Annotated in this window: 391 protein-coding genes, 1 tRNA gene and 12 pseudogenes (2 of these 404 cut by a window edge); 195 read left to right on the top strand and 209 right to left on the bottom strand. The window is 72.0% G+C overall.

What is annotated here, in order from left to right; all coding sequences use genetic code 11:
- The 4 genes from OG247_RS41415 to OG247_RS41400 all read right to left on the bottom strand — a co-directional run.
- Nucleotides 1-1,578, bottom strand: partial view of a trypsin-like serine protease gene (locus OG247_RS41415; protein WP_327257120.1) — the 5' portion only. It extends 216 nt beyond the left edge of the window; only the first 1,578 of its 1,794 coding nucleotides appear in the window; its start codon is at nt 1,576-1,578; the stop codon falls past the left edge of the window.
- A 181-nt stretch (nt 1,579-1,759) separates the two neighbouring features.
- On the bottom strand, nt 1,760-3,268 hold the full coding sequence (locus OG247_RS41410; RefSeq protein WP_327257119.1) for an FG-GAP-like repeat-containing protein: 1,509 nt from the start codon (nt 3,266-3,268) through the stop codon (nt 1,760-1,762).
- Nucleotides 3,269-3,560: 292 nt separating this feature from the next.
- Nucleotides 3,561-5,201, bottom strand: coding sequence for a S1 family peptidase (locus tag OG247_RS41405; RefSeq protein WP_327257118.1), 1,641 nt, complete (start codon nt 5,199-5,201; stop codon nt 3,561-3,563).
- A 270-nt stretch (nt 5,202-5,471) separates the two neighbouring features.
- Nucleotides 5,472-5,978: a hypothetical protein gene (locus OG247_RS41400; protein ID WP_327257117.1), complete on the bottom strand. Its 507-nt coding sequence runs from the start codon at nt 5,976-5,978 to the stop codon at nt 5,472-5,474.
- 377 nt (nt 5,979-6,355) lie between these two features.
- Between OG247_RS41400 and OG247_RS41395 the strand changes: the two genes are divergently transcribed.
- Nucleotides 6,356-10,213, top strand: coding sequence for a polymorphic toxin-type HINT domain-containing protein (locus OG247_RS41395; RefSeq protein ID WP_327257116.1), 3,858 nt, complete (start codon nt 6,356-6,358; stop codon nt 10,211-10,213).
- Complete coding sequence (locus OG247_RS41390) at nt 10,210-10,725, top strand: hypothetical protein (RefSeq protein WP_327257115.1); 516 nt, start codon at nt 10,210-10,212, stop codon at nt 10,723-10,725. Before OG247_RS41395 ends, OG247_RS41390 begins: the two co-directional genes overlap by 4 nt.
- 88 nt (nt 10,726-10,813) lie before the next feature.
- Here OG247_RS41390 and OG247_RS41385 read toward each other — a convergent pair whose 3' ends face one another.
- Entirely contained in the window at nt 10,814-11,572 is a 759-nt protein-coding gene (locus OG247_RS41385; protein WP_327257114.1) for a hypothetical protein, read from the bottom strand.
- A gap of 65 nt (nt 11,573-11,637) precedes the next feature.
- On the opposite strand from OG247_RS41385, the gene OG247_RS41380 reads away from it, so the two are divergent.
- Complete coding sequence (locus tag OG247_RS41380; RefSeq protein WP_327257813.1) at nt 11,638-12,918, top strand: IS701 family transposase; 1,281 nt, start codon at nt 11,638-11,640, stop codon at nt 12,916-12,918.
- A 104-nt stretch (nt 12,919-13,022) separates the two neighbouring features.
- Here OG247_RS41380 and OG247_RS41375 read toward each other — a convergent pair.
- Nucleotides 13,023-13,325: pseudogene (locus OG247_RS41375) on the bottom strand (protein kinase domain-containing protein); the annotation flags it as partial.
- A gap of 430 nt (nt 13,326-13,755) precedes the next feature.
- On the opposite strand from OG247_RS41375, the gene OG247_RS41370 reads away from it, so the two are divergent.
- From OG247_RS41370 to OG247_RS41350, 5 genes are read left to right on the top strand one after another with little or no spacing between them, the layout of a single operon-like run.
- Entirely contained in the window at nt 13,756-14,676 is a 921-nt protein-coding gene (locus OG247_RS41370; RefSeq protein WP_327257113.1) for a hypothetical protein, read from the top strand.
- The gene (locus OG247_RS41365) at nt 14,673-15,191 is read left to right on the top strand and encodes a hypothetical protein (protein WP_327257112.1); all 519 of its coding nucleotides are present in this window, start codon (nt 14,673-14,675) and stop codon (nt 15,189-15,191) included. The genes OG247_RS41370 and OG247_RS41365 overlap by 4 nt, the downstream gene beginning before the upstream one ends.
- A complete protein-coding gene (locus tag OG247_RS41360) occupies nt 15,188-15,751 on the top strand; it encodes a hypothetical protein (RefSeq protein WP_327257111.1) in 564 nt (187 codons plus the stop codon). The genes OG247_RS41365 and OG247_RS41360 overlap by 4 nt, the downstream gene beginning before the upstream one ends.
- Before the next feature lie 7 nt (nt 15,752-15,758).
- Nucleotides 15,759-16,211, top strand: coding sequence for a PASTA domain-containing protein (locus tag OG247_RS41355; protein ID WP_327257110.1), 453 nt, complete (start codon nt 15,759-15,761; stop codon nt 16,209-16,211).
- Nucleotides 16,212-16,241: 30 nt separating this feature from the next.
- Entirely contained in the window at nt 16,242-21,083 is a 4,842-nt protein-coding gene (locus OG247_RS41350; protein ID WP_327257109.1) for an FAD-dependent oxidoreductase, read from the top strand.
- A 258-nt stretch (nt 21,084-21,341) separates the two neighbouring features.
- Here OG247_RS41350 and OG247_RS41345 read toward each other — a convergent pair whose 3' ends face one another.
- Together OG247_RS41345 and OG247_RS41340 are read right to left on the bottom strand one after the other, a co-directional pair.
- A complete protein-coding gene (locus OG247_RS41345) occupies nt 21,342-24,638 on the bottom strand; it encodes a hypothetical protein (RefSeq protein ID WP_327257108.1) in 3,297 nt (1,098 codons plus the stop codon).
- Nucleotides 24,639-25,316: 678 nt separating this feature from the next.
- Nucleotides 25,317-25,835, bottom strand: coding sequence for a hypothetical protein (locus OG247_RS41340; RefSeq protein WP_327257107.1), 519 nt, complete (start codon nt 25,833-25,835; stop codon nt 25,317-25,319).
- A gap of 198 nt (nt 25,836-26,033) precedes the next feature.
- On the opposite strand from OG247_RS41340, the gene OG247_RS41335 reads away from it, so the two are divergent.
- Nucleotides 26,034-26,552, top strand: a complete 519-nt coding sequence (locus tag OG247_RS41335; RefSeq protein ID WP_327257106.1) for a hypothetical protein — start codon at nt 26,034-26,036, stop codon at nt 26,550-26,552.
- A 176-nt stretch (nt 26,553-26,728) separates the two neighbouring features.
- On the opposite strand, the gene OG247_RS41330 is transcribed toward OG247_RS41335, so the two are convergent.
- On the bottom strand, nt 26,729-26,896 hold the full coding sequence (locus OG247_RS41330; RefSeq protein ID WP_327257105.1) for a hypothetical protein: 168 nt from the start codon (nt 26,894-26,896) through the stop codon (nt 26,729-26,731).
- 908 nt (nt 26,897-27,804) lie between these two features.
- Complete coding sequence (locus tag OG247_RS41325; protein ID WP_327257104.1) at nt 27,805-29,187, bottom strand: helix-turn-helix domain-containing protein; 1,383 nt, start codon at nt 29,185-29,187, stop codon at nt 27,805-27,807.
- A gap of 220 nt (nt 29,188-29,407) precedes the next feature.
- Between OG247_RS41325 and OG247_RS41320 the strand changes: the two genes are divergently transcribed.
- A complete protein-coding gene (locus OG247_RS41320) occupies nt 29,408-29,581 on the top strand; it encodes a hypothetical protein (protein ID WP_327257103.1) in 174 nt (57 codons plus the stop codon).
- A gap of 15 nt (nt 29,582-29,596) precedes the next feature.
- Here the strand turns inward: OG247_RS41320 and OG247_RS41315 are convergent, their stop codons facing one another.
- Entirely contained in the window at nt 29,597-30,040 is a 444-nt protein-coding gene (locus OG247_RS41315; RefSeq protein WP_327257102.1) for a DUF4267 domain-containing protein, read from the bottom strand.
- 76 nt (nt 30,041-30,116) lie between these two features.
- Complete coding sequence (locus OG247_RS41310) at nt 30,117-30,563, bottom strand: DUF1772 domain-containing protein (RefSeq protein WP_327257101.1); 447 nt, start codon at nt 30,561-30,563, stop codon at nt 30,117-30,119.
- 89 nt (nt 30,564-30,652) lie between these two features.
- Between OG247_RS41310 and OG247_RS41305 the strand changes: the two genes are divergently transcribed.
- On the top strand, nt 30,653-31,237 hold the full coding sequence (locus tag OG247_RS41305; RefSeq protein WP_327257100.1) for a TetR/AcrR family transcriptional regulator: 585 nt from the start codon (nt 30,653-30,655) through the stop codon (nt 31,235-31,237).
- A gap of 1,336 nt (nt 31,238-32,573) precedes the next feature.
- On the opposite strand, the gene OG247_RS41300 is transcribed toward OG247_RS41305, so the two are convergent.
- From OG247_RS41300 to OG247_RS41290, 3 genes are all read right to left on the bottom strand, one after another.
- Nucleotides 32,574-33,005, bottom strand: a complete 432-nt coding sequence (locus tag OG247_RS41300) for an OsmC family protein (protein WP_327257099.1) — start codon at nt 33,003-33,005, stop codon at nt 32,574-32,576.
- 208 nt (nt 33,006-33,213) lie between these two features.
- On the bottom strand, nt 33,214-33,648 hold the full coding sequence (locus OG247_RS41295; protein WP_327257098.1) for a hypothetical protein: 435 nt from the start codon (nt 33,646-33,648) through the stop codon (nt 33,214-33,216).
- Between the two features lie 369 nt (nt 33,649-34,017).
- A complete protein-coding gene (locus OG247_RS41290) occupies nt 34,018-35,310 on the bottom strand; it encodes a hypothetical protein (RefSeq protein WP_327257097.1) in 1,293 nt (430 codons plus the stop codon).
- An 898-nt stretch (nt 35,311-36,208) separates the two neighbouring features.
- Between OG247_RS41290 and OG247_RS41285 the strand changes: the two genes are divergently transcribed.
- Nucleotides 36,209-36,415, top strand: a complete 207-nt coding sequence (locus OG247_RS41285; protein WP_327257096.1) for a hypothetical protein — start codon at nt 36,209-36,211, stop codon at nt 36,413-36,415.
- A gap of 234 nt (nt 36,416-36,649) precedes the next feature.
- Here OG247_RS41285 and OG247_RS41280 read toward each other — a convergent pair whose 3' ends face one another.
- Entirely contained in the window at nt 36,650-37,231 is a 582-nt protein-coding gene (locus OG247_RS41280) for a dihydrofolate reductase family protein (RefSeq protein ID WP_327257095.1), read from the bottom strand.
- Nucleotides 37,232-37,525: 294 nt separating this feature from the next.
- Between OG247_RS41280 and OG247_RS41275 the strand changes: the two genes are divergently transcribed.
- The 3 genes from OG247_RS41275 (at nt 37,526) to OG247_RS41265 (ending at nt 42,373) form a co-directional block, all read left to right on the top strand.
- The gene (locus OG247_RS41275; protein ID WP_327257094.1) at nt 37,526-38,188 is read left to right on the top strand and encodes a pyridoxamine 5'-phosphate oxidase family protein; all 663 of its coding nucleotides are present in this window, start codon (nt 37,526-37,528) and stop codon (nt 38,186-38,188) included.
- 581 nt (nt 38,189-38,769) lie between these two features.
- Complete coding sequence (locus tag OG247_RS41270) at nt 38,770-39,099, top strand: trypco2 family protein (protein WP_327257093.1); 330 nt, start codon at nt 38,770-38,772, stop codon at nt 39,097-39,099.
- A gap of 70 nt (nt 39,100-39,169) precedes the next feature.
- Nucleotides 39,170-42,373, top strand: coding sequence for a tetratricopeptide repeat protein (locus OG247_RS41265; protein ID WP_327257092.1), 3,204 nt, complete (start codon nt 39,170-39,172; stop codon nt 42,371-42,373).
- A gap of 58 nt (nt 42,374-42,431) precedes the next feature.
- On the opposite strand, the gene OG247_RS41260 is transcribed toward OG247_RS41265, so the two are convergent.
- The 5 genes and pseudogenes from OG247_RS41260 to OG247_RS41240 all read right to left on the bottom strand — a co-directional run bounded on the left by OG247_RS41260 (nt 42,432) and on the right by OG247_RS41240 (nt 47,649).
- Nucleotides 42,432-43,283 (bottom strand): aldo/keto reductase, encoded by an 852-nt coding sequence (locus OG247_RS41260; protein WP_327257091.1) that lies wholly within the window; start codon nt 43,281-43,283, stop codon nt 42,432-42,434.
- Between the two features lie 131 nt (nt 43,284-43,414).
- Nucleotides 43,415-43,774 (bottom strand): annotated as a pseudogene (locus OG247_RS41255) (aldo/keto reductase); the annotation flags it as partial.
- 188 nt (nt 43,775-43,962) lie between these two features.
- Nucleotides 43,963-45,573 (bottom strand): hypothetical protein, encoded by a 1,611-nt coding sequence (locus OG247_RS41250; RefSeq protein WP_327257090.1) that lies wholly within the window; start codon nt 45,571-45,573, stop codon nt 43,963-43,965.
- A 1,080-nt stretch (nt 45,574-46,653) separates the two neighbouring features.
- Nucleotides 46,654-47,175: a hypothetical protein gene (locus OG247_RS41245; protein ID WP_327257089.1), complete on the bottom strand. Its 522-nt coding sequence runs from the start codon at nt 47,173-47,175 to the stop codon at nt 46,654-46,656.
- Nucleotides 47,176-47,490: 315 nt separating this feature from the next.
- On the bottom strand, nt 47,491-47,649 hold the full coding sequence (locus OG247_RS41240; protein ID WP_327257088.1) for a hypothetical protein: 159 nt from the start codon (nt 47,647-47,649) through the stop codon (nt 47,491-47,493).
- Nucleotides 47,650-48,285: 636 nt separating this feature from the next.
- On the opposite strand from OG247_RS41240, the gene OG247_RS41235 reads away from it, so the two are divergent.
- Nucleotides 48,286-49,413, top strand: coding sequence for a hypothetical protein (locus tag OG247_RS41235; RefSeq protein WP_327257087.1), 1,128 nt, complete (start codon nt 48,286-48,288; stop codon nt 49,411-49,413).
- Between the two features lie 84 nt (nt 49,414-49,497).
- On the opposite strand, the pseudogene OG247_RS41230 reads toward OG247_RS41235, so the two are convergent.
- A pseudogene (locus tag OG247_RS41230) lies at nt 49,498-50,171 on the bottom strand (response regulator).
- Nucleotides 50,168-51,295, bottom strand: a complete 1,128-nt coding sequence (locus OG247_RS41225) for a sensor histidine kinase (RefSeq protein WP_327257086.1) — start codon at nt 51,293-51,295, stop codon at nt 50,168-50,170. Before OG247_RS41225 ends, OG247_RS41230 begins: the two are co-directional and overlap by 4 nt.
- Nucleotides 51,296-51,492: 197 nt before the next feature.
- On the opposite strand from OG247_RS41225, the gene OG247_RS41220 reads away from it, so the two are divergent.
- Complete coding sequence (locus OG247_RS41220; RefSeq protein WP_327257085.1) at nt 51,493-51,933, top strand: DUF6223 family protein; 441 nt, start codon at nt 51,493-51,495, stop codon at nt 51,931-51,933.
- 78 nt (nt 51,934-52,011) lie between these two features.
- Here the strand turns inward: OG247_RS41220 and OG247_RS41215 are convergent, their stop codons facing one another.
- Both OG247_RS41215 and OG247_RS41210 read right to left on the bottom strand, forming a co-directional pair.
- Nucleotides 52,012-52,965, bottom strand: coding sequence for a sigma-70 family RNA polymerase sigma factor (locus tag OG247_RS41215; protein WP_327257084.1), 954 nt, complete (start codon nt 52,963-52,965; stop codon nt 52,012-52,014).
- An 18-nt stretch (nt 52,966-52,983) separates the two neighbouring features.
- The gene (locus OG247_RS41210) at nt 52,984-54,213 is read right to left on the bottom strand and encodes an NAD(P)/FAD-dependent oxidoreductase (protein WP_327257083.1); all 1,230 of its coding nucleotides are present in this window, start codon (nt 54,211-54,213) and stop codon (nt 52,984-52,986) included.
- 317 nt (nt 54,214-54,530) lie between these two features.
- Here OG247_RS41210 and OG247_RS41205 point away from each other — a divergent pair, with 317 nt between their 5' ends.
- Nucleotides 54,531-55,322, top strand: a complete 792-nt coding sequence (locus OG247_RS41205) for a PIG-L deacetylase family protein (protein ID WP_327257082.1) — start codon at nt 54,531-54,533, stop codon at nt 55,320-55,322.
- 141 nt (nt 55,323-55,463) lie between these two features.
- Here the strand turns inward: OG247_RS41205 and OG247_RS41200 are convergent, their stop codons facing one another.
- From OG247_RS41200 to OG247_RS41190, 3 genes are all read right to left on the bottom strand, one after another.
- Entirely contained in the window at nt 55,464-56,126 is a 663-nt protein-coding gene (locus OG247_RS41200; protein WP_327257081.1) for a response regulator transcription factor, read from the bottom strand.
- Nucleotides 56,123-57,289 carry a sensor histidine kinase gene (locus OG247_RS41195; RefSeq protein ID WP_327257812.1) on the bottom strand — a complete coding sequence of 389 codons (1,167 nt, stop codon included), beginning with the start codon at nt 57,287-57,289 and terminating at the stop codon, nt 56,123-56,125. The genes OG247_RS41200 and OG247_RS41195 overlap by 4 nt, the downstream gene beginning before the upstream one ends.
- A 120-nt stretch (nt 57,290-57,409) precedes the next feature.
- Nucleotides 57,410-59,479, bottom strand: a complete 2,070-nt coding sequence (locus tag OG247_RS41190) for an MMPL family transporter (RefSeq protein ID WP_327257080.1) — start codon at nt 59,477-59,479, stop codon at nt 57,410-57,412.
- A gap of 631 nt (nt 59,480-60,110) precedes the next feature.
- On the opposite strand from OG247_RS41190, the gene OG247_RS41185 reads away from it, so the two are divergent.
- Nucleotides 60,111-61,349, top strand: coding sequence for a cytochrome P450 (locus OG247_RS41185; protein WP_327257079.1), 1,239 nt, complete (start codon nt 60,111-60,113; stop codon nt 61,347-61,349).
- A gap of 456 nt (nt 61,350-61,805) precedes the next feature.
- On the top strand, nt 61,806-62,231 hold the full coding sequence (locus tag OG247_RS41180; protein WP_327257078.1) for a hypothetical protein: 426 nt from the start codon (nt 61,806-61,808) through the stop codon (nt 62,229-62,231).
- Between the two features lie 469 nt (nt 62,232-62,700).
- Here OG247_RS41180 and OG247_RS41175 read toward each other — a convergent pair whose 3' ends face one another.
- Both OG247_RS41175 and OG247_RS41170 read right to left on the bottom strand, forming a co-directional pair.
- On the bottom strand, nt 62,701-63,150 hold the full coding sequence (locus OG247_RS41175; protein WP_327257077.1) for an ester cyclase: 450 nt from the start codon (nt 63,148-63,150) through the stop codon (nt 62,701-62,703).
- Between the two features lie 161 nt (nt 63,151-63,311).
- Nucleotides 63,312-63,851 (bottom strand): MarR family winged helix-turn-helix transcriptional regulator, encoded by a 540-nt coding sequence (locus OG247_RS41170; protein WP_327257076.1) that lies wholly within the window; start codon nt 63,849-63,851, stop codon nt 63,312-63,314.
- A gap of 145 nt (nt 63,852-63,996) precedes the next feature.
- Here OG247_RS41170 and OG247_RS41165 point away from each other — a divergent pair, with 145 nt between their 5' ends.
- From OG247_RS41165 to OG247_RS41155, 3 genes are all read left to right on the top strand, one after another.
- Nucleotides 63,997-64,413, top strand: a complete 417-nt coding sequence (locus OG247_RS41165) for a hypothetical protein (RefSeq protein ID WP_327257075.1) — start codon at nt 63,997-63,999, stop codon at nt 64,411-64,413.
- A gap of 494 nt (nt 64,414-64,907) precedes the next feature.
- Complete coding sequence (locus tag OG247_RS41160; RefSeq protein ID WP_327257074.1) at nt 64,908-65,282, top strand: hypothetical protein; 375 nt, start codon at nt 64,908-64,910, stop codon at nt 65,280-65,282.
- A gap of 60 nt (nt 65,283-65,342) precedes the next feature.
- Nucleotides 65,343-66,536: an FAD-dependent oxidoreductase gene (locus OG247_RS41155; protein WP_327257073.1), complete on the top strand. Its 1,194-nt coding sequence runs from the start codon at nt 65,343-65,345 to the stop codon at nt 66,534-66,536.
- A gap of 47 nt (nt 66,537-66,583) precedes the next feature.
- Here the strand turns inward: OG247_RS41155 and OG247_RS41150 are convergent, their stop codons facing one another.
- Nucleotides 66,584-67,192: a TetR/AcrR family transcriptional regulator gene (locus tag OG247_RS41150; RefSeq protein WP_327257072.1), complete on the bottom strand. Its 609-nt coding sequence runs from the start codon at nt 67,190-67,192 to the stop codon at nt 66,584-66,586.
- An 81-nt stretch (nt 67,193-67,273) separates the two neighbouring features.
- Between OG247_RS41150 and OG247_RS41145 the strand changes: the two genes are divergently transcribed.
- The gene (locus OG247_RS41145; RefSeq protein WP_327257071.1) at nt 67,274-67,789 is read left to right on the top strand and encodes a cupin domain-containing protein; all 516 of its coding nucleotides are present in this window, start codon (nt 67,274-67,276) and stop codon (nt 67,787-67,789) included.
- 19 nt (nt 67,790-67,808) lie between these two features.
- Here OG247_RS41145 and OG247_RS41140 read toward each other — a convergent pair whose 3' ends face one another.
- The 4 genes from OG247_RS41140 to OG247_RS41125 form a co-directional block, all read right to left on the bottom strand.
- On the bottom strand, nt 67,809-69,020 hold the full coding sequence (locus OG247_RS41140) for a helix-turn-helix domain-containing protein (protein ID WP_327257070.1): 1,212 nt from the start codon (nt 69,018-69,020) through the stop codon (nt 67,809-67,811).
- Nucleotides 69,021-69,233: 213 nt separating this feature from the next.
- Nucleotides 69,234-70,178: a hypothetical protein gene (locus OG247_RS41135; protein ID WP_327257069.1), complete on the bottom strand. Its 945-nt coding sequence runs from the start codon at nt 70,176-70,178 to the stop codon at nt 69,234-69,236.
- A 140-nt stretch (nt 70,179-70,318) separates the two neighbouring features.
- Nucleotides 70,319-71,935 (bottom strand): DUF6801 domain-containing protein, encoded by a 1,617-nt coding sequence (locus OG247_RS41130; RefSeq protein WP_327257068.1) that lies wholly within the window; start codon nt 71,933-71,935, stop codon nt 70,319-70,321.
- Nucleotides 71,936-72,162: 227 nt separating this feature from the next.
- Entirely contained in the window at nt 72,163-72,798 is a 636-nt protein-coding gene (locus OG247_RS41125) for a hypothetical protein (protein ID WP_327257067.1), read from the bottom strand.
- A 740-nt stretch (nt 72,799-73,538) separates the two neighbouring features.
- On the opposite strand from OG247_RS41125, the gene OG247_RS41120 reads away from it, so the two are divergent.
- The 13 genes from OG247_RS41120 to OG247_RS41060 all read left to right on the top strand — a co-directional run bounded on the left by OG247_RS41120 (nt 73,539) and on the right by OG247_RS41060 (nt 85,552).
- Entirely contained in the window at nt 73,539-74,549 is a 1,011-nt protein-coding gene (locus OG247_RS41120) for an ABC transporter ATP-binding protein (RefSeq protein WP_327257066.1), read from the top strand.
- On the top strand, nt 74,546-75,310 hold the full coding sequence (locus OG247_RS41115) for an MlaE family ABC transporter permease (RefSeq protein ID WP_327257065.1): 765 nt from the start codon (nt 74,546-74,548) through the stop codon (nt 75,308-75,310). Before OG247_RS41120 ends, OG247_RS41115 begins: the two co-directional genes overlap by 4 nt.
- Nucleotides 75,311-75,315: 5 nt before the next feature.
- Nucleotides 75,316-76,122, top strand: a complete 807-nt coding sequence (locus OG247_RS41110; RefSeq protein ID WP_327257064.1) for an MlaE family ABC transporter permease — start codon at nt 75,316-75,318, stop codon at nt 76,120-76,122.
- Nucleotide 76,123: 1 nt separating this feature from the next.
- Nucleotides 76,124-77,377, top strand: a complete 1,254-nt coding sequence (locus OG247_RS41105; RefSeq protein WP_327257063.1) for an MCE family protein — start codon at nt 76,124-76,126, stop codon at nt 77,375-77,377.
- On the top strand, nt 77,374-78,429 hold the full coding sequence (locus tag OG247_RS41100; protein WP_327257062.1) for an MlaD family protein: 1,056 nt from the start codon (nt 77,374-77,376) through the stop codon (nt 78,427-78,429). Before OG247_RS41105 ends, OG247_RS41100 begins: the two co-directional genes overlap by 4 nt.
- A complete protein-coding gene (locus tag OG247_RS41095; RefSeq protein ID WP_327257061.1) occupies nt 78,426-79,472 on the top strand; it encodes an MCE family protein in 1,047 nt (348 codons plus the stop codon). Before OG247_RS41100 ends, OG247_RS41095 begins: the two co-directional genes overlap by 4 nt.
- Nucleotides 79,469-80,497 carry an MCE family protein gene (locus OG247_RS41090; RefSeq protein WP_442813543.1) on the top strand — a complete coding sequence of 343 codons (1,029 nt, stop codon included), beginning with the start codon at nt 79,469-79,471 and terminating at the stop codon, nt 80,495-80,497. The genes OG247_RS41095 and OG247_RS41090 overlap by 4 nt, the downstream gene beginning before the upstream one ends.
- 89 nt (nt 80,498-80,586) lie before the next feature.
- Nucleotides 80,587-81,771, top strand: coding sequence for an MCE family protein (locus tag OG247_RS41085; RefSeq protein WP_327257810.1), 1,185 nt, complete (start codon nt 80,587-80,589; stop codon nt 81,769-81,771).
- Entirely contained in the window at nt 81,768-83,063 is a 1,296-nt protein-coding gene (locus OG247_RS41080) for an MCE family protein (protein WP_327257060.1), read from the top strand. Before OG247_RS41085 ends, OG247_RS41080 begins: the two co-directional genes overlap by 4 nt.
- Nucleotides 83,060-83,602, top strand: a complete 543-nt coding sequence (locus OG247_RS41075; protein ID WP_327257059.1) for a hypothetical protein — start codon at nt 83,060-83,062, stop codon at nt 83,600-83,602. Before OG247_RS41080 ends, OG247_RS41075 begins: the two co-directional genes overlap by 4 nt.
- Nucleotides 83,599-84,243, top strand: coding sequence for a hypothetical protein (locus tag OG247_RS41070; RefSeq protein WP_327257058.1), 645 nt, complete (start codon nt 83,599-83,601; stop codon nt 84,241-84,243). The genes OG247_RS41075 and OG247_RS41070 overlap by 4 nt, the downstream gene beginning before the upstream one ends.
- Nucleotides 84,244-84,270: 27 nt before the next feature.
- Nucleotides 84,271-84,813 carry a hypothetical protein gene (locus tag OG247_RS41065; protein WP_327257057.1) on the top strand — a complete coding sequence of 181 codons (543 nt, stop codon included), beginning with the start codon at nt 84,271-84,273 and terminating at the stop codon, nt 84,811-84,813.
- Between the two features lie 49 nt (nt 84,814-84,862).
- On the top strand, nt 84,863-85,552 hold the full coding sequence (locus tag OG247_RS41060) for a hypothetical protein (RefSeq protein WP_327257056.1): 690 nt from the start codon (nt 84,863-84,865) through the stop codon (nt 85,550-85,552).
- 93 nt (nt 85,553-85,645) lie between these two features.
- Here the strand turns inward: OG247_RS41060 and OG247_RS41055 are convergent, their stop codons facing one another.
- From OG247_RS41055 to OG247_RS41040, 4 genes are all read right to left on the bottom strand, one after another.
- On the bottom strand, nt 85,646-86,554 hold the full coding sequence (locus tag OG247_RS41055; RefSeq protein WP_327257055.1) for an MBL fold metallo-hydrolase: 909 nt from the start codon (nt 86,552-86,554) through the stop codon (nt 85,646-85,648).
- Nucleotides 86,547-87,830 (bottom strand): putative PEP-binding protein, encoded by a 1,284-nt coding sequence (locus OG247_RS41050; protein WP_327257054.1) that lies wholly within the window; start codon nt 87,828-87,830, stop codon nt 86,547-86,549. Before OG247_RS41050 ends, OG247_RS41055 begins: the two co-directional genes overlap by 8 nt.
- Before the next feature lie 79 nt (nt 87,831-87,909).
- Nucleotides 87,910-88,662, bottom strand: coding sequence for a hypothetical protein (locus tag OG247_RS41045; protein ID WP_327257053.1), 753 nt, complete (start codon nt 88,660-88,662; stop codon nt 87,910-87,912).
- 267 nt (nt 88,663-88,929) lie between these two features.
- Nucleotides 88,930-89,604: a dTMP kinase gene (locus tag OG247_RS41040; protein ID WP_327257052.1), complete on the bottom strand. Its 675-nt coding sequence runs from the start codon at nt 89,602-89,604 to the stop codon at nt 88,930-88,932.
- Nucleotides 89,605-90,024: 420 nt separating this feature from the next.
- Between OG247_RS41040 and OG247_RS41035 the strand changes: the two genes are divergently transcribed.
- Nucleotides 90,025-90,636, top strand: a complete 612-nt coding sequence (locus OG247_RS41035) for an NUDIX hydrolase (RefSeq protein ID WP_327257809.1) — start codon at nt 90,025-90,027, stop codon at nt 90,634-90,636.
- A 41-nt stretch (nt 90,637-90,677) separates the two neighbouring features.
- Here the strand turns inward: OG247_RS41035 and aroA are convergent, their stop codons facing one another.
- The gene (aroA, locus tag OG247_RS41030) at nt 90,678-91,943 is read right to left on the bottom strand and encodes a 3-phosphoshikimate 1-carboxyvinyltransferase (protein ID WP_327257051.1); all 1,266 of its coding nucleotides are present in this window, start codon (nt 91,941-91,943) and stop codon (nt 90,678-90,680) included.
- 175 nt (nt 91,944-92,118) lie between these two features.
- A complete protein-coding gene (locus OG247_RS41025; RefSeq protein ID WP_327257050.1) occupies nt 92,119-93,453 on the bottom strand; it encodes a condensation domain-containing protein in 1,335 nt (444 codons plus the stop codon).
- A 470-nt stretch (nt 93,454-93,923) separates the two neighbouring features.
- Here OG247_RS41025 and OG247_RS41020 point away from each other — a divergent pair, with 470 nt between their 5' ends.
- Genes OG247_RS41020 through OG247_RS41000 form a run of 5 tightly spaced genes read left to right on the top strand, consistent with a single transcriptional unit; the run spans nt 93,924 to nt 98,551 of the window.
- Nucleotides 93,924-94,238, top strand: coding sequence for an acyl carrier protein (locus tag OG247_RS41020; RefSeq protein WP_327257049.1), 315 nt, complete (start codon nt 93,924-93,926; stop codon nt 94,236-94,238).
- Nucleotides 94,235-95,137, top strand: coding sequence for a hypothetical protein (locus tag OG247_RS41015; RefSeq protein ID WP_327257048.1), 903 nt, complete (start codon nt 94,235-94,237; stop codon nt 95,135-95,137). The genes OG247_RS41020 and OG247_RS41015 overlap by 4 nt, the downstream gene beginning before the upstream one ends.
- Nucleotides 95,134-96,288, top strand: a complete 1,155-nt coding sequence (locus tag OG247_RS41010; protein ID WP_327257047.1) for a nucleotidyltransferase family protein — start codon at nt 95,134-95,136, stop codon at nt 96,286-96,288. Before OG247_RS41015 ends, OG247_RS41010 begins: the two co-directional genes overlap by 4 nt.
- A complete protein-coding gene (locus tag OG247_RS41005) occupies nt 96,285-97,535 on the top strand; it encodes an MFS transporter (protein ID WP_327257046.1) in 1,251 nt (416 codons plus the stop codon). The genes OG247_RS41010 and OG247_RS41005 overlap by 4 nt, the downstream gene beginning before the upstream one ends.
- On the top strand, nt 97,532-98,551 hold the full coding sequence (locus OG247_RS41000; RefSeq protein ID WP_327257045.1) for an LLM class flavin-dependent oxidoreductase: 1,020 nt from the start codon (nt 97,532-97,534) through the stop codon (nt 98,549-98,551). Before OG247_RS41005 ends, OG247_RS41000 begins: the two co-directional genes overlap by 4 nt.
- 122 nt (nt 98,552-98,673) lie before the next feature.
- Here OG247_RS41000 and OG247_RS40995 read toward each other — a convergent pair whose 3' ends face one another.
- A complete protein-coding gene (locus OG247_RS40995) occupies nt 98,674-99,222 on the bottom strand; it encodes a hypothetical protein (protein WP_327257044.1) in 549 nt (182 codons plus the stop codon).
- Between the two features lie 227 nt (nt 99,223-99,449).
- On the opposite strand from OG247_RS40995, the gene OG247_RS40990 reads away from it, so the two are divergent.
- The gene (locus OG247_RS40990) at nt 99,450-99,791 is read left to right on the top strand and encodes a HopJ type III effector protein (RefSeq protein ID WP_327257043.1); all 342 of its coding nucleotides are present in this window, start codon (nt 99,450-99,452) and stop codon (nt 99,789-99,791) included.
- 118 nt (nt 99,792-99,909) lie between these two features.
- Here the strand turns inward: OG247_RS40990 and OG247_RS40985 are convergent, their stop codons facing one another.
- On the bottom strand, nt 99,910-100,458 hold the full coding sequence (locus tag OG247_RS40985) for a carboxymuconolactone decarboxylase family protein (RefSeq protein ID WP_327257042.1): 549 nt from the start codon (nt 100,456-100,458) through the stop codon (nt 99,910-99,912).
- A 138-nt stretch (nt 100,459-100,596) separates the two neighbouring features.
- Here OG247_RS40985 and OG247_RS40980 point away from each other — a divergent pair, with 138 nt between their 5' ends.
- Nucleotides 100,597-101,277 (top strand): MarR family winged helix-turn-helix transcriptional regulator, encoded by a 681-nt coding sequence (locus tag OG247_RS40980; protein ID WP_327257041.1) that lies wholly within the window; start codon nt 100,597-100,599, stop codon nt 101,275-101,277.
- Between the two features lie 55 nt (nt 101,278-101,332).
- On the opposite strand, the gene OG247_RS40975 is transcribed toward OG247_RS40980, so the two are convergent.
- Nucleotides 101,333-101,710, bottom strand: coding sequence for a MerR family transcriptional regulator (locus OG247_RS40975; protein WP_327257040.1), 378 nt, complete (start codon nt 101,708-101,710; stop codon nt 101,333-101,335).
- A 142-nt stretch (nt 101,711-101,852) separates the two neighbouring features.
- Between OG247_RS40975 and OG247_RS40970 the strand changes: the two genes are divergently transcribed.
- Together OG247_RS40970 and OG247_RS40965 are read left to right on the top strand one after the other, a co-directional pair.
- Nucleotides 101,853-102,824, top strand: coding sequence for an aldo/keto reductase (locus OG247_RS40970; protein ID WP_327257039.1), 972 nt, complete (start codon nt 101,853-101,855; stop codon nt 102,822-102,824).
- A 43-nt stretch (nt 102,825-102,867) separates the two neighbouring features.
- On the top strand, nt 102,868-104,052 hold the full coding sequence (locus OG247_RS40965) for an alpha/beta hydrolase family protein (RefSeq protein ID WP_327257038.1): 1,185 nt from the start codon (nt 102,868-102,870) through the stop codon (nt 104,050-104,052).
- A 67-nt stretch (nt 104,053-104,119) separates the two neighbouring features.
- On the opposite strand, the gene OG247_RS40960 is transcribed toward OG247_RS40965, so the two are convergent.
- The 3 genes from OG247_RS40960 to OG247_RS40950 all read right to left on the bottom strand — a co-directional run bounded on the left by OG247_RS40960 (nt 104,120) and on the right by OG247_RS40950 (nt 106,292).
- Nucleotides 104,120-104,890 (bottom strand): 2OG-Fe dioxygenase family protein, encoded by a 771-nt coding sequence (locus tag OG247_RS40960; protein WP_327257037.1) that lies wholly within the window; start codon nt 104,888-104,890, stop codon nt 104,120-104,122.
- A 230-nt stretch (nt 104,891-105,120) separates the two neighbouring features.
- A complete protein-coding gene (locus OG247_RS40955) occupies nt 105,121-105,711 on the bottom strand; it encodes a DUF3592 domain-containing protein (protein ID WP_327257036.1) in 591 nt (196 codons plus the stop codon).
- A gap of 140 nt (nt 105,712-105,851) precedes the next feature.
- On the bottom strand, nt 105,852-106,292 hold the full coding sequence (locus OG247_RS40950) for a hypothetical protein (protein ID WP_327257035.1): 441 nt from the start codon (nt 106,290-106,292) through the stop codon (nt 105,852-105,854).
- Between the two features lie 626 nt (nt 106,293-106,918).
- Here OG247_RS40950 and OG247_RS40945 point away from each other — a divergent pair.
- Complete coding sequence (locus OG247_RS40945; protein ID WP_327257034.1) at nt 106,919-107,377, top strand: GNAT family N-acetyltransferase; 459 nt, start codon at nt 106,919-106,921, stop codon at nt 107,375-107,377.
- A 290-nt stretch (nt 107,378-107,667) separates the two neighbouring features.
- A pseudogene (locus OG247_RS40940) lies at nt 107,668-108,027 on the top strand (alpha/beta hydrolase); the annotation flags it as partial.
- A 115-nt stretch (nt 108,028-108,142) separates the two neighbouring features.
- On the opposite strand, the gene OG247_RS40935 reads toward OG247_RS40940, so the two are convergent.
- The gene (locus tag OG247_RS40935) at nt 108,143-108,376 is read right to left on the bottom strand and encodes a helix-turn-helix domain-containing protein (RefSeq protein ID WP_327257033.1); all 234 of its coding nucleotides are present in this window, start codon (nt 108,374-108,376) and stop codon (nt 108,143-108,145) included.
- Nucleotides 108,376-108,960 carry a DUF2975 domain-containing protein gene (locus OG247_RS40930; RefSeq protein WP_327257032.1) on the bottom strand — a complete coding sequence of 195 codons (585 nt, stop codon included), beginning with the start codon at nt 108,958-108,960 and terminating at the stop codon, nt 108,376-108,378. Before OG247_RS40930 ends, OG247_RS40935 begins: the two co-directional genes overlap by 1 nt.
- Nucleotides 108,961-109,432: 472 nt before the next feature.
- Between OG247_RS40930 and OG247_RS40925 the strand changes: the two genes are divergently transcribed.
- On the top strand, nt 109,433-110,674 hold the full coding sequence (locus OG247_RS40925) for an amidohydrolase family protein (protein ID WP_327257808.1): 1,242 nt from the start codon (nt 109,433-109,435) through the stop codon (nt 110,672-110,674).
- Between the two features lie 143 nt (nt 110,675-110,817).
- Here the strand turns inward: OG247_RS40925 and OG247_RS45000 are convergent, their stop codons facing one another.
- Complete coding sequence (locus tag OG247_RS45000) at nt 110,818-112,497, bottom strand: carbohydrate binding domain-containing protein (protein ID WP_442813541.1); 1,680 nt, start codon at nt 112,495-112,497, stop codon at nt 110,818-110,820.
- 375 nt (nt 112,498-112,872) lie between these two features.
- On the opposite strand from OG247_RS45000, the gene OG247_RS40910 reads away from it, so the two are divergent.
- Complete coding sequence (locus OG247_RS40910; protein WP_327257031.1) at nt 112,873-113,394, top strand: hypothetical protein; 522 nt, start codon at nt 112,873-112,875, stop codon at nt 113,392-113,394.
- Nucleotides 113,395-113,437: 43 nt separating this feature from the next.
- On the opposite strand, the gene OG247_RS40905 is transcribed toward OG247_RS40910, so the two are convergent.
- The 4 genes from OG247_RS40905 to OG247_RS40890 all read right to left on the bottom strand — a co-directional run bounded on the left by OG247_RS40905 (nt 113,438) and on the right by OG247_RS40890 (nt 117,307).
- Nucleotides 113,438-114,934 (bottom strand): UDP-N-acetylmuramoyl-L-alanyl-D-glutamate--2,6-diaminopimelate ligase, encoded by a 1,497-nt coding sequence (locus OG247_RS40905; RefSeq protein ID WP_327257807.1) that lies wholly within the window; start codon nt 114,932-114,934, stop codon nt 113,438-113,440.
- A 224-nt stretch (nt 114,935-115,158) separates the two neighbouring features.
- Nucleotides 115,159-115,314, bottom strand: a complete 156-nt coding sequence (locus tag OG247_RS40900; protein ID WP_327257030.1) for a hypothetical protein — start codon at nt 115,312-115,314, stop codon at nt 115,159-115,161.
- A 185-nt stretch (nt 115,315-115,499) separates the two neighbouring features.
- The gene (locus OG247_RS40895; protein ID WP_327257029.1) at nt 115,500-116,522 is read right to left on the bottom strand and encodes a questin oxidase family protein; all 1,023 of its coding nucleotides are present in this window, start codon (nt 116,520-116,522) and stop codon (nt 115,500-115,502) included.
- 122 nt (nt 116,523-116,644) lie between these two features.
- Nucleotides 116,645-117,307 (bottom strand): deoxynucleoside kinase, encoded by a 663-nt coding sequence (locus OG247_RS40890; RefSeq protein ID WP_327257028.1) that lies wholly within the window; start codon nt 117,305-117,307, stop codon nt 116,645-116,647.
- 549 nt (nt 117,308-117,856) lie between these two features.
- Here OG247_RS40890 and OG247_RS40885 point away from each other — a divergent pair.
- The 5 genes from OG247_RS40885 (at nt 117,857) to OG247_RS40865 (ending at nt 122,935) form a co-directional block, all read left to right on the top strand.
- Nucleotides 117,857-119,308, top strand: a complete 1,452-nt coding sequence (locus OG247_RS40885) for a purine-cytosine permease family protein (RefSeq protein ID WP_327257027.1) — start codon at nt 117,857-117,859, stop codon at nt 119,306-119,308.
- A gap of 54 nt (nt 119,309-119,362) precedes the next feature.
- Nucleotides 119,363-119,527 carry an agmatine deiminase family protein gene (locus OG247_RS40880; protein ID WP_327257026.1) on the top strand — a complete coding sequence of 55 codons (165 nt, stop codon included), beginning with the start codon at nt 119,363-119,365 and terminating at the stop codon, nt 119,525-119,527.
- A 203-nt stretch (nt 119,528-119,730) separates the two neighbouring features.
- Complete coding sequence (locus OG247_RS40875; RefSeq protein ID WP_327257025.1) at nt 119,731-120,759, top strand: agmatine deiminase family protein; 1,029 nt, start codon at nt 119,731-119,733, stop codon at nt 120,757-120,759.
- Between the two features lie 259 nt (nt 120,760-121,018).
- Nucleotides 121,019-121,216: a hypothetical protein gene (locus tag OG247_RS40870; RefSeq protein ID WP_327257024.1), complete on the top strand. Its 198-nt coding sequence runs from the start codon at nt 121,019-121,021 to the stop codon at nt 121,214-121,216.
- 303 nt (nt 121,217-121,519) lie between these two features.
- Nucleotides 121,520-122,935, top strand: a complete 1,416-nt coding sequence (locus tag OG247_RS40865; protein WP_327257023.1) for an amidase — start codon at nt 121,520-121,522, stop codon at nt 122,933-122,935.
- Nucleotides 122,936-122,969: 34 nt separating this feature from the next.
- On the opposite strand, the gene OG247_RS40860 is transcribed toward OG247_RS40865, so the two are convergent.
- From OG247_RS40860 to OG247_RS40850, 3 genes are all read right to left on the bottom strand, one after another.
- A complete protein-coding gene (locus OG247_RS40860) occupies nt 122,970-124,892 on the bottom strand; it encodes a DUF2264 domain-containing protein (RefSeq protein WP_327257022.1) in 1,923 nt (640 codons plus the stop codon).
- Between the two features lie 120 nt (nt 124,893-125,012).
- Nucleotides 125,013-125,744, bottom strand: a complete 732-nt coding sequence (locus OG247_RS40855) for a hypothetical protein (protein ID WP_327257021.1) — start codon at nt 125,742-125,744, stop codon at nt 125,013-125,015.
- Between the two features lie 240 nt (nt 125,745-125,984).
- Nucleotides 125,985-126,668, bottom strand: a complete 684-nt coding sequence (locus OG247_RS40850; protein ID WP_442813540.1) for a TetR/AcrR family transcriptional regulator — start codon at nt 126,666-126,668, stop codon at nt 125,985-125,987.
- Between the two features lie 105 nt (nt 126,669-126,773).
- Here OG247_RS40850 and OG247_RS40845 point away from each other — a divergent pair, with 105 nt between their 5' ends.
- Nucleotides 126,774-127,808, top strand: a complete 1,035-nt coding sequence (locus OG247_RS40845) for an aldo/keto reductase (RefSeq protein WP_327257019.1) — start codon at nt 126,774-126,776, stop codon at nt 127,806-127,808.
- Between the two features lie 21 nt (nt 127,809-127,829).
- On the opposite strand, the gene OG247_RS40840 is transcribed toward OG247_RS40845, so the two are convergent.
- The 5 genes from OG247_RS40840 to OG247_RS40820 all read right to left on the bottom strand — a co-directional run bounded on the left by OG247_RS40840 (nt 127,830) and on the right by OG247_RS40820 (nt 130,604).
- Nucleotides 127,830-128,090, bottom strand: coding sequence for a hypothetical protein (locus OG247_RS40840; RefSeq protein WP_327257018.1), 261 nt, complete (start codon nt 128,088-128,090; stop codon nt 127,830-127,832).
- Nucleotides 128,087-128,392, bottom strand: a complete 306-nt coding sequence (locus OG247_RS40835; protein ID WP_327257017.1) for a DUF6247 family protein — start codon at nt 128,390-128,392, stop codon at nt 128,087-128,089. The genes OG247_RS40840 and OG247_RS40835 overlap by 4 nt, the downstream gene beginning before the upstream one ends.
- A gap of 102 nt (nt 128,393-128,494) precedes the next feature.
- Nucleotides 128,495-129,118 carry a TetR/AcrR family transcriptional regulator gene (locus tag OG247_RS40830; RefSeq protein ID WP_327257016.1) on the bottom strand — a complete coding sequence of 208 codons (624 nt, stop codon included), beginning with the start codon at nt 129,116-129,118 and terminating at the stop codon, nt 128,495-128,497.
- Nucleotides 129,115-130,167, bottom strand: coding sequence for a TlpA disulfide reductase family protein (locus OG247_RS40825; protein WP_327257015.1), 1,053 nt, complete (start codon nt 130,165-130,167; stop codon nt 129,115-129,117). Before OG247_RS40825 ends, OG247_RS40830 begins: the two co-directional genes overlap by 4 nt.
- Before the next feature lie 191 nt (nt 130,168-130,358).
- Complete coding sequence (locus OG247_RS40820) at nt 130,359-130,604, bottom strand: hypothetical protein (protein ID WP_327257014.1); 246 nt, start codon at nt 130,602-130,604, stop codon at nt 130,359-130,361.
- Nucleotides 130,605-130,757: 153 nt separating this feature from the next.
- Here OG247_RS40820 and OG247_RS40815 point away from each other — a divergent pair, with 153 nt between their 5' ends.
- The 3 genes from OG247_RS40815 (at nt 130,758) to OG247_RS40805 (ending at nt 133,134) form a co-directional block, all read left to right on the top strand.
- Nucleotides 130,758-131,528: a hypothetical protein gene (locus OG247_RS40815; RefSeq protein ID WP_327257013.1), complete on the top strand. Its 771-nt coding sequence runs from the start codon at nt 130,758-130,760 to the stop codon at nt 131,526-131,528.
- A 69-nt stretch (nt 131,529-131,597) separates the two neighbouring features.
- Nucleotides 131,598-132,512, top strand: a complete 915-nt coding sequence (locus tag OG247_RS40810; protein ID WP_327257012.1) for an NAD-dependent protein deacetylase — start codon at nt 131,598-131,600, stop codon at nt 132,510-132,512.
- Nucleotides 132,513-132,594: 82 nt separating this feature from the next.
- Nucleotides 132,595-133,134, top strand: coding sequence for an EF-hand domain-containing protein (locus OG247_RS40805; protein WP_327257011.1), 540 nt, complete (start codon nt 132,595-132,597; stop codon nt 133,132-133,134).
- 38 nt (nt 133,135-133,172) lie between these two features.
- Here the strand turns inward: OG247_RS40805 and OG247_RS40800 are convergent, their stop codons facing one another.
- Complete coding sequence (locus OG247_RS40800) at nt 133,173-134,234, bottom strand: oxygenase MpaB family protein (RefSeq protein WP_327257010.1); 1,062 nt, start codon at nt 134,232-134,234, stop codon at nt 133,173-133,175.
- Between the two features lie 98 nt (nt 134,235-134,332).
- Here OG247_RS40800 and OG247_RS40795 point away from each other — a divergent pair, with 98 nt between their 5' ends.
- Complete coding sequence (locus tag OG247_RS40795; RefSeq protein ID WP_327257009.1) at nt 134,333-134,983, top strand: TetR/AcrR family transcriptional regulator; 651 nt, start codon at nt 134,333-134,335, stop codon at nt 134,981-134,983.
- A gap of 315 nt (nt 134,984-135,298) precedes the next feature.
- Entirely contained in the window at nt 135,299-136,684 is a 1,386-nt protein-coding gene (locus OG247_RS40790) for an MFS transporter (protein ID WP_327257008.1), read from the top strand.
- 30 nt (nt 136,685-136,714) lie between these two features.
- Here the strand turns inward: OG247_RS40790 and OG247_RS40785 are convergent, their stop codons facing one another.
- Together OG247_RS40785 and OG247_RS40780 are read right to left on the bottom strand one after the other, a co-directional pair.
- Nucleotides 136,715-138,358: a glycoside hydrolase family 13 protein gene (locus OG247_RS40785; protein WP_327257007.1), complete on the bottom strand. Its 1,644-nt coding sequence runs from the start codon at nt 138,356-138,358 to the stop codon at nt 136,715-136,717.
- Between the two features lie 131 nt (nt 138,359-138,489).
- Nucleotides 138,490-139,452, bottom strand: a complete 963-nt coding sequence (locus tag OG247_RS40780) for a helix-turn-helix domain-containing protein (RefSeq protein WP_327257006.1) — start codon at nt 139,450-139,452, stop codon at nt 138,490-138,492.
- A gap of 153 nt (nt 139,453-139,605) precedes the next feature.
- Here OG247_RS40780 and OG247_RS40775 point away from each other — a divergent pair, with 153 nt between their 5' ends.
- Nucleotides 139,606-140,634 (top strand): saccharopine dehydrogenase family protein, encoded by a 1,029-nt coding sequence (locus OG247_RS40775; protein ID WP_327257005.1) that lies wholly within the window; start codon nt 139,606-139,608, stop codon nt 140,632-140,634.
- Between the two features lie 6 nt (nt 140,635-140,640).
- On the opposite strand, the gene OG247_RS40770 is transcribed toward OG247_RS40775, so the two are convergent.
- Nucleotides 140,641-141,222, bottom strand: a complete 582-nt coding sequence (locus OG247_RS40770; protein WP_327257004.1) for a hydrolase — start codon at nt 141,220-141,222, stop codon at nt 140,641-140,643.
- A gap of 339 nt (nt 141,223-141,561) precedes the next feature.
- On the opposite strand from OG247_RS40770, the gene OG247_RS40765 reads away from it, so the two are divergent.
- Nucleotides 141,562-142,173, top strand: coding sequence for a GOLPH3/VPS74 family protein (locus OG247_RS40765; protein WP_327257003.1), 612 nt, complete (start codon nt 141,562-141,564; stop codon nt 142,171-142,173).
- Nucleotides 142,174-142,221: 48 nt separating this feature from the next.
- On the opposite strand, the gene OG247_RS40760 is transcribed toward OG247_RS40765, so the two are convergent.
- Nucleotides 142,222-143,346, bottom strand: coding sequence for a terpene synthase family protein (locus tag OG247_RS40760; protein WP_327257002.1), 1,125 nt, complete (start codon nt 143,344-143,346; stop codon nt 142,222-142,224).
- 390 nt (nt 143,347-143,736) lie between these two features.
- Between OG247_RS40760 and OG247_RS40755 the strand changes: the two genes are divergently transcribed.
- On the top strand, nt 143,737-144,771 hold the full coding sequence (locus tag OG247_RS40755) for a hypothetical protein (protein ID WP_327257001.1): 1,035 nt from the start codon (nt 143,737-143,739) through the stop codon (nt 144,769-144,771).
- A gap of 49 nt (nt 144,772-144,820) precedes the next feature.
- Entirely contained in the window at nt 144,821-146,200 is a 1,380-nt protein-coding gene (locus tag OG247_RS40750; protein WP_327257000.1) for an MFS transporter, read from the top strand.
- Between the two features lie 79 nt (nt 146,201-146,279).
- On the opposite strand, the gene OG247_RS40745 is transcribed toward OG247_RS40750, so the two are convergent.
- Nucleotides 146,280-146,522: a hypothetical protein gene (locus tag OG247_RS40745; protein ID WP_327256999.1), complete on the bottom strand. Its 243-nt coding sequence runs from the start codon at nt 146,520-146,522 to the stop codon at nt 146,280-146,282.
- A gap of 256 nt (nt 146,523-146,778) precedes the next feature.
- Between OG247_RS40745 and OG247_RS40740 the strand changes: the two genes are divergently transcribed.
- Both OG247_RS40740 and OG247_RS40735 read left to right on the top strand, forming a co-directional pair.
- Nucleotides 146,779-147,819: a vWA domain-containing protein gene (locus tag OG247_RS40740; RefSeq protein ID WP_243336773.1), complete on the top strand. Its 1,041-nt coding sequence runs from the start codon at nt 146,779-146,781 to the stop codon at nt 147,817-147,819.
- A 116-nt stretch (nt 147,820-147,935) separates the two neighbouring features.
- Nucleotides 147,936-148,913, top strand: a complete 978-nt coding sequence (locus tag OG247_RS40735) for an alpha/beta fold hydrolase (protein WP_327256998.1) — start codon at nt 147,936-147,938, stop codon at nt 148,911-148,913.
- A gap of 34 nt (nt 148,914-148,947) precedes the next feature.
- Here the strand turns inward: OG247_RS40735 and OG247_RS40730 are convergent, their stop codons facing one another.
- Both OG247_RS40730 and OG247_RS40725 read right to left on the bottom strand, forming a co-directional pair.
- Entirely contained in the window at nt 148,948-149,340 is a 393-nt protein-coding gene (locus tag OG247_RS40730; RefSeq protein ID WP_327256997.1) for a YciI family protein, read from the bottom strand.
- A gap of 150 nt (nt 149,341-149,490) precedes the next feature.
- On the bottom strand, nt 149,491-150,027 hold the full coding sequence (locus OG247_RS40725) for a hypothetical protein (protein WP_327256996.1): 537 nt from the start codon (nt 150,025-150,027) through the stop codon (nt 149,491-149,493).
- A 160-nt stretch (nt 150,028-150,187) separates the two neighbouring features.
- Here OG247_RS40725 and OG247_RS40720 point away from each other — a divergent pair, with 160 nt between their 5' ends.
- Nucleotides 150,188-150,325 carry a hypothetical protein gene (locus tag OG247_RS40720; RefSeq protein ID WP_327256995.1) on the top strand — a complete coding sequence of 46 codons (138 nt, stop codon included), beginning with the start codon at nt 150,188-150,190 and terminating at the stop codon, nt 150,323-150,325.
- Between the two features lie 459 nt (nt 150,326-150,784).
- On the opposite strand, the pseudogene OG247_RS40715 reads toward OG247_RS40720, so the two are convergent.
- A pseudogene (locus OG247_RS40715) lies at nt 150,785-151,252 on the bottom strand (transposase family protein); the annotation flags it as partial.
- Between the two features lie 106 nt (nt 151,253-151,358).
- Here OG247_RS40715 and OG247_RS40710 point away from each other — a divergent pair.
- Nucleotides 151,359-151,781: pseudogene (locus OG247_RS40710) on the top strand (transposase); the annotation flags it as partial.
- A gap of 327 nt (nt 151,782-152,108) precedes the next feature.
- On the opposite strand, the gene OG247_RS40705 reads toward OG247_RS40710, so the two are convergent.
- Nucleotides 152,109-152,822, bottom strand: a complete 714-nt coding sequence (locus OG247_RS40705; RefSeq protein WP_327256994.1) for an alpha/beta fold hydrolase — start codon at nt 152,820-152,822, stop codon at nt 152,109-152,111.
- Nucleotides 152,823-153,166: 344 nt separating this feature from the next.
- Between OG247_RS40705 and OG247_RS44995 the strand changes: the two are divergent.
- Nucleotides 153,167-153,422, top strand: a pseudogene (locus OG247_RS44995) (IS5/IS1182 family transposase); the annotation flags it as partial.
- A gap of 72 nt (nt 153,423-153,494) precedes the next feature.
- On the opposite strand, the gene OG247_RS40695 reads toward OG247_RS44995, so the two are convergent.
- Nucleotides 153,495-155,765 (bottom strand): MMPL family transporter, encoded by a 2,271-nt coding sequence (locus OG247_RS40695; protein WP_327256993.1) that lies wholly within the window; start codon nt 155,763-155,765, stop codon nt 153,495-153,497.
- A 175-nt stretch (nt 155,766-155,940) separates the two neighbouring features.
- Here OG247_RS40695 and OG247_RS40690 point away from each other — a divergent pair, with 175 nt between their 5' ends.
- A complete protein-coding gene (locus tag OG247_RS40690) occupies nt 155,941-157,113 on the top strand; it encodes a sensor histidine kinase (protein ID WP_327256992.1) in 1,173 nt (390 codons plus the stop codon).
- Nucleotides 157,088-157,750 (top strand): response regulator transcription factor, encoded by a 663-nt coding sequence (locus tag OG247_RS40685; protein ID WP_327256991.1) that lies wholly within the window; start codon nt 157,088-157,090, stop codon nt 157,748-157,750. The genes OG247_RS40690 and OG247_RS40685 overlap by 26 nt, the downstream gene beginning before the upstream one ends.
- Before the next feature lie 41 nt (nt 157,751-157,791).
- On the opposite strand, the gene OG247_RS40680 is transcribed toward OG247_RS40685, so the two are convergent.
- From OG247_RS40680 to OG247_RS40665, 4 genes and pseudogenes are all read right to left on the bottom strand, one after another.
- Nucleotides 157,792-159,366, bottom strand: coding sequence for a multicopper oxidase family protein (locus OG247_RS40680; RefSeq protein ID WP_327256990.1), 1,575 nt, complete (start codon nt 159,364-159,366; stop codon nt 157,792-157,794).
- Between the two features lie 81 nt (nt 159,367-159,447).
- Nucleotides 159,448-159,765: pseudogene (locus tag OG247_RS40675) on the bottom strand (2'-5' RNA ligase family protein); the annotation flags it as partial.
- A gap of 16 nt (nt 159,766-159,781) precedes the next feature.
- Nucleotides 159,782-161,173 carry a M1 family metallopeptidase gene (locus OG247_RS40670; protein WP_327256989.1) on the bottom strand — a complete coding sequence of 464 codons (1,392 nt, stop codon included), beginning with the start codon at nt 161,171-161,173 and terminating at the stop codon, nt 159,782-159,784.
- Nucleotides 161,174-161,364: 191 nt separating this feature from the next.
- On the bottom strand, nt 161,365-162,021 hold the full coding sequence (locus tag OG247_RS40665; RefSeq protein WP_327256988.1) for a lysophospholipid acyltransferase family protein: 657 nt from the start codon (nt 162,019-162,021) through the stop codon (nt 161,365-161,367).
- 198 nt (nt 162,022-162,219) lie between these two features.
- Here OG247_RS40665 and OG247_RS40660 point away from each other — a divergent pair, with 198 nt between their 5' ends.
- On the top strand, nt 162,220-162,627 hold the full coding sequence (locus tag OG247_RS40660; protein ID WP_327257806.1) for a ribosomal maturation YjgA family protein: 408 nt from the start codon (nt 162,220-162,222) through the stop codon (nt 162,625-162,627).
- On the opposite strand, the gene OG247_RS40655 is transcribed toward OG247_RS40660, so the two are convergent.
- Both OG247_RS40655 and OG247_RS40650 read right to left on the bottom strand, forming a co-directional pair.
- Nucleotides 162,624-164,249, bottom strand: a complete 1,626-nt coding sequence (locus OG247_RS40655) for a serine/threonine-protein kinase (RefSeq protein ID WP_327256987.1) — start codon at nt 164,247-164,249, stop codon at nt 162,624-162,626. The two genes, OG247_RS40660 and OG247_RS40655, sit on opposite strands and share 4 nt — an antisense overlap.
- Before the next feature lie 97 nt (nt 164,250-164,346).
- Entirely contained in the window at nt 164,347-165,069 is a 723-nt protein-coding gene (locus OG247_RS40650) for a DUF4232 domain-containing protein (RefSeq protein ID WP_327256986.1), read from the bottom strand.
- A 246-nt stretch (nt 165,070-165,315) separates the two neighbouring features.
- Here OG247_RS40650 and OG247_RS40645 point away from each other — a divergent pair, with 246 nt between their 5' ends.
- The 3 genes from OG247_RS40645 (at nt 165,316) to OG247_RS40635 (ending at nt 169,176) form a co-directional block, all read left to right on the top strand.
- On the top strand, nt 165,316-165,828 hold the full coding sequence (locus tag OG247_RS40645) for a hypothetical protein (protein ID WP_327256985.1): 513 nt from the start codon (nt 165,316-165,318) through the stop codon (nt 165,826-165,828).
- Nucleotides 165,829-165,956: 128 nt separating this feature from the next.
- Nucleotides 165,957-167,648, top strand: a complete 1,692-nt coding sequence (locus OG247_RS40640) for a peptide-N4-asparagine amidase (RefSeq protein ID WP_442813538.1) — start codon at nt 165,957-165,959, stop codon at nt 167,646-167,648.
- Nucleotides 167,649-168,141: 493 nt separating this feature from the next.
- Nucleotides 168,142-169,176 (top strand): helix-turn-helix domain-containing protein, encoded by a 1,035-nt coding sequence (locus tag OG247_RS40635; protein ID WP_327256984.1) that lies wholly within the window; start codon nt 168,142-168,144, stop codon nt 169,174-169,176.
- A gap of 6 nt (nt 169,177-169,182) precedes the next feature.
- Here OG247_RS40635 and cynR read toward each other — a convergent pair whose 3' ends face one another.
- Entirely contained in the window at nt 169,183-170,091 is a 909-nt protein-coding gene (gene cynR / locus OG247_RS40630; protein WP_327256983.1) for a transcriptional regulator CynR, read from the bottom strand.
- Nucleotides 170,092-170,214: 123 nt separating this feature from the next.
- Here cynR and OG247_RS40625 point away from each other — a divergent pair, with 123 nt between their 5' ends.
- Together OG247_RS40625 and cynS are read left to right on the top strand one after the other, a co-directional pair.
- Nucleotides 170,215-170,814 (top strand): carbonic anhydrase, encoded by a 600-nt coding sequence (locus OG247_RS40625; RefSeq protein ID WP_327256982.1) that lies wholly within the window; start codon nt 170,215-170,217, stop codon nt 170,812-170,814.
- 135 nt (nt 170,815-170,949) lie between these two features.
- Nucleotides 170,950-171,420 (top strand): cyanase, encoded by a 471-nt coding sequence (gene cynS / locus OG247_RS40620; RefSeq protein WP_327256981.1) that lies wholly within the window; start codon nt 170,950-170,952, stop codon nt 171,418-171,420.
- Nucleotides 171,421-171,430: 10 nt separating this feature from the next.
- On the opposite strand, the gene OG247_RS40615 is transcribed toward cynS, so the two are convergent.
- Genes OG247_RS40615 through OG247_RS40605 form a run of 3 tightly spaced genes read right to left on the bottom strand, consistent with a single transcriptional unit; the run spans nt 171,431 to nt 174,944 of the window.
- Entirely contained in the window at nt 171,431-171,784 is a 354-nt protein-coding gene (locus OG247_RS40615; protein ID WP_327256980.1) for a UBP-type zinc finger domain-containing protein, read from the bottom strand.
- A complete protein-coding gene (locus OG247_RS40610) occupies nt 171,781-173,271 on the bottom strand; it encodes an ATP-binding protein (protein ID WP_327256979.1) in 1,491 nt (496 codons plus the stop codon). Before OG247_RS40610 ends, OG247_RS40615 begins: the two co-directional genes overlap by 4 nt.
- Nucleotides 173,268-174,944 carry an FAD-dependent oxidoreductase gene (locus OG247_RS40605; protein ID WP_327256978.1) on the bottom strand — a complete coding sequence of 559 codons (1,677 nt, stop codon included), beginning with the start codon at nt 174,942-174,944 and terminating at the stop codon, nt 173,268-173,270. The genes OG247_RS40610 and OG247_RS40605 overlap by 4 nt, the downstream gene beginning before the upstream one ends.
- Nucleotides 174,945-175,216: 272 nt before the next feature.
- Between OG247_RS40605 and OG247_RS40600 the strand changes: the two genes are divergently transcribed.
- Entirely contained in the window at nt 175,217-175,870 is a 654-nt protein-coding gene (locus OG247_RS40600) for a TOPRIM nucleotidyl transferase/hydrolase domain-containing protein (protein ID WP_327256977.1), read from the top strand.
- A 22-nt stretch (nt 175,871-175,892) separates the two neighbouring features.
- On the opposite strand, the gene OG247_RS40595 is transcribed toward OG247_RS40600, so the two are convergent.
- Both OG247_RS40595 and OG247_RS40590 read right to left on the bottom strand, forming a co-directional pair.
- On the bottom strand, nt 175,893-176,762 hold the full coding sequence (locus OG247_RS40595) for an alpha/beta hydrolase family protein (protein WP_327256976.1): 870 nt from the start codon (nt 176,760-176,762) through the stop codon (nt 175,893-175,895).
- A gap of 31 nt (nt 176,763-176,793) precedes the next feature.
- Nucleotides 176,794-177,894, bottom strand: a complete 1,101-nt coding sequence (locus tag OG247_RS40590; protein ID WP_327256975.1) for a serine hydrolase domain-containing protein — start codon at nt 177,892-177,894, stop codon at nt 176,794-176,796.
- A gap of 413 nt (nt 177,895-178,307) precedes the next feature.
- Between OG247_RS40590 and OG247_RS40585 the strand changes: the two genes are divergently transcribed.
- Entirely contained in the window at nt 178,308-181,217 is a 2,910-nt protein-coding gene (locus tag OG247_RS40585; RefSeq protein ID WP_327256974.1) for a collagenase, read from the top strand.
- A gap of 70 nt (nt 181,218-181,287) precedes the next feature.
- Here the strand turns inward: OG247_RS40585 and OG247_RS40580 are convergent, their stop codons facing one another.
- Nucleotides 181,288-181,662 (bottom strand): discoidin domain-containing protein, encoded by a 375-nt coding sequence (locus OG247_RS40580; RefSeq protein WP_327257805.1) that lies wholly within the window; start codon nt 181,660-181,662, stop codon nt 181,288-181,290.
- A gap of 275 nt (nt 181,663-181,937) precedes the next feature.
- On the opposite strand from OG247_RS40580, the gene OG247_RS40570 reads away from it, so the two are divergent.
- From OG247_RS40570 to OG247_RS40560, 3 genes are all read left to right on the top strand, one after another.
- Complete coding sequence (locus OG247_RS40570; protein WP_442813692.1) at nt 181,938-183,077, top strand: ROK family protein; 1,140 nt, start codon at nt 181,938-181,940, stop codon at nt 183,075-183,077.
- A 631-nt stretch (nt 183,078-183,708) separates the two neighbouring features.
- The gene (locus OG247_RS40565; protein WP_327256971.1) at nt 183,709-185,505 is read left to right on the top strand and encodes a glycosyltransferase family 2 protein; all 1,797 of its coding nucleotides are present in this window, start codon (nt 183,709-183,711) and stop codon (nt 185,503-185,505) included.
- 14 nt (nt 185,506-185,519) lie between these two features.
- A complete protein-coding gene (locus OG247_RS40560; protein ID WP_327256970.1) occupies nt 185,520-188,573 on the top strand; it encodes an SGNH hydrolase domain-containing protein in 3,054 nt (1,017 codons plus the stop codon).
- A 32-nt stretch (nt 188,574-188,605) separates the two neighbouring features.
- On the opposite strand, the gene OG247_RS40555 is transcribed toward OG247_RS40560, so the two are convergent.
- On the bottom strand, nt 188,606-189,028 hold the full coding sequence (locus OG247_RS40555) for a DUF6924 domain-containing protein (RefSeq protein WP_327256969.1): 423 nt from the start codon (nt 189,026-189,028) through the stop codon (nt 188,606-188,608).
- A 164-nt stretch (nt 189,029-189,192) separates the two neighbouring features.
- Here OG247_RS40555 and OG247_RS40550 point away from each other — a divergent pair, with 164 nt between their 5' ends.
- A complete protein-coding gene (locus OG247_RS40550; RefSeq protein WP_327256968.1) occupies nt 189,193-189,921 on the top strand; it encodes an SOS response-associated peptidase in 729 nt (242 codons plus the stop codon).
- A 345-nt stretch (nt 189,922-190,266) separates the two neighbouring features.
- Nucleotides 190,267-192,081 (top strand): IPT/TIG domain-containing protein, encoded by a 1,815-nt coding sequence (locus tag OG247_RS40545; RefSeq protein ID WP_327256967.1) that lies wholly within the window; start codon nt 190,267-190,269, stop codon nt 192,079-192,081.
- Nucleotides 192,082-192,266: 185 nt separating this feature from the next.
- On the opposite strand, the gene OG247_RS40540 is transcribed toward OG247_RS40545, so the two are convergent.
- Nucleotides 192,267-192,890: a TetR/AcrR family transcriptional regulator gene (locus tag OG247_RS40540; RefSeq protein ID WP_327256966.1), complete on the bottom strand. Its 624-nt coding sequence runs from the start codon at nt 192,888-192,890 to the stop codon at nt 192,267-192,269.
- A gap of 145 nt (nt 192,891-193,035) precedes the next feature.
- Between OG247_RS40540 and OG247_RS40535 the strand changes: the two genes are divergently transcribed.
- Entirely contained in the window at nt 193,036-194,538 is a 1,503-nt protein-coding gene (locus tag OG247_RS40535) for an APC family permease (RefSeq protein ID WP_327256965.1), read from the top strand.
- A gap of 8 nt (nt 194,539-194,546) precedes the next feature.
- Nucleotides 194,547-195,500: a carbon-nitrogen hydrolase family protein gene (locus OG247_RS40530; protein ID WP_327256964.1), complete on the top strand. Its 954-nt coding sequence runs from the start codon at nt 194,547-194,549 to the stop codon at nt 195,498-195,500.
- A 16-nt stretch (nt 195,501-195,516) separates the two neighbouring features.
- On the opposite strand, the gene OG247_RS40525 is transcribed toward OG247_RS40530, so the two are convergent.
- From OG247_RS40525 to OG247_RS40515, 3 genes are read right to left on the bottom strand one after another with little or no spacing between them, the layout of a single operon-like run.
- Nucleotides 195,517-196,269, bottom strand: a complete 753-nt coding sequence (locus OG247_RS40525; protein WP_327257804.1) for an amino acid ABC transporter ATP-binding protein — start codon at nt 196,267-196,269, stop codon at nt 195,517-195,519.
- Nucleotides 196,270-196,328: 59 nt separating this feature from the next.
- On the bottom strand, nt 196,329-197,321 hold the full coding sequence (locus OG247_RS40520) for an ABC transporter substrate-binding protein (RefSeq protein WP_327256963.1): 993 nt from the start codon (nt 197,319-197,321) through the stop codon (nt 196,329-196,331).
- Nucleotides 197,318-198,487 (bottom strand): LLM class flavin-dependent oxidoreductase, encoded by a 1,170-nt coding sequence (locus OG247_RS40515; RefSeq protein ID WP_327256962.1) that lies wholly within the window; start codon nt 198,485-198,487, stop codon nt 197,318-197,320. The genes OG247_RS40520 and OG247_RS40515 overlap by 4 nt, the downstream gene beginning before the upstream one ends.
- A 722-nt stretch (nt 198,488-199,209) precedes the next feature.
- Here OG247_RS40515 and OG247_RS40510 point away from each other — a divergent pair.
- The 10 genes from OG247_RS40510 (at nt 199,210) to OG247_RS40465 (ending at nt 211,165) form a co-directional block, all read left to right on the top strand.
- Complete coding sequence (locus OG247_RS40510; RefSeq protein ID WP_327256961.1) at nt 199,210-200,187, top strand: amino acid ABC transporter permease; 978 nt, start codon at nt 199,210-199,212, stop codon at nt 200,185-200,187.
- 212 nt (nt 200,188-200,399) lie between these two features.
- Nucleotides 200,400-201,359 (top strand): amino acid ABC transporter permease, encoded by a 960-nt coding sequence (locus tag OG247_RS40505; RefSeq protein WP_327257803.1) that lies wholly within the window; start codon nt 200,400-200,402, stop codon nt 201,357-201,359.
- Complete coding sequence (locus OG247_RS40500; RefSeq protein WP_327256960.1) at nt 201,356-202,156, top strand: amino acid ABC transporter ATP-binding protein; 801 nt, start codon at nt 201,356-201,358, stop codon at nt 202,154-202,156. The genes OG247_RS40505 and OG247_RS40500 overlap by 4 nt, the downstream gene beginning before the upstream one ends.
- Before the next feature lie 147 nt (nt 202,157-202,303).
- A complete protein-coding gene (locus tag OG247_RS40495) occupies nt 202,304-203,326 on the top strand; it encodes a transporter substrate-binding domain-containing protein (protein ID WP_327256959.1) in 1,023 nt (340 codons plus the stop codon).
- 52 nt (nt 203,327-203,378) lie between these two features.
- On the top strand, nt 203,379-204,176 hold the full coding sequence (locus OG247_RS40490) for a GNAT family N-acetyltransferase (RefSeq protein WP_327256958.1): 798 nt from the start codon (nt 203,379-203,381) through the stop codon (nt 204,174-204,176).
- 79 nt (nt 204,177-204,255) lie between these two features.
- Nucleotides 204,256-205,296 carry an LLM class flavin-dependent oxidoreductase gene (locus OG247_RS40485; protein WP_327256957.1) on the top strand — a complete coding sequence of 347 codons (1,041 nt, stop codon included), beginning with the start codon at nt 204,256-204,258 and terminating at the stop codon, nt 205,294-205,296.
- Between the two features lie 78 nt (nt 205,297-205,374).
- The gene (locus OG247_RS40480) at nt 205,375-205,764 is read left to right on the top strand and encodes a GntR family transcriptional regulator (RefSeq protein ID WP_327256956.1); all 390 of its coding nucleotides are present in this window, start codon (nt 205,375-205,377) and stop codon (nt 205,762-205,764) included.
- On the top strand, nt 205,761-206,645 hold the full coding sequence (locus OG247_RS40475) for an ABC transporter ATP-binding protein (RefSeq protein WP_327256955.1): 885 nt from the start codon (nt 205,761-205,763) through the stop codon (nt 206,643-206,645). Before OG247_RS40480 ends, OG247_RS40475 begins: the two co-directional genes overlap by 4 nt.
- The gene (locus OG247_RS40470; protein ID WP_327256954.1) at nt 206,642-207,574 is read left to right on the top strand and encodes an ABC transporter permease; all 933 of its coding nucleotides are present in this window, start codon (nt 206,642-206,644) and stop codon (nt 207,572-207,574) included. Before OG247_RS40475 ends, OG247_RS40470 begins: the two co-directional genes overlap by 4 nt.
- 153 nt (nt 207,575-207,727) lie before the next feature.
- The gene (locus tag OG247_RS40465; RefSeq protein ID WP_327256953.1) at nt 207,728-211,165 is read left to right on the top strand and encodes a molybdopterin-dependent oxidoreductase; all 3,438 of its coding nucleotides are present in this window, start codon (nt 207,728-207,730) and stop codon (nt 211,163-211,165) included.
- Nucleotide 211,166: 1 nt separating this feature from the next.
- Here OG247_RS40465 and OG247_RS40460 read toward each other — a convergent pair whose 3' ends face one another.
- From OG247_RS40460 to OG247_RS40435, 6 genes and pseudogenes are all read right to left on the bottom strand, one after another.
- Nucleotides 211,167-212,507, bottom strand: coding sequence for a radical SAM protein (locus tag OG247_RS40460; RefSeq protein WP_327256952.1), 1,341 nt, complete (start codon nt 212,505-212,507; stop codon nt 211,167-211,169).
- Nucleotides 212,508-212,635: 128 nt separating this feature from the next.
- A pseudogene (locus OG247_RS40455) lies at nt 212,636-213,351 on the bottom strand (aldehyde dehydrogenase family protein); the annotation flags it as partial.
- A gap of 51 nt (nt 213,352-213,402) precedes the next feature.
- Nucleotides 213,403-213,891 (bottom strand): hypothetical protein, encoded by a 489-nt coding sequence (locus OG247_RS40450; protein WP_327256951.1) that lies wholly within the window; start codon nt 213,889-213,891, stop codon nt 213,403-213,405.
- A gap of 6 nt (nt 213,892-213,897) precedes the next feature.
- Nucleotides 213,898-214,914 carry an SCO0930 family lipoprotein gene (locus OG247_RS40445; RefSeq protein WP_327256950.1) on the bottom strand — a complete coding sequence of 339 codons (1,017 nt, stop codon included), beginning with the start codon at nt 214,912-214,914 and terminating at the stop codon, nt 213,898-213,900.
- 114 nt (nt 214,915-215,028) lie between these two features.
- Entirely contained in the window at nt 215,029-216,483 is a 1,455-nt protein-coding gene (locus OG247_RS40440; RefSeq protein WP_327256949.1) for an NADH-ubiquinone oxidoreductase-F iron-sulfur binding region domain-containing protein, read from the bottom strand.
- Entirely contained in the window at nt 216,480-217,505 is a 1,026-nt protein-coding gene (locus OG247_RS40435) for a hypothetical protein (protein WP_327256948.1), read from the bottom strand. Before OG247_RS40435 ends, OG247_RS40440 begins: the two co-directional genes overlap by 4 nt.
- Nucleotides 217,506-218,005: 500 nt before the next feature.
- On the opposite strand from OG247_RS40435, the gene OG247_RS40430 reads away from it, so the two are divergent.
- The gene (locus OG247_RS40430; RefSeq protein WP_327256947.1) at nt 218,006-219,283 is read left to right on the top strand and encodes a PucR family transcriptional regulator; all 1,278 of its coding nucleotides are present in this window, start codon (nt 218,006-218,008) and stop codon (nt 219,281-219,283) included.
- Nucleotides 219,284-219,375: 92 nt separating this feature from the next.
- On the opposite strand, the gene OG247_RS40425 is transcribed toward OG247_RS40430, so the two are convergent.
- Together OG247_RS40425 and OG247_RS40420 are read right to left on the bottom strand one after the other, a co-directional pair.
- Complete coding sequence (locus tag OG247_RS40425) at nt 219,376-220,767, bottom strand: DUF1996 domain-containing protein (protein WP_327256946.1); 1,392 nt, start codon at nt 220,765-220,767, stop codon at nt 219,376-219,378.
- 9 nt (nt 220,768-220,776) lie between these two features.
- Nucleotides 220,777-221,505: a DUF4142 domain-containing protein gene (locus OG247_RS40420; RefSeq protein ID WP_327256945.1), complete on the bottom strand. Its 729-nt coding sequence runs from the start codon at nt 221,503-221,505 to the stop codon at nt 220,777-220,779.
- 391 nt (nt 221,506-221,896) lie between these two features.
- Between OG247_RS40420 and OG247_RS40415 the strand changes: the two genes are divergently transcribed.
- Nucleotides 221,897-223,534 (top strand): alpha/beta hydrolase, encoded by a 1,638-nt coding sequence (locus tag OG247_RS40415; protein ID WP_327256944.1) that lies wholly within the window; start codon nt 221,897-221,899, stop codon nt 223,532-223,534.
- Between the two features lie 97 nt (nt 223,535-223,631).
- Here OG247_RS40415 and OG247_RS40410 read toward each other — a convergent pair whose 3' ends face one another.
- The gene (locus OG247_RS40410; RefSeq protein WP_327256942.1) at nt 223,632-224,087 is read right to left on the bottom strand and encodes an SRPBCC family protein; all 456 of its coding nucleotides are present in this window, start codon (nt 224,085-224,087) and stop codon (nt 223,632-223,634) included.
- Nucleotides 224,088-224,187: 100 nt separating this feature from the next.
- Nucleotides 224,188-226,335, bottom strand: a complete 2,148-nt coding sequence (locus OG247_RS40405) for an FUSC family protein (RefSeq protein ID WP_327256941.1) — start codon at nt 226,333-226,335, stop codon at nt 224,188-224,190.
- Between the two features lie 148 nt (nt 226,336-226,483).
- Between OG247_RS40405 and OG247_RS40400 the strand changes: the two genes are divergently transcribed.
- From OG247_RS40400 to OG247_RS40390, 3 genes are all read left to right on the top strand, one after another.
- Nucleotides 226,484-227,149: a TetR/AcrR family transcriptional regulator gene (locus tag OG247_RS40400; RefSeq protein WP_327256940.1), complete on the top strand. Its 666-nt coding sequence runs from the start codon at nt 226,484-226,486 to the stop codon at nt 227,147-227,149.
- Between the two features lie 127 nt (nt 227,150-227,276).
- Nucleotides 227,277-228,494 (top strand): cytochrome P450, encoded by a 1,218-nt coding sequence (locus OG247_RS40395; RefSeq protein WP_327256939.1) that lies wholly within the window; start codon nt 227,277-227,279, stop codon nt 228,492-228,494.
- A 302-nt stretch (nt 228,495-228,796) separates the two neighbouring features.
- Nucleotides 228,797-229,381, top strand: a complete 585-nt coding sequence (locus OG247_RS40390; protein WP_327256938.1) for a TMEM165/GDT1 family protein — start codon at nt 228,797-228,799, stop codon at nt 229,379-229,381.
- A 15-nt stretch (nt 229,382-229,396) separates the two neighbouring features.
- On the opposite strand, the gene OG247_RS40385 is transcribed toward OG247_RS40390, so the two are convergent.
- The 4 genes from OG247_RS40385 to OG247_RS40370 all read right to left on the bottom strand — a co-directional run bounded on the left by OG247_RS40385 (nt 229,397) and on the right by OG247_RS40370 (nt 233,056).
- Nucleotides 229,397-230,176, bottom strand: a complete 780-nt coding sequence (locus OG247_RS40385; RefSeq protein ID WP_327256937.1) for a VOC family protein — start codon at nt 230,174-230,176, stop codon at nt 229,397-229,399.
- A gap of 201 nt (nt 230,177-230,377) precedes the next feature.
- Nucleotides 230,378-231,289 (bottom strand): RNA polymerase sigma-70 factor, encoded by a 912-nt coding sequence (locus OG247_RS40380; RefSeq protein ID WP_327256936.1) that lies wholly within the window; start codon nt 231,287-231,289, stop codon nt 230,378-230,380.
- A 79-nt stretch (nt 231,290-231,368) separates the two neighbouring features.
- Nucleotides 231,369-232,574, bottom strand: coding sequence for an NAD(P)/FAD-dependent oxidoreductase (locus OG247_RS40375; RefSeq protein ID WP_327256935.1), 1,206 nt, complete (start codon nt 232,572-232,574; stop codon nt 231,369-231,371).
- A 116-nt stretch (nt 232,575-232,690) separates the two neighbouring features.
- A complete protein-coding gene (locus OG247_RS40370) occupies nt 232,691-233,056 on the bottom strand; it encodes an iron chaperone (RefSeq protein WP_327256934.1) in 366 nt (121 codons plus the stop codon).
- A gap of 133 nt (nt 233,057-233,189) precedes the next feature.
- Between OG247_RS40370 and OG247_RS40365 the strand changes: the two genes are divergently transcribed.
- Genes OG247_RS40365 through OG247_RS40355 form a run of 3 tightly spaced genes read left to right on the top strand, consistent with a single transcriptional unit; the run spans nt 233,190 to nt 234,846 of the window.
- Nucleotides 233,190-233,636 carry an SRPBCC domain-containing protein gene (locus OG247_RS40365; protein WP_327256933.1) on the top strand — a complete coding sequence of 149 codons (447 nt, stop codon included), beginning with the start codon at nt 233,190-233,192 and terminating at the stop codon, nt 233,634-233,636.
- Complete coding sequence (locus tag OG247_RS40360; protein ID WP_327256932.1) at nt 233,633-234,004, top strand: ArsR/SmtB family transcription factor; 372 nt, start codon at nt 233,633-233,635, stop codon at nt 234,002-234,004. The genes OG247_RS40365 and OG247_RS40360 overlap by 4 nt, the downstream gene beginning before the upstream one ends.
- A gap of 8 nt (nt 234,005-234,012) precedes the next feature.
- Nucleotides 234,013-234,846 carry a class I SAM-dependent methyltransferase gene (locus OG247_RS40355; RefSeq protein WP_327256931.1) on the top strand — a complete coding sequence of 278 codons (834 nt, stop codon included), beginning with the start codon at nt 234,013-234,015 and terminating at the stop codon, nt 234,844-234,846.
- A gap of 100 nt (nt 234,847-234,946) precedes the next feature.
- On the opposite strand, the gene OG247_RS40350 is transcribed toward OG247_RS40355, so the two are convergent.
- Nucleotides 234,947-235,459: a rhodanese-like domain-containing protein gene (locus tag OG247_RS40350; RefSeq protein ID WP_327256930.1), complete on the bottom strand. Its 513-nt coding sequence runs from the start codon at nt 235,457-235,459 to the stop codon at nt 234,947-234,949.
- Between the two features lie 123 nt (nt 235,460-235,582).
- A complete protein-coding gene (locus OG247_RS40345) occupies nt 235,583-236,623 on the bottom strand; it encodes a helix-turn-helix domain-containing protein (RefSeq protein ID WP_327256929.1) in 1,041 nt (346 codons plus the stop codon).
- A gap of 219 nt (nt 236,624-236,842) precedes the next feature.
- Here OG247_RS40345 and helR point away from each other — a divergent pair, with 219 nt between their 5' ends.
- Nucleotides 236,843-239,047 (top strand): RNA polymerase recycling motor ATPase HelR, encoded by a 2,205-nt coding sequence (helR, locus tag OG247_RS40340; RefSeq protein ID WP_327256928.1) that lies wholly within the window; start codon nt 236,843-236,845, stop codon nt 239,045-239,047.
- A 95-nt stretch (nt 239,048-239,142) separates the two neighbouring features.
- Entirely contained in the window at nt 239,143-240,408 is a 1,266-nt protein-coding gene (locus OG247_RS40335; protein WP_442813232.1) for an IS701 family transposase, read from the top strand.
- A gap of 111 nt (nt 240,409-240,519) precedes the next feature.
- On the opposite strand, the gene OG247_RS40330 is transcribed toward OG247_RS40335, so the two are convergent.
- Nucleotides 240,520-242,046, bottom strand: coding sequence for a cellulose binding domain-containing protein (locus OG247_RS40330; RefSeq protein WP_327256927.1), 1,527 nt, complete (start codon nt 242,044-242,046; stop codon nt 240,520-240,522).
- A 353-nt stretch (nt 242,047-242,399) separates the two neighbouring features.
- Here OG247_RS40330 and OG247_RS40325 point away from each other — a divergent pair, with 353 nt between their 5' ends.
- The 9 genes from OG247_RS40325 (at nt 242,400) to OG247_RS40285 (ending at nt 252,182) form a co-directional block, all read left to right on the top strand.
- The gene (locus OG247_RS40325; RefSeq protein ID WP_327256926.1) at nt 242,400-242,999 is read left to right on the top strand and encodes an acyltransferase; all 600 of its coding nucleotides are present in this window, start codon (nt 242,400-242,402) and stop codon (nt 242,997-242,999) included.
- Between the two features lie 432 nt (nt 243,000-243,431).
- Nucleotides 243,432-244,601 (top strand): hypothetical protein, encoded by a 1,170-nt coding sequence (locus tag OG247_RS40320; protein WP_327256925.1) that lies wholly within the window; start codon nt 243,432-243,434, stop codon nt 244,599-244,601.
- Nucleotides 244,598-245,377: a WecB/TagA/CpsF family glycosyltransferase gene (locus OG247_RS40315; RefSeq protein WP_327256924.1), complete on the top strand. Its 780-nt coding sequence runs from the start codon at nt 244,598-244,600 to the stop codon at nt 245,375-245,377. Before OG247_RS40320 ends, OG247_RS40315 begins: the two co-directional genes overlap by 4 nt.
- The gene (locus OG247_RS40310; RefSeq protein ID WP_327256923.1) at nt 245,377-246,633 is read left to right on the top strand and encodes a nucleotide sugar dehydrogenase; all 1,257 of its coding nucleotides are present in this window, start codon (nt 245,377-245,379) and stop codon (nt 246,631-246,633) included. Before OG247_RS40315 ends, OG247_RS40310 begins: the two co-directional genes overlap by 1 nt.
- Before the next feature lie 4 nt (nt 246,634-246,637).
- A complete protein-coding gene (gene wecB, locus OG247_RS40305) occupies nt 246,638-247,765 on the top strand; it encodes a non-hydrolyzing UDP-N-acetylglucosamine 2-epimerase (protein WP_327256922.1) in 1,128 nt (375 codons plus the stop codon).
- A 93-nt stretch (nt 247,766-247,858) separates the two neighbouring features.
- Nucleotides 247,859-248,674 (top strand): chain length determinant protein, encoded by an 816-nt coding sequence (locus tag OG247_RS40300; RefSeq protein ID WP_327256921.1) that lies wholly within the window; start codon nt 247,859-247,861, stop codon nt 248,672-248,674.
- Nucleotides 248,671-250,209: an oligosaccharide flippase family protein gene (locus OG247_RS40295; protein WP_327256920.1), complete on the top strand. Its 1,539-nt coding sequence runs from the start codon at nt 248,671-248,673 to the stop codon at nt 250,207-250,209. Before OG247_RS40300 ends, OG247_RS40295 begins: the two co-directional genes overlap by 4 nt.
- Nucleotides 250,210-250,214: 5 nt before the next feature.
- Nucleotides 250,215-251,342, top strand: coding sequence for a hypothetical protein (locus OG247_RS40290; protein WP_327256919.1), 1,128 nt, complete (start codon nt 250,215-250,217; stop codon nt 251,340-251,342).
- 18 nt (nt 251,343-251,360) lie between these two features.
- Nucleotides 251,361-252,182 carry a glycosyltransferase family 2 protein gene (locus OG247_RS40285; RefSeq protein ID WP_327256918.1) on the top strand — a complete coding sequence of 274 codons (822 nt, stop codon included), beginning with the start codon at nt 251,361-251,363 and terminating at the stop codon, nt 252,180-252,182.
- Between the two features lie 11 nt (nt 252,183-252,193).
- Here OG247_RS40285 and OG247_RS40280 read toward each other — a convergent pair whose 3' ends face one another.
- Nucleotides 252,194-253,207: a glycosyltransferase family 2 protein gene (locus tag OG247_RS40280; protein WP_327256917.1), complete on the bottom strand. Its 1,014-nt coding sequence runs from the start codon at nt 253,205-253,207 to the stop codon at nt 252,194-252,196.
- On the bottom strand, nt 253,117-255,177 hold the full coding sequence (locus OG247_RS40275; protein ID WP_327256916.1) for an O-antigen ligase family protein: 2,061 nt from the start codon (nt 255,175-255,177) through the stop codon (nt 253,117-253,119). The genes OG247_RS40280 and OG247_RS40275 overlap by 91 nt, the downstream gene beginning before the upstream one ends.
- A gap of 83 nt (nt 255,178-255,260) precedes the next feature.
- Between OG247_RS40275 and OG247_RS40270 the strand changes: the two genes are divergently transcribed.
- Nucleotides 255,261-255,956, top strand: coding sequence for a hypothetical protein (locus tag OG247_RS40270; protein WP_327256915.1), 696 nt, complete (start codon nt 255,261-255,263; stop codon nt 255,954-255,956).
- 56 nt (nt 255,957-256,012) lie between these two features.
- On the opposite strand, the gene OG247_RS40265 is transcribed toward OG247_RS40270, so the two are convergent.
- The 7 genes from OG247_RS40265 to OG247_RS40235 all read right to left on the bottom strand — a co-directional run bounded on the left by OG247_RS40265 (nt 256,013) and on the right by OG247_RS40235 (nt 265,698).
- Entirely contained in the window at nt 256,013-257,059 is a 1,047-nt protein-coding gene (locus OG247_RS40265) for a glycosyltransferase family 2 protein (protein ID WP_327256914.1), read from the bottom strand.
- Entirely contained in the window at nt 257,056-260,355 is a 3,300-nt protein-coding gene (locus OG247_RS40260) for a DUF4082 domain-containing protein (RefSeq protein WP_327256913.1), read from the bottom strand. The genes OG247_RS40265 and OG247_RS40260 overlap by 4 nt, the downstream gene beginning before the upstream one ends.
- Nucleotides 260,356-260,399: 44 nt before the next feature.
- Nucleotides 260,400-261,515: a DegT/DnrJ/EryC1/StrS family aminotransferase gene (locus OG247_RS40255; protein WP_327256912.1), complete on the bottom strand. Its 1,116-nt coding sequence runs from the start codon at nt 261,513-261,515 to the stop codon at nt 260,400-260,402.
- Entirely contained in the window at nt 261,512-262,300 is a 789-nt protein-coding gene (locus tag OG247_RS40250) for a NeuD/PglB/VioB family sugar acetyltransferase (protein WP_327256911.1), read from the bottom strand. Before OG247_RS40250 ends, OG247_RS40255 begins: the two co-directional genes overlap by 4 nt.
- Entirely contained in the window at nt 262,297-263,490 is a 1,194-nt protein-coding gene (locus OG247_RS40245; RefSeq protein WP_327256910.1) for a DegT/DnrJ/EryC1/StrS family aminotransferase, read from the bottom strand. Before OG247_RS40245 ends, OG247_RS40250 begins: the two co-directional genes overlap by 4 nt.
- Complete coding sequence (locus OG247_RS40240; protein ID WP_327256909.1) at nt 263,487-264,515, bottom strand: NAD-dependent epimerase/dehydratase family protein; 1,029 nt, start codon at nt 264,513-264,515, stop codon at nt 263,487-263,489. The genes OG247_RS40245 and OG247_RS40240 overlap by 4 nt, the downstream gene beginning before the upstream one ends.
- Nucleotides 264,516-264,597: 82 nt before the next feature.
- The gene (locus OG247_RS40235; RefSeq protein ID WP_327256908.1) at nt 264,598-265,698 is read right to left on the bottom strand and encodes a Gfo/Idh/MocA family protein; all 1,101 of its coding nucleotides are present in this window, start codon (nt 265,696-265,698) and stop codon (nt 264,598-264,600) included.
- A gap of 418 nt (nt 265,699-266,116) precedes the next feature.
- Here OG247_RS40235 and OG247_RS40230 point away from each other — a divergent pair, with 418 nt between their 5' ends.
- The 4 genes from OG247_RS40230 (at nt 266,117) to OG247_RS40215 (ending at nt 269,992) form a co-directional block, all read left to right on the top strand.
- Nucleotides 266,117-266,983: a glycosyltransferase gene (locus tag OG247_RS40230; protein ID WP_327256907.1), complete on the top strand. Its 867-nt coding sequence runs from the start codon at nt 266,117-266,119 to the stop codon at nt 266,981-266,983.
- Between the two features lie 198 nt (nt 266,984-267,181).
- Nucleotides 267,182-268,546, top strand: coding sequence for an MFS transporter (locus OG247_RS40225; RefSeq protein ID WP_327256906.1), 1,365 nt, complete (start codon nt 267,182-267,184; stop codon nt 268,544-268,546).
- Nucleotides 268,543-269,556 carry a TolB-like translocation protein gene (locus OG247_RS40220; RefSeq protein WP_327256905.1) on the top strand — a complete coding sequence of 338 codons (1,014 nt, stop codon included), beginning with the start codon at nt 268,543-268,545 and terminating at the stop codon, nt 269,554-269,556. Before OG247_RS40225 ends, OG247_RS40220 begins: the two co-directional genes overlap by 4 nt.
- Before the next feature lie 109 nt (nt 269,557-269,665).
- Complete coding sequence (locus OG247_RS40215; protein WP_327256904.1) at nt 269,666-269,992, top strand: hypothetical protein; 327 nt, start codon at nt 269,666-269,668, stop codon at nt 269,990-269,992.
- Nucleotides 269,993-270,110: 118 nt separating this feature from the next.
- On the opposite strand, the gene OG247_RS40210 is transcribed toward OG247_RS40215, so the two are convergent.
- The 3 genes from OG247_RS40210 to OG247_RS40200 all read right to left on the bottom strand — a co-directional run bounded on the left by OG247_RS40210 (nt 270,111) and on the right by OG247_RS40200 (nt 272,632).
- A complete protein-coding gene (locus tag OG247_RS40210) occupies nt 270,111-270,422 on the bottom strand; it encodes an SCO5918 family protein (RefSeq protein ID WP_327256903.1) in 312 nt (103 codons plus the stop codon).
- A 62-nt stretch (nt 270,423-270,484) separates the two neighbouring features.
- Nucleotides 270,485-272,080: a DEAD/DEAH box helicase gene (locus OG247_RS40205; protein ID WP_327256902.1), complete on the bottom strand. Its 1,596-nt coding sequence runs from the start codon at nt 272,078-272,080 to the stop codon at nt 270,485-270,487.
- Nucleotides 272,081-272,428: 348 nt separating this feature from the next.
- On the bottom strand, nt 272,429-272,632 hold the full coding sequence (locus OG247_RS40200; protein WP_053678014.1) for a cold-shock protein: 204 nt from the start codon (nt 272,630-272,632) through the stop codon (nt 272,429-272,431).
- Nucleotides 272,633-272,981: 349 nt separating this feature from the next.
- On the opposite strand from OG247_RS40200, the gene OG247_RS40195 reads away from it, so the two are divergent.
- A tRNA-Met gene (locus tag OG247_RS40195) sits at nt 272,982-273,058 on the top strand.
- A 60-nt stretch (nt 273,059-273,118) separates the two neighbouring features.
- Here the strand turns inward: OG247_RS40195 and OG247_RS40190 are convergent.
- The 9 genes from OG247_RS40190 to OG247_RS40150 all read right to left on the bottom strand — a co-directional run bounded on the left by OG247_RS40190 (nt 273,119) and on the right by OG247_RS40150 (nt 284,901).
- Complete coding sequence (locus OG247_RS40190) at nt 273,119-274,498, bottom strand: MFS transporter (RefSeq protein ID WP_327256901.1); 1,380 nt, start codon at nt 274,496-274,498, stop codon at nt 273,119-273,121.
- Between the two features lie 134 nt (nt 274,499-274,632).
- The gene (locus OG247_RS40185; RefSeq protein ID WP_327256900.1) at nt 274,633-275,217 is read right to left on the bottom strand and encodes a TetR/AcrR family transcriptional regulator; all 585 of its coding nucleotides are present in this window, start codon (nt 275,215-275,217) and stop codon (nt 274,633-274,635) included.
- A gap of 55 nt (nt 275,218-275,272) precedes the next feature.
- Nucleotides 275,273-275,572 carry a hypothetical protein gene (locus tag OG247_RS40180; protein ID WP_327256899.1) on the bottom strand — a complete coding sequence of 100 codons (300 nt, stop codon included), beginning with the start codon at nt 275,570-275,572 and terminating at the stop codon, nt 275,273-275,275.
- A gap of 260 nt (nt 275,573-275,832) precedes the next feature.
- Entirely contained in the window at nt 275,833-277,557 is a 1,725-nt protein-coding gene (locus OG247_RS40175; RefSeq protein WP_327256898.1) for a glycoside hydrolase family 13 protein, read from the bottom strand.
- Nucleotides 277,558-277,720: 163 nt separating this feature from the next.
- Entirely contained in the window at nt 277,721-280,246 is a 2,526-nt protein-coding gene (locus OG247_RS40170) for a right-handed parallel beta-helix repeat-containing protein (protein WP_327256897.1), read from the bottom strand.
- A gap of 172 nt (nt 280,247-280,418) precedes the next feature.
- Complete coding sequence (locus OG247_RS40165; protein WP_327256896.1) at nt 280,419-281,309, bottom strand: carbohydrate ABC transporter permease; 891 nt, start codon at nt 281,307-281,309, stop codon at nt 280,419-280,421.
- 12 nt (nt 281,310-281,321) lie between these two features.
- The gene (locus tag OG247_RS40160; protein WP_327256895.1) at nt 281,322-282,305 is read right to left on the bottom strand and encodes a carbohydrate ABC transporter permease; all 984 of its coding nucleotides are present in this window, start codon (nt 282,303-282,305) and stop codon (nt 281,322-281,324) included.
- A 1-nt stretch (nt 282,306) separates the two neighbouring features.
- Complete coding sequence (locus tag OG247_RS40155) at nt 282,307-283,665, bottom strand: ABC transporter substrate-binding protein (protein ID WP_327256894.1); 1,359 nt, start codon at nt 283,663-283,665, stop codon at nt 282,307-282,309.
- Between the two features lie 219 nt (nt 283,666-283,884).
- On the bottom strand, nt 283,885-284,901 hold the full coding sequence (locus OG247_RS40150; protein ID WP_327256893.1) for a LacI family DNA-binding transcriptional regulator: 1,017 nt from the start codon (nt 284,899-284,901) through the stop codon (nt 283,885-283,887).
- Between the two features lie 194 nt (nt 284,902-285,095).
- Here OG247_RS40150 and OG247_RS40145 point away from each other — a divergent pair, with 194 nt between their 5' ends.
- Complete coding sequence (locus OG247_RS40145; protein WP_327256892.1) at nt 285,096-286,661, top strand: oleate hydratase; 1,566 nt, start codon at nt 285,096-285,098, stop codon at nt 286,659-286,661.
- A 142-nt stretch (nt 286,662-286,803) separates the two neighbouring features.
- Nucleotides 286,804-287,289: a peroxiredoxin gene (locus OG247_RS40140; RefSeq protein ID WP_327256891.1), complete on the top strand. Its 486-nt coding sequence runs from the start codon at nt 286,804-286,806 to the stop codon at nt 287,287-287,289.
- 389 nt (nt 287,290-287,678) lie between these two features.
- On the opposite strand, the gene OG247_RS40135 is transcribed toward OG247_RS40140, so the two are convergent.
- Both OG247_RS40135 and OG247_RS40130 read right to left on the bottom strand, forming a co-directional pair.
- Nucleotides 287,679-288,596, bottom strand: coding sequence for a MurR/RpiR family transcriptional regulator (locus tag OG247_RS40135; protein WP_327256890.1), 918 nt, complete (start codon nt 288,594-288,596; stop codon nt 287,679-287,681).
- A gap of 155 nt (nt 288,597-288,751) precedes the next feature.
- A complete protein-coding gene (locus tag OG247_RS40130; RefSeq protein ID WP_327257802.1) occupies nt 288,752-290,041 on the bottom strand; it encodes a M14 family metallopeptidase in 1,290 nt (429 codons plus the stop codon).
- A gap of 307 nt (nt 290,042-290,348) precedes the next feature.
- Between OG247_RS40130 and OG247_RS40125 the strand changes: the two genes are divergently transcribed.
- The gene (locus OG247_RS40125; RefSeq protein ID WP_327256889.1) at nt 290,349-291,164 is read left to right on the top strand and encodes a bestrophin-like domain; all 816 of its coding nucleotides are present in this window, start codon (nt 290,349-290,351) and stop codon (nt 291,162-291,164) included.
- A gap of 39 nt (nt 291,165-291,203) precedes the next feature.
- On the opposite strand, the gene OG247_RS40120 is transcribed toward OG247_RS40125, so the two are convergent.
- From OG247_RS40120 to OG247_RS40095, 6 genes and pseudogenes are all read right to left on the bottom strand, one after another.
- Complete coding sequence (locus OG247_RS40120) at nt 291,204-293,480, bottom strand: HelD family protein (protein WP_327256888.1); 2,277 nt, start codon at nt 293,478-293,480, stop codon at nt 291,204-291,206.
- 191 nt (nt 293,481-293,671) lie between these two features.
- Entirely contained in the window at nt 293,672-294,439 is a 768-nt protein-coding gene (locus OG247_RS40115; protein WP_327256887.1) for a carbonic anhydrase, read from the bottom strand.
- A gap of 413 nt (nt 294,440-294,852) precedes the next feature.
- Nucleotides 294,853-295,680, bottom strand: a pseudogene (locus tag OG247_RS40110) (DNA polymerase Y family protein); the annotation flags it as partial.
- The gene (locus OG247_RS40105) at nt 295,677-299,093 is read right to left on the bottom strand and encodes a DNA polymerase III subunit alpha (protein ID WP_327256886.1); all 3,417 of its coding nucleotides are present in this window, start codon (nt 299,091-299,093) and stop codon (nt 295,677-295,679) included. The gene OG247_RS40105 and the pseudogene OG247_RS40110, both read right to left, overlap by 4 nt.
- 232 nt (nt 299,094-299,325) lie before the next feature.
- Complete coding sequence (locus OG247_RS40100; protein ID WP_327256885.1) at nt 299,326-300,435, bottom strand: zeta toxin family protein; 1,110 nt, start codon at nt 300,433-300,435, stop codon at nt 299,326-299,328.
- A gap of 49 nt (nt 300,436-300,484) precedes the next feature.
- Nucleotides 300,485-300,730: a hypothetical protein gene (locus OG247_RS40095; RefSeq protein ID WP_327256884.1), complete on the bottom strand. Its 246-nt coding sequence runs from the start codon at nt 300,728-300,730 to the stop codon at nt 300,485-300,487.
- 201 nt (nt 300,731-300,931) lie between these two features.
- Between OG247_RS40095 and OG247_RS40090 the strand changes: the two genes are divergently transcribed.
- The 3 genes from OG247_RS40090 (at nt 300,932) to OG247_RS40080 (ending at nt 302,832) form a co-directional block, all read left to right on the top strand.
- Nucleotides 300,932-301,426, top strand: coding sequence for a GNAT family N-acetyltransferase (locus tag OG247_RS40090; protein WP_327256883.1), 495 nt, complete (start codon nt 300,932-300,934; stop codon nt 301,424-301,426).
- 133 nt (nt 301,427-301,559) lie between these two features.
- Complete coding sequence (locus tag OG247_RS40085; RefSeq protein ID WP_327256882.1) at nt 301,560-301,916, top strand: hypothetical protein; 357 nt, start codon at nt 301,560-301,562, stop codon at nt 301,914-301,916.
- A gap of 25 nt (nt 301,917-301,941) precedes the next feature.
- Nucleotides 301,942-302,832 carry a hypothetical protein gene (locus tag OG247_RS40080; RefSeq protein WP_327256881.1) on the top strand — a complete coding sequence of 297 codons (891 nt, stop codon included), beginning with the start codon at nt 301,942-301,944 and terminating at the stop codon, nt 302,830-302,832.
- 24 nt (nt 302,833-302,856) lie between these two features.
- On the opposite strand, the gene rox is transcribed toward OG247_RS40080, so the two are convergent.
- Nucleotides 302,857-304,281: a rifampin monooxygenase gene (gene rox / locus OG247_RS40075; RefSeq protein ID WP_327257801.1), complete on the bottom strand. Its 1,425-nt coding sequence runs from the start codon at nt 304,279-304,281 to the stop codon at nt 302,857-302,859.
- A 325-nt stretch (nt 304,282-304,606) separates the two neighbouring features.
- Here rox and OG247_RS40070 point away from each other — a divergent pair, with 325 nt between their 5' ends.
- From OG247_RS40070 to OG247_RS40045, 6 genes are all read left to right on the top strand, one after another.
- Complete coding sequence (locus tag OG247_RS40070) at nt 304,607-305,176, top strand: DinB family protein (RefSeq protein ID WP_327256880.1); 570 nt, start codon at nt 304,607-304,609, stop codon at nt 305,174-305,176.
- 60 nt (nt 305,177-305,236) lie between these two features.
- Nucleotides 305,237-305,962 (top strand): hypothetical protein, encoded by a 726-nt coding sequence (locus tag OG247_RS40065; RefSeq protein WP_327256879.1) that lies wholly within the window; start codon nt 305,237-305,239, stop codon nt 305,960-305,962.
- Nucleotides 305,963-306,261: 299 nt separating this feature from the next.
- Nucleotides 306,262-307,608, top strand: coding sequence for a discoidin domain-containing protein (locus OG247_RS40060; protein WP_327256878.1), 1,347 nt, complete (start codon nt 306,262-306,264; stop codon nt 307,606-307,608).
- On the top strand, nt 307,608-309,011 hold the full coding sequence (locus tag OG247_RS40055; protein ID WP_327256877.1) for an MFS transporter: 1,404 nt from the start codon (nt 307,608-307,610) through the stop codon (nt 309,009-309,011). Before OG247_RS40060 ends, OG247_RS40055 begins: the two co-directional genes overlap by 1 nt.
- Entirely contained in the window at nt 309,008-310,054 is a 1,047-nt protein-coding gene (locus OG247_RS40050) for a hypothetical protein (RefSeq protein WP_327256876.1), read from the top strand. Before OG247_RS40055 ends, OG247_RS40050 begins: the two co-directional genes overlap by 4 nt.
- 172 nt (nt 310,055-310,226) lie before the next feature.
- Nucleotides 310,227-312,569 carry a family 20 glycosylhydrolase gene (locus OG247_RS40045; RefSeq protein ID WP_327256875.1) on the top strand — a complete coding sequence of 781 codons (2,343 nt, stop codon included), beginning with the start codon at nt 310,227-310,229 and terminating at the stop codon, nt 312,567-312,569.
- Here the strand turns inward: OG247_RS40045 and OG247_RS40040 are convergent.
- The 8 genes from OG247_RS40040 to OG247_RS40005 form a co-directional block, all read right to left on the bottom strand.
- Nucleotides 312,562-313,854, bottom strand: coding sequence for an alpha-L-fucosidase (locus OG247_RS40040; RefSeq protein WP_327256874.1), 1,293 nt, complete (start codon nt 313,852-313,854; stop codon nt 312,562-312,564). The two genes, OG247_RS40045 and OG247_RS40040, sit on opposite strands and share 8 nt — an antisense overlap.
- Before the next feature lie 30 nt (nt 313,855-313,884).
- Nucleotides 313,885-314,862, bottom strand: a complete 978-nt coding sequence (locus tag OG247_RS40035; protein WP_327257800.1) for a hydroxyacid dehydrogenase — start codon at nt 314,860-314,862, stop codon at nt 313,885-313,887.
- 68 nt (nt 314,863-314,930) lie between these two features.
- Nucleotides 314,931-315,890 carry a carbohydrate ABC transporter permease gene (locus tag OG247_RS40030; RefSeq protein ID WP_327256873.1) on the bottom strand — a complete coding sequence of 320 codons (960 nt, stop codon included), beginning with the start codon at nt 315,888-315,890 and terminating at the stop codon, nt 314,931-314,933.
- Nucleotides 315,887-316,816 (bottom strand): carbohydrate ABC transporter permease, encoded by a 930-nt coding sequence (locus OG247_RS40025; protein ID WP_327256872.1) that lies wholly within the window; start codon nt 316,814-316,816, stop codon nt 315,887-315,889. Before OG247_RS40025 ends, OG247_RS40030 begins: the two co-directional genes overlap by 4 nt.
- A gap of 115 nt (nt 316,817-316,931) precedes the next feature.
- Nucleotides 316,932-318,242, bottom strand: coding sequence for an ABC transporter substrate-binding protein (locus tag OG247_RS40020; RefSeq protein WP_327256871.1), 1,311 nt, complete (start codon nt 318,240-318,242; stop codon nt 316,932-316,934).
- Between the two features lie 145 nt (nt 318,243-318,387).
- Nucleotides 318,388-319,521, bottom strand: a complete 1,134-nt coding sequence (locus OG247_RS40015) for a substrate-binding domain-containing protein (protein WP_327256870.1) — start codon at nt 319,519-319,521, stop codon at nt 318,388-318,390.
- A 110-nt stretch (nt 319,522-319,631) separates the two neighbouring features.
- Nucleotides 319,632-320,357, bottom strand: a complete 726-nt coding sequence (locus OG247_RS40010; RefSeq protein ID WP_327256869.1) for a ribonuclease H family protein — start codon at nt 320,355-320,357, stop codon at nt 319,632-319,634.
- Nucleotides 320,358-320,364: 7 nt separating this feature from the next.
- On the bottom strand, nt 320,365-322,662 hold the full coding sequence (locus OG247_RS40005; protein ID WP_327256868.1) for an MMPL family transporter: 2,298 nt from the start codon (nt 322,660-322,662) through the stop codon (nt 320,365-320,367).
- A 114-nt stretch (nt 322,663-322,776) separates the two neighbouring features.
- Between OG247_RS40005 and OG247_RS40000 the strand changes: the two genes are divergently transcribed.
- From OG247_RS40000 to OG247_RS39960, 9 genes are all read left to right on the top strand, one after another.
- Nucleotides 322,777-323,541 carry a TetR/AcrR family transcriptional regulator gene (locus tag OG247_RS40000; RefSeq protein WP_327256867.1) on the top strand — a complete coding sequence of 255 codons (765 nt, stop codon included), beginning with the start codon at nt 322,777-322,779 and terminating at the stop codon, nt 323,539-323,541.
- Complete coding sequence (locus tag OG247_RS39995; RefSeq protein ID WP_327256866.1) at nt 323,538-324,284, top strand: LmeA family phospholipid-binding protein; 747 nt, start codon at nt 323,538-323,540, stop codon at nt 324,282-324,284. Before OG247_RS40000 ends, OG247_RS39995 begins: the two co-directional genes overlap by 4 nt.
- A gap of 118 nt (nt 324,285-324,402) precedes the next feature.
- Nucleotides 324,403-324,810: an MmpS family transport accessory protein gene (locus OG247_RS39990; RefSeq protein ID WP_327256865.1), complete on the top strand. Its 408-nt coding sequence runs from the start codon at nt 324,403-324,405 to the stop codon at nt 324,808-324,810.
- A gap of 72 nt (nt 324,811-324,882) precedes the next feature.
- On the top strand, nt 324,883-325,302 hold the full coding sequence (locus OG247_RS39985) for an SgcJ/EcaC family oxidoreductase (protein ID WP_327256864.1): 420 nt from the start codon (nt 324,883-324,885) through the stop codon (nt 325,300-325,302).
- Nucleotides 325,303-325,430: 128 nt separating this feature from the next.
- Nucleotides 325,431-326,363 (top strand): ADP-ribosylglycohydrolase family protein, encoded by a 933-nt coding sequence (locus tag OG247_RS39980; protein ID WP_327256863.1) that lies wholly within the window; start codon nt 325,431-325,433, stop codon nt 326,361-326,363.
- 39 nt (nt 326,364-326,402) lie between these two features.
- A complete protein-coding gene (locus OG247_RS39975; protein WP_327256862.1) occupies nt 326,403-327,146 on the top strand; it encodes a class I SAM-dependent DNA methyltransferase in 744 nt (247 codons plus the stop codon).
- Between the two features lie 95 nt (nt 327,147-327,241).
- The gene (locus tag OG247_RS39970; RefSeq protein ID WP_327256861.1) at nt 327,242-327,949 is read left to right on the top strand and encodes a VanZ family protein; all 708 of its coding nucleotides are present in this window, start codon (nt 327,242-327,244) and stop codon (nt 327,947-327,949) included.
- A gap of 63 nt (nt 327,950-328,012) precedes the next feature.
- Nucleotides 328,013-328,708, top strand: coding sequence for a response regulator transcription factor (locus OG247_RS39965; RefSeq protein WP_327256860.1), 696 nt, complete (start codon nt 328,013-328,015; stop codon nt 328,706-328,708).
- A complete protein-coding gene (locus OG247_RS39960; RefSeq protein ID WP_327256859.1) occupies nt 328,701-329,798 on the top strand; it encodes a sensor histidine kinase in 1,098 nt (365 codons plus the stop codon). The genes OG247_RS39965 and OG247_RS39960 overlap by 8 nt, the downstream gene beginning before the upstream one ends.
- 299 nt (nt 329,799-330,097) lie before the next feature.
- Here the strand turns inward: OG247_RS39960 and OG247_RS39955 are convergent, their stop codons facing one another.
- Nucleotides 330,098-331,363, bottom strand: a complete 1,266-nt coding sequence (locus tag OG247_RS39955; RefSeq protein WP_442813232.1) for an IS701 family transposase — start codon at nt 331,361-331,363, stop codon at nt 330,098-330,100.
- A 65-nt stretch (nt 331,364-331,428) separates the two neighbouring features.
- Nucleotides 331,429-332,736, bottom strand: a complete 1,308-nt coding sequence (locus OG247_RS39950) for a D-alanyl-D-alanine carboxypeptidase family protein (RefSeq protein ID WP_327256858.1) — start codon at nt 332,734-332,736, stop codon at nt 331,429-331,431.
- Nucleotides 332,737-334,250: 1,514 nt separating this feature from the next.
- Between OG247_RS39950 and OG247_RS39945 the strand changes: the two genes are divergently transcribed.
- The 3 genes from OG247_RS39945 (at nt 334,251) to OG247_RS39935 (ending at nt 336,287) form a co-directional block, all read left to right on the top strand.
- Nucleotides 334,251-334,949 (top strand): peptidoglycan recognition protein family protein, encoded by a 699-nt coding sequence (locus OG247_RS39945; RefSeq protein ID WP_327256857.1) that lies wholly within the window; start codon nt 334,251-334,253, stop codon nt 334,947-334,949.
- A 76-nt stretch (nt 334,950-335,025) separates the two neighbouring features.
- Nucleotides 335,026-335,637, top strand: a complete 612-nt coding sequence (locus tag OG247_RS39940) for an NIPSNAP family protein (protein ID WP_327256856.1) — start codon at nt 335,026-335,028, stop codon at nt 335,635-335,637.
- Between the two features lie 38 nt (nt 335,638-335,675).
- Nucleotides 335,676-336,287: a hypothetical protein gene (locus OG247_RS39935; RefSeq protein ID WP_327256855.1), complete on the top strand. Its 612-nt coding sequence runs from the start codon at nt 335,676-335,678 to the stop codon at nt 336,285-336,287.
- 72 nt (nt 336,288-336,359) lie between these two features.
- Here the strand turns inward: OG247_RS39935 and OG247_RS39930 are convergent, their stop codons facing one another.
- Complete coding sequence (locus tag OG247_RS39930; protein ID WP_327256854.1) at nt 336,360-338,084, bottom strand: chloride channel protein; 1,725 nt, start codon at nt 338,082-338,084, stop codon at nt 336,360-336,362.
- A gap of 321 nt (nt 338,085-338,405) precedes the next feature.
- Here OG247_RS39930 and OG247_RS39925 point away from each other — a divergent pair, with 321 nt between their 5' ends.
- Nucleotides 338,406-339,782 carry a cytochrome P450 gene (locus tag OG247_RS39925; RefSeq protein ID WP_327256853.1) on the top strand — a complete coding sequence of 459 codons (1,377 nt, stop codon included), beginning with the start codon at nt 338,406-338,408 and terminating at the stop codon, nt 339,780-339,782.
- A gap of 116 nt (nt 339,783-339,898) precedes the next feature.
- Nucleotides 339,899-340,519 (top strand): L-threonylcarbamoyladenylate synthase, encoded by a 621-nt coding sequence (locus OG247_RS39920; RefSeq protein WP_327256852.1) that lies wholly within the window; start codon nt 339,899-339,901, stop codon nt 340,517-340,519.
- A 101-nt stretch (nt 340,520-340,620) separates the two neighbouring features.
- On the opposite strand, the gene OG247_RS39915 is transcribed toward OG247_RS39920, so the two are convergent.
- The 4 genes from OG247_RS39915 to OG247_RS39900 form a co-directional block, all read right to left on the bottom strand.
- Nucleotides 340,621-340,872: a hypothetical protein gene (locus OG247_RS39915; RefSeq protein WP_327256851.1), complete on the bottom strand. Its 252-nt coding sequence runs from the start codon at nt 340,870-340,872 to the stop codon at nt 340,621-340,623.
- Nucleotides 340,873-340,923: 51 nt separating this feature from the next.
- The gene (locus OG247_RS39910) at nt 340,924-341,829 is read right to left on the bottom strand and encodes a hypothetical protein (RefSeq protein ID WP_327256850.1); all 906 of its coding nucleotides are present in this window, start codon (nt 341,827-341,829) and stop codon (nt 340,924-340,926) included.
- Nucleotides 341,830-341,907: 78 nt separating this feature from the next.
- Nucleotides 341,908-343,290: a uracil-xanthine permease family protein gene (locus tag OG247_RS39905; protein ID WP_327256849.1), complete on the bottom strand. Its 1,383-nt coding sequence runs from the start codon at nt 343,288-343,290 to the stop codon at nt 341,908-341,910.
- Nucleotides 343,287-344,417 carry an aryl-sulfate sulfotransferase gene (locus OG247_RS39900; protein WP_327256848.1) on the bottom strand — a complete coding sequence of 377 codons (1,131 nt, stop codon included), beginning with the start codon at nt 344,415-344,417 and terminating at the stop codon, nt 343,287-343,289. The genes OG247_RS39905 and OG247_RS39900 overlap by 4 nt, the downstream gene beginning before the upstream one ends.
- Before the next feature lie 161 nt (nt 344,418-344,578).
- Here OG247_RS39900 and OG247_RS39895 point away from each other — a divergent pair, with 161 nt between their 5' ends.
- Nucleotides 344,579-345,217, top strand: coding sequence for a helix-turn-helix domain-containing protein (locus OG247_RS39895; protein ID WP_327256847.1), 639 nt, complete (start codon nt 344,579-344,581; stop codon nt 345,215-345,217).
- Between the two features lie 35 nt (nt 345,218-345,252).
- On the opposite strand, the gene OG247_RS39890 is transcribed toward OG247_RS39895, so the two are convergent.
- Nucleotides 345,253-346,419: an AI-2E family transporter gene (locus OG247_RS39890; RefSeq protein WP_327256846.1), complete on the bottom strand. Its 1,167-nt coding sequence runs from the start codon at nt 346,417-346,419 to the stop codon at nt 345,253-345,255.
- Nucleotides 346,420-346,690: 271 nt separating this feature from the next.
- On the opposite strand from OG247_RS39890, the gene OG247_RS39885 reads away from it, so the two are divergent.
- The 7 genes from OG247_RS39885 (at nt 346,691) to OG247_RS39855 (ending at nt 355,739) form a co-directional block, all read left to right on the top strand.
- Nucleotides 346,691-347,062, top strand: coding sequence for a hypothetical protein (locus OG247_RS39885; RefSeq protein WP_327256845.1), 372 nt, complete (start codon nt 346,691-346,693; stop codon nt 347,060-347,062).
- 174 nt (nt 347,063-347,236) lie between these two features.
- Nucleotides 347,237-351,283 (top strand): nSTAND1 domain-containing NTPase, encoded by a 4,047-nt coding sequence (locus tag OG247_RS39880; protein ID WP_327256844.1) that lies wholly within the window; start codon nt 347,237-347,239, stop codon nt 351,281-351,283.
- Nucleotides 351,284-351,475: 192 nt separating this feature from the next.
- Complete coding sequence (locus tag OG247_RS39875) at nt 351,476-352,324, top strand: C40 family peptidase (protein WP_327256843.1); 849 nt, start codon at nt 351,476-351,478, stop codon at nt 352,322-352,324.
- A 67-nt stretch (nt 352,325-352,391) separates the two neighbouring features.
- On the top strand, nt 352,392-353,678 hold the full coding sequence (locus tag OG247_RS39870; RefSeq protein ID WP_442813535.1) for a serine hydrolase domain-containing protein: 1,287 nt from the start codon (nt 352,392-352,394) through the stop codon (nt 353,676-353,678).
- A gap of 116 nt (nt 353,679-353,794) precedes the next feature.
- Complete coding sequence (locus OG247_RS39865) at nt 353,795-354,595, top strand: NPP1 family protein (protein WP_442813534.1); 801 nt, start codon at nt 353,795-353,797, stop codon at nt 354,593-354,595.
- A gap of 287 nt (nt 354,596-354,882) precedes the next feature.
- Nucleotides 354,883-355,455 carry an HPP family protein gene (locus OG247_RS39860; RefSeq protein WP_327256842.1) on the top strand — a complete coding sequence of 191 codons (573 nt, stop codon included), beginning with the start codon at nt 354,883-354,885 and terminating at the stop codon, nt 355,453-355,455.
- 98 nt (nt 355,456-355,553) lie between these two features.
- Entirely contained in the window at nt 355,554-355,739 is a 186-nt protein-coding gene (locus OG247_RS39855; RefSeq protein WP_279345527.1) for a DUF6381 family protein, read from the top strand.
- A gap of 50 nt (nt 355,740-355,789) precedes the next feature.
- Here the strand turns inward: OG247_RS39855 and OG247_RS39850 are convergent, their stop codons facing one another.
- Nucleotides 355,790-356,140 (bottom strand): hypothetical protein, encoded by a 351-nt coding sequence (locus OG247_RS39850; RefSeq protein ID WP_243332017.1) that lies wholly within the window; start codon nt 356,138-356,140, stop codon nt 355,790-355,792.
- 118 nt (nt 356,141-356,258) lie between these two features.
- Between OG247_RS39850 and OG247_RS39845 the strand changes: the two genes are divergently transcribed.
- The gene (locus OG247_RS39845; RefSeq protein WP_327256841.1) at nt 356,259-356,852 is read left to right on the top strand and encodes a YdeI/OmpD-associated family protein; all 594 of its coding nucleotides are present in this window, start codon (nt 356,259-356,261) and stop codon (nt 356,850-356,852) included.
- A gap of 18 nt (nt 356,853-356,870) precedes the next feature.
- Here the strand turns inward: OG247_RS39845 and OG247_RS39840 are convergent, their stop codons facing one another.
- On the bottom strand, nt 356,871-358,064 hold the full coding sequence (locus OG247_RS39840; protein WP_327256840.1) for a cytochrome P450 family protein: 1,194 nt from the start codon (nt 358,062-358,064) through the stop codon (nt 356,871-356,873).
- 115 nt (nt 358,065-358,179) lie between these two features.
- On the opposite strand from OG247_RS39840, the gene OG247_RS39835 reads away from it, so the two are divergent.
- A complete protein-coding gene (locus tag OG247_RS39835; protein ID WP_327256839.1) occupies nt 358,180-358,944 on the top strand; it encodes a dienelactone hydrolase family protein in 765 nt (254 codons plus the stop codon).
- Between the two features lie 98 nt (nt 358,945-359,042).
- Here OG247_RS39835 and OG247_RS39830 read toward each other — a convergent pair whose 3' ends face one another.
- Both OG247_RS39830 and OG247_RS39825 read right to left on the bottom strand, forming a co-directional pair.
- Nucleotides 359,043-360,785 (bottom strand): Ig-like domain-containing protein, encoded by a 1,743-nt coding sequence (locus tag OG247_RS39830; protein ID WP_327256838.1) that lies wholly within the window; start codon nt 360,783-360,785, stop codon nt 359,043-359,045.
- Between the two features lie 47 nt (nt 360,786-360,832).
- Complete coding sequence (locus OG247_RS39825; protein WP_327256837.1) at nt 360,833-361,912, bottom strand: hypothetical protein; 1,080 nt, start codon at nt 361,910-361,912, stop codon at nt 360,833-360,835.
- 258 nt (nt 361,913-362,170) lie between these two features.
- On the opposite strand from OG247_RS39825, the gene alc reads away from it, so the two are divergent.
- Nucleotides 362,171-363,319 (top strand): allantoicase, encoded by a 1,149-nt coding sequence (alc, locus tag OG247_RS39820; protein WP_327256836.1) that lies wholly within the window; start codon nt 362,171-362,173, stop codon nt 363,317-363,319.
- Nucleotides 363,320-363,376: 57 nt separating this feature from the next.
- On the opposite strand, the gene OG247_RS39815 is transcribed toward alc, so the two are convergent.
- Nucleotides 363,377-363,787: an organic hydroperoxide resistance protein gene (locus tag OG247_RS39815; protein ID WP_327256835.1), complete on the bottom strand. Its 411-nt coding sequence runs from the start codon at nt 363,785-363,787 to the stop codon at nt 363,377-363,379.
- 126 nt (nt 363,788-363,913) lie between these two features.
- Here OG247_RS39815 and OG247_RS39810 point away from each other — a divergent pair, with 126 nt between their 5' ends.
- Nucleotides 363,914-364,387: a MarR family winged helix-turn-helix transcriptional regulator gene (locus OG247_RS39810; protein ID WP_327256834.1), complete on the top strand. Its 474-nt coding sequence runs from the start codon at nt 363,914-363,916 to the stop codon at nt 364,385-364,387.
- Here OG247_RS39810 and OG247_RS39805 read toward each other — a convergent pair.
- From OG247_RS39805 to OG247_RS39785, 5 genes are all read right to left on the bottom strand, one after another.
- Complete coding sequence (locus OG247_RS39805; RefSeq protein WP_327257797.1) at nt 364,350-365,012, bottom strand: cytochrome b/b6 domain-containing protein; 663 nt, start codon at nt 365,010-365,012, stop codon at nt 364,350-364,352. The two genes, OG247_RS39810 and OG247_RS39805, sit on opposite strands and share 38 nt — an antisense overlap.
- Before the next feature lie 103 nt (nt 365,013-365,115).
- A complete protein-coding gene (locus OG247_RS39800) occupies nt 365,116-365,781 on the bottom strand; it encodes a molybdopterin-dependent oxidoreductase (RefSeq protein ID WP_327257796.1) in 666 nt (221 codons plus the stop codon).
- A gap of 259 nt (nt 365,782-366,040) precedes the next feature.
- The gene (locus OG247_RS39795) at nt 366,041-367,402 is read right to left on the bottom strand and encodes an FAD-dependent oxidoreductase (RefSeq protein ID WP_327256833.1); all 1,362 of its coding nucleotides are present in this window, start codon (nt 367,400-367,402) and stop codon (nt 366,041-366,043) included.
- A gap of 104 nt (nt 367,403-367,506) precedes the next feature.
- Complete coding sequence (locus OG247_RS39790; protein WP_327256832.1) at nt 367,507-367,836, bottom strand: hypothetical protein; 330 nt, start codon at nt 367,834-367,836, stop codon at nt 367,507-367,509.
- 80 nt (nt 367,837-367,916) lie between these two features.
- The gene (locus OG247_RS39785) at nt 367,917-368,708 is read right to left on the bottom strand and encodes a hypothetical protein (protein WP_327256831.1); all 792 of its coding nucleotides are present in this window, start codon (nt 368,706-368,708) and stop codon (nt 367,917-367,919) included.
- Between the two features lie 102 nt (nt 368,709-368,810).
- Between OG247_RS39785 and OG247_RS39780 the strand changes: the two genes are divergently transcribed.
- Both OG247_RS39780 and OG247_RS39775 read left to right on the top strand, forming a co-directional pair.
- Nucleotides 368,811-369,344 (top strand): HAD domain-containing protein, encoded by a 534-nt coding sequence (locus OG247_RS39780; protein ID WP_327256830.1) that lies wholly within the window; start codon nt 368,811-368,813, stop codon nt 369,342-369,344.
- Nucleotides 369,345-369,550: 206 nt separating this feature from the next.
- Nucleotides 369,551-370,312: a GmrSD restriction endonuclease domain-containing protein gene (locus OG247_RS39775; protein WP_327256829.1), complete on the top strand. Its 762-nt coding sequence runs from the start codon at nt 369,551-369,553 to the stop codon at nt 370,310-370,312.
- Nucleotides 370,313-370,333: 21 nt separating this feature from the next.
- Here OG247_RS39775 and OG247_RS39770 read toward each other — a convergent pair whose 3' ends face one another.
- The 4 genes from OG247_RS39770 to OG247_RS39755 all read right to left on the bottom strand — a co-directional run bounded on the left by OG247_RS39770 (nt 370,334) and on the right by OG247_RS39755 (nt 374,388).
- Nucleotides 370,334-371,509, bottom strand: coding sequence for a YncE family protein (locus OG247_RS39770; RefSeq protein WP_327256828.1), 1,176 nt, complete (start codon nt 371,507-371,509; stop codon nt 370,334-370,336).
- Between the two features lie 169 nt (nt 371,510-371,678).
- The gene (locus OG247_RS39765; protein ID WP_327256827.1) at nt 371,679-372,212 is read right to left on the bottom strand and encodes a GNAT family N-acetyltransferase; all 534 of its coding nucleotides are present in this window, start codon (nt 372,210-372,212) and stop codon (nt 371,679-371,681) included.
- 104 nt (nt 372,213-372,316) lie between these two features.
- Nucleotides 372,317-373,288 carry an isopenicillin N synthase family dioxygenase gene (locus OG247_RS39760; protein ID WP_327256826.1) on the bottom strand — a complete coding sequence of 324 codons (972 nt, stop codon included), beginning with the start codon at nt 373,286-373,288 and terminating at the stop codon, nt 372,317-372,319.
- A 41-nt stretch (nt 373,289-373,329) separates the two neighbouring features.
- Nucleotides 373,330-374,388: a GNAT family N-acetyltransferase gene (locus OG247_RS39755; protein ID WP_327256825.1), complete on the bottom strand. Its 1,059-nt coding sequence runs from the start codon at nt 374,386-374,388 to the stop codon at nt 373,330-373,332.
- Between the two features lie 187 nt (nt 374,389-374,575).
- Here OG247_RS39755 and OG247_RS39750 point away from each other — a divergent pair, with 187 nt between their 5' ends.
- Complete coding sequence (locus OG247_RS39750) at nt 374,576-375,340, top strand: VOC family protein (protein ID WP_327257795.1); 765 nt, start codon at nt 374,576-374,578, stop codon at nt 375,338-375,340.
- A gap of 33 nt (nt 375,341-375,373) precedes the next feature.
- On the opposite strand, the gene OG247_RS39745 is transcribed toward OG247_RS39750, so the two are convergent.
- Nucleotides 375,374-376,417, bottom strand: coding sequence for a PHP domain-containing protein (locus OG247_RS39745; RefSeq protein ID WP_327256824.1), 1,044 nt, complete (start codon nt 376,415-376,417; stop codon nt 375,374-375,376).
- A 78-nt stretch (nt 376,418-376,495) separates the two neighbouring features.
- Entirely contained in the window at nt 376,496-377,560 is a 1,065-nt protein-coding gene (locus OG247_RS39740; RefSeq protein WP_327256823.1) for a hypothetical protein, read from the bottom strand.
- 184 nt (nt 377,561-377,744) lie between these two features.
- Here OG247_RS39740 and OG247_RS39735 point away from each other — a divergent pair, with 184 nt between their 5' ends.
- From OG247_RS39735 to OG247_RS39725, 3 genes are read left to right on the top strand one after another with little or no spacing between them, the layout of a single operon-like run.
- A complete protein-coding gene (locus tag OG247_RS39735) occupies nt 377,745-378,257 on the top strand; it encodes a mycothiol transferase (protein ID WP_327256822.1) in 513 nt (170 codons plus the stop codon).
- Entirely contained in the window at nt 378,257-379,942 is a 1,686-nt protein-coding gene (locus OG247_RS39730) for a carboxylesterase/lipase family protein (RefSeq protein WP_327256821.1), read from the top strand. Before OG247_RS39735 ends, OG247_RS39730 begins: the two co-directional genes overlap by 1 nt.
- Nucleotides 379,939-381,081 carry a serine hydrolase domain-containing protein gene (locus tag OG247_RS39725; protein ID WP_327256820.1) on the top strand — a complete coding sequence of 381 codons (1,143 nt, stop codon included), beginning with the start codon at nt 379,939-379,941 and terminating at the stop codon, nt 381,079-381,081. Before OG247_RS39730 ends, OG247_RS39725 begins: the two co-directional genes overlap by 4 nt.
- Nucleotides 381,082-381,125: 44 nt before the next feature.
- Here OG247_RS39725 and OG247_RS39720 read toward each other — a convergent pair whose 3' ends face one another.
- Complete coding sequence (locus tag OG247_RS39720) at nt 381,126-382,649, bottom strand: MFS transporter (protein WP_327256819.1); 1,524 nt, start codon at nt 382,647-382,649, stop codon at nt 381,126-381,128.
- 59 nt (nt 382,650-382,708) lie between these two features.
- Nucleotides 382,709-383,269, bottom strand: coding sequence for a TetR/AcrR family transcriptional regulator (locus tag OG247_RS39715; protein ID WP_327256818.1), 561 nt, complete (start codon nt 383,267-383,269; stop codon nt 382,709-382,711).
- Nucleotides 383,270-383,376: 107 nt separating this feature from the next.
- Between OG247_RS39715 and OG247_RS39710 the strand changes: the two genes are divergently transcribed.
- The gene (locus OG247_RS39710; protein ID WP_327257794.1) at nt 383,377-383,553 is read left to right on the top strand and encodes a DUF6126 family protein; all 177 of its coding nucleotides are present in this window, start codon (nt 383,377-383,379) and stop codon (nt 383,551-383,553) included.
- A gap of 8 nt (nt 383,554-383,561) precedes the next feature.
- Here OG247_RS39710 and OG247_RS39705 read toward each other — a convergent pair whose 3' ends face one another.
- From OG247_RS39705 to OG247_RS39695, 3 genes are all read right to left on the bottom strand, one after another.
- Nucleotides 383,562-384,788: a hypothetical protein gene (locus tag OG247_RS39705; protein WP_327256817.1), complete on the bottom strand. Its 1,227-nt coding sequence runs from the start codon at nt 384,786-384,788 to the stop codon at nt 383,562-383,564.
- Nucleotides 384,772-385,170, bottom strand: a complete 399-nt coding sequence (locus tag OG247_RS39700) for a hypothetical protein (RefSeq protein WP_327256816.1) — start codon at nt 385,168-385,170, stop codon at nt 384,772-384,774. Before OG247_RS39700 ends, OG247_RS39705 begins: the two co-directional genes overlap by 17 nt.
- Nucleotides 385,171-385,306: 136 nt before the next feature.
- Nucleotides 385,307-385,567, bottom strand: coding sequence for a DUF6158 family protein (locus tag OG247_RS39695; protein WP_327256815.1), 261 nt, complete (start codon nt 385,565-385,567; stop codon nt 385,307-385,309).
- A gap of 113 nt (nt 385,568-385,680) precedes the next feature.
- Here OG247_RS39695 and OG247_RS39690 point away from each other — a divergent pair, with 113 nt between their 5' ends.
- Both OG247_RS39690 and OG247_RS39685 read left to right on the top strand, forming a co-directional pair.
- Nucleotides 385,681-386,286: a TetR/AcrR family transcriptional regulator gene (locus tag OG247_RS39690; protein WP_327256814.1), complete on the top strand. Its 606-nt coding sequence runs from the start codon at nt 385,681-385,683 to the stop codon at nt 386,284-386,286.
- Between the two features lie 38 nt (nt 386,287-386,324).
- Nucleotides 386,325-387,545, top strand: a pseudogene (locus OG247_RS39685) (MFS transporter); the annotation flags it as partial.
- Between the two features lie 18 nt (nt 387,546-387,563).
- On the opposite strand, the gene OG247_RS39680 reads toward OG247_RS39685, so the two are convergent.
- From OG247_RS39680 to OG247_RS39665, 4 genes are all read right to left on the bottom strand, one after another.
- The gene (locus tag OG247_RS39680; RefSeq protein WP_327256813.1) at nt 387,564-388,493 is read right to left on the bottom strand and encodes a LysR family transcriptional regulator; all 930 of its coding nucleotides are present in this window, start codon (nt 388,491-388,493) and stop codon (nt 387,564-387,566) included.
- A gap of 143 nt (nt 388,494-388,636) precedes the next feature.
- Complete coding sequence (locus OG247_RS39675; protein ID WP_327256812.1) at nt 388,637-389,041, bottom strand: YunG family protein; 405 nt, start codon at nt 389,039-389,041, stop codon at nt 388,637-388,639.
- Between the two features lie 108 nt (nt 389,042-389,149).
- Nucleotides 389,150-390,061, bottom strand: coding sequence for an aminoglycoside phosphotransferase family protein (locus OG247_RS39670; RefSeq protein ID WP_327256811.1), 912 nt, complete (start codon nt 390,059-390,061; stop codon nt 389,150-389,152).
- Nucleotides 390,062-390,237: 176 nt separating this feature from the next.
- Nucleotides 390,238-393,438: a TIM-barrel domain-containing protein gene (locus OG247_RS39665; protein ID WP_327256810.1), complete on the bottom strand. Its 3,201-nt coding sequence runs from the start codon at nt 393,436-393,438 to the stop codon at nt 390,238-390,240.
- Between the two features lie 247 nt (nt 393,439-393,685).
- On the opposite strand from OG247_RS39665, the gene OG247_RS39660 reads away from it, so the two are divergent.
- Nucleotides 393,686-395,020, top strand: a complete 1,335-nt coding sequence (locus tag OG247_RS39660; RefSeq protein WP_327256809.1) for a chloride channel protein — start codon at nt 393,686-393,688, stop codon at nt 395,018-395,020.
- A 90-nt stretch (nt 395,021-395,110) separates the two neighbouring features.
- On the opposite strand, the gene OG247_RS39655 is transcribed toward OG247_RS39660, so the two are convergent.
- Nucleotides 395,111-395,467, bottom strand: a complete 357-nt coding sequence (locus OG247_RS39655) for a hypothetical protein (RefSeq protein WP_327256808.1) — start codon at nt 395,465-395,467, stop codon at nt 395,111-395,113.
- 223 nt (nt 395,468-395,690) lie between these two features.
- Here OG247_RS39655 and OG247_RS39650 point away from each other — a divergent pair, with 223 nt between their 5' ends.
- Complete coding sequence (locus OG247_RS39650; protein ID WP_327257793.1) at nt 395,691-395,999, top strand: MMPL family transporter; 309 nt, start codon at nt 395,691-395,693, stop codon at nt 395,997-395,999.
- 174 nt (nt 396,000-396,173) lie between these two features.
- Here the strand turns inward: OG247_RS39650 and OG247_RS39645 are convergent, their stop codons facing one another.
- From OG247_RS39645 to malX, 5 genes are all read right to left on the bottom strand, one after another.
- On the bottom strand, nt 396,174-397,979 hold the full coding sequence (locus tag OG247_RS39645) for an ABC transporter permease/substrate binding protein (protein WP_327256807.1): 1,806 nt from the start codon (nt 397,977-397,979) through the stop codon (nt 396,174-396,176).
- Nucleotides 397,979-399,052: a quaternary amine ABC transporter ATP-binding protein gene (locus OG247_RS39640; protein ID WP_327256806.1), complete on the bottom strand. Its 1,074-nt coding sequence runs from the start codon at nt 399,050-399,052 to the stop codon at nt 397,979-397,981. The genes OG247_RS39645 and OG247_RS39640 overlap by 1 nt, the downstream gene beginning before the upstream one ends.
- Before the next feature lie 181 nt (nt 399,053-399,233).
- Nucleotides 399,234-400,133 (bottom strand): SigB/SigF/SigG family RNA polymerase sigma factor, encoded by a 900-nt coding sequence (locus OG247_RS39635; RefSeq protein ID WP_327256805.1) that lies wholly within the window; start codon nt 400,131-400,133, stop codon nt 399,234-399,236.
- Between the two features lie 386 nt (nt 400,134-400,519).
- Nucleotides 400,520-401,743, bottom strand: a complete 1,224-nt coding sequence (locus tag OG247_RS39630) for a MalY/PatB family protein (protein WP_327256804.1) — start codon at nt 401,741-401,743, stop codon at nt 400,520-400,522.
- A gap of 4 nt (nt 401,744-401,747) precedes the next feature.
- Nucleotides 401,748-403,349 carry a maltose/glucose-specific PTS transporter subunit IIBC gene (malX, locus tag OG247_RS39625; protein ID WP_327256803.1) on the bottom strand — a complete coding sequence of 534 codons (1,602 nt, stop codon included), beginning with the start codon at nt 403,347-403,349 and terminating at the stop codon, nt 401,748-401,750.
- 234 nt (nt 403,350-403,583) lie between these two features.
- Between malX and OG247_RS39620 the strand changes: the two genes are divergently transcribed.
- Nucleotides 403,584-405,146 carry a S8 family peptidase gene (locus tag OG247_RS39620; RefSeq protein ID WP_327256802.1) on the top strand — a complete coding sequence of 521 codons (1,563 nt, stop codon included), beginning with the start codon at nt 403,584-403,586 and terminating at the stop codon, nt 405,144-405,146.
- Between the two features lie 85 nt (nt 405,147-405,231).
- Here OG247_RS39620 and OG247_RS39615 read toward each other — a convergent pair whose 3' ends face one another.
- Together OG247_RS39615 and OG247_RS39610 are read right to left on the bottom strand one after the other, a co-directional pair.
- Nucleotides 405,232-406,704, bottom strand: coding sequence for a cellulose binding domain-containing protein (locus OG247_RS39615; RefSeq protein ID WP_327256801.1), 1,473 nt, complete (start codon nt 406,702-406,704; stop codon nt 405,232-405,234).
- Nucleotides 406,701-408,317, bottom strand: a complete 1,617-nt coding sequence (locus OG247_RS39610; RefSeq protein ID WP_327256800.1) for a beta-N-acetylhexosaminidase — start codon at nt 408,315-408,317, stop codon at nt 406,701-406,703. The genes OG247_RS39615 and OG247_RS39610 overlap by 4 nt, the downstream gene beginning before the upstream one ends.
- A gap of 230 nt (nt 408,318-408,547) precedes the next feature.
- Here OG247_RS39610 and OG247_RS39605 point away from each other — a divergent pair, with 230 nt between their 5' ends.
- Entirely contained in the window at nt 408,548-409,393 is an 846-nt protein-coding gene (locus tag OG247_RS39605; RefSeq protein ID WP_327256799.1) for a GntR family transcriptional regulator, read from the top strand.
- Nucleotides 409,394-409,450: 57 nt separating this feature from the next.
- Here the strand turns inward: OG247_RS39605 and OG247_RS39600 are convergent, their stop codons facing one another.
- Entirely contained in the window at nt 409,451-410,260 is an 810-nt protein-coding gene (locus OG247_RS39600; protein ID WP_327256798.1) for a winged helix-turn-helix domain-containing protein, read from the bottom strand.
- Between the two features lie 125 nt (nt 410,261-410,385).
- Nucleotides 410,386-412,041 carry an IucA/IucC family protein gene (locus OG247_RS39595; protein ID WP_327256797.1) on the bottom strand — a complete coding sequence of 552 codons (1,656 nt, stop codon included), beginning with the start codon at nt 412,039-412,041 and terminating at the stop codon, nt 410,386-410,388.
- A 119-nt stretch (nt 412,042-412,160) separates the two neighbouring features.
- Here OG247_RS39595 and OG247_RS39590 point away from each other — a divergent pair, with 119 nt between their 5' ends.
- The 4 genes from OG247_RS39590 to OG247_RS39575 all read left to right on the top strand — a co-directional run bounded on the left by OG247_RS39590 (nt 412,161) and on the right by OG247_RS39575 (nt 417,168).
- Entirely contained in the window at nt 412,161-413,768 is a 1,608-nt protein-coding gene (locus OG247_RS39590) for an IucA/IucC family protein (protein WP_327256796.1), read from the top strand.
- A 32-nt stretch (nt 413,769-413,800) separates the two neighbouring features.
- Complete coding sequence (locus tag OG247_RS39585) at nt 413,801-414,457, top strand: class I SAM-dependent methyltransferase (RefSeq protein ID WP_327256795.1); 657 nt, start codon at nt 413,801-413,803, stop codon at nt 414,455-414,457.
- A 169-nt stretch (nt 414,458-414,626) separates the two neighbouring features.
- On the top strand, nt 414,627-416,195 hold the full coding sequence (locus OG247_RS39580) for an FAD-binding oxidoreductase (RefSeq protein ID WP_327256794.1): 1,569 nt from the start codon (nt 414,627-414,629) through the stop codon (nt 416,193-416,195).
- 34 nt (nt 416,196-416,229) lie between these two features.
- Nucleotides 416,230-417,168 carry a S1 family peptidase gene (locus OG247_RS39575; RefSeq protein ID WP_327256793.1) on the top strand — a complete coding sequence of 313 codons (939 nt, stop codon included), beginning with the start codon at nt 416,230-416,232 and terminating at the stop codon, nt 417,166-417,168.
- Here OG247_RS39575 and OG247_RS39570 read toward each other — a convergent pair.
- Both OG247_RS39570 and OG247_RS39565 read right to left on the bottom strand, forming a co-directional pair.
- Nucleotides 417,122-417,514: a hypothetical protein gene (locus OG247_RS39570; RefSeq protein WP_327256792.1), complete on the bottom strand. Its 393-nt coding sequence runs from the start codon at nt 417,512-417,514 to the stop codon at nt 417,122-417,124. The two genes, OG247_RS39575 and OG247_RS39570, sit on opposite strands and share 47 nt — an antisense overlap.
- A 47-nt stretch (nt 417,515-417,561) precedes the next feature.
- The gene (locus tag OG247_RS39565) at nt 417,562-418,557 is read right to left on the bottom strand and encodes an AEC family transporter (protein WP_327256791.1); all 996 of its coding nucleotides are present in this window, start codon (nt 418,555-418,557) and stop codon (nt 417,562-417,564) included.
- A 274-nt stretch (nt 418,558-418,831) separates the two neighbouring features.
- On the opposite strand from OG247_RS39565, the gene OG247_RS39560 reads away from it, so the two are divergent.
- From OG247_RS39560 to OG247_RS39545, 4 genes are all read left to right on the top strand, one after another.
- Nucleotides 418,832-420,070, top strand: coding sequence for a sensor histidine kinase (locus tag OG247_RS39560; protein ID WP_327256790.1), 1,239 nt, complete (start codon nt 418,832-418,834; stop codon nt 420,068-420,070).
- Nucleotides 420,067-420,750: a response regulator transcription factor gene (locus OG247_RS39555; RefSeq protein WP_327256789.1), complete on the top strand. Its 684-nt coding sequence runs from the start codon at nt 420,067-420,069 to the stop codon at nt 420,748-420,750. The genes OG247_RS39560 and OG247_RS39555 overlap by 4 nt, the downstream gene beginning before the upstream one ends.
- A 180-nt stretch (nt 420,751-420,930) precedes the next feature.
- Nucleotides 420,931-421,974: an alpha/beta hydrolase gene (locus OG247_RS39550; RefSeq protein ID WP_327256788.1), complete on the top strand. Its 1,044-nt coding sequence runs from the start codon at nt 420,931-420,933 to the stop codon at nt 421,972-421,974.
- Nucleotides 421,971-423,224, top strand: a complete 1,254-nt coding sequence (locus tag OG247_RS39545) for an acyltransferase family protein (protein WP_442813533.1) — start codon at nt 421,971-421,973, stop codon at nt 423,222-423,224. The genes OG247_RS39550 and OG247_RS39545 overlap by 4 nt, the downstream gene beginning before the upstream one ends.
- A 99-nt stretch (nt 423,225-423,323) precedes the next feature.
- Here the strand turns inward: OG247_RS39545 and OG247_RS39540 are convergent, their stop codons facing one another.
- Nucleotides 423,324-423,746, bottom strand: a complete 423-nt coding sequence (locus OG247_RS39540) for a DUF350 domain-containing protein (protein ID WP_274551086.1) — start codon at nt 423,744-423,746, stop codon at nt 423,324-423,326.
- Nucleotides 423,747-423,851: 105 nt separating this feature from the next.
- On the opposite strand from OG247_RS39540, the pseudogene OG247_RS39535 reads away from it, so the two are divergent.
- A pseudogene (locus tag OG247_RS39535) lies at nt 423,852-424,283 on the top strand (GNAT family N-acetyltransferase); the annotation flags it as partial.
- 1,511 nt (nt 424,284-425,794) lie between these two features.
- On the opposite strand, the gene OG247_RS39530 reads toward OG247_RS39535, so the two are convergent.
- Entirely contained in the window at nt 425,795-427,969 is a 2,175-nt protein-coding gene (locus tag OG247_RS39530; protein ID WP_327256787.1) for an AMP-binding protein, read from the bottom strand.
- Nucleotides 427,970-428,105: 136 nt separating this feature from the next.
- Here OG247_RS39530 and OG247_RS39525 point away from each other — a divergent pair, with 136 nt between their 5' ends.
- From OG247_RS39525 to OG247_RS39510, 4 genes are all read left to right on the top strand, one after another.
- The gene (locus OG247_RS39525) at nt 428,106-428,486 is read left to right on the top strand and encodes a VOC family protein (protein ID WP_327256786.1); all 381 of its coding nucleotides are present in this window, start codon (nt 428,106-428,108) and stop codon (nt 428,484-428,486) included.
- Nucleotides 428,487-428,588: 102 nt separating this feature from the next.
- Nucleotides 428,589-430,517: an ABC transporter ATP-binding protein gene (locus OG247_RS39520; protein ID WP_327256785.1), complete on the top strand. Its 1,929-nt coding sequence runs from the start codon at nt 428,589-428,591 to the stop codon at nt 430,515-430,517.
- 65 nt (nt 430,518-430,582) lie between these two features.
- Nucleotides 430,583-430,969: a VOC family protein gene (locus OG247_RS39515; protein ID WP_327256784.1), complete on the top strand. Its 387-nt coding sequence runs from the start codon at nt 430,583-430,585 to the stop codon at nt 430,967-430,969.
- Nucleotides 430,970-431,087: 118 nt separating this feature from the next.
- Nucleotides 431,088-431,948 carry an NAD(P)-dependent oxidoreductase gene (locus OG247_RS39510; RefSeq protein ID WP_327256783.1) on the top strand — a complete coding sequence of 287 codons (861 nt, stop codon included), beginning with the start codon at nt 431,088-431,090 and terminating at the stop codon, nt 431,946-431,948.
- Nucleotides 431,949-431,976: 28 nt separating this feature from the next.
- Here OG247_RS39510 and OG247_RS39505 read toward each other — a convergent pair whose 3' ends face one another.
- The 3 genes from OG247_RS39505 to OG247_RS39495 form a co-directional block, all read right to left on the bottom strand.
- Nucleotides 431,977-434,079 (bottom strand): ATP-binding protein, encoded by a 2,103-nt coding sequence (locus OG247_RS39505; RefSeq protein ID WP_327256782.1) that lies wholly within the window; start codon nt 434,077-434,079, stop codon nt 431,977-431,979.
- A 40-nt stretch (nt 434,080-434,119) separates the two neighbouring features.
- Nucleotides 434,120-435,226, bottom strand: a complete 1,107-nt coding sequence (locus OG247_RS39500) for a hypothetical protein (RefSeq protein ID WP_327256781.1) — start codon at nt 435,224-435,226, stop codon at nt 434,120-434,122.
- Between the two features lie 372 nt (nt 435,227-435,598).
- On the bottom strand, nt 435,599-436,375 hold the full coding sequence (locus OG247_RS39495) for an NAD(P)H-dependent oxidoreductase (RefSeq protein WP_327256780.1): 777 nt from the start codon (nt 436,373-436,375) through the stop codon (nt 435,599-435,601).
- Nucleotides 436,376-436,512: 137 nt separating this feature from the next.
- Between OG247_RS39495 and OG247_RS39490 the strand changes: the two genes are divergently transcribed.
- Nucleotides 436,513-437,361 (top strand): helix-turn-helix transcriptional regulator, encoded by an 849-nt coding sequence (locus OG247_RS39490; protein ID WP_327256779.1) that lies wholly within the window; start codon nt 436,513-436,515, stop codon nt 437,359-437,361.
- Nucleotides 437,362-437,433: 72 nt separating this feature from the next.
- Here the strand turns inward: OG247_RS39490 and OG247_RS39485 are convergent, their stop codons facing one another.
- Nucleotides 437,434-438,144, bottom strand: coding sequence for a FadR/GntR family transcriptional regulator (locus OG247_RS39485; RefSeq protein WP_327256778.1), 711 nt, complete (start codon nt 438,142-438,144; stop codon nt 437,434-437,436).
- Nucleotides 438,145-438,296: 152 nt separating this feature from the next.
- On the opposite strand from OG247_RS39485, the gene OG247_RS39480 reads away from it, so the two are divergent.
- The gene (locus OG247_RS39480; RefSeq protein WP_327256777.1) at nt 438,297-438,812 is read left to right on the top strand and encodes a gluconokinase; all 516 of its coding nucleotides are present in this window, start codon (nt 438,297-438,299) and stop codon (nt 438,810-438,812) included.
- A gap of 122 nt (nt 438,813-438,934) precedes the next feature.
- Complete coding sequence (locus OG247_RS39475) at nt 438,935-440,332, top strand: GntT/GntP/DsdX family permease (protein WP_327256776.1); 1,398 nt, start codon at nt 438,935-438,937, stop codon at nt 440,330-440,332.
- An 87-nt stretch (nt 440,333-440,419) separates the two neighbouring features.
- On the opposite strand, the gene OG247_RS39470 is transcribed toward OG247_RS39475, so the two are convergent.
- The 6 genes from OG247_RS39470 to OG247_RS39445 form a co-directional block, all read right to left on the bottom strand.
- The gene (locus tag OG247_RS39470) at nt 440,420-440,704 is read right to left on the bottom strand and encodes a hypothetical protein (RefSeq protein WP_327256775.1); all 285 of its coding nucleotides are present in this window, start codon (nt 440,702-440,704) and stop codon (nt 440,420-440,422) included.
- Nucleotides 440,701-441,858, bottom strand: a complete 1,158-nt coding sequence (locus OG247_RS39465; protein WP_327256774.1) for a hypothetical protein — start codon at nt 441,856-441,858, stop codon at nt 440,701-440,703. Before OG247_RS39465 ends, OG247_RS39470 begins: the two co-directional genes overlap by 4 nt.
- Nucleotides 441,859-442,005: 147 nt before the next feature.
- A complete protein-coding gene (locus tag OG247_RS39460) occupies nt 442,006-443,790 on the bottom strand; it encodes a cytochrome P450 (RefSeq protein WP_327256773.1) in 1,785 nt (594 codons plus the stop codon).
- A 118-nt stretch (nt 443,791-443,908) separates the two neighbouring features.
- Nucleotides 443,909-444,694, bottom strand: coding sequence for a hypothetical protein (locus tag OG247_RS39455; protein WP_327256772.1), 786 nt, complete (start codon nt 444,692-444,694; stop codon nt 443,909-443,911).
- A gap of 164 nt (nt 444,695-444,858) precedes the next feature.
- Nucleotides 444,859-445,758, bottom strand: coding sequence for a DUF4436 family protein (locus tag OG247_RS39450; RefSeq protein ID WP_327256771.1), 900 nt, complete (start codon nt 445,756-445,758; stop codon nt 444,859-444,861).
- Nucleotides 445,755-446,918: an agmatine deiminase family protein gene (locus tag OG247_RS39445; RefSeq protein WP_327256770.1), complete on the bottom strand. Its 1,164-nt coding sequence runs from the start codon at nt 446,916-446,918 to the stop codon at nt 445,755-445,757. The genes OG247_RS39450 and OG247_RS39445 overlap by 4 nt, the downstream gene beginning before the upstream one ends.
- Before the next feature lie 264 nt (nt 446,919-447,182).
- Between OG247_RS39445 and OG247_RS39440 the strand changes: the two genes are divergently transcribed.
- Nucleotides 447,183-448,388 carry a serine/threonine-protein kinase gene (locus OG247_RS39440; protein WP_327256769.1) on the top strand — a complete coding sequence of 402 codons (1,206 nt, stop codon included), beginning with the start codon at nt 447,183-447,185 and terminating at the stop codon, nt 448,386-448,388.
- Nucleotides 448,385-448,951, top strand: a complete 567-nt coding sequence (locus OG247_RS39435; protein ID WP_327256768.1) for a hypothetical protein — start codon at nt 448,385-448,387, stop codon at nt 448,949-448,951. Before OG247_RS39440 ends, OG247_RS39435 begins: the two co-directional genes overlap by 4 nt.
- A gap of 93 nt (nt 448,952-449,044) precedes the next feature.
- On the opposite strand, the gene OG247_RS39430 is transcribed toward OG247_RS39435, so the two are convergent.
- Nucleotides 449,045-452,626 carry a S8 family serine peptidase gene (locus OG247_RS39430; RefSeq protein WP_327256767.1) on the bottom strand — a complete coding sequence of 1,194 codons (3,582 nt, stop codon included), beginning with the start codon at nt 452,624-452,626 and terminating at the stop codon, nt 449,045-449,047.
- A gap of 161 nt (nt 452,627-452,787) precedes the next feature.
- Between OG247_RS39430 and OG247_RS39425 the strand changes: the two genes are divergently transcribed.
- Nucleotides 452,788-454,275 carry an MFS transporter gene (locus OG247_RS39425; RefSeq protein ID WP_327256766.1) on the top strand — a complete coding sequence of 496 codons (1,488 nt, stop codon included), beginning with the start codon at nt 452,788-452,790 and terminating at the stop codon, nt 454,273-454,275.
- A gap of 11 nt (nt 454,276-454,286) precedes the next feature.
- Here OG247_RS39425 and OG247_RS39420 read toward each other — a convergent pair whose 3' ends face one another.
- Nucleotides 454,287-456,353: a glycosyl hydrolase family 28-related protein gene (locus OG247_RS39420; RefSeq protein WP_327256765.1), complete on the bottom strand. Its 2,067-nt coding sequence runs from the start codon at nt 456,351-456,353 to the stop codon at nt 454,287-454,289.
- Between the two features lie 137 nt (nt 456,354-456,490).
- Here OG247_RS39420 and OG247_RS39415 point away from each other — a divergent pair, with 137 nt between their 5' ends.
- Together OG247_RS39415 and OG247_RS39410 are read left to right on the top strand one after the other, a co-directional pair.
- Nucleotides 456,491-457,147 (top strand): DUF6629 family protein, encoded by a 657-nt coding sequence (locus tag OG247_RS39415; RefSeq protein WP_327256764.1) that lies wholly within the window; start codon nt 456,491-456,493, stop codon nt 457,145-457,147.
- A 449-nt stretch (nt 457,148-457,596) separates the two neighbouring features.
- Nucleotides 457,597-459,252 (top strand): GMC oxidoreductase, encoded by a 1,656-nt coding sequence (locus OG247_RS39410; RefSeq protein ID WP_327256763.1) that lies wholly within the window; start codon nt 457,597-457,599, stop codon nt 459,250-459,252.
- 82 nt (nt 459,253-459,334) lie between these two features.
- On the opposite strand, the gene OG247_RS39405 is transcribed toward OG247_RS39410, so the two are convergent.
- The 4 genes from OG247_RS39405 to OG247_RS39390 all read right to left on the bottom strand — a co-directional run.
- Nucleotides 459,335-459,814, bottom strand: coding sequence for a carboxymuconolactone decarboxylase family protein (locus OG247_RS39405; protein WP_327256762.1), 480 nt, complete (start codon nt 459,812-459,814; stop codon nt 459,335-459,337).
- Nucleotides 459,811-460,893: an NAD(P)H-dependent amine dehydrogenase family protein gene (locus OG247_RS39400; RefSeq protein WP_327256761.1), complete on the bottom strand. Its 1,083-nt coding sequence runs from the start codon at nt 460,891-460,893 to the stop codon at nt 459,811-459,813. Before OG247_RS39400 ends, OG247_RS39405 begins: the two co-directional genes overlap by 4 nt.
- A gap of 64 nt (nt 460,894-460,957) precedes the next feature.
- Nucleotides 460,958-461,134: a DUF6126 family protein gene (locus OG247_RS39395; RefSeq protein ID WP_327256760.1), complete on the bottom strand. Its 177-nt coding sequence runs from the start codon at nt 461,132-461,134 to the stop codon at nt 460,958-460,960.
- A gap of 17 nt (nt 461,135-461,151) precedes the next feature.
- Nucleotides 461,152-461,373, bottom strand: partial view of a helix-turn-helix domain-containing protein gene (locus OG247_RS39390; RefSeq protein ID WP_327256759.1) — the 3' end only. It continues 441 nt past the right edge of the window; only the last 222 of its 663 coding nucleotides appear in the window; its start codon lies beyond the right edge, outside the window; it ends in the stop codon at nt 461,152-461,154.

The raw sequence follows: 461,373 nt of genomic DNA, 5'->3' as shown, positions 1-461,373 counted from the left end.
GACGCTGTAGCCGCCGGTGAATCCGCCGAACCCGCCGTCGGCCTTGGCCAGGGAGCTGCGGAAGGTGATCGAGGTGTCGGCGTTGTAGGTGGTGACGAGGGCGTCGGCGCGGCCGTCACCGTTCAGGTCACCGGACCGGATCTCGACGGTGTTCCAGTCCCAGGTGTTGGCGGGGACGGTGTGGCTGCTGGTGAAGGGCTGGATGAGTCCGGTGGTGTCGGCGAGGCCGGTGTACATCTTCATGGAGCCGTCGCCCATCTTGTACAGCATGGCCATGTCGCTGCGGGTGTCGCCGTTGAAGTCGCCGGTGATCAGCTTCATGGAGCTGCGGCTCCAACTGCCCGTGGGGACGGTGTAGCCGGGCTTGTATTCGTTGAACCCGCCGTCGGTCTTGGCGAGGGAGCTGTAGAAGGCGATCGAGGTGTTCGCGTGGTAGTAGACCATGACCGCGTCGGCGCGGCCGTCCCCGTTGACGTCACCGGAGTGCAGCTCGATGGCGTTCCAGTCCAGGCTGTTGGCCGGGATGGTGTAGCTGCTGGTGAAGGGCTGGATGAGTCCGGCGGTGTCGGCCAGGCCCGTGTACATGGTGATGCTGCTGTCGCCGTTGCGGTACATCATGCCCACGTCGGTACGGCCGTCACCGTTGTAGTCGCCGGTGATCAGCTTCATGGCCTTGGGGTCCCAGCTCTTGGCGGGGACGGTGTAGCCGGGCTTGTAGTCGTTGAACCCGCCGTCGGTCTTGGTGACGGAGCTGTAGAAAGTGATCGAGGTGTCGGCGTTGTAATACACCATGATCGAGTCGGAGCGGCCGTCACCGTTCACGTCACGCTGGACGGCGAAACGCCGGTCCGTCTCGGTGATCCAGTCCTTGAGGCCGTCCGCTCGTTCCGCGATGGCGCCGGTACGGGTCTCCGCCGCGGGGGTGCCCAGGCAGCCGCCCTGCCAGGACCGGCTGTTGACGCCGGCCAGCTCGCCCTTGCTGTTGACCAGCGGACCGCCGGCGTCGCCCTGACAGATGGCGTCGGTGCCCTTGCCCGTGAGAGCCAGCGTCGTGGCGTCCGCGGAAACGACATCGAACGCCGCGGTGTGGACCTTCGTCGGCACCCAGTCGGTCTTGGTCCGCCCGAACCCGGCCGCCGTCACATCAGCTCCCGCGGAAGGCTGCGCAGCGGCGAGCTTGATAGGCGTGATGCTGCTCGTGACCGGCTTGGACAGCTTGGCGAGCGCGACGCCACGGTCAGCGTGCGGCACGACGTTGATCACGTCGAACGTGGTCGTCCCCGCGCCGATCTTCGCCGTGGTCTTCAGCGCAGGCCTACCCGCCACGACCGCCGCGCCGGGGGTCTTCGCGAAACAGCTCGTCGCGGTCAGGACCCAGCTCGCGTCGACGAGAACACCGGAGCAGGCGCGGCTGTTGGTCTCGTCACCGATGTTGAGCTGCACGGTGTAGGTGTACTGCCCAGCCGCGGCGGGGGTTCCGACAGCGGCCAGGGCGGCACCGGCGGGCATGAGCGCGGCGGCGCCGGCGATGGTCAGGGTCGCGGCCATCCACCTGGTGCGCGGACGTATGTGGGACATGGTCTTCCTGAATTCTTCGGGAGGATGCGGGCGGCAGGAGCTGAGGCGTCATGCCGGGGGCACGAACACGGGAGCCCCCCTGGGGGTCGGTTGAGCGAGATCCGGAGGGGGGGCCAGTGGCGCTGCCGGGCCCGGGCACTGTCCCGGGCCCGGCAGCGGAATGCCTCTACTGCGATGTGGGTCAGGTGAGGTGGATCATGGTCTTCCAGGTGGTTCCGCCGAACATGGTGACGGCGTCCGTGATGCTGCCCTTGCCGTCGCCCTTGTAGAGGTGGAGGCTGCCGTCGGTCCACACGGCCATCAGGTCGGCGATGCCGTCGGCGTTGAAGTCGCCGGCGGTCATGTGCCTGACCGTGCCCCAGGTGGTGCCGCCGAGCGGGACCGGGACCTGGTCGCCGATCTGGCCGGTGCCGTCACCGGGGTAGTAGTGGAGGGTGCCGTCGTTCCAGACGGCCATGAGGTCGGCGATGCCGTCGCCGTTGAAGTCGCCGCCGGGCAGCAGCTTGACGGTGCCCCAGGTGCTGCCGCCGGTGTTCACCTTGGCCTCGGACTCGAGCTGGCCGTCGCCCTTGCCCTTGTACAGGTGCAGGGTGCCGTCGTTCCAGACGGCCATGACGTCGGCGATCCCGTCGCCCGTGAAGTCGCCCGACGTGAACTGCTTGACCGGAGCCCAGGTGTTGCCGCCCTCGGCGACGGTGACTCCGTCGGTGATCTTGCCCTTCCCGTCACCCTTGTACAGGTGCAGGGTGCCGTCGGTCCAGACGGACATGAGGTCGGCGATGCCGTCACCGTTGAAGTCGCCGGCCGTGAGCTGCTTGGAGCCCCAGGTGGTGCCACCGAGCTGCGCGATGCTGGTGCCGGCCAGACCCTTGGCCTTGTCGCCGGGGTAGATGTACAGACTGCCGTCGCCCCAGACCGCCGCAAGGTCACCGATGCCGTCATTGGTCATGTCGCCCGGCGCGTGGAAAGAGGTCTTGCTGATCCAGGCCTGGAGGCCGTCCGCGCGTGAGGCGATGGCGCCGGTACGGGTCTCCGTGGCGGGGGTGCCCAGGCAGCCGCCCTGCCATGACCGGGTGTTGATGCCGACCAGCTCGCCCTTGCTGTTCACCAGCGGGCCGCCGGAGTCGCCCTGGCAAAGGGCGTCGGTGCCCTTGGCCGTGAGAGCCAGCGTCGTGGCATCCGCGGAAGCGACACCGAACGCGGCGGTCTGGATCTTGGTATGCACCCAGGCGGTCTTTGTACGCCCGAATCCGGCCGCCGTCACCGCCGCGTTCACGGCTGGCTGCGCCGCAGCGAGCTTGATGGGAGTGATGCCGGTGACCGGCTTGGACACCCTGGCGAGCACTACATCACGGTCACTGCGCGGCTCGAGATTGACCACATCGAGCGTGGTCGTGCCGATCCTGGCCGTGGTCTTCAGCGCCGGCTTTCCCGCCACGACCGCCGCGCCGGGGGTCTTCGCGAAACAGCTCGTCGCGGTCAGGACCCAGTTCGCGTGGACGAGGACCGCGGAGCAGGCACGGCTGTTGGGCTCGTCGCCGATGTAGAGCTTGGCGGTGTAGGTGTACTGCCCTGCGGCGGCCGGGGTTCCGACGGCTGCCAGGGCCGCGCCGGCGGGCATGAGCGCGGCGGTGCCGGCGATGGTCAGAGCCGCGGCCGTCCACCTGGTGCGCGAACGTGTGTGGGACATGGTCTTCCTAACGTCTTTCTTCGAGAGGGTGCGGGCCGCAGGAGCTGAAAGAGCCATGCCCTGTGGTCGGAGTGCGAGCCGCGGTAGGAGGGGCGGAGATCTGGGCCAGCGGTGCCGTCACGGTGAGCGTCCTGGTCCGGTGTGCGCGACATCGGGGTTCGTGCGCGCCGACGGCGGGCCCGGCCGGGCCCGCAAGTCCTGCCGCGCGTGGAGCTCGGCGGGCCCGCGGAACCCTCACGCCGGGGGCCTCCCCGTCGGCAAAGCTGTTCGGGGAGGCCGTCGCGGCGTGATCTCAGAGGGTGCCGGTGATGGTGATGTTGCCGGGATTGCCCTTGATGCCGGTGTGGGTTACCGGCGTGGTGGGGGCCCAGGTGCGGTCGGCGTGGCGGATGGTGTGCAGGATCTGGTTGCCAGTGGTGACGACGGCAACCTGCAGCTCACCGTCGACGTGGGTCACGCTGACGGACCTCGTGGTGATCTGGCCGAGTACGCCGACCAGCTCGGTGAAGGGGTCCCAGGAGCCGGTGCTCTTCCGCATCGTGTGGTGCTGCTTGGCACCACTGTCGGTGGCGATCACGATGTGGGTGTCGTTGCCGACGCCCGCCATGCTGACGGAGCTGATGGGGCCGGTTGCTCCGGCGGCCTGTGCGACGTCTCCCCAGACGGTCCACTGCCCGGCGGCGTCACGGATGGTGTGCTTGGCCTTGCCGGAGCTCACGGCCATGACCTGAAGCTGGCCTGCAACGCTGGCCGTGGCGATGTCGGACACAGTGCCGATCGCGCCGGCGACCGCGGAGATGTCACCGAACTTCGTCCAGTTACCGGTGGCGTTGCGGATGGTGTGGAAGACCTTCCCGTCTGAGACGGCGAGGACGTGGAGGTCGTTGCCGATGGAGACGGTGGACACCTTGGTGACGTTGGCCAGCGTTCCGGCGACCTCGTTGATGTCACCGAACTTCGTCCAAGTGCCGTCGATGGAGCGGACGGTGTGCTGCAGGTGGCCGTCGCCACCGACCGCGATCACGTGCGTGTCGCTGCCGACTCCGGAAGCGGTCACGGCCCAGTTCTTGATCCCCCCGATGCTGCCGGCCGTGGTGGACTGGATGTCGGTGAAGGTGGTCCAAGACCCGTCGGACAGGCGGATGCCCTGGTAGACGCTGACACCGGTCTGGACGACGGCTCCGGTCTTCCAGCCAGGAGTCTGGGCCAGGATCTCCTGCTGCATCCAGTTCTGGAGGCCGTCCGTGCGTGCCGCGATGGCGCCGGTACGGGTTTCCGTGGCCGGGGTGCCCAGGCAGCCGCCCTGCCAGGAACGGTTGTTGATCCCGGTCAGTTCGCCCTTGCTGTTGACCAGGGGGCCGCCGGCGTCGCCCTGGCAGATGGAGTCGGTGCCCTTGCCGGTGAGAGCCAGGGTCGTGGCGTCAGAAGAGGTGACGCCGAACGCGGCGGTGTGGACCTTGCTCTGCACCCAGGCGGTCTTCGTACGGCCGAACCCCGCCGCCGTCACCGCCGCGTTCGCAGCCGGCTGCGCGGCAGCGAGCTTGACGGGGACGGTGCCGGTGACCGGCTTGGACAGCTTTGCGAGGACCACATCGCGGTCACCGCGCGGCACGATGCTGACCACATCGAGCGTGGTCGTGCCGATCCTGGCCGTGGTCTTCAGCGCCGGCTTTCCCGCCACGACCGTCGCGCCGGGGGTCTTCGCGAAACAGCTCGTCGCGGTCAGGACCCAGCTCGCGTCCACGAGGACGGCGGAGCAGGCACGGCCGTTGGCCTCGTCACCGATGTTGAGCTGCACGGTGGAGGTGTACTGCCCAGCCGCGGCCGGGGTTCCGACAGCAGCCAGGGCCGCGCCGGCGGGCACGAGCGCGGCGGCGCCGGCGATGCTCAGAGCCGCGGCCATCCACCTGGTGCGCGGACGTATGTGGGACATGGTCTTCCTAACATCTCTTTACGAGTGGATGCGAGCGGCCTATCCGGCTTTGGCCCTGACGCCGAAGCAACGGACCTTCAGCCCGGAGCGGGTGTTGACGGTGCCCGAGGAGGACGCCGTGGGCACCGCGCCGCGGCCCACGAAACGGTGTTGCGCACACGGGACGGATACCCATCGACCGGCGCGCGGCATAGCGTGGGCCCATTGGGCCCTGAGCCGTTCACGGAATGGGGCGTTGCGCCTGGCGTTCCGTCAGAACAGCTCAGTGCGTCAGCCAGTGACGCGGAGTTCGACCAGAACGGAACGCAGGCCCGTGTCGCCGGTTTCCCCGACGGGCGTGAGGTCATTGGCGGGTGCGTTGACCACGGTCTTCTTCCCTTCGGCGGTGAGCGTGGCCTTCACCGGCTGGGCCCCGGTCCAGAGGCTGAAGGTGTCAGGCAGCTCAAGGGTCAGGTAGCCGGTCTTGGCGTTGGTCGCGAAGCAGAAGTTGCCCTTCCTGGATTCGACGAAAATGTTCGCCGAGTTGGCCGAGCACTCACTCTGGTCAGTGATCTGGGTGAGGAAGACGTGCCCGTCGCCACGCTTCAGGGTGATCCCGCGGTCCTGCAGGATCTGGGCCGCGCCGGGGTAGTTCAAATCTTCGATCGCAACGGGCATCTCATCGGCAAGCGGAGCAGCCGGGGTGGCTTGGGCAGCCAGCGCGGTGGCGCCGAGGCCCGCCACGATCGCGGCCGTAAGGCCACCAATCAGCATCTTTCGGGCAGGGAGCATCGCCATGATTCCTCTCAGGGGGGTGTGTGAAGCGGCAGCCATAACGGAACTAGCCGCTCCGATTCGCTGAAGTAAATCACATGTAAGATCCATCCGGAACGTCATCCCTGGCCGCAGTCGACCCGGGCTCAGGCGACCTCAGGGGGCGTCAGGCTGGCGCACTGCTCTAGAAGTTCGCCACCCTCCACTTTCCCTCAAAACCCCAAAAAACGGACATGTGCGTCAATGTTCCCAGCGGTTGCTCTCTGGGAATTGGCCCTTGATTCAAGAAGGACCGTCAGGTGAAACAAACATCGCGCTTGATACGATTTGGGCGAATATCCGGAGCTCGACGAACCCGCCCGCCGGGCGGGCTCGGCCTGCGTGCCGCGTGTGCAACTGTGTTGTCCGCCACGCTCACGGCCGGCCTGCTGTCATCCTCGGCGGCGACCGCGGAAGAGGCCGTACCGACGGCGAATCGCGGCCTCGCCGTGGGGATGTGGCTGGATGGTGGCACGGGCGTCAAGGAGGCTGCGAAGCAGGCGCTTCTCGGTTCGGATGAGGACATCCGCAAGTTCCTCACCGACGTACCGTCCATCCAGCGCATCGATGACCGGGTGGATCTTGGTCGGGTGGTGAACGCGGGCGGTCTGGCGGTTCGGGAGGCGGCCAAGAAGGCGGCCGCCGGCACCCCCCAGGACGTAGAGGCGTTCCTGGAAACGGGCTGGAAAGCTCCGAGCGAGCAGGACATGCGCGTAGAGGCGACCCGGGTGGTCAACCTCGGCGGCCTCGGAGTGCAGGAGGCCGGCAAGGCCGCACTGAAGGGCACCCCGGCAGACGTCAAGAATTTCCTTGAGGTCGATCAGTACAAGAAGCGGGAGACCGACGACCGGGTCGAGACAACCAAGCTCTACAACTCCGGCGGCACCAATGTGAAGGCGGCAGCCAAGCTGGCGCTGAGGGGCACCGCGAACGACATCGTCGAGTTCCTCGAGGTCGGGCAGTTCGTCGCCCGCAACCGTGACCAGGAACACGCAACGATCGCGCAGCTCACCGAGCAGGCGGAGAAGGCCGGCAAGCAGGCTGAGGACGCCAGGAAGGCCGCAGAGGACGCCTCGGGAAAGGCCGTCTACGCCGCCTTCCTGGCGCAGGAGGCCGCCAAGCTGTCGGCTAGCGAGGCCAAGGCTGCCCAGGGCGACGCACGAAGGGCATCCGAGAAGGCAAAGCAGGCTGCTGACGCGGCCCGCGGCGCTGCTGAGGCTGCGCAGACCGCGATCGGCGCGGCCAATGCCGCCAACCGGTCCGCGCGCAGGGCCGCATTGGCGGCCGCACAGACCGCGAACGCGGCCGCGTCTGCGGCTGATGCCGCCACGCGTGCCTCAAACGCCGCGATCGCTGCGGGCAAGGACAAGGACAAGGCGCAGGAAGCCCGGGACCGTGCGGCCGAGGCGCGTAAGGCCGGCGAGCTGGCCAAGCGTTCGGCCAAGGCCGCGGAGGAAGCCGGCAAGGCATCCTTGGCTGCAGCCGATGCCGCCGCCGCCTCCCGCGCCGCGACCGGCAATGCCAATACCGCCGCCGATGCCGCGGACGAGGCGGCAGGGTACGCGGAAGCAGCCGGTGGATCGGCGTCCGAGGCCCGCGCCGCTGCGGCAGAGACCCGTCGGCACGCCAACGAGGCAAACCGCGCCGCCAACGCTGCCGAGGCCCTGGCCCGCAGGTCGGCCGCCGCGGCCAACGAGGCACGTGATGCAGCCAACTCGGCGGCCACGCACGCCGAGAACGCTGCCACGGCCGCCGAGGCGGCAGCCGAGCACGCCGGCGAAGCCGCCAACCAGGCAGCCGAGGCCACCAAGCAGGCCAAGGCCGCCGAAGTAGCGGCAGTGACGGCCACCAAGGCGGTGGCCACGGCCAAGAAGACGTTCGGCATCGCACGGGAGACCGAGGCCGAAGACCTCGCCACCCGGACCAATGCGGCCATCGAGCGCGCCAAGACGCAGAAGACCTTCGCCAACGAATTCACCGTTGACGCCGCCAAGTCCGTGGTGGAGGGCCAAGCGATAGAGGCCGACGCGAAGGCCCTGGCGGCTGAGCTCGCCAAGCCCGGCGCCGACCAGGCAGCCATTGCCAAGAAGGGCCGAGCGGTTGCCCTGCGGGCACTGGAGTACTTCGGCTCCTGGCGCCAGGACGCCGCAGCCCAGGCTCTGTCCGGCACTGACGCTGAGGTCCTGGAATATGTCCGCACCGGGTGGGGGAAGGCCGTCTCGGACGAGATCCGCCAGCAGGTCGTCAACCTTTCCACTGCCGGCCTCTATGCGGCAGTCCGTACTGCGGCAACCGAAGCACTCAAGGGCACCGATCAGCAGATCCGTGACTTCTACACCACCGGTCAGCACGAGGCAGCCAAGACCGACCTCCGAGTTGAAATAACCAAGCTCTCCAACGAGGGCAGTACCAGTGTGAAGGAAGCGGCCAAGACGGCGCTCGAGGACGGCAGCACCAAGGCCCTGATCGCCTTCCTCAAGAACGGCCAGTACGGCGCGCGCAATATCGACGAGCGTGCCACCTCTACCAAGCTGTTCAACGACGGAGGGCCTGAGGTCAAGGCTGCCGCCAAGATCGCACTGAACGCACCCGTCAACGACCTCCACTCCTTCGTTGATGCCGGCCAGTACATGGCCGCCCGTAAGGACCAGCTCGCGTACACCCACATCGCCCAGGTCGAACGCCTCATTGCCGAAGGCGAAGGCATCGCGGCCAAGGCGCAGGAGAATCGCTGGATCGCAGCCAAGGCGGCACACGAAGCCAACAACGCCTCAGATGCGGCCAACGCAGCAAAAATTGAGGCGGGCAAGAGCGCCGACCTGGCCAAGGGATATGCCGCCGACGCGGGCAAGGCGGCCGACCGCGCCGAGGTGAGCGCAACCCAAGCAGCCAAGTCCGCCGCCACAGCACGCAGTGCGGCCAACCGGGCCAACCAAGACGCTGCCAACGCCGAAGAGTCCGCCGCACAGGCGGAGTTCTCTGCCGAGTACGCGCGCGGCTCGGCGTACGAAGCAAAGGAAGCGGCCGACCGGGCAAAGGGCGATGCGCTGGCAGCCGGCAAGAGCGCTGCCGCCGCTGATGTAGACGCCAAGGCAGCCTGGAAGGACGTGCTCACGAAGCGCGAGGCCGAGCAGGCCGAGGAAGAGCGCAAGGCCGCGGAGAAGCGCAAGAAGCAGCGGGAAAGCAAGCCCAAATGCAATGTTCCGATGAACCGGGACAGCCTCCCCATCTGCGCCTACGGTGATGTAGAGCTCGTCTTCCCCAAGGCCGACCCGGTCATGGCGGAAATCATCGTGGAGTTCGCTGTCGGCGACATCAAGCGATGCGTCACAGAACCCACCCTCAGCGACTGCCTCTGGGCGGCAGCAGGGGTCATCCCTGTCGGCAAGGGAGTCAAGCTCCTCAAGCTGGGTGCCGAAGGAGTCGAGGCTGCACGAGATGCCTCGCGGACCGCGAAGCTAATCCAGGACTGCGTCCAGTGCTTCCCCGCCGGCACCAAGGTGCTCATGGCGGACAACTCGACCAAGAACATCGAGTCTGTCCAGATCGACGATCAGGTAATGGCAACTGACCCCGCCACCGGGAAGTCGGGTGCACGAGCGGTCACCAATCTGATCGTCACAGAGAACGACAAGCTATTCAACGAACTCACCCTCGTCACGGCGAAGGGTACGGAAGACCTGACGGCCACATACGAGCACCCCTTCTGGTCGCCCTCCCAGAAGCAATGGGTCGAAGCAGATGATCTTCGCTCTGGAATGACACTCAGAGCTGCGGACGAGACCACGGTGACGGTTCAGGCCAACCACCAGTTCACCACGCATGCACGTACGTACAACCTGACGGTCAACGATCTGCACACGTACTATGTAGTCGCCGACGCGACGCCCGTCCTCGTCCACAACAGCACGTGTCTCATCGGTTCCGTCACAGCCGCAGATGGGAAATCATTTTGGCTCCCGCAAGGCCGCAAGGCGGTTTCCACAACCAACAACAAGAAGGGCTGGGTGTACGAGATAAAGCCGGCAGAGACCGCGGCTAACGGACTAAACAAAAAGGTGAAGTATGTGCGCGTAGGGGATCCGGTGCTTTCCGGGCCGCATCAGTACCCCAAGGGGTATGTGAGTTACTGGAATGAGAGCGGTCAGGTCATCAACCCCATAGACGGAACAATGATTACGGACAAGGCCCACGACTACTGGCATATCGAGATCAAATGACTCTCATCGAAAATCTCTTCACGTCGCAGGATTACCAGCAGGCTCCAGAGCGCATTGACTGGGATCCACTGAAGGAGCCCGACGCCCTGCTGGATGCGCAGCTCCTCGATTGCAGGGTGTGCCCGACTGCGAATCGGGCTGCGCTACTGATCGACATGCGCACTGCACTGCACTATCGCACGGGGAATTCTGCCCTGCTCGTCATTCGCGGCCTGCAATCGTTTCAGTGGAGTGGTGCCGCGCAGGCGCTGAAATTGATGGCGTTCACGGTCATGTCCGGTCAGCCCACCGAGGTGGATCGCGGATGGCGGATGGATCTGGACTTCTTTCCGGCCAGCAGTCTTTCTGTAGGAGGAGAGCGGGCAGATTTCTACCTTCTAAATACCAACGGCACCCCTGCGGCGCAACCGAGCTACCCGGACCATGATCTCGATCAGGTTCGGCATGGGCTACCGTGGTGGGATTCAGAATGCACAATTCTGCAATCCTCCACATCAGTTAGTGGCGGATAGCTACCCCCCAACGTTGGCCTGTGTGACCTTGATCGGTCATGCAGGCCAACGTTGCGTTTGGGCCGGCCCCAGGCGAACCGGACACCGCTCACTGCGCGTGCGGTTCGGCACTGCGGCGGTTGGCCCGGACCTGACGCCGGGGGTTTTGGGCGCGAGATTGGGCGCGGTCGAGGTACTCGCGCTTTACCGTGGCCGAGCCCGGTTTCCAGCGGCCCTGGTGCGTCGGGTCGGCGCCGGCGTCCGCGATCCACAGGTCGACCCCGCCGTCCTCGACCTCGATGTCGGCGATGTTCAGGTCGGCCAGTTCGATGCGGCGGTTCAGGGCGCCCCGGCCGACCAGGAGCGTGCAGCGGTCCCGGAGGCCGGCCGGTAAGTGGAGGTCGCAGGTGTCGACCATGGCGTGCAGCATCGGCTCGGTGATGGCCGGAGCTTTACGGACGCGGTTGCGTTTGCCCCACTCCTTGCGGTAATCCGCGCAAATGCCGCGTTCCTCGGTCGTGCCGGGGCGGCGGTCCTCAGGCATCCATGTGCGGACCCCCAACATGTAGGTGCGGATGGTGTTCTGTGTCATCTCGCGGGCGATGAGGCCGGCGACCCGTTCCACGTACGTGGCCGTCGTGCGGGGCCGAGCGACCCGGCCCATCTCCTCGCACCACTCGGCGAACTTCCCGCGCTGACTGGCGTAGTTGCGGCTGGTGTTGGCGGGCGCAGACTTGTCACGCAGGTGTTGTGCCGTGCCCTCGGACACCTCGAGGTCCGTACGGGTGTACGTGGGCGCGTCCGCCTCCGTGGGGACGGCCTCCCCCGGGTGGAGGATCGTGTGCTGGTCGACCAGGGGGCGAGGCATCTGCCCTAGTAGGACTCCGTTAGGTCTTCCGGTTCGGGCTGCTCGTGGGCGGGCATGTCGGATGTGTGGATACACGCGAAGTGGACCGTGTACGGGCTGAGTTGGCGTCGTATGTGACTGACGTGTTCGCCTCTCTGAGGCGCAAGGACCAGCGGGCCAAGGGCGACTGTTACCTGCGTGGCCTGATGCTGGACGGCCGCCGGAAGTCGATCCAGGCCATGGCCGCTCGGCTGCCGGACGGCAACGAGCAGAACCTGCAGCAGTTCGTGAACCAGTCCACCTGGGATCCGGTGCCGGTGCAGCGCCGGATCTGTGAACGCATGCTGCCGCCCATCGCTCCGACGGCCTGGGTGATCGACGATGTGTCGCTGCCCAAAGACGGAAGAATGTCGGTCGGGGTGGCTCCGCAGTACTGCGGAGCTCTGGGCAAACGCGCCAACTGCCAGGTCGCTGTCAGCGTCCACGCCGCAACGGACACCGCCTCCTGCCCGCTGCAGTGGAGGCTGTTCATGCCTCGATCATGGGAAGCGGACGACGATCGCAGGACTTCCACCCGCGTCCCGTCCGAGGTCACGCACCGGGAGAAATGGCGGTTGGCCCTGGACATGCTCGACACGCTGGCCGAGTGGGACATGAGCCCTCCGGTCGTGGTGGCAGACGCCGCATACGGCACCAACGCATACTTCCGGGCCGCACTCACCGACCGCGGAATCCACTACGTCTTGGCCGTCCGGGCGGACGTAAGTGCCCATCCGCTCGACGCTGAGCCCGAAGCACCACCCCGCAACGGGCCGGTCGGCTGCTGGCCCCAGCCTCGCTACCGACACCCCGCACCGTCGATGGCAACCCTGTCCGCAGGTCTCGGGCCGAAGGCGTTCACCACCGTCACTTGGCGGCAGGGCACCCGAGGCCGGCTGAAGTCCCGCTTCGCCGCCGTGCGCGTCCGGCCCGCCGGCAAGGCCGTGGAGCGTCCGATCAAAGCCGCTGCTTCCTCCGGTCAAGGCTGGTGGGACGGGGTCCTGCCTGACTGCTGGCTACTGGTCGAGTGGCCGGACGGCGCTGAAGCCCCCACCGACTACTGGCTCTCCAGCCTCCCTGCCGACACCCCAATCACCGAGCTGGTGCTTTTAGGCAAGGTCCGCTGGCGCATCGACCACGACTACCGCGAACTCAAGCACGGCCTGGGCCTGGACCACTTCGAGGGACGGTCCTGGCCCGGCTGGCACCACCACGTCACCCTCGTCACCGCGGCCCAGGCATTCCTCACCGAACAGCGACTGACCCCAAAAGTCCCAGGACCGGCCTCACCTTCTACCAGACCCTCGACGCCCTCCAAAACATCCTGAGGTGCTGGACCGGCATCTGCACCACCTGCCACCAACCCCTCCCCAACAGACCACAGGCCACCCAAAGATCAAGAATGACCTAACGGAGCCCTACTAGCGCCGAGTACGTATTCCATGACGATCCAGGGGAGGCCCTCGTCTTCGACGATGTCATATACCGTCGCCACGTGAGGGTTGCCGCGCAGCCGGGCCGTGTGTCGTGCTTCGCCGCGGGCTCTGGCGATGCGGGCTTCCAAGTCCTGCTTGGGGGTGTTGGGTGGGACGGCGATCTCCTTGAGGGCTACGTCGCACGCCAGTTCCTCGTCGTAGGCAAGCCAGACCCGTCCCATGCCGCCGGCACCGAGCCTGCGCTGCAGCCGATAGCGCCCGGCGATTGCCCGGTCGGCGGCATCATCCGTGCCCGTCATGCGCGCCTTCCCTACAGTCCGGACTGGTGCGGACAGCACGACCGGGTGGAGGCCCCTGACCTGTAGGGCCACATCCTAGGATTATTCACGGAGAATCCTGACATGTAGAACAAATGGCGTCGCGTAGGTCACACCTCCGGCCTCGGGAATCTGTTCCTCTCTCCTTCCAGCGCACTCACACCTGGAAGGAGTCAACCGAGTCATGCCTGACACCGACCAGCGCGTCGCGGGCCAACCCGAGCGAGGCCCAGTTCGGCCCCCTACAGGCGGACACCCCGTCGCCTGCGACTTCTCCCCCAGACGGTCGATCCTTGTCCGGCACCCGCCTGAGATAAGTAACATATACGGCGTGTCGGACAATCCCCCCTCTCCTATCGTGATCCCCTCCACCCGCTGCCTGCCCTCTGGGCCGATGCGAACGGAGGACCGGATGACGGAATCATTTGCGGGTACGTACTACCCGCATCTACGCGAGGTGCTCGATCCCCGGTACGCGGGGCTCTCCGACGGCGAACTCGAGGAGGCGTTCTCGGAGGCATTCGGCGAGAGCGTCACCCTCGCGGAGTATGAGGAATTCTTCAAAGGCTTCGGCAGAACGCTGGCGAAGGCTGCCAAGAGTGTCGGCAAGATCGCCTCGGCCGTGGGCCCCGGGCTCCTCCAAGGAGCCGCCGCCGGCAGCGCCCTGGGCCCGTTCGGCGCTCTGGGCGGGGCACTGCTCGGCGCCACCGGGTCGGCGCTCAAGCGGTATGGCGGCCGGGGCGGCCGCGAAATCGGCGGTCTCCTCGGCGGCGCGCTCAACACGGCCGGCGCACTGACCGGGCGGGGCGCGCTGACCTCGGGCCTACTGAGCCTGGCCGGCGGCCGGGGCGGCCCCGCATCGAGCACCCTCACGGCTCTGCTGGGCCGACCGGAGATGGCCCAGGCCCTGGCCGCCCTGCGCGGCGGCCGGAATCCCTCGATCCCCGTCGGCCGTGGGCAGGTCCCGGTATCCGCCCACACCTTCGCAGGGCTGCTCGGCACCCTCGCGAAGGAGGCCGAGGCGGAGTGGGCGACCGACACGGAGTCCGACGAATCGACGGACGACCAACAGGCAGGTCGACTACTGGGCCTCCTGGTCGGCGCGGAGCAGGAAGAAGCCGAGGGCCACGGATCCGAGAAGCCCGGCGCCTGCGGATGCGCCCACGGAACCGCCGGGGAGTACGAAGAGGCGGTCGGATTCGCCGAGTTCGCCGAGTTCGAAGAGGGCGACGAAACCTACGGGTTCGGTGAGTTCGCCGAACCGGACTTCGACGACCTGGCCGACCACGAGGAATTCGCCGCCCGCTTCCACGATCTGGTGCATGCCCGGTGACCAGTCTGCAGATGCTCGAACTGCTCCGGCAGCAGCTTGCCGGTGATGCCGCGGCGGCGGACGAGCCGCCCGGCGGCCTGGCCGGCCTCACCGGCTCCGCCCCCCAGATCGCGCAGTTGCTCAGCCAGCGTGAGGCGCAGCTGCAGCGAGACCTGGCGGCGGCCGAGGAAGCCGAGCGGCTGGAGGCCCAGGCGGAGCTCCGGCTCGCCGAACGTCATGAGCGCGAGGAGAGCCTGCGCCGCCGGGTGGACGAACTGACCGACCAGCTGGACGCCGCGTACGGCCTGCTCGACGACCTGGCCGCCGCGCTCGGCGCGTGCCCCGCGTGTTTCGGCGGCGACGACGCCTGCCGGTGGTGCCGGGGCCGCGGCGCGCCGGGCTTCACCGCGCCCGAGCCCAGTCTCTTCAACCGGCTGGTCCGCCCGGCCGTTGTCCTGTTCGCCCGCCTGCACCGGCGGGTTGCCCCCACCGTCACCACCGGACCACCGTCCCAGCGCGAAAGGACACAGCAATGAGCGGGTACGACGAGCTCGATGGGCTGCTCGACAGCATCGAGTACGACGAATACGAAGAGGCCACACCGCCGCGCCAACTGGTGCGCACGCCCACTCGACGCAGCAGCTTCATCCCGAGGAACACCCCGACACCGGCCTCACAGGTCCAGTTGCAGACCTCGGTCCGCAACCTGGACGGCAAGATCGAGACTCTGGGCACCGCGGTCAAGTCCCTGGAGTCGCGGACGACCTCGCTCACCACCGGGCAGAACAGGCTGGCCGCGTCCGTCCGCAAGGAAGCCGAGGAGCGCAGGAAGAGCGCCGAAGCGATCCGGGCCGATCTCCAGCAGACAAAGATGCTCGGCCTGCTGATGCCGATGCTCAGCCAGGAGACGGTGGAGGCAGACCTCGACGGCAGGCCGGTCAAGGTGCTCGCCCCGTCACAGAGCCCGATGGCCGGAATCCTGCCGTTCATGCTGCTCATGCCGGGCATGAGCGGCGGCGAACCGGGCAAGGGCGGACTGGGCGGCGGCGACATGATCATGAACCTTGTCCTGCTGTCGATGCTGACCAAGAAGTGAGGCGCAGATGGGTACGCTGACATTCGGCTCCGGTGCGGTCACCGGCACCGCCATTCCCAGCAGCACCGCCACCTCCAATGGCTGCGCCCCGGCCGGGACGCGGGTGGGCATCCCCATCGATCTGGTGGGCCGGTCCCGGACGAAGGCCGAGAAGAGGCTCAGGTCCCTCGGGCTGGTCCCGCAGGTGTGCGAGGTCATCACCGACGGAACGCCCGACACCGTCTTCAGTCTCGCGCCCCCCGCCGGAACCATCCAGTCGGCGGGCTCGGTCGTGACCCTGTACGTGGTGACGACGTTGCCCAGTCCGGTCTACCTCGACAGGAAGCTGGACCACCTGATCAAAATGGTGGCCCTCCTGGAGACCGAGCGCAGTGCGAAGGCGCGGCACGTCGCCGTCCTCGGCAAACTCGACGAGATCCACCGCGCGGTGGGACATCGCGGCGACACAGACAAGCGATAAGGCACGGCGGAGTGATCGGAGCAGTCCAGGATGGATCCGGCGCTGTACGAGTTGGCCCGCCACGGTGATCCCGGCGACGAGGTCAGCGTCATCCTGCGGCTGCGGGACCCGCACCGGCCGCCGGCTTCGGTGCGGGTCGTCAACGCCTTCGGCGACATCGCCACCGTGCGGGTCCGGCGCCGGGACATCGCCGGCCTGTGGGCCGACCCCGCAACGCTGAGCGTCAAGGCCCCGCGGCTCTACACACCGGACGTCGAGCCGCCCCCGGCGGCCGACGGGTCCGGGCCCACGGCGCCGAACGACCGCATCCGCCCGGACCTCCGGGAGACCGGCCGGGGCGTCGTGATCGGGATCGTCGACTGGGGTTTCGACTTCGCGCACCCGGACTTCCGGCACCCGGACGGGCGGACCCGGCTGCTGGCTCTGTGGGACCAGCGTCCGGCGGGGCCGTCCGGGCCGGGCCGGCTGTTCACCGCCACCCACATCGACGCCGCCCTCGAGCAGCCCGACCCCTACGGTGCCCTCGGGTACCACCCGACCGACTTCGACGCGGGGCTGGGCGCGCACGGCACCCACACCCTGAGCATCGCCGCCGGGAACGGCCTGGGCGGCGGTCGGCCCGGCATGGCGCCCGCGGCCGACATCATCGCGGTCAGCCTGCCCCAACAGCCCGGTGGAGCAATGGTGCCGCTGGGCAGCTCGGGGGAGCTGCTGGACGCCTGCGCGATGATCTTCAAGGTGGCCGGGGACCGACCCTGTGTGATCAACCTCAGCCTGGGCCGGCACGCGGGCGAACACACCGGCCGGCAGCTCCTCGAACAGGCCCTCGACCACCTGGTCGGCGCGGCACCCGGCCGCGCCGTCGTACAGAGCTGCGGCAACTACTTCCAGCGGCGGACCCATGCCTCTTGGCGGCTGCGCCCGGGAGAGGCCCGTACCTTCCGCGTCGCGGTGGAACCGGACGACGTCACCCTCAACGAGGTCGACCTCTGGTACCCCGGCCGCGACCGGCTGACGGTCACGGTGGCCACGTCCGACGGCGCTCACCGGACCGTCGTACCGCTCGGCGAACAGGGCACCATCACGATCGACGGCCGGGACGTGGGCCGTGTTTACCACCGGGCCTGCGACCCCAACAACGGCGACAACCAGCTCTCCCTCTTCCTCGAAGCGGACCGCGCGGTGGAAGGCTGGGACGTCACACTGGACGCGGACGACGTGGTGGACGGACGGGTACACGCCTGGATCGAGCGGGATTCCCGGTGCCGGCGCTGCCAGGCACGCTTCGACGCGTCGGACGTCGACACCGCCACCACACTCGGCACGATCGCCAACGGGTTCCGCACCCTCGCGGTCGGAGCGTACGACGCGCACGACCCGGACCGTCCGCCGGGCCGGTTCTCCTCCTGCGGCCCGACCCGCGACGGCCGGCAGAAGCCCGACCTGGTGGCTCCCGGCGTGATGGTGCTCGGAGCACGCTCCCACCCCGGCGGGGACGAGGACGGCCCCGGGTACGTGCGGATGTCCGGTACGAGCATGGCTGCCCCGGCGGTGACCGGGACGGTGGCGCTGATGTTCGAGGCCGCCGGCCGGCCCCTTGCGATCGAGGAGACGCACAGAGCACTGCTGGCCAGCTGCGATCCGCCGATGCCGGGTACGGATCCGCGCCGGCTCGGCAGTGGCTATCTGAACGCCGAGTGCGCTGTCGCCACGGTCCGGTCCGGGGAACCGACGCCCGGTCACGTTCCCGAGCAGTGGTCCGAGCCGGTGACCGAGGACGTGCCCGCGCCGGCCGGCTGCGGCACCCCGGTTCGGGCGGCCGACCGGCCGGCGGTTCTCAAGGCCGGCTCGCGCCACCTGGCCGTGGGCGACGCGCAGCGCCGCCTCAACCTCGTACACGCCGAAGCCCTCGTCGGGGGCCGCCCCGGGCTGCCCAACGCACCGCTCTCCGTGGACTGTGTCTTCGGCACCAGGACCCGCGCCGCCGTCGTCGCGTTCCAGCAGCGTGCTTTCCCCGGCAAGCCGGACGAGCACGACGGCCGGATCGGCCCCAGGACGTGGGCGGCGCTCGAGGCCCGGGTCAGCCCTCCACCTCCACCTCCACCTCCACCACCGCCGCCCCCGCCGCCGCGGCCGGACAAGGACCCGTGCCTGCTGACGAATCTGCGGGTGGCGGTGATCGGCAGCGGCTTCGCCGGTCTGATGGCTGCCTGGCGGCTCAGCAGCGACGGAGCCCAGGTGACGGTGTTCGAGGCGGCCGACCGGCTCGGTGGCCGAGTGCGCACGGACCGGTCCCTCGTACCGGGGAAAGTGGTGGAGGCGGGGGCCGAGCTGATCGGGGAGAACCACCCGACGTGGATCGCTCTGGCCCGTAGGTTCAAGCTGAAGCTGACAGAGCTCACCCCGAAGGAGAAGTACCGCGCCAAGGGCCTCAAGGTCCGGCTGAGGTTCGGCAACACCGACGTGTCCGAACCCGAGCGGGTTCGCCTCGAGGCGAAGGTCAAGCAGGTGCAACGCAAGATCGGTGCGGAGGCGCGTGCGATCGATGCGCTACGGCCGTGGACCAGCAAGGACGCCGCCAAGCTGGACACCATCTCACTCGCCACCCGGCTCGACGACCGGGACATGTTCGGCCCGGCTTCCTCCCCCGCACGGCACCTGTTCGAGTTCATCACCGAGAACGACCAGTGCATCGGTCTGGACAAACAGAGCTATCTCGGCTTCCTGACCGCGGTGAAGGCGCACTCGGTGGGCGGCAACATGCTGGCCTACTGGGACCTCACCGAGACCCACCGCTGCGAAGGCGGCAACGACCAGCTCACCACGGCGCTCGCGGCCTCCTTGAAGGACGTCCGGCTCGGCACCGAGGTGACCGGAATCGACGTACGGGACGACGGCGTGAGGGTGACGGTCCGTTCGTCCGGGGGAAGCCGCACGGCGGACTTCGACTTCGCCGTCCTGGCCGCTCCGCCGACCGTATGGCCGTCGATCAACGGCAGCACACCCTTCAAGCCGGCCGACTACGCCATCCAGCACGGCCCGGCGGTCAAGTTCCTCAGCGCCTTCGACCGGGACTCCTGGAGCGCGGACAAGCTGGCGCCGAGCGCGCTCTGGGACCGGATCGGCAGCGTGTGGGAGGGCACCGACCGGCAGCCGAAGCCACCGGGATTCGCCCTGACCGTCTATTCGGGCGGGCAGTTCGTCCGGGACGCGAAGACTTACGCGGCGGAGCTGCCCAAGATCTACCCGAGCTACACGACCAACGTGAAGAAGTCGACCCTGGTCGACTGGCCGCACGAGCCCTTCATCTGCACCGGCTACGCGGTGCCGGGCGTGGGGCAGGTCACCACCGTCGCCAAGAACCTGAGCGCCCCCTACCAAAAGCGGTTGTTCTTCGCCGGCGAGCAGGCCTCGCCGGGATTCTTCGGCTACATGGAAGGGGCGCTGCAGTCCGGCGCACTGGCCTCCCACCGTGTGACCGCCGCCTGGCGCATGATGTGCGGCCGGCCGCACACCACGCACTTGGCAGTGGCCGAGCTGGCTCCGTGGATCGGTACGGAAGCGGCGGAGAGCGAGGCGGGCACGATGCGACTCGGAGGCTTGCGGGACCGGTGGGACGATGACGCCCCCGATGTGTACTACGAGGACTCCGGCCCCGGGTACGGCGAAGCGATCGGACCCTGCCCCGACGTCCCGGTACCGCCGTCCGCCCGCCCTGCCCTGCTCGCCCTCCACTCCCGTCACCCTGCGGTGCGTTCGGCGCAGCGCCGGCTGAACGTCATCCACGCCGACGAGCTGGCGGCCGGACGTCCGGGCATCACCGGAACACCGCTGGTCGACGACTGCGTCTTCGGCGCGAAGACCTTCGCCGTCGTGGTGGCCTTCCAGAAGCTGGCCTTCCCGGGCCGGCCGGCGGAACACGACGGCAGGATCGGCCCGAAGACGTGGGCCGCACTCGACGCGGGCCTCGCTCCACCGCCACCGCCGCCTCCACCACCACCGCCCCCGCCTCCTCCCCCGCCGTTCGTACCCCCCACCCCGCCGAGCCCCAAGCTGGCTGCGGCGAAACCGGTGCGCCGGCCGTGCTGCGCACTCACGCCCCTCTTCCTCATCGGCTCCGGCGGCGTCGGCAAGCACAGTGACGCCGCGCCGAACATCGTCTACACGGGCAGGGCCGGGTTCGTGGATTTCGGCCACCTCTGGGACACCTGCGATGTGACCGCGTTCGCCTACCAGGAGATCCACCGAGCGGGCGGCGCCAAGGGTGCGAAGATCAATACCGGGGAGGGCGAGGCCACGCTGACGAGCACGGTCCCGCCCAGGGAATGGATGGAGGTGGCCCGGTCGATCGCCTACGACGACGCGCTGGCGCACGAGATCGCGACGTACCCCGACGGCGCCGGCGCCTGCAACTTCCAGCTCTTCAACCAGCACATCTCGTCGTTCTCTCCCGAGGACCTGTGCTCCAACTACCTCGGCACGGTCGTGGCCGAACGGGCGATCCTCGCCGGCGGGCCGTTCGTCCCCGAGGCCGAGCGTCAGGCAGCCGCGCTTCTGGCCTCACTTGACGCGCAATCGGCAGCGGAGACCCAAGCGGCCTTCGCGATGATTCAGAAGAGGTGGGTGGACGTGTCACTGAGCATCAACAACACCTGCTTCCTCAAGCGCCGCAACTTCCTCTCCGTGCCCTGGCAGACCGGCCACAAGAGCGACAAACTCACGCCCTCGTTCGTCGTCGAGCAGTTCAGGTTCGGCGCCACCTACGACTACAAGCACGTTCTCGGCCCTACCCGGGCGACGTTCAACGCGGACATCGCGGCGATCAAGGCAGCGGCGCGGAAGCAGTACGGCCCCGACTTCGCGACCCCGTAGCGCGTTGTCAACGAACGTTCGCCGGGGTGTCGGGCATGTGCGTTGCGCCACCGCAGGCGGTCCTGCACCTTCCGGGCCGGCGCCGGGTGATTCGGGTGGATGGAACCGCTCATGACGAAGTTCCGTAGAGCCAAGCTGAGCCTGCCTCACTTGGCCGAGGTCCCGACTCGGTAGGCCCAGCGGGCCGGCGATGTCTCGACGAAAAGCCCCTGGGGCGGCCCGATGGCCGCCCCAGGGGCTTTTCGTCGAGCGGGCTGGTCAGCCGGTGACCGCCCCCGTCGCGCCGCTGGTCGCGGTGCCGGACATGTGACCGGTCCGGTTGGCCGTCACCTTTACGGTGATCCGCTTACCGCGCTGCGCACTGGTCGGGGTGAACGTGGACCGGGTCGCACCGGTGATCAGCTTCCCGTCCGCGTACCACTTGTAGGTGTACGAGGTCGGTGCCGGAGTCCACGTACCGCGGCTCGCGGTCAGCACCCTGCCGACCTTGGCCGTGCCCGTGATGGCCGGGGCCTTCGTCGCCTTGGGTGCGGCTCCCTTCACGAGTACGGCGGCGCTGGTGGCCTTGGCCTCCGGGTGTCCGGCCTTGCGGGCGGTCACCACCACGGTGAGCTGCTTGCCCTGGAGCGTCGACGGCAGAACGTACGACGCGGCCGTGGCACCCGAGATCGACTTCCCGTCGGCGTACCACCTGTAGGTGTGGGAGTCGGCGACCGGCGACCAGGAGCCGGTCGTCGCCTTCACCGTGCCACCGACGACCGCGGTGCCGGTGACGGTGGGGGCGGCGGTGGAGCGGATCGGAGCGACGGCGGTGACCGAGCCCTTGCCGTACTCCATGCCGTGCGCGAACACGCTCACGGACAGCGGGCCGAGCGGGGCCTTCGTGAGGTCCAGGGCGACCGTCATGCGGCGCCGGTCGGGAGCGACGGAGACGGTCGTCGAGCGGGCGCGGAAGCTGCCGTTGGTCAACTCGACCACGGTGTCCTCGCGCAGTGCGGTGCCCGTGACGGTCATGGTGACCTTGCCCCGGCCGACCGTGGACGGGCCCACCGTGCCGATGGTCCGCTCGTCGAGACCGCAGACCATCGTGGTGCACGTCGCGTCGACCCGTACCGCGGTGGAGGCCTGTGCGGGCTTCTCCGGCAGACCGATCACGAGCGTGCTCGGCCGGGAGGCCTTCGGCGGGGCGGCGGTCGGGAGGGAACAGGCGTACCCCCAGCAACCGTTCTTCAGATCCGACCGGTCGTACAGCCAGGGGGTCGGCGACTGGTCGAAGGTCCCGGCGGGCGTGAACTTCAGGTCGAACCTGTCGCCGGTCGCCGTCGGGAGCACGGCGCAGATCGCCGTCTTCTGCTCGCTGAGGGTGGCGGTCAGCGGCCCGAACCCGTAGCTGACGTTCGGGACCTTGACGCACTCGGGGGCGGGCCCGGCCGCCGTACCGATGCGCAGTGCGTCCAGACGGTAGGCGGGCGCCGCGGTCTTGCCCTCCGGAACCTGGATGAGGACCTGGTAGCGGGTGGAGCCGGTGGCGGCGCAGCCCGCGGCGAAGTAATCGCAGACGACTTCGCCGTTCGCCTTGTACGCCAGGAGCCGGGCGGAGGCCTGCGCGTCCCGGGCGTTCAGGTGCAGGGTGTCCGCGGCGTCGGCCGTGGTCACCTGGTGGCACAGGAACGTGCCGGGCTTGGCCGGTACGCCGCCGGTGGACGGGCCGCCCACCGCTGCGGCCGCGGTCGGGACGCAGCCGCGCGCGGTGGCGGTGACGTCGAGGCGGGTCAGGGCGAACTCGGCGGGCGCGTTCGGGCCCCGGACGAGGACGGTGTGCGCTGCGTTGGCCGTCAGGGAGCAGGTGGAGAAGGAGCCGTAGGACGTGCTGATGGAACAGACGACCTTGCCCTTCTCGTCGAGGACGCTGGCGACGGCGTTCAAGTCGCCGGAGACCCGCTGGATCTGGAAGATCTCGCGCGCGGAGTGCTCGTTCGCCCCGATGGACAGGCAGTCGGCGAAGACCTCCGTGCTGGTCTTCACGCTCATCCGGGCCGGCTTCCCCGTGAAGTCGCCGGGCAGGAAGGTGCGGCAGGCGCTCGGCGCGTCCGTGCGGTGGACGACGAGACGGTAGACGTGGCTCTCCCCCGCCGGGTCGAGCTTGGAGACGAGGGCGCGGTACGGAGCGGTGCCGCCCAGGACGCAGGTGCCGTCCGTCAGTCCGTTCTCACAGAAGGCGGCTCCCTTGGCGTCGACGACGCTGATGGACGCGGCACCGTCGGACAGGACGGCGACGTGGGCGCCTTGGGGTACCGGCAGGTTCAGGCAGTCGACCTCGCCGGGGACGGCGAACGTGCCCTTGTGGTCGCGCGCGAGCGTGACCACGTTCTCGCAGCCCGCCGTTGCGGTGCGGGACAGGATCCGCACGGCGATGTCCGTGCGCAGGGTGTACGCGACGCCGGCGGCGAGCGAGCAGTCCCGCCCGTCCGTGCAGACGGCGGAGCCGTCCACCGCGTACACCGCGATGCCGGAGACCCTGCCCTCCGCGTCGACTCCGTCGGCGTCGTAGCGGCCGGTCGCGGTCGGGGTGAACGTCCTGCACCCGGTCTGCGGGGCGGACTGCGCGGGCGCGGAGCCGTACGAGGTCATCGCCACGGGCACGCAGCCCTCGGGGTTCGACAGACGCCGGACCTTCAGGGTGTACGCGGCGGGGAAGCCTCCGCTCAGCCACCGGATCTCGGCGAGGACGCGGTAGCCGCCCACCCCTGCGGGCAGGACGCAGTTGGCACTCTCGCAGAGGCGCTTGCCGGTGCCGTCCGTGATCCAGTACGTAAAGTCTCCGTACTCGGCCAGCTGGAAGTCGGCGGTGATCCGCTCGCCGGGAGCGGCGGTGAACGCGTGGCAGACGATGCCGAGGCGGTCCGCGGAGAGCCCCGAGGTCGGGGCCGAGTCGTAGCGGGTGCCGGCGACGGCCGGACATCCGGGGGCGTCCATCAGCGGGACGAGGGCGACCCGGTTGGTGATGGGCTCCCAGTGGCTGTTGTAGACGGAAACCGTGTACGTACCGGCCGCGAGCTCGCACCAGGAGCCGTTCGGATCCCCGCACGCGACCTGGCTCCCACCGGAGGTCCCGGAGGTCAGCGAAGCGTAGGCGTACTGGTCGGAGACGAGGAGCCGGTGCATGCCCGGCTTCGTCACGACGACCTCGAAGCAGGCAGTGCCCTGGGGCTCGATGGTGGCGCTGCCGACCGCGCTGCCCGGATCGCCGAGGGGCGCGAGCGCGAGCGGCGCGCAGGGTTCGTCGGCCGAGCCTGCCGGGGTCGGCGCCGACTCCGCGGCCTTGTTCTCGCGGACCGGGCTCGCCGAGCTCGCCGGGCGGTGCACCGGTTCAGCCTTCGACGCGGGCGCCGGCGCGGGCGCGGGCGCCACGCTCGTGGACGCAGCGGCCGCCGGCGGCGCGGCGAACGCGTTCGCGGCCGGGATGGCGGGCATCAGCAGCGCCGCCAGCAGAGCGGGGACCAGCAGGGTCCTCGCGGATCTGAACCGTGCGCGCGGACGCGCGGAGTTGAGCATTTCGTTCCCCCCGGAGCGATTTCGGCCATGTGGATGTCACATGGCTGGCACACTCTACGGTCAGCCTCGAACCCGCCTGGCACGGCCACCCCCCTGTTGACCAGGCGGAACACCGAAGTCCGGGTCGCGCCGCGGCCGGATCACAGGAGAACCTCACGGCCCGGGTCTTCATCGCCGCGTGCCTCCGGCGCTCGAGCCGACGCCGGCCGGACCGGGCACCGGCCGGGCGGGGTCCGCCGGCGAGTGGGTGGCGGCGACGGTGCGCAGGATCCGGAGCACGGACTGGGGCTCCAGGGGGCGGCCGCTCAGGCGCATCGCGGCGATTTGGCCGGGCCGCAGGACGTCGGCCTCCGAGCTCCGCCCCCAGAGGTAGTGGTTGAGGCTCGAACTGGAGGGACTTGGCGGTGCCGGCCGGTACGAGGCCCGGTCCGCCCGCGCCGGCCGTGCCACAGCCGACGGTGAGCCAGTGCAGGACGGCCGGCCGGTGGTGCTCGACGGCCTGGTAGCCGAGGTGGCCGCTGGCCTCGGAGTTCGGGCCGCCGGCCATGCCTCGACCAGCCCTGCGGCGACGTCGTGATCCATCGGGCCACGTTGGCGGTTCGGCCCGAATGCCGGTGCGGCAGGTTTCGTAGGCCTTGATCAGCTGCCGTCGGTGACGCTTCGGGGGCGTCCGCGATGTCAGTCGTCGGCGGCGACGATCAGGGTCAGGGACGAGTCCCGGCGATCGATGACAACGAACTCGTGGAAGTCGATGTGCACCCCTCCCCAGTCGTGGAACGCCTCGGGGCCGAGATTCGAGAGCTCATAGCAGCTGGTGGCCGGCCGGACGGCGGGGTACACCTCACGTGCCAGAACGTCCTCCAGGGAGCTGGGCAGCGGACCATGTTGGCTTGCCCAGCTCTGGAGCGTGCCGGCCGCGCCGTTCCGGCTGATGGCCCGGTAGGCGTCGACGGTGACGTTCTGCGTCCAGTACGGGCCGTGCCGGGTGCCGTCCGGCTCGACGCCGCCTCCCGCGTAGTCGTCGCGGAACTGAGCATGGGCGATCAGGGCAGCGATCACGGCGGGATCGCCGGGCGCGTCCGCGGGGAGCCGGAACCTCTTGATATCGATCCAGCGGTAGCCGTGCCCTCCGGACTCATTGAAGACATGGTCGCGGAAGTTGATGAAAGCACTGTCCGAGTGAGTGAGTTCCTGCACGCCACCAGCCTATGGGCGGCGCCAGGCCTCCGGCAGCCACGGGCGACGCGGTCCGGCGGGTTTGCACGACCTGCTGCCGGCGTTTCACATAGTCGAAGACCTAGCATCCCGGGGCTTGAAGGTATCGCCAGGCTCCGCCAGGATGCCCATAGTCGATAGGGCAAGTGGCCCTGGGTATGCACCTATTGGGGGCGAACCATGATCCACATCACGCTCGGACGGATGCGCTACGTCAACCCGCAGGAGGACCAGCTGGGCCGGGAGCACGTCGGCTGGGACCCGAACATGGGCGACGAAGCTCTGTTCCGCGCCAACCGAGGCTGCTGGGTCCTGGGCGAGCGGGCGGAGAAGGAACAGTACGCCCTGCTGTCCTGCGAAGGTGAGGTGCGGATGGCCATCCGGATCGACAGCCTGGTTCCCGTGGCCGGAGGACGCAAGGCGATGGAGGGCAGGTTCCTCGCGCCGGGCGACGCGGTCTACGACGCCTACGTCGGCGGGAAGCCTCCCGTGGAGTCGACGCGCAACCCGATCACCTACTTCGACTCCCCCCATGACGGGCGCCTGTGCGGCTGCGGCTGCGGTGAACCGGTCGCCGGCGGCTGGTTCCTGGCCGGACACGACCAGAAGGCCCTGCACGCCCGAGTCGCCAAGATCGGCACCGTCCGCGAGTTCCTCGATTGGTTCGACAACACCTACGTCGAGCCGACTGCCGAGTAGCCGCTCAGCTCGTTCACCGCCGTACCACCGTTCCGCTGCTCCCCCTGCCCTGCGGTCCGCCATCCGACGGGACGCTGTGGGCCGACTCCGCCCTGCCGGACGTCATCCAGCGGGGCGGAGTGCTGCGCAAGGGCAGCTCGGCCAGGGCTTCGGAACTGTCGGACGCGCTGCTCGTCCTATGGGCGTCGGCGGCCGCGGATGGCCAGCACGATCTCGGCGGCGGACCTGAGGACGGCTGCCCGGTGGCGGGAGTCGGTACCGCGCATGGCCAGCCACACCACCACCACAGCCGCAGTCGCGCACGCCACCACCACACCCAGAACGATCAGTGAACCAACGACCATCGGGTCCATCGCAGCCACCCCTCTCGATTCCTACTGCCACGTCCCTCGGGTTCGTCCCATGGCAGGGAGGCGTCGGGCGCATGGACGGCGAGGGGCGCGGTACGAGAACGGGCAAGTAGCTCGGTGGTGGCCCGGCGGGGCCTGTACGCGGCCCGGGAGACCAGGCAAATGCGCCGGCTACAGACCTAGGCCACCCGCCACCAGGCGCCACGAGGCGCCCCCAGGAGACCGTTCCCGTCTCGAAGACGTCCGGCAGGTCGTCGGGCAAGTCGTTGGGCAGGTCGAGGTCATCCTTGTCGAGCTCGTCGATCAGCAGTACGCGGGGCAGCAGGTGGGCCCCCCGGCCAGGAGGGTGCGGCCGGGTGCCGGTAGGGGCGCGTTCCTCTGACGAATCTCTCGCGGTGCGGGATGAAGTGGCGGACCATCAGCCAGCAGGGCATGTCATGACAGGGGGCCGGTATGTCGCAGGACTGCGCGTGCTGGGCGCCGACCACACCGACACCCTCACGACCCGCCACGGCCTCGCCTGGTGGCGGGGGTGGGCGGGGGACGTACCAAGGGCCGTGGCCGAGTTCGCGGCCGACCGGGCGCGGGTTCTCGGAGAAGACCATCCCGAGACCGTACGGGCCAGAGAGAGCCTTGCCCGGTGGCGTACAGAGACCGAAGCCAGGGGCGGGGAGCAGGGAGCAGGGATCCAAGTCGGCCTGAAGTGTGGAATCCGCCCACCCCGGCAGTGGGCTTCGCTTCGCCGCGCCCCGGACAGTGTCGGTGGCGCGGCACGGGGTCTTTCCGGCAAGTACGGGCCGTGGCCTGCGGAGGCATGCCCGGCGAGTTGCCCACCGGCCGCGTGGTGAGTGACGGCCGGTTCAGGCGGCCTGAGCACCGGTCGACGACTCGGAGTCGATCGTTCAGTCGGGTAGTTCCCACACGGTCGTTTGAAGTTTGACCTGGCCGCCGTTTCCTGTGCCGGGTGTGAAGTATCCGACCCGGCCGGCTTCGGTGCCGAAGCAGGCGGGGCGGCCTGCGGGGACGTCGGCGGTGCGTTGCCCGAGGTTGGTGTTCAGGAGGTCGACGCATTTTTGGCGGTCGGGTGTCCCGGGACCCTTGAAGGCGACGATCGTTTTGCCGACGTAGCGTCCTGGATCGCAGCTGAGTTGGCAGGACAGTCCGAGATCCCCCAGCGGTGCCCGTTGGGGCGGGACGGGATCCAGGAACCAGCCCGTCGTCGGGATCCCGGTTTTGCTGCCGTCGTCCAGGGTCAGTGTGCCGCGCCAGCGCACGCGTACGGTCTCGGGCACGGTCGGGGCGGGGGGTTCGCTCGCCGGGGGCGGGGTGGAGCTCGGCGGCGGGACGGGCGCGGGGCCGGATGAGGGAGGGGTGGAGGCCGGGGTGGGCGGCGTGGGGGAAGACGTCGGCGTGGGCGTCGGTGAGGGCGTGGGGCTCGGTGAAGGGGTCGGGTTCGGTGTCGGTGTGGTGCTCTCGCGCCCGGGTCCGGCGTCGGCTATCGGGCTTTGTCCCGGGGCCGGATTGCCCCGCTGAAGCAGTACCGCTCCCCAGATGATCGCGGCCACCGCGATCAGAACGGCGGCCAGGCCGGCCAGCGGGAGGCGGTGTTTCCAGGGGGGAACAGCCTCGTGACCAGTGCCGGAAACGGGTTCGGGGAACGGCCCCATCCCCTGGTGGGGCACGAGTTCGGCGGAGCCCTCGCCGGGAAGCCGGGCCACGAGGCGGTCGATCTCGCCCAGGATCCGCTGCCGCTGTACGGCCAGGTGGCCACTGAGCCGCTCCAGCTGCGCCGCCCGCGCGCCCACCCCGTCCGAGGCTTCCGTGCCGGCCTGCGGGTCCTGCCCCTGGTCGGCCGGCTCGGCCAGCTCGGCCAGCAGCCGGGCGGTCTCGGCCTCCCGGTCCTGGACCTCCCGCAGTGCCCGCTCCTGCTCGTAGAGCGCGGCCCGCTCGCTGTTGCGCCCGCCCACCGGGCCCAGGGCTCGCTCGTACAGGGCCGTCACCAGCTCACGTACGGCGGTGGTGAGCGGGGCTCGCCCGCGCCGGTCCGCCTCCTCCAGCAGCGCCTCCACGTAGGCACTGCGCGGTAGGCGGTCCCCGTTCTCGTACCGCGACACCGAGGTGATGCTCCCCCCGTGCAGGGCGACCATCGCCCGCTGGGACAGGCCCGCGTTCTCCCGCAGCAGCCGCAGCTGCTCCCCCAGCGCCCGCGCCGCCGCCACGGAGCCGGGCTCCCCGGCCCCCTCCACGCCGGAACCTGCCCCACTGCGGCGATCGCCCTCAGACATGACTGCTCCTGCTCCCCCCGAGGCCCACGGAAATCTTCCCCACCGGGAAACCACCTGCTCCCAGGAGGGGACACCGAGCCTAGGCGCGAAGGTCGATCACAGAGAGCCGATACCGGCCAACTTCCCCAACCCACCGCACACCTGACCACAGCACATCTGACCACCGCACACCTGCCCACCGCGTGCCGGCCACGGCATGACCCGACGAAAGGAAGACCCCATGTCCTCGATCGCCCTGGCCGTACTCCTGCTCCTGACCCTGGTGACGCTGCTCCTGGCGGGCGCCGTCGGGTACGCCGTCCACCGCCACCCCGCACTGACCGCCCCGCTGACGGCGGCCGGGATGGCCGTGGCCCTCGTCGTGACCTGCGTGTGCGCCATCGCCGCCCGCTGACGTGGAGTCCGGGCGTCAGGCGGGCTGAGGCGCGGGCTGCGGGGCGGACATTGCCAGAGCGGCCGCGTCCGGGGCGTTGCGGGTCTCGCGCATGATCAGCAGGCCGTTGACCACCATCAGTGTCGCGGTCAGGCAGTGGACACCGAGCGCGGTGGCCACGGGGCCCCCGTGGGCCAGCACGGTGGTCATGTCACCGTACGCGGCGAGCGCTTCCACCAGCAGCGCCCAGCCGAGCGCCCGGCGGTGACCCGTCACCAGCAGGATGCCCAGGACCAGGGCCAGGACGACGTCGCGGATTCCCTTGACCACGAGGAAGCCGCCACCGTCGCCGGAGGGCGGGTTCGGCAGGCCGAAGCCCGCCGCCGTCGTCTCCGGGCTCAGGATGTACCCCGTCCCGAACCAGAGGATGAAGAGGATGAAGACGGCGGCCAGGACGGTGTTGATCTTCTTCAGCGACATGATTCTTCCCCTTGTGAGTCTTCGTCTTGTGAGTCTTCGTCAGTTGGGTGAGCGAGTGCGGGGCCGGCCCGCGGGCTCAGACGAGGGCGGAGACGAGCAGGGTGAAGGCGCCGATGATGACGGCGACGCGGACGTAGTGGAAACGTTCCCAGCGGTGCAGCTGCTCCTTCCAGTCAGCGGGCCGGTTCTCGGGGGTCCATGTCTTGTTCAGGTTGTTGATCGGGACGAGCAGCAGGATCGACATGACCACGCTGAGCATCAGCAGCGCGCCGGCGGTGACGACGAGGCCGGTGCCGTGCTGGTGCCATCCGGCGATGGCCCAGACCACGACGAGGACGAGCGAGCCGATGTACCAGACCGGCATCAGGGCACCGAGCATCCGGCCCCCGTGGGCATGGCCGAGTTGGCGGCTGTCGTCGGGGAGTGCGTTGAGGATCCGGCTCATGACGAAGGCGACGGCGAACTCCACCCCCACCATCACGCCGACAAGCACGGTGGTGACGACCGCGAGTGCGTTGAACATGACGACCTCCTGGGATCTAGCGTTGCTAGGTGATGGTGCAACGCTAGTACTACTGCCGCTCTCTTGTCTAGCGATGCTAGGATCGAATCATGTCGGTACAGGAACGCAAGCAGCGCGAACGGGCGGAGCGCGAGCGCCTCATCGTGGCGACGGCCCGTGAACTCGCCGAGCAGCAGGGCTGGGACGCGGTCACCACCCGCCGGCTCGCCGAGCGCATCGAATACAGCCAGCCCGTCCTCTACAGCCACTTCCGCGGCAAACGGGAGATCATCGGCGCCGTCGCCCTCGAGGGCGCCGCCGAGCTGGCCGCGGCGGTGCGGGCCGCGACCGCCGCCGCGGACGGCCCGCGCGAGCGGGTCGCCGCCCTCGCGCACGCCTACCTGGACTTCGCCGCACACAACCCGGCGGTCTACGACGCCATCTTCCAGCTCGACGGCGGTCTCGCGTTCGCACACGAGGACACCCCGGAGCCCTTGAAGGACGCCTTCGCCGCGCTCCTGGAGAGCCTGGGCGAGGTCGCCGGGGACGGCGTCCACCCCGGACTCTTCACCGAGACGTTCTGGGCCTCCCTGCACGGCCTGGCCACCCTCACCCGGGCGGGACGGCTGCCGCCCGAAGACGCCGCGCCGAGGGTTGAACTGCTCGTGAGCCGGCTCGCCGTGGCCGTGGCCTGACACACCGCCCCGGCGGGCATGCGGCCGGGGCCTTCGGGCCCCGCCGCTGCCGGCCTGCGCCAACGCGCCCCGTCACCCGCACCCACCCGGCGCAACCGCAGACCGCCCGCCCTCCTTGGATACCGCGGTGCGGGCTGCCGCCTGCGCTCGGCTCACAGACATTGACTGGCACCCAGGTTGCTCCATAGCTGGTCTACCTCTGGCCTGTTGACTGCACTAACGGCGCTCACACCCCGTCGCCGTGATTTGGGGTCGGGCGGCAGTCAGACCCCGGGAAGCGGATCGGCGCGTCGGAACGCCGAGAAGCGCTGGGAGGGGGGCTAACTACGCCTGACTATGCGACAGTTCATGATGCCGTGTCCCTGGTGCTGGGAGAAAGGCATGATGTGGCTGACGAGTTGGAGAGCGAGTGGCTGACGGCGCGCCAGGTGAGCGCGTTGTGGCCGGGCGTCGGTGCTGGCTCGGTGTATGTAAATGCGCTGGCCCATGGAGTGCGGGTCCATACGGAGAGCTGGATGACCACTAACGGGTCCGCCGGTAAGGAGTGGTATCACGCCGGCGACGTGCGCCGAGTGGCCCCGCAGGTAGCAGCCCAGCCACCCCTCAAGGACTCCCAGCTACCGTGCTGTCTGGTGCTGATCGTTCTGGCAGCGGCACCGCTCGTGTGGCTGGCGATACAAATAGAAAGCGCAGGCGGGTGGTGAAGGTCAAGTGTGTGGCTGCGCGGCCGGCCAGCCGCGGGATGCTGGGATGTCAACTGCATCATCTCTGGCTCGTTGGGCAGGGCGTTTCCGAGCCTCAAGGAGAGGCCGATCAGATGCCTACACGCTCGGGTACGGCGTCCGCACGTCCGTAGCCGAGCACCTGGGTGAGGACTTGTCGAAACGTGAAGGTCTTCGGCCGGCGCTTCGATGACGGCGCCGATCTCGCTGTCGGTGCAGAGAAGTCGACAACTTGTTGAGGGTCTCGGTGTTGCCGCCGTAAGGAAGACCCGTCGCAACTGCTCAGCAGGGAGCGCGTCAGCTGTCGCGATTGCGGCCCGGGCAGTGAGGGCTGCGAGTGTCGCAGCGTTCGACTTGTTGATCGCCTCGAGGACGTCGCTCCAGCTCTCGTCGCACACGTTGTCGGCTTCGTTCGCCCAGTCCGCCGAGGTGAAGGGCTTGGGGGGAGACGGTCGATCGATCAAAACGATCGCCGTACCCACGATGCCGGCGACGCCTGCCAGTACTCCAAGCCACGTTTTGGCATGGCGCGAGAGTTTGCTCTGGCGCTGGCGTTCGTGGCTTCGGATCCCTTGCCGTACCCGTCGTCGCGTACACGTGGGCGGCCCGGTCGGTCAGTCCGTGTCGATGACTTTTACGGTGACAGGAGTCCCGGCTTCCACGGTGCGGCTGACGGTGCAGAGTTTGTCGTGGGAGGTTTTTACGGCGCGCGGCAGGATGGCTCGGGCCCGGTCGCCGGCCTCGCCGCTGGGAAAGCGGACGGTGAAGGCCGCCTCGAGGTCGGCCATGTGGTTTCCGCCCGCATTCTCGGCCTTGTGTCCCTCGACGGCGACGGAGAAATGGGTGGGTTCGGCGTGCCGGGTGGTGGCGACGTCCACGTCGGCCGCCGAGCAGCCACCGATCGCGGCGAGGAAGAGCTCGACGGGAGTGAAGCCTCCACCTGATCCGGTGGCGAAGGTGATCGTGTCACCGCGGGAGTTGGTCGCGGTGAACATGCCCGGACCGGTTCGCTCCACGGTCACGGAGCGCAGGGAATCAGCAGTCATGACATCGACGGTAGCCCCGCCACCGCGCACAAGCCGTGCCACACGGCCGAGCGGGAGTCCGTACGGGCCCACGGGGCCGGGATCGCTCCGGGGTCGCAGGGCTTCAGCCGGATCAGGTATCCCGTGTGCAGCGACCGTTGCCGCCCTTGACATTGGCTACGGTGTTGCCGGGCAGTCTGGCGACGACCTGGTGGTAGCCAGACCTGCTTTAGGGGTGGACGGCGCGGACGTGGTCGGCTGAGAGGTGGAGTTCGTACGGCAGGCAGCAGTCGGAGCAGAGGGTCGCGACGAGGGTTCCGCAGGCGCACAGCTGGTTCATTCCACCGTCCGGGGTCGCTCCGCAGCAGGCGGAGGAGGCGTGCTGCAGCGTCAGGCCGCGCGCGTCGTCCGGGTTGATGACGATGTTGCCTCGCGGCCCTTGCGACACCAGCCATTGCCCGTGCACGTCAGCCTTCGCCCCGCGGCGCGGCATCGCCGGCCCGGGGACGTCGGTGGCGACCACGGGCGCGCCGTAGGGCTCCGTCTCGATGGCAAAGCGGCCTGACGGCACGGTGGCCGGCGACGGGCCCGGCTCGTCCGCGTCCCACCACGCGAAGAACGGAGGCTCGGGAACTGCGGGCAGCCGAGTAAGCGGTTCCGTCAAGGGGACCCCACACGTCGCGCACACGAAGAACACCGCATCGGACGCCACAGCCCCACCGGTGGTGTCAGCAGGCGCGGCGGCCTGCCCCGGCGCGGGTTTGCCATGGCCCGGATCCTGTTCTTGCTCATCGTGCATACGCCGAAGGTACGCGGCGTGTCGCCGGGCTCCACGGCCACCCCACCACCGGAACGCACGGCACCCGTCCGGGCCGGCCCCAACGCCCGAGCGTCGAGGCGGAACGTAGGACCGCTGACCGGCGAAAAGAGGCCGAGTCACCGAACCGGAATCAGGACCGGCCCCCTGTCGCCACTGACCGTTCCGATCCTCCCCGAATGCCGAGTTGGAATCGGAGCGGCTCCGTAGCCGTGTTCACCGGGTCGCGATGTAGGCGTCGGCATTGGCGAGGGCCGCTTCGATGGCTCCTGCCGTGAGGGCCTGGCGTATCAGGGTCCAGGGGGCCTCGGGTTCCTGGCCTGCGAGTTGCCGCAGGAGTTCCGCGGCGAGGGTGGTGGCCCGCTGGCGGATCATGGAGGGGATCTGGGAACGGAAGTACGCGAGGTCCTGGGCCATCATGTGGGTGGCGAGCAGGGTTCCGTGGGGCGAGTTGTCCACGGTGACTTGCTCCAGGAGGCGGATGGGAAAGTCCTCCCGCCTGGCCATGCGGGCGATCTCAGTGGCGGCCACCGAAGGGGCGAGGTCGAGTGTGCCCGCAAGGGCCCGGGCCGTCACCCGTGTGGCATCACCCTGGGCGGATGCGGTCTCCATCAGGTACAGCAGGTCGGCTGCGCTACCGGTGTTGAAGCGCAGGAATTGGAGGAGGACCCGGGCGGCGACGGCGCTGTCGGCGCGGGCAACGTGCAGGAACGACGCCGTGATCCGGTGTTCCGGGGTGTTGTGGTCGGTCAGGCTCCAGTCCACGGCCACGGCGTTGAGGACGCGGGCGGTTTGTTGGTGGTCGCCCGCCGCCATGCGGTGCAGGACCTCGGTACGGTGCGGCAGCCCCATCAGCAGGTCGGTCGGCTCTTTCGCACCCTGGCTGTCACGCGCGGCAGCGAGCAGGAACTCGGCGGCGACCGGCGCCGGCGCCCGCGCCAGCAGCGCCTCGGTGGCCCCGAATCCGATGGTCGTGAAGCTCACGGTGGTGGAGGCACGGACGACGGCGAGTGCCTGGGAACGGGGCACGGCCTGCAGGACGTCGGTGGCCAAGGCCGTGTCGTCGTCGGCGAGCCGCCGAAGGACGACGGCGGCGAGGTCCGGGTGGCCCCGCAGGGCGAGAGCCCCGAGGACGGCCGCCAGCGTGCGCAGGTCCTCCGCGTCGCTCTGACGCAGGGCCAGGACCCCGTCGGCGGCGTTGGAAAGGTGGACGCCCTCATGCCCGAGGCTCATCTTGCTGAAGATGTTGGTCCGTGCACCGTCACTGTCGGGATCGGGCGTGGCCCGGACGAGGATGTCCGTGGCGGCTTGGGCCACGTCACCGCGGCGGACCAGCAGCGCCAGGCGCTTGCCCTCGAAGGCAGTCGGGTCGAGGGCCTCGATGCTCACCGCGGGTACGGCCGGCTCGGGCGCGTCCACATCGTCCGGCACGTCGATCGGAGGGTCGGGCGGCAGATGGCGTCGTACCGCGGCGGCGACGTCCTCCGCACAGTCTTCCAGGGCATGCATCCAGGTATCGGGCCGTGTCCCGGCGCCCCTGTGCGGCTGCCGCCTGGATCACGGCGGCCACCGCGCTCGGACTGCGGCTCCCGAGCTCCTTCAGCACTTCACCCACACCTGATGCGTCGACCAGGCCGGAATCGGCCAGGTGCTCCGCCACCAGCTCGTACCGCCCTTCCAGGACGAGCCCCAGCAGCGGAACCAGGAGCCCGGGTCCGGCCAAGGGCCCCTCGGGGGCCGGCGGCGCCGTGGCCGTGCTCGTGCCGGGCGCGGTGGTCCGTGCTTTCTCCCAGAGCCCGTTGACCTCCTTGAGCCAGCCGTGCCGGTCCTGACCGCCCGTCTCCTCGATGCAGTACCTCACGACCAGCTCCACCACATGCCAGTCGGGTTGTGCTTTGTGCAGCAGACGGTCCAGGGACTGCCTCGGCATGCCCCGCCTCTGGGCCGCCTCGGCCAGGGCGCCCCCGGACTCGTTGACGATCTGGTGGATCCGCGCGATGAGCTCGTTGGCCTCCGGTGGCCCGTACGCCATCCGGGCCGGGTCCTCGACCAGCTTCCGCCCGGGCCGGCGCTTCGGAGTCAAAGTCATCGAATGTCCTCCTGCTCGCGCGCGCCTCTGTGGCTCCGGACAATCCTCGCGCGTGCTGACCGTTCGCGTGATGACATTCGGCAAAGTCACGAAAGTGCAGGTCAAAGCATTGACCGGCTTGGTGAATATTTTCCCTGCGCCGTAGAACTGGAGGCACCCACAAGGCCCGCCGGGCAGGCTTCCACACCTGTCCCCCGGCGGGCCCCGGTCCTCACAAGGGAGGGAAACCATGCTCGACCGTAAGCCGCCCGCCGGCAACGGGCAGGAGCCCCACACCAACGACCCGGCCCACCACAGCCGCCCTCAGGGAGGTGCCGCGTGAGCGCGCACGCCCTCCTGCTGCTGTTCCTCGCCCTCACGGTGCTCCTCGTGCTGTGCGCGGTCATCGGCGTCCTCGGCTACGGCACCGCCCGGTTGGGCGGCGCACCGGTGACCACCGCCATCAACCGGGGCGCGCTCGTCTTCTTCTGCGCGCTGACCGCCGGCCTCGCCTTGGCCGGCATCCTCCTGCCCGTCATCACGTAGGCGACGGAGGAAAGGGTGTCCTCTCGGTGGGTGCACACCCGAGAGGACACGTCCTTCACCATCGGTATCAGGGGTCGCAGCCTCGGTGGCCGCTCGCTCCGAGGGCCCTGGGCCCGAGTAGAACACCGTGCTGTCGGTTGCGGGCCCCTCATCCCTTCCGGGAGGTCGGCCAAGATACGATCTTGTGTCACCGTTCGCAGTGGGCGGACTGCTTCCCTCACCCACTCGGGTCGGTCAACGGCGCACCCGATAGCGCAGGTGAAGCACCCTGTTGCCCTGAATCACCACGTCAGGATCCTCCAACAGGTGCTGCGCGTGGACCGACCCGAAGAAGCGCTTGCCGGACCCGAACACGACGGGTACGACGTCCATGCGCACCTCGTCGATCAGGCCCGCGGCAAGCACCTGGCCACCGACGTCGCCGGCGGCGACCTCCACCACGCGGTCACCCGCAAGTTCCTGCGCCTTGGCCATGGCTGCCTCGACGCCGTCGACGAAGTGAAACGGCGCCCCGGGGTCCCAGCCCTCGGGCTCCGGCCGGTGCGTCACGACGACCATGTGGTCCATCCCGCCCGGAGGCTTCCCGTCCCAGCCGTCCGTCAGGTCGAAGACGTGGCGGCCGACGATCGTGACTCCGATCTGGTCCCAGTACGGCCGGGTGTAGTCGTAGGACGTCTGCGACACCTTCAGCTCGCCGCTCTCGCCCAACGGGACGTCACCGCTGGACAACCAGTCGAACAGTGGTCCGGGCTGGTCATTCTCGTCCGCGACGAAGCCGTCCACCGACACCGAGCTGTACATGACCACCCTGCCCACGGGGCTCTCCTCTGCTTTGGGATGCCCCAAATTAGCGTGCCGTGAGCTGTCGCTCTCGTAAGAAATCAATGGGCCGGCAGCGGCCAGTCGCCCAGCGCGTGGCCGGGATATTCGCGCAGGAACCGCCGCCGGGCTTCGACATTCCGGGTCGGCGTGAGCCCGGATGAGGCTTCGTTCGGGCACCACCCGCTCCGCGTGTGTCCTTGGCGTCGGCGCCGTTGGGTTGGGTCCTTTGAGGGAATTCAGCGGCGTCTCAGCCGGAACCATCACCGCCAAACACGTAGATTCGCTGAAATGTCGGCCACTGCGCGCACCACTGCGAATCGGTATCCCGAGCGGGTCACCTACGAACGGGACGCTGTCTACGCGATCCTCGACGAGGCCCTCGCCGTCCATGTCGGCTTCAACACCGATCTCGGCCCGGTGGTCATCCCCACCCTTCACATGCGGGTGGGTGACCAGCTGCTCCTGCACGGCTCCGCGTTCGGCCGCTTCATCACCACCGCCGCATCGGGCGCACCGCTGTGCGTGACCGCGACGCTGATCGACGGCGTGATTCTGGGCCGGGCTTCCTCCCACCACTCGGCCGCCTACCGCTCCGCCATGATCTTCGGCACCGCCACACCGATCGAGGACGAGCAGGAGCGCGCCGACGCCCTCGCCGACGTCGTGGAGAGCGTCATCCCCGGCCGGCTGTCCGGCCCGTATGCCGCCCGCCGCCCCAACGCCGAGGAAGCCCGGTACACCGCCTGCCTGACCATGCCGATCACGGAGTTCTCGATGAAGGTCCGCGAGGGTTTCGCCCGTGACGAACCCAAGGACGACCAGGTTGAATCCTGGGCGGGCTGGATTCCGCTGACCACCACCCCCGGCACCCCCGTCCCCGACGCGATCACCGGCGACCGCTTCCCCGCCCCCTCCTACGACCCGTCCATCCACCGCTTCCGCCAGAACTGACCACGCCAGAAGCGACGATGCCTCAACCAACCGCGCCCGCACGGAGCACCCCAGCTGCCCACGGTCGACGACCAGCTGATGCACGTCGGCAAGGTCGGCGCCGAGGTCACCCCCGAACAGGCCGCGCGTACGCCGCGCGCGACAGTGCGCCCTGGCCGCCCTGAAGTCCGTCGTCGGGGCCTCTCGGCCGTCAAGCAGGTCGTCAAGGTCGTCGACTACGTGAACGACGACCCGTCGTTCACCTCCCCGCCCGCGGTCGTCAACGGGGCCGGCGAACTGTTCGCCGCGGCGTTCGCCGGAGGGGGCGGTGTCCACGCGCCCAGCGTGCGCGAGGGCGCCGGTGTGGCGGCACGAGTGGGCCAACGTCGACCACCGTGGGTTCCACCCCGGCCCCCTCGTCCCGGTGGGCGGCGAGCCAGGCCGCCGGGCTCTGCGTGGGGCGTTCGCCGGTGGCCTGCCCGGCTTGCCGTCTTCTCCCAACGGGCTGTGCGTTGAGGGGCACTGGGGTTGTATGGACAGGATGGCGCGTCGCGGTGGATCCGGGCACGGGAAGTGCCCGGGCACCGAGGAGGGGGAGCACGATGTCCGATACGAACGGTGCGGATGGGCAGTGGATGGACTTGGCGGATGCGGTCACGCTGCTGAGGGAGCAGATCGCCGAGGCCCAGGGCCGGCTGGTGGACCCCGCGGAGGGCGGCGACAAGGGGGTGCTGTTCACGCTGGGAGAGATCACGGTGGAGCTCGGGCTGGAGCTGACCGGGACCAAGGGCGTCAACGGCGGGCTGAGGTGGAGCGTGATCAGCCTCGGCGGGAAGAAGGAGAGCGGCACGAAGGACACGCACAGGCTGACGGTGAAGCTGACTCCGCACCTGCCGGGCGGCGGGGACGTGGACATCAGCGACGAGGAGTAGCCCCTCCGGGTCCGTACGGAAGGCAGGGGCGAGGGGAGCGCGGGGGCTCGGCGAGCCGCGGGGAGGTTTGGTGGAGTTCGACCGTCGGGTGCAGATCCGGGTGGCCCGGCTGAAGGACGGGAAGAGGACGAGGGGGTTCGGGTCGGGGTACCTACTCGCCCCGCGTCTGGTTCTTACGGCCGCCCACGTCCTGGACGACCTGGACCCGGCCGCCGGGCAGCCGGTGACGGTGAGTCTGCCCGACGCCGGCGAGCAGGAGTTCCCGGCGGTCGTGTGCTGGCAGCGCAAGGGAGACACCGTCGACGCGGCGCTGATCGAAATCCGGGACGGACAGGGCTGGCAGGTGCCGCAGTCCCTGGGTGACCTGCTCACCCGGCCTCCCCAGCGGTACGGCCTCATCGTCGGCACACGCCCCCTCCCGGTCACCGCGATCGGATTTCCCCGCCTGCAGAAGGACGCCGAGAGCGGCCGGCGCCTGGACGAGCAGCTGACCGGCCGCATCGTCCCCGGCACCGGCGCCCTGGCCGGCCGCTACGAGATTTCCGGCACCGACCCCACCCCTGGCACCGGAGCCACTGGCGAGAGCCGGTGGTCGGGCATGTCGGGAGCCGGCGTCCTCGCAGACGACGGCTTCGGCGGCGACCTCCTGTGCGGCGTCGTACGCCGCGACCGCCTCGCCGGAGGCGGCACCCGCCTGACCGCCACGACGGCCGCCGCCCTACTCGCCGACGACGGCTTCCGCGCTCTCGTCACCCGGCACACCGGCTGGGAACCCGTCCTCGAGCCCATCGAGCCGGCGGCCCTGCTCACCCCCGCCACGATCGAGCGCAACTTCCGCTCCCCGGCCGCGCTGCTCCGCGCCGATACCGAGGCCGTCGCCTTCCACGGCCGAGACGCCGAACTCGCCAACCTTCAAGCGTGGTGCGAGGGCGGCCCGCCCTCCCTCTCGATACACGTCATGACCGGGCCCGGCGGACAGGGCAAGACCCGCCTCGCCCGCCGCCTGACCGACGCCTTCGGCCGGCAAGGCTGGGTCACCGGGCACCTACGCTCCGACCTGAACGACGATATGGACGGCGTGGTGCCCGACTTCACCACCCTGAACACCGCCCTGCCCCTGCTCTTGGTCGTCGACTACGCCGAGACCCGCCCCCGGCTCCTGCGCCGCCTGATCGCGTACCTGCACCGCTTCCGCCACCGGGTGAGGCTCCTGCTGCTCGCCCGCTCCGACGGAGACTGGCGCACCGGATCCCTCCAAGCGGTTCCCGCCGTACGGGAGCTGCTCGAAGAGGCCCTCGTCGTCCCCCTCACACCGCTCATCCCCGCCGGCCGGCCCGCCAAGGACCGGAAGGACGCCTTTCACCGCGCCGTCGGCGACCTCGCCCGCTTCCTGCCGCTGGTCCCCACTCTGCCCGCGCACGACTGGCTGTCTCTCGCCCCCGAACTCAGGCCCCCCGCCGACCTGCACGAGCACCGCTACGGCAATGCCCTCACCCTGCAGATGACCGCCCTGGTCAGCCTCCTGCAGCACGGACCGCGGCCCGTAACCGACACGGTCCCCGGCACCCCGCCGGAGCGCACCCTCCTCCAACACGAGGACCGTTTCTGGGAGGCCAGCGCGAAAGCGTCCGCCTACAAGCTCGACCTGGACGCCTCCACCCTGGGTGCGGCCGTCGCGGTCGCCGCGCTGTGCGGGGCCGCCACCCGGGACGAAGCAGTCCGGGTGATCACCGTCCTTCCCGGCCTTCCCGGCCACCGGGCGGCATCCGCCACGGACTGGCTGGCCGCGCTGTACCCCGCCGACGGCAATCGCTACTGGGGCTCCCTCCAGCCCGACCGCGTCGCCGAGTACCACGCCTCCCGCGCCCTCGAAACGGGTGCCCTCCCGCTGCCCGCCCTCCTCGAAGCGGCCTCCCCCACGCAGCAGGCCCAGACCCTCACCGTCCTGGCCCGCGCCGCCATCGCCCACTACAACACCGGCCGCACCACCGACAGCGAGCGCGTCCTCCACACCCTCGACACGGCCCTGGACACCACCCCTCTCGCCTACCGGGCCGTCCAGGACGCGGCCGTCGCGCTCCCGTACCCCTCCCGCGTCACGGCACCCCTTGCCCTGAAGCTCTCCACCGCACTCGCCCAGGCCGACCGGCAACTCGCCGACCACGACTCCGCCGTCTACGAACCCGACCTCGCCTACACACTGACCACCCTCGGCCTCTGGCTGTCGGAGGCGGGACGCCACGCGGAAGCCCTGACCACCAACGAGGAAGCGGTGGAGATCTTCCACAGGCTGGCCGCCGACAACTCGGCCGCCTACGAACCCGGCCTCGCCCGCTCGCTGGCCAACCTCGGAGGCCGACTGTCGCAGGCGGGACGCCACGCTGAAGCCCTGGCTGCCAGCGAGGAGGCGGTGAGGATCCTTCGCAGGCTGGCCGGCGACGACCCCGCCGCTCACGAACCCGACCTCGCCTCCTCGCTGGCCAACCTCGGCATCCGGCTGTCGGAGGCGAGACGCGACGTTGAAGCCCTGGCCACCGCCGAGGAGGCGGTGAAGATCCGGCGCAGGCTGGCCACCGACAACCCCATCACTTACGAACCCGACCTCGCTCACTCGCTGACCAACCTCGGCAGCCACCTGAGTCGGGTGGGACGCCACGCGGAAGCCCTGGACGCCGAGCAGCAGGCCGTGAAGATCGTTCGCAGGCTGGCCGGCGGCAACCCCGCCGCTTACGAACCCGACCTCGCCCACTCCCTGTCCAACCTCGGCAGCCGCCTGACGGGGGTGGGACGCTACGCGGAAGCCCAGGACGCCAACCAGCAGGCCCTCAAGATCCGGCGCAGGCTGGCCGCCGACAACCCCGCCTCCTACGAACCCGACCTCGCCGCCGCGCTGACCACCCTCGGCCTCGATCTGTCCGAGGCCGGACACCATGCGGAAGCACTGGACGCCGCCGAGGAGGCGGTGGAGATCCGGCGCAGGCTGGCCGCCGACACCCCCGCCTCCTACGAACCCGACCTCGCCCTCTCGCTGTCCACCCTGGGGCTGCTGCTCATCGAGATGGAGGGGGACCTTTCCAGAGTCCTACGACTGACAGGGGAGGCTGTGGAGCTGTACCGGCGTCATATCGCCACGACCCCCACCCTGCTTGCGCGACTTCATCCTTTGCTGCAGCTGCAAGCCTCCGTGCTCGTCGAGCTCGGCCGCCCGAAGGACGCGGAGGCAGTGCGCCGCTGGCTCGGGGAGAATCCGCTCCCGCTCAGCTCTCACGATTGACCATCTGTGAGCGTTCTGCGACAGCACTGAAGGCGATCGCGTCTCCAGGGCGGTGCCTTCAGCCGTCCAGGCGGCGTCCCGCGAGCCAGGTGACCATCTCGGGGTCGTGGTGGTCGAAGAACAGGGAGCTGCCGGTGTCGAGGGTGGCGATCCGGGCCATCTGCTCGTCGGTGAGCTCGAAGTCGAAGACGTCGAAGTTCTCCGCCATCCGCTCGGCGCGTACGGACTTGGGGATGGCGACGACGCCGCGCTGGGTGAGCCAGCGCAGCACGACCTGGGCGACGGACTTGCCGTACTCCTTGCCGATCTCGGCGAGCAGCGGGTGGGTGAACAGGTCGTTCTTGCCTTCGGCGAAGCCGCCCCAGGACTGGATCTGCACGCCGTGCTCGCGCATGAGGTCCTGGTAGTCGGCGCGCTGGAAGAAGGGGTGGGTCTCGATCTGGTTGACCTGCGGGGCTGTCTCGTTGTTGACAATCAGGTCGATGAGCCGGTCGGGGTAGAAGTTGGCGACGCCGATGGCCTTGGCCACGCCTTCGCGGTTGACCTCCTCCATGGCGCGCCACTGGCCGTAGACGTCGCCGAAGGGCTGGTGCATCAGGTACAGGTCGAGGTGGTCCAGGCCCAGCTTGTTCAGGGAGGTCTCGAACGCGCGGCGGGTGTTGTCCTGGGCGGGGGCGTCCTGCACCCACAGCTTGGTGGTGACGAACAGCTCCTCGCGCGGGATGCCGCTGGACTTGATGGCGCGGCCGACGGCTTCCTCGTTGCCGTAGGCCGCGGCGGTGTCCAGCAGGCGGTAGCCGGCGGCCAAGGCCTCGGAGACGGCGCGCTCGGTGTCCCCGGCGGGGATCTGGTAGACGCCGAAGCCGAGGAGCGGCATCTCGACGCCGTTGCTGAGGGTGACGGTCTGCATGAGGGAAATCCTTCCCTACATCACTGCTGCACGCATGAGGGGTGTTACTCCAAACAGGGCCGGGCCGGCTCTCGCGGGGGCGGTGTCAGCGTTCGAGCATCCGGGCCTGGGACTCGGTGTGGGTGGCGCCGGCGGCGGGCGGCGTTCTCGTCGAACTGGTCGGTGGAACGCACGGTGCCGGTCAGGACGCCGCGGCCCAACGGGGAGAACGGCACCAGGCCGATGTTCGGCTCCCGCAGGACGGGCAGGACGCGCTCCTCGATGCCGCGGGTGAACAGGGAGTACTCGGACTGGACCGCGGTGCCCAGCCGCTTCAGCGAGCCCTCGACCGCGGTGCGGATGTTCGCCGGGCCGGAGTCCAGGTTCCAGGCGCCGTCTGCGCCGTGCGAGACCAGGCCGAACTTGGTGGCCAGCACCACCTTGTCCCGGCGCCCCTTGAGCGCACGCCCGAGCAACTCCGCTCCCTCGCCCGCGCCCGTGGCCGCACCCGTAGCCGCGCCGCACCGGGAACTCCCGCACACATCGAGCTGACCGCTCTTCTCGACGTCGAACTGCACGCCTGGCTCCACACCTGATTGCACGCCTGTCCGAAGTGCGACGCCCGGCGCTCCTCACGAGCACGAGCACGAGCACCCGCACGGTAAGGCCCGGCTGCCGCGCAGCAGCCGGGCCAGCCCCGTCAGCCGGTGACGTCGACGTAGTCCTCGCGGCTCCGGCTCGCGAAGTGAGTGGTGCCGTTGTCGTAGAACTGGGCCTGCCAGGTGCCGTCCTTCGTGGCGGTGAACCTCCGGCTGAAGGTGCCGTCGGCGGCGGTCGTGGTCGATCCCATGTAGGCGTAGGAAGTGCCGGTCCCGGCGGGCTTGAAGTAGAAGCGCACGGTCTGGGCCGCGTACGGCCGCCAGGTCGTGGCGGACGCGGCCCGCTGCTTGAGCGTGCCGGTGAGCGTGAGGTACTGGCCCTGGCGGACCGGCTCGGGGTTCGCGTTGAACTCCGCGACGGTGGTCACGGTCTTGGTCAGCCGGAAGCGCGCCGAGTTCGACCCGGCGAGGTCGGGTGTGCCCGCGTACCGCAGTCGCCAGTAGCCGTCCGCCGGCGCGTTCTCCAGCGCGGGAATGGTGAAGTACCGGTCGATGACGGTGTCCACGGTCATACGGGTGGACCAGCCGGTGCGGCCGTCGGCCGAGTACTGGACTTCGACCTTGGCGGGGCCCGGCGCGGCCGAGGTGGCGCGCTGGACGAGGATTCCGCCCGCGTACACGTTGCGGTACTTGTCCATGCTCATGGCGACGTTCGTGAAGGCGGTTCCCGCCGTCACCTTGGCAGTGATGTCGGCGGTCGTGGAGGTGTTGAGCCACGGCTGCTGGTAGGCGGCGGCGACCTTCCAGGTCGAGGACTTCAGGACCCTCTGGGGCTTGGTGAACCGACCCGCGGGATCGCTCGTGAACCCGGACACCGTGGTGTTGGGGATCGTCAGCCTCATCGGCGTGGCGACCGGCTTCTGCGTCCCGTCCTTGGCGGTTCGCGTGATGGTTCCGCCGATGGTGACGTCATCGCCGTACGGGGCCGTCACCGAGCGGGAGCCTTCGTCCAGGGCTATCTTCACCTGCTGGCGCTCGACCGTGGGGGCGACGGTCGCCCGGCCCTCGCCGTTGTCGGCGGAGACGTGCTGGAGGCTGATCCCGGCCGAGCTCTCCGTACCCGTGAAGTCCACCGGCGCCGAGAGATGTCCGGCGGCGTCGGTGGAAACCGTCTTGGACCGGTCCCCGAAGGCAACGGTCACCTGCTTGCCCGCGAGCGGAATGCCCTTCCCGTCGCGGGGATCGCGAGCGACCAGGTCGGCGGAGACGGTGGTGCTCAGGCTGTCGAGGGAGACCGCCTTGGGCACGGCGGCGTTCTCGAACCTGGCGAGCGCGCGGTAGTCGAGTTCCGCCACGTCCTTGTGGAGGATCGGCTCGCCCTCGGTGCCCTTGTACTCGACGTCCACGGTGTAGTAGCCGAGGTCGGCAAGAACCAACGGACCGGACCGGTAGAAGTCCTCCGCGCAGGACGTGTCGCAGTTGCTGCTGTGTGTGAATTCCTCCACGGTCTTGACCCGGGTCTCGCTGCCCTTCTTGCGAAGGTGGGCGACGAAGTCGGGCATGGCGCCCAGGGACATGACCTCGATGCCTTCAGGACGCGCATGAACGTTCATGATGTCGACGGGATCCGCGGCCTGCGCGGTTCCCGGTGCGAGCAGGGTGCCGAGAACGGCGGTGGCGGCGACGAGTGTCGCTGACGTGAACCTCTTCAAGACCTCTCCCAGGCGATCAACGGCAATCATCTGGTGTGACACCTCAGCGGGCGCCCTGGTTGTACGCATGGCCGTACGAACTTACGGGCCGGGCATGACAATTGCCGGGCTGCCGTGCGGGCGGCTACCGACGAGGCACCTACCACCCGGGGCTGACATTCAGCAGGCATCAGGCACCGGTTTCCGCCGCGATCGGCACACCTCCCCGGGCCTGATGGCCGGCTCTCCACGCTCCCCCGACCCGGCCGCACCACGTGAGCGGCCGCCCCGCCGACGCCGGCCGACCCCGGCCGGCGCCTCGGACGTTGGCCGGATCGCACCCGGTCGGTGATCAGGAACCTCACCCGCTCCCCCAGGCTTGGCCTCGTACGGACGGCACCAAGGGGTGGCGGCGCGAGCAGGGGCGGCGACCCTCTCGTCGGCGACAGCTACGTGGCACCTGCGCCGCGGGCGCTGAAGTCCTGTATTTCTGACGCTTCTCCGAACACTGCAGCGCTGGTCTACTACAAGCTCCACGGGACCTTGGCCGCGCCCCTGCACGCCGGCGCCCCCGGCCGCCCGGTCGGGCATCGGCTCACGAACGTGCGCAGGCCCGGCGGGGCCGGGCAAGGACCCGGTCCGCTCCCGCCTGCGAGCCGATCCACTCGCCTTGGTCGATCCGGACCGGAACCCGGGCGAGAGCGGCTGGCCGGTGGACTGGAAACGGCACTACGCCTACTCGCCCAGCCCCGCGCCGACGGCGCCCGCCTGACCGTGATCGTCCCCCGGGGCGACCCGACACGGCGACGACATCGGACGCTGGCTCGACTCGCAACGCCGAGACTGGGGGTCAGGCTCGGCGACGAACAGCGCGAGCGGCTCGGCGAACTCGGCGTCAAGGCCGTACGGGCCCCGCCGCAGGCAGCGAAGACGCCCGCGACCAACCACACCTCCGGACGGGGGGCAGCCGCCTTCCAGGCGGGCGGGTAGGCCCTCGCGCAGTACCGGGACGACTGGCATCTCAGCGGCCTGTGTGGCTTCCTCAGCGTGCCGTTTGACCTGGGCAAGCGGGGGGCCGGGGCAAGCGGGGGGCCTGCTGGTCTACGAGTTGTCGGGGCAGCCAGCCGGGGTCCAGGTCGCGACGAGGTCATGGCAGACGACGGTGAGTGAGCCGTTCCAGAACGCGATCTCGTGACTGCAGCCGTTCCGGTGCGGCAGGATCTCGTCGAGGACTGCCGTCCCTGCGGTCGCCCAGTCGTTGTCCTCGATACTTCCGCCATCGAAGCTGGTGACACCGACGTAGCGGATGACCAGGTCTTCGTCGTGCTTCCAGCAGTTGTGCCGGAACTGGATCTCCATCCGCTGGTCATCGGCTCCGACGCCGCGGATGTGCTGGACCTCCAGGTCTTTCACACACCGCTTGCTGGAGAAGTCGTAGTGCTCTGGCGCGGTCGCGAATCTCCGGGCCCCGGCCGGCAGCTGGTCAGCCATCGACGGTAGGTACTCCAGGTATCGAGCCGGGGACAGGACGCCTGACAGGTTGCCGACCTGTGCATCCAGATTGATGTATTCCATCGTCCTTCGTTCCCGCTCGTCGCTCTGTTGGCCGATGAAGCGTCGCACGATTCCATGCTGTCGGCCCGGAGGTTCACGCTGCCGCACTCGGTTCTGAGCTGCGTCGGGTTTGGTGCCGACCTTGTGGTGTGCGCGTCGGGTGTAGGGCTCGCCGGTGGCCAGGGCTCGTCCGACGTCGTAGCGGGTGGCGGGCTTGTCGGTTCCTCGGCCGGAGCGGGCGGCCGGGGCCGGGCCCGGGGGGAGGCGCTGAGGGGCGGGAGCGCGGTCAAGCTCGAGGTGTTCCTGTCGTACTCGGGCTCGACTGGCCGATCAATCGCGGGCGGCGACACCGGGCGGTGGCAGCCGCCTGGGGCTACGAACAGCTCAGGCCGGCTGCTGCGAGGGGATCACCTGGGTGTTGATGTTGATGTAGCCGAGCTGCGCCGGAGAGTCGGCCTGGCCGGCGGACTCGCCCAGCTGAACGGCGATGCCGGCGGCGAGCGCGGTGAGTACAGCAGCGGCGAGCAGGCGTGAGACGCGCATACGTTCCCCCATGTGGTTGCGGCCCACCCGGTCGGCGGGACCGCAGTTGCGATAGTCGCAAGCGCAAGGCCCGTACGACAAGCCCGAAGTTGGCACGGTTCCCGGCCTCCTCGGGAACGAAGGCGAAGGTGACCGCGTCGCCGTCCACGATGCCCTCGGGAGCCAGTGACCGAGGTGTTCGATTCCCAAGCGTGAATCGCGACCGGCCGTACGTCGCAGCGCCGCTGGTCGAGGTCTCCCACGGTCGGGACGAGCAAGGATCAGAGAGCCTGGGCCGGGTGCCGCGCCATCGCTGTTCCCGGTTCGCAACGGGGGCGGCATTCTCATGGCTAGGCCGCCGTTCGGGTTGGCCTCTGCCTCAGCGTGGGTGCCGTGGGCTCGGGCAACGGAGGCGACGATCGACGCTCCCCGGAGCGGTGGCGAGGACGGCGACCGTTGCTGTCCGCCGTGGCCCGGCCGCGGCCGGGTAGAAGGCAAGAGCGGGGACGTCCTGGTCGTCATGCCGGCCCGGCGATGGTGGGAGTGGTGTCCTTTGCGGGGACATGCCGCTGGCCCAGAATGTGTCCGGGGCGGGTACCGCGTTGCGCCCCGTTCGCTTGTGTGGAGGGGGAGTTGATGTTACGTACCGTGGCAACGGTGGCTCTGACGGTGGCGGCCATGCTGCCGATGGGGCCCGCGCAGGGCGCGGGCGCAGCCGGCCGGGTGATGTACGAACTGCAGCCGCCGGAAGGTTACGCGTCGACGGCGGCCGAGTTGTTGAGCGACGCCGGCCACGTCGTCGGTTCGGCCCGCGACGCCCGGGGCGAGAAGTTCGTCCAGGTCCGGTGGGCGCCCGACGGAACCGTTACCCCCCTCAGCGGCCTCGGCGGTGACTGGCTGTCGCCGAGGGCCGTCAACGACGACGGGATCATCGGCGGTAGCGCCTATACGCCCGACGGCAAGCAGCATGCCGTGACATGGGACGCCTCCGGCACACCGAAGCGTCTCCAGGAACCCGAGGGCTACCTGCAGAGCATCGTCGAGGACATCAACAACCAGCACGTGGCGATCGGCACGGCGTCCCTCTACAGCACCACCTGGGCCGTCCGCTGGGACCGCGACGGCAAGCCCACCTTCCAGGAGCAGCCGCTCCACTCCGTCGGCAGCCTCGCGACCCGGGTCAACGACAACGGGGAGATCATCGGTTCCGCCCGCTTCGCCGGCACGAGCAACACGTCCGCGGTGCGCTGGGACGCGAACGGCAAGGTCATGTACTTGGGCGCCGGCCCGTTCCCCTCTCCGGCAACCGCGAGGGACATCAACAACCGCGGAACGGTCGCCGGCGACACCTACGACCCGGTCGCGGGCGGCTACCGGGCGGCCCGGGCGTTGCGCTGCTGCGTCTTCCGCGTCATGGCGGGAGCGTCCGACGGCAGCGGTGCCTACGAGGTGAACAACCGCGACGTGGTCCTCGGCTCCACCAAGATCGGCGACCGCATCGAGACCGTGCGGTGGGACAACAGCGGCGGCATGGTCGTGATGAAGCCCGTCCCCGGCACTTCCTGGCGCAGTGTGCACGCACTCAACGACCCGGGCCTGGCCGTCGGAAGCTCCGACCAGCGCGCCGCCGTCTGGGACACCACCGGGAACGCCACCCTCCTGCCCGACGAGACGCCGGGCCGGGTGTTGAAGAACTCCCTGGCGCTGACGATCAACAACGCCGGTCAGATCCTCGGCCGCGTCTCCTACTGGGACGTCCCCGAGCACGCGGTCATCTGGCGTTAGGACTCCGGGCCCCGTCCACGTTGACCAGCCTGCCCCCAAGGCCGACCCGGCGCGGGAGGTTCGCCTCCTGCCCGCGCCGCCGGCTCAATCACCAACACCGGAGTTGTGGGGCGTGACCAGGCCGGATTCGTAGGCGAGGACCACGAGCTGGGCGCGGTCGCGGGCGTGGAGTCTGGTCATGGCCCGGTTGACGTGGGTTTTCGCGGTCAGGGGGCTGATCGCCATGCGAGCCACGATCTCGTCGTTGGACAGGCCCTGGGCGACCAGGACAACGGCCTCGCGTTCGCGGCCGGTCAGGTCTTCCAAGGCCGTGACATTGTCGGTGGGGAGCGGCTGGGTGACGTACCGGTTGATCAGCTTGCGGGTGATCGAGGGTGCGAGGAGAGCGTCGCCGCGGGCGGCGACCCGTACGGCGTGGAGGAAGTCCTCCGGGTAGATGTCCTTGACGAGGAATCCGGCGGCTCCGGCACGCAGGGCGTTGAAAACGTGTTCGTCCAGGCCGTAGTTGGTCAGGATGACGACGTGGATTCCTTCGAGGGCAGGTCGGCTGCGATGCGCCGGGTCGCCTCGATGCCGTCCATGACCGGCATCTGGATGTCGATGAGCGCGATATCGGGCAGGTGCTCTCCGGCCAGCGCCAGGCCCTCCTGACCGTTGGCGGCTTCGGCCACCACCTCGATGTCGTCCTCGAGGTCGAGGAACGCGCGGAATCCGCTGCGAATGAGCGGCTGGTCGTCGACCAGCAGGACACGGATCATGATGCTCGTTCCACAGGGAGTTCGGCCTGGACGGTGAAGCCGCCTTCGCCTCGCGGTGCTGCCCGGAGATGTCCTCCGAGGGCGGTGACGCGTTCTCGCATCCCGAGCAGTCCCATGCCGGGCACGGGGGCGGTGTCCGGTGTGGCCTTGCCGTTGTCGTCGACCTGGAGGGCGACGGCGTCCGGGCGGTAGTCGATGCGGACCGCTGCCGTGGTCGCGTCCGCGTGACGGGCGATGTTGGTGAGGGACTCCTGGACGATCCGGTAGACGGTGCGGCCCACTGCGGCCGGGACGTCATGCCGCTCCCCCTCGATCGTCAGCTTCGTCTCCAGACCCGTCCCGCCGGCCCGCTCGACGAGTTCGGTGACGTGGTCGAGTCCGGGCGGCGGGGTGGTGTCGTCGTCGCGCAGTGCCTCCAGGGTGGCACGGAGTTCGCGGGACGCCTCCCGGCCGGCCTCCCGGATCGCCAGGAGGGCCTGCGGTACCTCCTCTCCACGTTTGCGGGCCACGTGGGCGGCGGCTTCGGACTGCACCTTGATCACCGATATCTGGTGGGTGAGCGAATCGTGCAGCTCCCGCGCGATGTGCAGCCGCTCCTCGCCGGCGCGGCGCCGCGCCGTCTCCTCCCGGGTGCGCTCGGCTTCGTCGGCCCGCTGCTCGGCCTGCCGGAGGGCTTCACCGGCGGCGCCGGCGGCGATGAGCCAAGCGATCTGGAGGGCGCCGCGGGCCTGCGCGAAGGCCTCGCCCGTGTCGTGCAGGCCCGAGGCCAGGGCCGCGACGGGGAGCGCTGACAGCACGGCCACGCTCACCGTCACTGTGACGAGGCGGTGTCCCGCCCGCATGGCCGCGTACACCGCGAAGAGGAATGCGACGGCGGCCACGTCGAAGCCCGCCGCCTGGTAGCCCACCGCACAGAGCCCGGTGACGGCGAGGACGGCGACCGGAGCCCGGCGGCCCGCGGCCAGGGCCAGGCCGCCGACCACGAGCAACACGTAGCCGAAGAGGTCCAGGCCGGTGCCGGAATGCCGGCCGGACAGACCGGTGACCAGCAGCGCCGCCGCCACGCCTACGGCGATCAGCCGGTCCCTGACCCCGGCCCGTACGCGGAACCGTCCTATGTTCATGCGCGCACCGTAGCCCGAGGCCGGCGCGGGCGAATCCCGCTCGAGGACGAGCGGGCCGCTACCACGCGCGCAGTAGCTCGGCAGCACCTGCCGCGTCCGTGGTGGCGCGAAGTGTCTGCGTCTGCTGGACGACCTGCCAGGGGCCCGGCCGACATGCTCGGACCACATCCAGTCGTGGGAAGAGAAGGAGCACTCTGATGTCCGCTCGTCGCCTGTTCGCCGTCTCCGCGACCGCCCTGCTCACCGGGCTCGGTCTTGCCGCGCCGGCGGCGGCGCACGCCTCGGTCCGGCACGTCGCGGTCGGAGTCACCGAGTTCAGCGTCGGCAGGCTCGGCGCCACCATCGGCGGGCTGCTGGGGCTGGTCGCCGTGGTCATCGCCGTGCTCGCGCTGACCCGGCCCGCCGGCCGCCTCGGCGTCGCCAGCGGGGCGGTCGGGGCGGTCGGGGCGGTCGGGGCCAAGGCGGCCGTGGTCGCGGCGCTGATCGCCACAACCCTCGGCGGGATGGTCGCGGCCACCGCCGACGGTGGACTCGGCACCGGAGACGGACTCGGCGGGGCCTACGTGGCCCTGCTTCTGGGACTGATCGGCACAGGGCTCGGCTGGCGGGCCCTTTCCCGCTCCCGCCGCACCGGCTGACCGGCTGACCGGCGCTGTCAGGCTCTGCGGACGTAGCAGCGGGGTAGGTACGACCGGAGACCTGGTCGGCCGAGTCGGTCACCATGCGGCGAGGGCCGGCGCGTCGGGTTCGTGCTGCTGCCACGCCTCGTTGAGGCGCCCAAGCCGGCCGGCTGCGGCGATGCCGCGCAGGGACGCGACCTTTCCGTCACGGACTTCGAACACCACGGCGCCCACGACCCGGTGGTCGATCACGGCGAGGACGGCCGGGGAGCCGTTGACCAGCGCGAAATGGAACGTGGGTGAGCCGCCTGCCAGCCGCCGTTTCGCCGGCGTCGGCTTGAAGCCGGCCCGCACGTGGGAGGCAACCTGCTCTGGCGTCCTGTACTGCAACAGCCGCTTGGCCAACCCTGCGCCGTCCGAGAGTGCCATCACGTCGTCGGTGAGCAACGCCACCAGCCGCTCGGTCCGCCCCGACGCGGCGGCGGCGAGGAACTCCTCGACGACCCGACGCGCGGAGGCCGGGTCGGCCTCACCGCCCCGGCGGCGCTCGGCGGCAATCCGGATCCGGGCCCGGTGGACATGCTGCTGGCTCGCCGACTCGGTGATGTCGAGGATCTGGGCCATCTCGGCGTGGCCGTACGAGAAGGCCTCGCGCAGGACGTAGACGGCCCGCTCGACCGGTGAGAGGCGCTCCATCAGGGTCAGCACGGCCAAGGACACCGATTCGCGCTGCTCGAAGGTGTCGGCCGGGCCGAGCATCGGATCGCCGTCGAGGAGCGGTTCGGGCAGCCAAGCGCCGACCGCTCGCTCGTGGCGCACCTGCGCCGAGCGGAGCCGGTCGAGGCACAGGTTGGTGACGACCTTGGTCAGCCACGCTTCCGGCGTCTCGATCCTTTCCCTGTCCGCTGCTTGCCAGCGCAGGAACGCGTCCTGAACGGCGTCTTCGGCGTCGGAGGCCGAGCCGAGCAGACGGTACGCGAGCGAGGCCAGTCGGTTTCGACTGGCCTCGAACCGACCGGTGTCGAAGCGATCACTGGCGGTGCTGTCCATGTGGATCACCCTAAGCGGCTACGCGACCGCCTTGTCGGCTGGGGCGTCCGGCGCGTACGGGAGCGCCCTCGCGGCGAACAGATCCGGCGCGCCGGCCAGGTGACGCTTGCGCTTGGGCATGCAGAAGGTCGGGTGCGAGTTGGCCCACAGCGACATCCTGAGGATGCCCGCCTTGATCCGTGCGGCCTTCCGGCCGCCCATGTACCTCGGCTTCGCCCCTCCTTCGTGGTCGACCATGTGCAGGATCCCGTCCTGCCGACCGAGGCTGATGTGGTTGCCCGGGTAGCCCAGCTTGACGTGTCCGATCTTGCTGGCGGTCAGGCGTCCCACGATGGCCTTGATGGCCTGCATTCCGGTGTAGCCGGCCGTGGCGCAGGACATCGGCAGCGGCCTGCCGTTGTCGCCGATGGCATGGACGCTGTCGCCGGCCGCGTAGACGTTCGGGTGGGAGAGCGAGCGCATGGTGCGGTCGACGACGATCCGGCCGTTCCCGGTGACCTCCAGACCGGCAGCGGCAGCTATCGGGTTGACCGCGAACCCTGCCGTCCACACCGTGGCGTCGGACGCTACGGCGGCGCCGTCGGCGCACAGGACCCGTGCCGCTTCGACGGCTTCGACGCTGGTGTGCTCCAGAACGGTGATGCCCAGCCGGTCGCAGGCCCGACGCAGGTGGCTTCGGGCTCCGGCGGAGAGCTGGGCGCCCAGCTCTCCGCGGGCGACCAGCACCACCGACAGGCCGGGCCGGGATTCGGCGATTTCGGTGGCGGTCTCGATGCCGGTCAGCCCGTCGCCGACTACGACCACCTTCCCGCTTCCCCGCAGGCCGTCCAAACGCTCGCGCAGGCGCAACGCCGAAGGCCGGGCGGCGACGTCGAAGGCATGCTCGGCCACCCCGGGGACGCTCCGGTCGTCACCGTGGCTGCCGAGCGCGTAGAGAAGCGTGTCGTAGCCGAGTTCCCCACCCCCGTCGGCGCCGGCCACAGTGATGACGACCTGGCGCTCGGGGTCGACAGCGGTGACACGCGCCAGGTGCAGCCGTACCCCCGTACCCGCGAAGATGTCGGCGAGGCTCTGGGTTTCCATCTGACCGCCGGCCGCGACCTGGTGCAGCCGTAGCCGCTCGACGAAGTCCGGCACGGCGTTGACCACGGTGATCTCGGTGTCCGCCGGAGACAGCCGGCGGGCCAGGTTCCCAGCCACGTAGGTTCCGGCATAGCCGGCGCCGAGGACGACGATGCGGTGCTTCATGTGGTGCTCCTGTCGGTTCGCTCCGCTGGGCTCTCGGTGACTTGAGCGGGACAGCGGCCCGATTCCTGACAGGAACTGGATGTGAGGTGGGTCACAGGTCGGTAAAGGTGTCGGTGCCGCCCATTGATGTGCAGAGCACCACCTCATATTCATCCGGAGTGACTGCTCCTGGCTGTGCGAGGGGGCTACTGGACTCCGGCGCCCCTTCTGCAGTAGGCGGCAGCCTCGTCGTGCGGACCGCCGACCCGTGGGCGCGGGAGGATCGGCACAGCGCGCGCCTCTGCGGATCGGGGGAGACGGGCCGCCACTATCGGTGCATGACGACGCGAGATGAAACGGGCGCGTTCGGCCCGCAGAGCCAGCTGCCGCCGCTTCCGGAGGACTGGGAGCGATGTCTGGCCGTGGCGGCGCATCCGGACGACATCGAGTACGGCGCGGCCTCGGCCGTCGCCCGCTGGACCGCTCAGGGCAAGCGGGTGACGTACCTGCTCGCCACCCGTGGGGAAGCGGGCATCGACCGTCTGCACCCCACCGAGGCCGGACCGCTGCGCGAGGCCGAGGAGCGGGCCGGAGCCCGCGAGGTCGGCGTGGACACGGTGGAGTTCCTCGACCATCGCGACGGCGTGGTGGAGTACGGCCCCGACCTGCGCCGCGACATCGTGCGCGCGATCCGCCGGCACCGGCCCGAGGTGGTGGTCACAGGCGCGTTCACCGTACGGATGATCGCCGGTGTCACCAACCAGGCCGATCACCGCGCGGTCGGACTCGCGACCCTGGACGCCGCGAGGGACGCGGGCAACCGCTGGATCTTCCCGGAACTGGCCGACGAAGGCCTCGAGCCCTGGGGCGGCGTCCGCCTGGTGTGCATGGCCGGCCCCGAACGCCCCACCCATGCCGTGGACGTCACCGGGGAACCCCTGGAACGCGGCATCGCCTCGCTGTCCGCCCACGCCGAATACACCAGCGGGCTGGGAGAGCAGAGCTTCGAACCCCGGCCGTTCCTGACCTGGGCGGCGCGGATGGGCGGCCCCGCGCTCGGTGTCGAGGCGGCGGTCCTCTTCGACGTACACCACCTGGCATTCGAGGGGAAGCCACCCTGGGAGCAGTAGGCCCGGTCCCAGCCTGCAGGCAGCCCGCGCCGGCCGCCCCACTCCCATCGCTCCTAGTGCAGTCGCCGCTCCTTTCAGGGCTCGAACAGGGACACCCACCTCACCTGGCTGACAGCCAACCGGTGTTACCCATGCACCCCTTCACGCCCCCGGGCTTACCAACCCCGACTCGTACGCCACGATGACCAGTTGCGCCCTGTCTCGTGCCCCCAGCTTGCCCATGATGCGGCTTACGTGGGTCTTGGCGGTCAGTGGGCTGAGACCGAGGGCCTCGCCGATCTCGGTGTTGTTGAGGCCGCAGGCGACAAGGGTGAGGACCTCGCGCTCGCGGTCGGTGAGGCATTCGGGGCCGGTCTCGGGCGGCGCTGCCGTGGGGCTGCGCAGGAAGCGGGCGATGAGCCGGGAGGTCGGTCCGGGCGAGAGGAGGGCCTCCCCGCCGGCCACCGTGCGGATCGCCTCCAGGAGTTCGGCCGGACGCGTGTCCTTGACCAGGAAGCCGGAGGCCCCGGCGCGCAAGGCCTCGACGATGTTCTCGTCCGTGTCATAGGTGGTGAGCACGAGCACCTTTACCCCGGCCAGATCCTCGTCCGCGGCGATCAGCCGGGTGGCCTCGATGCCGTCGAGGTCGGGCATGCGGATGTCCATCACCACCAGGTCGGCGCGTTCCTTGCGGGCGAGTTCGACGGCCTCCCGGCCGGTGCCGGCCTCTCCGACGACCGTCATGTCCTGAGACGACTCGAGGAGCATCGCGAACGCGGCCCGTACGAGCGCCTGGTCGTCGGCGAGCAGAACGCGGATGGTCACGGGTTGCCTCCCAGCGGCAGTACGGCACTGACTTCGAAACCCTTACCGGGAAGTGGCCGGGCGTCCAGCGTTCCGCCCACACTGCGCGCCCGCTCGCGCATGCCGATGAGCCCGAACCCGGGCGTGCCCCCGCCCGTGCCGGTCCCGTCGTCGGTGACGGTGACCCACAGGGAGCCTTCCCCGGCGCGCACGCCGACCCGGATGCTGAGGCCCTGCCTGCCGCTGTGGCGTACGGCGTTGGTGAGGGCCTCCTGCACGATCCGGTAGGCGGCCGCGCCGACGGCGGCGGGGGGCACTTCGTCGGTGACCGTCAGGTCCACCTCGGCCCCGGAGACCCGGGCGGCCGCCACGAGACCTGCCAGTCCGTGCAGGTCGGGCAGGGGGTCGCGAGCGTCGCGGGTGTCGTGCTCGCGCAACACCTCCAGGGTGGTGCGCAGTTCACCGCGGGCGGTGCGGCAGGTCTCGGCTATGTCGTCGAGGGACTTGGCGACTGCCTGGCGGTCCAGGCGCTCGGGGTCTGCGTTCAGGATGTGCGCGGCGACGGAGGTCTGCACGCCGATCAGGGTGATGCTGTGCGCGAGCAGGTCGTGCAGGTCTCGGGCTATGCGCAGCCGTTCCTCGGCGACCCGGCGGCGGACCTCCTGCTCACGTGTGCGTTCGGCGCGTTCGGCGCGCTCGACGACGGCGGCGACGTACTGCCGGTAGAGGCGCAGGGCGATGCCGATGAAGACCACGGCGATCACCCAGCCGGAGATCCGCAGCGCCTCGGTCGCCTGCTTCTTGTTGACGACCATCATGACGGTCAGCGCCACGGTCATGGCCGTGCTGGTGGCGAGCAGGGTGTACAGGGGCCGGCAGGTGACGGCGAGGCTGTACAACACGACGACCGAGACCGGTAGCGGGGCGGTGTGGTTGTTGTCGAGGGCGTGGTACGGCAGGAGCAGGACTGCCTCCGCGGCCAGCGCCGGCAGCGGGTGGCGCCGCCGCCACACGATCGGCAGCTGTGCCGCGAGCAACAGGACCCAGCCCAGCGCGTCCGGCCGCCGGGTCGGGTCGGTGACCAGGGCGAGGACCACGGCTTGTGCGGTGACGGCGAGGGCGAGCAGGACGTCCTCGCGGGTGGCGTGTTGGGTGGTCCGCGGGTCGCGGTTGATCACCGCCATGATCCGCTCGCCGAGATGGGGTTTGCGTTCTGCTTCGGGCACAGGCTCATCCTCCGTCACATGGGCGCCCCTCCCGCAAGGGAGGGACGCCCATGGGATTCGCACGGGGTCGGGAAGGTGTCAGACGCGCTCCGGCTCCCGGAGCAGGGTTTCGGGCGACGGCGCCTTCGACAGGGGGCCCGGCCACCACACCTTCCGGCCGAGGGCGATGCCGGCGCTGGTGACGAGGTAGGTGCGGACGAGGAAGGTGTCGAGGAGCACACCGACCGCGATGACGAACCCGAGTTGGACCAGCGAGACGAGGCCCATGTTCATCAGCACCGCGAAGGTGGCGGCGAGGATGATGCCCGCGGAGGCGATGACACCTCCGGTGGTGCGCAGGGCGGTGAGCGCGGCCGCGGCGGGTTCGGCGCCGCCCAGGGATTCCTCCCGCATGCGGTGCATCAGGAAGATGCCGTAGTCGACGCCGAGCGCTACCAGGAACACGAAGGACAGCAGGCCGAGGGCGGGGTCGGTGCCTTGGAAGCCGAACAGCGGCTCGAACACCAGGCCGCCGATGCCGAGGGAGGCGCCCCAGACCGCGACCACCGCGGCGACCAGTATCAGCGGGGCGACCAGGGAGCGCAGGAGGACGATCAGGATGAGCAGGACGGAGAGGAGGACGATCGGTACGACGACCTTCTGGTCACGGGCGTTGGTCTTCTCCAGGTCGATCTGCTGGGCGCTGGGTCCGCCGACGAGTGAGCCGTCCAGCTTGTCTCGCAGGCTCTTGATCGTGCGGGTCTCGGCGTCCGTCTGCGGAAGTGCGGAGGCGATCACGGACACCTCGGTCCAGCCGTCTCCCGTCCGGCCGATACGGGCGGACGTGACGCCCTCGGTGGAGGTGGCCGCCTCGAGGGTGGCTTGGCGGCGGTCGGTCGGAGTCATGACGGTGATGGGCTGGCTGGAGCTGTCCGGGTAGGCGTCGGCCAGGGTCAGCATGGCGGAGACGGATTCCGGCCGGTCGACGAAGGCGTCCTCCTGCTTGAGGTCGCCGGGCAGGTTCAGGGCGCCGAGGGCGAGCGCCCCCAGCGCGAGGGCGCCGGCGACCAGGACGGTCACCGGGCGGCGTCCGGCGGAGCTGCCCATCGCCGAGAGCAGCGAGCGACGCTCCTTGGGAGTGCTGCCGAAGGCCGGGATGAGCGGCCAGAACACGCGGCGGCCGGCCAGGACCAGGACGGCGGGCAGCAGGCTGAGCATGGCGATCAGCGCGCACAGCACGCCGACGGTGCCGAGGGGGCCCATGCCGCGGTTGGAGTTGAGGTCTGCGGCGAGCAGGCACAACAGGCCGACGGCGACGGTGCCGGAGGAGGCGATCACGGCGGGCCCGCAGCCGCGCAGGGCGGCCTCCATTGCCTCGTACGGGCGCTCGATGCGGCGCAGTTCCTCGCGGTAGCGGGAGACGATGAGCAGGGCGTAGTCGGTGCCGGCGCCGAAGACCAGGATGGTCATGATGGCGGTGCCCGCGCCCGAGATGGAGGTGCCGAAGGCCTGGTTGAGGCCGTACGCGACGCCCATGGACAGGTAGTCGGCGATGCCGGCGGCGATCAGCGGGATCAGCCACAGCACGGGGCTGCGGTAGATGAGGATCAGCAGGAGGGCGACGACGGCAACCGTGGTGTAGAGCAGCGGGCCGTCGAGGGAGTCGTACACCTTCTTGGAGTCGCGGGTGACCGCGCCGGGGCCGCCGACCTCGACGGTGAGGCCGTCGGCGGAGCGGGCGGTCTCCCTGATGTCGTCGACGAACGCGTTTCGCAGTTCGTCGTCGGCACCGGGTTCGTTGCTGCTGACCGGGTACATGAGCGTCGTGCCGTCCTGGGAGGGCACGCCCTGCGGGGTGTCGGTCAGCTGGTGCTCGTCGGCGATCTGTCCGATCTGCCGCTCGGCGGTCGCGCGGTCGGCGGCGGTGAGGGCACCGTCGCGCTGGTAGACGAGGACGAGCTGGGTGCTCTCGCCGCCGGGCAGCCGCTCCTGGAGCTTGGCGACTTGGGTGGAGTCGGCGTTCGCGGGCAGATAGTCGGTGACGCGGTCGCGTGTGACGTCGGCGAGTTTCCCGGCGAACGGCGCGGCGACCGCGAGCACGGCGACCCACAGCGCGAGCACCAGCCAGGGCAATGCTCGTCGCCGTCTCTGTGTAAGTCCGGCCCCCATGTTCGGGCCCCCCTCCGGTTCGGATGTCTTGATGTGCTTCCAAGACTCCCGGCAGGCGAAGGCCGGATCGTCGCGCCTGAGATCGAGTTCCCGGGTACTGCCAGGGGTGGCCCGGGAGAGCGGATTACTCCCGCGGGAGTATGGCCGGCCTCGCGACTGATCATGAAGTGGACCAGCCATCAGCTCTGCAACACCGGAAGCCAGGACTGTCGTTGCGGCATCGAAGCCACCCTCCGGGACCTTGAGCGGGGCGCGGGGAACGGGCCGCAGGGCTGGAGGGGTGGGAGATCGTATGGGACGCCGCCGATGCCTTCTCGGAAAGCCTGGCGGCCGCGCGGGCCTACGACGCCGAGCACGGCACACCGGCCGCGCCTCTGCAGCCACCGCACTGGACAGGCCGGTCGGGCAGGAGCTGAAGGTCCTGCGGGCTCGGCCGTGACCATCCGGCCGGCGACAGTCCGGCTCTGACCGGTCGTGCTCGGGCGGTGACATCGGGGTCTGGCGTCGGTGGACGGCGTGCGCTTTCCTGGAAGGCGTACGCACAGAGGTTGTGGCAGCACGACCGGTCCCGTACCGCCGGTGACCGTGGCACCTCAGGACAGCCGCCAGGCCGAGCCGATGGGGGAACTCCATGACCGCCGCGCACGAAGCCCCGGACATCCTTTCGCGGGAGTTCGCCGAGAACCCGTACCCGGCCTATCGGGCCATGCGGGAGAAGGCGCCGCTCTTCTGGCACGAAGGAACGCAGAGTTGGGTCATATCGCGCTACGAGGACGTCGAGAGGGCCTTCAAGGACAAGGAAGCGCTCTTCACCACGGACAACTACGCGTGGCAGGCCGAACCCGTGCACGGCAAGACCCTGCTCCAGATGAGCGGCCGCGAACACGCCACGCGACGCGCCCTGGTGGCCCCGGCCTTCCGCGGCAACGAGCTCCGGGACAAGGTCGTTCCGGTCATCGAGCGCAACGCCCGTGAACTGATCGACGCGTTCCGCGACTCCGGATCCGTCGACTTGGTGAGCGGATTCGCCTCGCACTTCCCCATCTCTGTCATCGCCGACATGTTCGGACTGGACCGGTCCGGCCAGGCCGCCCTCGGCAACTGGTACCGGGCCTTCGTGGCGTTCATCGCCAACCTGTCCGCAGACCCCGAGCAGGCGGCCGAGGGTGCGCGGGCCCAGGCCGAGTTCGCCGCGTACATGCTGCCGGTCATCAGGAACCGGCGGGAGCACCTCGGAGACGACCTGCTGTCGACGCTCTGCACCGCCGAGGTCGACGGCGTGAGCATGAGCGACGAGGACATCAAGGCGTTCTGTAGCCTCCTGCTCACGGCGGGCGCCGAGACCACGGACAAGGCGATCGCCGGCCTCTTCGCGAACCTCCTGGCCAACCCCGACCAGCTCGCCTCAGTACGGCGCGACCGCGGACTCCTCGACCGTGCCTTCGCGGAGACCCTGCGCTACACCCCGCCGGTCCAGATGATCATGCGGCAGACCTCCGTGGACGTGACCGTGAGCGGCGGCACCATCCCGGCCGGCGCCACCGTCACCTGCCTGATCGGCGCGGCCAACCGCGACCCCGGGCGCTATCGGGACCCGGACCGCTTCGACCTTTTCCGCGAGGACCTGGCGGCGACCACGGCCTTCTCCGCGGCAGCGGACCACCTGGCGTTCGCGCTCGGACGGCACTTCTGCGTGGGTGCGCTGCTGGCCAAGGCAGAGGTCGAGATCGCCGCCAACCAGCTCCTCGACGCGATGCCCGATGTCCGGCCGGCCCCGGGGTACGACCCGGCCGCCGAGGGCGTCTTCACCCGCGGGCCGAAGTCCCTGCGCGTGGAGTTCACACCGGCAGCGGCAGCGGCCATCGACTGAAACCCCACAGGGGTGGCGGCACTTCAGGAAGCACTCCGGGAGCGGGGACCTGTCTATGACCGCCAGGGGCAGGGCAGAGAGAGCCCGACAGTTCGCCGGGCCACAGGCCGCCCGAAAGCAGCCCCCTCCGGGTCTATTCGTGAGGTCGGGACACGTGCAGCTCGATGCTGCGCTGCCGGCTGCCGGCGACCCCAGTCGCGCCGCGGGGGGGGGGGGGGGGGGGGGGGGGGTACTGCCTGGCCCGGTCACGACCGGCGAGGTCGAACTGCCCCTGGGTCATCCGGGCCGGGAGCGTCTCCGCCGAGTCCATCCGCCCATCACTCCGGGTATACGCCCACCTCTCCCCGCGGCCGCCGAGTCCGGAGGGGGTGTACTGTGCCAACGACTCGAACGTGTTCAATTTCAAAATCGTCCGGCAACCGGGAGCGAACGGGGGAATGCGCAGTGGCGCGGAAGATGACGGGCAGGCGGGCCCTGTCCATCGCGGGGTACACGACAACAGTCCAGTATGCGGCCATCGGCATCGTCCTGATCGCGCTGTCCCTGCTGACCGAGGGGCTGCCCATCGAGCCCAGCGACTGGCTGTACTCGCTGGTGTGGCTCGGCTTCCTCAGCCTCGCCTTGGGGCTGGTTCAGGCCGTACTGTTCGCCACTCCCACCGCCTTGATCGGCGAGGCCTTGGCCCGGCGGCTGCCCGGCGGCCGAATTCTGTGGCACCTGGCACCCGTCCCCATCCTGCCGCTCGCCCCGGCTGCCATCGCCTACACCTTCGACGGCTCGGCCTGGCAGTGGTGGGCTTACCTGAGCCTGCTGGGCTGCGTCCCCGCCGTGGTCGCGGGGCGCGTTCGGGTCCAGGCCTCCCCGTTCATCCCCTCGACCTAATGGTTGGCGCGCACCGCGGCGCATCCGTTGTTCCGCATCGCACTCCGGCCGAGCCCGTCTTCACACACCACCGCACACGGGGCGGTTCCCCCCTCGGAACCGGCGAGTTTCGCGACCTTCCGCTCCGCCGTCTCCGACCGTAGCTTCGCCTTCGCCGCCGCCTGCGCGGCCTCCCGCAAGCCGGTGGCCGCGTCCGCGTTCGCTACCGGCCCGCGCCTCCTCCCGCCACTCCCCCGGCAGCCCTCATCTCCTCCTCGGCTGCGGCAACCGCAGCCGCCGTACTGTCCGCCGGCATCGGAACGGAAGGTCTCGGGCCTGGGCCGCTTTGATGCCGGTGGTGACGTGGCGGGCGGGTGGTGCGGCGCACGAGATGGCGTACGGGGTTCGGGTCACGCGGGTGATCCACGGCGCTCGGCGAGCGCGCCCGCAAGCGGCCCTCGGCGGATCCGTTGCCCAAGAGGGGGAGGTCTCAGTGGGCGGGGGCGGGGGCGGGGGCGGGGGCGGGGGCGATCTGGTGCATGAGGCTGAGCAGGTCCGGAGCGACCCACTCCTCGGCGATCCGGTCGCCCTCGAAGCGGTAGACCTCGACGCTGCGGTAGCCGACCCGGCGGCCGGTCGCCTCGAACTGCTGGAACGCACCCTGGTGCGTGGCCTGGAAGTCGACCAGCACCGTCACCTTGTCGCCGACGCCGAACATGTCCTGCACGTCGATCTTCAGGTCGGGGAACGCGTCCTTCATCATCCGCGTACCCATCCGCCAGGTCTCCCGGCCGTGCAGCGGGTCGGGGCATCCGGGGACGTTGGCGATGAAGTCTTCGCTCAGCAGCTGCTCGGCCGCGTCGATGTCCCCGCTCTCCACCAGCCGGTACGCGGTGCGGAGCAGGGTCATGTTCTTCTCGACAGCGGTGGTCGTGGTCATCTGGGAATCCTCTCGGGTGACCGTCCCGCGAGCTCGATTTCGCCTCGGGCCGGATGCCACTCAGTAGAGACCTTGACGTCGCGGCAAGGTCAAACCCGACATCGGACTCTCCCGAGCCCGACCGGCCCCCACCCGCCGGCCGGGGCACGCGTGGGCCCGGGTCACCGACTTCCGGTGGCTCCGGTGCGGCGGGGGCCGGGGGCCTGGCGGCCGCCGCTGCGGGCGGGGCCGGGGGCCGGCATCGCGCGCAGACGCTGGACGTGCTGCTGCTGGATTCCCTGGTTGAAGGTGAGGAAGTCCGCGACGAGTTCGAGCTGTTCGGCGGTGTAGCGCTCCATGACCTGCCGCGCGGAGTCCTCGATGAACGGGGCGATCAGTGCGTACGACCGCTGCGAGGCTTCGGGGGTGACGCGTACCAGGGTGCGGCGCCGGTCGGTGGGGTGGGGGCTGCGGGTGAGGTAGCCCGCCTTCTCCAGCCTGTCGAGCATCGTGGTGACGCTGCCGGTGGTCAGCCCGAGCTGCGCGCTGAGCGCACTGGGAGCGGTCTCCTCGGTGGACATGAGGATCTCCAGACACCGCAGATCCGTCTCGTTGACACCCAGGAGACGAGCTGTCTCACGGTCGTAGTCATCAACGGCCGACTGGTAGTCCTGGACGGCTTTACCCAGCCTTGCGCCGATCCCCTCTTCTTCGCTTGACATTCAAACTATCTCCGTTCATGGTGGATACCAGTTGCTCGACATCCAAGATACCTGAGATTCGAGCTAGCAAGGGAGCTGTACGACGTCCCGGGCGACTCCGTTCGGCCCGCTCCCACCACCTCATCCGACAGAGAAGAGCACCGCCATGCCTGAGATCACCTTCACCGCCGACGAGCAGCTCGTCCTGCAGACCGCCGCCCACGGCGTCGTCGGCCTGATGGCCGCCGCGGACCCCGGCGTCATCTCCTCCACCCGTTCCGGCATGGCCGGCGGCAAGGCCCTGTCCTCCGCGACCGGGGCCGTCGGCCGGGTCCTGGCGGAGAGCCCGAAGGGCATGGAGCTGGGCGGCAGGTCCACCGCCGACGTCGCCGACCAGGTTTTCGCCGCCCTGACCGCATCGATGGCGCTGCTCAAAGCCAAGGCCCCGCAGGAGGTCGACAACTTCCGCGACACGATCGCCGTCGTGATGGGCGCCGCCTCTCGCGCCCATCGGGGCGAGGCCGGTTCCGCCGAAGCGTCCATGATCCGCAAGATCACCGCGACCCTCGACTCGGCCGTCTGACACCCAGACCCCCTTGTGCGGGACCGAACCGAGCTCGCACTCGACGCAGGAACCGCCGGGCGCGGCCGACCATCGGGTCCGCCCTCCGCCCGGCCCGCGCCCGGCGTGACCACATCCCCGGACCCCGCCTCACGGCACACGCCGCACACGCCGCCCCGCCGCCCCGCCCGATGACGAGACCGGGTTCGTACCGGCCGCCACCGGCCGCCGCCGCTCGATAGCCCTGTTCGTCGTCCTGCTGGCGATGTTGTCCAAGGACCGCGGCAAAGCGATCGGCGTGTTCGGCGCACTCGGCGGCGTGGCAACCGTCGGCGGCCCCATCCTCGGTGCCGTGCTCACCAGCGGCGACATCGCGGGCCTGGGCCGGCGCTCCATCTTCCTGGTCAACGTGCCCGTCGGCACCCTCGCCCCCGTGCTCGCCGTCAAGCACCTGCCCGAGTCCAAGGCTCCGCGCGGAACCCGCCTCGACCGGCCTGGCCCTCGACATCATCGCGATGCTCACCCTGATGTGGACGCTCAGCACCGGAGACGTCAGCACCTTCGAGCTCATTCCGGCCCTGCTCATCGGCGGCATCGGCATGGGCCTGGTGGTCGCCCCGCTCCTCGACTTCACCCTCGCCGACGTACCCGTGGCAGACGCCGGCTCCGCCTCCCGTCTCCACAACACCGTCCAACAGGTCTGCAGCGCCATCGGCATAGCCGGACTCGGCGCCGTCTTCTTCAGCCGTACCGGCCACCGCACCCCAGGCCCCGCCACCTACGACCCCGCGTTCCAGCACACCCTGTGGCGGCCCATCGCCGCCTTCGCTGCCGCACTGGCCGCCACCTTCCTGATGTCCAGGCGCGCCACCCACCACGACGCCGCCTGAACGGCACCCCGCGGCCGTTCCCGCATCCCCGACACACATCCGACGAGAGGGAGACCCACCATGAAGGCACTGATCATCGGCAGCGGAATAGCCGGACCCACCACCGCCATGGCACTGCGGAAGGCCGGTATCGACTCGGTCGTCTACGAGGCCCACCCCGGCGGCGCCGACAACGTCGGCGTCTTCCTGACCCTGGGCTCGAACGGCATCGACGCCCTGCGCACCATCGGCGCCGACGCCCCTGCCATCGCCGCCGGCTTCGCCACCCCGGCCATCGACATGGTCTCCACCACCGGCAAGGCACTCGGTCAGGTCCGGACCAGCCGCCCGGACGGAGACATCACCAGCCGGACCCTCAAGCGCGCCGACCTCTACCGCGCGATCCACGACGAGGCACTGCGCCGCGGCATCCGCTTCGAGCACGGCAAGCGCCTGGTCGACGCGCAGGATTCCGGGGACGGCGTCCGAGCCCGCTTCGCCGACGGCACCGAGGAGTACGGCGACCTGCTCATCGGCTGCGACGGAATCCACTCCACGGTCCGGGGCATCATCGACCCCGCGGCCCCCGCACCTTCGTACTCCGGGCTCATCGGGCTCGGCGGCTACACCCGCGGAGTGCCCGTGGACTCGCGGACGGGCAGCTACCGGATGATGTTCGGCAAGCGCGCCTTCTTCGGCTACGTGCCCGCCCCCGACGGGGAGGTCTGGTGGTTCGCCAACCTGCCCCGCCCCGCCGAGCCCGCCCCCGGCGAGCTGGAGAACATCGGCTCCGAGCAGTGGCGCAGCGAGCTCGTCGACCTCTTCGCCGAGGACACGGGTCCCGCCGCCGCATTGATCCGCGCCAGCCAAGTGATCACCCCGGCCGGCCCGATGCACGCCATGCCGGCCCTCCCCGCCTGGCACCGCGGCCGGTTGATCGCCATCGGCGATGCCGCTCACGCCCCCTCACCGACATCGGGTCAGGGCGCCTCGCTGTCCGTCGAGGACGCCGTCGAGCTGGCCAAGGCGCTGCGCGATCAGCCCACGGTCGAGGGGGCCTTCGCCGCGTACGAGGCAGTGCGCCGCCCGCGCGTCGAACGGATCGTCAAGCAGGCCGCCCGGATCAACAACAACAAGGCCGCGGGCCCTGCCGGACGGATCATCCGCGACCTGCTGATGCCGCTGGTCCTGCCTCGGCTGGCCAACGGCGAGCAGAGCCGGCAGACCTACGGCCACCACATCGACTGGGACCAGGCCCACCGGCCATCGGCGTAGCCACGTCCACGGGTCGTGATCGGGTCTCCGTGGGGGCGGTCGCCCTCTCAGGACCCGGTGCCGGCCGCTTCGACCAGCGTGACCATGGCGTTGACCGCCTTGCGGTCCGTGAGTCCTTGCTCCCGGCACAGAGAACGCCACGAGGAGAACGCCACGGCATGGCCGATCAGCGCCCGCCGGACCGGGTCGTCGGCCTCCGGCCAGGCGCCGGCCAGCACCTCGACGTACTGCCGGGTCATCTCCTGCCGGGCCTCCCGGATCGGCTCGGGGACGGCCTGCTCGTCGCGGATGACCAGCGACAGCATCTGCTCGCCCGCACGGTAGAAGCGGTAGAGGTCGGCAAGCCCGGCCGTCACTCGCTCGACGGGGTTCTCGATCGCGGCCCATTCTTGGGGTCGGGGCAGCTTCTGCCGCGACAGCCAGTGTCCCGAGCACGCTTCGAACAACGCCATCTCATCCGGGAAATGCCGATAGACGGTCAGCCGAGTGACCCCGGAGCGCTCGGCGATCGCCGCGATGGTCGTCCACGCCGGGCCCGCGGTGCCGTGGAGATGCACGGCGGCCTCGATGATGCGCTGCCGCGTCCGGCCCACGTCTTCGGCGCGCTTGCGCATCTCGTAACCACGCGGTTTCGGTGAACGGTCCTGTTCACTCAACTCTTGACATCCCGGGGTCCACGGTGAAGCCTTTTAATGGAACACCAGCGTATCTCCAAATTCTGTCGAGGAGTGATCGCCATGACAGAGACGCCGGCCCCACCGCTCACCATCGTCCGCCCCGGCGAGGGGTCCGATGTCTTCCTCGGCTCGATCGGGGTCGCCTTCAAGTTGTGGGGTGCCGACACCGGCGGTGCAGTCTCCGTCGTCGAGCACCCCTTCCCGGTCGGGGCACTGGTCCCGCCGCACCTGCACACCAGGGAGGACGAGTACTCGATCGTGACCGGGGGTGAGATCGGTTTCCGCTCCGGCGACCGAGAGACCGTTCTGGGCCCCGGCGGCTACATCACCAAGCCGCGTGGGGAGCTTCACGCGATGTGGAACGCCGGCCCCGTACCGGCCCGCATGATCGAGATCATCAGTCCGGCCGGGTTCGAGCACTTCTTCCGCGAGCTGGCCGAGATGCTCGCCGACGGGCCGCCGTCGACGGAGGACGCAGTACCCGTGCTCGCCGCCAAGTACGGGCTCGAATTCGGACAGCCGGCCTGGCTGCCCGATGTCATCGCGCGGTTCGATCTGACACCGCCCGGCGTCTGACCGAGGAGGGGTGTTCGGCCTATTCCGCGTAGTCGTTGCCCTGGAGGTGGAGGGAGCGCAGGGCCGCCTCCAGGGTGAAGCGGTGTTCCGGGTCGGTGATGCGGTCGCCCAGGTGTGCGTCCAGGTTGCGCAGGCGGTAGCGGACCGTCTGCGCGTGGACTCCTAGTAACTCCGCGACCTGATCGGCGGGGCCCCGCGTGGAGATGTGGACGCGCAGCGTCTCGACCAGGCGTCCGCGCCTGGAGCCGGTGAGGCCGCTCAGCGGGGCCAGTTCGCGGGCAGCGATGTGGGTGACGAGCACGGGGTCGGACAGGAGCCACAGGGTGGTCAGGTGGTCTTCGCAGTGCACGACCGGCTGGTCGGGCACGATCCCGTCGTCGATGAGCTGCAGTATCCTCCTGGCCCACCGGATGGAGTCGGCGGCCTGCGGCGGTGGCACGGTCAGGCCTATGACGGCCGGGGCTCCCGACAGGGCGGACTCGAGCATCGCCAGTCGCTCGGGGGTGAGCGGTCCGGGGATCAGCAGGTGGGGCTGGGGCATGCCGAGGTCCGCGAGGACGTCCCGGTCGAGACATGTCCGCATGTGGTCGGGCGCCGGGGCACGTAAGGCCACCAGCGTGCACTGGGCGGGGAGTTCCCACGACGCCTGCTCGCACAGCTCGGCGATGGTCGCCTGTGGCAGGGGCGACCCGACGAGGATGAGATGGAGCAGTTGTCTCCGTAACGCCGACACCTCGGAGGCCGCACGGGCCTGGACCTCCGCGTACCCCTCGCGCGCGATGGCCTCCAGCTCGTCGACGTACGCGAAGAGCGCGTCCGCGAAGGCGAGGATCAGGGAAGGCGACAGGTTGTACCGGCGACCGAGGGTCTTGGCCCGGCGTAGCGCGATGCGGGCGCCGAGCCGGTAGGCACCCTGGAGGGTGTCGAGGTCACGGCCCTCGTACGCCTCCACCCGGCCGAACTTGCGCAGCAGCTCGTCGCGCAGGACCGAACTCGCGCCGGGGTCCGCGACACGGTCCACGAACGTGGCCAGCGCCTGCTCCACGCCCTGGCGGATGGCATCCGCATTGGGGCCGTTGAGGAGACGGGCATACACCGGATAGGCGCGCTCCACCTCGACGCGGATCTCCTTGATGAGGCCCGGAACCTCGGGCCTCATCAAGGCGGCGAACTCCCTGGGGAGCGGATCGAGCGGTTCACCGAGGTCCGGTGATGATGCGATTGAGGGCATGACCGATCCCTTGCTCTCCTGCGCGCCCGGCGGGGCGTGGCGTAGCAGTGCCCCGTCTGACTGGAGGGCTCGGGCGCGTCCGTAAGGTGCGTACCTTTGTGCGGTGCTGACGCTAAGTCAAATTGCCTGTGCTGTACATCACTTGAGCACGAGCTACGCAGGAGGGAGGGCCGGGGTGGATGAGATAGGCCGGGAATCGGCGGTCGGTGACTGTTACTTGACGGCGGAGTGCCAGTTCCGGGCGAGCTGCGCACCCGCGTCTGGGGCCACCGTCCCCGGGGCATAGAGCCCGCCCAGGAAGGTCTGGGTGTTGTTCAGGGTCAGGCTGTTCTTGCCCGCCGCCGACGGCAGACCGGTCTTGAGGTTGACCGCCGCGTCGATCAGCCCGAACAGACCCAGGCCGCAGCCGCTGGCGCCGGGGACGGCGAAGGTCGTGTCGTACTGGGTGGAGCCGAGGAGGTTGAGGCGGCTCATGTCGCCCTCCTCGTTCGCGCTGCCGTCACCGTTGAACCGTTCCACTCCGAACTCCGGGTAGGTGAGGTTCTTCGGCTTCAGGACGATCGGGTTGTCCTTGGTGCCGATGTAGCAGTTGCCGCCGAGGAACGGGTTCTCCAGGTGGATGCGGACGGGGATGTTCACGATCGTCTGGTCGGTGACGACGCCCGCTATCTGGTCGAAGTTCGAGGGGGCGCCCACCGACTCCAGGGTTGCGGTGATCTTGTTGAGCTTGCCGTCCGTGAGCTGCTTGCAGATGGCGGTGATGCCCGGGATGTTGCTCGGACACATCAGCCCGAGGAGACCGCCGGGCACTGTCGCGGAGTCGGCGATGATCGCCCCGGAGGCCGGCGCGACGACACTGCTGGTTCCGTCGGAGTTCTGGACGACGCCCATCTGGAGGTTGCTGTTGGCGGTGACGACCGTCGTGTTGCCGAGTTTGATGGATCCGCTGGTGGAGTAGGAGACGACGCACTGCGGCGTCTTCTCCAGACCGTCCGCCCCGAGCATCGCCGGCGAGTCGACGGGGCAGCGGGTGAAGGGACCCCACGCGCCGTTGAGGGCCGGCGTGGCGGCGGTCGCCGTGCCGAGGGAGGCGAACGCGCCGAAGGCGGTCAGCGCCGAAACGGTGACGAGCCGGGTGCGTGCGGAGACGAGTGGCATGTCGGTGCCTTTCGATGACGGGGACGCGCTCAGGTCTGTGGTGCGGGGGTGCGGGGTGCGGGGGGGCCTGTGTGGCTGGGTGCCGGGTGCCCGGGGTGCCCGCGGTGCGCAGAGCCTCCCGGCGGCGGTGGTGGTGGGGGTCAGCGCTCCGGCTTGGGGACCACGTACGGCTGGCGGTCCTCGGTGCACTGGCCCTCGGTCGGTACCTCGACTCCCACCGCACAGGTCTGGCCCTGGATCTGCTTGACGTAGTTGCCAGGACCCGAGATCGACGCGGTCAGCAGCCGGTCCAGGTCCTCGCCACCCGCGCCGCAGCCCGTGAAGGCGGGAATGGTCACCTCGCCGGTCAGCGGCCCGCCGGACGTCAGGACGTAGCCGGTGGCGTCCGTGCCGTTGATGAGCTGCCCCTTTCCGAGCATCACCAAGTGCGGGCCCGGGTACGTGGCCGGATCGGGTTCCGGGGAGCTGAGCGGGGTCTGCGTGCGGCACGACGGGCCGACGTCCAAGCGCGTGCCGTTGACCTCGACGTCCAGTACGCGCAGGACCAGCGGGGCCCGTACGTACGTCTCGGCGATGTTGTCCGGGAAGACGAGCAGGACGTCCGAGGCGACGGTCATGGGCCCCGCCTGCTCAAGGACCATGGTCGCCGTCGTCGGGGCGAAACCGAAGGTCAGGAAGGTGGACTTGAAGGGCGGGGTCTGTTTGCGGCCCTGGTAGTCGAGGTAGGCGTCCGACTTCTGGAGCAGGTGGATGCTCCCGTCCGGCGGGAAGGCGATCTCCGGGTCACCCTGCTCGATCTGCACGCACGAGACCGGGATCAGGGAGGCGCCACTCAGTTTGCGGACGTTGGCGTAGCCCGTGATGTACGCGTTGAGCGACTTGTCGGTCGGGTTCTTCTTGACGCAGGGCGGCGCCGGCGGCCTGTCGGCCGACGAGCCGGCGCGGGCGTCCCCGACCTTCGGCGCGTGGCCCGTTCGCCCCTTCGCCCGTTCCGTGGGAGTTGCGGGTGTCGTCGGGCCCTTCGGGGTACCGGGGGCCGTCGGGGACGCGGGGGCCGTCGGCCGTCCGGACCCCGGGGCCGCGGAGTCGGACGGGGAGGGCGACCCGCTCGGGGCCGGGGTCGCGGACGGACCGACCGGCACCGTGGCGAGCAGGCCGTGGCCGTCGGCGTCCTTCGCGAGGGTGCAGGTGAGGGAGAGGGACGCGGGAGTGGCGGGCGCGCCGTCGGCCGTACCGAGGGCGAGGTCGACGCCCAGGTCCGTGGCCGTGAGGGTGAGGTCGCCGTTGACGACCGCCGTCACGGCCGGGGCGTCACCGGTGGTACGGAGCGTCAGTGAGCCTTCGGCGGGAACGGCGACGGGCCGGGCCGGGCCGGTGCCGCGCCAGAGGGCCTGGGCCTTCGCCCCGCGCTGGGCGACATCGAGGGCCAGCCCGGTCTCGGGCACCACCGTGGTGGCCTTGAGAGCCGTCAGGTCGGAGACGGCCCCGGCCGGGAGCTCGACCGTCGTGGTGACCCCGGTGGGGCGGATCGCCTCGCCGGCCGCAACCCGGTCGGGGAAGGTGGCCGCGACCCGCACCGCGACGCGTTGCGGTCCCGGGGGCAGGGCGCAGTCGTAGGGCAGTTTTACGGTGATCTCCTGCGCCCCCACCGCGGCAGCCGCTGATGGGATCAAGGGGGCGAGCGCCACGAATGCGGCGATCGCCGCACCACGCGTGCGGACTCGGGGTGTCCGCAGGGCGGGACGGTGGCCTCTCATCGCTTGCTCCGCTCAGGGATCGTCCGGGACACCGACGACCGGCATGGCCGACGGCCTTGGCCGGTCTGCATGTCTGGTCTGCGTGCCTGGTCTGCGTGCCTGGTCTGCGTGCCTGGTCCGCGTGCCTGGTCCGCGCCGGGGGTCTGCGCCGGGGTCGGCGAACGCCCGGCCGGTCTCACCGGTCGGGCGCACGGACCCGGGGAGTGTCGGCGACACTCCCGCACGCCTTACGGGTTGGAGCCGACGATGGTCGGGATGACCGTGGTGCCGGTCTTCTTGACCAGGTAGGCGCCGGTGAAGATCGGCTTGGCGCCGACCGGTACGGCGCTGCCGCAGTTGGTCGACGAGACGACCTTGAGCTCCCCGCTGACGCTGGAGACCGCGAGCTTGCCCGTCGAGTTGGTGTAGGTGCCCGACGCCTTGCCCGTCACGCGGAAGACGCAGGCACCGACGGTGACCTTGGCGTCGACGTTGCCGATGTACCCCTTGGTGACGCCGGTCGCGGCGGTGTAGTCCTGGGCCACCACGGTCCACGGGGTCGTCGCGACGGTGGTCACGTTGCCCAGGACACTGGTGCAGGGGAAGCCGGTGGCACCGAAGTTGATGGCGCTGATCGAGCCGACGGTGGCGGGGTTGCCGGTGGCGCTGGCCATCGAGCCGGAGGCGCCCGACTTCGTACACGTCATGGCGATGCCGTTGACGCTGAGGACGATGTTCCCGCTGTTCGTCGCCGTGAAGGTCGAGGGGGACGGGTTGACGGTCCACACGGTGGACGGCACGGCCGATGCCGGGCCGGCCGCCAGGAGGAACGCTGCGGTGGCGGCACCGGTGACGACGGCGAAGTTTCTGATGGTCTTCTTCATGACTCTGGGACTCTCCTTGGGGATTGACCGGCAGAGGTGGGCCGCAGCTGTGCAATAGGGGGAGACACAGACGACCCGCGGCTCGGTGTTCCTCGGCCGCGACGCTGACGTTACTTGCGGGAAACTTGGCTGAACAATGGAGTAGTTCAAGATTCTTTGAAGAGCCCGTATTAACTGTTCAGCGGGTGAGCGGTCGTCGGCGCAGCATTAGCCCGCGGGTGCGCAATGTCGATAATTCCGGTCGATCACACACCCCGCTGCCACATCTTTCCGCCCGACGGAGGGTCCGCATCGCGATATGTGGAAGAAATACTCTCGCGCATGACAAGTAAGCGCGTGCATATGTGATCCGCGTGACAAGGGGTACGCGGGCGCGGGCGATCTCGAGAAAAACCCGGAACCTGCGTATTGCCGTCGGATGTTACCCGGCCGTAGCGTTCCGGGTGCGACGCTCACCCCCAGGTTGGCGGCCACCGAAGCAGGAGTCCTGACGGACGGGTCCGGCGCCGCCCCCCGGCGGGGCCGGCCCCTTCTCGGTGGGGCCCCGCGAGTCCGGCTTACGGACCCACGGGGCCCCGTTGTGTCTCTCCGGACACAAATGACGCACCCGGATTTGTCCACGCGGTGACAAATTCCGGGGCGCCGGGCCGAATCGGTGTCACACCTATTGTCCCGGTGATCGTGAACGACTTAACGTGCGGCCCGAGACGCACTCGCGGCACACTCCTGCTGGAGGTGGTATGGGAATCGAAATAGCTGTTGAGGGTCTGACCATGTCCTTCGGTAAGCAGAACATCTGGCAGGACGTGACCCTGACGTTGCCCGCGGGGGAAGTGAGCGTCATGCTCGGTCCTTCCGGCACCGGGAAGACAGTGTTCCTCAAGTCGCTCATCGGTCTGTTGAAGCCGGAGCGGGGACACGTCCTCGTGGCCGGAGTCGACATGGTGAACAGCCCCGAGCGCGACATTTACGAGGCCCGCAAACTCTTCGGTCTCATGTTCCAGGACGGCGCTCTCTTCGGGTCCATGTCCCTCTTCGACAACATCGCCTTCCCGCTGCGCGAGCACACGCGGAAGAAGGAGTCGGAGATCCGCCGGATCGTCATGGAGCGCATCGACGTCGTCGGACTCCTCGGGTCCGAGGGCAAGCTCCCCGGCGAGATCAGCGGCGGTATGCGCAAGCGGGCGGGACTGGCCCGCGCGCTCGTGCTCGACCCGCAGATCGTGCTGTGCGACGAGCCGGACTCCGGCCTCGACCCCGTCCGCACCGCCAACCTCTCGCAGTTGCTGATCGACCTGAACGCACAGATCGACGCGACGATGCTCATCGTCACCCACAACCTCGACATCGCCGCGACCGTCCCCGACAACATGGGCATGCTCTTCCGGCGCAAGCTCGTCACCTTCGGCCCGCGCGAAGTGCTGCTCACCAGCGACGAGCCCGTCGTGGCGCAGTTCCTCGCGGGACGGCGCGAAGGCCCCATCGGGATGTCCGAGGAGAAGGACGAGGCCACGCTCGCCGCCGAGGCCGCCGTGCCCGGCCTCGCACCCACCACGCCCCGGGTCATCGTCCCGCAATTGGAGCCCTCGCCCGGACTGCCGCGGCGCCAGGCGGTCCTCAGGCGCCGCGAGCGCGTACTCGCCCTGCTCGACACACTGCCGCCCGCCGCCCGCGCCGCCATCGAGGACACGTACGCGCCCGGGGCTCAGGCGCCGACCCTGCGCCTTCCGGGCACCGGGAGCGGCTCGTGATCACGGGCGCGCTGCGGCAGACCGGCCGGCTCTTCGCCCTCGCGGCAGAGGTGGGCCGGTCCATCTTCCGACGCCCCTTCCAGTTCCGGGAGTTCGTCGAGCAGTTCTGGTTCATCGCCAGCATCACGATCCTGCCCGCCGCACTCGTCTCCATCCCGTTCGGCGCGGTGATCGCCCTCCAGGTCGGTTCGCTCACCCAGCAGCTGGGCGCGCAGTCGTTCACCGGAGGCGCCAGCGTCCTCGCCGTCATCCAACAGGCGAGCCCGCTCATCGTGGCCCTGCTCATCGCCGGCGCCGGCGGCTCCGCCATCTGCGCCGACCTCGGCTCCCGCAAGATCCGCGAGGAGCTCGACGCGATGGAGGTCATGGGCGTCTCCCCCGTCCAGCGCCTGGTCGTGCCGCGGGTGCTGGCGACGATGGGCGTGGCCGTGCTCCTCAACGGCCTGGTGTCCGTCGTGGGCACGCTCGGCGGCTACTTCTTCAACGTCATCCTCCAGGGCGGCACCCCGGGCGCCTACCTGTCCAGCTTCTCCGCGCTCGCCCAGCTGCCCGACCTCTACATCAGCGAGTTCAAGGCCCTGATCTTCGGGTTCATCGCGGGCATCGTCGCCGCCTACCGCGGCCTCAACCCGCGCGGCGGCCCCAAGGGGGTCGGCGACGCCGTCAACCAGTCCGTCGTCATCACGTTCATGCTGCTGTTCTTCGTGAACATGGTGCTGACGGCCATCTACCTCCACATCGTCCCGCCGAAGGGAGGCTGAGGCCGATGGCCTCCCCGTTCGTCTGGCTCGACCGGTCCGGCGACCAGTTCCTGTTCTACGTCAAGGCGCTGGCCTGGATCCCGCGCACGCTGCGCCGCTACCTCAAGGAGGTCCAACGGCTGCTCGCCGAGGTTGCCTTCGGTTCCGGCGGCCTCGGTGTGATCGGCGGCACCATCGGTGTGATGATCGCGATGACCCTGTTCACCGGCACCGTCGTCGGCCTCCAGGGGTACGCGGCCCTCGACCAGATCGGCACCGCCGCGTTCACCGGGTTCGTCTCCGCGTACTTCAACACCCGCGAGATCGCGCCCCTGGTCGCCGGGCTCGCCCTCTCCGCGACCGTCGGCGCCGGCTTCACCGCCCAGCTCGGCGCGATGCGGATCAACGAGGAGGTCGACGCCCTCGAAGGCATGGGCATCCGCTCGATCCCGTACCTGGTCACCACCCGCATCATCGCGGGCGTCGTCGCGATCATCCCGCTCTACGCGATCGGCCTCCTCTCCTCCTACGTCGCCTCCCGCTACGTGACCGTCCTGTTCAACGGTCAGTCCGAGGGGACGTACGACCACTACTTCAACCTGTTCCTCTCCCCCACCGACGTCCTGCTGTCGGTCCTCAAGGTGCTGATCTTCAGCGTCATGGTGATCCTCGCGCACTGCTACTACGGCTTCCGTGCCTCCGGCGGCCCGGCCGGAGTCGGCGTCGCGGTGGGCCGGTCCGTGCGCAATGCCATCGTGATCATCAGCGTCACCGACTTCTTCCTGTCGCTGGCCCTGTGGGGCGCGACCACGACCGTGAAGGTGGCGGGGTGAGATGAGCAGCCCACGTGGTGAGACCCTGCGTCGCCGGCTCGCCGGAGTCGTCTTCCTGCTGGTACCCGCGCTCCTGATCTGGCTGGCGATCGCCGTCTACGACAAACAGTTCACCGCCAGCACCCCGATCACCGTCGAGACGGGCAGCGTCGGCAACGAGATGCACCCGGGCGCCGAGGTCAAACTGCGCGGTGTCGTCATCGGCGAGGTCCGCTCCATCGCCGCCACCGACTCGGGAGCGCGCCTCACCCTCGCGATGAATCCGGCCACCCTCGCCGACGTCCCCTCCGACGTGCGCGCCCAGATGCTGCCGACGACCCTGTTCGGCGAACGGTTCGTGGCGCTCGTCCCGCCGCAGACGCCCTCGCCGAAGCCCATCGGCGCCGGGGCCGTCATCCCCGAGGACCGGTCCAGCAACGCCGTGGAACTCCAGCAGGTCCTGGACAACGTCCTGCCGATGCTCACCGCCGTCCAGCCGCAGAAGCTCTCCGCCACCCTGTCCGCCGTCTCCCGGGCCCTCGAAGGACGCGGCGACAAGCTCGGCGCCACGCTCGCCCAGCTGGACTCCCACCTCCAGAAGTTCAACCCCGAACTGCCCACGCTCAACCGGGACCTCCGGGAACTCGTGAAGGTGAGCAACCTGTACGCGGACGTGGCCCCGGACATCGTCACCGCGCTCACCGACTTCACCACCACCAGCGGCACGCTCGCCGAGAAGGAGAACGACCTGGCCGGCACCCTCGGGGCCACCACCCGCACCGCCCAGGACGTGACGGCCTTCCTGCGCCAGAACAAGAACAACATCATCCGGCTCAGCGCCACCGGCAGGCCGACCCTGGAGCTGCTCGCCGAGTACTCCTCGTCCTTCCCCTGCACCTTGCGCACCCTCGCCGAGTTCGTGCCCGCCATGGACAAGGCGCTCGGCAAGGGGACCGACCGGCCCGGCCTGCACGTCAACGTCGTCACCGTGCCCTCACGCGGCGCGTACGTACCCGGCCGCGACACCCCCTCGTACACCTCGGGCGGCGGTCCGCACTGTTACCCCGTGCCCTACCTCGGTGTCCCGGTGGCACCCGCCGCGCGGGCCTCGGCGGCGGCCGAGCAGAACCTCGGGCCCGCCAACTCCCCGCAGGAGAACGAGTTCCTGAACGAGCTCCTCGCGCCCGCGGCCGAGAAGCAGCCCGGCGACCTGCCCGACTGGAGCAGCCTGCTGGCCGGACCCGCATACCGCGGCACGGAGGTGATCCTCAAATGACGAACGACCTCGCGCACACCCGACGGCGCCCCCTGACCGGCCCGCTGGTCAAGTCCTTGATCTTCGTCCTGGTCACCGCCCTCGCCACGACCGTGCTCGCGCTCAGCATCGCCAACACCGGCGTGGGCTCCGGCACGCGCTCGTACAAGGCGCTGTTCACCGACGTCACCGGGCTCATCGACGGGGACAGCGTGCGGATATCGGGCGTGAAGGTCGGGGAGGTGACCGACGTCCGGGTCGTCGACCGGCGCACCGCCCAGGTCAGCTTCAGCATCCGCGACGACCGCACGCTCCCCGGCTCGGTGACCGCCTCGGTGAAGTATCTCAACATGGTCGGGCAGCGCTACGTGGCCCTGGACCGGGGCAGTGGTGACGTGGACGGCATCCTGCGGCCCGGCTCCACCATCCCGCTGGACCGCACGAAACCCGCGCTCGACATGACGCTGCTCTTCAACGGGTTCAAACCGCTCTTCGAGGGCCTGTCGCCGAGCGACGTCAACGACCTCGCCGGATCGCTCGTCCAGGTCCTCCAAGGCGAGGGCGGCACGGTCGACAGCCTGATCCGGCACGTCGGTTCGCTCACGCAGACCGTCGCCGCCAAGGACCAGGTGATCGGTCAGGTCGTCACCAACCTGAACGTCGTCCTGGACACGCTCAACACCCGCGAGGCCGCCTTCGGCGACCTAGTCGTCACCCTCCAGAAACTCGTCACGGGCTTCAACGACGACCGCAAACCCCTGGGCAAGGCCGTCCAGGCGATGGGCGACCTGACCACCGTGACCGCGGGACTCCTCGAGGACGGGCGCGCCCCCCTGAAGCAGAGCATCGGCGAACTGGGCCGCCTCTCGAACACCCTCGGCGACCACGCTCCGCAGATCGAGGACTTCCTCAACAGGACTCCGGCCAAGATGACCGCCCTGGCACGGCTGTCCTCGTACGGATCGTGGTTCAACCTCTACCTCTGTGAGGCCCGCGTGAGCGGTGTGAGCACTTCCGACGGCTCCACGCCGCCGACCGGCATCGTCGTCACCGAATCGAGGTGCCGAGGATGAGCCGCCCGCCAAGGTGGACCCCCGTCAAGGCCCGCAACCCCGTCGCCGTGGCCGTCGTCGGACTCGTCGCGCTCGCCCTGATCGCCGTCCTCGCCTACAACGTGGACCGCCTGCCGTTCGCCGGCGGGGGCACCGCCTACAGCGCCGACTTCACCGAAGCCGCAGGCCTCGGCACCGGCGACGAGGTGCGCATCGCCGGGGTCAAGGTCGGCTCGGTCACGGGGGTCGCCCTCGACGGGCCCAAGGTGAAGGTGACGTTCGAGGTCGGTGACGCCTGGGTCGGCGACCGTTCCACCGCCGCCATCGCCATCAAGACCCTGCTCGGCGACAAGTACCTGGCTCTCGACCCGCTGGGCGCCGGCCGGCAGGACCCCGGCAGCCGCATCCCGCTGGCGCGCACCACGTCCCCGTACGACGTGACACAGGCGTTCCAGGACCTGAGCGGCACGGTCGACGCCATCGACACCAAGAAGCTCGCCGAAAGCTTCGAAACGATCTCCGACACCTTCAAGGACTCGCCGCCGAACGTGCGCAGCGCCGCCACCGGCCTGTCGGAACTGTCCAAGTCCGTCTCCAGCCGTGACGCCCAGCTGTCCCAGCTCCTCCAGGGGAGCCGGACGTTCACCAAGACGCTGGAGGGCAAGAAATCCAGTTTCGAGACCCTCATCGAGGACGGCGGCTCACTGCTCGGCGAGCTGAAGGACCGGCGCGACGCCATCCACGCGCTGCTCACGGGCAGCCGGGACCTCGGAACCCAGCTCAGCGGCATCGTCGACGACAACGACCGCCGGCTCGGCCCGACTCTCAAGGCCCTCAGCCGGGTCACCAAGGTCCTGGAGAAGAACAGCGGCCAGCTCGACAAGACCCTCGCCCTCGTCGGCCCGTACTACCGGCTCGTCGGCAACACCCTGGGCAGCGGTCACTGGTTCGACAGCTACCTGTGCGGAGTCGTACCCCGGAACTACCTGCCGGAGGCGTCACAGCCCAAGACCGGATGCCGGCCGCCGCAGCAGAAGGCGCCGGCGAAGGGGAGCGGTGCATGATGACCACACCCAGAAGGCCCCTCGTCATCGGGCTCGCCATCGTAGTGCTCACGGCCTGCGGCCTCGTCGCCGTACGCTTCCTCGAGTCCGACGGCACCCGTGTCACCGCCTACTTCGACCGCGCCGTCGGCGTCTACGCCGGATCCGACCTGAGGATCCTCGGGGTGCGCGTCGGCGAAGTCGAGTCCGTGCAGCCCGAAGGCACCCGGGTACGCGTCCGTCTCCACGTCGACGAGGGCGTACGCGTCGCGGCCGACGCACGGGCCGTCATCGTCGCCCCCAGCATCGTCGCGGACCGGTACGTCCAGCTCACCCCGGCGTACAGTTCGGGCCCCGCCCTCGCCAACGGTGCCCAACTCGCGGCGTCCCGCAACCGCACCCCCGTCGAGATCGACCAGCTGTACGCCTCGATCACCGAACTCGGCAAGGCCCTCGGCCCCGACGGGGCCAACAAGACCGGCGCCCTGTCCGGCCTGCTCGAAACCGGCGCCAAGAACCTCAAGGACAACGGCGACGCGATCGGGACGTCCATCCAGGAGTTCGGCAAGGCGGCCAAGACCCTCGACGGCAGCAGCGACGACCTGTTCACCACCCTCAGCCAGCTCCAGACGTTCACCACCATGCTCAAGGACAAGGACGGCGACGTCCGCACCGCCCAGGAGCGCCTCGACGACGTGGTGACCTTCTTCGCCGACAACAAGGACGACCTCGCGGGCGCCCTCACCGAACTCGGCAAGGCCCTCGCCCAGGTGAAGACCTTCATCCAGGACAACCGGGGCGAACTGAAGCAGAACGTCGACCGGCTCGTCCCCCTCACCCAGGCCCTCGTCGATCAGCGGGCCTCCCTCGCCGAGGCTCTCGACGCGGCCCCGCTCGCGGCGGGCAACGTGGTGGGTGCGTACAACGAGAACACCCGCACCCTCGACGGCCGGGCCAACCTCAACGAGATCAGCATGGGCGGACCGCTGCTCCCGCTGCCCGTGGCCGGCGGCTCGTCGGCCACCCGTGGGAAGGGGGACCGGTGAAGCGCCGCGTACCCTTCACCCGCAAGGCCGCCGGGGCCGGGATCGGCGGGGCCGTCGCCCTCGGGGTGGCCGTGGTCCTCTCCGTGACCATGCTCCCCAAGGACCTGCCCCGCTTCGACGGCATCGAGGACCTGCCGCTGCCCGGCGGCGCCGACCTCGGCTCCCACCCGTACACGATCACCGCCGAACTCGCGGACGTCCTCAGCCTCGTCCCGCAGTCCGCGGTCAAGGTCAACGACGTCGCCGTCGGCCGCGTCACCGAGATCCGCCTCGGAACCGGAGACTGGACGGCGCGCGTCACCATGAAGATCAACGGCGACATCAGGCTGCCTTCCGATGCGAGCGCCCGCCTGCAGCAGTCGAGCCTGCTCGGCGAGAAGTTCATCGAACTCACCGCACCCGCCAAGGACGCGGGCGGCGCGCGCCTCACCGACGGCAGCACGATCCCGCTCGCCCGCACCAGCCGCAACACCGAGGTCGAGGAGGTCTTCGGCGCCCTGTCCCTGCTGCTCAACGGCGGCGGGGTCAACCAGCTGAAGACCATCACCAAGGAGCTGAACTCCGCGCTCGGCGGACGCGAGCCCGAGGTCCGCTCCATGCTGGAGCGGGTCAACACCCTCGTGACCAACCTCGACGCGCACCGGGGCGACATCACGCAGGCGCTCGACGGGGTCAACCGGCTCTCCATCACGCTCGCCGAGCGGAAGAAGGACGTGGGCACCGTCATCACCAACCTCTCCCCCGGCCTCAAGACCCTGGAGAACCAACGGGGTTCGCTCCTGACCATGCTGCGAGCCCTCGACACCCTGTCCGGTGTCGCCGTCTCCACCATCAATGCCGGCAAGGACGACATGGTCGCCGACCTCAAGGCCCTCGCGCCGACCCTGAAGGCACTCGCCGACGCCGGCGCCGACCTGCCCGACTCGCTCCAGGCGCTGCTGACGTACCCCTTCACCGACGAGGTGATGCGGGGCATCAAGGGCGACTACCTCAACACCTACCTCTACATCGCCGCCGAACCCGGCACCCAGGTCATCCCGCCGCTCGTCCCCCAGACCACGCCCGGCCCGACGCCCACCCCCGCGACCGAGCCCGGCGCCACCGCCGGCGGGGGTGCGTCCGGCAGCGAGGGCGCGTCCGGCAGCAGGGCCACGAAACCTCCGTCCCCGCTGCCGCTGCCGCCCGTCCAGAGCGTCGGCCCGGCCGGACCGGCATCCTCCCCGAGCGCACCGGGCACCGCCGCCGGAGCGAAGGACGGAGGGAAGACCCGGTGATCACCCTCGCCGTACGGCTGAAGAACCTCGCGTTCCTCGTCATCGCCGCCCTCGTCCTCGGCTACCTCGGCATCCACTACGCCGACCTCGGCCGCTACGTCGGCGTCGCCGACTACTACACCGTCAACGTCCACCTCGCCCGCACCGGTGGCCTGTTCCCCCACTCGGACGTCACCTACCGGGGCGTCTCCGTCGGACGCGTCGGCGCCATCGACCTCACCGCCGACGGAGTCGTGGCCCGGCTGCGCATCAAGAAGTCGGCCGCCCGCGTCCCCGCCGACGCGAAGGCCGTCGTCGCCGGGCTCTCCGCCGTCGGCGAGCAGTACATCGATCTGCGGCCCGACGGCGACCAGGGCCCCTACCTCGCGGAGGGAGCCCGCATCGACCAGGCCGACACCGAGGTGCCCGCACCCGTCACCGACCTCCTGTCCAGCATGAACGACCTCACCCGGTCCGTTCCGCTCGACTCGCTGCGCACGGTCGTCGACGAACTGGGCAAGGCGTTCGAGGGGCACGGCGACGATCTCCAGGCCCTGATCGACGGCGGCAGCGCGTTCGTGCAGGCCGCCGACCGCAACTTGCCCGCGACCACCCGCCTCATATCCGACGGAGAGGTCGTCCTGCGCACCCAGGCCGAGGAGGGCCGGGCCATCCGCGACTTCGCCACCGGCGCGCGCGAACTCGCCATCACCCTCAAGGGATCCGACGGCGACGTACGCCGCCTGCTCGCCGTCACCCCGGGCGCGGCCACCCAGATCAGCGGCCTCCTGCGCGACCTCGACCCCAGCCTCGGCGTGGTCCTCGCCAACCTGCTCACCACCTCGGAAATCGCCGTCACCCGGCAGCGCGGCATGGAGGAGCTCCTCGTGAAGTTCCCCGCGGCCGTCTCCGCGGGCGCCACCACCGTCGACGGAGGACGGATGAACCTCGGCATGGCCGTCACCTTCTTCAAGCCCCTGCCCTGCACCTCCGGCTACGGCGGCACGCGCTACCGCAACGGCCTCGACCTCGGCACCGCACCCGCCCTCAACACCGGGGCCTCCTGCACCAGTCCGGCCTCGTCCGGGACGAACGTGCGCGGCTCCGCGAACGCCCCGAAGGGCGGCCCCGTCCCCACCCCGGCCCAACCCGGTTCGCTCCCCTCGGGCAGCGCCGGCTCCGCCACCGCGCCCGGCGCGCCGGCCCTGCCCGGCACGCTCGCACTGCCCGGCGCGCTGGCACTGCCGGGCCAGGACGGCGGGCCCACCGACATGGCCGGGCTGCTCGGCCTCGGTGCCGGGAGCGTCCGGTGAGGCGCGCACGCGTCCTCGCCGGCGCCGGACTGGCCGTGGCGCTCGCCTTCTGCGGGACGGGCGCCTGGACGTACGCGCAGGCCCGTACCGACGACGGTCTCGCCTTCAGCCGGGAGCGGGACGCCGTCCTCGCCCAGGGCCGCGATCGCATCGCGGTGCTCAACACTCTGGACGCGTCCACGCGTGAACACGCGGAGGCCGGGATCAAGGCGTGGCAGAACGCTTCCACCGGGCCGTTGCACACCGAACTGGGCGCCACCCGGCCGGCGGTGGGCGCCTCGGCTCGCGCCGCCGTCACCGAGGCCGCCGTCACCGCGCTGGACCCCCGGGCGGGTACGGCGAAGCTCATCGCGACCGTGCGCGTCGACGTCACGCCCCAGGGCACCTCGAAGACGACGAGTGACCGCAAGCGGCTCGAAGCCGTCCTGGAGCGTACGGGCGACGCCACGTGGAAGGTCAAAGCGCTGAGCGCCGTTCCGGTGGCGAGCGCGGACGCCGCCGGTACCGCTACCGATACCGGGGGGAGCGAGGCGAAGTGACACGACTGCTGCGGAAGACGACGGACAGACGCGCGCAGGCCCCGGGCGAGGACGGCGGTGGCTCCGACGACCGCATCGACGCAGATCTCCGCGGCTCCGGCCCCGGCTCCGACTCCGACTCCCCCTTGCGCTCCCGCTTCGGCGGCCGGTGGCAGACGGCGGCCTTCGCGGCGGCCGTCGCCGTCCTGCTCCTGGGCGGAAGTGCCTTCTTCTACGGCGCGCATCACCTGCGCTCCACCTCCTCCGCCCAGAACCGTGCCCTCACCGACACCGCGGCCACCGAGCGGGTGAGCGGCGAAGTCGGTGACGGCCTGGCCAGGATCTTCTCCTACACCCCCGCCGGCGCCGACGCCACCGAGCGGTCGGCTCGTTCGGTCCTCGCGGGGCGGGCGGCCAGGCAGTACGGCGACCTGTTCGCCCAGCTCCGCGCGAACCTGGAGACGCAGAAGATCACCCTCAGCACGCAGGCCGTCCGCACCGGGGTGATCGAGCTGGACGGGAACACCGCTCGGCTCCTGGTCCTCCTCGACCAGACCTCACGGCGGGACGAGGGGGCCACCACCTCGGCCGCGGCCCAGCTCACCGTCACCGCGCAGTTCCACGGCGACCGGTGGCAGATCGTCGACATCAAGGCCCGCTGAGAGATGAGCGGGAGAGAAGAGCGCCTCATGACACGCACGGTCCGAGCCCGCACGGGCACCCGGCCGATCCTGGCCGCCGCCCTCGGGCTCACCCTCCTCACGGGCGGCTTCGCCGCGTGGGCGGCCCAGGACTGGTACGGGGCAAGCCATGACGAGTCCGCCGCGTACGCCGCCCAGCGCGACCAGGTGCTCACGGCGGCGGAACAGGCCGTGCAGAACCTCAACACCCTGGACCACGCCAAGGTGGACCAGGGCCTCGACCTGTGGGAGTCGTCCACGACCGGCGACCTGCACGACCAGCTCGTGCAGGGACGAGCGGAGTTCACGCGTCAGGTCAAGGCGGCGAAGACCGTGACGACGGCCCGGGTGCTGTCGGGCGCCGTGACCGAGCTGGACGAGCGGGCAGGGCGGGCCCGGGTGCTGGTCGCCCTGCGCATCACGGTCAAGGCGGCCGACGACAAGAGCAGCGACAAGGACAGCCGCATGCTCGGTGAACTGACCCGCACCGGGGGCCACTGGAAGCTCAGCGCGCTGGGCCAGGCCCCCGTGGGCGGTACGGCGTCCGGCTGACCGGCCCGCCGTACCGCGCAAGCCGCCCGGACCCGAGAGGACACGCACGATGTCGACGACCCGCCACCTCATCAACCGCCAGCGCCGCCGCCAGGCCGTCGGCAACCAGCCGGTCCCCGCGGCGCGCGCGACCGACGACGCGCAGCGGCAGGAGGCTCCGGAGTCGGCCGGGGGGGCCGGGGTGGACGGCACGGACGGGGGCGGAAAGAAGTACCTCACCCCCCTCCTGATCCTCTGTACGCTCACCGTCCTGCTCGGTGCCTTCGCCGGATTCGCCCACAGCCGGGCCTCCGCACTGCGGAGCGATCCCGTGCGCGCAAACACCGCGCTCACCGACCTCGCCCGTACCAGCGAGATCAAGGGACAGACCGCCAAGGCCGTCGCCTCCTTCTTCTCCTACGACCACGCGAAGCCCGCCGCCTTCGAGAGCGCGACGAAGACCCTGCTCACGGGCAAGGCCGTCACCCAGCACCGGGCGCTCTTCGGCGACATCCTCGCCCAGGCCGAGAAGCAGAAGACGGTGATCACCACTGCCGTCACGGACAGCGCGGTCGAGCGGATCGACGGCGACCGGGCGCGGGTCCTCGTCTACGCCGACCAGAGCAGCGTGAGCACGGCCGGGACCGAGAAGCAGAGCCCCCAGAACCAAGGCGTGTACGCGGGCGCGATGCTCGCCCTCGACCTGGTGGACCGCGACGGACACTGGCTCGTGGAGGGGATCGACACCTTCGGCCGCTGAGCTCCGCACGGGTACCACCATGAAGACCGGCCTGCCCACCGCGTCCGTACGCGGATTCGGATCTGGAGCGCACCATCGGAGCCGGCACGTGGCCTACCGCCGTACGGAAGGGGCGGCCTCCAGCAGGATCCCGAGGTCTCTCGTCTCGCTGAGCAGCGTGGCTGTGACGTCTTCGTCCTCCTCCAGTTCGGCGGACGTCAACTCCGCTTCCGCGTAAAGGGGTTCGCGAGACAGTTCGTCGAGTACGAACCTACGCAGCGTGGGGAAGTGCAGGGGTTCGGCGGGGTCGTCCGTGAGGACGCGTACTCCCGTGGCGACCGCGCGCTCCACGGACTGCGCGTACCCGAGGCTCATGGTCAGCAACTCCCGGCATGTGTCGGTTCCGCGGTGGATGCATCCTTCGAGTCCGGGCCCGCGCAGGGGGTGTCCGGTGAGCAGGGTCTCGACCGGGATGCGCAGCAGTTCGCGCAGACTCGCACGGTAGTCGCGGCCCGAGTCGTAGTAGACCGGCAGCCGGCCGGCCGAACCCCTGCTCTGCACGGCGTCCCCGGCGATCAGCAGACGCAGCGAGCGTTCGTAGAAGCAGCTGCTGCCGGGGGTGTGGCCGGGTGTGGGCAGGACCTCGAAGCGGAGGCTGCCGAGGTCGATCACCTGGCCGGCCCGGGCCGGCAGGTCCGGTACGGCGCCCGCGAGTTCGGCGTCCAGAGGGGAGAAGCAGGCGGCGGCAGAGGTCAGTTCGCGCAGCGGGCCGCACCCTCCGACGTGGTCCGCGTGGCCGTGCGTCGCGCACAGGATCGCGATGTCCTGCGGGCGGGCGCCGAGGGCTCCGAGCGCCGGGAGCAGTGCGGCCAGGGCGTGTTCGCGCATGCCGGTGTCGATGACGGCGAGCCGGCCGCCGTCCGCCACCACCATGCTGACCATTCCCGTGTGGCTGTGCGGTTTCGGGCAGCGGACGGCGAGGACGCCGGGCGCGAGGGTAAGGAAGCCGGGCCCGTCACCCATGCCGGTCCCCCGTGCAGGTGTGTGCCGTCACGCGGCGCCACACGATGACCTCGGGCAGTCCGCCCACGCCGGGCAGGGCGTCGACGGAGACGGCCTGTTCGAGGATGGCGGCCGACTCGGCCCCGGCGTCCTCGAAGAGTGCGTACGGGGTGCAGGAGGCGAGCAGGCCGAGGGAGTCCCCGAAGTTCCGATAGCCGCTGTCCTCGGCGGCCGCACCCGACAGGACCGCGGTGATGCCACGGTCCTGGCAGTCGGCGGCCAGCCTGGCGAGCAGGGCGAGGACCGCCGGGTGGGCCTCGGGCCGGCCGGGCGCTGACGGCGTGGTCCGGCGCCCGCGGGCGAGCGTGAACTGGGTGAGGTCGTTGGTGCCGATGCCGCAGACCGCCGGGGTGAGACGGTGTTCGCGCAGGAGATGGTCCGCCCACAGTCCGGTGCACAGCGCGGCGGCCGGTGTCTCGACCTCCCAGCCGAAGCCCGGCTGACCGGTGGCCGCGGAGTCGCCCGATGCGGGTGACAGGCCGATGCGTGCCAGTCGGCTTAGCACTGAGGTCAGTTCGGCGTAGGACGAGACCATCGGCGGTGCGAGAACGAAGCGGACGGTGTGCCTGCTCTGCACCTCCCACAGGATCCGGGCGAGGAAATCGAGTGCTTCGGGGAGCTTTTCGAGCAGGAGCGCGGTGCCGCGCGGGCCGCCCTGCGAGGTGTAGGCATCACCGAAGTCGAAGAGCCGTACGAAGACGGGGGCACCGGCCGGGAACGCCGAGCCCGCGGCGTCGAGCGCCGCGGCGATGGGCCGGCCGAGCAGGGTGCACAGTTCGGGGGTGTGCAGCAGTCTGGTGAGCGTGGCGAAATCGCCTTCCGAGCTCAGGGATTCGAGGACCGTGCTGCCGTCGTCGAACTTCTCCTCGAACAGCGTGGCGACCGCCAGCGCGAAGAGGAACTCGCCGCGCACCAGCCCGACGCCCGCCGCCCCGGCCGCGGCGGCGCGACGAAACCCCGCCTCCGTGCAGGCGTTCACCAGCACGGGCCGCCCGTCAGCGGTCGCGATGCCCGGGGAGGCGGCCCCGTCGGCGCCCCAGGGCCCGATCTCCTCCCACAGGGTCCGGGCGTGGGCGGCGGCCACGGATCCCCGGAACTCCAGGGCGCTTGCGCCGTGCCGCCACAGGTGGGCGATCTCGTACAGCGGTGCGTCGACCTCGACCCGGACGGTCCGGCCATGGATGTCCTGCGGATGCGCGAAGTACGCGTCGGACCAGTCCTGGACCGGTTCCCGCATCTGAGTCCTCAACTCCTTTGGCTTCATGGAGAGTGTTCCGGTGGTGGCGGCTCGACGTGCGCCGCCACCACCGCTGCGGCTACTTCTTCGGCTGCCAGATTCCGACGACCCGCTCGAGGACCGTCTTCACGAGCACGTCCTGGCCGATGAGGTGGGACACGACGTCGATGGTGGTCTGGCGTTCCTTCAGCAACTGGTCGTGGTCGGCGGTGGCCAGGAAGCAGTTGGTGCGGTAGGCGACCTGGTCACCGCGATCGAAGACGTAGATGCTTCCGAACGGCACGCCGCTGTCAGCCAGTTGGCGGGTCAGCTCGGCCAGGTCCGGCAGGGGACCGCTGCGGTCGAGGTTGAATCCGTGGTGGTACTCGTAGGGCACGTGCGGGGTGATCTGCCGTGCGCCGGCGAGCTCGATCCGCGCCGCGGGCGCCTCCTCCTCGACCGCGCTGACCTCGCCCGCCCAGTTCACGTCGAAGACGACTTGCTCGAGTTCGACGACCGCCGTCGGGTGCGTCGCGTAGATCGACTCCAGGACCGAGCGCGCCTTGCCGAGGGTGGAGGTGTCGCCCAGATAGGCGGACGCGAAGGAGTCGGCGTCGGGGTCCTCGTCGTGGGCGGGGTGGTGCTCGGCGTAGGCGTCCGGGGAGTCGTCCCGCTGCGGGCCGCTCGTGAGGGCGACGACGGGTACCGCCTTGCAGGCGAGCCCGTGCTTGACGTCCATCATCTCGGCCAGCGCCGCCGCCGCGGCGAAGCCGCCCGCGTCGACGTGCATGTGGCAGGTGTCGGTCCGGCTGAACATCCCGTCCTCGATGGAAGCGCTGCGGAAGCTGGGCATGGTGGATTCTCCTTGGGCTGAGAGAAGGCGGCCGCTCCGGGACGGAGGCGTGCCGGAGGAGCACACGGGGAGTGTGCACGGGAAAGCGCACCCTGCTGCGCGTATGTCCGATTGCTCACCGGGAAATGCGCAGGGGAAATCTGCTCAAGAGGTACGGGAATGAGTGCACGGCGCGTGCGCGCCGGCCGGCCCGCACGGATATGCGGGCAGCTGGACACGGACCGTAAAGCGCGTGCAGAAAGGACAGAAGAAGCCGACGCCGCACGCTCAGGCGGTCGAAGCGGCGACGAAAATCTCAGGGAATGCGACGACAATGGCCTGCCTCATTGCAAGCTGCACTGCCTCGAAATCGCCATCACCTGGGACCGGGACGAATCCGGCGAACTCGGGAAGGTCGACATAAGCCGCCCTGAAGGCCTCGAGGAACTCCGGGCTCTCCTCATCGATTCCGCGCACGTCGATGCGGCGCACGGCCTCGGCCGGGGAGACGTCGAGGAAGATCGTGAGGTCCGGCTCGGGCGCTCCCTCGAAGAGCCGGCGCAGGAAGTCGACGCTGCCGGTGCCCTGCGCCTTGGCCAGGGCGTACTGGCAGTAGGTGTAGCGGTCGACGACCACGACGTCGGGGGACGTCATGAGGGTCTCCTCGAGCGCGGCGACCCGGGCCAATTTGGAACAGGCGGAGACGAGACGCATGGTGTCGCCGCCGATGAGCTCCAAGTGGTCCTTGAGTCCCTCCTGTTGAGCCATGGAGGTCAGGGCCTTGCGTACGGGCGCCATGGTGACGCTCTGATGAGCCTGGCCCGGAACGCCCACGGAGCGGAGCCATTCCCCGAGCATTCGCACCTGGGTCGACTTGCCGGCCCCGTCCAGACCCACCACGGCCACGAGCCGCCCGGTTCTGGATCTTTCGCCCGCAGGGTATTTCTGTGCGCGCACTTCCACCGCCCTAGTGAACTGTTCCGTCTCTGAAAAAGCTGACCGGTTCGCTGTGCGGCTCTCGTGAGGGAAGGCGAGAACCAAGGTTCAGATTCCTCAACGAGGAATCTGTGATTCTGAACTCGGACGCCCCGCCGGCGCCTCATCGGACTCTAGGTCCGTACCAGGTGGCTTGTAAATAGCCGCTTTCTTGCGTCTCGGAGAATGAGATGAATCGGAATCGTTGGATCCGCAATCGGATCGGCCCAGGTGCGGGACTATGGGGGGTCATGAGGGGGTCACCCCATGCGGGAGTTTTGGGCAAATTGGGAAAACCAATTCCCAGGACGCGGCGGGGTGCGGGGCGAATTCCATGGCACACTGTCCGGCGCCCCACTGGCCCCGGCCACCGGGGGAAGCCGGGCCGGGAAAACAATCGGAGCGGTGATGAAACTGAACTTCCGGCCACTGGACGACGGTTTGCGGCACGAGTACTGCCTGACCTGTCGTGCGGAAGCGGTCCACTGGGAAGAGCACGCGGGGCGCCGCAGCTGTGTCTGCCGCGCCTGCGGGCACCGGGCCGAACGCGCCCTGGTCGTCGACCCCGAGGCACACTGGTGGGTCGAGCCCGACGGGGAGTACTGGCACGAGACGTCCGGCGTCTTCGTACGGGTCCCCGGCCCCCGGTTCCTCCTCTTCGACCGGACCGCCTACCCCTTCGCGCTGACCGTGCCGGCCGGCCACGTCGCCCCCGGCGAGGACCCGCACCGGGCCGCGCTGCGCGAGCTCCGGGAGGAAACCGGTATCACCGGGGGGACCCTTCGCCACCTCGGCGACGACCCGATCCCCGGCGACTCCTGCCGCCGCGGCGCGGACGCCCATCGCTGGCACACCTACCTGCTGGACCTGCCGGCCGAGCCGGAGATCGCGCTCAACGACGAGGGCGTGGCCGCGGTCTGGCTGCCGCTGTCCGAGCTGCTCGGAGACCCGCCCCGGCGCATGGCGACGTATGCCGTACGGACCTTGATCCGGTGTTACGAAGGGGAGTTGACGTCCTGATCCTCAGCCGACGCGGTGATCCTCAGCCGGCGCGGTGATCCTCAGCCGACGTCGCCATCCGTCGCCTGCCACTGCGCGCGCAGGGCCGCGAACGCCTCGTGGAAGCCGGGGAACGTCTTCCGCACGCACCCGGGGTCGTCGAAGGTGATGCCCGGCACGCGCAGCGAGGCGACGGCGAAGGACATCGCGATGCGATGGTCGTGGTGGGTGGCGATCTCGACCGGCCTCACAGCGCCCGGGGTGATCTCGATCCAGTCGGGCCCGGTCGCGACCTCGACACCCATCGCCCGCAGGTTCTCGGCGCAGGCCTCCAGCCGGTCGCACTCCTTGACCCGGGTGTTGCCCACGTCCTCGATCCGGACCGGCCCTCCGGCGAAGGGGGCGAGCGCCGCCAGCGTGGGCATGGTGTCGGAGATGTCCCGCATGTTGACCGTGATCCCGCACAGCTTCCCGGTGCCTGCCACCGTCGTGCCGGCATCCCCGACGCGTACCTCCGCCCCCATCCGCCGGAGAACCTCGACGAACCGCAGATCGCCCTGGAGCGCGCCTCGGCCCAGGCCGGGGACCGTGACCTCCCGGCCCGTGAGCGCCGCGGCGGCGAAGAAGTAGCTCGCGGTGGAGGCATCGGGTTCGATCGCGTACTCGGTGGCCCGGTAGCCGCCGGGCCGCACGTCGAAGACCTCTCCGTCGGGCTCCGGCCTGCGTTCCACCGTCGCCCCGAAGGCAGCCATCATGGCCAGCGTGATCTCGATGTACGGAGCCGAGACCAGGCGGGTGACGGTGATGCGCAGCCCCTCGCGGGTGAGCGGTCCGAGCATCAGCAGTGCGGTCAGGTACTGCGACGACTCCCCCGCGTCCAGGGCGAGTTCACCGCCCTTGACGCCGTCGGCGACGATGCTCAGCGGATGGTGCCCGTCGGCCCGCGCATGCCGGACGTCGACGCCCAGCGCGCGCAGCGCACGGGTCAACGGGGCCACGGGACGGCGGCGCATCTGGGCGGAGGCGTCGAACCGGTAGCTGCCGTGCCCGGCCGCGACCAGTGTGGGCAGGAACCGGGCGGTGGTGGCGCCGTCGCGGCAGTAGACGTCGGCCTCCTCCCGCGGCGGGCCGGCCGGACATCCCTCGACGAGCCAGCGGCCCGGCGTGTGCTCGACGCGGTAGCCGAGGGCGGCAAGGCCTTCGGCGAAGCCCTCGGTGTCGTCCGAGCGCAGCGGTCGCAGCAGGGTCGAGGTGCCCTCGGCCGCCGCGGCCAGGAACAGGGCTCTGGCGGTGAGGGACTTGGACCCGGGGATTTCGACGATCGTCACGGCGGGCGCTCCGGTGCGGGTGTCGGGGGGAACGGTTCGCGCACCGGATGTTGCCATGTCGGGGCCGCCCGCCGCGTGAGGTCTCACCCGTTGGACGCGCGGCTCCCGTCACACCGCCGAGGGCGAGGGGAGCCGCGAAGCCCGCGGACGCCTCAGCCCCCTGCGATCTCCCCCTTCAGCTCCGCAAGGTCTGCGCCAGCGCACCGATGGTGCTCACCTCGGTGCCGGCCGCGGCCCGCAACAGTGTCAGTACGTCGTCGCTCACCGCCGTCGCCTCGTGGATGCCGTCTGCGGGCCCTGCGAAGAACGTCCGGTCGAAGGTCTCCTGCGGGCAGAAGCGGTAGCGCAGGGTCGTCACCCGCAGGTCCCGCGCCGGCCTGAACGGCCCGTGCACGATCTCCTCTCGCCAGTCGACGGGCCCCCGGTACCGGTTGGACGGCACCTGCGACATCCACACGTGCAGCTGTACGTAGTCGATGCCGGGCTCCAGCAACGAAGCGCCGTACGCGGGGACTTCGGCTGCGAGCCGCGGCACCGAGAGCGTCGAGTGCCGGCCTGCGTTCCAGGCGGCCGCCATCATGGCCCGGAAGGCGTCGGCGAGCGGCTGGTCCGGGTCGACCTCGCAGAGCACCGGCCGGTCGTTGACGAAATAGCCGACGGCCGCCTGTGCGCTCTCGTCCCGGCGCGTCGACATGGGCGTGTGCAGCAGGAACCTGCGCCGCCCGGTGCGGCGCCACAGGGCGCAGCCGACCAGGGTGGCGACAACAGCGAACGGTGACGCCTCGTACCGGCCGGTCAGCAGGTTCACCTCGTCGTACCGCGCGGGCCCGGCGGTGCCGCGGTCGACCTGGGTGCGCTGCAGATCACCCCGGGGCGTCGCGGCCAGGCCGCGCAGCGGTTCGACATTCCCCAACTTCCGGTTCCAGTGTGCTACTTCCCGTGCCTGCGCCTCGGTGCCCGGATGCCGGTCGCGGCACAGTGCCGCATAGCCCGCAGGCTCCGACGCGGGCGGCTTCTCGCCGTTCTGGCGGGCCTGCAGATACGCGTGCAGCCGGGAACGCACGAGACCGGAGGAAATGCCGTCGGAGACCAGATGGTCGGTCGCGATCAGCAGGGCCTTGTGCTGCCCCGCCGGGTCCTCGGCGTACTCGAAACGGGCCCGGGCGGGCACCTCGCGCGGATGCAGCTCCGCGTTGTGCAGCTCTCCGGCGCGGCGATCCGTGTACGCCGACGGTGCTTCGTCGTAGACGGTCCGCGATGTCAAGTGTGCTTCGGGCGGCCCGAGTTCCTGCACGAAGGGGGAGCCGGCGACCAGCCCGGTGCGCAGGGCCTCCTGGGACTCGAGGAGGTCCGTGACCGCAGCGCGCACGTCGTCGTACGACACCTTCGGGAAGGTCTCGGCGTCGAGCCGCAGCGTGTAGTTGTTGTTGTGGAAGATGCCGGGTCCGAAGAGCCGGTCGAGAAAGAGCAGGCTGGTCTGTTCCTCGGACAGCGGGAAGAACTGCGCCATGGCGGGCCCCCTGACGGGATCGGTGGGGAGACGTCTGCACGGCGCCGGCGGGGCGAGGCGAGGCGAGGTGGATCGAACGTTTCCAGGCGTGATCCCTGCATGTCAACAGGCCTTGATCCACGAGTATGTGGCCACGTCGGCCGTAATGAGTCACTGTGATCAAGGTGGTTGACACCGTGCTCACCGGTCTGCAACCGTAACGCCCCGTCAGTCCCCGACCCTGTCTCGTCGAGGCCCGGCCCGGTCCGCAACCCGTCGGCGGATCAGTGTGGACGTGCAACCACACGGGCCGATGTGCGAAGCCTCGTCACGGCAGTCGGTAGCGACCAGGGGGCAGGTCCGTCGGCCCAGTGCTGCGCCCGCGGACCGATTCACCTGCACCTTTCATCTCGTTCCTGTTCACGGCAGCGGTACGCCCGGTCGCGTATCCGCTCCCTTCGTCCTGCGCTCATCCCCGACGGGAGACAGCTTTGGAAGAGCAAGTCCCGGCAGAACAAATGCCGGCAGAACAAGCCCTGCCCGAGCAGGCCTTGGCCGAGCAAGTCAGAGGAATCCTGAAGATCGCCTCAGGTCTGGGCGACACGGTCCAGGAGCTGGCCACACACGACAATCTCTGGCACGCGGGCATGAACTCTCTTGCCAGCGTCAGGGTGTTGGTGGCTCTCGAAGAGACCTTCGCCGTCGAGTTCCCCGACGGCAAGCTGACCATGGAAGTCTTCGCGAGCATCGACAGCCTCACCCGGACCGTCCTGGACCTGCAACGCGAAAGCGGTGAGGTGCTGTGACCTCACCCGACCGCACCGTGACCCCACCCGACCTCCTCACCACCACCGCAGCCGACGGCGTCCTGCTCTACTCCGGCCACTTCGAGCGGATCGTCGACGGCCTTCGGGCCTCGCTCACCGCACTCGGCGGACTCGACGACGCCCGGTCACTGCGGACCCCGCCGGTCATCGCCCGCTCGGTCATCGAGCAGTCGGGATACGTGGAGACGTTCCCCAACCTGCTCGGTACCGTCCACCGCTTCGACGGAACCTCCGAGGAGTGGACCGACCGGGTCACCTCGTCCGGGCCCGGCAGCAGCTGGCACCGCCTGCTCGAGGTCTCCGACCTGGTCCTCCTGCCGGCCGGCTGCTACTGCCTCTACCCGCTCTACCAGGACTCCGCGGTGACCTCCGCCTGCGAGCACAGCGTGGAGGCCACCTGTTTCCGGCAGGAGGGCAGCAATGAACCAGGGCGCTTCCGCTCCTTCCGGATGCGCGAGTTCGTCCGAATCGGCGCCGCCGAGGACTGCGTGGTGTGGCGCGACGGATGGCTGGAGCGAGCCGGCGACTGGCTGACCGGCCTCGGCCTGACGCCCGAGCGGGAACTCGCGAACGACCCGTTCTTCGGTACCGTCCACCGGATGATGAGCGCCACCCAGCGCCAGCAGGAGCTGAAATGGGAGCTTTCCTTGGAGGTCGCTCCCGGACAGCGCCAGGCCGTGGCCTCGTTCAACTACCACAAGGACCATTTCGGCGACCTGTTCCGCATCACCGACGCAGCCGGCACACCGCGGCACACCGCCTGCGCGGCCTTCGGATACGAACGTCTCGCGCTGGCCCTGGTCCACCGCCACGGCCCCAAGCCGGGCCAGTGGCCCGCCTCTCTGCGCACCCGCCTCGGCATCGGAGCGGCCACATGACCTCGACAGCACCCACCGGGCTGGAAGCGCTGCGCCCGGAAGCCCGGCTCCTGCACACCCTGGCCACCCCGCGCTGGTCCGACGAGGCGGACGCCCTGGCACGCCACATCCTCACCGGGCAACGGGAATTGGACTGGTCCTACTTCCTCGACCAGGCCCTGCGTCACCACGTCGTCCCGCTGATCGGCCGCAACCTGCAGTATTCGCGGGTGTGGCAGCCGCAGGAGGACGGTGTACTGATCCCCTACCCCTGGATCTACGTCGCGGCGTACGAAGCCAACTCCCGTCGCAACCGCGCCCTGTTCGGCGAGTTCCGACGGATCTTCCACGACCTCGGCAGGGCGGGCATCCGTCACGCCGTGCGCAAGGGCCCCGTCCTGTGTCACACGGTGTACGACGACGCGGGCACGCGGCGCATGGCGGACCTGGACCTTCTGATCGAGGAGGAGTCCTTCCCCGAGGTGAGCGGGGTCCTGTCCGAACTCGGTTACGCGCAGGGGCTGCATTCGGCCAACGGCGCCGTCATCACCCCGTACGCCCGCTCCACCCGCGCGTTCTGGTCGATGCACCTGAACAACAAGCTGCCCTTCAAGAAGCCGACCTCCGACCCGGACGTCGACTTCTTCGAAGTCGACCTGTGCCTGAACCTGTTTCAGCGCAAGTCCCGGGGCGCTGCCGACACCCGTACGCTCCTCGACCGCTCCGTGCCCTTGCGCATGTGCGGCACCGACGCCCGCGCGCTCGCGCCGGCCGATCACCTCCTGGACGTGTGCCTGCATCTGTACAAGGAGGCGACCAGTCACCTGAGCATCGAGCGCGGCAAGGACATCACGCTGCAGCGGTTCCTCGACGTGGCGGAGTCGGTGCGGCTCATGGACAGCGGGGCGGCGAAGGAATTCACCGCGCTCGCCTCGCGGTCGGGCGCCGAACGCGAGGTGTACTTCGCGCTCGCGTTCGCACGTCGGCTGTACCCGGACGCGGTCCCCGAGTCCCTCGCCGAGTCCCTGCGTCCGGACGACCTGGGATACCTCGACGAGTACGGGGAACTCGACGGCAAGGCCGGACGCTGGACCACCGCGTTCCTGGACCGGTTGTTCGACCCCGACCGCCGTGGGCAGGTCGTGGGGTCCTCGACCATCCCGCATCAGTGAGCACGGAACCCGAGGAGGCCCTCGCCAAGGAGCCGACCAGGGTCGCCCAACAGCCTTTGTGGACGCGCGAGTTCATCAAGTATTTCGTCGCACGCGCCACCTCACGGCTCGGCGACGAGATGCTCCCGGTGGCGCTCGCCGTCGCGGTGCTCGGGCTCGGACACGGCGTGGCCGGCGTCGGCTATGTGATGGCGGCCTTCATCGCGCCCGAGGCCCTGTTCGTCATCTTCGGAGGGGTGCTCGCGGACCGCTTCACCGCACGCCGCATGATGATCGGCGCCGACGCGGTACGGCTCGCGGTCCATCTCCTGCTCGCCGCCCTGTTCGCCGCGGGCGACCCGGGGCTCGGGCCGATCCTGGTCCTGGCCGTGATCAGCGGTTCGGCGACGGCGATGTTCCAGCCGGGCGTGTCCAGCATCGTGCCGCTCGTCGCCAGGGACGTACAGCGCGGCAACGGCGCGCTGCGCATCGCGGAGGCCGTCGGCTCCCTGCTCGGTCCGGCGCTCGGGGCCGTTCTGGTCGCGGCGTTCGGTGCGGCCGTCGTCTTCGGTGTGAACGCGGCGACGTTCGCGGTCAGCATGGTCTTCCTTCAACTGCTGCGGATCGGTGCGCCGCCGGTGAGCACCAAGGCCGCCGGAATGTGGCAGAACCTGCAGGAGGGGTGGTACGAGTTCCGGTCCAGACGCTGGCTCTGGGCGGTCATCCTCGTGTGGGCCGTGAACGGACTCCTCGTGTGGGGACCGGCCCGACCGCTCACCGCCACGGTCCTGGTGGACGAGTACGGATCGTCAGGCTTCGGCACCGTCCAAGCCGTGCTCGGCGCGGGCACGGTGGTCGGCGGCCTGATCGCGATGCGGCTGCGTCCACTGCGCCCGCTCGCCGCAGGCTCCGTGGCGATGTTCGGCTTCGCGCTGCATCCGCTTGCTCTGGTGGCCGACTTGCCGGTGTGGGCGATCAGTTGCTGCTTCGGCGTGGCGGGCGCCTGCTGGACCTTCTGGGGGGTCCAGTGGACGACCACGGTCCAGACCCAGGTGCGCCCCGAGGCCCTGAACCGGGTGTACGCCTACGACGTCGCCGGCTCCATCATGACCAATCCCGTCGGGCGCGCCCTGGCAGGTCCGCTGGCCCTGATGATCGGCGCCCGCGAGACGCTCTTCATCGGCGTCCTCATCTGCACCGCGAGCTGCGTGACCCTGCTCTGCGTCCCCGCGATCCGCACACTCCAGCGCCGGGAGGCCGCTCCATGACGTACGACTTCAGCGTGTACGGAACGGCGTACCAGCCGCATCCGAGCGGCGGCCGCAGCACCCTCGCGGAGCTCGGGGCGCTGTCCCGGCATGCCGAGGCGAGCGGCTTCGACGGGCTGCTCACCTTCTACGACCACCGCAATTACGACCCGTGGGTCATGGCCGCGGTGATGCTGCAGCACACCGAGCGGCTCGCCCCGCTGGTCGCGCTGCAGCCTTATGCGGCGCCCCCGTTCAGCGCGGCCAAGGCGATCCACAGCCTCTCGGAGCTGTACGGGCGGCGGCTCGACGTCAACCTGATCATCGGCTCGTCCGGAGGCGAGCTGGCCCAGGTCTGCGACGCGACCCCGCATGACGCGCGCTACGAACGTGCGGCGGAGTACATGGACGTCGTCGCCCGGCTGCTGCGCACGGACGAACCCCTGGACCACGAGGGCGCCCACTACCGCTATCGGCAACTGCACCTGCACTCCCGGCTCGCCGAGGAGCGGTTGCCGCGGGTGTTCGTGGCCGGCTCCTCCGAGGCGGGGCGCGCGGTGGCGCTGCGGGTGGGCGACGTGTCCGTCACGCACCCGGAGCCGGTCACGAGCTTCGCCCCGGAGTTCCTGCAGTGGCGAGACAAGGGGCTGGAACTCGGCGTGCGCCTCGGCCTGTTGGCGCGCACCACCGACGACGAGGCCTGGCGGGCGGCGCGTGCCGCCTATCCCGTGGACCGGGCGGCGCACATCGAGACGGTCCTCAAGCGCGGGTCGGAGTCCGACTGGAGCCGACGCATGGCGCATCTGGCCACGGACGGCGATCTGTACGACGACGTCTACTGGACCGGCCTCTACCGCAGCGGAAAGGCCTCCGCCCCATTGTTGGTCGGCAGCTACGGCAGGGTCGCCGACTACCTCGGGCGGTATCTGTCCCTCGGCGTCAGAACCGTTCTCCTCTCCCAGGTCCACACCCGCGAGGACTTCCACCACGCCTCGCAGGTGCTCTCGCTGGTGCGCGATCCGTTCCGGGCTGCGTAGAGACTTCAGTTTGTGGCTGACCTGGGCTTCGTGGCTGCGCGGGTCCGGGCGGCGGGCACGCGTGAGGGGGTGCTGGCGCGCCGTGGCGCCACCACCCCCTCACGTCATCTCACATCACTGCTTCAGCGAAGGCCCGCCTGGTTACGCGAGGTGACCTTGCCGTTGTCGAAGAAGAAGCTCGCGACGCCGAAGGTGCTGGCCTGCTCGCAGTCGTAGATCGCCATGTTGTCGGTACGGGACTGGGACTGGACGACGCGCACGCAGGTGCCCTTGCCGGCGATCTCGTGCATCTGGCTGATCGTGCTGCCGACCTTGATCTTGCCGTACTTGGTCTTGGTCATCTTGCCGTTGGACTCCAGGCCGTCGAGGAGGACCTGGCCCTTGATCTCCAGCTTGCCGTTCACGAAGTCGAACGTAGCGCTGCTGTAGGGCTTGTTGCCCTTGCACTCGTAGTGCCGGTAGGCAATGCCGCCGGAGTCGTCACGGCTCTTGAGCTTGCAGGCGCCGCTGTCGGCGATGCTGTGCATCTTGGCCGTGGTGGTGCCGATCTTGATCAGGTCGTACTCGGCCTTGCTGATGGTGGCGGTGGTGGCAGCGCTCGCGCTCGGCGCGGCGACGAATGCCAGGCCGGCCGCCAGTACGGGCGCGGCGAGCAGGTGCATGCGGGACATCGGGATCCCCCCAGGATCGGCGTCCTGCGAATTCAGGACGTGATCATGGTGCCAAACCCGGACACACGGATGAAAGTCTTCCGGTTGTCCCAGTTTCCGTGAGGGCGACCGCTGGGACGCCGCTCGCTCGGACGCGTGGCGCGATTCTCACCGACTGGGCAGCCGGGGGTAATGTCGTCCGGTCACGGACGGCAATCGGATCGTCCGTTCAACCCAGGGGAACCACCATGACTGATCTGAACTCGCTGCGGGCAAGCCTTGCGTCAGGTGAGCACGAGTTCGCCGACACCTTGGCCTTCGTCGCCGCGCACTACGCCTATCAGCCGCAGGCGTTCCGCAACGGGGACCTGGAAAATGCCGCAGGTGAGAACGAGGGTTCCTGCAAGACGCTGGGACTCGCCCTGCTGGAAGAGCTGAGCGACCAAGAGGCGCTGCTGGCTTTCGGTGAGCACTACCGCAGCGTGCTGGCGACGCCGGACGACGCTGATCACGCCAACATTCGCAACCTCATGGCCCATGGCCTGGCAGGGGTGAGCTTCGTGGGGCAGCCGTTGACCCGCAAGAGCTGAACAGCGAGATCCGAGCGAAATCCGGGCGCGCGCCAAAGTCGCGTCCACAGCCCTCCCTGCAGACCCCGGCGCGCTTCCGGACCGGGCAGGCAGGGCCCGCCCGGTCCGGAAGCGCGACTCAGGCTGCGACCGGCAGGTCGACGGCCGGGAAGTCGACTTCGGTGCGGGCCACGGAGTTGAAGTAGTTCGTGAAGATGTTCAGAGCCACGGCGCCGATGATCTCCCCTATTTCCCCGTCGCCGTAGCCCGCGGCACGCACGGCCTCGATGTCGGCGTCGGCGACGAAGCCCCGGGTGCGCAGGACGGCTCGGGCGAAGAGCAGGGCGGCCGCGGCCTTGGGGTCCGACGCCTGGGCGTGGCCGCCCGCAGCGAGGTCCTCGGCGGAGACGCCCGCGCGGGCGCCGAGCACGTGGTGGGCCGCGTAGCAGTACTCGCACGAGTTCTCGGCCGCCGAGACGAGTGCGATCTGCTCCCTGAGCGAGCCGGGCAGCAGCCCCTTGGACAGCGAACCGCTGAAGGACAGGTATCCGTCCAGGACGGCCGGCGAGGTGGCCATCGCCCGCATCATGTTCGGCGTCGCGCCCAGAGCGCGCTCCACCTTGGCCAGCAGGTCTTTTGCCGCGGGCTCGGCGTTGGCGGGGTCGACGGTGCTCAGACGAGAAGGCATGGGTGTCTCCAGTTCCGGTTCGGATGAGATCGCAGATCGTTAGGAGTCCTACGAACTCCTGAAACATAGCCCTGCCCTCACGCGCCGCACAAGGGGTATCGTCAGGAGTCCGAAGGAACTGTCAGGAGGCTCCATCCCGTGCCGACCGCCGACCCCACCGACACCCACCCCCCGGCGTCGCCGCGACTGCCGCTCGACCTGGCAGCGCAGGAGCTGCCGGGGGACCCCGAAGACCCGTCCGGCCTGGACCGGCGCCTCGCCTCGGCACTCGAACGCGCGGGCCACGCCCTCCGTACGCTGATCTGGACCCAGGCCACCGCTCACGGGCTCAGCCCCATCCAGGTCCAACTCCTGCTACGTCTGGGGGTCGAGCCTCCCGAGCGGCGCCGGGTCGGCACGCTCGCGGCCGAGTTCGACCTGTCCGCCGCCACCATCAGCGAGGCGTTGGCGGCCCTGCGCCGCAAGGGCTTCGTCGAAAAGCAGCCCATCGCGGGCGACAAGCGCGGCCATGTGATGGCACCGACCGAGGCAGGCCTCGCCGCTGCCGACGCTCTCGCCCACTGGCCGGACCCCGTCACCACCCATCTGGCGACCCTGCCGACCGAGGACAAGGGCCGCGCACTGCGCCTGATCCTGGACCTGGTCGGCCACCTCGCCGACACCGGGGTCCTGTCCGTCGCCCGGACCTGCACGACCTGCCGCTTCTTCGGGCGCGACGAGCACGACGATGCGCGGCGCCCGCACCACTGCGCCCTGCTGGACGCACCGATCGGCGACCCGGAACTGCGCGTGGACTGCGCCGAACACCAGTCGGCCTGATCCCGTTCTTCTGCACCCTCGCCTTCGCCGCAGTACGCGACCTGACGAGGATGATTCAGTTCAATGCCCGGCGGTAGAAGGCGATCTTCTCGCGGACGTGAGCCTGCTGCCCCCGCAGGTGGACGATGCGGTCCTCCACCTGCGCGTCGTGCTGTTCCAGCAAGGCCAGGCGCTCGGCGAAGGTCCCGTCACCGTCGCGGACGAGAGCGGCGAACCGCCGCATCTCGGCGATCGGCATACCGGTGTCACGCAGGCTGCGCAGCACGGCCAGCCACTGAAGGTCGTGCTGGGTGAAGCGGCGGTGGCCGGTGTGCGAGCGGTGGACGGTGCCCAGCAGGCCGATGCGTTCGTAATACCGCAGGGTGTCCAGGCTGAAGCCTGACCGTTCCACCGTCTCGGCCGGGGTCAGGTACTCGGTCGTGGGTGCGCTCATGCGGGGATCATGCCATCGGCTGCAACGAGCCGCCGAGCGGTTTGACCTGGACCGCGCTCCAGGTGGCACCGTTCCTTCAGCGGCTCCCGGCATCCCACGCCGACGGCCCGGCACCCACCCCCCCTTCCGCAGAGGAACTCCCATGCGTTTTCGTACCCTTGGCCTGCGCACGGACGGCACCCCCGGCCCCACGGTGAGCGCGCTCTGCCTTGGCACCCTGCCGTTCGGCACCCGCGTCGACGAGCAGCGCGCCATCGACCTGCTGGACCGGTTCACCGAACGCGGCGGCACCTTCATCGACACCGCCAACTGCTACTCCTTCTGGCTCGACGGCGCGAACGGCGACGAGAGCGAGCTGGTGATCGGACGCTGGCTCGCCGCACGTGGCAACCGGGACGAGGTCGTACTGGCCAGCAAGGTCGGCGCCCGGCCGACCGGCCCCGGTGAGTGGCCGGGCACCGCGGAGGGCCTGTCGGCGGCAGCCGTCCAGGCCGGCGTCCAAGGCAGCCTCAAGCGGCTCGGCACCGACCGGCTCGACGTCCTGTACGCGCACATGGAGGACCGCCGGCCGGCGCTGGCCGAGACGGTCACGGCGTTCGGCGGACTCGTCGCCGACGGCACCGTCGATGTCCTGGGCGTCAGCAACCAGGTCACCTGGCGCATCGACCGGGCCCGTGCGCTGGCCCGCGAGCAGGGGGTGGCCGGATACGGCTGCGTACAGCAGCAGTACACCTACCTCCGGCCCCGGCCCGGCGCGACCTTCGGTTCCTGCGAGCACGCGACGCCGGAACTGCTCGACTACGTGCGCAGCGAACCCGGCGTCACGCTGCTCGCCTACACCTCGCTGCTGGCCGGCGCGTACACGGACCCCGCCAAGCCGCTCCCGAGCACCTTCGACCATCCGGGCGCAGCGGCCCAGTTGGCCGCGCTGCGGGACGTGGCGGCCGAGACCGGCGCGACCGCCAACCAGGTCGTCCTCGCCTGGCTGCTCGGTGGCGACCTCCCCGTCCTGCCCGTCGTCGGCGCCTCGACCGTCGCCCAGCTCGACGAGGCCATGGACGCCGTCGAGCTGGATCTGACCCCGGCCCAGCGCACCCACCTCGACCACGCGTAACCGGCGCCCCCACATCTAGGCAGATTGGTCCAGACCTTCTAGGGTGAGCACTCGTCACGTCCCGCTGCACGTAGTCGTCTTGGAGTGGTTGATGGTCTCGCGCCGGTCCCTCCTGGTTCTCGCCGGATTGAGCGCGGGGGCGGTCACCCTGCCCTCCGTGCCCGCGCGGGCCGCCGGGCAGGTCATCGATCTCCCCGCTCCCACCTCCCGGCGGCCGGTGGGCACCATCGACCTACACCTGGTCGACCACGATCGTGACGACCCCCTCGCGCCGGACCGCAGGGCGCGCGAACTCATGGTGCAGCTCTGGTACCCCGCGCTCACCACCGCCGGCTGCCGCCGGGCCCCGTACACCACGAGCCGGGTCGCCTCCGCCCTCGAGGCGGGTCTGCCCCTCAAGGCAGGCACCCTGGGGGCCGTACGTCCGCACGCCCGGACCGGCGCGCCGGCCGTGCCGGGCCCGCTGCCGCTGGTGCTGCTCGGGCACGGGCGCAAGGGCGGCCGCAGCAATTGCACCGCGCTGGCCGAAGAGCTCGCATCGTACGGGTACCTGGTCGCGGGCATCGACCACACCTACGACGCGGCGGTGGTGGAGTTTCCCGACGGTCGGGCCGTCCACAGCGTGCTGCCCGAGGAGTCGGACGACTGGGACCGCCAGGAACGCCTCGAGATAGAGACGCGCGTCGGTGACCTGCGGTTCGTCGCCACGACCTTGACCCGTCGGCGGCGGTCTCCCTGCGCGGACCCCGGCCGGATCGGCGTCGTCGGGCATTCCATGGGCGGAGCCGCCGCCGCCGAACTCCTCCGGGTGGACGACCGCTTCGCCGTCGGGGTGAATCTCGACGGCGCCCTGTTCGGCTCGCCGGTGGCCGACCTCGGGCTGGATCGACCGTACCTGCTGCTCACCGCGCTGGAGGACCACGAAACCTGGGGGCGCTGGCGCGAGCACCAGCGCGGATGGGGCCGCCAGCTGCGGGCGCGCGACACGGGGCACCTCACCTACACCGATCTGCCGCACTTCGCCGTTCCCGGCGGACTGGCGGAGTCCTGGCCGGCCGACCTCTACGCCGAACTGCTCGGGACCCTGGATCCTGCCCGCTCGACGGAGCTGATCCGGACCTACACCCGCCTGTGCCTCGACCAGTTCCTGAAGGGCCGGCCGGCCCCCCTGCTCAACAGCCCGTCCCCGCGCTACCCGGAGGTCGACTTCCGCTGGACCCGCGGCTGACGATGGCGAATGGGGTCTCCTACGGGGCGTTGGTGGCGCGGTTCTTCGGCAGCCCTCTGTCCCGGTGTCACAGCTGGGGGACGTACGGGGCGAGGCCGACGATGAGGATGGAGCGCTCCCCCGGCCCCGGCTCGGAGCCCGCGCGAACCGGGCCGACGTAGTGGCTGACCCTGTGGTCGTGGACGGCATAGCCGTCCAGGGGATCGGTGAGGGTGAAACTGCTGTGGACGTCCGCCCACGGGTCCTCGGGCCGCAGGCCCGCACTGCCCGGCGTGGCGATGACATTCTGCCCGCCTGTGACGTTGGTACGGCTGATCAGGTGGGCAAACGTGAACGTGCTGGCCGAACCTCCGTCCTGGTGCAGGCAGTCGGGGGTAGAGACGGCCTCCTGACCTGGGCTGTCGACGCCGAGCCTGATCAGGTGGACCCCAGCCCACAGCGGCCGTCTCCTCAGGTCCCGCAGGGACAGGACCTGCGCGATGTCCCAGCGCAGGAGCCGCAGCAGCAGGGCGTTGTCGCGCAGCGCCTCGGGGATGTCGGGGAGCACGCGGAGCTTTCGCGGGTGCTCAGGGTCGTCTTCGCCCTGGGAGAAATTGGTGACCGTACCGTGGACGGGGTCGGGGGTTCCGGGAATCCAGGACAGTTCGTCCTTCCACGGCAGGTACACGGCGTGGGAGTAGCGGCGGAACCGGTTCGTTCCCGGAGCGTACGGATCGGGCGGCAGAACAGCGAAGCCCTCCCGGAGCCGGGCCAAGTCCCTCGCCGCGGAGCCGTCCGGGACGATGCCGAGCTGCTCGGCACCGTAGCGGGCAAACCCCCGCTCACGCAGACCGTCCACTCCCGCTGCGCCAGGACCTCCGGCACCAGAGTGCGACCGCCGCTGGGGCTCGGCATTTCCCACGTGTTCCTCCAACAGGTCACCACCACGGCCATCGCGCCGGCGGCCGTGCCGACCTTACGCACACCTCCCCCTCTTCCCCGCCATCCGGCTCCCCTCGTGGGAGCCCCCGTGACCACGCCCTCCGAAGTCGCCACGGTCAGTGCAGGGCCTGTCCTGCCCGGCGGGGTTCAGGTACGCCGCTCCTCGCGGGCGGGACCGGACGTGGCCAGCAAGGTGGCGGCGGCGAGGAGGAACACGGCGAGCAGGACGGCGCTCCACAGCGAGCTCTCGCCCTCCAGCGCCGGGGAGACCCGGCGTTCGGGGTCGTAGGCGACCTTGACCTCACCGCCGACGGGGGCGGCGGCTCGGTCGTCCTTCAGTTCCGAGGGGTAGCCGCCGGGGCAGCGCAGTACGTGCTGGTAGACGGTCTTCGGCCCGGGACCGCCTTCCCCGAACGAATCCTGCACCTTGGTGCGCACTTCGGCCACGGTGCAGGTGGCCGTCTCGGCGCGCGCCGTCGCCTGATCAACGGCGGTCGAGGTCAGCAACAGCCCCAGAGCCAGGGCGATGGCTCCGAAGAAGGCGCCGTTGCCGTCGACGAGCAGGAAGTAGGCCCCCGCGAGGGCGGCGATGAGCAGCGCGCCGACCGACACCGTGACCGTCATGGACGGTCCATGGGGTGCCGTGAGCGCCCAATGCGCCCAGCCGTACACGAGAACCGCGGCGAACGCGGGCAAGGCCACCGCGACGCGCGGCACCCGCAGGCCTGTCTCCTCCATCCGCACCACCCCCGCACCAGGGGACGTCCGTCGACCCTCCCGCGGTTGCGGAGCACGGTCCCACCAGGGCTCTGGACTCCGCCGCCGGCCTCTTCGCCAAGCGACCACCTCGACGCCAGTGTGCGCCGGGTGGTCGCCGGTCAGCGGCGGCCGGTGGACAGGATGACGAGGAACTGGCCGCCACCGGCCTGGATGTCGGCGGTCACCGGGAGGCCCGGCACGAGCCGGGAGAAACGGTCCACCAGCCAGTCGGCCGTCTCCTGGGCGTCCTTCTTGGTCGGGCAGCGGCCCACCATCTCGCGGCCGCCCTTGCGCTCCAGCCGCTCCGCAACGGTGATCAGCGGCGCGGGCTCGACCACGTACAGGCGCTCCGGCCAGGCGATGACCACCTTGACCGCGCCCTTGCGGGTGTTGCACCCGCGGTGCGCGAGCCGCTCGGTGACCTTGGCCTTCCGGTCGGCGGTCCGGCTGTCGACACTGGGCCCCCGAGGGTCGTTCACCGACTCGTCGGGGTCGACCGGTTCGTCACAGACCCAGCACTGCCAGCCGTCACGCTCTGCCACATCATCAAGGAGACTCACCCGAGCAAACTACCTGCCCGGGCGACACTCCGCTCACACCAGGGCCCGAAACGCGGACACCGGCGGCGCGGGGCGTCGGGGCCGCGATCGTCAACGGCCGTGCTCAGGCTTGGTCTCAGCACGCCCAGTGGAAGCGCCAGAATCGCCGCGACGCGTACGCCGGTTACCTCGGCGCTCTCCACGACCGCGACCTCGCCATGGACGCCGTCCTCGACGCGCTGCGTTCCGACCAGCCCGACCTTTCCGACCTCGACGAGAAGACGGGCCGCTTCGTCACCCTGGCCCGCGAGGTCCACCGCGCCGGCGAAGTCGTCATCCTCGAAGGGCCGGCACCGCTCGCAGAGGTCGCGGCGCGTGTTGCCAATGCCTCCAGCGCACTCTCACAGGTCATGCGGCGGATGGCCCAGAACGCCCGCGCGGGAAACACCGCCCACAAGGCCACGGACTCTCGCCCCGGCCCTTCTCATGGAGGGCGCGCAAGCGGTGATGCGGCCGCTCAGTGTCCGCGCACGCCGGGTCCGGCGCGTCGGCGGTCTCCCGGCCGCCTTCCCGGCAAAGGTCGTGGGATATCGCCCCAGCCCGGCGGTGGGCTGGAGCTCCGCAGCCATGTCACGAGAGGGAACAGCGTGTTCGTCACCTTCGTCCCGGTCGAAGAGATCCTGGACCTTCGCCGGCGGGTCCTACGGCCGGGGCAGCCCCGCGCGAGCGCGCTCACCGAGGTCGACCTGCTCCCGGACACCTTCCATCTCGCGGCCCGTGCCGACAGCGGCGAGCTCGGAGCCTGCGCCACCTTCAGCAGCGAGCCCCTGCCCGACACCCCTGCCCTGGCCCCCTTCGCGACCGAGGGAGTGTGGAGGCTGCGCAAGCTCGCCAGCGACCCGTCCGTACGCGGGCAGGGCTTCGGCAAGGCCGTACTGCGCGCGGGCCTCGACGCGTGCGCCGCACACGGCGGCCGGCTCGTCTGGTGCAGCGGCCGGCTCGCCGCCGCCGGCTTCTACGAACACCACGGCTTCACACCCGTGGGCGACCAGTACACCGTCCCGGGCATCGGGCGGCACCATCACTTCCTCCACAAGCTGCCGTAGGGGCGTTCACAAGGAAGGGGCGCCGGCCGGGCTCGTCCGGCCTCGGGGAACCTGCCGCGATGCCGCTGCAAATAGGCGTTGGTGGGCCAGGTCGACCGCTGCCAGCCTCCCGGAGGCCGTGCGAGAGAACGAGGAGGTGGTACCCGTGAACGCAGTATCGACATGGGTGCTTCCCTCCGGGGTCACGGTCGGGCGATAGGTCGTCCGGGAGCGCCACTGTGAGCACTCCCGAAAGGCACGACCGTGCACTTCACTTCCGAACAGCGTCTCGACCATGGCGTTCTCGAGCGCGAACCACTCTGGACGCCCTCCTTGCGCTGCCCGAGATCGGCGGCCCGGTCGGGTACTCGGGGTGGACCGCCGTCGGTATCCGACTTGCGGTGGTCGAGCCGCGCATCGCGGCCGCCGGTTTCTTCGCCGGGGGTTTCGTGCCTCGCGCCCGGCGCGAGGAGGCCCGGCAGGTCACCGCTCCGCTGCTGTTGCTGCTGCAGTGGGACGACGAGGGGAATCCCCGCCAGCGGGCCCTGGACCTGTTCGACTCCTTCGGCAGCAAGGAGAAGACGCTGCACGCCAATCCGGGCGGGCACGTCGGCACCCCGTGGTTCGAGGTGGAGGACGGGGTCCGGTTCTTCGGCCGGCACCTGACGTGACCCCGAACCGTCGGGCCGGCGGCAGACGGTAGGCACTCTCCGCCATCAACGCCTCCGTCAGCCGGGTCCACGCCGGGCGTGGCTGCTTCCCGGGACCTCCCGGGAAGCAGCCAGGCTAGGCCTGCTCGTCGGGGTCGTGGGTGATCAGGTCTCCCGGCTGGCACTGGAGGACGTCGCAGATCCTGGACAGGGTGGAGAAGCGGATGGCCTTGGCGCGCCCGTTCTTGAGCACGGACAGGTTGACGACGGTGATGCCCACTAGCGCGGACAGTTCGGTGAGCGTCATGCCCCGCTCGGCGAGGACCCGGTCGAGGTGGATCCGGATCGCGTGGATTTCCTCTTCGGGCATCAGATGGTCCCTTCGAGGTCCTCTCGCATACGCACGCCCTCGCGCATGATCTTCCCCAAGATGACGGCGGCGATGCCGGGGAGGATGAGCACCTGCGGATCGGAGACCGACAGGCCGGAGCCCCCCATGGGCACCATGCTGTCGACGAGCCAGGACTCCGACCAGCCTACGACGAGGCCTGCCAGCGGTGTGCCCACCGTGACGAACCAGCCGAGAACGGTGAGCCGTCGCGCCACCTTGTCGGTGAACGGCCCTTGGGACACGACGGCATCCAGCAGTCGGGAGAAGAGCAGCAGAGCGATGGAGGCGAACAGCGTCCAGGGCAGTCGGCTCCCGAGGTCGGCGGCGCGCTGCGCCGCGGAGGGGCTGTTCTGACAGAGCCGCGCGGCGCTGCTGGAGGCGTCCACACCCTCGCCGACCGGCAGGCCGCCCTCCAGTGTGGCGTTGGCCCAGAAGCCGGTTTGTACGCAGACCGCCCCGTCGTCGGTCAGGTGCGAGACGGCCGTGCCGATGAAGGTGAGCCCCCAGAGCATCGCCAGCCCAAAGGTGAGTGTGGCCAGGATCTTCGTGAATCGCGTGTTCACCGCGTTCCCCCTATCGATTTTCGATATGCCGGACACTAGCGGACCATATCGATAATCGACAAGTCGCCGACGACCCTCACCCATGGGCGAGGGTGAGGGCGCGGATGCGACTTCTACAGAATGTTGACGCGCCTCTATCGGAAAGACGTCGGCCCGATGGACGATTCAGGTAGCCTGCCCCGCTCACCTGACCATCCGTCAGTACGGGCAAGGCCGATCCCGCCCTCGTTTCGTTGGGAGGCCACACGCCATGAACCCGATCAGCGAGTGTCCCGAACCCGCCTCAACCTCCTTACCGGAAGTACGTGCGCCTTCGCCGCAGGCAGCGGCGCCCAGCCGGCGCCGACTCCTCGGCGGCCTCGCCCTGGCCGCGACCGCTCCGCTCGCCCTGGGCGCAGGGAGGAGCCGGCCGCAAGGGGGAACACCCCCGGGCCGGGCCGTCGTGCTCAGGAACGCCGCACTCGTGCTCACCATGGACCCGGCTCTCGGCGAGGGGCCCCTGGGGACCGTCGAGGACGCGGACGTCCTCATGCGGGACGGTGTCATCGCGGCCGTGGGGAAGCGGTTGCCCACACCGCCCGGCACGCAGGTGATCGATACCGCCGGTCAGCTGGTGATGCCGGGGTTCGTCGACGTGCACACCCACCTGTGGCAGTCCTCGATGCGGGGCGGCTGCGCGGACCGCGACCTCTTCGGATGGCTGGCCGACTGCAACCGGGCGACGTTCTCCCGGATCACGCCCGCGGACATGTACCGCTTCGTCCGGCTCGGCGCCCTCGACTCCGTGCAGTCCGGTGTGACCACGCTCGTGGACTGGGTGGACGCGCTCCCGTACGACACGACGGTCCAGTACGTGCGGGCCCTGGCCGGCACGGGCGTGCGCTTCACCTACGCGATGTTCCAAGCCGAGCGGGACGCCTCGCTGATCACCCGGACGAAGAAGGAGCTCATCGACCCGCTCCCCCTCGCCTCGGCGCAGGTCGCCACCCACGCGGCACGGGCCATCAGGGGCCTCAACCGGCTGCACTGGGAGATCGCCGGCGATCTCGGGGTCATGCTCAACAGCCATGTCCTCGAACACTCCGAGCAGCGCGCGGACGACCCGATCGGCACCCTCACGGACATCGGCGCGCTGGGTCCGCGGCTGCTCATGAACCACGCGATCCACCTCACCGACGAAGAGATCGCCGCGGTCGCCGCGCACGACGTACGGGTCGCACACTGTCCGCTCAGCAACATGCGCCTCGCTTCGGGGATCATGCGGCTGCCGGACCTCGGCCGACGCGGCGTCAAGGCCGGGCTCGGCCAGGACGGCGGGACCAACGACTCCTCGGACTTCTTCGCCCTCATGAAGGCGGCCATCGGTCTCCAGCGCGCCCGCTCGCTGGAGACCTCGGTGTTCCCCCAGGTCCACGACGTCCTGCGCCTCGCCACGCTCGGCGGCGCCGAGGCGATCGGTTTGGCCGACACGGTGGGATCCCTGAACCCCGGCAAACGCGCCGACGTCATCGTGATCAACCCCGCCGCCCTCAACTTCGCGCCGCGCTTCGACTGGATCAACCAGATCGTCTTCAACGGCCGCCCGGAGAACGTCCGCGCGGTCTTCGTGGACGGCCGTCCCCTCAAACTCGACGGCCGCCTCGTCGACGTCGACACCGACCGCGTCGTACGGGAAGCGGAGTCCGCGGCCACCCGCCTGCGCTCCGCCTCCTGAACCCGGGCACCGCTCCCGCGTCCGTTCCGGCCGGCATGCCGCTCGGCCCTTGCCGAACAGCAGGGCCCCGGGGGGCGCCGAGCGCTCCCCCGGGGCCCTGCCCGGTCATTCCCGCATCCCCCTGTGAAGGTCAGGGCGTGTGATCAACGGCCTTGGAGGGACTTGACGTTGTCACCGAAGCTCCAGCCCTTCGAGCCGTCCCAGTTGACCGACCACGTCATGAGACCCTTCAGCGAACCGCCGAAGGCGTTCCACGACTGGCTGACCAGGCTCGGCGTCATGTAGCCGCCGCCCGCGCCGGGCTGGGCCGGCAGGCCGGGCACCTGCTTGTCGTACGGCACCTTGATGGTGGTGCCCTGGATGGTCAGGCCGTTGTTCAGGCAGGTGGTCTGGGCGGTGAAGCCCTGGACGGTGCCGGCCTGGTAGGAGTCCCCGGAGCAGCCGTACATGCTGCCGTTGTAGTACTGCATGTTCAGCCACCACAGCCGGCCGTTGTCCGCGTACTTCTTGATGATCGGCAGGTAGGAGCCCCAGATCGACCCGTAGGTGACGCTTCCTCCGGTGACGTACGCGGTTTCGGGGGCCATCGTCAGGCCGAAGCCCGCGGGCATCTGGGCCAGTACGCCGTCGATGATGCGCATCAGGTTGGCCTGGGAGGCGGACAGCGTGTTGATGTTGCCGCTACCGGTCAGGCCGGTCTCGATGTCGATGTCGATCCCGTCGAAGTTGTGCTTCTTCAGGATCGGGACGACGGTCGCCACGAACTTGTCGGCGACGGTGCTGGAGCTCAGGTCGATGCCCGCGGTGGCGCCGCCTATCGACATCAGGATCGTCGCTCCGGCCGCCTTGGCCTGGCACATCTCGGCGGGGGTCGCGACCTTGACGCCGGCGTCCATGCCGTCATGCCACAGGACGGTGCCGTCCGAGAGGATCACCGGGAAGGCGGCGTTGATGACGTTGTAGCCGTGCGCGGCGATCCGGCTGTCCGTGATGGGTACCCAGCCCATGCCGGGGTGGACGCCGTTCGCGGCGCCGTCCCAGTTCTCCCAGTAGCCCTGCAGGACCTTGCCCGACGGCTTGGGCTTGGTGGGGCAGGTCTCGCCGGGCGGGGCGGTCGTCGGGGGTGCGGTGGTCGGCGGGGGCGTGGTGGTCGGCGGGGGCGTGGTGGTCGGGGGCGCGGTCGTCGGCGGCGCGGTGGTCGGTGTGGGGCTGCTGCCACCGGGGCCGGTGAGCGACACATCGTCCGCGTAGTAGGCGGGCTGCCCGTACCAGCCGTGCAGGTAGACGGTGACCGAGGTGGTGCTCGGCCCCGTGGTGAAGCCGACGCTGAGTTGACCGTACGAGGGGCTGTTCGGCGTCCAGGTGGACGGGGTACCGGTGATCCCGGTGCCGGTGGCGCCCAGGTAGACGTAGCTGCCCTGGACGTAAGCACTGAGCGTGTACTGGGAGTTGGGCTGCACGCTGACGGTCTGGACGCACTGGGCGTTGTCCTGGCCGCTCGGCGTGGCCTTGAGTGCGGAGGCGCCGGCACGGACCGGACTGCCGACGGCCACACCGGAGCTTCCGGAACAGGTCCACGAGGAGAGCCCATTCTCGAAGCCGGGGTTGACCACCAGGTTGGTGACCGTCTCGGCCCCGGCCGCGACGGCTCCGGCGCTGACGGTGCCGGCCACGGCGAGGCCTGCACCGATGACGGCGGCGGCGCTCACCCCGGCGAGGGAGCGGTTCAGGACGGTCGGTCCGTGCTGGGCGCGGCCGGCCCGGTTCACAGTAGGGTCTGCGCCGGCCGTCAGGCGCGGAGTACGTGATCTCCGACGGAACATGGTGCGCTCCATTCCCGCCGAGCGCCATGGGCATGACCGACGCGTGGGGGCGTGACGCCCGGCTGGTGGGTGAGGTGGGGACAGGTGGGGCTGTGCCGGACCGGATCGTAGGAGGAACGGCCCGGCCGGTCAATAGGTCTGGACCAATAGGCGGGATGTGGTCTGGTCCGGCGAAGAGATCCGGCGAGGCTGCGATCCGCGGGTGTCGTCGCACCGCCGAACCTGCCTGCTCACGGCGGGAGTACGACCGTCCCGCGCCGACCGTCAGGCCGGTTCGCCGCCGTCCCGCGCGCCGAGGCCTCGCCCGGAAACCCCGGTCGGGGCTTCTCACGTCGGGGCTTCTCACGAGGATGACCGGGGCCCCATGATGGCGAGATGACGGCCGGCGAGGATCTGCTCTGGGACGCGTCGGACAAGAGCACACGGACTGTTCCACGGCTGCGGCGCATGGCCGTGTCGGCCGGCTGTCTCGGCTTGTCCGGCCTGGCGCTGTGGGGAGAACCCGCTGTCAGGTGGGTGGCCGGCGCGGCTGTGGTTTACCTGCTCGTGGAGTTCGCGTACTGGGCGTGGGACGGGCGACGCGTGGTCGAGGCGCGGATCGTCCCCGGCGGGGCCGACGGTCGTGCGAGGCTCCGCCTCCTGCACGCCGGAGGACGGATCACGGAACACGACCCCGACCAAGTGGCCCGGGTCCTCGTCATCTACGACAACGTCGACGGCTCGGCGAAACTGCGTCTGCGTCTACGTCTACGTCGGCGCTTGCGCTTGCGAAGGAAGCGGCTCTTCTTCGGGCGTCCTGGCCGCCCCCCGGTGCTCGCCACGTGGCGGAAGGCATGTCCGAGGGCCGGTGTCGAGGACAGGAGCGCCCGATGGGGCATGCCGGGGATCCCTGACTAGGAAGGGCAGGGGAAGGGCCCTGCCGGATCCTCCGGGAGCGGCTTCAGGGGAGCAGGCGGGAGGCGAGGTCGCGCACGGTCGCCATGTCGCTGAAGGGGAGCAGGGTCTCGCCCACGATCTGGTGCGGTTCGCTGCCCTTTCCCGCGATCAGGACGATGTCTTCGGGCCGGGCGGCGGACAGCGCGAAGGCGATGGCTTGGCGCCGGTCGGCGGAGCGCTCGTACGGTGTGCCGGTGCTCTCGATGCCGGGGGCGATCTGGTCCAGGATCGCTTCGGGGTCCTCGGTGCGGGGGTTGTCCGAGGTCAGGACGCACAGGTCGGAGTGGGTGCCGGCGATGCGGCCCATCTCGGCGCGCTTGGTGGTGTCGCGGTCACCGCCGCAGCCGAAGACCGTGATGACGCGGCCACGGGCGAAGCCCCTGATGGCGGTGAGGACCTTGTCGAGGGAGTCGGGCGAGTGCGCGTAGTCCACGATCACCGAGGTGCCGGCGGGGGTGACGAAGCGCTCGAACCGGCCCGGTACGGGCGGCATCTGGGCGAGCGCGGCGACCAGTCCGTCCAGGTCGTGCCCCAGTACCCGGCAGGCGGCCAGGGCCGCCAGCGCGTTGGACACGGAGAACCGGCCCGGGACCGGCATCGCGGCCTTGTACTCACTGCCGGCGTGGTGCAGCGTGAACCGCGTGCCCGAAGCGTCCGCGATCAGGTCCGTGGCCCGGAAGTCGGCCTCCGCGTCGAGGCCGTACGTCGTCACCGCGCCGGGCATCATCGCGCGGACCCTTGCTCCCACGGCATCGTCCACGTTGACCACCGCGTGCCGGCACAGTCCCTGGAACAGCCGCATCTTGGCGTCCGTGTAGTGGGCCATCGTGCCGTGGTCGTCCAGGTGGTCCTGGGTCAGGTTGGTGAAGACGCCGACGTCGACGAACGTCCGGTCCATCCGGTACGTCTGCAGGGCCATCGAGGTGGCCTCCAGCACCACGCTGCCGGTGCCCTGGTCCCGCATGCGGCCCAGGAGGTACTGCAGGTCGGGCGATTCCGGTGTGGTCAGCACCGAGGGAGGCATCGGGATCACCTCGTCGCCGATCCGGCTGCCCGCCGTCCCGATCACGCCCACGGAGGCGCCCTCGGAGATCTTGAGGAGCGACTCGACCATGTAGGAGATGGAGGTCTTCCCGTTGGTCCCGGTGACCGCGACCATGTCCATGTGCCGGCCCGGCTCACCGAAGTAGCGGGAGGAGACCACGGCGGCCGCTTTGCGGGTGTCGGTGACCCGTACGAGGCACACCGCCGGCAGCAGCTCTCGCCCGGGGGGCACGGCGGCCGCTCCCGCCTCGTCGACGAGCACGCCCACCGCCCCGCGGGCGAGCGCCGCACCGATGGATTCGGGGCCGCCGCCGCGGTGGCCGGGTACCGCGATGAAGAGTGAGCCCGGCACCACCCGGTCGACGTCGAAGGTGGTGCCCGCCGTGATCCCCGTCGACTCTGTGTCGCCCTGGATGACGTGGTGTTCGTGGCCGGTCAGCAACCCGCTCAACTTCACGGTGGTCCCTTCGGAGGCGACTACGGCCCGGCGCACGGCCCTAGCCTGGCGGCAGAGCCGACGGAGCGTCGGGACTGCGGTGATGGGGACGGGGAGGGCGATGCGTCGCCCTGGAGGCGACGGGGCCGGGCCCGACGCGTTGGTCGGGCCGGGCTGCCGGGGCAGGGCCCGTCGCTGAGGATGGTGCGGCGTGAGGGACAGGGCCCGGGCGCGGTGGGAAGGCGCTAGCCGTGGCCGTGCAGGACGCCGCGGCCGACCGTGGGGGCCTTGCCGTCGGCGGCGGTCCGGAGACTGATGCCCGTCCGGCCCGCGGAGGCCGCACGCACGCCGGGGGCGGCCTGCTGCAGGCACTCCCCCGTGACGCGTCGTGTGCGGCTCATAGGCCGAGTGTACGTGCGCTCACGCGGTCCGTACGCCGCGTCTGCCCGGCGCCCGGGGACATCCGCCCCGGTCGGGGCTCCGCCGTCGCTGCTCCCGCACGAGGATGACGCGCGTCGGATCATCTCGCACCAGCTCGGTTCCGCACGGTTCCGCTCGGTTCCGCTAGGGAGTGTGACGACAGGCTCTAGCGCAGCGGTTCGTTCAGCTCCACGGAGCGCAGCGCTGCCGCGAGGGCCGCCTCGTCGCCGACGTCGAGTGCCGTGTCGGTCAGTTTGATGACGTGTTCGTCTCCGTGCGCCCGGGCCCGTTCGAAGACCTCGTCCGCGGTGAAGGTACCCGGCGGGGTGAAGGCGATCGGGGTGTCGGGGGCGTACATCGCGGTGACGGCCGCGGAGGCCGTCCAGGCCGCTCGCAGGCTGGGTGCCCACAGCGTGGGCGGGAGGGCGGGGAGGGCGCGCAGGACGGCGTTGGGGGCCGTGGCGGCGTGGACCAGCAGGATTTCCTCGCCGTGGCCGTGGGTGGCGTAGCGGTGGGTCGCCGCCCGCACCAGCTCGACGAGGCGCAGGCGCGCCTCGTCGGGGTCCGCGATCCCGGTCGCGGCCGCCCACACCGGCAGGCTCGTAACGCGGGCGAGGCGGTCGGGGAAGGTGCCGTGCCGTTCGGTGAGGGGTGGTACCGCGTCGAGGGCGGCGTCCGCACCGCCGCCGCCGGCGCCGGGCAGTGGGGCGAGGTCTGCGATGGGGTGGTGGCGGGCGGCCCAGTAGCCGAGGCCGTGGGCGAGTTCGGCCAGGCGTGGTGCCGTGCCTTCGCCGGCCAGGAGCGTGCGCACGGCGTGGCCCACCCGGATCAGCGGGTGCGTCGAGCCGCCGTACATGCCGGGGAGAAGACGGGGCCACCACTGCGCCAGCACATCGCGCCAGGGCCGGTCGGTGATCTCGCGCTCGAAGTGGTCGATCCAGTCGGCGGCGCGGCGCGGGTCACCGAGTGCGGCACGCCAGTTGGTGGCCGTGACCGGCTCGACGCGCGACGGGAACTCCTCCAGTTTGCGGGAGTACAGATCGAGCCAGCGGTGCACCGTGCCTGCCTGCCCGCGAACGGAAAGGGCCTCGACGGCCATCGGCGCGTGGTTGGTCAGCCGCCCGAGCCGCTCGGGGCCCGAACCGTGCAATCGCTGAAGCGCTTCGTCGAGTATGCCCGTCGTATCCATGACGACGACCGTAAGCCCGCCGCGCGGAGCGCGCGAGCTCCGTGGCGGGCCTTCCGGGGGCGGAGAACCTGCGGCCCCCGCGCACCCGGAAGAGTGCGCACACCCGCGCCGGCGTCTCGCCGTCAGGCTCGGAGCCGGCCCGTCACCAAGGCTTCCTTGACCTCGCGCACCACGCGGGCCGCGTCCTCGGGGCTGTGCACCACGTCCGTGTGGTTCATGTCGATGACGAGGACCTCGCTGGCCGAGTAGTGCTTGTGCACCCAGTCGTCATAGCCGGACCACAGCGTCCGGTAGTAGTCGACGAGGCTCTCGTCCTGCTCGAAATCGCGACCGCGCAGGCCGATGCGGTGCAGGACCGTCTCGAAGTCCGCCTTGAGGTAGACCATGAGGTCGGGTGCCTTGCGGTACGGGAGGCCGTCGATCTCGCGCATCATCTCGCCGAGCAGTCCCTCGTACACGCGCATCTCGAGGGAGCTGATCCGGCCGAGGTCGTGATTGACCTTGGCGAAGTACCAGTCCTCGTAGATGGACCGGTCCAGGACGTTGTCGCCCTGCTTGTAGGCCTCCTTGATCGCGGCGAACCGCGTCTGGAGGAAGTAGAGCTGCAGGAGGAAGGGGTAGCGCTTCGCCTGGATCTCCTCGGGGCTCGCCGTGTAGAAGAGCGGGAGGATCGGATTGTCTTCCACGCTCTCGTAGAAGACTTCGCTGCCCAGCTCCTTGGCGAGCAGCTCGGCGACGCTCGTCTTGCCGATTCCGATCATGCCTCCGACGCAGATCACTGACATACCTCACTTCTCCCTGGGGGTCTTCTGTTCGCGGGCGCGTGGGCCGGGCGCCCCACCCCACTGAGACGCGGGTCGGCGGTCGCTCGATTCCCCATGATCGTCGTGATCTTCATGATCAGCGTCATGCGGTCCCTGTTCGGACCGAGGCCCCGGACACAGGAATCCCTCCCCGACGGCCGGACCGACCGCCCTCTGGGTGCCGCGGACAGCGACGAGCCACCACCCCGCGGCCGCCTTGAAGCATAAATGACGTCGCGCGGCACACCTGCCGGGGCGCCGACGCCCGCCCCGCCCCGCCCTCGGGCAGCGGCAGCGGGCCACGGCTGCCTTACCGCTGCGGGCCAGGACCTCTGCCGTCTGTCGCGCCACCGCAGTGCCCTCGACGTCCGGCATCAGCCCCACCGGCCCTCGTCGAAGTGGGCGCCAGATCAGCCTGCTCCAAGCATTGACTGAAATTTCCGTCAGTCTCTACTGTGAGCGCACCCGATCGCCCCCGGAACGTCAGGCCCGCCGACGGATTCATGCAAGCCCCCGCGTACAGGAGCCCACATGGCCCCAGTTGACTCACCCATGCACGCCTCCGCATCCCCTGCGGGCATCGAACAGCACTCGATCGACTGGGTGCCCCTATCCGAACGGCACGGCAAACCTTCGAGCGTCGGGGCCATCTGGTTCGTGGGCAGCCTCAACCTCACCGGTCTGGCGACCGGCGTCGTGACGCTCTCCATGGGGGCTTCGCTCGTCTGGACGGTGATCGCCACCGTCCTCGGCTCGCTCTTCGGCACGTTCTTCATGGCGTTCCACTCGGCCCAGGGGCCTCAGTTGGGTCTGCCCCAACTGGTGCAGTCCCGGCCCCAGTTCGGGTACCTGGGTGCCGCGTTCACCGTGTGGGTGTTCGCCTTGGTCAACTACGTGGCCTTCAACACGTCCGACGCCCTGCTGTCCGGCCAGGCCCTGAACATGCTCACCGGGATTCCCAACGGGCTCGGCTACGCGATGGCCGCCGTGGTGGCGGCCGTGATCGCCCTGTTCGGATACGAATGGATCCACCGTCTGAACAAATGGCTCACCTGGCCCTTCGTCGTGATCACCGCGGCGATCACCGGGGCGGCCCTGTTCGGCGGGGGGCTGCCGGACGGCGTCTGGGACGCCGGCCCGTTCGACCTCGCCCCGTTCATGCTCGTGTTCGTCTTCGTCGCGGGTTTCCAGCTCGGCTGGGCACCGTACGTCTCGGACTACTCGCGCTACCTCAGACCCGACGTCCCCGTGCGCAGCACCTTCTGGTGGACCTACCTGCCCAGTGCGATCTCCGGGATCTGGGTGTTCGTCCTCGGCGCCGTGGTCTCGGCCGGTGCCCCCGAGGGCGCCGACCCGGTGACCGCCCTGAAGCTGGCGGCGGACCGGTTGTTCAGCGGGTTCGGCACGGTCGCCGTGGTCGTCCTGCTGGTCGGGCTGCTCTCCATCATGGCGATCAACCAGTACGGCGGCAGCCTCACCATGATCTCGATCATGGACTCGTTCCGGCCGGTCAAGCCGACGCGGGCCATCCGGGTCGCGACGATCGGGATCATGATGGTGGCAGTCGGGACGGTCTCCGTCCTCGTCGGCATAGATCAGTTCAACTGGTTCTTCGCCAACGTGGTGGTGGTGCTGACGTACCTCTTCATCCCGTGGACGGCCATCAACCTGGTCGACTTCTTCTTCGTCCGCCGCGGCCAGTACGTCGTCAAGGAGATCTTCAACCCACGCGGCATATACGGCCGATGGGGCTGGCGAGGAAACCTCTCCTACGCCATCGGCCTGGCCTGCATGGCTCCGTTCATGGTCATCACCGGCCTGTACGTCGGGCCCGTGGCGGAGAACCTCGGTGGCGTCGACTACTCGATCTTCATCGGCCTGCCGGTGTCCGGCGCCCTCTACCGGCTCTTCGCCCGAAGCCTCGACCTGGACGCCGAACGCCGGATGGTCCGAGAGGAGGGGCTGCTGGCACCGCTCCACTGAACAACCCGCGCCGCGCTGGCGCTGGGGCCGGCTCTCGACGGCATCCAGCCCGCCATGGCCGCGTCCTGGCGCGTACCCGGGGAGGAGACCTCGCACAAGCGGACCTGGATTGCCTGGCCCTCGAGCTCCACGATCCGGGGCGGCACGCTGTCCAAGATCCAGGCCGACATCGCCAAGCTCGCCAAGGAAGTCGCCAAGTATGAGCAGCCCATCCATTGACTGAATTTTCAGTTAAGTCCAGGATGTGGGACGCATCACCTGTCACTTGTTCACCAGGGAGTCCCATGAACAACACCCCAGCCACGTCCCGACGCAGGCTGCTCTAGTTCGGCGCGGCGGCCCTGCCGCTCGCGGCCTTCGGTTCCGCCCTGCCGTCGGTCGCCCGGGCGGCCACGGCCGTCGGCGGCTCCACCGCACTGCGGATGCCCGCGGAGGAGGACCGGCACGTCCGTACCTTCATGGCCTGGCCGGCGCTTTCCTCCGTGTGGGGCAACAGCCTCGGCGCGGTGCGCAGGGACATCGCCAAGGTGGCGTACGCGATCTCGCGCTACGAGCCGGTTGTCATGCTCGCCCGCCCCAGTCAGGCCGCGGATGCCCGGTACCTGTGCGGGAGCGGTGCCTACTACGGCATCGACGTCATCGAGATAGCCAACGACGACCTGTGGATCAGGGACTTCGGCCCCACTTTCGTCGTGGGCCCCGGCGCGATCGCCGGGGTGGACACCAACTTCAACGGCTGGGGGAAGACCGCCGCACCGTACGCCCAGCCCTTCACCCATGACGCCGCGGCCGCCGAGACGCTCCTCGGTCAGTACGGTGTCAACCGGATCCAGGCGTCGTTCGTGGGCGAGGGCGGTTCGCTGGAGACCGACGGCCAGGGCACCCTGCTGGCCACGGTGAGCTCGCTGGTCAACGGCAACCGCAATCCGGGCCAGTCCCAGGACCAGGTCGAGCAGGCGATGAGGGCGGCGCTCGGCATCGACAAGGTGATCTGGGTCCCGGGACTGGCCGGCCAGGACATCACCGACTGCCACATCGACTGCCTCGCCCGCTTCACGGCGCCCGGCAAGGTCATCCTGGACAAGCCCGGCCGCGGCGCCGACGGCAAGTGGATCGCCGTCTACGAGGAGACCGCGCGGATCCTGCGCAGCGCCACCGACGCGCAGGGGCGGGCGCTGGCCATCACCGAACTCCCCGGTCCGGATCGCAGCGCCATCCGCGGGCAAGGCAATGACTTCCTGTCGAGCTACACCAACTACTACACGGTGAACGGCGCCGTCATCGCCCCGCAGTTCGGTGACGGCTATGCCGACGGCCTGGCCTACACCATCCTGCAGTCCGCCTATCCCAGCCGGAACATCGTCCAGCTCGACATCGACAACATCGCCTCCGGTGGCGGCGGAATCCACTGCGCCACCCAGTCGCAGCCCGTCGTGCCCCCGCTGGTCTAGCCCCGCGCGGGAGGGGAGCCCCGGCCCGGCACCGCCGGCCAGTGCCGGGCCGGGCACCCGACATCACAACCGTTGTCCGGCACAACCGTTGGCCGGCACAGCCGAGGAGAGGCGCAGGGATGAACAGCAGGCGGAGCAACCCCGGGGGCGGACTACGGACCGGGTCCCTGAGTACGTTCGACTCGGTGGTCATGGCGGTGGCGGGCTGCGGGCCCGCGTACACGCCGCCACACGGCTGACCCTGACCGTCGCCGCGAACGTGCTGCTCGGCCCGGACGCCGTCACCTCGACGGACGGCACCTTCCTCCTCCAGGCGACGCGCACCCTGTTCGCGATGGGCCGGGACCGGACGATCCCCTCCTTCTTCGGCCGGATCCACATCTGGGTCTTCGCCGCCTCGATCCCCACGCCGACCGGCACGGAACTGGCCATCCGGCTCGGTCTGCTGGCCCTCTAGCTGGTTCCGGTGACCGTCGCACGGATCCAATGCGGCCGCTCCTTCCTCCAGCCCCGGCCGCTCAGCCCGGGGTACGAGGAAACGGCCGACGAGCACCTTCCTGCCGCTCCGTCCGACGCCGGTCCGACGCCGGTCCGGCGGCGGCGGCCGGCGGGATGGTCTCCTGCCCGGCTTCTGAGCAAGCCGTCCAGAGCCCCTACCGAGGGAGGGGCGGCAACGAATGACCGCCGAAATCCTCGCGTGTTACCTACCGGTAGGCAATGATGGCGGGCGACCATCCACACGGCGGAGGCTGAGGCAGCGGTGACGACTTTCGACGAACGGACCCTCGTGCACGCGTTCCGGGACGACGCGTTGGGAGAGCACGACGCCGTCGGTCTCGCCGCGGCGATCCGGCGGGGCGAGGTCTCCCCCGCGGAGGCCGCCCGGGACGCCGTGGAGCGGGTGCGGGCGGTCGACGCACGGCTCGGCGCGGTCCAGGTGCACGTCGAGGGCCCGGCGCACGCCACCGGGGCGGGCGGCGCCTTCGCCGGGGTGCCGACCTTCGTCAAGGACAACACCGACTTCCAGGGACTGCCCACGGGCCACGGCAGCGCCTCCTTCCGGCCGCGAGCCGCCCGGCGGCACGCGCCGTTCACCCGGCAGTTCCTGAGCAGCGGCGTCACGGTGCTGGGCAAGACCCGGCTGCCCGAATTCGGGTTCAGCCCGACCACCGAGTACGACGGCGCGGAGCCGGTGCGCAACCCCTGGCACACGGGCTACTCGGCGGGCGGTTCGTCGGGCGGCAGCGCGGCGCTGGTCGCCGCCGGCGCCGTGCCGATCGCGCACGCCAATGACGGCGGTGGCTCGATCCGCATACCCGCGGCCTGCTGCGGACTCGTCGGCCTCAAGCCGTCCCGTGGCCGCGTCGTGCCCAGTGCCCTCGGCCGCCAACTGCCGCTCGACATCATCTCCGACGGAGTCGTGAGCCGGTCCGTGCGGGACGCCGCCGCGTTCCTCGCCGCTGCGGAAACCCACCGGCGGAGCCCCGGACTGCCGCCCATCGGCCTGGTCGAAGGCCCCTCCGCGCGCCGGCTGCGCATCGGGTTCGTGCTGGACTCGCCGAACGGTGTGCACTCCGACGCCTCCACCCGGGCGGCGGTCACGGAGACCGTGGAGAGGCTCGGACGGCTCGGACACACCGTGGAGCCGGTGGAGTTGGGTATGGATCCGAGTTTCACCGACGACTTCCTCACGTACTGGGGGATGCTGTCCTTCCTCCTCGGCGTGACGGGCCGGACCCTCGGAGCGGACTTCGACCGGCATCGCATGGACGGGCTCAGCCAGGGCCTGCGCGAGGAGTACCTGCGGAACTGGCGGCGCACTCCCGGCGTCCTGCGGCGGCTGAAGCGCACGCGGGAGGCCTACGCCGCGTCCTTCCGCGGGCTCGACCTCGTGATGTCGCCGGTGCTCGCCCACACCACGCCGCCGATCGGCCACCTCAGCCCGACGGTTCCCTACGCGAAGCTGATCGAGCGGATCCTCGCGTACGTGGCCTTCACGCCGGTCGACAACGTCGTCGGTACTCCGTCGATCTCGGTGCCCGCCGCGAGCCCGACCCCGGACGGGCTGCCCGTCGGCGTCATGTTCGCCGCCCGTCCCGGTGGTGAGCGCAAACTGCTGGAGATCGCGTTCGAGCTGGAGGCCGACCGGCCGTTCCGTCGCATTCAGGACCATTGACGCGGCCGGCAGGAAAGGTGCCGGTCGGCGGCGGCTACCCGGTGGCCGGTGGCAGGTGTTCCACACGGAGGGGCTCGAAGGCGATGCGGGTCAGGGATCCGTCGTCCGCCCAACGCACCTCGATGGATCCTTCGTCCGCCGTCACCCGGGTGAGCGCCCCGGCGATCGGCGGCGGATCCGGCTCGCCGGTGCCGGTGAGCTCGACCAGCGCCGCGTACAGGCCCGTGTGCTCGGCCCCGGCCGTCAGGCGGGGCACGCTCGCCCACCGGGTGAAGGCGGTACCGGCCGGCGCCCTCGCCTCCTCCCGCACCTCCCAGCCGTGCACCGGGTGGAGCTCCGAGCGCAGCGGCTCCTCGGGCCCGGTGGCCCAGCCGGTCTGTTCCACGCGGGCTCCGTACGGGGCTCCCTGCACCCGGTGCACGCGCAGTTCGTGCCGGCCGCGGACGAAGGTCACGCTCTCCACGCGCAGGCCGGGGACCGTGGGCGCGCCTCCCGGGAAGACCGGCCGGTGCCAGGACGCGGCCCAGCCCCAGCCGTTCCCCTGTCCGGTGCCCAGCGGGTGGATGCGCCGCCGGACACTGCGGGCGCCTGCCACGGCCACGGCGAGGTGGTTGTCCGGGGTGTTGGCGCCCGCGGTGGGGCCGCTGCGGGTGGAGTAGGCCTGGCGGGAGTAGAGCGGGTCCTCGTCGCGGGCCGCTTCCGGCTGGTCCGGCCCGACGTGATCGCTTCCGTGGTTGTGCAGCCGTACGATCCCGTCGGCGCGGGTGGTCTGGATCAGCAGTCCGGGCGCCGGCAGAGCGAGCACCTGGTCGGGTCCCTCGCTGGGCGCGGGCTCCTCCGTCGCCGTCCACAACGGGTGCGCCGCCGGGGCGAGCAGGCAGACGAAGGCCTTGGAGGCCCAGTACGGCGAGGCCGGCCCGGAATAGTTCTGCAGGGTCGCCCCGTGCGGGCCGTGCCATCCGAGGCCCAGCAGGCCGTCGGCGCCGACGGCGCCCCGGTCGAGGAAGTAGCGCAGTGATCCGCTGATCAGGCGGCGCGAGGTGCCGGGGGTGAGCGGGGTGTGGCCGGTGACGGCTCCGAGGCCGACGGCGGACGCGGCGGCGAAGCGGTAGGTGAGGGAACGCCCGAAGTGCATCGGCGCCCCGTCCGCGCCGAAGAGGAGGGAGAAGCCGTCCAGGTGGGCCCGCAGGCGGTCACCGTGCGGGGCCGGCCGGTCCGCGCGGCCTGACCGGTCCGGCGAGGCGTCCAGGTGGCCGTCGAGCACCGGATACAGGTGCAGCGCCCAGCCGTTGTAGTGGTCGAAGGCGCGGCCTTCCCCGTCGGCGTACCAGCCCTGGCCCGCGTACCAGCCCTCCAGGAGGTCGAGGGCGCGGCTGCGGGCCCTGGCCGTCTCGGCGTCGCCGCGGCCCACGGATTCCAGGAACCCGGCCACGGTGTACGGGAAGAGGTACCAGTTGTTGGGGGCGGGCACATGGCGCAGGGCGCCGCGCAACCAGTCCTCGGTCCGGTCCTGCACGGCACTGTCGAGGCGGTCCCACAGCCACGGCCGGGTCAGCCGGAGTCCGAGGGCCACCGAGGCCGACTCGACCATCGGCTGGCCCCCCGCGTGGAGGTCGCGGATGACCGGCCAGGACTCCGCGTCGTCACGGCCCGGCGTCCGGGTTCCCGCCGCCAGGCCGTCCGCGTACCGATCCAGCCAGCCGTACGGGTCCTCTCCCCCGGCCCCGGACACGCGGAACGCCGCGGCGAGGAAGGTGCGCGCGTACCCTTCGAGCCCGTCGGAGCGCACCCCCGAGGCGGACGGCGGTCCCGGCAGGTCGAGCAGGGCCCCCTGCGGTGTGGCCCACCGCCAGGCGGCGCGCAGCAGCCCGTCGGCCACCGCCTCCCAGTGCGCGCGCGTGTAGCCGGTGTACGGGCTCAACACGCGGTCTTCGCGGGGCAGTCCGGGAAGGGTCATGCGGGGATCTTGATCGAATGGCCCCAGCGGGTCAAGGGAGCAGGTCGAGAGAGCGGGTCAGGAGAGCAGGTCGAGGGAGCGGGTCGGAGCGGGGCGAAACGATCGAGCGGGGGCGGGCGTTCAGGCCGAGGCGTCCCAGGCAGTCGTCAGCCCGTCCAGCCACGCGGGCGGCAGCTCCGCCGCGTCCCACTCCTCCCGCAGTTCCTGCGGCTCGGCGAGGAGCCGCTCCAGTACGGCGATGCTCGTGGCGGAGTGGACGAGCGAGAAGCGGCCGTGCACCGTGATGGCGCTGCCCGCTCCGAACCTCGCGAACAGCCGCACCAGCCGGGCCCGGTGGGTCTCGGTGAACTCCGTCAGCCGCCCCGCGTACCGGGCCCGCTGTCGTGTGCTCATCGTGGCGAGGACGGCGGTGAGCACCTCCTCGGTCGCCTCCGGATCCAGCTCCGAGACCTCGGCGAACGACAGGTACAGGGGTGTGAGCGCCACTTGGGCCCGCTCGACCTCCATGCGCCTGGCCCGCGGGCGCTGTCCGGCCGCTTCCTGCTCCCCCTCCGGGCTCACCACCCGGAGCAGGCTCCGCTCGGTGACGGCGCCCAGCTCCGCCAGGAGGTCCCCGGCGCCGTCGAGCCATCCCGACTCGTACGGCTCGCCCTTGTCCCCCGGCGCGCTCCGGTCCCGGCCGCTCAGTTCCCCGTGCGCGAGCGCGAGCGTGCCCGCCTCCAGCAGACCGGTCAGTTCGAGCGCGTCACCGGCAGGGACCCCCGCTCGTGCGAGGAGCTGGAGGAGCGTCGTCCTCGCGTTGTCGACACTGACCTCGTCCGGCCACTGCCGTCCCTCGTCGGCCCCGCTCATCAGACCCTCTCCGTTCTCGGCCACCGCACCGCCCAGCACTTCATTGTGACCGGGCGCCCTTCGAGGAGGCCGGACCCGGCGGCCCCGGTTCATCCCCACAGCTGCGGAACCGGCTTCCTGAGCTGCGACTCTATGCGGCGGTGCGCCGATGTCGAGAACTTTCCCGGCATCCGGCAATCTACCCATAACCCGCCCCGGGCCGTGGCGCCCGCCTTCGCCAGCACCCTCGCCCCTGAGCCACTACTGCTCCCGTACGTACGCCCCCGCGCGGGCGGCCGCCGCCGCCGCGGTCGCGCAGCGGTCGGCCGCGGCGTCGTCGAGCGGGAGGGCCGTGGTCAGGAGGCGGTAGTAGAGGGGGGCGGACACCGCGCGGATCACCTCGTGCGGGTCGGTGCCCTCGGGAACGTCGCCGCGCTCCACGGCCTCCCGGACGCACGGCGCCCACTCCTCGACGCGCACCGCGTAGAAGCCGTGCAGCGCTTGCGCCGCCTCGGGGTCGCTGGTGGCAGCCGCGATCACCGCCTTGAACAGGGCCCCCTGGCGGGGGTCGGCCAGGGTGCGGCACACCAGCCGGGCGTTGGCCGTCAGGTCTCCGAGGAGCGAGCCCGTCCGCGCCCGGGGAAGGGACTGCTGCGCCATGTCCAGCAGCAGGTCGGCCATGAGGCCGGCGCCGGTGCCCCACCGGCGGTAGACGGTCGTCTTCCCGACGTCCGCGCGCCGCGCGACGTCGGCGAGGTCCAGGTGGGCGAAACCCCGCTCGGCCAGGACGTCCTCGGCTGCCCGGAGCACTGCCTCGCGCACCCTCGCCGTACGCCCTCCGGGCCGCGCGCTCCCCGGCCCCGGCCCCGACGCCGGCCCGGGCCCTGACCCCGACCCTGACCCTGGTTCGGTCACGCTGTCCGGCCCGGCTTCGGCGAACTCCATAACGGGACTCCAGTTCCATTAACTCTCGGGACTTGTTACGCTCGGGCCATCTTAACGGAACCACGGCCCCATTAGATGGAGCCGGGGTTGAGGAGAGGATGCGTCATGGAGTACAGGCGGCTGGGTGCGTCCGGGCTTCTGGTCCCGGAACTGAGCTTCGGAGCGGGCACCTTCGGCGGGCAGGGACCGCTCTTCGGCGCCTGGGGCGACACCGGCGTGCAGCAGGCGCGCCGCCTGGTGGACATCTGCATCGACGCCGGGGTCACGATGTTCGACACCGCCGACGTCTACTCCGCGGGTGCCTCCGAGGAAGTCCTGGGAGCCGCTCTCAAGGGGCGCCGGGACCAAGTCCTCATCTCCACCAAGGCCGGTCTGCCCATGGGCGACGGCCCGGGCGGGGCGGGGACCTCCCGGTCCCGCCTGATCACCTCCGTGGACGACGCGCTGCGCCGCCTGGACACCGACCACATCGACCTCTTCCAGCTGCACGCCTTCGACGCGGGCACTCCCGTCGAGGAGGTGCTGTCCGCGCTGGACGCCCTGGTCCGGGCGGGGAAGATCCGCTACACCGGGATCTCCAACTTCTCCGGATGGCAGGCGATGAAGTCCCTCGCCGCGGCCGACCTGCACGGCCGCCCGTGCTACGTCGCCCATCAGGTCCACTACTCCCTCGTCGGCCGCGACTACGAATGGGAGCTCCTGCCCCTCGGACTCGACCAGGGGCTGGGCGCGATCGTCTGGAGTCCGCTCGGCTGGGGCCGGCTGACCGGCAAGATCCGCCGGGGTCAGCCGCTGCCCGCCGGCAGCCGGCTGCACGACACCGCCGACTACGGCCCGCCGGTCGAGGACGAGTACCTCTACCGCGTGATCGACGCCCTGGACGAGATCGCCGGGGAGACCGGCAGGGCCGTCCCCCAGATCGCCCTTCGGTGGCTGCTCCAGCGGCCGACCGTGTCCTCCGTCATCATCGGCGCCCGCAACGAGGAGCAACTGCGCCAGAACCTCGGCGCGGTGGGCTGGACGCTCGCCCCGGAGCAGATGGCGAAGCTCGACGCGGCCAGCAGCCGCACGGCCCCCTACCCCTACTTCCCGTACCACCGGCAGGAGGGCTTCGCCCGCCTCAACCCTCCTGCGGTCTGAGGAGCACCTGCGCGCCGGCCGTCAGCCGAGCCAGAGGACGTTCAGGACGGACAGGCGGTGCAGGGGCCTGTTGATCCAGTAGGTGAGCGACAGCAGGCCGACGCATGCCAGCCGTACGTCCTGGCCGTCGGGGTCGCCGGGGTTCCACTGGTGGAACCCCCAGGGATCGGCCGCCGCGGCGTCCAGGATGTCCCAGACCATGTCTTCGGCGTGCTCGGGCAGGGAGGCGAGAGCCTTGGCGGCGGGCGTGGAGAAGCGGATCGCGTACGGCTCTCCGGTCACCGGCGGCTGCTCCGCAGCTCGGCCATGTCCACGAAGGCACTGTCGTCGCAGCCGGAGGCGACGAACGCGTCGACCGCCGGCGCGGCGGCGAGACGGGCCTGCCAGGCCTGGACGGTCTCGTACAGCGCGGCGAGCGAGAACGTGCGGCGGGACTCCTCCAGCGCGGCGCTCCACTCCTCCTCGAAGGCCGGCACCCACTGCGGGGCACGGTGGTCGGCGCGGAGCCGATCGAGGAGTTCGGCCGGGGCTCCCGGAGCGGGGACGTACGGTGTGGCGCTGACGTGGTCGGGCTGCGCGCTCATCGGCTCTTCCTCCCTGTGGGTCGTACCGCCACGGTACGCGTGCGGGGGAGCCCGGGACGCGGGCACGGGCGGATCCCCGGCGAAGCCGCGCATGACGCTCGCTCAGGGCCGCCCGGGCGCCTTCAGGAATGCGGCTACGGCGGCTCTGGTGAGGGTTTGGTAGCGGCGCTCTGCCGTCTGGGCCGTGAAGTGGCCCGCGAGTTCGAGGGTGATCGAGCCGTGCGCGGCCGCCCAGATGACGTCCGTGACCTCGTCGACGTCCACGGCCGGGCGCAGGACACCGGCCGCCGCGCAGGCCCGTACGGCTTCGCGGAGGACTTCCAGGCTTGCGGCGGCGACCGCGCGGGCCTCGGGGGTGGGGGTGAAACCGGGGATGAGGCCGGCGAACATGACCTGGTAGAGGTTGCGTTCGGTCAGCGCGTTCGCGCGGTAGGCGCGGCCCAGGTCGGCCAGGTGGGTGGGTGGGTCGGCGGCCGGGGGGACGGCCTCCAGGCTGCGGCGCAGGCGGGCGAAGCCTTCCCGGTACAGGGCCTCGGCGATCCCGTCCTTCGCGCCGAAGTGACGGTAGAGGACGGTGGTGGAGCAGCCGGCCGCGGTGGCGATGCGGCGCATGGTCAGGGCGGACGGGCCCTCCGCGGCGAGGAGCCGGGCGGCCAGGTCGAGGAGGGCGGCGCGGAGCGCTTCCCGGCCTTGGGCCTGGGTGCGGGTGTAGAGGTCGCCGCTCATGCCTGCTGCCGGTCGCCGAGGGGGCGGTAGATCGGGATGCCGGCTTCGGTGAGTGCGGAGCGCTTGGCGAAGTACGTGTCGCCCATCGGGTCCACGCCGCGCAAGGGCATGGTTCCGCGCCAGATGGTGAGGTCCTCCGGTGCGAGCTGTTCGGCCCGCGCGAAGTGCCGTTCGGCTTCTGCCGCGCGGCCGGCCCGGTGGAGCCACAGGGCCAGGGCCGCTTCGGTACGGGCCGACTGCTGGGTGGCCGTGGCGCGGCGGGTGTGCCGGGTGACGTCCTCGCCGGACAGTCCGCTCTCTCCGGTGAGGACCCAGCGGTCCAGTGCGGCCAGCGCCGCGCCGGAGTCCAGACCCGACAGTTCGCGGAACAGGTCGGTCGCGAACCGGGTGTCGTGGGGGCGGGCCACCTTCCCCTCTTCGTCGATCCACAGGACGGTCGGGACGTTCAGGACGTCGTAGAGGTCGGACACGGCTCCGTCCGTGTCGATGAGTGCGGGGTGGGTGACCGCGGCCTCGGCGATCCACGGCGCGGCGTCGGCGGCGCGGCGGTCCACCGCGACGCTGAGGACGCTGAAGCCGTGCTCGGCGAGAGCGGTGTGACGGCGCTCCCATTCGGGGAGGTCGTAGCGGCAGCCGCACCAGGAGCCCCAGAAGACCAGGGCGACCTTGCGGCCGCGCAGGTCGCTCAGCGAGTGCGGCACGCCGTCGACGTCGGGGAGGGTGAAGTCCGGGGCGGTGGCCCCGGCGAGGGCGTGCGAGCGTTCCTCCGTGGAGACTCCGAGGGCGATGACCCCGGTGTCGGTCGCGACCGGGCGGTCGAGGAGCCCGGCGAACGCCACCGGGTCGAGCAGGCCCTCGTGTTCGGCCCGGGCGGCGGCGGACGAGGGGACGCGCAGGTCGCCCCGGCACCAGCCGTGCGGCTTGCGGACCCAGCCGAGGGCCCGCTCTGCGGCCTCCGGGTTCAGGAGGATCCGGCCTGCCGGGCCCCTTTGCGCGGCTACGACCGTTTCCTTGCCGTCGTCCAGGATCGTGATCTGCATGGCGTCCATGGCAACCCCCCGCTGCGCTCGTGTGGAAACTGCGTGTTGAGGAAACAACAATGTTATCGCCCTCACGGCAAGGCCCCCGAGTGGGTGACTTCGAGTCAAGTGACCTCTGAGAAGGCAGATTTCCGCGTCAGAGGGGTGCGAGCCGGCCCGGCCCCAGTGGCACGCGATCCCCCCGTTCGCGCGGCCCTGGCTCAGGTGCCCGCGGTGCGGCTCCGGCCCGGGGTGAGCAGGTAGGCGATGGCCATGTCGCCGAGTTCGTCGGCGTATTGGCGCTGCGCGGCTTCGCCGGTGGCGGAGTCGGGGCGTACGGAGTTGTGGAAGCAGGCACCCAGGACGGCGCGGGCGGCGACATCCAGGGCCGCCTCCGGGTCGGCCCGGCGGATCTGATGGACGTAGGGAGCCGCCGCTTCGAGGAGGAGGCGGTGGATCGCGACCATGGTCCGCGCCCCGCGGTCCAGGGCTCCGGCTCCGGCTCCGCGGGCGCGCAGGAGCTCGGGGAACGATCGTCGGGCGCGCGCTGACGCAGTTCGGCGACACCGCCGACGGATTCACCGCACACCTGACGGTCTACGTGCCCACGGCGTGCCCGAATGTCGTTCTGGAACACCACCCGCGGCACTACGCCGTCGAGTTCAGGAACTGGATCACCGCCGCCGCGGCAGCCCGGGCCTGAAGCCGCCGGCGGTCCCTCCGCCACCGGCGCGATCACCGCACTGGGCGACAGGATCGCCGTACAGCACCTGACAGAAGCGGCCGTCCACGATCCGGTGCCGTTCACCGAGGACGACCCCCGGGGTTCCGGGCTGACCGCCGCGCTCCTGCCCATGATCTTCGGCGGAATCTTCCCCACCCTTGTTCTCGGCGGCCTCTTCCCCGGTCACCGCGGTCTGCGGACCCGCCTGGCGGGTGCCCTGCTGTTCTCCGTCGTGACGGGGGCCGCGGTCACCGCGGTCCTCCAGTTCGCCACGCACTCGATCGACGGCACCTACGGGATCACCGCACTCGGAGTGGCTCTCAGCATGGCCGCCGTGTCGACCACCCTCCTCGACCTCCAGGCCCTCCTCGGCATGGCCGGCTTCGCCCTCGGCACCGCGCTGATGATGCTCCTGGGCAACCCCCTCTCCGGTCTCGCCACCGGCCCCCATTGGCTCCCCGCCGGCTGGAGCACCCTCGGCCAGCTCCTCCCCCCGGGCGCGTCCGGCAGCCTCCTGCGCGCCCCTGCCTTCTTCCACGGCGCGGGCACCGGCGTCCCCGCCCTCGTCCTCACCGCCTGGGTCGCCACCGGGACCACCCTCCTTCTCCTGGCCGACCGGCGCGGAAGGCGCTCCGCCGCCGCCCACCACGGAGCCCCCGCCGTCTGAGACCGGGTCCGCCGGCGGAGCCGGGACGGGGCCCGTGCCGATGTCCCGGAGCTTCCGTACGCTGGCGGCATGCGTACGCGTCCCACTCTGAGCTGGACCCCGACCCCGGACCTGCCGCCCGGCACCACGGACCCGGGGCCGGTCGCCGACGCGCTGCGGGCCGGCGGGGTGCTGGTGCTCAGCGGCGCCGGGATGTCCACGGAGTCGGGCATCCCCGACTACCGGGGTGAGCGCGGCAGCCTGCGCCGGCACACGCCCATGACGTACCAGGAGTTCACCTCCAGCGCTCGGGCCCGGCGCCGGTACTGGGCACGCGGCCACCTGGGCTGGCGCACGTTCGGGCAGGCCGCGCCCAACGCCGGACACCGTGCCGTCGCGGCGTTCGGGCGGTACGGGATGCTCTCGGGTGTGATCACCCAGAACGTCGACGGACTGCACCAGGCCGCCGGCAGCGAGGGGGTGGTGGAACTCCACGGAAGCCTGGGCCGGGTGGTCTGCCTCTCCTGCGGAGCCCTCAGCACCCGCCGGGAACTCGCCCGGCGGCTGGAGGAGGCGAACGCGGGCTTCGCACCGACGCCCGCCGCGCTGAACCCGGACGGTGACGCCGACCTCACCGACGACCAGGTCGCGGACTTCCGCCCGGTGCCTTGCGCGATCTGCGGCGGCGTCCTCAAACCGGATGTGGTGTTCTTCGGCGAGAACGTCCCGCCGGAGCGCGTCGGGCACTGCCGCGACCTGGTCGACGCGGCGACCTCATTGCTGGTCCTCGGGTCCTCGCTGACGGTGATGTCCGGGCTCCGGTTCGTCCGCCAGGCGGCCCGGGCCGGGAAGCCCGTACTGATCGTCAACCGGGACCCGACCCGCGGCGACCGCGACGCCGCCACCCGGATCGCCCTCCCCCTGGGAACGACCCTGACCGCCCTGGCCGACGGGCTGGGCGTCCCCCTCCCCTCGACGAGCAGGCCGGGCGCCACCGAGGGGTGACCCCTCGCCCACATGTGCCCGTGGAGGCGGGGACGCGCCCCCACCTAGAGTGGCGCGCTGTCCGCCACGAGGGAGGCCCGTCATGGCCAGCGCGTTTCAGGAGCAAAAGCTCAGGGGGATGTTCGCCGCGTTCGACGCGGACGGTGACGGCTATCTGCGCGAGGCGGACTTCGCGGCCCTCGTCGACCGCTGGAGCCGGCTCCCGGGAGTGGGTCCCGGGACGGAGCTGCGCGTACGCGTGGAGGCGCTGCTGATGGGCTGGTGGGCGGCGCTGCTCGAAGCGGGGGACGCGAACGGGGACGGCGCGGTCGACATGGGTGAGCTGCTCTCCCTCGTCGACAGGCTGCCCGCGATGGTCGCGGAGGTCACCGCGACCGCCGACACCGTGTTCGCGGCCGTGGACTCCAACGGCGACGGCCGCATCTCGCCGGAGGAGCACCACCGGCTCGTCGAGACCTGGAACGGGCGGCCCGTCGACATGACGGGCATCTTCGAACTCCTCGACCTGAACGGCGACGGGCACCTCAGCCGCGAGGAATTCGCCCAGCTGTGGCGGCAGTTCTGGATGAGCGACGACCCGGCGGAACCGGGCAACTGGCTCTGCGGCCGGTTCCCGCACTAGACCGTCCCTTTCGGATCTTGTCGGCCGGGCCCGCCGTGTCAGGCCAGCGGGCCCAGCACCTCCTGGGATTCGATGAGTCCCTGGTCGCTCGGAGGCTTCCCGTCGCCGAAGACGCGTACCGCCTGGCGCGCCCGGAACTCGGCGTGTGCCTCGGCCGGCTTCACGTAGCCGTGGCGGGTGCGGGCCTGTTCGGGGGTGAGGACCTCCTTGGTGCGGGGAGGCACGCCGAGCTTGACGGGCGCCACCACCTTGACCGTGGAGGGGGAGAGCATCCCCAGCAGGAACAGTTCGACACGGGGGCTGAGGTGGGCGAGCGCGAAGGACGTCCGCATGACCGGTACGACGAGGACGTCCAGGAGGCGTGACTGCCGGATCTGCGCCATCTCCCGCATCCAGCGCGGCATGGTGGCGATGGTGGCGATCCGGTGCGTCCTGGCCACGACCATCCGCGCGGGCCTCATCCACCACGGGGTCGGCGGGAGGACGAGGTCGGTGTTCAGGAGGTGGTTCATGGCCTGCCGGGCGATCGGGCTGGCCTCCAGCCGCGGGCGCATGTGCTCGAAGTAGGCCCGGATCCCCGCGCGGTCGCGCGGGACGTCGTCGGGCGAGCAGGTCTGGAACTCCGCGGCGAGGGCGCAGGACTCCCAGTACTCCTTCTCCTCCTCGGCGGTGAGTTTGCCGGGCCCGTACTTCTCGTAGGCGTAGAGGATCGAGTGCCAGCCGGTGAGCTGTATCCACAGCTGCGAGGCGGGGTCGTTGGCGTCGTAGGTGCCCTCGCCGTAAGGGAGTCGGCCGATGGCCTTCGAGTGGACCTTGACCAGGACGTCCGCCGCCTTGCACACCTGATCCGTGCCGGCGAAGGCCACCATCGCGAAGTAGCGCAGCGTGCGGTCGTAGCGGGTGCGCGTGCGGTCGTAGATGCCCTGGGTGCCGTGGACCGCGGCCACCAGCGGCGGGTCTAGCTCCTCCACGACCACGGAGCGCTGGAATCCCACCGTGGGCGCCGTCGGGTAGCTCCACACCTTCCAGACGACCGATCCGGGACCGAAGAACCCGTAGTCCTCGTGCGGTTCGACCTCTTTGCCGTGCAGTCGGGCCATCAGGCCGCTCCCTCGTGTTCCCGGCAGCGGGTGCGTACCGCTCCCCCAATAAGACAGGACTGTCTTAAATTAAGACACGACTGTCGTAAGATGCCAAGGTGTCGACACCGACGTCTCCAAGCGACAGGCCGCGCAGGCGGCGCCCCTACGCTCCGCGCGTCCCGATCGCCGAACGCCGCGAGCAACTCCTCGACGCGGCCCTCGCCGTGATCGTGAGCGACGGCTACGCCCGGGTCTCCATCGACGCGATCGCCAAGCGGGCGCAGGTCGCGCGCTCGGTGGTCTACGGGGCCTTCGACGATCTCGACGACCTGCTGCTCACCCTCCTCGACCGGCAGCAGGAGCTCGCCTTCACCCGCCTGCTCGCGAGCGTCCCCGACACTCGCCGCACCCGTGACCCGGTCGACTTCGCCTGCGAGGCGGTGCACCGGATGGCCGCCATGCTGCGGGAGGACCCGGACACCTGGCGTCTGATCCTGCTGACTCCGGCGAGCACTCCCCCGGCCGTCCACGCCCGCATCGAAACGGACCGGGCGCGGTTCCGGCGCCGGGTCGCCTCGTGGATCGAGTCCGCGCCGGCCGCCGAAGGAGCCGCACCGGACCCCGAGGTCCTCGCCCACGCGCTGGTCGCCTGCGCGGAGCACTTCGCGCGCCTCGCGCTCACCTCCGGCGACGCGATCGACGCCACCCGGCTCGCCGGCCAACTGCGGCTCCTGCTCGGTGTCATCTGGCCCGCGCCCTCGGCGTAGGCGTCCCCCGCGAGGGGCGAAGCGCGCCGCGGAGCAGCGCCGCCGGCTGCGGCCTCACCTCGGTCTGCCGCCACGCCGGACCCCCGGTCCACGCCGGATCGGCCGTCACCGCCCCATACTGGGCGGGCGCGGGGACCTGGCCGCGCGATCCGCCCCGCCGCCCCGGGACCAGGCCCGCCCCCGTCCCACCCCAGGTTCCGGGGGTGCCCGACCCGCCGGGAGCAGGAGTCGACTCCGCAACCGCGTCCTTCGCCTGAAGGCCCGCCTCCACCGCGCAAGCGCTACGTCGTCGCGGCCGTCGGGTGCGCCGCGGGGATGGTCGGCCTGGACCAGACCGTCGTCGCGGTGGCCCTCGATCCCATGGCGCGCGGCCTCGGGCTGACCACCTTCATGATGCACGGCGTGGTCCTCGTCTACGTCCTCGCGCTGGCCGCGTTCGTACCGGTCGGAGGCATGCTGGCCCGCAGGTTCGGCCGGCTGACCACCTTCCGGGCCGGCACCGCGGTCTTCGCCATCGCGTCGGGACTCTGCGCGCTGGCCCCGACGGGTGACGCCGCTGAGCCGTACCTCGTCACGGTGCGGGCCGTGCAGGGCATCGGTGGCGCGCTGATGATGCCGGTGGCCACGTCCGTGATCACTGACGTGTACGAGGAACACGCCCGGGGCAGGGCGCTGGCCGTCTACGCCGGTCTGGCACAGCTCTTCCTCGTCCTCGGCCCGATCGTGGGCGCGGTCCTCACCCAACTCCTCGGCTGGCGCTCCGTCTTCCTCGTCAATCTGCCCGTCGGCGCCGCGTGTCTGTGGATGATCGCCAGGGCTCGACTGAGCAACCGGGCGGAGGGCGGCCCCTTGTCCGTGCTTCAGCCCCTCCTGGTGATCTTCTCCCTGGTCACGCTCATCCTCGGGCTCTACCAGTGCGGCGTCTGGGGCTTCGCCAACGGCAAGACCCTCACCGTGCTGGCCGCGGGCCTCGTGGCGATGGGTATGGCGGTGCGCCTCATCCTGAGGTCCCCGCGCCCCCTCCTCGACCTGCGGCTGCTGGGCATCCGCCCCTACGCCGTGGCCGTGGCGCTCACCTTCCTCGTGCAGGCACCCCAGCTGATCGTGCTGGTCCACGGCACGGTGTACCTGCGCCAGGCGATGGGCCTCTCGCTCCTGGCCACCGGGATCTCCCTGCTTCCCCTGGTCGCGGCCTCGGCGGCGGGCACCTTCCTCTCCGGGTACCTGCTGGACCGCTCCCGCTCGGTCCGGGTGCCCGTCCTGCTCGGTCTGACGGCGGCCACCGTCGGTGCGGCGGCCTGGACGGCGGCCCTGCCGTCTCGCGAGTACCTCTGGCAGGTCCCCGGGATGCTCCTCGCGGGAGCCGGGATGGGCCTGCCGGTCCCCGCCCTGAGCGCCGAGCTCATGCGCGCGGTTCCCCCGGCCAAGCGGGCCGACGCCTCCGTCCTGCGCCAGAGCATCCGGCAACTGGGCGGGGCGGTCGGGCTGGCGGTGGCCGGGGCCGTCGTACTGGCAGCCAACGAGAACACGGCCGACGCGGCGGGTGTCATCGGCGTCGACGCCACCTTCGCGGCCTTCGCCGTCGCGAGCTGCGTCCTGGCCGTCACCCTGCCGCTGGCGGCCATCGCCCTGCCGCCGCGCAGGGCCCGTACGGGCGGACACCGGAGCGCGGGCCGGGGAACCGGCCCCCCGTCACCGTAGGGGCGCACGCCCCGGCGTGCACCGGCTCCTTCAGCGCAGCCAGACCGCGGTGTCCCGGGGCAGGGCTCCGTTGTCCAGGTGCCCGCTGGAGAGCAGGACTTCGGCGTGCTCCGGCAGCGGAACCGGGCCGTCCGAAAGGTTCACCAGGCAGCGTACTGAGGGCGCCGGCCCGGCCGCGGTGCGGGCGAAGGCGAGTACGCCCGGCTGAGCGGGAAGCCAGGTGAACCGCCCTTCGAGCAGGGCCGGTCGGGCGGCTCGCAGCGCCAGGGCCCGGCGGTAGAAACCGAGCATCGAGTCGGGGTCGGCGCTCTGCTCGCGCACGCTCCGTGCGGCCCATCCGGCCGGCCGGGGCAGCCAGGACTTCGCCTCCGGCGCCTCGTCTCCCCACGGGAGGGGTACCCGGCAGCCGTCCCGTCCGAGGTCCTCGCCTCCGGTCTGGAAGAACGTCGGGTCCTGGCGGAGAGCCGGCTCGATGTCCTCGACCTCCTCGAGGCCCAGCTCGTCGCCCTGGTAGACGTAGACACAACCGGGGAGGGCCATCGTCAGCAGGGCCGCGGCCCTGCCCCGGCGCCGCCCGAGGCCGAGGTCGACGGGGACACCGTGCACGCGGCGGCCGTCGAGCGCGTAGGAGGTGTCCGCGCGTCCGTAGCGGGTGACGTGGCGGGTGGTGTCGTGGTTGGAGAGGACCCAGGTGGCGGCGGCGCCGACCGGGGCGTGCTCGGCGAGGGTGGAATCGATGACCGTGCGCAGGGCCGTCGCGTCCCACGGGCTCTGGAGGAAGGGGAAGTTGAACGCCGTGTGCAGTTCGTCGGGGCGCAGGTAGCGGGCGAAGCGCTCCGGGTCGGAGGTCCACACCTCGCCCACGAAGACCGGTTCGTGAGCGTAGGCGTCGAGGACCTTGTGCCAGGCCCGGTAGATGTCGTGGACGCCGTCCTGGTCGGCCCAGGGACTGGGCCCGCTCTCGTGGTCGGGCAGCGCCGGGTCCTTGACGAGGTTGTCGGCGACGTCGATGCGGAAGCCGTCCACGCCCCGGTCGAGCCAGAACCGCAGGATCGACTCGAACTCCGCGTGAACCTCGGGGTTCTCCCAGTTGAAGTCGGGCTGCTCGGGGGCGAACCGGTGCAGGTACCACTCGCCGGGCGTGCCGTCGGCCTCTGTCACCTGCCGCCAGCCGGGGCCTCCGAAGGCCGACTGCCAGTTGTTGGGCGGAAGTTCGCCGTGCTCGCCGCGGCCCGGACGGAACCAGAAGCGCGCCCGCTCGGGCGAGCCGGGTCCGGCCGCGAGGGCCGCGCGGAACCAAGGGTGCTCGTCCGAGCAGTGGTTGGGGACGATGTCGACGATCACCCGGATGCCCAGGTCATGCGCTTCGGACAGCAGCGCTTCGGCCTCTGCCAGGGTGCCGAACACCGGATCGATGTCCCGGTAGTCGGCGATGTCGTACCCGCCGTCGGCCATCGGGGACGGATACCAGGGGCTGATCCACACCGCGTCCACGCCCAGCCGGCGCAGGTACGGAAGCCGTGCTCGGATCCCGGCCAGGTCACCGATCCCGTCGCCGTTGCCGTCCGCGAAACTGCGCGGATAGATCTGGTAGATCGAGGCACTGCGCCACCAGGCGGACGGTGCCGCGGATCGGGGGTCGTCGGCCGCGGTGAAGTCCTCGGGGGTCGCCATGCGGCGAATCTAGGCAGGCGCTTCGACGGCGTCAACGGACAACCGGAATCTCATGATCGCAATCGATCGGTGTGGGGGGAAAGGTACGGAGATCCGCAGGGGCCGGTGCCGCGCGAGGGGACGGAAGGGGCTTACGCCGTCGTGCCGGCCGGGGCGGTCCGGGAGCGGAAGGTGCGGCGGTAGGTGTCCGGCGGGACGCCCACCGTGCGCGCGAAGTGACGGCGCAGGGTGGTGGCGGTACCCATGCCGGTGGCCGTCGCGATGGTGTCGACCGTGTCGTCGGTGGTTTCGAGCAACTCCTGGGCGTGGCGGATGCGCTGGGTGAGCAGCCACTGCAACGGGGTGGTGCCGGTCACCGACTTGAAGTGGCGGCCCAGGTGACGTGAGCTCATCCGGGCCCGGCGGGCCAGGTCCTCCACGGTGAGCGGCTCGTCGAGGCGTTGCAGCGCCCAGGGGAAGAGGTCGGCGAGCGGGTGGTTGCCGGGGGCGGGCACGGGGGTCGTGACGAACTGGGCCTGGCCGCCGTCGCGGTGGGGCGGGACCACCAGGCGGCGGGCGATCTTGTTGGCCGCAGAGGAGCCGTGGTCGAGGCGCACCAGGTGCAGGCACAGGTCCATGGCGGCGGCCTTGCCGGCGGAGGTCAGCACGCTGCCGTTGTCCACGTAGAGGACGTCGGGGTCCACGGTGACGAGCGGGTGGCGTCTGGCCAGTTCCTCGGTGTGTGCCCAGTGCGTGGTCGCGCGCTTGCCGTCCAGCAGGCCGGCGGCGGCCAGTACGAAGGCTCCCGTACACAGGGAGGCCACGCGCGCGCCGGCCTGGTGGGCCGCGCGTACCGCGTCGATGAGCTCGGCCGGCGGGTCCCGGTCGACGTCGGCCCAGCCGGGGACGATCACGGTGTCCGCTCGCGCGAGGTGGTCGAGTCCGTGGTCGGGCTCCAGGCTGAAGCGGTCGATCCGTACGGCGCCCGGCCCGCAGAGCGAGAACTCGTACCAGGGGTTCACGAGGTGGGTCAGGTCGGAGCCGAAGACCTCGCAGGCCAGGGACAACTCGAAGTGCAGCATGCCGTCGGTGACGGCCAGCGCGACAGTGGTCATGTCCGGAAGTGTATGGGTCATGTCGTTCCGGACAGTGGTGGGTTCGTGGTGTTCCGCGACACGATGTTCAAGACAGAGCGGGGCGGGCCTTGGAAGCAGGGCCTGCGGCGGTCATGCGGGTACGGCGATGAGCGATGACAGGGGAGCGGGACCATGGGATCAGGTCAGATGGTGGCGGTGTTCGGCGCTTACGGGCACACCGGGCGGTTCGTGGTCGCGGAGCTGGTGGAGCGCGGGTTCGTGCCGGTGCTGTCGGGCCGCGACGGCGAGAAGCTGAAGGCGCTGGCCTACGAGACCGGCCTGGAGGCCCGGCCGGCGACTGTGGGCGACCCCGAAGCGCTGGACCGCGCGCTCGCGGGCACGGCCGCCGTGATCAACTGCGCGGGGCCCTTCGCCTCGACGACCGGCCCCGTGATCGAGGCGGCCCTGCGGGCCCGGATCCCCTACCTGGACGTGGCCGCCGAGCTCGAGGCCAACATCGACACCTTCGCGCACTTCGCCGACCGGGCGCGGGACGCCGGTGCGGTGATCGTCCCCGCGATGGCCTTCTTCGGCGGTCTGGGCGACCTGCTGGCCACCGCGGCGATGGGTGACTGGACCGAGGCCGAGGAGGCACACATCGCGTACGCCCTGAGCAGCTGGCACCCCACCGCCGGGACGCGGCTCTCGGGCGCGGTCTCGCGGGAGCGGCGCGGTGAGCGGCGCATGCGCTACGCGGGCGGGCAGTGGGAGTACCGCACCGACGCCTCGCCGACCCTCGAGTGGCGGTTCCCCGAGCCGATGGGGCCCCGGCAGGTCATCGGTGAGTTCACGATGGCCGACGTGGTGACCGTGCCCAGCCACCTGTCGATCCCGGACGTGACCACGTACATGACGGTCGAGGCGGTACGGGACATCGCGGCCCCCGGCACGCCTGCGCCGGCGGCGGCCGACGACAGCGGACGGTCCGACCAGACCTTCCTCGTCGATGCGGTCGTGCGGTCGGGCGGCGCCGAACGCCGCGCCGTGGCTCACGGGCAGGACATCTACGCCGTCACGGCCCCCCTCGTCGTGGAGGCCCTCGACCGGGTCCTGAGCGGCCGCACCCGTACGGTCGGTGTCGCCTCCGCGGGCGAGATCTTCGACGCCCCCGACTTCCTGCGCGCGCTGGCCCCGCACATCACCCTGGAGCTGCTCCCGTAGGGACGGTCAGTCGTCGAGGTTCTTGAGGGCGGTCAGGATCTCGTCGGTGGAGCGGACCCGACCGATCCTGGGGAAGATCTTCCCGAAGGTGTGGGCGTGCGCGTCCGCGTCCGTGTCGGTGGTGGCGTCCTCGGCGAAAACCAGGTCGTAGCTGTGCTCCCAGGCGGAGCGGGCGGTGGACTCGACGCCGATGCTGGTGGAGATGCCGGCGAGGACGATCCGCTTGATGCCGCGGCGGCGCAGCTGGAGGTCGAGCTCGGTGCCGGTGAAGGCGCCCCAGTGCCGCTTGGTGACGACGATGTCGTTCGCCCCGGTGGTCAGCTCGGCCGGGAGCACGGAGAACTCGGCCGGGGGCGCGGTGGTCGGACCGGGCCGGTCGGTGTGGGTGGTGGGCAGGTCGCCCCCGTCCGGGGACCAGGCGACCCTCACGAGGACCACGGGCAGGCCGGCCGCGCGGAAGGCGTCGGCGAGCCGGATGCCCTTGGCGAGGATCTGCTCGGCGGGGGTGACCACGGGCAGGGACAGGATCCCCTTCTGGAGGTCGATGAGGACCAGGGCGGTGTTCCTGTCGAGCGTGATCTCGGACATGCGGGTGCCTTCCTTCACTGGTCGTACGGGTACGGGTGCGAGTCCAGGTACGGGCTGTGGGTGCGTGCGTGCGTGCGGCGGATGGGCGTGCAGGCCCGAGCCGGCGGCACCCGTCGGTGGGGTGGGTGCAGTGGCTTCTGCTCTTCTCCCACAACGCGACGATAACGCGGGCTCCCGTTCCCGGAAGCAGGGCCGGCCGGACACCTGCTGCTCTTCCCGGCGGGATGCCCGGCGGTGAATGTGACGTCTTGCGAACGGCCTGAGCGGGGGCCCCCACAGGTGGCCGAGCTGATCGATAATTGACCGGCGCCCTGCCTGCACGGTTGAGAGGAGCCCTTGATGACCACACCGCGGGACTTGTTGATCATCGCCATGGACGTGGAGTCCGGTCGGACTGCCGAACAGGGCGAACTGTCGCTCGCGCTCGCGGGGGCCGAGGTGGTCGACCTCCTTGCCGCCCGGGCCATCGCGCTGGACGGTGATCACATCGTGCCGGGCGAGGAGGCGGAACTGGGCGATCCCCTGTTGGACGCGGCAGCGGCGTCGCTCGTTCGGGAGGCGCCCTACGAGTCCGTCGTCGACTGGCTGTGGCGCAGAGGGCTCGGCCTGTCCGCGAGCTACCAGGCCGTGCTCGAAGAGGAAGGGCAGCTCGTACGGCAACGCCGCCGCGGGTTCTCCCTCCGACCGGGTGAGCTGGTACCGGCCGATTCGCCCGCCCGCCGTCGGGCCCGGGAGCGGTGGAAGTCGGAAGATCCTGTCCTCGTTCTCCTGGCGCAGGCACTGGAAGGCGGAGACAACCTCGCCGGAGACGCTCCGGACGTGGCCGACGACAGCGTGGCGACGGTATTGGCCGCGGTCAACGACGCAGTGGTGGAACTGGCGTCCGTACGGCAGCGCCGGGCCATCGAGAATGCGGCCTTCGACAACATCTGGCGCGGCAGCGGCGGCTGACGACGGGGTCCGGCCCGCCTCGGGCCCGGATCCGGATCCGGATCCGGATCATGCAGAGGACGGCGGGGCGCCGTCGACGGCCCACCACCATGCGATCGATGCGATCGGCGGGGGTGCGAGGGATGTGCCGTCCGGTGGGCGCACGCCGGTTCCGGCTCCGCGGGACTGGTTGCGGGTGTCGTCCGGTTGCTCGGGGTGGTAGCGGGAGGTCGCCCCGCACCAGTCCCGCACCCCGTGGACGTACTGGGTGAGTGCGTCCAGGAAGTGGGCGATTCGCGGGTCCGCCGGGGCCATCGCGGTCTGCCGACCCAGGTGGAGGAATCGGCTCATCATCGAGTCCCGGAGCGCGGAGGCGGCTTGCAGGCCCTGGCCAGGTCTGGATCCGGGTCCGGACCCGGACCCGGACCCGGACCCGGGCCCCTGCGGGCCTTCCAGGAGTGCTATCAGGTTGCCGCTACGGCTGCCGCGTTCGCTCTCCTTCGCGAAGGAATGGATGTCGCTGTCCACGACGACGATCCCCGCCGCCATCTCGGTCAGCGCTCGGATCCTCCGGTCCTCCCACGACGGTGCGGGCAGGGCGGCACCGACCGCGTCGAGCAGCACGGGTACGGCCAGGGCGGCTCCGGAGTGCAGGCGGGTCAGCAGGTAGTCGCTCACGTCCTCCGGGCCTCGCGGCGCGGTCGTGTCGGCGCCGATGCGGGCCTCGGCGAGGAAGTAGCCGCGCATGGCGTCGACCCACCTCCTGACCTGTACGGGGGTGGCGATCGCGTCCACACGGAGTCGGATGTCGCGCAGGGCCAGGCCGAAGGGGTCTCCGTCGAGGGGAACCTCGGGGGCCTCGATCGTCCGCTGGAGCCGGGCGACCATCGTGAGCATCCCGGTGGGGGTGAGATGCGGAAGGTCCTCGTCGCAGAGGTCGTCGAAGGCGAACACCCACACGGCGAGGTCGCTGAGCAACTGGGCCGCGAACGGGTCGGCGTACGGTGCGATCCTCACCGCGATCCCGTTCAGCCCCGCGGTCAGCCGCGTGCTGCGAGCCGTCCCTCCGCCCAGGCCGAAGCGGCTCATGAACTCCGCTGAGCGCGCGTCGTAGTCGTCCGCTCCCTGGACCAGGTCGCTGCCCGGGCCGCGGCCGTCGACGTGGCCGGCTTCGTGCGTCCGTGTTCCTGTCATCAGTGATCACCTCGTGTTCGGGGAGACGGCAGGGCGATGCCGAAGCGGCAGATGAGCGGAGTACGGAACGCCGGCGGCGGGGAGGCGTATGCGGGCCGCCTTCACGGGGTCGCGGCATGCGCTCGGTCGACCCCTCTCATTGAACCCAGGACGTTCCCCGGGCCACAACGGGCTACCGGGAGCACTCGCGGGGCGCCAGGAGCGCGACACACGCCGCCGGAGCCCCCTGGCGACCGCACCGGAGCACCGCACCCGGGATTGCCGCGGGCGGCAGGGCAGCGGGGCCGGAACGTGCCTACGCTGGAAGGGATCGCGGGAAAGCAGCCACGCCGGGCCGCGAACGCCGCGAGCAGCGGGCACAGGCTCGGATCCTCCGCATGAGGTGAAGCCATGACGACGAAACACGGAGCCGCACTCCACCGAAGGCGTCGGACCCCCGTGGTCGCCGTTGTCTCCGCCGTCGCCGCCACGTTTCTGGTGTCCGGGTACACGGGTTCCGGCCAGGGAGTTTCCCCCTCGGCGGCCGCCCGGGTCGCCGTCGGCCCGCAGGACGGTTCCTGCCGGACCGCTCTGCCGGACAGCTTCTGGCACGCTCCCGTGGACACGCTTCCCGTGCACCCGAGCTCCGGCCGGTACGTCTCTTCGATCGGTGCCACGGAGCCCCTGCACCCCGACTTCGGGGCGGGGCTCATCGACGGTGAGCCCTTCGGCATTCCCATCACCGTCTCGGACACGACGGTGCCGGAATCGAAGGTCTCGCTGGACATCGCCGAGGAAAGCGACGCGTCCGGGTACCGCATCCCGCAGAACGCCGGAATCGAGAACGGTCCGGCGAGCTCCGGGGACCGCCACGTCGTCGTCTGGGACCGCGCCCTGTGCAAGTCCTACGAGCTCTGGAACGCGACGCAGCAGGGCGACAACGCCTGGCAGGCCGGCTCGGGCGCGGTCTTCGACCTGCGGAGCCACGAGCTGAGGCCCGCCGGCTGGACATCGGCGGATGCCGCCGGCCTCGCCATCCTGCCCGGGCTGGTGCGCTACGACGAGGCGGCGGGCGGGCTGGTCGACCACGCGATCCGGATGACCGTGCCCCGTACGGATCAGAGCTACATCTGGCCGGCACGGCATCAGGCGGGCTCCGCGGCGGACGCATCGCTGCCTCCCATGGGACTGCGGCTGCGGCTCAAGAGCTCGGTGGACACCTCGGCTCTGGGCCCTCAGGCCCTGGCCGTCGCCGAGGCGCTGAAGAAGTACGGGGCCATCGTCGCCGACAACGGGTCGGCCTGGTACCTCACCGGTGAGGAGAACCCTGGTTGGGACAATGAGCAGCTCAACGCGCTCAAGGGCTTCAAGGGTTCGGACTTCGAGGCCGTCGACGCCTCCGGGCTCCAGCAGTCGCCGGACTCCGGAGCCGTAGCGCCCCGCTGACCGCTGACCGCTGACCGCTGACCGCTGACCGCTGAGAGGAACGCCCCTCATGCGCGCAGAGACTTCCACCGCGGCGCGGAAGGGGGCCTTCCTCGCGGTCGCCGTCGCCCTGTTCTGCATCCAGCTCGACTTCTTCGCGCTCAACCTCGCCATCCCGGGGATCGCCGCGGAGCTCGGCGTCACGGTGTCCGCCGCACAGTGGACCTTGTCCGCGTACATGCTCGCCATCGGCTGCTTCTTCATCGTCGGCGGCCGCGTGGGGGACGTCTTCGGCAGGCGGGGCACGCTGCTGGCCGGAACCGCCCTGTTCACCGCCGGAACCGTGGGGTGCACGCTGGCACCCGGCCTCGGTCCCCTGGTCGCGGCCCGGATCGCCCAGGGCGTGGGCGCGGCCTTCGTCTTCCCGGTGGCCGTGTCCGTGATCACCAACACCTTTCCCGAGGAGTCCCGCGCCAAGGCCCTGGGCGCCGTGTTCGGCGTCGCCAACATCGGGACCGCGATCGGGCCCTTCGTGGGCGGAGGGTTCACCGAGGGGCCGGGCTGGCGCTGGATCTTCTGGCTGATGGCACCCCTGAGCCTGTTCTCGCTGCTCGCCGCTCTCGCGTACGTCCCCGACTCGCGTGACACGTCGGCGCCGCGCGAGCTCGATCTGCTCGGATGCGCCCTGATCGTCGGGGCGCTGGCCGCCCTCACCCTGACCGTGGAGCGCGCGGACGCCTGGGGGTGGACCAGTGCGCGCGTCATGCTCGGCTTCGCGGTGACGGTGGTGAGCGGTGGGCTGTTCCTGGTGCGGGAGCGGCTGGCCCGGCACCCGCTGATCGATCTGGGGCTGTTCCGCGACGTCCCGTACGTCCTGGTCACCGGGATGGGCACGCTCACGAACATGGGTTACGGGGTCACCGTCTTCCTCGCCACCCTCTACCTGCAGGGCGTACGGGGGCTGTCACCGCTCCTGGCCGGCACGGTCTTCCTGGCCCCGGCGCTGCTGGTGGCGCTCAGCGGGCCGCTGGGAGCGCGCCTGGGCCGGCATCTGCGGCCGACCACGGTGATGGCGCTGGCCGGAATCGGCGCGGGCACGGGGATGTACGCGCTGACCCAGGTCAGCGTCTGGTGGCTGTACGTACCGGTGTTCGCGTGGTGCGGCCTGGGCCTCGGGCTGGGCTGGACCTACGCGAGCGTGGCGACCCAGCAGCTCGTCCCTCCGGCCAGGGCCGGGGAGGCGTCGGGGGTACTGCTGACGTTCCTGGTCACCGCGGGTGCGATCGCGCTGGCCGCGACGGTCGCGGGGATCTCCGCGATGACGCCGCAGCGGTCGCCCGAGGAGGCCTACGACGCGATCCTGCGGCTGGGCGGTGTGGCCGTCCTCGCCACGGCCGTGCTCGTTCTGGCCGTACGGCGTGGACTCGCGGCGCGGGGCCGGGCCCGCTGAACACTGAGACACCGCGCGGGGGCGGCGGACGTCGCCGTCCGACCGCCCCCCGCGCGCCGGCCGAGGCCGGGCGTTCCTGCTAGGCGCCGAGGTGGGCACCCTTGACCCACTCCGCCTCGCCTTCCTTCGCGCAGGAGGAGGTGTAGGCGGGGCCGAAGGACGCCGGGACGGCGGCCGCGGACGAGCAGTTGGACGAGAAGGCCTTGTGACCGCCCGAGAAGTAGTCGATGTCGACACCGTCGTTGGCCAGGGCCGCGCCGGCGCCGCCCAGCAGGATGCCGGCGGCGAGGACGGAAGCGGTGACGGCAGAGCGAATACGCATTGGTTCCCCTAAGGACTCAAGGATCTGGGGACGCTCCCTTGGGTGGGTGCGTCAGCCGATTCAACGCCCGGCGGAGCCGACAGGAACGATCGTTCACTCGAACGCCGCAGGCGTAACGTTTCGACACCTCACAAGACCCTCGCGGAGCCGCGTTCGCGCATGGACGGGGACCCCGGGTCCGGCACCGGAGCCAAGATCGATTGTCAGTGGTGGGTGAGACGGTAGGAGCATCCAGTCGGAACGAGGGGGAGCTTCCATGTCCGGAAACCAGAACTACATCAACCACGTTGCTCTTGTGTTGGATGCCAGCTCGTCCATGTCGCACCTGAGCCGCAAGGTCGTCGAAGTCGCCGACCAGCAGATCGCGTACTTGGCCCGCCGGTCCGGTGAACTGGACCAGGAGACCCGTGTCACGGTCTACGTCTTCGCGGACAAGGTGGAGTGCGTCGTCTACGACAAGGACGTGCTGCGGATGCCGTCGCTGAAGCAGCTCTACCGGACCGGTGGAATGACGGCGCTGCTGGCGGCCTCGCTGAAGTCGCAGCGCGAGCTGGCTCAGACGGCCCAACTGTACGGCGACCACAGCTTCCTGACGTTCGTGCTGACCGACGGCCAGGAGAACGCGAGCCACCGCTCCCCGGACGCCCCTGCCCGGGATCCGCGTGAACTGGTGAAGGCCGTGGCCGAGATGATCGAGACGCAGGAGGACAACTGGACTCTGGCCGTCCTCGTGCCGGACCAGATGGGCAAGCGCGAGGCCATGCAGTGCGGCTTCCCGAAGGAGAACATCGCCATCTGGGACGCCACGAGCACACAGGGTCTGGAGGAGGCCGGGCAGGTCATCAAGGAGGCCACCGAGAAGTTCATGGTGGGCCGTGCCAAGGGCATCCGGGGATCGCGGGCGGTGTTCTCCACCGGTGGGGACGCGGTCAACAAGGACACCATCAAGGCGGCCGGTCTCGCTCCGGTGGATCCCTCCGCGTACCAGCTGCTGCCGGTGGCCCGTGACGCGGCGATCCGGGAGTGGGTCGTCGAGTCCGGGCACACGTACCGCACCGGTGGCGCGTTCTATCAGCTGAGCAAGCCGGAGAAGATCCAGGCGAAGAAGCAGATCGCGGTGCTGGAGAAGAAGACGGACCGGGTGTACACGGGGCCCGAGGCCCGGGCCCTGCTCGGCCTGCCGGCGGTGGAGGCGCGGGTCAAGCCCGACCACAACGACGATTTCACGATCTTCGTGCAGAGCACCAGCGTCAACCGGAAGCTCGTACCGAACACCCGGCTGCTGCTCATGGTGTGACAGGTGACCTCGTCCCCCGGCGCCCGGCCCGCATGCCGGGACGCCGGGGCCGGATGGCGGGGTGCAAGGGGGCGAGGGAGGCTTGGGATATGCGATGGCGTGTGCCTGGTGCGGCGGTGGCTGCGATTGCCTCCGTGCTGCTGGTGGCCGCCGCGCCGACGCCGAGCAGCGGTGACACCGAGCAGCGCGTGGACATCGGCGGCGGGCGGAGCCTGTACCTGCGCTGCGCGGGCTCGGGGAGTCCGACCGTGGTGCTGCTCGCCGGGCTGCACGAGGCCTCCGACCCGTGGTCCCTGACCGACACCAGCCCGCCCGTGCCCAAGGCCCCGGCGGTGCTTCCGGGTGTCGCCGCGTTCACCCGGGTGTGCACCTACGACCGGCCCGGGACCATCCGCTACACGGAGCCACCCGAGCTCACCGACCGCAGCACGCCCGTACGGGGCACCCGGGCCCTGCCCGCCATGGTCCAGGACCTGGACCGGGTGCTGACGGCCGCGCACGTGCCCGGTCCGTACCTGCTGGTGGGGCACTCCTTCGGCGGGATGCTGGCACTGCGCTACGCGCAGGAGCACCCGGAGCGGACGCGCGGGCTGGTCCTGGTCGACGCGCTGGGGCCGGCCCTGAAGCCGGCGATGGGGGCCGACTGGGCGGCGTACGTGGAGGCGCTGCGGCATCCCGGTACGCCGTTCGACGCCGATCCGGACTTCGAGCAGGTGGACATCGAGGGCGGGGTCACGGCCATCGACCGCGGCGGCCCGCTGCCCCCGGTTCCCGTCGCGGTACTCAGCAAGACCGAGCCCTTCGCCGTGCCACCCACGATGGCCAGGAATCTGGTGGCGAAGCTGGAGAAGGCCTGGCCCAAGGCACAGCAGGCTCTGGTGGGTCTGCGGCCGCAAACCCCGCACCTGATGGCGACCGGTAGCGATCACTACGTCCAGCTCCACGACCCGGACCTCACGATCGCGGCCGTCCGCCTCGTGGCGGACCGCGCCGCGACCCCGGCCCGGACCCCGGCGCCGGGGTCCGGGCCGACCGCCTCGTCCTCGTCTTCGTCTTCGTCTTCGTCTTCGTCCTCATCCTCGTTCTCGCCGTAGCGACGAGCGCCCCGGAACGACTCGCGCGGCCCTCTCAGCCCTGGGTCGGGTCCCCGGGGATCGGGTGCACCTCGACCGGGTCGTTGCCGGGCTTCCCTCCGGGTCCGGGGCAGGCCGACGCGCGTGCGGCGATCTCCAGGGCCCGGTCCTCGCTCTTGACGTCGACCAGCCAGTACCCGGCCAGGACGGTCCCTTCGTAGGCCGGCCCGTCGGTCACCTGCGGCCGCCCGTCGCTTCCGGCCCGTACCGTCTTGGCCAGCGAGGGACCACCGAGGCCCTGCCCGTCCACCCATTCGCCGGCGGCGGTGATGTCCTCGTTGAGGGCTCCCATGTGGGCGAACATGGCCTTCATGTCCTCCTCGGAGTAGGAGGACATGATGGCGTCCCACTCGGCGGCGGGCACGTTCATCTGGATCATGTACTTCATGTTCCTCACCCTTTCGGGGCGGCTGCGGGGGTTTCGGTCCTTCACAGAGGTAGACAGCCAGTCGCCGTAAAACTCATCGGCGCTCCCAGCACCACATCACGAAATCCCGGTGATCGCCCCCAGAGCGGCTCTCGCGGGGCAGGGGTTGCATCAGTCCTCGTCCGCGTCGGCCAGGGCATCGGTGATCAGGCGGGTGGCGAAGTCGGGGTCGCCGGTCATCCGGTTGATGTACTCCGCGAGCAGGAAGGCGGTGGCTTCCAGCGGGTTCATCTCCGCCTCGGTCCAGTCTCCGTACTGTTTGCGCCACAAGTTGGGGCTCAGCCCGGTACCCGCGGCGATGACGAGGCCCGCCATGGTCGGGATGGCCTCGGGCCGGACGCTCCTGGGCATCATGCGCATCGTGGCGACGAGGTTCGGCACGACGTACTCGATGACGTCCTTGCCGTGGTCCTCGTGTGCCCTGCGCAGCCACATCATGAACATGTAGATGAGGGTGCACGCCCCGTCCAGAAGGTCGTCGGCTTCCCTGGGACCGAGCGACGAGGCGTACTGATCGACCAGCGCCTGCTGCTCGGGATCCATCCTGGTCTTGCCGTCGTGAATGCCTTTGAGCCGGGAATCGATCATCAACAGTGCTGCGCCCACGTCACCCGCGGGAGCGTGCTCGGGGTCGTACTGCGATGCCACGGGATTCCTCCTCAGGTCGCCACGATGGGCGGCTCGGCCTTGGTCCGCACAGTAGACGGCTCGACTGAGGTGGGCGGCCCCCTTGACCATCCGTCACACCCGGGGGCAGCACCTCCTACCCGCCTCCGCCGGAGCGGGCGGGGGGTCGGACAATGTGCCCATGCCTGAAGGACTCGGCGCGATACTGCCCCGCGACGACCACAGGCCGGGCCAACGCACCCTGAGCCTCTCCTCCCTCCTCACCCTGAACCCGGTGCACACCGACTTCACCGGCTTGCGGGCCGCAGTACTGCGCTGACGGGTGAGAATGAGGCCGACATGGCTTTGTGGTGCGTGAGTTGAGGAGCGGGACATGCGGATACGGACTCGGGTACGAACGGCCTGCCTGATCGCCGGCTCCGCGCTTCTCCTGACGGCCTGCACGGAAGACGAGGGCGCCGTTTCGTCGGCCGGCCCGACCGTGACGAGTACGGCCGCGCCGTCGACCGCCATCGCGCTGGCCGAGCGGTATCAGCGAGCGGGCGGGGAGAAGACCGTGTACGCCATCCAGCAGGAGGCGGATCCCGAGGGGGCTCCCCTGCTGATCCTCCGGTCCACGCGGAGCGAGTCGGGGAACTCGCTCTTCGAGAAGCAGCGGGATTCCGTCGTCTCGTACCTCAGGGAATTCGAGCAGCTCTCCACGGCCAAGGGCTACCGCATGGACGTATTCGGCCCGGACGGATCCCTGCTCCACCGGTGGGACGCCGCCCCTAAAGGGTGTCATGGCGAGGTTGTGCAGGGTGGCGACGGCGTGGTGGAGGCCATCGTCTTTCTGGCGGCAGTCGCGGAGGATCTTCCAGTTCCTCATGCGGGCGACGGTGTGCTCGACGCGGGCGCGAACGCGTCGGTGTTCGGCGTTGCCCTCCTCCTGCCCGCGAAGGAGGGGGCGTCCAACTCGTCTGCGGTGCGGGACGATAAGCCCGGTACCAAAGGAGGCGCCGTCCGCGATGACTGTCGTCCCGGCGGCGTGGGCTGGCAGATCCGACTCGCGCCGGACGTGGGCGTCGGCCTTGTTGCCGGGAGCGGGGCGTGCGCTCGCGATGACCAGGCGGCTGTCCGCGTCGATGATGACCTCCACGTTCGCCGAGAACCGGTAGTTCCGGGACGAGGCGGCGACCGTGTGGTCCGGCTCCAGTGCCAGCAGCGGCCGGAGCCGCTTGATGACCCCGCAGACGGTGGCTGATGAACAGTGGGCGGTGTTGGAGCCGTTGTTGCCGATGGGGACGAAGGCGGGGCGGCCGCCTGTCTGGCCCGGCGGCAGTTGATCGACGGCATCCGGTTTCCGGGTCCGAACGGGCGTTCCGTGGCGGGACGTGCCCGTCGAGTACGGCCCGTGCGGCAGGATCTACGACTTGTTCCGCCGATGGCAGCGAAACGGCACCTGGCACCGGGTCTTCAGCCGGCTCCAGTCCCTGGCCGATGCGAAGGGCGCGATCGTGTGGGATCTGAGCGTCGATGCCACGATGTGCCGCGCCCATCGGCACGCGGCTGGAGCCCGGAAGCAGGGTGACCTTCAGAAGGAACCGCCGGGTGGTGTCTTCAACGAGCCCCGTGCACCTGACCGCCGAGCAGGGCCAGAAGCCCATGTCGATCGTGGTAACGGCCAGGCAGCGCGACAACTCGCCGCAGTTCGAACCCGTGCCGAGGAAGGTCCGCGTGCCCCGCATCGGGCCGGACCGCCCGCGCGTCCGCCCCGATCGGGTGCGTGCCGATAGCGCGGACGCCTCCCGCAAGAACCGCGCTTACCTGCGTCGCCGAGGGATCCGCTGCACCATCCCGGACAAGGTCGACCAGGCGCGCCACCGCAAACAGCGCGGCTCTCGCGGCGGCCGGCCGCCGAAGTTCGACCCGGTCGACTACCGTGAGCGGCACGCGGTCGAGTGTGGGAAAACCACCCCAAGAGGTTCCGCGCCGTCGCCACGCGATACGACAAGCCAGCGGTCCACTACGAGGCGACCGTCCTCATAGCGGCCATCGGCGAATGGCTGTGACCAGCACACATCAAGCGCGTCCAAAACCAGCCCGCAGGCATGGAGGTGCTCTCACTCCACGGCAGCATTGAGGAGAATCTGCGCCAGCTCGCGCGGCTGGGAGAACATCGGCCAATGGCCGGTGTCCATCTTCACCAGCCGCCAGCGCTTACTGTTCAGCAGCTCAGCCACATCTTCGTCGGGCTCTGCGTCGTCAGACTCGGCCCCTGGCATCACGCACAGGATGTATGTCGCCGGAAGTTCACCGAGCGGCCCCGACAGCACAGCGGGCTCGGTCAGCGTGGCACCCGGGTGAGACGTCGAGCCACGCACGAGGCGTGCGATCTGCTCATCGGTGAGACCCTCGCCGTCGTAATGAGCGGCTGGCGCGAGCGGCCAAAACCCTCCGCTCTCGGCGATCGATGCCTCCACTGCCGCCCCGCCGTCCGGCCAGGCGGAGACAAACGACTCGCCATCAGTTGGAACACTTGAGTCGACGAATACTACGCGGGCCAGTCGGTCACCGATCCGCTCCGCGGCCTGACCTACCGGGATGCCCGAGTAGCTGTGACCCACCAGGACTACGTCACGCAGACCCTGGCGCTCCACCTCGGCAACGATGTCCTGGACGTGAGTCGCTTGCCCCGCCGGTACACCCTGCTTGTCAGCAAGACCGGACAGCGTCAACGGATAGACGCCGTGGCCAGCCGCGCGCAGATACGGCACCACCTCGCCCCACGCCCACGCCCCGAGCCGTGCACCTGCAACCAGCACGAAATTCACCATGCCCGCACCGTAGCCGGGCAGCCTGACGATCCCCTAGAAACTACTTTCGATACACGCCCTAAGGCCGGCGGGGCCGACTCTCACCCGTTTGCCCGTACGGAAATCCGATCGCCCCACCGTGGTGCGACCGGAAACTCGCCCCATGACCACAGATTTCACCGTGCGCCCTGCCCGACCCGCCGATGCCGGGCGCCTGGCCGAACTCCGATGGACGTTCAAGCAAGAGGAGCACGAAGGACGACCACCGACCCCGGCGCGGCCCCTGGAAGAGGCGGAGCGCTGGATGCCTCGGTTTCCAGCCCCCGGTGGAACTGCTGGAACTTCCACTCGACGCCTGACGAGATTCGCTGGTCAGTATCGACTCCGCCACCGCCCGAGCCCACCACGACGCGGCCGGGGCAAGAGACCGAAAGTGATCCCCCGCTGGAAGAACGACGACGCTTCCGGCGTCGGCGGAAACTCCGGCTGAAGGCCGCCCTCCTCGGACGTTCCAGAGGCGGGCGGACCAGCAGGGTCCACCTCGCCGCCGACCGCAAGTGCCGCCCGCCGGCGTTCATCCTGACCACAGGCCAGGCAGCGGACAGCCCGCAGTTCATCCCCGATGATCACGACTCGATATGCCCCTGGGTGACGCGCTGAGGTGCCGGACGCCCAGGGCGGGCAGGAGTTGAGTCAACGGTCACCCAGCCGTGGACGCGGGGCCTCATCCGTGGATTCCGCGTCGGTGTCGTACGTGCCGACCGGGCCGCGGGGAAGCATCCGGTCCAGCCACTTCGGCAGCCACCAGTTGGTCCGGCCGAGGAGTGTCATGGTCGCCGGTACCAGCACCATGCGTACGACCGTGGCGTCGATGAAGATCGCGGTGGCCAGGCCCAGCCCGAACATTTTGGTGGAGGGGTCCTCGGCGACGGCGAAGGACAGGAAGACCGCCACCATGATGAGGGCGGCCGAGGTGATGATCCGGGCGGTGCGCGAGATGCCCTCAACGATCGCCGTGCCGTTGTCGCCGGTGCGCAGGTACTCCTCGCGTACGCGGGAGAGGAGGAACACCTCGTAGTCCATCGACAGGCCGAACAGGATGGCGAAGAGGAACATCGGGATGAACGACACGATCGGAACCGTCGCTTCCAGCCCGATGAGTGCGCCTCCCCAGCCCCACTGGAAGACCGCGACCATGATGCCGTAGGCCGCGCCGATGCTCAGCAGATTCAGCAGTACCGCCTTGAGCGGTACGAGTATCGAGCGGAAGACCAGCATCAGCAGCAGGAACGACATCGCCAGCACGACGGCGACGACCACCGGCAGGCGTTGGCTGGTGCGTTGGCCCACATCGGACAGGCTCGCGGCGGCGCCGCCGACGTGGGCCCTGGCCGGGCCGTGCCCGATCGCCGTGGGCAACACGTCGGTGCGCAGCCGGGCGATGGTGTCGGCCGTGGCCTTGTCCTGAGGGCTGGTGGTCGGGAACACCACGAGGGTCGCGATGCCGGTGGCCCGATCGATGTGCGTCGGCGCGACGGATGCGATGCCCGGATCCGCCGCGACCGCCTCGACGAGTCGGTCCAGCACTCCCGGATCACCGGTGGGGTCCGCGGCGATGACGAGGGGACCGTTGACGCCCGGGCCGAACCCCTCGGCGACGAGGTCGTAGGCCCGGCGCTCGGGACGGCTGTGGGGCAGTGAGCCGTCGTCGGGCAGGCCGACGCGCAGGCCGAGTACGGGCAGCGTCGCGGTCAGCAACAGCCCCGCCGCGCCGACCGCGTACGGCAACGGGTGCCGGCTGACGTGCCCGATCCAGCGACGCCAACCGGTGGCGTGGGCGGCGCCTGCCGCCGGGTCCCGCCGCCGTGCGAGTCGGCCCGGCTTCCTGGTCTGCAGAGCCCGGCCGATCCGGCCGGCCCGGGCCAGGCGCGGGCCCGCCGCGCCGAGGAAGGCCGGCAGCAGCGTCACCGACGCGAGCACCATCGTCAGGACGACGATCGAGACGGCAAATCCGCCCACCGTCATGAACGGCACGTTCGCGACCGCCAGGCCGAGGATCGACACGACGACGGTGCCGCCGGCGAAGACCACCGGCCGCCCCGCCGTTGCCACCGCTCGTCCGGCCGCCGCCTGTGGATCGAGCCCGCACGCGAGGTACTCCCGGTGCCTGGCGAGCACGAACAGCGCGTAGTCGATGCCCACTCCGAGCCCGACCATGCTGCCCAGGACCGGTGCGAAGGTGGGGACCTCCGTCACCCCCGCCAGTACCGTCATCGTGGCGACCCCGACGGTCAGCCCGAAGACCGCCATGCCGATCGGCAGCGCGGCGGCGACGAGCGAACCGAACGCCAGGAACAGGATCGCGGCAGCGGCGAGGAGGCCGATCAGCTCGCTCGCGCCGCCGTCGGGGTCGGAGAAGGCGTAGAAGAGGTTCCCGCCCATCTCGATGCGCAGCGGCAGCTCGGCGCGCAGCCGGTCGCCGAGATCGACGAGGGCGTCGAGGTCTTCGGCCGACAGCCGGCTCTGGTCGGGGTACTGCACCCGGACGACCGCGATCCGCCCGTCGGCCGAAACGAGGCCGCCGCGCACGGCGGTGTCCCCGCTCGTGTCGAGCGCCCCCGCCGGGTCGCTCGTGCCGAGCACGTGCGGCAGCCGCTTCACCTCGGTCTGCAGCCGCGTGAGAGCGGTGCGCGCGCTGTCGTGGTCGAAGAACGTCGCACCGTCGTCGAGGGGGGTGACGACCACTTGGGCGGTCATCCCCTCCTGGCCGGTACCTGCCCGCTCGATCAGTTCCGCGGCCCGTTGGGAGTCCAGTCCCGGAGCGGTCATCGAGTCCGCGGTCCGCCCGCCGAAGGCGACGGCGGCGAGGACGGCGAGCGTGGCGGCGATCAGCCATGCCGCGATCACCCGCCAGGGATGGCGGGCGGCGCTTGCGCCCAGGCGCAACAGGGATTTCGAGAGCATCGGGTCCTCCAACCACCTCGTCGGCCGTCCTTGTACGGCCGACAATGCCGAGGCTCGTCGCCACGGCGCTCCGCGGCATCGGCCCGCGGGCCGCGGATCCGTCGTCCCCGGGGTGGAGTGACGACCCGTCCTTTCGGCCGATGCGCGGCACGCCGCGGTCCCTAGGCTGAGAATCGTGCTCCGAGACGACCTGCGAACCCTGTGGACCGAACCCCGGCCGCCCGACGCGCCCGCCCGGGTGTGGCGGGACTGGGCGCTGCTCGCCGCGGGCCTTGCCGGTGTGGCGTTGGAGGCCATCCTGCGCGAGAACGTCGTGTGGCGGCCGGTGGCGGTGGTGCTCACCGTATGGCTGTGCCTGCTGCCCCTGTGGCGCCGGACCCGCCCGCTGGCGATGGTGACGCTGGCGTTCGGCTCGGTGAGCCTGCTTCCGGTGGCCTCGCTCGTCGCCGCACCGCGCGAGCCCGTCGGCCTGTACACCGGCGCGGTCGTGCTCGTGCTCGTGTACGCGCTGCCCCGGTGGGGATCGGGACGCGAGATCGTGCTGGGCGACGCGGTGATCCTCGCGGTCGGCGCGCTGTGTGTCGTCACGGACGGGACCTCGGTCGTCGAAAAGGTCGCGGCCTTCGTCGTCCTCCTGCTGCCCGGCGTGGTCGGGGCCGCCGTGCGGTTCCGGGTGACCGCTCGCGAGCGGCAGTTGGAGCAGGTGCGCTCCCGCGAACGCGAGCAGCTCGCCCGGGAACTGCACGACACGGTGGCCCACCACGTGTCGGCCATGGTGATCATCGCCCAGGCGGGCCGGGTGCTCGCGGGCACCGACCCGTCCGCCGCCGTCGAAGCCCTGGAGGGGGTCGAGGAGGAAGGGGCGCGCACGCTGGAGGAAATGCGCGCCATGGTCGCCGCGCTGCGCGACCGCGGGGTCGGCGCCGAGCTGGCGCCCCCTGCCGGAGTCGCGGATCTGGAGCGCCTGATGCGCACCCCGGGTGGTCGCCTCAGGGTCGACCTGGGGCTCGACGGCGAACTGGACGCGCTGCCCCCGGCCGTGGACGCGGCCGTCTACCGGATCGTGCAGGAGTCGGTGACCAACGTGCTGCGCCATGCGGTCGACGCGACCGAGCTCGTCGTTCGGGTCGCCGCGGAACGGCACACGGTGCGGGTGAGCGTGCGCGACAACGGCCGGCGCACCGGCCGGGGTCGCGACGGATACGGACTTACCGGACTACGCGAGCGCGCGACCCTGCTTGGCGGCACACTACGAGCCGGGCCGGGTACCGACCGGGGCTGGCATGTCGAAGCCGAACTGCCGAGAGCGAGGAGCGAGAGCGGTGTCCATTCGCGTCCTCGTCGCTGACGACCAGACGATCATCCGCACCGGGTTGCGGATCATGCTGAACGCCCAGCCCGGCATCGAGGTGGTCGGCGAGGCCGCCGACGGGCGGGAAGCGGTACGCCTGGCCCGCGAACTACGCCCCGACGTCTGCCTGTTCGACATCCGCATGCCCGTACTCGACGGGCTCGAGGCCACCCGGCTGATCGCCGGCCCGGGCGTCGCCGACCCGCTGGTCGTGGTCGTCATCACCACGTTCGACCTCGACGAGTACGTCTACGGCTCACTGCGTGCCGGCGCCCGCGGATTCCTCCTCAAGGACACGGGACCGGAGCTTCTGGCGCAGGCCGTACGGTCGGCGTCCGGCGGTGAGGCGCTCATCGCGCCCAGCGTCACCGTCCGTCTGCTCCAGGCATTCGCGGACCTGCCCGCCGGCCGGCCCGTGGCCCAGCCGGTCTCCCCCGTCACCGCCCGCGAGGAGCAGGTGCTCCTCGCCGTCGCTCGCGGGCTGACCAACACCGAGATCGCCGATGCACTGCACATCAGCCTCAGCACGGTGAAGACGCATCTGGCCAGCCTGATGGCCAAACTCGGCGCCCGCAACCGGGTCGAGATCGCGATGTGGGCCTACGAAACGCGCCGCATCCTCCCCGGAACCTGAGCCGGGTGTCGGGCCATGTCCCATGAGTCCCCGCCGGGACATCAGTACGCGCCCTGGTGCTGATGTGCGCCGGGCGCGGGCGGGAGCTTCGGGGTGGGTGCCGGTCCGCCCGGGTCCACCACCGTGAACTGGCCCATCATGCCCTCGTCCTCGTGATAGAGGAGGTGGCAGTGGTACATGTACGGGGTGTCCGGGTCAGCGGGGCCCTCGAAGCGCATGGCTATGCGGACCGTCGCACCGGACGGGACGAAGACGGTGTCCTTCGGCCCGCGCAACGGCGGTGGCGGGGCGGCGCCGTTGATGTCGAGTACGCGGAACTGGACGTCGTGGACGTGGAAGTTGTGCGGCATCCCGTCGTTGTTGCGGAGGGTCCAGGTCTCGGCCGTGCCGCGGGTGACCGTCTCGTCCACCCGGGACATGTCCATCTTCCGGCCGTTGATGCCGGACATCTTGAGGTCGAAGGAGCGGCTGCGCACCGAGTCCTCGCCGGTGGGGAGCGTTGAGGCCGCCAGCGCCCGCGGAAGCTCGGCCGACGGTCGAAGGGTGGGCGCCCCGCGCAGCTGCATCACGTCGAAGGAGTCGTCGCCGCCCCCGAAGCGCTGGTTCCAGAAGTCCAGGCCGGCGTCCAGGGGATACGAGCGCAGTACCGTCCGCTCGCCGGGCCGTATGCGTACGACGACCTCCGCGCGCTCACCCGGCGACAGGCGCAGGCGGTCGGTGGTGTGCGGTGCTTCGAGGAGACCGCCGTCCGAGGCGATCTGCCGGAACGCACGGCCGTCGTCGAAACCGAAGGTGTAGACGCGGGCGGTGGAGGCGTTCAGCAGGCGCAGCCGGACCAGTTCGTCCTGGACGGTGACGTATGGGTCCAGGGTGCCGTTGACCATCGTCCGGTCGCCGAGGAAGCCGACGTTGCGCATGAGCTTGTGACCGTGGTCGAACTTCGCGCCGTCGAAGGAGACGTCCTGCACGATGACCGGGATGTCGTCGACCCCGTACGTCTTGGGCAGGGGCAGGGCCGTCGACTGCGCGTCGTCCAGGAGGAACAGGCCCGCGAGGCCACGCTGAACGTGCGACTCGGTCGCGCCGTGGGGGTGCGGGTGGTACCAGAGCGTCGAGGCCGGCTGCGACACCGTCCACTGCGGGGCCCAACTGCCGCCCGCCGGGACCATCTGGTGCGGGCCGCCTTCCATCGCGGCGGGCAGGTGCATGCCGTGCCAGTGGACGGTGGAGGCCTCCGGCAGGGCGTTGGCCACCTTCACCCGGACCTTCTCCCCCTTCGCGGCGCGGAGGGTGGGGCCGAGGTGGCTCCCGTTGAACCCCCAGGTGGGGGTCTTGGTCCCGGGGGTGAACTCGGTCTCCCCCGTCTGCATCCGCAGGTCGAAGACGCGCGTTCCGTCCGCGTCCACGGTGGAGGCGGCGAGGGGCGGTACCGCGAGGGCGTTGCGGAAGTCCACCGCGCCGACGGTGGACACCTTGGCCCCGGTGTAGAGCCAGGTGAAGAGCACGCCCATGACCAGGGCGAAGCTCGCGGCCAGCGACCCGACGATCAGCAGCGCCCGCTTCCAAGGCGACATCCGGCGCTTGCCGCCGGTCCCGTTCTTCCCGTTCCTCCACATGCGAACGACGCTACGGACAGCGCTCGCGCCGGACATCGGGGACCGACCCGGGACCGACCCCGACACCGCCCCCGAGAGGGTTCAGGGGCGGTGTCGGGGTCGGTCTCCGAGCGCGTACGACGCCCGCGGCTGCCACCGCGTGCCGTCGTGGACCATGAGCTCGACCGACGAGACGCGGGAGGTGAAGGGGAGCCTGCCGCCGAGGTCGGCCTCGATCTCCTCCAGGACGGCGTCTTCCTGGCCTTGGGCAATGGTCAGGTGCGGCACGATCTCGGCGAACCGGCCGCCGTAGGGCGGAGTCTCGGGCCACCGATCGGCAACCGCCTCCGTGAGCCGGATCAGTGGCGATGCGGGTTCCGGAACGAGATACAGGACCTCGGGAAGCCGTCCGCATTTCTCGAACCGCCGGACGCGGTCAGTGGATCCGGTGTTCCGTCCAGAACGGGGTGAGGTCCTGGGGCGTCGCCGCCTGGGCCGCTCGCTTGAAGTCCGTGGTGGTGGAGACGCCCAGCCAGTGGTCGCGGACGTAGCCGCGCAGCATGGCCGTCATCGCCGGGGTGCCCAGGGAGCGTTCCAGGTCGTGCAAGGCGCAGGAGCCGCGGTGGTAGACGACTCGGACGTACTCCGATCGGTGGCCGTCCGCGTAGTAGGCCATGGAGTGGGTGAGGGCGGCCGTCTCGCTGGGCCAGGCGCCCTGGTCCTCCCAGCAGGTGGTGGTGTCCCCGCCGTAGTACGACTGGTTCGCGTACTGGGCGAAGGATTCGTCCAGCCAGGGTGACGCGAACTGGTCGTTGCCGACGATGCCGTAGAACCACTGGTGGGCGATCTCGTGGACGACGGCCGACCCCTCCGGCTCGGTCCAGAGCAGGACGAGGCCCGGGAACTCCATGCTGCCGAACTCGTCGAGGTTGTCGCTCATGACGAGGTCGAGCTCGCCGTAGGGGTAGCGCCCGAAGCGCTTCCCGAACTCGTCGACCGAGCCGACGGCGTCCTTCAGGTCGGTGGCGACGCCCTCGGGGGAAGTCGCGGCGGTCCAGTACGCGTTCAGCCGTACTCCGCCCGGCGTGGTCACCGTCTTCGACAGGAAGGGGCCCGCCGCCCATGCGAAGTCCCGTACCCCGTGCGCGACGCTGGTGCTGACCGTGCGGCCGGGTGCGCCCGCGCAGCGGGTGGTGGTGCCCGTCGCGGGGACGACGAGCGCGCTGGGGTGGTCGAGGACCACGCGGAAGTCACCGGTCAGGGTGTGGAAGCTCTCGCCGAAGCCGACGTCCGGATCGAGGTGCCGGCCCTGGGCGTCGCGTACGGACAGCAAGGGCAGCGCGTTGCCGAGGTAGCGGTGCGCGCCGTCCTTGCCGAAGCGGTGGACGCGGCCCGGGACAGTGATGTCCACGTCGAAGGAGATGCTCGTCCGCGCCCCGTACGGGAGCGGCGCGGGCAGGTCGATCCGCAGGGCGGTGCAGTCGACGGTGAGGGGCCGCGGGATGCCTCCGGTGACCCGGCCCACCCGGACCGGGGACGGCGCCTCCCGGGTTCCGCAGCCGTCGGCGCCGTTGCCCCACAGCCTGACGTCGACCGAACGCAGGGCAGTGCGGGCGGAATTGCGGAAGGACACCGTCTGGCGGCCGGTCCAGTGCGAGCCGTCGGTGTCGCCGCGCAACGACACCTCGTAGGAGGGACGGTCGGGCGTCGCCGCCGGCGCGGGGCCCGCAGGATCGGGAGAGGCCTCGGCCGTGGCCGTCTGGGAGACGCAGAGCAGGACGGAAGCGAGGGCGAGCAACAGGGCCCGCCGGAACCTGAGCGAGATCATGGCAGGCACGCTAGAACGTCCGTACGCCCGGACGGGCGAGTTCCAGCGCACTCGCCACGGACTCCCCTGCCGAGGGGCGTACGCATGGGCCGAGGAAGGCCGAGTGAGCTCCAACGCATGTGCGGTGTAAGTCGGTTGACCCGTCGGGCGAAGGAGCTTCCACGGTCAGAGGTCAACTCGGCGGCCTCTGACTACGGCGCGCCGACTCCGGCGAGCCCGGACAGTGCGGTCCGCCAGGCCGAGGTGACCGCCCCGTGGGCCGCGGCCGTTGCCTCGGCAAGGCCGTCCGGCAGGAACAGGGGCGCGCCCACGTGGACATGGAGGCGTGGCCGGCGGACCGGGGCCGTGAGGACTCCGGCGAGCTGCTTGGCCGTCGTCCCGGAGCTGACACGGCGGGCGCCTGCCTGACCGACGGGGCGGACGGGTGCTCCCGTGGCCAGGGCGAGGCGGGCCAGGCCGGTGCGGAAGGGCAGGGGCGCGGCTTCCCCGGAGTCGCGGCGGGCGGGGATCCCGCCTTCCCCGTACATCAGCACGCAGCGCCCCGCCGCCAGTGCCTCGGCGGCATCGGCGAGGGAACGCGCCGCGCGGGCCGTACCCCGGTGGACCGGGATGTGTCCTTCGCGGGCGAGTGCGCCGCCGAGCACCGGGACCCGCCACAGCCCGGCCGTGGCCATGATCACCGGGTCTACGCCGAGCCGGCGCAGGGCGGCGACCACGATGACGGGGTCGGCCAGGCTGGTGTGGTTGGCGGCCAGGATGGTCCCGCCGACGAGGGGGCCCGATGTGTCCTCGGAGACGGTCATCCGCCCGAACACCGGGGCCAGGGCGGCGGCGACGTGGCTGATCATGGAATCGAACCTCCGGGGGTGTGCGGTCTTCGTACCCCCAGCGTGTCGGCCGCCGCCCGGTCCGGCATGAGTCGCCCTACTCAACCCGCCTGGGTACGAGGCCCACCCGGCCCCCTCCGCTCCGCCGAGGTCGCGGGAGCTGAGACCTGGGATGACGGGTGGCGGCCGTCTGGCAGGGTGGTCCCCGTGACCATCCCCATGCCTGCGAGCGGTGACCGTGCCGGACCTCTCCGGGCCCGGACCCGTCTCGCGGCAGCCGCCGCGGTGGTGGTGACCGTCGGCGCGGGGTTGGGCCTACGGGCCGTGGCGACGGGGGACCCGGCGAAGTACGGCGGAGACGCGCTGTACACCGTACTGATCTTCGCCCTCATCGTGCTGGCCCTGCCGCGGGTGACGGCACTGCGGGCTGCCACGGGCGCTCTCGCGGTGAGCTGGACGGTGGAGTTCCTCCAGCTCACCGGAGTGCCCGCGGGGCTCTCCCGGCACAGCGCGGTCGCCCGGCTCGTCCTCGGGTCCACCTTCAATGCGCCCGACCTTTTCTGGTACGCGGTCGGGGCGGCCGTCGGCTGGCTCGCCCACACCGCGGCGGGCCGCCTGTCGCGTTAGCCGCTGCGGGTCAGCGCCTCGGGGGCGCCCGCCGACTGGGCACCCTCGACCTCCAGCTTCAGCCGGTCGGGCTCCGCCAGGGTCAGTACGTAGAGGTTGCCGCTGGGGCAGTCGAAGGTGGCCGCGGGGTCGGTCGGGTGGCTGGTCACTGCCCCGAAGACCGCCCTGTCCCCGCTCGTCTGCCGCAGTTCCAAGGCCTCCGTGCACCCCAGGTTCCGGCCGGTGCCGGTCTCCTTCACCTCGCTGACCTGCCGGCCCACGAGGTCTCCGACGGACCCCGCGTTCAGTGTGACCGTGACGGAGAACTCGCCCGTCCTGGCCCTCGAGACTCCGTCCGCGTCGGGTGTCCCGGGGCCTGTGCCGGTCCACGTTCCGACCCACGACGGCGAGAGCGCCGACGCCGACGGCGATGCGGACGGGGTCGCCGATCCGTCCCGGCCCCCGCCGCCGCCCCCGCTCCAAGGCATCTTGATCACGAGGGTGGCCGCGACGACGAGGGCGGCCGCACCAACGGCCGCCCCCGGCACCCAGGGCACGCGTCGCGGCCGGGCGGGAAGGACGGAGGACAGTGGCGGTGTCGCCGCGAACGCGGCGGGAGGTGCCGGAGGAGGCATGGGAACGGACACGGGCACGGGCACGGCCACGGGTACGGGCACGGCCACGGGCATCGGCATCGGCATCGGCATCGGCATCGGCATCGGCATGGCGAGCGGCTCGGACGCGGCGAGGATGCGGCCCAGCTCGGCCTCCCGGCGGCTCGCCTCCGCAATCAGCGCAGGCGGTAGCACTCCGCTCCATTCCCCTCCTGCCGCGCCGCCGACCCCGGCCAGCACCTCGTCGGCGGTCGGGCGCTCCTGCGGCTCCTTGGCCAGGCACTCCCCCAGCAAGGAACGGAGCCCCTCGGGAACTCCGCCGAGGGCGGGCTCGTCGTGCACGATCCGGTAGAGGAGAGCGGGGAGCGCCGGCTCCTCGCCGTCGGCGAGGAAGGGGCTGCGGCCGGTGGCCGCGTGGACGAGGACCGCCGCGAGCGAGAACACGTCCGCCGGGGCCTCGGCCACGGCTCCGGTCGCCTGTTCCGGCGCGAGGAAGCCGGGCGTGCCGATGACCGCTCCCGTCCGGGTGTGGCGCGGGTCGTGCACGGCGCGCGCGATGCCGAAGTCGATGAGGAAGGGCCGCTCCCGGCCGAGGAGCACGTTCCCCGGCTTGATGTCGCGGTGGACGACGCCCGCCGCCCGTACGGCCATGAGCGCGGCGAGGAGTTCCCGGGCCAGGCTCCGCAGGGCCGGCTCGGTCAGCGGTCCGTGCCGGTGCACCCACTCGCCCAGGGAGGGTGCGGCGACGTACTCCGTGGCGAGCCATTGCGGGGACGACCCGGGAGCGCTGAAGTCCACGACCGAGACCGTCCACGGGGAACGTACGCGGTCGTTGGCGCGTATCTCCCGCGCGAAGCGGTCGGCGAAGTCGGGATCCCGGCTCAGTTCCCGGTGGACGGTCTTCAGTGCCAGCGGCCGGCCGGACGCCGTGCGGGCCAGGAAGACCTCGCCCATGCCGCCCTCGCCGAGCCGTGCCAGCAGGCGGTACCCACCGATCTCCGGCGGGTCGCCGGGCCGCAGTGACTCCACCGACTCCCCCTGTCCACAAGGCCGTTGTCCGCACGCTCCGGGGCGCACGGACCGACCGGTGGAGTCACTTTAGAGGACGGCCCGGGGTGCCGGATCGTCAGGACGACATGATGAAGCGCAGGGCGAGACCCGAGGCGGTCATCCAGTGGGTGACCTTCGCGAAGTCGTTGTAGTACACCGTGTCGACACCGGGGAAGGCGACCTTGACCGGCTCGCCCAGCTTGCTCCCGAGCTTGCGGTCCTGGAGCTGGACGGTCATGGTCTTCGCCGGCGCCTCGTCCATGGGACCGTTGAGCAGCAGCGCGGCGTACGTCTCCTTGCCCGGGGCGATGGTGGAGAAGGGCTCTCCGGGGGTGGGGGCGCTCTCCTTGATCTCGGGAACCAGCCGCTGGGCGTTCCCGAGCTGGATGAGGGGATAGCGGTAGACCTTGCACGTCTTCTTGCCGGTGTTGGTGAGGGTGAGGAGGATGTGCCGGACGCCCTGGCCCTTCTCGTCCTCGGTGCTGGAAGTGATCGAGACCTCGCCCGGGGCACAGAGGGCGATGGCGCCGTCGCCACCGCCGCCGCCGCCGGTGCCGGTCGCTCCCGGGGTCGGCTCCGCCGAGGGCGTGTCGCCGGGCTTCGGCGTGCCGGTCGCGCCGGGCGTGGCCGAGGTGCTCGGCGTACCCGGGCTGCTCGGCCGGGCCGTGGGCTTGCGGTCGTCCGGCCCGTCGCCCCCTTCCGGCGAGCATGCCGCGGACGCGAGCAGCGCGGTGACCGTCGCGGCCCCGATGACGTAGGACTTCCAGCCTCTGCGGCTCGTACGGACGGCAGTGTTCATGGTGTTCCCCCGTTGTCGGCCCTGCGCGGCAGCCGGCCTTCGTGGCCTCCGCCTTGCTCCGTACCGGCACCCAGGCCGGCCTGCATGAACGGATTTCCCTCATCCACAGCGTCTCAGACGTCTGTTACGGAGCAGGGACAAGATCGGCACGCTTCGGTCCAGAAGACCGGACGTGGGCGATGGAGCAGGCGGCGGGCGGATCGTTCGATCTTGTGTCGAACGGCCGGATGTCCCTACGGTGGTCCGATGGGTCTCTTCGACAAACTCACCGGCACCCAGCACCCCGACAGCGGTGTCGCGCCGCGTTCCGCCGAGGAGGTACGGGCGGTCCTGCTCGGGCTCTTCGGGGCGGACGCGCCGTACGTCGTGCGCGGGGGAGCCCCCGAGGGCGCCGACCTGGTGGCGGAGTGGCGCGTCCGGGAGCCCGCGTGGCACATCTTCTTCGCCCGTACCCGGATGAGCCGCGTGCTCCAGATCCACCTGCGCCTGGACCCGGTCGCCCACGAGGTCCGCAGCATCGACCGGCAGTTCGAGGTCACCTGGCTGGGGGGCACGCCCCGGCTGGCCCCGTCGGCCGGGGCCGCTCGCGGGCAGGTGACCACGGTGTCCTGGCGCCGGAAGGTCGAGCGGGGGGCCGACGGCGCGCTCGAGGCCGCCGAGGTGTTCCGCTTCGACGGCTCGGACCTGAAGGACCCGCTCCGCGAAGCGGTCCTCGGCGCGGGATGGTCCTGGCGCGGTGTGGTCTTCGGGAAGCTCTGACGCGGGCGGCGCGGCGCGACGCCGGAGCGGCGGGATCCGCTGCCCGCCACCTCTCGGCGACGGGATCCGGCCAGGGCCGGGGCACGGCTCTGGCGCCCCCGCGCCGGGCCGGGTTTCACTGCGGGCCCATGAGACGACACAGGTTCACGGGCGCGCTGGGCGCGCTCGCCCTCGCGGCCGCCACCCTCACGGCCGCGGGCCCGGCAGCGGCGGCCGGACCCGGCGGCGCGCCCACCCCGGCCTCGGCCCCCGCACCTTCGCCGACGGGCGCGCAGCCGCCACCGCCCTCCGAGTTCGGAACGGACTGGCACGATCCGCTCACCGCCGCCCCGCCCGTGGCCCGGCCCGCGACGCGGTCCTGCGAAGTGGCCCTCGCCGAGGCACAGTTCCGCGACTTCACCCCGTACCGGGGCGGTTACGCGCCTCCCACCGCCTGCGGTCCGGCGGACTGGGCGAAGGTGGTGCTCCGTCTCGACGGCAAGGTCAAGGGGCGCCAGTACGACCGCCTCGGCCACCTCTCCCTCGGCGGCGTGGAGCTCTTGCGCACCTCCACGCCCCAGCCCTCGCCGGACGGCATCGCCTGGTCCGTCGAAAAGGACGTCACCCGGTACCGCGACACGCTGAGCCGGCCGCAGCCCGTCGAGATGCTCATCGGCAATGTCGTGAACGACACCTACACCGGTGTCATCGATGTCAAGGTCACCCTGACCTTCTACGCGGCCGAGGACGCCGCGGAAGCCGGCCGCACGCCGGACCGGGTCGTCCCACCGGACCGGGTCGTCCCGCTCACCACCCCGGCCGTCACGCTCCCGCGCAATACGGAGCGCCTCCTCGCCGAGGTCTACGCCACGGGCTCCGGCGGCGGCTGTGAGGAGTACTGGTACCTGAGCGCCCCGGACCCCGCCCCGTACTCCTGCGAGGCCGCCGGCGGCCCCCACCGCGAGGTCCGCATATCCGTCGACGGCAGGCTCGCCGGCATCGCCGCACCCTTCCCGACCGTCTGGACCGGCGGTTGGTCCAACCCGTTCCTCTGGTACGTCACCCCGGGCCCGCGCGCCTTCGACGTGCAGCCGCTGCGCTACGACCTCACCCCGTACGCCGCCCTCCTCAACGACGGCCGTCCGCACCGCATCGAGGTCTCCGTCGCCGGAGTTCCGGCCGGGCAGAGCGGCTGGAGCACTCCCACCAATCTGCTGCTCTGGCAGGACGCGGGCCGCGAGGTGGTCGGCGGGGCCCTGACCCGCGAGGAACAGAGCGATCCGGCCAACTCCTCGCGCTGGACGCCCGCGGCGCCGGGCGCCGAGCACCGGGTGGACACCGAGGCCGGGCACCGGCTGACCGTGGCCGGGTACCTGGACACCTCCCACGGCCGGGTCACGACCACCGTCAGCCGCGCGGTGCACCTCGGCTCCGTCCACCGCTGGACCGAGGGAGAGGACCGCGACGCGCTCACCGCGACCTGGACCGACGAGGAGAGCGTGACGCGCGGGGCCGTCACCACGCGGACCAGCCGGACGTACACCATGGACGGTGAGACCACGCTCGGTGCGGGCGACCGGCTCCGCACCGTCATCTCGCTCGGCGACCGCGCGGACACCGTGGTCCTGCGCGGCGGACGGGAGACCGGCCGGTCCCGGCTCGACGACCGGTACACGGGCGACGCGACCTACACCGCGAACGTCCCGCGCGACCAACGGCACGCGGTCGCCACCACCTCCGCCCGCTACCGGCTGTACGGAACCGGGGTGCCGGGCGGCTGCTACGACCGCACGGTGGCCACGGCCCAGGGCACCGTCACCCAGGACCGCCGCCGCTGCTGAACACGGCCTCCCCGGCCGTCACGCGTCCAGGGTCAGGCCGCGGAAGGAGGCGGGCCGGACATGGTGTCGGCCATCAGCCGGCCGTCGTAGGGCAGGGTCGTCGGCGGGCAGGGTCGTCGGCGGGCAGCGGCGGGCGGGACCCGTCGGCCTCGCGCCGCACCGCGTAGGCGGGGTGGTCGCCGCTGTCGCCGCGGCCCCGCCGGTCGTCTGTCCGGCGCCCTGGGCGCGGAGTCCGGGGTCCGGGGTCACGCTCCCGGGCGGCCGGATCGCGAGCCCCCCACCCCCGTGGGAGGGCTTCGCTCCGTCCGTGCCGTCCGTACCGTGCGGGAACGATCGCCACACTAGGGCCCGGCAGTTCACCTCCTCCATGGCCGCACGCGCCGGCAAGGGGACCGACCGCGCCACGGGGGGACCCTGTGCGCCATGTTGGGGACAGTAGACCCCTCACCCCCACGATGACCTGGTAATTCACGCTGGACTATGCTCTGCCGCTGTGGTCTCGCACGCACATCAGGGGACAACCTCCTCCGCCCTCGCCCGTCTGAGCGCCAACGTCGCGCAGCTGGTCGGCATACACCCGCGCGGATACGCCCACTTGCCGGGCATGGCGCCCCAGCACCTCAACGACGACCTGTGCCGCACTCCCTCGGCGACGGCCATCCGGATCGCGGAGCTCACGACGGTCCACGCTCCCTGGACCGAGATGTCCGTGCTGCTGGCGCGGGAGTCGGGCATCGGCACTCTCGGGGTCTGGGACTACCTGATCACGTCCGCGCCCACCCCGCTCGAAGGAATCCGGGACGCCGCGGCCTACTTCGCCACCGTCGCCGACCCCCTCACCGACGGCATGCGGATCACCGAGGACGGCGAACGCGTCACCATCAGCCACGTCAATCGGGCCGACATCACCCACGAGGCGGCCTGCGGCATCCGCGGCTACGCCCTCGGCCTGTACCGGCGCCGGCTCGGCGAGGCCGCGGGGCGGTGCCTCGTTCCCCTGCGCGTCTCCCTCGCCGCCCGGGCGCCGCTGCGGCACGACGTCCTGATCGAGCTCTACGGAACCCGGAACATCGAGTTCGAGGCCCCGGACAGTTCGATCACCTTCCTCGCCGCCGACCTGAGCGCCCCGACGCCGCACGCCCAGCCCGGGCTGTCGGCCGTGCTCCGCCGGCACGCCGAGCAGACTCTCGCCGGCGCGATCCCGCTGCACGACTGGCTGGATCTGTTCCGTACCGCCCTGGCTTCCGCCTACGACGAGGGTGCGCCGACGCTGTCCTCGGTGGCGCAGCGCATGACCGTCAGCGCGCGGACCCTCCAGCGGCGCCTCGAGGAACACGGCACGACGTGGAGCGAGGAGGTCGAGACCGTGCGCCGGGACCACATCGCCCGGCTGCTCCACGACAGTGACCTCAGCGTCGACTCGATCGCCGCCCGGAGCGGCTACGCAGACGCCCGCGCCCTGCGCCGGGCCGTCAAGCGCTGGTACGGCACCACACCCGGCGCCCTGCGCCGCGCCGGGCGCGTTTGAGGATGCTCAGGCCGGGGTGTAGCCGCGGGCCCGGACGTGGTGGTGGGCGAGCCGGATGAAGGCGCCCGCGGCGAAGCTCCGGTAGGCGTGCTCGCGTCCGAGGAGGGCGACCGTGCGGGTGGGCAGGGCCGGTTCGAGGGGGACGGGGGCGAGATGGGGGTGGTCCTCCGTGACCGCGTCGGGCAGGACGGTCGCGAGGTCGGTGCGCCGAACGATCTCGGTGAGGGTCTGGACCGAATTGGCCTCCACCGCGATGCGCGGCCGTACCCGGTGGCCGGCCAGGTAGGTGTCGATATGGCCTCGGGTGGCGAAATCTCCGCTGAGCAGCGCTAGTTGACGGTCCCCCACATCCGCTACGGGCAGGGGTGGTTGCGGGTCGGAACCGGCCGGGCGGGCCGCGGTGACGAGGCTGAGGGTCTCGGCGTACAGCGGGGTCGCGGTGATGCCGGGCAGGTGCGGCCCGTCGAAGGCGATCCCCAGGTCGAGTTCGTCGGCGAGCAGGCCGGCCTCGATGCGGTCCTGGGCCATGTCCCTGACGTCCAGGGTGATGCCGGGGTGGCGGGCGTGGAGTTCCGCGGCCAGCGGCCCGACGAGGTAGGCCGTGAAGGTCGGCGTCACGGCCAGCCGGAGGTGGCCGCGCGCGAGGTCGGCGACGTCGTGGACGGCACGTTCGGCGGCGGCGAGGTCGCGCAGGGCCCGGCGGGCGTGCTGGACGTAGGTTTCGCCGGCGTCGGTGAGGCGGACGCCGCCGCGGCCCGTACGGTCCAGGAGCTGGACGCCGACCATGCCTTCGAGCTGCTTGATCTGCTGGGACAGGGTCGGCTGGGAGATCCGCAGTTCTTCGGCGGCTCGGGTGAAGCCGGCGTGTTCGGCGACGGCGAGCAGGTAGCGCAGGTGACGGAGTTCCAGGGCCATGGAACCGAGTATAGATGGCATCTATAGCAGACATGGTCAATGCGTCTTGGACGCTATAGGTGCAGGTCGTGCATGGTGGATCTCGTCGGCCCCGCGGGTCGGCAGTCATCGAAGGGAGTGACCATGCACGACCTCATCGAGGGCGTCGCCCAGTTCCGGCGGGATGTCTACCCGGCCAAGGCGGAGCTCTTCGCCCTGCTGGCGACGACCCACCGGCCGCGCACCCTGTTCATCAGCTGCTCCGATGCCCGGGTGGTGCCGGAGCTGATCACCCAGAGCGAGCCGGGCGAGCTGTTCGTCATCCGTACCGCCGGCAACCTCGTGCCCGCCCATGCCCCCGGTACGGACGGGGTGGCGGCCAGCATCGAGTACGCGGTCACGGTCCTGGGCGTGAGCGACATCGTGGTGTGTGGGCATTCCGCCTGCGGTGCGATGACGGCCCTGGCCGAGCGGCACGACCTCAGCGCCGCCCCGGCGGTCGCCGGCTGGCTGCGCCACGCGGACGCCTCGCTCGCCCGTACCGCCGCCGAGGAAGGCGGGCGCAGGGTCGATGCCCTGGTACGGGAGAACGTGCGCGCGCAGCTGGCGAACCTGGCCACCCACCCGTCGGTGGCCCGCGCCCTGGCCGCGGGGTCGGTGACCCTGCGCGGCTGGGTCTACGACATCCGGGCGGGGGGCGTCGAGGAGCTCGGCGCCCCGCACCCGCTCTCCCCCGCTGCCTGAGCGCCGCCGCTCCCCCGATCCCTGGTCCGCGTTCCCCCGGCTCGCGTTCCCCCGTCCCATCCGCCATCCATCCGTCATCCCATCCGCCGCTCGCCCCCACGTCCGGTGAGCGGCTCACCGAAAGGAAGCCCTCTCATGGTGCACGCGCAGTTCGACAACACCGCCCGTCAGGCTCTGGCCGTCAAGGCCGTGGACGCCAAGATCCGCGAGGACCTGACCTGGCAGCGGATCGCGGACGCCGCGGGCCTGTCGGTCGCTTTCGTCACCGCGGCCGTCCTCGGCCAGCACCCGCTGCCCCGGGCCTCGGCCGAGGCCGTGGCGGCTCTCCTCGGCCTGGACGCCGACGACGCGCGGCTGCTGCAGACCATCCCGACCCGCGGCTCGGTCCCCGGCGGTGTCCCCACCGACCCGACGATCTACCGCTTCTACGAGATGCTCCAGGTCTACGGCACCACGCTGAAGGCCCTGGTCCACGAGCAGCTCGGCGACGGGATCGTCTCCGCGATCAACTTCAAGCTCGATGTGAAGAAGGTCGCCGACCCCGATGGCGGCGAGCGCGCGGTCATCACCCTGGACGGCAAGTACCTGCCGACGAGGCCGTTCTGACCCGCCCGGGTCAGCGGTGGAGCCGGCGGGTCCAGTCCTCGGGGACCCGGCCGGACGGGCCCGGGGCCGGTTGGTCGGACGGGTGGCCGGACGGCGGGGTCAGCTCGGGGCCGGTCTCGTAGAGCTCGTCGGCCGCGTAGTCCCAGAACCAGTCCTCGCCCGGTTCGTAGCTCTGCACCACCGGGTGCCCGGTGGACTTCCAGTGCCCGGTGGCGTGCTGGGCGGGCGAGGAGTCGCAGCAGCCGATGTGGCCGCACTGGGCGCAGCGCCGCAGGTGGAACCACCAGCCCCCCACCGCGTCGCAATCGGCGCAGCCGCTGCCGGAGGGCGGGACGCTCGGGTCGACTCCGTCGGTGGCGGTCATACGGGCTCCTCGGTCTCGGTCTCGGACTCGTTCTCGGGAACGGCATCGGCATCGGGTTCCGGGGCGGTCAGCGGGAGCAGCACCTGGAAGCGGGTGTCGCCCGGGGCCGATTCGACCTGGAGGCTGCCGTGGTGCTTGTTGACGACGATCCGCCAGGAGATGTCCAGACCGAGACCGGTGCCCTCACCGACGGGTTTGGTGGTGAAGAAGGGGTCGAAGATGCGGCTGCGGATCTCGGGCGGGATGCCGGGCCCGGTGTCGCGGAACTCCACGAGCAGCCGGTCGCCCACCCGTGCCGTGCGGACCGTCAGCGTGCCCTCGCGGTCCGTGCTCCCGATGGCGAAGACGGCATTGTCGATGAGGTTGGTCCACACCTGGTTGAGTTCCGCGGGGTAGGCCGGGACGTCCGGCGCGGAGCGGTCGTACTCCTTGACCACCCGGATCCGGGGGCCGATCTTGCCGGAGAGCATCAGCAGGGTGCTGTCGAGGAGTTCGTGGACGTCGACGACCCGGTGCGGGGCGCGGTCGAGCTGCGAGTACTGCTTCGCGGCGTCCACGAGGTGGGAGATGCGGGTGGTGGAGTCGTCGATCTCGTCCATCAACAGCTCGGTCTCGACCGTGTAGTTGAGCCAGCCGATGGCCGCCGGCAGGAGGTCCTCGGCCACGCTCGCCGCGACCTGCTCGAGCCAGTCGGTGTCCAGGCCGGCCTGGACGAAGACCGGTGCGATCCGCCAGCCCTCGGGGACCCCGTGGTCCTCCAGCCAGTCGGCGAGTTCGTCCTCCCGGTCGGAGGCCTCGAGCGGGCTCAGCGCCGGTGCTTTCGCCACGCGTTCGACAGTGCGTTCCTGGATCTCGATGAGCTCGGCGATCGCCTCGCGGGGGTAGTTCCCCTGGGAGATGTGGGCCAGCTTGTGCCGCATCTTGCCCACGCGTTCGCGCAGGGTGGCCGTGGCCCGGACGGCCGCCGCGGCCGGGTTGTTGAGCTCGTGGGTGAGTCCTGCGGACAAGGAGCCCAGGGCCAGGAGCCGTTCGCGCTGGCCGATGACCTGCTGGGTGCTCCTGGCGCCGAAGAAGAGCCCCTCCAGCAGGTGCGCGGCCATCGGGAACCATTCCCGCATGACGTCCGAGAAGGACTGCGCGGGCAGGACGAAGAACCGCGTCGGCTCGGTCACCCGCATCGAGTTGTTGTACGTCTGCTGGACGCGGTCGCCCAGGTAGGCCTGCATGGCGCCCGCGTACACCCCGCGCTGGGAGGTCCGGCCGACCTCCACCTCGTCGCCGCCGACCCGGCGGGACAGCACGACGGTGCCCTCGATCATCACGTAGAAGCAGGTGGCGGGGTCGCCCTCGGTGTACACGGGGCCGGTGTCGAAGCGTTCGACGCGGCCCTCGGCGCACAGCCGCCCGAGCTGCTCCGGGGTGAGCTTCTCGAACAGGAAGAGCGAGCCGATCTCCCGCGGGGAGCACGGCATCGCCTGCCCGCTCACGATTCCTCCAGGTACCGGTGGACGAGCATCACGGCCATGGCTCCCTCTCCGACGGCTGACGCGACCCGTTTCGCCGACCGGGCGCGCGCGTCGCCCGCCACGAACACGCCGGGCACGCTGGTCTCCAGGTGGTAGGGCGGCCGGTCCAGTTCCCACGCGGCCGGCGGCCGGCCGTCCGGGGTGAGGTCCGGCCCGGCCAGGATGAAGCCGTGGTCGTCGCGCAGCACCGTACCGTCCAGCCAGTCGGTGAGCGGGGCCGCGCCGATGAAGACGAACATCCACTGGGTGTCGACGAGTTCGGTCGCGCCGGTGTCCACGTCGCGCAGGGTGAGCTGCTCGAGGTGGCCGTCGCCGTGCGCCGATTCGACGGCGGTGCGGGTGCGCACCGAGATGTTGGGCATCGCCTCGATCTGCTGGATCAGGTAGGAGGACATGGACGCGGCCAGGGATTTCCCGCGCACCAGGAGCGTCACCGATTTCGCGCCGCGGGCCAGGTACATGGCCGCCTGTCCGGCGGAGTTGGCGCCGCCGACGACGTACACGTCCTGTTCGAGGCAGGAGGAGGCCTCGGTGAGCGAGGAGCCGTAGTACACCCCGCGGCCGGTGAGGTCGTCGCAGCCCGGCGCCCCCAGCTGGCGGTAGGAGACCCCGGTCGCCAGGATGATGCTCTGCGCGCCGATCGCCGAGCCGTCGGAGAAGCGGACGAGGCGGGCCGCGCCGTTGACCTCCAGTCCGGTGACCTCGCGTGCGGTGAGGATCTCGGCGCCGAAGCGGCCGGCCTGGCGGCGGGCCCGTTCGGTGAGCTGGGCCCCGGACACTCCGTCCGGGAAGCCGAGGTAGTTCTCGATGCGGGAGCTCTGCCCGGCCTGTCCGCCGGTCGCGGACCGCTCGACCAGTACGGTACGCAGCCCCTCGGAGGCCCCGTACAGCGCGGAGCCGAGCCCGGCCGGGCCTCCGCCGATCACGACGAGGTCGTAGAAGTCGGCGGTCGGCGTGGTCGCGAGCCCCACGTGGGCGGCCAGGTCGGGCGCGGCCGGTTCGATCAGCACGGTGCCCCCGGGGGTGATCACCACGGGCAGCCGCTGTCCGTCGGCGCCGGCCGCCCGCAGCAGTCGTTGCCCCTCCGGCTCCTCGCAGGAGTACCAGCGGTACGGCACCTGGTTGCGGGCCAGGAACTCCCGCACGCTCGACGAGGGGGCCGACCAGCGGTGTCCGACCACCTTGGTGGCGGGCACGGGCCGGTGGTCGCCGGTCCGCCAGGCGGTGAGGAGGTCGTCCAGGACCGGGTAGAGCTTCTCCTCGGGCGGGTCCCACGGCTTGAGGAGGTAGTGGTCGAGGTCGACGACGTTGATCGCGTCGATCGCCGCGTTGGTGTCGGCGTAGGCGGTCAGCAGGACGCGGCGCGCGCCCGGGTACACGGTGAGGGCTTCTTCGAGGAACTCGATGCCGTTCATCTGCGGCATGCGGTAGTCGGCGAGGATCACCGCCACCAGGTCGCCGCGGAGCTTCAGCTCGCGCAGGGCGTCCAGCGCGGATTCGCCGGATTCGGCGCGCACGATCCGGTAGCCGGAGCCGTAGCGTCGCCGCAGGTCGCGCGCGATGGCCCGGGACACTCCCGGATCGTCGTCCACGGTCAGGATCACGGTCCGTGCCGTGTCGGCGACCTCTGTCATGGCTCTCCCGCCCCGGGCGGCCTGGACTGGCGGCGTCGCGGCGAGCCGCCCGCACCCGGTTCCCGTCCATCGTAGGTTCGATCGTCCGGGTCCGCGCGGACGGGCGGAGCGGGCCGGACGGCCGGGATGGGCGCGATCCGGAGCGGGCGGTCCCGGCAGGCGCCGCCGACGGGGGTCCGGCAAGCGGCCCCGGCAGGCGCTCCCGGCGGGCGGGCGCCCTCACCGGCGGAAATTCCGTACCGCGGCGGCCGGAAGGGGATCAGACTCGTCCCATGGCTGACATGGTGGCGTTCGGGGATGCGGTGACCGCGTGGGCGGCCGGTGACGCCGGTGGGCTCGGTGACGTGGGGGACGCCGGGAAGGCGGCGGACGCCGCGCGCGAGCTCGCCGCGCGGCTGCCGGTACGGACCGTCGTGCTGCTCGAAGGGGCGAGCGACGCCGAAGCGGTCGACGCCCTGGCCACGAGACGGGGCCGGAACCTGGCCTCCGAAGGGGTCTGCGTCCTGCCGATGGGCGGTGCGATGAGCGTCGCGCGCTTCGCCCGGTTCCTCGGACCGCGGGGTCTGGGCCTGCGCCTCACGGGCCTGTGCGACGAGAGGGAGCGCGACTTCTACGCGCGCGGCTGGGAGCGGGCCGGCGCCGAGCCGCAGGGGTTCTTCGTCTGCGCGGCGGACCTGGAGGACGAGCTCATCCGCGCGCTGGGCGTGCCCAGGGTGGAGGAACTCGTCCGGGAGGAGGGGGACCACCGAGCCCTGCGGACCTTCCTGCGCCAGCCCGCGCAGCAGGGCCGCCCGGCGCAGCAGCAGGTGCGGCGCTTCCTCGGCACGAAGAAGGGGCGCAAGATCCGCTACGGCCGCGTCCTGGTCGAGGCCCTCGACGGGGACCGCGTACCGGCGCCCCTCGAAGACCTGCTCGCGAGCCTTTGACCCGGCACCGGCCTCGTGCGGGTCAGCCCAGCTGCTCCAGGAAGAAGGCCGCGGCGTCCTCGCCGGCCCGTACCCGGGCGGTCGGGTCGGCGGGCTCCGGCGCGAAGAAGTCCTCGTGCCGGACGGCCGGGCCGACCGAGCGGCCGCTCGCGGTGGGGATGTACTCCAGGTAGGGCCGCGTGTCGGCTTCGTACGGGGTGATCGTGTCCGCTCCGGCCCAGCGGATGGCCACCGGTACCCGTACGGCCTCGAGGCTCTCCCGGGTGACCAGCCCGCCGACTCCCGGGGCCACCTGGAAGACCGCGCGTACCCGCGGATCGGACAGGTTTCCCCCGGCACCCTCCAGCGTGCGCCGTGCGGCCTCGTCCTGCGGGTACTTCGCGCGCAGGGCCTCCAGCACTCCGGGGTACTCGGGGATCTCCGGCAGCGGTGCCTCGCCCGTGAGCACGGCCCACAGGATCCCCGGATCGACGCGGGCCCCGGCCAGCGCCGCGGCCGTGTAGCCGCCGATGGAGAAGCCGGCCACGCCGACCGGGCCGAGGGGCTGTTCCCGGGCGAGCGCGTCGAGGGCGAAGGAGATGTCCCGGGGTCGTTCCCAGACGTGGAGGAAGCCCTCCGGCTCGTAGCCGTCGACGAAGTTGTTGCCGTGGTGGTCGAGGGCCACCACCCGGAAGCCCGCCGCGTGGAGCGGGCGGACCAGCCACTCCATCTCGCTGCCCGAGCCTCCGGTGCCGTGCGAGACGACGACGAGCGGGGCGGGTGCGTCCGACTCCGTGCGGATCGGCTCCCACACGTACATGCGGATCGGCCGCGGACGGGCCGGCTCCCGCAGGTCCGGGCGGGACTCGTCGTAGAGGACGCGTATCAGCGGCTCTGGCGTGGAGGTGATCATGGCGGGTTCGTACTGAGGAAGTCTCCTCAGGTCAGCGCATCTTGAGCACGTGGCCGGGGGCGAGGGCGGCGGAGATGCGCTCGGCTATGGTCTGGGCCGAATTGCCCGCTGGGCTCTTGGGTCCCTGGGTCACGGTGACGGAGATGGCGAGCTTCTCCGCCGGCAAGTAGGCCTGGATGGCGGCGTAGCCGGAGAAGGACGGGTTCGTCAGGATCCAGCCGTTGACGACGATCACGCCCAGGCCGAAGTGGTGGGCTTGCGTATTGGTCAGGAGGCAGACGGTGTCCGGGCAGGAGGCCGTCGGGTGGCCGAGGCCGATGGTGCCCGGGTCGAGCTGGGTCTTGAAGGACTTCGCCGACAGCAGTTCCCCGGTCCCGACGGCGCGCGCGGACCGGTCCAGGTCGCAGATGTTCTGGACGAGGACCGCACCGGGAGTGGTGGTCCACGAGGGGTTCCAGAAGGTGGACTCCTCGTAGGTGCCGCGCTCCGAGGTGAAGGCGTGCAGGACCGGTTCCGGGATCTGCGGGGTGTACTGGTTGCTGGTCCCGCTCAGCTCGAGCGGTTCGTACACCCGCTCTTTCAGCAGCCGGTCCAGCGGGAGGCCGCTGATCTTCTCCAACGCCTCGCCGAGCAGATTGAAGTTGGCGTGCGAGTAACTCCAGTTGGTGCCCGGCTCGTAGAGGAGCGGCTTCTCTGTCGCGATGCCGATGACCTCGGCCGCCGACCACTGGCGGAACGGCTTGGCCTCCAACTGGGCGAGGAAGGCGGGGTCGGTGACGTAGTCGTGCAGGCCGGACGTGGAACTGCCCAGCATGCGCAGGGTGATCTCCGAGCCGTGCGGCACGTCCGGGAGCCACCGGGACACGGGGTCGTCGAGTGAGGCCTTGCCCTCGTCGACGAGTTGGAGCAGTACGGCGCCCATGTAGACGATGGCCACCGACCCGGTACGGAATTTCATGGACGGCTCGGCCGGGACTCCCGTCATCGATTCCCCGAGGGCCTTGGTGAGCACCTCACGGCCATCGGAGGACACCCGCAGGACCACCGAGTTCAGACCGAACTCCCGTTGGGCCTGCTGCGCGATGGTGAGCACCTTGAGGGCGTCGCCCTGGGCGGGGTCGGGTGAGTTCACGCATGTCCCCGGAGCCGGAGCCGCGGCCGGCTCCACGCCAGCGGCCGTCCCCGCCGGAAGGGCCGCGCCCATCAGACCGGCGATGCACAGCAAGACCGTACGAGTACGCCTCACGGACTCAGTATGGGCGCGCCCCGCGCGCGGCGCATGCGGTGACGGGGGAACCGGGACGACCTCAGGTGAACCGGACAGATCGCCCCCCGAAACCACACCTGACGACCACTCAGATGTCGAGAACTGCCCCGCGGGGACTTCCAGAGCCATGTGATGTGTGCCATGTTACATCGCACACTGCATAGCCGTGTACACGACAGAGTTGAAATCCCCACCAACTCCCGTCGACGTCACGGTCCGCTTTCCACATTCGCCGCGTTGCCAGCGCGGCCGCAGACCGGCTCGGAGGCCCACCCCTCATGCGCAGTTCCCCCACCACGAAGGGCCGTGCCCGGCCCCTGATAGCCGCCCTGGCCTGCTGTCTGGGCCTGACGATGCTCGCCCCCGCCGGCCAGGCCTTCGCGCGCGAGATCAAGCCCGCCGCGCCCGCTCCGGCCATGAAGTCCGGCGCCGCCCCGCAGCCCTCGACCCCGGCCGCCGCGGCGGCCGCGCTCAGGGCCGAGCACGCCGCACGTCCCGACGCGAACCTGTCCGAGCGCGCCCCGCTCCGGGCCACCAAGGAGGCCGCGCGCACCGAACAGCAGTCCTCCAAGGCGCAGCTGGCGCCCGGCGCCGCTGCCGCCGCCGAGGCCCTGGCCGCGGCCTGCAACGTCGCGGACTTCACCTCGAAGACCGGGGCCGCGCTGGTCCAGCAGATCAAGGCCTCCGAGATGGACTGCGTGAACTCGCTGTTCCTGCTCAAGGGCAACGACGCGAAGGCCGCCTTCCGCGAGGCGCAGATGGTCTCGGTGGCCGACGCCCTGCGCACCTCCGCCGCCACCTACCCGGGCGACAACAGCACCAAGACCGGGCAGCTCGTACTCTTCCTGCGCGCCGGGTACTACGTGCAGTGGTACAACGAGTCCACCGTCGGCGCCTACGGCCCGGCCCTGAAGAGCTCGATCCGGGGCGCCCTGGACACCTTCTTCGCCTCCCCGCGCGCGGCCGACGTGACCGACGCCAACGGCCCGACCCTGGGCGAGTCGGTCATCCTGATCGACAGCGCCCAGGAGAACGCGCGCTACCTCGGCGTCGCCAAGCGGCTGCTGACCGGCTACAACTCCTCGTACAACAGCTCCTCTTCGATGGTCGCAGCGGTCAACAACGCCTACACGGTCCTGTTCCGCGGCCACCAGACCGCCGAGTTCCTGCCCGCCGTCCAGGCCGACCCGAGCATCCTCACGGTGCTGCGCGACTTCGCCGTCACCCATGACGCGCTCCTGGGCACGGACAAGAGCTACCTGACGGCCAACGCCGGCCGGGAACTGGGCCGCTTCCTCCAGCACTCGGCGCTCCAGGCGACCGTACGGCCGCTCGTCAAGCAGTTGCTGGACCGCACCTCGATCACCGGCCGGACCGCCTCGCTGTGGGTGCCGCTCGCCGAGATGACCACCTCGTACGACGCGGCAAACTGCTCCTACTACGGGACCTGCGACCTGCCGGCGCGGGTGCGTGCCGCCGTCCTGACGGTCAACCACACCTGCAGCCCGAGCCTGCGGATCGTCGCGCAGCAGATGACCGCCTCCGAACTCGGCGCGAGCTGCACCAGCCTGGCCAACCAGAACGCCTTCTTCCACAACGTGGTCAAGGACAGCGGCCCCGTCGCCAACGACAAGAACACCGCGCTCGAGGTGGTGGCCTTCGACTCCAGCGCCGACTACCAGGCCTACGCCGGCGTCATCTTCGGGATCAGCACCAACAACGGCGGCATGTACCTGGAGGGCGACCCCTCGGTCACCGGGAACCAGCCGCGCTTCATCGCCTACGAGGCGGAGTGGGTCCGGCCGGAGTTCCAGATCTGGAACCTCAACCACGAGTACACGCACTACCTCGACGGCCGTTACAACATGTACGGCGACTTCGACGCCGGGATGACCACCCCGACCGTGATGTGGGTCGAGGGTCTGGCCGAGTACATCTCCTACTCCTACCGGGGCGTCGCCTACGACCAGGCCGCCGTCGAGGCGGGCAAGAACACCTACAAGCTCAGCACGCTGTTCGACACCACCTACGACAACTCCGACTCCACCCGCGTCTACCGCTGGGGCTACCTGGCCGTCCGCTACCTGATCCAGTCGCACCCGCAGGACGTGGCCGCGCTGCTCGGCCACTACCGCGCCGGCAACTGGGCGGCCGCCCGCACCCTGCTCACCTCCACCATCGGCACCCGCTACGACGCCGACTTCGCGGCCTGGCTGGTCAAGTGCGCGGCCGGCGACTGCGGCGGCGGCACCAACCCGCCGGCCAACCAGGCCCCGGTGGCCGGGTTCACCACCGCCGTGAACGCCCTGGCGGTCACCTTCACCGACACCTCCACGGACGCGGACGGCACCATCGCCTCCCGCGCCTGGAACTTCGGTGACGGCACCACCTCCACCTCCGCCAACCCGGCCAAGACCTATGCGGCGGCGGGTACTTACACCGTCAAGCTCACGGTCACCGACAACAAGGGTGCCACCGCCACCACCAGCAAGGCGGTCACGGTCGCAACCGGCGGGACCGGCGAGTGCACCAGCCCCGACGTCCGGGTGCTGGGCGACAACTGCCGCCGCTCCAACGTCTCCGCCACGACCGGCAACTACGGGTACTTCTACCTGGACGTCCCGGCCGGCACCGGTTCCCTCAAGATCGCCGTCTCGGGCGGCACCGGCAACGCCGACCTCTACTACAGCCCCAGCGGCTGGGCCACCACGAGCAACTACACCGCCCGCTCGGCCCAGAGCGGCAACACCGAGTCGCTGACCATCAACAACCCCGCGGCCGGCCGCGTCTACATCAGCCTGCACGCCGTCCAGGGCTTCGCCGGCGTCACCGTCTCGACCCAGTTCGGGACGGCCCAGGTGGAGTGCGCGGACGCCGACATCCGGGTGCTGGGCGCCGACTGCGGCCGCTCCAACGTCGCGGCCACCGCCGGGAACTACCGCTACTTCTACGTGAACGTCCCCGCCGGCACCGCCTCCCTCAAGATCACCGTCTCGGGCGGCACCGGCAACGCCGACCTCTACTACAGCCCCACCACCTGGGCCACCACGAGCAACTACACCGCCCGCTCGGCCCAGACCGGCAACACCGAAACCCTCACCGTCAACAACCCGCCGGCCGGCTACCTCTACGTCAGCCTGCACGCCGCCCAGGACTTCGCCGGAGCCACCGTCTCCAGCCGCTTCTGAGCCCGCCGTCCGGCACACCGGCCCCCACCCCTCTCCGGAGGGGTGGGGGCCGGTTCCGCGTGCCCGCCCGTCAGGAGTAGGCCTCGACCTCCCAGAGCGAGTAGCCGTAGCCGGTGGCCCGCTGGGTGCCGGTCACCCGGAGGTGGCGTCCGCTGCCGTTCAACCCGGTCAGCTCGTCCCTCCCCCCGTCGCTCGCGGTGGTGGAGTACACGTCCCGCCAGCTGACGCCGTCGTCCGACAACTGGACTTTGTAGGCGCGGCCGTAGGCGACCTCCCAGTCGAGGACCACCCGGTTCACGTTCTTCACGGATCCGAGGTCGATCTGGATCCACTGCGGGTCGGCGGCGAAGGCGGAGGACCAGCGGCTGGTGGCACTGCCGTCGGTGGCGGCCGTCGCCGGGTGGTCCGCGGACTGGACCGAGGAGGCCGTGGTCGGCTTGTTCAGGGCCAGGTTGGGCGAGGCCGTGGCCCCGAGGTCGTCGACGGTGAGGTCGTCGAGGGGCCTGCGTGTACGGGGCGTTGAGCTGAGCGAGGTGCGTGCGCGGGTCGGCCGTACTGCCGCCCGCCGAGCCGACGACGACGGGGTACCAGCCGGAGTCGACGTTCTCGAAGTCCTCCGCGAAGGCCTACCTGGCCGTCGTCGCCCTCACCCTGGGCGGGGACACCACCTTCGAGAGGCGGGTCGCCATGGGCGTCCGCGGCGCCTGACCCGAGGCCGTCCTGGACTGCGCCGCCGGGCTGGTCGGCGAGGCCCTTTCCACCCTCGACGCCGCCGCGATCGCCACGGCCGGGGTCACCGTCGTCTACGCCGCGAACATCGGCTGGCACGACGTGGAAGCGGTCAGCGGGATCCGTGCCCGCCTGGGGCGCGGGGCGCCTGCGCTGCGTCGCCTTGAGAACGACGCCAAACTCGGCTCGGTGGCCGAGTACTTGGAGGCTTCCGCGGCCGGTATCCACGACCTGATCTACGTCACCGGCGAGACGGGCGTGGGCGGCGGCATCATCAGCGGCGGCCGGCTCCACCGCGGAGCTTCCGGGTTCGCCGGGGAGATCGGCCACATGCCGCTCGACCCGGGCGGCGCGCTCTGTGCCTGCGGGCGCCGCGGCTGCTGGGAGACCATGGTCGGGCTCACCGCCCTGCTGCGGCACGCCGCCGGCCCCGGGGATCCCGTACACGACCCCTCCCTCGACCTGGAGGCACGGCTCACGGACCTCCAGGCGCGGGCGGCCGCAGGGGACGCCCGCACGCTGGAGGCCCTGGACCGGGTCGCGGACGGGCTCGGCCTCGGGCTTGCCCTGCTGGCGGACGTCCTGAACCCGCGCGCGGTGGTGCTCGGCGGGTACTTCACCTACTTCGGCGACCGGCTGGCCCCGCGGGTGGAGCGACTGATGGCCGAGCGCGTGATGGCCCCGGACACGGGCGGCTGCCGCCTCCTGCTGTCCACCCTCGGCTTCACCGCTCCGGCCCGCGGCGGCGCACTGCTGGCCCTCGACCCGGTGTACGAGGACCCTGCGCAGACGGTGGCGACGGCGACGGGGCCTGAGAGCCCGACACCGGGTCCAGCGGGTCCTGCCCCCGGCGATCCGCGGCCGCCGCCGCGGCGGGGCCGCGATCCGCAACCCCGGCCCGGCCGTCACCGGTGGGTCCTCACGCCCCTCCGGTCCAGAACGGCCGGGCCCGAAGGGCCGCGGCGCGCACCGCGGCCCCGTCCAGGATCAAGGTGGCGTCCCGCAGTCCGCGTTCCGGCCACGCGCACGACAGCGCGAGCGGGCCCGGCAGCGGCAGCGGCCACGTCCACAGCGTCAGCCGTAGGTCATGGCCGCCGTCCGGCCCGCCCCAGGACTCCGTGTACCCACTGACTACCATCACCGGTCCGCGCCCGTCCCGCAGTCCGGCGTCCTCGTCCTGCACCACGATGGTGCCGTCGCCGAGCCGGAGGCGGAAGGCCGGCTGCGGGGGCCCGGTGGAGCCGATGGGGTCGGATCCCGGCCCGCCGGGCGGTGGGGACGCGCCGCGCGCGTGGGCTTCCACCTCGATCTCGAGCCCGGCCGGGTAGGCCAGGACCTGCCGGACGAGCACCACGAGCCCGTCCGTCCGGCCGATCACCGCCGGTCCCGCGACGTGTCCGCCGATCATGCGCGGCGGCGCCTGCCACTCGGGCGGATCGCCGGCGCTTCCCCTGTCCGGATCCTCAAGCACGGCCAGAGCGTAGCCGGTTGGGACCGTCCCGGCACGGCCGAAGCGGAAGGACCCCGCAGGTCCCGCCCGGCCACGCAAGTCTTCGGTGTCTGTTCACCCGCCCGTGACCTGCATCTTCCCGGCGGGGCCGGTGCGGCCGGTCGAATGAATGGAGCAAAGGTCTGGACCACTTGAGATGCGCCAATCCCGTGGCCGATTGCATGTGTTGGCCGTGCGGAAACAAATGGTCTATACCTCTGGCGCTATGGTGGCCACCTGAAACGGGCGCATAAATAAGCCGTGGGGGGCTTTATGAGCTTTCATCATCTTCCGCAACCTCCGTCCGACGAAGAGCTCTACTGGTACTTCGGCCCGCAACGACGCTGGGTCCTCATCAGCACGAGCCTCGCCTTCGTCTTCACCGCCGCGACCATGTTCACCTTCGCACTGCGCACTCCGGCCCTCTGGGCCTTCCTCGCCGTCCTGGGGCTCAACCTGGTCGCCCTCGCCCTCTCCTCCGTGAACAGCCTGCGCCAGCGCAGGCTGACCCGACCCTCGCACGAGGTGCTCGTACGCGCCTGGCAGCCCGCCCGACTGCCGGGTGTGGACCTGTACTTGCCGACCTGCGGCGAGCCGCTCCCCGTTCTGGACAACGCCTACCGCGCGGTCTCGGCCGTCGACTGGGCCGGCGCGCTGACCACATGGGTCCTCGACGACGCCGACCGGCCCGAAGTCGCCGCGCTGGCGGCCTCGTACGGGTACGAGTACGTCGTACGGCCCGACCGGGGGCACCTGAAGAAGGCCGGGAACCTCAATCACGCACTGACCCTGAGCAGCGCCGAGTTCATCGCCATCCTCGACGCCGACTTCGCTCCCCGGCCGGACTTCCTGCGCCATCTCGTGCCCTATCTGGCCGACCCGGCCGTCGGGATCGTGCAGAGCCCGCAGTGCTTCGACACCGACGGCACCATGGGCTGGATCCAGCGGGCCGCGGGCTCCGCCCAGGAATGGTTCTTCCGCTGGATCCAGCCGTCCCGGGACGCGAGCGACGCCGCCATCTGCTGCGGCAGCAACGCCGTCTACCGGCGCGCCGCCATCGACCTGGCCGGCGGCTTCGCCCGCCTCGACCACAGCGAGGACCTCTACACCGGCCTCGCCCTGCACGCGCGGGGGTTCCGCACCCTGTACGTGCCGGTCCTGGTCGCCAAGGGCACCTCCCCCGACGAGGTGACCTCCTTCGTCAACCAGCAGTACCGGTGGGCGATGGGCAACCTCCACCTGCTCACCTCGCCCGTCCTGCGGGGAATGGGCGCGCCCTGGCGGATGCGGCTGTGCTTCTACGAGGGCGTCGTAGGCTACCTGGCCGCCGCCGTGAACACCTTCGCGGCGCCGCTGCCGCCCCTGGTGATGATGTTCTGGTACCCCGACGACATCCGGCCCTGGCACGTCCTGCCGCTGCTCGCCCCGCTGTGGCTCTGGCACGTGCTGCTGCCGCGGATCAGCAGGACCCGCTGGCGGGTGGAGGTGATCCGGGCGAACGTCCTGACGAGCGTCGCCGCCGCCACCGCCTTCCTGCACACCCTGCGCGGCCGCAGCGCCGACTGGGTGCCCACCGGCACCCGGGGCCCCGCCCGTTCCGGCGGCATGGCCCGCCGGGTGGTGGGCGTCTCGCTGCTCTGGCTGGTCCTCTCCAACGGCGCGGCCGCGGCGGGTCTGGCGCTGGCCGTGGCCCGCAACGGCTGGGAGCCCAACTGGGGTCTGCTCCTCTACTTCCTGGTGCAGTGCCAGATCAACGGCCCGCTGGTCCGCGACCTGATCACCGAGCTGCGTCCGGAGGCACCCGCCGCGCGCGGGGCGACCTCCGGGGAGCCCTTCGCTTCCACCTTCGCTTCCGCCTCCGGCTCCGCTTCCGCTTCCGCTTCCGCCGGGGTCGCCACGGCTCCGGCCGGCGGCCGAGCGCGCAGTCTCGTACGGGCCCTCGCCCACCGCTCCCCCACCGGCGTGCTGCCGCGCCGCTGGCCCGAAACCCTCGCCGCCTCGGCGGTGCTCCTGCTCACCGGCCTGGTGGCATCCGGGTTGGTCAACCCCATGCTTCCCTGGCTGAGTTGAAAGGCTCCACCACCATGCACTCCCCCGTACGCTCCCCCGCGCCGTCCTCACAGACGCCCGACCCGCGGCGCGACCGTCCGCACGACACCGCCCCACCGCCCGGTCCCCCGGGTGCCCCGGGGCGTTCCGGCGGCGAGTCCGGACCCAGTCCGCACCGCTCGGCGTTCCGGCCCGACATCGAGGGGCTGCGCGCCGTCGCCGTCCTCGCGGTCCTCGCCTTCCACGCCGGGGTGCCGGGGCTCGCGGGCGGTTTCGTCGGAGTGGACGTCTTCTTCGTCGTCTCCGGCTACCTCATCACCGGCCTGCTCGTCCGCGAGGCGATCACCACCGGCCGGATCCGGCTTCTGGACTTCTTCTCCCGGCGGGCCCGCCGGCTCCTGCCGTCCGCCGCCGTCGTCCTCGGCGCGGTGGCCCTGGCCGGAGCCTGGCTGACCGTACCGCTGCGCCGCGCCGACCTGGAGTACGACGTGGTGGTGGCGGCGCTCTCCGCCGCCAACTGGCGGTTCGTCGCCCAGCGCACCGACTACCTCGCCGCCGGGCACGAGCAGAGCCCGCTGCTGCACTTCTGGTCCCTCGCCGTCGAGGAGCAGTTCTACCTCGTCTGGGCTCCGCTGCTCGCCCTGATCGTGCTCGGCGCGGCCCGGGCCGTGCGCCGCGGCCGCGCCGTGCGCTCCGCCGTGGCCCTGGCCGCCGTACCGATCGTGCTCGCGTCGTTCGCGCTGTCGCTGCGCTGGACGGACCACTCCCCCTCCCTCGCCTACCTGGCCACGCCCTCGCGGGTCTGGCAGTTCGGCGTCGGCGCACTGGTGGCCCTGCTGCCCTGGCACCTCATGCGCGGCCCGCGCCCGCTGCGGCTGCTGTGCGGCTGGGCCGGGGGCGCGGCCATCGTCTGGAGCGTCCTCGCGTACGACGCGGCCACGCCCTACCCCGGCCACGCGGCCCTGGTGCCGACCCTGGGCGCGGCTGCCGTGATCCTCGCCGCGATACCGGGCCGGGGCGAGCGCAGCACACCGGGGATCTACGGGATCGGCCGGCTGCTCGCGGGGCGGGGTCCCCGGGCGGTGGGCCGGCTCTCCTACAACCTGTACCTGTGGCACTGGCCGGTGCTCGTCCTCGCCGAGGCCCGCTTCGGCGCCCAGGACTGGCCGGTGAAGGCCGCGCTCACCCTGGCCGCCGCCCTCCCCGCCTACGCGACCATGCGCTGGGTCGAGCAGCCGCTGCGCCGCAGCCGCACCGTATCCGAACTCCCGCGCCGCGGGCTGTCGGTGGGCATCACGGCCGTGGTCCTGCCGGTGGTTCTCGCGCTCGTGGTGGGCACCACCACGCTGAACCTGCTGGGTCCCGCGACGCCCGTCCACCTGGGCGGGCTGCCTCCGGGCGCCACGTCCGGCCCGCACCTGCTCTCCCGTACGGGCTCCGCGCCGCTGGAGGCCGGCCCGGTCGTGCCGGCCCCGGCGCAGGCGCGCAAGGACTTCCCGCCGGACGGGGACTGCGAGGTGGCGCCGGCCGTGACGCGCAGCCCGGACTGCCTGTTCGGCGCGGTGGACAGTCCGGACCGGATCGTGCTGCTCGGCGATTCGCACGCCGGCCAGTGGTTCTCGGCGATGCTGGCCATGGCCTCTCAACGGGGCTGGGCACTCCAGGAGTTCGTGAAGCAGGGCTGCCCGCTGCCACAGCTGGCGGTGGACAGTCCCCAGCTCGGCCGCGCCTACCGGGAGTGCGACACCTGGCGCGGCGACACCCTGGAGCGGCTGCGGCAGCAGCCGAAGCCGCGGCTCATCGTGATCTCCTCCCTGAACCGCTACACCGCCGATGCCGGACTCCTCGCCGAGGGCTGGAAGAAGACCCTCGCGTCCCTGCGGGCGATCGGTGCGCCGATCGTCTACATCGAGGACACCCCCGTACCGGGCGCGGACGTCCCCGCGTGCGTCTCCGGCAGCCCCGAGGAGCCCGCCGCCTGCGCGTTCAGCCGTGCGGATGCCCGGCAGCCCGATCCCCTGGCCCGGCTGATCGCCTCCGGCGCCCTGCCCGGCGTACGCGCCCTGAGCGTGAATCCGGTGCTGTGCCCGGGCGACGGGCCGACGTGCCCGGCCGTGGTGGACCGCATCCTGCTCTATCGGGACGACGCCCACCTGACCAACGTGGCGGTCGTCGTCCTGACCCCGCGGCTCGAACGGCTGCTCACGGATTCCGGGGCGCTTCCCGCCGTGGGCGCGACCGGGAAACCATCCGCGGAGACGCGGTCTGCGGGGTGGACCGAGGTGTTCCGCGACGGCTTCGACGGTCCCGCGGGAAGCCCGCCGTCCTCCGCCGACTGGCTGCACGACATCGGCACGTGCTACCCGGGCTGTCCCGCGGCCCAGTGGGGCACGGGTGAGATCGAGACGATGACCGACTCCACCGACAACGTCCGCCTCGACGGGAAGGGCGCGCTGGAGATCGTCCCCACCCGCACGGACGGCACGTGGAGCTCGGGCCGCATCGAGACCCGGCGCTCCGACTTCGCGGCCCCGCCCGGCGGAACCCTGCGGATCGAGGCCTCGATCGCCCTGCCCGAGGTGACCGGCGCCAAGGCGGCGGGCTACTGGCCGGCGTTCTGGACCCTCGGCGCGCCGCTGCGCGACGGGTACACGGGCTGGCCGGGCATCGGGGAGCTCGACATCATGGAATCGGTGAACGGCCGGGACAGCGTCTTCGCGACCATGCACTGCGGGACCCTCGAAGGCGGCCCGTGCCGGGAACCGGCGGGGCTGGGCTCGGGCCCGCTGCCGTGCGGGGACTGCCGTACGGGCTTCCACGCGTACGCCGTCGAGGTCGACCTCTCCCCGGGCGCCGAGGAGGTGCGCTGGTACCTGGACGGCCGGGTGCACCACCGAGTGGCCGCCTCCCGGATGGACCCGGACACGTGGAAGCGGGCGGTGGACCACGGCCTGTTCCTGATCCTCAACGTGGCCATCGGCGGCGGCCTGCCCCTGGCCGACGGCGCGGCCCCGGGTCCGGACACCGAGCCGGGCCACCCGATGCGCGTCGACCACGTGACCGTCTCCACCCGGGACCGCACCGCGTGAGCGTGCCCTTCCCCTCGACCGACGGCGAGGTGTCAGTCCCCGCCGAAGCCGCGGAAAGTCCCTGACGCATCAGCCGCGTCGGCGCACTCCGCGAAATCCATGTTCCAGAGGCTGAGGTTGGCCGACACGCCGGGAAACCACCGGGCCGGAACCCTGAAGGTCCGCCCGGGCTCGACCTCGAGGTCCACGGCCAGAAGGAGGCGGCCCGGATCCCCCATCGTGGTGGCGTCCGCCAGGAACAGGTGGTAGATCCGGCCCTCCTCCGCCGCGGCGGCCTCTTCCTCCACCAGTTCCCGGACGTCCACGTCCGCGAAGCGGGGCTCGCTGACGTACGTGGCATGGGAGTACTCGTCTGCACCGTCGAGCGCGGCCCGCAGCGCGTCCCAGTCCTTCTCGTCGCCGAAGTGGGTACGCAGCACCAGCAAAGTCAGGTCATCGGGCTGAGGCAGAGGCATGGGTGCGATCCTCCCACCCGGTTCTGACATCGGCCGCCGGCCAGGGCCTGTCGTCCAACTCCCGTCGTCGCCCGGACCAGAGTGGGACGACAGACCCTAGTGCTGTGACCGGGCGTCCGGCGGACTCTGCCCCTCCCGCCCGGGAAGAGTGGGACAGTGGAGGCATGTGTGGTCGATACGCCTCCTCCCGGGCCCCGGAAGACCTCTCGGGCCTCTTCGACGCCCGGCTCGATCCGGACCGGGCACTGGGGCCCTCGTGGAACGTCGCGCCCACCGACGAGGTGTGGGCGGTGCTGGAGCGCGCCGACCGGGACACCGGGGAGATCGGGCGGCAGCTGCGTCCGGTGCGGTGGGGCCTGGTGCCGTCCTGGGCCAAGGACCCGGCCGTGGGATCCCGGATGATCAACGCGCGGGTGGAGACCGTCCACGAGAAGCCGGCCTACCGGCGCGCCCTGGCCAAACGCCGGTGCCTGCTGCCCGCGGACGGCTTCTTCGAGTGGGTCGCCGTACCGGCCACCGATACGGCCAAGGCCTACAAGCAGCCCTATTTCATCCGGCCCGAGACCGGCTCCGTCATGGCCATGGCCGGGCTGTACGAGTTCTGGCGCGACCCGGCCGTCGCCGACCGGGACGACCCGGGCGCCTGGCTCACCACGGCCACGATCATCACCACCGAGGCCACCGACGCGGCCGGCCGCATCCATCCCCGGATGCCGCTGGCCCTCGACCCCGGAGACTACGAGGCCTGGCTCGATCCCTCCCACGAGGACACGACGGATCTCCGCGCCCTGCTCCACACCCCCGCCGGCGGCCGGCTCGCGGTGACCGCGGTCTCGACCGCCGTCAACAGCGTCCGCAACAACGGCCCCCACCTCCTCGACCCCGCCGGCTGACGACACGGCACCACATCAACACAGCCGCACCGCAGCACCGCAACCTCTCATCTTCTCGGAAATTCGTACGAGTGGGGGCGTCGATTTCGGGGTTTCCAACGGTTTGGCGGGACGATCCGGCATTTGGTGCCCGCCGCGCCCCGGCCGCTGCGATGCTTCCGCCGGTATCACCGGGCCGACGTCCTTCCAGCGACCCGGAATACCGGCGAACGAGCGGCGCCGCCGGAGGAAGCTGCACTCCGGTTCGCCGTACGGGAGCGTCCGGCCGCGGCTTCCCGGGAGTATTCGCCTCCGGCCGCTGCCGGGCGGAGGCGAGAGGGGGAGACTTCGATGTCTTCGACTGCTGTGTTAAACGGACCGCGCGCCCCGTGGCGGCGCCGGCTGCTGGCGGTGGCCGCGTCCTCGGCGCTGGCCGCGGGCGGCCTGACGGTGCTGGCGCCCCCGGCGTCGGCGGAGGGGGTGTGCGCCGCCCCGGTCCTGGTGGGTGCCACGACCACGATCACCTGCTCGGCGGGGGGTTCCGGAAGCGTCACGGTGCCGGAGGGCGTCTCCGGCGGTGTGGTGACCCTGGACGGCGCCGGGGGCGGGAACGCAGCCGACGGCACCGCCGGCGGCAAGGGCGCGCACCTCGTCGCGACCGTCCCCGCCACTCCCGGGCAGACCTTCAACGTGACCATCGGCCGGCGCGGCGCCAACGGGGCGGCCGGTACCCAGTTCGGCGTGCCGGGATTCGGCGGCGCCCTCGTCGCGGTGACCACCGCCGCCAACGCGCCCCTGCTGACGGCCGGTTCGGGCGGCGGGGCGGGTGGAGCGGGCATCGGCTCTCCCGCCTATCCGGGAGCGGCCGGCGGTGACAGCGGAAGACCGGGGGCCGACGGCAACGGCCTGGTCCCCGACGCGCAGGGCGGTACGGGCGGCCGCGCGGGCACCGACACGGCCGGCGGGGCCGCGGGGACCGGAGGGCCCGGCGCGGACAACGAGGGCCCGAACGGCTCCCCGGGCGCCTTCCCGAACGGCTCCGGCGGCGCCGCCGGCCAGGGCGTGTTCAGCCCGACGGGCGCCGGCGGCCGCGGCGGAGCGGGGTACGGCGGCGGAGGCCGGGGCGGGGGCGGCGGCAGATACGGCGCCACCGGTGGGGGCGGAGGAGGCGGTGGCGGCGGGTCCAGTCTGGTCTCCGGAACGGTTCCCGGCTCCCACGTCACCCTGACCGAGGGTGCCAACGCCGGTGACGGCCGGATCGTGTTCGCCTTCACCCTCCCGCCGACGGTCACGGCCGTCGGCCCGGCCGCCGGACCCGCGGGTGGCGGTACGGCCGTGACGGTCACCGGCACCAACCTGACGGGCGCCGTCCTGACCTTCGGCGCGGGCAACCCCGGCACCGATGTCACGTGCACGCCCACCTCCTGCACCGCCACCGCTCCGGCCGGGACCGGCACCGTGGACCTACAGGCCACCACCGCCGGCGGCACCAGCAGCCCGTCCCCCGCCGGCCGGTACACCTACGTTCCCGTCCCCGTGGTGACCTCGCTCAGCCCCGCCGTCGGCACGACGGCCGGCGGTACGGTCGTCACCGTCAACGGGACCGGCCTGGACCGCGCCACCGCGATCGACTTCGGCTCCGGCAACCCGGCCACCGGCCTCTCCTGCACCCCCACGGCCTGCACCGCCACCGCGCCCGCCCACGCCGCGGGCCCCGTGGACGTCCGGGTCACCACGGCCGGCGGCACCAGCGCCGTGACCGGCTCGGGCCGGTACACCTATCAGCTCCCGCCCGCCGACATCGACGTGGACCTGACCGCACAGCCCGGCTTCAGCCTGCTGGTCCCCTACCTCACCTACACCCTGACCGCCCGCAACACCGGTCCCGGTACGGTCACTTCGGCGACACTCACCGCGACCCTGCCGCCGGGCGCCTCCGCGAACACCCTGTCCCCCGGTTGCACGGCCGCCGGGTCCACCGTGACCTGCGCCTACGGGACCATCGCCAACGGGGCCGCCGCCACCAAGACGTTCCGGGTACCGCTGGGGCTGCTCTCGCTGGGGCGCGTCACGGTCTCCGCCACCCGTACGGCGTCCGCGCCGACCGACCCGGGCCCGCTCAACGACGGCGCGACCGCCAGCTGCACGGTCGTCTCCGTCCTCCTGGCCACCTGCCCCTGACCCGTCGCAGCCGTCCGTAGTCAGCCCTCAACGGGGCGACGTACGCACTCGATTGCCGCCGGCCCGCCTCGTGACGAGGCGGGCCGGCGGCGCGTCCGGGCGGGCTCAGGAAGGGCCGGGCTCAGGAGGGTTCGGGCCCAGGAGGGTTCGGGCCCAGGAGGGTTCGGGCTCAGGAGGGTTCGGGCTCAGGAGGGTTCGGCCGGCTCCCGGCCGGTCAGCTCGTGGCCCGTGACGGCGCGGGCGTAGGAGCGCAGCGCGGCGATGACCTCGGTGCGCGTGCGCCGGCCGGCGAGGACCTCCATCTGGTAGCCGTCCTCCATGGCGACGAAGTTCGCGGCGAGCAGGCGGGGCGGATCCTGGAGCAGGAAGTGCCCCTGAGCCTGCCCGAGCACCAAAATGCCGGAATACACCGCGATCTGACGCTCCGTCAACGCACTGTCGAGCGCCGCCGCCCGGGCGTCTCGCAGGCAGCGCGGCCAGTACTCGAAGAGCAGCCGGGTCAGCGCGTCGTCGGGGCCGCCGGCGACTCCGTGGTCGATGCAGGCCCGCAGTTTGTCGCGGGCGTCGTCGAAGCGGTCCGCGGCCTCCTCGCGGTCCTGGCTGTAGCGCTCGATGGCCTGCTGGTACGTGGCGTGGACGAGGGCGTCCAGATCGCCGTAGTAGAGCACGGCGGCGGGGGTGACCCCGGCCTGGTCGGCGACATCGCGCAGCCGCAGGCCCTCCAGTCCGCGAACCAGTACGGCGCGCTCCACCGCCTTGCCCAGCTCGGCCCGGCGGTTCTCCTTGCCGTTCCCCTTCCTGGCTGCCACGTCTCCTCCACAAGTTGATCATCTAAATCTTGGTTTAACGATATCGCTCGATCTATTGACGGTCCAGGACCCCCAGGTCTTAAATCTCCGTTTAACGCGGCGTCTCACGCTCTGCGCACCACACCTGCGGCCTCCAGGAGGCATCATGACCAACCCGACCGACACCGGGGCCAGAACCGGGCCGGCGCCCACCCCCGTCGGCAAGGGGCTGCGTGGCGGCTCCGTGGGCCTGCTCGCCTCCGTCACGCTCGGGCTGTCGTCCGTGGCACCGGCCTACAGCATCGCCGTCACCCTCGGCTTCGTGACGCTCGCCGTGGGAGACCTGGCTCCGGCCGCCCTGCTCCTGGGGTTCGTACCGATCCTGCTCACCGCCTTCGCGTTCCGCGAGCTGAACCGCGAGATGCCGGACTGCGGCACCAATTTCGTGTGGACCACCCGCGCCTTCGGGCCGGTGGCCGGCTGGTTCACCGGCGGCTGGGTCGTGATCGTCGCCACCCTCATCGCGATGACCGCCCTGTCCCAGGTCGGTGCCGTGTACCTGTTGAGCCTGCTCGGTCTGCGCTCCCTCGCCGAGAACGATGCCGTCGTCACGGTGACCGCCCTGCTCCTGCTGGCCGCGTGCACGTCGGTCTCCGTCCGGGGACTACACCTGGCCGCCTCCGTCCAGTACGTGCTCCTCGGCCTGCAAATGGCGGCCCTGCTCGGTTTCGGCGCGGCCGCCTTCGCCCGCGACGGGGCCGTCACCCCCTCACTGGAGTGGCTCGACCCCAGCGCCTTCGACGGATTCGGGCCCTTCGCCGAAGCCGTCCTGCTCTGTCTGTTCATCTACTGGGGGTGGGACTCGCTGCTCGCCGCGAACGAGGAGACCCGGGACGGCGAGCGCGTGGCCGGGCAGGCCGCCGTCATCTCGACGCTCCTGCTCCTGGGCACCTACCTGTTCACCGCGTTCGCGGCGATCAGCTTCGCCGGCACCGGAACCACCGGCCTGGGCCTCGGCAACGCCGAGAACGCCGCCGACGTCCTCACGACCCTCGCGCCCCCCGTACTCGGCGGGGCACTCGCCAAGGTGATGCAGCTCGCCGTCTGCGTCTCGGCGGTCTCGGCCCTGCTCACCTGCCTCGTCGGCAATTCCCGAGGCACCTTGTCCATGGCCGCCCACGGCGCCCTGCCACGCGCCTTCACCCGGATCCACCCCCGGCACCGCACGCCCGCCTTCGGGACCCTGGCCTGCGGAACGGCAGCGGCCGGCACGCTGATCCTGCTCCGGCTCGTCTCCGCGGACTTCCTCGGCGACGCCGTCCTGTGTGTCGGGCTGCTCATCGCCTGCTACTACGGCACCACCGCCCTGAGCTGCGTCTGGTACTTCCGGCGGAGCCTGCGCGATTCCCCGCGCAACCTCCTGCTGCGCGGCGTCCTGCCCCTGCTGGGCGGCGTGCTGATGCTGGCGGCCTTCGCCCGCAGCGCCCACGACATGTACGACCCCGCATACGGGAGCACTTCCTTCCACGGCGTCGGCGGGGTCTTCCTCCTCGGCGCCGGCTCCATCGCCCTGGGCGCCCTGGCCCTGCTCATCGCCCGCACCCGGTTCCGCCGCTTCTTCCGCGAAGGCCGCACGTCGGTCGCCGCGCTCACCGTCACCGAGGACTGACCACACCCATGCGCACTCTCGCCATCGCCGCCCTGCAGACCACCCCCGTGGCCCACGACCTCGAAGCGAGCCGGCAGCGCTTCAGCGACCAGGTCCGCGCCACGCACGAGCTCTTCCCGCACGTGCAGCTCGTCATCGCCCCCGAGCTCCTGCTCGCCGCCGAGGGCCCGCTGCTGCGGCCCGCGCCCGACGACTGGATGGAGCAGGCGGCCGTCACGATACCCGGACCGCTCACCGACCGGATCTGCTCCCTCGCCAGGGAGACCGAGATGTGGCTGGTCCCGGGGAGCCTCTACGAGCGCGCCGAGGACGGCCACATCTACAACACGGCGATCGCGGTCTCGCCCGAGGGCGAGATCGTCGCCCGCTACCGCAAGATCTTCCCCTGGCAGCCGTACGAAAAGGCCCGCCCCGGCCACGAGTTCACGGTCTTCGAGCTCCCCGGCATCGGGCGGGCGGGCCTGGCCATCTGCTACGACGGCTCCTTCCCGGAGACGGTCCGCCAACTCGCCTGGCTGGGAGCGGAGATCGTCATCCAGCCCACGCTGACACCCACCCGGGACCGGGAGATGGAGCTGGTCTGCGCCCGCGCCAACGCCTGGACCAACCAGGTGTACGTGGTCAACGTCAACGCCGCCGACCCGGCCGGGGTCGGCGCCAGCGCGATCGTCGACCCCGAGGGCGCGGTCCGCCAGCAGGCCGGCCCCGGCGAGGAGGTGCTCGTCGACGTCCTGGACCTCGACGCCGTCACCCGGGTGCGCCGCTACGGTTCCACCGGGATCAACCGGCCCTGGGACCAGCTGGCCCGGTACGGGGAGTCCATAGCCCTCCCGATGTACGGCGGCGCGGCCTTCCGTACACCGCACTGGCTGAAGGACGGGGAAGGACGGGACCGCGTAACCCTCGAGGACCGGAAACCCGCGGGAAGCGGCGTTGGACGCCCCCGGCTGGGACCGGCCTGATCCCTCACCCGGCACCTCACCACATCTTGGCGAGGAAGGCGCGCGTGCGGGGGTGCTGCGGGTCGTCCAGGAGCGCCCCGGGCGCTCCCTGCTCCACGACGGCCCCGCCGTCCATGAAGACGACGGTGTCGGCGACCTCCCGGGCGAAGCCGAGCTCGTGGGTGACGACGAGCATGGTGGTTCCGGTCCGCGCCAGGTCCTTGATGACGTCCAGGACCTCGCCGACCAGTTCCGGGTCGAGCGCCGAGGTCGGCTCGTCGAAGAGCAGCACCTTGGGCTCGAGCGCGAGCGCGCGGGCGATGGCGACCCGCTGCTGCTGCCCGCCGGACAGCTGCCGTGGGTAGGCGTCCGCCTTCTCGCTCAGACCCACGCGTTCCAGCAGCCGGCGGGCCGTCGCCCCGGCCTCCTCCCGGGACCGGCGCAGCGCGGAGACGGGAGCCTCGACGAGGTTCTCCAGCACGGTGAGGTGCGTGAAGAGGTTGAAGTCCTGGAAGACGAACCCGATGTGGGTCCGCTGCTTCAGCACCTCCTTCTCCTTGAGTTCGTGCAGCTTGCCGCGGTGGCCGCGGTAGCCGATGAGCTCGCCGTCGACGCTGACCCAGCCGCGGTCGACCTTCTCCAGGTGGTTGATGGTGCGCAGGAGGGTGGACTTCCCCGAACCGGAAGGACCGAGGATCACGGTGACCTCCCCCGCCCGGACCTTCAGGTCGACCCCGCGCAGCACCTCCAGGGGGCCGAAGCTCTTGTGGACGCCCCGGACCTCCACCATGACGCGTTCGTGGTCACGGTCGCGTTCGTGGTCACGGTCGTGGTCGCGTTCTTGGTTCCTCACGTGTGCTCGGCCGGATTGATCTGCGAGGTGTCGATCGCGGAGGGGGTGGTGCCCCATTTCTTCAGGATCCGCGCGTAGGTGCCGTCCTTGATCAGCTCGTTGACGGCGGCCTGGAACGCGGGGGTCAGCGCGGAGCCCTTCTTGAAGGCGAAGCCGACGTCGAGGCGGTGGTACTCGCCGAGGAAGGTGGTGTGCGCGGCGGGCTGCGCGGCCTGGTGGCGCAGCCCGTTGATCGTCGACATGACGACGTCGATCCGGCCCTGCTGGAGGGCCGTCGTCACGGCCCCGGTCTCGGAGAAGACCTTGACCTCGTACGGCTTCTTCCCGGCGGCCGCGCAGACCTCCTTCTGCGCGGTCAGGGTCTTCTCGAACGTCGTACCGGCGCCGGTGCCGATGGTCAGCCCGCACAGCCGGGTGAGGTCGGAGACCTGGCCGGTCAGCGCGGTGTTTCCCGTCCGGACCGCGAAGCCCTGGCCGTCGTTGATGTACGTGACGAAGTCCACGGACTTCAGGCGTTCGGTGGTCACCCCGAAGTTGCCCGTACCGACGTCGTACTTGCCGCTGCCCAGGGCGGGGAGGATCGTCTCGAAGGAGGCGTCCTGCCGCTCCAGCTTCACGCCGAGGACCTTGGCCACCGCGGCTGCGATGTCGATGTCCTGGCCCGCGGGCGGCTTGTCCTGTCCGTTCGGGTAGTACGCCGACGGAGGGGATCCGACGGAGCCGCCGAGCCGCAGGCTGCCCGCCTTGCGTACCTCTGCGGGGAGCAGGGCGGCGATCGGCTCGACCGCGCGGACGGCGGCGACCGGATCGTCGGCCGGCGCGGGAGAGACGAGGGCGGCGGCCGACGGCGCGGATCCGTCACCGGAGCCGCAGGCCGTCAGGGAGGCCAGCAGGGGGAGGGGCAGGAGTACGAGCCCGGTGCGCAGGCGTCCGCGGCGCCCGGCACCCTTCCCGGTCCCGGACCGGGGCCCGTTCGCGAGGAGTCTCATCCGCGCACCGCCGTCAGGGTCTGGTGGGGGAAGCCGGCCTCGGGGCGGGCGCCGTGTTCGGCGTCCCGAGCGGCGTCACGCTTGGCCACTTCCTCGCGGACGAGCGGGATCACGTACCGGCCGAAGTCGACTGCGTCGCCCAGCAGGTCGTAGCCCCTGGCCGACAGGATGTCCACGCCGAGGTCGTGGTAGTCCAGCAGCGCCTGGGCCACCGTCTCCGGGGTGCCGACCAGGGCGTTGGAATTGCCCGCGCCCCCGGTGGCGGCCGCGGTCGGGGTCCACAGCGCCCGGTCGTAGCGCTCCCCCGCCTCGGCGATGGCGATCAGGCGCTGCGATCCGGTGTTCTGCGGGGCCGCGGCCTCGGAGACTCCGTTGCGGTGGCGCTGCACGGTCCCCGCCCGCCTGCGCTCGCGGATGGCGCCCACCGTGCGGTGGGCCTTCTCCCAGGCCAGCTCCTCGGTCGGGGCGATGATCGGGCGGAACGCGACCTGGATGCGGGGCGCTTCGGTACGGCCCGCGGCCCGCGCCGCTGCCCGTACGGCCTCGATCTGCTGGGCCGTCTGCTCCAGGGGTTCACCCCACAGGCAGTAGAAGTCCGCCTCCGCTCCGCCGGCCGCGTAGGCGGCGGGTGAGGAACCGCCGAAGGAGACCTTCGGTCGGGGCTGCTGGACGGGGAAGACGTCGCTGACGAAGTCGTGGAAGCGGTAGTGATCGCCTTCGTGGTCGAAGGGCTCGTGGGTGGTCCAGATCTTCTTGACGATGCGGATGTACTCGCGGGTGCGGGCGTAGCGCTCGTCCTTTCCGAGGACATCGCCTTCGCGTCCCTGCTCGTGGTCGTTGCCCCCGGTGATGAAGTGGACGGCCAGGCGACCGCCGCTGATCTGGTCGAGGGTCGCGAAGGTCTTGGCGGCGAAGGTGGGGTACGAGACGTTGGGCCGGTGGGCCAGCAGGATCTGCAGCCGTTCCAGCTTGCTCGCGATGTACGCGGCGGCCGGCGCCGGGTCCGGGGAGCCGGAACCGTAGGCGAACAGCACCCGGTCCCAGCCGTGGTCCTCGTGCGCCCTGGCCAGCCTGAGCGTGTACTCCTTGTCGAAGGCGGCGCCGGATCGTGCGGTGGTTTCGGAGCCGTCGTTGGTGGCGGCTATGCCGAGGAACTCCACGGGCATGGGTGTGGCCTTTCGGAAGGTGCGGCGGATCGCGGCCGGGCAGGGTGAACCACCCGCGGGACAGGGATGCGTGATGAGCCGTCAGCCCTGCAGACTCCGGACGGAACGGAGTGGCGGTGCGGACGACGCGGGGCGGGGGCGGCCGGGCAGCGGGGCGGGCAGCGGTGCGCGACGGGGCGGGCGTGACGACGCATGGCAGGGGAGGTGGGTGCGGCGGCAGCGCGCGTCCGGGTTCGCGACAGCCCGTACCCGGCGGCCGTGACGGCCCGCAGGACGGTTGCGCGAAGGGAGTTCTCGGCCCGCGACGGGGTCACCGAGGGAGGGAAGGGCCGGTCAGACAGCCCGCTGCCGCGTCAGGCGCAACAGGCCGCGGACCACACCCGACCGAAGTCGATGTAGTCGCGCGAGACCAGGCGCTGATGGGCGTTCATGCGACTACTTGAACAGTACGAAGCGCTCTTCGTCAAGCGACGGACCGGATGCCGGACGGGCCCGACCGTCCGCTGAACCGCGCACTGTTGACACGTTCGTGCGGTGCACGCATACGATCGGCGGCGTTCCGGCTCCGCCTCGCGCGCAGGCCGGTCCGGCCGTGTTGAGGGACACGGCGAGCGTGACGACGACCGTACCCGTGCCCGCACCCGTGCCCGAAACCCGCACCCGTGCCCGTGTCCGGCAGCCCCTGCCGCGCCCGCCATCCCTCCACCCTCCGGAGCACTTCCATGACCACCGTTTCCGACGCGCCTCGCGGGCCCCACGCGTCCCCCGTATCCGCCCCCGATACCGAGCCGCCGCCGATCGTGCCCCGCAGACGCGTCGGCCGTCGATTGTCCGCCGCCGCCGCGCTGCTGGTCTTCGCGATGGTGCTGGCCTCCGTCGTCCGCAACGACGCCTTCCAATGGAGCCTGGTGGGCCGGTACTTCACCACCTCCGCCGTGCTCGACGGGCTGCTGCTGACCCTCTGGCTGACCGGCGTGGTGATGGTGCTCGGGTTTCTGTTCGGCACCGTGCTCGCCGTGATGCGGCTGTCGGCCAACCCCGTCCTGCGCACTCTGAGCTGGGGCTACGTATGGATCTTCCGGTCCACGCCGCTCCTCGTACAGTTGCTGTTCTGGTTCAACATCGGCGCCCTGTACCCGACGCTCGGCCTGGGCATCCCCTACGGCCCCCAGCTCTTCAGCGTCACCACGGTGAACCTGCTCGGCCCGACCCTCACCGCCGTCATCGGCCTGACCCTGCACGAGACCGCGTACGCAGCCGAGGTGGTGCGCGGCGGCATCCTCTCCGTGGACCCCGGCCAGACCGAGGCCGCGCAGGCGCTCGGGCTGAGCAGGCGCCGCACGCTCTACCGGATCGTGGTTCCCCAGGCGATGCGCTCGATCGTGCCGACCGCCGGGAACATGCTGATCGGCACCCTCAAGGGCACCAGCATCGTCAGCGTGCTGGCCGTGCACGACCTGCTGTATTCGGTGCAGTTGGTCTACAACCAGAACTACCAGGTCATCCCGCTGCTGATGGTGGCCACCCTCTGGTACGTCGCCGTCACCACCGTGCTCAGCGCGGGCCAGTACTACGTGGAGCGGCACTACGCGCGCGGCAGCTCGCGCGGCCTTCCGCCCACGCCGCTGCGGCTGCTGCGCGTCCGGGTGGCCGGCCTGCGGGGCCGCCTGAACTCGGTGACCGCACCGGGCGAACACTGAGTTTCATTTCACCAAGAGGCGTTGTATGTACGGCGGATGAAATCGGAACACGACTTCAAGCATCCTGATATCCGGGCCGTTGACACCCCTTCTCCGGGCTGCCTAGCTTACGCCGCAGACAAAGAGATATCGGCGGCCTCTCCTGTTCGGCTTGACGGCTGCTTTTCGATTCTGCGCCTATTCGAAGCCGTGGAGTGTCCTTGACCGAATCACTGCTCCTCTCCGCGCCCGCCGGCCCCTCCGGGCCGCCCGGGCCGCCCGGTCCGGCCGAGCGGGTCCTCCCGCTGCGCCGGCCCGGCCGGTGGGTCGCCGGCATCGTCGTCCTCGTGCTGGTGTCGCAGGCCGCCCACGGGCTGATCACCAATCCCTTCTACCAATGGGACCGCTTCGCGTACTGGTTCGCCCGCCCGGTGATCCTGGACGGGCTGCTCATCACCCTCCAGGTGGCCGCGTACAGCGCGGTCCTCGGTCTGGCCGGCGGCGTCCTGCTGGCCCTCGGACGGCTCTCGGGCAGCCCGGTGCTGCGGTCCGTGAGCTGGACCTACATCTGGCTGCTGCGCTCCGTGCCGCTGATCGTCGTCCTGCTCTTCCTCTACAACCTCAGCGCCCTGTACCCGACCCTCAGCATCGGTGTGCCCTTCGGGCCCGCCTTCCTGACCTTCGACGAGTCGCGGCCCGCCACCGACATGGTGGTCGCGGTGGTCGGACTGAGCCTGAGCGAGGCCGCGTACGCCGCCGAGATCGTCCGGGCCGGCGTGCTCTCCGTCGACCAGGGGCAGCACGAGGCGGCCGCGGCCCTCGGACTGCCCAAGCGGTACCAGTTCGCCAGGATCGTCTTCCCGCAGGCGCTCCGCTCGATCGTGCCCTCGTACGTCAACCAGCTGATCGGCCTACTGAAGGCCACCTCACTGGTCTTCTACGTCTCGCTGCTCGACCTGTTCGGCTCGGTACAGAGCCTGGGCAGTACCTATCCCGGCGACGTGGTGCCGCTGCTGCTGGTGGCGACCGTCTGGTACGTGATCCTCACCAGCCTGGTCTCCGTCGTGCAGTACTACGTCGAACGGCACTACGCCCGCGGAGCCCTGCGCACCCCCGCGCCGACTCCGCTCCAGCGGGCCCGGGCCGGCCTGCGCGACCTGCGGATCCGCTACCGGAAGGAGACGGCCCGATGACCGGGACCGCGAGTACCGCCGCCGCCACGACCTCGCGGCCGGCCGCCATCGAGGTGCACGACGTGCACAAGTGGTTCGGCGGCCGGCGGGTCCTCGACGGGGTGAGCCTGACCGTCGCGCCCGGCACCGTCACCGTGATCCTGGGACGCTCCGGATCCGGCAAGTCGACCCTGCTGCGGGTCCTGAACCATCTGGAGAAGCCCGAGGCCGGCCACGTCAGCGTCGGCGGCGAGCTGATAGGCGTCCAGCGGCACGGGGGCCGGCTCAAGGAGCTGCGGGAACGGGCGATCCTCGCCCAGCGCGGCCGGATCGGCTTCGTCTTCCAGAACTTCAACCTCTTCCCGCACCTGACCGTACGGGACAACGTGGCCGCGGCCCCGGTGGCCACCGGCCGGCTGTCCCGGCCGCAGGCACAGGCCCTGGCGCAGGAGTTGCTGCGCCGCGTGGGGCTCGGGGACCGTGGCGGCGCCTACCCGCGACAGCTCTCCGGCGGGCAGCAGCAGCGGGTGGCCATCGCGCGGGCCCTGGCCCTGCGGCCGGGGGTCATCCTCTTCGACGAACCCACTTCGGCGCTCGACCCCGAGCTGGTCGGCGAGGTGCTCTCCGTGATCAAGGACCTGGCCACCGGGGGCACCACCCTCGTGATCGTGACCCACGAGATCGGCTTCGCCCGCGAGGTCGCCGACGAGATCGTCTTCCTCCACGAGGGCCGCATCGTGGAGCAGGGCCCGCCCGCGCAGGTGCTGGACCACCCCGCGCACCCGCGGACCCGGGAGTTCCTCAGCAAGGTGCTCTGACCTCCCCACCTCGCCCCTGCCTCGGCCCCTCCTCGGCTTCCCTTCCCACGACTTTCCCTGCCACGGCTTTCCCTGCCATGGCTTTCCGTGCCTCACCCTCCCCGCATCGGCCTTCCCCGCATCGCCGAACACCCGAAAGGCAACGCCATGCAACACCCGCCCCTCCTGCGCAACAGACTCGTCCGCGGCCTCGGCGCCACGACCGCCGCCCTCGCCCTCGCCGCCGGACTCACCGCGTGCGGCGGCGACGCGAAGGCCACCGGCACCACACCGGGCTCCGACAAGGTGACCATCGGCGCCGTCTCCAACGGGGCCGCGCAGCAGGCCGAGCTGTCCGTCCCCGTCGTCGAGTCCCTGCGCGCACAGCTCCCGAAGGCCGTGCGCGACAGCGGTGAACTGGTCATCGGGGTCGGTGCCCTGCCGGCCGGCTTCCCGCCCCTCGCCTACGTCGGCACCGACCAGAAGACCATCACCGGAGCGGAGCCCGACCTCGGCCGCCTCGTCGCCGCGACCCTGGGTCTGAAGCCCGTGGTGAAGAACTCCACTTGGGAGAACCTCTTCGTCGGCATCGACAGCGGCAGGGTCGACGTGGCCTTCTCCAACGTCACGGTCACCGAGGAGCGCAAGAAGAAGTACGACTTCGCGTCCTACCGGCAGGACAACCTGGCCTTCGAGGCCCTGAAGGAGAACACCTGGGAGTTCGGCGGCGACTACCGCAACCTGGCGGGCAGGACGGTGTCGGTCAGCAAGGGCACCAACCAGGAGAAGATCCTCCTGGAGTGGCAGAAGAAGCTCCAGTCCGAGGGCAAGGACATCACGGTCAAGTACTTCCCTGACGCGAACAGCGTCTACCTGGCCCTGAGCGGCAAGAAGATCGACCTCAACTTCGGCCCGAACCCGTCGATCGCCTACCACATCACCCAGACCGCGAGCGGCAACGCCCCGACCCGCAAGGCCGGTTCGTTCTCCGGCGCCGGCGAGACCCTCCAGGGGCTGATCGCCGCGACCGTGAAGAAGAACAGCGGACTGGCCGAGCCCGTGGCGCAGGCCGTCAACCACCTCGCCGGGAGCGGCCGGTACGCGCAGCTCCTCACCGCCTGGCACCTCTCCGACGAGGCCGTGACCACCTCCCGGGTCAACCCGCCCGGGCTGCCCACCACCAATTCCTGATCCCGCGGCCGTCCCCGGCCCGGGCATTCCACGGAAGGAGGGTTCCGCCCCCATGCCCACCACCACGCCCACCCCCACCAGTCCGGTGACCCCGGGGACCGCGGCGGCCCCGGCCGCCCCGGGCACCCCGGGCACCCCGGGCACCCCGCACGTCCTCGACAACCCGGCCTGGGCCTCGCTGTCCGGCCCGCACGCGGCGTTCGCCGTGCGGGCCGGCGGCCTCGCCGCCCGCTACGCCGCGGACGTCGCCGTGTTCTCCGCGATCGCCGATCCGGCCGACCCCCGGTCCTGGGACGCGCTGCGCTCCCTGGCCGGACCCGACGGGGTCGTCGCGCTCTCCGGGGTACTGGCCCCGCCCACCGGTTGGGAGACCGTCTGGTCGACCCCGGGGGTCCAGCTGGTCGACACCGCGCTGCGCGCCGAACCCGCTCCCGAGGCGGTGCGGCTCGGGCCCGCGGACGTACCCGAGGTGCTGGAGCTGATCGGGCTGACGAAGCCGGGGCCCTTCCTGCCCCGCACCATCGAGCTGGGCACGTACCTGGGCATCCGCCACCGGGGCCGGCTGGTGGCCATGGCCGGGGAGCGGCTGCGCCCGCCCGGCTGGACGGAGATCAGCGCGGTCTGCACCCATCCCGGCTTCCGCGGCCGGGGCCTGGCGTCGCGCCTGGTGCGCGCCGTCGCGGCAGGCATCCGCGCCCGGGGAGACGTACCGTTCCTGCACACGGCCGCCGAGAACACCGGTGCGATCCGTCTCTACGAGTCGATCGGTTTCACCGTGCGCCACAGGCCTTTCTTCCTGGCCTTCCGGGCGCCGGGCGGCACGGATCACATGGCCGCCACACGCATGTGACAGTGCCCGGTTCCTTTTCATACTCCCGCCATTTCCGCGGCCCTTATTTTCGGGCACGCCCTTTTCGAGGAGCGCCGACGTGAAATTCCTGGCCATCACCCTGATCACGGACGGCACGGATCCGGCGACGGGCGCCCCGACCCCCACCCGCGAGCGGTTCCGGCAGGTCGTCGACGCCGCGCTGCTGGCGGAGGAGCTCGGGTTCGACGGGTTCGGGGTGGGCGAGCGCCACGAGCGGCCGTTCCTGTCGTCCTCGCCGCCCGTGGTGCTCTCCCACGTCGCCGCCCTGACCCGGCGGATCCGGCTGTACACCGCCGTGACCACGCTGAGCCTGCTGGACCCGGTGCGGGCGTACGAGGACTACGCGACACTCGACCACCTCAGCGACGGCCGGCTCGAGCTGATGATCGGCAAGGGGAACGGCACCGCGCAGCGCGAGCTGTTCGACGTGAGCTCCGAGGACCAGTGGGATCGCAACTCCGAGGGCTACGAGCTGTTCCGGCAGATCTGGCGGGAGGACAAAGTGACGGCGCGGCCGCGCTTCCGGCCCGCGCTGACCGGCGCCGAGGTGCTGCCCAGGCCGTACCAGAAGACGCTGCGGGTCTGGCACGGAAGCGCCACGAGCCGGGAGTCCGTGGATCTCGCGGCGCGCTACGGAGACCCGCTCTTCTCCGCGAACGTCACCCATCCCATCGGCCCCTACGCCGCGTTGATCCGCCACTACCGCGAGCGCTGGGAGCACTACGGACACGATCCGGCGCATGCGGTCGTGGGTGCGGGCACGGCCGGCTTCCACACGGCGGCCACCTCGCAGGGCGCGGTGGCCGCGTACCGGCCGGCGTTCGCCCGGTACCTGGCTGCCCACGCCGCGCAAGGGCTGGATCCGGTGTTCCCGACCCTGGAGGACTTCGTCGAGCGGAGTTCGGCCCTGATCGGGAGCCCTGAGCAGGTCATCGAGAAGGTACACCGCTACCACGAGGAATTCGGCCACACCGTCCTGCACCTCCAGGCCGAGCCCGGTGGGCTGACCGAGGCCCAACACCGGGACTCCCTCGCGCTGTTCCAGTCCCGGATCGCGCCAGAGTTGCGCCGCTCGATTCCGGACCCCGTCTTCGACTGAGACGGCGAAGGGCAGTTGACAGAAGCAGTCTCCTGCACCACCCTTTCACTACTTGCCTAGTGAAAGGGTGGTGTTGTCGTGCTCGAGTACCGCATCGACCGTCGCAGCGGCATCGCCACATACCTGCAGATCGTCCAGCAGACCAAACAGGCCCTGCGCCTGGGTCTGTTGGAACCGGGCGACAAGCTGCCGACCGCGCGCGAGGTCGTCGAGGCCACCGCCATCAACCCGAACACCGTCCTCAAGGCCTACCGCGAGTTGGAACGCGAGGGGCTCGTCGAGGCGAAGCGGGGCGTGGGCACCTTCATCCGCAAGTCCCTGGGCGGCGCCCCGGCGGAATCTCCGCTACGCGCCGAACTCGCCGACTGGGCACGGCGGGCCCGGGAGGCCGGGATGGAGCGGGACGACGCGGCCGCGCTCTTCTCGGCCGTACTGGAAGAGCACTTCAAGGGGGACGAACACGCATGACGCACACCGTGATCGAGGCGGACGGCCTCGGCCTGCGCTACGGACGCCGGGGAAGGTGGGCGCTGCGCGACTGCTCCTTCCGGCTGCCCGAGGGCCGGGTCTGTGCACTGGTGGGACCCAACGGAGCGGGAAAATCGACCCTGTTGACCATCGCCGCCGGGCTCGTTTCCCCGACGGAGGGTCACCTCCACTCGGTGCCTCGAGAAGAACTGGCCTACGTGGCCCAGGACAAGCCGCTCTACCCGCAGCTCACCGTCGGAGACACGCTCCGCATGGGCAGCGAGCTCAACCCCGGCCGCTGGGACGCGAGCAGGGCGGAGCAGATCGTGGAGGCGGGGGACCTCGACCCGCACGCGAAGATCCGTACCCTCTCCGGCGGCCAGCGCACCCGCGTCGCCCTTGCCCTGGCCCTCGGCAAACGCCCGAGCCTGCTCCTGCTCGACGAGCCCATGGCCGACCTCGACCCGCTGGCCCGACACCGGCTCATGGGCACGCTGATGGCCGACGCCGCCGAGAACGGCACCTCCGTGGTGATGTCCTCGCACATCCTCACCGAGCTGGAAGGCGCCTGCGACCACCTGCTGCTCGTCGACGGCGGCCGGATCCGCCTCTCCGGCCCCATCGACGAGGTCGGCGCGGCGCACCTGCTGCTCACCGGCCCGGCCGCCGCCCGCGACGAACTCTCCGCGCACACCGTCGTCGAGGCCCGCGAGACGGGCCGCCAGCTCACGGCGCTCGTACGGCCGCGGGGCCCCGTCGACAGCCGCACCTGGCAGACGACCCACCCGTCCCTGGAGGAACTCTTGCTCGCCCACCTGCGCGCGCCCGAAGCCCCGGCGTTCGCCGTCGAGGTCGATGTCACCGAGGGGGTGTCGGCATGAGCGCGCGGACGCTGAAGGGGCCGTACTGGGTCGCGGTCCGCCAGCACCGGCGCGTGCTGTGGACGGTGCCTGCCCTCATCGCCGTGGGCCTCGTCGTGATGGTCGCGCTGCGCGTGTGGAGCGCGTACCCGACCTATGACGAGCTGCACCGGCCGGTCCTGACCCCCGGATACGACCTGCTCCGGGGGTACATGCAGTCCGCTAGCAGGAGCCTGGTGTTCCTGCCGCTGCTGGTGGGAGCCTTCGTCGCCGGCCCGATGGTCTCCCGCGAGCTGGAGAGCGGCACATGGCGGCTCGCCCTCACCCAGTCGACGACGGCGAGGGCCTGGCTCGGCTCGAAGGTCCTGGTGGCGGCCGCGGTCTCCGTGCTCGGCTCCCTCGCCCTGATCGGGATCTACCGCCTCGGATGGGCCCGGGTCTCCGACACCTACGAGCTCCACTGGTACGACCGCGGCCCCTACGAGAGCGCCGGCCCCGTGCTCGTCGGCTACGTCCTGCTCGGCGTGGCCCTCGGCACCCTGGTCGGCCAGCTGGTCCGGCGGATCCTGCCCGCCATGGCCGTCACCGGTCTCCTCACGGGTTCGGTACTGCTGGGCCTCCGCGCGCTGCGGTGGTCGTTCCTGCCCGTGGTGACCGAGACCGCGCACCACGGCGTGAACCCGGACTCCCTGGTGCCGCCGTCCGGCTTCGTCATGAGCACGGGGCTCTTCACCACCACCGGGGAGCGCAAGCCCTGGTACTCGTGTTACGAGGAGACCCAGATCCCCGGTGTCTGCCGCGACGACATGGACGTCGCCTCCGTGTACGCCCACTTCCACCCCGCCTCCCACTACTGGCCGACCCAGCTCATCGAAACCTCCATCCTGCTCGCCCTGGCCGTAGCGGTCCTCTACGCCGCCTTCCGCCTGGTGCGCAAGCGACACCCCTGAACCTCCCGTAAGCAGCGTGAACCACCCGTTCGGCCCGGGGCGAAGGTCCCGGCCGGGCGGGCCCTCCGGTGCTCCGTTCGCGACCATCGCCGCTGGTCAGTGCCGTACGCCGGACTGTCCACTGGAGAGAGGTCTGCGAGCCAGGAGGATGTCGTGTCCGAGGAGAAGCGAGGGTTCTGCACCCTCTGCAAGTCGCGCTGCGGCGCGATCTTCACCATCGAGGACGGCCGGCTGACCGGCGTGCGACCGGACCCCGACCATCCGACCGGCACGGCCATGTGCCCCAAGGGCCGCTCCGCCCCCGAGATCGCGCACAGCACCCGGCGGCTGACCACCCCGCTGCGCCGGACCAACCCCAAGTCCGACCCGGACCCGGGCTGGGTACCCGTATCCTGGGACGAAGCCATGGCGGAGATAGCCGAGAAGATCGGGACGATCGCCTCGGAGACCGGCCCCGAATCCGTGGCCTTCGCCGTGGCCACGCCGTCGGGGACCATGGTCTCGGACGCCACCGAGTGGATCGAGCGCTTCGTACGCCGCTTCGGCAGCCCGAACACGGTGTACAGCGCGGAGATCTGCAACTGGCACAAGGACGTCGCGCACGCCTTCACCTTCGGCTCTCCGATCCCGCCGCCCGACTACGCGAACGCGGACCTCGCCCTGCTGTGGGGGTTCAACCCGGCCAAGACCTGGCTCGCCCAGTCCGCCGCCCTCTCCGCCGCCCAGGCGACCGGCACCAAGCTCGCCGTCGTCGACCCGCGCCGCTCCACCAGCGCGCTGCGGGCCGACCACTGGCTGCGGGTCCGGCCCGGCACCGACGCCGCGCTCGCCCTGGGACTCGCCCACCTGCTGATCGCCGACGAGGGCTACGACGCGGCCTTCGTCCGCGCCTGGACCAACGCTCCCCTCCTGGTCCGCGCCGACACCGGACGGTTCCTGCGCGCGGACGAGCTCCCCGGCAGTTCGCAGGAGTGCACGGGCTTCACCGTTTTCGACGCGGAGGCCGGCCGGGCCGAGGCCTACGACACCGCTCGCGCCGCCCACCGCCCGGAGCGCTTCGCGCTGCGCGGCACCCGGCCGATCACCCTCCGCGACGGCTCGGTCGTCGACTGCGCACCCGCCTTCGAGCGGTACGCCACCGCCTGCGCGGCCTGGCCGCCGGCCCGGGTCGCGGCCACCACCTGGATCCCCGAGCGGGAGATCCGTGCCCTCGCCGCGGAGATCGCCGCCGCACCCTCGGTCACCTACTACGGGTGGACCGGAGTGGGGCAGAGCGCCAACGCCGCGCAGACCGAGCGGGCTCTGGCCACCCTCTACGCGCTGACCGGCTCCTACGACGCCCCCGGCGGCAACCACGTCGCCCCCGCCCCGCCCTACAACCCGGCCACGTCAGTCGCCCAGTTCGCTCCGGAGCAGCGTGCCAAGGCCCTCGGCCTCGACAAGCACCCGCTGGGCCCGCCCGCCTCCGGTTACGTCAACTCCGGCGACCTGTGCACGGCCATCGAGACCGGCCGCCCCTACCCGGTCCGCGCGCTCATCGGCTTCGGATCCAACCTCGTCGTCGCGCAGCCCGACTCCGACCGCACCGCGCGGGCGCTGCGCGCACTCGACTTCCAGGTCCACCTCGATCTCTTCCACAACCCGACCAGCGGCAGCGCCGACATCGTCCTTCCGGTCAACAGCTCCTACGAGCACGAGGCCCTGCGCTTCGGCTTCGAGGTCAGCCACCGGGCCCAGGAGCAGGTCCAGTTCCGGCCCCGGATGGTGGAGCCGCAGGGCGAGTCCCGCAGCGACACCGAGTTCGTCTTCGATCTCGCCTGCCGCCTGGGCATGGGATCGGAGTTCTTCGGCGGGGACATCGAGGCCGCCTGGAACTGGCAGCTCGAACCCCTGGGCCTGACCGTCGAGGAGCTGCGCCGGAGCCCGGGCGGCGTCCGGGTGCCCCGCGAGGAGTCCTACCGCAAGTACGCCGCCCCCGTAGCGGGCGACGGTGACGCAGACGGGGACGGAGACGGGGACGGGGACACCGTGACCGGCTTCGCCACGCCCACCCGGCGCGTCGAGCTGTACTCCGAGCGGCTGCTGGAGCACGGCTACCCGGCGGTGCCCGAGCACCACGACCCCGCTCCCACGGACGCCGCGTACCCCCTCGTGCTGACCTGTGCCAAGCACGGGTACTTCGTCCACAGCCAGCAGCGTTCCCTGACCTCGCTGCGCCGCCGGGCCGCCGACCCCTCGGTGGACCTGCACCCCCGGACGGCCGCCGCGTACGGCATCGGCGAGGGCCAGTGGGTGGAGCTCGCCACGCGCCGCGGCTCCATCCGGCTGCGCGCCCGCTTCGACGACTCCCTCCACCCCTCCGTCGTCGTCGGCGAGTACGGCTGGTGGCAGGACGCCACCGACCTCGCCCTCCCGGGCGCCGACCCGACCGCCCCGTCGGGCAGCAATTTCAACCGGCTCGTCGACCATGCCGACACCGATCCCCTCAGCGGCTCCGCGCCACTGCGGTCCGCCGCCTGCCGGATCGGCCCGGTGCCCGGCGACGGCTCCTGGCTCGGTACCCGCCCCTTCACCGTGACGGCCCTCGACGAGGTGAGCCCCGGCATCCGCGGCCTGCGACTCGCCCCCGTGGACGGCGGGGCCCTCCCCGACTACCGGCCCGGCCAGCACCTGACCGTGCGCGGCGAGAACCCGGACGGCACCGTCCAGGACCCGTCCGACGGACGCAGCTACTCCCTCACCGGACCCGCCCTCGCGGGAGGCCGCACCGACTACGGGCTCGCCGTACGCCACATCCCCGGCGGAGCCTTCTCCACCCGGATCCACGAGGAGCTCCGGGTCGGGGACCGGCTCCACCTGGCGAGCCCGGGAGGCGTGTTCGCCATCCCGACGCACACCGACAACCCGGTCGTGCTCCTGGCCGGCGGCATCGGCATCACACCGTTCCTCAGCTACCTCGAAACCCTCGCGACCACCGGCGGCACGGTCGCCGAGGTCGTCCTGCACCACGGCAACAACAACGCGGCCGACCATCCCTTCCGGGACCGGCTGCGCGAGCTGGCCGCCCGCATACCGGCGCTGACGGTCGTGAACCACTACGCCGCTCCCGCTTCGCAGGACGTCCTCGGCCGCGACTACGACCGCACGGGGTTCATCACGGTCGAGGACATCGACCCCGGTCTCATCGTCCGCCGCGCCCGCTTCTACCTGTGCGGGCCGCAGCCCATGCTCGACGCCCTCACCGGGGCGCTGATCGCGCGCGGTGTCCCCCGCTTCGAGGTGTTCAGCGAGAAGTTCCGCCCGGCCCGGCGGGAGGTGACCGTGCCCGACGACGCCGAGTACACCGTCACCTTCGCCCGGTCCGGGCGCAGCGCCACCTGGCGCAAGGACGACGGCCCGCTCCTCGCCCTCGGCGAGGCGGCCGGGGTCGCCATGCCGAGCGGCTGCCGGGTCGGGCAGTGCGAGAGCTGTGCCTGCACCGTGCTCAAGGGCACGGCGGCCCACCTGGTGACGCCCTCGGAGGACCTGCCCGACACCGACGTCCTGACCTGCCAGTCCCTGCCGACCTCGGACCTGGTCCTCGACCTCTGAGCTACTCGGTCTCCTCCTTCTCCTCCAGCCCCTCCAGGCTGTCCATGAAGGAGGAGACGGAGAACACCGCGCGCCCGGGGCCGGCCGGACCGTAGCCGGGCGGGGAGCTCAGGCCGAACTCCTCCAGCGTCGCCCGGTAGGTCTCCAGCAGGCGGACGTGGTACTCGAGGGGCGCGCCCAGCGGATTGGCCTTGCCCAGCGGGGTCGTCGGCTCCGGGCACCAGGTGGTAAAGCGCGGGACGACTCCGTGCGACATGAAGAACCGCAGGCCCTCCTGGGTGGACGCGATCGCCTCGCTCACCTTGGTGAACCCGAAGGGCTCGGCCATCTCGATGCCCGCCACGAAGTTCGGGATCACATTGCGCGGGCCGAACACCTCCGTGGAGTCCAGGATCCTGCGGTGCCATTCGTCGCGGCCGACGTAGCGCTCCTTGCCGGGGCAGTGGAGCTTGAACAGGTACTCGTCCCACACCTCGAAGTTGGGGTGGTAGATCTTGACGCCGTGATCGTGGAAGCGCTGCACGGCGTCCCGGGGCAGCGCCTGCGCGACGACCTTGCCGGTCCAGCGGCCGGGGAAGCGCTCCTCGATGGCCTTGGCGTACTGGCCGTAGAAGTCCGCCTCGTCGCGGCCGCCGACCTTGGAGGTGATCGAGCCGCCCGTGAGGGTGTAGGCCCGGGAGATGCCCGCCGTGTCGTACCGGTCGATGATCTCCAGGGCCTCCAGCACCTCCTCGACCGGCTTCACCCCGGTGTAGGGGCGGCCGGCCGCCTTGTGCTGGCGCCAGTTGTGGTTGATGTCGCAGAACTGGCACTCCTCCTTGGCGCCGAAGTACTGGCACACCCGGAAGACCGTCAGGTAGATGAGGTAGCCCCACTGGATGGTCGGCGCGACCTCCATCACCGACTTGCCGTTCGACAGCTTGTGCCGGTAGTACTCCGGCATCGGCGGCAGGCCGACGTCCGCGATCCGTACGCCGTCCAGGTACAGGCCGAGCGCGCCGTCCTCCCCGCCACGCACCACGTACGGGGAGTCCGGGTTGACCCGTACGGAGACCACGGTGCGGCGCAGTTCGTACGGGCCGCCCGTGAGCACGATCTCCTCGGGCGGCCGGTTCAGGGCGGCGGCGCCGAGCTCCGGGAGGGTGCGGTGGTCGAAGGAGAAGATGAAGTACGACTTCGGCTTGACGTCGCCCGAAGCCCCGTCGGCGCCTCCGCTGAGCGCGGACTCGTCGAAGGCCATGCCGCCCCGCAGGAGGTCTTCCTTGATCACGGCTTCCCGGGGCACGTGCGGGAAGCGCCCCATCAGGTCCTCGATCAGCGCGGTACGGCTGGGACTCTCCATCTACGGCTCCATTCCAGGCTCTTGCCGGGCCGCGGCGGTCCGCCCCCTTGGCGTTCCGCGCGGCACGGCGGTGATCTCACTGTAATCAGCGCACCCGGGCCCCGGCGCAGCGCCTCCTCGGCTCCTCCTCAGGGCATGAGCTGGTACTCCGGGAAGTTGCCCGGGAGCCGTTCACCGGCGGGTCCGTGGGTGACGGCCCGGACCAGGAGCTCGCCGCCGACGAAGGCGCCCCGCCAGGATGCGCCGAACCCGCCGAAGAGCTCCTCCCGGTCCCCGCGCGAGCGGGGCGTGCGTGGCCGATCTTGAAGGCGCGGATCTGGGGTGCGAGGCGGCCGAAGGTGGCCGGGTCGTCGGTGGAGAGGGTGGCGACCAGGGCCCCGTTGGACCAGGACGGACATGAGGTAGTTCCAGCTGGCGATGTTGGACACCGGGCCGTCGAGGGGGGCCGGTCCGCCGGCATCCTGTCGATGTGGTCCACGTACCAGCGCACGCCCTCGACGGCCCGGTCCACGTCCGCGCACGCCAGCCGCCAGGGCTTGCCGATCTCCCACACCAGGAGCAGGGCGAGCAGGTCGCGGTGTTCGGTGAGGGCGTCGAGGGCGGCGCTCACGCGGGCCCGGCGCTCCGCCGGTGGAACCTGCCGCCAGGCGCGGTGCTGGTCGAGGGCGGCCCGTACCGCCTTGGTCGCGCTGTCCGCGTCGAGCCGGGGCGGGCCCGCGATCGGGCTGCCGGCCACGGGGCTGGTGGCGGGCAGGGCGTGCCCGTCGCTCTGCCAGGCGCCGGCCCAGAGGTTCAGGACGCGGTCCTCGCGGAAGGCCTCCGGGGCCGCGCCGAGGGCGCGCCGCCGGGGACGGCTGCTCCGACCGTACGTACCCTCGGTGCGGCATCCGTGCTCTCAGGCGTCGGCGAGTCGCGCCCCCGTGCGCGTCAGGATCGCCGAGGGGTGGGCGCCGTGGGTGTGTCCGGGCGCCGAGTCCAGGGTTCCGCCGAGGCGGTTCCGGGCCTGGGTGAGGGCGTCCGCCGAGGGCGCCGTGATGATCCAGCGTTCTCCGACGAGGTACGTGCCACCGTACTGCCGGGACTCCGACAGCCACGCGGCTCGGCCCTGGGCCGTGCCGAAGGTGGCCACCCGGAAGGCCTGCCCCTCCACCGAGCAGGCGCCCTCGCGCACCTCCTGCGCGTCGACCGTCACCTCGGGGACGCACCCCAGGGCGGCCGCGATCCGGTCCAGCGGCTCGGGGGCGGGGGGCGGGGACGCCGCCCCCCGTCCTCCGCCGGTGCTGCCCGCGCCCGCTGTGCAGGCCGCGCAGGCCGCGCAGAGGAGGGCGGCTAGCAGGGCGATGGCGCGGGGCGCGCGGGGCGCCCCGTCTTTCCGGCCGCGCACGGCCGGTCAGCCCGCCGCCGCGATCTTCTTGCCCGCGTCGTCCACCGCGAACCAGAGGCCCTGCACGCCGTGTCCGTTGGTCTGGCCCGGTGCGGTGTCTCCGGTGAAGAGGTAGACCGGCCAGCAGTCGATCGTCAATTGACGGGTTCCGTCGGGACGTTCCACGGATCCGACCAGGCCGGCGGGAATTCCGACGGCCTTTTCCGCTTCCACGGGTGCGGCGGGTTTCCACGTGTCCAAGCAGGCGTCGAGGCAGCCGAATTTCATCGGCCAGGCGCTGTCCTTTCCGAACCGGTAGAGGGTGCGCCCCTCGGCGTCCACCATGAGCTTTCCGAGTTTCGCGTCGTCCACGGCGGAGAGCGGGACGGATTCCTCTCCGGCATCCGCCGCCTTACCGGCATCCGCCGCCTTACCGGCGTCCGCCGCCTCACCGCCGTTCGCCGCCTTGGCACCGTCCGCCGCCTTGCCACCGTCCGCCGCCAGCGCGTGCCAGGTGCCGCCGACGCCCTCGCCCTTCGCGTCGCCCGGCCGGGTGTCCTGCGCGTACCGGTACACGGGCCACCCCGCGAGCGTGAGCTGGCGGGTACCGTCGGACCGCTCGACCGAACCGAGCAGCCCGGCGTCGATGCCGGCCGGAGCCTGGGCTCCGTCCGCCGGGACCGCGGGCCAGAGGTCGGCGCAGGCGTCCTCGCAGTTCGACCGGGGCGGCCGGGCGGTGTCCTTGTCGAACCGGTAGAGCGTGGCTCCGGCCGCGTCCGTGACCACGCTGCCGACCTCGGGGATCTCCCGGACCTCCATCCTGCCGGCCGAGTCCGAGCCCTCCTCGGCATCCGCCTCGGCATCCGAACCCGCTTCCGCGTCCTCGCCGTCCCCCGCGCCGTGGCCCACCGCCCGTTCCGCTCCCGCCGCCTGGACGGTCACCGTACGGGCGGCTCCCTCGTCGCTGCCGCATCCCGACGCGAGCAGAAGTACCGTCAGCACCGATCCGGCGGCCGCCGTGGTCGCCCGGTTCCTGTTGCCCATGGTTTTCTCCTTCGATTTCCATCCGGCGCGCTTCCGTCGGGATATTCATAAGCTCTACGGAGACCGCTGCATTCGATGGCGCGGGAATTTGTCAGATCACGCCAAAGCGTGAACTCATTCCTGGATGCGGAGCGCGAGTGCCGGGCAACGGCGCACCGCGCGCAGTGCTTTCGGCCGCAGCGCACCGGGGACCGGCATGACGCCGCGTGCCGGATAACCGTCCTCGTCGAGCCGCACCACATCGGGGAGCAGGTCCACGCAGAGGCCGTGGCCCTTGCACAACGTCCAGTCCACGACGAGCCGTTCGGGGCTCTCGTCCTCGGGCAGCGGCAGGGCGCCCAGCACGCGGCGTCCGCAGCCGCTGCCGAGTGCGTGGTCGCGGAACTCGTCGGGGAAGACGGCCAGCGCGGAGGCCACGAACGAGGACGTGCCGTCCGGGTGGGAGCAGGCTCCCCGGCCGCGCACCCCCCGCATCCGGGCCTGTACCGCGTCGAGGGCCGCCCCGCCCCCGCCTGCCACGAGCCGTTCCACGGCGTCGGCGAGCGAGGGCAGGCCCCGTACGCACGGACCGCACTGGCCCGCCGACTCGCGTGCCAGCCAGCGCGCGACCCGGGCCACCTCGCCCGCCGGGCACGTGTCCTCGGGCAGTGGCAGCACCGCACCGGCGCCCAGTACCGCGTCGTAGGCCGCCAGGGACTTCCGGGAGATCAGCGCCTCGCGCGCCGCCCCCGGATCCAGCCAGCGACCGTGGAAGCCGCCGATCAGCACCCCCTGTCCGGGCACGGTGCCGCACAGATCCAGTACGTAGGCCAGGGACGTGCCCAGGGGTACCTCGACGACGGTCGTCCCGGCGACGGTCAGCAGGGTCGTGCCGGGTTCGTCGGGCAGCCCGGCCGTGCCGTACGCGGGCGCACCGAGGCGGGCGGCCATGGCGAGCTGTGCGTACGTCTCCGCGTTGGACAGCAGGGTGGGCAGGCCGCCGAGTCCCCGTTCGCTGGTCCGCGTCCGGTGCCCGGAGGGTACGGCGGGCCCGCCGTCCAGGCCGTTCACGAGGGCGCTTCCCTCGCCGGTGACGAAGCGTTCGGGGAGCCGGACGACGCGCACGCGCCGCCCGGCCGGGCCCCGTTCGGCGACGGCTTCGGTGAGCGAGCGCTCCACGTCGGGCCGGGTGACGCCGACGACCACGTCCTCGGCGCCGAGCGCGGCGGCGGCCACCAGCGCGCCGTCGAGCACGAGGTGCGGCACGTACAGGAGCAGGGCGGCGTCCTTCAGGCAACTCGGTTCGCCTTCGGTCCCGTTGACGACCACGGTGCTGCGGCCCTCCTGCCCTCTGGCGGACCGGATGACGGCCCGGAGCTTGCGGGCGAAGGGGAAGCCCGCTCCCCCGCGCCCGCCCAGGGCGATGCCCTCGGCGAGTGCGACGAGCTCTTCGGAGGGGTAGCGCGGCAGCGCGCCGTGCACGTCCAGATGGCCGGCCCGGTCCAGCCGCTCGGCGGCGTCGAGTCCGGCCAGCAGCCGGGGCCCTCCCACGCAGCCGAGGGCGGGACGCGTTCCGGAGCCGCCGTTCACCGCCCGCTCCGCACGCCGTCATGCGGCTCGGGGGAAGACGAGCCGGACGGCGAGAGGTGCGGCCCCGCGGACGGATCCGCGGCCCGTTCCGGGCGGGCGGGGAACACCGTGGCGCCCGGCTGACGGGTCAGGCGTGCGGTCAGCAGCTCGGCCGCCCACTCCGCCGGCCTGCGTACGAAGGGCGCCGGCCGGTGCGGCGGCGCCTGGCCGGGCACCCGGGGCGGCACGGACGGCGCGTGCGGCGGGGACTGCGCCGGTGGCGCCGCCGGCGCGGCCGGGGCGCCGGACGGCCTCGCGGCGGCGAGCGTACGGAGCTTCGCGCGCAGCCGCAACGTCAGCAGTCCGGCGACGGCGATCAGGCACAGGGCGTACCCGACGGTGACCCAACCGCTGGCGGCGCGACCGGACTTGAGCCCGTGGACCAGCGAGGCACCCCAGGCGGGGTACGCACCCATGTGCAGGGCGCGCCACCACAGCGAGCGCCCCCGGGTGGCGAAGGCGCCGCGGACGGCGCCGGAGACGGCCACGGCGACGAACCCGTAGCCGGCCAGGCTGCCGAGCCCGATGAGCAGCGGGCGCTGGCCGTCCGCGAAGGGCAGGACCACGGCGGCGGCGTCGGTCCGGGACCGTCCGACCTTGATCCACACGTGCAGGAGGAGGAAGCCGAGGCCGGCGACGGCCAGGCCCCGGTGCGCGGCTTGGGCGACGAGCCGGTGCCCGGAGGCGAGTAGCCTGCGGTCGGTGGCCGCCAGCCCCCACAGGACGGCGCCGGTGAGGGAGACCAGCGAGAGCACGCCGGCCCCGTAGTCGAGGAAGTCCCACAGGCGGGTCAGGGCGCCGGCGCGGGCCGCGACGAGCAGGGCCGCCAGGGCCGCGAGGCCCGCCGCACCCAGGGCCGCGGGGTGTGGCCCTCCGGAGGCGGACAGCAGCGGCGGGCGCCGCACCGCCCGCCGGCCGGAGGCGCCCGGCACCGCCGGCGTCGACGCCGCCGGGGAGACGGCTGCGGATTCCGGGCCTGACATCGGGCCGGTCACCGGGCCCGAGACCGGCCCGGACGGCGTTCCGGCGTGGCGCCGGGTACGGCCTCTCGTGCGGCGGGCCCGGTGCGAACGACCGGGCGGGCGGGGCTGGAGCAAGGGCATGTGGTCTCCCATACGTCCGGACCCGAGCACTTCCACCTCGCGCTCGGCGCCCGGGGGTCGACGTCGCAACCGCTCCTCGGCGGGCGGGAGATGGGCACCTGGCCCACCGGGCCGGCCGGGAGCGGGGGCCGGAGTGCAGAAGCATCGTGGAGGTATGCAAGCCCTCCACAGGATTTATCGAAACGTGATAATTTCTGGCCCTCGCACAGCCATCGCATCGAACATCCCCGGAAGATTCCCTTCCAGTGGTGCGGTTGCGACGGGGTTGACGCCTGATCCGCCGCCGCACCTCCCCGACGGCGATCGAGCCGATGCCGCGGGACTGCGGGCTTGCCACCGTCCCACGGGGCAGGCCATACCCCGGCTTGAACGAGGTAACAATGTGCGAACTTCTGAACCGCATCTGGTCCCGCCCGCGCGGCGAGTGGACCCGGGTCCTGCGCAAGGAACTGCCCACGGTGGCGGCGGGGATGGTGGAGGAACTGCGGGAAACCGTCCCCGGATTCTCGGCGCTCGTCGAGGACATCGGCGACGAGGTGGTCAGACGGAGGATGGAGGGGGCACTGCTCACCGCCCTCGGCTACCGCGAAGGCGCCGGGGGCGCCGGATGCACGGACACCGGCGCGGTCGACGGAGCCGAATCGGCCCCCGCGCAGGAGCCGCCGGACCCCCACGCGCAGACCCGGTCCGGCTCCGGACCCATCACCACGGCGGCCGCGGCCTTCGAAGCCGAGCACGCCCGGCCCCACCCACAGGCGCACTCACAGGCGCACCCGCACGCGGCCTTCCGCGGCGGGGAGTTGCCACCGCTCCAAGCCGTCCCTTTACAACGGTTCGGCTCGGTGCGCGAGCACGCCCGGCGCGAGCTCTTCACCCTGCTCACGGGTGACACCCCGCACCGCGAATCGGCCCGTACCGAACTGGCCGAACTGGCCGGACCGGCCGGCTGGCCGCTCCCCGTCGCCGTACGGGCGGTCGCCCTGGCCTCGCCCGGCGAGACCCAGCAGCTCGCGGCCCTCCTCGACGACTGCCTCGGCGGGATGGTCGCGGGCCAGCCGTGCCTGCTCGTCCCCACCGCCGACCCGGAGGCCCGTACCGCCCTGGAGGGCGCGCTGCGCGGCCGGCTCGCCGTGGTCGGCCACCCGGTGGCCCCCGGAGACACCGCCTCCTCCCTGCGCTGGGCGGTACGCCTGCTCGCGCTGGTCCCGGCGCAGGCCCGGTCCGGCCCGGACGCCCGGACCGTCTTCGTGGACGACCACCTCTCGACGCTGCTCCTGCTCCAGGACGAGCCGCTGGCCCACGCACTGGCCGCACGCTGGCTGCGGCCGCTGGCCGACCTCACCCCGCGCCAGAGCGAGCGGCTCGAAGTGACCCTGCTCGCCTGGCTGGAGGGCGGAGGAGCTCCCGAGGCGGCCAAGGCGCTGAGCGTGCACCCGCAGACGGTCCGCTACCGGATGCGCCAGCTGGAGAAGCTCTTCGGGCCCGGCCTGCGGGACCCGCGCACCCGATTCGAACTGGAACTGGCCCTGCGCAGCCGCCGGTTGATGGCCCAGGTCCGGCTGCGGCCGGTCCGGGGCAGCCGCCGGGCGCGCGTGGTGGCCGCCGACTTCCGCCCGTCTCCGGGCGACGGTCGCATCGCCCGCGTCAACGGCCTTTAGAGAACAGAAGCCTGAGCGGGTCGGGCTGACGGACAAACGAGGCGGTGCCGGCCCCGGAGCGTGCTCCGGGGCCGGCACCGCCTCTCGCCGGGTCAGCGGCAGGCACGTCCGCCGTTGACGCAGCGCACCGCCCGGGCCATCAGCTCGTCCGGCATGACGTTGATGAAGTCGCCGTGGTCGGTGACCGGCTTGTGCAGTTGCTCGGGGAAGCTGTCCACCGCGAAGCGCGCGCCGGGGGGCGTCGCGTAGACGATCCGCTGCACCAGTTGCGGGACGGCCTTGAAGCCCGCCGGGCAGGACCCGTCCCGCCCGGCGAAGGCCACGTGGGTGCGGTGGTTGGCACTGTCGGTGTTCTTTCCGTCCCAGCAGCTCTGGAAGGCGAACGTCCGCACCACGTCGGTGCCCTTGGGGCAGATCGGGTACTTGTCCTTCAGCTGCCGGTTCTCGAAGCCGGTGCAGCTCCACGAGGCGTTGGCGTTGGCCGGGCCGTTGGTGAAGGCCTTGGCATCGCCCGTGATGATCCTCAGGAAGCGGGGCATGGCGGCGACCCGGGAGACGGGGCTTCCCTTGAACTGGATGGTCACCTGCTTCGGGCGCAGGATCGTGCCCACGTTGGCGTCCTGGCCGCCGCCGGGGGCTCCCGCGTCCTGCTCGGCCTTGCCGTCGCGCAGCCTCAGCACCGGCCAGTAGTAGGTGGACAGGTCGCCGTTCGTACAGGTGGTCCCGGAGGCGGCGAGGCTGTTGTTGGTGGAGAAGGCGTCCGTGGTCCTGTTGCCGACGTAGTCGTGCATGTGGTGGGCGCCGTTGCTCACCCCGGGGGCGACGATCACGTTGTCGGGGTTGAGGTGGCGCTCGTCGTTGCGCCCGCATTCCACGGAGAAGGAGCCCTTGGAGGCACCGGACTTGGGGGCCGGACGCCGCACGTTCGGCTTCACCGAGCCGATGGGGACGAAGTCGGCGCGGGCCGGCCCTCCTTTCAGGACTGCTTCCGTGCCGCCCCGCGCGGTCTCCTCTTCGGCGGCCGGCGCCTCCCGCATCGCGCAGGCGCTCAGCTCCGCGAGTCCGTCGGGGCGGGCGGCGGTCCGGCCGATCGCCTCGGAGACCCGGCCGATCGACGCGTCGCGCCGTCCCTTCAGCTCCCCCAGCAGTGCGTCCGCCGGCGCCCGGCCGGTGGCGAGCCGCTGGTAGGCCTCGGCGATCTGGGTGTCCAGAGCGGCGAGTTCCCGGTCCACTTCGCCGCGCACTTGATCGGGGACCTCGCGCAGCCGCTCGCCCACGTCGGGGCAGTCGATGGTGGCCGTCACCGGTGCCCGGCGCGCCGGGTCCTGGCCCGCGGAGGCCACCTGGCCCGCGATCACCACCCCGCCGCCGCCCAGGACCAGTGCGGACGCCGCGGCGAGCACCTTGTAGAGGGGACGGGTCCTGCGTTTGTGTCCTGTCCTGTCCCGGCGCGCCGGGCCTTGCGTGGAGTCCTTGTCGCGCATGTGATCACTTCACTTCCTCGGTCGGGTGTCGGTGGGAGGGGCCGTGGGAGGGGTGGCCGCGGGAGGACTGTCCGCGAGGCCTTCGAAATCGACCAGTCCGCTGGCTTCGAGGACCGCGATGTGGTCCAGGACCGTGGCGTTGGCGTCCGTGGCGAGCTCACGGACCACGGAGTTGCGGGTCTGCGCCCGCACTTGGGCGACGAGCGCGAACACCTTTCCGTGCGCCCGCCGCAGGAGCTGCACGAACAGCCGCTCGTACGTGGCCCCTTGGGCCCGGTCCAACTGGTCGAGCCAGGCCTGCTGCTGGCCGGACGGCCGGTCCGGCAGTTCGACGCCGAGCGCCTGGCCCACCTCCAGGACCCTGCGGTCCAGTTCGGCGTGCCCTTCCACGAGGTGCTCGCCGGCCGTCCGCACCGATCGGCGGGTCCCCCGCTCCTGGGCCTGCCGGCCCGCGGGCAGTTCCCACAGTCCGGCGAGGCGGACCTTGCGCACGAACTCGCGGTCCTGTGGGGTCAGCGGCCCGAAGGCCGTGTTCATCACCCCGGCGCCGTCGTCATCGGCGGAGGCGGGGACGGGGGTGGGGGCGGGCGAGGCGGTGGCGGCGTTCGCCCCGGCCGGGGCGGCCGTGGCGGTTCTGCCGCCGAAGCTCTGCACCGGTATCAGCAGCGCGATCAGCGTGAGGGCGAGGGCGCCGAGAACGATGCCCGTGCCCATCACATGGCGCGAAGCGACCGACATGCCACCGACGTTCGTCCGACGGATTGACAGCACTGTGCCTCCTTGGCTCCCGGGACGGCCCGGGAGGCGCGCGGAGCACGCCGCTCCCCCGGTCCCCGGGTGCCAAGGGACGCTAGTGCCGGCCGGGGCTCCCCCACCGAAGGCCCATCCGGACTGGACAAACATCCGGGCGACCCTCCGAAAGACTGCTACGGTGCCGCGCCGGACCGCCGTACGACCCGTGCTCCTGATGCCTGACGTGAGGACAAGAACCCCGGCGCGTCGGCCAGTTGTCCGGATTTCCGGTCATTCGCGAGGAGTAGGGGGCCCCGGCCCTCAGGTGGATTCGCCGGGACCGTGCGGTGACCCAGGGTGGGGGCGGACCACCGCCCACCCGAAAGGAACGTCCCTCGTGCGCAAGAAACGACTGGCATCCCTCCTGGCCGCCGCCGGGCTCCTCGCGAGCTCCGTGCCGCTGCTCGCGGCCGCCCAGGCTTCCGCCCTGCCCGCCGACACCGTCCTGTCCGCCGACACCGACCGGTCCACGGACACCCTCCAGGCCGACGCCGCGTACCTGCGGCAGAGGCCGGCCTGGCACCGGTGCAGCGCCGATCAGCCGGCCTCGTACGAGTGCGCCTCGATCAAGGTGCCGCTCGACTACCGGCGGCCCCGGGGACGCACCCTCGACCTGGCGATATCCCGGGTGAAGAGCACGAACCCCGCGAAGCGCCACGGGGTCCTCCTGATGAATCCGGGCGGGCCGGGCGGGAGCGGGCTCGACCTGCCGCTGGCACTGGGCGAGGTGGTGCCCCCGGAGGTGAGCGAGCGGTACGACCTCATCGGCTTCGATCCGCGCGGGGTCGGTGCCAGCAGCCCCATCAGCTGCGGGCTGGAAGACGCCGAGCAGGGCATCGACCGGCCGTACCGGCCGGGGTCCTTCCCCTCCGACGTGGCCTGGGCGCGCACCATCGCCGAGAAGTGCCGGGAGAAGGCCGGCTCCGTGCTCCCGTACATCACGACCCGCAACACCGCCCGCGACATGGACACGATCCGTGCCGTGCTGGGCGAGCGGAAGCTCTCGTACCTGGGCTACTCCTACGGGACGTACCTCGGCGCGGTGTACACGCAGATGTTCCCCGGCCGCACGGACCGCTTCGTGCTCGACAGCGGCGTGGACCCGGACCGGATCTGGCGGGGCATGTTCCAGACCTGGGCGACGGAGGCCGAGCCGGCCTTCGCCCGGTGGACGCGGTGGGCGGCGCAGCGCGCGGGCGAGTACCACCTCGGCGAGAGCCCTGCGGCCGTGTCGAAGACGTTCTGGGACCTGGTGGCGCGCGCCGACCGGGATCCGATCGTCTTCGAGGGGCAGAAGATCGACGGTGACGACATCCGGGGGGCGCGCGGCCTGTTCTTCTACCCGGCGCAGGTCACCCCGCTGGTGGTGGCCCTGAAGGAGGCGGCCGAGGGGAAGCCGGCCCGCACTCCCGGCGCCTCGGGGCCGGACTTCGACATGAAGCGGGCCCTCGCCGGCCGGTCCGGAGCCCCGGCGGAACCCGCCTCCGACAACGGCGTCGCCGTCCTCTGGAGCGTGGTGTGCGGGGACACGGACTCCTGGCCGCGCGATCCCGAGCGGTACCGGCGTGACGCCATCCGGGACAAGGCCGCGTACCCGCTCTACGGGGACTTCGCCTCGAACATCAAGCCGTGCGCCTTCTGGCCGCGGCCGCTCGAGGCGCAGACCCCGATGAAGACGCGGGCCGGGGTGCTGACCGTGCAGAACGAGTGGGACTCGCAGACCCCGCTGGTCAGCGGTCAGGGCCTGCACCGTGCGCTGAAGGGTTCGCGGATGGTGCTGGCACTGGGCGCCGAGGGCCACGGGGTGTACCTGGCCGACCCCTCCTCCTGCGCCAGCGCGCCGGTCACCGACTATCTGGTCACCGGGCGGCTGCCGGCGGCGGACATCACCTGCCGTGCGCCGTCACCGGGCGCGGACCGGCAGGGGGCACCCACGAAGCCGCTGCCGATTCCGTCCGAGCCCGGGCGGTTCTGACCCGGAGACCCGGAGACGCGGCGAACCGGCGAACCGGCGAATCGGCGAACCGCGCACACCCGGTGAATCCGCGCATTCCCGGTGACCCGGCCCGGTCTCACCGATGCCGTGGGGACGCCTCCGCCGCCGCCTTGATCCGGCGGCCGAAGTCGGGGGCGTCCTTGCGCGCGGCGCCCAGGGCGAAGCCGACGAGGAGGCGGCCGAACCCGTGTCCGGTCAGGGTGTTGAAGACCCGCAACCGAGTCCGGCCGCCGGGGAGTTCCGTCAGGTCGTAGCCGCCCTCGGCGGTCACCAGGTTCTCGCTCAGCTCCGACCAGCGGATCCGCCCCGGTGCCTCGAGTTCGGTGATCTGGAACTCCCGGGCGGTCTTCATCCCCGCGTCCTTCACCGTGCTGCGGAAGACCGTCCCGACGGCGGTCGGGCCGTCCGGGGTCCGGGTGATCCGCTGGACGCGCGGGCTGAACTCGGGGTCGTTGCGCCCGTCCGCGAGGTACGCGAACACCTCGGCGACGGGCCGGTCGATCTCGACGCTCGCCTCGAACAGTCCGGACATCACCGCTCCTCACCACAGCCCCGCCGCCTCCTGCCGGAGTCCCGCCTTCCACGATCGCAGAGCCCCGCTCCGTGCGCACCGCCGGCGCACCGCCGCGCGCTCAGGCCCGGCCGGGGGCCGCGGCACCGGGCCCGGACGCCCCGGCCCCGCGGTCGAGCAGGGTCAGGTCCGCGGTCAGCGTATCCAGCCAGGCCATCGCGCTGTAGAACACCGGCGGGGCGTCCTTGGGACCGGGCCGGCGGGGGGCCGGGCCGGCGGGACCGGGGTCCACGGGCCCGGTGGCGTGTACGGGGTCCGCGGCGGCTGCCGCGCGGCGCAGTCCGGCCGCCACCCAGGCCCCGTACTCCCGCACCACCGCTTCCTCGGGCGGGCCGGGCGGGGCGCCCGGGGGCCTGCGACCGCCCCACAGGACGTGGTGGCCGGTCATCATCGCCGCCTGCCAGTCCTCGCCCGCGGCGGCGGCCGGATACCGGCGCTCCGTCTGGTACTGGGCGTACGCGCTCTCCGCCATGGCCAGCGCGTGCCGCACCCGCTGGTCGGGCTCCACCGCGCGGGCCCGCCCGAAGGCGGCCGTGGCGGCCTGGACGTCGTCGGCCGCGGCGTGCAGCAGCTCGGCCACGGCGCGCCCCAGTTCGTCGTGGGCTCCGCGCGGCCAGGCCAGCAGCCCGCACACCATCCCGATCACGCTGCCGACCAGGACGTCCAGGAACCTGACCTCGGCCAGCTGCCAGGTGACCGGGGCGAGCTGCGCGAAGGCCATGGCCACCACCAGCGTGAACATGGCCTGCGCCCAGCCCACGCCGCGCACGGGCCCGACGCAGAACGCGAACAGCATCAGCGGCGGCAGCACGATCGCGTACACCGTGCTCGCCTCCCCGGCCAGCGCGAGGACCCCGCCCGCGGCGATGGCGCCCACCAAGGTGCCGATCAGGGCCAGCCGGACGGTGGCCCGGGTCTGCACGGCATTGGTGCCGGTCAGGCTGAGGACGGCGAGCATCGCCCAGAAGCCGTGCGGCAGGGAGTCCAGTCCGGCGACGGCGCGGGCGACGGCGAGGGCCACGCCGATCCGGACGGCGTTCTGGAAGTGCACGGAACGGGGCCCGCTGTTCCCGGCCAGCCGGTGCCACCAGAGCCGCACCGGCCCCTCCCCGGCGTACCAGAACCGGTCGGCCGGCCCGGACACCGGCCCCGGCCCCGCCGCCTCCGCGGCCCCCGCACGCCCCCCTACGGCTATCCCGGCGGCGCCCCGCAGCACGAGCGCGGCGTCCGCCAGCTCCACCAGTGCGGCGTTGCGGAACCCGGGCCCGGGTTCCGTCACCGGGGTCCGGGCGAGGGAGACCTGTAGCTTGCGCAGCCGGGTGGAGTCGGCCGCGGGCGGGCTCCCCGCCCCGAGCAGCCCGGCCGTCCCGGAGGCCGACTCGCGCACGGCCCGTACGAGCTCCAGCCCGTCCGGCCCCGGCCCGCCGGCCCCGTCCGGCCGGCCGGGCTCCGGCGGGGGCAGGGACTGGAGCCGGGCCAGCAGGGTGCGGGCCGCCAGCCCGGTGTGGGCCAGCGCGCGTTCCCGTACGCCGGGCCCCGCGGGCCGCTGCGCCTCCGCGACCCGGGAGGGCCGCAGGGCCTGCGCCCGCTCCGCGGCACGGGCGGACTCCGCCGCGGGGAGGGTGTGGGGCGGCCGCTCCAGCGCGGCGGCGCACCGGGCCGCCTCGGCGGCGGCTCCGGCGGCCAGGTCCCGGTAGCCGGGGACCACCGGGTCGGGCAGGACGGTGGCCTCGGCGAGGATCAGCAGCAGGACCCCGGCGACGGTGCCGGTCAGCCGCTGGCCGAGGGTGTCGGGGGCGTACGGCGGGAAGCTGGGCAGGATGTACAGCAGCTGAAGCCCGGGCGCGGCGCCCGCCGGGCGGGGTCCGGCCGCCGAGGAGAAGGCCACGCAGAAGCCGATGACCAGCATGCCCGCCACGGCGGCCCAGGTCCGCACCGACAGCCAGGTGCCCAGGACCACCAGCGCACAGGCGGCCGGGAGCACCCGGGCGACGACCCGGGCCCGCAGGTGTCCGCTGCCCGGTATGCGGGAGAGCCCGGCCAGCGCGACGGCCGCGAAGAGCGCGTAGGTGGCCTCGACGGGCCGGTCCAGCCCGTACAGGAACCCGTAGAAGCCGATGCCTGCGGCGAGGGTGACCCGGACGGCCCGCCGCGCGGCCGCCGGCAGGGGGCCGGTGCCCGTACGGAGCTCCATCAAGGCGGCGCGCACCCTTTCAGCGTGCCACCGGGGACCTGTGCGGTCCTGCGGTACCGCTTGACACTTCGTCAGGGAGGGCGCAACTTACATCGGCAGCCCGATATAACTCGGCACCCGCTGTAGCTCGGCATCCCCATACGACCAGCACCCCGGAGGCCCGGTGGAGCCGTCCCGCACGCGAGAACAGACCCGGCGCCGCACCCCGCAGGGGCATCGCACCCCGCAGGCGCAGCGCAAGTCCGAGAGCCGCGCCCGCCTCATCGACGCGGCGGCCGACCTCTTCGCCCGCAAGGGGTTCCACGCCGTCTCCGCCGAAGCCGTCGCCGAGGCGGCCGGGCGCACCACGGGCGCGCTGTACAGCCATTTCGGCGGCAAGGAGGGCCTGCTGCTGGCGCTCCTGGAGGTCTGGAAGGAGCGTACGAGCGAGGAGCTGGCGGCCGAGATCGCGGCCGGCGACCCGGCCGACCCGGCCGTGCACTTCTCCGCGATGTGGGGCAGCCTGACCCGCCCGCACCCCGAGCGCGGCGACTCCTGGCTGCTGCTGGAGACGGAGCTGTGGCTGCACGCGGCACGCGGCCGCCCCCTCGTCGGAGACCGGCTCGCCCAGCGGTACACCGAGGTCCGCGCCCGGCTCGGCGAGGGCCTGGCCGACTGGGCCGAGGCCACCGGCACGCCGTTGACCCGTACGCCGGAGGAGACCGGAGCCCTCGTGCTCGGCATCCTCCTGGGACTCGCCATGCAGCACCGTCTGGAGCCGGGAGCGGTCCCCGACGGGCTCGTCGTCGAGGCCCTCGGCGCCGTCCTGGGGCTCGGCAGGGCCTGCTGACCCGCACGACTCCGATCCGGCCACCCCGATCCGTGCCACCCCGATCCGTACGACCAGATCCGTACGACCGCGATCCGTGCCACCGAGATCCGTGCCTCCCGATCCGTCCGACGAAGGGAACCGCCCCGTGCTGCCCACCGGCGAGATAGACCTCCTTGAGGACACCTGGGCCCGTGAGGTCCCGCACGCCCAGTTCACCCGGCTGCGCCGGGAGGACCCGGTCCACTGGCACGAGGTGCCGGGCCGGCACGCCGGCTTCTACGCCGTCACCCGCCACGCCGACGTCAAGGCCGTCAGCCGCGACCCCGAGCTCTGGTCCACCGAACTCGGCTCGTTCATGATCCGCGACCAGAACCCCGAGTCCCTGGAGACCCTGCGCCTGGTCCTGCTGGGCATGGACGCCCCGCGCCACTCCCGGTACCGCTCGCTGGTCAGCGCGGGCTTCACGCCCCGCGTCGTACGCAGGCTCGCGGCCCGGATCCAGGAGCGGGCGGTCACCCTGGTGGAGCGCGCGGTCACCCCGGGCCGGGACATGGACTTCGTCGCGGAGGTCGCCGCGTGGCTGCCGATCCAGACGATCTGCGAGATGGTCGGCGTGCCCGAGGGGGACGAGCGGCTGATCTTCGAGTGGAGCAACCGGATGGCGGGCTCCCAGGACCCCGAGCTCTCGGCCGGTAAGCACGACAGTGATCTCGCGGCCGCCGAGATCTACGCCTACTGCGACGCGCTGGCCGACGAGCGGCGGGCCCGCCCCCGGGAGGACATCCTCTCGACGCTGGTGCACGCCGAGGTCGACGGGGACCGGCTGTCCTTGGACGAGATCAACATGTTCTTCGTCCTGCTCTGCGTCGCGGGCAACGAGACCACCCGCAACCTGCTCTCCGGGGCCCTGATCGCCCTGATCGACCACCCCGCGGCGCGTGCCGAACTGGCCGCGGCCCCCGGGGACGAGGCCCTGTGGACCACCGCGACGGAGGAGTTCCTGCGCTGGGGCGGCTCGATCCACAACTTCCGGCGCACCGCCACCCGTGACACCGTCCTGCACGGGCGGCCCGTCGCCGAGGGGCAGAAGGTGGTCACGTACTACACCTCCGCCAACCGCGATGAGGAGGTCTTCGCCGACCCCTTCGCCTTCGACATCCGCCGCACCCCGAACGAGCACCTCACCTTCGGGGGCGGCGGCCCCCATTTCTGCCTGGGAGCCGGCCTCGCCCGCACCCAGATCAAGGCCCTGGTCCGGGAGCTCCTGCGCCGCCATCCGGAGGTGTCCCTCACGGGGGAGGTACGCCGCCTGCGCTCGGACTTCATCAACGGGGTCAAGTACCTCCCCGTCCGTTTCGGCTAGCCGCCCCCGGGACCTCCGGCCCTCACGGGGCACCCGCCGCCGCTGTTACAGTTGTCCGCAGCGAAGGGGAGTAGTCCCGAAAACCGCTGGTCGACATACTGGACGCCTCGACGGGTCCCGGCCACCGGGCCACCGCGCTTCACGTGCGGGGCGGACGAGACCTTCGGCCAAGGCATGACCCGTCCCACATCACCGTGTGGGCCGCTTCGTCGTGCCGGGCCGAGTGGTTCTTCCCGTCGCCCCCCTGCTGGGTGCCGATCCGAGCCATCAGAGCCCGGCTCCAGCAGAAAGCAGCATCCGGAATGACTCTCGACCCCGTGGCGATCTTCACCGCCTTCGGTCTGATCTTCCTCGCCGAGCTCCCCGACAAGACCATGTTCGCCTCACTGGCCATGGGCACCCGGATGCGGCCCCTGTACGTGTGGTTCGGCACCTCCACCGCGTTCCTCGTGCACGTGACCATCGCGGTCGGCGCCGGAAGCCTGATCGGCATGCTGCCGAACATGGCCGTCAAGCTCACCTCCGCCGCCCTGTTCGCCTTCGGCGCCGTCGTCATGATGCGCTCCGGCGCGGACGACGACGAGGCGGACTCGGCGGCCAAGGCCGTCACCGGTTTCTGGCCCGTCTTCACCACGGCGTTCATGGCCGTCTTCATCGGCGAATGGGGTGACCTGACGCAGATCACCACCGCCAACCTCGCCGCCACCAACGGCTGGCTGCCCACCGCCATCGGTTCCGCCGCGGCCCTCATGTCGGTCTCCGCCCTCGCCCTGATCGTGGGCCGGTTCATCGCCAAGCGGGTCCCCCTCAAGACCGTCCAGCGCTTCGGCGCCCTGTGCATGGCCGTGCTGGCCGTATGGACGCTCGTCGAAGCCTTCACCGGCTGACCGTCCGGTTCGCGGTCACTCCGCCCGCGGCGCGGCCTTGAGCAGGGCGAAGACCGCCCCGCTCGGGTCCGCCAGCCAGGCGATCCGCCCGACGTCGGGCACGTCCGCGCCCGGCATCAGCACCGTGCCGCCGGCGGTCCGTGCGGTGCTCACCACGGCGTCCACGTCCGCGACCGCGAAGTACGGCACCCAGCGGGCGTCCGTCTCCCCCTCCATCAGCGGTGCCACCCCGCCGAAGGAGCCGTCCTCCTGGTCCCCGGCGGCGGTGCTGAGCACCTGGTAGGTCATCCCGGGCGCCTCCATCTCCCGGGAGCGCGTCCCGAAGAGGGCTCCGTAGAAGGCCAGCGCCGCCATCGGGTCCGGCACGTGCAGTTCGACCCAGCACAGCGCGTTGTCGACGGAGGTCAGCTCCAGTCCCGGTGTCCGGCCCGGCTTCCAGATGGCGAATTCGGCGCCCTGCTGGTCGGTGAACTGCGCGAGCCACCCCTCCCCCATGACGTCCATCGGCTCGACGCGGACGGTGCCGCCGCCGCCGCGCACGCCGCGGGTGGTGGCCTCCGCGTCGTCGGTCCGGAAGTACACGGTCCACGCGGAGGTCGCACCCGGGTCGAGCTGCCCGACCGCGGCGACGGTCTTCCCGTCCGCCTGGAAGAACCCGTACCCGCCGGTCTCGGGCCCGAGCAGGTGGAACTCCCAGCCGAAGACGGCCCGGTAGAAGGCCGCGGCCCGGGGGATGTCCGGGCTCCCGAGGTCGATCCAGTTGGGCGAGCCGGTGCGGTAGTCGGTACCGAGCATGGTTCCTCCTGCGACGGGGTTTCGGATGCGAGGTACCCGCATACCGACCCCTCACCCCGGCATCCCCTCCCACAGCCACACGTTCGGGTCCCCCCGGTGCACCGCATTCGGCGGGTGCGGGCTCGGAACCCGCGGAGGGAGGGGAGGGCATGGGCGACCTGCTGCCAGTCCCTCCCCCGCCGGGCGGGTAACGGCCGGCGTTCACCGCAGGGTGGGCGTGGTCTCGGTCACGACGTGGGACAGCTTCTCCGGGTTGCGGACGAAGTAGAGGCCGGTGATGCGGGTGTCCTGGACGTGGAAGGCGATGACTCCGTCGAACTCCCCGTCGATGTGGACGGCCAGGGCCGGGGTGCCGTTGACCATGGTGGGGGCGAAGGAGAACGAGATGCCGCCCTTGGCGGCCTTGCCCGACATGCCGGCGAAGACGCGGGCCACGCTGACGGCGCCGACGATCGGCCGCAGTGCGGCGTGCTTGATGCCGCCGCCGTCGCCCATGTAGACGACCTCGGGGGCGAGCACGTCGAGGAGACCCTGCAGGTCCCCGGTTTCGAACGCCCGCCGGAACGATTCCACGGCCGCCCGGGTCTCTCTCGCGGAAACCGTCCGGCGGGGGCGGCGCGCGTCGACGTGCTTGCGGGACCGGTGCGCGATCTGCCGGACGGCCGCCGGCGTCTTGTCGACGGCGGCCGCGATCTCCTCGTAGTCGAGGCCGAACACCTCGCGGAGCACGAAGACGGCCCGCTCGGTCGGCCCGAGCGTCTCCAGGACCAGCATCATCGCCATGGACATGCTCTCGGCCAGTTCCACGTCCTCGGCCACGTCCGGCGCGGTGAGCAGCGGCTCCGGCAGCCACTGGCCGACGTAGGCCTCCTTGCGGCGGCTCATGGTGCGCAGCCGGTTCAGCGCCTGGCGGGTGGTGATGCGCACCAGGTAGGCGCGCTGATCGGTGACCGTGCCGAGATCGACGCCCGCCCAGCGCAGCCAGGTCTCCTGCAGCACGTCCTCGGCGTCGGCCGCCGAGCCGAGCATCTCGTAGGCGACGGTGAAGAGCAGGTTGCGGTGCGCGACGAAGGTCTCGGTCGCCTGATCAGGCCCCTGCACTGGGGTGTCCATGGTGGGTTCTCTTCCGTCGGTTTCCGTTGGCCTTCGGGCGGTTCGAATCAGCTCATGATCATCTGATCGGCCGGCCGGCTCAAGCGGTCTGATCGGCGGCGGCCCTGGCCCCGCCCTGCTCGGCCTCCAGGCGCCGGCCGCGGGCGTCGCCGCCGGACACGCGGTGCAAGCCGTACGAACCCGGCTTGCCGGCCTCCGCGGCCAGGTGCTTGACGGTGCCCTTGCACACGACTTCCTTGAGCTTCGCGCCGGTCCGGCCGCCGATGTGGAACCACAGCGCGGTGTCGTTCTTGTGGGCGAACTGGAAGATGCCGGCGTCTCGGCCCAGGCTGATGCACTGGCCGGCGAACACCGAGTTGAGGGTCTCCGGCTGTTCGCCCTCGATCCGGCTCAGCACCGTGTCGGCGACCCGCGCGCCCATCGGCGTCGCGGCCTGGCAGCTCATCCGCGGAGCCAGGCCCGAAGGCGCCGCCGAGTCCCCGGCCGCGAAGACGCGCCCGTCGTCCACGCTGGTCAACGTCTCGTCCGTGAGCAGGCGGCCCAGGGCGTCGGTGCGCAGCCCGCTGCGCGCGGCCAGGTCCGGGACGCCGAAACCGGCGGTCCAGATGGTCACCGCGCCCGCCGGTTCGCGGCCGTCCGCGAGCCGGACGGCGTCGCGCGTCACGGCCGTCACCTTGGTGTCCGGGCCCTCGAGCACGCGCACCCCGAGCGCCGTCAGCCGCCGGGCCACGGAGCGCCGCCCGCGGGCGTGGAGGTACGGGCCGAGGACCCCGCCGCAGACCAGGGTCACGGCCCGGCCCTGCTCGGCCAGTTCGGCGGCGGTCTCGATGCCGGTCGGACCGGCGCCGACCACCGTCACCGCGGCCGTCCGGGGCGCGGCGTCGAGGACCGGCCGCAGCCGCTGCGCGTCCTCCAGGGTGGCGATCGGGTGGGCGAACTCGGCCGCGCCCGGCACGGTCGGGTCCGCGCTGCCGCTGCCGACCGCGTAGACGAGGTAGTCGTAGGCGAGCCGGCCACCCGAGGCCAGCGTCACGCCGCGCTCGGCGGTGTCGATGCGTTCGACGGAGTCGACGAGCAGGGCCACCCCCTCGGCCAGGACCTTGTCGTACGCGACCACGGCCTCGTGGGTTCCGCCCGCCAGCTGGTGCAGGCGGATCCGCTCCACGAAGACCGCACGCGGATTGACCAGGGTCACCGTGACGTCCTCGCGCTGCTTCAGGCGGTTGGCGGCCATCACTCCGGCGTATCCGCCGCCGATCACGATCACGCGGGTGTTCTCAGCCATGGTGTCCGTCTCCTTCGTTTCGAGGGTTCGGACACAAGACACCGGCCGGTCGGCGGTTGTGACAGCCTGCGCTCAACATTCTTTTCGGTTGTCCCGACGGCCTCTCGCCGCGAGGGTCAGGAGACCTTCCCGGGACCGGCCGCCGTGGCCCGCAGCAGGTCCTTCAGGAGGGGGAAGTCGATCTTCTCCGGCCTGCGGAAGCGCAGGCAGACCTTGCCCATGTCATGGCCCGCGAGCCGCTCCTCGAAGGCCTCGCGGACGTCGTCGCGCATCAGGTAGAAGGAGACGTACTGCTTCTGGCTCGCGAAGGCGATCTCCCCGACGCCCTCCCGCTCGTACGCGGGCATCCCGTACGCCATCACCTCGGTGAATCCGCGCAGCTCGGTCCGGCACAGTTCGCGCAGCCGGGTCAGTGCCTCCCTGCGCTCCTCGGGGACCTCGGCGAGGTATGCGTCCACGTCTTCCGCCCGGCTCTGCACCATGGACCTGAGCGTAGGCGAACCCGCGCCGCTCGCCACTCGCCCTCGTGCAACCTTGTGGTTGCGCGAGGGCGAACGACGTGCAACTCTGGAGTTGCACTGAATCACTCAATGGCTTGCGACGAAGGAGTCCCTGATGAACGCGGACCGGATCGAACGCGACACCCTGATCGAGGCGCCCCTGGAGCGGGTCTGGTCCCTGGTGGCCGAGCCGGGCTTCTGGGTGGCCGACGAGGGGAGCCTGGCCGGCATGGTGGCCAGGGAAGGGGAGTCGGTCGTGGCGAAGAACAGCGAGTACGGCGAGTTCCCGGTACGGGTGGAGAAGGTCGAGCCGCCCACCTACCTGGCGTACCGGTGGGCCAGCGCCTTCCCCGGGCAGGAGCTGCGCGAGGACAACAGCACCCTGGTGGAGTTCACGCTGAGCCGCGAGGGGGGCAAGACGCGGCTGCGCGTCGTGGAGAGCGGGTTCGCGGCACTGGCCGGCTCCGAGGAACTGCGCGACAAGGCGCTGAAGGACAACACCGGCGGCTGGCCGCAGGTGCTCGACGCCTTCAGGAAGCGCGCCGAACAACCGGTCGCGTGAGCGGGGACCTCCCCGGCGCCGAAGAGGCGGTCGACCACGTCCTCGTCGCGCTGGCCGACCCGACCCGGCGCAAGCTGCTCGGCCTGCTCGCCGCTCACGGCGAGGTCAGCGCGACCACCCTGGCCGAGGGGCTGCCCGTCTCCCGGCAGGCGGTGGTCAAGCACCTCGCCGTCCTGGACGCCGCCGGGCTGGTCTCCGGCAGCCGGGCCGGACGCGAGGTCCGCTACACCGTGCGGCCCGCGGCCCTGGACGCGACGGCCAGGTGGATGGCCACCCTCGCGGCCGACTGGGACCGACGGCTGGCGGCCGTCAAACGGATCGCCGAGGCGGCGGAACGGGATGCGGGCCAGGCCCCCACGGCCCGATAGTGGGAACCGTGAGCGACTGGCCAGAGGGAACCGGACGAGCCGCGCGAGCCGGAACGGGCGGCACGGACCACGGCGGCGGGCAGGATCCCGTCGCCTGGTCCGGGCCGGAGGGCGCGCAGGCCTTCGCCGCCGTGGAGGCGGCCACGGACTGGCTGCTCGGCTACCCCTTCGTGTTCCGGGCCCTGGCCCGGTGGGTCGGCAGCGGATCCGTCCTGGTGGACTACGGATGCGGGCCGGGCAAGGTCGCCGACCACGCGGCCCGGCTGCTCGGAGCGAAGGTGCTGGCCGTGGACACCTCCCCCGAGATGCTCGCGCTGGCCCGCGGCGCCGGGACGGCGGTCGCCGAATTCCACCTGGTCACGGACGGGCGCGCGGCCTGCCTGGCGGACGGCGGCGCCGACGCCGTGATGTGCAACCACGTCCTGGCTTCGCTGCCCACCGAGGAAGCGGTGCTCGCGGTGTTCCGGGAGATCCGCCGGATCATGCGGCCCGGCGGCCCGTTCGTCCTGCTGGCCACCGATCCCGCGTGCAGCGGGACGGAGTACGCCTCGCTGAGCATCGGTGACCCGGGTGGGCAGTACGCCCCGGGCGACGAGCTGCCCGTACGGCTCCGGCGCACGGACGGCAGCTGGCAGGTGATGCCCAACCACGCGTGGCCCGTGGACTTCTACCCGGCCCTGCTGGAGCGGGCCGGATTCACCCTCCTCGTCCAGCACCGCCCGACGGTGGAGGAGGCCCTGGGCCTCCCCGGCCTCGTCGACGCGGACCTCGCCGCCGGCCGCACCTGGTCGGCGGAGCGGGCCAGGCCTCCCCTGGTGATCACGACGGCGCTGGCGGTCTGAGGGGGCCGGCGGCCTTCGGGTCCCGGCGGTCCGAGCGCCCTGGCGGTCCGAGCGCCCTGGCGTTCTGAGTGCAGGAGACCCTCGCGCGACCCTACGGCGTTCAGCAGGCGCAGGAGATGCCCGAGCGCGGGGCGGTCAGATCGTCGATCGCGCGCTGGTCGGTGCCCTGGGCCGTCTCGAAGGCGAAGCCCTCGCGGACCCAGTACTCGAACCCGCCGAGCATTTCCTTCACCTGGTAGCCGAGCCGGGCGAAGGCGAGGGCCGCACGCGTGGCGCCGTTGCAGCCGGGGCCCCAGCAGTAGGTGACCACCGTCAGCGCCGGGTCGATCAGCGAGGGCGCCAGCTCCGCGATCCGCGCCGTGGGAAGGTGCAGCGCCCCCGGAATGTGGCCCTGGTCCCAGGCTGCCTCGCTGCGGGAGTCGACCACCACCAGACCCGGGACACCGGAGAGCAGGTCGGCCCGTACGTCCGAGACGTCCGCCTCGAAGGCGAGCCTGGCGGCGTAGTGGGCCGCCGCGACGGCCGGAGCGGCGGCCGGGACGGAGAGGACCGCGCTGGTGAGCTCAGCGGTGGCGAGGGTGGCGGAAACGGTGGACGAGAGGGTCGCGGACATCGGGGAACTCCTTGTACGGGGCAGAGTGCGGGGGCTCGCCGGCCGGGTGGACTCCCTTGCGGCGATGACTCCATCCTCTGTTCCCGCCACCCCCGCGACGAGTGGCGTAAACGCCTCCACTCATCAAGATCCCGCCAGGGGTGCGGCGACTGCGGTGACCCTGACGAAGGCCTTCCGGTAGGCCGTCGGCGTCGTCCGCATCTGCCGGGTGAAGTGGTGGCGGTAGGTCGCGGTGGAGTCGAAGCCGACCGCCGCGGCCACCTCGTCCACCGTCCCCTCGCCCGACTCCAGCAGCGGCAGGCTCGCCGCGATCCGCTGGGAGACCACCCAGCGGATCGGGCTCACACCGTTGCGACGGGTGAAGTGGCGGAGGAAGGAACGCTCCGACATGTTCGCCGCGCGGGCCAGGGCCGGGACCGAGAGCGGGCCGTACAGCCGCTGAAGGGCCCAGGCCATGCTCCGGGAGATCCCGTCGTCGGCGCCGTCGGGGCCTATCTCCCCGATGGCCGCCTCGATGAACTGGGCCTGCCCGCCCTCGCGGTGGGGTGGGACGACGAAGCGCCGGGCCACGGTGTTGGCGACGGCGGCGCCGTGGTCGGCGCGGACCAGGTAGAGGCAGAGGTCGATGCCGGCGGCGCTGCCCGCGCTGGTCAGTACGTCGCCGTTGTCGACGTAGAGGACGTCGGCGTCGACCTCGACCGCGGGATGACGCTCGGCGAGGGTGCGGGCGTAGCGCCAGTGGGTGGTGGCCCGGCAGCCGTCGAGGAGACCGGTCGCGGCGAGCGCGAAGGCGCCCGAGCAGATGGACACCAGGCGCGCCCCCCGCGCATGGGCCTTGAGGAGGGCCTCGACGAGCGCCGGCGCGATGGTGCCACCCGCCGGGGAGACTCCGGGGATGATCACGGTGTCCGCGGCGGAGAGCACGTCGAGCCCGTGTTCGGCGCGGAGCGTGAACCCGCCCACCACGCGCAGGTCCCGGCCGGGTTCCGCCGAGCAGACCCGCAGCTCGTACCAGGGCAGGTCCCCCAGCTCGGGGCGGGCGAGGCCGAACACCTCGACCACCACGCCCAGTTCGAAGGGCGCCATTCCGTCGAAGGCGAGTACGGCCACCACGTGGGCCGGTGCCGGCTTCGTGAGGTGAAGGGGTACGGCCTCGAAAGTCATGGCCGTACTGTAGCCAGCCGTCCCCACCAGGCCTCAGCGGGCCGGTGGAGGAGGGGCGAAGAGAAGACGAGCGGGAGGCGAGGAGGAGTACGCACTCCTTGCCACTTACAACATATAGCGCACTGGGGGGCTTGCGGCAAGGCCCCCCGGCTGGGGCAAAATCGCGGACCTAGGCCAGAACTTGCCGAAAAATGGGAGATTCACTCAGTGCGTGCTGATATGTCAGCTCTTGGATCACACGGTTCCGTCGAGTCGGCGGCGACGACCGCCACCAGTGCGTTCGAACTTCCCGACCACCTCTCCCCCAAGGCCGACCCGGCGCTGATCGACGGCGACGAACGGCACTTCGCGGCCGTCTCGCACTGCCTGGAGCAGACGATCGCCGAACTGTCCGACCGGCTGGAGGCCACGCGCAAGGCGCCCGGCGGCGTCGGCCGCGAGGCGATGGACCGCGACACGGAGATCCACCGCCTGACCAGCCGGCTGCGCACGTTGCGCCGCTTCGGGCTGGACCTGTGCCTGGGGCACATCGTCCCCGCCGACGGCTCCGCGCCCGTGTACATCGGACGCCTCGGCCTCACCGACAGCGCGGGCAACCGGCTGCTGCTGGACTGGCGCTCCCCCGCGGCCGAGCCCTTCTTCGCGGCGACGCACGCCGTCCCGATGGGCCTGGCGAGCCGTCGCAGGTACCGCTGGACCCGCGGGCGGATCAGCGACTACTGGGACGAGGTGTTCTCCGCGGACGGGCTCGAAGGGCGCGCCGCGCTCGACGACCAGTCCGCGTTCATCGCCAGCCTGGGCGGCAACCGGTCGGAGCGGATGCGCGACGTGCTCGCCACCATCCAGACCGACCAGGACGCCATCATCCGGGCCGGATCCCGGGGCGCCCTCGTCGTGGACGGCGGTCCGGGTACGGGCAAGACCGTCGTCGCCCTGCACCGCACCGCCCACCTGCTGTACTCCGACCCCCGGCTGGGACACCGTCGCGGCGGCGTGCTGTTCGTCGGTCCGAGCCGGCCCTACCTGGCCTACGTCTCGGACGTGCTGCCCAGCCTCGGCGAGGAGGGCGTGCAGACCTGCACCCTGCGCGACCTCGTCGACGAAGGTGCCGGCGCGGCGGTGGAGGCCGACCCGCGCGTGGCCCTCCTCAAATCGTCCGCCGACCTGGTGAAGGCGGTCGAGGCGGCGGTGCGCATCTACGAGGAGCCGCCGACCAAGGGGATGACGGTCTCCAGCCACTGGTCCGACCTCTGGCTCGGCGCCGACGACTGGGCGGCCGCGTTCGAGGCGGTGGAGCCGGGCACCCCGCACAACGAGGCGCGCGATCAGATCCTGGAAGAACTGCTCACGATCCTGATGGACCAGGACGACAGCGACGTCCCGCCCCACCTGCTCCGCCGTTCGCTGCTCCAGGACCGGGACCTGATCACCACCCTCAACCGTGCCTGGCCGATGCTCGACGCGGGCGAGCTCGTCGGAGACCTCTGGTCGGTGCCCGCCTACCTGCGCAAGTGCGCTCCGTGGCTCGGGCCCGATGACGTGGCCCTCCTCCAGCGCGCCGACGCCCAGGCCTGGACGGCGGCGGACCTGCCGTTCCTGGACGCGGCCCGGCAGCGGCTCGGCGACCCCGAGGCCTCCGTACGCAAGCGCCGGCACGAAGCCGCCGTCGCCGCCGAGCGTGCGCGCAGGTCCGAGGTCATCGACCGGTTGCTCCAGGACACCGAGATCGACGAGAGTCAGGGCGCGGTGGGGATGCTGCGGGGGCGGGACCTGCAGGACGCCCTGATCGACGGCGACGCGCTGCCCGGCGCCGAACCCGACCTGCTCGCAGGCCCGTTCGCCCACATCATCGTGGACGAGGCACAGGAACTGACCGACGCCGAATGGCAGATGCTGCTGGCCCGCTGCCCGTCGCGGAGCTTCACGATCGTCGGGGACCGCGCGCAGGCCCGGCACGGGTTCACCGAGTCGTGGCGGGAGCGGCTCGAACGGGCAGGGCTCGACCGGATCACCATGGCCTCCCTGAGCGTCAACTACCGCACCCCGGAAGAGGTCATGGCCGAGGCCGAGCCGGCCATCCGCGCCGCGCTCCCCGACGCGAACGTGCCGACCTCCGTCCGCAGCAGTGGCATCCCCGTCACGCACGGCGGCGCCGCCGACCTCGCCACGATCCTCGGCGACTGGCTCCACTCCCAGGACGACGGGGTCGCCTGCGTCATCTCCGGCTCTGCCGTCGACGACGGCGCGTTCCCCGCGAGCTCCCGGATCCGCGTACTGACGCCGGCCCTGTCGAAGGGCCTCGAATTCGACCTGGTCGTCCTCCTCGACCCGGACACCTTCGGCGAGGGCATCGAAGGCGCCGTCGACCGCTACGTCGCCATGACCCGCGCGACCCAGCGCCTGGTCATCCTCACAACCCCCTGACCCGGTGAACCTTTCCGGTCACAGCACTAGTAGGGCTTGGTCAGGTTCAGTCGTTGGTGGCGTGTCCGGATGATCGGTTGTTCCGTTGATCGGGTGTGATGCCCGAGGAGTTGGCTGCGGTCCGGTGTGATCTGGAGGATTTCGCGGCGGAGGTGTTCGAACCGTTCGCGAGGGCGGATCAGCGTCGGTGGGGGTCGGTCTACCTGCGCGGGCTGCTGACAGATGGCGGACGCAAGTCCGTCGAGCCCATGGCCGCCCGGCTCGGGGAGGACGGGAACCGGCAGGCCCTGGCACACTTCATCACCTCCAGCCCATGGAACCCGGCCCACGTGCGGGCCCGACTCGCGTGGATGATGCAGACGGCGATCAAACCGACCGCACTGATCATCGACGACACCGGGTTCCTCAAAGACGGCGATGCCTCGGCTTGTGTGACGCGGCAATACACCGGCACCGCGGGCAAGGTCACCAACTGCCAGGCAGGGGTCTCGCTCCACCTGGCCGGCGACCATGCCTCGGCGGCGGTCGACTGGCGGCTGTTCCTCCCGGAGACCTGGGACCCCGCCTCGCCGAAGGCCGATCCCGTCAAGGCGGCCCGCCGGGCGAAGTGCGGCATCCCCGAAGGCCTGGGCCACGTCGAGAAGTGGCAGCTGGCCCTGGACATGGTCGACGAGACACGGTCGTGGGGCCTGGACGTCCCCCTCGCGATCGCCGACGGCGGATACGGGGACACCGCCGCTTTCCGTCTCGGCCTGGAGGAACGCGGGCTGCACTACGTGGTGGGCATCTCCACCACCGTGACCGCCCAGCCCGGCGACGCGCTGCCCTGCACTCCGCCCTACCGCGGCACCGGACGCAAGCCGGTGGCAAGGTATCCCGAACCGGCCCGGAGCGTGAAGAACCTCGTCATCGAGGCCGGGAAACAGGCGGCCAGACCAGTGCAATGGCGCGAGGGATCTCGTCCCGGCACGGGCCGCAGCGGCTTCAAGCGGATGTACTCGCGATTCGTTGCCCTTCGGGTCCGGCCCGCCGGCCGCGAGGTCCGCAAAGCCATCGACGGGCCGGAACTGCCCGCGTGCTGGCTGCTGGCCGAATGGCCTGCCGATCAGGCAGAGCCGGTCCAGTTCTGGTTCTCGAACCTGCCCGCGGAGACACCGCTAACCACACTCGTGCGGCTGGCGAAGCTCCGCTGGCGCATCGAGCACGACTACCGCGAGATGAAACAGGCCCTGGGACTTGCCCACTTCGAGGGCCGCACCTGGAACGGCTGGCACCACCACGTCACCCTCGTCTCCGCAGCCCACGCCTTCTGCACCCTCCAGCGACTGGCCAGAGCCCCAAAAGAAACGGCGCCGGCCTGAGCCTCTACCGAATCGTCCGCGAACTGCAGACCCTCCTCGCCACCTGGGCCGGCGCCTGCCCCACCTGTCACCGCGACATACCCACCCTCACACCAACCTGACCAAGCACTACTAGCGCAGGGTCGCGAAGGCCTTCGTGAAGGCCAGGGGCTGCTGGAGGATCGAGCTGCACGTCGCGTCCGCGTAGTTCACGACTCCGGCCGGGCACTGCCGGTCGCGGGTCGCGGACCACATCGCCAGCCTGCCGATTCCCTTCTCGCTCGCGAAGTCCACGAGCTGAGTGGCGTCGGCGAGGGTGAAGATCTCGCTCGTGACATCGTTGACGCCGATCATCGGGGTGACGGCGACGGTCTTCCAGGCCGCCGCGTCGGAGAGGCCCAGCACTCCCTTGATCTGCGCCTGCGTGGCCGTGGCGGCCTGGATCGCGTACCGGCCCATGTCACCGCTGTAGGCGGGGCCGTAGTCCATGGCCATGATGTTGACGCCGTGGATCCGCACGCCGGCCTTCTTCGCGTCCGCCAACAGGGCCACGCCCGGCTGTGTGAGCCCTTCCGGCATCACGGGCAGGGTGAAGGCCACGTCCAGCCCCGGGTGGGCGGCCTGGAGCAGGGCGATGGCCTGGGCGCGGCGGGTGTTGGCGGCGGTGTCGGGCAGGGCCGCGCCCTCGATGTCGAAGTCGACCTTGGTGAGCCGGTACTGGTCGACGACCTTGCCGTAGGCGGCGGCCAGTTCCTTCGGGGAGCCGCAGTTCAGGGCCAGTTCGTGCCCGGCGGCGCCGCCGAAGGAGACGCGTACGTCCCCGCCCTTGGCCCGCAGGGCGCCGATCTGCGCGGCGACCTTGTCGTGTCCGAGCTCGGTGACCCCGCCCCAGAGCGGGGCGCAGGCGCCGCCGGAGGTGATGAAGGCGAGGTGGAACTCCTTGACCCCGGTCCTGGCCGCCGTGTCGACCAGGTCGTAGGCGGGGTGGAGGGAGGTGTCGACGTACGGCGCGAAGCGCGCGCCGCCGGCCGGGTTTCCGGTCGGGGGCGGGGTCGTGGCGGTGGCCGTCGCGGTGGGCGGGGTGGGCTTGGTCGGCTGCCCCGTGGGGGTGGGCGTCGCGGGAGCGCTCGTACCGGCCGTCGGCGCCGGCGTCGGCACGGCGGAAGGGGCAGCGGTGGGGGCGGTGGTGGGGCGGCCGCCCGGCGGGGGTGTCGGGCCCTGGTCGGCCGAGCACTTCGCACCGTTGATCCGGCAGGCCGTCGGGTTGCCCGGGGTGCCGCTCGCGCTCGTGACGAAGCCGATCGTGACGGAGGCTCCCGCGGCCAGCTCCTTGTTCCACGCCGCCGGCTTCACGGTGACGCGGCGGCCGCTGACCGTGTGCGAGCCGTTCCACAGGGAGTCGACCGTCGTGCCCGCGGGCAGGTCGAACTCCAGGGTCCAACCGGTCTGTGCGCGGCTCTTGTTGTTGGTGATCACGTACGTGCCGGTGTAACCGCCGCTCCACGAACTCGACTTGGTGTACACCGCGCCGACCGAGGCGGCCTGGGCCGTACCCGTGAAGGCGAAGGCGGCGGCCGCGATCAGCGCTGCCACCGCCGTCCCGCCCACAGCCTTCGCCTTCGTGCTCGTCCTGCGCCGGTGACCGGTCGTGCTGCCCATCGCGTGCCTGCCTCTGATATTGCCGGGGGAGTTCGGGGGTTTCGGGGGTGCGGCAGCACGCTAGCCGCCCCGAAACGGACATTTGATCGATTCTGGATGGCGATCGCGAACCTTAGGTTCCGCTTAAGGAAGCGATCGGGCGACCTTAAGGCGGCCGGGCCTCTCCCGCGGCCCGGTGCCGCCAAGTCCACTGAGTGAACAGTCGGTTGATCTCCGGCACGAGCGGGTCCGATGCCGCATATGCTCCCTCCGTACCTCAATGCGACGTACCTCAATACGACGTACATCCATGCGGGACGTACATCCATGCGACGTACGTCCGAACTCCTCGCGAGCCGTAAGGGGACCGCCCCGTGAGTGTCCGAATTCAACCCTCATCCCAGGTCGACGAGACGGCCGAACTCGGGGAGGGGACCACGATCTGGGATCTGGCTCAGGTGCGGGAGGAGGCCAGGCTCGGACGCGACTGCATCGTGGGACGCGGAGCGTACGTCGGCCCCGGTGTACGAATCGGGGACAACGTCAAACTGCAGAACTACGCGCTGGTCTACGAGCCCGCCGAACTCGGCGACGGAGTCTTCATCGGCCCGGCCGCCGTGCTCACCAACGACTTCTACCCGCGGGCCGTCGAACCCGACGGCCGGCAGAAGCGCGGCGGCGACTGGGAGGCGGCCGGGGTCATCGTGGCCGAGGGGGCTTCCCTGGGGGCCCGGTCGGTGTGCGTCGCGGGGGTCCGGATCGGGCGCTGGGCGCTCGTCGCGGCCGGCGCGGTCGTCTCGCGGGACGTACCGGACTTCGCGCTCGTGGCCGGGGTGCCCGCCCGGCGCATCGGCTGGGTGGGCCGGGCCGGGGTCCGCCTGGTGGAACGCGACGGCGAGCCCGGCGTCTGGGAGTGCCCGCGCACCGGCGCCCTGCACGAAGAGACCGACGGAACGCTGACCGAGCTCGCCTGACGCAACGTCGGCAATTTGGGTCAATGGCATTTCCTCAAAACCACAATCAATGAACATCCTTGGGCATACCTTGTCCCTGTACACGGGATCTGAGCAGGCAACAGGCTGTGTTCAGTGGGGGGTTGTACACGACGAGGGCAATCGCAGACAAGGTGACGGCCGGGGCAGGACCATGCGCCCGTCCGCCGCCGTCTGCGCGCGCCCCGATCCGGGACTTCGCTGGAGGGGGATCCAGCGACCCCGGACGCTCGTGCCATCGGAAGAACACGCCGTAGGCACGCGCACCGTCATGCGCAGTCCCCTCCGCCGAACGACGACCGCCGGGTCTGTCCTAGGAACGATTTCAGAGGGGGTAGGTGTGTTGGAGCCGTACGGCTACAGCTCGGACATACAGGGCGAACAGGACACGCGGGAGACCGGGGTGGGGACCCGGTGACCGCCAGACGATTAGAAGCACTGGCCCACGAGGACCCGTCGCTTCACGCCCTCGCCGAGCGGCTGCTCGCACTGGCCGAGGCGGGGCTGCCCGAGATGTACCTGCCGGGCGCGGAGACCTTCGTCTTCACCCGGGCGGGGACCGTCTCCCCCGAAGGCCTGAGGCGCGTGGAACGGCGCGGAACCAGCACCCGGTACGCGGCCATCACCGCGCTGGGCGCACGGTTCCTCCCCGAGGAGCGCCAGCGCGCCCTCTTCGACGGCCGCAGCGCCGGGGAGTTCACGGCGCTCCTGGTGGAACGGCTGCCCGCCGTGACCAACCTCGGCGACGCCGCGCTCATCGCCTGGGCCGCCGCCGAGACCGGCCATCCCAAGCTCGCGGACGCAGTGGCGAGGGTGGCCGAACTGGACGTCCCCGGACGCCCGCAGTACACGGTGGAAGCCGCCTGGGTGCTCTCCGCCCTCACCGCGGCCCGTACCTCGGTGGACGTCGAGTACCGGCTGGCGGCCGCCCGCGACCGCCTGCTGGCGGCACGGGTCGACAGCGGCCCGCTGTTCCCGCACGCCACCGGGCCGGGGCTGGTCCCCGGGTACCGCTCCCACGTGGCCTGCTTCGCCGACCAGACCTATCCGCTCCAGGCCCTGGCCCGGCTGCACGCGAGCGGCCCGGACCCGGAGGCCCTCGCGGCCGCCGACGCCTGCGCCGCCCGGATCTGCGCCCTGCAGGGGGACGGCGGACAGTGGTGGTGGCACTACGACGCCCGCACGGGCGGCGTGGTGGAGGGCTATCCCGTCTACAGCGTGCACCAGCACGCCATGGCCCCGACGGCCCTCTTCGACCTGGCCGAGGCGGGCGGAACGGACTTCGGCGCGGAGATCCGCCGGGGTCTGCGCTGGATGACGGAGGTGCCCGAGATCGCAGGGCCCGACGGCGCCCCGCGCGAATCCATGATCCTCGAGGAGTTCGGGGTCACCTGGCGCAAGGTCTACCGCGGCGATCCCGCCAAGGCCGTCCGCGCCGCCCGCGGACTCACCACCCGGGTCGCCCCGCGGGCCCGGCTGGCCCCGCTCGACCGGATTTTCCGCCCGCTGGCGGTGGACCGCGAGTGCAGGCCCTACGAGTTCGGCTGGCTGCTCCACGCCTGGCTCGGGGGGCTCGGGAGATGAACCACAGACAGTCGCTCTTCGGAGTGGCGCTCGACCCCCTGACCATGGACGAGACGGTCCAGCGGTGCCTCGACGCCGTGCGCCGCGGTGAACAGATCGAGATCGGCATGGTCAACGCGGCCAAGCTGGTCAACATGCGCCGTGACCCCCGCCTCGCCGCGGCGGTCGCCGGCTGCGACCTCGTCCTGGCCGACGGCCAGGCCGTGGTGTGGGCCGGCCGCGTCCTCGGGGTCCGGCTGCCCGAACGGGTGGCGGGAATCGACCTGTTCATGCGGCTGCTCGCGGCGGCGGAAACCGCGGAGATCCCCGTCCACCTGCTCGGCGCACGGCAGGACGTACTGGACCTCATGCTCGCCCGGATCGCCGAGCGGTTCCCCAACCTGCACGTGGCCGGCAGCCGCAACGGCTACTTCGAGGACTCCGAGCAGGGCGAGATCGCCGACGCGGTGGCCGCGAGCGGGGCCCGGATGCTGTTCCTCGGCATGACCTCGCCCAAGAAGGAGATCTTCACCGCCGGCTACGGCAAGCGCACCGGCGCCCACGTGGTGCACGGCGTCGGCGGCTCCTTCGACATCCTGGCCGGCATCACCAAGCGCGCCCCCCTGGTCTGGCAGCGGATGGGGCTCGAATGGTTCTACCGGACCCTTCAGGAACCGCGCCGCCTGGGCAGGCGCTACCTCACCACCAACGCCGCCTTCCTCCTCATGACGGTCCGGGAACTCATCCGCCGCACACCGTCCACACCGTCTGCCGGTTCCGCGAACAGGAGTCACTGATGCGCGTCGTCGTCGTGGGACAGGGATACGTCGGCCTTCCGCTGGCCATCAGGGCCGCCGAGGTCGGACACCAGGTGGTCGGCTACGACGTGGACGCGCGGCGGGTCAAGAGCCTCGCCGCCGGCGAGTCGTACGTGGAGGACGTCTCCTCCGCGCGGCTGAGCAAGGCCCTGGAACTGGGCACGTACCAGGCCAGTGACCAGGCCCGGGACTGCGGCGGCTTCGACGTCGCGGTCGTCACCGTCCCGACCCCCTTGCAGGACGGCGCCCCCGACCTGCGCTACATCGAGGAGTCCGCGCACACCCTGGCCCGCTTCCTGCGGCCGGGAGCCACCGTCGTGCTGGAGTCGACCACCTACCCCGGCACCACCGAGGAGCTGTTCGGCCCGATCCTGGAGGACGGTTCGGGCCTCACCGCCGGCGTGGACTTCCACCTCGGCTACAGCCCCGAGCGGATCGACCCCGGCAACAAGGTCTGGGGCTTCCAGCAGACGCCGAAGGTGGTCTCCGGCGTCAACGCGCTCTCACTCAAGGCCGTGGATACCTTCTACGCGGGCCTCGTCGACACCACGGTGCCGGTGCGCTCCCCCAAGGAGGCCGAGCTGGCGAAGCTGCTGGAGAACACCTTCCGGCACGTGAACATCGCCCTGGTCAACGAGATAGCCATGTTCGCCCGCCACCTCGACATCGACGTGTGGCAGACCATCGAGGCCGCCTCCAGCAAGCCGTTCGGCTTCATGAAGTTCACCCCGGGCCCCGGCGTCGGCGGGCACTGCCTGCCCATCGACCCCTCGTACCTGTCGTGGCGCGTGCAGCGCGAGCTCGGCCAGAACTTCCGTTTCGTGGAACTGGCCAACGACATCAACAGCCACATGCCCGAGTACGTGGCACGCCGCGTCATGGACGCGCTCAACGCCAAGCGCCGCTCGGTCAACGGCTCCCGGATCCTGCTCCTGGGGCTGGCGTACAAGAAGAACACCGGCGACGCCCGTGAGTCTCCGGCGGTACGCGTCTCCCAGCTGCTCCTGGACATGGGAGCGAAGGTGCGCGCGGCAGACCCCCACGTGGTGGAGAGCATCAAGGTCGACGCCCGCCTCTCGCGGGTCGAGCCGACCCGCAAGGAGCTGGCCGCCGCCGACGTGGTCGTGCTGCTCACGGACCACGACTCCTTCGACTACCCGTCGATCACCGAGCACGCCTCGCTGATCCTCGACTGCCGCAACCGGCTGTCGGGACCCACGGTGGAGGTGCTCTGACTCCATGCCCAGAATCATCTGTGTGGCCGGGGCCCGGCCCAACTACATGAAGATCAAGCCGGTGATGGACGCCCTGGAGCGCCGCGGCGCCGAGGTCGTCCTCGTCCACACCGGCCAGCACTACGACGAGTCCATGAACGACGTCTTCTTCCGCGACCTAGGCATCCGCGCCCCCGACCGCTATCTGGGAGCCGGGTCCGGCAGCCACGCCGTGCAGACCGGCCGGGTGATGGAGGCCTTCGAGCCGCTGCTCGACGAACTGGTCCCGGACGCCGTCGTGGTGGTCGGGGACATCAACTCCACGCTGGCCTGCGCCCTGGTCACCGCGAAGGCCGGGCCGCTGCTCGCCCACGTGGAGGCGGGTCTGCGCAGCCGGGACTGGAGCATGCCCGAGGAGGTCAACCGGGTCGCCACCGACCGGCTCAGCGACTACCTGCTGGCCCCCTCCCCCGACGCCGCCGCGAACCTGCGGGCGGAGGGGTACCGGGAGGACCAGATCCACGTCGTCGGCAACGTCATGATCGACACGCTGCTCGCCAATCTGGACCGGGCCCGGCGCTCCGACGTCCTCGACCGCTACGGGCTCACCCGCGGCGGGTACGGCCTGGTCACCCTGCACCGGCCGGCCAACGTGGACGATCCGGACGCCCTGCGCGGCCTGTTGAAGGCGCTGGGCGAGATCGCGGGCCGCTGCCCGCTGCTGCTGCCGGTGCACCCCCGGGCGGCCGAGCGGCTGGCAGAGATCGGCGTACCGGGCGGCATCCGGCTGGTGCCGGCCGCCGGATACCTCGATTTCATCGCCCTGCAGGACTCGGCGCGCGTGGTGCTCACCGACTCCGGGGGCATCCAGGAGGAGACCACCGCGCTCGGCGTGCCCTGCGTGACGCTCCGGGAGAACACCGAGCGCCCGATCACCGTCGAGCAGGGCACCAACGTCCTGGCGGGCACCGATCCGGACCGCATCACGGCCACGGTGCACCGGGTGCTCGACGATCCGCCCGCGCCCCGCTGTCCCGAGCTGTGGGACGGCCGCGCGAGCGAGCGCATCGCGCAGGTGCTCCTCGAGGGCGGGAGCGCGGCGACCCGGCCGCGGCCCACCGACCTCGTCCCGGGCACCGCGCCCGTCGTCTAGTGCTGTGGCCGGAAGGGATCGCCGGGTCGCGGCGGACCCCTGCGGCCACAGCACCGTTTCCACCCCTGTTCCACCTGTACCGAAAGAAGGCTGATGGACCTCGCGGAGATCTGGCGGGTCATGCGCAGGCGCTGGTACGTGCTGCTGCCCGGGCTGCTGCTCACGGCCGCGCTCATCACCGGCGTGTACCTGCTGGTCCCGGTGGAGTACCGGTCGCAGAGCACCGTGACGCTCCTGAACTCGAAGAAGGCCACGGTGGCCTTCGACGGCAACCCCTTCCTGAGCACCCAGGCCTCGCTCACCGGCATGGCCGACGGACTCGCCCGGAACCTGAACTCCGACGATTCCAAGGCCGACCTCAAGGCCCAGGGACTCACCGGCTTGTACGAGGCGAAGATCGCCGACAACGCGCAGGGGCCCTTCATGTGGCTGAGCGTCACCGGCACCGACCCGGCCGCCGTCCTGAAGTCGGACCAGCTCTTCACCGCGTACGCCGAGAAGCGGCTCCTGGAGTTCCAGGCCCAGCAGTCGGTGACCCCCGAGGCGATGATCCGCATGGCGACGATCGTGCCCCCGCAGAAGCCGGAGGCGCAGACGAAGACCCGGCTCCAGTACCTGGTCATGGCGGCGGCCCTGGGCTTCGTCCTCAGCCTGGTGGCCACCTTCTTCGTCGAGGCCCGGCGCCGCAAGGCCGACAAGCCCGGCCGACGCAAGGCGGCGGCAGCCGACCAGGGTCCGCCCGAGAACTCCGGCCCCGGTCCCGGCCCCGATTCCGATTCCGGCCCCGGCCCCGGCCCCGGCCCCGGTTCCGGTTCCGACGAGCAGCACATCGGCGCCCTCGACCCCACGGCGACCATGGCGCTCAAGGTCCTGCCCTCGTCGGCCTTCCGTTCCAAGGCATCGCCGTGACCGCGCCCACCACCGACACCGGCACCCAGGACCCGCCCGAGGTGCCGCCGGAGGTCCCGCCCGGGGCTGCGTCCCTGTCGCGCAAGGTGGGATCCGCCGCCCGGTGGAGCCTGGTCAACACCATGGTGATGCGCCTGGGCAATTTCGTCACCGGCATCATCCTCGCCCGCTTCTTCCTCGGTCCCGAGGCCTGGGGCGTCTACGGGATCGCCCAGACGGTCCTGCTGGTCCTGCTCTCCGCCAACGAGCTCGGCGTCTCCCTCGCCATCGTGCGCTGGGAGGGCGACCCGCGCCGCTTCGCCCCGACGGTCCTCACCCTGAGCGCCGCTTCCAGCCTGCTGCTGTACGCGGGCCTGTTCGCGGCGGCCCCCTTGGTGGCCCGGGTGCTCGGCTCCCCCGAGGCCTCCGGGGTGCTGCGGGTGATGTGCGTGTGCGTGGTCCTCGACGGGCTGTCCCAGGTGCCCGCCGGTTTCCTCACCCGGGAGTTCCAGCAGGGCCGGCGGATGGCCATCGACGCCGTCAACTTCGTCCTCAGTACCGCGGTGACCCTGCTGCTGGCCGTCCAGGGCTGGGGTGCGATGAGCTTCGCCTGGGGCTCCGTCGCGGGCAACGTGGCCGCGCTCGCCGGCTGCTGCCTGGCCGCGCCCGGCACCCTGAAGTTCGGCTGGGACCGGGAGCAGGCCCGGGCCCTGCTGCGCTTCGGACTCCCCCTCGCCGGGGCCAGCATGCTCGCGCTCGGGGTCGTCAACGTGGACACCATGGTGGTGGGTTCCTCCCTCGACCAACTGGCCCTCGGCTTCTACGTGCTGGCCTTCAACATCTCCGGCTGGCCCGTACGGATCATCTCCGAGGCGGCCCGCCGGGTCTCCTTCGCCGGCTTCTCCCGACTGGCCGACAGCGGCGCCGGAGGGGGGCCGGGGGCACTGGCCGCAGGCTTCGGCCGGGCCCTCGGCGTGGTGATGACGGGCACGGTCCCGCTCTGCGTGCTGCTGGCCGCCCTCGCCGGGCCGATCGTCGAGCTGGTCTACGGGGAGCGCTGGCTGCCCGCCGCCGCCGCGCTGCCGTGGCTGATGGGGCTCGGACTGGTCCGGATCGGCTGCGAACTGGCCTACGACTGCCTGGTGGCCATCGGACACCGCCGCTCCCTCATCGGGGTCCAGGGGCTGTGGCTCGCCGTCCTGGTCCCGGTGCTGGTGGCCGGCGCCGGCGCGGGCGGGATCGAGGGGGTGGCCCAGGGCCACGTTCTGGTCGCGGGGGCCGTCGTGGTGCCGGTGTTCCTCTTCGCCCTGCACCGGGGCGGTGTCGGGCTGGGCACCGTGGCACGCGCCTGCGCCTGGCCCTTCCTGGCCGGGGCCGTGATGACGGGCGTGGCCCTCGGTCTGGAACGGCTCCTCGGCGACGGCGTCCTCGCCCTGCTCGCGACCGCGACCGCGGCCTGTCTGAGCTACGCCGTGTGCGTCCTGCCGAGCTTCGGCTTCCTCCGCGGCACCGCACCGGCCGCCGCAGCCGCTCCGAAAACGACAACGAAGGACTGACATCCATGGCACGCCTTCGCAGACGCATGTGGGCCTGGCTGCTGGCCGGGTTCTTAACGGTCGCCGCCCTGACCCTCTACCAGGCCGAGCGGACGGGCCGCAGCGAGCCGACGGCCGGTTCCTGCCCGGAGAGCGCCCTCGAATGCCCCGGCGAGGAGAAGCCCCTCCCCCTGCCCGTGCCCAGCGCCGTACCCTCCGACTCGCCGTCTGCGACGGCCGGCCCCAGTCCCTCCGCGACCCCGGCCTCCCCGTCGCCCACTCCCCCGCCGGACAGCGGCGCACCGCCCTCGTCCGCACCGGGCCCCGCCTGCAACGGCACCTCGCCCGGCGCCTGCGGCTTCCCCGACGCCCGCTCGACCGGCCCCCGGATCGCGCTGAAGCGGCACGACACGGGGAACATGTCGATCAAGACCGACGGCACGGTCATCAAGGGCTGGGACATCTACGGTTCGCTGGACGTGTACGCCGACAACGTCACGATCATCGACAGCCGGATCACCTCCACCAACTGGTGGGGCGTCAACCTGCGTCCGGGCTTCAAGGGCCTGCGGGTGCTGCACACCACGATCACCGCCGTGCCGGGCAAGGGCCCCGACAACGGGGGCGTCAACTACGCGGTGTCCAACATGGGCGAGAGCTCCGTCGAGGTCGGCTGGTGCGACGTCTCGGTATTCGGCAACGCCCTGTCCATGGGCCAGGGCGACCTGCACGACAACTACGTGCACGACATCGTGGCCTTCCGGAACCTCGGCGGGGAGTGGCAGCACACCGACGCCGTGATCAGCGGCGGCGGCAACAAGGGCCGGCTGACGGTCCGCCACAACACCCTGCTGAACTCCGTGCCCATCGACAAGGGTGCCAGCGCCGCGCTCGGGCTCTTCGCCGACACCGGCGTGGTCTCCAACGTGATCGTCGACCGCAACTGGCTGGCCGGCGGGGCGTACGCGCTCTACGGGGGCGGCCCGGGAGCCACCGGGATCCAGGTCACGGACAACGTGTTCTCCACCCAGTACCACCCCAAGAGCGGCCTCTACGGGGCGGTCGCCGCATGGAACGCGGGCGGCGCGGGGAACGTGTGGCGCGGCAACCGCATGTCGGACGGGCGGCCCGTCGTACCCGAACCCGCCCCCTGACCACCGAGAGGACATGACATGCGCCGCATCGCCCGGGCCCCCTGGGAGCTGCTCAAGCGGGCCTTCGGCTGGCTGGTGCTCTTCGAGGCCAGGAACAAGCTCGTGCTGGCCCCCTCCGCCCTGCGGCTGCGCCGTTTCGAGAACGCGGAGACCGGCAGGCTCGGCTCGCTCCTGGGCCGGCCGCCGTCGGCCCTGGTCGCCACCGTGATCGCCACCCACCGGCGCCCCGAGGCCCTGCGCGCCGCGGTGGCCTCGGCGCTGGCGCAGACCGTGGCCGACCAGGTGGTCCTCGTCGTGGACGACGGCGCGGGTCTGCCCGAACTCCCTGCGGATCCCCGGCTCTTCGCCGTGTCGCTGGCCCGGAACACGGCCACGGCCGGGGTGGTGCGCAATGTCGGGATCCGGCTGAGCCGCTCTCGGTACGTGGCCTTCCTGGACGACGACAACCTGTGGGAGCCGGACCACCTGGAGCAGGCCCTGACGGTCCTGGAGTCGCCGGGCGGGCCGGACGCGGTGTACACGGCGCTGCGCAGGATGCTCCCCGACGGAACCCAGCGGGACGTGCTGTCCGTGCCCTTCGACCGCCGCCGCTCCGCGCACGAGGCCTTCCTCGACACCAACGCCTTCGTGGCGCGCCGCACCCCGGCCCTGTACTTCAGCCGGCTGCGGCGGACCCCCGAGGTCCTGCCCCGCGAGGACTGGGAGCTCGTACGCCGCTACAGCCGGCGCCACGAGGTCCGCCACCTGCCCCGGCCGACCGTCCGCTACCTGGTCAACCCGGAGAGCTTCTACACCGCCTGGGAGGGGCCGGCGCCCACCGGTCCGGCCCCCGCCGCCTGAATCCGGCCCGGTCAGGGCCCCGGGGTGGCGCGCAGGGCGGTCCGGCTGGCCAGGGCGCGGGCCGCGGCCCGGCTCGCCGGGCGGCCGAGCGCCGCCCGGGAGGTCTCCCGTAGCAGCACGGCCGCGCGGAAGGCCGCGGTGGCGGGCGCCGAGTTCCGGCGGCCGTAGAGGCGTACGCGGTTGAGGGTCAGCAGGGTCCACAGGCGCGGGGAGACCTGTGATTCCCCGCCGAGGTGGACGGCCGAGGCCGCCGGTTCGAGCCGGGTGACGAAGCCGTGGTCCCCGGCCCGCAGGCAGTACTCGGTCTCCTCCGAGTACAGGAAGAACGATTCGTCCCAGGCCCCGCAGGCGTCGAGGCACTCCCGGGACAGCGCCATCATGGCGCCGGACGCCCAGTCGGCGACCGTCTTGCGCCGGTACGCCGACGGATCGGTGACCAGCTCGCTCCACCGCGGGAAGCGTCCCGCGCGCCGGTTGCCGATCACGGCCTCGCCGAGGGCCCGGGTCACCCGGGACTCCCGGCGCAGCGAGTGGTGGAGCGTCCCGTCCTCCTCGTACAGCAGGGGGACGCTGATCCCCACCCGGCGCCCGCCGGTCCCGCCGTCGACGGGGGCGCCGAGCGCGGCGACGAGGTGTCGCGCGCAGCCCTCCCGCATCCGCAGGTCCGGGTTGCAGACCAGGCCGACGCTGAAGCCGCCGTCCCATCCGGCGGCGGCTTCCAGGGCCGCGTTCACCCCGGCGGCATAGCCGGCGTTGCGGCCGGTCTGGACGATCGTGGCCTCCGGCGCCAGCGACCGGATCACCTCGACGGTGTCGTCGGCGGAGTCGTTGTCTGCGACGACCAGCCGCCAGTCGACCCCGGCCATGCCCTGCGGCAGGGAGGCGAGGAACCCGGGTATCACCTTGGCGCTGTTCCAGGTGACGACGAGGACGGCTACGGGGCCGGCTGCATCCGGCCGGTCCGGGCCCCGGTCGGCTGCGGAGCCGGAAGCTGTGGAGCCGGAAGCTGTGGTGTCGGAGGGCACGGGTTCTCCAAGGTTCGGGGCTGGGGCGGGGAGCGCCGGATGAAGCCGAGGTAGCTGCCTCCCGCGGCGATCGTCAGGAAGAACATCCCGGCGAACATCGGGAAGCTGAGGGCGTCGAAGGTGGCCGCGCTGACCAGGGCGACGAGGGCCGAGGCGAAGAAGGCCTGGCCGAGCTCCCGGTCGGACTCGTCGGCGGCGAGACGGCGGATGGCGCCGCCCTGGTGGATTCCGGTGAGGAACAGCGCCAGGAGCGCGAGGAGGCCCAGCAGGCCCATTTCCGCCAGGGTCAGCATGTACTGGTTGTCGGTGAAGAAGTAGAGGTCCGGGGTGAAGGTGCCCAGGCCCCGGCCGAACAGCGGGCGCTGCTCCAGGTAGGGCACGATCGCGCTGTACTTCACGGTGCGGGCCTGGGTGCTGCTGTCGGAGTTCGACACGAAGGACGCGAAGAGCGTGGTGATCGTGCCGATCAGTCCGGGGACCAGGACCTTGAAGACGGCCACCGAGCCGAGCAGCAGACCGAAGGCGGTCCAGCGGCGCTGCGGCTTCCACCGCGGCACCATCACCAGCACCACGATGAGGGCCCCGATGATGGAGGTCCGCGACACCGTCAGCGGCAGGGCGCCGCCCATCAGCGCCACCGGCGCCCAGCGGCGCCAGCGGCTCAGGTGCGCCCGGACCGGATCGAAGGCCTGCTGGATCGCGAAGGGCAGCAGCAGGGCGAGCATGCCGCCGAACTCCAGCGGCTGCGCGGTGGTGGAGCGCGGCCTGGTGAACGCCCCGCGGTCCAGGGTGGTGATCTGCGCGACGCTCGACTGGAGACCCGGGATGCTGATCTTCTCGGCGATGTTCGTCGCGGTGAAGAAGTCGTAGTAGCCGATGGCGGCGACCACGGCCCCCATCACGACGGCCCGTCGCAGCAATACGTCCAGGCGTGCCCGGTCCTGGATCCCGGCGGAGATCAGCACCACCAGCGATACCCAGACCAGCAGTCCGATCAGCCCCCGGTCGGCGCCCAGCACCTCCTTGTGCGAGCTTCCCCGGGAGGCGTTCGCCAGGTACGAGGCCAGGACCGAGACCGCCAGCAGCCACATGACGACCCGGGGCAGCCGGGTGCCGGGGGCCGCTCTGATCCGGCCCGTCAGCCAGGTCGCGAGGTACCAGAAGAGGGCGAGGAGCGCGAAGACGTTGGCCGGGGTGCCCACGCCGCCGAGGCCGGGCAGGGTCAGGTTCGAGGGGATGAAGAAGGCCAGCCCCAGATAGCCGCTGAGCAGGGCGGTGGCGTCCAGCTCTCGGTGGCGGGTCCGGCGGCGCCCGCGCGGTACGGCCGTACCGGCCGCGGCCTCGGCGGCCTCGCGCCGCCGCCGGCGGCCCGCCAGCAGGCTCTCCATGACGAAGGAGGCGATGAAACCGGCGACCAGGCCGGCGATGACCACGGCCAGTACCTGCTGGTAGCGGGCCTTGAGCTGTGGTTTCGGGGTCTGCGGCAGCACCACGGGGGCGGTCTGCACGAAGTACGCGGGCTGCACCTTGGCCGCCGCCTGGAGCGCGTTGAGCTGCTCCCCGGCGAAGTCGGTGAGCGTACTGGTCTCCTTGAGCACCTTCGCCCGGTTGGTGCCCGTGACGGTCAGCGTGAGCATCGGGCCCGAGGCGTTCGCGGCGAAGCCGACCGTGTAGGGGTCGGTCACCCCGAGCCCGTGCAGGTCCCGCGCCGCGTCGGCGCCCGACAGGGTCCTGATGAGCACGTCGGCGGTCACCACGAGCGAACCGCCCGCGTTCGCGATGGGGTTGCCGAAGGCGGGGGCCAACTGGGCCACCGCCGTGGAGTCGAGGAGGGCCACCGAGCTCTGGGACTGGTAGGACACCGGGACCGACTGGTACAGCTGCGCGCCCGCGAGGACCCCGCACAGCGTCAGGGGCGCCATGACGTACCAGCGGCGCCGCAGTACCGCTCCTATCTCACCGATGTTCATGAACGAACCTTCCCAACCACCATGGAACCGTTGGCGTGTTGCCCGGCGTCCTGGGAAGATCGAAACACGACGGAAGGAATCCTGTGTCGCCTGGTGAGCTGTTCCGCACGCTGCGCCGCCGCTGGTACGTGCTGGTCCTGGCGGCCGTGCTCGCGGCGGCGGGGGCGCTCCAGGTGCTCCGGCCCACCACGACCTATGTGAGCACCGCGATCGTCGTCCTGAAGCCGCCGGTGACGAGCAACCAGCCGAACCAGCTCGCCAACCTGCAGCCGCCGCTGGCCGCCGTCTCCCTGGCCGCCGTACAGCAGTTGGACTCCTCCGACGGGGAGGCCGAACTGCGCGCCGCCGGGGTGGTGGGCACCTACCGGATGATCCCGCGCAACAGCGGCACGAGCGTCACCCCGCGCTATCTGATTCCCTCCCTCCAGATCCAGGCGGAGCACACGGACCCGGCCACGGCCGACCGTTCCGTGTTGAAGGTCGTCGAGGTCTACGGCAAGCACCTTTCGGACATGCAGGCCGAGCAGCGGATCCCGGCGGCGGGCCGGATGAGCGTCACCCTGCTCGTACCGCCGTCCGCGGTGGCTCAGCTCGGGACCAAGAGCCGCGGACTGGCCGGGACGGCGATCCTGGCCTTGGTCGCCGGGGTGGCCTGCGCGCTGTGGACCGATCAGTTGCCGGCGGGCCGCGCCCGGCGTCGGCGCGAACGCGCCGACGCCGGGGGCAGCGGGCCGGAGCGGGGCGAGAGCCCCGTGCCGGCGGCCGCGGCGGCCCGCTGAGACAGCGGGCCGCCGGGCCGCCCACGCCCCTGGTTCGGGGCGGTGGTGCGGTGTCATCAGATCCCTCGGCGCTTCCAGGACTGCCACCAGAGCCATTCGCGCCCGCGGTCGGCGACGGCGGACAGCACCAGCGGCTGGAGGTACGGCATCACGCGGGCCCCGATCCGCCGCCGCCGGCGCAGTGCCCCGTACTCGGCGAGCGAGGTGTATTGCGGCAGGCATTCCGCGGCGAAGGCCTCCAGCTCCTCGACCGGGACCACCCCGGTGCGCCCGCGGTCGTAGGCCCGGTAGGCACGCCGCAGCGCGTACCGGGCGAGCCGGGTGCGGGCCGCCGTGGACAGCCGGCCCGCCTCCGGGAGCAGGCCGCCGCACTTCTCCAGCACCGAGTCGAAGGCGACGAGGCGCTGGCGCAGGTCGTCGAGCTGCCCTCCGAAGTCGGTGGTGGACATGTTGTTGCCGTGGACCCGGTAGAAGGCCTGGTCGGCTCCCCGGACGTAGCCCACGTCGGCGTGGGCCGCGAGCCGCATCCACATTTCGATGTCCCCGGCGTGCGGAAGCTCCGGGTCGTAGCCCCCGACCTTGCGCTGGAGGCTGGTGCGCACGACCACCTCGGGTGAGGTGATGCATCCGGTGCCCTCCCGGAAGCGCCGCTCCAGCCACCACCGACCCGGATAGACCACCGAGCCGGTGCTCCGGGTACGGGCCTCGGGCAGCGGCCCGCCGTGCTGGAACCGCAGCGGCCTGCCGTAGGCGAAACCGGCCTGCGGGTGGGCGTCGAGCAGGGCCGCGGCGCGCACCAGGGCGCCGGGGACCAGCCGGTCGTCGGCTGAGAGCAGGGCGACGTAGTCCCCGTCCGCCCACTCCAGCAGCCCCTCGTTGTAGGTGGCGATGTGCCCCTGGTTCTTCTCGTGGACCCGGACCTCGATCCGGGGGTCGGCCGCCGCGAGGGCGCGGGCGACCTCCGCGGAGTCGTCGGGGGAGGCGTCGTCGATGATCAGTACCCGTACGTCGACGCCTTCCTGCTCGTCCAGGACGCTCTTGACGCAGTCGGCCAGGAAATGGCCGTACTTGTAGCAGGGGATCACCACGCTGACGGTGCTCACTGGCCGGACACCTCCGTGGGCCCCTCGCCGAGTGCGGCGGGGGGCGTGGTGGTGAAGACCGGGCCGACCCAGTAGTTCACCGATCCGAAGGTGTTGTTCGGGAAGACCGTGGCCGCCCCGTACTTGTAGAGCCCGTTTCCGGTGTTCGCGCCGCCGCCGTCGGCCGGGGCCACCAGCGGGTAGGAGCGGTGCGCGGCGGTGAAGTAGCCGCCGTCCACGGAGTACTTGCCGTTCGGCGCGTGGTACGAGGCCACGTACTCGGTGTTCGCGGTGATGGCCACCGGGGTGGTGAAGTGCAGCTGCTGCCAGCCGGACAGGGTCTCGCTGCCGAAGGTTCCGGTGGCCAGGAGCGTGCCGGAGGCGGACCAGAGGCTGCCGGTGTGCGTGCCGGTGTTCCCGGGACCCTTGTAGAAGGTGACACCGGTGACGTAGCCGGCGACCGTGGACTGGAAACGGGTGCCCAGTTCCACGGAGTTGGTGTCGTCGTTGACGTTGGCCGTGGTCGGGGTGGCGCCCGGACCCCACAGGGTGCAGGGGCAGTTCACCGCGGGCGGGCTCGTGCTGGTGGTGAAGGTCCAGGTGACCGGCGCGGCCATGGCGTTGCCCCACAGGTCGGCGACCTGGACCGACGCCGTGTAGGTGGTGCCCAGCGCCAGTTCGGTGGACGGGGTGAAGGTGGCGCTGTTGGACACGTCGAGGACCTTGCTGCCCGGGACGGTGGCGCCGCCCGGATCCTTGACGGTGAACACCAGGGTGTCGGCGTCCACGGCCGAGTTGAAGGTGGCCTTGACGGTCGCGGTGATCGCGGTGCCGGTCGCCGCCGACTGCGGGCTGGTCGAGGTGACGGTCGGCGGCGTCGTGCTCGCGGTGGCGGTGTCGAGGACCGCGTCCACCCAGTAGTTGCTGCCGGAGGAGGCGGTGGACGGGAACCCGCCGGTGCCGCTGTAGCGGTAGAGGCCGTTGCCGCCGTCGGTACCGCTCTTCAGCGCGGTGAACGGGGCCAGTCCGGCGTCGGAGGAGGCGAAGGTGGTGTCGAAGGAGTAGCCGCCGTTGGGGGCGAAGTAGGAGGCTATGTAGGTGGTGTTGGCCTTGACGGGGATCGGCGAGGAGAAGTTGAGCTGCTGCCAGCCCGAGGCCGTCTCGTTGGTGAAGGTGCCCGTGGCCAGGCGCTGGCCGGAGCTGCTCCACAGGCTGCCCGTGTGGGTGCCGGTGTTGGCCGGGGACTTGTAGAAGCGGACGCCCGTGATCGAACCGGGCACCGAGGAGCGGATCTTCACGCCGAGTTCCACGGCGCTGCCGTCACCGGCGTTGACGGTGCCCGGCACGGCCGCGGCGGGCCAGACGGTGCAGGGGCACTGCTGGGGGCCCACGGTCAGCGGCACGGTGGTGGTGGCGCCGATGTTGACGCTGTCGTCGACCGCACGGACCTTGATCTGTGCGGAACCGGGGGTGGTCGGGGTCCACTTGTAGCTCCAGGACCCGACGCCCGTGGTGGCCTTCCAGGTGGTTCCGCCGTCGGTGGAGACCTCCACCCGGGCGACGACTCCGCCGCCGCTGTCGGAGGCGGTGCCCGTGATGGTCACGGGCCGCAGGGCGGGCACCGTGGAGTTCGCCGCGGGGCTGCTCACGGTGATGACCGGTCCGGTGGTGTCCGTAGAGGCGGTTGCCACGAGCAGGTTGCTCTGCAGGGACTTGGGCTGGACCCCCATGTCGGCGAAGATGTTCACCGTCGCCTGCTGCATCCGCTTGTCCTCGGTGACCACGGCGTCGTCCGGGTTTCCGGTCGGCATGTTGGTCAGGCCCCAGGACCACTGCACGGTGCCGGAGCCGAAGACCAGGGCGTTGGAGACCTGGTCCCGGAAGGCGACCAGGCTGTGCGTCGCGGTCCCGTTGCCGTAGGTGTTCCCGTAGTCCAGGCGGTACTTGCCGTCGTTGATGTCCACCGTGGTGGAGGACATCGCGATCTGCCCGGGCGGGCGCGCCGCGTCCTCCACGTCACTGTCCCACTCGTAGCCGAGCGTGCCGACGGGGAAGGTGGCGGTCTGGGAGGGGGTCAGGTTCGCGACGGTGGTACCCCGCCACAGGCGCATCTTGGCGTACGCGCCGGGGACGGTGATCGCGTCGCTGCGGTAGCCGTTCACGCTGAACAGCGAGCCGGTGACCTGGTTCTGCGGCTGGTAGGGCCGGCCGTTCGTGGCGCTGGCCGGGTCCATGAAGGTGCCCGTCCAGATCCCGCTCGGGTCGGGGATGCCGTTGGGCTGCGGGAAGGAGAGCTTGGTCTCCTTGTAGCAGACCAGGGTCCGGTTGGCCGTGTTGGCACCGTCGATGCTGGGGGCCAGGCGGGTCTTCCAGAAGACCTCGTTGCCGGCGAAGTAGGTCTGGTTGACGCCCGCGTGACGGGCGTTCAGAGCGTTGGTGAACTGGTCCTGGGTCCAGTACTCGTCGTGCCCCGAGGACATGAACACCTTGTGGTTCTGCAGCTGGGTCGCGCCCTTGGTCGACATGTCGATGCCCGACATGTAGCTGACGTCGTACCCGTTGCGCTCCAGCCAGGCGACCATCTGGTACTCGGATCCGTAGATCCCGTTCTCCCCGCCGATGTCCATCGGCCGGTTGTAACTCACCTCGTAGGCACGGCCGTCGGGCGCGGGCCCGCCACCGTCGTACAGGTCCTGGCCGCCGTAGTTGTTGTACGCCTGCCAGGTCTGGTCGCTGGTCTGCACGACGATGTCGGAGTGGCTGGAGTCGTTGCGGACCACGAACGGGTAAGGCATGACCCCGTTGCCGTCCGCCTGGTCGAAGTTGGCCACGTAGAGGCCGGAGACGGCGTCGGAGGGCACCGTCCAGGTCGAGGTGACCGGCCAGTTGCCGCAGTCGACCAGGCCGGTGGAGGGCTTGGTGGTGCAGCTCTTCGGGTTGCCGCCCTGGGGGAAGTTGGCGGGGTAGGTCTGGGCGGCCTGGGCCGGGGTCGACATCAGGCGGGCCCCGTCACCCCCGTAGTGGCCGAGCCGGTACACCGACACCTTGTAGGCCGTCGGCGACTGGATCTTGAACTGCAGGGTCTCGCCCGCCTGCACGCTGGTCTGGGCCGGGAAGCCCTTGATGTCGCCGTAGGCACTGGGTGCGAACCAGTCGGACATCGGTGTGCCCGCCTTGGAGTTCTCGCACACGATCGCGTTGGAGCCGGGGCCGCACGGGTCCGCCGCGACCGCCACCGATGGCGGCAGCGCCGCCGCCATCAGCGCTGCCACCACGGTGAAGAGCCCGTACCGCAGCAGCCTTGTCCGTCTGTTCATCCGAACCTCATTTGGGAGGGGCTTGGTGATTCGACGCCGGAGCGTCAGCGCAGCGCTGCTGAGAGCGCGTCCACGACCCGCTGCTGTTGGGCGGCGGTGATCTGCGGGAAGAGCGGGAGGGACAGCATCCGGTCGGCGGCCAGCTCGGCGTGCGGGAAGGCCCCGCGTCCATGGCCGAGGTGGGCGAAGGCCGGGGTGAGGTGGACGGGGGCCGGGTAGTGCACGCCGGCTCCGATGCCCTCCGCGTTGAGCTTGCCGACGACCGCGTCGCGGTCGGCGCCGCTGACCCGGATGACGTACAGGTGCCAGACATGGACGTTGCCCGGCGCCGTGACCGGCAGGGTGAGGCGTCCGCTGGCCGCCAGGTCTCCCAGCAGCCCGTCGTAGCGGGCGGCGGCTGCCCGGCGGGCCTCGTTGCCCTCGGCGAGCCGGGCCAGCTTGGCCCGCAGCACCACGGCCTGCAGACCGTCGAGCCTGCTGTTGAAACCGGCCACGTCGTGGCGGTACTTGGCCACGCCGCCGTGGTTGGCCAGCGCCCGGACCAGGTCGGCGGCCTCCTCGTCGTCGGTCACCACCGCGCCCGCATCGCCGTAGGCGCCCAGGTTCTTGCCCGGGTAGAAGCTGGTCGCGGCGATCCCGCCGCTGCCGGGGGTGCGGCCCTCGCGGGAGGCACCCTGGCTCTGCGCGGCGTCCTCGACGAGCTTGGCGTACGAGGGCAGGCCCGCGGCCAGGGAGGCCGTGTCGGCGCACTGTCCGTACAGATGGACCGGGACCACCGCGCGGGTGGCCCGGGTGACCGCGTCGAGGGCGGCCCGGGGGTCCAGCAGCAGGGTGTCGGGGAGGCAGTCGGCCAGCACCGGCCGGGCGCCGATCCGGGCGACCGCGCCGGCGGTGGCGATGAACGTGTTCGCGGGCAGCACGACCTCGTCGCCGACGCCCACCCCACTGGCCCGCAGGGCCAGTTCCAGGGCATCGGTGCCGTTGGCCACGCCGACGCAGTGCCCGACCCCGGCGAAGGCCGCGTACTCGCGCTCGAAGGCCCGGACCTCCTCGCCGCCGATGAAGGCGGTGTCTGCCAGCACGCGGTCGAATCCCGCACGTAATGCGTCCGCGACCTCGGCGTGCGCGGCCTTCAGGTCGACGAGCGGTATCTGGTTCATGCGGCGGTGCTCCCCATCCGTGTCTCCGGCCTCCGGCCGGTCTCCGACTCATCGGCCCGCAGCTCGTCGAGCGCCGGGCCCCCCGCCTCGCGCAGCCGGCGGGCCGGGCTTCCTGCCCACACCTCGCCGGCCGGCACGTCGGCCAGGACCGTGCTTCCCATCCCGGTCAGCGACCAGGCGCCGACCTTCGTGTTCTCCCGGACCAGTGCGCCGGCGCCCACGTAGGCCCCGCGCCCCAGCCGGACCCCACCGCCGAGGCGGACCCCGGAGGCCAGGGTCGCGAAGTCCCCGACCTCGTCGTCGTGGGTGAGGACCACGTGCGGCATGACCGCCACGTGGGCCCCCACCCGGACCGCGGCCGTCAGCACGCAGTGCGCGAGCAGCACCGTGCCCGGCCCGAGGACCGAGGAACCGGAGAGCGCCGCCGTGGGGTGGACCACGGTGGCGTACCGGCTCCCGGGCAGCGCCAGGCGCCGCACCAGGCGGGCGCGTACCCCGTAGTCGCGGGGACTGCCGACGCAGACCACCACGCGGGCGTCCGGGCGTTCGTGCACCAGGGCGCTGCCGCCCAGCACGGGCACGCCGTCGACGTCCCGCCCGTGCAGGGCCGGATCGTCGTCGAGGTGCCCGGCGAGCCGCCAGCGCGGGACCCGGTCCGCCGCCAGGTCCGCGGCGGCCGCGTCCCGTATGGCCTGGGCCGTCTCCCGGGCGAACCCGCCCGCGCCGACGATCAGCAGGCTTGTCGTCGTCGCGGTCCCGGTCAGGGGACCGTGCGGCCCGCTCATCCGCCGTCGGCCTGTTCGCGCAGCACCGCCACCACCCGGTCCTGCTGCTCCTCGGTCATCGTGTGGAACAGCGGCAGGATCAGCGAGTCGCGGGTGATCCGCTCGGTCACGGGCAGCGCCGCCGCACCGTGGTCGGCGTACGCCGGCTCCAGGTGGGAGGCCATGATCCCGCGCCGGGCCGAGATCCCGGCCCCGGCCAGCACGGCGAGCAGCTCGTCGCGGCCGACGGGGAAGTCCTCGGCCAGGAGCACCCAGTACGACTGGAAGTTGCCCTCGCCGTGACCGGGGTCCCGCACGGGGGTCAGGCCCGGGACGCCGGCGAGGAGCTGCGCGTACCGGGCGGCGAGGAAGCGTCTGCGGGCCACGATCTCGTCCAGTTTGCCCAGTTGGACCAGGCCTACCGCGGCCTGGATGTCGGTCATCCGGTAGTTGTAGCCGACCTCCAGGTAGCTCTCGGCGATCGGCTTGCTGCTCGCGTGCCGCTGCGCCGCGGACACGTTCATGCCGTGTTCGCGCAGACGGCGCAGCCGCTCCGCCCACGCGGCGTCGTCCGTGGTGACCATGCCGCCCTCGCCGGTGGTGATCACCTTGCGGGGGTGGAAGGACCAGGCGGCCAGCAGTGCTCCCTGGCCGACCGATTTGCCGCCGACGGTGGCGCCGATGCCGCAGGCGGCGTCCTCCACCAGGGCCAGGCCCCAGTCGGCGCAGACGGCGCGCAGGGCGTGCACGTCGGCCGGGACCCCGCCCTGGTGGACGGCGATCACCGCTTTGGTGCGCGGGGTGCGGACGGCGTCCACGGTGGCCGGGGTCAGGTTCCCGGTGGCCTCCTCGACGTCCGCGAACACCGGGTGCGCGCCCACGTAGCGCACCGCGTTGGCCGTGGCGATGAAGGACAGCGAGGGGACGACGACCTCGTCGCCCGGACCGAGGTCCAGGGCGATGAGCGAGAGGTGCAGGGCGGTGGTGCACGAGCTCACCGCGATGCCGTGCTCCGCGCCCACCCGCTCGGCGAAGGCCCGCTCGAACTCCGCGACCCTTGGACCCTGGGCCACCCACCCGGAGAGCACCGCGTCGGCGGCGGCCCGCGCCTCGTCCTCCCCGAGCCACGGGATCATGACGGGGATCCGCGCGGGAGCCGGAGCCTGAGCAGGAGCCGGATCGGCGGCGGCGCCGGCGTCCCGGGCGCTCATCGGCCGGCCTCCGCGGCGGCCGCGCCCGCGGTCTCCGCGGTCCCTGCGGCCTTCGCGGCCTCCGCGCGCTCGGCCCGCCACCAGTCGACCAGGTCCCGCAGCCCGCTGCGCAGGTCGATCTCGGCCGTGAAGCCGAGGCGGTCCGCGGCCTGCGAGATGTCCGCGAGCCGGCGGGTCACCCCGTTCACGGCGCGGGCCGGGCCGTGCTCCGGCGCCAGCCCCTCGGCGTCCATGGCCTCCAGGAGGCCGTTCGCCAGGTCGAGGAGACTGGTCTCGGAGCCGCTCGCGATGTTGAACACCTCGTCGGTCAGGTCCGATTCGGCGGCCAGCAGGTTGGCCCTGGCGATGTCCCGTACGTCGACGAAGTCCATGGTCTGGGTGCCGTCGCCGAGGATCAGCGGCGGTTCGCCCGCGGCGATCCGCTCCATCCAGCGGATCAGCACCTCGGTGTACAGCCCGTGGATGTCCATCCGGGGGCCGTACACGTTGAAGTAGCGCAGTGCGACGTAGTCCAGCCCGTACATGGCGTGGAAACTGCGCAGCACGCCCTCGTTGAAGGCCTTCGCGGCCCCGTAGAAGGTGTCGTTGTTGTAGGCGTGGTGGCGCTCGGTGGTCGGGAAGGACTCCGCCATCCCGTAGACCGAGGCCGAGGACGAGGCGATGACCTTGCCCACGCCGGCGGCCGCGGCGGCCTCGAGTACGTTGAACGTCCCGTCGACCATCACCTCGTTGGCCAGCCGCGGCTCTTCGGCGCACTGGGTGATCCGGATCGCCGCCAGGTGGAAGACCAGGTCGGCACCTTCGGTCGCCTTGCGCACGGCCGATATGTCGCGGATATCGCCCTCGACCAGGTCCACCACTCCGCTGGGCAGGGCGCGGGCCAGGTTGGCGCGGCGTCCCCGTACGAAGTTGTCGAGCACGACGATCTCGCGTGCCCCGTTGTCCACCAGCAGGTCCACCAGGTGCGAGCCGATCGTGCCCGCTCCGCCGGTGACCAGAATCCTCTTGCCTCGTACGCTGCTCAACGCCCTGCCCCTACTGAGTCGGTCATGGTGTTCCCTGCTGTGCCCGGCGCGCCGCACGCGTCCCGGGCGGCGTTCTCAACGCTCAACGGCCGGTGCGCAGTCCGACGACGGCGCCCTTGAACTCCAGGCTGCGGGAGGCCGCTTCGAGGATGTCGAGGACCTGGAGTCCGGCCCGGCCGTCGGTGAGCGCCGGCCGCCGCGTCCTGATCGCCGCGGCGAACTCCTCGACCATGCTGCGCAGGGCCTCCTTCTCGCCGATCGCGGGTGCCACCATGTCGCCGGTCCGGTAGGAGACGAGCATGTCGCGGCGCTCGTCCGCGCCGATCTCCTGCGGTGCCGTGAGGTCGACCCCCCGGTCGAACACCGCGACCCGCTGCGTGGGGTTGAGGTCGTCCCACACCAGGGTGCGCTTGGAGCCGCCGACCATCGTGGTGCGGACCTTCACCGGGGACAGCCAGTTGACGTGCACGTGCGCGATGGCGCCGGTGTTGAGCTGGAGCGTCAGGTAGGCCACGCAGGACTGGCCGGCCCCGATCGGGTCGGCCCCGTGGGCGGCGACGGCGACCGGGTGGACGTTGTCCGGGAGGATGAAGTCGAGGACCGAGAGGTCGTGGGGGGCCAGGTCCCACAGGACGTCGATGTCCTTCTGGACCAGCCCGAGGTTGATCCTCACCGAGTCCACGAACTGGATGTCGCCGAGTTCGCCGGAGCGGACCATGTCGCGGATGCGGCCCACCGCCGGGGTGTAGCAGTAGGTGTGGTCGCACATCAGCGTGAGACCGCGTTCCTCGGCCTCGTTGACCAGCCGCAGTCCGTCCTCGTAGGTGGCGGCGAGCGGCTTCTCCACGAGGACGTGCTTGCCTGCGCGCAGGGCGGCCAGGGCGACGTCGAGGTGGGTGCCGGCCGGGGTGGCCACGGCGACGGCGTCGACGGCGGGGTCGGCCAGGACCGCCGCGTAATCCTCGGTCGCCTGGACCGTGGAGTACCCGCCGAGCACCTGCCGTGCCCGGTCCACGTTCAGATCACAGAGCCAGCGGAGCCGGAACTCCGGACTCGACTGGAAATTGCGGACGAGATTGGGGCCCCAGTAGCCCGCTCCGACGACGGCGACCCCTAACGGCTCGGTCCGTCCCGCACCTGCGCCCGTGGCGTCCCGCCCGGCGTCCTTCGCGGTGTCCTTCACAGCGTTCCCTTTCCTTCCGCGCACGCCCGCGGGCGTGTCGACGACCCATGGCCGGAACGCGTGCGAAGGAAGGGGGTGCCGTCGAGGGCATGCCGGGCGCCTGCGCGACCCGTGCGTGACCCGCCCGACGGTGATGGCCCCCACGACCGATGCCGTACGTGTTGCACGTACTTCCGCCCCCCGGCCGTCCGGCACCCCTCGCGCCGGCCGGCCACGGACAGGCGGCCTGTTCCCCCAAGCCGCCGAGCCCGCAACCTGCCCCAACTACCCTGCGCCGACTGGATCGCAGCGTGGACCCCGGCATCGCCGAAGCACGCCCAATCCGGTCGGCTGCGTTCAATCTAGACCACGGGGCGTACCCCCGGGGAGAGTTGGAGGAAACGGTCGGTACGGGCGTTCGACCATGCATACTTCCGGGGTGACCAGCATCGTGATCCCGGCCCACAACGAGGGCCGGGTCATCGGCCGGCTCCTCGACGCACTCCTGGACGGGGCCCCGGAGACGGGCCCCGACATCGTCGTGGTGTGCAACGGCTGTACGGACGACACCGCCGCGGAGGCCGCCGCGCGAGGCCCCCGCGTACAGGTGGTCGAGATCCCGACTCCCTCCAAACACCGGGCACTTCGGGTGGGCGACGAGCACGCGCGCGGCTTCCCCCGTCTCTACGTGGACGCGGACGTGGTGGTCGGCGCGGCCGACGTACGGGCCCTCGCCGAAACCCTCGCCACCGACCCGGCCCTGCTCGCCGCGGCCCCCGGCCGCGACATTCCGTTTACCGGCTGCGCCTGGCCGGTCCGGGCCTACTACCGGGTCTGGCAGCTGCTGCCGGCCGTCCGCGAGGGACTGTTCGGGCGCGGGGTCATCGCGGTGACCGAGCCGGGGCACGCCCGGCTCGCCGCCCTGCCGCCGCTGATGGCCGACGACCTGGCCGCGTCCCTGGCTTTCGCACCGGCAGAGCGGCGGGTCGTGGAGTCGGCCAGGGTCGTGGTGCTCCCGCCGCGCACCTGGGGCGACCTGATCAAACGCCGTGTGCGGGCGGCGACTTCCTCCGCCGAGCTCGAGCGGTTCCAGGCGGCGCGGGCCTCCGACCCTGCGGCGCCCCCACCGTCCGCGCGCACCGGCTCCGGAGACCTGCGGGCGCTGCTCCGGGCCCAGCCCCGGCTGCTGCCCGGGGTGGTGGTGTTCGTCGTGGCGGCCCTCGCGGCCCGCCGGCGAGCCCGCAAGGCCATCCGGACCGGGGACTTCTCCACCTGGCTGCGCGACGAGAGCAGCCGACAGGACTGAGTGACGGGCAGAGCCGAGCGGCCGGCAGGACTGAGTGACCGGCAGGGCCCAGCGACCGACAGGACGGAGTCGGCCACAGACCGGAGCGACCGAATCCCGCTGTAAGCAGCCCAGTTGGCCCGTACAACCATTAAGGTGCCATTCGCACGTACGACTGGCTCACCGCACAGACGCAAGCCGGACCGGGAGTTCGAAAGCATGTACCTCGCGGACCGCTCCGCGCCCGAGGACGCGAAGTCCACCGCCGACGGATCGCCCGTCCGCGGACCCGCGGTCGCCTCGGCCGTCCTCGCACTGGGCTCGGTCAGCCTGATCACCGACGTCTCCTCGGAGATGGTCACCGCCGTCCTGCCGCTCTACCTCGTCGCCGGACTGGGCCTGAGCCCGCTCGGCTTCGGCGCGCTCGACGGCCTGTACAACGGGGTCAGCGCGCTGGTGCAGCTGACCGGCGGCCACCTCGCCGATCGGATCCGCAACCACAAGCTGATCGCCGGCATCGGCTACGGACTGTCCGCGGCGTGCAAACCGCTGCTGCTGCTCGCCCACAGCCTCGGCCCGGTAGCACTGATCCTCGCCCTGGAACGCACCGGCAAGGGCTTGCGCACCGCCCCGCGCGACGCTCTCATCTCCCTTTCCACGCCGCCCGAATTACAAGGTCGGGCCTTCGGTGTGCACCGCGCCATGGACACCACCGGGGCCCTGCTCGGGCCCCTCGCCGCCTTCTTCATCCTGAGCGTGACGGTCGACGGGTACGACGCCGTCTTCGGGGTCAGCGCCTGCGTGGCCGCACTGGGCGTCGTGGTGCTCCTGCTGTTCGTCCCGTCCGGCGCGGAGCCGGCACCCGCCCGCCCGAAGCCCGCCGCTCCCCCGGTACCGGCCCAGCGGCAGCCCGCTCCTCCGGGGACCGCCTCCCCGAGGCCGGACGCGGTCAACCTGCGCGACGCACTGGGACTGCTGCGCCTGCCCCGGCTGCGCGCCCTGGCGGGCTGCGCCGCCCTGCTCGGGCTCACCACCGTCAGCGACGCCTTCCTCTACCTGCTGCTCCAGGACCGCACCGGCATCGGCGAGCGGTGGTTCCCGCTGCTCCCCCTGGGCACCGCGGCCGTGTTCCTGCTGCTGGCCGTGCCGGCCGGCGCCCTGGCGGACCGCATCGGCCGCCGCAGCGTGTTCCTCACCGGGCACGCCCTCCTGCTGGCCGGTTACGGGCTGCTCCTGTGGGCCCCGGACCTGCCCGCGCTCCCCTACCTGGTCCTCGCCCTGCACGGCATGTTCTACGCCGCCACCGACGGGGTGCTGCCCGCCGCCGTCGCCGCGACCGTCCCGGCCAAGCTGCGGGCCACCGGCATCGCGCTCGTCGGCACCGGCCAGGCCCTGTCCCGCTTCGGCTGCTCGCTGGCCTTCGGCGCCGCGTGGACGGTCCTGGGCTCGGGCCCGGCGCTCGCCGCGGCGGCGGCCGGCCTGTGCTGCTGCGCGGCCGTCGCCGGTTTCGTACTCCGCCCCACGGCCCCGGACGGCGCCGCCGCCGGGGCCCCGCAATCCCGACGCCCCCGAGGACATCGATGACGCGCTCACGCCGGCTGCTCGTACTCGCCCTGGCCGTGCTGCTCCTCGGAGGCGTGGCCGGCGTGCTGGTGGTGCGCGCCGCCGCCCGGTCCGAGCAGACCCGCGCGGGCGACCCGACGGCCGCCCCGGGCAAGGTCACGCTCGACCGGCGCGACGGCCTGGCCTTCCTCAACGGCGCGAAGGGCCCGCACCGCGGAGCCCTGGTCTCCGTACCGGACCGCGCCCGCCAGGACGAGCGGACCGCATCGGGCCTCACCTGCCTGCGCTTCCACGCCTCGGCCGGCACCGGCGTGTGCCTGAATTCCTCCCCGGGCGCGCTCGCCCAGGACAACCGGGCGCTGATCGTCGACTCCGAGCTGCGCACGGTGCGCGCATTCCCGCTCGCGGGCACCCCGTCCCGGGCCCGGGTCTCGCCGAGCGGCCGCTTCGCCGCCTGGACGGTCTTCGTCGCCGGGGAGTCCTACGGTTCCGCGTTCTTCTCCACCCGGACCTCGATCGCGGACACCCGTACGGGGGCGCTCGAACCGGACCTGGAGAAGTTCGCCATCGAGCTGGACGGCCGCCCCTACAGCGCGAGCGACGCCAATTTCTGGGGCGTCACCTTCTCCAAGGACGACGACACCTTCTACGCCACCCTGGGCACGAACAACCAGACGTACCTGGTGAAGGGGTCGATCGCGAGGCGCAGTGTCACCACCCTCGCCTCGAACGTCGAATGCCCCTCCCTGTCCCCCGACGAGACCCGGATCGCGTACAAGAAGCGGGTCCAGCGCGGCGCATCCCTGTGGCGCGAACACGTGCTGGACCTCGGCACGTTGCGGGAGCACCCGCTGGCGGAGAAGCGCAGCGTGGACGACCAGGCGCTCTGGCTCGACGACCGGACCCTGACCTACGCCCTGCCCGCCGAAGGCTCCGTGGACACCACGGACCTCTGGACGGTCCCGGCGGACGGCACCGGATCCCCCCGCATCCTGGCTCCGGCGGCCTCTTCACCCACCCGTCTGGGCTGACCGGCCGGGTCCGTCGGCCGGGCTCGTCCGCTCCCCCGCCCGGGCCGCGCGCTTCATCCCGCCGGTCCGGGGGGCGTGCCCGGGGGCCCGCAGAATCGTTGGGGCGGGCATGGGCACTCCACACGCCGTCTCCCCGTCCCCGGCCCGGCACCGGGCACCCGAGCGCGCCCCCGCCGCGATGGCACGGGGCATCCCGCGGCAGCAGTCGGGCAGCGCCGCCCCCTCGGGCGGGGCGATCGTCTTCGAGCAGCTCGCCCGCGAGTGGGAGGCGCGCGGGGCCACCGTTCCGGGCCGTCCCGACCCGCTGTGGGAGAGGCTGATCACCTACGCGCACTTCCAGCGCGAGACGGACGCGACGCTGCGCAGCCTGCGCCTGGACGGAGCCGAACCCCTGCCGGCCCCCACCGCGGCGGGCCCGCGCTGGACCAGGGCATGAGCCGGGCATGAGCCGGGCATGAGCCGGGGCGTACGAAACGGCCCAGGGCCCCGGTCGGTGGTGGCCGACCGGGGCCCTGGGCTCCGTACGCGTTGTCCCGCTGTTCCCGCCGTTCCCGCTACACGTTCGAGGGGGCGCCCAGCATGGCGGACGCCTTCTGGAGCGGGGTCAGGCCGACGGCGGGCGCCGGGACCGTTTCCTGCGGGCGGCAGGTGAAGCCCAGGGCGGTCAGGGCCCTGACGACCTCGGCGGCGGTGAAGTCGCGGCGGTCCTGGCGGGTGATGACGGCGCCCACCTGCTTCACGGGGTAGGACCGGCGCCCTATGACCACCGAGTCACCGGTGATCGGTTCGGGCTTGACGCCCTTCATCGATTCCAGGACCCCGGCCTTGGTCAGGTCGAACGGAAAGCGGGCGATGACGAAGCGCATGCTGCCTCACAGGTAGAAGAGAACCGTCCGTGCCCGGTCCGGCAGGATCCGGGCGGGGCTACCTAAGCCGCCGTGGTGGCCGGGGACTGGCGCTGCGGCCCCCGGGCGGTGGCGGCGGTCCTGCTGCGCCGGTCCTGCGCGGGCCGGCTGCGGCGGCCACGGGAGGCGCCGCCGGTGCCACCCCTGGGCCGCTCGGTGACGGGGGCCGTGATGACGACCGGGACCCCGGACGGCGCCTGGGCGCCGGTGATCCGGCTCAGCTCGGCCTCGCCGGAGCGGACCTGAGCGGTCTGCGGGGTGATGCCCGCGGCCTGCATGAGACGGACCATGTCCCGGCGCTGGTTGGGCAGGACCAGGGTGACGACGCTGCCGGACTCGCCGGCGCGGGCCGTACGGCCGCCGCGGTGCAGGTAGTCCTTGGGGTCGGTCGGCGGGTCCACGTTGACGACGAGGTCGAGGTTGTCGACGTGGATGCCGCGGGCCGCGACGTTCGTGGCCACGAGCACGCTGACGTGTCCGGACTTGAACTGCGTGAGGGTACGGGTGCGCTGGGGCTGCGACTTTCCGCCGTGCAGCGCCGCGGCGCGCACCCCGCTGCTCAGCAGGTGCTCGGTCAGCCTGTCCACGCCGTGCTTGGTGTCCAGGAACATGATCACGCGGCCCTCGCGGGCGGCGATCTCGGTCGTGGCGGCCTGCTTGTCGAAGTTCTGCACGTGCAGGACGTGGTGTTCCATCGTGGTGACGGCGCCGGCCGAGGGGTCGACGGAGTGCACGACGGGGTCGGTCAGGTAGCGGCGCACCAGCAGGTCGACGTTGCGGTCCAGGGTGGCGGAGAACAGCATCCGCTGGCCCTCGGGGCGCACCTGGTCGAGGAGTGCGGTGACCTGGGGCATGAAGCCCATGTCCGCCATCTGGTCGGCCTCGTCGAGGACGGTGATCCCGACCTGGTTCAGCCGGCAGTCACCCCGCTGGATGAGGTCCTTCAGCCGGCCCGGGGTGGCGACGACCACTTCGGCTCCGGCGCGCAGCGCGCCGGCCTGCCGGTGGATCGGCATGCCGCCGACGACGGTGGCGATCCTCAGCTTCACCGCGCGGGCGTAGGGCGTGAGGGCCGCGGTGACCTGCTGGGCGAGCTCACGCGTGGGTACGAGGACCAGCGCGAGCGGCTGGCCCGGCTCGGCCTGCTGTCCGGCGGTGCGGGCCAGCAGCGCGAGGCCGAAGGCCAGGGTCTTGCCGGAGCCGGTACGGCCGCGTCCCAGGACGTCGCGGCCCGCGAGGCCGTTGGGCAGCGTGGCCGCCTGGATCGGGAAGGGGGTGGTCATGCCTTCACGGGTGAGCGTGGTGAGCAGCTGGGCCGGCATGGCCAGATCGGCGAACGCCTCGACGGCGGGCAGCGCGGGGACCACGGTGACCGGCAGGGCGAACTCGCCCTGCGGTGCGACGGGACGGCGCCCGTAGCCGCCGCCACCCGAGCGCTTGGGGCCGCCGCCACCGGAGCGGCTGGGGGCTGAGGAGCCGAAGCGGCTGCCGGAACGGCTGGAGGAGCCGGAGGAGCCCCCGTACGAGCCACCGTAGGAGCTGTTGGAGCCGTAGGAGCTGTTGGAGCCCCCCGAACGGGAGGACGAAGAGCGGTCATTCATGCGGGTCGTGCGGTTCATGCAGAACCTTCCTCGATACGGCGCACATCGAGGAGTTCTCGGCAGCGGAAAACTGGCCGCACGAGGATTCACAAGAATGAGCCGGAGCATAAAAAGATATGACGCAGTCGAATCGAACTTCGATCGACTGGTCAGATAATGATTATCACCCTATGTGTCGGCGAAATGTGCGCCGCATGCGGGTGGGGAGCCGAGGAGTGCATCCATCGGCCGAACGGTGGGGCGCTGGGACAGGTTTCCCCGTCGCGCCGCTCACGCGGGCCCAGACGGCCCGCAGATCCAGAAACGCAACGAGCTGGGGCCCGCACCCCAAGGTGCGGGCCCCAGCTACGCGGTTACGCGTGAACGTCAGGCGGTGACGATGTTCTCGGCGGTCGGGCCCTTCTGGCCCTGCGCGATGTCAAAGCTGACCTTCTGGCCTTCCTGAAGCTCACGGAAGCCCTGCGAGGCGATGTTCGAGTAGTGGGCGAACACGTCAGGACCGCCACCCTCCTGCTCGATGAAGCCGAAGCCCTTTTCCGCGTTGAACCACTTCACGGTGCCATTAGCCATGTTTTTATCTCCTTCGGGGCACAGCCCAGAGATCCGCACTGTGCGAACCTCAAGTCGCCGATGATTGCCCAGCCCGGAAAACGCCGGAAAAACAAGAACACTCGCCCTGCTCCTACGAAGAGGAGTGGGCAGAGGTGCTCGAAATTTTGGGAACCACAACTGCAACTCAAACCACAGTAGCACGCCGGGGTCGGATCGGCGGGAAAATAAAACGCACTCCATCCCCCGGTCCGGAAATTCTCACCTCGCCCGCGCATATTTTCCGTCTCGGTGAGCAGGGATTTTCGGCGCCGGTTCGATGGTGGTCGGGAGCGGCCCCCTGGATCCCGTACAGTGATGCTCACAACGACGCGGGGTGGAGCAGCTCGGTAGCTCGCTGGGCTCATAACCCAGAGGTCGCAGGTTCAAATCCTGTCCCCGCTACCAAAGGTTCGGCCCCCTTGACGCCCAGGCGTCAAGGGGGCCGAACTCGTTTCCGGCCCGGATCTACTTGATGCGGGTGTTGAGGAAGCCGGCCGCGGCGAAGGCGACCGCCGTGGCGGCGAGTGAGACCGTGTCGGAGCCCAGGGAGAGCACGGCGGCGAAGACCACGGTCGGGCCGAGCTCCATCGCGGTGTTCATGACCCCGCCGGCGAGTCCCGCCTGGTGGGCCTCCACCCCGTCCGTGGCGAGCACCGCGGCCCCCGCGAAGGCGGCCGCCGTACCGGCGGGCAGCAAGAGCAGGCCGGGGAGCAGGCCGTAGGCGTACGGGATCTCCGCGGCCAGGCCGGTGAGCGCGAGGAGAGCGAGCCCCGCCGCGGCGACCACGAGGCCGGCGGTGGTGACGCGGGGCGCTCCGTACCGGGCCACGAGGGAACCCGCCACCCGGCCGGCCACGAGCAGCGCCACCGCGAAGGGGAGGAACGCGGCGGAGGTCCGCAGCGCCGACCAGCCGAGTTCCTGCTGCAGGTGGAGGGAGAGGAGGACGAAGGTCACGGCCGTGCCGGCGGCGGTGAGGCCGATGGCCGCGAGGGCGAGGACCCGGCGCCGGTCTCGGAGGAATCCGAGCGGGAGCAGGGGGTCACGGACCCGGCGTTCCACCAGCGGGAAGGCCAGCAGGAGCGCTGCCGCGGTGAGCAGGGTGACCAGGACGCCCGTCGATCCCCAGGACTGGACGTCGGTGAGGACGAAGCCGTAGCTGGCGAGGCTGATTCCGGCGGTGGCCAGCAGGGCGCCCGGCAGGTCCAGCGAGCGGCCCTCGCCCGCCGGGGTGGCGGGCAGCAGCCGGGGAGCCAGGAGCAGTGCGGCGACGGCGACGGCGACCGGGACCGCGAAGGACAGTCGCCAGGTGGTCAGGGCCGAGATGACACCGGAGAGGAGGTTCCCGGCGGTCGCGCCGAGCACCGAAAGCCCGCCCCAGGTGGCCATCGCCCGTCCGAACGCGGCGGGTTCGGGGAAGACCGCCCGCAGGACCGCCATGGCGGCGGGTGCGGTGAGTGCGGCGCCCACCCCCTGGGCGAAGCGGGCGGTGAGCAGGATCCCGGGGCCCTGGGCGAACGGTGCGGCGAGGGAGGCCACGGCGAAGAGGAGCAGTCCGGCGGTGAGTACCCGGCGCCCGCCGAACCGGTCGGCGAGGCGGCCCCCGAAGAGCAGGAGGCCGGCGAAGCTCAGCCCGTAGGCGGCGCTCAGGAGCATCAAGTCATCGCGGCCCAGGGTGAATTCGCGACCGATCGCGGGCAGCGGCACGATGAGCGAGGTGAGCGCGAAGATCAGCGTCATCTGCACGGTGCCGAGCAGTGCGAAGGCCGGGCCGGACGCCGGACGGGCCGCCCCGGATCCGGACGCGGTGAGCGTCTTCGTGGTGTGTGCGGTCTGCGTGACGGTCATTACTCCCCCTTGAACTGGATCGTACATTCCAGAATGAAGTCTTGAAAGAACCTCCCCGAAGGGAGGCGCCGTACAGCCGTGCGGTCATGCGGTCATGCGGTCATGCGGTCGTACGGCCGGCCGGTCAGCGACCGTCAGTCGAGCAGGGTCAGGGCCTGCTCCGCCGCGTCCCGCGCCCGGCCCGGGTCCTGCGAGGCCTTGCCCACGACGCGCATGCCCTGCATCAGGACCAGCAGCATCCTGGCGAGCATCCGCGGATCGCGGTCCGCGGGCAGCTCCCCCTGGGCCTGGGCCCTGGTCAGTGCCGAGTGCAGCAGGGTCTCGATGTGGTTCCAGCTCGCTTCGACCCTGCGGGCCGCCGCCGGGTCGTGCGCACCGAGCTCCGTGGCCGTATTGGTCACGAAGCAGCCGTTCAGCCGCAGTTCGTCGATGCTCGACTCCGCGGCGAAGCGGCGTACCACCGTCCGTACGGCCGGCAGCGCGGGGCCCGGCTGGGACAGCTCGCGCAGCAGGCCGGGGTCGCGCTGCTCGTTGTAGCGGTCCAGCGCCTTCAGGTAGAGCTCGCGCTTGTTCCCGAAGGTGGCGTACATGCTGGCCCGGCCGATGCCGAGCCGCTCGACGAGGTCCGCCATCGACGTCGCCTCGTAGCCGCGCCGCCAGAACAGCTCCAGAGCCGACTGCAGCGCGGCGTCCGGATCGAATTCCTTGCTCCTGGCCACATCCCGTACTGTACGAGATACTGGAACGGTCAGTCAAGTAATCCGTGCGGCTCGTTCAGATGGCCCGGGTCTCCCCCGCCGGGTGGGCGCTCAGCTCGACCACCTCGACGCAGCGTCGGAGCTTGGCCTGAGCGCGGGGCGAGTCGGCGACCGGAACCACGATCTCGCACACCGCGAGGCCGCCGCCGTCGGCAGCCCGGAAGGAAAGCGTCCGCACGGCGAGGTTGTTGAGGACCGCGGAGATGCGGGTGAGGGCGTGGCCGCCGTCCCGGACGGTGATGGTCAGCGTGTGGCAGGCGGTGTCGCCGGTGCGCACGGCGTCGTCGACGGCGGGGAGAACATCGCTGCGGGTCATGAGGGGTGGGCTCCTGTCCTGGGGCGGAGTGCGTGGTCCCGGAAAACAAGAAGACCCCTCGCGGATGCGAGAGGTCTGCGTGCGGGCGGTGGGCTGCTGGGGTGGTCTCAGTTCAGCTCCGGGCCGGCACGCCGGCGCTAATCTTCTGCTGGCGCATGCGGAAGAGTCTGGCACGCCGCCGCCGCCATGTGACACCACATCTCACGATGCGGATGGCCCGCGTCGCGGGGCCGCCCTTGCGCCACCCACCCGTGCCCGTGCTACCCGGCCATGCGCAGCCACACCGTGGTGTCCCGGGGCAGTACGGGCCGGCCGTCCGTACCGGTGCCGAGCGGGCCGCTGGCCAGCAGGACGCGGGCGCCGCCGGGGAGCGGGAGCGGGCTCGCGAAGGCGGTGAGGCAGCGGAAGCCGCCGGTTCGGTCGAAGCAGAGGGTGTCCGGCCCCGCGTCGGCCCATTCCAGCGTCTCGGGCAGCCCCGCCAGTTCGGCGCCGCGCAGTGCGAGCGCCTGCCGGTAGAGGGTGAGGACGGAGTACGGGTCCTCGTGCTGGGCCTCGGCGCCGAGCTCGGCCCACCCCTCCGGCTGGGGCAGCCAGGGCGCGGCCGGGGCCGTACCGGCGACGGGGACATGGCCTGTGGCCGGGACGTGACCGGCGGTCTGGACATGACCGGCGGCCGGGGCGGAGAAGCCGAGGGAGGGGCCGCCGGTCTCCCACGGCAGCGGGACGCGGCAGCCGTCGCGGCCGCGGTCCGCGCCACCGGAGCGGACGAAGGTCGGGTCCTGAAGGACCTCGTCGGGCAGGTCCTGGACCTCGGGCAGGCCGAGTTCGTCGCCCTGGTAGACGTAGACGCCGCCGGGCAGGGCGAGGGAGACGAGGGCGGCGGCGCGGCCCCGGTGGCGGCCGAGTGCGGTGTCGCTGGGGTCGAGGAGCCGCTTGTCGCCCATGTCGAAGGAGGTGTCGGCGCGTCCGTAGCGGGTGACGTGGCGGATGGTGTCGTGGTTGGAGAGCACCCAGGTGGGCGGGGCGCCGACCGGTTCGTGCGAGGCGAGCGTCGCGTCGACGACCTTGCGCAGGGCGCCGGAGTCCCAAGGGCAGCACAGGTAGTCGAAATTGAAGGCGGAGTGCAGTTCGTCGTGGCGCAGGTAGCGGGCGAACTGCTCGGCCTCCGGGAGCCAGACCTCGCCGATGAACACGCGTTCTCCGGGGTAGGTGTCGAGGATCTTGCGCCAGTCGCGGTAGACCGTGTGGACGGCGTCGACGTCCTGGTAGGGCAGGTCGGTGGGGTCGGGGTTCTCGCCGACGTCGGGGAGGCCGGGCTTCTTGGCGAGTCCGTGCGCGACGTCGATGCGGAAGCCGTCCACCCCCCGGTCGAGCCAGAACCGCAGGACGTCCTCGAACTCGGTCCCGACGTCGGGGTGTTCCCAGTTCAGGTCCGGCTGCTCGGGGGCGAACATGTGCAGGTACCAGGGGCCCTGGGTGCCGTCGGCCTCGGTGATCCGGGTCCAGGCGGGGCCGCCGAAGTACGAGTTCCAGTCGTTGGGCGGCAGTTCGCCGTATGCGCCGCGCCCGGGGAGGAACCAGAAGCGCTCGCGCTCGGGGGATCCGGGGCCGGCGGCGAGGGCCTGGACGAACCAGGGATGTCGGTCGGAGCAGTGGTTGGGGACGAGGTCGACGATGACCCGGAGGTCGTGACCGTGGGCCTCGGCGATGAGCTCCTCGGCTTCGGCGAGCGTGCCGAAGAGGGGGTCGATGTCGCGGTAGTCGGCCACGTCGTAGCCGGCGTCGGCCATCGGAGAGACGTACCAGGGGTTGAACCAGAGCGCGTCGACGCCCAGTTGCCTCAGGTACGGCAGCCGCCCGCGCACTCCGGCGATGTCACCGATGCCGTCGCCGTTCCCGTCGGCGAAGCTGCGTATGTAGATCTGGTAGATCGCCGCGTGCCGCCACCAGGGGGTGGCGGCGGGGCGGGGGCTGCTCTGGGACACGGGGTCTCCTGGTGCGGTAGGTACGGCGGGGTGGTGCGCGCGGGGCCGGACGGCCGGTGGCGGCAGGGGTGGCGGGCGATGCCGGGATGCGGGGCCCGGTCGGGCGGGGTGTCTCAGGTGACCGGGCCCCGGGTTCCGGGGGGGGGAAGGCCGGACGGTGGTGCTACCAGCCCGAGTTGCCGGGCCCGCGGCTGACGGCGAATCCGCCGGCGAGGCTCAGTCCGCCGGTGGCGGCGTCGGTGACCGTGACCCCGCTGAAGGTGCCCGATCCGGCCGCGTTGATCTCGATGCCGTAGCCGCCGGCCTTGGCGATCCGGGTGTTCTTCACGGTCAGGTTCCCGACGTTCTTCTGCCAGGAGACGAGCAGGCCGCTGTAGGTGCTGTCCAGGATGTCGTTGTCCTGGAGGATCACCGGGGTGGTGATCTCGGAGGTGTCGGCGTAGACCCACAGGGCGCCGAGCTTGCTGGCCCAGTTGGGCTCGTAGCCCCCGGCCCGGTCGATGGTGTTGCGCTGGACGGTCGTCGGTCCGCTGAAGGGGATGCCGAAGCGGGTGCTGACGGCGATTCCCGCGGCGCCGGTCACGGTGTCGGCGACCAGGTTGTCCTCGATCCGGTTGCCGCTGCCGCCGTAGATCGCGGCTCCGTTGGCGAGCAGCGGGAGCTGGACCGTGTTGAAGCGGAGCACGCAGTCGGTGACGGCCTGGGCCTGCGACCACATCGCGAGGGCGTCGTCACCGGTGTTGCGGATGCTGCTTTGGGAGACCTCGCTGCCCGTGGTGCCCTTGTGCAGGTTGACCCCGTCCGCGTACGTATCTCGGATGCGCAGGCCGGTGGCGAGCAGGCCCCGGGTCGGTGCGTCGATCCACAGGCCGACCTTGCTGTGCTGGATCCAGAGGTTCTGCAGGGTGGATCCGGAGCCGAAGTCCCCCTCCACGGCGGCGTCGCTGTTGCCGTCGTCGCGGTGGTCGGCCTCTCCGGTGATCGCCAGGTCCTGCACGGTGCTGGTGCCGCCGCGCCCGAAGAGGCCGCCCTTGCCGTTCTTGCCGCGCAGGGTGGTGTGCCATTCGCCCGAGCCGCGCAGGACGGCTCCGGCGAGGTTGACGGATCCGGAGATGTCGTAGGTGCCGGCCGGTAGCCACAGGCCCTTGCCCTGGCCGGTGGCCGTGGACAGGGCGGCGTTGAGGGCGGCGGTGTCGTCGCCGCTGTCGTTCGCGGTGACGCCGAGGGTGGCCGCGGAGACGAAGCCGGTGGCGGGCATGGTGGCTGCCGCCGGGGCGGTCTCGGTTTCGACGAGGTCGATGGCGTAGGAGGCGGCGGTGTCCCCCGCGTCCTTCTGGAACCTCAGCACGGTGCCGGCGGGGAACTCACCGGTGAGGGTGCGTGCCTCGTCGAAGAAGCGGTGGGCCTCGCCCTGCGCGGGGTCGTTGCCGTAGGGGTAGGCGCCGTAGACCCAGCTGTACTTGGAGGTGAGGGCGAGGTCCTTGGAGTGGACGCCGTTGGCGTAGAGGCTGAGGCTGGCGCTGTTCCCCGTGCCGGCGGCGTTGTCCGGGATCGAGTAGCGCACGGTCACGGCGTTGGCGGCCTTGGCCAGGGTGAACTGGACGTACTCCCCCGTCTGGTCGAGTACGACGGCCCGGCGGCCCGACGCCTCGGAGGCGAGGGTCTTGTAGGTACGGTCCGGCCCGGTGACGGAGGCGTTGGTCGCGCCGGCCTCGGCCTCGTGGACGGTGTACGGGAGGGTCGCGCCGCGGGCGGCGTTCGGTGCGGAGCCGGTGACCTCGATGCCGTCGAGCTGGAGGTCGCCGTTGTCCCCGCTCTCCGTGCGCAGGGTGAGGGTGTTGAGCTGGGCGCGCAGGGGCGCGTCGGTGGTGAAGCCGGCCCAGGCTCCTGAAGTGGCGGGCAGGGTGAGGCGGCGTACGGGGACACCGTTCGCGGTCAGGGTGATGGTCGCGGCGTTCGCCCCGGGGGTGCGGTAGCGGACGGCCACCTGCCGGGTGGCGGCGGTGGGCGCGGAGACGGAGAAGACGGCTCGGGCACCGGTGGCGGTGAAGCCCGTCAGGTAGCCGGCGCCGCTGAAGCCGGGGACGGCGGAGGCGGAGGCGGGGCCGCCCGAGGCGAAGGCGGTCTCCGCCTGGTGGCTGAGAGAGGCGGGCGGTGGGTCGGTGGGTGTGCCCGGCGGGCTGGTGGGGGTGAGGCTGTCGAGGTTGACGTTGCCGGAGTCGGCGGTGGTGAAGGTCAGCGCCACCGCATTGGCTCCGTTCACCAGCGGGACCGGTTCCTGGCGGGTGGCCCAGGTGTCCCAGTTCGCGGTGGCCGGGAGCGACACCTGGCGGACCTTGACCCCGTTGACGTAGAGGCTCAGGGTCTGGGCCGCGCCCGTGCCGTTGGCGTACCGGATCGCGACCGAGCCCGTACCGGCCGCGGTGGACTGCACCGCGAAGGAGGCGGAGGCGGCCCCCTTGTTGCCGTCCGTGAAGCCGCCGACGTAGCCGGCGCCGGTGAAACCGGAATGTGCCGACTCGGCTCGGGCACCGCCCGAGAGGGTGGCCGACTCCGCTTCCAGGGTGGCGGCGACGGCGTACGAGGGTGCGGCGAGGGTTCCGGTGAGGCCGGTGGTGGCCAGGGCGGTGAGGAGGAACGGGGAGATGAGGCGTGCGGCTCTGGTGCGGGTTCCTCGGGAAGAAGACACGGCGGCGTGTCCTTTCTGAAGGCGCGCCCTGTGCGCGGGGCCGGAGGGCGCGGTGGGGGCCGCCGCGGCGGTCCGTCGCTGCGGCGGTGTCGAGGAGGGGAGGAGGGGAGGAGAGCCCCGGGCGGGGATGTGTCCCGGGGTGGGAGGCAGGGCCGGGGAGGCCGGGGAGAGATCAGCCCTTGAGGCTTCCGGCGGTGAGGCCGGAGATGATGTGCCGCTGGAAGACGAGGAAGAGGACCAGCAGCGGGATGCTCGCCATGACCATGCCGGCGAGGAGCTGGTTGGCCGGCATGAATTCCGCGAGGCGGTTCAGGGCGACGGTGACCGGCTGCTTGCTCTCGTCCGGCAGGACGAGCATCGGCCAGAGGAAGTCCTTCCAGACTCCGACCACGGCGAAGATCGACACGACGGCCAGCACCGGACGGGACAGCGGGAGGATCACCGAGATCAGGATCCGCACGGTGCCCGCGCCGTCGATCCGGGCCGCGTCGAGCAGTTCCGCGGGGATCTGGTCGAAGAACCGTTTGAGGATGAAGACGTTGAAGGCGTTCGCCGCGGCGGGCAGCCAGATCGCGAACGGCGTGTTGATCAGGTTCACATGGACGAGGGGGACGTCCACGACGGTGAGGTACGCGGGTACGAGCAGGGCGGACACCGGCAGCATCAGGGTGGCCAGCATCATCGCGAGGACGGCGTTGCCCAGGACCGGGCGGAGCTTGGAGAGCGCGTACGCGGCGGAGACGTCGATGACGAGCTGGAAGAGCAGGGCTCCGAAGGCGAGCAGGAGGGTGTTGGAGAAGTATCCGGCGAGGCCGGTGTTCGTCCAGGCCTCCGTGTAGCTCTCGGGGTGCCAGCTGCTCGGGAGCAACGTGGGGTGGGGTTGGGCCAGCTCCGCGGAGGACTTGAGGGCGCCGGTGGTCATCCAGTAGAGCGGGAAGACGAAGGCCAGGGTGAATCCGGTCAGGGTCGCGCCCAGGACGAAGCGGTGCAGGAACCGGCCGACGGGCCTGGTCAGTTCGGCGGGGGCGATGAGTGTGCGGGAGCGGGGTTCGGTGGCGGCCATGGGGCCCTCCTTTCAGTCCTTGGTCCGGGTCAGGCGCAGGTAGAGCACGGCGAAGAGGCCCAGGACGACGAAGAGCAGGGTGCTCATGGCGCTGGCCAGGCCGAAGTCGTTGTAGACGAAGGCGTAGCGGTAGAGCAGCAGCAGAATGGTGACGGTGGCTTCGTTGGGGCCTCCGCCGGTGAGTACGAAGGGTTCGACGAACACCTGCATGGTGCCGATGACCTGGAGCAGCAGGATGATCAGGAGGATGAACCTGATCTGCGGGATCGTGACGTGCCACAGGCGCCGGCGGATGGAGGCCCCGTCGAGTTCGGCCGCTTCGTAGAGCTCACCGGGGATGCCGCCGAGGGCCGCCAGGTAGATGAGTGTCGTGGTGCCCATGTTGGCCCAGGTGGAGACGAGGACCAGAGAGATCATCGCGAGGTGTTCCGACTCCAGCCACTGCTGGGCGGGCAGGTGCAGGACGCCGAGCACGTTGTTGAAGAGGCCCGGGCCCGGATCGTAGAACCAGCGCCACAGCAGCATGGTGACGATGGGCGGGAGCATCACCGGGAGGTAGACGGTGAGCCGCAGGTACGACCGGCCGCGCCGGAGCTCGTTCAGGACGACGGCCGTGACGAACGGGGCGGCGAAGCCGAAGACGAGCGCCAGCAGCGTGAAGTAGCCGGTGTTGCGCCAGGCGGTGGCGAAGAGCGGATCGGCGAAGAGGCGGCGGAAGTTGTCCAGGCCGACCCACTCGGCCGGCTGGGCGAAGGTCACCTGCTGGAAGCCGAGGAGGACGCCGCGGACGATCGGGTACCAGGCGAACAGCGCGAAGCAGATCAGCCCGGCGGAGAGGAAGAGGTAGGCGACGAGGTTCTCCCGCAGCCGGCGGCCGCGGCCCGTGGCCCGGGCCCGGCCCCTGGCCCGGTTTCCGCCCGCGGCCCCGGTCCGCCGGAGGTCCCGGAGGCGGCGGGTGCGCCGGGCGGGGGCCGCGGGATTGGGGAGTACGGACATGTCACTTCACCGTGGCGAGGATGGAGTCGGCGCGGGCGGCGGCGTCCTTCAGCAGGGTGTCGATGTCCGCGTCCTCCTTGGTCAGGACGGACTGCATGACACCGTCCAGGACGGTGTAGAGCTGCTGCGCGTTCGGCGGCTCGACCTTGACCTCGACCTGGGGGCTGCGGTCGACGAACGGCTTGTAGTTCTCCTGCGGCACGTTGGCGTGCTCGGCGTGGATGGCCTGGATCTTCTGCTGGGCGGCGCCCGCGAACAGGTTCGGCTGGGGAAGGCCGATCGGGACACCGAGGCCGGAGAACTTGGTGACGTTCTCCTCCTCCCGGTCTGGGTTGAGGTACTTCCACTGGACCCACTGCAGACCGGCCTTGATCTTCTCGGGCGTGGCCTTGGGATTGAACATGAAGCCGTCGCCGCCGCCGAGGGTGGCCGTGCCGGGAAGGGCCGCCAGGCCGAACTCCTCGTACTTGCGCTCGAACTGCTTGACGATGGTGGGGATGTTGTCGGGTCCGGCCATGTACATACCGAGCTTGCCGGAGCCCATCATCTTCTGGACGTCACCGATCTCCAGGAGTTGGCGGGTGCCCATGCTCCGGTCGGTCCAGCGCAGGTCGTGGAGGGTCTGGAGCGCCTTGCGGCCGGCGTCGCTGTCGAAGGCGGCCTTCCACCTGCCGTTCTCCTCGGTGGCGACCTCGCCGCCCATGGAGTACAGCCAGGACGTCAGGTGCCAGCCGCCCTGGTTGTTCTTGCTGTAGTCGGCGTAGCCCACGGTGTCCTCGCCGAGCGCGCTGATCTTCTTCGCGGCGGCGCGGACCTCTTCCCAGGTGGTGGGCGGCTTGTCCGGGTCGAGGCCTGCCTTGCGGAAGAGCTCGCGGTTGTAGACGAGACCCATGGAGTAGTTCCCGGTGGGCAGGCCGTACGTCTTGCCCTGCTTGTCCTGGAAGACTTGTCGGAGCTCGGGGCGTATGTCGGAGAGGTACGGGACGCCGGCCAGGTAGGGGGTGATGTCGGCGCCCTGCTTGCGCTGTATGAGGCCTGCCGGGTCGGTGAAGTAGACGTAGTAGACGTCTTCGAGCTGGCCGCCGGCGAGCTTCGCCGCGAAGGTCTTGGGATCCATCTGGCCTTCACGGGCATCGATATTGATCTTCGGGTGCGCCGCTTCGAACTGCTTGACGAGCTCCTCGAAGTCCTTGCGGTCGGCGGCCTGCGTGGTGGCCGGCATGCCGTTGACCGTGATCGTCACCACCCCGCCGGCCTTGTCGCCGGCCGGGGCCGGCGTGCCGCCGCAGGCGGCGGCTCCCAGGCTTGCCACGAGGGCGGTGGAGAGGAACAGGGCGCGACGTCTGGTGATGCCATCCATGCGAACAGGCCTTCCGAGCGGGTCGGGCTTCGATGGCGCGACAGTAGAAGCCGTGAACGCAAGAAGTCAATAATGTTACGCAAGACATTAAGCATCGAGATTCGGGGATGTGACAGAACGTGACGTCCCGGCCGTCAGCTCGATGGGCTCCCCCCGATACGCGGAGAGGGCCCGGCCGGCGCCGGGCCCTCCCCTTCCCACTCCGCACCCGCTCCCCCGTCAGCGCCCCGGTGACGGGCGCGCGGTGGACGACCGGACGATGAGTTCGGTGTCGAAGAGGATCTCCGCGGACAGGCCCACTCCCGTACGGATCCGCTCGGTCAGGAACTGCACCGCGGCCGAGGCCATGGCCGCGACGGGCTGGCGGGACGTCGTCAGCGGCGGGTCGGTGGCGACCATGAAGAGCGAGTCGTCGAAGCCCACGACGGACAGCTCGGCCGGCACGCTCAAGCCCCGGCGGCGCGCGCCCCGGATGGCGCCGAGTGCGAGGGCGTCGCTCGCGCAGACCACCGCCGTCACCCCGCGCGGGAGCAGCTGGGCGATCGCCGTGGCACCGCCCTCCATCGAGAAGAGCGCGTGGGCGACGAGCGGTCGCCACTCCCCCGCCGGGACCCCGCGCCGGGCGTTGAAAGCCGCGTAACCAGTGAGTTTGCGGACCGACGGGACGTGCCCGGAGGGCCCCACGATCATCCCGATCCGCTCGTGTCCGAGCGCCGACAGGTGCGCCAGCGCCTGCTCGGCCGCCCCGGCGTCGTCCACCGAGACCTGCGCGACGCCCGGGTTCTCGTCGGCCGGATTCACCAGGACGACGGGGATCGCACGGCGGTGCAGCTCACGGCCCTGAGTCTCCCCTATGTCCGTGTAGCTGGCGCCGACGAACACGATGCCGCCGACGTTCTGGCCCAGCAGCATGTCGACGTAGTGGGACTCCGAGACCCCGTCGGCCGTGCGCGTACACAGCACGGGGACCAGGCCCTGGCCGTTGAGCAGTCCGGCGAGGGCTTCCGCCGCCGCGGAGAAGACGGGGTTCTGGAGGTCGGGCACCACCAGCCCGATCAGCTGGGCCCGTTCCTTGCGGAACTCCACCGGGCGCTCGAACCCGCACACGTCGACGGCCGTCAGGACCGCCTCGCGGGTGGCGGGTGCCACGTCCCTGTTGCCGTTGAGTACGCGACTCACCGTAGTCGCGCTGACGCCGGCCATCTCGGCCACTTGGGCTAGCCTCTGGGTGCTCACGCGGTCAAGCTACCAGCAGGGTGCGCAAAAACCAGTCCCACGTACGCAAATATCTTGCAAGCGGGTGCGCGGGTTCTCGCCCGGCACCCGCCCAACGGCGCACCCGAGTCGCGGCAGGGCACAGGGGGTGGTCGCCTGGGTGGGTGACCGTACGGCCGACCGGGGTGCGTGCGGCCAGGGCGAGGAGACACATCGTGGCCAAGGCCTATCTGGTGGGTGCCGGCATCGCTTCCCTGTCGGCGGCGGCGCTGCTGATCAGGGAAAGCGGTTTCGCGGGCTCGGACATCACGATCCTGGAGGCCCAGGGCCGCACCGGCGGAAGCCTGGACGCCGCGGGAGACCCCGAGAACGGCTACACCATGCGCGGCGGCCGGATGTTCGAGCTGCACTTCGAGTGCACGTACGACCTGCTGCGCTCCATCCCCTCACTGGACGCCCCGGACACCTCGGTCACCGAGGACACCTTCGCCTTCCACGAGGACTTCGCCTGGAACGACAAGGCCCGCCTGGTCGACTCCTCCGGCCTGCGGGTCGACACCCGCTCGATGGGGTTCTCCGAGCGCGACCGCCTGGACCTGGTCGCCTGCGTGGCCTCCCCCGAGTCCCGGCTCGACGGCAAGCGGATCTCCGACTGCTTCACCCCCGCGTTCTTCACCACCAACTTCTGGTACATGTGGTGCACGACCTTCGCCTTCGAGCCCTGGCACTCGGCGATCGAGTTCCGGCGCTACCTCAACCGGTTCGTGCACCTCTTCAAGACCTTCGACACCATGTCGGGCATCTACCGCACCCGCTTCAACCAGTACGACTCGATCGTGCGCCCGCTCCAGAGCTGGCTGCGGAGCAACGGCGTCACGTTCTCGATGAACACCACCGTGACCGACGTGGAGCTGGCCGACGGCGAGGGCACCACCGTCACGGCCCTCGCCTGTACGCGGGAGGGCGCGGACCTGCGGATCGCCGTCGCCGCCGAGGACCTGGTGTTCGTCACCAACGGATCGATGACCGCGAATTCGACCCTGGGTTCCACGGACACCCCCGCCGTACTGGACACCTCCGCGCCGGACGCTTCGTGGCGCCTGTGGCAGACCCTGGCGGCCAAGCGCCCCCACCTGGGCGACCCCTCCGTGTTCGACTCCTCCGTCTCGGACTCCACCTGGGGCTCCTTCACCGTCACCACCCAGGACCCGACCTTCTTCAAGGCCATGGAGGAGTTCTCCGGCAGCGAGGCCGGCAAGGGCGGTCTGATCACCTTCAAGGACTCCGGCTGGCTGCTGACCATCGTCCTCAACCACCAGCCGCACTTCCACGAGCAGCCCGAGGGCACCTACGTCTGGTGGGGGTACGCCCTGTTCCCGGACAAGCCCGGTGACCACGTGGGCAAGACGATGGCCGAGTGCACGGGCCGCGAGATCCTCACCGAGGTGCTCGGACACCTGCGCCTCGAGCAGAGCGAGCAGATCCTGGAGTCCTCGGTCGTCGTTCCGGCGCTGATGCCGTACATCACCAGCCAGTTCCTGGTGCGCAAGGCCGGCGACCGACCCGAGGTCGTCCCGGAGGGCTCCACCAACCTGGCCTTCATCGGGCAGTACGCCGAGGTCCCCGACGACGTGGTGTTCACCGTCGAGTACTCGGTGCGCACCGCGTGGACCGCGGTGGCCCGGCTGCTGCACCTGGACCGGCAGCCGCCGCCGGTCCACAAGGGCGGCCACGATCCCAAGGTGCTCCTCGAGGCCCTGCACACGATGCACCGCCGCTGAGCCCTGGTCGCGCCGGCCGCGCCCGCCGTCTCATCGCCCCGCCGTCTCACCGCCCCGCCGCCCGGCCCCGGCCTCCGGGCTGCGACACGGCGGGCGCGACCGGGTACCGTACGCCCCTCGACGACAGAGAGGTGCGGCCATCGTGACCCGAATCCCGGACGTGGGCGATGTGGTGGGCGATTTCTCGCTCCCCGGCGGTCTGCTCAGCGAGGACGTGTTCACCCGCGGGCAGTACGCGCTCGGTGAGCAGCGCGGGAACCCGGTCGTTCTCGCCTTCTACCCCGGCGACAACACCCCCGTCTGCACGACGCAGTTGTGCTCCTACTCCGACGGGCTGGAGGCACTCTCCGCGTGCGGCGCCCAGGTGTGGGGCATCAGTCCGCAGGGCGTCGACAGCCACGAGGCCTTCGCCCGGGCCCGCGGCCTGCGGATTCCGCTGCTCGCCGACACCGATCGCACGGTGGCCCGCGCCTTCGGCATCGCCGCTCCCGTGATCGGTCTGCGGCGGGCCGTCTTCGTCATCGCGCCGGACGGCACCCTGCACTGGAAGCACGTCGGAACCCTGGGCATGAGGTTCCCTTCCGCGGACACCATCGCGGAGCAGCTCGTCGGCGTGACCACCGGCTGAAGCGCCGGATCCCCGGCCGTCCGGCCGGGGCCGGACGAACGGGGACCGCGGAGCGGACGGAACGCATGGATGGGCCCGAGAGCAAGCCGATCGGACGAATGCGCCGATCGCCGGTGGAGAAGGTGCTGGGCGGCCTCGGCCCAGGGGTTGGCCGAGGCCGCAGAGGCGCTGCGGGATCCGAAAGCCGGACGGGACACCTGGCGTGACGTGAGGAGGAGAAACGTCACGCCCCGGTGTCTGGTTCTAGGACGGTGTGGGGACACCTTCCTTGGCATCTTGACGGATGACCGCGCCGCCATCAGTAAACATATATACCGCCGAGTAGGCAAGGGTATGAAAATATTCATGTTTAGAGAGGGTGTGAATATGACAGCTCACACCCGTTCGCCCTAGAGGAAGAAGCCGTGCTGGTCCGCGGCCTGCTCATAGCTTTCGAGCCGGGCCTGCGTCCGCTCGGGGTCCGCGTCCGCCATCGCCTGGAGCAGCGCCGCCGACAGGACGCCCGGCGCCGAGTACGAGTCGAAGACCAGCCGCGAACCGGTGCCGGCCGTCAGCGCCACATCGGCTTCGTCCACCAGCGGCCCCAGCGTGCGGTCGGTGATCAGCGCGATCCGCAGCCCCGCGCCGCGGGCCACCCGCAGTGCCGCCAGGGTCTCCTTGGCGTGCCGGGGCATCGCGAAGGCCAGGACCCAGCTCCCGCCCGCCGCCCGGGCCTGCAGCAGCGCGTCGGAGGCCACGCTGCCGCCGCCGGTCACCAGGCGCACGTCGGGGTGGATCCGGCGGGCCGCGTACGCGAAGTACTCCGCCAGCGAGACGGAGATCCGCAGCCCGAGGACGGTCAGCGGCACCGACCGGGCCAGCTCGCGCCCGATGTCGAGCACCTGGTCGGTGTCGGCGAGCAGCTGCCGGACGGTGCGCAGGTTCTCGATCTCGGCGTCGACGGCCGCCTGCAGTTCGTTGCGCCGGGTCTGTTCGGGGCTGTCCGGGGTGCCGGCCACCGCGCTGAGCGCGATCGGTTGGAGCACGTCGCGGAGGGCCGGATAGCCGCTGAAGCCGAGGGCCGCGGCGAAGCGGGTCACGGAGGGCTGGCTCACGCCGGCCCGTTCCGCGAGCTCGGTGATCGAGAGGAACGCCGCCTCGGTGAGGTGGTCGACGAGGTACTGGGCGATCCGGCGCTGGCCCGGCGAGAGCGGGTGCCCGTCGAACAGCGCCCGGACCCGGTCGGCCGGGGCCCGCTCGTGGTCGACCGCCTGCCCGCTCGGTGTGATCGCTGCCGCCTGTGCGCGCGCCTGCTGCCCCGATGACACCGGCGGACCTCCCTTTCGTGCCACTCCGTGATCCCAACATAGCTCACGGCATCCGGCTGACCAGCGCGCTTCCCCCTGCGGCCGGCAACGGGGGGACGTCCTGGGCGCCCGCGGTGCCCACCGGAACCACCACCTCCGCCCGAAGTGACGAAACGTCAGCAGATCGGCGCGGGCTGCCCCGTTGCGATCCGGTGCGGGGCCCGGCCGTCGAGGAGGAGCACCACGAGGGCGCGTAGGGGCTGGCTCAGCGGAACGAACGCGCCGCCGCCCGCGGCGGGTACGGCCCGCACGCCGTGGAGGGCGAGGCGGCTGCCGGCCGAGGCGTACTGGTCCGGGTTGAGCCGGTAGCCGCAGGGTGGGTCGGTGAGGATCTCGCCCCCGGCGGCGGGGGCGTTGTCCGCGCCGCCCAGCGGGACCGGGCCCACCACGTTCCCCGCCGCCCGGCGGGCTCCGTCCGAGGCCGCCGCCAGGGGGCCCGTACGCGTGGAGACGTAGGCGAACAGGCCGCGCAGGGCTGTCAGTTGGGAGTCGACCCGGCGGCGGCGGTTGAGGGAGGGATCGGCCCGCTCCGCGTCCCCGACCGGCCCCGCGAGTGCTTCGATGCGGCTTTCGATCAGCAGCGCGACCGCGTGCTTGACGCCCGCCGTGTTGCGCAGGATCCGCTCCTGGCCGTCGCCCGCGGACTGCCCGACGGGGGTGCCGGTGACGGGGTCGGTGCGGATGCCGTAGGTCCCGGTGGAGTGGCCGGCGGCGTGGGCCGCACCGCGTACGTACGCGGCGGACAGGGCGCGGGACTGCGCGTACACCGCCGGGTCGGTGTTGAGGTTGCGCGGCCAGAGGTCGAAGAGGTCCTTGTCGTACGTCCCCGGTGTCGCCCGGTACTCGTGCAGGTCGTACACGAGGTGCGGCCGGTGATCGCGCAGCACGGCGGCCATCGCCCGCGCCTCGGGCGAGGTCAAGGCCATGTGATCGCGGTTGATGTCGGTGCCCCCGGCGTTGGGGCGGGTACCGGCCGCCCGCCCGTCCGGGTTGGCGGTCGGGACCACGAGCAGGGTGACGGTCTCCAGGAAGCGCCGGGCCTCCGCGTCCCGGGCGTGGGCGAGGTCCCGGACGGTACTCAGGCAGGCCTCGCGCCCCGCCGGCTCGTCTCCGTGCTGGCTGCACACCAGCAGCACGGTGACGGGACCCCGGCCCAGGCTCACCAGCCGCAGCGGGCGACCGCGCACGGTCGTACCGATGGTCCGGACGGTGGCGCGCTCGCCGTGCCGGCCGACGGCACGGAGCAGCTCACGTTCCTGGGACTCACTGGTCCAGTGCGCTCCGTACGTGGCCTCGAAGCCGGTACGGGGCGCCCCTTCGGCCGCACGCACCGGGTCGGGGGCCAGGGCCACCGCGAGCACGGCCGTCAGGGTCGCGGCGAGTGCGGACAGGCCGCGCGCCGTCATCTTCTCGATCACGCCCCGGTTGTAGCGGGATCCGGACCGCGGCGGCAGGGATCCGCTCCTGAACTCACCCGGGTGGCCGGGTGAGTTCCTCCGGTACGGGACTCCGCGCCTCTGCCGAACGGCACTACCGCCGCACTCGTGCGGGTGGCGTGCGGGTGGCGTTCAGGCGCTGCGGGCGCGGCCCGTGCGGGACGGACAGGAGGATCACGGAAGGGCGATCCGACCGGGGGCACCGGCAGTCGACGAAGGAGATCTTGGTGGGATACGTGACGGGGCCGCCCGGTACCGCGGCCGGGGAGGCCGGCCGGTGACGGTCACCCTTCTCGTCGCCTTCCTCGCGCTGGCCGCCGGGCTTGCCGCGAACCGGTTCCTGCGCCCCCGGCTGATGGGCGGTGACGACACCGAGGGCATGGGCGTGCGCGACCTCATCGGGCCCCTGATGACCCTGACGATCCTGATCCTCGCGTTCATGCTCGTCACCGCCTCCAGCTCCAACGGGCGGGCCGACGACGCCGCGCGGGCGGAGGCGCACGCACTGGACCACCTCGCGGAGGTGGCGGACTACGCTCCCCCGGCCTTGCGCCAACGGCTGCGCGGTGACGCCGTCTGCTACGCGCGTGCCGTCGAGTACAAGGAATGGCCGGCCATGGCCGGGGGAAAGGGTTCCCCGGCCCCCAGCGTGTGGAGCAGGGACTTCCGCGCGACCTTCAAGGAACTGGGCACGGGCAGCCCCACCTTCGGCATGCTGGTCACCGCGGATGATCAGCGGTCCCTGGGCCGGCAGGCCAGGATGGCCGAATCCACTCCGACCATCCCGAACCTGATCTACTGGTTCATGCTGGTCAACCTCGCCGTGACCGTCGTCGGCCTCGGCCTGTGCCTGCCGCGCAAGGCCAACAAGGGTCCGCTCAGCGCCTTGGTCGTCGTCACCGTGCTGCTGACCGCGACCCTGCTCATCATCCGGGACGTGGACCGCCCCTTCGGCGGTGTGATCGTGGTGGAACCCACGCAGATGTCGGAGGTCGAGAAGGAGTCGGTCCGGGACTTCCTGGCCGACTACCCGGCGGACCGGCTCCCGTGCGACGAGCAGGGCCAGGCCAGGCCGCCGAGGGGCGGCCCGTAGATCCCGGCCTGCGGACACCGGCCGTCGATGCCGGCCCGTCTACGGCTGTTCGTCCAGGCCCTGCGGCAGCCGGCCGGTGTGGAGCACGCCCAGGGTCTGGGTCGCTCGCGTCAGGGCCACGTAGAGGTCGCTGGGTTCGTGGTCGGCCGGTTCCACGACGATCACCGTGTCGAACTCCAGGCCCTTGGCCTGCCGCGGCGCGAGCAGGACCACCGGTCGGGTGAGGTCGGGCTCCTCCCCCGCCCGCACGCCGGGCAGCACGGCCGCCAGTTCCTCGTGCAGCGGGCGCGGGGCGATCACCGCGAGGCGGCCCTCGGCCGGCGCGCCCTCCCGTACCGCGTCGGCCACCGCCGCGGCCAGGTCGTCGGTCCGCGCCACCCAGGGCCGGCGCCCCGTGGCACGGACCGAGCTCGGCGGCTCGAAGCCCGGGTGCCGGGCCCGGAGCACGGCTGCCGCCAGCTCCATGATCTCGGCGGGCGTACGGTAGTTGACGCCTAGGCGCACCAGGTCCCAGCGGTCTTCCACATAGGGCGCGAGGATCTGCTGCCAGGAACCGCAGCCGGCTTCGTCACCGGTCTGAGCCGGGTCGCCCACCAGCGTCATGGAACGGGTCGGGCAGCGCCGCATGAGCAGGCGCCAGGCCATGGCGGACAGTTCCTGCGCCTCGTCCACGATGACGTGCCCGAAGGCCCAGGTGCGGTCGGCGGCGGCCCGTTCGGCCGCGCTGCGGTGGTCGGCCTCCTCCTGGCGCTCCGCCATCCGCTCGGCGTCGATGATGTCGTGGGCCGCGAGGAACTCGTTCTCCATGTCCTCGAACTCGTAGGAGTCCGATCCGGCCGACAGGTCCAGCACGCCCTGCGCGTACGCGACGCGTTCGAGGCGCTCGCGCTCCTCGGCGGCGCGCCGCGCGGTGTCGTCGACCCCGAGCAGCTCGGCGGCCTCGTCGAGCAGCGGGACGTCGGCCGGGGTCCAGTCCGCCCCGCCCGTCGTCGTACGCCGGATCAGCTCGGCCTCCCGCTCGGGGAGGTGGGTGGGCTCGGCGAGGTAGTCGGAGATCAGCTGCCGGGGGGTGAGCGGGGGCCACAGCGTGTCGATGGCGGCGTGCACCTCGGCGCTGGTCGCGATCTCCTTGCCCAGCTGGGCGATGTCGTCGGGGCCGAGCAGGTTGGGGCCGCCGTAGGGGTCGGCGCCGAGCCGGTCGGCGAGCTGTTCGGTGAGCGCGTCGATGATCCGGAAGGCGAAGTACGGGCGCGCCAGGTTGTGCGGCAGTCCGGTGGCGCGGGCCCGGTCCCGGGCCTCGTGGGCCATGGTCCGGTCGAGCAGCAGCGTCCCGTAGTCGTCGTGGTCGATCTCCAGGGCCGGTTCGGGGACCACGTCGGCGTCCTCGCCGCTGCCCGCGGGCACGGTCTCCGGCAGCGTCTGCCGGTCGCTCACGACGCGGGCGAGGATGCCGGCCATCTCCGCGCGCCCCTTGACGGCGGCGGCGCCGGGGCGGTCGGCGGCGCTCGCGCGCACTCCCGGGAACAGCTCGCCCGGGGTCGCGAGCAGGACCCCGGTCTCGCCGAGGGCCGGGAGGACCTGGCCGATGTAGCCGAGGAAGGCCGGGTTCGGCCCGACGATCAGCACGCCTCGCTTGGCGAGCAGCTCGCGGTGCGCGTAGAGCAGGTAAGCGGCACGGTGCAGGGCCACGGCGGTCTTGCCGGTGCCCGGGCCGCCCTCCACCACCAGGACGCCGCGGTGGGTGGAGCGGATGATGCGGTCCTGCTCGGCCTGGATGGTCTGGACGATGTCGTGCATCCGGCCGGTCCGGGCGGCGTCGAGCGCGGAGAGCAGCACGGCGTCCGCGTCGGCCCCCTCGTGGCCGGTGCGCTCGGTGTCGGCGAGGTCGAGGATCTCGTCGTGCAGGGCCGTGACCTCGCGGCCCCGGGTGGTGATGTGGCGGCGCCGGCGCAGCCCCATGGGGGAATATCCGGTCGCCAGATAGAACGGCCGTGCGACATCGGCCCGCCAATCGAGTACGAGAGGGGTGCGCTCCCCGTCGTCCTGCCTGATTCCAATGCGGCCGATGTGGTGGTCCGAGCCGTCGGAGAACTCCAGCCGGCCGAAACACAGGCCGCTTTCGCCCGAGTTCAGAGCGGAAAGCAGACCGGACTGCTCAGCGACCACGACATCCCGCTCCAGGCGCGCCTGGAACCCGCCGCCGGCCTCGCCGAGCGCACCCTGGACGGCGCGTTCGGCCTGCTCCCGCAGGTCGTCGAGGCGCGCGTAGAGAGCCGTGATGAATTGCTGCTCATTCCGGAATTCTTCGGTTGACAATTCCACTCCTGACGCGGTAAGGTGTCCTCATAAGCTTTTTCACGTCTCAGCTCTGCTTCGATGTGAAACATCAAATATACGCAGACAAACACCCCGGCCGTCAATCGGTCCGGGGTGTTTTTGCGTGGCGGCGTCTTTGAGTGTTTGCGGGGCGGTGCCTTTGCGTGGCGGCGATGATATGCGAACGGTAATTACTCGGTGCGCAGCATGCGGACCCTCTGGTCGACCAGGTCGTAGCGTGCGACCGCCACGGCGAGCCGGCCGGTGGCTATCCTCCGGGCCAGGTCCGGCTCCGCCGCCAGCAGGCCGCGGGTCCGGCGCGCGTGCGCGTCGATGGTGGCGGCGACCCGGGCCTCACCGTACTGGCCGTGGTCGATGGAGGGCCGGATCTGCTCGGCCAGGTACTGGATGTGGGCGGGCAGCTCGGTACCCGTCTCGTCGGCGTGCACCGCGGCGCCGACGGCCCCGCACGACTGGTGGGCGAGGACCAGGACCAGGGGGACCTCGAGCTCCAGGACCCCGTACGCGATGCTGCCGAGCACCGCTTCGTCCAGCACCTCGCCCGCCGCTCGTACGGTCAGCAGATCACCGAGCCCCTGGTCGAAGACGAGCTCCGGCGGCACCCGGGAGTCGACGCAGCCCAGCACGATCGCGAAGGGGTGCTGCTCCCGCGCCACCTGGAGGCGTACGGAACGCGACTCGTGCGGGTGCTGCTGGCGGTACGCCGCCCAGCGCCTGTTGCCGGCCGCCAGGCGCCGCAGCGCCTCCTCCGGGGTCTGCGGCCGGGCCCCGTCCAAGGCCCCGCCCAAGGCTCCGGCGGAGGCCTCTGAAGCGGAGACGGGGAAGACCGAGCCGAGCCCGAGGACGGACCCGGCGGCCGCCGTGCCGGCCAGGGCGGTACGCAGGAGGCCGCGACGGCTGGGTGAACTGGCGGAAGGCGCCTGTGTGTTCGAGGACATTCGGGGACGTTAACCCCGCTCCGGCCCACCGAGGCCGCCCCCGGACGGAAATGGCGGGTTCCTCCCGGAGCCCGGCTCGATCGGGACGGCGCAGTTGTGGGTAACGCCTGCCGGCCACGGGGCCGACCGGCACATTGCTCCAAACCCGCCGGTACCCGGATCCCCTCGGGGTGGGGGCGTCCGCGCGCAGGGCGAGCGCTCTGCGCAGGGCGCTCGCCCGATAAGGACCGCCGAGGTGCCGGCCTCGGGGTGAGGAGCGAGGCCGGGTGTACGGCGCCGGCGCCGAAGCGGCGGCCGACCCGGTCGATGACCGGCTCCAGCGCGCGGGCGTTCTCGGTGTGCCGGTCGAAGGTCAGTTGCTCGGCGGCGCCGGCCGAGTCGGTCAGCTCGCCGACCCGGGCGCTCACCGCCCGCACGCGCGCCCGTTGCAGCCCGAGTGCGGAGAACAGTCCGTACAACGTCTGCTGGAGGCAGGGCGTGTGCGCGGTGGGCTCGCGCAGCGTGCGCGAACGCGTGGTGGCCGACCGGTCGGCGTAGGTGACCTGCAACTCGACCGTCCGGGCGACCTGGCCGGCGATCCGGAGCCGGGATCCGAGATCCGTGGCCGCGCCGAGCAGGGCGCGGCGGACCTCGGCCGGGTCGAGGACGTCCCGGTCGAAGCGCCGGGCGCTGGCGATGGTGGCGGGAGGTCCGGCCGGGATGACGGTGCGGAGGTCTACCCCTTGAGCCCGTTCGTGCAGGAGGCGACCGGTCGAAGCACCGGCGATCCGCTGCACCGTGGACAGCGGGAGCGCGGCCAGGTCGCCGATCGTCTCGATCCCGTACCGGAGCAGCGAGCGTTCCAGGACGGCCCCGACCCCGGGCAGTGCCCGCACCCGGCAGCCGTGCAGGAACCGCTCCTGTTCGGCCGGATCGTCGGGCAGCACCCGGACGGTGCCGGGCGGGGCGGTGTCGGCGGCCAGGGTGGCCAGGATCCGGTTCGGGCCGATCCCGCCCGTGCTGACCAGCCCGTACCGGGCCGCGAGCCGCGTCTGGAGCCGGTCCGCGAGCTCCACCGGGGACTGCCCGAAGTAGCGCGTGGCACCGGCCAGATCCAGCAGCGCGCCGTCCGGAGGGAGCGCCTGGACGACGGGGGTGACGTCACCGAGCACCGTGAACAGTTCGCGGTAGATATCGAAGCCGACGCGGTGAAAGCGCAGGTGAACGATCGCCACCCTGGTACTGGTACTGGTACTGGTCATCCGGCGCTCCCCTGACTCGCGTGCCACAGCCGCCCGGCGCCGCCACCGCCCTGCCCGCCGTGAGCCGGCCCGGCTGCCGAAACGGCGTCGCCGTCGGAGTGCGGGGGCTCGCCGGCGAGCAGCGTGCGGACGGCGGCGGGGCCGCCGTCCCGGTGGGCGTCGGCGATGTCCTGGAGGTTCCAGGCGTGGGTGCCGATGACGGAGACGGACTTGCCACGGCGGGAGACGGTGCCGCGCGCCAGGAGCAGGAAGTGGTGGAACAGCGGGTAGGCGGCCTGCTCGTGGGTGTCGTCGAAGAAGGTGAGGTCGATCTGACCGGCCGGGCTGCCGTCGTCCAGGGAGACGAAGATGGTGCGCCGTCCGGAGCGCATGGGCGGGGTCTGGATGGCGACCTTCGCGCCGGCCACCAGCACGGTCCCGCCGGACGGCTGGTCCTTCAGCCGGTGGGAGGGGGTGACACCGAGCTCGGCCAGCAGCGGGTGCAGCGGTTCCATCAGGTGCCGGGAGGCGTCCATGCCGATGACCTCCAGCTCGGCGTCCAGTTCTTCGCTCGGCGTCATCGCCGGCAGACCGCTCGGCCCGGGGTACGGGCCCGCACCGGCCGGGGTCAGGGTGAGCTGACCGGCTCCGGTGGAGGTCCGCTGGTGGCGGTGGAGCTCCTCGATCTGCAGGAGCAGGTCACGGCGGCCGGCTCCGGGGGCGAGGGTGGCGAAGGCGCCGATCCGCGCGAGGCGGTCGGCCACCGGGCGGGAGGGCCGGGCACGGGCCCAGAAGTCGGCGAGGTCCGTGTACGGACGGTCTCCTTCGATCCGGGCGGCCTGCTCCTCGGTGATGCCCTGGACGTCGGCCAGCGAGACCCGGAGTCCCAGCCTGCCGTCCGGGAGCCGCTCGGTGCGGTAACCGGTGGCGGAGTACTGGACGTCGAGCGGCAGGATCGGCACGCCGCGGCGGCGGGCGTCGGACAGCACCAGCCGCTTCGGGTACATGCCGGGGTCGTGCTCCAGCAGCCCGGCGTAGAACGGCGCCGCGTAGTGCGCCTTCAGCCAGGCCGACTGCAGGGTGGGCAGCGCGAAGGCGGTCGCGTGCGCCTTCGCGAAGCCGTAGGCCCCCATGTTCTCCAGCATCCGCCACACCCTGTCGATCACCTCCGGCCGGTAGCCGGCCGCGGTGGCGCTCTCCCGGTACCAGGTCCGGAGCTTCGCCAGGCGCTCCGGCTGGGCCAGGGCACGGCGCGCCTCCTCGCCCATGGCCAGGTCGCTCCGGGTCATGGTGGCGAACAGGCCCGCCACCTGCTCGTTGTAGATGACCACCCCGTAGGTGGAGCGCAGCCAACGCTCCAGGTCGGGGTGGGGATAGGTGACGGGCTTCTTGCCGTGCCGGCCGAGGAGGAAGGGGCGGATCATGTCCGCCTGGACCGGGCCCGGGCGGAACAACGAGATCTCGGCCACCAGATCGGCGAAGGTCTCCGGCTGGAGCCGGCCGAGGAGGTCCTTCTGGCCGGGGGACTCCAGCTGGAAGACGCCCAGCGACTCGCCCTCGCGCAGCAGCTCGTAGGCGGCCGGGTCGCTCAGCGGCACCTGAGTGCGGTCGTCCAGGTCGATGCGCTCGCCGGTGGTGCGTTCGATCTCGCGGACCGCGTACGCCATCGAGCTCTGCATCCGTACGCCCAGGACGTCGAGCTTCAGCAGGCCCAGGCCGTCCTTTTCGACGTCTTCCTTGTCGAAGACGGTGGCGGGGAAGCCTTCGGTGGCGGTCGGGACGACGGGAGTGCGCTTGAGGAGGGTGGCGTCGGAGAGGATGACGCCGCAGGGGTGCATCGCGGTGCCGCGCGGGAGTGCGTCGAGGCCTTCGACGAGGTCCCACAGGCGCCCGTAGCGCTCCGCGTGGGCGGCGACCTGCCGCAGTTCCGGGAGTTCGCGCAGCGCGGTGCGGGCGGAGCGGGCGGCGATGTGCGGGAACGCCTTGGCCAGGCGTCCGACCTCGTCCGGGGGCAGGCCGAGGGCCAGGCCGGCGTCGCGGATCGCCCACCGCACCCGGTAGGTCTCCGGCATGCTGAGGGTGCAGACCCGCTCCGTGCCGAACCGGTCCATGATCCGACGGTAGACGTCCAGGCGGCGGGCGGACTCCACGTCGATGTCGATGTCCGGCAGCGTGCGGCGGCGCAGGTTGACGAACCGTTCCATCAGCAGTCCGTGCTCCAGCGGGTTGGCGAAGGAGATGCCGAGCAGGTGCACCACCAGGGAGCCGGCGCCGGACCCCCGGGCTTGTACCCGGATGCCCATCTCCCGGATGTCGTCGACCACTTGGGCCACGGTCAGGGCGTACGAGGGCCAGCCGAGCGTGTTCAGCACCCGGAGCTCCTCCTCCAGGCGGGTCCGCATGGTGGCGGAGCGGTCGTAGCCGTGGCGGATCATCGCCGCCTCGCACCGCCGGCGCAGGGTCCGGGCGGACGTGCCGGGGGTCAGGCCGATGACGTGTTCCTCGGGGAAGTGGACCCGGCCGATCCCGAGGTCGGCGTACGGGTCGAGGCGGCACTCGGAGGCGGTACGGGTGGTGGTGGCCAGCAGGTGTGCGGCCCCGCCGTTCTCCTGTCCGGCTGCCCGGGCGACTTCCTCGGCGAGCTCGCCCATCTCGGTGGCGCTCTTCAGCGACCGCTCGCCGTTGCAGGTGCGGTCGGGCCGGATGGGGGTGAGCAGGCGGGCCGAGTCCAGTACGTCGGCGGTCGGCGCTTGGTCCGGGGTCGCGTAGCGGACGGCGTTGGTCAGGACGGCGAGCAGGTCGAGGTCGGCCGCCAGTCCGAGCGTGCGGGCGGCCAGCCGGAGCGAGCCGGGCCCCGTGCCGGTGCGGCGGTGGTGCACGGCCTCCAGCCGGAGGTGCTGCCCGAACGCCTCCCGCCACGGTGCAAGGAGGTCGGCCGCCCGGTCCGGACGACCGTCGGCGAGCGCCCGTACCGGCTCGGAGGCCGGGCCCAGCAGTACGGTCAATCCTTCGGCGTGCTGCTGGACCGCGGGCCAGGTGACGATCGGCTGCCCGCCGCCGGCCTGCTGCCGGGCGGCCCAGGCGGCGGTGATCAGCGCGCACAGGTTGGCCCAGCCGGTGGCGTCGCGGGCCAGCAGGGTGACCCGCGGTGCGGAGTCCGCGACGAAGGCGCCGCCCCGGGCCGGGGTGCGGCCCTTCGACGGCGCCGGGCCGGCCGGGCCGAGGAGCGGGACCGCGAGGTCCGCACCGAACAGTGGCCGGATCCCGGCCTTCGCGCAGGCCTGGGCGAACCGCACCGCCCCGGACACCGTGTCCCGGTCGGTCAGCGCCAGCTCCCGCAGGCCCTGCTCCGCCGCCCGCTCGGCCAGTCGTCCGGGCAGCGCCGCGCCGTAGCGCACCGAATAGCCGGAGGCGACATGCAGGTGCGCGAACATCGCGTCACCACCTCCAGCTCCTGATCAGCCCCCGATCGTCGACACCCGGCTCCCCATCCGGTCTCTCCAGCGTAGACCGTATTCGATAGTCTGTTCGACACGCACGTCAAGGCATTACCCCAGGTGGAGCAGGCATCACAGACGGTTCCCGCGTGTTCCGCTTCCTGCCGCCTCAGGGCGCGCGTGACACCCGAGCCGGGAATCTCGCCTCCGGCACGGGCAGCAGGTGCCTTCAGAGACCGGCGCCCGGACCGCGCGCGGGCCCCGGCCCCGACGGCGGGGGAACGGCCGGGGCCGACGTACCCCTCGGGGGCGGTACGTGGGTACGGGGGATCTCCACACCGGGCAGGAACCCGGCGCCCCTGGTCACCCGCACCGCGGCGTCACCCTGCCGGAAAGTACGCGCGGGAGTGCGGTCACCCGTACGGGCCGGGGCCGCGGCGGTGGACGTCGGTGCGGGCCGCGCACCGAAGTCGCCCCTGTCGGTGGTGATCAGCCCGGTGGCCAGACCCTCCTCGGCCAGCTTCTCGGCGTTCTCCCGGCCGACGGAGTACCCGCGGCCCGTGGCGCTGTCCGCGTAGAGGCCCTTGATGAAGCCCTCCGGCGCCATGCGGCCGCCGTACCAGTCGCGGCCGGCATCGAACTCCCGCCTGCCCGACAGCCACCGGGCGGCGTTCTGCTCCAGGCATTGCTGCTCGGGGACCTCCACGGACAGCACGACGCGCTGGTCGTAGCCCTCGCGCCGCAGGTCCGCCAAGAGGTTCGAAGTCCACCCGAGGGCCCGCAGGGACTGGTCGTAGAGCAGGTTGTAGCCCTCGGCGCGGGCCCACCGCTCGATCACGTCCTGGACGTGGCCCGACTCCCGGTGGACCAGGGAAGCCTTCTCCGACGGGGACAGCGGCCGGCCGTCGGACAGCCGGTCCAGGTGCGCGGGAAGCTCCGGTGCGCCGCCCTGCTCGAAGAGCGACACCTTGAACTCGTCCGGATCGAGAAGGACGTAGTCCTCGAGGTCCACACCGTGCACGCGGCGCAGCTCGTCACCGAGTTCGGTGTCCTGCGCCTGCCACTGCGACAGACCGCGCTGCGCCCTGCCCTTGCCGGAGCCGGGCGCTCCGCCCGTCATGAGCACGGCGTGACCGTCCTGCGGTTTCCCCTTGCACCGGTCCTTGAAGCGCTCGATGACCGCGTCGTGCAGGAGCGCCCGTTCGGGGGTCCACAGACCCCCCGGCGCGTGGCGGTTCCTGGTGTCGAACTCCCCTGCCACCGACAGGTCTCCGCCCGGGCCCATCCGCTGCTGGAGCTCCCGGTAGACCGGCTGCTCGTGTTCCCCCGCCAACAGCACGCTCGTTCCCTCCCTGCTCGACGCCGACGTTCCGCGGTCAGACCCGCGATCAGAGCCCGCGGTGCGCCAGGCGCGCCCTGATCCGCTCGATGTCCTCTGCCGTCAGTTTTCCGAGTCCCCGCGCCTGGTTGACCACGGCCAGGGTGTTGTCCTGGTGTGTCGGCGCCGTGTGGGCCGGGTCGAACCACTCTTCGTCGAAGTCCCAGGCCGCGATGGCCTCCAGTGCCTCGTCGCGGGGGATCTCGCCCGCCGCGTAGCGGTCGATGTAGTCACGCAGTGACGGCTTGTCGGTCACGGCTGGCACCCTCTCGTCCCGGTCGGCGGATCAGGCGATCATGCCAGAACGCGTCCGGGGCCGGGAGGTGCCCGCGGATCGCCATGACCGAGCACCCCGCCTCCCGGGAAGGACAGTTGGGAGCAGCTGCTGTGTCGGCGCAGGCCCGGGCAGCGGAAATCCGGATGCGGTACGCGGAGCGCGGCTGCTATCCCCTGGGGGATGGACCCTCTGCAGACCCGACGCCTCACCCTCCTCCCGCTGGACGCGGACCGGGCCCGGCGGCTCGCTGCCGGAACACCGGGCCCGGAGGACCGCTGGGCCGAGGGGTACCCGGACGCCGGCGACCTGGCCGGGGCCGAACGGTATCTGCGGGTGCTGGCCGACACGGGCGACCCCGCACCGTACGGGGCGTTCGAGATCCAGCGCCGCTCCGACGGGCTGCTGATCGGCGGCGCGGGGTTCCACGGCCCCGCCGACGAGGAGGGCCGGGTGATCGCCGGCTACGGGCTGGTGCCCGCCGTGCGGGGCCGGGGCTACGCCGCCGAGGCCCTGCGGGCCCTGCTGGAGCACGCCCGCGCTCACGGGGCGGCCTCGGTGTCGGGCGACACCGACCGGGAGAACACGGCCTCGCAGCACGTCATGACGGCCGCCGGCATGCTCCCCGCCGGCGAGGACGCGCGACTGCTGTACTACGCCGTGAGCTGGACGACCTGAAGGCAACGGACCCCGGACAGGGAGCGCGGGCCGATGTTTTGAGCCAGGAAGCGATCAACTACCTTGCCTTGCAGGGCATTTGCACGCTGCCAGAAGCTCCCCGCACCGCCGCATCGTGTGGGAAAGTCGGCATGTGACACGCCTGGCGGACCCCCTCCGCTTCCTCAGCATGCTGGCCGCCTGGGTTGCCACTCCCTGGGCGCTCGCACCGTACTCCGTGCTGCTCGCCGTGGTGTCGGTCGTCCTGCTGCTGGCCGTACTGGCCCTCTTCGCCACCCCGGGCGACAACGGGATGGTGAGGGAGAAGATCCTCGTGCCCGTCCCCGGCGCGGTGACCGTCGGCTTGGTCCTGCTCCAACTGGGCGTGGCCGTCGTCTCGTCCTGGGCAGCTTGGCCGACGTGGGCCGCCGTCGCCGTGACGGTGCTGGTCGCGGCCAGCCTGATCGCCGAGCAGCCACGCTGGCGGCAGCTGCTCGCCGTACGGAGTTAGCGCGGCTCGTGCATAGAATCCGGCCATGTCGATCACACCTTCCGCACCCGTTCTCCACGGCAGGAACGGGACGGATCTCCGCGTCGGCGACCAGGAGTTGGTCCTGCGCCAGGCACCCCAGGAGCACCGCATACCCTTCGCGGCGATCGCGCACGTCCACGCGGAAGGGCGGTCCGTCGAGGTCAGGCTCACGGCGCCCGCCGCGACCGCGCCGACCGTCTACCGGGTCGAGGACGTCAGCGAGGCCGCGGCCACCGCCTTCGCCCGGGCGGTGAACGCCGCGCTTCCGCCGGCCGGCGCCGCCGACTCCGGCTCCGGCTCCGTCGTGGTCGACGGCTCCGTCGTGGTCGACGGCTCCGCCCTCGTCATCACCCGTACCACCGAGCGTGAGCAGGAGACCAGGACCCCGAGGGAAGCGGTGTACCGGAAGCTCAAGTGGCTCGTGGCGGGGTCCTTCCTCGCCATCATCGCCATGAGCGTGATCGTCGTGATCTTCGCGGACCCCGTCAACGTCGTTTTCACCGTCCTCTCCGGTGGCGTCGGCTTCACGTTCACGATCGCCGCCTGGCTGTTGGCCCCGGAGGGCCTCAGGCCCTGGCGCCTGCCCCGGCACGGCATCACGGTGACGGCCGACCACGCCCACGACTCCGCTCAGCCGTGGCTCTACCTGTACTCGGACCTGGACGGGAACGCGTGGAGGTTCCTCGACTCGAGCGGCCGCCACAGCCTCGAGGTCAGCTACGACCCGCGTGACCCCGGCAAGGCCGTTCGCGCCGACGGTGCGGGGCGGTGGATACCGGGGATCCTCCCCCTGTCCTCCGGCATCGTCGGCGTGCTCCTGCTCATCGCGTTCCTCGCCACTCCTTTCATGGACTTCGGCCCATCAGGCGAGGAGTACAGGAACCAGTACCGGTAGGAGCCGGGCGGCGGCCGCGCGTGCTCAGGCCATGGCGGCGCCGAACCACTTCGGCAGGTGGGCGTCGAGGTCGTGCTGGTCTTCGCCGACCCATGCCACGTGGCCGTCCGGGCGCAGCAGTACGGCGGGCGCGTCCAGTTCCTCACTGACGTCGACGACGTGATCGATCCGGTCGGCCCACCCGGAGACCGAGAGCCGGCCGGTCTGGTCGAGCAGGAGTCCGCGGCCGGTGTGCATCAGCTCGTACAGGCGCCCGCGCTTCAGCTCCACGTCCCGCAGCCTGCGGCCGAGCAGTTCGTGGCCCTCGCCGAAGTCGTAGCGGACCTCGACCGCGGTGATCATCCCCGTCACGTACCGGTTCACCTCCTCGAAGTCCATCAGCTTCGCGAACAGCTTCCGCAGCGCGGTGGGTCCCGCGTCGCTTCCCATCAGCGTGATCTGTGCTCGGGTGTTGTCCAGTACGGCGGCGCCCACCGGGTGGCGTTCGGCGTGGTAGCTGTCGAGGAGGTCTTGCGGGGCCCAGCCGTTGACGGCGGCGGCGAGCTTCCAGCCGAGGTTGAAGGCGTCCTGCACGCCGAGGTTGAGTCCCTGGCCGCCGGTCGGCGGGTGGATGTGCGCCGCGTCGCCGGCCAGCAGGACCCGGCCGACCCGGTACTGCTCGGCCTGCCGGGTGGCGTCGCCGAAGCGGGACAGCCAGCGCGGCGAGTGCACACCGAAGTCGGTGCCCCCGAAGGCCCGTAGCTGCTGCTTGAACTCCTCCAGGGTCGGCGCGCTGCGGTCCTCGGACACGCCGTCGGCGGGGACGATGATGCGGCACGAGCCGTCCTCGCCCGCGTGGACGCCGAAGCGGAGCTGGGTCTTGTTGACCTCCGCGACGACCGCGGCGATCGTCTCCGGATCCGCGGCCACCTCCATGTGCCCCAACAGGGTCTCGACCGTGGCGGGTTCGCCCGGGAAGCCGACGCCGAGGAGTTTGCGCACCGCGCTGCGGCCGCCGTCGCATCCGACGAGGTAGCGCGAGCGCAGGCGCGTGCCGTCCGCCAGCTCGACGGTCACCCCGTCCTCGTCCTGGCTCAGGCCGACCGCTTCGCAGCCGTGCCGGATCTCGGTGCCGACTTCGCGCGCGTGCTCGCCGAGCAGCCGCTCGGTGACCGGCTGCGGGATGGCGAGGCCGTACGGGTGCGCCGTGTCCAGCTGGTCCGGCCACGGCTTCATGATGCCGCCGAACAGGCCGCCGACCTGGAACTTCTCGCTGACGGCGAGGAATCGGTCCAGCAGCCCGCGCTGGTCCATCAGCTCGACGCTGCGCGTGTGCAGGCCCTGGCCGCGGGACTCTCCGGTCGGCTCGGTCAGCTTCTCCACCACGACCACGCGGACGCCGTGCAGCCGCAACTCTGCCGCCAGCATCAAACCGGTCGGTCCACCACCGACCACGGTCACGTCCGTCACGTCGCTCACGCCCGTCACGTCGCTGACGCCCGTCACGTTGCTGACGCCCGTCGGGTTGCTTGCGTCGGTCACGTCGGTCATTCCCCTCACCTCGGTCGCGTCGGCCGTATCGGTCGCGTTGGTCGCGTCGGGCACTTCGGTCGTCACGCAATCACCATTTCCACGGGTTCCGCCTTCGGTCAGTGATTTTGCGGCATCACCGGGGCCTTGCCGCAAGCCCCCCCGTGCGCTATAAGTTGAGAGTGGCAAGGAGTGGAAACACCTCCTTGCCTTTCTGCGTTCCCGGGGGAAATCCGCTGGCGGGCTCGCTCCCTCACGGACGACCATGGGGCGCATGAGTGATCAAGGCGAGCGATGGACCCGGGCGACCGTCTACCCCGACATGTGGGCGGACCCGGACGAGGACCCCCGCAACAGCGGAGAGAGCGGTTCGGAAGGCGAGCTCGCCACCTTGCAGGACTTCCTCACGGACTACCGCCTGACCCTGCGGATGAAGTGCGAGGGCCTGGATCCGGAGCAGCTGTCCCGGCGCTCGGTCCCGCCGTCGACGATGTCGCTGCTCGGTCTGGTGCGCCACCTCGCCGAGGTGGAACGGGACTGGCAGAACTGGATCACCGAAGGCGATCCGCTGCCGAAGCTGTACGGCAAGCGCGACGGTGACTTCGACGGAGCCGTCGCCGAGCAGGCCGCGGTCGACGGTGCGTACGCCGATCTGGAGCGCGAGCAGGCCGCGACCGACGCCGCGCTGGCCGCGCACCCGGATCTGGGCGAGCGGCTGGGGAAGGACCGGATCGCGGTGCGGGAGTTGATGGTGCACCGGATCGAGGAGTACGCGCGTCACTGCGGGCACGCCGACCTGTTGCGCGAATGCGTCGACGGGAGGGTGGGCCAGTGACGCGGGCGCAGCCCGTGTGACCATGGCTTCCTTCGTACATCAGCACCTCATGGGGGGACCATGCGCACCCGAACCACCACCGCCTCGGCCGGCCTCGCCGCCGTGATCGCGGCGGCCCTCGTCCTGTCCGGCTGCTCGGCGTCCGGTGGGGGCACGGCCGGGAAGGGGGCAGCCGGCGCTTCCCCGTCGGCAGCGGCCTCCCCCGGGCCGGTGCCGGGTGGCGCCGGGTACGAGGGGCCGCGGCCGCAGGACCAGAACCTGCTGGCCTGGACCGGGGATCCGAACGACGCGGGGCACGTCACCGCCCAGTCCGCCGCCGGGGTCGGCGGACGGGTCACCCTGGTCCGGATGGTGCTGCGCGAGCAGCTCACCTGGTCCAACATCTGGCTGGGGCTGGCCGGCATCGACCCGAACGCCCAGCTGTCCAACTGCTACCTCGGCGTGTACGACGCCAAGGGCACCCTGGTCGCGTCCACCGCGGACATCTCCCCGCAGCTGATGACCGACGCGATCGCCAAGCCGTTCCCCCTCGCCAAACCGTTCGCCGCCGCCCCCGGCACGTACTTCGTCGCCCTCCTCCTCAACGGCAACTGGGCCACGAACGCCCTCACCCTCAAGGCCACGGGCGCCGGGATCTCGGTGAACGCGGGTCTGAACCCGCCGAGCCTGCGCTACAGCACCGTCCTGACCGGTCAGACCTCGCTCCCGGCCGGCGTGAACCTCTCCGAGCAGTCCACCAGCACGATCAACACCGGCTGGGCCAGCCAGTGGTACGCGATCTCCTGAACGCTCCCGACCTTCCCGGCCTCTCCTGACCGCTCCCGACCGCCCCTGAAGCCCCTGAAGCTCCTGAAGCCAGAAGCTCCGGAAGCTCCTGCCGCGAATGACTGGTAGGAAAGTTTCCTGTTTGCTAGCATCCCGCTTCGGCGGCTCGGCGCGGTGCCCGCATCCGTGGGCATGACGCGCTCAGCGAGAGCTCTGACCCGGCCGCTGTGACCACGCCCGCCCCTGCCCGCACCCGGTCGGGGGCGCGTGGTCTCGTACCGGTGCCAGCTCTCGCCACCCACCAGGCCAGGGAGTCAGGAATGCGCCTGAACACCCCAAGCACACCTCATGTTTACACATCGCGCCGCACGATCGGCGTGGTCATCACCGCCGTACTGCTCCTCGTGGGCGGCCTGTTGCTCGCCTATCCCGAACGGGCCGGCGCCGCCGCAGACCCCCTCATCTCGCGCGGCAAGACCGCCACGGCGTCCTCCGTGGAGAGTTCGGGCTTCGGTCCGCAGAACGCCTTCGACGGCAGCACCACCACCCGGTGGGCCAGCGTCGAGGGCAAGGACCCGCAGTGGATCCGCGTCGACCTCGGCGCGAACGCCAACGTCACGCGGGTGGCGCTGCGTTGGGAGGCCGCGTACGCCAAGACGTACCGGGTCGAGATCTCGGCCGACGGCACCACCTGGACCCGGCTCGCCAACGAGACGGCCGGGAACGGCGGCACCGACGACTGGACCGCCCTCTCCGGCAGCGGCCGCTACCTGCGCGTGTACGGAACAGCCCGCGGCACCTCCTACGGGTACTCCCTGTACGAGGTCGAGGTGTACGGCACCCTCGACGGGACTCCCCCGCCGACCGGCGCCTTCACCGTGGTCGCCGCCGGTGACATCGCCGCCCAGTGCACCGCCTCGGACAGCTCCTGCGCCCACCCCAAGACCGCCGCGCAGGCCCAGAAGATCAACCCGAAGTTCTATCTGACGATGGGCGACAACCAGTACGACGACGCCCGGATCTCCGACTACCGGAACTACTACGACACCTCCTGGGGCGCGTTCAAGGACAAGACCCGCCCGGTGCCCGGCAACCACGAGACCTACGACCCGGCAGGCCCGCTCGCCGGCTACAAGGCCTACTTCGGAGCCGTCGCCTACCCCCAGGGCAAGAGCTACTACAGCTTCAACGAGGGCAACTGGCACTTCATCGCCCTCGACTCCAACTCCTTCGACCAGAAGGCCCAGATCGACTGGCTCAAGGCCGACCTCGCCGCGAACTCCAAGGGCTGCATCGCCGCCTACTGGCACCACCCGCTGTACTCCTCCGGCGGGCACGGCAACGACCCGGTGAGCAAGCCGGTCTGGAACATCCTGTACGGCGCCAAGGCCGACCTCGTGCTGGGCGGGCACGACCACCACTACGAGCGGTTCGCCCCGCAGGACCCGAACGGGAAGGCCACCGCCGACGGGATCACCGAGATCGTCGGCGGCATGGGCGGCGCCGACCCCTACGACATCGAGGACGTCCAGCCCAACAGCCAGAAGCGGATCAGCGGTACGTACGGGGTCCTGAAGCTGGACTTCACCGACTCCGGCTACAGCTGGAGCTACGTCGCCACCGACGGGACCACGAAGGACACCAGCCCGAAGTACACCTGCCACTGATGTACCTGGCCACCACAGGCCGCCGGGCCGCTCCGGCCCCGCCCCCCACCACGGGGGCGGGCCGGCGCGTCCCCGCCGCCGTCCTGGCGCTCGGCACGGTCAGCCTCGTCACCGACGTCTCCTCCGAGATGGTCAGCGCGGTGCTGCCCCTCTACCTCGTCCTCGGGCTCGGCCTCTCACCCCTCCAATTCGGCTTCCTCGACGGGCTGATGGGAGGAGCCGGCGCGGTCGTACGGCTGCTCGGCGGGCACCTCGCCGACCGCGGCCACCGGTACAAGCACGTCGCGGGGATCGGCTACGCCGTCTCGGCCTGCTCCCGGCTCGGCCTGCTGCTCGCGGGCGGCGCCACCGGCGGGATCGCGGCGGCCCTGGCCGCCGACCGGGTCGGCAAGGGCATCCGTACGGCGCCCCGCGACGCCCTGATCACCCTCAACAGCCCTCCCGAGGAACTCGGCCGGTCCTTCGGCGTGCACCGGGCCATGGACACCACCGGCGCCCTGCTCGGTCCGCTCGCCGCCTTCGCCCTGCTCTGGGCGACCGCGGGCGCGTACGACGCGGTGTTCGTCGCCAGCTTCTGCTGCGGCCTGCTCGGCGTGCTGATCCTGGTCCTCCACGTTCCCGGGTACCACCGCCCGGCCACGACGCCCGGCCCGGCTCCGCCCCGGAGCAAGGCGTTCGGCGCGCTGCGCGACCCCGCCTTCCGGCGGATCCTCTGGGCCGCCGCCCTGCTCGGCGGCGCCACCATCGGCGACGCCTTCGTCTACCTCCTGCTCCAGCGCCGACTGGGCCTGGACCCCGGCTGGTTCCCGCTGCTGCCGCTCGGTGCGGCCGCGGGCTATCTGCTCCTGGCCGTCCCGGTGGGCCGGATCGCCGACCGGGTGGGGCGCCGGCTGCCGTTCCTCTACGGACACCTCGCCCTGCTCGGCGCCTACCTCGTCCTGCTCGCCCCGGCCGGCGGGCCGGCCCCGCTCCTCCTCGCGGCCGTCCTCGCCCTGCTCGGGGTGTTCTACGCGGCCACCGACGGGGTGCTGATGGCCCTCGCCGGGCCGGTCCTGCCCGCCGGGGGCCGAGCGGGCGGGCTGGCCGTGCTCCAGACCGGCCAGGCCCTGGCCCGGATGCTCGCCGCGGCGGGCTTCGGCGCCGCGTGGACGGTGTGGGGGCCGCGGCCCGCGCTCTGGGGGGCGACGGCGGTGCTGCTCGCCGCGCTGGCGGGCGGCTGGGCGCTGCTGCCGCGCGATCCGGGCGTGCCGGGCGTGCCGGGCGGTCCGGATGAGGCCCGCGGTCCGGGTGATCCGCGCAATCCGGATTCTCCGCGCCATCCGGCAGCCCCGGACGCCCCGGACGCCCCCGCCACCGCCGTGGTGCCGACGCGATCCCCCACCAGTGAGAGGAGCACCTCATGACCACGCCGCTCACCACCCCGGCGCCCGCGCGGCGGCTCGGCGCCCGGGCCCGTACCGCCGTCACCGTCGCCGCGGTCGTCCTCCTCACGGGCTCCGCCGCCGGGTACGCCCTGCACGCGGGGCACCGGCCGGACGGCCGACAGGTCGGCGCCGAGGCGTCCTTCGACCTCGGCGGTCCCGCCCTGTACTTCCGGGACACCGCCACGGGACGGGTGGCGCACCAGCCCCTGACCGCGACGGCGGGCGGCGCCGACCGCACCGCGGGCGGGCCCGTCTGCGACCGCTTCCACGCCGCCGGGGGCACCGCCCTCTGCCTGCGCGCCGAGCCCGGGGTGCTGCCGAAGACGTACGCCGTCGTCCTCGACCGGCGGCTGCGCGAAGTGAGCCGGACGACCGTGCCGGGGGTTCCGACCCGGGCCCGGGTGTCCGCGTCCGGGCAGATGCTCGCCTGGACCGTGTTCGCCACCGGGGACTCGTACTCCACGACCGGATTCTCCACCCGGACGGCCGTCCTGGACCTGCGCACGGGATACCTGGTGAAGTCCCTGGAGGAGATACCGCTCACCATCGACGGTGTCCGCCACCACTCCCCCGACGTCAACTACTGGGGCGTGAGCTTCGCCCGAGACGACAGCCGCTTCTACGCGACCGTCTCGACGAAGGGGCGTACGTACCTCGTCGAGGGGAACATGGGCGACTGGTCGGCGAGGACGCTGCGGGAGAACGTCGAATGCCCCTCCCTGTCGCCCGACAACACGCGGGTCGCCTTCAAGAAGAAGGTGTCCGACGACCCGGCCGCACCCTGGCGGCTGTACGTCCTCGACCTGCGGACGATGGCCGAGACCCCGCTCGCCGAGACGCGCGGCGTGGACGACCAGGCGGCCTGGACGGACGACGGGACGGTCGCCTACGCCCTGCCGGGCGCGGACGGACGCGCGAGCGACGTCTGGAGCGTCCCCGCGGACGGGACCGGAGCACCCCGGATGTCCGTCGCGGGCGGATCGTCCCCGGTCGCGGTGGCGGGTGCGGCCGAGACGCCGTAGCGGGTGAGGCCGGCGTCCGGTCGGCGCGCAGGGCCGATGCGCGGCGATCCGGGTCCCGGTGCTCGATGATGCTCATTCGGCCGCCACTTCGAGCATGTCTTGACATAGACCTGTCATTGCGTTGCACTGTGGCCACTCCCTCCGGCGGTCACGGCCGGAGGGAGATGCCGCCGTGAACACCTGGGGACTCGCCATGCGTCTGCTCAGATTCCTGACCGCCTCCGCCCTGGCCCTGGCCGCGTTGTCCCTGCCGTCCGCCGCCCGCGCCGAGCCCCTGCGGGCGGGGGCGGCCGTCGCCGCCGCGCCGCCGCAGACGGTGCCGGCCCTGCGGCAGTGGACGGCAGGCAGCGGGGCGTACGGCTTCACGAGCACCAGCCGGATCGTCGTCGATCCCGCCCACACCGCGCAGCTCTTGGACGAAGCGGCCACGTTCGCCGAGGACTTGGGCGCGCTGGCCGGGCGTCCGGTGGCCGTCGTCACGGGCAGCCCCTCCCCCGGCGACATCGGCCTGAGCCTGGGCGAAGGCTCGCTGCCCGCCGAGGGGTACCGGATGACCGTCGGCCAGTCCCTCGCCATCCAGGCCGGGACCGACGCCGGAGCCTTCAACGGCACCCGTTCCGTGCTGCAGTTGCTGCACCAGTCTGCCTCCGTGCCGGGTGGAACGGCGGTGGACTGGCCCACCAAGGCCGAGCGCGGGCTCATGATCGACCAAGGGCGGAAGTTCTTCACCGTCGACTGGGTCAAGCAGCACATCAAGGAGCTGGCCTACCTCAAGCTCAACTACTTCCACTTCCACCTGTCGGACACCTTCGGCTTCCGACTGGAGAGTTCCACGCACCCGGAGATCGTCTCCGCCGACCACTACTCCAAGCAGGACATCGCGGACCTGATCGCACTGGGGCAGAAGTACCACGTCACGATCGTCCCCGAGATCGACACCCCGGGGCACATGAACCAGATCCTGGCCGCCCACCCGGAGCTCAAGCTCAAGGACAGTTCGGGCACGGCCAGTTCCGAGTTCATCGACCTGTCCCTGCCCGGCTCTTACACCCTGATCAAGGACCTGATCGAGGAATACCTGCCGCTGTTCCCGGCCGCGTACTGGCACATCGGCGCCGACGAATACGTCACCGACTACGCCAGGTACCCGCAGCTGCTCAGCTACGCCCGCGCCCACTACGGCGCGAACGCCACCGCCAAGGACACCTACTACGGGTTCGTGAACTGGGCGGACTCCCTGGTCCGCTCGGCCGGCAAGACCACCCGCATGTGGAACGACGGCATCAAGGCCGGCGACGGGACCGTCACGCCCGACGCCCGCATCCTCGTCGAGTACTGGTACAGCTACGGACTCACCCCCCAGCAGCTGGTCAACGCCGGACACACGATCGCCAACGAGTCCTGGACGCCGACCTATTACGTGCTCGGCGGTGCGAAACCGGACACGAAGTGGATGTACGAGACGTGGACCCCGGACCGGTTCGAGGGCGGCAACACCATCACCGACCCCTCGAAGAACCGCGGTTCGCTGGTCCACGTGTGGTGCGACAGCCCGAACGCCGAGACCGAGACGCAGATCGCCGCCGGGATCATGTACCCGCTGCGCGGCCTCGCCCAGCAGACCTGGGGTTCACCGAAGCCGGTCGCCACCTACGCGGCGTTCACGCCGATCGTGGCCGCGATCGGACACAACCCCGCATGGCCCGGACTCGCCCAACCGGGCAACCTCGCCCGCAACCGCCCCACCACCGCGTCCAGCACCGAGACCGTCAACTTCCCGGCCGCGCTGGCGACCGACGGCGATCCGGGCACCCGGTGGTCCAGTGCGTACGCCGATCCGCAGTGGCTGCAGGTGGACCTCGGGTCCTCCCAGGCCGTGAACCGGGTGGTCCTGCGCTGGGAGGCCGCGTACGGGAAGGGCTTCCAGATCCAGCTCTCCGACGACCAGAGCACCTGGCGCACCGCGTACTCCACGACCACGGGCGCCGGCGGGGTCCAGGATCTGACCGGCCTGTCCGGCTCCGGCCGCTACATCCGGGTGTACGGAGTCCAGCGCGGCACCACCTACGGCTATTCACTGTACGAATTCGAGGTGTACGGCGGCCAGTTGAGCGGCACCCGAACCCTCACCTCGGCCGGGAAGGCGCTCGACGACCCGGCGAGCTCCACCGCCTCCGGTACCCGGCTGATCACCTGGACCCCGCACGGCGGCCCCAACCAGCAGTGGCGCCTCGCCCTCACCGGCGACGGCAGCTACACCATGACCAACGGCTCGTCCGGCCTCTGCGCGGACGTGGCGGGCGGTTCCACCGCTGCGGGCGCGGCCGTGGTCCAGACCGCCTGCGGCAGCGGCGACAGCCAGCGCTGGCTGCTCACCCCGCTCGGCTCCGGGGACTACACGGTGGCCAACAAGAAGAGCGGGCTGCTCCTGACCACGGCGTCCGGCGCCGACGGGGCCCTGGCGAGCCAGCAGGCCGCCGGCGGTTCGGTCTACCAGCGCTGGCAGATCAGCTGAGCTCGGGCCGAGGTCCGGCTGCCGTCACCGCGGTGAGCCGGGCCCCGGTTCCGGTCAGCCGGATCCGCAGTTCCCGCACGGTGAGGGGCTCCACACGGTGGACGCGCCGGACCCCCACCGTGTGGCCGGAGGCGATCAGCCGGCCGTCCGCCCAGATCTCGTGGCCGTCCACGCGCTGGCCCCCGGTGAGGTCCTCGCGCAGTTCCACGTGGTCGACGCGGACGGACCGGCCGAAGTCCGCGAGGAGCTCCTCCCCCTCGGAAGGGAGCACGTCGGCCGGGAGCAAGCCGGCCGAGAGGACGGCGGAGTGCGGATCGCCGAGGCGCCGCTCCAGCTCGCCGGTGAACTCGAGGAGCCGCGCCCGGTCGGCGTCGTCGATCAGTCCGCGCCGGTCGGGCGGCACACCCAGCAGCAGGCCGGCGCCGAGGCCCACCGAGGAGTACCAGATCTCCAGCAGGTCCTCGCGGCTCTTGAGGGTGTGGTGGTTCCCGGGCTGCCAGAACCAGTCGGCGCGGAGCGGGACATCGCATTCGGGCGGCAGGTAGGCGGCCGAGTCGAGCTCGGCCTGCCGCTCGTCGTACAGGCTGATGCCCGTGGAGTGCGTGACGTAGCGGCAGGGGTCGGCGGCGAGCCCCTCCTCGTTGCCGACCCAGCGGATCGTGGGGCGGCCCATGTTGAAGACCATGGCGCCGGGCTGGTGCCGGTCGATCACGGCCATGACCGCGTCCCAGTCGTACGTGCGCCCCTCGGAGCCCGCGCCGTCGAACCACAGCTCGCACAACGGGCCGTAGCGGGTGCAGAGTTCGGTGAGCTGACGGAGGTAGAAGGAGTCGTAGGCGGCGGGCTCCTCGTAGCAGTCGGCGTTGCGGTCCCAGGGAGAGAGGTACAGCCCGAGGCCGAGGCCTGCCTCCCCGCAGGCCTCGGCCAGTTCGGCGACCACGTCGCCCGCTCCGTCCTTCCAGGGCGAGGAGGCCACGGAGTAGGCGGTGGTTTCGGTCGGCCAGAGGCAGAAGCCGTCGTGGTGCTTGGCGGTCAGCACGACGTACTTCGCTCCGGCCTCGGCGGCGGTACGTACCCACTGGCGCGCGTCGAGGTGCGCGGGCCGGAAGGTGTCCGGGTCCAGGGTCCCGTCGCTCCACTCGACGCCGTTGAAGGTGTTGATGCCGAAGTGCAGGAAGATCCCGAATCCGGCTTCCTGCCAGGCGAGTTGTCCGGGCGTGGGCAGGAGGGGAGTCTCGGCGGGGCCTGCGGGACCGACGAGGGGGGCTGAGGGACCGGGCGTCATGGGGAGCTTTCGGGGTTCGTCGGCGGGCGTTCAGGCCGAGTGGGCCAGGCTCGCGGGGTGGACGGCGTGGGCGAAGGGGAGTCCCCGGGCGTACCGCTCCAACTCCGCGGCCGCGCAGGCCGCGAGACGTCCGAGTTCGTTGCCGAGCGAGCCGGCGATGTGCGGGGTGAGCAGCACGTTCGGCAGGTCGTAGAGCGGCGATCCGGCCGGCAGTACGTCGGGGTGGGTGACGTCGAGGACGGCGTGCAGCCGGCCCGAGACCAGTTCCGCGGTGAGCGCCTCGGTGTCGACCAGCGTTCCGCGGGCGGTGTTGACGAGGGTCGCGCCGTCGCGCATGAGGGCGAGCCTGCGGGCGTCGATCAGGTGGCGGGTCTCGGAGGTCTGCGGTGCGTGCACGGTCACCACGTCACTGCGGCCCATGAGTTCGTCCAGGTGGACGGGCTCCACCCCCAGGGCTCTCGCTTCGTCCCCGGCCAGGTACGGGTCGTGGACCAGCACGTGCGCGTCGTAGGAGCGCAGCAGCTCGATGACCCGGCGGCCGATGCGCGAGGCGCCGACGATGCCGACGGTTCGGCCGTAGTTCCCGATTCCGGGGTACAGCGTGAGCGGGTTGAGCTGGGTGCGGGCCTCCCGGTAGGCCCGGGCGGTGGTGAGGACGCGCTTGTTGGCGAAGACGATCGCGGCGACCGTGAACTCGGCGACGGGCTGGGCGTTGGCCTCGGCCGCGCTCGTGACGGACAGTCCGCGCCGCCAGGCCGCTTCCGTCATCAGCCCCTTCACGGATCCGGCGGTGTGCACCACCGCGCGCAGGGACGGGAGGAGGTCGAGGGCCTGCTCGGTGAGGGGCGGGCAGCCCCAGCCGGTGAGCAGGACCTCCGCTTCGCTCAGCCGCAAGGGGTCGGCCGCGGCGAAGTCGGTGACCAGGAGGTCGGGGTCCAGGAGCGCCGTGGCGCCGAGCCTGGCGAGGGCCTGCTCGTCGAGCAGGGCCGCCTTCGTCTCCGGGCTCATGACGAGGAGGGTGCGGGGCTTTCGGGGCCCGCCGGGCTCGCGGGTCGGGTCGGGGAGGCCGGGGTTCGTCACTTGACCGCTCCCGCCGAGAGGCCGGAGCGCCAGAACCGCTGCAGGCCGATGAAGGCGAGGGCGAGCGGGATGACGGCCACCAGTGATCCGGTGATCGCGAGGGAGTAGAACTCCGGGTATTGGAGCACGATTTGGTTCCAGCTGTAGATGCCGAGCACCGCCGGGTACAGGTGCTGGTCGTTGAGCATGACCAGCGGGCCGAAGAAGTTGTTCCAGCTCGCGGTGAAGGAGAAGAGGAAGAGGGTCATGAAGCCGGGCAGGAGCATCGGCAGCGAGATCGACCGGAAGACGCGCAGCTCGCTCGCTCCGTCGATGCGGGCGGCCTCGAGGACCTCACCGGGTACGTAGCCCTCCGAGAAGACCCGGGCGAGGTACACGCCGAAGGGGTTCACGAGTGCCGGGATGAGGACCGACCAGTAGGTGTTGACGATCCCGACCTCGGAGGCGAGGAGGTACTGCGGGAGCGTGATGACTACGGTGGGGACGAGGGTGCCGGTCAGGACGAGCCCGAAGAGCGCGCCCTTGCCGCGGAACTCGTACTTGTCGAAGCAGTATCCGGCGGCGACGCTGATCAGCGAGGACGCCAGTGATCCGACGACGGAGTAGAGGAGGCTGTTGAGCAGCCAGCGGCCGAAGATGCCGCCGTCGTGGCTGAAGACGGCCCGGAGGTTGTCGAAGAGGTGGAACTCGCCGAAGCCGAAGCCGGCCGTCCCGAAGAGGTCGGCGTGGTTCTTGGTGGCGGCGATCAGGAGCCAGGTCAGCGGCATCAGGGTGTAGAGGACCGCCACCAGGAGCACGGCGTTGACCACGGCCTTGGAGGCCATGGCACCGCTCCGGCGCGGCCTCCCGGCCGTCTTCCGGTCCGCCCGCCGGGCGGACGTGGCTCCGGGTGCGGGCGCCGGCTCACTGCCGGGAGCGGCCTCGGGCGGGGCCGAGGGGGCCGTCTGGGTGCTCATGCCGAGTCACCTCGCTTTCCGATCCGGGTGACGACGTAGGAGAGGGTGCCGGCGACGAGGGCCACGATGAGCGAGGCGGAGGAGGCGAGGCCGTAGTCGTGCCGCTCGAAGGCCGCCTTGTAGATGAACATCATCGGAGACCAGTCCGAGCCCATCGAGCCGGCCCGCTTCGAGAGGAGCATGGGCTCGCCGAAGATCTGGACCACGCCGACACAGGTGAACAGGAGGGTGAGGAACACGGCGGAGCGGATCATCGGCAGCTTGATCTGCAGGGCGATGCGCAGTTCACCGGCGCCGTCCATGACACCCGCTTCGATGACCTCGCGGGGCACGGCCTGCAGCGCGGCGAAGAAGATGATCATGTTGTATCCGACCCACTGCCAGGCCGCGACGTTCACCAGCGAGGGCAGGACGCTGCCCGGGGCGAAGAAGTCCCAGTGGCCGCCGGCCGCTTCGATCCAGTCCAGGACCGGACTCAGGCCGGGGGTGTAGAGGTAGGTCCAGATGATCGCCGCGATCAGTCCGGGGACCGCGTGCGGCATGAAGACGGCGAACTGGACGAGGCGCTTGGCCTTGGCCGCGACCGAATCGACGAGCAGGGCCAGGGCGAGGGCCGCGCCGATCATCACCGGGATGTAGACGGCGCAGTACGCGGCCACGTGCAGGAAGGAGGAGGTGAAGCCGTGGTCGCCGAGCGCCTTGGTGTAGTTCCCGAGCCCGCTGAAGACCCGTTCGGTGCCGCCGAATCCGAGGCCGGAGGACCGCTCGGTGAAGAAGCTCATCCAGAGCGCGTACGCGACGGGCAGGATCAGGACCGCGGTGAAGAGCAGGAAGAACGGGCCGAGGAAGACGAGCACCGCCCTGCCCTGGCCCGGCCGGCCCACGGGCGCGGCGCCGCGCGCTGAACGAGTGAGTGGTGCTGCCACCGGATCTCCTTGGTGGTGCGCTGCGGAGGAACGGACGGGAAGGCCTTCGAGAAGAGAAGGGGCTAGGCGGAGGCGGGGCCCGGGTGCCGGGTGGGCTTCGGGCCCCGCGCGGCGCCTACTTCGCGAGGTTGAGCCCTCGGCCCTTGATGGCCGCCTCGGCGGCGGTCTGTCCGGCCGCGAGTCCGTCGGTCAGGGTGCCCTTGAGCGCGGCGTCCTGGATGGCGGTGTTGGTGGCCGTCTGCACCGGGCCCCAGACCCAGCCCGGGACGATGGTGTCGACCTGCGCGCCGGCGATCTCGTAGACCTTGTCGCCGCCGAAGAAGCCCTTGTCGTCGAAGGCCGCGGCGGCGATCGGACGCAGTTCGGGGCTGGCGGGCAGGCTGCTGCTCGGTGCCTTCAGGCTGCTGAGGCGGGCCTTGACGCCTTCGGGGCTGGTGGCCGCCCAGGCGGCGAACTCGGCCGCTTCCTTGACGTGCTTGCTGCCCTTGGTGACGGCGTAGCTGGTGCCGCCGAACATGCCGGTGGCCGGGGTGCCCCAGTGCGGCAGCGGGGCGACGCCCCACTTGCCCGAGTCCTTGGCCAGGGCCGTCATCGTGCCGCCCGCGCTCCACGAGGCGCCGATGAAGCTGGCCATGACTCCGTCGGCCTTGGCCTTCGCGAACTCCGGGCCGTTGATCTTCAGGTTCATCACCAGGTCGTCCTTGACCAGGCCCTGCCAGTAGGAGGCCACCTTCTGCGAGGAGGCGTCGTTGATGCTGACCTTCCAGCCGTCACCCTCGGTGCCGTACCACTTGGCACCGGCCTGCCAGGAGAGCGCCGCCAGCAGCGGGGCGTCGTCGTTGCCCCAGCCGCCTATGCGCACGTTCTTGTCGGCGGCCTTGATCTTCTCGGCGGCCGTCTTGTACTCGTCCCAGGTCTTGGGGACCTCGACGCCCGCGTTCTTGAAGAGGTCCTTGCGGTAGTAGAGGAGGTTGGGCGTGGCGTCGTACGGCACGGCCCAGGTCTTGCCGCCGAGGGTCACCCGGTCCTGGACGCCCTGGGGGAACTTCGCCTTCACGGTGGCGCCGGCCGCTGCGGTGATGTCCGCCAGGTATCCCTGACTGACGAACTCCGGCAGGGTCGGGTACTCGATGCCCGCGACGTCGGGAGCGTTCCCGGCCTTGATCGCGTTGCTGATCTTGGCGTACCCGTCCGGTCCGCCGGTGATGGCCGAGTAGGTGACCTTGATGTTCGGGTGGGACGCGTTGAAGGCGTCCACCACCTGCTGGGCACCGCCGGTCCAGCCCCAATAGGTCAGGTTGACCGGTTCTTTGGGAGCGTCGGCCTTCGGCTCGGCGCCCCCCTCGCTCCCACCGCAGGCGGTGGCGAAGAAGGCCAGCGAGAACGTGGCGAGGGCGGCGCGGGAGGTACGGGAAGTGAGCTTCACTGCTCTGCTCCTCAGATGCGAGCCGTTGATGCGGCGAGGTGATGCACATCATTCGGCCAGAGGAGAAGAGAGTCAATAGAAAAGGAAAGTTTGAGAAAGAAAAGCCAAGTCAGCGTTAGGGCAGACGGGAGTTTGACGACACGCCCTAGGCCTCGCTGGAGGCTCGCACCCGCAACTCGGGGAGGATGGCGATCCGCCGCCTGGGCCGGCCCGGCTCGCGCAGCCGCCGTACGAGCAACTCCACGCCCGTGACCCCGACTTCGTGCTTCGAGGGCGCCACCGCACTCAGCGGCAGGTCCGCCAGGGAGGCCACTTCGTCGTCGTACGAGACCAGCGCGACATCGCCCGGCACCGCCAGCGAAGCACCGCGCAGCCGCTGCATCAGCACCATGGCCTCATGGTCGGGATGGACCAGGGCGGCGTCCACGCGGCCCTCCCGCACGGCTTCCACGAAGGTGGCCAGCACCGCTTCGTAGGCGGCGTCACCCGCCCCGAGCTCCGCGAGGTCGAGGAAGAGCGCGTGCTCGGCGACCTCGGGGCCGGCCTCTTCCATCGCCGCGTAGTAGCCCTTCTTGATCCAGGGTGCGGTGGGGGTCCCGCCGCGCATCACCAGGGCGATCCTGCGGCGTCCCGTGTCCAGGAGGTGGCCCACCGCCAGCCTGGCTCCGTACCCGTGGTCCGTGCCGACGTGCTCGGCGGCGGAGGCCTGCTGTTCGGGGCGGCGCTCGATGAGCACGACGGGCACGCCGAGCTCCTCGTACCACTGGCCGCCCGGCTTCCCGTCATCGGCGGAGGGCGCGATCAGCAGCCCGTCGACGCCGTCCGCGACCATCCGCGCGGCCTGCGTCTTCTCCGTGTCCACGTCGTACGTGGACACGGCGAGGGTCAGCCGTACCCCGAGGGCGTCCGCCGCCTCCCGGGCCCCCTTGATCACCTCGGGGTAGTAGTAGGCGGAGGAGGGCACGATCAGCCCGAGGACCAGAGGCCGGCCGGAACCGGGGCCCGCTCCGGGTCCGGCGGCGACTGCGCTGCCCGGGGCGGTCGAGGCCGCGCCGGCCACCGGCGGGGCGGCGGTCACGGGCGCGGTCTCCGCCCAGTCCTCCGGCAGCATCGCGCCGCCGTGCACCCGGGCCAGCAGGCCGCGCTCGGCGAGGACTTCGACGTCCTTGCGGACCGTCACCACGGACACGCCGAGCTCCGCCGCGAAGTCCGTGACACGCATGGATCCCGCTTCGCGGACCCGGCGCAGGATCGCCTGCTGTCGTTCCTCTGCGTGCACGGTGGAGCTCCCCTCGACTGCGTCCCTGGCCGAGGTCAGCGTAGCGCGGGAAAGCCGAAACTTCCGTTTTCTTTCGAACGAAAGCTTTGCATGGGGAACGTGGCTGAAAGCTACCCCGCGTCGGCGCCGCCGCAGTCGGGGTGACCCCAGCGCGAGCCGAGCTTGCTGATCTTCTCCCCCGCCGCGTACTGCTTCCCGCAGGGGCAGGTGCCGGGGAACTTGGCCTTGATGGTCACCCCGGCCCGGCCGGTGGTCGCGCTCTTGGCGGCGGTCCCGCTCTTGGCCGACGCGGCTCCGGCGGGACGGCGGGCGGAGGTGCTGCGGGCCGGGGTGCTGCGGGCCGGCGCCGGGACCGGCAGGGAGGCGTGGCCCAGCGCGGTGCCGGCCGGCTCCTGGCTGACGGCGGCGTCGCTGGCCGCCTGGTCGGCGATCGCGTTCAGGTGGTCGCCGTCCTCGCGGTGCGCGGGGACGTAGCGGAACTCCACGTCCCGGTCGGTCAGCAGGGCGTCGATGCTCTCGACGAGCTCGCGGTTGGCCACCGGCTTGCCCGCGGCCGTCTTCCAGCCGTTGCGCTTCCAGGCGGGGAGCCACTGGGTCACGGCCTTCATGGCGTACTGGGAGTCCATCCGCACCTGCACGGCCGTACCGGGGGCCACGGCCTCCAGCAGCCGCTGCAGAGCGGTGAGTTCACCGACGTTGTTGGTGGCCCGGCCGAGCGGCCCGGCCTCCCAGCGCTCGGGGTGCCCGTGGGCGTCGGCGATGACCCAGGCCCATGCGGCCGGCCCGGGATTTCCCTTGGCCGCCCCGTCGCAGGCGGCGATGATGCGATCAGACATCCCCCGATCATGCCTCACCCCGACCGCTGCCCGTGCCCGCGGCCGTGCCCATGGCCGTGCCCGCCGCTGTCCCCGCGGCTGTCCCCGCGGCTGTCCCCGCGGCCGTGGCCCTGGCCGTGCCCGGCTCCGGCGACGACCCCGCCGACCACCCCGGCCGCTCCTCCGTGTGCGGCCGCGGCAGGATCCGGTCCAGGAAGGGCGGCAGCCACCAGTTGGCCCGGCCCATCAGGAACATCGCCGCCGGGACCAGCACCAGCCGCACCACCGTCGCGTCCAGGACCACGCTCACCGCCAGGCCCACCGCCAGCATCTTGACCACGACCGTGGGCGAAGCCGCGAAGGACAGGAAGACGGCGGTCATGATGAGCGCCGCACTGGAGATGACCCGGCCGGTGGCCGCCAGGCCCGTACCGACGGCGAGGGTGTTGTCGCCGGTGCGGTGCCAGGAGCCGGCGATGGCGGAGAGCAGGAAGATCTCGTAGTCCATCGACAGGCCGAAGACGATCGCGAACATCATCATCGGTACGAACGACTCGATGGGAACGGGCTCCGACACCCCGATCAGCCCGCTCCCCCAGCCCCACTGGAACACCGCGACGAGGACCCCGTAGGACGCGGCGGTGGTGAACAGGTTCAGCGCGACCGCCTTGAGCGGGACGACCACGCTGCGGAACACGAAGGTCAGCAGCACGAGCGCGGCGGCCAGCACGATGGCGATGATGAGCGGCAGCCGGTCCTTGACGGTGTCGCGGAAGTCCAGCTGCCCTGCGGTGGATCCGGTGAGGTAACCCTCGGCGCCGGTGCCGTTCAGCGCGTCGGGCAGGGTGGCGGCGGTCAGTGTCGTGAACAGGCTGCCCGTGGCGGCGCTCTGCGGTCCGGTGGCCGGGGTGACGGTGGAGACGAGCAGCCGGCCGTCGGGGCTCGGCGCGAGCGGGGTGAACCCGGCCGTCCCGGCGGTGTCCCGCAGCGCCTCGGTGAGTTCGGCGCCGATCCGGTCGGCCGGGACGGTGGCTTCGTGGAGGTCGACCACCAGGACGAAGGGGCCGTTGGCCCCGGGGCCGAATCCGGGTCCCTCGCCCTCGGAGATCCAGTCGTAGGCCGTGCGCGTGGTGCTACCCGCCCGGTCGGCGCCGTCGTCGACGTGGCCGAGGCGCAGCGAGAACAGGGGTACGGCGCACAGCGCGAGGAGCAGGGTTCCCGCGGTCAGGAACTTCCACGGATGCCGTGCGACCAGGGCGGCGTAGCGGTGCCAGCCGTCGTGGTCGCCGGAGGTCTCGGCGACCGGGCGGCGCAGCGCGAGCCGGTCGATCCGGCGCCCCACCAGGCCCAGGGCGGCCGGCACGAGGGTGAGGGCGGCCGCCCCGGTGACGACCACGACGATGGTGGCGGCCAGCCCCATGCGACCGATGAAGTTCAGCCCGCAGGTGTAGAGGCTCAGCATGGCCACCGCGACGGTGACGGCGGCCACGACGACGGCGCGCCCGCTGGTGGCGGCGGTACGGCCGGCCGCGTCGACCGTGTCGTGCCCGTCGAGGAGGTCCTGGCGGAAGCGGGTGGTGAGGAAGAGCGCGTAGTCGATGCCCACGCCGAGGCCGATCATGGTGGCCAGGGTGGGGGCGGCGGTCGCGAAGCTGACGACGCCCGCGACGATGCCGACGACGCCGAGGCCCACGCCGACGCTGACCACCGCGGTGAGCAGGGGCAGCAGGGCGGCGGCGACGCTGCCGAAGGCGAGCAGGAGGATCAGCAGGGCCACGAGGACGCCCGCCGCCTCGCGGGCCCTGTCGTCGGCCGGCGGCCGGACGACCTGGTTCAGGTCTCCGCCGTACGCGACCTCCACGCCGGAGGCGCGGGCCGCGGCGGTGGCCGTGTCGAGCGTGCCGGTGTACTCGTGCCCGAGGGTCTTGACCTGCCGGTCGAAGGACACCGTGGTGTAGGCGGTACGGCCGTCCGCGCTGGTCACGACCGGGGAGGCGGCGGTGACGTGGGGCATCCGCGCGAGGCGGGCCGCGCTCTCGTCGAGGGCCTGGCGGTGCCCGGCCAGGGAGCCGGAGTCCACGTGGAAGACCACGCGTCCGTTGGGGTCCCCGATCCCGGGGGCGGACGCGGCCAGCAGATCGGCGCCGGTACGGGACTGCGTGCTGGGGAGGGTGATCTGGTCGCTGTAGACCGGGGCGGCGAGCCGGCTGCCGAACATCGCGCCGGCCAGCAGCAGGAGCCAGGCCGCGATCACCCAGACGGGGTGGCGGGCGCAGAAGCCGCCGAGGCGGCCGAGGCGGCTCGTTCGGCCGAGGGGGGAATGCACGACGCCTCCAGGAAGTGTCAGGGCTGACACGAAGCACCTTGGCAGAAAATGTCAGGGCTGACAATTGTCACTCATGACAATTGACAGGGGTGACGGCATTGCTAGGCTTCGACGGTGACCCAAGATCCGGCCGCGCCCGCCTCGGCCTCCGCGCCCATGCCCATGCCCGAATCCGAACCGGCGTCGGGGCCGGGGTCGGGGTCGGGGTCGCGGTCGGGGTCGCGGTCGGCGTCGGCGAAGGCCGCGGAGCCGGATGCGGATGCGGAGTCCGGCCTGCGCGAGCGGAAGAAGGAGCGGACCCGCAAGCTGCTGCGCGAGGGCGCCGCCGCCCTGTTCGCCGAGCACGGCTTCGCGGGCACCACGGTCGCGGACATCGCCGCCTGCGCGAACGTCTCCGAGCGGACCTTCTTCCGCTACTTCGACAGCAAGGAAGCGCTGCTCCTGCCCGACAGCGTCGACCTGTTCGCGTACGTCGAGGCCGAACTGGCCCGGCGCCCGCCGCACGAGGACCCGCTCGACGCGGTCTGCAACGCGCTGATCTCCGCGGTCGCCCCGTTCGCGGCGTCCAGCCTCACCGCCCTGACCCACTCCGTGGCGATCGCGGGCGACGAGCGCGTGGTGGCCGCCCAACTCGTCCAGCTCTTCGCCGAATTCGAGAACCGGCTCACACTCATCGTGCTGGACCGGCTCCCCGCCGACACCCCCGAGGCCGACCTGCGTGCCGGGGTGATCGCGGGCGCCGCCCTGTCCGCCGTCCGCGCCGTCCTGCGCACCCAGCGCCGGCGCCGCGCGAACGGCACCTTCACCGACACCCCGCCCCCCGTCCTCCTGTTGGAGGCCTTCGGAATGCTGAAGCAGATCGGATCCGCCGCACCATGAAGCTCCGACGCACCCCCGTCCTCATCGCCGCCGGGACGGCCATCGCGCTGGTCGGCGTCTTCGCGGCCGACGTCGCGGTCGAACACTCCGCCCAGGACCGCATCGCGCGGGCGGCCGGCTGCCGCCTCCAGGCCCGCGGGCCCGTCACCGCGGAACTCTCCGGCGCCTTCGCCGGACTCCGCGCGCTGACCGGCCAGGTGGATTCCGTACACCTGGCGGCCGAGGGCGTACGCCGCGCCGACACGGACATGGACATGGACATCAAGGCCGACCTGTACGACGTCACGCGCGACGGCGGCATCAGCGGCGGGCAGGCAACGGCCACCATCCCCTACGAAGCCCTGCAGAAGCGCCTGGCCGACTCGGAGGAAGCCGCCGCGGGCGCCGACGGCCTGACGGTCGGCGGCGACGCGAAGGGGCTCACCCTCACCGGGACCGTGGGCGGCCTCGGTCTCCCCGTCACCGTGCACGCGAGCACCAGCGCCACGGCGGCCGGCCTCACGATCACCCCGACGACGGTCACCGTGCTGGGCCGCGAACTGCCGATAGCCACCGTCAGCGGACTGCCGGGCGCGGCCGGCCTGGCCGAGCGGCTCGCGCCCCGGACCGTGGATGTCGGCGACCTGCCCGAAGGCGTCAGCCTCACCGGAGCCCGGACCACCGGCGCGGGCCTCAGCCTGGACGCCTCCCTCGCGAAGTCCGCCGCATCGGACACCGACGGGAAGGACTGCGAGGCAGCGTAGCTCCACCCTCCCCGCTTTCCTGTCCGCAAACGCTCGACCACTCCCCAAATCCCCCATCCTCTTTGGTCACACTTACCCAAAGTTGACTTTACGGAATCTTTAAATTTACTCTCCCGTCATGCGCAAATCATCATCCACCACCCGCTCCGTCCTCGCCTTGGCCGCCTTGGCGCTGGCCACCGCCGGCTGCGGGACGGTCGACGAGGCCGTCGACAAGGCCGTGAACGAGACCTACGAGGTCACCTACGAGGTCACCGGCAAGACCGTCGACTCGATCTCCTTCCACGACGGAGGGGGCACGGCCGCCGCGCCGAACCTCGCCACCGCCGAGCAGCCGGCCGCCACGTGGACGAAGACCGTCACCCTGCGCGGGATCATGCCCGCGGCCGTCGCCCCCAGCTCGGCCGACAACACCGCCGACCTCACCTGCAAGGTCATCTACAAGGGCAAGGTCATCAAGGAGGCCACGGGCGAAGCGGCCACGGCCGGCGGCTGCGTCGCGGTCTCTCCGGTCACCGTCCCGTAGGCGGTCCGGCCGTCCGGCCCCGGCAGCTCGTACCGCAACGGGCTTGACCTCAAGCGCACTTGAGGTGTGACCATGATCCTCATGACCACACCATCCCCGTCCCGCGCGGCGGACATCGAAGCGATCGGCCGGCTCGTCGCCACCGTCGAGCACTCCCAGCGGACCAAGGACCCCGAGGAGTTCCTCGGCCTCTTCCACCCGGACGCGATCTGGACGACGGCCCACGGCAAGGTCCTCGTCGGTCTCGACGCGATCTCGGAGTTCACCCGCAAGGTCCTGCCCGCGGCGAGCTGGGACGGCCAGGTCACCTACGAGGTGGTCCACGTGCTCTTCATCCGCCCCGACGTGGCGGCCGTCAAGGTCCGCCAGCGCTACCTGTCCCCTGGCGAGGAGAGCGAGGGCGCTCCGCTGTACGTGATCGCGAAGCAGCCCGACGGCCGCTGGCTGCTGACCGCCTGCCAGAACACGGGGGTCGTCGCGGACGCGCCCTGAGCGGACGGACACCGAGTCGACGGGCACCGAGTCGACGGGCCCCCAACGGACGGGCCCAAATTGTCTCGCGCGCGGCATCCGCGTACGGAGAGGATGGCTCGACCAGTCCGCCGTCCGAAGGACCCCCGATGAGCAGCCCGCCTCACGCCCGATCCGCCTGCGCCTCCCTGGACGGGCTGGTGATGGGCGATGCCTTCGGCGACAGCTGGTTCACGCTCTCCGGCGAGAACGTCGAGGAGCAGTGGGCGGCGCGCAGGCTCAGGCCCACTCCGTGGCGGTGGACGGACGACTCCGCCATGGCGTTCGTGCTCTTCGCCCACCTGGCGGCCCACGGAGAGGTCCTGCCGGGCGTTCTGGCCCGTGAGTTCGCCGCCGAGTACGCGCGGGACTCGGGGCGCAAGTACGGGGCGTCCATGCACGAGGTGCTGGGGCGGATCGGCTCGGGCCAGCACTGGCGGGCTGTCACCGCCGAGCAGTTCGGCGGGCAGGGTTCCTACGGCAACGGCGCCGCGATGCGGGTCGCGCCGCTCGGCGCCTGGTTCCGGGGCGATCCGAAGGAGGCCGCCGCGCAGGCCCGGCTGTCCGCGCGGGCCACGCACGCCCACCCCGAGGCGGCCGCAGGCGCCGTCGCCGTGGCGGTGGCCGCCGCGCTGGCGGCGGCGGGCGCGGGCCGGGACGCCCCGCTCCGCGCCGAGTTCCTCTGGGAGGTCGCCGGGTACGTCCCGGGGAGCGATGTCGGGTCCGGACTCCGCGTGGCCGCGAGCCTCCCCGCGGGTACGCCGGTGCACCGTGCCGCGTCCGTACTGGGCTCGGGGTGGCGGATCTCGGCGCCGGACACCGTGCCGTTCGCCCTGTGGTCCGCCGCGGGGCATCCGGACGACCTGCCTGAGGCCTTGTGGCAGACCGTCGGCGGCTGGGGCGACCGCGACACCACGTGCGCGATCGCTGGCGGGGTCGTCGCGGCCCGCACCGGCACCGGCGCCGTTCCCGCCGACTGGCTCGCGGCCCGCGAGGCCATTGCGGCGTGGAGCGGGTGGATGCCCGAGCCGACGGCTCCCTGAGCACTGCCTGAATGATCATGTGACTACTAGGCTGCGGCGATGGAACGTAACCGGGATCGGGATCGGGATCGGGCGAATCATTACGACAGCTTCGCCGAGGGGTACGCGGCGGAGAACGAGGGCAGCCTCGTGAACGCCTTCTACGAGCGGCCCGCGATGCTGGCCCTCGCCGGAGACGTGGCCGGCCGACGGATCCTGGACGCGGGGTGCGGCTCCGGCCCCCTGACCGCTGCCCTGCGGGATCGCGGTGCGGTCGTCACCGGAGTCGACTCCAGCGCCGCGATGCTGGCGCTGGCAAGACGGCGGCTCGGTGACGACGCGGCCCTCCACTTGGTCGACTTGCGTGACCGCCTGCCGTTCTCCGACGGTGCGTTCGACGGCGTGGTCGCGTCGTTGGTGCTGCACTACCTGGAGGACTGGGGGCCGACGCTGGCCGAGTTGCGGCGCGTCCTCGGGCCCGGCGGCCGGCTGATCGCGTCCGTGGACCACCCCTTCGTGGCCTACACGATCCAGGACCCCCGGCCCGATTACTTCACGACCAGCAGCTACGCCTTCGACTGGACGTTCGACGGAGCGTCCGTTCCGATGCGGTTCTGGCGCAAGCCCCTGCACGCGATGACCGAGGCCTTCACCACCGCCGGATTCCGGCTTACCGCCATCAGCGAACCGCAGCCGGACCCGACTGCCCGTGAGCTGTTCCCCGAGGGCTTCCACGACCTTTCGAGCACGCCCTGTTTCCTGTTCTTCGTCGTCGAGGTACCGCAGTCGGCCGTGGTGCGCTGATGCCGGGATCGCGCGCATCGCCTGTATCGCACGTATCGCGGACGTATCGAAAATCGCATACGCCGTCGCAACCGCCCACCGGCTCCCCTGGGACCATGAACCACAACGCATCCCCGTCGCCACCGCCCCACCGCCGCACGCGCAGGCTCGTACTCCTCGGCGTGGCGGCCCTCGGCGTGGCGAGCGTCATGTACCTCGTGCGGGGACCGCTCCTGATGGCCGCTCCGCGGTGCATGGCCGGGCAATGGCACGGGTGCTTCGACACGTTCAACGGCGTGGTGCTCATGACCCTCGTCGCCGTGCCGCCGGCCCTGCTGCTGGTGTGGGCCCTGGCGCGCCGTCGGCGCGCCGCCGGCGTCGCATCGGCGTGGCGGATCTCGCTGGCCGAGGTCGGCATGGTGCTCGGGACGCTGCCGTTCGTGTGGATGACGATGATGCCGGGCTCCGGGGCCGGGATCGTCCCCGGCCGGTTCAGCCTCGTACCCCTGCGGGACCTGGTCACGATGGGGCCGCTCGGGATCGGCGGCAACCTGCTGGTCTTCGCCTCGCTGGGGTTCTTCGCCCCGATGCGGTGGGCCGCGCTGGCCTCCGCCCCGCGGATCCTGGCCCTCGGGGCCGGCTGCTCGGTCCTGGTCGAGACCGCGCAGTACGTCCTGCGGCTGGACCGGGTCTCCTCCGTGGACGACGTCCTGGTCAACGCCACCGGAGCCGTCCTGGCCGCGCTGGCGTCGCGCCGATGGTGGCGCACCACGACGCCGGCGCCGTCGGAGCGGCCTCAGCCGGTCCTGACTCCGGCCGGCTGACGCGCGTACCCGATGCGCACCGTGCATACGACGGCGATATGTCCTGGTGTTTAGGCTTCGGGCATGCGCGTACTGATCGTCGAGGACGAGCCCTACCTGGCCGAGGCCGTCCGCGACGGCCTGCGGCTGGAGGCGATCGCCGCCGACATCGCCGGCGACGGCGACTCCGCCCTGGAACTGCTCGCCGTGAACTCCTACGACCTCGCGATCCTCGACCGCGACATCCCCGGCCCTTCCGGCGACGAGGTCGCCCGCCGCATCGTCGCCTCCGGCAGCGGCATCCCGATCCTCATGCTCACCGCCGCCGACCGGATCGACGACAAGGCTTCCGGCTTCGGACTCGGCGCCGACGACTACCTCACCAAGCCGTTCGAGCTGCGCGAGCTCGTCCTGCGGCTGCGCGCGCTCGACCGCAGGCGCGCGTACGCCCGGCCCCCGGTCCGCGAGATCGCGGGCCTGCGGCTCGACCCCTTCCGCCGGGAGGTCTTCCGCGACGCCCGCTACGTCGCGCTCACCCGCAAGCAGTTCGCGGTACTGGACGTCCTCGTCGCCGCCGAGGGCGGCGTCGTCAGCGCCGAGGAGCTGCTGGAGCGGGCCTGGGACGAGAACGCGGACCCCCTCACCAACGCCGTGCGCATCACCGTCTCCGCCCTGCGCAAACGGCTCGGCGAACCGTGGATCATCGCCACGGTGCCCGGCGTCGGCTACCGCATCGACACCCAGCCGGAGACCGTGCACGAGGGAGCGGACCGTGGATAGGGCGCCCGGGTTGAGCGTTCGCTCCAAACTCACCCTCAGCTACGCCGGATTCCTCATGGTCGCCGGCGTCCTGCTGCTCGCGGCGGTGTGGCTGTTCCTCCTGCGGTACGTCCCCGATCGGGCGCTCATCGTCTCCGCGGACGCGCCCACCCATGGCGTCTTTCCCATCCGGTCCAACCTCCTGCGCGTGTTCGCTCCGAGGGCGGCCGCGGTACTGGTGTTCCTGCTGGTGCTCGGCCTCGTGGGAGGGTGGATCCTCGCCGGCCGGATGCTCGCACCGCTCACCCGCATCACGGACGCGGCGCGGACGGCCGGGAACCGGTCACTGTCCCACCGGATCCACATGCGGGGCCGCCAGGACGAATTCCGTGAACTCTCCGACGCGTTCGACTCGATGCTCGAGCAGCTGGAGTCGCACGTGGCCGAGCAGCAGAGGTTCGCCGCGAACGCCTCCCACGAGTTGCGCACCCCCCTGGCCATCTCGCGGGCGCTCCTCGACGTCGCCCGCAAGGACCCGACGCGGGACCGGGACGAGCTCATCGAACGCCTGTACGCCGTCAATGCGCGGGCGATCGACCTCACCGAAGCCCTCCTGCTGCTCAGCCACGGCGACCGCGCGGACTTCACGCGCGAGAGCGTCGACCTCTCGCTCCTCGCCGAGGAGGCCGCCGAAACCCTGCTCCCCCTCGCCGAGCAGCGCCGGATCACCCTCGACGTCACCGGCGGACCGGCCCGGGCCGACGGCTCCGCGGAACTCCTGATGCGGATGGTGACGAACCTCGTCCAGAACGCCGTCGTGCACAACCTCCCCACCGGCGGGACCGTGACGGTCCACACCGGGGAGCAGGGCGGCGCGAGCGTGCTGCGGGTCGAGAACACCGGCCCCCCGCTCCCACCGGAGCTGGTCCCGACGCTCGTCGAACCCTTCCGGCGCGGGGCGGACCGCGTACGCACCGACGAGCACGCCGGCGTCGGGCTCGGCCTGGCGATCGTGCACAGCATCGTCCGCGCCCACGCCGGGACCCTCGACCTCGTCCCCCGCCCCGCCGGCGGTCTCCTCGTGACGGTCCGGCTGCCCGGCACGCGGTAGGCAACGCCCGTACGCGAGGCCGTCTAGTGCTGTGGCCGGAAGGGTTTGCCGGGTCGCGGCGTTCGGTGCGGTGCATCGCAAGGCGGAGGACCGCGCCTCGTACTGGACGTACCGGCGTGGTCCGACAACGCGGCGAGGTGCCGTACCGGGCGTCGCGACCCGGTGAACCTTTCCGGTCACAGCACTAGTAGTGCTTGGTCAGGTTGGTGTGAGGGTGGGTATGTCGCGGTGACAGGTGGGGCAGGCGCCGGCCCAGGTGGCGAGGAGGGTCTGCAGTTCGCGGACGATTCGGTAGAGGCTCAGGCCGGCGCCGTTTCTTTTGGGGCTCTGGCCAGTCGCTGGAGGGTGCAGAAGGCGTGGGCTGCGGAGACGAGGGTGACGTGGTGGTGCCAGCCGTTCCAGGTGCGGCCCTCGAAGTGGGCAAGTCCCAGGGCCTGTTTCATCTCGCGGTAGTCGTGCTCGATGCGCCAGCGGAGCTTCGCCAGCCGCACGAGTGTGGTTAGCGGTGTCTCCGCGGGCAGGTTCGAGAACCAGAACTGGACCGGCTCTGCCTGATCGGCAGGCCATTCGGCCAGCAGCCAGCACGCGGGCAGTTCCGGCCCGTCGATGGCTTTGCGGACCTCGCGGCCGGCGGGCCGGACCCGAAGGGCAACGAATCGCGAGTACATCCGCTTGAAGCCGCTGCGGCCCGTGCCGGGACGAGATCCCTCGCGCCATTGCACTGGTCTGGCCGCCTGTTTCCCGGCCTCGATGACGAGGTTCTTCACGCTCCGGGCCGGTTCGGGATACCTTGCCACCGGCTTGCGTCCGGTGCCGCGGTAGGGCGGAGTGCAGGGCAGCGCGTCGCCGGGCTGGGCGGTCACGGTGGTGGAGATGCCCACCACGTAGTGCAGCCCGCGTTCCTCCAGGCCGAGACGGAAAGCGGCGGTGTCCCCGTATCCGCCGTCGGCGATCGCGAGGGGGACGTCCAGGCCCCACGACCGTGTCTCGTCGACCATGTCCAGGGCCAGCTGCCACTTCTCGACGTGGCCCAGGCCTTCGGGGATGCCGCACTTCGCCCGGCGGGCCGCCTTGACGGGATCGGCCTTCGGCGAGGCGGGGTCCCAGGTCTCCGGGAGGAACAGCCGCCAGTCGACCGCCGCCGAGGCATGGTCGCCGGCCAGGTGGAGCGAGACCCCTGCCTGGCAGTTGGTGACCTTGCCCGCGGTGCCGGTGTATTGCCGCGTCACACAAGCCGAGGCATCGCCGTCTTTGAGGAACCCGGTGTCGTCGATGATCAGTGCGGTCGGTTTGATCGCCGTCTGCATCATCCACGCGAGTCGGGCCCGCACGTGGGCCGGGTTCCATGGGCTGGAGGTGATGAAGTGTGCCAGGGCCTGCCGGTTCCCGTCCTCCCCGAGCCGGGCGGCCATGGGCTCGACGGACTTGCGTCCGCCATCTGTCAGCAGCCCGCGCAGGTAGACCGACCCCCACCGACGCTGATCCGCCCTCGCGAACGGTTCGAACACCTCCGCCGCGAAATCCTCCAGATCACACCGGACCGCAGCCAACTCCTCGGGCATCACACCCGATCAACGGAACAACCGATCATCCGGACACGCCACCAACGACTGAACCTGACCAAGCCCTACTAGCGAAGGCGCAGGAGTTTGGCGCCGAAGGACGGTTCGGACAGGTCGGTCCCGAGTGCCACGGGGACCGTCGGGGCGCCCGGCCCGGTGCCGACGGTCAGGACCCCGATCTCGGTGCCGGCCGGAGCCTGCGCGGGAAGCCCCTTCTCCCCGACGGCCAGACCCAGTTCGAGCCGCTGGCCCGGCACTGCGACGACGGCCGTGTCGCGGGTGGCCACCACCGGGGTCCGGGTCCCGAGCCCGTCGTCCACGTAGCCGACGACCTGGCCCTTCTTGACCACGCCGGCCGAGGTCAGGGCCTCGCGGACGGCCTCGATGACCTTCTTGCTGTTCTGCTTGACCAGTTTCAGGCTGTTGGCGCCGTCGGGGTCGGCGCCGGTGACGTGCTGGTCGAGCATCGTGCCGAGGATCAGCGGGGTCTTGTCGCCCACCGTCTTGTACGCCGCCCACATCAGCGCGCCACCGGCCGCCGAACTGGAGCCGGTCTTGATGCCCTTGATGCTGAGTCCGGCGATGAGCAGGTCGTCGTTGTTGTTGATGAGCTTCTCCCGCAGCCCCGGGATGTCGGCGTTGGGGAGTTGGACGATCGCCCGGAACGCGTCGAACTTCATGACCTCCTCGGCCAGTTTCAGCTGATCGGCGGCGGTGCTCACGGTCTTGGCGTCGAGCCCGCTCGGGTCGGTGTACGTGGTGGAGGTCATGCCGAGCGCCTTGGCCTCGGCGTTCATCTTCTCTGCGAAGGCGGCCTCGGAATCGCTTCCGGTGTCCCAACGGGCCAGCAGGCGGGCGATGTTGTTGCCCGAGGGGATCATCAGCATCTTCAGCATGTTCTGCTGGGAGAAGCGGGTGCCGGCCGTCAGACCCCTGATGCGCGATTCGCTCGCAGAGGCGCCGTCCGCGACGGCCTTGGCGTCGACCTCGATCTGCGGGCCGTCCTCGCCCTTCTTCAGCGGGTGGTTCTTGAGGATCACATAGGCCGTCATGACCTTGGCGACGCTGGCCGTCGGTACGGGCTTCTGCTCCCCGAAGGTGCCGACGTCGCCCGCGCCGCCGATCCGTACGGCGGCCTGGCCCTTCTCCGGCCAGGGCACGTCGAAACGCCCGTCGAGGGTGACGGAGTTCGCGGCGCCCCCACGGGTGAGCACGGCGTCGGGCAACGGCCGCAGCGCCTGTACGACGGCCAGTACGGCGACCAGCAGGAGCAGCGGCGGCACCCAGATCCGGACCCGCCGGGCCACGGTGCGACCGGGGGTCGCGGGCGGCGGCGGGGTATTGGTGAGCTGAGCGAGCAGATCGAGCGCGGGCAACGGCTGCTCGGTGGTCCCCTCGGGGGTGGGGGCGGCCCCTGGAGCGGTAGCCGCCGTCCCCGGAGCCGACGCGGTTGCCGGAGCGGGAGCAACTCCCGGAGCCGGGGCGGATACCGGAGCAGCCTGGACGGCTCCCGAGGCCTGGCCGGTCGCAGGTCCCGGAGCCTGCGCGGTTCCCGAAGTCGGGACATCGGCAGCGGGGGTCGCCGCCGCCGGGGCGGGTCGCACGGGTACGGGCGCGGACCCTCGCGCTGCCGTGGATGCCCATGCGGGCACTGCCCGCGTGGGGGCCCCGTCCAGCGGCTTGAGCGCGATGAACGTGCTCGTCTTCTCGGAGTCCGACTCAGGACGGGTACCGGCACCGGTACTCGTACCGGTACCCGTGCCGACTGCCGTCACCGTGTCCGGCTCCGGGTCAGCACCCGGACCCGACTCGGTGTCCGGCCGCGGCGGCGGGCCAGGGGCGGGCGAGACCCGGAAGGCCCCCTCGGGGACGGCTCGCGGATCCGATCCGGACCGCCGCCGCGGCCACGACACGGGCCCCGAGGCGGGCAGACCCGCGGACTCGGACGCACTCCGAGGACCGGCCCCGGCCGAATGCGCGGGCATGGCCTCGGCCCCGGGCACCGGATCGGGAGCGGACGCAGCCCCGGACCCGGCACCCGGCGCCGGCTCGGAACCGGACACCGGAGCCGACGCGGTCTCAGGCTCTTCCCCCGACACGGACTCGTGCGCGGGCACGGCCCCGCCCGCAGGCCCGGACTCTGACCCGGATGTGGGCGCGGTCCCAGGCTCCTGAACGGACGCGGCCTCAGCCTCCCCGCCGGACGCGGGCACGGAAGCGGACGACGCCGTGGGCACTGCCGTGGTCGGCGAAACGGCCTCGGCCCCGGGTACGGACGCAGCCTCAGCTTCGGCCCCAGCCCCGGCAGCGGGCTCCGCCACGGCACCAGGCATGGCTTCGGCTTCGGCTTCGGCTTCGGCTTCGGCTTCGGCTTCGGCTTCGGCTTCGGCAGCAGGCTCGGGCACGGCCGCAGACGTAGGCTGCGGCCCAGGCCCGGGCTCTGCCTCCGAAGCCGTCGCGGGTGCGGCATCGGCCGCAGCCGCCGCCCCGGGAACCGCCCTCGGAGCGGGCACGGTGTGCGGCTCCTGACCCGGTCGGGGTGCGGGTGTGGGCCGTTGGGCGGGGGGCGGTGTCTGCGCGTCGCGCGCCCCGGGCGTCCTCGCCGGGTGCTCGTCCTTCGTCGCGTCGGGCGTTTCGCCCTCCACCGGTACCGCCGTCATGCCGTACACCGCCTTGTCGTGCCGTTCTGGATCAGCAGCCAGTCTCCGTGCCTCATATGCGCAGGTGATGCGCGCTGGATGACCAGTTGGTCACAATCCGTCCGGCCGGGCCGGGGCCGGCATCCGTCGTCGAACGATCATCAAACGATCACGTCTCCATCATGAGCGCCCCGAAGAATCGCCCTCTCCCCCACGCATGGCACCGCACCACCAGGAACCGGACACCGCTCATGAGCTCCAGTACCCCTGACCCCACGGCTCCGTCGAGGCGACGTCTGCTCGCCGGCGGCGGCGCCCTGTTCCTCACCACGACCGCCGGCTCTCTGGCGGTCGCCCGGTCCGGCGGCTCCGGGCACGGCGACGACGACCGCGGCCGGGACGGAGGGGCGGGAACGCCCGAGGCCTCGCCCACCGCCTCCGCCGCGTCCGGATGGATGCCCGGGGTGGCGAGGATCCCACTGGATCGCAACTTCGTCGCCGGCGACCGCGCCGCGCAGCGCGGGCTCGTGCTCCATGTCCAGGAGGGCGAGGGCTCTTTGTACGAGCGGTTCAACACCCCCGGAATCAAGACCTCCTCGCACTTCTGGGTTTCCCGGGACGGTGAGACGGAGCAGTACGTGTCCGTCCTGGACCGGGCCTGGGCGCAGGTGGAGGGCAACGCGTCGTGGGCCTCGGTCGAGACCTCCGGTTTCGCGACCCGGTCGCTCACGGAGGCTCAGGTCGATGCCGTCGCCCGCATCTACTCCTGGGGCGCCGGCTCGCACGGCTGGCCGCCGGCCGTCAGCGAGCACCCGGACCAGCCGGGTCTGGGCGTCCACGCCATGGGCGGCGCCGCGTGGGGCGGGCACGCGTGCCCCGGCGCCCTCCGGTCCGGCCAGCGCGGCGAGATCATCCGCCGGGTGCGCGAGCGCCTGCCCCGCGGAGAGTGAGCCGGTCGGAAGGACGCGAGGGTTGTCGCGGTCCACTGACAGGAGGTGTCAGTGGACCGGCTCTAGGGTCCGGGCCATGAACGCCATCGTCGAACTCCGGCAGTACACCCTCCACCCGGGCGCCCGGGACACCCTGGTCGACCTCTTCGAGCGGGAGTTCGTCACTGGGCAGGAGGCGGCCGGCATCGCCGTGGGCGGCCGGTTCCGGGACCTCGACGACCCGGACCGCTTCGTCTGGCTGCGCAGCTTCCCGGACATGGCGGCGCGGGCGCGGGCGCTGCGGGCCTTCTACGGCGGCCCCGTCTGGCAGGCCCATCGCGACAGGGCCAACGCCACCATGATCGACTCGGACGATGTGCTCCTGCTGCGCGGACCGGGCTTCGCCGCCCCGGCCACCACGGGGCCCGTCGTCGCAACCATCTGCCACCCCCAGGACCTCACGGCCTTCACCGACCACTTCGAGCAGCACCTGCGCCCCACCCTGACCGCCGCCGGAACCCCCGCGCAGGCGGTACACCTCACCGAGCACGCGGAGAACACCTTCCCCGCACTGCCGGTCCGGACCGGTGAGAACGTCCTGCTCTGGTTCACGGCGGGGCAGGCACCGCGCCTGCCGGACCTCTCGCTCCAACTGACGTCGGCTCCGCGGCAGCTCCGACTGGAGCCCGTCCGGGGGCTGCGACCGTAGGGGGAGCAAGTCCGGAAGAGGCGGCCTAGGGTGGGCCCATGAGCACGGCAGACGACGACCGCATCGCCCTCGACCTCCCCTGGAACGCGGCGGCCCTGCGCCTGCTGGAGGACCCGTACGTCTTCCTCGCCACCGGTCCGCGCCGGCACGGGGACTGGGCCGAGGACGTGCTCGCCCTGATGCACCGCGAGGTCCCGGACCCGCGCGACTGGCTGCGGATCGACGGCGACCGCACCAACGATGCCCGCGACGCCGTGCCGGCGTACCCCTTCGCGCCGCCGCCCGCCGCGGGGTTCCGCGACCGCCTGCACGAGCTGGAGCCGGCGGGGGCCGTCACCGCGCTCGCCGTCATGGCGGAGGAGTGGGGCCACGGCCTGCCCGTCCGGGACCGACCGGATCGCGAACACCTGCTGGCCGACGCTCGGTTCCTGCTGGACCGCTACGGCCCGGACGCGCGGTTCTGGACGAACGCCCGGGACGCGGCCTCGGACCCCGCCCGGGACTTCGTCCGGGCCGGCCTCGAAGGGACGGAGGTCCACGGGTTCCTCACGAGCGAGTACATCAAGGGCCTCGACCTGTTCGAAGAACTGGGCCTCATCGCCGTGTCCGACGACGAGGTCGGGGTCTTCTGGTCCATCGGCGCGTACTGACGCCGGCTCCCCGGCACACGGACCTGTCCGGCGCCCTCGCGCAGTGGCCCGTGCCCCGGGCCTGTCACCGCATCAGGCCTGCGGGTGCAGGGCCAGCAGGGCCGAACGGTGGGAGACCCATCCCAGGAGGCGGAGCCTCTCCTCGTCGAGGACCGGGAGTCCGTCGCCCTCGCTCGCGGCGAGGAGCGGCAGTGCTTCCTGCAGGGACTGGCCTGCGAGCAGGACCGGCGGGTGGTCCCGTAGCGCCTCGACGGGCGTGTCCTCGGAGAGTCCTCCGTGCAGGGCCCGGGAGAGGGCGTGCGCACCGACCGAGCCCGCGTAGTGGCCGTGCCGGTCGACGAGCGGGAGGCGGTCGGCGCCCGCCTCGATCATCGCCGTGATCGCCTCGCGCAGGCCGGTGCCGGGTGCGAGCGCGGGCGGCGGTGGTCCCATGGCGGTCCGGACCTCGATCGCGGCCGCGCCGGTCAGGTCCAAGTCGACCCCGCGGCGCAGGAGTTTGGCCGTGTAGACGGTGTCCCGGCTGAGCGCGTGGCTGACCCCGGTGGCGACGGCGACGGCGACCATCAGCGGCAGGATGATCCCGTACTCGCCGGTCAGTTCGTAGATGATGACGACGGCGGTGATCGGTGCGCGGGCCGAACCGGCGAAGACCGCACCCATCCCGATGACGGCGTAGGTCGTGGCCGAGCCGGTCACTCCGGGGGCGAGGTGGTCCATCGTCTGTCCGAAGGCACTGCCGAGCATGGCGCCGACGAAGAGGCCGGGGGCGAAGACCCCTCCCGAGCCGCCGATCCCGATGGTGACGCTGCACGCGACGATCTTCCCGACGAGCAGGACGAGCAGGAATCCGATCGCGTACCCGCCCACCGCGGCCTTGCCGAGGACCGGGTAGCCGACCCCGTACATCTCCGGCAGTGCGAGCAGGATCGCGCCCAGCACGATGCCGCCGGCCGCCGGGCGGAGCCATTCCGGGCCGTGCCAGACGGAGTCGCAGAGGTCCTCCACCCCGTACAGCACCTTGGTGAAGAGCACCCCGACGACCCCGGCCAGCGCACCGAGCAGTACGTACAGGGCGTACGCGGCCAGGTGGCCGGCGTTCACCGGCGCCAGGTCCAGGAACCGTTCGTCGCCGAGGACTTCGCGGCCGATCACGCTGGCGGTGACCGCGGAGACGGCCACCAGGCCGAAGGCGCGGGCCGTGAAATCGCGCAGGATCAACTCCATCGAGAAGAAGACGCCGGCCAGGGGTGCGTTGAAGGTGGCGGCGATGCCGCCGGCCGCGCCGCAGGCGACCAGCAGCCGCATCCGTTCCTCGGACACGCGCAGGAGGGCTCCGGCGGTGGAGCCGAGGGCGGCCCCGATCTGCACGATGGGCCCTTCGCGGCCCACGGAACCGCCGCCGCCGATGCACAGCGCGGAGGCCAGGGACTTCACCACCGCGACCCGGGGCGGGATCCGGCCACCCTTGCGGGCGACCGCGTACATCACCTCGGGGACTCCGTGGCCGCGCGCCTCCTTGGCGTAGCGGTAGACGAGAGGTCCGTAGAGCGCGCCCGCGACCACGGGGGCGAGCAGCACGAAGTACGGTCCGAGCCAGGGCACGTAGGGGTTGTCGGCGTGGCCGGCGGAGGAGTAGTCGTCGTGGCCGGACAGCGCCCGGGTGAAGATCTCGATCAGCCAGCGGAAGCCCACCGCGCCGAGTCCCGACCCGGCGCCCACGAGGACCGCGGGCAGCAGCATCGCGGCCTGGGTGCGGTCGAGCGCGTCCCGTGCCCCGTCCGCCGAGAACGGACCCATCTGCACTCCTCAGGAACCGATCCACCGCCGATCGCGCGCCCCGGCCCCTGACCACGATCCCCCGGACCCCCATCCAACGGGCCGCCTCCCGTCGCGGCCCGGAGGCGGGCCGGAGGTACACCCGCCCGGCGTAGAGCCTGTGGTGGGTCCGTCGCGGGTTCGTCACCGGTCCGTCGCGCGTCCGTCCGGGACGGTGTGCCGCCTGGCCGAAGGCCGACCCCCGCCCGTTCCCGGTCCCGTACAGTCCGTGCTGCCTCCGCCCCGGCACGGGCGGAACACCGGCGGAACGCAGCCGGCGAACGGACGAACAGGGGAGCACCGATGGCCATCGAAGCCGGTCCCGTGGGCCACCGCCCCAGTCCCCCGGTCCCCGAGCTGGACCCCTCCGTCGTGGAGCGCTGGAGCGCGGGGGGAGGCCAGCTGGTCGAGCTGCTGGCCGAGGTGTGCGGACGGCTCGGCGGGGTCGGCGCGTTCCGGCTCGGCGACGGCCCCGGCGACAACCCCGGCAGCGGGCCGGGCAGCGGGCCGACGGGCCGGCCGACCGTGCTGGTCACCGATCCGGGGGCGATCCAGCACGTCCTGGCCCTGCATCCGCAGCGTTACGTCAAACGCTCGCACCGCGCCCGGCTGCTGGTCGGTGACGGCGTGCTCTCCGCGACCGGCGAGGCGTGGAAGCGGCAACGGCGGCTCCTGCAGTCCCAGTTCACGGGGACCGGGATGCGCCGCTACGAGCAGCGGATCGCCGAGGCCGCACGGGTCACGGCCGGACGCTGGGCCGCGTACGCCCGCACCGGGGAGGTCTTCGACGTCGGGGAGGAGATGCGGCGCTTCGCCCTCGACACCATCTGGCGATCCCTCACCGGCCACCCGCTGGACGTGGGCACCGAGCGCGAACTGGGCTCCGTCGCGGCCGTGGTGGCGGCGCTGCCGACGTTGCCCGCGGATTCCGCCGGCGCCGGGGAGGCGGTCGCCGCCGAGCTGGCCAGGATCGACGCCGTGGCCCACCATGCCATCGGCGCCGCCCGCGGGGGCTCCGCGGGTCCCGACGGGCCGGGGCTGCTCCACCTGCTGGTGGAGGCGTCCGCGGCGCGGCCCGAGTACACCGACCGGCTGATCCGCGACGAGCTGGTCACGCTGCTGGTCGCCGGGCACGAGACCACGGCCACCACGCTGACCTGGCTGTACCTGCTCCTCGACCGCCATCCCGAGGCTCGCGAGTGGGCCCTCGCGGCGGGCGGCGAGGGCTCCGCTGAGCGCCGGGAGGCGATCCAGGCCCTGGTCAGCGAGACGTTGCGGCTGTACCCGTCCGCCTGGATCCTGCCCCGGCACGCCGTCGAGGACGACGTCCTGGCGGGCTACGCCGTCGAGGCGGGCACCGACGTGGTCGTCTGCCCCTACCTCGCGCACCGCGCCCCGGCGCTGTGGCCCGATCCCGGGCGCTTCGACCCGCTGCGCTTCACCGCACCGGGCGGCCGCCCGACCGTCCCGGGCGGGTACGTGCCCTTCGGCATCGGCCCCCGCGCCTGCCTCGGGCTGCAGTTCGCGCTGCGCGAGTCGACGGTGCTGCTGGAACACCTGCTGCCGGCGCACGTGCCGGTCTTCGGGTCCGTCCCGGACAAGGCGGCCTACAGCATCACGGTGCGTCCGGACGGCCCGACGCCGGCCACGCTCGCGGCCCGCGCGGCCCGCGGGCGGTGAGGGAACCCGCACCCTGGCCGCCCGGGCCTCGAGTCCCGTGGGCGGCACGCCACCCCGTACCGGCCGGGACGCCCGCGCGGACCGGCACGAACCACCGGATCCCGTAGGCTCTGCGGATGGCAAAGTACTTCGACGTACACCCCGAAAACCCCCAGCCCCGCGCCATCAGCAGCATCGCCGACGGCATCCGCGCCGGAGGGCTCGTCGCCTATCCGACGGACTCCTGCTACGCGCTGGGCGCCCAGCTGGGCAACCGTGACGGTGTGGACCGGATCCGGTCCATCCGGCAGCTCGACGACCGCCACCACTTCACCCTGGTGTGCGAGAACTTCGCGCAGCTCGGCCAGTTCGTCATCATCGACAACGACGTCTTCCGCGCGATCAAGGCGTCCACCCCCGGCAGCTACACCTTCATCCTCCCGGCCACGAAGGAGGTGCCGCGCCAGCTCCAGCACCCGAAGAAGAAGACGGTGGGCGTGCGCATCCCCGACCACGTCGTGGTGCAGGCACTGCTGGCCGAGCTCGGCGAGCCGCTGCTGTCGAGCACGCTGCTCCTGCCCGACGAGGCGGAGCCGATGACGCAGGGCTGGGAGATCAAGGACCGGCTCGACCACGTCGTGGACATGGTGGTCGACTCGGGCGACTGCGGGACGCTGCCGACGACGGTCATCGACTTCTCCAGCGGCGAGGCCGAGATCGTCCGGCGGGGCGCGGGGGACACCGCCCGCTTCGAGTAGCGGCGGCCGGCGTGCGGGCGGCGAGCCAGGGCGGGCCTGCTCGCCGCCCGCCGGGCGTGCGGCTGCCGACCGGACGGTACGGCCGCCTGGCGTACGGCGTGTCAGGCGGGCCGGTACAGGACGGGCTTGAGGCCGTAGTCGAGCTCGGAGCCGTCCACGAGGAGTGCTTCCACCGTTCGGGTGCGGGGATCGATGTCGGCCACCATCCCGTCACCCGAGTAGCGGGGGTAGCCGGAGGCGCCGTTCTGGCCGGTCGGTGTGACGACGGCCGAGCGGACGGCGTCGTCGGGCGATCCCTCCACCACGTGCTCGGGCACCAGCAGGATCTCGAAGGTCTGCGGTTCGGTACTCATGCCCCGACGCTAACCGGATCCCGCGGATCACGCCGTCCGGCACGACAGGCCCTAGGAGCGCCGCGTGCCCTCCTCCGGCCCGACGGCCTCGCCCCCGGGCGCCGAGGGGTGGCGCAGCAGACCGCGGGCCCACCGTTCGTTCAGGCCCGCGAGGAAGCCGATGGCTCCCCAGAAGAACCAGGTCTTGACCAGGGCCCCGTGCCCGTCGGCGGAGAGCGGGCCGGGCCCGCACAGGTCTGCGGGGGCGGCCGGCGGGGTGAGAACCGTGAGGATCCCGCCGGCGACGAGCAGGTAGAGCGCGGTGGCCAGGAACCACCCCACCACCACCCGGTACCAGCCCTCTTGGCGCAGCGCCCGGCACAACTGGACCGGATCCGCGTCCGGGTCGGCCCCGCCCGGACCGTCACCGACGACCGGACGGTCGCGGATGAGCTGCCGGGGATCCCGCAGCCGGACGATCACGCTGAAGACGGCGCCCATCGCGCCGCCCGAGAAGCACACCAGGGCCCCCGCCAGGGCCAGTCGCTCCTGGCAGCCGAGCTCCACTCCGAACATCCCGGGCACCCACGCCCCCAGCGCGAGGACCACGACCAGGATCACCGGGCTGACTACGATTCCGCAGGTCAGGCCGGTGTTCAGGCCGCGCGCGCCCGCGGTGGCCGCATCGGCCCGCAGCCGCGTTCCGGCAAGCGCGACCGCCGTCTCCAGCCGGGCCACGTCCGCCCCCTGGGCCACGGCGCGCAGGGCGCGGATCAGCTCCTCGGTGACCGCCGCCCTCGTACGCCGTTCGAAGGCCCGCTGCGCGGCCGTGTGCAGACGGTCGAGGCGGAGCATCAGCTCCGGCTCGGCACACCACAGTTCCCGCAGCCGTTCCGGATCGATGCCGGGCACCTCTTCGAGTGCCCGTATCTCTCCGTCGGCCGCGCCGTCGAACCACTCGCGCACATCGCGCAGCATCGGCTTCCCCTCTTCGCACAGCAGTTGTACCCGCCTTCGCCGCGCGAGGATAGCCGCAGGCCCGGCGGAGCGGCGCCGTCAGTCCGCGGGGTGGGCCTTCGGTGCGGACGCCGTGCCCGGCGGCTCGCCGCTCCCGAAGGCGCGGAAGAGGGCGTGGAGCAGGACGGCGGCGAGCGTGCCCGCCACCACACCGCTGCCGAGGACCGTCCGGGCCCAGGTGGGGAACCCCTGGTAGAGGTCGGGGGCCACCACCGGAAGCAGTCCGGCGGTGAGGGCCAGCGCGATGACGGTGGAACCGCCGCCCGCGCCGGGCGCGGTCCGCCCGAGCATGTCGACGCCCATCACCGCGATGATCCCGTAGATCACCAGGGCGGATCCGCCGACGACGGGCGCCGGGATCGCGGCGAGCAGCCGGGAGACGGGTGCCAGCAGGCCGACGGCGATGAGCAGCACTCCCGCCCCGGCGGTCACGAAGCGGCTGCGGACGCCGGTGAGCCGTCCGATGCCGATGTTCTCGGCGCTCGTGACCATCAGCGAGGTGCCGAACAGCCCGCCGAACACCGAGATCAGGGCGTCGGCCCTGGCCACCCGGGGCACATCGCGCCCTGGGTCGCTCTCGCGCCCCACGGTCTCGCTGTTCAGCACGGTCTGCCCGGTGATCTCGGCGAGGGTGGTGAGGCTGAAGACGAGGAGGGGCAGTGCGGCGAGCACGTCGAAGTGCGGTGCGCCGTACGGGAGGAGGTGCGGGAGGGTCAGGCCCCCTCCGGCTCCGCCCGCCGGAGTGAAGTGGCCGAGGCCGGTCGTGAGCGCGATGAGGGTGCCCGCGCCCATGCCGAGGAGCACGGCGGTCTGCCTCCAGATCCCGCGCAGGACCAGGAGGAACAGCACGGTGGCCGCGATGGTCGCGCCGGCCAGCACCACGGCCGAGGGCGAGGCGTACCCGGGGGTCCCGGGGCGGCCGGTGACCAGCTGGGCGGCGACCCGGATCATGGCGATCCCGATGAGCAGCACGGTGATGCCCATGACCACGGGCGGGAAGAGCCGTACGACCTTCGCGTAGAAGGGCAGGACGGCGAAGAGCAGCGCCGCGGCGAGGAGTACCGAGCCGGTCGCGGTCGCGGGGCCGTGGTCCTTCGCTATCTGGAGGAAGAGCGCGGTGGCCGCCCCGCCGGGGAGCATGACGAACGGCAGCCGGGCCCCGAACCGCCAGATCCCGAGGGACTGGAGCAGGGTGCCGGCGCCGCAGAGCACGAGGGTGGCGCTGAGCAGGGAGGCGGCGGCGGCAGCGGTGAGGCCGAGGGCCTGGCCGGTCAGGAACGTGGTGGAGACGGGCGCGGCCACCATGGCCAGTACGTGCTGTGCGGACAGCGGGGCCAGCCGGCGCAGCGGCAGCCGCTCGTCCACGGGACCGACCGGACCGGCCGGGCTCACCGGTGCGGGCAACGCGCGGGCGGCGCTCACCGGGCGGCCTCTCTGTCCAGCCAGGGGAGCTCTTCGGCGGTGTACCGGTAGGAGCGGAAGACGGCGTTGGGTTCGGACGGGAACAGGCCGCGGACCTCGGACTCCTGGTAGGCGCCGAAGTGGGGGACGACGTACTCCCAGCAGAGGTAGCCCTCCGGGGTCACCTCGAAGAGGCGGCCCGACGGGGAGTCGGTGACGAGGGTGTTGCCGCCGGTGAGGCGCTGGGCGCTGCCCATGAACGGGGCGAAGAAGGCTTCGCGGGCCGGGTCGTGGTACTCCCAGACGACCTTTCCGGAGGAGCGCTCGATCTCGATGACGCGGGAGTAGGGGACGTCCGAGCCGGGGCGGAAGACGCCGTTGTCGAAGACCAGCACCCTGCCGTCGGCGAGTTCGGTGGGGGCGTGCTGCTGCGAGACGACGCCGGGCTCGGTGCGCCAGAGGATCTCGCCGGTCTCCCGGCTGATGACGACCACGGCGGAGACGCTGCGCAGGCTGGCGAGGACGTTCCCGTCGGCGAGCGGTACGACGCTGTTGACCAGCGGCCAGTGCTCGCGCGCGTAGTCGGGGTGCAGGGCGTATGCGGCCCGGTCGAGGTGTTCGGCCGCGCTCCAGGACCAGCGTACGGAGCCGTCGGCGTCGACCTCGGTGATGGTGTCGGCCCATACCGTGCCGTCGGCCGCCTCCGAGCCGGGCACTCCGCCGAGCACGCCCGCCGCGTCGGCGCCCCGCAGTGGTTCGAGCGCGGTGTAGAGCACGCGGCCGCCGCCGAGGTGGTGGGCGTCGTGGTGCTGGAGCGGATCGCGGTGTTCGTGCAGGACGGTGCCGTCGGGGGCGGCTTCGAGCATCACGCCGCCGCGGTACTTGTGCCACATCGGGAAGAGGGTCTCCTCGCCGGGGAGCACGCCGCTGTAGGCCAGGTTCCCGTTGTCGAGGATCCGGGCGTGCCGGCCGGGGCGGTAGGGCAGCCGCCACTCGTGGACCACCTCGCCGTGGATGTCGATCAGGTAGACCTCGCCGGTGCCGGTGAGCGGGGCGAAGAGGGTGTACCCGCCTTCCGAGGCGGTGGGGTCGAGGGCGATGAGACCGGTGCCGCGGCGGCGGCGGGAGTTCTGGTCGACCGGGGGCATGCTGTCCTCCTGCGGAGCGTGAAACTTTCTTTGATGCGAGCAATCTCCTTTGAAGTTAGCGGTGCATTGTTGCGGCACTGTGAAGGGCGTGCGAAGCCCACGGCCGGGTGCGGGAAGATGATCGTCAGAGGCGGGGAAAGAGAAGCGGGGTGTGCGGCCGGGTGGTAGACGAGACGTCCGAGCGGAGGATCGGTGCGGGCATCCGCAGGCGGCGCAGGGCTCTGGACCTCACCCTCGCCGAGGTGGCGGCGCGCAGCGGGCTGTCCTCGCCCTTCCTCAGCCAGATCGAGAACGACCGGGCCCGCCCCAGCATGCGTTCGCTCCAGCGGGTGGCCGACGCCCTGGACACCACGGCGGTGCAGCTACTGGCCGCCGGGGAGACCCCGCGCCGGGTGGACATCGTGCGGGCCGATGCGGATTCCGGGCTCGAATCCGGGACCGGCTCCGGGCTCGGCTCCGGGCTCGGCTCCGGGATGAATGCCGGGCCCGGTTCCGGGCCGGATCCGACGGCCCGGGTCCGTCCGCTCGTACGCGGCCAGCACCAGATGCACGCGCTGGAGTTCACCGGGGACCACGAGGCCGACCGCGCGTTCCGGCACCGCAACGACGAGTTGATGTACGTGGCCGACGGGGCCGCCGAGGTGGAGGTGGACGGGCGGACCCACCGCCTGGGCCGCGGAGACACGCTGTACCTCACGGGCGGGGTGGAGCACCGCTGGCGGGCGCTGGAGGCGGGCACGCGGGTGCTGCTCGTCGCCGTCGCCGACCACGTCGAGGCCGTCGTGGACCCCCGGGGCTGACCGGAGGCCGCCGCAGGCACGGGTCCCGCGGACGGTCAGTTCGTGCGGGTGCCGCGCAGGGACTGGTGGACGGCCCAGGCCACCGAGACCAGCGGAACCGCCACCACGGCGCCCACGATCCCGGCGGCGATGGCTCCCGCGACCACCGACAGAGCCACCACCATCGGGTGCAGGCGCACCGCCCAGCTCATCACCAGCGGATGCAGCAGGTGTCCTTCGATCTGGCCGATGACCACGATGAGCGCGACCACCAGGGCCGCCACGAGCGGCCCCTTGGTGGCAAGGGCGACGACGGCGGCCACGCCGAGCGCCACCGGGGAGCCGATGAGCGGGACGAAGGCGGCGGCGAACTCCAGCAGGGCGAGCGGGACGGCCAGCGGGACGCCCAGGAGGTAGAGCGCGATGCCCACGAGGACGGCGTTGGTCGCGGCCACGAGCACGATGCCGTGGGTGTAGCCCGTGAAGGTCCGCCACGCGGCGCGTCCGGCCACGGCCACCCGGTCCCGTACGCCCACCGGCAGTTGTCCGCAGAACCAGCTCCAGTGCCGGTCGCCCGAGTGGATGAAGAAGACCGAGCAGAACAGCGCCAGGGCGAGCACGGTGAAGACCGCCACGACCCGTCCCGCACCACTGAGCGCCGTGCTCAGCAGGGTGGAGCGGTGGCTGGAGAGGTAGTCGCCGATCTTCGACTGGGCATCGCTCAGGGCGTGCGCGTCGAGCCGCAGCGGCGGGCCCTGGAGCCAGTTCTGGATGCGCTCCAGCCCTACCCGGAACTCGCTCACCAGCGCCGGCCATTCCCCCGCGACGGCCTCGCCGACCAGGGCGAGGGCGCCGAGCACCAGGATCAGACTGCCGATCAGCGAGCAGGCCACGGCGAGCCCGCGGGGCATCACCCGGGCCAGCAGCCCGGCGGGCGGGCGCAGCATGGCCGCCGCGACCAGGCCGAGGAAGAGGGCCAGGGCGATCTCGTGGAACCGTCCCAGGACGGCGAAGACCGCGTACGCCGCCGCGCCGACGACCAGCAGCCGCCAGGCGTACCCGGCCGCTGTCCGCAGGGCCGGGGCGACCGGGGTCGCCGTCCGTGCGGCGGCCGGGGACCCCGCACGCGCCGGGGGACGGTCCTGCCCGGTCCGGCCCTCGCCGCGGGGGCGGCCGCCGGGCGGGAGCCGCCGGGCGGGCCGCGTCACGAGTCGCCTGGTCATGTGCGGCCGCACCTCCGGGGTGTGTTGGTCCCCTCGGGCTATCACCCCGGCGTCGGCCGCCCCGTGCGCCGCGCAGCGCGTTCGCCCGAAGGCCTCATCCGCGCTGGGCCGAAGGAGCAGGCACGGGCGTTGCCCCTCCTTCGGGGAGTTCGCTGGTCACAGGGGGTTTCCCGGTCCGGTCCGCCGACGGGCGACGGGAAACCCGTCGACCCCGGTGCCCACCGGGGACAGGCTCTAGGTGTCAGCACGGAGCAAGACCCGAGGGGACACCATGCGCAAGATGATCCGCGGCGCCGCCGCGTTCGCCACCGCCGCGGCCGCCGTCGTCGCACTGAGCGGAGCCGCCGGAGCCTCCGGCGCCCAGCCGGCCGACACGTGGGCCGGATGCCCGGACGGGGCGGTCTGCATCTACCCGCAGAACCAGAACCCCGCCGTCAGCCCGAGCCACGTGTTCTACAGCTACGGGGCGCACAACCTGACCAACCAGTACGGCAACCACTGGGTCCTCAACAACCAGTACGGCGGGGCGACCGCACGCCTGTGCAAGGGCTCCAACGGGGCCAACTGCGGCAACCCCATCGCCCAGGGCACCGGGGTCTACGCCGACCTCGGGCCGATCAACTCGATCACCCTCAACCGCTAGCGCGCCACGGGCCGGTACGCCCGTACGCCACTCGCAAGAACGTTCCGGAGTCCGGCCCGCGGCCGGGCTCCGGAACGTCGCCGTTTCGCGCCGCACCGCACGAATGGCCGGTCGGTGCTCCGACCCCCGCGCTAGCCTGGGCACCTGCCTCTCACAGCCTGGGCGCACATTGCCATGGGGGACGTCTTGGGGGATCCGGACCGCGAGAGCGGGACCGCGGCGGCCTTTCCCGCCCAATTGCGAAGGCTGCGCGTACAGCGCGGCCTGTCGCTGGGCGACCTGGCCCGCCAGACGCACTACAGCAAGGGCTATCTCAGCAAGATCGAGACCGGTGCGAAGCCGGTCACCCTCGACGTCGCCCGCAGCTGCGACCGGGCCCTCGGGGCCGAGGGCGAACTGCTGCGACTGGTACCGGAGAGCGAGGATTCCGGACCCCAGGCCGGAACCCAGGCCGGACCGCAGACCGGACCGCAGGCCGGCTCCCGGGCCCGGCCCCCGGCCGGATCCCGGACCGATCCCTCCGGTCTCCTCGGAACCCCTGGTGCTCCCGGTCCGCCCCGGCCGCGTGCTCCGCAGTCGGACGGCGCGTGCCCCTACCGCGGCCTGTCGGCGTTCACCCCGCAGGACGCCCAGTGGTTCTTCGGCCGCGAGCGCGCCACGGCCGCCCTGGTCGAGCGGGTCCACGACCGGCTCGGGCACGGCCCGCTGCTCCTCGTCGCCCGATCGGGCGCGGGCAAGTCCTCCCTGCTCAGCGCGGGTCTGGTACCGGCCCTGCGGCGCGGCGGCTTCCCGGTGGCGGGGGCCGACGGCTGGCCGGTCGTCAGGTTCACCCCCACCGCGCACCCGCTGCGGGAACTGCTCGACTCCACCGTCAAGGCGGTGGGGGGCGATCTCGGCGTCAACCCGGAGCAGTTGGGTGCCCACCCGGAACTCCTGCTCGAATCCGTGCACCGGCTGACGCACGGCGCCGGCCCCTTCCCCGAGCCGGACCGGCGCGGGCTCCCCACCGTGCGGCCGGTGTTGCTGGTCGACCAGTTCGAGGAGCTGTTCACCCTCTGCTCCGGCGAAGAGGAGCGCCACGCCTTCGTACGGGTGCTCCTCGCCCTGGCCGCCACGCAGCCCGGCCGCGGATACGACCCCGCCGTCGTCGTGCTCGGTGTGCGGGCCGACTTCTCCGGGGAGTGCCTGGACCTGCCGGAGCTGGCAGCCGTGTTCAGCGACGGGCTGTTCGTCCTGCCCCCGATGTCGGTGGCGGAGCTGCGGGAGTCGATCACGCGCCCGGCGGAGCTCGCCGGGCTCGTACTGGAGCCGGGGCTGGTCCCGCTGCTGTTGCGGGACGCGGGCGTACGGGATCCCGGCGCAGGGGGCCCCGGTGCGGGGGACCCCGATGCAGGGGACCCCGCTGCGGGGGGCGTCCTGGCGCGCAACGGCGGCGGTCCGGACACCTTGTCCGGCGAGGCCCCCTCCAGCGCCCTGCCCCTGATGTCCCACGCGCTGATGGCGACCTGGCAGCGGCGCGAGGGGGCCACGCTCACCGTCGCGGGGTACGAGTACGCCGGCGGCATCCAGGGCGCCGTCGCACGCAGCGCCGAGCAGGTGTTCGCCCGCCTGTACCCGGCCGAGCAGCGGATGGTCCGGCGGCTCCTCGTCCGGCTGGTGCACATCGCCGACGGTACGGGGCCGACCCGGCGCCGGATGAGCCGGACCGCCCTGCTGGAGGGGCAGGCCGACACCGTGCGGGCCGCCGCCGCCCTCGACGCCTTCGTCCGGGCCCGGCTGATCAGCGCGGACAGCGAAACCGTGGAGATCACCCACGAGGCCCTGCTGCACGCCTGGCCCCGGCTGCGCGGATGGATCCACGCCGACCGGGCCGGGCTGCTCGTCCACCAGCAACTCGCCCAGGCCGCCGACGAATGGGTGCGCGAGGCCCGTGACCCGTCGGTGCTGTACCGCGGCAGCCGCCTCGCCACCGCCCGCGCCTGGGCCGACGAGCTGGACGGCCGCAGCCGGCCGGGCCCCCGGGAGGCGGCCTTCCTCGACGCGAGCCGGACCGCGGAGGAGGCCCGCCGCCGTCAGGACCGGCTCCGGGTCCGCCTGCACCAGCGGATGCTGGCCACGCTCGTCGTCCTGCTCCTGCTGGCGCTGACCGCCGGCGGGGTGGCCTACCAGCAGCGCGCGGGGGCGCTCCGCCAGGAGCGGACCGCCCGGTCCCAGGCGCTGGCCGCCCGGTCGCTGTCCCTGTCCGCCGGACAGCCCGAGGCCTCCATGCTGCTCGCCGAGGAGGCCTACCGGGCCGAAGCGACGCCCGAGGCGCGCGGCGCCCTGCTCAGCACCCAGTCGCAGCCCTTCCTGGCGCGGCTCGGCGGGCACGGCGGGCCGGTCAACGCGGTGGCCTTCGCACCGGACGGCCGGCTGCTGGCGACGGCCGGCTCCGACGGGAAGGTGCTGCTGCGGCGGGTGGCCGACCGGAGCACGGTCGCCGCCTTCACCGCACCCGGCCGGGTGCGCACGGTCGCCTTCAGCCCCGACGGGCGGACCCTGGCGGCCGGTTCCACCGACGGCCCGGTCCGGCTCTGGTCCGTCGGCGCGGGCGGCGGCTCCGTGTCGGTGCTGCCCCCGAGTACGGCGGGCGCCCGGGCGGTGGCCTTCGCCCCCGACGGGGACACCCTCGCCATCGCGGCCGCCGACGGGACCATCCAGTTGCGGGACCCGTCCGGGGAACACCGCGAGCACGCCGTCCTGACCGGGCACACCGCACGGGTCAACACCCTGGCCTACGCCCCGGACGGCCGGAGCCTCGTATCGGCCGGCGCCGACGGGACCGTACGCCTGTGGGACACGCGGCGGGCCGAGCCGGCCGGCGTTCTGGAGGGGCACACCGGGGAAGTGCTGGGCGCGGCCTTCGCCCCGGACGGCCGTACGGTCGCCACCGGCGGGGTCGACCGTACGGTGCGGCTGTGGGACGTCGGCGGGCGGCGCGCGGCGGCGACGCTGGCCGGGCACAGCGACGACGTCAACTCCGTGGCCTACACCCCGGACGGCACCACCGTCATCAGCGGGGGCGGCGACGGCACCACCCGACTGTGGGACGTCCGGAGCGGCCGCCTCACGGCGACGCTCGCCGGCCACACCGACTACGTGCTCGCCGTCTCCGTGGACCCGGCGGGATCGGTGCTCGCCACCGCCGCGTTCGACCAGTCCGTCGTGCTCTGGGACCTGCGGGGGCCGGTGCTGACGGCGCGCCCGTTCACCGAGGTGTGGCACGCCGCGTACAGCCCCGACGGAAAGCTCCTCGCCACGGCCGACGCCGATCACACGGTGCTGGTGTGGGACGTGGCCGGACGGCGAGTTCAGGCCACTTTCACGGGGCACGCCGAGACGGTGTTCTCGGTGGCCTTCGCCCCCGACGGCCGCACCCTCGCCTCGGCCGGAGCCGACGGCACCGTACGCCTCTGGGACACCACCGCGCGCGCTTTCCTCGCCACCCTCACCGGGCACACCGGGACGGTGTTCTCGGTGGCCTTCGCCCCCGACGGCCGCACCCTCGCCTCGGCCGGAGCCGACGGCACCGTACGCCTCTGGGACACCACCGCGCGCGCTCCCCTCGCCACCCTCACCGGGCACACCGACTTCGCCAACGACGTCGTCTTCAGCCCCGACGGGCGGACCCTGGCCAGCGCCGGGGACGATCTGACCGTCCGGCTGTGGGACGTGGCCGGGCGCCGCCCGCTCGCCGCGCTCAGCGGCCACGCGGGAGCGGTACGGGCCGTCGCCTTCGGCCCGGACGGGCGGACCCTGGCGAGCAGCGGCAACGACGGCACCGTACGGCTGTGGGACGCGGAGCAGCGGCGCGTCACCGCGGTGCTGACCGGGCACACCGGCTCGGCGCGGGGCATCGCCTTCTCCCCCGACGGGCGGACCCTGGCGAGCAGCGGCAACGACCGTACGGTGCGGCTGTGGGACCTGCCCGGACCCCGGCTCCGGGCCGTGCTGACCGGGCACACCAACGCGGTGTGGGGCGTCGCCTTCTCCCCCGACGGGTCGACCCTGGCGAGCAGCAGCAACGACGGCACGGTACGGCTGTGGAACCCGGATCCAGGCGCCCGGCTGGCGGACATCTGCCGGACGGTGGGACGGCTGGGACCGCGGGAGCGGCAGGCCCTGTTGCCCGGTCTGCCGGTGCGCACGGCGCGCGGCTGCCGGCCCTCCGGGGAGCGATAGGCGGTGGTGACGGGACGGCGCGGGTTTCCCCCGGGGGTTTCCCGTTGCCCGTTCGGGTGGTGACACGTTCGGCCCTCGACGGGACAGGGCGGCGGCCGACAGGCTGGTCACGTGTGCGGCGCCGGCGGCCAAGTGCCGGACGGACGGCCGTGCTTCACCACCACCGTGCCGTGTGAAACGAGGTCTCCCATCGTGCTGCGCCGAACAGGTCTCATCGGAACGCTCCTCGCGCTCCTGGCCGTACTCCTCTGCACCCCCGCCGCCCCGGCGGCCGCCGACAGCGGTTGCCGGGTCCTGGCCCCCGGGGCATCGGCGGCGGCCGAGCGCGCCGTCGCCGCCGCCTGCGAACAGGTGGACAAGGGGGTCTGGTACACGTGGGGCGGTGGTCACGGCCCGGGGCCCGGTGCCACCTACGGGCAGGTGGACCCCACCGATCCGGCGAGCGAGCACGATCCCGAACGGCTCGGCTTCGACTGTTCGGGATTCGTCCGCCACGCCTACGCACAGGCCACTGGCTCGGACCCGCTCGACGGAGTGGCCAGTGCGCAGTACTACACGCACCGCGCGGCCGCGCGCTTCACCGCCTCCCAGGGGCTCGCGCCGCTGCTCCCCGGCGACCTGCTCGTGTGGGGAACCTCGCGGGACCTGCACCACATCGCCCTCTACCTCGGGGCGGGCAAGATGGCGGAGGCCCGGCAGTCGGGTACCAAGCTGATGGTCAGTGAGGTCACCGACGCCCGGCTGTCGAACGGCTATTACGGGGCCGTCCGCGTGAACACCGGCCCGGTCACCGGACACGTGTTCCAGACCTGGGGCGCCGGAGTCTGGACCAAGGAGCTGCCTTCCGCGGCGGCCGCGCGCGTCTACGCCTTCCCCGGGCCGACGACCATCCGCGTCGAATGCCAGAAGCACGCCGAGTCGGTGACCTCCGACGGCTACACCAATGACGTCTGGTCGTACCTTCCGGATTACCGGGCCTGGATGACGAACATTTACGTCCGCGGGGCGGCGTGGCTGGAAAACGTGCCTACCTGCCGTTGATCATCCGTAAGGTCGGAAACGATCCATACCCCCCGAGCCGGCCCACCCGGCCCATCCGAGGAGCAACGTGCGCACGTCCACGTCCCCGTCCAGCCTGCCGTCCCTCCCCCGCTCACGGCGCCTGGCCGTCGGCGCCGCCCTGCTCGCCGTCGTGGCCGGCGGTACGCTGCCCGCCGGCGCGGCCCACGCGGCGACCGCGCCCGGCTCGGCCGCCCAGTCTCCCGTCCAGCCGGCCGCCGTACCCGATCTGGAGGCGCTGACCCAGGCGTTGCGCAATACGACGGCGGCCGGGGCCCCCGGGGCGATGGCCCGCTTCACCGGTCCGGACGGCGTCCGGTCCCGGGTGGAGGGCGTACGGGACCGGAGCACGGGCGCGGCGATGGACACGCGGGCCCGCTTCCGCATCGGCAGCGTCACCAAGACGTTCTCCTCGGTCGTCCTGCTCCAACTGGTCGACGAGGGACGGATCGAGCTGGACCGGCCGGTCAACACCTACCTGCCGGGCCTGCTGCCCGACGACCGGATCACGGTGCGCCACCTGCTCACCCACCGGAGCGGCCTGGCGGACTACACGAACGCGATGTTCGAGCACACGGTGCCCGGCTTCGAGGCCGTCCGGAACAAGGTGTTCACCTACCAGGAGCTCGTCGGCCTCTCGCTCGCCGAGCCGAGGACCACCGAGCCCGGGGTGGCGTACAAGTACTCGAACACCAACTTCGTCGTGGTGGGGATGCTCATCGAGAAGGCCACCGGAAAGCCGGTGGCCAAGGAGTACGAGCGGCGCATCATCAAGCCCCTCAAGCTGAAGAACACCTCCTACGTCCACCCCGGCACCACCATCAAGGGTCTGCACGCCAACGGCTACCTGCACCCGGACGACGCCGGCGCCCCGCTGGTCGACTCCACCGAACAGACCGTCTCCTGGGCGCAGTCCGCGGGCGCGATGATCTCCAGCGCGGCCGACCTCAGCACCTTCATGTCCTCCCTGCTCGGCGGGAAGCTGCTGCGCCCGGGCACCCTGGACGCCATGCTCACCGTGACCCCGACCGACGCCACGAACACCCGGTTCTACGGGCTGGGTCTGCGCCGCTACGACCTCTCGTGCGGTGCGCAGGTCTACGGGCACACGGGCACGGTGCAGGGCTTCTACACCTACGCGTTCACCACCCGCGACGGCAAGCGCTCCCTCTCCGCCATGGCGAACACCTCCAACCGGGGGCAGGCCAACACCGCCCTCGGCGGCACGCTGGAGGCCGCTTTCTGCGGTAAGGCTCCGGCCGCGGGCCCGGCCACCGCGCGCGGTTTCGCCTTCGCCCCGGCCGCCGCGGAGGCGGACCTCCCGGAGAACCGCTGACGGCGATTCCCGGACACCGGGAGGCTCCCGCCCCTATGCCTGGGGGCGGGAGCCGGGAAAGCTGAACTCCGCATTCCCGCACGGGCGTTGCCCGTGTGACCGATGAGGAGGACACGATGCCCGACGCACCGTCCGTGAAGCGTTCCCGCAGGGGGCCGGGCCCCAGGGCCCGCCGGATGCTCGCCGCCACGGCGGGGGCCGCGGCGCTGGTCCTCGCCGTGCCGGGGGTCGCGTACGCGGCTCCGCCCCCGGCCCTGCCCGCCAACGCGGACGGGCTGGAACAGACCTTCCAGCCCGCCTACGACTACGACCGCGACGGCTGCTACTCCAGCCCCGCCATCGGTCCGGACGGCACCCTCAACGGGGGCCTGAAGATGGGCGGCGACGTCAACGGCAGCTGCCGCGACCTCTCCGACCTGAACAACACCAACGGCTACTCCCGCGCGAAGTGCAACAACGGCTGGTGCGCCGTCATGTACGCGCTCTACTTCGAGAAGGACCAGGTCTCGCTCGGCCCCGGCAGCGCCGGGCACCGGCACGACTGGGAGCACGTCGTGGTGTGGATCCAGAACAACCAGGTCGCCTACGTCTCCACCTCGGAGCACGGGAACTTCAAGGTGCACGCCGCCTCGCAGATCCGGTTCGACGGCACCCACCCGAAGATCGTGTACCACAAGGACGGCTGGAGCACGCACTGCTTCCGCGCCGCGAACTCCAACGACGAGCCGCCGGAGAACCACAAGGGGACCTGGCAGTACCCGACGCTGGTCGGCTGGAACGGCTACCCCGCCGGGCTGCGCGACAAGCTGAGCCAGGCCGACTTCGGCAGTGCCCTGCTCGGGATCAAGGACGGCCAGTTCAACGGCCACCTGGCCAAGGCCAAACCGGCCGGGATCCCCTTCGACCCCAACGCCTGACGGCCGCCGGACCCGGGCGAGCGCCGCCGGGCGGACCCGGGGGCGGGTTCCGGAGGGGCTCCGGATAGGGTCATGTCGGGAATGCGCCGCCCCGTCACCCGGGGAGGCGCGAGGTCGGTCGGCCGTCGATCACGGCATGCCCGCCCCGCGTGACCCGGCAGCGCCGCGTGGCCCGGCCACCCCGCGTGGGCGTGCCGCGCACACCGTGCCGCCGTGGGCGCCGCCCCGCCCGCCCCCGTACCGCCCCTGCCCGGCCGACGGCCGCCCTGCCCGGAATATCTGCCGCCATGAGTACCGCGCTCCACCCCGCTCCGCCCCCCGACGCCGCAGGCTCCCCCGGAGCCGAAGCCCCCGGGGCGCCCCGCCGCCGGATGATCGGCGGCCGGGCCCCGGCCCGGCCCACGGCCGCCGCCGCGATCCACAGCATCAGTGCCGCCACGGCGGTCCTGCTGTGGCTCGTGGCGATCGGAGCCATGATCCACGAGCCGATCCTCATACCGCCGCTGGCCGCCAGCGCCGCCCTCGTGCACAGCGCGCCCACGCTGCCCCTGGCGCAGCCCCGCGGGGTGGTGATCGGCCACATGGTGGGGGCGGCCGTCGGGTACGGCGTGCTGGCCGTGGCCGCAAGCAGCGCCTGGGCCGCCGCGGTGGCCGCCGGTGTCACGCTGGCGCTGGTCATGGCCGCGCGCACTCCGCATTCACCCGCCTGCGCCACCGCCGTGGTGGTCGTGCTCCAGACCCCGGCGGCGGACCGGTTCGTCCCGCTGCTGTTCGGATCGACCGTGCTGATCGTCCTGACCGGCTACGCCGCCTCCCGCGTGCGCCGCAAGGCACCGAGGTACCCCGCCTACTGGTGGTGACCGCGCGTCACCGTGATCGTGGCTCGAGATGCGCTCCGGGTGTACTGCTGGTTCGCTGAAGTCCGCCCGGCGTCCCCCCACAGCGCCCAGGAGTGATCATGAGTGCAGGCGAATCCCACGGCCGGTCCCGGCAGCTGCGCGACAAGGCGCAGGAACTCGACGAGGCCGCCACCCGCTCGACCGACCCCGACGAGAGCCTGCGGCTGCGGGACAAGGCGCGCCGCCTGCGCGAACAGAGCGAGCAGGAGCGCGTCATCGACGACCCGGGGATGGACCTGCGGTAGACCCGGCCGGCAGCGTCCGGCCGGGCTGCGGGGCCGCGGGGCTCCCGGGCCTACGGGGCCACGGCCGCCGCGGGGGCCTCGTCGAGCTCCCACGCGTGGCGCTTGAACTCGCGGACGAAGTCGGCGTGGTCCTCCCACTGGCGGGCGATGCCGCGCAGCACGTCCCAGTGGTGCTCCACCGCCTGGTCGATGACCCGGCGGACCGCCGGCTCGGCCGTCTCCCGCTGCTCGATGAGCCCCTTGGCCACCGAGGCCTCCAGTGCGGCGTTGCGCAGGGCGCGCAGGGCGCGGGAGGTGTCGTCCATCCCGAAGCCGTTCTCGCTGCCCGTCTCCTCGGCGAAGAGCGGGGTGAGCCGCGCCTCGATGAAGGCGGTGATCCGCTCGAAGTGGCGTACGTCCATCGGGGGCTCCATCTCGTGTCGCTGCGCTGTCCGGCGCGAACCGGGCCCGCACCGACGATCATTATCCCGCAGCCGGACGCCCGCTCCGCTCCGGGGGGCGGGCACTAATCTGGCCCGTATGGACGAGCGGGACGAGCTGGACGAGCTGGACGGCGCGGAGGTCATCGCGTTCGCCGACGCCGGGACCTTCGAGGACTGGCTGGCCGGGCACCACACCCGGCACGAGGGCGTGTGGGTCAAGCTGGCGAAGAAGGCGTCCGGGATCGCTTCGGTCTCCGCGGACCAGCTGGTCGACATCGGGCTGTGCTACGGCTGGATCTCCGGGCAGCGCCGGTCCCTGGACGAGCGGTACTACCTGCAGAAGTACGTGCCCCGCAGGCCCCGGAGCCTGTGGTCGCAGGTCAATGTCGACAAGGTGACCGAGCTGACGGCCCTCGGCCGCATGCGCGAGCCGGGCCTCGCCGAAGTGCGCAAGGCCCAGGAGGACGGCCGCTGGGCGGGGGCCTACGCCTCCCAGCGGACGGCGGAGGTGCCGCCCGACGTGACGGCGGCCCTGGCGGCGGACCCGGTGGCCCGGGCGGCCTTCGAAGCCCTGGACCGGACCGGGCGCTACCTCGTCGTCCTGCCCCTCCTCCAGGCCCTCACCCCGGAGACCCGACGGGCCCGCCTGGAACAGGCCGTACGCCTCCTGGCGCGGGGCGCCGGCGGCTGACCTCCCGGCCCGCCGGGGCTACCAGCGGACCGCGAGGCGGCTCACGCCGTGCATGAGGCTGCCCGTCAGCCAGGCCGGCGGGCCTGCCTCCGGGTCCTCGGCCAGGCCGGGGAAGCGTTCGAGCAGGGAGCGGATCGCGATGCGGCCCTCCATGCGCGCCAGCGGGGCGCCGATGCAGAAGTGGAGCCCGTGGCCGAAGGCCAGGTGGCCCTGCGGGGCGCGGCCGATGTCGAACACCCCGGGATCCGCGAAGCGGGCGGGGTCGCGGTCGGCGCCGGCCAGGGAGACGAACACGGTGGCCCCGGCCGGGATGGTGGCGACGCCCAGGTCCAGGGACTCGCGGGCGTAGCGGTACGTGCTGTGCTGCACGGGGCCGTCGTAGCGGAGCATCTCCTCGACCGCCCCGTCGAGCAGTCCATCGAAGTCCGCGCGCAGCGAGGCCAGTTGGGCGGGATGGGCGAGCAGGGCCCGTACACCGTTGGAGATGAGGTTGACGGTGGTCTCGTGGCCCGCGACCAGCAGCAGGAAGGCCATCCCGATGACCTCGTCGCGGGACAGGGAGTCGCCGCCCTCGTCACTGGTCCGGATCAGCGCGCTGAGCAGGTCCTCGCCGGGCTCCTTGGCCTTGGCCTCGATGAGCGCGGCGAGGTAGATCCCCAGCTCCCGGTACGCGTCGGCGTTCGAGGCTGCCGAGGTGGGGGTGACGATCTCGTTGGACCAGTACCGGAACCGTGCCCGGTCCAGGTCGGGGACGCCGAGCAGCTCGCAGATCACGGTCATCGGGAGCGGGAACGCCAGCGCGTCGATCAGGTCGCCGCCGCGCTCCGGCCGGGCGGCCATCGCGTCGAGCAGCTCGTCGGTGATCTGCTGGACGCGCGTCCGCATGCCCTCCATCCGCCGTGCGGTGAACTCCCGTGCGACCAGGCGCCGCAGCCGGGTGTGGTGCGGAGGGTCGGATTCCAGCATGTTGGAGCTCATCGCGCCGGCCTGGGCGTCCGGGAACCGGCCCGACGTGCGCCAGTCCTTGGACAGGGCCGGGTGGTTGAGGGCGCGGCGCGCCTCCTCGTGCCCGACGATCATCCAGCTCGGCTCGATGTCGTCCGGGGTGAGGATGATCCGGTGGACGGGCCCCGCCGCACGCATCCTCTCGTAGAACGCATACGGGTCGGCATCGAACTCATCCGCGCTGGCACTGATGTCCACTACTGGCATCGGACCACGGTACGCCCCCGGTTGGGGACCGTTGAGGGCGGTTTCCGGACACTCCGGGGCAAGAGCCCGATCACGGTAGTCTGCGGCCTTCGCCATACGAAAGAGGGGGACGGCCATGACGACCGCATGCGAGGTAGTCCGGACGACAGTTGACGTGGTCACTCGGGACGGCACCGCCGATGCCTATCTGGCCCGGCCCGACGGCGCGGGCACGTACCCCGGCGTGCTGCTGTACGTGAACGCCCTCGGGATCCGCCCGCACATCAAGTCGGTGGCGGACCGGATCGCGGCGGCCGGCTATGTCGTCCTGATGCCCAACCTCTTCTACCGCCACGGACGCGCACCGGTGTTCGAGCTTCCGGAGTTCGTGGACTTCGGCCGGCAGCCGGAGCTCTTCGACCGGATCGGCCCGGTCCTCGAATCGCTGACCGCCGGGCTGGCGATGCGCGACGCCGAGGCCTATCTGGAGCGGCTCGCGGGCCTCCCGGAAGTCGCCGCCGGGCCGGTGGCGATCTCGGGGTACTGCCTGGGCGCCCGGCTGGCCCTGCTCACGGCGGGGACGTATCCGCAGCGGGTGGCGGCCGCGGCCGGTTTCCACGGCGGGTTCCTGGCCACGGACGCGGCGGACAGTCCGCACCTGGTGGCGCAACGGGTCACCGCCGAGCTGTACTTCGGCCACGCGGACCAGGACCCGACGCTGCCGGCCGAGGAGATCGACCGGCTGGGGAAGGCCCTGTCGGCGGCGGGCGTCCGCCACCGGGCGGAGGTGTACGAGGGAGCGGCGCACGGCTACACCCTGGCCGACACCAGCTCCTACGACGCGGCCTCGGACGAGCGGCACTGGTCCGCGCTGTTCGCGCTGCTGGACCGGACGTTCTGAGCAGCGCGGGCCCGGCGTTCTGCCGGGCCCGCGCTGCTACGTGGCTGTGGCGCCACGTGGCTGTGGCGCTACGGAACTGCGGGGCTATGGAGCTGCGGTCACCGGCACTGGCCGGACCGGGGTCCGACGACGGTGGTTCCGGTGACGCGCGGCGCCGGTTCGTTGGCCTCGCACCGCAGCGGTCCGGTGACCCGGCCGCCCGAGAGCTCGACGCCTCCGAGGTTGGCTTCCAGGGTGACCGGGCCGGTGAACGCGTTGCCGGCGCAGACCGGGTCCGCCCCCGCGTGCACGGCGGAGCCGATCACCACGGAACCGCTGGTGTTCCGTACGCCGACCGGGCCGGTCAGCGTGGATCCGCAGAGGGACAGGGCGAGCGCCCCGTCGGCCGAGAGCGGACCGGTGACGCGGCCGTCCGATACGGACAGTGCGCCGCCGGGCCGGACGGTGAGCGGGCCGCTCTGCCTTCCGCCGGAGTCGATGCAGAGCGATTCCCCGGCCGCCACGGTCAGCGGCCCGCGGTGGTCGGTCGTGATGCAGGGCCGGCTGAATCCGACGGTGATGTCGGTCGGTTCACCGGTGGAGCTCGCCGTGTGGTCGGTGTCCGGGGCGTACGTGGCGCTGATCCGGTGGGTGCCGGGGCGCAGGGCGCTCGTGGTGAAGCGGGCCTGTCCCCCGTCGAGTGCGACGGTGGCGAGCGGGGTGGTCCCCTCGGAGAAGGTGACGCTGCCGCCCGGGGCGGCGGCCGGGTGTTCGGCGCCCGTCACGGTCGCGGTCAGGGCGACGGCGTGCCCGAACAGCGGTGTGGCGGTGTTCGTGGTGAGGGTGGTCGAGGTGCCGTAGCGGAAGGAGACGACGGCCTTGCCGTCGCCGTGCTGGACCCCCGACTCCAGGAAGGCCTCGGAGACACCGGCCTCGGCCGGGGCCGCGTAACCGCTGCCGCCACCGCCGCCCGCTCCGTAGAGGTTGCCGGGGTTGCCGCCGCCGGAGCCGCCGCCACCGCCGCGCCAGCCGCCGCCACCGCCTCCGCCGCCGTTGCCGCCGCGGCCGCCGTTGCCCCCGGTGCCACCGGAGCCGGGGTTGAGTCGGCCGGTGTGCTGGTCGATGTCGCTCGCGTTGCCTCCCCCTGCGCCGATCGGGTTGGTTCGGGTGCCGGTGCCGTGCTGGGTCAGGGTTCCGCCGGTGCCCCCGGCGCCGGACCCTTCGGGACCGCCGCCCTCGCCGCCGTTCTCCCCGGCGGGCCCGCCTCCGTTGCCGCCGCGCAGCAGGGGGCCGCCGTTGCCGGCGCCTCCGCCGGCGCCGGCCACCAGGATCCGGTCGGTCGGTCCGAAGGCGCCGGTGCGCAGGTCGGTGGCGCCGCCGCCGGAGCCGCCGCCGCCGTGCGCGCCGCCGCCGCCGGTGCCGTGGCCGAAGCCGCCGGGCCGGGCGTACTCGCCGTGCCGGGGGGTGCCGGAGCTGCCGACGCCTCCCCGGGTGATCTGGACGGCCTGGCCGGGGGTCACGGCCAGGACCGCGTGGGTCCGGCCGCCGAGGCCGCCGGGTGCGCCCTCGTTCGGGGGGTTCGGGGTGACGTAGCCGGCCGCGCTGCCGCCTTCGGCTCCGTAGAGGTCGACGGTGAGGACGCTCACCCCGGCGGGCACGGTGAAGACGTCCGTGCCCGCGGTGGCGTACGTACAGGTGGGCGGCGAGCTGGTGAAGACGCCCGCCGGGCCGCAGGGGCCGGTCACGTCCGCCGGGTCGGCGGCCGCGGTGAGGGGTGCCACCAGGGCGGCGAGGAGTCCGGCCGCGCCGAGGACGAGCGCCGTCCGGGAGGCGGGGAGGGAGTGGGGTCTGATTCGGGTCATGGTCCTGATCGGTGTGGTGGTGATGGGGCGGGGGTCCCTCATGCCGCTCAGACGCCGTCGTCGGCGCACAGCGCCCAGGCGTCGGTGTAGGTGTTGGGGGAGCTGCCGCCGCCGGTGTGGGTGTAGGCCGTCCAGTAGGCGGCCGTGGTGGTCCCGTCGCCGACCGGGGTGCCGCCGGAGTTGCTGGGGTAACTTCCGTTGAGGTGGTCGCCCGGGGAGCCGGGTCCGGTGAAGGCCGTGGTCGTCACGCTGCCACCGCTGATGGCCGCGCCACCGCTGATGAGCTTTCCGTCGTTGCCGCCGCAGCCGACCGTCGCGGTCTGGCCCGTCGTGGCCGCGGTCGGGCCGCTGACCTCGCCGTGGCGCACCTTGACCGTGGCGCCGCTGATGTTGATGTTGTTGCCGCTGCAGATCGCGTAGGCGTAGGTCGTGTTGCCGGTGCCGCCGCCACCGCCGTTCCAGCCGACCGCGGTCCAGGAGTCGGGGTTCGTCTCGCCGTCGGCCGCCGCCTTCTGGCCGTAGGCGTGTCCGGCGTCGTTGAAGGTGGGGAAGGAGGCGATCGGCTTGAGGCTGCCGACGTCGGCCGGGGTGATCCGGGCGCCGCCGCCGAGCAGACGGGTGTTGGCCGGGCAGGTGGCGGTGACGAGGCCCACCGTGGAGGACGTCGCGGGTCCGGCGACCTTGTTCATCACCACCTGGGTGTGGTTGATCAGGTTGCTGGTGAAGCACATGGCGTACGGGGTGCTGGAGAACGAGGCGTTGACCGCGCCGCCGCTGCCGCCGATGCCGAGCCAGTGCGTCACGTCGGCGGCGACGACGCCGGTCGAGCCCGTGTACTCGGTGGCGCCGTCGGGGCTGGGCGAAGTGCCGTTGACCTTGTTGCCGTTGGACGATGTCCCGGTGCCGATGGCCTGGTTGATCCCGCCACCGGATATGAGCCCCGCGGCGCAGTCCGCGTGGGTGGAGATCTCGGCGAAGGTCGCTGCGGGTCCGGAGGTGGCCCCCGGAGTCTTCACCGTCGCACCGACGGTGTTGGCGTAGGCCGATCCCGGCACCAGAAGGGCCAGGAGGGTGCCGATGACCAGTGACTTTCCTGCGACGGCGCGCCGCAGAACTGTCTTTGGCATGAAATTTTCTCCCTCATCCAGAGTCGCGCATGCGGACTGTAACAGTCTCTTTCACGCGCATCTACAGTGAGAACCACCTATCTCACCTAGCAGATAAGGGGTTTACCGATACCGGCTCGCCCGCCTGCACCGTTCAGCCCTCCTGAAAGGAATGATCGAAAACAATCGATAGACCTGAGCAATCCCGGTGGGCGAGAGTCGAGGCATCCCCCCGAGCCCCAACTCCCTTTCTCCACAACGGAAAGCAGGCCTCCACTCATGCAGCTCCCCACCACCGACTTCGCCGCCGCGCCCTACGTGTCGGGCGACCCGTACGCCGACTACCGGGGCGCCACCTTCGAGTTCTCCCACCTGACTGACCTCGCCGACCGCCGGCTCGGCGCGGGGGTCATCGCGGCCAACGACGAGTTCTTCGCCGAGCGGGAGAACCTCCTGCTGCGCACTCCGGCCGTCTTCGACGTGCACGACTACGGCAACAAGGGGAAGGTGATGGACGGCTGGGAGACCCGGCGGCGTCGCGGGGCGGGCGCGGACGAGCCGTTCCCGACGGACCGCGATCACGACTGGGCGCTGATCCGCCTCGGCTCCCCCGGCATCATCCGCGGGATCGTCGTCGACACCGCACACTTCCGCGGCAACCACCCGCAGCAGGTCAGCGTGTGGGCGGCCGCCTTCGAGGGGACGCCCTCGACCGCCGAACTCCTCGAACGGGCGGACGCCTGGGAGGAGATCGTGCCCCGCACCCCGGTGCGCGGCCACGCCGCGAACGGGTTCGCGGTCGGGTCCGGGCGCCGCTGGACACACCTGCGGATCAACCAGCACCCCGACGGCGGCATCGCGCGCCTGCGGGTGCACGGGGAGGTGCTGCCCGACCCGCAGTGGCTGGCCCTGCTCGGCACGGTGGACGTGGCCTGCGTGGTCAACGGCGGGGTCGTGGAGGAGGCCTCGGACGGCTTCTACTCCTCCCCCGGGAACACGATCATGCCGGGTCTGTCGCAGAAGCAGGACGACGGCTGGGAAACGCGCCGGCGCCGCGACAAGGGGAACGACTGGATCGCGTACCGGCTGGCCGGGCAGTGCGAGATCCGTGCGGTGGAGGTGGACACCGCGAACCTGAAGGGGAACGCAGCCGGCTGGGTGTCACTGTCCGTCAAGGACGGCGCGGACGGCGCGTGGACGCGGGTCCTGCCGCGCACCCGGCTGGAGCCCGACAGCCCGCACCGGCTGCCGCTCGACGCGCCGGTCCTGGCCACACACGCCCGGATCGACGTGTACCCCGACGGCGGATTCGCCCGCCTGCGCCTGCACGGCCGGCTCACGGACGCCGGAGCGGCCGCCCTCACCGCCCGCGCGGCGGGGGCGGCGGGGACGGCGGGGACGGCGCATGCGGCCGGCACGGCTCACTGACACGACAGGGCAGCGGCTCGGGCATCCCGCCCCGAACCGCCGCCCTGGATCGCCGGACTACTCGACGACGAGCTCGACGGGGATGTTGCCGCGCGTGGCCCGGGAGTAGGGGCAGACCTCGTGCGCCTGCTTGACCAGCAGGGTGCCGGTCTCGCCCATCAGGTTCTCGGGGAGTTCCACGCGCAGGACGACGGCCAGCCCGAAGCCCGCACCGTCCTTGCCGATGGAGACCTCCGAGGTCACCGAGATCTCACTGGTGTCGACCTTGGCCTGGCGGCCGACCAGCCCGAGGGCACTGGCGAAGCAGGCGGCGTACCCGGCGGCGAAGAGCTGCTCGGGGTTGGTGCCCAGGCCGCTGCCACCGAGGGCCGGCGGCATGGCCAGCGCCAGGTCGATCTGGCCGTCGGAGCTGACGGCGCGGCCTTCACGGCCGTTGGCGGTGGCGACAGCGGTGTAGATCGCGTCCATCTCGGGGGTTCCTCTCACGGGGCGGAGGCGGGCCGTCGACCGACGGCCTCGCTCCATCAATATGGCACACAATTAAGTTGTGCACAATTCAGTTGCCGACACGGGACCCCGGGTACACTTGCCCCCATGACCGAGCAACCGACCGACGTCCTCCCCGACCAGGACTTCCTGCGCCTCGACGGCCAGATCTGTTTCGCGCTCGGCGCGGCGAACCGCGCCTTCGGCGGGCTCTACCGCGTCGTCCTGAAGGACCTCGGGCTGACCTATCCCCAGTACCTGGTGATGCTGGTGCTGTGGGAGCACGGCGAGATGCCGGTCAAACAGCTCGGGCAGCACCTGCGGCTCGACTCGGGCACGCTCTCCCCCCTCCTCAAGCGGCTGGAAGCGGCCGGCCTGCTCGTGCGCGAGCGCAGCGCCGCCGACGAACGCTCCGTGCACGTCCGGCCGACCGAGACCGGTACTGCCCTGCGCGCCCGGGCCGTCGAGGTGCCCCGGCGCATCGCGGCCGCGACCGGCTTCGAGCTCGGCGAGATCAGGGAGCTTCAGGACCGCCTGCGGCGGCTCACCGCCGCCCTGGACGCCGCGGTTCCGCCGGAGTAGCCGGAACAGGGGGGCGCTGCGACCGCGCGGCGGAGGATCCGTACGGGCGCCACAGGGGGTGCTCGCGCCGCGCCCAGTCGGCGTCCACCGAGCCCGTCCGCATACCGCGCCGGGCCTCCGGATCGCCGAGGGCCATCATGACGTGACCCACGACGGCCACGGTCAGCGCGATGGCCAGCCAGTCGTGGACGAAGGTGGCCCCGGTCCGCCAGGACAGCGGGGCCAGCCCGGTGAACCACATCAGCAGACCGGTGCCGAGCATCACGAGGGCGGCCCCGGCGCTCCAGCCGGCGTAGAGCTTCTGCCCGGCGTTGAACTTGCCCGCCGGGCGGGCGCCCGGCCGGTGGTCGCGGCGCAGGGCGGAGCGCAGCCAGGTGCGGTCGTGCGGGCCGAAGCGGTTGAGCCGGCGCAGGTCCCCGCGGAAGGCCCGGGAGCCGAGCCCCAGCAGGGTGGGGGCCGGGATCAGCAGTCCGGACCACTCGTGGACGGTGACCACGAGGTGGCGGCGGCCCACGAGTTCGGCGAGGGGCGGCAGGTAGAGGCAGGCGGCACTCGCCAGACACACCCCGGTCAGGGCGGCGGTGGCCAGGTGGACCAGTCGTTCGGCGGGGCTGAACCGGCCCAGGCGGGCGGGGCGTTCGGCCACGCCGTCCGCACAGTTCACGCCGTCCGTGCCGTACGCGCCGTCCACCCGGTCCGCGTCGGAGGCCGGGGAACCGGCCGGGATGTCAGACGGTCGGGGCATCGTCGCGTCCGTTCGACTTGCCGACCCAGGCGTCGACGTCGTAGCCGAGTTCCTCCCAGTAGCCGGGCTGCACGTCCCGGGTGAGGGTGATGCCCGACAACCATTTCGCCGACTTGTAGAAGTACATGGGAGCCGCGTAGAGGCGGACCGGACCGCCGTGGGCGTGGCTGAGGGGCTTGTCCTGCATGTTCAGGGCGACCATGACGTCCTCGCGGCGGGCCTGCGGCAGCGTGAGGCTCTCGGTGTAGGTGCCGTCGAAACAGGTGAAGCGGATCGCGCGGGCCTCGGGATGGACCCCGGCGGCGTCCAGGAGCCGGAAGAGCGGGACGCCCTCGAAGGGGGTCTCGGGAACCCGCCAGCCCGTGACGCACTGGACGTCGCGGACGATCCGGGTCTGCGGCAGGGCCCGCAGCGCGTCGAGCGTGTACGTGGCCGGGCGCTCGACCAGGCCGCCGACGGTCAGCCGGTAGTCGGCCGGGCCGCGTTCGGGGACCGAGGAGGCGACCGAGTAGTACCGGAACCCGCCGCCGCCCGGTAGCAGTCCGGTGAGCCCGGTGGGGTCCTTTTCGGCGGCCGCGCCCAGGACGGCGTCGAACCCCGACTGGAGCCGCGGCGCGAGGACCAGGCCGAGGGCGCCGACCCCCACCATGCCGAGGACCAGCCGCCGGCCCACGGGGGCACCGCGGCCGTCGGGGTCGGACGCGGGGTCGGGGTCGGGGCCGAGGCCGGGACCGGCTTGCTGATCTGCTCTGCTCACGTGCCGATTCGACCACCTGCACCGCCCCGGCGGCCAGGGTTCGCGGCCGCCCGTCAGACTTCCGTAAGACGCGCCCGCACGCCCGCACGCCCGCACAGCGGTCCGGCCGGGCCCGCGCTCCGCGGGACCGGCCGGGTCGCGACGGGCCGGACTACGCCCCGCTCGCCTTGAGCATGTCCTCGCGCTCGACGAGCTTCACGCGCTCGCGGCCCTGCGGCTCACCCAGCGCCTTCTCGGCGGCGTCGAGCTTGTACCAGCCCTCCCACGTCGTGAAGCGGACCTCCTTCTCCGTGAGGAAGGTCTCGACCGCCTCCGGCTCGGGAGTGGACGGGGTCAGCAGGCGGCCGTCCGCGTGATCGGCGAGCAGGTTCGCGACCGTCTCGTTGGCGTCGCCCTTGGTGTGGCCGATCAGGCCGATGGGACCGCGGCGGATCCAGCCGGTGACGTACGTGGACGCCAGGTGCGCGCCGGCTTCGATGACGCGGCCGCCCTCGTCCGGAACCGTGCCGGAGTCGACGTCCCACGGCAGCTTGGGCAGCTCGTCGGAGAGGTAGCCGACGGCGCGGTAGACGGACTGGACGTCCCAGTCGGTGAACGTGCCGGTGCCCTTGACGTTGCCGGTGCCGTCGAGCTCGGTGCGCTCGGTGCGCAGGCCCACGACCTTGCCGTCCTCGCCGAGGATCTCGGTGGGCGACTCGAAGAAGTGCAGGAAGAGCTTGTGCGGGCGCTCGCCTATGTCGCGGATCGCCCAGTTCTCCAGGGTCTTGGCGACCATGTCCGCCTGCTTGTTGGAGCGGCGGGTGGTGATCGAACCCTCGTCGTAGTCGATGTCCTCGGGGTTGACGATGACCTCGATGTTCGGCGAGTGGTCCAGCTCGCGCAGCTCCATCGGGCTGAACTTGGCCTGCGCGGGGCCGCGGCGGCCGAAGACGTGGACTTCGAGGGCCTTGTTGGCCTTGAGGCCGTCGTGCACGTTCGCCGGGATCTCGGTCGGCAGCAGCTCGTCGGCGGTCTTGGCGAGGATCCGGGCCACGTCGAGGGCCACGTTGCCGACGCCGAGGACGGCGACCTTCTCGGCCTCCAGCGGCCAGGTGCGCGGCACGTCGGGGTGGCCGTCGTACCAGGAGACGAAGTCGGCGGCGCCGTAGGAGCCGTCGAGGTCGACGCCCGGGATGGTGAGCGCGCGGTCCGCGGTGGCGCCGGTGGAGAAGATCACGGCGTCGTAGAAGGAGCGCAGCTCGTCGAGGCTGATGTCGTTCGGGTAGTCGACGTTGCCGAAGAGGCGGACCTGCGGCTTGTCGAGCACCTGGTGCAGGGCGGTGATGATGCCCTTGATACGGGGGTGGTCGGGAGCCACGCCGTAGCGGATCAGACCGAAGGGGGCCGGCATCCGCTCGAAGATGTCGATGGACACGCCCGGGTCGACGGCCGCCTCGGACTTCAGCAGGGCGTCGGCGGCGTAGATGCCGGCGGGGCCGGCACCGACGATTGCTACCCGCAGGTGGCGAGGCATGGCTGGGTTCCCTTCGAACGGCGAAAGACTCGATCAAGGGAACCCTAAGCTAAGGGCAGCCTAACCCGGCACCCGCCCCCTGGTTATGCCCCTATAACCAGACCTTATGACTCCCCCAAGCCCTGGTTGGGGTCGACGTGGGCCTCGCGGGCCGTGAGCTGCCCCTGGACGAAAGCGTCCGTATCGGGAGAGTACGGACCACCGTGGTCGAAGAGCAGCTCCGTGATGCGCCGCCATTCCGCGACGGCGGCGCGGGTGACGGCGTCGGCGCTCTCCAGGTCGCCCGCGGCCACCACGGCGGCGGCCTCGGCGGCCTCGAGCGCCTCCTCGGTCTGGTGGTGGGTCAGGCCGGTGGCCCGCTCCCGCACCCGGGCACGGGCCGCGCGCTCCGCGTCGGAGGGGACGTGCGGTTCGTTGGCGGCGTCGTCGGTCACGGCGGTTCTGCCTCTGATTCCTGTTCCGGGGATCGTGGGGATTCTCGTGGGCGGGCGTTCCGAGCGGGGCCGGCCCGGGGTCACCAGTCCTCGGTGACGGTCACGGGGAACTCCTCGCGCGTACGAACCGTGACGCTGCCCGCGTCCGTGCCCCCGTACACCTCGTGCCGCCAGGCCGCGAAGACCCGTACCACCCTGCGGGCGTCGTCGCCGCGGCCCTTGCCCACCGCGCGGGTGGTGAAGGTCACCTCCGCGATGCCCCTCCCGCGCACCTTGCGGACGCGGACGTCACCGATGCCGTCCGCGGAGATGAACGTGTCCTCGTCGGTGCGGTGCTCCGCGTAATAGGCGACGAAGTCCCGCCTCATGTCGAACCACCCGGCCGCGCCGCAAGGACCCGCGCCATTGGTGGCGGCGCCGGGTGCGGAGGTGCCGTCCGTGGGCGGGTCGGGCGCGCCGGTGTCCTGATCGGTGGGCGGACCGGCAGGGCCGCCCGTCTCCTGGTCGGTCGGGGGACCGGCATCACCCCCGGTCTCCCCGTCCGTGGGCGGGCCGGCGTAGGCGCCCGTCTCCTCGTCGGTCGGTGGACCGGCGTATCCGCCCGTCTCCTCGTCCGTCGGCGGGCCCGCGTATCCGCCGGTCTGCTCCTCCGTCGGGATGTCGGGCGCGGTGGTGGCCCCGCCCGCGCCGGCATCCGTACCCGTCGCCCCGTCCAGGTCGCAGCGTTCCGGACCGGGCGCCGCCGTGGGAGCGGCGGGACCGGCCGCCTCCCCGGCCCGTACGGTGCCGCAGGCCGCGAGTCCGGCGCACAGGAGCAGCACCAGCCCGGCCAGGGCCGTCCGCCCGGTCCGGGATACCGCAGTCGTTGTCATGTCGTCTCCCCCTTCCGGCCGGGTAGAGGGCTCCGCGTGGGCCGCGGTTCCCTCCCGGGCCGCCGCTCGCGCAGGTCCCGGGGCGTGGTATCGCTGTGCCGCATGACGAACCCCCCGACTCCCCCGACCTCCCTCGTGGCGCGGCCCGTCCTCTTCCTGGACGTGGACGGACCCCTCATCCCGTTCGGATCCGCGCAGGGCCACCCGGTCTACGAGTCCCCCGGCGCGCCCGCCGGAGCCGGCCGGCACCCCCTCCTCTCCCGGCTCGATCCCGCACTGGGGCCGCGGCTCGCCGGACTGCCGTGCGAACTCGTCTGGGCCACGACCTGGATGGACGACGCCAATGCCTGCGTCGCCCCTCGGCTCGGGCTGCCGGACCTGCCGGTGGCGGACTGGCCCGAGCCCTCCGCCGAGGACGTCGGGAGCGGCACCCACTGGAAGACCGCAGGCCTCGTCGCGTGGGCCGCGGGCCGGGCGTTCGCGTGGGTCGACGACGAGATCGGCGACGCGGACCGCCGGTGGGTGTCCGCCCACCACCCCGGCCCGGCCCTCCTCCACCGGGTCGACCCCCGGATCGGACTCGGGGACGCCGACTTCGCCGCCCTGGAGGCGTGGCTGCGCGCCCACGGCGCCTGAAAGCCCGGCAGGCGCGGCCCCGCGCAACCAAGGCACCGCGGGCGGGCGGCCCGCGCCGCCCCTCCGGCGGCCGCCCCCCGCACGTCACCCGGCGTGCGCCCGGGGACCGTTCGCCGCCCGCCGGGCCAACGAGCCTGGCTTCGGGCCCCGTCCGGCATGGGTAGTCTTCCCGGGACACAGTGTGCGGCGGGGTTCGGGGTGGGGTCATGGGACGTCAGATACGTGTGCCCGGTGCGGTACTGGCGGCCGTGCTGCTGCTGGCCGCCGCAGGCTGTTCCGGGACGGGGAGCGGGGCCGGGGCGGATCCCGGCGACGACCCGAAGCCGGGCGGCGCCACGTCGGCCGCCTCCGCCGGTCCCACCGCTCCCGGATCTTCCGCCACTCCCGCCGACGGGAAGCCCCCCTCAGGCGACGTGCTCCCCGGCATGGTCGGCGTCTCCGTTGCCCGTACCCAGCTGGCCGCGCTGAAGGTGGCGCCGCCGGGAACCATGTCCGGGTACAGCCGGGACAAGTTCACGCACTGGGCGGAGCAGGGCGACAAGTGCGACACCCGTGAGGTCATCCTCCAGCGGGACGGCACCAACGTCACCCGGGACTCCCAGTGCAAGGCCGTGTCCGGGACCTGGAAGAGCCTGTACGACGAGGTGGTCGTGACCGAGGCCTCGAAGATCGACATCGACCACATGGTGCCCCTCGCCGAAGGCTGGCGCTCCGGTGCGGCCGGCTGGGACGCCGCGAAGCGCAAGGCCTTCGCGAACGATCTGACGCGCCCTCAACTGCTTGCGGTCACGGCCTCGTCGAACCGGTCGAAGGGCGACCAGAGTCCCGACCTGTGGCAGCCGCCGTCGAAGACGGCCTGGTGCCAGTACGGGCGGGCCTGGACCACCGTCAAGTCCGTGTACGGCCTGACCGTCACCGAGCCCGAGAGGAAGATGCTCTCCACCATGCTGGACACCTGCACGGCCTGACGCCGCTCACTCCGGGACCGTTCACCCCAGGACCGCGATGCCCAGGGGCCGCGATCCCGCCGCGAGCCGGCGGCTGTTCCCGCTGTCGAGGTCCACGACCGTGATGCCGTTCCAGTAACCGTCGCGGGTGTAGCCCCCGGTGACGTAGGCCGTCCGCCCGTCCCGGGACACGGCCACGTCCTCGTGCGGCCCGTCCAGCGGGTACACCCGCTCCGAGCCGTCCGGGGACCGGACCGTGAGGGAGGGACCCTTGCCCTTGCCCGGTTCCACCGCCCCGGTCCCGACCACCAGGAGCCGGCCGTCCGCCGTGACCGTGGCCCCGTGCTGGTGGGTGTCGGCCGTCATCTCCTCCACCGTGGTGCGGCCCGTCCTCGGATCCACCACCGCGAGCCGCTCGCCCTCGAAGGGGAGCAGCAGCATCCCGTCCGCCGGCCGTACGACGGCGTAGTGCGGCTTCAGCCAGGAGGCGAGGCCGCCCTGCGTCCCGTACGGGGCGACCTCGATGCGGCGCGGCCGCACCGGTGCGGCGCCTGCGCCGGTTCCGCCGGTTCCGTCAGGTCCGACGGGGACCACCGTGACATCGAAGGAGTCGTGGCCGGTGACGTACACCTCCGCGCCGTCGCGCGAGACGTCCACGTCGAAGGGGCGTCGGCCCACCGGGACCACCGCCGTGACCTCCCTCTTCGCCGTGTCGATGACCTCCAGGACGCCGGTGGTCCCGGGCACGTTGACCCCGGCGTACGCGTGCGCGCCGTCGGGCGAGAGCGCGATGCCCATGCCGCCGCCCCGGTACTCGCCGCCGGTCACGGGCCCGGTCCCGGTGGTCCGGTACGGGATCAGGGCCTGCCGGGTCCGCGTCCGGGTGTCCACGACGGCGACTCCCTCGGCCGTGGCCACCCAGGCCCGGCCGTCCGCGCCGACCACCAGGCCGTACGGGGCCCTGCCGACCGGCACCGAGCCGACCGCGCCGTGCTCCGGGTCCACGAAGGTGACGGTGTCGGCCCCGAAGTCGGCGACCAGGAGGGTGCCGCCCGGGGTGGTCGCGGCCGTCGGGAGCGGGGACGCCGCGGGGGCGGCGGCCGGCGGGGCGCCGGGGCTGGAGCAGGCCCCCAACAGCAGGGCTCCGGCGAGGGCCGCGAGGGCGGTACGGGTTCCTCGTGCGCGGCGGCGCGGGTGCGGGCGGTCGTGCTGCGGCATGGGCGGGGCCCCTCTCGGTTCCGGGGGCGGGGCCGGTGGTGCGCCCGCTCCCCCGTACCCATCCTCACCTCGCGGGGCCGCCCGGCCGCTCGGCCCGGCGGCCGACAGCGGGGTCGGCCGATCGGTCGATGCGGGGACGGGCCGGGTCAGGCGGGCCGGCTCGGGGGGCTCAGCCCTCGTACTCCGTCAGGTCGATGCCGTGGAGGTTGAGGAGTGCGTGGGTCTCCGGGTGGTTGATGTCCTTCTCGGCGGTCATCCCCAGCTTGCGGATCACGTTCTCGGACTCGTCGTTGCCCGCCCGGTTGATGGCGACGACCCGGTCGAGGCCCCGTTCCTGGAGGGCGAACTCCAGCGTGGCGTGCGCGGCCTCGGAGCCGTAGCCCTGGCCCCAGTAGGAGCGGCCCAGCCTCCAGGTGATCTCGGCCGCCGGCAGTACCTCGGGCAGCCACCACGGCATGGAGAGCCCCACGGCTCCGATCAGCTCACCGGAGGCCAGCAGCTCCACGGCGAAGATCCCGAAGCCCTCCTCGTCCCACTCGTCCTCCCACCGCTCGATGGTCTCGGCGGTCTCCTCCAGGTCGAGGGTCTCGCCGTCGCCGATCCAGCGCATCACCTCGGGGTCGGCATTGATCTCCGACAGGGGGACGAGGTCGTCCTCGGACCAGCGGCGGAGGAGGAGGCGGGGGGTACGGATCTCGGTCATGAGTCCCATCCTGCCGAACGCGCCGGACATCGGGTAATCGGGTCCCCCCGGGGCTCTCCCGCCACCCCGCCGCCGCCCCTCGGCCACCCCGCCGCGTCCCTCCCCTACCCCTCCGGGACGGTGATCGCGTCGAGCTGCGCCCTCAGGTGGACGTGCGAGTCGACCGGCGCGTGCGCGATCCGGCCCAGCGGCGCCGGGAGCGATTCCACGCGGGTGTGCGGATCGCACTCGTAGAAGTAGACCAGCGAGATCAGCTCCTCGGCGGGCGCGTCCGCGGGCGGCGGCAGGACCCGGTGGCGACCCGCCCGCCAGCGGTCGCCCGTCCAGCGCGCCATCAGGTCTCCGATGTTCACGGTGAGCGCGGCCGGATCGTACGGGGCGTCCTGCCAGCCCTCGGCGTCGGTATGGATCTGGAGTCCGCCCGCGCCCTGCTGCCGGTCGAGGACGGTGACGGTGCCGAAGTCGGTGTGCGCGCCGATGCGGAACTGGCCGGGCAGCGGCGGGCCGAGGATCTCGGTGCCGGGGTACCAGTTGAGGTTGAACCCCCAGGTGGGGTGGCGGGTGTGCCGGGTGAAGTGGTCCGGCTCCAGGCCGAGCGCGGCCGCCAGCAGCTCCAGCAGCTCGTCGGAGAGGGCCCGCATCGCGGACAGGTACTGCGTCACCGGCCCGTGCAGCGCGGGCACTTCGGCCGGCCACGCGTTCGGCCGGAACCATTCGGCGTCCACCGAGGCGTTCCCGGTCGGCTCCTCCGCCGCGAAGGACCAGGACTCCTTGAGGTCGGGCGGGGAGGCCGCGCCCTCCGCGTAGCTGTTGGCCTCGGCGCCCGGGCCGAGCCAGCCGCGGCCGCCGACCGGCACGGCGTACGGGGCCTTGGCGGCGGCCGGGAGCCGGAAGAAGGTCCGCGCCGCCTCCCGGATCCGGCCCGGCAGCTCCGGGTCCACTCCGTGCCCGGTCACCAGCAGGAACCCGGCCGCCTGGAGCGCCTCGTCGACGCGGGAGGCGACCTGCCGGCGCACCTCGGGCCCGCCGGAGCGCCACGGGCCGAGATCGATCACGGGGACCTGGGAACTCACCATGCGGAACCAGCTTTCCGAGCCGGGGGGCGCGGCGGGAACGCTCAGCCCCGTAGGACGTACCGGACCAGGCCCTCCCCCGCACCGGCCTCGGTGAAACCGGCCCGCCGCAGCACCGCCTGGGAGGGTGCGTTGTCCTCGTCCGTCGTGGCATCCAGCCGGGTGAAGCCCGGTTGCCCGAAGGCCCAGGCCGACAGTGCCTTCAGGGTCTCGGTGGCGTAGCCGTTGCCGCGTGCCGAGGGGACGAGGTCGTAGCCGATCTCGGAGCGCCCGTCCGCGTCCGGGGCCGCATGGAAGCCCATGCCGCCGATGGCCCTGCGGTCGCTCGTGCGGACGATGACGTACGGTCCCCAGCCCGCGCGGTAGGTCCCCGCTTCGCGCGCCCTCGTCACGATCCCCCCGGCTTCCCGGGTGTCGTCGGCGGGTCCGTCCTCGACCCAGGCGAAGCCGCCGGTGCCGCCGGCTTGCAGGTCGGCCGCGACCGCCGGGGACATGGGGCAGAGCAGGAGGCGCTCGGTCTCGACGGGTTCGGTGTACCAGCGCCAGGTCGTCTGGCGGGCCAGGCCGGGGAGTTCGCCCCGGCCCGTCGCCCAGAGCAGGGTCGGCCATGCCTCGCGGCCGCGCGGGACGTGCGGGAAGAGCCGGTCCAGGACCCCTTCGGCGAGCGCGGGGTCCGGTTCCCAGTCGTGGACGCCGAGTCCGCCGAGGATGTCGTGGGTGTGCAGCAAGGTCTCGACGACGCCCATCGCCGCGAAGCCGTCCGCGCCCGCCCCGCCGTACGGGTGCCACGCGCGGGCACCGGGTCCGGCGAGGGCCACGGCGGCCGACAGGAACCCGCCGGACGCCTCGATCATGTCGACGAGGCCGGCCGGTCCGGTCCCCTCCTCGGCCCGTATCTCCAGGGGGACGTACGCGTCGGCCGCGCGGACCGTGAGCTGGGCGGCGTAGGCAGTGAAGTCCTCGGCCACGTGGACGGCGGTGTCGCGGCAGCTCCACTCCAGGCCGGTGGCCGGAACCTCCCAGTCCAGGTGCGCCACGTCCCGCAACGCCCTCGTGGTGAGCGACACGGCCGCGTCGACGTCCTTGGAATTCATGATCCTCATGGGCGGAACCCTAAAGGTTGTTGCAGAAGGTCGGTGGTCCCGGTGGCGCGCCTGCGGGCCGCGGTCGGGGCCGGGGCGCTACTGCTTGTGCTGGGACGGCGCGCTGACCGCGCCCCGGTGAAGGGCGGAGCAAACGGTGGAGATTTCGACGAGGGACGTCTTCGGGGCGCCGTGCTGGGTGAGCCTGATGGCCCGGGATCTCGGCGCGGCGCAGCGGTTCTACGGAGAGGTCGCGGGCTGGCGGTTCCGGCCCGCGCGGCTCGGCGAGGCCTTCTCGGTGGCCGAGCTGGACGGGATGCCGGTGGCCGGGATCGGGGCCCTGGCCGGGGACCTCGCGGTGGCCGTGGCCTGGACCCCGTACTTCGCGGTCGACGACGCCGACGTGGCGGTGGACCGGATCCGGGAACGCAGCGGCACGATCGCGGTCGGCCCGGTCTCCTTCGAATCCGGTGGCCGCGGCGCGCTGGTGGCGGACCGCGACGGGGCCGTGTTCGGGATCTGGGAGGGCCAGGTCTCCTCGGGCTGGCGGGTCGGTTCGGGACAGGCCCCGGCATGGCTGGAGCTGCGCACCCGGGACGCCTTCGAGTCGGCGATCTTCTACGGGGAGGTGCTGGAGTGGGCCACCGGCCGCGCGGGATGCTGCGAGGTCGCGTACGAGGAGGACCGCGTCGTGCTGCGCCAGGACGGGGAGCCGGTGGCGCGCCTCGACAGCGGTCCCGTGGAGCCGGGTTCCTACAGTCCGTACACCCGGCCGCGCTGGCACGTGCACTTCCGGGTTCCCGCGCTGGAGCCGGCGGTGGAGGCGGCGGTCGCGCTGGGCGGCCGCCCGGTGTCCGAGCCCGGGTCGAGCGCCACCGAGCGGTGGGTGTCGCTGCGCGATCCGGACGGGGCGCTGTTCACCCTCACCTCGTCCCGGACGGACGACGGGACCGAGGGGGCTGACGGGGGCTGACGGGGACTGACGTACGTACCGGGTCTGCCGGGTCTACCCGGGCCGCGGCGTCCGGCGGGTCCGGGTCCAGTCGAGGAGCTCGGCCTCGGACCAGGTGTTGACGACGCGGTCGGCCGTCACCCCGCATTCCAGGGCGCGTTCGCAGCCGAGGGTCTGCCAGTCGAGCTGTCCCGGGGCGTGCGCGTCGGTGTCGATCGCGAAGAGGGTGCCCGCGGCCACGGCGAGCCGCAGCAGCCGGCGCGGCGGGTCCAGCCGCTCGGGCCGGCTGTTGATCTCCACGGCGGCGCCCGACTCGGCGCAGGCCGCGAAGACGGCCTCGGCGTCGAACTCCGACTCCGGGCGGGTCTTTCCCGTCACCAGCCGCCCGGTGCAGTGCCCGAGGACGTCGAGGTGCGGGTTGCGCACGGCGGCGACCATCCGCCGGGTCATGGCGCGGGCGTCCATCCGGAGCTTGGAGTGGACGGAGCCGACCACCAGGTCCACCTCGGCCAGGAGTTCGGGCTCCTGGTCCAGCGAGCCGTCGTCGAGGATGTCGCACTCGATGCCGGTGAGCAGCCGGAACGGGGCCCAGGTCGCGTTGAGCTCGGCGACCGTACGCAATTGCTCCCGCAGCCGTTCCGGGGAGAGTCCCCGGGCCACGGTCAGGCGCGGCGAGTGGTCGGTGAGCACCGCCCAGTCGTGCCCGAGGGCGGCCGCGGCCCGGGCCATCGCCTCGATGGGGCTGCCGCCGTCCGACCAGTCGGAGTGCAGATGGCAGTCGCCGCGCAGGGCGGCGCGCAGCGCGAGGGCCTCGGGGCCGGGCGGCGGTCCCACGGGGTGGGCCGCGGCCTTCTCCTCCAGCCCCTGCAAGTACGCGGGGATCGTTCCGCCGAGGGCTTCGCGGACGACCTGGGCGGTTTTCGGGCCGATGCCCTTGACCGCTTCGAGGGTGCCCGCGGCGACCCGTTCGGCCGGCTCGCCCTCGCTCATCTTGCGGATGGCGGCGGCCGCCGTACGGAAGGCCTGGACTCGGTAGGTCGGTTCCTGGGCGCGTTCCAGCAGGAAGGCGATCCGGTCCAGTGCGGCCACCGGGTCCATCGCGTGTCCTCCTCCGCGAGACGACGACCGGCGGAGAGGGGGCCCGGGTCCGTGCCCCGTGCCCCCTCTCCGCCCGGGTCAGGCGCCGTCGGCCGGGTCGGCCGCCGGACGGTACTGCAGGGCCAGGCCGGCGAGTACGGCGCCGGCCGCCGCGCTCAGCACCGCCGTGATGCCCGCCCACTCCAGGGAGCCGCCGACCGCACCGCCGAGCGGGTCGAAGCCGGTGACGCCGCCGACCACGTGGAGCCCGGCCACGCCGAGCGCGATCACGGCGCCGGCCCGCCACGCGCCGGCCGTGTCCCGTACCGCCAGCAGGGCGCCGGCGGTCAGGCAGAGCAGGGTGACGGCCAGGGCGAGCAGCCCGCCCGGGTTGCCGGAGGCCAAGGCCGCCAGATCACCGGGGACGTGCAGCGCACCGCAGAGGAGCAGTGCGAGCGCCACCGGCCAGCGCAGTATGTGGCGCAGCGCGCCCTTGCCCGGCCGTGCCGTTCCCCGGGCCGGTGTCGGGGACGGGCCCCGGGCCGGGGCCGGGGCCTGGGTCTGGGCCTGGGCCTGCGGTGCTGGCGTGTGGACGGGGGTCCGTACCCGGTCCACCGGCTCGGGGCGGCGCTGCGGGGGCTGTTCGCCCGTGCCGAGGATGCTGACGAGCAGGGCCACGTCCTCGATGGGCCGGCCGAGGGCGGCGGCCCGCAGCGTGATGTCGGTTTCGACCCGCTCGTGCGGAGGCTCCCCCAGCAGGGTCACCATCTCGCGGACCTCGTGGACGGGTCGGGCCACGGCGGCCGCGCGCAGCGCCGCGTGTCCGGGGTTGGGGACCTGTCCGGATTCCTTGAGGAGGTTCACCAGGTCGGTGACCTCCCGGACCGGCCGGCCGGTGGCGGCGGTCTCCAGGACGGTGCGGGCGGTCGCTCCTGCGGGCCGGGGTCCGGGGTCCGGGCCGGGTGCGGCCCCTGCCCCCGATCCGGATCCGGCCTGGACCTCAGGTACGGTCCCGGACTCGGGCCCGGAGCCGGGCGCGGAGTCGGGCCCGGGGCGGAAGTCGAGGTCGTCCGTGCCGGGGGCCGGCGGCCGGACGTGGGTGGTGTCGGGGAGCCGGCGCGGTTCTTCGTACTCCGTCGCGGCGAGCGTGATCGGGTCATTCATGGAAAGCTCCGTTCGCCGACGCGCGGGTCTACACATCGCGCGCCGGTCATCGTGCGTCATGGGAAGCGCACGCTTTGTTACATTCAGCGGCACCCGGCCGCGCTGCGCCATTCGGGGCGGGCAAACGGGGGTCCCCCGCGGTGCCGCGGGCCCGGTCGGCGCCCGCCGTGGGCATGGTGGGGGCATGAAGGCTACGGAGGTACTGGCCGACGCGTTCGGCCGGATCCAGGGCGTGGTGCACGAGGCCGTCGAGGGGCTGGAGGCCGGACAGCTCGATGCGCGGATCGATCCCGGTGCGAACTCGATCACCTGGCTCGTCTGGCACCTGACCCGGATCCAGGACGACCACGTGGCGGACGCGGCCGGCTGGGATCAGGTCTGGGACGCGCAGGGCTGGGAGGAGCGGTTCGGGCTGGCGCTGCCACCCGGCTCGACCGGCTACGGGCACACCGCCCGCGAGGTGGGCGCCGTCCGGGTCGACTCGGGTGAGCTGCTGCTGGGCTACTTCGACGCCGTCCACACGCAGACGGAGCGGTTCCTGCGGGGGCTGTCCGCCGTCGACCTGGACCGGGTGGTCGACGAGCGGTGGGACCCGCCGGTGACCCTGGGGGTGCGGCTGGTCAGCGTGATCGGCGACGACCTCCAGCACGCGGGGCAGGCGGCCTTCGTCCGGGGCGTGCTGACGAGGGGCCGCTGATGGCGTCCGCGGGAGCCCTGCTGCTGGCCCTCCTCCTCGTGGCCGCCGCCCCGGATGCCGCGGCCCCGGTCGCCCCGCCCCCCGGCACCGGCACCGGCACCGGCACCGGCACCGCCGAACGCCCCGTCGTCGAGACCGACCGGGGAGCGGTGCGCGGGCGGGAGGCCGCGGGGTACCGCACCTTCGAGGGGGTCCCGTACGCCGCTCCGCCGACGGGGCCGCTGCGCTGGCGGCTTCCGGAGCCCGCCGCGCGCTGGTCGGGCGTACGGGATGCCGGTGCGCCCGGGGCCCGTTGCGTGCAGCTGCCCGCGGTGGGACCGGGTGGCCCGAGCGGCTCGGAGGACTGCCTGTTCCTCAACGTCACGGCCCCGAAGCCGGCCACCGCGCATCCGGCCGCTCCGCATCCGGCGGCCCCGGACTCCTCCGGCCGTCCCGTCATGGTCTGGTTCCACGGCGGCGGGTTCATGAACGGTGCCGGGGACCTGTACCGGCCGGGCCGGCTGGCGTCGGCGGGCGGGGCCGTGGTCGTCACGGTCAACTACCGGCTGGGCGTCTTCGGGCTCTTCGGACATCCCGCGCTCCAGGGCGCCCCCGACTTCGCGCTCGCCGACCAGCAGGCGGCCCTGCGCTGGGTGCGTGCGAACGCGGCCCGCTTCGGCGGGGATCCCGGCAACGTCACCGTGTTCGGCGAGTCCGCCGGCGCCCTGAGCGTCTGCCTGCACCTCACTTCCCCCGCGTCGGCCGGCCTGTTCCACCGGGCGATCGTGCAGAGCGGCTCCTGCTCGCTCACCGTCCCGGCACACTCGATGCTCCCCGCGCTGCCCGCCTACGAGCCGTTCGTGCCGGAGCCCCGCACCGTGGCCCGGGGGGCCGCCGCGGCGGCCCGGCTCGGCTGCGGGCGGCGAGAGGCCGCGGACGTACTGGGGTGCCTGCGCCGGCTCGCCCCCGAGGCCCTGGCGACACCCGAACTCATGACGCTGTTCTCCGCGGTGTCCTACGGCACCCCGTTGCTCCCCACCGAGCCCCGACGGGCCCTGGAGCGCGGGGAGTTCCACCGGGTCCCGGTGGTGCAGGGCTCGACCCGCGACGAGATGCGGATCTTCCTCGGGCAGACCCTGCCCGCCCACCCGGTCGCCGACCCGCAGGCCTACCGGTCCCGGTTGCGTGCCGCGTTCGGGGCGCGGGCCGGACTCGTCGAGGCCGCCTATCCGGTGACGGCCCATCCGACGCCCGCGCTGGCCTTCGCCGCCGTGCTGACGGACGCCTCCTTCGTCTGCCCGCAGCTGCGGGACAGCCGTGCGCTGGCGCGGCACGTGCCGACGTACGACTACGTTTTCGACGACCGGCGCGCACCGGACTTCACCGGGCTGCCGCCCGTGGCGGGCTTCCCGTACGGGGCCTCGCACGGGTCCGAGCTGCCGTACCTCTTCGACACCGGGCTCCCGATGGGCGCCGCTCAGCGGGTGCTCGCGGAGCGCATGAGCGGCTACTGGACCCGGTTCGCGGCGACCGGCGATCCGAACGCCCCCGGGACGGGGCCGTGGTGGCCGCGCTCCCCCGCCGTACTGTCCCTGGCGCCGGTGCCCTCGGGCGGCATCCGCCCCGTGGACGCGGCGGCCCGGCACCACTGCCGGCTGTGGGACTCCGCAGGGCAGACTCTCGATCTCGAAAGGGCGGGCTCGTGACCGGTTTGACCGACATCCTCCGGCCGTACGTGGACGACAAGACCCTGCCGGGGGCGGTGGCCCTGGTGGACCGCGGCGACGGCAAGGAGCCCGAAGTGGCCGCCGTGGGCGGTGCGGACGCCGGGGGCGATGCCCCGATGGTCCGCGACTCGATCTTCCGGATCGCCTCGCTCACCAAACCGGTCACCGCGGCGGCGGTCATGATGCTGGTGGAGGACGGCCGGTTCGCGCTCACCGACGCGGTCGCCCCCTGGCTGCCGGAGATCGCCGGACCGGTGGCCGTACGGACACCGGCGAGCCCGGTCGACGACGTGGTCCCGGCGAAGCGGCCGGTGACGGTGGCCGATCTGATGACCTTCCGCGCGGGATGGGGCTTCCCCTCCGACTTCTCGCTCCCAGCGGTCGCACCGCTCTTCGGCGAGCTGCGCCAGGGCCCGCCGCGGCCGCAGGAGGTCGCGGGGCCGGACGAGTGGATGGCCGCGCTGGGCCGGATCCCGATGCTGTGCCAGCCGGGCGAGGCCTGGCTCTACAACACCTGCTCGGACGTGCTGGGGGTGCTGATCGCCCGGGTGGCGGGGTGCTCGCTGCCGGAGTTCCTGGCGGAGCGGATCTTCGAGCCGCTGGACATGCCCGACACCGGGTTCGCCGTGCCCGCGGGGCAGTCGGGCCGGTTCACGCACCTGTACCGGGCCGGCACGGACGGCGGGCTCGACCTCGTGGACGCCCCCGACGGGCAGTGGAGCGCCGTCCCCGCCTTCCCGTCCGGTGCGGGTGGGCTCGTCTCCACAGCGGACGACTTGCACCGCTTCGCCCGGATGCTGCTCGACGGGGGCGGCCCGCTGCTCTCGGCCGGTTCGGTGCGGCGGATGACCACCGACTGGCTGACTCCGGCCCAGCGGGCCGGGGCCGAACTGTTCCTGGAGGGCCAGGGCTGGGGGTTCGGCGGGTCGGTCGACGTCACGCCGACCGACCCGTGGAACGTGCCGGGCCGCTACGGCTGGATCGGCGGCACCGGCACCGCCGCCCACATCGTCCCCGCGACGGGGGCCGTCACCATCCTGCTGACCCAGCGGGGGCTGACCGGCCCGTCGCCGTCGCCGGAGATGCGCGCGGTGTGGGCGTACGCGGCCGACTCGTAGGCCGGCCGGCCCGCCCCTCGCTCCCCTCTGCTCCCCTGCTCCGCTCAGTGGTTCTCGGTCGGCCTCAGGTCGCGCGGGATCAGCGTCCAGGTGGTCGCCGCGGCTGCGATCGCGAGGACGCCGGCCATCAGGAACGCCGGGGTGATCGCGAGGGTGTAGGCCTGCGAGGCGGCCTCGAGCAGGGTCCGGCCGACGCCGCCGCCGAGCAGCTCGGCGGTGTGGGCTGCCTCGCCCACGGAGTCCCGTACGGCGGCCAGGGTGGTGGAATCCAGCTCCAGGGCCGGGAGGTTGCCCCGGTAGAGCGTGGCGGCGGTGGAGCCGAGGATGGCGACGCCCATGGCCGAGCCGAGTTCGTAGCAGGTCTCCTCGATGGCGGCGGCGCTGGAGACCTGGTCGGCCGGCGCCGTGGAGATGAGGGTGACCGAGGCGACGGTGGTCGCGATGCCCGCGCCCACGCCCATGATGGTCAGCGCGACGGCGAAGGCGGGGTAGCCGAGGCCGGTGAACTGCTGGAGGGTCCAGGGCAGGGCCATGCCCGCCGCGAGGACCACCAGGCCGCCGCCGAGCACGTGGCGGATCGCGAAGCGCTGCATGAGGGTCGGGGCGACCATCGAGGCGCAGATCAGCGCGAGCGGGGCGGGCAGCAGGCGCAGGCCCGCCTCCAGCGGGGTGTATCCCTGGCCGTACTGGAACCACTGGGTGACCAGGAACAGGATCGCGCCCATGCCCACCATGGGCAGGAAGATCGCGGTGGCGGCCACGCTGAAGGCGGGCTTGGTGAAGAGCCGGACCTGGAGCAGCGGGTTGTCCACGCGGAGCTGGCGGCGGACGAACAGGGTCAGCGCGACGACGGCGAGGACCAGCAGGGCCCAGGGCAGCGGGTCGGCGACACCGCTCTTGCCGAGCTGCTTGATGCCGCCCGCGAGGGCGAGCATGCCGACGATCGACTGGCCGACGCCGGTCCAGTCCCACTTTCCGGTGGAGCGCGGGGAGCGGGACTCGGGGAGGTAGCGCAGGCCGGCCGCGACGATGACCGCGGTGACGGGGAGGTTGAGGAGGAAGGCGGAGTGCCAGCCGTAGTCCTGGACGAGCAGGCCGCCGACGACGGGGCCGAAGGCCATGCCGCCGCCGAACACGGCGGCCCAGACGGCGAGCGCGAAGGCGCGTTCCTTGGCGTCGGTGAAGACGCTGCGCAGGATCGACAGGGTGGAGGGCATGATCGCGGCGCCGCCGACGCCGAGGAGGGCGCGGGCCGCGATGACGTGCCAGGCCTCGGTGGAGAAGACGGCGATGAGCGAGGCGAGGGCGAAGATGCCGAAGCCCGCCATGAGCAGTCGCTTGCGGCCCCAGCGGTCGCCGAGGGCGCCCGCGGTGACCAGCAGCCCGGAGAGGGCGAGTGCGTAGATGTCGATGATCCACAGCTGCTGTACGGCGCCCGGCTGGAGGTCGCCGACGAGCGAGGGGAAGGCCACGTTGAGGATCGTGGTGTCCATCGAGATGAGCAGGAGACTGCCGGAGAGGATCGCGAGCACGATCCAGCGGCGCGGGTCCTGCGTGGGGGTGTGCATGGGGGTTCCGTTCACGGTTGTTTCACGGTCGTACGCGGGAGGGGTTCGGGGGTGCGGGCTCAGGCCGCCGGGGACGGCCGGGTTCCGCTGAGGAAGGAGGCGAGGACGAGCCGGCCGATGTCGCGGCGGGCGAGGTGGCCGTCGCGGACGCCCTCGGCGGCGGCGTCGAGGAGTCCCCAGAGCGAGTACCAGATCCAGTACGCGGGCAGGTCGACGCGGAGCCGGCCGAGGCGCTGGCCGAGTGCGAGGAAGGCGAGGGCCCGCTGGTCCTGGCGCTGGATCCCGGCCCGGAACTCGGGGTCGGCGAGCACGGTGGCGTCGCGGGAGGTGAACCCGTACAGGTGCGCGGCGGGCAGCAGCCCGGTGACGAGCCGCTCGAGCGCGGCGTCGAACTCCGCTCCGTCGGCGTCGCCGGGCAGGTCGGCGGGGGCGAGGCACCCGTCGACCACCTCGATGGCCCGCACGGCGACGGCTTTGAGGAGCGCCTCGCGGGTGGCGTAGCGGCGGCTGAGCGTGGCGCGGCTGGTCCCGATGCCCGCGGCGATGTGCGCCATGGAGGCACTGTGATCGCCGGCGAGCACGCGTGCGGCGCCGTCCAGCAGCTCTTCTTGGTTCATCATGCGATCCTCCTTCGTATCAAACGATACAAATTTGTCTCACATGAAGCAAGTCTGATTCACGAACGACGTCGGGGGACGCACGGACGCGCCCGTAGGCTGTTCGGGTGATGACGGACCAGGACGAGCATTCCGAGCGGGCGCGCTCCGCCGCCGCGGCGGCGAAGTACGAGAAGTGGAAGGAGAACGGCGTACTGCTGCGCGCCTTCTTCTACATCGCCGGCACGCACCTCTTGGCGGGGTTCGTCTGGCTGCTGTTCATGCTGGGCGAGCACGCCGAGAAGTAGGCGGCCGGCTATCTCCGGCAGATGGCTACCGGCGAGAGACCCTCAGTGCTGTGGCGGACCCACCCAGCCTCGGCACTCCAGTGCAGGACCTGCGTGCGGTCCGGCAGGCAACCGGCCCACATGCCGGTCACCCCGGCGGGCAGCTCCGGGGCACGGTCGGGAAGCAGCCCGTCGCGCACCAGGCGATTCCAGGCCGGCACCCTCGTCCAGGTCAGCCAGAAGAAGACCTCACGCCTCACCCGGCGAGGATCGGCTCGGAGCAGCTTCGCCGCCAGGTCGGGGTGAAGCGAGAATTCGCCCTCCAGGAGGTCGACCAGGTCCGTTCCCGCATCCGCGCTCCGTGGCCCGGGAAGGGCCGCAACGCCCTCCCGCCAGGTCGTGGCCTTCGCGAGCTCGATCCTTTCGTCCACCAGCCTGCGCGCACGCTCGACGAGCTCGGATTCCGACAGCCCGCCAGGGAACAGGGCCTGGAGGTATTCGACTGCCTTCAGCTCGTCGTCCGCTCGTCGCGACTCCAGACGAGCGATGAACCCCGGATCGAACGACTTCACCGGCCCCATGGATGCCTCGGTAGGCGCGGCGGTCGCGGGCGCAGGCCGCACGCCTCCCTTGGCCTGCTCCTTCTTACGCTGCCTGGCCTCCTTCTTCTTCGCGTCCTCCTCATCGACGGCAGGCATGCCGTCGAACCCGAAAAGCACCCCTGTCCGGATCTCGCCCGCCCCATCGCCACCGGGTTCGGCCCAGGCGGACAGGACCCCCGCTCGGCTCAGCACTCCGTACGGGCAGGCAGGATCATGAAGGGGGGCAGAGACGCAGACTCTCCCCATCAGCAGGTCCGATACGCCGCGCCGTTCCAGCTCCTCCAGGGCAGGGACGACCACTCCGAGGAAGTCCCTCGATTCCCGCGCCCCCTTCTTTCCCCGGGGAGCCTTCACCTTCACGGTGCTGTCGACCATGACGTGCCAGCCGGAGCGCAGCGTCGGGGCCGGGCACGCCGCGAGGTAGGGGTTCCAATCGCGTTCGTTCCGCTCCGCGACCCCGCTGGTCGCGAACGTGACCTCCAGCGCGCCGCACTCTCCCTGATGGAAGTCGTACCGGCCGTTGACAGGCGTACTCCTGTCATGGAAATCGCGGCATTCGACGCACTCGTCGTAAGGCTCGACCTTCCGGCCGGTCGCATGCTCAACGATGCGGGCGGCGGCGAGTTCGCTCTCCTGGCTACTGCTGAGCGACATGCCGATCCTCCGAGGGACCCTGCGGCTCCCAGGGCAAAGCAAGTTCGCTGGGGAGCTGGGACAACGTCAGCAGGAGATCGTCCCGGCTGAACTCGATGCCGGCGGCCAGCAAAGTGCGGGCATGCCCGTCGAGTGCGGAGAGCAGTTCGTCCGGCAGACCGGCCGCTGCGGGAATCTGCCAGGCGTCCTCCAGAACGGCATCCAGTTCATGGTTTTCCACCCGCAGGTGCACATGCACCGACCACGGGTCGATCGCCCTCATCGGCCCCCGGACCGAGCGGCCGCGTTTGCCCACGATCCGGTTCCCGGCGAGTTGCAGCGCCCTCAGGACGGCCAGCTCCGAAACTCCGGCGATCAATGCCTCACGGCCCTGCTGGTCCATGCACGCGTCCTCTCCCCAGACCGGTTCCTCGAATTCCTCGAACCAGGCTAGGGACTCCACGTCGGCCGGACGATCACTTTTCAGTTGTGGTCATTTGTGGTCGGTTGCGAACCCGCCGCTCACGGCCCGAGCCCCGCTACCCCTGTTCGTCCGCTCCCGTGCGGGCGCGCGCGCCGGAGCGGGTGCGGCCGGTGGTCTGGGCGCGTTCCGGATGGCGGCGCAGGTACTCGCCCTCCAGTTCCTCCATCCGCCGGGTGTGCGTGACCAGCGCGTCGTCCGATCCGTGCAGCAGGGTTTCGTGACGCGTGCGGTGGATGGCTTCGAGCTCCTTCATCAGGCGGCCCTCTTCGAGTCCGCCCGCCGACGGCCCGGCCTCACGGGCCTCGCGCTCCGCCATGGCAGGTCACCTCTCCCTCGGCCGGGCCGGGCGCCTCGCCCGGCCGCGCTCATCCCATCATCACCGAGAGAAGGAGATAGACACTGTCTACGGCTCGGTGGTAGACACTGTCCATGGATCAGGAGAGCGGGCTGCGCGAGCGGCTGATCGACGTCGGCGTGGAGCTCGTGACGAGCGAGGGGACCGCCGCGCTCGGGCTGCGCGAGATCGCCCGCCGCGCCGGGGTGTCCCACGGGGCGCCCCGCCGGTACTTCGCCACCCACCACGCGCTGCTGTCCGCGATCGCCCGGCGCGGTTTCGAGGAGCTCGGCTCCCGCATCCCCGCCGCGATGGCGGGCCCGGGTGCGGACGATCCGCGCGGGCAGGTGCGGGCGCTGGGGCGCGCGTACGTCGGCTACGCGCTGGAGCACCGCGGCATGTTCGAGCTGATGTTCCGCCACGACCTGCTGGACGGCAGCGGGCAGGACGGGCCGCCGGGGGGCCGGCTCCGGGACTCCACGCTGCCGCTGTTCGAGCTGCTCGTCTCCCTGGTCGCCCGGTGCGCGGCGACCGAAGCCCCCCGCATCACCGCCGCCGCGCTCTGGGCCAATCTGCACGGCGTGGCGCAGCTGTGGGCCTGGGGCAGTCTGCCGCTGGTGCTCGACGGCGATCCGGCGGCCTCCGTCGACCGAGTGGTCGACGCCGCCCTCGACGCACATCTGCCCGGGCACCGCCGGTGAGACCCCGGCTCGCGCTCTGCGTCAGCGCGGCCGGCGCGATGCTCGTCGCCCTCGACGGGACGGTCCTGCTCATGGCGCAGCCCAGCCTGCGGCGGGACCTCGGCGCGAGTCTGGCCGAGGTGCAGTGGACGAGCGGCGCGTACCTGCTGAGCGTGGCCGCCTTCCTGGTCCTCGCCGGGCGGCTGGGTGACCGGTACGGGCACACCCGGCTGCTGTTCACCGGCGTACTCGGCTTCGCGGCGGCCTCGGCGGGCATCGCGCTCGCTCCCGGGGCCGGCTGGGTGATCGCCCTGCGCGCGGCCCAGGGGCTGTTCGGGGCACTGCTCCAGCCGGCGACGCTCGCCCTGCTGCGGCTCGCGTACCCGCCCGGGCGGATCGGCGGGCCGGTCGCGGTGCGGACCACGGCGATCGGGCTGGCCGCGGCGGCCGGGCCGCTGCTCGGGGGTGTGCTGGTCGAACGCTTCGGCTGGCGCGCGGTGTTCGTGGCGAACGTCCCCGCCGCCCTCGCGATCGCGGCGGCGGCCCTGTTCGTACGGGTCCCCGCGCCCCCGCCCACCGAGCCCGGCCGGATCCGGCCCGGCGGTGCGGCCCTCCTCGCGGCGGCCCTCGCGGTGCTGGTCCACGCGCTGGCCGGCGTACCGGAACACGGCTGGTCGGGGCCCCGGACCCTGGCCGGGTTCGCCGCGGCGGCCGCGCTGGCGGCCCTGCTCGTACGGTCCGAGCGCCGCTCCGCCCAGCCCCTGGTGCCGCGCCCGGTGGCCCGCTCCGTACCGGTGACGGCGTCCGTCGCACTGCTGGCCGTGATCTCCGCCGCACTGTTCGGGGCGCTGTTCGGGGCCAGCTTCGCGCTCCAGGACGCGGCGGGGCTCGATCCGCTCGCGACCGGGCTGCGCGTGCTGCCGATGACGGCCGCCATGGTCGTCGGCGCACCGGTGGCGGGGGCCCTGCTGCGCCGGTTCGGAGCCCGCGGGACGGCGATGGCGGGGACCGGGCTGGTGGCGCTCGGGATCACGGGACTGGGGCCGGGCTGGGGGTTCGGGGTGCTCGGCGCGGGCTTCGCCGCGGTGATGGTGACGGCCACCGGGACGGTGGTCGGGGACGCCCCGGCCGGGCACGCGGGGGTGGTGGGCGGGCTCAAGCAGACGGCGATGAACGTCGGACCCGCCCTCGGCATCGCGGTGGCCGCGGGGACCGGGGCTTCGGTCGCGGCGCTGGCCGCACTGGCCGCCGTAGGACTGCTGCCCGCGTCACGGCTGCCGTCGTCACGACTGCCGTCGTCACGGCTGACCGGGTCCCGGCCGGCCGGGGGCGGTCGCGCGGGCCGTGCAGCTGCGGGCCACCTCGTCGGCGAAGGCGCGGGCGAGCGGGGAGAGGGCGGACCAGCGCCGGACGGCCCAGCCGACGGCGAGCGGCGGCAGGGCGGGGACCGGGACCAGGCGCAGCGGTCCGGTTGATCCGGGTACCTGCCAGCCGGGCAGCGCCGGTACGACGGCGTGGCCGAGGCCCAGTTCGGCGAGGAGGAGGGCGGTGTCCCAGTCGGCGGCGCTGGTGTCGGAGCTGATCCGGACGCCGGCTTCGGCGAGGGCGGCGTCGAGCTGGGCGCGGGAGGCGGAGTTCTCCGGCAGCCGGATGTGACGGATGGCGCCGAGGTCGGCCGGCTCCAGGCGGGAGCGGGCGGCGAGGGGGTCGTCGGCGCCGACCGCCAGGACCCAGGGCAGCCGCATGACGGGGCGCTGCTCGATGCCCCGCACGGGGGCGCCGATGGTGATCCACGCGAGGTCGAGGTCCTCGGCGGAGAGGGCTTCGAAACAGCTCCGGCTGGAGTTCTCGGTCTGGAACTCCAGGCTGACCCGGGGGTGGCCGCGCCGGAAGGCGACGATCGCCTCCGCCATGAAGTGGCGCACGGTGGTGGCCCCGGTGGTGACTCGGACCGAGCCGCCGTCGCCCCGTACGAGGTCGTCGAGCCGGCGCAGGGCTCCGTCGAGCCCGGCGATGACGTCGGCGGCGGCCGCCCGGAGGATCAGGCCGGCCCAGGTGGGCGAGACCCCGCGCGGGTGGCGCTCCAGGAGCGCGGTGCCGGTTTCCTTCTCCAGCCGGCGGATGTGCTGGCTGACGGCGGACTGCGTGCGGCCGAGGTCGCGGGCGACGGCACTGAGGCTGCCGGCCCGGCAGACGGCGACGAAGACGCGGAGATCATCGAGGGTCACAACCCCCAAGCTATCCCTTGGGGGTTGCGAGAAATCCGGAGGATTGACTTGGATGTCCGGCTGTCCGACGATCAGTTCACGGCCCAGGGCGGCAACCCGGTCCCGCCATCGCGAGGGTGGGACCGGGTGCCGACCCGCTGGAGCTAGGCCGTCTCTTTCGGGGCACCGGTGAGCTTGGCCATCACCTCGTCGCGCAGGAGCTCGTACTCCGTCCGCAGCCGGCGCCATTCGCTCTCCGGGGGACGGGGCATGACGATGCCTTCGGTGATCTTCTCCTCCGGGCCGAACTGCTCGCGGGTGAGGTCGATCTCTATGCCGAGGCCCAGACGGTTCCACCAGTGGTAGTCCACGCGCTCGCCGTCGACGAGGACCTCGCCGCGGATCAGCTCGCCGCCCAGCAAGTCATTGAGGACCATGGCGGTCACACCGCACTGGTCGCGGGCCGGGTTCTCCCTGGTCCATCGGTCGCGGTACTCGGGCGTGCACGTCATCGCGCTCCAACTGCTGCGGACGGCGCGGTCGATGTCGGTCAGAAGGAAAGGCGTCATGCCGCCCATGCTCGCAACCGGCACTGACAACGAGCCATACCCCGGCCGACCGTCCGGTCGGATCGTGCGCGTTCCCGTCATTCCCGCCCGGTCCCGTGCGCGTTCCGGTCATTCGGGCCCCGGGACCGCCGCGAGGAGTTCGCCGATGACGTGGCGGGCGATGGCCGCCATGACCGGATTCGTCTCCTTGTAGTAGTTCAGTTCCATGAGGGCGATCGACAGGGCCCAGCCGCGGGCACGCGTCCACATCGCGTCGTCGGCGTCCAGGGCGGCGCGGAAGGCGGGTCGGGCCGCGGCCGGCAGGACGTACCAGGCCGGGATCAGGTCGACGGCGGGTTCGCCGAGGCCGGCGCAGCCGAAGTCGATGACGGCGGCGAGCTTTCCGTCCGCGAGGAGCAGGTTCCCCGGTTGCAGGTCGGCGTGGATCCAGACCGGCGGCCCGGACCAGGGCCCGGCCCGCAGGGCCTCCTCCCACAGGGCGGTCACCGCCCCGGTCGGGACGTCGGCGTCGGCGCTCGCGCCCAGTTCCGCGATCGCGGCGCGGGTCGCGGCGTCCCGGTCCGCCAGGGTCTCGCCGCGGTAGGAGGCGGGAGCGTCCGCCGGATCGGCCCGGTGCAGTGCGGAGATGAACTCCGCCAGCTCCTCGGCCAGGAGGTCCGGCTCCGCGATCCGGCCGGGCACGGGGTTCTCGCCCGGGACCCAGCCGAAGACGGACCAGGACCAGGGATAGCCCTCGGCGGGCCGCCCCATGCCGATGGGGGCGGGGATGGCGGCCGGCAGGTCCGGGGCGAGCCGCGGCAGCCAGACGTGCTCCATGCCCACGTCGCCGGCCGCGCCGGGCGTGCGCGGCAGCCGTACGACCAGGTCCCCGCCCAGCCGGTACATGGCGTTGGACGTTCCGGCGGAGTCGACCCGCTCGACCGGAAGCTCCGCCCACCGGGGGAACTGCCCGGCGATCAGCCTGCGCACGAGGGCGGTGTCGATGTCGGGTTCGTCGGCGTGCATTTTCCCGGCGGGCATGAGCACCTTCCTGAAAGGTACGAGGTACGAGGTACGAGGATCGCGGCCCCCACGGTAACGGCCGCGCCCCGGCACGCCTGAGCCCGGCCCGGCTGGGTGCCGGGCCGGGCTCGGTGGGGGGTGTCAGGCGGCTCTCATCGGGATGCCGGGCACGTCACGGGGGCGCGCCCGCGGGGTCACGGGGTGAAGGTCCAGCGCTGGGCCGCGGTCGTCGCGCACGCGACCCGGGTGAGTTTGGTGCCGTTGGCCGTGGCGGAGCCGGCCGGGGTCAGACACTGGCCGGAGTTGCGCAGGCTGCCGTCGGGGCCGGTCTGCCAGCTCTGGCCCGAGCTGCCGTTGCAGGTCTGGATCGCGACGGCGTTGGCGGTGGCGGCGTCCAGGCAGACTCCGCCGAGGCCGGTCAGCCGGCCGTCTCCCTGCAGGGTCCAGCGCTGGTTGGGGCCGCCGTGGCAGCTGTAGAGGGTGGGCTGGGTGCCGGGGGTGGTGGCGCTGCCCGGCAGGTCGATGCACGTGGTCGAGGCTCCGTTGACCAGGGTGGCGGCCGCGGGCAGCGGGGTCGGGCGGCCGGTGAGGGTGATCTCGGCGGCGCTGGTCCAGGGGCCGCGGCCGCCCGCTTCGGTCAGCGCCTTCAGCCGGAGGTAGCGGCCCGCCTTCGCGGAGAGGGAGACCTGTTTGACGGCCGCCGTGTCGGCGAAGGTGCCGGTGGCCACCGGGGAGCCCCAGTCGGTGGTGGTGTCCGAGACGTATACCTCGTAGCCGCCGATCCGGCCGTTGACCCCGCCGTCCTGGCGGGGCAGGTAGCCGAGACCGTCGGCGGTGTAGCGGGCGCCGAGGTCGATCTGGATCTCGTGCGGGAGCGGCGCGGGGGCGGAACCGGACCAGGCGGTGTGCCAGATGGTCCCGGTGTTCCCGTCGAAGGCATTGCGGGCGGCGCCGTTCTCGCCGCCGGTCTCCTGGCTGTCGGCGGAGACCAGGGTCCAGGCGGTCTGCGGGACGGGGCTGGAGGTGACCGGGATGGGGTCTGCGGCCGGGACGGAGGTGCCGCTTGCCGAGACGCTGAACGCGCCCGACTTCGTACCCGTCTTGATCCACAGGATGCCGCCGCGGTCGGCGGAGTCGAAGAACCAGCCCGTCGCCGCCGCGTCGTAGGCGGCCTTGCCGGTCAGCCGGGTGAGGGCGGCGCCGTCCACGGTGAGCGCAGTGGGGGCGGTGGCCACGTGGAGGCTGAACTCGTAGCCGCGCGAGGCCGGTTTGCCGGTGTAGCTGCCGGCCGGGGCGGAGACGGACACGTTGACCGTGCCGGAGCCGGAGGCGGGGGCGGTGACCTCGACCTGCTGGCGGGCGAAGGCTCCGCTCTGGTGGGCGCGGGTGATTCCGTCGTCCTCGTACAGGCTGAAGGAGGTGGCGCCGCGCGGGTGGATGTCGTAGGTGAGGGTGGAGACGGGCTTCTCCCCCGTGTAGTTCATCTGCGGCCACATCGGGACGATGGCGCCGCCCTTGACGAACAGGGGCAGGGTGTCGAGGGGCGCCTGGTAGCCGTTGAGCCAGCCCGGTCCGGCGTAGGTCTTGCCCGTCCAGTAGTCCGTCCACGTGCCGGCCGGGAGGTAGATGCCGTCCCGTACGGAGGTGTCGGAGACCACGGGCGCGACGAGGAAGGAGTCACCGGCCATGAACTGGCCGCTGGTCAGGTTGCCGCGCGCCACCGGGTCCTCGGGGTACTCCAGGACCATCGCGCGGGTGCTCGGGACGCCGGTCTCGTGCGCGGTCCGGCTCATCGTGTACAGGTACGGCATCAGCCGCATCTTCAGCTGGAGGTACTTGCGGTTGATCGAGAGGTACGGCTCCGCGAACCGCCAGGGCTGCTTGTCCTGGTAGCCGGCGGTCGGACCGGTGGCGCCCCAGCCGGACATGGTCATGAAGGCCGGGGTGAAGGCCTTCCACTGGAGGTCGCGGGCGTAGGTCTTGGGGCTGCCGGCGAAGATGCCGTCGACGTCGCCGGTGGCGTAGTTGAGGCCGGAGAGGCCGGCACCGGTGATGGCGGGGACGTGCCAGCGCATGTCGTCCCAGGTGCCGTTGGTGTCACCGGTCCAGACGACGGCGTTGCGCTGGGTGCCGGCCCAGCCGTCGACGGTCCAGACGTAGCGCCGGGCGTCGGAGTTCTTCTCGATGCCGTCGACGGCCTGCTGGACCCCGGCGAAGGCCGTCTTGTAACCGCCGCCGATCCAGGCGACGTCGGTCTTCACGCCCCGGGAACCGGAGACTCCCACTTCCTCGTTGATGTTGCCGAGGCCCGTCGAGGTCCACAGTCCGGTCTGGAAGCCCTTGGCCTTCAGGGCGTCGACCGTGGACTTCAGGGGCGCGGTGTAGCCGCAGCCGTAGCCGTCGTTGGGCAGGAACCAGCCCGAGGGCATGTCGGCGGCGCGGGCGTCCGTGGCGTAGCCGACGACGTCCGGGGTGGTCTGGTGGCGGAGCCGGTTGTGATCGCCCTGGTAGGCCGGGTTGGAGGCGTTGAAGCAGTCGGCGTTGCCGAGTTCGAAGCCCCACGCCGGGGCCATGAAGGGTTTGCCGCTGACGTCGGTGTAGGCATCGAGGACGGTCTTGAGGGAATTGCCGGTGAAGTACCAGGCGTCGAAGCGCTTCTCGTCATGGGTCAGCGTGGTGGGGGCGTTGAAACCGTACGAGCCCGGGGCCCAGGTGTTGCGCATCACGCCGTAGTTGTTGGTCGACACGTAGAAGGGCGCGGGGCTGGCGTTGTTGTTCTCGCGCCATTTGTTGTCGACGGCGATCGGGACGGTCTTGCCGCGCAGCGCCCATTCGCCCAGGCGCAGGCCCGTTCCGTAGAACTGCTCGTCGGTTCCGCGCGCGAGGTACTGGGTGGTCTGGCTGCCGGTCCAGGAGGTGGGCTGCGTCTCCTGCCAGACGAGGGTGGAGTTGTCGGCCCGGTAGACGGAGAACTGCAGCGGGGTCTTGTTGACCCGGATGGACAGGGAACCGGTGGTGATCTTGTAGTACGTGCCCGCGTCGGTCCAGGCGGCGCTCACGGGGCCGAAGTCGGTGGTGGGGGCGAGGTCGGTGCCGGCCGGGTCGCTGGTGAAGGTGCCGTCGGGTGAGAGCCAGAGCCGGAAGATGTCGGCGCGGGCGACGACCACCCGGGCCTTGGCCCCGCCGGAGGTTGCGATCGTGAAGGTGCTCCCGGACTGGGTGACGCCGGTGGCGTTGCCCGCGGTGGCCGGGGCCGGCGCCGCGGCCCCCGCCGAGGCCGGTGAGGAGAGGGGGCCGGCGGTGGCCAGACCGGCCACGGCGAGGGCCGCGGCGAGCAGCGCGGCCGCCGGGGCGCGCCGCCGCCGTGGGCTTCTGCGGATGCTGATGAGTCTCATGGGGCGGCTCCTCGTGCGGTCCGGACTGCCGACACACCTTTTGGCATGCACCGGGCAACATAGCGGCCCGGAGGCCCCATTTGAAGGAAGATGCTCGGAATGGCTGGTCAGCGAGCATCTTTGAGCACGTGGGCGGAAGGTGATCCGAAGGTGATCCCTCACCCGTATGGCCCACCCGCCCTGCGCGACGCGCCCCGCGCACCGACCCTGGGACGAACCACGGACGTTCCTGGAGGGCCCCGCACTCATGGCACAGGCGCAACAGCCCGCATCGCTCCGTCAGCTCCTCCTCGCCCCCGGGACCCTGCGACTGCTCGTGCTCTCAGCGCTCATCGGCATCCCGGTCTCGCTGTTCGCCTTCGGTTTCGTCAGCCTCGAACACGAACTCCAGCACTGGGTCTGGCACACCGCACCCGACCTGCTGGGTTACTCCCGCCCCCCGTGGTGGTGGGGCCTGCCGACGCTCACCCTCGCCGGACTGCTCGCCGCGCCGATCATCACGCGGATGGCCGGCGCCGGCGGACACGTCCCCGCCTACGGCTTCGGCGGCCCGCCGACCATGCCCCGCGAGACCCTGAGCGTGGTCCTGGCCGCGCTGGCCTGCCTGCCCCTGGGCGTGATGCTGGGACCCGAGGCACCCCTGATGGCGATGGGCAGCGGCCTCGCCCTGCTCAGCATCCGCGCGGCCAAGCGCGCCGCCGAGCCCGAGCTGGCCACGGTGCTGGGCATGGCCGGATCCACCGCCGCCATCAGCACCATCTTCGGCAGTCCGCTGATCCCGGTGGTGATGGTGCTGGAAGGAGCCGCCCTCGTGGCCGGGGGCGCCCGCATCCTCGTACTGATCCTGCCCGCCCTGGTCGCCAGCGGAGTGGGAGCCCTGGTCTTCACCGGCTTCGGGCACTGGACGGGCCTGGGCATCGGCGCGCTCACCCTCCCCCAGGAACCCGCCGTCGGCCTGCCCGACGCGGGCGACTTCCTGTGGGGGATTCCGATGGCCGCCCTGATCGGCGTCGTGGTCGCCCTGGGCAAGTCCGGGGGCCTGCGCGTGCACGCCTGGACGGGCACCTCCGCGCAGCGGATCGTCCTGTGCGCGGTGGCCGTCGGCCTCTGCGTCACCGGCTACGCGCTGATCACCGGACGCTCCCCCGAGGAGGTGGCCCTGTCCGGCCAGAACACCGTCGGCATGCTGGCCGCCGAGCCCTCGTCCTGGGCGGTGGGCGCGCTGATCGCCCTCTCGGTCTTCAAGCTGATCGGCTGGAGCATCGCCCTGGGCAGCCTCCGGGGTGGTCCCATCTTCCCGTCCATCATGATCGGGGCGGCGATCGGCGTCGCCTTCGGCGGCCTTCCCGGATTCGGCATGGGCCCCGCCCTGGCCGCCGGCATCTGCGCGGCCGGAGTGGCCGGTACCCGGCTCCCGGTGACCGGCGTGGTCCTGGCCGCCGCCCTACTGGGCAAGGAGGCGCCCACCCTGATGCCGCTGCTGGTGCTCTCGGCGGTGACGGCCCTGCTGGCCTCGGCCCTGATCGACCACCAGCGCCCCGCGGACCCGGCCCACCTCCAGCCCGCCCCCGCCGACGCCTGAGCCGGCGGTGCGCTCCCCCGCCCATCGGCTACGGCAGCACCCGCGTTCCCCGCACGGACGACGGCGGGCTCGTCCAGCTGGCCGGCAAGCTCAGGCGAGGGCCCGTCGCCGACCCGTGACGGGCAGCGGGCTCACGGCCAGGACCGGCGCCGCCGGCGAGCCGTGCCGGTGTCCGCAGGGATCGAAGACCAGAAGCACCGGCTGCCCCGGACGCTGACGCCACGAGATGCGTTCGGGTGCTTCGTCGCACACCGGGCAGCACGGCAGCGGACCCGGCTGACCCGCCGGGCTCGACTGACCCGCCGGGCTCGACTGACCCGCCGGGCTCGACTGACCCGCCGGGCTCAGCTGACTCACCGGGCTCAACAGGCCCGACGGGCTCGGCCGCCTGGGCTCGGCCCGGTACTCGGGGGCGGCCGCGAGCTGCGTGGAGTGCGGATCGCTCATGGAGACTCCCTGGTCGTGCGGTTGGACTGATCGCACTGTGCCATGGACCTGCCCCTTTGCGCACGGGTGAATCCTCCAGTGTTCCGGCGATGTTCCGGCAGGTCAGAGGTGTGCGCCCCGGGCTCCTCCCGCCCCTCGCCGCGGACTTGGCGCTCAGCGCGCGCCCTCCGCGACCTCCGCTCCCGCGGTGTGAGTCCGGCCGGAACTCCGGCCGTCTGCCCGCATCGACCTGTTCCCGACCGCCGATCCGCACGGACAGGAGGCCCGCGACATGGTCGCCGGACCGGTCCGGGAGGCGGTGGCCGCTCACCGGACGGACGGTACCGAGGCACATGTCGGCGGTACGGCGGCGGTCTTCTCCGACATCGCGTCCGCCGTGGACGAGGACGTGATGCTCTCGGTGGGTCTGGGCTTCGCGGCGGCGCTGGGTGCCTCGACGCTGGTGTTCCAGCACGGGGCGGGCCGGCCGGGCGTGGACTTCTCGCTGCCGCTGGTGCCGGCCCTGGCCGCGATCCTGGGCCGGTTCCTGTAGTGGCCGGTGCGGCGACGCCCGGGTTCCGAGGAGCCGGTGCCGTGCGGCGGCAGGCACCGGGAGTCGGAGCGGGTCATGACCGGCTGATCCGATCCGGCCGTGCTGATCCGGCCGTGCGGGGGCCGGTGCGCGAAGCTCCGTGGAACGGGCTTCGCGCACCGGCCCCGCACGTGGTCAGGCCAGCTTGGCGACCTCGGGGTGCTCGGCCAGCCAGGCGCGGACGGCCTGCTGTTCCTTGCCCTTGCCCGATTCCTGGATCCTGGCCTCCAGACCGGTGAGCTGGGCCTCCGTCAGCTTGAAGGAGCTCAGCCACTGGGCGACCTTCGGCTCGTCGGCCGCGAAGTCCTTGCGGGCGACGTTGTGGATGCCGTCGCCCTTGCCCCAGGCGGCCTGGGGGTCTTCGAGCTTCGTCAGCTCGTAGGAGGCGTACGCCCAGTGCGGCGACCAGAGCACGACCGCGACGGGCTCCTTCTTCTCGTAGGCCCGCTTGAGTTCGGCGAGCATGCCCGGGGTCGATCCGTCGACGACCTTGTACTCCCCGTCGAGCCCGTACTGGGGCAGCACCTTGTCCTTGAGGAGGCCCATCGCGCCGGCGCTGGGCTCGATGCCGATGATCCGGCCCTTGAACTCGCCCGCCTTGCCCTTCAGGTCGGCGAGGGTCTTGACGTCCTTCATGTAGGAGGGAACGGCCAGCTCGATGGAGGTCGGCCCGTACCAGGTGCCGAGGTCGTCGAGCTTGTTGCCGTACTTCTTCCAGTACTCGGACTGCGTGGTCGGCAGCCAGGCATCGGTCTGGAAGTCGACCTGACCCCCGGCGAGCCCGGTGAAGAGCGCGCCGAGTTCCAGCTGCTTGGCCTCGACCTGGTACCCGCGGCGCTCCAGGAGCTCCTTCCAGAGGAAGGTGGAGGCGATGCCCTCGTCCCACGGGATGTAGCCGATGCTGAGCTTGCGGCCCTTGCCGATATTCTCGACCCCGGCCCCGCCGACGGCGTTGACCTGCGACTTCCCGGAGTCACCGAAGATTCCGAGGCCACCCGCGACCAGGGACAGCACCACGGCCGAGGCCACGGCGAAGACGGGCTGCGGGCGGTGGCTCCACACCTTGGCGGTGCCGGTGGCGGCGGAGCGGGCCTTGGCGAGGGCGCGGCGGCCGAGCGGGGAGACCTGGCGGCCCAGGGCCCCGGTCATCCGGTCCAGGTACATGGCGAGGATGACGATGGAGATGCCGGCCTCGAAGCCGAGTCCGATGTCCACGCTGCCGATGGCCCGGTAGACGGCGCCGCCGAGGCCGCCGCCGCCGACCATGCCGGCGATGACCACCATGGACAGGCCGAGCATGATCACCTGGTTGATGCCCGCCATGATGGTGGGCAGCGCCAGCGGGAGCTGGACCCGTACGAGGGTGTCGCGCGGGGTGGTGCCGAAGGCTTCGGCCGCTTCGACGAGTTCGGCGTCGACCTGGCGGATGCCGAGCTCGGTCATCCGGACGCCGGGCGCCAGCGAGAAGATGATGGTGGCGATGATGCCGGGCACCACGCCCACCCCGAAGAAGATGATGCCGGGGATGAGGTAGACCATCGCCGGCATGGTCTGCATGAAGTCCAGGACCGGCTTCAGGGTGGCGCTGACCTTGTCGGAGCGCGAGGCCCAGATGCCCAGCGGGATCGCGAAGACCAGCGTGACCAGAGTGGCGACGAGGACCAGCGCGAGCGTGGACATGGCCTCGGGCCACAGGGCGACGGAGTCGACCAGGGCGAAGCCGGCGAAGGCGAGCAGGGCGGCGAGCAGACCGCGCAGCCACCAGGCGGCGACGGCGAGGATGCCGGCCAGCAGCAGGGGGTTCGGCGCGGACAGGACGGCTTCGATGCCGTCGTAGAGCCCGGTGACGAGCGCGGCGATGGCGTCGAACAGCCAGGACAGGTGGCTCTGGAGGAAGTCGACACCGCTGTCGACCCAGGAACCGAGGTTCAGGCGGGGCATCAGGCAGCCACCTCCGCGCAGTCCAGCGGGGCGCGTTGCTCGTCGCCGATGAAGGCGATGAGGCGGCCCTGCGGGACGGAGCCGACGACGGTGCCGTCCTCGGCGGTGACGGCGACGTCGTGCGGGACCCGGGCGCTGACGGCGCACACGTCGGCGAGCGGGGTGCCGGCGGAGACGGTGGGGCAGCCGCAGTCCGGCCGGCCTCCGGGGTCCCCGGTCATGACGGCGTCGGCCGTCAGCACCCGCGAGCGGTCCACGTCCTGGATGAAGGAGGCGACGTAGTCGTCGGCGGGGCGGGTGAGGATGTCCTCGGCCGTGCCCTGCTGGACGATGCGGCCGTCGCGCATGACGGCGATGGAGTCGCCGAGCCGCATGGCCTCGTTGAGGTCGTGGGTGATGAACACGATGGTCTTGCCCAGGCTCTTCTGGAGTTCGAGCAGCTGGTCCTGCATGTCGCGGCGGATCAGCGGGTCGAGTGCGCTGAAGGACTCGTCCATCAGCAGCAGGTCGGCGTCGGTGGCCAGGGCGCGGGCCAGGCCGACGCGCTGCTGCATGCCGCCGGAGAGCTCGTCGGGCCAGGACTTCTCCCAGCCGCCGAGCCCGCAGAGGGCCAGCGCTTCGGCGGCCCGCCGTTCGCGCTCGGCCCGGGGGACGCCCTGGACCTCCAGGCCGTAGCCGGCGTTCTCCAGCACGTCGCGGTGCGGGAACAGGGCGAAGTGCTGGAAGACCATGCTGATCTTGGTGGAGCGTACGCGGCGCAGTCCGGCCGGCGAGAGGGCCGTGAGCTCCTCGCCGTCGAAGAGGATGCGCCCCGCGGTGGGCTCCAGGAGGCCGTTGAGCATGCGCAGCAAGGTGGACTTGCCCGAGCCCGACAGACCCATCACGACGAAGATCTGGCCGGGCTCGACGCGGAACGAGGCGTCGATCACCGCCGCCGTCGTTCCCTCGGCGCGCAGCTCGTCGCGGTCGGTCGCGCCGCTTTCGAGTGCGCGGACCGCCTTCGCGACGGCCGCGCCGTTGTCGGGTCCTTTACCGAACACCTTGTACACATGCTCGGCTATGAGCGTGGACACATACACCTCAAGGGTCGTACAGGAGACGGCCCACCGGTTGCGTGCGGCCGGCGGGCCGTGGAGCGCGACGGGATCCGCCCGTCACCCGCGATCCGGCCGTCGTCGGCCGGCGGACGGGTCCGCTCCAGCAGCGCTACTGCCCGCGCTTAACCTCTGCAAACGGTGAAGTGAGTCATGTCACTTACGTTGCGTCGCCGCCATCGCCCGTGGCTGCGCCCGTGCCACCGGATTCCGCTTGCTGCGGGGACCCGGCTCCGGACCGCTCCGGGTCGGCGAGCATCGAGGCCCGCAGATGCGCCAGCACCCGGGTCAGGAGGCGCGAGACCTGCATCTGTGAGATGCCGAGGGCGGCGCCGATCTGGGCCTGGGTGAGCTCCTCGCCGAAGCGCATCGCCAGCATGCGGCGCTCGCGGTCGCTGAGGCGTTCCAGCAGCGGCGCCAGCGTCTGGATGTCCTCGACGCGCTCCAGCGCCGGCTCCTCGGCCCCCATCGTCTCGGCGAGGCTGTGGCCCTCGGTGCGGCCGTCGGAGTGCTCGGAGCCCGGGGCGTCGAGGGAGCCGCTGGTGTGGCCGTTGGCGGCGACGAGCCCCTCGATGACCTCTTCCTCGGTGAGCGAGAGGTGAGCGGCGAGGTCGGCGACCGTCGGCGGCTGGTCGAGGAGCGCCGTCAGCTCCTCCTTCGCCTTGGCCAGGTCGATGCGCATTTCCTGGAGCCGGCGCGGTACGCGGACCGCCCAACTGGTGTCGCGGAAGTACCGCTTGATCTCGCCGGTGATGTACGGCATGGCGAGGGAGGCGAACTCCACCTCGCGGGCGGGGTCGAACCGGTCGATGGCCTTGATCAGGCCTATGGTGCCGACCTGGAGGAGGTCCTCCAGGTCACCTCCGTCACCGCGGCCGCGGAAAGGGCGCATCGCGAACCGGACGAGCGAGATGTTCATCTCGATGAGGGTCTCGCGGACGTACCGGTACTCGGGGGTGCCCTCGTCGAGCTCGTGGAGCCGGCGGAAGAAGAGTCGCGTCAGCTCGCGCGCGTCCGCGGGGGCCACCTCGCGGGGCTCCGCGATCCGGGGCGGGAGCAAGGTGCCCGCGGGCTCTCTGCCGGGGGCGGAGCTCGGGGCTCTGCCGGAGGCGGGGCCCGGGACGGAGCCGGCCGGCCGGCCGGCGCAGGGGCCGGGACGGGTACCGGTGCGGGGGCCGGGAAGGGAGCCGGGAAGGGATCCGGTCCGAGGACCGGGAAGGGGGCCGGCGGTATGGGAGAACGGGGTGGGCATCGGCACGGGGTCGCTCCTTGGGCTGGTCGGCTTGCGGCGCATGACCTTGATGGGCGTTCACCCTAGCCGGTTCCGGATCCGTTCCCCAGTCCCCTTCTTCCTAGATCAACGAGCCGGAGACCTGCCGCATTTGCGGCAGGGCTCCGTTCCGGTCGCACATCGGCCGTCCGGCCGCAGTCCCCTCGGCCGTCCGGTCAATTCCCTGCGGCCGTAGGCCCTGTGGCGTCGGGGGAAGCGGCGCCGACGGCGGCTTCGGAGGTGGCTCCCGAGGTGGTGCGCAGCGCCCGGATCAAGGCCTCGATGCCGGCCTCGGCCTTGGAGCGCGGGCAGCCCACGTTGAGGCGTACGAAGCCCGCGCCTTCGGGCCCGTAGGCGGTTCCGGGCATGATCGCCACCTTCTCGGTATGAATCAGCTCACGTTGGAGCACCTCGTCGGGAACTCCGAGGGGCCGGAGATCGATCCAGGCGAGGTAGCCGGCCCGGGGCGGATGCCAGTCCAGCTCGGGGAAGGCATCGGCGAGACGGTCGCCGACCATGCGCAGGTTGTCCGCCACGTAGGCGTTGAGTGCGTCGAGCCAGGGCCCGCCCTCGCGGTAGGCGGTGATGTGTCCGGCGACGGAGAGGACCGCCGGGGAGGACAGTCCGTCGGCGTCCTTGAGGAGGGTGAGATAGCGCTCGCAGGACTCCGTGTCGCCGAAGATGCCGTAACTGCCGGTCAGTGCGGGGATGTTGAAGGACTTCGAGGCGGAGGTCACGATGGCCCAGCGGCTGCCGGGGCGGCCGTGCAGTGCCCAGGGGCGGTGCGGGGCGTGCGCGAGGTCGGAGTGGATCTCGTCGCTGATCACCGCGACCCCGTGGCGCTCGCACAGCTCGGCCATCCGCTCCAGCTCTGCCCCGCTCCACACGTGGCCGGTGGGATTGTGCGGGGAGCACAGGAGCAGCACGGCGGTGTCGGGGCGGGCCAACTCCCGCTCCAGACGGTCCCGGTCGTGGAGCGGGACCCCGCGCATGTCCCGGTCTCGGGCGGCGAGGAGGCGGGGGAAGGCGTCGTAGGCCGGGGTGTGGACCACGACCCCGTCGCCGGGCGAGGACCACAGGTCCAGGATCCGGCCGACCTGGTAGAGGACGGCGGGGGCGTAGGCGATGCGGTCCTGCTCGACGGGGGTGTCATAGCGGGTCGCGTACCAGTGCCGGACGGCGGAGAGGAAGTCCTCGTGGCGCCAGCGGGAGTAGCCGAGGACCCCGTGCTCCATGCGGCCGCGCAGGGCGGCGAGGACCTCGGGGGCGGTCTCGAAGTCCATGTCGGAGATGGTGAAGGGGAGCAGGTCCGGGGTGCCGAAGCGGTCCTCGACGTAGTCCCACTGGGTGCACCAGGTGCCGTGCCGGTCGACCGGGGCGTCGAAGTCGTAGGTGCCCATCGGGTCAGCCGACCGGGGTGAGCTTGGCGAGGGCGTCCTTCACGGACTGGACCTGGGGGCCGATGACGACCTGCACGTTGTGGTCATCGAGCCGGACCACGGCGATGGCTCCGAGCTTCTTCAGCCGGGTGTCGTCCAGCAGGGCGGCGTCGCCGACGGTCATCCGCAGGCGGGTGACGCAGTTGTCGAGCGCGTGGATGTTGGCCGGGCCGCCGAGGGCTTCGAGGATGGCGACCGGGTCGTACTTACCGGCGACCAGCTCGGCCTTGGGGGCGTCCGCGTCGGCCTCGGCCCCGGTGTCCGCGGCTCCGGGTTCGGTGGGCTCGTCCTCGCGTCCGGGGGTCTTCAGGTCGAACCTGGTGATCGCCCAGCGGAAGAGGAAGTAGTAGACGGCGAACCAGATCGCGGCGATCACCGGGACCAGGTACCACTTGGTGGTCGTGCCCTGGAGGACTCCGAAGACCAGCAGGTCGATGATGTTGCCGTCGGTGTTGCCGATGTACACGCCGAGGACGGCGGAGACCAGGAAGCCGAGGCCCACCAGGACCGCGTGGATCAGGTACAGCCACGGCGCGATGAAGAGGAAGAGGAACTCCAGCGGTTCGGTGACCCCGCCGACCACGCAGGCGACGACGCCGGAGATGAGCAGCGCCTTGATCTCCGGGCGCATCGTGCGCTTCGCACAGTGGTACATGGCCAGCGCGGCGCCCGGCAGACCGCCGAGGTACGCGGCCATCTTGCCCTGGGACAGGAACTGCGTCGCGGTGTGCGCCGCGCCGGAGGGGGTGGGGCAGGACAGCTGTGCGTAGAAAAGGTTCAGGGCGCCGCTGACGTTCTCCCCGCAGACCACCCCGGCGCCGCCGGCGTCGGTGAAGCGGAACAGCGCGACCAGGATGTGGTGCAGGCCGATGGGGCGGAGCAGCACCTCGCCCATGCCGAAGAAGAAGGGGCCGAAGACTCCGGCGTGCGCGATGCCCGTGCCGACGGAGGCGATCCAGCTTCCCAGGGTGGGCCAGACGAGCGGGACGAGGAGTCCGACGATGCTCATGGCGAGGGCGGAGACGATCGGGACGAAGCGCAGGCCGCCGAAGAAGGCGAGCGCGTCGGGCATCTGCTGGGTGCGGTAGCGCTTGTGCAGCAGGGCCACGATCACACCGACGGCGACCGCGCCGAGCAGTCCGGTGTCGATGGACTTCACGCCCAGCACGTCGGCGATGCCGTAGTGCGCGATCTCGCCCTTGTCCTCGAAGTCCACGCCGCGCGTGGTGAGGAAGAAGTTGACGGCGAGGTTCATCGAGGCGAAGCCGACGAAACCGGAGAAGGCGGCGACGCCCTTGTCCTCACGCGCCAGGCCCAGCGGAATCGCCATCGCGAAGAGCACGGGAAGGAACTTGAAGGCCACCAGTCCGGTGTTGGACATCCAGGTGAAGGCCAGCTGGAGGGGTTCGTTGTCCAGGAAGGAGAGGTTCTGCAGGACGGCCGGGCTGGAGAGCGAGGAGCCGACGCCGAGCATGATGCCGCAGAAGGCCAGAAGGGCCACGGGCAGCATGAAGGTCTTGCCCAGGCCCTGGAGGAATTCCCAGAGCTCTGCCTTCGTCTTCTTCATGGTGGATCTTTCGTCCTGATTCGGAGGGGTTCGCACATAAAGATTCCGTTCTGTAAACCGGTGGCGCTAAGAGGAGAAGGGCCCCAATCCACAAGGCCTGATGCCTCCCGCGCGGGCCCCTGCCCGGAGCTCTTCCGAAGCTCTTCCGGAGCTCTTCCGGAGCTCTTCCGGAGCTCTTGTGCGGAGCCTGTGAAGGCAGCACTCTGAGCGGACGACTCAGGGGGGTCCTCTTTCATGATCACGAGATCACGCTTATTGCGGCGGTACGGAGCCGCGTTCGCACTCGCCTCGGCGCTCGCGCTCGGGGTGGACACCGGGGCCTCGGCAGCAGCCCCGCCGGAGGGCGAGGTCCTGTACGCCGGGGCGCCCGGAGCCGTCGCCGACAGCTACCTCGTCCTGCTGGACCCGGCGCGCGCGGGTTCCCGTACGGACCGGGGACGGTCCCTGGTCGAGCGGTTCGGCGGCACGGTGGGCCGGACGTACGACGCGGCGGTCAACGGCTATTCCGTGCGGATGACCGAGCGCCAGGCCCGGCGGCTCGCCGCCGATCCGGCCGTGGAGACGGTCGCACAGAATCGGAAGCTGCGCCTCGACACCACCCAGCCGACCCCGCCGTCCTGGGGCCTGGACCGGATCGACCAGCGCAGGCGGCCGCTGAACAACGCCTACACGTACGCCTCTTCGGCCGGTGTGGGGGTGACCGCGTACGTCATCGACACCGGAATCAACATCAGCCACAAGGACTTCGGCGGGCGTGCCCGGTACGGCTACGACGCGATCGACGACGACTCCGTCGCCGAGGACCTGCACGGACACGGCACGCACGTGGCCGGGACCGTCGCGGGCACCACCTTCGGGGTGGCCAAGCGCGCCAAGGTGGTGGCCGTCCGGGTCCTCGACTGGAACGGGGAGGGCACGACCGAGCAGGTGGTCGCCGGCATCGACTGGGTGACCCGGCACGCGGTGAAGCCGGCCGTGGCGAACATGAGCCTGGGCGGTGACCCCGACAGCGTCCTGGACGCGGCCGTGCGGGGCTCCATCGCCTCCGGCATCACCTACACCGTGGCCGCGGGCAACCAGGACAAGGACGCCTCGGGGCATTCTCCGGCCCGGGTCTCCCAGGCGATCACGGTCGGGGCGCTGAGCACCCACGACGCCCGCTCCACGTACTCCAACTACGGTTCGCTGGTGGACCTGTTCGCCCCCGGCGACTCCATCACCTCGGCGGTGTACTGGGACGACGAGTGGAGCACCCAGATGTCGGGGACCTCGATGGCCTCCCCGCACGTCGCGGGCGCGGCGGCGGTCTACCTGTCCCTCAACCGCACCGCCACCCCGGCCCAGGTGGCGACCTACCTGAAGGGCAAGGCCACCACCGGGGCCGTGCTCGACCGCGGTCCCGGCTCCCCGGACCGCACCCTCTACATGGGCAGCGTGGCGAACCGGGTGGTCACCAAGCGGGTCTCCAACACCAGGAACTACGCGGTCGGGGACCTCAAGACCATCAGGTCCCCGATCACGGTCAGCGGGGTCGAGGGCAACGCCCCCTCCAAGCTGGACGTGGAGGTGTCCGTCAAGCACCCGGACTCCGGGACCCTGCGGATCGATCTGATCGCACCCGACGGGTCGGTGTACCCGATCAAGGACGAGTACACCGACTGGGGCGAGAGCGACCTCGTCGGTCTCTACACGGTCAACGCCTCTTCGGAGACGGCGGCCGGGGTGTGGCGACTGCGGGTGTTCGACGCCTTCTCCGGGAACACCGGGTACCTGGACTGGTGGGCGCTGCGGTTCTGAAGGGCAGGTTCCGAACGGCAGTACGGCGGCGCGCTCCGGGGCTGAGGACCCCGGAGCGCGCCGCCGTTCGCGGCGGTCGGCCCGATCAGCTGTTGGGGACGTTGTCCACGAACGCCGTTCCCGCGGTCCGGTAGCCGCCGACCTTGGCCGCGACCTGGGCCGGGGTGAGGACCTGGTCCTTGACGTGGAGGACGTAGTCCACCTTCTGGTCGTAGGCGCGGGGAGTCGAGCCCGGCTGCCCGTTGAGGTCGATCAGCCACTGGTTGAAGTTGATCGACATGCCCCGCTCGGGCAGGTACTTGGCGTCGTGCGTGCCGAAGACCTGGCCGTCGACGTAGTAGGTGATGACGTTGTTGTCGATGGTGAGCACCAGGTCGTGCCAGCCCGCATAGCTCATCCGGGACTCGGTGTGCTGGTTGACGGCCACCCACGGGTCGGCCTGGTACGTCTCCCAGGACGTGGTGTAGAGGATGTTCGAGGGCTCGCCCCAGCCGCCGTTGGGGAGGTACTCGAAGTCGTACTCCGAGTAGTCGTCGGCCAGCGGGGCCTTGAGGTCGTTGATGGGGAAGAAGGTCTGCACGAGGTGGTCCCCGTCCGGGCCGTACTTCGGGGCGTCGGAGAACTTCACCCGCGCCGCGTACGTCCCGTTCTTGAACTTCATCGTCTTGGTGAGGATCTCGGTGTGCTTGGTGCTCTCGCCGGTGCCGGCCGTCGAGCTCTCCAGGTTCATGATCGTATTGCCGCCCTCGGCCGCGAAGGTGACGTTCTCCGGCGCCCAGGTGGCGCCCGGGACGCCGGGGCCGCCCCCGTTGGAGCGCACGCTCCAGCCGTGGGCCCCTATCGCGGGGTCCGTGGAGGAGGTGTACGTGAAATCGTCGAAGAGGGTGGCTCCGGCCGGCCCCGGGTCGGTCGGGGTGGGCGTGGGGCTGGGGGTGGGATCGGTCGGCGTCGGGTCGGGGGTGTTGCCCCCGGGTGCGGTGCCCCAGACGGTGCCGGTGCCCAGCTTGGCGGTCACCTTGTCCCAGTCGCCGTACGCGGTGCGGGACCCGTCGAAGGAGTAGTCGTCGGACTGGCGCAGCGTCTGCCAGTCGGCACGGTGGAAGCGCAGCTGCATGTCGCCGGTGTCGGCGCCCGGGGCGAGGCTGCCGGCGCCGCCGGTGAAGGTGATCTCCAGGTAGCGGTCGGCGGTGGCCGTCGGGGTGGCGAGGGTGCCGAAGGTGCCGGTGATGTTGGCGCAGCCCTTGACCGCCCAGGAACAGGCGTACCGGTACTGGGTGCTGGGGCTGTCCGCCTTGAAGTAGTAGCGGAAGCTGACCTGGCTCAGGGAGACGGCGCTGGTGCCGTTGTTGACCACCTTGAACCAGGGCTCCGCCTGGTCGGCGGTGGCCCCGCTCGCGCTGGTGCGGTACTGGACCTTGACGGAGTCGGCCGCGGCGTTGGCGGGCAGGGCCGTCAGGGCGGCCGAGCCGAGACCGGCGGTCAGGGCTACGGCCAGGGCCAGGGCCGTACGGCGCTTGCGGAGGGGCGTGTGGCTCGGTGCACGGGTCGGGGTGCTCATGCTGTGTTCCTCTCGGGGTGGGGGGAGGGAAGGGATCGGCCGCGCACGCCGAGGGCGGCGAGCCGGGTCTGGTGGTGGCCTTGGCGGCGCAGGAAGTCCGGCCAGTCGCGGTGCGCCGACCAGGCGGTGTCGGCGAGGGCGCTCAGCCGGGGGAAGGCCAGGTATTCGAGCTCGGCCGGGGTGCGCGCGTACTCGGTCCACAGCTGGGCCTGGGTGCCGAGGACGCGGCGGGCGGCCTCGGGTTCCCAGTGCGCGGGGGCGGGGTCGTTGTCGTAGACGCCGCGCAGGTCGAGCACGCCGCCGTCCTGGCCGCGGGGTTCGCCGGGGTCGGCGGACTGCGGGTAGTCGAGGTAGGTGGAGCGGTAGGGGGTCATGATCACGTCGTGGCCGCGCAGGGCGGCGGCACGCCCGTGTTCCGCGTCGAGCCAGGCCAGGGCCGTGAAGGAGGCGGGCAGTTCGGTGCCGGTTCCGGTCCAGCCGAGCGGGCGGCGGCCGAGCCCGGCCAGGTGTTCCGCGACCTCGCCGAGGAACCAGCCGTGGAGCGCGCCGGGGCCGGCCAGCCCTTCCGCGGCGACCCGGGCGCGGGCGGCCGGGGAGCGTTCCCATTCCACGCGCGGGCATTCGTCGCCACCGAGGTGGACGTAGGGCCCGGGGAACACGTCCGCGACCTCGTCCAGCACGCCCCGGCAGAAGTCGAGCACGGCGTCGTGGACCCCGAAGACGTTCTCGCAGACCCCCCAGCGGGTCCACGTGTCCAGCCGGGCCCCGGGCCGGTTGCCGAGTTCGGGGTAGGCGGCGAGGGCGGCGCGGGCGTGCCCGGGCATCTCGATCTCGGGCACGACGCTCACCCCGCGCCGGGCCGCGTAGGCGACGAGCCCGGCCAGCTCCGCGCGGGTGTAGGCGCCCTCGTGCGGGGTCCCGTCACCCGCGGTCTGGGCACGCCGGCCGCCGATCTCGGTGAGCCTGGGGTACGCCGCGACGGGCATCCGCCAGCCCTGGTCGTCGGTGAGGTGGAGGTGTAGGACGTTGAGCTTGTGCAGCGCGAGCAGGTCCACGAAGCGGCGTACGTAGGCCACGGGCTGGAAATGGCGGGCCACGTCCAGCAGGGCTCCGCGCCAGGCGAACCGCGGCCGGTCGGTGATCCGCACGCAGGGCATCCACCAGCCGGCGGCGGGGGTACGTCGCCGCGCGCCCCCGGCGGCCAGCGCCTCGGGCGGCAGCAGCTGGCGCAGGGTCTGCACCCCGTGGAGCAGACCCTCGGGGTGGGCGGCGCGCAGCAGGACGGAGTCGGGGCGGACGGTGAGGACGTACCCCTCGGGGCCGAGGGGCTCCTCCCCGGGCTCCCCGGGAGCCGTGTCCCCGGGCGTCAGGAGGAAGGCGATCCGCCCCTCGGGGTCCGGGGCCAGCGGCAACCCGGTGGCGGGGGTGAGCAGTTCGCGCAGCAGGCCGGCCGCCGCCTCGGCGCCGGGTCCGGCGCGCAGTCCGGTGCGGTGGTCCAGGGTGAAGCGGCCGGGCAGGGCGGTGACCGAGTCGGGGCGCGGGACGAGCGCGAGGTCGGGGCGGAGGGAGGCGACGGCGGCATCGGGCGCGGTTTCGGTCACGGCTTCGGTCACGGTCTCGGAAGTTCCTCACCTGGCTGTTCCGTCAACTCAACCGGCAGGGCAAGGAGTTGACCAACTGACCAATTGGTTAGCTGAGTGGCTAGAAGGTGACACGGCCCGAGTGCGGCGTCAACCCCGTACGGCCCGAATGATTTCGACGGACTCCTCGCGCCCCAGCCTCCCCGAGTGGTTAGATGCACATGACCAGTTGGATAGGTGCATAGAGAAAAGGGGGCGGGGCCATGACGAAGGACGCAACCGACTCGTCAGGATCCGTACTCAAGCGGGAACGGGTCCGCGAGCACCTGCTGGGGCTCATCGACATCCGGCGGCCCGGCGACGCGATCCCCTCCGAACGCACCCTGTGCGCCGCCCTGGAGGTCTCCCGTCCCACCCTGCGCGCGGCGGTGGACGAGCTCGTGGCCACGGGGCTGCTCGTACGCGAGCACGGGCGCGGGATGTTCGTCGCCCCCGCCAAGATCACCCAGGAACTGGCCGCCGACGAAGCGGCCTTCGCGATGCGGCAGGCGGCCGGGCACTGGTCCAGCCGGATCCTGGAACACTCCACCGTCCAGGCGGGCGCCCGGATCGGTCGCCGCCTGCGCATCTCCCCCGGTGCGAGCCTGCTCTACATCGCCCGGCTGCGGCTGGTGGACGGGGCTCCGATGGCGATCGAGCACCTGCACATCCCGGCCGATCTGGTACCGGCCCTGACCCCGGCGGAGCTGGAGGCCGGAGACCTCTACGAGCACCTGCGCGACCACCACGGCGTGTACGTGCACGAGGCCCAGCAGTCCATCGAGCCGACGGTGGTCAACGAGGGGGAGGCGGGGCTGCTGGACGTCCCACTACTCTCCCCCGCCCTGCTCATCGAGCGGCTCACCACCGACTCCACCGGCCGGCCCGTGGAGTACGTGCACTCCGTGTACCGGGGCGACCGCTACCGGATCGTCTCGCGCCTGGCCCTCGGGGTGTCCCCGACGGCCGGCCGGCCGGGCGGCCACCACCCGGGGATCCCGCCGGGCGACCTCGGCCGCCGGGCGGTCATCACCTCCACCACCACCGGGGACGTCCACACGAGCACGTGACGCCGGGTGCGGACGAAGACCCCGGCCGGTCACGGCACTACGTCACCGCGCCCATGCCTATGTCACCCGGAAGCCGATGGCGGCCGGGGAGCGGTCGAAGGTCAGCCGGTCCCAGCTGGGGAAGGCGAGATCGGTGACGGCGAGCAGCCGGCCGGAGGCGTCGTGCAGGGTGCGGCGCACGGAGAGCCCGCCGGCCGCGGTGGCGGCCTGCGGCGAGTTGGTCCGGGTCATGGTGATGGTCTCCGCCACCCGGCCGGCCTGCGCGGCCCCCTCCAGCCAGTGGTGCAGGGGGCCCAGGTCCTCGTCGCGGACGCCCGCCACCAGGCGGTCCCGGTAGCGGGCCAGTTCGGGGGTCCGGACGACGGTGCGGGGACAGAGGTACGTCACCGCGTGCCGCCGGGTCTGGCCCGTCGGGCCGCTCTCGCGGTGGTGGTGGACCAGGGTCTGCTCCCCGCCGCGCATGCCGAGCTGCTCGGCGAGCGCCGGAGCCAGGGTGACGAGGGTGAGCCAGGCCTGGGCAGAGCCCCCGGAATGCACGGGTGCGGCCGCCGGTACGGGGGCGGCCGGGGCCGCCGGCACGGAGGCGCGAGCCGCGGCCGGGGCGGAGCCCGGGGCCGAATGGCCGGCCGGGAACGCCGGGCGGGTGCCGCGCCGGCCGGTGACCACTAGGCCGTCCTCCCTCAGGTGCTGGAGGGCGGCCCGGATGGTCTGCCGGTTGACCTCGTAGCGGGCGGCGAGGGTGCGCTCGGAGGGCAGCCGGGCGCCGGGGGTGAGTGCGGTGAGGTCGAGCTCGCGCCGCAACGCTGCGGCGATCCGCTGGTACTTGGGCATGGCGGCCGGGCCGCCGCCCCGCGAAGGGGAGGGCATGGCTTCTCCTCTGACGGGAGGTCAAGGACTGCGCGGTCTGCTCGACCAACGTAGCATTGGTCTATACCTGTGAGTGAGGGGGGATCCGGTATCCGGACCCTGTTTGGCCGGAACCACACGCTCCCTCAGGGCCTCAGCGGGTTGGGAAGCGGCAGGTAGCGGGAGTCGGCGCCGTCGGCGCGGGTCCAGCGCAGCAACAGGTTGGTCTTGGCCGGGAGGACCCGGGCGGCCAGCAGGGCGGCGACCTCGGGGAGGTCGTGGTCGGCGCCGAAGCGCCGGAACTCCGCGCGCGCGGCGGGCCACAGGTCGCCGGCCGCCTCCGGGTGGCTCTGCGCGAGCGCGCCCGCCACCTCGGTCAGGTGGTTGACCACCAGGCAGTAGACGAGGCGCTGCCAGGCGGCCTCCCGGTCCAGGTCCGGGAGGAGCTTCACGCCCTCCGCGTCCCGGAAGAGGGCCTGCGCGGGCACGCCCTGGGCGTCAACGGCGACCAGGGTGTTCTGGAGGTGCGCTTCCAGGACCACTCCGTGCCGGGCGAAGAGGTGCAGCACGGGCGGCACCACCTGGCGCAGGTACGCCCGCCACCACCCGGCCGGGTCGGCCGTCCCCGCCAGCGGGCTGCCCGGATAGCCCTCCGCCAGCGCGGCCGCCAGCAGGGGCGTGACCCCGGGCTCCGCGTGCGCCGCCAGGCCGTCGCGGACCAGTACGGCGAGCTCCTCGAAGGCGAAGGCGGCCGTCCGGTACCCCCGGTCGGGCAGCCAGGCAGCACCCGACCCGGACCGGCGCAGCTCCGCGAAGCCCGCCTCGACCGCCGCGTCCGTGCGGCGCAGTTTCAGCAGGTCGTGCCGCCACAGCCGGCGCACGTCGTTGGTGATCCGCACATCGAGGCTGAACTTCACGAACAGGTCGCCGGCGGCGCGGGCGCCTGTGTCCGCGCCTGCTCCACCGCTGCCCCCGCCACTGCCGGAGCCGCTGCCGCTGCCGCTGCCGCTGCCGCCGGGAACGTACAGGGTCCGGATCGAGGCGGTCGGCCAGACCGGCACCCGCCCGGTTCCCAGCGACAGCAGCCTCCCGTCCGCGAGCGCCTCGCGGACGGCGGGCCTGCCCGCGACCAGGTCGATCTGCCAGGGGTGGGCGGGCAGCAGCCGGTAGCCGGCCGGCGCGCGCGGCCCGCCCAGCGTCTCCGCGAGCGAATCGACCGCGGCGGCCGCGGCCGGCCCGCCCTCCTCGGCCATCTGGTCCTCGCGCACTCCCAGGAAGGCCAGCGGGAAACGGGCGTAGGCCTCGGGGGCGTAGGGCAGCCAGCCGTTGGCCGGCCCGCCGCCCCGGGCCTTGGGCGCCGGGTGGTGGGGGTGGCCCATGACCAGGGACTGTTCGGACCGGACGTACGGGTCCGCCGGCGGCGGCATGGTCTCGCGGGCGGCCAGCAGCGCGGCGATGGTCTCGCGGCTGTCGGCGATCTCGACCGGGAGCTCGTCGTTGGACACCCCGGTGTACTGGCGCAGTTCGTCGGAGACGAGTTTGACCAGTTCGGTATGGGTGAGCGGATGCCACCCGGCCCCGGTCCCCAGCTCGGGCCGCTCGGGCCTGCGCCCCGCGCGCACCCGCAGCGACCGTCCGCTGCCCGCCAGCCGGTACGCGCTCCAGCCGTCCCCCTCGGAATCCCCTGACCCGGCGAGCGGGGCCGGTGTGGCGGCCTCCCGCAGGAGACAGTTCAGGAGCGGGGTGGCCGCGTAGGTGTCGGCGGCGGCGTTGTCGGTGGCGTTGAGGTCCACGGATTCCATTCGGTACGTCCAGAGCGCCGGAGGTGCGCGGGGGCGTACCACCGGCCGTGATCTTCAGTATCCGCGATGATGAAGTGATCATCACGTCATCCGAGAGGACCGGGGCCCTGGATCCCAGCATGCACCTCCCCGCCACCGCGGCCGAAGAGGCCGTCGCCGCCGAACTGGCCGGGCTGTCCGAAACCGGCCCCGCCGGCACGCGCCCCGACGGCCTCGGGTCCGCCTACGCGGCCGCGCTCCCCGGCGCGCGGGGCGCCGTACTGACCCGGCTGTGGCGGGCGTTCGCCTACGAGCCGCTGCCGTGGATCACCCACCGGGAGCGGGGTTCCGGGTCGCTCGCGCTCCGGCTCGCCTCGGGCTCCCGGCTGGAGGGCCCCCTCCCCGACCCGTACGCGACGACCTTCTGCGCGGCCCGCGCGTCCGCGCCCCCCGTGACCGAGCTGCTGCTCGACGGCCGCCCCTACCGGCGGGCCGCCCCGCTGATGGCGGCGCTCGGGCTGCCGTACGGGGAGGAGTTCGCCGCCGAGCTCGACGAGAGCACGGCCTCCCTCGCCCTGTCCCGGGCCGGCCAGCCGGCCGGCCCGGACGCCGGGGACCTCACCGCCTGGGACCTCGCCGCCTGGGAATGGGAGCAGCGGGTGGTGGACGGCCATCCGTACCACCCCAACTGCCGCTCCCGCCCCGGTTTCACCGTGGCCGAGCAGCTCGCGTACGGACCCGAGCACCGGCCGCTGGTCGCCCTCGGGCTGGCCGCCGTACGGGAGGCGGAGTGCCGGGTGACCGGTGCCTGGCCGGACCGGTGGCGGGAGGCCGGGCGGATCCTCGTACCGGTCCACCCCTGGCAGGCCGAGCACGTGGTGAAACAGGGGGAAGCGCAGCACAACGGGTACGGGCACGAGCTGCGGCCCGGGCCCGCCGCGCACCCGTTGATGGCCCTGCGCACCCTGTCCCCCGCCGACGGCGGACCCCACGTGAAGACCGCGCTCAGCACCCGCCTCACCTCCTCCGTGCGGGACATCTCCGTCTACTCCATCGAGACGGCCGCCGCGGTCTCCGCCTTCGCCCAGAGCCTGTCCGAGCGGCTCGACGGCCGCCTGCACATCACCCGCACCCTGGGCGCCGTCACCGCTGGCACCCCGGACCTGGCCGCCGTGCTCCGCGAGCCGCCCGAGGCGTACGCGGACCGGGGCGCGGGCGAGCGCGTCCTGCCCGTGGCCGCCCTGGCGCTGACCCCGTACGCGCGCTCCGACGTCTGGCGGGCCGGTTTCGCCCGCCTCGCGCTGTCGGTGTGCCTGCGGGTCCTGGATCTCGGGGTGGCCCTGGAGGCGCACGGCCAGAACCTGCTGGTCGTACTGTCCGCCGACGGCGCCCCCCTGCGGCTCGTGTACCGCGACCTCGCCGACATCCGGATCAGCCCGGCCCGCCTCGCCCGCCACGGCCTGTCGGTGCCGCCGCTGTCGGGCCGGCTGATCACCGACGACGTGACCCTGCTGCGCCGCAAGCTCTTCGGGTCGCTGGTGGCGGGGGCGCTCGGCTCCACGGCCGGTTCGGCCGCCGCGCTCGCGGTGGATCTGGCGGCGGCAGCGCCCGGCCTGCCCCCGACCGCGGACACCCGGGCGCTGCTGACCGGGCCGCTGCCGACCAAGGCGCTGACCCTGATGCGGCTGAGCCCGGGGGTCCCGGGCGATCAGTGGGCCGAGCTGGACAATCCGCTGACCGGGGCCTGAGTTCGGGCTCGGGCGGGCTACTGTCCGGGGGCATGGCATCGACTTCGCGCTTGAACTCCGTCCGGTCGTCCTACGACGCCGTCGCCGCCGACTACGCCGCGCTGCTGACCGGAGAGCTGGAGGGCAAACCGCTGGACCGGGCCATGCTGGCCGCCTTCGCCGAGTGCGTGCGCGGGGACGGGCCCGGCGCCGGCCGGGCGGTCGCGGACCTGGGGTGCGGCCCGGGCCGGGTGACCGCGCACCTGGACGGCCTGGGGGTACGGGCCTTCGGGGTCGATCTGTCCCCCGCGATGGTGGCGGTGGCCCGCCGGACGTATCCGGGGCTGCGCTTCGAGGTCGGCTCGATGGCCGCGCTGGACATCGCGGACGGGGTCCTCGGCGGGGTGCTGGCCTGGTACTCCACGGTCCACACCCCGCCCTCCGGGCTCCCCGTGCTGTTCGCCGAGTTCGCCCGGGTGCTGGCGCCGGGCGGGTACCTGCTGATCGCGTTCAAGGCGGGCGACCGGCAGCTCCGGCTGGACCACGCGTACGGGCATCCGGTCGACCTCGACGTGTACTGGACACCGCCCGAGCAGGTCAGCGAGCTGCTGGCCGGAGCGGGCCTGGCCGAGACGGCCCGCCTGATCCGGGAACCGGACGCCACGGAGAAGTCCCCGCAGGGCTTCCTGCTGGCCCGCCGGGCGGGCTGACCGCGGGCGGGCTGACCGCCGACGGAGCGGCGCCGTTCCCGTCAGGGCCCGGCCGGCGGCCCGGCTCGAAGCCTCCGGGGCCGCCCCGGCATGGGCCGTTCGGGGGGCAAGCCCGCCCCCGTGGGCCCGCCTTCGCCCCGAACGGGCCGGGCGGTGGCAGGAAGGAGGGATGACCCTCCACCGCCGCCAGGTGCTCGCGGGAGCCGCCGCGGGCGTCCTCGCCCCGATCGGCTCGACTGCCCCTGCGGCGGCCCGCACGACGACCCGTACGACCACCCGTACGACGACCCGCCGCGCGGACCCGGACTACGGGGCGTTGGCCCGGGCCCTCGACGGCCGGGTGGTGACGGCGGGCGACCGGGACTACGACGAGGCCCGGCAGTTGTTCCAGCCCCGCTACGACACGGTCCGGCCGGGCGCGGTGGCCTACCCCGCGCACCCGGGGGACGTGACCGCCTGTCTGGACTTCGCCCGGCGCTCGGCCGTCCCCGTGGTGCCGCGCGGCGGCGGCCACGGCTACGCGGGCTGGTCCACCCGTGAGGCCGGACTCGTCATCGACACGGGCGCCATGGCGGAGGTGGCCGCGGAGTCCGGGACCGGGGTCCGGATCGGTGCGGGCGCCCGGCTCGGGGAGGTGAACTCCGTCCTCGCCGCGCGGGGCGTGGCCGTCCCGACGGGGCTGTGCCCTTCCGTCGGCATCGCCGGTCTCACCCTCGGCGGCGGGCTGGGCCTCTCCTCCCGCTCCTGGGGCGCCGCCTGCGACCGGCTCACCGGGGTGACCGTCGTGACCCCCGACGGGACGGTCCGCGAGGTCGGCGCCGACCGCGAGCCCGATCTGTTCTGGGCCCTGCGCGGCGGCGGGGGCGGCAACTTCGGGGTGGTCACCGGGTTCCGCTTCCGCACCCACCCGGTCTCCGACTGCGCCTTCGCGGAACTGCGCTGGTCCGCCGCCGACTCCCCCGCCGTCCTGCGCGGGTGGCAGCGCTGGCTCCGGGCGCTGCCCGATCCGTTCTGGAGCCAGGTCGAGTTCACCGTGGACGGCGGCCCGTTGGGCGCCCCGGCCCTGCGGGTGCTCTGCCTGGACGGCGGGCCGACGGAGCTGGAGCGGCAACTGACCCGGCTGTCCGACCTGGTGGGCGGTCCGCCCCGGGACGCGTGGACCGTCGTGCGCGGTTACGCGGACACCGTCCGGGCGATGGCCGGCTGCCTGGACCGGAACCCCGCCGAGTGCCGCCTGCCGGGCACCCTGCCGGGACGCGATCCCCTGGGGCGGCTCGGCCGCGACTCCTACGCCGCCCGGTCCGATTTCTGGGACCCGGACGGGCTGAGCGGACCGGCCGCCTCGGCGGTACTGGCCGCCCTGCGGCGCTACGCCGGGAGCGTGCCGCGCGGCGGGTTCGGCGTGGTGCAGTTCGACGGGGTCTGCGGCGGAGCCCTCAACCGGATCCCGGCGCGGGCCACCGCCTTCGCGCACCGTTCGGCGGGGTTCCTCGCCCAGTACCTCGTCTACTGGCCCGGTTCTGCTCCGGCCGCCGTCATCGGCCGGCACCAGGGCTGGCTGGACGCGCTCTGGCAGGACCTGCGGCCCTGGGCGGGCGGAGCCGCGTACCAGAACTACGCCGATCCGAAGCTGACCGGCTGGCGCGAGGCCTACTACGGGCCGAACCTGGCCCGCCTCGAAGAGGTCCGCCGCCGCTACGACCCGGACCGGCTGCTGCGCTTCCCCCAAGCCGTATAACCCTCCCTGCCCATCCCCGAAGAAGGAGACGGACATGCGACGTACGTTGACGGTGGCGGCGGCCACGGCCGCCCTGCTGCTGCCCGGCGGGCCCCTGCCCGAGGCCGAGGCCGGCACCGCCCCGGCGCAGGCCCCGGCGCAGGCCCCCGCCACCGACCGGTGGTCGGCCCGGGAGGCGGAGTCGTTCTGGACCCCCGACCGGATGGCGTCCGCGGTCCCCATCAGCCGGGGCGGCGCCCCGGCGGCGGTGGACGGGACCGGCCGGGACTTCGACGGCATCCCGGTCGTCGGCCGGATGTTCGTCATGAAGGGCGGCGGGGCGTACTTCTGCACCGCGAGCGTGGTCGCCTCCCCCGGCCGCGACCTGGTGCTCAGCGCGGCGCACTGCCTGCTCGGGACGGACGCCCGGCAGGTGGCCTTCGTACCGCAGTACACGGCCCAGAACCCCCAGCCGTACGGGATGTTCCCGGTCCTGCGCGACGCGGCCGGCCGCTCCAAGGTCTGGATCGACCCGCGCTACCGGCAGCTCGGCGCGGACAAGGGCGCAGCCCTCGACGTGGCCTTCGCCCAGGTCGGCCCGGACGCCGACGGCTTCCCCGTGGAGGACGTGGTGGGCGGCAACCGCCTGGTCACCGGCGCCACGTACGCGCACAAGAAGGTCTCGCTGATCGGCTATCCGGCTTCCGCCGCCCGGCCCCGGCTGTGCGTGAACCGGACCACCAAGTTCACCAGCACCGATCCGGGGATCCCCGGATCGTTCCTGCGGATCGACTGCACCGGCTACCCGGGCGGCACCAGCGGCGGCCCGTTCCTGACCGGCTTCGACGAGCGGACCGAGACCGGCGACGTGGTCGGGGTGATCGGCGGCTGGAAGACGGGCGGGGACACCCCCGACACCTCCTACAGCTCCTACTTCGGCGCCGACATCAGGAAGTTGTACGAGAAGGCTCTCGCCGGGGCGCGGGTGGCGTGAGCACCCGCACCCAGCGGGTGCGGCGCGGGTTGCCCACCGTACGGGGGGTCGCCGGCAGGCCCTGCGCGCTCAGCGGTTCGGCGGGCGCGAGGCCGAGCTGCCGGCGCAGGTCCGCGAGGGCGGTGTGCACGGGCCCGAGGATGACCTCGGCCCGCGGATGGGCGTACGCGAGGGCGTGCGCGGCCGTCTCGATGGCCTCGGCGGCGTCCTCGGCGGCGCCCCGGCTCCACCCGCCGGGTGCGGTCCGCCCCCAGGGCGCGAGGGTGTCGTAGAGGTGGCAGGCGGCATCGGCCACGGCGTCGGCCTGTTCACCGACGCCGGGCGCCGCGATCGTCGGGAGCTCCATACCCGCTCAACGAGCGGAGCCCGCCCGGGGAACGAAGACCGCCCAGGTCACGGGGAGAGCGTCTGCAGCCAGAGGGGCAGCAGCAGGAGGGCGACCAGGGAACTCTTGATCACGACGGCGGCGGAGAGGTCCACGCCCACGTCGTAGCGCTGGGCGAAGATGAACAGGTTCTGGGGCGTCGGCATCGCGGCGATCAGCACGAGGTACGTGAGCCACTCGCCCCGGACCCCGAACAGCGCCCCGCACACCGCCCAGGCCAGCAGCGGGAAGGCCACGCACTTGAAGCCGATGAGCGCCAACTCCTCGCGGGTCGTCCCACGGACGTCGAGGCCGATGCCGCCGAGGTGCAGTCCGAGGGCGAACAGGGCCACCGGGGAGGCACTGTCGCCGACGAAGGCGGCACCGTCGAGAACCACCTCCGGGACGTGCACGGAGAGCAGGTTGAGCAGGATCCCCGCGTTGCAGGCCAGGACCAGCGGGGTGACGAGCGAGGCACTGACGGCGCGGCCCAGGCGCCGGGCGGGGCCGCCGCCCGAGCCGGGGCCGGTGCGGCCCAGTTCCATGATGGCGATGACGACGAGCGACAGCACGCAGACCTGGAAGAGCAGCACCGGGAAGATCGGCGCCGCCGTGCCGAAGAAGGTGATGAACACGGGGACGGCGAAGTAGGCGGTGTTGACCTGGACCCCGGCCATCACGCGCAGCGCCACGGCCCGGGGGTCGCGCAGTCCGGCTGCCGCCGAGGCGGCGGCGACGGCCGCGACCGCGAGGGCGGCGGCCGCCGCGTAGCCGCCGATGGCCCGCCAGTCGAAGAGGGCGGCGAGGTCCGCGGCGTAGATGTTGCCGAACAGGTAGCACGGGACCGCGAAGAGGAAGGCGTAGTCGGCGAAGGCCTTGGAGGCCTCCGCGGGGACCACCTTGCGGCGCGCGAGGAACACGCCCGCGCCGAAGGCCAGCGCCACCGGTATCAGCTTCTCGAGCGCGGCCGCCCCGCCCATGCGTACCCGCTCCCCGCCGTTCGGTGATCGCCGTTCGGTGATCACCCTTCAGTGATCGTCCACGACGGCCGCAGTCTACGACGAGCGGCTGCGGCGGGCCGCGGACGCATACGCTGGACCGATCATGAGCGAGCGAGCCAGATCCCGATTCCGATCCCTCTTCCGAGCCCGGCCCGGATCCCGGTCCCCGTCCGGACCGCCGCAGGGATCCCCGTCCGGATCCCCGTCCGGATCCCCCTCCGGGTCCCGGCCCGGATCGCCGCCCCGGTCCGGGCCGGTGGACCCGGACGCCTCCCGCGCCCGGCCAGGGCAGTTCGCGGTGGCGCTGCGTACCCCCGCGCGGGCCGCCGAACCGCTGCTCGCGCAGGCGCCCAAGGCCTGGCAGCGGATGCTGCCGTACGCCGTGACCGCCGTGTGCGTGATGTCGCTGCTGCCGGTGACGATCGCGGTGCTGACCAACGACTACAAGGCGGGCGGCGGCTGGGCCGGGGCGCTGGGCGTGGCCCAGACCCTGCCGCTGCTGCTCGCCGTGACCCGGCCGCTGCCCGCCTGGGGGATGGTGCTGCTCGCGGACACGGCCGGGGCCGCCGTGCTGACCCAGGCCGACCGGGTGGCGGGGCACGCCTGGCCCTGGACCCCGATGGTGATCATCGGCTACCTGGTGCTGATGGCCTGCCTGGGCCTGCGCGAGTCCATCCGGACCCTGGTCGGGGTGTGGCTGGCGACCGGGGTGACCGGGGCGCTGCTGAGCGCCTTCCAGCCGGACGGGGTGACCAACACCGTCGCCCTGCTGTTCGTCCTGTCCGGGGTGGTGCTCGCACTGACGGGAGCACTGCGCGGGCTGGGCGATGCCCGCCAGAAGATCGCCGAGCAGGAGAGCATCAGCGAGGCCGAGCGGGCCCGGCGCACCCTGCTGGAGGAACGGGCCCGGATCGCACGGGAGTTGCACGACGTGGTGGCCCACCACATGTCGGTGATCACGGTCCAGGCGGATTCGGCGCCGTACCGGCTGCCCGGCATGGCGGAGCCGGTCCGAGAGGAGTTCGCGGCGATCGCGTCGAGCGCGCGCGAATCGCTGGGCGAGATGCGGCGGCTGCTGACGGTGCTGCGCGGCGACGAGGCGAACGGCGCCGACCGGACCCCGCAGCCGGGGCTCGGCCGGTTGCAGCAGCTGGTGGAGGCGACCGTACGGGCCGGGCAGCCGGTGGAGTTGGCGCTGGCCGCGGGCGCGGCCGGGGCGGCGCCGCCGGCCGTGGACCTGTCGGCGTACCGGATCGTCCAGGAGGCGCTGGCCAATGTGGTGCGGCACGCGCCGGGTGCTTCGACGCGGGTCTCGGTGACCTTCGACGAGGAGGAGCTCCTCGTGCTGGTGGTCAACGGCCCGGCGCGGGACGCGGTGGTGGCGGTGGAGACCTCGGGCACCGGGCACGGTCTGGTGGGGATGCGGGAGCGCGTACGGTTGACGGGCGGGACGCTGGACACCGGTCCGCTGCCCGACGGCGGTTTCCGGGTCGCCGCCCGCATGCCCATCAACACCGCTCCCGAGGAACCAAGTTGACCATCCGCGTGATCATCGTCGACGACCAGGCCATGGTGCGGGCGGGTTTCGCCGCGCTGTTGTCGGCGCAGGCCGACATCGACGTGGTGGGTGAGGCGCCCGACGGACGCCAGGGGATCCAGGTCTCCCGCACCGTCCACCCCGACGTGGTGCTGATGGACGTCCGGATGCCGGAGATGGACGGGCTCAGCGCCGCCCGCGAGCTCCTCGATCCCCCGCCGGGGGTGGTGCACCGGCCGAAGGTGCTGATGCTGACCACCTTCGACATCGACGACTACGTGTACGAGGCCCTGCGCGCGGGGGCCTCCGGCTTCCTGCTGAAGGACGCCCCGCCGGCGGATCTGATCGCGGCGGTACGGGTGGTCGCCTCGGGCGAGGCGCTGCTGGCTCCGTCGGTGACCCGGCGGCTGATCGCGGACTTCGTCGAGCGGCGGCCCGTGCCGCGCCGCGATCCCGCGCTGCGGCTGAACGGGCTGACCCCGCGGGAGACCGAGGTCCTGGAACTGATCGCGCGCGGGCTGTCGAACCAGGAGATCGCCGGTCATCTGGTGGTCGCCGAGCAGACGGTCAAGACGCACATCGGGCGGGTGCTGGGGAAACTGGACCTGCGCGACCGGGCCCAGGCCGTGATCTTCGCCTACGAGGCCGGGCTGGTTCGGCCGGGCGACACGACGGCCTGAGCGAGGAGACGGCCTGACCCGCCCGGCCCCGGACCCCGGATCCCGGATCCCGGCCCGCCGGGAGGATCTTCTCCTCCACCCCCTACCCGGGTATGACATCGGATTTGGCTCCACGGTGCGACGCCCGCTTCGCCACCTCCTTCTTACCTTCCTCCTCGTCACGAGGAGAGGAGAAGGGGCATGCGCCGCTTCGCAAAGACACTGGTCACGGCCGCACTGGCGGCGACCGTCGTCGCCGGCACCGCGGGATGGGCCTCCGCGGACGCCCTGTCCGCGGTCACCGGCCCGCCGCCGGGCGCCGCCGCCTGGCGGGCCGACACGATGTCCGGGCAGCCGCTGCCGGACCCGGCGCGGGCCACGCCCTTGGAGGTCGCGCGGTTCTTCGCCGGGCTGGACGGGTCCCGGGCACGGGACCTCGTACGGGCCCACCCGCTGGTGGTGGGCCATCTGGACGGGGCTCCGCTCCCCCTCAGGTACGAGGCCAACCGGCTGGCCGTGACGGCGACCGGCGAGCCCCGCTTCGCTTCGCTGGCCGCGCCCGGCCGGCAGATCCTGGCCTTCGACCCGCGCGGTCGGGGCACCGTCGCCGAGGTCTTCGGCGACCTGGGGCGGGCCGCGCACGTCTCGGTGATCGTGCCGGGCTCGGACAACGACGCCACCACCTACGACCGCCCGCGGGCCGCCCACACCGGCCCGGCGGGCATGGCCCGCGCCTTGTGGTCCGCGACCGGGGAGGGCGTCGCCGTCATCGCCTGGACCGGCTACACCACCCCCGTCGGGGTGGGGCTGGACACGGCCCGCGGGCGGCTGGCGCAGGCGGGCGCGGTCCGCCTCGCCCGGTTCACCGAGGGGCTCGACGCGGTCGGCGCACCCGATCCGGTGCTGTTCTGCCACAGCTACGGCTCGGTGGTCTGCGGGCTGGCGGCCCGGCACACGGACGCCACCGACATCGTCGCCTTCGGCTCACCGGGGATGCGGTCCGGCAGCGTCGAGGGCCTGCGCACCGGCGCCCGCGTATGGGCGGCGCGCGGGCCCTCCGACTGGATCTCCGACGTGCCCAACGTGGAGTTCGCCGGGCTCGGCCACGGCGCCGATCCCACCTCGGCCGCCTTCGGCGCCCGCCGGATCGACGCCGCCGACGTGGCGGGCCACACCGGCTACTTCACTCCCGGCACCCGCTCCCTGAAGGCCTTCGCCGCGATCGCGACGGGAGCGGCCCGATGAGCGCGACCATGACCGCGACGGCGACCACGCCGTCCATCCTCACCAGGGCCCGGGCGGCCGCCGGCCGGATCGATGCGAAGACCCCCGCCCACCGGGACCGGGCGATCGACGGGCTGCGGGCGCTGGCCCTGCTGGCCGTTCCGACCGGGCACTGGCTGCTCGGCGGGTTCACCCTCGACGCCGACGGGGCCCTGCACAACGCCAGCCCCCTCTCCGCCTTCGGCGGCCTGGCCCCGGCCAGTTGGGTGCTGCAGATGCTCGGCGTCTTCTTCCTCGTCGGCGGCTACGCCGCGGCGCTCTCCTTCCGGCGGCACACCGGATCGGCCGGGGCCTGGCTGAAGGGCCGGATCGCCCGGCTGGGGCGGCCGGTGCTCGGGGTCACGGCGGTGTGGGCGCTGGCCGCGCCCGTGCTGTACGCGGCCGGAGTGCCCGAGGCCACCCTGCGGACCGGGGCGAAGCTGGTGATCCAGCCGCTGTGGTTCGTCGGGGTGTACGTGGTGGTCACCGCGCTGACCCCGTACTGCGTGCGCGCCGCGCACCGCTTCGGCGGCTGGGCGGCGGCCCCACTGCTCGCCTCGGTGGCCGTCGTGGACTTCCTGCGCTACGGGCCCTTCGCGGACTCGGTGCCCGGGTGGGTGGCGCTGGTGAACATCCTGCCGGGCTGGCTGTTCGCGTACCAGCTCGGCGTGGACTGGGGCGAGGGCCGGATCGGGCGGCGCGGGGGCCTGCTGCTGCTGGCGGGCGGGGGCGCGCTGTTCGCGGCCCTGCTGATGGTCTTCCACTACCCGGCGTCGATGGTCGGTGTGCCGGGTGAGGCCCGGACCAACTCGCATCCGCCGTCGCTGCTGGTACTGGCCCTGGCCTCGGTCCAGTCGGGCGCCGCGATCCTGCTGCGGGACCGGCTGGCCCGGCTGCTGGCCCGGCCGGTGCTGTGGGCCCCGGTGGTCGTGATCAACCTGTGCGCGATGACGATCCTGTGCTGGCACCAGACGGCGATGCTGACGGCCGCCGTACCGGGGTCGTTCGCGGGCGCCCTGGCCGGGCTGACGACGGCGCCGGACAGTGTGGGGTGGATCGTGGCGCGGCTGGCATGGATGCCGGTGTTCGCGGCGCTGCTGGTGGCCATCGCCCGCTACGCCCGCCGCTTCGAGCGGCCTCCAGCAGGCCTGACGCGGTCCACGGCGGTGCGCCGCACCGTGGCGGGCCTGCTGGCGGCCGGGTTCGCGGTGTTCGCACTGGGGCTGGCGTAGAGCGGCGGCCGGAGCACCCGTACGAAACGAGAGCGCCGCTCCCCGAGGGGAGCGGCGCTCTCGTGTGGTTGGTGCGTACGCGTACGCGTGCGCGGGCCGTCAGGCGATCGAGGCGGCCACGATCGCGGCGACCGCGAGGTTGCAGGAGGCGGTCACCCACACGGCGGGGTGCGGCTCGGGGTCGACCACGATGGCGCCTAGCTTGCCCGGGGTCACCAGGTCCAGCACCAGGAAGGCCACGGCCATCAGGACCAGGCCGAGGAGTCCGAACGCCGCCGTGGAGAGCAGGCCCTTGCCGAAGCTGTCGTACGTGGTCCAGATCGAGGTGAAGACGATGCCGCCGATGCCGAGCAGCGCCGAGGAGAGCATCACGGAGGCGTTCCGGTTGCGCTCTTCCCAGATCTGCTTCGGCAGCTTGCCGGGGGTCAGCACGTCCACCAGGACGATGCCGAGGATGAGCAGCACCAGGCCGACACCGCCGAATGCGGTGGTGCGGCCAAGTCCATTGATGATGTCGCTCATTGGGAAGCCGTCTCCGGGGTGGGGTAGGAAGTACGTCGCGTGCCTGTCGTCGCGGTGGCCGAATCTATCGCACGGCACCGCACCCGACCATGGGGAGGTCAGGAAATGGCAGAGCTCAGGGCGGCGCGGCCCGATGAGGCCGGCGCACTGACGGGGCTGGTCATGCGCTCCAAGGCCCACTGGGGCTACGGGGCCGAGTTTCTCGCCGCGTGCGCTCCCGAGTTGCGGATCGGGGCCGGGGACGAGGTGCGGCGGCGGATCGTGGTCGCCGAGGCCAAGGCCGCGGGCGCGGGTGCGGGTGCCGGGGCCCGGTCCGGCGACGGCCCGGACGCCGTGCTCGGACTCGCCTCCCTGGACGGGGAGCCGCCGTTCGGACGGCTGGGGCTGCTCTTCGTCGAACCGGCCGCCATCGGCGGGGGCGTGGGACGCCTGCTGTACCGGGACGTGCTGCGGCGCGCCTCGGCGCTCGGCTTCCGCCGGCTGCTGATCGACGCCGATCCGCACGCGGCCGGGTTCTACCGGGCGATGGGCGCGATGGCCTCGGGTCCGGAGCCGGGGCCGGACGCGGGGCCCGATGCAGGGCCCGATGCAGGGCCGGGCGCTCCCGGCGGGCTGGTGCGGTTCGAGGTGGCGCCCGCGCCCCTGGCCGACTGGGCCCGGGCCTGGACGGGCGGCGGGGCGGCCGTGCACGTGGGCAACGTCGCCGAGTACAACGCGCAGTTCGCGGACGCCTCCCTGGACCGGGAACAGCGGGCAGCCCACCACTACGCCTGCCTGGCCGCCTTCTACAGCCCGCGGCCGGCCGCGCTGGTGCTGCCGCGACCGGTGCCGCCGGGCTGGATCTCCCTGCTCGGGCGCCAACTGGACTGGCCCGCCGGGGTGGAGGTGTACGACGGGCTCGCGGAGCGGGACCGGGACCTGTCGGACGCCGTACGGTCCCGGCCGGCGCTGGCCGCACGGCTGACCAGGGCCGGAGCCGGAGCCGGGGGCGAGGCCGGTACCGGAGCCGAGGCCGGGGCCGGGACCGAAGCCGCGCCCCTCGTGCCGTGGGGCCTGACCGCCCCCTTCGCCCGGCTGGCCCGGCGGCCCTGGCGGCCGGACGAGCTGCGGTACGAGTCGAAGTCCGCGGCGCACGGGCTGTTCGGCCGGATCCTCGCGGAGGGCGGGCACCCCGCGATCACGCTGCCCGCACAGTGGCGGGCGGACAGCCGGCGGGCGGCGGTCCGGCTGCTGGCGTCCCGCACCAGGGCGGGCGAGAGCACTGTTCTGAAATCGGAGCACGGCGTCGGAGGTTCGGGCACCACGGTGATGACCCCCGAGCGGGTCCGGGCGGCGGGCGGCGCCCGGGCGGTGGTGCGGGCGCTGCCGCGCGGACCTCTGCTGGTGGAGGAGTACGTACGCGGTCCGGCGGATCCGGCCGAGCCGCGCGATCTCACGTACGACGGGTTCGTGGACGCGCGGGGCCGCGTGCACGAGGTCGGCGGGGCGGTGATGGACGTGGCGGACGGCGGGTACCGCGGGGCGACGGTGGGTCCGGGGGTGCTGCCCGGGTGGGCGGAGGAACCGCTGCTCGCCTTCGGGCGCGCGGTGGGACGCGAGCTGTCGGCAGCGGGCTACCGGGGCTGGTTCGACGTGGACTTCGTCGCCGACGGCGCGGGACGGCTCGCCCCGACGGAGACGAACCTGCGCCTGACCGGGCCGTCCGTCGCCTTCGTGGTGGCGGCCCGGCTCGACGAACTGCGGGGCGCGGGACACTTCGTACGGATCGCCGACCGGGTGGATCTCGGCGCCCGGCTGCCGGAGGCGGCCTTCGGCGAACTGTGCGAGCGGCTGTCCCGCCGGTGCGCCGGGATCGGCGCGGTGTTCCTCCCCGCCATCCCCACCGGCGCCTTCGAACCGGCACCCTGGATGGGCGCCCTGGTGGCCGCGACCGGCAGGGAGCTGCTGGACGCGGCCGAACGGCTGGTGCGGGCGGAAGCCCTGTCCGTCGGGGCGGTGTTCGAGCAGATGGCCGGGGACGGGCCGGCCGGGGAGCGGCCGGCCGGCGCTCAGCCGGCCGGATCGTCGGCCCGGACCCCGTCCCGGACCGGTGCCTGCGCCGGAACCGAAGTCGGACCCGACGCCGATGCCGGACCCGACGCCGGACCCGACGCCGAGGCCGACACCGGATCCGACTCCACGTCGAAGGCACTGAGCGGCGGACGGGAGGCGTAGACCGCCACGACCCCGGCGGCGATCATCAGCGGGATGTTGAAGGCGTAGACGAGCGCGGCCTGTTGCGGCCAGTCCTGTTTGGCCGCCAGCCGGTAGAAGTTGTCCTGCGGCCACCACGCGGCCAGCAGGTAGACGATCGCCAGATGGGCGGCCGCGGTGATGCGGGGGCCGCGGCGCCCGTGGCGGCGCATCCGGGACCGGCCGGCGAACAGGAACCACACGCCGGCCGCGAAAGCCCAGCATTCGCACATGTAGAGGAGGAAGAAGAGCGTCGCGTACGGGTTCGGGACGCCGGAGAGGTCCGTGGAACCGGGCCAGAAGATCATGGTCAGGAGCATGGTGAAGCCGGCCACCAGGACCAGCCCGACCGCGATGAAGAAGATGACGCCGGCCCATCCGGCGATATTGGGCCCCGAGTCGCTCCTCACGTACCTACCGCCGTACTTGCCGCCCCCACCCCCGTCGCCGCCGCGGTCGTCCCCGGCCCGCCCCGGCGGCATCGGGAGCGCGGCCCGCTGCTCGCGGCCGGCCCTGTCCCGGGGGATCCTGGGCAGCCGGACCACGGCACTCGGCATCATGACCCCCGGAAGCCTGCCCGCCAGGTGGCGGCGGAGTTCCCCGCCGTCGGGGAGGTCGGAGCCCGGGGGCCAGGCGTCGTTCTCCGCGGCCGGGGCGAGGAAGGCGACGAGCCTCGGCCGCGCGTTCACCCCCGTACCGGCCCCCTTGACCTCGGCCAGGAGCGCGGCGCCGACCGCTTCGTGGCTGCGGATCGCGGACTCGACGGGATGGGGGTCGAGGGACGTTCCGTCGGCGGTGAGCCGGTCGCGGATCCGGCCCCGGAACTCCAGCAGGCCGTCGGCGCGCGGCGCTCCGAGGTCGCCGGTGGGGATCGGTTCGCCGCCGCCGGGCACGGTGAGGTGGATCTGCCCGTCGCGCACGTCCAGTTCGCAGCCGGGGAAGGCGGCTCCGATCAGCGAGAGCTCCTCGGACCCGTCCAAGGGGCCGGCGAGCTGCGGGAGTTCGAAGCGGGCGCCGACGCCCGCCGCTTCGGTGGGCCCGTAGACGTTGAGCAGCCGGGCTCCGGGCCGCAGCCGGGCGAGCAGCGCGGCCTGCTCGTCGAGGTAGAGGCGGTCGCCGGTGACCGTGACCATGCGCAGCGACCGCAGCCCCTCGTCGGGACGGTGCAGGGTCCGCGACAGGGAGGCCTCCCGGTCGCGGACGAGGAGCTGGGTGGCGGTGCCCGGGTCGGTGTGCAGGACGGTGACCCGCTCGGCGTCGACGGCGCGGCGCAGTGACTCGGGTGTCCAGCGCGGGCCTTCGGGCAGGACGAGGGCGCCGCCCTCGCACAGGGCCCGCGTCCATCCGGCGGCGAAGCCGGTGAGGTCCGGGGCGGCGGTGATCAGGTGCCGGTCCTCGGGTACCGGCCCCGCGACCCGGGCCCAGCCTTCGTGGGCGGCGAGGAACCGTTCGTGGGAGAGCGAGACGGCCCGCCGGTCCGCACCCGCGGTGAACAGCACGGCGGCCGTCTCCCCTCGCGGTGCCCGGTCCGGCGGGTCGGTGGGCAGTCCGGCGGTGGCGACCGCGTGGTCACCGCCGGTGCGGATCACCCGCAGGTCGCCGCCGTCGTCGAGGCGGGCCTGGTCCGCGGCGTCGGCGAGCAGGGCGAAGGGGCGGGCGGCGGCGAGCTGGCGCTGCCCCGTGCGCGGGTTCTCGACGTCGATGACGGTGTAGGCGGCGCCGGCCTTGAGGATGCCGAGGAGGAGGACGAGGAGCTCGGCCCGCGGGGCGGAGCACACGGCGACGACGGCCCGTTCGGGCAGTCCGCGGTCGAGGAGGTGGCGGGCCGACTGGTTGGCGCGTGCGTCGAGTTGTCCGTAGGTGAGGCTTTCGGCGCCCGCGGCGAGGGCCTGGGCTCCGGGGGTGTCGCGGGCCCAGCGTTCGAAGCGGGAGAGAACGGTGTCGCGGGCGCGGCGGCCGGAGTGCGTGAAGGGCTCTGATCCCTGCGTCATGGACCGATTCTGGCACCGGGCACCGACAGCCACGAGGGCTGCGAAAATCCCTCGTACGAGCGATGGTTGATCCACTATCGTCCTGCGCTGGTGCCGACTGGTACCGGTGGACAGGTTTCGAATGGTCGGAGGCCACATGGCCAAGGAATTCCAGGTGACGTACGACTGCGCCGATCCGGGCGCGCAGGCCGAGTTCTGGGCGCAGGCGCTGGGCTATCGCGTCCAGCCGGGGGGCTCCGCCGACTGGGCGGCCATCTCGGATCCGGACGGCAAGGGGCCGCGGCTCTACTTCCAGAAGGTCCAGGAGGCCAAGACCGCGGCGAAGAACCGCCTGCACCTGGACGTGCGCTCGGCACCCGGTCTGAAGGGGGACGAGAGGATGGCCGTGCTGGAGGTGGAGGCCGCCAGGCTGGAGGCGCTGGGCGCGAAGCGGCTGTACCGCCTGGAATCCGATGAGGTCAACGAAGGCATCATCGTGATGACCGATCCCGAGGAGAACATCTTCTGCCTCGACTGACCTCTCGATCGATCTCGATCGACCTGTCGAACAGGGTTCCTGGCCGTCCAAGGCCATCCGCCCCTTGACCTCAAGTTCGGTTGAGGTCCTACCGTTCGGCTCATGGACATGGAAGTCACCGCCTGGACCTCGCTCCACAGCGCGATCAACGCCCAGCAGGACCGGCGCCCGCTCTCGCGGGCCGGGCTGCGCCGGATCGCCGCCTTCGCCCGCCCGCACCGGCGCGGGCTCACCTTCTTCCTGCTGCTCAGTGTGGTGACGGCGCTGCTCGCGGTGGCCACCCCGGTGCTCGCGAGCCGCGTGGTCACCGCGATCGTCGAGGGCCGTGAGGGCGGTACGGTCACCCGCCTCGCCCTGCTGATCGCGCTGATCGCGGTCGCGGAGGCGGGGCTGGGGCTGGTCCTGCGCCGGCTGTCCTCCACGCTCGGCGAGGGACTGATCCTGGACCTGCGGACGGCGGTCTTCGACCACGTGCAGCGGATGCCGGTGGCGTTCTTCACCCGGACCCGGACCGGGGCGCTGGTCAGCCGGCTCAACAACGACGTGATCGGCGCGCAGCGGGCCTTCAGCAACACCCTGTCGGGGGTGGTGTCCAATACCGTGACGCTGCTGCTGACCCTGACCGTGATGCTGGGCATCTCCTGGCAGATCACGCTGCTGGCCCTCGTGCTCCTGCCGGTGTTCGTGCTGCCCGCCCGCCGGATGGGGGTGCGGATGGCGGCGCTGCAGCGGGAGGCGTCCGCGCTCAACGCCTCGATGGGCACGCAGATGACCGAGCGCTTCTCCGCGCCGGGCGCCACCCTCGTCAAGCTGTTCGGGCGGCCCGACGAGGAGTCGGCGGAGTTCGCGGCGCGCGCCGCCCGGGTGCGGGACATCGGGATCCGGACGGCGATGGCCCAGTCGGCCTTCATCACCGCCCTCACCCTGGTCTCCGCGCTCGCCCTGGCGCTCGTGTACGGGCTCGGCGGGCACTACGCGCTCGCCGGCACCCTGGACGCGGGCTCGGTGGTCGCCCTCGCCCTGCTCCTGACCCGGCTGTACGCGCCGCTGACCGCGCTCGCCGGGGCGCGGGTCGAGGTGATGAGCGCGATGGTCAGCTTCGAGCGGGTCTTCGAGATCCTCGACCTGAAGCCGCTGATCTCCCAGAAGCCGGATGCCCGCCGGGTGCCGGAGGGGCCCGTGGCGGTGGAGTTCGACAAGGTGTCCTTCGGCTACCCCTCCCCCGACAAGGTGTCCCTCGCCTCCCTGGAGGAGGTCGCGACCCTCGACGCGCGGGGCGGCACCGAGGTGCTGCACGAGGTGTCCTTCCGTGCCGAGCCCGGGCAGATGATCGCCCTGGTCGGTTCCTCGGGCGCCGGGAAGTCGACGATCGCGCAGTTGCTGCCCCGGCTGTACGACACCGACACGGGTGCGGTCCGCCTCGGCGGGGTCGACGTACGGGACCTCACCGCGGACTCGATCCGCGAGACGCTGGGCATGGTCACGCAGGACGGCCACCTCTTCCACGAATCGGTACGGGCCAACTTGCTGCTCGCCCGCCCGGAGGCCGGGGAGGACGAGATCTGGGAGGCCCTGCGCCGCTCCCGGCTGGACGGGCTCGTGGCCTCGCTCCCGGACGGGCTGGACACGGTCGTCGGCGAGCGCGGCTACCGGCTCTCGGGCGGAGAGCGCCAGCGGCTGACCATCGCCCGGCTGCTGCTCGCGGGCCAGCGGGTGGTGATCCTGGACGAGGCCACGGCCCATCTGGACTCCACCTCGGAGGCGGCCGTACAGGAGGCCCTGGCCGAGGCCCTGTCGGGCCGGACCGCCGTGGTGATCGCGCACCGACTGTCGACGGTGCAGGCCGCCGACCTGATCCTGGTGGTGGAGGAGGGCCGGATCGTGGAACGCGGCACCCACACCGAGCTGCTGGCGGTGGGCGGACGGTACGAGGAGCTGTACCGCACCCAGTTCGCGGCGGCCGGCCCGGACGGGGACACGCCGGCGGCGCGGGCCCTTCCGGGCGGCGCGGCGGCGGTCTCCGGCGGATGATGGCCAACGGGGCGGCCGGAACCGGCCCCCCGGAAGCACTGGGACACCGGAGTCAGGAGCAGCCGATGGACATCAAACTGGAACTGGTCGCCGTACCGGTCACCGACATCGACCGGGCCAAGGCCTTCTACGAACGCATCGGCTTCCACGCCGACCACGACATCACGGTCAGCGAGGAGATCCGCTTCGTCCAGCTCACCCCGCCGGGCTCGGCCTGTTCGATCGCCATCGGCAAGGGCCTGACCCGGATGACACCGGGTTCGCTGGACAACATGCAGGTCGTGGTCGCGGACATCGAGGAGGCCTTCGCCGATCTCAAGGGCCGGGGCATCGAGGTGACGGAGATCGAGGACATGCCCTGGGGTTCCTTCGTCTACTTCTCCGACCCCGACGGCAACGGCTGGGCGGTCCAGCAGACCACGCCGCGCCAGGCCTCGGCGGGCCCGAGCTGACGCGGAGCCCGTGCGGGCAGCGGGGTGGCTCGAGGTTCCGGTGGCGGGTTCGGGCTCCGCGCCCGTGGAGACTGTCTCCCGGGAGTACCTGAGGGATCACCGGAATGGGAGTACCGCCATGAGCACCGTCGCGCTGCTGGGGACCGGAATCATGGGAACGGGGATGGCCCGGAACCTGCTGCGGTCCGGGCAGGAGGTCCGGGTCTGGAACCGGACCCGGGAGAAGGCTGCCGCGCTGGCCGCCGACGGCGCGGTGGTCGCCGACAGCCCGGCCGAGGCGGTGGCCGGGGCGGACGTGGTGATCACCATGCTGGCCGACGGTGCGGCGGTGGCCCGGGCCATGGCCGCCGCCGTGGACGGCCTGAGCGCCGGTCAGGTGTGGGCGCAGATGGGTACGGTCGGCCTGGCCTCCCTCGAGGAACTGGCCGCCTTCGCGGGGGAACACGGGCTGGTCTTCGTGGACGCCCCGGTCCAGGGGACCCGGCAGCCCGCCGAGGCCGGGACCCTGGTCGTGCTGGTCGGCGGCCCCGCCGACCCGCGGCTGGACCCGGTCTTCGCCGCCGTCGGGAGCAGCGTGCTGCGGGTCGGGGAGGAGCCCGGGTCCGCGACCCGGCTGAAGCTGGCCACCGTCGGGTACGCGATCACCGTGACGGCCGCGGTCGGCGAGGCCCTGGCGCTGGCCGAGGGGCTGGGGGTGGACCCGGACCTGTTCGCGCAGGTCGTGACCGGCGGGCCGATGGACAGCCCCTACCTCCAGACCAAGATGCGGGCCGTGCTGGACCGGGACTTCACGCCGAGTTTCACGGTGCGCGGCGCGGAGAAGGACACCGGCCTGATCGCCGAGGCGGCGGAGTCGGCCGGGGTGTCGGTGGACCTGGCCGTCGCCGCGCGGGCCCGTTTCCACCGCGCCGACGCCCTGGGCCACGGCGACGAGGACATGGCCGCCGGCTACTTCGCGGGCTTCCCCGACCAGCCCTGAGAGAGGGCCCCGACCCGGTGGGCGGGGCTCAACCCCCGTACGGGTGGGGGCGGGTGCGCAGGGTGTGGCCGTGCCGCAGGCCCTCGCGGAAGGCCGCCTCGTACGCCTGGTCGCCGAGTGCTCCGCGCGCCGTGCGCTCGAACTCCGCCCGTACGGAAGCCAGTTCGGGTGTCCCGCGCTGCGGGTGGCCGACGGCCTGCCAGTAGGCGTGGCCCGTACCGTACGCGCGGGCGGCGCCGGCCCCGTCCCCGGTCGCCGCGCGGGCCGCCGCGAGCAGGTCGAGGCCCAGGGCCGTGCCGAAGCTGTCGCCCAGCTCCCGCTTGCCCTCCAACATGGCGCGGGCGTGTACGGCGGATTCGGCGGGGCGCCCCTCGAAGAGGCAGATCAGGGCCAGTTGGTAGTCGGCGTAGGCCCGGGTCCAGTGTTCGCCCCGCTCGGCGCAGCCGGCGCGCAGCAGTTCGGCCTCTTCCCGGGCGTCGGTGAACAGGCCCGTTCCGGTGAGCGCGAAGACCCGTACGAGGTGGCAGCGGATCCGGGGAGGGGAGTCGAAGGGCGTGCCGGGGAAGGCCTCCAGCGCGTTGTCGGAGACGATCCGTGCGGCCAGCGGCCGCCCGGCCAGCAGGTGGCTCAGGCCCAGCAGGTAGGCGGCGTCCAGCGCCGGGCTCCCGTTCCCGTCCGGGCCCTCGCCGAGCCCGGCGGCCAGGGCCTCGCAGCCGACGGCGATCCGGTGGGCCTGCTCCTGTTCGCCCTGGAGCAGCAGGGTCACCCCGAGGGCCCACAGGGCGTGCACCCTGATCCGCGGGGGCACCTCCTCGGGCCGCGCGGCGGCCAGCGCCCGCTCCAGGTAGCCGCGGGCGGCGTGCAGGTGGCCGCAGCAGGCCCAGTAGAAGCCGGCCCGGGCGGCCAGGTCCAGGGCCCGCTCGGGGGCGGTGGCCAGGTGGTGTTCGAGGGCCGCGCACAGGTCTCCGTGCACCGCCTCGACCCTGCGGTACCCGATCCGCTGGGCGGGGCCGAGCCAGTCCCGCTCGGCGGTGCGCACGAGCTCGGTGAAGTACGTGGCGTGCGCCTCCCGGAGCGCCTCGCGCTCCCCGGCCTCGTCGCGCCACATGGCCCCGTACTCGCGGATCGTGTCCAGCATCCGGTACGTGCCGTCCGCGACCCGGCGTACGACGGATTTGGCGACCAGCGCGTCGAGCAGTGGCGGGACGTCCGCCTCGGTGAGCGGGGCGGCGGCGCAGACGGCGCGTGCGGCCGCCAGGTCGAAGGAGCCGCCGAAGACGGACAGCCGCAGCCACAGCAGCCGTTCGCGCGGCGCGCACCACTCGTGGCTCCAGCCGATGGCGGTGCGCAGCGCGCGGTGGCGCGGCGGTCGGCCGGGGGCGGGCGCGGGTGCGGGTGCGGACAGCGGGCCGATCCTGCGGGCGAGCCGCTCGGCCAGCTCCTCGATGGTGTGGTCGGTCAACTGCGCGGCGGCCAGTTCCAGCGCGAGGGGTACCCCTTCGAGGCGGGCGCACACGGAGCGGGCGGCCGCGAGCCGGGCCTCGGTCCAGGGCGGCGCCTGCCCGGGGGCGGCAGCGGCGGCCCGCCGGGTGAACAGGGAGAGGGCCTCTTCGGCTCCGGACGGGTCCACGGCGTGCGGCAACGGGCCGATGTCCAGGACGTGTTCGTCCGCGAGTCCGATCGGCTGCCTGCTGGTGAGCAGCAGGACGAGGTGCGGGGCCGCGTCGAGCAGCTCCCGTACGAGGCCCCGCACGGCCGTCACCAGGTGCTCGCAGCAGTCCAGTACGAGGAGCAGCCGGCGCCCGCCGATCCATTGCCGCACCGCTGCGGCCGGGGTCCGGACGGTGTGGTCGGCGAGGTCCAGGGCGTCGGCCACCGTGGCCACGAGCAGTCGCTCGTCGGGCAGCGGGGAGAGGTCGGCCCAGTGCACCCCGTCGGGGAAGGGGCCCGCCGGGGCGGCGGCATCCACCCCCGCGCGGCGGGCCAGGCGGGTCTTGCCGACACCGCCCGGCCCGGTCAGGGTGATCAGCCGGTGCTCGCGCAAAGCCCGTTCGAGCAGGGCCAGTTCTCCGGTCCGCCCCACGAAGGAGGCGCGGTCCGCGGCCTCGTACCCGTCGCCATGTCCCAGCACCCGCCCAGTGTGGCGCACGGGGCGGGTGCCGCACGTGCGGTCACTCCCGGGCGGGCTCCCGGGTCAGGGTGCCGGCGACGGCGGGCGTCACCGCTCCGGGCTGCGGATGAACGGGCGCCCAGGGTGCGTCGCAGGTGACGGCGCGCCCGTTGGTCCCGCAGTGGGTGTGGTGGAGCGTGCCCGTCTTGGTGATGGCCTTGACCTTCACGTCGTTGCCGTTGATGGCCAGGGCGACGGTGCAGACGTCGGCGGGGTAGCCGGTGACCGGGGCCACGGTGAGGTCGGTCCAGTCGAAGTCGCCCCACTGGCCCGCCATATCGCGGGTGCGGCGGCCGAGGTAGGTCTTGCCGTCCTTGAGGACGAGTGCGAACTCCTCGGAGTTGTCGGGCATCTGGTTGTCCACCGAGGCGCAGGGGCCCATCGGGCCGGGAACTCCCCGCGGCCCCACCGGACCCAGCGGACCGAGCGCCCCGGTGGCACCCGTCGGCCCCGGGGCGCCCTGCCGGCCGGGCGGACCCGCGAAACCCTGCGGACCCGCGGTGCCGGGAAGGCCGGGCAGCCCCTGCGAACCCGCCGGCCCGGCCGGACCCGCGGGTCCCTGCTGGCCCTGCGGCCCGGCCGACCCGACGTCTCCGGTCCGCCCGAGGTCCCCCTTGGGCCCCGGATCCCCCTTGCGCCCGACGGCCCCCCGGTCCCCCTTGCGCCCGGCGATCCCCTGCTCGCCCCTGGCCCCGGGCGGCCCGGCATCCCCCTTGGCGCCGGCGTTCCCCTTCTCGCCCGCCTCACCCCGGGGACCCTGCGGGCCCGCGTCACCCTTGGGCCCGGAACCGCCCTTCTCGCCCTTGTCCCCCTTTTCGCCCTTCACGCCCTTCACGCCCTTCACGCCGGGCGGTCCGGCGGGCCCCTTCGGCCCCTTGGGGCCCTGGGCCCCGGCGGGACCCGGGCACTGGTGACCGTTCTCCGGGACCGCCTCGGCGCGCGGCCGCGCACAGTTGGCCGCGGGCCCGCCGCTGCCCGGCTCCGCCGCGCGGACGGCCCGTAGCGACTGCGGAGCGGTCGGCGCGCCGGACCCCGGGGGCGCGTACGCCGGGTGCAGGGCGGACCGTTCACGGGAGTCGGCCCCACCGGCGGATTCCCCCGCCGCCACACCGACGTCTCCGCCCGCACGCCCCCCGAAGTCCGGCACCCCCCGCCCAGAGCCAACCGCCGCGCCCGCCCGGACTCGGGCACCACGCCCCTGCCGGACTCAAACACCGTGCCCTTCCCGGCCTCGTACACCGCGCCCCTCCCGGACTCGGGCACCACTCCCCTGCCGGACTCAAGCACCGTGCCCTTCCCGGACTCCGGCACCACGCCACCGCCCGTAGCCGGCGCACCGGCCCGGACGGCCGACACCGCTCCACCGCCGGAGGCCACCGCACCGGCCCCGACGGCAAGACCAACGTGTCCAACCAGGCCGACTTGTCCGACCAGCCAGGTCAGCCCGGCCGCCCTGGCCAGTCCACCCCGCGGCCGGCGGTCACCGCACGTGCAGCCCGAACCCCGTCCGGCCCGTGGGCTCCAGACCCTCCTTCAGGTGCAGCGAGGGGATCTCGTAGTCGCCGAAGTTCTGCCGCCGGAAGGCGATGGGCTCGGTCGACTCCAGAGTGAGCAGGCGCTCCACCCACGCCTTGGCCACGTCCGCGTGGTCCTCGCCGCTCATCCGGTCGGCGCCGTACAGCACGAACGGCGGAAGCGGCTCGATGCCGGGGTAGTAGAGGATCCCGTGGTGGATCGGGAACAGCAGGTCGTCGATGGGGCCGTTGATCCCGCGGGCGGCGTAGTGCGACTCCGGGCCCCCGGTGGTCACCGACAGCAGGGCCCTGCGGCCCGCGAGGGTCCCTTCGCCGAAGCGCTCCCCGTACTTCGTGTCGCTGTGCTCGCCGACGCCGTAGGCGAAGCGGTAGGTGAACACCCGGTCCACCCAGCCCTTGAGGATCGCGGGCATCGTGTACCACCACAGCGGGAACTGGAAGATGACCGTGTCGGCCCACAGCAGCTTCTCCTGCTCGGCGAGCACGTCCGGGGTGAGCGCCCCGGCCTCGAAGGCCCGGCCCGAGTCCAGGGCGACCTTCAGCGGACTCGACGCGTGGGGGCCGTAGTCCGCGGCATCGACGACCGCCTTCCAGTTCATGGCGTACAGATCGCTCACCCGCACCTCGTGCCCGGCGCCCTCCAGCGTGGAGACCGCCAGGTCCTTCAGCGAGCTGTTGAGCGACTTCGGCTCGGGGTGGGCGTAGACGATCAGCGTCTTCACGGGAACTCCTCGGGATCGGATGCCTTGATCCTGGGCCCCGCGGCGCCCGGTGTTCAGGGGCGCGGCTTCCGTCGGACCGGACTTCCTGGTACCGGCAGGGCCACCCTCGCCGGCGTCGCCGCGGCCATACTGGGCCCATGGACGATCTTGCGGGCTTCCTGCGGACCCGGCGTGCACGGGTCGACCCGGCGGCCGTCGGCATACCCACCGACAGCCGCCGCCGGGTCGAAGGCCTGCGCCGCGAAGAGGTCGCGCACCTGTCCGGTGTCAGCGTCGACTACTACGTGCGCCTGGAGCAGGGCCGCGCGACCCAGCCCTCCGAGCAGGTCCTCGACGCGCTTGCCCGCGTCCTGCGCCTCGACGAGACCGAGCGGGAGCACCTCTACCGCCTCGCCCGGCAGCGCCACCGCCGCACGAAGGCACCGGGCGGGCGGATCCGCCCGGAGGTGCTGCGCGTCCTCGACCTCGTCGCCGGAGCACCCGCGATGATCATGAACCACCGGCTGGACGTGCTCGCCGGGAACCGCCTCGCCGGGCTCCTCTTCGGCCGGCCGATGCCGGGCCTGAACATCGCCCGGCACCTCTTCCTCGAGGAGGCCGAGCGCGGCCTCTACGCGGACTGGGAGCACTGCACCCTCGACGTGGTCGGGCACCTGCGCCTGGCCACCGGCCAGTACCCCGAGGACCCCAAGCTGGCCTCGCTCATCGGCGAACTGGCGATGGGCAGCGAGCGGTTCCGCCGCCTGTGGGCCCGCGCGGACGTGCGCGCCCGCACCCACGGCCGCAGGGCGTACCGCCATCCGCTGATCGGGCTGCTGGAACTGCACCAGGAGAACTTCGCGCTGCCGGGCGAGTCGGGCATGGAGCTGCTGATCCTGTCCGCGGCCCCCGGCAGCCCCGCCGAGGACGGACTCCGGCTGCTCGCGGGCCTGAGCGCGGACAGCGCCGAAGCACGCCCCCCGGCGACCGTCCGGCTACCCGACTGACCGGCCGGCCGGTCCGCCCGCCAGGCAGGCCCTCTCTGCAACAAGGTCCGAAGGAGCGGGCCGGCGATGGGCCTACGGCGCGAGCACGTCCAGTTCCTCCAGCGCGCCCACCGCGATCTGCCGCGTCAGCGCCTCGGCGCCGGCCGCGTCGCCCTCCCGTACGGCCTCGGCCACCCGCACGTGCAGGGTGACGGCGGCCGGGTCGGGGTCGTGGAACATCACCGCGTGCTGGGTGCGCCCGGTCAGGACCTCGGCGACGACATCGCCGAGCCGCGCGAACATCTCGTTGCCGGAGGCGTTGAGCACGATCCGGTGGAAGGCGATGTCGTGGTGGAGGTACCCGTCGAGCTGGTGGCCGCGCGAGGTGCGGACCATGCCGAGGGCCGCCTCGGTGAGCTCGGCGCACTGCTCCGGGGTGGCCCGCAGCGCCGCGAGTCCGGCCGCGACCGGTTCGATGGCCGAGCGCAGCACGGTGAGGGAGCGCAACTGGCGCGGGCGGTCCGCGCCGGCGAGGCGCCAGCGGATGACGCGCGGGTCGTAGACGTTCCACTCCTCGGTGGGGCGGACGGTGACGCCGACCCGGCGGCGGGACTCGACCAGTTGCATCGACTCCAGCACGCGGACCACTTCGCGGACCACGGTCCGGGAGGCGTCGAAGCGTTCGGCGATCTCGTCGGTGCGCAGCACGCTGCCGGGCAGGTACTCCCCCGCCGTGATCGCCAGGCCGATCGTGTCCAGCACGCGGGAGTGGAGCCCCTGGCCGCCCGGCCCGTCAGTGGTCATGGCGTAAGCGTACGGTGACCCCCGGATGGACAAAAGATGTGATGTTTTACCGAGGACCCCTTGAATAAGTACTACGTAATGGGCTTCAGTGGTGCCCAGGTCCTCCGGGCCGATGTCGACGAGGACAAGGACCAACGAAAAAGAGGTGCGCGATGACGCGCGTCATTGTGGTGATGGGCGTGGCCGGGACGGGAAAGACGACCGTGGGCCGGCTGCTCGCCGACGCGCTCGCCCTCCCCTACGCGGAGGGCGACGCCTTCCACCCGGCGGCCAACGTCGCCAAAATGTCCGCCGGCATCCCCCTGGACGACGCGGACCGCCGGCCCTGGCTGGACTTGATCGGCGAGTGGATGCGCAACCGGGCCGGGATCGGCGGCGGGGTCGTCTCCGCCTCCTCCCTCAAGCGGGCCTACCGCGACCGGCTGCGGGCCGTCGCACCGGACACCGTCTTCGTCCACCTCACCGGCGAGCGGCCGCTGATCGAGGAGCGCATGGCCGCGCGCAAGGGGCATTTCATGCCCACCACGCTGCTGGATTCGCAGTTCGCCACGCTGGAGCCGCTCCAGCCGGACGAACTCGGCGTTCTCGTCGACGTGTCCGGAGGCCCGGAGGAGATCGCCGCACGGGCGCTGTCCGCCCTGCGCCGCCTCCCGGCGCCGGCCGCGTAACCGCCCGGATCAGGCCCGGAGCCCGCCCCGCCCCCACCCCGCCCCACCCCGCCCACTGCCGCAGCCCCCTGCCCGCAGCCCCTCTGCCCTGCCCCGGAACAAGAACGAAGGAACCCGTCACCGTGACCAGTCTCAGCGTCGAGACTCTCGCAGCGGCCGCCACCGAGCCGATCACCTCGGCCGGAAACACCCAGCTGGGTGTGGCCGTCCTCGCGGGCATAGCCGTCATCGTCCTGCTCATCACCCGCCTCAAGCTGCACGCCTTCCTGGCACTGACGCTCGGCTCGCTCGCCCTCGGGGTGTTCGCCGGCGCCCCCCTGGCCAAGACCATCTCCAGCTTCACGGCCGGGCTCGGCTCGACCGTCGCGGGGGTCGGCGTCCTCATCGCGCTCGGCGCCATCCTCGGGAAGCTGCTCGCCGACTCGGGCGGCGCGGACGAGATCGTGGACACCATCCTGGCGCGCGCCAAGGGCCGGGCCATGCCGTGGGCGATGGTGCTGATCGCCTCGGTGATCGGCCTCCCGCTCTTCTTCGAAGTCGGCATCGTGCTGCTGATCCCGGTGGTCCTGCTCGTGGCCAAGCGGGGCAACTACTCGCTCATGCGGATCGGCATCCCCGCGCTGGCCGGCCTGTCCGTGATGCACGGACTGATCCCGCCGCACCCCGGTCCGCTGGTCGCCATCGACGCGCTCGACGCCAACCTGGGGCTCACCCTCGCGCTCGGCGTGCTCGTCGCCGTCCCGACCGTCGTCATCGCGGGCCCGGTGTTCTCCCGGTACGCGGCACGGTGGGTGGACATCCCCGCGCCCGAGCGGATGATCCCGCAGCGGCCCTCGGCGGAGCCGGAACACCGCCCGCGCTTCGGGGCCACGGTCTTCACCGTGCTGCTCCCGGTGGTCCTGATGCTGATGAAGGCCCTGGTCGACATCGTGGTCAACGACCCGGCCAACGCGGTCCAGCGGGTCACGGACGTGGCGGGCTCACCCCTGATCGCGCTGCTCGCGGCGGTGCTCGTGGGCATGTTCACCCTCGGCCGGGCGGCCGGCTTCACCAAGGCGCGGCTGTCCGAGACGGTGGAGAAGTCGCTGGCCCCGATCGCGGGCATCCTGCTGATCGTGGGTGCGGGCGGCGGCTTCAAGACGACGCTGATCGACGTGGGCGTCGGCCAGATGATCATGGACCTGTCCGAGAACTGGGCGATACCGACCCTGCTGCTGGCCTGGCTCATCGCCGTGGCCATCCGCCTGGCGACGGGCTCGGCGACGGTCGCCACCATCTCCGCCGCCGGACTGGTGGCCCCGCTGGCGGCGGGCATGTCGTCCACGGAGACCGCTCTGCTGGTCCTCGCCATCGGAGCGGGGTCGCTGTTCTTCAGCCACGTCAACGATGCCGGGTTCTGGCTCGTGAAGGAGTACTTCGGCATGACGGTCGGCCAGACCCTCAAGACCTGGTCGGTGATGGAGACCATCATCTCGGTGGTCGGCCTGGGCTTCGTCCTGCTGCTGTCACTGGCCCTCTGACCGCCCGCGGCCCGCTCCCCCGCCGCCTTCCGATCGGCCGCCGCATGCCGGTCGGCCGCCGCCTTCCGGTCGGCCGCCGCCTTCCGGTCAGCCGGTCCGCCGGTGCCTGCCCCGCGTCCCTTCCCGGGACCCGGGGCAGGTCAGTTGGGCCGCCGCCAGCTCGAAGCCGCCCGCCGCGGTGGCGCAGCGGTCGGCCAGGGAGGCCACCTCGGCGCGGAAGGCATCGCCCCCCGGGCCCTGCCAGCGCAGGTCTCCGGCGGCGATGCGGAGCCGTTCGGCGTGCGAACGCAGGGCGGCCGAGTGGGCGCGCAGCCCCTCGGCCGGGGCCGCGAGGGTCTCGGCCCGGGGCGCGGGCCCGGCGGCGTCCGTCACTGGGTCCGCCCCGGGACGTAGACGTCGGGATGTCCCGGCAGCCGCACGAGGTGGCTTCCGGTGACGCGGCCCCCGAAGCACGCGAGGGCCGCCGCCGGACCCGGCTCGGGGCCGGAACCCACCCAGGTGACCCGGTAGACCGTGGTGAACTCCCGGCTCGCGGCCAGCCGTCCGGCCGTCCGGGCGCCCGGACCGTGGCCGAGGAGGGCGAGTTCGGTCCCGGAAGGCACCAGGCGGCGTACGGTCGCGGCCACTTCGCGGACGTGCGCGGCCGGGTCCTCGTACGGGGCTTCGGCGCGGCCGGACTGCGTCGGTGGTCCCGCGAGGTGGAGCACGCACCGCTCCACCCCGTCCGGGCCGGCGACCTGCTGGAGCAGGACCGCGCCCGCGGCGGCGCCGATCCGGTCGGCATTGCCCCGGTACCCGGCCGGGGTGCCGCTGGTGTCCAGCTCGGCGAGGAGGCGGGTCCCCGGTTCGGAGCAGGCGGGTCCCCGGTCGAAGAAGGCCCGCAGGGCGGCGCCGATCCCGAGGAGCGGCTCGGCGGCCACGGCCCTGCCGGTGGCGACCTGCCAGCCGGCGTGGTCGTTGAACGGGTTGTCGTCCGTCAGCGCGTTCCAGGCCAGGATGTCGGCGAAGGAGGGGTTCAGCGGGGCGAAGGCGGGACCCTCGCCGCGTCGGCGCACGAGTGCGCGGAACGCCCGGACGGCGTCCGCCTGCCGGCCCTCATCCACCGCGAGGAACACCTCGGCCGCGGCAGGGTCCGCCGACCTCGCCGGGTTACGGGTGCTCTCGGCCCGGATCCGGCCCCTGAGGCCGCACACCGCGAGGCTGACGGCGAGGCTCTCCCGGCCGGTGAAGACCCCGGCGAGCCACCCGGCCCGCGCCACGCCCCGGCCCCGGGCGGCCCAGCCGAGTCCGTGCGGGTCGGTGAGGGCGCGCAGCAGCGTACGCCAGGCCGCGCGGCGGCGGCTGCCGAGGCCCAGTGCGGTGACCGGCAGCCGGGAGCCGAGGGCCAGCCGGGAGGCGTAGCGGGAGGCTTCGCCGACGGCGTCGGCCGCCTCGGCCAGTTCCCGGCACAGGGCGCCCAGTTGATCGGCATCCGGGTCGGTGGGCGCGGAGGTCGCGGAGGTCCCGGGGGTCGCGGCGTCGGACATGGATTCCTCGTCGGGTCGGATGAGCATCGGGCAGGACGGGGCGGGACGAACAGAATCGGTCGGCAGGCAGTCAGTCAGTCAGTCGGGGCTGGCGGGCGGGCCGGATGACGTGGCGCCGCCGGTGCGCGGTCGAGACCGGTGCCGGGGTCAGCGGCGGGTCAGGCGCAGGCGGATGCCCTGCGGGTCCAGGGCCGCGGGGAGCGGGCCCAGGGGGTCGAGCACGGGCCGGACGGGCCGGACCCGGTGTCCGCGCAGCACCTCCGCGCAGAGCGCCGCGGTGACCAGCAGCCCCAGTTGTTCGCCGGGGCAGCGGCCGTCGGCATGGCTGAACGGGGCCATCCGGACGTCTTGGTCCGCTTCGCGGGAAGCCCACCGGCCCGGTACGAAGACGTGCGCGGCCGGCACGTGTTCGGGGTCGCGCTGGTGGAACAGCACGGGCAGCACCACACAGGTCCCGGCGGGATGCCGCACGCCCCGCCATTCGGTTTCGGCGCGGGTGATCCTTATCAGGTCGGGGACGGCCGGATACAGCCGCAGCGATTCCCGGACGCAGGCACGCAGCCGGGGCAGCGCGCCCTGGGCGTCGGCGCCCTGCACCCATCCGGCGGCGCGTGCCTCGGCGGCGACGGCGTCCTGTTCGGCCGGGTGCGCGCCGAGGAGCAGCAGGGTGCGCAGCAGCACGCCGGGGACGAGGTCGAAGGCGGCCAGCCACTGGCGGACCTGCCCGACCGGGTCCGCCTGCACCTGGTCCGCCCCGTGGCGGTCCGGCCGGGCGAGGGCGTCCGCATGGCGGCGGGCCCGCCCGATGAGGGTGTGCGGCTCGGCGAGGTCGGCGTACGCGGCGATCCGCGCTCCGGCCCTGTCGTGGGAACGCCCGAGGCTGCGGCCGAGTTCCGTGTCCTCGGCGGCCGCGTCGCCGAGGACGATGCGCCGGGCCGCGCGGGCCACGGAGTGCCGGACGCGGGCGAGTTCGAGGGAACGCCCCGCCGTCAGGCGCCGGGCCTCATCGGTGAGGACCGAGAGGAACGCCCCGCAGGAGGGGTGCACGGTCAGCCCCGCGGCGAGCACGGAGTCGTCGACCGCCCGCCGCCCGGCGCGGATCCCGGCGTGGGCGCAATTGCCGTCCGCCTCTCCGGCGGGCTGGACGAGGGAGCCGACGGGTTCGGCGTAGAACTGCCGGATGTCCTGCGGATCGAGGATGAGCAGGACGGTGCCGGTCAGCCCCCGGACGAGCACGGGCGCCCCGCCGTGCCGCTCGCGCAGGGCCCGCAGGGTGGCGGCGGACCAGCGCGGCCGGCCGGGCCCCGCGTGCCCGGGCACCGCACGGGGCCGGACACCCACGAAGCCCCGTACAAGGGCCGGCAGCGCATGCGCGCCGGCGAACCGGGCGCTCTCGCCGCGCCCCGCCCGGGCCGTCATACGGGGGCCTCCGCGGCCGGGGCCGGTGGCGTGCGCGCACCGCGGGCGGTCTCGTGGGCCGTACGCATCCGTGTACCTCCGCGCAGCCTGGACTCGACGGTCGGTGATCTCGCGCTCACCGTACGTCGACCGCCCCCGGTCCGCGCCCCGAGGACCACGAGGGGGGTACGGGGGCCACGGGCGGACCAGGCCGATGGCGGCGGACGGCGCGAGGCCTCCGTCGACGAGGCACTGGGCGACGACCAGGCCGGAACGGTTGTACCCGCAATGGCAGCGCACCAGGATCCGCCGTCCGGAGTCGAGAGCCGTGCGGGCGGCTCCGGCGAGGCCGAGGGCGGTACGCAGCTGCGCGCCCGTGAGCGGGGCATCGGGCAGCTCGCCGACCAGGTGTTCCACACGCGGGTCGGGGCCGTGGCCCGGGCGGGTGAAGAGGCTGATGACGAGGTCGACCTCGGCTCCGACGACGACCGGCCGCAGCTCTCCGGCCGGGTCGGTCCAGTAGTGGCCGCCCATTCACAGGCCGGGGGTGATCTCGTCCCGGGGACGCTGCGGACCGGGCACGTCGCGGTCCTTCTGCCGGGTCTTCGTCCTCGGACTCCGAAGATACGGCCACGGTGCGGTGCAACCGGGTTCAGGTGAAGGCCGCCTCGCGGAAGGCCGTCCGGAGCGGGGCCGACGGGATGGTGGGGAGGAGGGCGGCCCAGCGCTGTCCGCGCGGGGAGATCCACAGCACCGGGCCTTCGCCGTGGGACCAGGATCCGTGCGCGGCGGGGTGCCAGAGGAGGCCGCGGGCGGGGAGCAGTTCGCCGGTGCGGATGCGGAGCGACTGCGCCGTCCAGGCCGGGCTGACGGGGCCGCCCGCCGGGGCGAGGAGGTGGCTCAGGAACCGGCCGAGGTCGGCGGCGGGCGCACACAGGGTCCCGTCGGCGGTGAAGCCGGTCCGGGTCATGCCGAGCGGCCCCCAGATCCGGTCGGCGGCGAACCCGGCGAGGGGCCTGCCGCACAGCCGCTCGGCGAGCCCGAAGAGGGCGGGCGACACCCCGGAACCGTGGGTGAGCAGATGGTGCGCGGTGGTTCCGGCGGGGAGGCCGTCGCCCGCCCCGTAGGCGGTGAGCGGGGTGTGCAGGGCCAGCTCCCCCGCGTCCACGAGCACCCCGATCACGGGCCAGACGGCCAGCACGCCCACCAGCCCGCCGACATCGGGGGCGGTGGCCGGGTCCACGGCCTCCACCACCGCGTCCGGACCGTCCGCGCCACCGACGGCCCAGCCGGCCCCCGGGTCCGCGTCCCGCACGAGCGCCGCGATCCGGGCGACGCCCCCGACCGGGGCGTGCTGCGTGACCGGCTCGCGCTGCCCGCGCCGCCCGGCAGGCCCGGTCTCGTCGGCCTGTCCGGCCCGGTCGCTCTGGAGCGTCATGGTCAGCCACGGTACGGCGCCCTCCGTAGCCGCCCCGCGCGTCACGCGGTCGGGCCGCGGCGGGCCACCCGAATGCCCCCGCACCCCGTCCGGTACCGCCGGCGGGGGTGCGGGGGTGGCACGGGGCCGCGGCCCGCACGGGCCGTCGGCGCCCGTACCGCGCCTCAGTCCCCGACCGCCCCCACGGCCCCGTCCGCCGCAGGCTCCGCGCGGGACTCGGCCCTGATCCCCATGACGACGACGGTGATCAGGCAGAACGCGATGAGGATCTCCGCCCAGAGGAAGGCGAGGTAGTCGAGGAGGCAGCCGATCGGCGGTGTGCCCGGGGCGGTGTTGCGGAAGGCCGCCAGGGCGAACAGGGTGGCGGCCATCCAGCCGAGGGCGGGCCAGATGAGCCCCTTGCGGCGGGTGACGAGGAACCACCCGCCGATCAGGACCGACACGGCGAGCGCCCACATCGCGATCATCATGAACACCGCGAACACGAGCACGCTGTTGGAACGGGCCAGCCCGATGTCGAGGACGGCCGCGCCGTCGTTCGCCGTCGAGGCCTCCACCGTGGACGAGAAGAGCACGTCGTTGTTGGAGAACAGGACCCGCACCGGAACCTTCTCCTGGCCCAGTACCGCCGCGAACTCCACGTCCGCCCCGTAGCCGTCGAACGGGTAGTCCGTGATGGAGCCGCCCGTCAGGGCCACCGGCACGTCCAGGCTGGAGATCCGCTGGTGGGCCTTGAAGGTCAGGTCGCCGCGGGTGGCCGTCGAGGTCTGGAGGGTGAGGTCGTCGGCGGGTGCGATCCCGCCGGCCTCGGCAAGCGCTCCTCTGGGCGTGACCAGGACCCGCAGCACCAGCTCGCGCCCGGCGGCGTCGACGCGCTGGATGGTCGCCTCGATGTCCACCCGGTCGGCGTCGGCCCGGCCCGCGGTGTGGACGGTGTCCTGGGCCTGGCGTTCGCCGAACTGCAGCCAGGCCCCCACGCCGACCGCCGCCACGATCGCGAGCAGGAGCAGCCCCGGCAGCAGGGGGATGCGCCGCCCGGACGGGCGGCGCCGCACTGCGCTCACGCGGCGGGCTTGCCGGGCTGGTCGTGGGTCGAGCAGTGGATGCCGCCGCCGCCCGAGGCGATCGTGTCGATCGCGACGGGGACGATGTCCCGCTTGGGGAAGTGCTCCTGCAGGATGCCGCGGGCCCGGTCGTCGGCCTGGCGGTCCCCGAACTTCGGCATGAAGACGGAGTCGTTGGCGATGTAGAAGTTGGCGTAGGTCGACACGAAGTCGTCGCCCTCGCCCGTGATCTTGTCCAGGTCGGGCTGCGGCAGGTCGATGATCTCGAACTTCCGGCCGCGGGCGTCCGTCGCCTTCGAGAGGACCGACTTCGCCTGGTCGGCGGAGCGGGACCAGGAATCCTTCGGGGTGTTCGGGTGGGCGCGGTCCAGCAGGACGACACCGGGCGCGGCGAACCGGACGAGACTGTCCACGTGGGCGTCGGTGATGTCCTCGCCGCGTACGCCGGCCAGCCAGACCACCGTCTCGACGCCCAGGGTCTGCTTGAGCTCGGCCTCGATGGTGTCCCGGCTCTTGCCGCGGTTGCGGTTGTCGTTGACGATCGAGCTCTCGGTGATCAGCAGGGTGCCCTCGCCGTCGGCCTCGAAGGAGCCGCCCTCGGCCACCAGCGGAGCCTTGACCCGCGGGATCCCGTACTTCTGCAGCAGAAGGCGCCCGACCTGGCCGTCATTCTTGTGCTCCTGCTTGTTGCCCCAGCCGTTGAAGTTGAAGTCGACACCGATGACCTTGCCCTCCTCCTCGACGAAGACGGGGACGGTGTCGCGGGCCCACAGGTCGTCCACGGCCAGCGGGATCACCTCGACCTCGGAGCCGCAGGCCCGCTGCGCGGCGGCCGCCTGCTCGGGCCGGGCCATCATGACGACCTCCTCGTACCCGCCGACGGCCCGGGCGATCCGCGCGATGTCCTCGCGGACGTAGCGCAGGTCTTCCATCCAGACCGCGTCCAGGGCGGGCCAGGCCATGAAGGTGCGGGTGTGGCTCTCCCATTCGGCGCCGAGCCGTCGCTCGGAGCCGGCGGGGGACGGCTGGGTGGAGCCCTCGGGGGCGTTGGAGCGCGGGGCGCTCTGCGAGGGACCACAGGCGGCGGCCCCGAAGGCGAGGGCACCGAGCCCGGCGAAGGTACGGAGGGCGGTCCGGCGCGTGGGGGGCAGGTGGGACACGGGAGAGCTCCGATCGAGGGCTGGCGGGACGGCTTCGTCCGGCCAGGACGGGCGCGGGAGGCACGGCACGGGCCGACCGCCCCGGGCCCCTTGGTCAAGGGTGCGCCCTCCGTCCGCGAAGGGCCGTGACGCGGGGCGGGTGGTGCGGCCACGTGGCGCCCACTCTGACACTGACTGAAAATTCAGTCAATGCATGGCACGATGCGCGCAGGCCCCTGCCGCATCGCAGGGCATCTCGCCCCGCATCGTCGAAAGAGCCACCGCATGTCCGAGCAGCACTCCGGCGCACAGCCGGCCCGTACGGCACTGTCCGCAGAGGATCCCCGGGAGATCGGCGGCTACCGCCTGCACGCCCGGCTCGGCTCCGGCGGCATGGGCGTGGTCTACCTGGCCCACACCCCCGGCGGCCGCCCCATCGCGCTCAAGGCCGTCCGCAGGGAACTCGCCTCCGATCCCGAGTTCCGCCGGCGGTTCGCCCAGGAGGTGGCCAGCACCCGCCGGATCCACGGCCTGTTCACCGCCCAGGTGATCGACTCCGGGGTCGAGGACCCCACGCCGTGGCTCGCCACCGCGTACGTGTCCGGCCCCTCGCTGCACGAGGTCGTACGGCGCCACGGGCCACTGCCGACCCGTACGGTCCTGCTGCTCCTCGCGGGCATAGCCGAGGCGCTCCAGGCGATCCACGGGGCGGGCGTCGTCCACCGCGACCTGAAGCCCGCCAACGTGCTGCTCGCGCAGGACGGTCCCCGGGTGATCGACTTCGGCATCGCCCGCGCGGCGGACGCCGCCGCGCTCACCGGTACGGGGCTGCGGATCGGCACGGCGGCCTTCATGGCGCCCGAGCAGGCGCTCGGCCATGCGGCGACGCCGGCGACGGACGTCTTCGCGCTCGGGACGCTGGCCGCGTACGTCGCGTGCGGGATCGCGCCCTTCGGGAACGGGCCGGAGTCCAGCGCCCTCTACCGGGTCGTCCACGAGCATCCCGACCTCAGCCGGGTGCCGCACGAGCTCTACGGCCTCGTCTCGTGGTGCCTCGCCAAGCAGCCCGAGGACCGTCCGCAGCCGGCCGAAGTCATCGCCTCCGTGCGGGCGCACCCCCTGGTGTGCGGGCGGCCGGAGTTCACCGACGGCTGGTTGCCCCGGCCCGTCCGGGAGAGCTCGGCGGCGGGGGCGACACCGCCTGGCCCGCCCCTGCGCCGTTCCAGGCCACCAGGACCGCCACCGCGCCATCGGGCCCGGCGGGCGCCGCCCCGGCCGCCCCCGGAGCGGGCTTCGCCGGAGCGGGCTACGCCGGACCGGGCTTCCCGGGGCCGGCCTTCCCCGGGCCGGACACGGGTTCCGGAGGTTCCGGAGCCTGGCCCGACGGACCTGCACCGGCACCCGTCCCGGCAACGCCGTCCCTCCCCGGGCAGGGCCGCGGCACGCCGGGCCGCGGGCGGCGGCTTCCGCTGCTCCCGACCCTCGTCGTGACCGGCACCCTGCTGGCCGCCGCCGGAGCCGTGTACTACCTGGACGTCCCCACGAGCGGGGCCCCGAGCACAGGCGGCAGCCCCGTCACCGGCCCCACGGCATCCGCATCCGCATCCATGTCCGCCTCCGCCTCCGCCTCGGCCTCCGCCACAGCTGGGGCCACGCCCGGTCCCCTCCCGCCCGACCCGGCCGCCGCGTACCTGCCCGGCTACACGAAGGCCAGGCTCACCGCCCCCGACTCCGCCTATGAGTTCGACCTGAAGGAGGGGAAGGTGGTGCCCGCGGAGACGGCCGAGTGGTACCTGGCCCGCGACGGCCGGGCCCTGGCCCCCTCCGAGGAGTCGGACTCCTTCGTGTCCGACTCCGGGGAGCTGACCGTGGCCGCCTGCCTCCACGGCATCGAGACCCGCCCGGCCGCCGCGCTGCCCTTCGCCGCACTCGCGAAGGCCCGGCCGTTCTGCGTGCGCAGCCCGGACCGGAGCGACATCGCGATCGTGAGACTGGTCGAGGCCCCGGCCGACGATTCCGCCACGATCCTGGTGGACCAGTACCGCCGGAGCTGACGGCCCGGCCCGCGGGGGTTCCGGATCACCTCCGGCGTGACGGCGAAGGGCGGGGCCCCCGGAGGTGCCCCGCCCGTTGTGCTGTCGCCCCGGTCAGCTCTTGTCAGGGCGGTCCGTCACGCGCAGGGAGTTCAGCAGGGGTTTGCCGAAGCCGGCGTGGGTGACGAAGCGGACGTTCAGGACTCCGTCCGTGACCGTGACCGTGTAGCTGCGGGTCAGGGCTGTGTACGTGCCCGCCTCCAGGGAGATGTCCAGGGAGGGGAGCACCTGCGTGCCCTCCGCCAGGACGTCGAAGACGCGCCTGTTCGGCTTGGTGGAGGAGAGCTCCGCGAAGCCCAGTTCCACGGTGTAGGTGCCGTTGGGGACGTTGTCGAAGCGGTATTCGTACATGCCCTCGCGGGCGTTGCGGAAGAGCTTCTGGTCGTCCGTGCCCGTGATCGTGCGGCTGGTGGACTGGGTCGAACCGTTGCCCTGGTACCCGTAGGAGCCCGCCGTGTACTTGCGGTCCGGGGACCAGCCGTCGCCCAGCGCGTCCGTGCTCGCGCCCGTGGCGCCGGCGTCCAGGGCGACCTGGTAGCGCGGGACGACGAGCTTGACCGGGACGGTGAGCACCGGGGTCCGGCCGCTGGCCGAGGTGATCTTCAGGTCGGCCGTGAGGACGGTGCCCGGTGTCAGGCCCGTGGTGTCCACGGACAGGGTGAGCGGGGCCTTCCCGCCCGTGGGGAGGTCACCCGAGCCCGGGGTCACCGTGAGCCAGGCCGCCTCCTCGGCCGCGGAGAAGGCCGTGCCCAGACCCGGGTTGGTGAGGTCGAGGGTCCGGGTCCGCTTCTGGCCGGGCGGCAGGACGATCTCCACGGCCGGTTTCGCCGGGGTCACCTTGCCGGTGCGCAGGGAGCGGGTGGCCGCTGTGACATCGGCCGGCTTGACGTCGACGGTGGCCGTCACCGGCTCGTACTGGGCGGCGGTCAGGGTGAGTTCGCGGGCGCCGGACGGGCTCTGGACCACGTACCCGCCGTCGGCCGCGGTGGTGGCGGAGACGGCGGTGGTGCCCGTGCCGACGGTCACCGTGGCTCCGGCGACCCCGTTGCCGTCGTTCGCGTCGAGCACCCGGCCCGCCACCACACCGCTCTTGGTGGTGCGGAAGGAGACGGACAGGCCGTCGCTGATGACGGGCGTGTTGAAGGAGTACCGGTAGGCGTCGGTGCCGGTGGCGTTCTCCACGCCGACGGTGGCGGTGGAACCGCCCTTGATGCCGGTGCCGCCGGTCCCCTTGTAGGTGTACCGGACGCTGCCGTCCTCACCGATCGCCGCCGAGAAGGAGAACTTGTCGGACTGCGCCGACCAGTGCGAGACCTCTCGCCACTCGATCACGTAGCTCCGGTGCGGCGCCGTGCCGGTGACCGCCGTGAAGACCCCGGACCCGCTGCCGGCGGCCCCGACGACCAGGTCGTCCCAGAACGGGTACAGCGCCGCGTTGGGCGTGGCCGCGCTCGGGATGTCCCCGTTGATGTCGCCGGTGTTGTTTCCGCCGAAGCTGACGGTGCCGTTCGTGCCGATCCAGGCCTGCCCGTACGTCTTGCCGTACAGCGGCAGCGGGAAGGGCAGGTCGACGCGCTCGGTGGTGTTGTCGCCGGTCAGTGCGAGCTGCCGGTCGCCCGGCTGGTACGGGCCGGTGCCCGAGGTGGCGCAGGCGTAGCCGTAGGTGTCGGTGCGTTCGGGGAGGGTCACCGCGACGGTGGTGTCCCCGGCGAGGGTGACCTTGGCCGTGCCGCCGCTGAGGCAGCGCGAGGAGTGGGTGGCGTTCACGTCGTACGTGCCGTGCGGCAGGGTGACCTCGAAGCGGCCCTGCGCGTCGGTGGTCGCGGTCACCGGGGTGTCCGCGACGGTCACCGCGGCGCCGGCCACGGGGCCCGCGGCCGAGGAGACGGTGCCCGTGAGCTTCCCGGAGTCCGCCTGGACGAGGTCGATGTCGCCCGTCGCGGTGGCGTTCTCGGTCACCGATACGGTCGCGCCCTGCTGCCCGTAGCCGAACTTCGAGGCGGTCAGCGCGTAGTCGCCCACGGACAGGGCGGTGAAGCGGTACGTGCCGTCGGCCTCGGTGGTCGTCGTACGGTCGATCGGGCCGTCGGCGACGACCTTCACGCCGGCGACGGGCTGCCCGCCGGAGCGCACGGTGCCGCCGAGGGCGCCGATCGCGCCGCGCGGGGCGGCGAGGACGGCGGCGAGGACGTCGAGCTTGCCTTCGCCGAAGACGTTGTTGTCGGCGGCGGTGCCGCCGCACTGGCTGCTGTCGGTGTCCAGCGCGGTGCCGTCCAGCAGGGCAGTGGTCTGCGCGATGTCGCCTTCGAGGGCGGGCGCGGCCGACCAGAGCAGGGCCACGGCCGCGGCCGTGTGCGGCGAGGCCATGGAGGTGCCGGAGAAGGACGCGTAGCCGCCGGGGACGGAGGAGCGCACGTTCACGCCGGGGGCGGCGATGTTCGGCTTGACGATGCCGCCGGGGCCCGCGCCGCGCGAGGAGAACGAGGCGATCGCGCCGTTGATGTCGAAGGCTCCGGAGCTGTAGGAGCTCTGGTAGTCGCCGGGCGAGCCGCTGGTGGTGCAGCCGGGGCCGGAGTTGCCGTTGGAGAAGGCCGGGAAGATGCCGGCCGCGCGCCAGGTGTCGACGATCTGCTGGTACCAGGTGTCGCCGCCCGTGCCGCCCCAGGAGTTGTTGACGATGTGCGGGGCCAGGTCGGGCCGCGGGTTCTGGCCGTTGAGGTCGGTCGGCGCGACGATCCACTGGCCGGCGGCGAGGAGGGAGGCCTCGGAGCAGGAGGTGGTCTCACAGCCCTTGGCCGCGATCCACTTCGCGCCCGGGGCGACACCGGTCTTGTTGGCGCCGCCGTCGTCGCCGACCATGGTGCCCATCGTGTGGGTGCCGTGGTCGTTGTTGTCGCAGGGGGCCGCGGTGGGGCAGACCCCGGCCGGGTCGAACCAGTTGTAGTTGTGGTCGTAGGTGCCGTCGGCGCTCTTGCCGCGGTACTGGTTGGCCACGGCCGGGTGGGTGTGGTCGACGCCGCTGTCGATGTTGGCGACGACGATGCCCTCGCCGCGCACGCCGAGCTGCTCCCAGACCTGCGGTGCCTTGATCCGGTCGATGTTCCACTCGACGGCGTCGGCCGCGGCCTTCTCCCGCTTGCCTTCCGCCGGCTTCGGCAGGTCGACCTTGTCGTCGGCGTCGATCCGGGAGACCTCGGGGCGCTGGGCCAGGGCCCCGGCGAGCTTCTCGGTGCCGACGACGCGGACGGCGTTGACGATCCAGTACGAGGTGTACTCGGCCTTCGCACCGTCCAGAGCCTTGATCACCTCGGCCTGGCTGCGCGCGGCATGGTCCTTCTTCAGACGCAGAACCGTTTCCGCCTTCGCCGTGCGGGTCTGCTGCCCGCCTGCGGAGGTGAGGTCGGCGGCGCTGTCGAGGTAGACCCAGAAGACGGCCTTCGCGGAGCCGTCGAGCTGGGCGCGGAGACTGGCTTCGATCTTGCGCTCGGCCGTGCCCGGGGTGGGTCCGGGGTCGGGCGCGGCGGCGGCCACGCCCGCGCCCAGGGGCAGCAGCAGGGCCGCGGTGAGGGCTGCGAGCCCTGCGCGCAGGGCTCGTAATGGTGAGCGGGAGGCTCGTCGGGTGTCGCTTCGTGCCACGTGTGGTCTCCTCGTACGCCGTGTGCAGGTCGTGCGGAAAGGGTGTGCGTGACGTGCGCGGGCCATGGTGCGGGTGATGTCATGCTCCGTACAAGAGTGCCTAATCAGCCGACCGCGGCCGCCGGGTGGCTGTTCCCGGCCGGGAGGGCCAGCCTGGGGGGATGACCGATCCCGCATCCCCGCCGCCCTCCCCCGGGGTCCGGCTCGGTACCGCGCAGGGCCGGTGGATCGTGCTGACCACCGTGCTCGGCTCCGCCATGGCGCTGCTCGACTCGACCGTGGTCAATGTGGCCCTGCCCAGCATCGGGCGGGATCTCGGCGCCGATCTGGCGGTGCTCCAGTGGACGGTCAACGCCTACCTGCTGACCCTCGCGGGCCTGATCCTGGTCGGCGGGGCGCTCGGGGACCGGTTCGGGCGGCGCCGGATCTTCGTGCTCGGGGTGGTGTGGTTCGCGGTCGCCTCGCTGCTGTGCGGGATCGCGCCGAACGCCGGGATCCTCATCGCCGCACGCGCCCTGCAGGGCATCGGCGGGGCACTGCTGACGCCCGGTTCCCTCGCGCTGATCCAGGGCTCGATCCATCCCGGCGACCGGGCCCGCGCGGTGGGGCTGTGGTCGGGGTTCGGCGGGGTGGGGGCCGCCGTGGGGCCGTTCCTGGGCGGCTGGCTGGTGGACGGGCCGGGCTGGCGCTGGGTGTTCCTGCTCAACGTGCCGGTGGCCGCGCTCTGCGTCCCGATCGCGCTGCGGCACGTACCGGAATCGCGGGATCCGGCGGCGCACGGGCGGTTCGACGTGGCCGGGGCGGTCCTCGGCGCGGCCTCGCTCGCCCTGCTGACCTACGCGCTCATCGAGGCCCGTTCCGGCGCCGCGCTCGTGGTGGTTTCGGCCGTCGGCGGCGTGCTGCTGGCCGGAGTGTTCGTGGCGGTCGAGCGGCGGCGGGCCGATCCGATGGTGCCGCCGGACATCTTCTCCTCCCGCCAGTTCACCGCCGTCAACCTGGTCACCCTGTGCGTGTACGCGGCCTTCGGCGGCTTCTTCTTCCTGGTGGTGCTCCAGCTCCAGGTGGTGTCCGGCTACTCCGCCCTCGGCGCCGGGGCCGCGCTGCTGCCCACCACGGCGCTGATGCTGCTGCTGTCGGCCCGGTCGGCGCAGCTCGGGGAGCGGATCGGCCCGCGCATCCCGCTGACCGTCGGGCCGCTGCTGTGCGCGGCGGGGATGCTGCTGATGCTGCGGGTGGGCCCGCAGGCCTCGTACGTACGGGACGTGCTGCCGGCGCTGCTGGTGATGGGCAGCGGCATGGCGGCCCTGGTGGCTCCGCTGACGGCGACCGTCCTGTCCTCGGTGGATCCCGGCCGGGCGGGCCTGGCCAGCGGCATCAACAACGCGGCCGCGCGCGCCGCCGGACTCCTCGCGGTGGCCGCGCTGCCGCTGCTGGCCGGGATGGGGCCGGACGCGTACCTCTCGGCCGGGGCCTTCGACGCGTCCTTCGGGCGGGCGATGCTGTGGTGCGCGGGGGTGCTGGTGGCCGGAGCCGCCGTGGCCTGGGCCACCGTACGCTCCCCCGCGCCCGGGGCCTGTCACCCGCAGTGCCGTACCAACTGCGCGGTGACCGCTCCGCCGCTCGAACCCCCGGGCGCGGCGGAGCGGTGATCACTGGGCACTTACCAAGGGCTCGGCGCCGGCGGGGCGACGACCGGCGGGCGGTCGTCACAGGTGATGGTGTTGGGCAGTTCCCAGCCGGCGAACCACGGGCCGGTCGTGCCGCCGCCGTCGTTGCCGCCGCGGTCGGCGAGGGTGAACTCCGAGCCGGTGGCGGGGAAGTTGAAGGAGCCGCAGTTGTTGACGCCGACGGCCCCGACGCCCCGTGCGTCGACGTTCTCGAAGCTCGCCGAGCCGGCGACCCGGGCGCTGACCACCGAGGTGCCGGTGCCGTCGACGCGGATGTCCTTGAAGTGGACGTTCTCGATGCGGACCTTGTCCTTCACCGGCCAGTCGCTGACCAGCATGATCGCGTTGTAGGTGCTGTCCAGGAAGGTGTTGCGGGTGACCTGGATGTCGGCCCGGTCGATGCTGCGGTCCAGGGCGTAGAACCAGATCGCGCCGAGCCCGATGTTCCAGTTCAGTTCGTAGGTGCCGGCGCGGACGGTGGTGTTGCCGTCGACGTGCAGGCTGCCGGTGAAGGGTTCCGCTCCGAAGCGGGAGCCGACGTGCAGGGCGCTGCCCTCGCGGACCGGGTCGGCCACGAGGTTGGCGGAGACGGTGGTGTCGGCGCCGCCGTAGATCGCGATGCCGTTGGCCAGGGTGGGGCTCTGCACGGTGTTGTGGTCGAAGGTGTTGCGGGCGTTCGTGGTCTTCTCGGCCCACATCGCGAGGCCGTCGTCGCCCGTGTTGCGGACGAAGTTGTCCTGGACGAGGGAGTCGGTGACTCCGGTGTGGAAGTTCAGGCCGTCGGCGATCTGGTCGGTGATGACGTTGCGGGTGACCTTCACGTTGCTCATCGGGCCGTCGAACCAGAGGCCGACCTTGGTGTGGTGGATGTAGAGGGAGTCGATGGTGGAGTCGCTCATCGCGCCGCCGACCCCGTTGACCTGGTCGGGGTCCACGCGTTCGCGGACATCGCCCTCGATGGCGAAGCGGGAGAGGTGGACGCCTCGACTGCCGCCGTCCGCGGCCTCCTTGCCGTAGAAGCCGACGCCCTTGCCCTTGACGGTGGTGTACCAGCTCCCGGCGCCGGTGATGGTGACCCCGTCCACGATGATGTGGCGGTTGACCTGGTAGGTGCCGGGCGGCAGGTACACCGGGAGCCGGTGGCGCTTGGCGAAGGCGATGGCCCGGTCGATGGCGTCGGCCGAGTCCCGGCGGCCCGTCGGGTCGGCGCCGAAGAGGAGGGCGTTGGCGGCGGCCGCCTCCACGTGCGGGGCGCCGACGCGCTGCGAGTCGAGCAGGTCGATGACCGTCCATGCGGCGGGGCTCCCGGCCGGGACCGTGAGCCGGATCGTGTCGCCCGCCCGGTGGGTACGGCCCAGGAGCAGGCGCTGCTCGTCGTACATGTGGGTGGGGCGGAACGGCTTGGCGATGACCGGTGCCGGGGTGGTGGCCGCCGGGACGCAGCCGCACTCGGTGATCCACCAGTCGGGGTGCAGGAGGTCAGCCTGCGGATCGTTGCTGAAGGGGTACTGGTTGTAGAGCCAGGAGTACTGAGAGGTCAGCGTCATGGAGCGGCGGTGCTTGCCGTTCACGGTGACGTCGAGCGGGGCGGTGATGCCGCCGCCGGCCGGGGCGTCGGGGAGGCTGTAGCGGACGGTGACCGCGTCGGCCGCCGCGGGCAGGGTGAACTCCACGTACTGGCCCGGGACCAGCCGTACCGCCTTGCGGCCGGAGGCTTCGGCGGGCAGCGAGTAGGCGGTGCGGTCGGGGCCGATGAGCGTGCCGGTGGTGACGGCGTTCTCCGCCTCCTGCTCGGCGAAGTCCACCCGGGCGCCGCGGCCCTCGGCCAGTGCGGGGTCGAGGGCGGCCCGGGTGACGGCCGTGGCCGGCGCGGGGTCCGCGGCGGCGGTGCGGGCCACGGCCGGACCCGCGCCCAGGGCGCCGAGGCCGAGGGCGGACGCGGTGAACGCCGCCAGGACGGCGGCGGCCCGTGCGGGTACGGCTCTTCTGCTCGCGGCGCCGGTTGCGGCTCGGCCGGCTGGGGGGCTCGCGGCGGGGCTTGCGGCTCTTCTTGGGGGCATGGCCGGGACAGTAGGACCCCGCGCGCAAACACGGCAAGAGTCATGCAGGATTCTTCTGCTTCTTGTCGAATTCTTCCAGAGATCCGTGGTGTGGCAGACGTTCACGCCTCCGCCTACCGTGGGAGCGGGAGGCCCTCATGTGCTGGAGCGCGACGGCCGATCTGACGGCGGGCACGGTCATCACCGCCGTCGGGATCGTCTGCCTGGTCCGGACCCGGCGCGCCCGGGACCTGCCCGTCGCCGCACTCCCGCTGATCCTGGGCGCGCACCAGCTGACCGAAGCCGCCGTCTGGAACTCCGGCGGCGGCTGCGGCCCGGCCACCACCGCCTGGGCGGTGATCGCCCTCCCGCTGCTGCCCGTATGGGTGCCGCTCGGAGTCCTGCTCGCCGCCGCGCCCGAGCTCAGGCCCCGGCTGCGCCTGCCGGCCGCCGCCGGACTCGCCACCGGCGCGTACCTCTCGTACTGCCTCGCGACCCGCCCGGTGAGCGCCGAGATCCGCGGCCACACCCTCGGATACGGCGTGGACATTCCGTGGATGCCCCTGGCCCTCGCGGGCTATCTGTTCGCCACGCTCGGCGCCCTGCTCCTCTCGGGGGATCACCGACTGCGCCTGCTCGGCCTGCTCCTGACGGCCGGGGCCCTCGTCTGCGCCGCGCTGTGGAGGCTGGAGTTCGCTTCGACCTGGTGCGCCTTCGCGGCGGCCGCCTCGACGCTGATCCTGGTCTGGACCGGCGACCGTGCGCGTTCCCCTTCTGTACGCGAGGACGCCGCCCGGGGTGCGCCGGGCCTGTAACACCGGCCCGGGCGCCGAACAGGAACGCACGGCGAAGGTAAAAAGATTCGGGCGCCGACCCCGGGCCCACCTTGCGGTTTGTCGCTTTTCGGCCTCCGGGCCGACCGGATGCAGCCACGACGGAGTGGCGGGGTGGGCCGAGAGCCCGGCCACCACGGGGCGACGGGGCTTCCCGTAACGCGTTCGACTTCTGACGTGGCGGATTCGCCCGGACGCACCTCACCGGCGACCCCCCTCCCCGGAGCACTTCCGTCACTCCGGGAGCACCGGCCATCCACAGCGGGTCGTCGTTCCCAGCGTCCGATGGGACCTTCAGCCCCCTTCTGCGGGCCGCGAATCGGCCCCGCCCACGACCGCCGCCACCGAAAGATGCCTTGACGTATCTAGTGACTTCGCAAGCACTCGGCAGTAGAACTCGTTCTCATTCCGCCTAGAGTGAGGAAGCTCACATGAGCGACAAAGGCCTGCACAAAACGAACCAGAACGGCGTCTCGCGTCGAGGATTTCTCGGTAGAACGGGTTCCATCCTGGGCGCAATGGCCCTTGCCGGTCAGATCGCCCCGTCCCAGGCCCAGGCCGCCACGGCCGGCGCGGCCGCCGCCGGCCCCATCGGCAACGGGGCGCACGTACCGGCCCTCGTGATCGGTACCGGGTACGGCGGTTCCGTCGCCGCCCTGCGGCTCGCCCAGGCCGGCGTGGACGTCCACATGATCGAAATGGGCATGGCCTGGGACACCCCCGGCTCGGACGGCAAGATCTTCTGCAACACGACCACCCCGGACTACCGCGCCTACTGGCTCCGCACCAAGACCAAAGCGCCGCTGAGCAACTTCCTGGGCTTCCCCATCGACAAGGCCGTCCCGCGCTACACCGGCATCCTGGACGCCGAGGAAATGGGCGGGATCATCGTCTACCAGGGCCGCGGCGTCGGCGGCGGCTCGCTGGTCAACGGCGGTATGGCGGTCACCCCGAAGCGCGCGAACTTCGGCGCCGTCCTGCCGACCGTGAACGCGGACGAGATGTACGACACCTACTACCCGCGCGCCAACGCGGGCCTCGGGGTCAGCCTGATCGACCCGGCCTGGTTCGAAAGCGTCGACTGCTACCAGTTCTCGCGCGTCGGCCGCAAGCACGCCCAGCGCGCCGGCTTCCCCTTCGTCTTCGTCCCCGACGTATACGACTGGGAGTACATGAAGAAGGAGGCGGCCGGAACCGTCCCCAAGTCCGCCGTCGCCGGCGAGATCCTGTACGGCAACAACGCCGGCAAGAAGTCCCTCCAGCAGACCTACATCGCCCAGGCCAAGGCCACAGGCAAGGTCACCATCTCGCCCCTGCACAAGGTGACTTCGGTCTCCCCCGCCTCCGGCGGCGGGTACACGGTCGTCATCGACCAGATCAACACCACGGGCGACACCGTCGGCACGAAGACCGTCGTCGCGGACAAGGTGTTCTTCGCGGCCGGCAGCGTCGGCACCAGCAAACTGCTCGTCCGGCTCAAGGCCACCGGCGCCCTGCCCAACCTGAACAACGAGATCGGCAAGGGCTGGGGCGACAACGGCAACGTCATGTGCGGCCGCGCCAACCACATGTGGGACGCGACCGGCAAGGTGCAGGCCTCCATCCCCTGCGGCGGCATCGACAACTGGGACGCGGGCGGCGCGTTCGCCGAGGTGGCGCCGCTGCCGACCGGCATCGAGACGTACGCCTCGTTCTACCTGTCGATCACGAAGAACCCGAACCGCGCGGAGTTCACGTACAACGCCTCGACGGGCGGGGTCGAGCTGAACTGGCAGACGACGTGGAAGGCGCCGTCCATCGCCATGGCGAAGACCATCTTCGACAAGATCAACTCGAAGGAGGGGACGATCTACCGGACCGATCTCTTCGGCACCAACAAGATCTGGGGAGACCACCTCACCTACCACCCGCTCGGCGGGGCGATCCTGGACAAGGCCACCGACAACTACGGCCGTCTGCACGGCTACACCGGCCTGTACGTCATCGACGGCGCGCTGATCCCCGGCAACACCAGCGTCAACCCGTTCGTCACCATCACGGCGCTCGCCGAGCGCAACATCGAGAAGATCATCGCCACCGACCTGTAAGGGCGGCGGACAGCACGAAGGCCGGGGCCGTCGGATTCTCCGACGGCCCCGGACCCGTGTGCGCACCGCACGCCCCGCGCGCTCAGTGGCCCGGCAGCACGCAGACGCTGTCGAGTCCGAGCACGTGGTTGAGCCGGCCGAAGGCCAGCCAGGAGCCGATGCTCATCGTCAGCTCCACGATCTCCACCTGGCTGAAGCGGGCCGTCATCCGCTCCCAGAACTCCTCGTCCAGGCCGTGGTGGTCCAGGCAGTACCGCTCGGCGTACTCCGCCGCGAGCCGGGTGCGCTCGTCGAAGCGGTCCGTGGTGCGCCAGTCGGTGACGGCCTCGGGGAACTCGTCCTCGACCTTCTCTCCGTCCCGGTCGGTGCGCCAGTCCAGGCAGAAGACGCAGCCGTTGATCTGCGCGACGCGCAGCCGCGCCGCTTCGAACTCCCGCAGCCCCAGGGTGGTGTGGGCGTACACCGACAGCGAAAAGTTGGCGGCGGCCATGCCGATGCCGGGCACCAGATCGCCCCACACGTACTCGATGGGGTGCTGACCTTCGGGTATGTCGATCCTCATGACAGTTTCCTTCCGAGTTTGCCGACGGCGGGGCGCAGGGGGACGTCCAGGGCGTCGTAGAGCCCCGGTTCGGCCTCCACCAGCCAGTCGATGGCTCCTACGAGGCGTCCGACCGCGGTGGCGTTGCCTCCGGCGGAGCGGTTCTCGCCCTCGTCGGTGGCCTCGATGGTGACCTCGATGTGCGGGCGGCCCTCGATGATCACCCGGTGGGCGCCGTCGCCGCCGTCGGGCGGGGTCGGCCAGTCGGGGGCGCAGGAGGCGTGGATGCGGGTGACGTGCTCGATGACGATGCGGGGTTCGCCCTCGACGATCCCCTGCACCTCGAACCGGATCGCGCCCTGGGTGCCTCCCTCGAACTCCCCCATCGTGCGCGTGGTGACGGTGGTGTCGAGGGCGCGGCGCTCCACGGTCTCGCGGATGTCGTCGAGTTCGACGCCGAGCGCCCGGGCCATCATCCGGATCTGCCCGCCCCACACCATGGTCGGGATGGACGGCATGAGCATCATCGGCTCGTAGTCCATGGGCTGGCCCATGCCGATGAGGTGGCGGACGGAGTCCGGCTGGTCGTAGGTGGAGTAGTCGAAGATCTCCTGGCAGCGAATGACGTCGATCCGGGTGCCGAGCCCGCTGAGCAGCAGCGGGAGTACGTCGTTGCCCCAGCCGGGGTCGACGCCGGAGGCGAAGAGCGAGCCGCCGCCCTCCGCGACCGCGGCGGTCACCGGGTCGAGGAACTCCGGTGGTGCGCTGCGGTAGTCGTAGAGCGGATAGAGGGCGGGGCTCACGACGACGGCCCCGGAGCGGATCGCCCGGGTGATGTCGGCGAGCGCGTCGTCGGGGCGGATGTCGCCGGACGCCGCGTAGACCACCGCCTGCGGACGGGCGGCGAGGACCGCCGCTATGTCGTCGGTGGCCAGGACGCCCGTCTCGTAGTCGAGTTCGCCGAGTTCACCGGCGTCGCGGCCGACCTTTTCTGGATTGTGGACGATGACGGCGGCCAACTTCAGCGCCGGATGGGCCTCTACGGCACGGATGGCCAAACGGCCGACGTTGCCGGTACCCCAGACAACCGTGGAAATCATGCGCGGAGGGTAGCTTCAGGACCTGTAGGTTCCTAGAGCCGTGTACGGAAATTCCGGCCCCCTGTCACTGGTTTTGCGCACCCAGGACAAAAAGCAAGTAAACGAAGAACGCGAACAAATGGCCTACAAACAAGTAGGCGATGAGCCGGATGATGAGACCGCGCGGGAACTTCGACTGCTGTACCTGCTGCGTGGGCGTGCGCGTGGGCGTGTGCGTGGGCGTGTTCTGCTCATCGGACATGGCGTACGGCTCCTCGCCTATCGGTGGTGTGTGGTCGTGCCGGTGCCGCCGCCGAGGCACAGGCCGGCGAGGCTGCTCTGCAGCAGCGTGTGGACGAACAGCAGCTCCGCCCCGGCGGCCGAGGCCGCGCCGATCCGGTGCGCGGTGAGCGAGTCGAAGTGGGCGCTGTCCCCCGGCTCCAGCAGGTACTCGGTCTCCCCCAGGTGCAGCCTCAGCCGCCCCTGCAGCACGTACAGCCA

This window comes from Streptomyces sp. NBC_01244, from assembly GCF_035987325.1.
Classification (GTDB): Bacteria; Actinomycetota; Actinomycetes; order Streptomycetales; family Streptomycetaceae; genus Streptomyces.
Note: the sequence above shows the minus strand (reverse complement) of the source record. Positions and strands in the feature narration are given on the sequence as shown.

Coding starts and splice junctions, on each gene's coding strand:
- OG247_RS41410 (WP_327257119.1), bottom strand. CDS start 3,268: ATGTCCCACACACGTTCGCGCACCAGGTGGACGGCCGCGGCTCTGACC.
- OG247_RS41405 (WP_327257118.1), bottom strand. CDS start 5,201: ATGTCCCACATACGTCCGCGCACCAGGTGGATGGCCGCGGCTCTGAGC.
- OG247_RS41400 (WP_327257117.1), bottom strand. CDS start 5,978: ATGGCGATGCTCCCTGCCCGAAAGATGCTGATTGGTGGCCTTACGGCC.
- OG247_RS41390 (WP_327257115.1), top strand. CDS start 10,210: ATGACTCTCATCGAAAATCTCTTCACGTCGCAGGATTACCAGCAGGCT.
- OG247_RS41385 (WP_327257114.1), bottom strand. CDS start 11,572: ATGCCTCGCCCCCTGGTCGACCAGCACACGATCCTCCACCCGGGGGAG.
- OG247_RS41370 (WP_327257113.1), top strand. CDS start 13,756: ATGACGGAATCATTTGCGGGTACGTACTACCCGCATCTACGCGAGGTG.
- OG247_RS41360 (WP_327257111.1), top strand. CDS start 15,188: ATGAGCGGGTACGACGAGCTCGATGGGCTGCTCGACAGCATCGAGTAC.
- OG247_RS41355 (WP_327257110.1), top strand. CDS start 15,759: ATGGGTACGCTGACATTCGGCTCCGGTGCGGTCACCGGCACCGCCATT.
- OG247_RS41350 (WP_327257109.1), top strand. CDS start 16,242: ATGGATCCGGCGCTGTACGAGTTGGCCCGCCACGGTGATCCCGGCGAC.
- OG247_RS41345 (WP_327257108.1), bottom strand. CDS start 24,638: ATGCTCAACTCCGCGCGTCCGCGCGCACGGTTCAGATCCGCGAGGACC.
- OG247_RS41335 (WP_327257106.1), top strand. CDS start 26,034: ATGATCCACATCACGCTCGGACGGATGCGCTACGTCAACCCGCAGGAG.
- OG247_RS41330 (WP_327257105.1), bottom strand. CDS start 26,896: ATGGTCGTTGGTTCACTGATCGTTCTGGGTGTGGTGGTGGCGTGCGCG.
- OG247_RS41325 (WP_327257104.1), bottom strand. CDS start 29,187: ATGTCTGAGGGCGATCGCCGCAGTGGGGCAGGTTCCGGCGTGGAGGGG.
- OG247_RS41320 (WP_327257103.1), top strand. CDS start 29,408: ATGTCCTCGATCGCCCTGGCCGTACTCCTGCTCCTGACCCTGGTGACG.
- OG247_RS41315 (WP_327257102.1), bottom strand. CDS start 30,040: ATGTCGCTGAAGAAGATCAACACCGTCCTGGCCGCCGTCTTCATCCTC.
- OG247_RS41310 (WP_327257101.1), bottom strand. CDS start 30,563: ATGTTCAACGCACTCGCGGTCGTCACCACCGTGCTTGTCGGCGTGATG.
- OG247_RS41305 (WP_327257100.1), top strand. CDS start 30,653: ATGTCGGTACAGGAACGCAAGCAGCGCGAACGGGCGGAGCGCGAGCGC.
- OG247_RS41300 (WP_327257099.1), bottom strand. CDS start 33,005: ATGACTGCTGATTCCCTGCGCTCCGTGACCGTGGAGCGAACCGGTCCG.
- OG247_RS41290 (WP_327257097.1), bottom strand. CDS start 35,310: ATGCATGCCCTGGAAGACTGTGCGGAGGACGTCGCCGCCGCGGTACGA.
- OG247_RS41275 (WP_327257094.1), top strand. CDS start 37,526: ATGTCGGCCACTGCGCGCACCACTGCGAATCGGTATCCCGAGCGGGTC.
- OG247_RS41270 (WP_327257093.1), top strand. CDS start 38,770: ATGTCCGATACGAACGGTGCGGATGGGCAGTGGATGGACTTGGCGGAT.
- OG247_RS41260 (WP_327257091.1), bottom strand. CDS start 43,283: ATGCAGACCGTCACCCTCAGCAACGGCGTCGAGATGCCGCTCCTCGGC.
- OG247_RS41240 (WP_327257088.1), bottom strand. CDS start 47,649: ATGCGCGTCTCACGCCTGCTCGCCGCTGCTGTACTCACCGCGCTCGCC.
- OG247_RS41225 (WP_327257086.1), bottom strand. CDS start 51,295: ATGAACATAGGACGGTTCCGCGTACGGGCCGGGGTCAGGGACCGGCTG.
- OG247_RS41220 (WP_327257085.1), top strand. CDS start 51,493: ATGTCCGCTCGTCGCCTGTTCGCCGTCTCCGCGACCGCCCTGCTCACC.
- OG247_RS41215 (WP_327257084.1), bottom strand. CDS start 52,965: ATGGACAGCACCGCCAGTGATCGCTTCGACACCGGTCGGTTCGAGGCC.
- OG247_RS41210 (WP_327257083.1), bottom strand. CDS start 54,213: ATGAAGCACCGCATCGTCGTCCTCGGCGCCGGCTATGCCGGAACCTAC.
- OG247_RS41205 (WP_327257082.1), top strand. CDS start 54,531: ATGACGACGCGAGATGAAACGGGCGCGTTCGGCCCGCAGAGCCAGCTG.
- OG247_RS41195 (WP_327257812.1), bottom strand. CDS start 57,289: ATGGCGGTGATCAACCGCGACCCGCGGACCACCCAACACGCCACCCGC.
- OG247_RS41190 (WP_327257080.1), bottom strand. CDS start 59,479: ATGGGGGCCGGACTTACACAGAGACGGCGACGAGCATTGCCCTGGCTG.
- OG247_RS41185 (WP_327257079.1), top strand. CDS start 60,111: ATGACCGCCGCGCACGAAGCCCCGGACATCCTTTCGCGGGAGTTCGCC.
- OG247_RS41180 (WP_327257078.1), top strand. CDS start 61,806: ATGACGGGCAGGCGGGCCCTGTCCATCGCGGGGTACACGACAACAGTC.
- OG247_RS41175 (WP_327257077.1), bottom strand. CDS start 63,150: ATGACCACGACCACCGCTGTCGAGAAGAACATGACCCTGCTCCGCACC.
- OG247_RS41170 (WP_327257076.1), bottom strand. CDS start 63,851: ATGTCAAGCGAAGAAGAGGGGATCGGCGCAAGGCTGGGTAAAGCCGTC.
- OG247_RS41165 (WP_327257075.1), top strand. CDS start 63,997: ATGCCTGAGATCACCTTCACCGCCGACGAGCAGCTCGTCCTGCAGACC.
- OG247_RS41160 (WP_327257074.1), top strand. CDS start 64,908: ATGCTCACCCTGATGTGGACGCTCAGCACCGGAGACGTCAGCACCTTC.
- OG247_RS41155 (WP_327257073.1), top strand. CDS start 65,343: ATGAAGGCACTGATCATCGGCAGCGGAATAGCCGGACCCACCACCGCC.
- OG247_RS41145 (WP_327257071.1), top strand. CDS start 67,274: ATGACAGAGACGCCGGCCCCACCGCTCACCATCGTCCGCCCCGGCGAG.
- OG247_RS41140 (WP_327257070.1), bottom strand. CDS start 69,020: ATGCCCTCAATCGCATCATCACCGGACCTCGGTGAACCGCTCGATCCG.
- OG247_RS41135 (WP_327257069.1), bottom strand. CDS start 70,178: ATGCCACTCGTCTCCGCACGCACCCGGCTCGTCACCGTTTCGGCGCTG.
- OG247_RS41130 (WP_327257068.1), bottom strand. CDS start 71,935: ATGAGAGGCCACCGTCCCGCCCTGCGGACACCCCGAGTCCGCACGCGT.
- OG247_RS41125 (WP_327257067.1), bottom strand. CDS start 72,798: ATGAAGAAGACCATCAGAAACTTCGCCGTCGTCACCGGTGCCGCCACC.
- OG247_RS41120 (WP_327257066.1), top strand. CDS start 73,539: ATGGGAATCGAAATAGCTGTTGAGGGTCTGACCATGTCCTTCGGTAAG.
- OG247_RS41110 (WP_327257064.1), top strand. CDS start 75,316: ATGGCCTCCCCGTTCGTCTGGCTCGACCGGTCCGGCGACCAGTTCCTG.
- OG247_RS41105 (WP_327257063.1), top strand. CDS start 76,124: ATGAGCAGCCCACGTGGTGAGACCCTGCGTCGCCGGCTCGCCGGAGTC.
- OG247_RS41100 (WP_327257062.1), top strand. CDS start 77,374: ATGACGAACGACCTCGCGCACACCCGACGGCGCCCCCTGACCGGCCCG.
- OG247_RS41095 (WP_327257061.1), top strand. CDS start 78,426: ATGAGCCGCCCGCCAAGGTGGACCCCCGTCAAGGCCCGCAACCCCGTC.
- OG247_RS41090 (WP_442813543.1), top strand. CDS start 79,469: ATGATGACCACACCCAGAAGGCCCCTCGTCATCGGGCTCGCCATCGTA.
- OG247_RS41085 (WP_327257810.1), top strand. CDS start 80,587: ATGCTCCCCAAGGACCTGCCCCGCTTCGACGGCATCGAGGACCTGCCG.
- OG247_RS41065 (WP_327257057.1), top strand. CDS start 84,271: ATGACACGCACGGTCCGAGCCCGCACGGGCACCCGGCCGATCCTGGCC.
- OG247_RS41060 (WP_327257056.1), top strand. CDS start 84,863: ATGTCGACGACCCGCCACCTCATCAACCGCCAGCGCCGCCGCCAGGCC.
- OG247_RS41055 (WP_327257055.1), bottom strand. CDS start 86,554: ATGGGTGACGGGCCCGGCTTCCTTACCCTCGCGCCCGGCGTCCTCGCC.
- OG247_RS41050 (WP_327257054.1), bottom strand. CDS start 87,830: ATGCGGGAACCGGTCCAGGACTGGTCCGACGCGTACTTCGCGCATCCG.
- OG247_RS41045 (WP_327257053.1), bottom strand. CDS start 88,662: ATGCCCAGCTTCCGCAGCGCTTCCATCGAGGACGGGATGTTCAGCCGG.
- OG247_RS41035 (WP_327257809.1), top strand. CDS start 90,025: ATGAAACTGAACTTCCGGCCACTGGACGACGGTTTGCGGCACGAGTAC.
- OG247_RS41025 (WP_327257050.1), bottom strand. CDS start 93,453: ATGGCGCAGTTCTTCCCGCTGTCCGAGGAACAGACCAGCCTGCTCTTT.
- OG247_RS41010 (WP_327257047.1), top strand. CDS start 95,134: ATGACCTCGACAGCACCCACCGGGCTGGAAGCGCTGCGCCCGGAAGCC.
- OG247_RS41000 (WP_327257045.1), top strand. CDS start 97,532: ATGACGTACGACTTCAGCGTGTACGGAACGGCGTACCAGCCGCATCCG.
- OG247_RS40995 (WP_327257044.1), bottom strand. CDS start 99,222: ATGTCCCGCATGCACCTGCTCGCCGCGCCCGTACTGGCGGCCGGCCTG.
- OG247_RS40990 (WP_327257043.1), top strand. CDS start 99,450: ATGACTGATCTGAACTCGCTGCGGGCAAGCCTTGCGTCAGGTGAGCAC.
- OG247_RS40985 (WP_327257042.1), bottom strand. CDS start 100,458: ATGCCTTCTCGTCTGAGCACCGTCGACCCCGCCAACGCCGAGCCCGCG.
- OG247_RS40975 (WP_327257040.1), bottom strand. CDS start 101,710: ATGAGCGCACCCACGACCGAGTACCTGACCCCGGCCGAGACGGTGGAA.
- OG247_RS40970 (WP_327257039.1), top strand. CDS start 101,853: ATGCGTTTTCGTACCCTTGGCCTGCGCACGGACGGCACCCCCGGCCCC.
- OG247_RS40955 (WP_327257036.1), bottom strand. CDS start 105,711: ATGGAGGAGACAGGCCTGCGGGTGCCGCGCGTCGCGGTGGCCTTGCCC.
- OG247_RS40935 (WP_327257033.1), bottom strand. CDS start 108,376: ATGCCCGAAGAGGAAATCCACGCGATCCGGATCCACCTCGACCGGGTC.
- OG247_RS40925 (WP_327257808.1), top strand. CDS start 109,433: ATGGACCCGGCTCTCGGCGAGGGGCCCCTGGGGACCGTCGAGGACGCG.
- OG247_RS45000 (WP_442813541.1), bottom strand. CDS start 112,497: ATGTTCCGTCGGAGATCACGTACTCCGCGCCTGACGGCCGGCGCAGAC.
- OG247_RS40910 (WP_327257031.1), top strand. CDS start 112,873: ATGACGGCCGGCGAGGATCTGCTCTGGGACGCGTCGGACAAGAGCACA.
- OG247_RS40900 (WP_327257030.1), bottom strand. CDS start 115,314: ATGAGCCGCACACGACGCGTCACGGGGGAGTGCCTGCAGCAGGCCGCC.
- OG247_RS40895 (WP_327257029.1), bottom strand. CDS start 116,522: ATGGATACGACGGGCATACTCGACGAAGCGCTTCAGCGATTGCACGGT.
- OG247_RS40890 (WP_327257028.1), bottom strand. CDS start 117,307: ATGTCAGTGATCTGCGTCGGAGGCATGATCGGAATCGGCAAGACGAGC.
- OG247_RS40885 (WP_327257027.1), top strand. CDS start 117,857: ATGGCCCCAGTTGACTCACCCATGCACGCCTCCGCATCCCCTGCGGGC.
- OG247_RS40880 (WP_327257026.1), top strand. CDS start 119,363: ATGGCCGCGTCCTGGCGCGTACCCGGGGAGGAGACCTCGCACAAGCGG.
- OG247_RS40875 (WP_327257025.1), top strand. CDS start 119,731: ATGCCCGCGGAGGAGGACCGGCACGTCCGTACCTTCATGGCCTGGCCG.
- OG247_RS40860 (WP_327257022.1), bottom strand. CDS start 124,892: ATGACCCTTCCCGGACTGCCCCGCGAAGACCGCGTGTTGAGCCCGTAC.
- OG247_RS40855 (WP_327257021.1), bottom strand. CDS start 125,744: ATGAGCGGGGCCGACGAGGGACGGCAGTGGCCGGACGAGGTCAGTGTC.
- OG247_RS40850 (WP_442813540.1), bottom strand. CDS start 126,668: ATGGAGTTCGCCGAAGCCGGGCCGGACAGCGTGACCGAACCAGGGTCA.
- OG247_RS40845 (WP_327257019.1), top strand. CDS start 126,774: ATGGAGTACAGGCGGCTGGGTGCGTCCGGGCTTCTGGTCCCGGAACTG.
- OG247_RS40835 (WP_327257017.1), bottom strand. CDS start 128,392: ATGAGCGCGCAGCCCGACCACGTCAGCGCCACACCGTACGTCCCCGCT.
- OG247_RS40830 (WP_327257016.1), bottom strand. CDS start 129,118: ATGAGCGGCGACCTCTACACCCGCACCCAGGCCCAAGGCCGGGAAGCG.
- OG247_RS40825 (WP_327257015.1), bottom strand. CDS start 130,167: ATGGACGCCATGCAGATCACGATCCTGGACGACGGCAAGGAAACGGTC.
- OG247_RS40820 (WP_327257014.1), bottom strand. CDS start 130,604: ATGGTCGCGATCCACCGCCTCCTCCTCGAAGCGGCGGCTCCCTACGTC.
- OG247_RS40815 (WP_327257013.1), top strand. CDS start 130,758: ATGTCGTTCTGGAACACCACCCGCGGCACTACGCCGTCGAGTTCAGGA.
- OG247_RS40810 (WP_327257012.1), top strand. CDS start 131,598: ATGCGTACGCGTCCCACTCTGAGCTGGACCCCGACCCCGGACCTGCCG.
- OG247_RS40805 (WP_327257011.1), top strand. CDS start 132,595: ATGGCCAGCGCGTTTCAGGAGCAAAAGCTCAGGGGGATGTTCGCCGCG.
- OG247_RS40800 (WP_327257010.1), bottom strand. CDS start 134,234: ATGGCCCGACTGCACGGCAAAGAGGTCGAACCGCACGAGGACTACGGG.
- OG247_RS40790 (WP_327257008.1), top strand. CDS start 135,299: ATGGTCGGCCTGGACCAGACCGTCGTCGCGGTGGCCCTCGATCCCATG.
- OG247_RS40785 (WP_327257007.1), bottom strand. CDS start 138,358: ATGGCGACCCCCGAGGACTTCACCGCGGCCGACGACCCCCGATCCGCG.
- OG247_RS40780 (WP_327257006.1), bottom strand. CDS start 139,452: ATGACCACTGTCGCGCTGGCCGTCACCGACGGCATGCTGCACTTCGAG.
- OG247_RS40775 (WP_327257005.1), top strand. CDS start 139,606: ATGGGATCAGGTCAGATGGTGGCGGTGTTCGGCGCTTACGGGCACACC.
- OG247_RS40770 (WP_327257004.1), bottom strand. CDS start 141,222: ATGTCCGAGATCACGCTCGACAGGAACACCGCCCTGGTCCTCATCGAC.
- OG247_RS40765 (WP_327257003.1), top strand. CDS start 141,562: ATGACCACACCGCGGGACTTGTTGATCATCGCCATGGACGTGGAGTCC.
- OG247_RS40760 (WP_327257002.1), bottom strand. CDS start 143,346: ATGACAGGAACACGGACGCACGAAGCCGGCCACGTCGACGGCCGCGGC.
- OG247_RS40755 (WP_327257001.1), top strand. CDS start 143,737: ATGACGACGAAACACGGAGCCGCACTCCACCGAAGGCGTCGGACCCCC.
- OG247_RS40750 (WP_327257000.1), top strand. CDS start 144,821: ATGCGCGCAGAGACTTCCACCGCGGCGCGGAAGGGGGCCTTCCTCGCG.
- OG247_RS40745 (WP_327256999.1), bottom strand. CDS start 146,522: ATGCGTATTCGCTCTGCCGTCACCGCTTCCGTCCTCGCCGCCGGCATC.
- OG247_RS40740 (WP_243336773.1), top strand. CDS start 146,779: ATGTCCGGAAACCAGAACTACATCAACCACGTTGCTCTTGTGTTGGAT.
- OG247_RS40730 (WP_327256997.1), bottom strand. CDS start 149,340: ATGAAGTACATGATCCAGATGAACGTGCCCGCCGCCGAGTGGGACGCC.
- OG247_RS40720 (WP_327256995.1), top strand. CDS start 150,188: ATGCCTGAAGGACTCGGCGCGATACTGCCCCGCGACGACCACAGGCCG.
- OG247_RS40705 (WP_327256994.1), bottom strand. CDS start 152,822: ATGGTGAATTTCGTGCTGGTTGCAGGTGCACGGCTCGGGGCGTGGGCG.
- OG247_RS40695 (WP_327256993.1), bottom strand. CDS start 155,765: ATGCTCTCGAAATCCCTGTTGCGCCTGGGCGCAAGCGCCGCCCGCCAT.
- OG247_RS40680 (WP_327256990.1), bottom strand. CDS start 159,366: ATGTGGAGGAACGGGAAGAACGGGACCGGCGGCAAGCGCCGGATGTCG.
- OG247_RS40670 (WP_327256989.1), bottom strand. CDS start 161,173: ATGATCTCGCTCAGGTTCCGGCGGGCCCTGTTGCTCGCCCTCGCTTCC.
- OG247_RS40665 (WP_327256988.1), bottom strand. CDS start 162,021: ATGATCAGCCACGTCGCCGCCGCCCTGGCCCCGGTGTTCGGGCGGATG.
- OG247_RS40660 (WP_327257806.1), top strand. CDS start 162,220: ATGCCTGCGAGCGGTGACCGTGCCGGACCTCTCCGGGCCCGGACCCGT.
- OG247_RS40650 (WP_327256986.1), bottom strand. CDS start 165,069: ATGAACACTGCCGTCCGTACGAGCCGCAGAGGCTGGAAGTCCTACGTC.
- OG247_RS40645 (WP_327256985.1), top strand. CDS start 165,316: ATGGGTCTCTTCGACAAACTCACCGGCACCCAGCACCCCGACAGCGGT.
- OG247_RS40640 (WP_442813538.1), top strand. CDS start 165,957: ATGAGACGACACAGGTTCACGGGCGCGCTGGGCGCGCTCGCCCTCGCG.
- cynR (WP_327256983.1), bottom strand. CDS start 170,091: ATGGCCCTGGAACTCCGTCACCTGCGCTACCTGCTCGCCGTCGCCGAA.
- OG247_RS40625 (WP_327256982.1), top strand. CDS start 170,215: ATGCACGACCTCATCGAGGGCGTCGCCCAGTTCCGGCGGGATGTCTAC.
- cynS (WP_327256981.1), top strand. CDS start 170,950: ATGGTGCACGCGCAGTTCGACAACACCGCCCGTCAGGCTCTGGCCGTC.
- OG247_RS40615 (WP_327256980.1), bottom strand. CDS start 171,784: ATGACCGCCACCGACGGAGTCGACCCGAGCGTCCCGCCCTCCGGCAGC.
- OG247_RS40605 (WP_327256978.1), bottom strand. CDS start 174,944: ATGACAGAGGTCGCCGACACGGCACGGACCGTGATCCTGACCGTGGAC.
- OG247_RS40600 (WP_327256977.1), top strand. CDS start 175,217: ATGGCTGACATGGTGGCGTTCGGGGATGCGGTGACCGCGTGGGCGGCC.
- OG247_RS40595 (WP_327256976.1), bottom strand. CDS start 176,762: ATGATCACCTCCACGCCAGAGCCGCTGATACGCGTCCTCTACGACGAG.
- OG247_RS40585 (WP_327256974.1), top strand. CDS start 178,308: ATGCGCAGTTCCCCCACCACGAAGGGCCGTGCCCGGCCCCTGATAGCC.
- OG247_RS40565 (WP_327256971.1), top strand. CDS start 183,709: ATGAGCTTTCATCATCTTCCGCAACCTCCGTCCGACGAAGAGCTCTAC.
- OG247_RS40560 (WP_327256970.1), top strand. CDS start 185,520: ATGCACTCCCCCGTACGCTCCCCCGCGCCGTCCTCACAGACGCCCGAC.
- OG247_RS40555 (WP_327256969.1), bottom strand. CDS start 189,028: ATGCCTCTGCCTCAGCCCGATGACCTGACTTTGCTGGTGCTGCGTACC.
- OG247_RS40550 (WP_327256968.1), top strand. CDS start 189,193: ATGTGTGGTCGATACGCCTCCTCCCGGGCCCCGGAAGACCTCTCGGGC.
- OG247_RS40535 (WP_327256965.1), top strand. CDS start 193,036: ATGACCAACCCGACCGACACCGGGGCCAGAACCGGGCCGGCGCCCACC.
- OG247_RS40530 (WP_327256964.1), top strand. CDS start 194,547: ATGCGCACTCTCGCCATCGCCGCCCTGCAGACCACCCCCGTGGCCCAC.
- OG247_RS40525 (WP_327257804.1), bottom strand. CDS start 196,269: ATGGTGGAGGTCCGGGGCGTCCACAAGAGCTTCGGCCCCCTGGAGGTG.
- OG247_RS40520 (WP_327256963.1), bottom strand. CDS start 197,321: ATGAGACTCCTCGCGAACGGGCCCCGGTCCGGGACCGGGAAGGGTGCC.
- OG247_RS40515 (WP_327256962.1), bottom strand. CDS start 198,487: ATGCCCGTGGAGTTCCTCGGCATAGCCGCCACCAACGACGGCTCCGAA.
- OG247_RS40510 (WP_327256961.1), top strand. CDS start 199,210: ATGACCACCGTTTCCGACGCGCCTCGCGGGCCCCACGCGTCCCCCGTA.
- OG247_RS40500 (WP_327256960.1), top strand. CDS start 201,356: ATGACCGGGACCGCGAGTACCGCCGCCGCCACGACCTCGCGGCCGGCC.
- OG247_RS40495 (WP_327256959.1), top strand. CDS start 202,304: ATGCAACACCCGCCCCTCCTGCGCAACAGACTCGTCCGCGGCCTCGGC.
- OG247_RS40490 (WP_327256958.1), top strand. CDS start 203,379: ATGCCCACCACCACGCCCACCCCCACCAGTCCGGTGACCCCGGGGACC.
- OG247_RS40475 (WP_327256955.1), top strand. CDS start 205,761: ATGACGCACACCGTGATCGAGGCGGACGGCCTCGGCCTGCGCTACGGA.
- OG247_RS40470 (WP_327256954.1), top strand. CDS start 206,642: ATGAGCGCGCGGACGCTGAAGGGGCCGTACTGGGTCGCGGTCCGCCAG.
- OG247_RS40460 (WP_327256952.1), bottom strand. CDS start 212,507: ATGGAGAGTCCCAGCCGTACCGCGCTGATCGAGGACCTGATGGGGCGC.
- OG247_RS40445 (WP_327256950.1), bottom strand. CDS start 214,914: ATGGGCAACAGGAACCGGGCGACCACGGCGGCCGCCGGATCGGTGCTG.
- OG247_RS40435 (WP_327256948.1), bottom strand. CDS start 217,505: ATGTCAGGCCCGGAATCCGCAGCCGTCTCCCCGGCGGCGTCGACGCCG.
- OG247_RS40430 (WP_327256947.1), top strand. CDS start 218,006: ATGTGCGAACTTCTGAACCGCATCTGGTCCCGCCCGCGCGGCGAGTGG.
- OG247_RS40425 (WP_327256946.1), bottom strand. CDS start 220,767: ATGCGCGACAAGGACTCCACGCAAGGCCCGGCGCGCCGGGACAGGACA.
- OG247_RS40420 (WP_327256945.1), bottom strand. CDS start 221,505: ATGTCGGTCGCTTCGCGCCATGTGATGGGCACGGGCATCGTTCTCGGC.
- OG247_RS40410 (WP_327256942.1), bottom strand. CDS start 224,087: ATGTCCGGACTGTTCGAGGCGAGCGTCGAGATCGACCGGCCCGTCGCC.
- OG247_RS40390 (WP_327256938.1), top strand. CDS start 228,797: ATGACTCTCGACCCCGTGGCGATCTTCACCGCCTTCGGTCTGATCTTC.
- OG247_RS40385 (WP_327256937.1), bottom strand. CDS start 230,176: ATGCTCGGTACCGACTACCGCACCGGCTCGCCCAACTGGATCGACCTC.
- OG247_RS40380 (WP_327256936.1), bottom strand. CDS start 231,289: ATGGACACCCCAGTGCAGGGGCCTGATCAGGCGACCGAGACCTTCGTC.
- OG247_RS40375 (WP_327256935.1), bottom strand. CDS start 232,574: ATGGCTGAGAACACCCGCGTGATCGTGATCGGCGGCGGATACGCCGGA.
- OG247_RS40370 (WP_327256934.1), bottom strand. CDS start 233,056: ATGGTGCAGAGCCGGGCGGAAGACGTGGACGCATACCTCGCCGAGGTC.
- OG247_RS40365 (WP_327256933.1), top strand. CDS start 233,190: ATGAACGCGGACCGGATCGAACGCGACACCCTGATCGAGGCGCCCCTG.
- OG247_RS40350 (WP_327256930.1), bottom strand. CDS start 235,459: ATGTCCGCGACCCTCTCGTCCACCGTTTCCGCCACCCTCGCCACCGCT.
- OG247_RS40345 (WP_327256929.1), bottom strand. CDS start 236,623: ATGACTTTCGAGGCCGTACCCCTTCACCTCACGAAGCCGGCACCGGCC.
- helR (WP_327256928.1), top strand. CDS start 236,843: ATGTCAGCTCTTGGATCACACGGTTCCGTCGAGTCGGCGGCGACGACC.
- OG247_RS40330 (WP_327256927.1), bottom strand. CDS start 242,046: ATGGGCAGCACGACCGGTCACCGGCGCAGGACGAGCACGAAGGCGAAG.
- OG247_RS40315 (WP_327256924.1), top strand. CDS start 244,598: ATGAACCACAGACAGTCGCTCTTCGGAGTGGCGCTCGACCCCCTGACC.
- OG247_RS40310 (WP_327256923.1), top strand. CDS start 245,377: ATGCGCGTCGTCGTCGTGGGACAGGGATACGTCGGCCTTCCGCTGGCC.
- wecB (WP_327256922.1), top strand. CDS start 246,638: ATGCCCAGAATCATCTGTGTGGCCGGGGCCCGGCCCAACTACATGAAG.
- OG247_RS40300 (WP_327256921.1), top strand. CDS start 247,859: ATGGACCTCGCGGAGATCTGGCGGGTCATGCGCAGGCGCTGGTACGTG.
- OG247_RS40290 (WP_327256919.1), top strand. CDS start 250,215: ATGGCACGCCTTCGCAGACGCATGTGGGCCTGGCTGCTGGCCGGGTTC.
- OG247_RS40285 (WP_327256918.1), top strand. CDS start 251,361: ATGCGCCGCATCGCCCGGGCCCCCTGGGAGCTGCTCAAGCGGGCCTTC.
- OG247_RS40275 (WP_327256916.1), bottom strand. CDS start 255,177: ATGAACATCGGTGAGATAGGAGCGGTACTGCGGCGCCGCTGGTACGTC.
- OG247_RS40260 (WP_327256913.1), bottom strand. CDS start 260,355: ATGAACAGACGGACAAGGCTGCTGCGGTACGGGCTCTTCACCGTGGTG.
- OG247_RS40255 (WP_327256912.1), bottom strand. CDS start 261,515: ATGAACCAGATACCGCTCGTCGACCTGAAGGCCGCGCACGCCGAGGTC.
- OG247_RS40250 (WP_327256911.1), bottom strand. CDS start 262,300: ATGAGCGGGCCGCACGGTCCCCTGACCGGGACCGCGACGACGACAAGC.
- OG247_RS40245 (WP_327256910.1), bottom strand. CDS start 263,490: ATGAGCGCCCGGGACGCCGGCGCCGCCGCCGATCCGGCTCCTGCTCAG.
- OG247_RS40225 (WP_327256906.1), top strand. CDS start 267,182: ATGTACCTCGCGGACCGCTCCGCGCCCGAGGACGCGAAGTCCACCGCC.
- OG247_RS40220 (WP_327256905.1), top strand. CDS start 268,543: ATGACGCGCTCACGCCGGCTGCTCGTACTCGCCCTGGCCGTGCTGCTC.
- OG247_RS40215 (WP_327256904.1), top strand. CDS start 269,666: ATGGGCACTCCACACGCCGTCTCCCCGTCCCCGGCCCGGCACCGGGCA.
- OG247_RS40210 (WP_327256903.1), bottom strand. CDS start 270,422: ATGCGCTTCGTCATCGCCCGCTTTCCGTTCGACCTGACCAAGGCCGGG.
- OG247_RS40205 (WP_327256902.1), bottom strand. CDS start 272,080: ATGAACCGCACGACCCGCATGAATGACCGCTCTTCGTCCTCCCGTTCG.
- OG247_RS40200 (WP_053678014.1), bottom strand. CDS start 272,632: ATGGCTAATGGCACCGTGAAGTGGTTCAACGCGGAAAAGGGCTTCGGC.
- OG247_RS40190 (WP_327256901.1), bottom strand. CDS start 274,498: ATGACCGTCACGCAGACCGCACACACCACGAAGACGCTCACCGCGTCC.
- OG247_RS40180 (WP_327256899.1), bottom strand. CDS start 275,572: ATGACCCGCAGCGATGTTCTCCCCGCCGTCGACGACGCCGTGCGCACC.
- OG247_RS40165 (WP_327256896.1), bottom strand. CDS start 281,309: ATGGCCGCCACCGAACCCCGCTCCCGCACACTCATCGCCCCCGCCGAA.
- OG247_RS40160 (WP_327256895.1), bottom strand. CDS start 282,305: ATGTCCGTACTCCCCAATCCCGCGGCCCCCGCCCGGCGCACCCGCCGC.
- OG247_RS40155 (WP_327256894.1), bottom strand. CDS start 283,665: ATGGATGGCATCACCAGACGTCGCGCCCTGTTCCTCTCCACCGCCCTC.
- OG247_RS40130 (WP_327257802.1), bottom strand. CDS start 290,041: ATGACGGCGCGCGGCCTGTCCGCACTCGCCGCGACCCTGACGGCCGTG.
- OG247_RS40115 (WP_327256887.1), bottom strand. CDS start 294,439: ATGTCCTCGAACACACAGGCGCCTTCCGCCAGTTCACCCAGCCGTCGC.
- OG247_RS40105 (WP_327256886.1), bottom strand. CDS start 299,093: ATGTTCGCGCACCTGCATGTCGCCTCCGGCTATTCGGTGCGCTACGGC.
- OG247_RS40090 (WP_327256883.1), top strand. CDS start 300,932: ATGGACCCTCTGCAGACCCGACGCCTCACCCTCCTCCCGCTGGACGCG.
- OG247_RS40080 (WP_327256881.1), top strand. CDS start 301,942: ATGTCGATCACACCTTCCGCACCCGTTCTCCACGGCAGGAACGGGACG.
- OG247_RS40070 (WP_327256880.1), top strand. CDS start 304,607: ATGGGGCGCATGAGTGATCAAGGCGAGCGATGGACCCGGGCGACCGTC.
- OG247_RS40065 (WP_327256879.1), top strand. CDS start 305,237: ATGCGCACCCGAACCACCACCGCCTCGGCCGGCCTCGCCGCCGTGATC.
- OG247_RS40060 (WP_327256878.1), top strand. CDS start 306,262: ATGCGCCTGAACACCCCAAGCACACCTCATGTTTACACATCGCGCCGC.
- OG247_RS40055 (WP_327256877.1), top strand. CDS start 307,608: ATGTACCTGGCCACCACAGGCCGCCGGGCCGCTCCGGCCCCGCCCCCC.
- OG247_RS40050 (WP_327256876.1), top strand. CDS start 309,008: ATGACCACGCCGCTCACCACCCCGGCGCCCGCGCGGCGGCTCGGCGCC.
- OG247_RS40040 (WP_327256874.1), bottom strand. CDS start 313,854: ATGACGCCCGGTCCCTCAGCCCCCCTCGTCGGTCCCGCAGGCCCCGCC.
- OG247_RS40035 (WP_327257800.1), bottom strand. CDS start 314,862: ATGAGCCCGGAGACGAAGGCGGCCCTGCTCGACGAGCAGGCCCTCGCC.
- OG247_RS40030 (WP_327256873.1), bottom strand. CDS start 315,890: ATGAGCACCCAGACGGCCCCCTCGGCCCCGCCCGAGGCCGCTCCCGGC.
- OG247_RS40010 (WP_327256869.1), bottom strand. CDS start 320,357: ATGTCTGATCGCATCATCGCCGCCTGCGACGGGGCGGCCAAGGGAAAT.
- OG247_RS39995 (WP_327256866.1), top strand. CDS start 323,538: ATGAAGCTCCGACGCACCCCCGTCCTCATCGCCGCCGGGACGGCCATC.
- OG247_RS39990 (WP_327256865.1), top strand. CDS start 324,403: ATGCGCAAATCATCATCCACCACCCGCTCCGTCCTCGCCTTGGCCGCC.
- OG247_RS39985 (WP_327256864.1), top strand. CDS start 324,883: ATGATCCTCATGACCACACCATCCCCGTCCCGCGCGGCGGACATCGAA.
- OG247_RS39980 (WP_327256863.1), top strand. CDS start 325,431: ATGAGCAGCCCGCCTCACGCCCGATCCGCCTGCGCCTCCCTGGACGGG.
- OG247_RS39975 (WP_327256862.1), top strand. CDS start 326,403: ATGGAACGTAACCGGGATCGGGATCGGGATCGGGCGAATCATTACGAC.
- OG247_RS39970 (WP_327256861.1), top strand. CDS start 327,242: ATGAACCACAACGCATCCCCGTCGCCACCGCCCCACCGCCGCACGCGC.
- OG247_RS39965 (WP_327256860.1), top strand. CDS start 328,013: ATGCGCGTACTGATCGTCGAGGACGAGCCCTACCTGGCCGAGGCCGTC.
- OG247_RS39945 (WP_327256857.1), top strand. CDS start 334,251: ATGAGCTCCAGTACCCCTGACCCCACGGCTCCGTCGAGGCGACGTCTG.
- OG247_RS39940 (WP_327256856.1), top strand. CDS start 335,026: ATGAACGCCATCGTCGAACTCCGGCAGTACACCCTCCACCCGGGCGCC.
- OG247_RS39935 (WP_327256855.1), top strand. CDS start 335,676: ATGAGCACGGCAGACGACGACCGCATCGCCCTCGACCTCCCCTGGAAC.
- OG247_RS39930 (WP_327256854.1), bottom strand. CDS start 338,084: ATGGGTCCGTTCTCGGCGGACGGGGCACGGGACGCGCTCGACCGCACC.
- OG247_RS39925 (WP_327256853.1), top strand. CDS start 338,406: ATGGCCATCGAAGCCGGTCCCGTGGGCCACCGCCCCAGTCCCCCGGTC.
- OG247_RS39920 (WP_327256852.1), top strand. CDS start 339,899: ATGGCAAAGTACTTCGACGTACACCCCGAAAACCCCCAGCCCCGCGCC.
- OG247_RS39915 (WP_327256851.1), bottom strand. CDS start 340,872: ATGAGTACCGAACCGCAGACCTTCGAGATCCTGCTGGTGCCCGAGCAC.
- OG247_RS39910 (WP_327256850.1), bottom strand. CDS start 341,829: ATGCTGCGCGATGTGCGCGAGTGGTTCGACGGCGCGGCCGACGGAGAG.
- OG247_RS39900 (WP_327256848.1), bottom strand. CDS start 344,417: ATGCCCCCGGTCGACCAGAACTCCCGCCGCCGCCGCGGCACCGGTCTC.
- OG247_RS39890 (WP_327256846.1), bottom strand. CDS start 346,419: ATGACCAGGCGACTCGTGACGCGGCCCGCCCGGCGGCTCCCGCCCGGC.
- OG247_RS39885 (WP_327256845.1), top strand. CDS start 346,691: ATGCGCAAGATGATCCGCGGCGCCGCCGCGTTCGCCACCGCCGCGGCC.
- OG247_RS39880 (WP_327256844.1), top strand. CDS start 347,237: ATGGGGGACGTCTTGGGGGATCCGGACCGCGAGAGCGGGACCGCGGCG.
- OG247_RS39865 (WP_442813534.1), top strand. CDS start 353,795: ATGCCCGACGCACCGTCCGTGAAGCGTTCCCGCAGGGGGCCGGGCCCC.
- OG247_RS39860 (WP_327256842.1), top strand. CDS start 354,883: ATGAGTACCGCGCTCCACCCCGCTCCGCCCCCCGACGCCGCAGGCTCC.
- OG247_RS39855 (WP_279345527.1), top strand. CDS start 355,554: ATGAGTGCAGGCGAATCCCACGGCCGGTCCCGGCAGCTGCGCGACAAG.
- OG247_RS39850 (WP_243332017.1), bottom strand. CDS start 356,140: ATGGACGTACGCCACTTCGAGCGGATCACCGCCTTCATCGAGGCGCGG.
- OG247_RS39845 (WP_327256841.1), top strand. CDS start 356,259: ATGGACGAGCGGGACGAGCTGGACGAGCTGGACGGCGCGGAGGTCATC.
- OG247_RS39840 (WP_327256840.1), bottom strand. CDS start 358,064: ATGCCAGTAGTGGACATCAGTGCCAGCGCGGATGAGTTCGATGCCGAC.
- OG247_RS39835 (WP_327256839.1), top strand. CDS start 358,180: ATGACGACCGCATGCGAGGTAGTCCGGACGACAGTTGACGTGGTCACT.
- OG247_RS39830 (WP_327256838.1), bottom strand. CDS start 360,785: ATGACCCGAATCAGACCCCACTCCCTCCCCGCCTCCCGGACGGCGCTC.
- OG247_RS39825 (WP_327256837.1), bottom strand. CDS start 361,912: ATGCCAAAGACAGTTCTGCGGCGCGCCGTCGCAGGAAAGTCACTGGTC.
- alc (WP_327256836.1), top strand. CDS start 362,171: ATGCAGCTCCCCACCACCGACTTCGCCGCCGCGCCCTACGTGTCGGGC.
- OG247_RS39815 (WP_327256835.1), bottom strand. CDS start 363,787: ATGGACGCGATCTACACCGCTGTCGCCACCGCCAACGGCCGTGAAGGC.
- OG247_RS39810 (WP_327256834.1), top strand. CDS start 363,914: ATGACCGAGCAACCGACCGACGTCCTCCCCGACCAGGACTTCCTGCGC.
- OG247_RS39800 (WP_327257796.1), bottom strand. CDS start 365,781: ATGGTGGGGGTCGGCGCCCTCGGCCTGGTCCTCGCGCCGCGGCTCCAG.
- OG247_RS39795 (WP_327256833.1), bottom strand. CDS start 367,402: ATGCCTCGCCACCTGCGGGTAGCAATCGTCGGTGCCGGCCCCGCCGGC.
- OG247_RS39785 (WP_327256831.1), bottom strand. CDS start 368,708: ATGACAACGACTGCGGTATCCCGGACCGGGCGGACGGCCCTGGCCGGG.
- OG247_RS39780 (WP_327256830.1), top strand. CDS start 368,811: ATGACGAACCCCCCGACTCCCCCGACCTCCCTCGTGGCGCGGCCCGTC.
- OG247_RS39775 (WP_327256829.1), top strand. CDS start 369,551: ATGGGACGTCAGATACGTGTGCCCGGTGCGGTACTGGCGGCCGTGCTG.
- OG247_RS39770 (WP_327256828.1), bottom strand. CDS start 371,509: ATGCCGCAGCACGACCGCCCGCACCCGCGCCGCCGCGCACGAGGAACC.
- OG247_RS39765 (WP_327256827.1), bottom strand. CDS start 372,212: ATGACCGAGATCCGTACCCCCCGCCTCCTCCTCCGCCGCTGGTCCGAG.
- OG247_RS39760 (WP_327256826.1), bottom strand. CDS start 373,288: ATGGTGAGTTCCCAGGTCCCCGTGATCGATCTCGGCCCGTGGCGCTCC.
- OG247_RS39755 (WP_327256825.1), bottom strand. CDS start 374,388: ATGAGGATCATGAATTCCAAGGACGTCGACGCGGCCGTGTCGCTCACC.
- OG247_RS39750 (WP_327257795.1), top strand. CDS start 374,576: ATGGCCCGGGATCTCGGCGCGGCGCAGCGGTTCTACGGAGAGGTCGCG.
- OG247_RS39745 (WP_327256824.1), bottom strand. CDS start 376,417: ATGGACCCGGTGGCCGCACTGGACCGGATCGCCTTCCTGCTGGAACGC.
- OG247_RS39740 (WP_327256823.1), bottom strand. CDS start 377,560: ATGAATGACCCGATCACGCTCGCCGCGACGGAGTACGAAGAACCGCGC.
- OG247_RS39735 (WP_327256822.1), top strand. CDS start 377,745: ATGAAGGCTACGGAGGTACTGGCCGACGCGTTCGGCCGGATCCAGGGC.
- OG247_RS39730 (WP_327256821.1), top strand. CDS start 378,257: ATGGCGTCCGCGGGAGCCCTGCTGCTGGCCCTCCTCCTCGTGGCCGCC.
- OG247_RS39720 (WP_327256819.1), bottom strand. CDS start 382,649: ATGCACACCCCCACGCAGGACCCGCGCCGCTGGATCGTGCTCGCGATC.
- OG247_RS39715 (WP_327256818.1), bottom strand. CDS start 383,269: ATGATGAACCAAGAAGAGCTGCTGGACGGCGCCGCACGCGTGCTCGCC.
- OG247_RS39710 (WP_327257794.1), top strand. CDS start 383,377: ATGACGGACCAGGACGAGCATTCCGAGCGGGCGCGCTCCGCCGCCGCG.
- OG247_RS39705 (WP_327256817.1), bottom strand. CDS start 384,788: ATGTCGCTCAGCAGTAGCCAGGAGAGCGAACTCGCCGCCGCCCGCATC.
- OG247_RS39700 (WP_327256816.1), bottom strand. CDS start 385,170: ATGGACCAGCAGGGCCGTGAGGCATTGATCGCCGGAGTTTCGGAGCTG.
- OG247_RS39695 (WP_327256815.1), bottom strand. CDS start 385,567: ATGGCGGAGCGCGAGGCCCGTGAGGCCGGGCCGTCGGCGGGCGGACTC.
- OG247_RS39690 (WP_327256814.1), top strand. CDS start 385,681: ATGGATCAGGAGAGCGGGCTGCGCGAGCGGCTGATCGACGTCGGCGTG.
- OG247_RS39675 (WP_327256812.1), bottom strand. CDS start 389,041: ATGACGCCTTTCCTTCTGACCGACATCGACCGCGCCGTCCGCAGCAGT.
- OG247_RS39670 (WP_327256811.1), bottom strand. CDS start 390,061: ATGCCCGCCGGGAAAATGCACGCCGACGAACCCGACATCGACACCGCC.
- OG247_RS39665 (WP_327256810.1), bottom strand. CDS start 393,438: ATGAGACTCATCAGCATCCGCAGAAGCCCACGGCGGCGGCGCGCCCCG.
- OG247_RS39660 (WP_327256809.1), top strand. CDS start 393,686: ATGGCACAGGCGCAACAGCCCGCATCGCTCCGTCAGCTCCTCCTCGCC.
- OG247_RS39655 (WP_327256808.1), bottom strand. CDS start 395,467: ATGAGCGATCCGCACTCCACGCAGCTCGCGGCCGCCCCCGAGTACCGG.
- OG247_RS39645 (WP_327256807.1), bottom strand. CDS start 397,979: ATGCCCCGCCTGAACCTCGGTTCCTGGGTCGACAGCGGTGTCGACTTC.
- OG247_RS39630 (WP_327256804.1), bottom strand. CDS start 401,743: ATGGGCACCTACGACTTCGACGCCCCGGTCGACCGGCACGGCACCTGG.
- malX (WP_327256803.1), bottom strand. CDS start 403,349: ATGAAGAAGACGAAGGCAGAGCTCTGGGAATTCCTCCAGGGCCTGGGC.
- OG247_RS39620 (WP_327256802.1), top strand. CDS start 403,584: ATGATCACGAGATCACGCTTATTGCGGCGGTACGGAGCCGCGTTCGCA.
- OG247_RS39615 (WP_327256801.1), bottom strand. CDS start 406,704: ATGAGCACCCCGACCCGTGCACCGAGCCACACGCCCCTCCGCAAGCGC.
- OG247_RS39605 (WP_327256799.1), top strand. CDS start 408,548: ATGACGAAGGACGCAACCGACTCGTCAGGATCCGTACTCAAGCGGGAA.
- OG247_RS39600 (WP_327256798.1), bottom strand. CDS start 410,260: ATGCCCTCCCCTTCGCGGGGCGGCGGCCCGGCCGCCATGCCCAAGTAC.
- OG247_RS39595 (WP_327256797.1), bottom strand. CDS start 412,041: ATGGAATCCGTGGACCTCAACGCCACCGACAACGCCGCCGCCGACACC.
- OG247_RS39590 (WP_327256796.1), top strand. CDS start 412,161: ATGCACCTCCCCGCCACCGCGGCCGAAGAGGCCGTCGCCGCCGAACTG.
- OG247_RS39585 (WP_327256795.1), top strand. CDS start 413,801: ATGGCATCGACTTCGCGCTTGAACTCCGTCCGGTCGTCCTACGACGCC.
- OG247_RS39580 (WP_327256794.1), top strand. CDS start 414,627: ATGACCCTCCACCGCCGCCAGGTGCTCGCGGGAGCCGCCGCGGGCGTC.
- OG247_RS39575 (WP_327256793.1), top strand. CDS start 416,230: ATGCGACGTACGTTGACGGTGGCGGCGGCCACGGCCGCCCTGCTGCTG.
- OG247_RS39570 (WP_327256792.1), bottom strand. CDS start 417,514: ATGGAGCTCCCGACGATCGCGGCGCCCGGCGTCGGTGAACAGGCCGAC.
- OG247_RS39550 (WP_327256788.1), top strand. CDS start 420,931: ATGCGCCGCTTCGCAAAGACACTGGTCACGGCCGCACTGGCGGCGACC.
- OG247_RS39545 (WP_442813533.1), top strand. CDS start 421,971: ATGAGCGCGACCATGACCGCGACGGCGACCACGCCGTCCATCCTCACC.
- OG247_RS39540 (WP_274551086.1), bottom strand. CDS start 423,746: ATGAGCGACATCATCAATGGACTTGGCCGCACCACCGCATTCGGCGGT.
- OG247_RS39530 (WP_327256787.1), bottom strand. CDS start 427,969: ATGACGCAGGGATCAGAGCCCTTCACGCACTCCGGCCGCCGCGCCCGC.
- OG247_RS39525 (WP_327256786.1), top strand. CDS start 428,106: ATGGCCAAGGAATTCCAGGTGACGTACGACTGCGCCGATCCGGGCGCG.
- OG247_RS39520 (WP_327256785.1), top strand. CDS start 428,589: ATGGACATGGAAGTCACCGCCTGGACCTCGCTCCACAGCGCGATCAAC.
- OG247_RS39515 (WP_327256784.1), top strand. CDS start 430,583: ATGGACATCAAACTGGAACTGGTCGCCGTACCGGTCACCGACATCGAC.
- OG247_RS39510 (WP_327256783.1), top strand. CDS start 431,088: ATGAGCACCGTCGCGCTGCTGGGGACCGGAATCATGGGAACGGGGATG.
- OG247_RS39490 (WP_327256779.1), top strand. CDS start 436,513: ATGGACGATCTTGCGGGCTTCCTGCGGACCCGGCGTGCACGGGTCGAC.
- OG247_RS39485 (WP_327256778.1), bottom strand. CDS start 438,144: ATGACCACTGACGGGCCGGGCGGCCAGGGGCTCCACTCCCGCGTGCTG.
- OG247_RS39480 (WP_327256777.1), top strand. CDS start 438,297: ATGACGCGCGTCATTGTGGTGATGGGCGTGGCCGGGACGGGAAAGACG.
- OG247_RS39465 (WP_327256774.1), bottom strand. CDS start 441,858: ATGTCCGACGCCGCGACCCCCGGGACCTCCGCGACCTCCGCGCCCACC.
- OG247_RS39460 (WP_327256773.1), bottom strand. CDS start 443,790: ATGGGCGGCCACTACTGGACCGACCCGGCCGGAGAGCTGCGGCCGGTC.
- OG247_RS39455 (WP_327256772.1), bottom strand. CDS start 444,694: ATGACGCTCCAGAGCGACCGGGCCGGACAGGCCGACGAGACCGGGCCT.
- OG247_RS39440 (WP_327256769.1), top strand. CDS start 447,183: ATGTCCGAGCAGCACTCCGGCGCACAGCCGGCCCGTACGGCACTGTCC.
- OG247_RS39425 (WP_327256766.1), top strand. CDS start 452,788: ATGACCGATCCCGCATCCCCGCCGCCCTCCCCCGGGGTCCGGCTCGGT.
- OG247_RS39420 (WP_327256765.1), bottom strand. CDS start 456,353: ATGCCCCCAAGAAGAGCCGCAAGCCCCGCCGCGAGCCCCCCAGCCGGC.
- OG247_RS39415 (WP_327256764.1), top strand. CDS start 456,491: ATGTGCTGGAGCGCGACGGCCGATCTGACGGCGGGCACGGTCATCACC.
- OG247_RS39410 (WP_327256763.1), top strand. CDS start 457,597: ATGAGCGACAAAGGCCTGCACAAAACGAACCAGAACGGCGTCTCGCGT.
- OG247_RS39405 (WP_327256762.1), bottom strand. CDS start 459,814: ATGAGGATCGACATACCCGAAGGTCAGCACCCCATCGAGTACGTGTGG.
- OG247_RS39400 (WP_327256761.1), bottom strand. CDS start 460,893: ATGATTTCCACGGTTGTCTGGGGTACCGGCAACGTCGGCCGTTTGGCC.
- OG247_RS39395 (WP_327256760.1), bottom strand. CDS start 461,134: ATGTCCGATGAGCAGAACACGCCCACGCACACGCCCACGCGCACGCCC.